This is a genomic window from Paraglaciecola sp. IT1134, from assembly GCF_058068185.1.
In genome coordinates, this window is record NZ_CM176486.1 from 3,229,114 (window position 1) to 3,690,486 (window position 461,373).

At 44.7% G+C, this 461,373-nt stretch carries 393 protein-coding genes, 11 tRNA genes, 2 other RNA genes, 13 pseudogenes and 1 riboswitch (2 of these 420 cut by a window edge); of the genes and pseudogenes, 173 read left to right on the forward strand and 246 right to left on the reverse strand.

The genetic code is table 11. The features are described from left to right. Positions 1-444 carry the 3' portion of a hypothetical protein gene (locus tag AC3RV5_RS14035; RefSeq protein ID WP_489728251.1) on the forward strand. The gene continues 339 nt to the left of window position 1, outside the view, so 444 of the gene's 783 nt are visible here — the last part of the coding sequence; its start codon lies off the left edge, out of view; it ends in the stop codon at positions 442-444. 54 nt (positions 445-498) lie between these two features. Here the strand turns inward: AC3RV5_RS14035 and AC3RV5_RS14040 are convergent, their stop codons facing one another. Further along, entirely contained in the window at positions 499-1,041 is a 543-nt protein-coding gene (locus AC3RV5_RS14040; RefSeq protein WP_489728252.1) for a hypothetical protein, read from the reverse strand. 11 nt (positions 1,042-1,052) lie between these two features. Then, positions 1,053-2,312: a hypothetical protein gene (locus tag AC3RV5_RS14045; protein WP_489728253.1), complete on the reverse strand. Its 1,260-nt coding sequence runs from the start codon at positions 2,310-2,312 to the stop codon at positions 1,053-1,055. A 581-nt stretch (positions 2,313-2,893) separates the two neighbouring features. Between AC3RV5_RS14045 and AC3RV5_RS14050 the strand changes: the two genes are divergently transcribed. After that, positions 2,894-3,376, forward strand: coding sequence for a YcxB family protein (locus tag AC3RV5_RS14050; RefSeq protein WP_489728254.1), 483 nt, complete (start codon positions 2,894-2,896; stop codon positions 3,374-3,376). Between the two features lie 104 nt (positions 3,377-3,480). Here AC3RV5_RS14050 and AC3RV5_RS14055 read toward each other — a convergent pair whose 3' ends face one another. Further along, positions 3,481-3,726: a hypothetical protein gene (locus AC3RV5_RS14055; protein WP_489728255.1), complete on the reverse strand. Its 246-nt coding sequence runs from the start codon at positions 3,724-3,726 to the stop codon at positions 3,481-3,483. A 360-nt stretch (positions 3,727-4,086) separates the two neighbouring features. Continuing rightward, positions 4,087-4,764, reverse strand: coding sequence for a glutathione S-transferase (locus AC3RV5_RS14060; RefSeq protein ID WP_489728256.1), 678 nt, complete (start codon positions 4,762-4,764; stop codon positions 4,087-4,089). A 116-nt stretch (positions 4,765-4,880) separates the two neighbouring features. On the opposite strand from AC3RV5_RS14060, the gene AC3RV5_RS14065 reads away from it, so the two are divergent. After that, a complete protein-coding gene (locus AC3RV5_RS14065) occupies positions 4,881-7,253 on the forward strand; it encodes a peptidase U32 family protein (protein ID WP_489728257.1) in 2,373 nt (790 codons plus the stop codon). Positions 7,254-7,391: 138 nt separating this feature from the next. After that, positions 7,392-8,078, forward strand: a complete 687-nt coding sequence (locus AC3RV5_RS14070; RefSeq protein ID WP_489728258.1) for a transposase — start codon at positions 7,392-7,394, stop codon at positions 8,076-8,078. A 243-nt stretch (positions 8,079-8,321) separates the two neighbouring features. Here the strand turns inward: AC3RV5_RS14070 and AC3RV5_RS14075 are convergent, their stop codons facing one another. From AC3RV5_RS14075 to AC3RV5_RS14085, 3 genes are all read right to left on the reverse strand, one after another. Then, positions 8,322-10,874 (reverse strand): excinuclease ABC subunit UvrA, encoded by a 2,553-nt coding sequence (locus tag AC3RV5_RS14075; RefSeq protein WP_489728259.1) that lies wholly within the window; start codon positions 10,872-10,874, stop codon positions 8,322-8,324. A 101-nt stretch (positions 10,875-10,975) separates the two neighbouring features. Further along, positions 10,976-11,338, reverse strand: a complete 363-nt coding sequence (locus tag AC3RV5_RS14080) for a rhodanese-like domain-containing protein (protein WP_489732167.1) — start codon at positions 11,336-11,338, stop codon at positions 10,976-10,978. A 208-nt stretch (positions 11,339-11,546) separates the two neighbouring features. Next, positions 11,547-12,164 carry a 3'-5' exonuclease gene (locus tag AC3RV5_RS14085; protein WP_489732168.1) on the reverse strand — a complete coding sequence of 206 codons (618 nt, stop codon included), beginning with the start codon at positions 12,162-12,164 and terminating at the stop codon, positions 11,547-11,549. Positions 12,165-12,849: 685 nt separating this feature from the next. Here AC3RV5_RS14085 and AC3RV5_RS14090 point away from each other — a divergent pair. Further along, positions 12,850-13,404, forward strand: coding sequence for a YgjV family protein (locus AC3RV5_RS14090; RefSeq protein WP_489728260.1), 555 nt, complete (start codon positions 12,850-12,852; stop codon positions 13,402-13,404). Between the two features lie 216 nt (positions 13,405-13,620). Here the strand turns inward: AC3RV5_RS14090 and AC3RV5_RS14095 are convergent, their stop codons facing one another. From AC3RV5_RS14095 to AC3RV5_RS14105, 3 genes are all read right to left on the reverse strand, one after another. Next, positions 13,621-13,908, reverse strand: a complete 288-nt coding sequence (locus AC3RV5_RS14095) for a DUF6172 family protein (RefSeq protein WP_489728261.1) — start codon at positions 13,906-13,908, stop codon at positions 13,621-13,623. Positions 13,909-14,487: 579 nt separating this feature from the next. Beyond that, on the reverse strand, positions 14,488-14,805 hold the full coding sequence (locus tag AC3RV5_RS14100) for a hypothetical protein (RefSeq protein WP_489728262.1): 318 nt from the start codon (positions 14,803-14,805) through the stop codon (positions 14,488-14,490). 196 nt (positions 14,806-15,001) lie between these two features. After that, complete coding sequence (locus tag AC3RV5_RS14105) at positions 15,002-15,154, reverse strand: hypothetical protein (RefSeq protein ID WP_489728263.1); 153 nt, start codon at positions 15,152-15,154, stop codon at positions 15,002-15,004. A gap of 197 nt (positions 15,155-15,351) precedes the next feature. On the opposite strand from AC3RV5_RS14105, the gene AC3RV5_RS14110 reads away from it, so the two are divergent. The 3 genes from AC3RV5_RS14110 (at position 15,352) to AC3RV5_RS14120 (ending at position 18,711) form a co-directional block, all read left to right on the forward strand. Then, the gene (locus AC3RV5_RS14110) at positions 15,352-16,863 is read left to right on the forward strand and encodes an Hsp70 family protein (RefSeq protein ID WP_489728264.1); all 1,512 of its coding nucleotides are present in this window, start codon (positions 15,352-15,354) and stop codon (positions 16,861-16,863) included. 348 nt (positions 16,864-17,211) lie between these two features. Next, the gene (locus AC3RV5_RS14115; RefSeq protein WP_489728265.1) at positions 17,212-17,739 is read left to right on the forward strand and encodes a methanogen output domain 1-containing protein; all 528 of its coding nucleotides are present in this window, start codon (positions 17,212-17,214) and stop codon (positions 17,737-17,739) included. Between the two features lie 87 nt (positions 17,740-17,826). Next, positions 17,827-18,711 carry a diguanylate cyclase gene (locus AC3RV5_RS14120; protein WP_489728266.1) on the forward strand — a complete coding sequence of 295 codons (885 nt, stop codon included), beginning with the start codon at positions 17,827-17,829 and terminating at the stop codon, positions 18,709-18,711. 436 nt (positions 18,712-19,147) lie between these two features. Here the strand turns inward: AC3RV5_RS14120 and AC3RV5_RS14125 are convergent. From AC3RV5_RS14125 to apbC, 3 genes are all read right to left on the reverse strand, one after another. Next, positions 19,148-19,224: transfer RNA gene (locus AC3RV5_RS14125), tRNA-Pro, on the reverse strand. A 188-nt stretch (positions 19,225-19,412) separates the two neighbouring features. After that, the gene (gene dcd, locus AC3RV5_RS14130; protein WP_489728267.1) at positions 19,413-20,012 is read right to left on the reverse strand and encodes a dCTP deaminase; all 600 of its coding nucleotides are present in this window, start codon (positions 20,010-20,012) and stop codon (positions 19,413-19,415) included. A gap of 90 nt (positions 20,013-20,102) precedes the next feature. After that, positions 20,103-21,167, reverse strand: coding sequence for an iron-sulfur cluster carrier protein ApbC (apbC, locus tag AC3RV5_RS14135; RefSeq protein WP_489728268.1), 1,065 nt, complete (start codon positions 21,165-21,167; stop codon positions 20,103-20,105). Between the two features lie 119 nt (positions 21,168-21,286). On the opposite strand from apbC, the gene metG reads away from it, so the two are divergent. After that, positions 21,287-23,314, forward strand: coding sequence for a methionine--tRNA ligase (gene metG / locus AC3RV5_RS14140; RefSeq protein ID WP_489728269.1), 2,028 nt, complete (start codon positions 21,287-21,289; stop codon positions 23,312-23,314). 58 nt (positions 23,315-23,372) lie between these two features. Here the strand turns inward: metG and AC3RV5_RS14145 are convergent, their stop codons facing one another. Further along, positions 23,373-24,131, reverse strand: coding sequence for a methyltransferase domain-containing protein (locus tag AC3RV5_RS14145; RefSeq protein ID WP_489728270.1), 759 nt, complete (start codon positions 24,129-24,131; stop codon positions 23,373-23,375). A 231-nt stretch (positions 24,132-24,362) separates the two neighbouring features. Here AC3RV5_RS14145 and gloB point away from each other — a divergent pair, with 231 nt between their 5' ends. Both gloB and AC3RV5_RS14155 read left to right on the forward strand, forming a co-directional pair. Then, positions 24,363-25,136 (forward strand): hydroxyacylglutathione hydrolase, encoded by a 774-nt coding sequence (gene gloB / locus AC3RV5_RS14150; RefSeq protein ID WP_489728271.1) that lies wholly within the window; start codon positions 24,363-24,365, stop codon positions 25,134-25,136. A gap of 30 nt (positions 25,137-25,166) precedes the next feature. After that, positions 25,167-26,825: a LysM peptidoglycan-binding domain-containing protein gene (locus AC3RV5_RS14155; protein WP_489728272.1), complete on the forward strand. Its 1,659-nt coding sequence runs from the start codon at positions 25,167-25,169 to the stop codon at positions 26,823-26,825. A gap of 285 nt (positions 26,826-27,110) precedes the next feature. Here the strand turns inward: AC3RV5_RS14155 and AC3RV5_RS14160 are convergent, their stop codons facing one another. Both AC3RV5_RS14160 and AC3RV5_RS14165 read right to left on the reverse strand, forming a co-directional pair. After that, a complete protein-coding gene (locus AC3RV5_RS14160; RefSeq protein WP_489732169.1) occupies positions 27,111-27,905 on the reverse strand; it encodes a sugar phosphate isomerase/epimerase family protein in 795 nt (264 codons plus the stop codon). A 122-nt stretch (positions 27,906-28,027) separates the two neighbouring features. Continuing rightward, a complete protein-coding gene (locus AC3RV5_RS14165) occupies positions 28,028-29,098 on the reverse strand; it encodes a LacI family DNA-binding transcriptional regulator (RefSeq protein WP_489728273.1) in 1,071 nt (356 codons plus the stop codon). A gap of 297 nt (positions 29,099-29,395) precedes the next feature. Here AC3RV5_RS14165 and AC3RV5_RS14170 point away from each other — a divergent pair, with 297 nt between their 5' ends. From AC3RV5_RS14170 to AC3RV5_RS14200, 7 genes are read left to right on the forward strand one after another with little or no spacing between them, the layout of a single operon-like run. Further along, on the forward strand, positions 29,396-30,541 hold the full coding sequence (locus tag AC3RV5_RS14170; RefSeq protein ID WP_489732170.1) for a Gfo/Idh/MocA family protein: 1,146 nt from the start codon (positions 29,396-29,398) through the stop codon (positions 30,539-30,541). 46 nt (positions 30,542-30,587) lie between these two features. Further along, a complete protein-coding gene (locus AC3RV5_RS14175; RefSeq protein ID WP_489728274.1) occupies positions 30,588-31,646 on the forward strand; it encodes a sugar phosphate isomerase/epimerase family protein in 1,059 nt (352 codons plus the stop codon). A gap of 58 nt (positions 31,647-31,704) precedes the next feature. Next, the gene (locus tag AC3RV5_RS14180; protein WP_489728275.1) at positions 31,705-32,925 is read left to right on the forward strand and encodes a nucleoside permease; all 1,221 of its coding nucleotides are present in this window, start codon (positions 31,705-31,707) and stop codon (positions 32,923-32,925) included. Then, entirely contained in the window at positions 32,918-33,805 is an 888-nt protein-coding gene (locus AC3RV5_RS14185; RefSeq protein ID WP_489728276.1) for a TIM barrel protein, read from the forward strand. Before AC3RV5_RS14180 ends, AC3RV5_RS14185 begins: the two co-directional genes overlap by 8 nt. A 45-nt stretch (positions 33,806-33,850) precedes the next feature. Further along, a complete protein-coding gene (locus tag AC3RV5_RS14190) occupies positions 33,851-35,536 on the forward strand; it encodes a GMC oxidoreductase (protein WP_489728277.1) in 1,686 nt (561 codons plus the stop codon). Positions 35,537-35,538: 2 nt separating this feature from the next. After that, complete coding sequence (locus AC3RV5_RS14195; protein ID WP_489728278.1) at positions 35,539-36,132, forward strand: gluconate 2-dehydrogenase subunit 3 family protein; 594 nt, start codon at positions 35,539-35,541, stop codon at positions 36,130-36,132. 56 nt (positions 36,133-36,188) lie between these two features. Further along, positions 36,189-36,965, forward strand: coding sequence for a 3-keto-disaccharide hydrolase (locus AC3RV5_RS14200; RefSeq protein WP_489728279.1), 777 nt, complete (start codon positions 36,189-36,191; stop codon positions 36,963-36,965). 218 nt (positions 36,966-37,183) lie between these two features. Here AC3RV5_RS14200 and AC3RV5_RS14205 read toward each other — a convergent pair whose 3' ends face one another. After that, a complete protein-coding gene (locus AC3RV5_RS14205; protein ID WP_489728280.1) occupies positions 37,184-38,041 on the reverse strand; it encodes a transglutaminase family protein in 858 nt (285 codons plus the stop codon). A gap of 1,133 nt (positions 38,042-39,174) precedes the next feature. Here AC3RV5_RS14205 and merR point away from each other — a divergent pair. From merR to AC3RV5_RS14245, 8 genes are all read left to right on the forward strand, one after another. Further along, positions 39,175-39,561: a mercury resistance transcriptional regulator MerR gene (gene merR / locus AC3RV5_RS14210; RefSeq protein ID WP_489728281.1), complete on the forward strand. Its 387-nt coding sequence runs from the start codon at positions 39,175-39,177 to the stop codon at positions 39,559-39,561. Between the two features lie 150 nt (positions 39,562-39,711). Beyond that, positions 39,712-40,059, forward strand: coding sequence for a mercuric transporter MerT family protein (locus AC3RV5_RS14215; RefSeq protein WP_489728282.1), 348 nt, complete (start codon positions 39,712-39,714; stop codon positions 40,057-40,059). 52 nt (positions 40,060-40,111) lie between these two features. After that, positions 40,112-40,384 carry a mercury resistance system periplasmic binding protein MerP gene (gene merP, locus AC3RV5_RS14220; protein WP_489728283.1) on the forward strand — a complete coding sequence of 91 codons (273 nt, stop codon included), beginning with the start codon at positions 40,112-40,114 and terminating at the stop codon, positions 40,382-40,384. Between the two features lie 16 nt (positions 40,385-40,400). Continuing rightward, the gene (gene merC, locus AC3RV5_RS14225) at positions 40,401-40,820 is read left to right on the forward strand and encodes an organomercurial transporter MerC (RefSeq protein ID WP_489728284.1); all 420 of its coding nucleotides are present in this window, start codon (positions 40,401-40,403) and stop codon (positions 40,818-40,820) included. 10 nt (positions 40,821-40,830) lie between these two features. Then, positions 40,831-42,267, forward strand: a complete 1,437-nt coding sequence (gene merA / locus AC3RV5_RS14230) for a mercury(II) reductase (protein WP_489728285.1) — start codon at positions 40,831-40,833, stop codon at positions 42,265-42,267. Between the two features lie 152 nt (positions 42,268-42,419). Then, positions 42,420-42,674, forward strand: coding sequence for a hypothetical protein (locus AC3RV5_RS14235; protein ID WP_489728286.1), 255 nt, complete (start codon positions 42,420-42,422; stop codon positions 42,672-42,674). A gap of 579 nt (positions 42,675-43,253) precedes the next feature. Continuing rightward, entirely contained in the window at positions 43,254-43,748 is a 495-nt protein-coding gene (locus AC3RV5_RS14240; protein ID WP_489728287.1) for a hypothetical protein, read from the forward strand. 280 nt (positions 43,749-44,028) lie between these two features. Then, positions 44,029-44,907, forward strand: a complete 879-nt coding sequence (locus tag AC3RV5_RS14245; protein ID WP_489728288.1) for an acyl-CoA thioester hydrolase/BAAT C-terminal domain-containing protein — start codon at positions 44,029-44,031, stop codon at positions 44,905-44,907. A gap of 47 nt (positions 44,908-44,954) precedes the next feature. Here AC3RV5_RS14245 and cysS read toward each other — a convergent pair whose 3' ends face one another. Continuing rightward, entirely contained in the window at positions 44,955-46,337 is a 1,383-nt protein-coding gene (gene cysS, locus AC3RV5_RS14250) for a cysteine--tRNA ligase (RefSeq protein ID WP_489728289.1), read from the reverse strand. A 192-nt stretch (positions 46,338-46,529) separates the two neighbouring features. Between cysS and AC3RV5_RS14255 the strand changes: the two genes are divergently transcribed. After that, positions 46,530-47,024 (forward strand): peptidylprolyl isomerase, encoded by a 495-nt coding sequence (locus AC3RV5_RS14255; protein ID WP_489728290.1) that lies wholly within the window; start codon positions 46,530-46,532, stop codon positions 47,022-47,024. Between the two features lie 60 nt (positions 47,025-47,084). Continuing rightward, complete coding sequence (gene lpxH, locus AC3RV5_RS14260) at positions 47,085-47,834, forward strand: UDP-2,3-diacylglucosamine diphosphatase (RefSeq protein WP_489728291.1); 750 nt, start codon at positions 47,085-47,087, stop codon at positions 47,832-47,834. A gap of 194 nt (positions 47,835-48,028) precedes the next feature. Here lpxH and AC3RV5_RS14265 read toward each other — a convergent pair whose 3' ends face one another. Together AC3RV5_RS14265 and AC3RV5_RS14270 are read right to left on the reverse strand one after the other, a co-directional pair. Beyond that, the gene (locus tag AC3RV5_RS14265) at positions 48,029-48,430 is read right to left on the reverse strand and encodes a hypothetical protein (RefSeq protein ID WP_489728292.1); all 402 of its coding nucleotides are present in this window, start codon (positions 48,428-48,430) and stop codon (positions 48,029-48,031) included. Positions 48,431-48,679: 249 nt separating this feature from the next. Then, positions 48,680-49,660, reverse strand: coding sequence for an NAD(P)-dependent alcohol dehydrogenase (locus tag AC3RV5_RS14270; protein ID WP_489728293.1), 981 nt, complete (start codon positions 49,658-49,660; stop codon positions 48,680-48,682). A 464-nt stretch (positions 49,661-50,124) separates the two neighbouring features. Between AC3RV5_RS14270 and AC3RV5_RS14275 the strand changes: the two genes are divergently transcribed. Beyond that, the gene (locus tag AC3RV5_RS14275; protein WP_489728294.1) at positions 50,125-50,826 is read left to right on the forward strand and encodes a hypothetical protein; all 702 of its coding nucleotides are present in this window, start codon (positions 50,125-50,127) and stop codon (positions 50,824-50,826) included. Positions 50,827-51,077: 251 nt separating this feature from the next. On the opposite strand, the gene AC3RV5_RS14280 is transcribed toward AC3RV5_RS14275, so the two are convergent. The 4 genes from AC3RV5_RS14280 to AC3RV5_RS14295 all read right to left on the reverse strand — a co-directional run bounded on the left by AC3RV5_RS14280 (position 51,078) and on the right by AC3RV5_RS14295 (position 56,941). Continuing rightward, entirely contained in the window at positions 51,078-51,461 is a 384-nt protein-coding gene (locus tag AC3RV5_RS14280) for a YkvA family protein (RefSeq protein WP_489728295.1), read from the reverse strand. A 614-nt stretch (positions 51,462-52,075) separates the two neighbouring features. Further along, positions 52,076-52,852 carry an ice-binding family protein gene (locus AC3RV5_RS14285; RefSeq protein WP_489728296.1) on the reverse strand — a complete coding sequence of 259 codons (777 nt, stop codon included), beginning with the start codon at positions 52,850-52,852 and terminating at the stop codon, positions 52,076-52,078. Positions 52,853-53,159: 307 nt separating this feature from the next. Further along, positions 53,160-54,713, reverse strand: a complete 1,554-nt coding sequence (locus AC3RV5_RS14290; RefSeq protein ID WP_489728297.1) for a sigma-54-dependent transcriptional regulator — start codon at positions 54,711-54,713, stop codon at positions 53,160-53,162. Beyond that, a complete protein-coding gene (locus AC3RV5_RS14295; RefSeq protein ID WP_489728298.1) occupies positions 54,710-56,941 on the reverse strand; it encodes a PAS domain-containing hybrid sensor histidine kinase/response regulator in 2,232 nt (743 codons plus the stop codon). Before AC3RV5_RS14295 ends, AC3RV5_RS14290 begins: the two co-directional genes overlap by 4 nt. A 542-nt stretch (positions 56,942-57,483) precedes the next feature. Here AC3RV5_RS14295 and AC3RV5_RS14300 point away from each other — a divergent pair. Further along, complete coding sequence (locus tag AC3RV5_RS14300) at positions 57,484-59,895, forward strand: Ig-like domain-containing protein (RefSeq protein ID WP_489728299.1); 2,412 nt, start codon at positions 57,484-57,486, stop codon at positions 59,893-59,895. A 478-nt stretch (positions 59,896-60,373) separates the two neighbouring features. Here the strand turns inward: AC3RV5_RS14300 and AC3RV5_RS14305 are convergent, their stop codons facing one another. The 3 genes from AC3RV5_RS14305 to AC3RV5_RS14315 form a co-directional block, all read right to left on the reverse strand. Continuing rightward, a complete protein-coding gene (locus AC3RV5_RS14305; RefSeq protein WP_489728300.1) occupies positions 60,374-60,658 on the reverse strand; it encodes an excalibur calcium-binding domain-containing protein in 285 nt (94 codons plus the stop codon). 156 nt (positions 60,659-60,814) lie between these two features. After that, the gene (locus tag AC3RV5_RS14310) at positions 60,815-61,051 is read right to left on the reverse strand and encodes a hypothetical protein (protein WP_489728301.1); all 237 of its coding nucleotides are present in this window, start codon (positions 61,049-61,051) and stop codon (positions 60,815-60,817) included. Positions 61,052-61,180: 129 nt separating this feature from the next. Further along, positions 61,181-61,732 (reverse strand): YdeI/OmpD-associated family protein, encoded by a 552-nt coding sequence (locus AC3RV5_RS14315; RefSeq protein WP_489728302.1) that lies wholly within the window; start codon positions 61,730-61,732, stop codon positions 61,181-61,183. Between the two features lie 481 nt (positions 61,733-62,213). On the opposite strand from AC3RV5_RS14315, the gene AC3RV5_RS14320 reads away from it, so the two are divergent. The 5 genes and pseudogenes from AC3RV5_RS14320 to AC3RV5_RS14340 all read left to right on the forward strand — a co-directional run bounded on the left by AC3RV5_RS14320 (position 62,214) and on the right by AC3RV5_RS14340 (position 68,039). Further along, positions 62,214-62,432, forward strand: a complete 219-nt coding sequence (locus tag AC3RV5_RS14320; protein ID WP_489728303.1) for a hypothetical protein — start codon at positions 62,214-62,216, stop codon at positions 62,430-62,432. Positions 62,433-62,494: 62 nt separating this feature from the next. Next, positions 62,495-63,523, forward strand: a complete 1,029-nt coding sequence (locus AC3RV5_RS14325; RefSeq protein WP_489728304.1) for an IS110 family RNA-guided transposase — start codon at positions 62,495-62,497, stop codon at positions 63,521-63,523. Between the two features lie 414 nt (positions 63,524-63,937). Further along, positions 63,938-65,323 (forward strand): annotated as a pseudogene (locus tag AC3RV5_RS14330) (alkaline phosphatase); the annotation flags it as partial. A 13-nt stretch (positions 65,324-65,336) separates the two neighbouring features. Further along, positions 65,337-67,202, forward strand: a complete 1,866-nt coding sequence (locus AC3RV5_RS14335) for an alkaline phosphatase (RefSeq protein ID WP_489728305.1) — start codon at positions 65,337-65,339, stop codon at positions 67,200-67,202. A gap of 117 nt (positions 67,203-67,319) precedes the next feature. Beyond that, positions 67,320-68,039: a hypothetical protein gene (locus AC3RV5_RS14340; protein WP_489728306.1), complete on the forward strand. Its 720-nt coding sequence runs from the start codon at positions 67,320-67,322 to the stop codon at positions 68,037-68,039. A 169-nt stretch (positions 68,040-68,208) separates the two neighbouring features. Here the strand turns inward: AC3RV5_RS14340 and ggt are convergent, their stop codons facing one another. The 3 genes from ggt to AC3RV5_RS14355 all read right to left on the reverse strand — a co-directional run bounded on the left by ggt (position 68,209) and on the right by AC3RV5_RS14355 (position 71,991). Then, positions 68,209-69,858, reverse strand: a complete 1,650-nt coding sequence (gene ggt, locus AC3RV5_RS14345; RefSeq protein ID WP_489728307.1) for a gamma-glutamyltransferase — start codon at positions 69,856-69,858, stop codon at positions 68,209-68,211. Between the two features lie 82 nt (positions 69,859-69,940). Continuing rightward, complete coding sequence (locus AC3RV5_RS14350) at positions 69,941-71,314, reverse strand: Na+/H+ antiporter NhaC family protein (protein WP_489728308.1); 1,374 nt, start codon at positions 71,312-71,314, stop codon at positions 69,941-69,943. Positions 71,315-71,541: 227 nt separating this feature from the next. Then, positions 71,542-71,991: an Lrp/AsnC family transcriptional regulator gene (locus AC3RV5_RS14355; protein ID WP_489728309.1), complete on the reverse strand. Its 450-nt coding sequence runs from the start codon at positions 71,989-71,991 to the stop codon at positions 71,542-71,544. A gap of 139 nt (positions 71,992-72,130) precedes the next feature. Between AC3RV5_RS14355 and cysK the strand changes: the two genes are divergently transcribed. Further along, the gene (gene cysK / locus AC3RV5_RS14360) at positions 72,131-73,123 is read left to right on the forward strand and encodes a cysteine synthase A (protein ID WP_489732171.1); all 993 of its coding nucleotides are present in this window, start codon (positions 72,131-72,133) and stop codon (positions 73,121-73,123) included. A 6-nt stretch (positions 73,124-73,129) separates the two neighbouring features. Here the strand turns inward: cysK and AC3RV5_RS14365 are convergent, their stop codons facing one another. Both AC3RV5_RS14365 and AC3RV5_RS14370 read right to left on the reverse strand, forming a co-directional pair. Then, the gene (locus AC3RV5_RS14365; protein WP_489728310.1) at positions 73,130-73,576 is read right to left on the reverse strand and encodes a hypothetical protein; all 447 of its coding nucleotides are present in this window, start codon (positions 73,574-73,576) and stop codon (positions 73,130-73,132) included. Between the two features lie 180 nt (positions 73,577-73,756). Further along, on the reverse strand, positions 73,757-74,143 hold the full coding sequence (locus AC3RV5_RS14370; protein ID WP_489728311.1) for a hypothetical protein: 387 nt from the start codon (positions 74,141-74,143) through the stop codon (positions 73,757-73,759). A 270-nt stretch (positions 74,144-74,413) separates the two neighbouring features. Between AC3RV5_RS14370 and asnS the strand changes: the two genes are divergently transcribed. After that, positions 74,414-75,811: an asparagine--tRNA ligase gene (asnS, locus tag AC3RV5_RS14375; RefSeq protein WP_489728312.1), complete on the forward strand. Its 1,398-nt coding sequence runs from the start codon at positions 74,414-74,416 to the stop codon at positions 75,809-75,811. 93 nt (positions 75,812-75,904) lie between these two features. Here the strand turns inward: asnS and AC3RV5_RS14380 are convergent, their stop codons facing one another. Next, complete coding sequence (locus AC3RV5_RS14380; RefSeq protein WP_489728313.1) at positions 75,905-76,615, reverse strand: substrate-binding periplasmic protein; 711 nt, start codon at positions 76,613-76,615, stop codon at positions 75,905-75,907. Between the two features lie 410 nt (positions 76,616-77,025). On the opposite strand from AC3RV5_RS14380, the gene AC3RV5_RS14385 reads away from it, so the two are divergent. The 7 genes from AC3RV5_RS14385 (at position 77,026) to AC3RV5_RS14415 (ending at position 84,042) form a co-directional block, all read left to right on the forward strand. Next, positions 77,026-78,186, forward strand: coding sequence for a paraquat-inducible protein A (locus AC3RV5_RS14385; RefSeq protein WP_489728314.1), 1,161 nt, complete (start codon positions 77,026-77,028; stop codon positions 78,184-78,186). A gap of 3 nt (positions 78,187-78,189) precedes the next feature. Then, positions 78,190-79,854 carry an intermembrane transport protein PqiB gene (pqiB, locus tag AC3RV5_RS14390; RefSeq protein WP_489728315.1) on the forward strand — a complete coding sequence of 555 codons (1,665 nt, stop codon included), beginning with the start codon at positions 78,190-78,192 and terminating at the stop codon, positions 79,852-79,854. Between the two features lies 1 nt (position 79,855). After that, positions 79,856-80,431, forward strand: a complete 576-nt coding sequence (locus AC3RV5_RS14395; RefSeq protein WP_489728316.1) for a PqiC family protein — start codon at positions 79,856-79,858, stop codon at positions 80,429-80,431. Positions 80,432-80,452: 21 nt separating this feature from the next. Further along, positions 80,453-81,565 carry a GGDEF domain-containing protein gene (locus AC3RV5_RS14400; protein WP_489728317.1) on the forward strand — a complete coding sequence of 371 codons (1,113 nt, stop codon included), beginning with the start codon at positions 80,453-80,455 and terminating at the stop codon, positions 81,563-81,565. Between the two features lie 82 nt (positions 81,566-81,647). Further along, positions 81,648-83,453, forward strand: a complete 1,806-nt coding sequence (locus tag AC3RV5_RS14405) for an ABCB family ABC transporter ATP-binding protein/permease (protein WP_489728318.1) — start codon at positions 81,648-81,650, stop codon at positions 83,451-83,453. 5 nt (positions 83,454-83,458) lie between these two features. Further along, a complete protein-coding gene (locus AC3RV5_RS14410; protein WP_489728319.1) occupies positions 83,459-83,671 on the forward strand; it encodes a DUF3820 family protein in 213 nt (70 codons plus the stop codon). Between the two features lie 44 nt (positions 83,672-83,715). Beyond that, a complete protein-coding gene (locus AC3RV5_RS14415; RefSeq protein ID WP_489728320.1) occupies positions 83,716-84,042 on the forward strand; it encodes a hypothetical protein in 327 nt (108 codons plus the stop codon). 84 nt (positions 84,043-84,126) lie between these two features. On the opposite strand, the gene rpsO is transcribed toward AC3RV5_RS14415, so the two are convergent. From rpsO to AC3RV5_RS14465, 10 genes are all read right to left on the reverse strand, one after another. Then, positions 84,127-84,396 (reverse strand): 30S ribosomal protein S15, encoded by a 270-nt coding sequence (gene rpsO, locus AC3RV5_RS14420; protein ID WP_489728321.1) that lies wholly within the window; start codon positions 84,394-84,396, stop codon positions 84,127-84,129. A gap of 138 nt (positions 84,397-84,534) precedes the next feature. Further along, the gene (gene truB, locus AC3RV5_RS14425) at positions 84,535-85,491 is read right to left on the reverse strand and encodes a tRNA pseudouridine(55) synthase TruB (protein ID WP_489728322.1); all 957 of its coding nucleotides are present in this window, start codon (positions 85,489-85,491) and stop codon (positions 84,535-84,537) included. 3 nt (positions 85,492-85,494) lie between these two features. After that, positions 85,495-85,908, reverse strand: coding sequence for a 30S ribosome-binding factor RbfA (gene rbfA, locus AC3RV5_RS14430; protein ID WP_489728323.1), 414 nt, complete (start codon positions 85,906-85,908; stop codon positions 85,495-85,497). Positions 85,909-86,019: 111 nt separating this feature from the next. After that, a complete protein-coding gene (gene infB, locus AC3RV5_RS14435) occupies positions 86,020-88,629 on the reverse strand; it encodes a translation initiation factor IF-2 (protein WP_489728324.1) in 2,610 nt (869 codons plus the stop codon). A 23-nt stretch (positions 88,630-88,652) separates the two neighbouring features. Then, positions 88,653-90,146, reverse strand: coding sequence for a transcription termination factor NusA (gene nusA / locus AC3RV5_RS14440; RefSeq protein WP_489728325.1), 1,494 nt, complete (start codon positions 90,144-90,146; stop codon positions 88,653-88,655). A gap of 48 nt (positions 90,147-90,194) precedes the next feature. Next, a complete protein-coding gene (rimP, locus tag AC3RV5_RS14445; protein ID WP_489728326.1) occupies positions 90,195-90,653 on the reverse strand; it encodes a ribosome maturation factor RimP in 459 nt (152 codons plus the stop codon). A 161-nt stretch (positions 90,654-90,814) separates the two neighbouring features. After that, positions 90,815-90,891, reverse strand: a tRNA-Met gene (locus AC3RV5_RS14450). A 191-nt stretch (positions 90,892-91,082) separates the two neighbouring features. Then, positions 91,083-91,388, reverse strand: a complete 306-nt coding sequence (locus tag AC3RV5_RS14455; RefSeq protein WP_489728327.1) for a 4a-hydroxytetrahydrobiopterin dehydratase — start codon at positions 91,386-91,388, stop codon at positions 91,083-91,085. 207 nt (positions 91,389-91,595) lie between these two features. Next, on the reverse strand, positions 91,596-94,274 hold the full coding sequence (locus AC3RV5_RS14460) for a TonB-dependent receptor plug domain-containing protein (RefSeq protein WP_489728328.1): 2,679 nt from the start codon (positions 94,272-94,274) through the stop codon (positions 91,596-91,598). A 275-nt stretch (positions 94,275-94,549) separates the two neighbouring features. Further along, a complete protein-coding gene (locus AC3RV5_RS14465) occupies positions 94,550-94,996 on the reverse strand; it encodes a MaoC family dehydratase (RefSeq protein ID WP_489728329.1) in 447 nt (148 codons plus the stop codon). Positions 94,997-95,140: 144 nt separating this feature from the next. On the opposite strand from AC3RV5_RS14465, the gene AC3RV5_RS14470 reads away from it, so the two are divergent. From AC3RV5_RS14470 to AC3RV5_RS14485, 4 genes are all read left to right on the forward strand, one after another. After that, complete coding sequence (locus tag AC3RV5_RS14470; RefSeq protein WP_489728330.1) at positions 95,141-96,049, forward strand: LysR family transcriptional regulator; 909 nt, start codon at positions 95,141-95,143, stop codon at positions 96,047-96,049. 153 nt (positions 96,050-96,202) lie between these two features. Beyond that, positions 96,203-96,598 carry a DUF3718 domain-containing protein gene (locus tag AC3RV5_RS14475; protein WP_489728331.1) on the forward strand — a complete coding sequence of 132 codons (396 nt, stop codon included), beginning with the start codon at positions 96,203-96,205 and terminating at the stop codon, positions 96,596-96,598. Positions 96,599-96,761: 163 nt separating this feature from the next. Then, positions 96,762-97,217 (forward strand): DUF1428 domain-containing protein, encoded by a 456-nt coding sequence (locus AC3RV5_RS14480; RefSeq protein WP_489728332.1) that lies wholly within the window; start codon positions 96,762-96,764, stop codon positions 97,215-97,217. A gap of 643 nt (positions 97,218-97,860) precedes the next feature. After that, the gene (locus tag AC3RV5_RS14485) at positions 97,861-98,256 is read left to right on the forward strand and encodes a DUF3718 domain-containing protein (protein ID WP_489728333.1); all 396 of its coding nucleotides are present in this window, start codon (positions 97,861-97,863) and stop codon (positions 98,254-98,256) included. An 82-nt stretch (positions 98,257-98,338) separates the two neighbouring features. On the opposite strand, the gene AC3RV5_RS14490 is transcribed toward AC3RV5_RS14485, so the two are convergent. The 4 genes from AC3RV5_RS14490 to AC3RV5_RS14505 form a co-directional block, all read right to left on the reverse strand. Next, the gene (locus AC3RV5_RS14490; RefSeq protein ID WP_489728334.1) at positions 98,339-99,268 is read right to left on the reverse strand and encodes an alpha/beta fold hydrolase; all 930 of its coding nucleotides are present in this window, start codon (positions 99,266-99,268) and stop codon (positions 98,339-98,341) included. A 196-nt stretch (positions 99,269-99,464) separates the two neighbouring features. Then, a complete protein-coding gene (locus AC3RV5_RS14495) occupies positions 99,465-101,267 on the reverse strand; it encodes an acyl-CoA dehydrogenase C-terminal domain-containing protein (RefSeq protein ID WP_489728335.1) in 1,803 nt (600 codons plus the stop codon). Positions 101,268-101,448: 181 nt separating this feature from the next. Beyond that, positions 101,449-102,630, reverse strand: a complete 1,182-nt coding sequence (locus AC3RV5_RS14500) for an acetyl-CoA C-acyltransferase (protein WP_489728336.1) — start codon at positions 102,628-102,630, stop codon at positions 101,449-101,451. Positions 102,631-102,669: 39 nt separating this feature from the next. Beyond that, positions 102,670-104,787: a 3-hydroxyacyl-CoA dehydrogenase NAD-binding domain-containing protein gene (locus tag AC3RV5_RS14505; protein WP_489728337.1), complete on the reverse strand. Its 2,118-nt coding sequence runs from the start codon at positions 104,785-104,787 to the stop codon at positions 102,670-102,672. A 252-nt stretch (positions 104,788-105,039) separates the two neighbouring features. Here AC3RV5_RS14505 and AC3RV5_RS14510 point away from each other — a divergent pair, with 252 nt between their 5' ends. From AC3RV5_RS14510 to AC3RV5_RS14525, 4 genes are all read left to right on the forward strand, one after another. Next, positions 105,040-105,960, forward strand: coding sequence for a haloalkane dehalogenase (locus tag AC3RV5_RS14510; RefSeq protein ID WP_489728338.1), 921 nt, complete (start codon positions 105,040-105,042; stop codon positions 105,958-105,960). A gap of 15 nt (positions 105,961-105,975) precedes the next feature. Further along, positions 105,976-106,743 (forward strand): SDR family NAD(P)-dependent oxidoreductase, encoded by a 768-nt coding sequence (locus AC3RV5_RS14515; protein WP_489728339.1) that lies wholly within the window; start codon positions 105,976-105,978, stop codon positions 106,741-106,743. Positions 106,744-106,822: 79 nt separating this feature from the next. Beyond that, on the forward strand, positions 106,823-108,472 hold the full coding sequence (locus AC3RV5_RS14520) for a long-chain-fatty-acid--CoA ligase (RefSeq protein ID WP_489728340.1): 1,650 nt from the start codon (positions 106,823-106,825) through the stop codon (positions 108,470-108,472). Between the two features lie 172 nt (positions 108,473-108,644). Beyond that, positions 108,645-111,224 carry a M1 family metallopeptidase gene (locus AC3RV5_RS14525; protein ID WP_489728341.1) on the forward strand — a complete coding sequence of 860 codons (2,580 nt, stop codon included), beginning with the start codon at positions 108,645-108,647 and terminating at the stop codon, positions 111,222-111,224. A 166-nt stretch (positions 111,225-111,390) separates the two neighbouring features. On the opposite strand, the gene scpC is transcribed toward AC3RV5_RS14525, so the two are convergent. From scpC to AC3RV5_RS14560, 7 genes are all read right to left on the reverse strand, one after another. After that, entirely contained in the window at positions 111,391-112,902 is a 1,512-nt protein-coding gene (scpC, locus tag AC3RV5_RS14530) for a succinyl-CoA:acetate CoA-transferase ScpC (RefSeq protein ID WP_489728342.1), read from the reverse strand. Between the two features lie 343 nt (positions 112,903-113,245). Further along, positions 113,246-114,622: an NAD-dependent succinate-semialdehyde dehydrogenase gene (locus AC3RV5_RS14535; RefSeq protein ID WP_489728343.1), complete on the reverse strand. Its 1,377-nt coding sequence runs from the start codon at positions 114,620-114,622 to the stop codon at positions 113,246-113,248. Positions 114,623-114,923: 301 nt separating this feature from the next. Next, entirely contained in the window at positions 114,924-115,358 is a 435-nt protein-coding gene (locus AC3RV5_RS14540; RefSeq protein WP_489728344.1) for a GNAT family N-acetyltransferase, read from the reverse strand. Positions 115,359-115,849: 491 nt separating this feature from the next. After that, positions 115,850-116,824 (reverse strand): NADPH:quinone oxidoreductase family protein, encoded by a 975-nt coding sequence (locus tag AC3RV5_RS14545; RefSeq protein WP_489728345.1) that lies wholly within the window; start codon positions 116,822-116,824, stop codon positions 115,850-115,852. 76 nt (positions 116,825-116,900) lie between these two features. Then, a complete protein-coding gene (locus AC3RV5_RS14550; protein WP_489728346.1) occupies positions 116,901-117,935 on the reverse strand; it encodes a phosphotransferase family protein in 1,035 nt (344 codons plus the stop codon). Positions 117,936-117,949: 14 nt separating this feature from the next. Next, a complete protein-coding gene (locus AC3RV5_RS14555) occupies positions 117,950-119,179 on the reverse strand; it encodes an acyl-CoA dehydrogenase family protein (protein ID WP_489728347.1) in 1,230 nt (409 codons plus the stop codon). Positions 119,180-119,195: 16 nt separating this feature from the next. Then, positions 119,196-119,873: a histidine phosphatase family protein gene (locus AC3RV5_RS14560; protein WP_489728348.1), complete on the reverse strand. Its 678-nt coding sequence runs from the start codon at positions 119,871-119,873 to the stop codon at positions 119,196-119,198. Positions 119,874-120,204: 331 nt separating this feature from the next. On the opposite strand from AC3RV5_RS14560, the gene AC3RV5_RS14565 reads away from it, so the two are divergent. The 4 genes from AC3RV5_RS14565 (at position 120,205) to AC3RV5_RS14580 (ending at position 125,802) form a co-directional block, all read left to right on the forward strand. After that, on the forward strand, positions 120,205-122,796 hold the full coding sequence (locus AC3RV5_RS14565) for a TonB-dependent receptor (RefSeq protein WP_489728349.1): 2,592 nt from the start codon (positions 120,205-120,207) through the stop codon (positions 122,794-122,796). A gap of 139 nt (positions 122,797-122,935) precedes the next feature. Then, positions 122,936-123,640 (forward strand): dipeptidase PepE, encoded by a 705-nt coding sequence (pepE, locus tag AC3RV5_RS14570; protein ID WP_489728350.1) that lies wholly within the window; start codon positions 122,936-122,938, stop codon positions 123,638-123,640. A 233-nt stretch (positions 123,641-123,873) separates the two neighbouring features. Further along, complete coding sequence (locus tag AC3RV5_RS14575) at positions 123,874-124,863, forward strand: LLM class flavin-dependent oxidoreductase (RefSeq protein WP_489728351.1); 990 nt, start codon at positions 123,874-123,876, stop codon at positions 124,861-124,863. Between the two features lie 123 nt (positions 124,864-124,986). After that, positions 124,987-125,802 (forward strand): substrate-binding periplasmic protein, encoded by an 816-nt coding sequence (locus AC3RV5_RS14580; RefSeq protein WP_489728352.1) that lies wholly within the window; start codon positions 124,987-124,989, stop codon positions 125,800-125,802. 30 nt (positions 125,803-125,832) lie between these two features. Here the strand turns inward: AC3RV5_RS14580 and bioD are convergent, their stop codons facing one another. The 4 genes from bioD to bioB are packed head-to-tail and all read right to left on the reverse strand — an operon-like array spanning position 125,833 to position 129,687. Further along, the gene (bioD, locus tag AC3RV5_RS14585; protein WP_489728353.1) at positions 125,833-126,588 is read right to left on the reverse strand and encodes a dethiobiotin synthase; all 756 of its coding nucleotides are present in this window, start codon (positions 126,586-126,588) and stop codon (positions 125,833-125,835) included. Positions 126,589-126,591: 3 nt separating this feature from the next. Then, on the reverse strand, positions 126,592-127,395 hold the full coding sequence (locus AC3RV5_RS14590) for a methyltransferase domain-containing protein (RefSeq protein ID WP_489728354.1): 804 nt from the start codon (positions 127,393-127,395) through the stop codon (positions 126,592-126,594). Beyond that, positions 127,385-128,575 carry an 8-amino-7-oxononanoate synthase gene (gene bioF / locus AC3RV5_RS14595; RefSeq protein ID WP_489728355.1) on the reverse strand — a complete coding sequence of 397 codons (1,191 nt, stop codon included), beginning with the start codon at positions 128,573-128,575 and terminating at the stop codon, positions 127,385-127,387. Before bioF ends, AC3RV5_RS14590 begins: the two co-directional genes overlap by 11 nt. Next, positions 128,575-129,687: a biotin synthase BioB gene (gene bioB / locus AC3RV5_RS14600; protein ID WP_489728356.1), complete on the reverse strand. Its 1,113-nt coding sequence runs from the start codon at positions 129,685-129,687 to the stop codon at positions 128,575-128,577. Before bioB ends, bioF begins: the two co-directional genes overlap by 1 nt. Before the next feature lie 98 nt (positions 129,688-129,785). Here bioB and bioA point away from each other — a divergent pair, with 98 nt between their 5' ends. After that, positions 129,786-131,066 (forward strand): adenosylmethionine--8-amino-7-oxononanoate transaminase, encoded by a 1,281-nt coding sequence (gene bioA, locus AC3RV5_RS14605; RefSeq protein WP_489728357.1) that lies wholly within the window; start codon positions 129,786-129,788, stop codon positions 131,064-131,066. 39 nt (positions 131,067-131,105) lie between these two features. Here bioA and AC3RV5_RS14610 read toward each other — a convergent pair whose 3' ends face one another. From AC3RV5_RS14610 to hemA, 6 genes are all read right to left on the reverse strand, one after another. After that, a complete protein-coding gene (locus AC3RV5_RS14610; protein ID WP_489728358.1) occupies positions 131,106-131,924 on the reverse strand; it encodes a SirB1 family protein in 819 nt (272 codons plus the stop codon). 132 nt (positions 131,925-132,056) lie between these two features. Then, on the reverse strand, positions 132,057-132,434 hold the full coding sequence (locus AC3RV5_RS14615; protein ID WP_489728359.1) for a SirB2 family protein: 378 nt from the start codon (positions 132,432-132,434) through the stop codon (positions 132,057-132,059). Positions 132,435-132,506: 72 nt separating this feature from the next. Then, positions 132,507-134,054: a DUF3369 domain-containing protein gene (locus tag AC3RV5_RS14620; RefSeq protein ID WP_489728360.1), complete on the reverse strand. Its 1,548-nt coding sequence runs from the start codon at positions 134,052-134,054 to the stop codon at positions 132,507-132,509. A gap of 94 nt (positions 134,055-134,148) precedes the next feature. Then, positions 134,149-135,015 (reverse strand): peptide chain release factor N(5)-glutamine methyltransferase, encoded by an 867-nt coding sequence (gene prmC / locus AC3RV5_RS14625; RefSeq protein WP_489728361.1) that lies wholly within the window; start codon positions 135,013-135,015, stop codon positions 134,149-134,151. Between the two features lie 16 nt (positions 135,016-135,031). Next, positions 135,032-136,120 (reverse strand): peptide chain release factor 1, encoded by a 1,089-nt coding sequence (gene prfA, locus AC3RV5_RS14630; protein WP_489728362.1) that lies wholly within the window; start codon positions 136,118-136,120, stop codon positions 135,032-135,034. Positions 136,121-136,202: 82 nt separating this feature from the next. Beyond that, positions 136,203-137,474, reverse strand: a complete 1,272-nt coding sequence (gene hemA / locus AC3RV5_RS14635; protein WP_489728363.1) for a glutamyl-tRNA reductase — start codon at positions 137,472-137,474, stop codon at positions 136,203-136,205. 131 nt (positions 137,475-137,605) lie between these two features. Between hemA and lolB the strand changes: the two genes are divergently transcribed. The 14 genes and pseudogenes from lolB to AC3RV5_RS14705 all read left to right on the forward strand — a co-directional run bounded on the left by lolB (position 137,606) and on the right by AC3RV5_RS14705 (position 152,152). Continuing rightward, positions 137,606-138,217, forward strand: coding sequence for a lipoprotein insertase outer membrane protein LolB (gene lolB, locus AC3RV5_RS14640; protein ID WP_489728364.1), 612 nt, complete (start codon positions 137,606-137,608; stop codon positions 138,215-138,217). Further along, complete coding sequence (gene ispE / locus AC3RV5_RS14645) at positions 138,202-139,071, forward strand: 4-(cytidine 5'-diphospho)-2-C-methyl-D-erythritol kinase (protein WP_489728365.1); 870 nt, start codon at positions 138,202-138,204, stop codon at positions 139,069-139,071. Before lolB ends, ispE begins: the two co-directional genes overlap by 16 nt. A gap of 130 nt (positions 139,072-139,201) precedes the next feature. After that, positions 139,202-139,276: transfer RNA gene (locus AC3RV5_RS14650), tRNA-Gln, on the forward strand. A 30-nt stretch (positions 139,277-139,306) separates the two neighbouring features. Beyond that, on the forward strand, positions 139,307-140,254 hold the full coding sequence (locus tag AC3RV5_RS14655) for a ribose-phosphate pyrophosphokinase (protein ID WP_489728366.1): 948 nt from the start codon (positions 139,307-139,309) through the stop codon (positions 140,252-140,254). A gap of 85 nt (positions 140,255-140,339) precedes the next feature. Next, a complete protein-coding gene (locus AC3RV5_RS14660; RefSeq protein ID WP_489728367.1) occupies positions 140,340-140,699 on the forward strand; it encodes a hypothetical protein in 360 nt (119 codons plus the stop codon). 113 nt (positions 140,700-140,812) lie between these two features. Continuing rightward, positions 140,813-141,882: pseudogene (locus AC3RV5_RS14665) on the forward strand (mechanosensitive ion channel family protein). 247 nt (positions 141,883-142,129) lie between these two features. Next, on the forward strand, positions 142,130-142,777 hold the full coding sequence (locus tag AC3RV5_RS14670) for a 50S ribosomal protein L25/general stress protein Ctc (protein WP_489728368.1): 648 nt from the start codon (positions 142,130-142,132) through the stop codon (positions 142,775-142,777). A 5-nt stretch (positions 142,778-142,782) separates the two neighbouring features. Next, positions 142,783-143,367: an aminoacyl-tRNA hydrolase gene (gene pth / locus AC3RV5_RS14675; protein ID WP_489728369.1), complete on the forward strand. Its 585-nt coding sequence runs from the start codon at positions 142,783-142,785 to the stop codon at positions 143,365-143,367. A gap of 45 nt (positions 143,368-143,412) precedes the next feature. Further along, positions 143,413-144,504 carry a redox-regulated ATPase YchF gene (gene ychF, locus AC3RV5_RS14680; RefSeq protein ID WP_489728370.1) on the forward strand — a complete coding sequence of 364 codons (1,092 nt, stop codon included), beginning with the start codon at positions 143,413-143,415 and terminating at the stop codon, positions 144,502-144,504. Positions 144,505-145,091: 587 nt separating this feature from the next. Further along, positions 145,092-146,585, forward strand: coding sequence for an NAD(P)H-dependent oxidoreductase (locus AC3RV5_RS14685; protein ID WP_489728371.1), 1,494 nt, complete (start codon positions 145,092-145,094; stop codon positions 146,583-146,585). A 561-nt stretch (positions 146,586-147,146) separates the two neighbouring features. Continuing rightward, the gene (locus AC3RV5_RS14690; protein WP_489728098.1) at positions 147,147-147,374 is read left to right on the forward strand and encodes a ribbon-helix-helix domain-containing protein; all 228 of its coding nucleotides are present in this window, start codon (positions 147,147-147,149) and stop codon (positions 147,372-147,374) included. Beyond that, complete coding sequence (locus AC3RV5_RS14695) at positions 147,371-147,661, forward strand: type II toxin-antitoxin system RelE/ParE family toxin (RefSeq protein ID WP_489728372.1); 291 nt, start codon at positions 147,371-147,373, stop codon at positions 147,659-147,661. Before AC3RV5_RS14690 ends, AC3RV5_RS14695 begins: the two co-directional genes overlap by 4 nt. A 370-nt stretch (positions 147,662-148,031) precedes the next feature. Beyond that, the gene (locus tag AC3RV5_RS14700; RefSeq protein WP_489728373.1) at positions 148,032-150,338 is read left to right on the forward strand and encodes a P-loop ATPase, Sll1717 family; all 2,307 of its coding nucleotides are present in this window, start codon (positions 148,032-148,034) and stop codon (positions 150,336-150,338) included. Between the two features lie 710 nt (positions 150,339-151,048). Beyond that, positions 151,049-152,152: an ISAs1 family transposase gene (locus AC3RV5_RS14705; protein WP_489728374.1), complete on the forward strand. Its 1,104-nt coding sequence runs from the start codon at positions 151,049-151,051 to the stop codon at positions 152,150-152,152. Between the two features lie 653 nt (positions 152,153-152,805). On the opposite strand, the gene AC3RV5_RS14710 is transcribed toward AC3RV5_RS14705, so the two are convergent. The 4 genes from AC3RV5_RS14710 to AC3RV5_RS14725 all read right to left on the reverse strand — a co-directional run bounded on the left by AC3RV5_RS14710 (position 152,806) and on the right by AC3RV5_RS14725 (position 158,043). Then, positions 152,806-153,015, reverse strand: coding sequence for a twin-arginine translocation signal domain-containing protein (locus tag AC3RV5_RS14710; RefSeq protein WP_489728375.1), 210 nt, complete (start codon positions 153,013-153,015; stop codon positions 152,806-152,808). Positions 153,016-153,027: 12 nt separating this feature from the next. Further along, positions 153,028-153,861 (reverse strand): phosphosulfolactate synthase, encoded by an 834-nt coding sequence (locus tag AC3RV5_RS14715; protein ID WP_489728376.1) that lies wholly within the window; start codon positions 153,859-153,861, stop codon positions 153,028-153,030. Positions 153,862-154,092: 231 nt separating this feature from the next. After that, positions 154,093-155,622: a sulfatase family protein gene (locus tag AC3RV5_RS14720; RefSeq protein ID WP_489728377.1), complete on the reverse strand. Its 1,530-nt coding sequence runs from the start codon at positions 155,620-155,622 to the stop codon at positions 154,093-154,095. Between the two features lie 204 nt (positions 155,623-155,826). Then, complete coding sequence (locus AC3RV5_RS14725; protein WP_489728378.1) at positions 155,827-158,043, reverse strand: TonB-dependent receptor; 2,217 nt, start codon at positions 158,041-158,043, stop codon at positions 155,827-155,829. 237 nt (positions 158,044-158,280) lie between these two features. On the opposite strand from AC3RV5_RS14725, the pseudogene AC3RV5_RS14730 reads away from it, so the two are divergent. From AC3RV5_RS14730 to tnpC (AC3RV5_RS14740), 3 genes and pseudogenes are all read left to right on the forward strand, one after another. Beyond that, positions 158,281-159,108, forward strand: a pseudogene (locus AC3RV5_RS14730) (IS1595 family transposase); the annotation flags it as partial. A gap of 81 nt (positions 159,109-159,189) precedes the next feature. Beyond that, positions 159,190-159,552 carry an IS66 family insertion sequence element accessory protein TnpB gene (tnpB, locus tag AC3RV5_RS14735; RefSeq protein WP_489728379.1) on the forward strand — a complete coding sequence of 121 codons (363 nt, stop codon included), beginning with the start codon at positions 159,190-159,192 and terminating at the stop codon, positions 159,550-159,552. Positions 159,553-159,647: 95 nt separating this feature from the next. Continuing rightward, positions 159,648-160,961: pseudogene (gene tnpC / locus AC3RV5_RS14740) on the forward strand (IS66 family transposase); the annotation flags it as partial. 84 nt (positions 160,962-161,045) lie between these two features. On the opposite strand, the gene AC3RV5_RS14745 reads toward tnpC (AC3RV5_RS14740), so the two are convergent. Genes AC3RV5_RS14745 through AC3RV5_RS14755 form a run of 3 tightly spaced genes read right to left on the reverse strand, consistent with a single transcriptional unit; the run spans position 161,046 to position 164,238 of the window. Continuing rightward, the gene (locus tag AC3RV5_RS14745) at positions 161,046-162,062 is read right to left on the reverse strand and encodes a site-specific integrase (RefSeq protein ID WP_489728380.1); all 1,017 of its coding nucleotides are present in this window, start codon (positions 162,060-162,062) and stop codon (positions 161,046-161,048) included. Further along, entirely contained in the window at positions 162,059-162,994 is a 936-nt protein-coding gene (locus tag AC3RV5_RS14750; RefSeq protein WP_489728381.1) for a tyrosine-type recombinase/integrase, read from the reverse strand. Before AC3RV5_RS14750 ends, AC3RV5_RS14745 begins: the two co-directional genes overlap by 4 nt. Next, positions 162,991-164,238 carry a tyrosine-type recombinase/integrase gene (locus tag AC3RV5_RS14755; RefSeq protein WP_489728382.1) on the reverse strand — a complete coding sequence of 416 codons (1,248 nt, stop codon included), beginning with the start codon at positions 164,236-164,238 and terminating at the stop codon, positions 162,991-162,993. The genes AC3RV5_RS14750 and AC3RV5_RS14755 overlap by 4 nt, the downstream gene beginning before the upstream one ends. 140 nt (positions 164,239-164,378) lie before the next feature. Between AC3RV5_RS14755 and AC3RV5_RS14760 the strand changes: the two are divergent. Together AC3RV5_RS14760 and AC3RV5_RS14765 are read left to right on the forward strand one after the other, a co-directional pair. Beyond that, positions 164,379-164,573: pseudogene (locus AC3RV5_RS14760) on the forward strand (transposase domain-containing protein); the annotation flags it as partial. Positions 164,574-164,597: 24 nt separating this feature from the next. Next, positions 164,598-164,723 (forward strand): annotated as a pseudogene (locus AC3RV5_RS14765) (IS1595 family transposase); the annotation flags it as partial. A gap of 302 nt (positions 164,724-165,025) precedes the next feature. Here the strand turns inward: AC3RV5_RS14765 and AC3RV5_RS14770 are convergent. Next, positions 165,026-165,577, reverse strand: a complete 552-nt coding sequence (locus AC3RV5_RS14770) for a MarR family winged helix-turn-helix transcriptional regulator (RefSeq protein ID WP_489728383.1) — start codon at positions 165,575-165,577, stop codon at positions 165,026-165,028. A gap of 341 nt (positions 165,578-165,918) precedes the next feature. Here AC3RV5_RS14770 and AC3RV5_RS14775 point away from each other — a divergent pair, with 341 nt between their 5' ends. Genes AC3RV5_RS14775 through AC3RV5_RS14785 form a run of 3 tightly spaced genes read left to right on the forward strand, consistent with a single transcriptional unit; the run spans position 165,919 to position 170,670 of the window. Then, a complete protein-coding gene (locus AC3RV5_RS14775) occupies positions 165,919-168,075 on the forward strand; it encodes an alpha-ketoacid dehydrogenase subunit alpha/beta (RefSeq protein WP_489728384.1) in 2,157 nt (718 codons plus the stop codon). Between the two features lie 19 nt (positions 168,076-168,094). Continuing rightward, on the forward strand, positions 168,095-169,426 hold the full coding sequence (locus AC3RV5_RS14780; RefSeq protein ID WP_489728385.1) for a dihydrolipoamide acetyltransferase family protein: 1,332 nt from the start codon (positions 168,095-168,097) through the stop codon (positions 169,424-169,426). Between the two features lie 56 nt (positions 169,427-169,482). Beyond that, positions 169,483-170,670 carry an amino acid aminotransferase gene (locus AC3RV5_RS14785; protein WP_489728386.1) on the forward strand — a complete coding sequence of 396 codons (1,188 nt, stop codon included), beginning with the start codon at positions 169,483-169,485 and terminating at the stop codon, positions 170,668-170,670. Between the two features lie 1,155 nt (positions 170,671-171,825). On the opposite strand, the gene AC3RV5_RS14790 is transcribed toward AC3RV5_RS14785, so the two are convergent. After that, positions 171,826-173,178, reverse strand: coding sequence for a sodium-dependent transporter (locus tag AC3RV5_RS14790; RefSeq protein ID WP_489728387.1), 1,353 nt, complete (start codon positions 173,176-173,178; stop codon positions 171,826-171,828). A 635-nt stretch (positions 173,179-173,813) separates the two neighbouring features. Between AC3RV5_RS14790 and AC3RV5_RS14795 the strand changes: the two genes are divergently transcribed. After that, positions 173,814-174,278, forward strand: a complete 465-nt coding sequence (locus AC3RV5_RS14795) for a MarR family winged helix-turn-helix transcriptional regulator (RefSeq protein ID WP_489728388.1) — start codon at positions 173,814-173,816, stop codon at positions 174,276-174,278. Positions 174,279-174,313: 35 nt separating this feature from the next. Further along, on the forward strand, positions 174,314-175,621 hold the full coding sequence (locus AC3RV5_RS14800; protein ID WP_489728389.1) for an MFS transporter: 1,308 nt from the start codon (positions 174,314-174,316) through the stop codon (positions 175,619-175,621). Between the two features lie 351 nt (positions 175,622-175,972). On the opposite strand, the gene istB (AC3RV5_RS14805) is transcribed toward AC3RV5_RS14800, so the two are convergent. After that, a complete protein-coding gene (gene istB / locus AC3RV5_RS14805; RefSeq protein ID WP_489728390.1) occupies positions 175,973-176,749 on the reverse strand; it encodes an IS21-like element helper ATPase IstB in 777 nt (258 codons plus the stop codon). Continuing rightward, the gene (gene istA / locus AC3RV5_RS14810) at positions 176,742-178,235 is read right to left on the reverse strand and encodes an IS21 family transposase (RefSeq protein ID WP_489728391.1); all 1,494 of its coding nucleotides are present in this window, start codon (positions 178,233-178,235) and stop codon (positions 176,742-176,744) included. Before istA (AC3RV5_RS14810) ends, istB (AC3RV5_RS14805) begins: the two co-directional genes overlap by 8 nt. Positions 178,236-179,048: 813 nt before the next feature. Here istA (AC3RV5_RS14810) and AC3RV5_RS14815 point away from each other — a divergent pair. The 6 genes and pseudogenes from AC3RV5_RS14815 to AC3RV5_RS14840 all read left to right on the forward strand — a co-directional run. After that, positions 179,049-179,492, forward strand: coding sequence for a tyrosine-type recombinase/integrase (locus tag AC3RV5_RS14815; protein ID WP_489728392.1), 444 nt, complete (start codon positions 179,049-179,051; stop codon positions 179,490-179,492). Further along, positions 179,485-179,874, forward strand: coding sequence for a hypothetical protein (locus AC3RV5_RS14820; protein ID WP_489728393.1), 390 nt, complete (start codon positions 179,485-179,487; stop codon positions 179,872-179,874). The genes AC3RV5_RS14815 and AC3RV5_RS14820 overlap by 8 nt, the downstream gene beginning before the upstream one ends. Positions 179,875-179,930: 56 nt before the next feature. Then, positions 179,931-180,215, forward strand: coding sequence for a transposase (locus AC3RV5_RS14825; RefSeq protein ID WP_489728394.1), 285 nt, complete (start codon positions 179,931-179,933; stop codon positions 180,213-180,215). A 280-nt stretch (positions 180,216-180,495) separates the two neighbouring features. Continuing rightward, the gene (locus AC3RV5_RS14830) at positions 180,496-180,828 is read left to right on the forward strand and encodes a hypothetical protein (protein WP_489728395.1); all 333 of its coding nucleotides are present in this window, start codon (positions 180,496-180,498) and stop codon (positions 180,826-180,828) included. Positions 180,829-181,479: 651 nt separating this feature from the next. Then, positions 181,480-182,994: a group II intron reverse transcriptase/maturase gene (gene ltrA / locus AC3RV5_RS14835; RefSeq protein WP_489728396.1), complete on the forward strand. Its 1,515-nt coding sequence runs from the start codon at positions 181,480-181,482 to the stop codon at positions 182,992-182,994. An 86-nt stretch (positions 182,995-183,080) separates the two neighbouring features. Next, positions 183,081-183,704 (forward strand): annotated as a pseudogene (locus AC3RV5_RS14840) (transposase); the annotation flags it as partial. Between the two features lie 151 nt (positions 183,705-183,855). Here the strand turns inward: AC3RV5_RS14840 and AC3RV5_RS14845 are convergent. The 4 genes and pseudogenes from AC3RV5_RS14845 to AC3RV5_RS14860 form a co-directional block, all read right to left on the reverse strand. Then, a pseudogene (locus AC3RV5_RS14845) lies at positions 183,856-184,164 on the reverse strand (transposase); the annotation flags it as partial. A 342-nt stretch (positions 184,165-184,506) separates the two neighbouring features. Further along, positions 184,507-185,940: an efflux transporter outer membrane subunit gene (locus AC3RV5_RS14850; RefSeq protein WP_489728397.1), complete on the reverse strand. Its 1,434-nt coding sequence runs from the start codon at positions 185,938-185,940 to the stop codon at positions 184,507-184,509. A gap of 4 nt (positions 185,941-185,944) precedes the next feature. Beyond that, positions 185,945-187,888 carry a MacB family efflux pump subunit gene (locus tag AC3RV5_RS14855; protein ID WP_489728398.1) on the reverse strand — a complete coding sequence of 648 codons (1,944 nt, stop codon included), beginning with the start codon at positions 187,886-187,888 and terminating at the stop codon, positions 185,945-185,947. 3 nt (positions 187,889-187,891) lie between these two features. After that, on the reverse strand, positions 187,892-189,076 hold the full coding sequence (locus AC3RV5_RS14860) for an efflux RND transporter periplasmic adaptor subunit (RefSeq protein ID WP_489728399.1): 1,185 nt from the start codon (positions 189,074-189,076) through the stop codon (positions 187,892-187,894). Between the two features lie 1,151 nt (positions 189,077-190,227). Here AC3RV5_RS14860 and AC3RV5_RS14865 point away from each other — a divergent pair. Then, positions 190,228-190,713, forward strand: coding sequence for a hypothetical protein (locus AC3RV5_RS14865; RefSeq protein ID WP_489728400.1), 486 nt, complete (start codon positions 190,228-190,230; stop codon positions 190,711-190,713). A 229-nt stretch (positions 190,714-190,942) separates the two neighbouring features. Here AC3RV5_RS14865 and AC3RV5_RS14870 read toward each other — a convergent pair. Beyond that, a pseudogene (locus AC3RV5_RS14870) lies at positions 190,943-191,050 on the reverse strand (DapH/DapD/GlmU-related protein); the annotation flags it as partial. Positions 191,051-191,248: 198 nt separating this feature from the next. On the opposite strand from AC3RV5_RS14870, the gene AC3RV5_RS14875 reads away from it, so the two are divergent. Further along, positions 191,249-191,728, forward strand: coding sequence for a tyrosine-type recombinase/integrase (locus tag AC3RV5_RS14875; protein ID WP_489728401.1), 480 nt, complete (start codon positions 191,249-191,251; stop codon positions 191,726-191,728). Here AC3RV5_RS14875 and AC3RV5_RS14880 read toward each other — a convergent pair whose 3' ends face one another. After that, positions 191,729-192,832 carry an ISAs1 family transposase gene (locus AC3RV5_RS14880; RefSeq protein ID WP_489728374.1) on the reverse strand — a complete coding sequence of 368 codons (1,104 nt, stop codon included), beginning with the start codon at positions 192,830-192,832 and terminating at the stop codon, positions 191,729-191,731. Between the two features lie 736 nt (positions 192,833-193,568). Between AC3RV5_RS14880 and AC3RV5_RS14885 the strand changes: the two genes are divergently transcribed. Next, on the forward strand, positions 193,569-193,709 hold the full coding sequence (locus tag AC3RV5_RS14885; protein WP_489732172.1) for a DUF3083 family protein: 141 nt from the start codon (positions 193,569-193,571) through the stop codon (positions 193,707-193,709). Between the two features lie 204 nt (positions 193,710-193,913). After that, positions 193,914-195,365 (forward strand): annotated as a pseudogene (locus AC3RV5_RS14890) (transposase). 468 nt (positions 195,366-195,833) lie between these two features. On the opposite strand, the gene AC3RV5_RS14895 reads toward AC3RV5_RS14890, so the two are convergent. Next, positions 195,834-196,946, reverse strand: coding sequence for an ISAs1 family transposase (locus AC3RV5_RS14895; protein WP_489728402.1), 1,113 nt, complete (start codon positions 196,944-196,946; stop codon positions 195,834-195,836). A 123-nt stretch (positions 196,947-197,069) separates the two neighbouring features. Here AC3RV5_RS14895 and AC3RV5_RS14900 point away from each other — a divergent pair, with 123 nt between their 5' ends. The 10 genes and pseudogenes from AC3RV5_RS14900 to AC3RV5_RS14945 all read left to right on the forward strand — a co-directional run bounded on the left by AC3RV5_RS14900 (position 197,070) and on the right by AC3RV5_RS14945 (position 203,521). Beyond that, a complete protein-coding gene (locus AC3RV5_RS14900) occupies positions 197,070-197,666 on the forward strand; it encodes a DUF6515 family protein (protein ID WP_489732173.1) in 597 nt (198 codons plus the stop codon). 209 nt (positions 197,667-197,875) lie between these two features. Next, positions 197,876-198,856, forward strand: a pseudogene (locus tag AC3RV5_RS14905) (transposase). A 932-nt stretch (positions 198,857-199,788) separates the two neighbouring features. Continuing rightward, positions 199,789-200,307, forward strand: coding sequence for a tyrosine-type recombinase/integrase (locus AC3RV5_RS14910; protein ID WP_489728403.1), 519 nt, complete (start codon positions 199,789-199,791; stop codon positions 200,305-200,307). Positions 200,308-200,374: 67 nt separating this feature from the next. Further along, positions 200,375-200,704 carry a type II toxin-antitoxin system PrlF family antitoxin gene (locus AC3RV5_RS14915; RefSeq protein WP_489728404.1) on the forward strand — a complete coding sequence of 110 codons (330 nt, stop codon included), beginning with the start codon at positions 200,375-200,377 and terminating at the stop codon, positions 200,702-200,704. 2 nt (positions 200,705-200,706) lie between these two features. Beyond that, on the forward strand, positions 200,707-201,186 hold the full coding sequence (locus tag AC3RV5_RS14920; protein ID WP_489728405.1) for a type II toxin-antitoxin system YhaV family toxin: 480 nt from the start codon (positions 200,707-200,709) through the stop codon (positions 201,184-201,186). Between the two features lie 352 nt (positions 201,187-201,538). Next, a tRNA-Met gene (locus tag AC3RV5_RS14925) sits at positions 201,539-201,615 on the forward strand. Between the two features lie 43 nt (positions 201,616-201,658). Then, positions 201,659-201,743 (forward strand) — tRNA-Leu (locus AC3RV5_RS14930). A 6-nt stretch (positions 201,744-201,749) separates the two neighbouring features. Next, a tRNA-Gln gene (locus tag AC3RV5_RS14935) sits at positions 201,750-201,824 on the forward strand. Positions 201,825-201,863: 39 nt separating this feature from the next. After that, positions 201,864-201,938, forward strand: a tRNA-Gln gene (locus AC3RV5_RS14940). Between the two features lie 176 nt (positions 201,939-202,114). Then, a complete protein-coding gene (locus AC3RV5_RS14945) occupies positions 202,115-203,521 on the forward strand; it encodes an alanine/glycine:cation symporter family protein (protein WP_489728406.1) in 1,407 nt (468 codons plus the stop codon). 140 nt (positions 203,522-203,661) lie between these two features. Here AC3RV5_RS14945 and AC3RV5_RS14950 read toward each other — a convergent pair whose 3' ends face one another. From AC3RV5_RS14950 to AC3RV5_RS14970, 5 genes are all read right to left on the reverse strand, one after another. Beyond that, a complete protein-coding gene (locus AC3RV5_RS14950) occupies positions 203,662-204,030 on the reverse strand; it encodes a VOC family protein (RefSeq protein ID WP_489728407.1) in 369 nt (122 codons plus the stop codon). Positions 204,031-204,102: 72 nt separating this feature from the next. Continuing rightward, positions 204,103-204,672, reverse strand: a complete 570-nt coding sequence (locus tag AC3RV5_RS14955) for an NADPH-dependent FMN reductase (RefSeq protein WP_489728408.1) — start codon at positions 204,670-204,672, stop codon at positions 204,103-204,105. A 59-nt stretch (positions 204,673-204,731) separates the two neighbouring features. Next, positions 204,732-204,911: a hypothetical protein gene (locus AC3RV5_RS14960; protein ID WP_489728409.1), complete on the reverse strand. Its 180-nt coding sequence runs from the start codon at positions 204,909-204,911 to the stop codon at positions 204,732-204,734. 34 nt (positions 204,912-204,945) lie between these two features. Then, the gene (locus AC3RV5_RS14965; protein WP_489728410.1) at positions 204,946-206,814 is read right to left on the reverse strand and encodes a DUF885 domain-containing protein; all 1,869 of its coding nucleotides are present in this window, start codon (positions 206,812-206,814) and stop codon (positions 204,946-204,948) included. A gap of 65 nt (positions 206,815-206,879) precedes the next feature. Then, complete coding sequence (locus AC3RV5_RS14970; protein ID WP_489728411.1) at positions 206,880-208,022, reverse strand: FAD-dependent oxidoreductase; 1,143 nt, start codon at positions 208,020-208,022, stop codon at positions 206,880-206,882. 325 nt (positions 208,023-208,347) lie between these two features. Here AC3RV5_RS14970 and AC3RV5_RS14975 point away from each other — a divergent pair, with 325 nt between their 5' ends. Together AC3RV5_RS14975 and AC3RV5_RS14980 are read left to right on the forward strand one after the other, a co-directional pair. After that, on the forward strand, positions 208,348-209,988 hold the full coding sequence (locus tag AC3RV5_RS14975) for a response regulator (protein ID WP_489728412.1): 1,641 nt from the start codon (positions 208,348-208,350) through the stop codon (positions 209,986-209,988). Then, complete coding sequence (locus AC3RV5_RS14980) at positions 209,988-210,275, forward strand: hypothetical protein (protein WP_489728413.1); 288 nt, start codon at positions 209,988-209,990, stop codon at positions 210,273-210,275. Before AC3RV5_RS14975 ends, AC3RV5_RS14980 begins: the two co-directional genes overlap by 1 nt. A 46-nt stretch (positions 210,276-210,321) precedes the next feature. Here the strand turns inward: AC3RV5_RS14980 and ydiJ are convergent, their stop codons facing one another. Then, a complete protein-coding gene (ydiJ, locus tag AC3RV5_RS14985; RefSeq protein ID WP_489728414.1) occupies positions 210,322-213,366 on the reverse strand; it encodes a D-2-hydroxyglutarate dehydrogenase YdiJ in 3,045 nt (1,014 codons plus the stop codon). A gap of 396 nt (positions 213,367-213,762) precedes the next feature. On the opposite strand from ydiJ, the gene AC3RV5_RS14990 reads away from it, so the two are divergent. Further along, a complete protein-coding gene (locus tag AC3RV5_RS14990; protein ID WP_489728415.1) occupies positions 213,763-213,984 on the forward strand; it encodes a tellurium resistance protein TerC in 222 nt (73 codons plus the stop codon). Between the two features lie 120 nt (positions 213,985-214,104). Here AC3RV5_RS14990 and ppsA read toward each other — a convergent pair whose 3' ends face one another. Beyond that, positions 214,105-216,483: a phosphoenolpyruvate synthase gene (ppsA, locus tag AC3RV5_RS14995; protein WP_489728416.1), complete on the reverse strand. Its 2,379-nt coding sequence runs from the start codon at positions 216,481-216,483 to the stop codon at positions 214,105-214,107. Between the two features lie 212 nt (positions 216,484-216,695). Here ppsA and ppsR point away from each other — a divergent pair, with 212 nt between their 5' ends. The 3 genes from ppsR to AC3RV5_RS15010 all read left to right on the forward strand — a co-directional run bounded on the left by ppsR (position 216,696) and on the right by AC3RV5_RS15010 (position 219,053). Further along, positions 216,696-217,508 carry a posphoenolpyruvate synthetase regulatory kinase/phosphorylase PpsR gene (gene ppsR / locus AC3RV5_RS15000; RefSeq protein ID WP_489728417.1) on the forward strand — a complete coding sequence of 271 codons (813 nt, stop codon included), beginning with the start codon at positions 216,696-216,698 and terminating at the stop codon, positions 217,506-217,508. A gap of 204 nt (positions 217,509-217,712) precedes the next feature. Next, positions 217,713-218,396, forward strand: a complete 684-nt coding sequence (locus tag AC3RV5_RS15005) for a DUF2461 domain-containing protein (protein ID WP_489728418.1) — start codon at positions 217,713-217,715, stop codon at positions 218,394-218,396. Between the two features lie 60 nt (positions 218,397-218,456). Beyond that, the gene (locus AC3RV5_RS15010) at positions 218,457-219,053 is read left to right on the forward strand and encodes a class I SAM-dependent methyltransferase (protein ID WP_489728419.1); all 597 of its coding nucleotides are present in this window, start codon (positions 218,457-218,459) and stop codon (positions 219,051-219,053) included. A gap of 21 nt (positions 219,054-219,074) precedes the next feature. Here AC3RV5_RS15010 and AC3RV5_RS15015 read toward each other — a convergent pair whose 3' ends face one another. Both AC3RV5_RS15015 and AC3RV5_RS15020 read right to left on the reverse strand, forming a co-directional pair. Then, positions 219,075-219,401, reverse strand: coding sequence for an RnfH family protein (locus AC3RV5_RS15015; RefSeq protein WP_489728420.1), 327 nt, complete (start codon positions 219,399-219,401; stop codon positions 219,075-219,077). After that, entirely contained in the window at positions 219,398-219,829 is a 432-nt protein-coding gene (locus AC3RV5_RS15020; RefSeq protein ID WP_489728421.1) for a type II toxin-antitoxin system RatA family toxin, read from the reverse strand. The genes AC3RV5_RS15015 and AC3RV5_RS15020 overlap by 4 nt, the downstream gene beginning before the upstream one ends. Before the next feature lie 124 nt (positions 219,830-219,953). Here AC3RV5_RS15020 and smpB point away from each other — a divergent pair, with 124 nt between their 5' ends. Beyond that, positions 219,954-220,433, forward strand: coding sequence for an SsrA-binding protein SmpB (smpB, locus tag AC3RV5_RS15025; protein ID WP_489728422.1), 480 nt, complete (start codon positions 219,954-219,956; stop codon positions 220,431-220,433). An 86-nt stretch (positions 220,434-220,519) separates the two neighbouring features. Here smpB and AC3RV5_RS15030 read toward each other — a convergent pair whose 3' ends face one another. Further along, positions 220,520-221,170, reverse strand: coding sequence for a beta/alpha barrel domain-containing protein (locus AC3RV5_RS15030; protein WP_489728423.1), 651 nt, complete (start codon positions 221,168-221,170; stop codon positions 220,520-220,522). Between the two features lie 70 nt (positions 221,171-221,240). Here AC3RV5_RS15030 and AC3RV5_RS15035 point away from each other — a divergent pair, with 70 nt between their 5' ends. From AC3RV5_RS15035 to AC3RV5_RS15060, 6 genes are all read left to right on the forward strand, one after another. Further along, on the forward strand, positions 221,241-221,438 hold the full coding sequence (locus tag AC3RV5_RS15035; RefSeq protein ID WP_489728424.1) for a hypothetical protein: 198 nt from the start codon (positions 221,241-221,243) through the stop codon (positions 221,436-221,438). Between the two features lie 57 nt (positions 221,439-221,495). Then, positions 221,496-221,852, forward strand: a transfer-messenger RNA (tmRNA) gene (gene ssrA / locus AC3RV5_RS15040). Positions 221,853-222,477: 625 nt separating this feature from the next. Continuing rightward, positions 222,478-223,560 (forward strand): metalloprotease, encoded by a 1,083-nt coding sequence (locus tag AC3RV5_RS15045; RefSeq protein ID WP_489728425.1) that lies wholly within the window; start codon positions 222,478-222,480, stop codon positions 223,558-223,560. A 584-nt stretch (positions 223,561-224,144) separates the two neighbouring features. Beyond that, on the forward strand, positions 224,145-225,905 hold the full coding sequence (locus tag AC3RV5_RS15050) for a protein adenylyltransferase SelO (RefSeq protein WP_489728426.1): 1,761 nt from the start codon (positions 224,145-224,147) through the stop codon (positions 225,903-225,905). Between the two features lie 273 nt (positions 225,906-226,178). Further along, positions 226,179-226,340, forward strand: coding sequence for a type II toxin-antitoxin system HigB family toxin (locus tag AC3RV5_RS15055; protein WP_489728427.1), 162 nt, complete (start codon positions 226,179-226,181; stop codon positions 226,338-226,340). Positions 226,341-226,785: 445 nt separating this feature from the next. Next, positions 226,786-228,213 (forward strand): hypothetical protein, encoded by a 1,428-nt coding sequence (locus AC3RV5_RS15060; RefSeq protein ID WP_489728428.1) that lies wholly within the window; start codon positions 226,786-226,788, stop codon positions 228,211-228,213. A gap of 88 nt (positions 228,214-228,301) precedes the next feature. Here AC3RV5_RS15060 and AC3RV5_RS15065 read toward each other — a convergent pair whose 3' ends face one another. Further along, a complete protein-coding gene (locus AC3RV5_RS15065; RefSeq protein ID WP_489728429.1) occupies positions 228,302-228,619 on the reverse strand; it encodes a hypothetical protein in 318 nt (105 codons plus the stop codon). Between AC3RV5_RS15065 and AC3RV5_RS15070 the strand changes: the two genes are divergently transcribed. The 6 genes from AC3RV5_RS15070 (at position 228,611) to nagB (ending at position 235,205) form a co-directional block, all read left to right on the forward strand. Next, a complete protein-coding gene (locus tag AC3RV5_RS15070) occupies positions 228,611-228,847 on the forward strand; it encodes a helix-turn-helix domain-containing protein (RefSeq protein ID WP_489728430.1) in 237 nt (78 codons plus the stop codon). The two genes, AC3RV5_RS15065 and AC3RV5_RS15070, sit on opposite strands and share 9 nt — an antisense overlap. A 385-nt stretch (positions 228,848-229,232) precedes the next feature. After that, the gene (locus AC3RV5_RS15075; RefSeq protein ID WP_489728431.1) at positions 229,233-229,940 is read left to right on the forward strand and encodes a transcriptional regulator NanR; all 708 of its coding nucleotides are present in this window, start codon (positions 229,233-229,235) and stop codon (positions 229,938-229,940) included. Positions 229,941-230,145: 205 nt separating this feature from the next. After that, the gene (locus AC3RV5_RS15080) at positions 230,146-232,785 is read left to right on the forward strand and encodes a sodium:solute symporter (protein ID WP_489728432.1); all 2,640 of its coding nucleotides are present in this window, start codon (positions 230,146-230,148) and stop codon (positions 232,783-232,785) included. Positions 232,786-232,813: 28 nt separating this feature from the next. After that, on the forward strand, positions 232,814-233,515 hold the full coding sequence (locus AC3RV5_RS15085) for an N-acetylmannosamine-6-phosphate 2-epimerase (RefSeq protein WP_489728433.1): 702 nt from the start codon (positions 232,814-232,816) through the stop codon (positions 233,513-233,515). Positions 233,516-233,526: 11 nt separating this feature from the next. Then, positions 233,527-234,399: an ROK family protein gene (locus tag AC3RV5_RS15090; RefSeq protein ID WP_489728434.1), complete on the forward strand. Its 873-nt coding sequence runs from the start codon at positions 233,527-233,529 to the stop codon at positions 234,397-234,399. Then, entirely contained in the window at positions 234,399-235,205 is an 807-nt protein-coding gene (gene nagB, locus AC3RV5_RS15095) for a glucosamine-6-phosphate deaminase (RefSeq protein WP_489728435.1), read from the forward strand. The genes AC3RV5_RS15090 and nagB overlap by 1 nt, the downstream gene beginning before the upstream one ends. A gap of 553 nt (positions 235,206-235,758) precedes the next feature. Here the strand turns inward: nagB and AC3RV5_RS15100 are convergent. From AC3RV5_RS15100 to AC3RV5_RS15130, 7 genes are all read right to left on the reverse strand, one after another. Then, positions 235,759-236,664, reverse strand: coding sequence for a dihydrodipicolinate synthase family protein (locus AC3RV5_RS15100; protein ID WP_489728436.1), 906 nt, complete (start codon positions 236,662-236,664; stop codon positions 235,759-235,761). Between the two features lie 18 nt (positions 236,665-236,682). Beyond that, on the reverse strand, positions 236,683-237,816 hold the full coding sequence (gene nagA / locus AC3RV5_RS15105) for an N-acetylglucosamine-6-phosphate deacetylase (RefSeq protein ID WP_489732174.1): 1,134 nt from the start codon (positions 237,814-237,816) through the stop codon (positions 236,683-236,685). 97 nt (positions 237,817-237,913) lie between these two features. Then, on the reverse strand, positions 237,914-240,745 hold the full coding sequence (locus AC3RV5_RS15110) for a TonB-dependent receptor plug domain-containing protein (RefSeq protein WP_489728437.1): 2,832 nt from the start codon (positions 240,743-240,745) through the stop codon (positions 237,914-237,916). Between the two features lie 679 nt (positions 240,746-241,424). Continuing rightward, complete coding sequence (gene gdhA, locus AC3RV5_RS15115; protein WP_489728438.1) at positions 241,425-242,777, reverse strand: NADP-specific glutamate dehydrogenase; 1,353 nt, start codon at positions 242,775-242,777, stop codon at positions 241,425-241,427. A gap of 119 nt (positions 242,778-242,896) precedes the next feature. Then, positions 242,897-243,283 (reverse strand): nucleoside diphosphate kinase regulator, encoded by a 387-nt coding sequence (gene rnk, locus AC3RV5_RS15120; RefSeq protein WP_489728439.1) that lies wholly within the window; start codon positions 243,281-243,283, stop codon positions 242,897-242,899. 219 nt (positions 243,284-243,502) lie between these two features. After that, positions 243,503-243,838 carry a GreA/GreB family elongation factor gene (locus AC3RV5_RS15125; protein WP_489728440.1) on the reverse strand — a complete coding sequence of 112 codons (336 nt, stop codon included), beginning with the start codon at positions 243,836-243,838 and terminating at the stop codon, positions 243,503-243,505. A gap of 438 nt (positions 243,839-244,276) precedes the next feature. After that, complete coding sequence (locus AC3RV5_RS15130) at positions 244,277-244,930, reverse strand: glutathione S-transferase family protein (protein ID WP_489728441.1); 654 nt, start codon at positions 244,928-244,930, stop codon at positions 244,277-244,279. A 326-nt stretch (positions 244,931-245,256) separates the two neighbouring features. Here AC3RV5_RS15130 and AC3RV5_RS15135 point away from each other — a divergent pair, with 326 nt between their 5' ends. Then, positions 245,257-245,493: a hypothetical protein gene (locus AC3RV5_RS15135; RefSeq protein ID WP_489728442.1), complete on the forward strand. Its 237-nt coding sequence runs from the start codon at positions 245,257-245,259 to the stop codon at positions 245,491-245,493. 67 nt (positions 245,494-245,560) lie between these two features. Here the strand turns inward: AC3RV5_RS15135 and AC3RV5_RS15140 are convergent, their stop codons facing one another. From AC3RV5_RS15140 to AC3RV5_RS15175, 8 genes are all read right to left on the reverse strand, one after another. Beyond that, on the reverse strand, positions 245,561-246,547 hold the full coding sequence (locus AC3RV5_RS15140) for an aldo/keto reductase (protein ID WP_489728443.1): 987 nt from the start codon (positions 246,545-246,547) through the stop codon (positions 245,561-245,563). Between the two features lie 31 nt (positions 246,548-246,578). Continuing rightward, on the reverse strand, positions 246,579-247,517 hold the full coding sequence (locus AC3RV5_RS15145; protein WP_489728444.1) for a Gfo/Idh/MocA family oxidoreductase: 939 nt from the start codon (positions 247,515-247,517) through the stop codon (positions 246,579-246,581). 9 nt (positions 247,518-247,526) lie between these two features. Continuing rightward, positions 247,527-248,366, reverse strand: coding sequence for a class III extradiol dioxygenase subunit beta (locus tag AC3RV5_RS15150; RefSeq protein WP_489728445.1), 840 nt, complete (start codon positions 248,364-248,366; stop codon positions 247,527-247,529). Next, positions 248,366-248,752: a protocatechuate 4,5-dioxygenase subunit alpha gene (gene ligA, locus AC3RV5_RS15155; RefSeq protein ID WP_489728446.1), complete on the reverse strand. Its 387-nt coding sequence runs from the start codon at positions 248,750-248,752 to the stop codon at positions 248,366-248,368. Before ligA ends, AC3RV5_RS15150 begins: the two co-directional genes overlap by 1 nt. 18 nt (positions 248,753-248,770) lie before the next feature. Then, positions 248,771-249,673 carry an amidohydrolase family protein gene (locus AC3RV5_RS15160; protein WP_489728447.1) on the reverse strand — a complete coding sequence of 301 codons (903 nt, stop codon included), beginning with the start codon at positions 249,671-249,673 and terminating at the stop codon, positions 248,771-248,773. Further along, positions 249,670-250,689 carry an amidohydrolase family protein gene (locus AC3RV5_RS15165; RefSeq protein WP_489728448.1) on the reverse strand — a complete coding sequence of 340 codons (1,020 nt, stop codon included), beginning with the start codon at positions 250,687-250,689 and terminating at the stop codon, positions 249,670-249,672. The genes AC3RV5_RS15160 and AC3RV5_RS15165 overlap by 4 nt, the downstream gene beginning before the upstream one ends. Before the next feature lie 68 nt (positions 250,690-250,757). After that, the gene (locus tag AC3RV5_RS15170) at positions 250,758-251,855 is read right to left on the reverse strand and encodes a 4-oxalomesaconate tautomerase (RefSeq protein WP_489728449.1); all 1,098 of its coding nucleotides are present in this window, start codon (positions 251,853-251,855) and stop codon (positions 250,758-250,760) included. Between the two features lie 2 nt (positions 251,856-251,857). Further along, complete coding sequence (locus AC3RV5_RS15175) at positions 251,858-252,544, reverse strand: 4-carboxy-4-hydroxy-2-oxoadipate aldolase/oxaloacetate decarboxylase (RefSeq protein WP_489728450.1); 687 nt, start codon at positions 252,542-252,544, stop codon at positions 251,858-251,860. Positions 252,545-252,644: 100 nt separating this feature from the next. Between AC3RV5_RS15175 and AC3RV5_RS15180 the strand changes: the two genes are divergently transcribed. Next, entirely contained in the window at positions 252,645-253,880 is a 1,236-nt protein-coding gene (locus tag AC3RV5_RS15180; protein ID WP_489728451.1) for a LysR family transcriptional regulator, read from the forward strand. Between the two features lie 10 nt (positions 253,881-253,890). On the opposite strand, the gene AC3RV5_RS15185 is transcribed toward AC3RV5_RS15180, so the two are convergent. Then, positions 253,891-254,772, reverse strand: coding sequence for a helix-turn-helix domain-containing protein (locus AC3RV5_RS15185; protein ID WP_489728452.1), 882 nt, complete (start codon positions 254,770-254,772; stop codon positions 253,891-253,893). A 140-nt stretch (positions 254,773-254,912) separates the two neighbouring features. Between AC3RV5_RS15185 and pobA the strand changes: the two genes are divergently transcribed. Then, on the forward strand, positions 254,913-256,127 hold the full coding sequence (pobA, locus tag AC3RV5_RS15190) for a 4-hydroxybenzoate 3-monooxygenase (protein WP_489728453.1): 1,215 nt from the start codon (positions 254,913-254,915) through the stop codon (positions 256,125-256,127). Between the two features lie 608 nt (positions 256,128-256,735). On the opposite strand, the gene AC3RV5_RS15195 is transcribed toward pobA, so the two are convergent. Together AC3RV5_RS15195 and AC3RV5_RS15200 are read right to left on the reverse strand one after the other, a co-directional pair. After that, positions 256,736-257,824, reverse strand: coding sequence for a hypothetical protein (locus tag AC3RV5_RS15195; protein WP_489728454.1), 1,089 nt, complete (start codon positions 257,822-257,824; stop codon positions 256,736-256,738). A gap of 410 nt (positions 257,825-258,234) precedes the next feature. Continuing rightward, positions 258,235-259,677 (reverse strand): aldehyde dehydrogenase family protein, encoded by a 1,443-nt coding sequence (locus AC3RV5_RS15200; protein WP_489728455.1) that lies wholly within the window; start codon positions 259,675-259,677, stop codon positions 258,235-258,237. Between the two features lie 448 nt (positions 259,678-260,125). Here AC3RV5_RS15200 and AC3RV5_RS15205 point away from each other — a divergent pair, with 448 nt between their 5' ends. Beyond that, complete coding sequence (locus AC3RV5_RS15205) at positions 260,126-261,370, forward strand: LysR family transcriptional regulator (protein WP_489728456.1); 1,245 nt, start codon at positions 260,126-260,128, stop codon at positions 261,368-261,370. Between the two features lie 352 nt (positions 261,371-261,722). Here the strand turns inward: AC3RV5_RS15205 and istB (AC3RV5_RS15210) are convergent, their stop codons facing one another. From istB (AC3RV5_RS15210) to AC3RV5_RS15225, 4 genes are all read right to left on the reverse strand, one after another. Further along, positions 261,723-262,502, reverse strand: coding sequence for an IS21-like element helper ATPase IstB (istB, locus tag AC3RV5_RS15210; protein WP_489728457.1), 780 nt, complete (start codon positions 262,500-262,502; stop codon positions 261,723-261,725). Continuing rightward, positions 262,499-263,518, reverse strand: coding sequence for an IS21 family transposase (istA, locus tag AC3RV5_RS15215; protein WP_489732082.1), 1,020 nt, complete (start codon positions 263,516-263,518; stop codon positions 262,499-262,501). Before istA (AC3RV5_RS15215) ends, istB (AC3RV5_RS15210) begins: the two co-directional genes overlap by 4 nt. 202 nt (positions 263,519-263,720) lie before the next feature. Next, a complete protein-coding gene (locus tag AC3RV5_RS15220; protein ID WP_489728458.1) occupies positions 263,721-264,251 on the reverse strand; it encodes a MarR family winged helix-turn-helix transcriptional regulator in 531 nt (176 codons plus the stop codon). 402 nt (positions 264,252-264,653) lie between these two features. Further along, a complete protein-coding gene (locus AC3RV5_RS15225) occupies positions 264,654-265,517 on the reverse strand; it encodes a DUF8021 domain-containing protein (protein ID WP_489728459.1) in 864 nt (287 codons plus the stop codon). Between the two features lie 462 nt (positions 265,518-265,979). Here AC3RV5_RS15225 and AC3RV5_RS15230 point away from each other — a divergent pair, with 462 nt between their 5' ends. Next, positions 265,980-266,576, forward strand: coding sequence for a cupin domain-containing protein (locus AC3RV5_RS15230; protein ID WP_489728460.1), 597 nt, complete (start codon positions 265,980-265,982; stop codon positions 266,574-266,576). A 141-nt stretch (positions 266,577-266,717) separates the two neighbouring features. Here AC3RV5_RS15230 and AC3RV5_RS15235 read toward each other — a convergent pair whose 3' ends face one another. From AC3RV5_RS15235 to AC3RV5_RS15265, 7 genes are all read right to left on the reverse strand, one after another. Further along, positions 266,718-266,906 carry a hypothetical protein gene (locus tag AC3RV5_RS15235; protein ID WP_489728461.1) on the reverse strand — a complete coding sequence of 63 codons (189 nt, stop codon included), beginning with the start codon at positions 266,904-266,906 and terminating at the stop codon, positions 266,718-266,720. Between the two features lie 148 nt (positions 266,907-267,054). After that, entirely contained in the window at positions 267,055-268,395 is a 1,341-nt protein-coding gene (locus tag AC3RV5_RS15240) for an NAD(P)/FAD-dependent oxidoreductase (RefSeq protein WP_489728462.1), read from the reverse strand. A gap of 122 nt (positions 268,396-268,517) precedes the next feature. Next, positions 268,518-269,066 (reverse strand): GNAT family N-acetyltransferase, encoded by a 549-nt coding sequence (locus AC3RV5_RS15245; protein ID WP_489728463.1) that lies wholly within the window; start codon positions 269,064-269,066, stop codon positions 268,518-268,520. A gap of 10 nt (positions 269,067-269,076) precedes the next feature. Beyond that, positions 269,077-269,601 carry a hypothetical protein gene (locus AC3RV5_RS15250; RefSeq protein ID WP_489728464.1) on the reverse strand — a complete coding sequence of 175 codons (525 nt, stop codon included), beginning with the start codon at positions 269,599-269,601 and terminating at the stop codon, positions 269,077-269,079. 3 nt (positions 269,602-269,604) lie between these two features. After that, complete coding sequence (locus AC3RV5_RS15255) at positions 269,605-272,892, reverse strand: nSTAND1 domain-containing NTPase (protein WP_489728465.1); 3,288 nt, start codon at positions 272,890-272,892, stop codon at positions 269,605-269,607. 194 nt (positions 272,893-273,086) lie between these two features. Further along, on the reverse strand, positions 273,087-273,542 hold the full coding sequence (locus AC3RV5_RS15260; protein WP_489728466.1) for a ricin-type beta-trefoil lectin domain protein: 456 nt from the start codon (positions 273,540-273,542) through the stop codon (positions 273,087-273,089). A 38-nt stretch (positions 273,543-273,580) separates the two neighbouring features. Continuing rightward, positions 273,581-274,198 carry a hypothetical protein gene (locus AC3RV5_RS15265; protein WP_489728467.1) on the reverse strand — a complete coding sequence of 206 codons (618 nt, stop codon included), beginning with the start codon at positions 274,196-274,198 and terminating at the stop codon, positions 273,581-273,583. Positions 274,199-274,728: 530 nt separating this feature from the next. Here AC3RV5_RS15265 and AC3RV5_RS15270 point away from each other — a divergent pair. Next, positions 274,729-275,280, forward strand: a complete 552-nt coding sequence (locus AC3RV5_RS15270) for a hypothetical protein (RefSeq protein ID WP_489728468.1) — start codon at positions 274,729-274,731, stop codon at positions 275,278-275,280. A gap of 78 nt (positions 275,281-275,358) precedes the next feature. Here the strand turns inward: AC3RV5_RS15270 and AC3RV5_RS15275 are convergent, their stop codons facing one another. After that, positions 275,359-275,574, reverse strand: coding sequence for a TIGR02450 family Trp-rich protein (locus AC3RV5_RS15275; RefSeq protein WP_489728469.1), 216 nt, complete (start codon positions 275,572-275,574; stop codon positions 275,359-275,361). 844 nt (positions 275,575-276,418) lie between these two features. Between AC3RV5_RS15275 and AC3RV5_RS15280 the strand changes: the two genes are divergently transcribed. Further along, the gene (locus tag AC3RV5_RS15280) at positions 276,419-278,050 is read left to right on the forward strand and encodes an FMN-binding glutamate synthase family protein (protein WP_489728470.1); all 1,632 of its coding nucleotides are present in this window, start codon (positions 276,419-276,421) and stop codon (positions 278,048-278,050) included. A gap of 87 nt (positions 278,051-278,137) precedes the next feature. On the opposite strand, the gene AC3RV5_RS15285 is transcribed toward AC3RV5_RS15280, so the two are convergent. Together AC3RV5_RS15285 and AC3RV5_RS15290 are read right to left on the reverse strand one after the other, a co-directional pair. Beyond that, positions 278,138-278,317, reverse strand: coding sequence for an aldehyde dehydrogenase family protein (locus tag AC3RV5_RS15285; RefSeq protein WP_489728471.1), 180 nt, complete (start codon positions 278,315-278,317; stop codon positions 278,138-278,140). A 457-nt stretch (positions 278,318-278,774) separates the two neighbouring features. Then, a complete protein-coding gene (locus tag AC3RV5_RS15290) occupies positions 278,775-280,001 on the reverse strand; it encodes a threonine/serine exporter family protein (RefSeq protein WP_489728472.1) in 1,227 nt (408 codons plus the stop codon). Positions 280,002-280,258: 257 nt separating this feature from the next. On the opposite strand from AC3RV5_RS15290, the gene AC3RV5_RS15295 reads away from it, so the two are divergent. Next, entirely contained in the window at positions 280,259-280,939 is a 681-nt protein-coding gene (locus AC3RV5_RS15295) for an SDR family oxidoreductase (protein WP_489728473.1), read from the forward strand. Positions 280,940-281,104: 165 nt separating this feature from the next. Here the strand turns inward: AC3RV5_RS15295 and AC3RV5_RS15300 are convergent, their stop codons facing one another. The 11 genes from AC3RV5_RS15300 to AC3RV5_RS15350 all read right to left on the reverse strand — a co-directional run bounded on the left by AC3RV5_RS15300 (position 281,105) and on the right by AC3RV5_RS15350 (position 294,409). Continuing rightward, positions 281,105-282,154: an NAD(P)-dependent alcohol dehydrogenase gene (locus AC3RV5_RS15300; RefSeq protein WP_489728474.1), complete on the reverse strand. Its 1,050-nt coding sequence runs from the start codon at positions 282,152-282,154 to the stop codon at positions 281,105-281,107. 95 nt (positions 282,155-282,249) lie between these two features. Then, positions 282,250-283,311: an alkene reductase gene (locus tag AC3RV5_RS15305; protein ID WP_489732175.1), complete on the reverse strand. Its 1,062-nt coding sequence runs from the start codon at positions 283,309-283,311 to the stop codon at positions 282,250-282,252. A 504-nt stretch (positions 283,312-283,815) separates the two neighbouring features. Next, complete coding sequence (locus AC3RV5_RS15310; protein WP_489728475.1) at positions 283,816-284,673, reverse strand: GGDEF domain-containing protein; 858 nt, start codon at positions 284,671-284,673, stop codon at positions 283,816-283,818. Between the two features lie 21 nt (positions 284,674-284,694). After that, complete coding sequence (locus tag AC3RV5_RS15315; RefSeq protein WP_489728476.1) at positions 284,695-285,819, reverse strand: ISAs1 family transposase; 1,125 nt, start codon at positions 285,817-285,819, stop codon at positions 284,695-284,697. A gap of 47 nt (positions 285,820-285,866) precedes the next feature. After that, positions 285,867-286,130, reverse strand: a complete 264-nt coding sequence (locus AC3RV5_RS15320) for a hypothetical protein (RefSeq protein ID WP_489728477.1) — start codon at positions 286,128-286,130, stop codon at positions 285,867-285,869. A gap of 99 nt (positions 286,131-286,229) precedes the next feature. Next, positions 286,230-287,426 carry an MFS transporter gene (locus tag AC3RV5_RS15325; RefSeq protein ID WP_489728478.1) on the reverse strand — a complete coding sequence of 399 codons (1,197 nt, stop codon included), beginning with the start codon at positions 287,424-287,426 and terminating at the stop codon, positions 286,230-286,232. A 159-nt stretch (positions 287,427-287,585) separates the two neighbouring features. Then, a complete protein-coding gene (gene prpF / locus AC3RV5_RS15330) occupies positions 287,586-288,794 on the reverse strand; it encodes a 2-methylaconitate cis-trans isomerase PrpF (protein WP_489728479.1) in 1,209 nt (402 codons plus the stop codon). Positions 288,795-288,874: 80 nt separating this feature from the next. Then, positions 288,875-291,481, reverse strand: coding sequence for a Fe/S-dependent 2-methylisocitrate dehydratase AcnD (gene acnD / locus AC3RV5_RS15335; protein WP_489728480.1), 2,607 nt, complete (start codon positions 291,479-291,481; stop codon positions 288,875-288,877). Between the two features lie 79 nt (positions 291,482-291,560). After that, positions 291,561-292,685, reverse strand: a complete 1,125-nt coding sequence (gene prpC / locus AC3RV5_RS15340) for a bifunctional 2-methylcitrate synthase/citrate synthase (protein ID WP_489728481.1) — start codon at positions 292,683-292,685, stop codon at positions 291,561-291,563. Positions 292,686-292,762: 77 nt separating this feature from the next. Then, positions 292,763-293,641 (reverse strand): methylisocitrate lyase, encoded by an 879-nt coding sequence (gene prpB, locus AC3RV5_RS15345; protein ID WP_489728482.1) that lies wholly within the window; start codon positions 293,639-293,641, stop codon positions 292,763-292,765. Positions 293,642-293,719: 78 nt separating this feature from the next. Beyond that, the gene (locus AC3RV5_RS15350; protein ID WP_489728483.1) at positions 293,720-294,409 is read right to left on the reverse strand and encodes a GntR family transcriptional regulator; all 690 of its coding nucleotides are present in this window, start codon (positions 294,407-294,409) and stop codon (positions 293,720-293,722) included. Between the two features lie 1,019 nt (positions 294,410-295,428). Between AC3RV5_RS15350 and AC3RV5_RS15355 the strand changes: the two genes are divergently transcribed. Then, on the forward strand, positions 295,429-296,139 hold the full coding sequence (locus tag AC3RV5_RS15355; RefSeq protein WP_489728484.1) for a hypothetical protein: 711 nt from the start codon (positions 295,429-295,431) through the stop codon (positions 296,137-296,139). 523 nt (positions 296,140-296,662) lie between these two features. Here AC3RV5_RS15355 and AC3RV5_RS15360 read toward each other — a convergent pair. From AC3RV5_RS15360 to AC3RV5_RS15370, 3 genes are all read right to left on the reverse strand, one after another. Beyond that, positions 296,663-296,821 (reverse strand): hypothetical protein, encoded by a 159-nt coding sequence (locus AC3RV5_RS15360; RefSeq protein WP_489728485.1) that lies wholly within the window; start codon positions 296,819-296,821, stop codon positions 296,663-296,665. Positions 296,822-297,121: 300 nt separating this feature from the next. Next, positions 297,122-297,529 carry a phosphate ABC transporter substrate-binding protein gene (locus AC3RV5_RS15365; RefSeq protein ID WP_489728486.1) on the reverse strand — a complete coding sequence of 136 codons (408 nt, stop codon included), beginning with the start codon at positions 297,527-297,529 and terminating at the stop codon, positions 297,122-297,124. A 21-nt stretch (positions 297,530-297,550) separates the two neighbouring features. Continuing rightward, on the reverse strand, positions 297,551-298,813 hold the full coding sequence (locus tag AC3RV5_RS15370) for a hypothetical protein (protein ID WP_489728487.1): 1,263 nt from the start codon (positions 298,811-298,813) through the stop codon (positions 297,551-297,553). Between the two features lie 638 nt (positions 298,814-299,451). Between AC3RV5_RS15370 and AC3RV5_RS15375 the strand changes: the two genes are divergently transcribed. Together AC3RV5_RS15375 and AC3RV5_RS15380 are read left to right on the forward strand one after the other, a co-directional pair. After that, positions 299,452-301,071 carry a methyl-accepting chemotaxis protein gene (locus AC3RV5_RS15375; protein WP_489728488.1) on the forward strand — a complete coding sequence of 540 codons (1,620 nt, stop codon included), beginning with the start codon at positions 299,452-299,454 and terminating at the stop codon, positions 301,069-301,071. A gap of 323 nt (positions 301,072-301,394) precedes the next feature. Beyond that, on the forward strand, positions 301,395-301,712 hold the full coding sequence (locus AC3RV5_RS15380) for a DUF2956 domain-containing protein (RefSeq protein ID WP_489732176.1): 318 nt from the start codon (positions 301,395-301,397) through the stop codon (positions 301,710-301,712). 159 nt (positions 301,713-301,871) lie between these two features. On the opposite strand, the gene AC3RV5_RS15385 is transcribed toward AC3RV5_RS15380, so the two are convergent. Both AC3RV5_RS15385 and AC3RV5_RS15390 read right to left on the reverse strand, forming a co-directional pair. Next, positions 301,872-302,762: a pseudouridine synthase gene (locus AC3RV5_RS15385; RefSeq protein WP_489728489.1), complete on the reverse strand. Its 891-nt coding sequence runs from the start codon at positions 302,760-302,762 to the stop codon at positions 301,872-301,874. Positions 302,763-303,389: 627 nt separating this feature from the next. Continuing rightward, positions 303,390-304,754: a pyridoxal phosphate-dependent decarboxylase family protein gene (locus AC3RV5_RS15390; RefSeq protein WP_489728490.1), complete on the reverse strand. Its 1,365-nt coding sequence runs from the start codon at positions 304,752-304,754 to the stop codon at positions 303,390-303,392. A gap of 77 nt (positions 304,755-304,831) precedes the next feature. On the opposite strand from AC3RV5_RS15390, the gene AC3RV5_RS15395 reads away from it, so the two are divergent. Both AC3RV5_RS15395 and AC3RV5_RS15400 read left to right on the forward strand, forming a co-directional pair. Next, complete coding sequence (locus AC3RV5_RS15395; protein WP_489728491.1) at positions 304,832-305,086, forward strand: hypothetical protein; 255 nt, start codon at positions 304,832-304,834, stop codon at positions 305,084-305,086. 12 nt (positions 305,087-305,098) lie between these two features. Further along, positions 305,099-305,347, forward strand: coding sequence for a hypothetical protein (locus AC3RV5_RS15400; protein ID WP_489728492.1), 249 nt, complete (start codon positions 305,099-305,101; stop codon positions 305,345-305,347). A 208-nt stretch (positions 305,348-305,555) separates the two neighbouring features. Here the strand turns inward: AC3RV5_RS15400 and AC3RV5_RS15405 are convergent, their stop codons facing one another. Further along, positions 305,556-305,882: a YceK/YidQ family lipoprotein gene (locus tag AC3RV5_RS15405; protein ID WP_489728493.1), complete on the reverse strand. Its 327-nt coding sequence runs from the start codon at positions 305,880-305,882 to the stop codon at positions 305,556-305,558. 313 nt (positions 305,883-306,195) lie between these two features. On the opposite strand from AC3RV5_RS15405, the gene AC3RV5_RS15410 reads away from it, so the two are divergent. Then, positions 306,196-306,693, forward strand: coding sequence for a DUF6491 family protein (locus tag AC3RV5_RS15410; RefSeq protein ID WP_489728494.1), 498 nt, complete (start codon positions 306,196-306,198; stop codon positions 306,691-306,693). A gap of 307 nt (positions 306,694-307,000) precedes the next feature. Here AC3RV5_RS15410 and AC3RV5_RS15415 read toward each other — a convergent pair whose 3' ends face one another. From AC3RV5_RS15415 to AC3RV5_RS15440, 6 genes are all read right to left on the reverse strand, one after another. Continuing rightward, a complete protein-coding gene (locus tag AC3RV5_RS15415) occupies positions 307,001-310,339 on the reverse strand; it encodes a S8 family serine peptidase (protein WP_489728495.1) in 3,339 nt (1,112 codons plus the stop codon). Positions 310,340-311,017: 678 nt separating this feature from the next. Further along, positions 311,018-311,875, reverse strand: a complete 858-nt coding sequence (gene rluB / locus AC3RV5_RS15420) for a 23S rRNA pseudouridine(2605) synthase RluB (protein ID WP_489728496.1) — start codon at positions 311,873-311,875, stop codon at positions 311,018-311,020. Further along, positions 311,875-312,564, reverse strand: a complete 690-nt coding sequence (scpB, locus tag AC3RV5_RS15425) for an SMC-Scp complex subunit ScpB (protein WP_489728497.1) — start codon at positions 312,562-312,564, stop codon at positions 311,875-311,877. Before scpB ends, rluB begins: the two co-directional genes overlap by 1 nt. Continuing rightward, positions 312,564-313,412 (reverse strand): segregation and condensation protein A, encoded by an 849-nt coding sequence (locus tag AC3RV5_RS15430; RefSeq protein ID WP_489728498.1) that lies wholly within the window; start codon positions 313,410-313,412, stop codon positions 312,564-312,566. The genes scpB and AC3RV5_RS15430 overlap by 1 nt, the downstream gene beginning before the upstream one ends. 87 nt (positions 313,413-313,499) lie before the next feature. Further along, the gene (locus AC3RV5_RS15435) at positions 313,500-314,120 is read right to left on the reverse strand and encodes an L-threonylcarbamoyladenylate synthase (protein ID WP_489728499.1); all 621 of its coding nucleotides are present in this window, start codon (positions 314,118-314,120) and stop codon (positions 313,500-313,502) included. A gap of 20 nt (positions 314,121-314,140) precedes the next feature. Next, positions 314,141-315,007: a PHP domain-containing protein gene (locus AC3RV5_RS15440; RefSeq protein WP_489728500.1), complete on the reverse strand. Its 867-nt coding sequence runs from the start codon at positions 315,005-315,007 to the stop codon at positions 314,141-314,143. 358 nt (positions 315,008-315,365) lie between these two features. Between AC3RV5_RS15440 and AC3RV5_RS15445 the strand changes: the two genes are divergently transcribed. The 11 genes from AC3RV5_RS15445 to AC3RV5_RS15495 all read left to right on the forward strand — a co-directional run bounded on the left by AC3RV5_RS15445 (position 315,366) and on the right by AC3RV5_RS15495 (position 325,434). Continuing rightward, complete coding sequence (locus tag AC3RV5_RS15445) at positions 315,366-316,964, forward strand: anthranilate synthase component 1 (protein ID WP_489728501.1); 1,599 nt, start codon at positions 315,366-315,368, stop codon at positions 316,962-316,964. Then, positions 316,964-317,617: an aminodeoxychorismate/anthranilate synthase component II gene (locus tag AC3RV5_RS15450; RefSeq protein WP_489728502.1), complete on the forward strand. Its 654-nt coding sequence runs from the start codon at positions 316,964-316,966 to the stop codon at positions 317,615-317,617. The genes AC3RV5_RS15445 and AC3RV5_RS15450 overlap by 1 nt, the downstream gene beginning before the upstream one ends. A 10-nt stretch (positions 317,618-317,627) precedes the next feature. Next, entirely contained in the window at positions 317,628-318,644 is a 1,017-nt protein-coding gene (gene trpD / locus AC3RV5_RS15455) for an anthranilate phosphoribosyltransferase (protein WP_489728503.1), read from the forward strand. Between the two features lie 9 nt (positions 318,645-318,653). Continuing rightward, entirely contained in the window at positions 318,654-320,036 is a 1,383-nt protein-coding gene (gene trpCF, locus AC3RV5_RS15460; protein WP_489728504.1) for a bifunctional indole-3-glycerol-phosphate synthase TrpC/phosphoribosylanthranilate isomerase TrpF, read from the forward strand. A gap of 53 nt (positions 320,037-320,089) precedes the next feature. Further along, on the forward strand, positions 320,090-321,280 hold the full coding sequence (gene trpB, locus AC3RV5_RS15465) for a tryptophan synthase subunit beta (RefSeq protein ID WP_489728505.1): 1,191 nt from the start codon (positions 320,090-320,092) through the stop codon (positions 321,278-321,280). Then, positions 321,270-322,094, forward strand: coding sequence for a tryptophan synthase subunit alpha (gene trpA / locus AC3RV5_RS15470; protein WP_489728506.1), 825 nt, complete (start codon positions 321,270-321,272; stop codon positions 322,092-322,094). Before trpB ends, trpA begins: the two co-directional genes overlap by 11 nt. A 3-nt stretch (positions 322,095-322,097) precedes the next feature. Beyond that, on the forward strand, positions 322,098-322,397 hold the full coding sequence (locus tag AC3RV5_RS15475; protein WP_489728507.1) for a YciI family protein: 300 nt from the start codon (positions 322,098-322,100) through the stop codon (positions 322,395-322,397). A gap of 77 nt (positions 322,398-322,474) precedes the next feature. Then, on the forward strand, positions 322,475-322,888 hold the full coding sequence (arfB, locus tag AC3RV5_RS15480) for an alternative ribosome rescue aminoacyl-tRNA hydrolase ArfB (protein ID WP_489728508.1): 414 nt from the start codon (positions 322,475-322,477) through the stop codon (positions 322,886-322,888). 255 nt (positions 322,889-323,143) lie between these two features. Beyond that, complete coding sequence (locus AC3RV5_RS15485; protein ID WP_489728509.1) at positions 323,144-323,419, forward strand: PepSY domain-containing protein; 276 nt, start codon at positions 323,144-323,146, stop codon at positions 323,417-323,419. Next, a complete protein-coding gene (locus AC3RV5_RS15490; RefSeq protein WP_489732177.1) occupies positions 323,419-324,093 on the forward strand; it encodes a response regulator transcription factor in 675 nt (224 codons plus the stop codon). The genes AC3RV5_RS15485 and AC3RV5_RS15490 overlap by 1 nt, the downstream gene beginning before the upstream one ends. Before the next feature lie 9 nt (positions 324,094-324,102). Then, positions 324,103-325,434, forward strand: a complete 1,332-nt coding sequence (locus AC3RV5_RS15495; RefSeq protein ID WP_489728510.1) for an ATP-binding protein — start codon at positions 324,103-324,105, stop codon at positions 325,432-325,434. A 491-nt stretch (positions 325,435-325,925) separates the two neighbouring features. Here AC3RV5_RS15495 and AC3RV5_RS15500 read toward each other — a convergent pair whose 3' ends face one another. The 4 genes from AC3RV5_RS15500 to ppnP all read right to left on the reverse strand — a co-directional run bounded on the left by AC3RV5_RS15500 (position 325,926) and on the right by ppnP (position 329,868). After that, complete coding sequence (locus AC3RV5_RS15500; RefSeq protein ID WP_489728511.1) at positions 325,926-328,622, reverse strand: CHASE domain-containing protein; 2,697 nt, start codon at positions 328,620-328,622, stop codon at positions 325,926-325,928. Between the two features lie 63 nt (positions 328,623-328,685). Beyond that, entirely contained in the window at positions 328,686-328,958 is a 273-nt protein-coding gene (locus tag AC3RV5_RS15505; protein WP_489728512.1) for a hypothetical protein, read from the reverse strand. Positions 328,959-329,229: 271 nt separating this feature from the next. Then, on the reverse strand, positions 329,230-329,577 hold the full coding sequence (locus AC3RV5_RS15510; RefSeq protein ID WP_489732178.1) for a Fis family transcriptional regulator: 348 nt from the start codon (positions 329,575-329,577) through the stop codon (positions 329,230-329,232). 9 nt (positions 329,578-329,586) lie between these two features. After that, positions 329,587-329,868: a pyrimidine/purine nucleoside phosphorylase gene (ppnP, locus tag AC3RV5_RS15515; RefSeq protein ID WP_489728513.1), complete on the reverse strand. Its 282-nt coding sequence runs from the start codon at positions 329,866-329,868 to the stop codon at positions 329,587-329,589. A 503-nt stretch (positions 329,869-330,371) separates the two neighbouring features. Here ppnP and AC3RV5_RS15520 point away from each other — a divergent pair. From AC3RV5_RS15520 to AC3RV5_RS15545, 6 genes are all read left to right on the forward strand, one after another. Next, positions 330,372-333,335, forward strand: coding sequence for a CheR family methyltransferase (locus AC3RV5_RS15520; RefSeq protein ID WP_489728514.1), 2,964 nt, complete (start codon positions 330,372-330,374; stop codon positions 333,333-333,335). A gap of 20 nt (positions 333,336-333,355) precedes the next feature. Next, positions 333,356-335,617, forward strand: a complete 2,262-nt coding sequence (locus AC3RV5_RS15525) for a sensor domain-containing protein (RefSeq protein WP_489728515.1) — start codon at positions 333,356-333,358, stop codon at positions 335,615-335,617. A 190-nt stretch (positions 335,618-335,807) separates the two neighbouring features. Beyond that, complete coding sequence (locus AC3RV5_RS15530) at positions 335,808-336,548, forward strand: dienelactone hydrolase family protein (protein WP_489728516.1); 741 nt, start codon at positions 335,808-335,810, stop codon at positions 336,546-336,548. Between the two features lie 59 nt (positions 336,549-336,607). After that, a complete protein-coding gene (locus AC3RV5_RS15535; RefSeq protein ID WP_489728517.1) occupies positions 336,608-336,895 on the forward strand; it encodes a hypothetical protein in 288 nt (95 codons plus the stop codon). Positions 336,896-336,962: 67 nt separating this feature from the next. Continuing rightward, positions 336,963-338,366, forward strand: coding sequence for an IS66 family transposase (tnpC, locus tag AC3RV5_RS15540; RefSeq protein WP_489728518.1), 1,404 nt, complete (start codon positions 336,963-336,965; stop codon positions 338,364-338,366). Between the two features lie 7 nt (positions 338,367-338,373). Continuing rightward, the gene (locus AC3RV5_RS15545; RefSeq protein WP_489728519.1) at positions 338,374-339,018 is read left to right on the forward strand and encodes a hypothetical protein; all 645 of its coding nucleotides are present in this window, start codon (positions 338,374-338,376) and stop codon (positions 339,016-339,018) included. A 70-nt stretch (positions 339,019-339,088) separates the two neighbouring features. Here AC3RV5_RS15545 and AC3RV5_RS15550 read toward each other — a convergent pair whose 3' ends face one another. Continuing rightward, on the reverse strand, positions 339,089-340,906 hold the full coding sequence (locus AC3RV5_RS15550; protein WP_489728520.1) for a DUF885 domain-containing protein: 1,818 nt from the start codon (positions 340,904-340,906) through the stop codon (positions 339,089-339,091). Positions 340,907-341,112: 206 nt separating this feature from the next. On the opposite strand from AC3RV5_RS15550, the gene ansA reads away from it, so the two are divergent. Then, entirely contained in the window at positions 341,113-342,123 is a 1,011-nt protein-coding gene (gene ansA / locus AC3RV5_RS15555) for an asparaginase (RefSeq protein WP_489728521.1), read from the forward strand. A 94-nt stretch (positions 342,124-342,217) separates the two neighbouring features. Here ansA and cspE read toward each other — a convergent pair whose 3' ends face one another. The 4 genes from cspE to prmB all read right to left on the reverse strand — a co-directional run bounded on the left by cspE (position 342,218) and on the right by prmB (position 346,063). Then, positions 342,218-342,424 (reverse strand): transcription antiterminator/RNA stability regulator CspE, encoded by a 207-nt coding sequence (gene cspE, locus AC3RV5_RS15560; protein WP_006994582.1) that lies wholly within the window; start codon positions 342,422-342,424, stop codon positions 342,218-342,220. A gap of 384 nt (positions 342,425-342,808) precedes the next feature. Continuing rightward, positions 342,809-343,936 (reverse strand): MFS transporter, encoded by a 1,128-nt coding sequence (locus AC3RV5_RS15565; protein ID WP_489732179.1) that lies wholly within the window; start codon positions 343,934-343,936, stop codon positions 342,809-342,811. A 49-nt stretch (positions 343,937-343,985) separates the two neighbouring features. Beyond that, a complete protein-coding gene (aroC, locus tag AC3RV5_RS15570; protein ID WP_489728522.1) occupies positions 343,986-345,089 on the reverse strand; it encodes a chorismate synthase in 1,104 nt (367 codons plus the stop codon). Positions 345,090-345,112: 23 nt separating this feature from the next. Further along, positions 345,113-346,063 carry a 50S ribosomal protein L3 N(5)-glutamine methyltransferase gene (prmB, locus tag AC3RV5_RS15575; RefSeq protein WP_489728523.1) on the reverse strand — a complete coding sequence of 317 codons (951 nt, stop codon included), beginning with the start codon at positions 346,061-346,063 and terminating at the stop codon, positions 345,113-345,115. 100 nt (positions 346,064-346,163) lie between these two features. Here prmB and smrB point away from each other — a divergent pair, with 100 nt between their 5' ends. Both smrB and AC3RV5_RS15585 read left to right on the forward strand, forming a co-directional pair. Then, positions 346,164-346,724 carry an endonuclease SmrB gene (gene smrB, locus AC3RV5_RS15580; protein ID WP_489728524.1) on the forward strand — a complete coding sequence of 187 codons (561 nt, stop codon included), beginning with the start codon at positions 346,164-346,166 and terminating at the stop codon, positions 346,722-346,724. A 260-nt stretch (positions 346,725-346,984) separates the two neighbouring features. Then, positions 346,985-347,755, forward strand: coding sequence for a GDP-mannose dehydrogenase (locus tag AC3RV5_RS15585; protein ID WP_489728525.1), 771 nt, complete (start codon positions 346,985-346,987; stop codon positions 347,753-347,755). A 58-nt stretch (positions 347,756-347,813) separates the two neighbouring features. Here AC3RV5_RS15585 and AC3RV5_RS15590 read toward each other — a convergent pair whose 3' ends face one another. From AC3RV5_RS15590 to AC3RV5_RS15600, 3 genes are all read right to left on the reverse strand, one after another. Continuing rightward, positions 347,814-348,458 carry a transglycosylase SLT domain-containing protein gene (locus tag AC3RV5_RS15590; protein ID WP_489728526.1) on the reverse strand — a complete coding sequence of 215 codons (645 nt, stop codon included), beginning with the start codon at positions 348,456-348,458 and terminating at the stop codon, positions 347,814-347,816. A gap of 1,262 nt (positions 348,459-349,720) precedes the next feature. Further along, complete coding sequence (gene gshA, locus AC3RV5_RS15595; RefSeq protein WP_489728527.1) at positions 349,721-351,325, reverse strand: glutamate--cysteine ligase; 1,605 nt, start codon at positions 351,323-351,325, stop codon at positions 349,721-349,723. A gap of 127 nt (positions 351,326-351,452) precedes the next feature. Continuing rightward, on the reverse strand, positions 351,453-354,209 hold the full coding sequence (locus tag AC3RV5_RS15600) for a M16 family metallopeptidase (RefSeq protein ID WP_489732180.1): 2,757 nt from the start codon (positions 354,207-354,209) through the stop codon (positions 351,453-351,455). A gap of 247 nt (positions 354,210-354,456) precedes the next feature. Here AC3RV5_RS15600 and AC3RV5_RS15605 point away from each other — a divergent pair, with 247 nt between their 5' ends. From AC3RV5_RS15605 to AC3RV5_RS15615, 3 genes are read left to right on the forward strand one after another with little or no spacing between them, the layout of a single operon-like run. After that, the gene (locus AC3RV5_RS15605) at positions 354,457-355,014 is read left to right on the forward strand and encodes an Hpt domain-containing protein (RefSeq protein WP_489728528.1); all 558 of its coding nucleotides are present in this window, start codon (positions 354,457-354,459) and stop codon (positions 355,012-355,014) included. Then, positions 355,007-355,726 (forward strand): TIGR01621 family pseudouridine synthase, encoded by a 720-nt coding sequence (locus AC3RV5_RS15610; protein ID WP_489728529.1) that lies wholly within the window; start codon positions 355,007-355,009, stop codon positions 355,724-355,726. Before AC3RV5_RS15605 ends, AC3RV5_RS15610 begins: the two co-directional genes overlap by 8 nt. A 1-nt stretch (position 355,727) precedes the next feature. Further along, positions 355,728-356,633 (forward strand): ketopantoate reductase family protein, encoded by a 906-nt coding sequence (locus AC3RV5_RS15615; RefSeq protein WP_489728530.1) that lies wholly within the window; start codon positions 355,728-355,730, stop codon positions 356,631-356,633. Between the two features lie 83 nt (positions 356,634-356,716). On the opposite strand, the gene lysS is transcribed toward AC3RV5_RS15615, so the two are convergent. The 10 genes from lysS to AC3RV5_RS15665 form a co-directional block, all read right to left on the reverse strand. Then, positions 356,717-358,261 (reverse strand): lysine--tRNA ligase, encoded by a 1,545-nt coding sequence (lysS, locus tag AC3RV5_RS15620; RefSeq protein WP_489728531.1) that lies wholly within the window; start codon positions 358,259-358,261, stop codon positions 356,717-356,719. A 34-nt stretch (positions 358,262-358,295) separates the two neighbouring features. After that, positions 358,296-359,394 (reverse strand): peptide chain release factor 2 gene (gene prfB, locus AC3RV5_RS15625; protein WP_489728532.1). Its coding sequence is split into 2 segments (ribosomal slippage): positions 358,296-359,318 and positions 359,320-359,394, totalling 1,098 coding nucleotides; the frame shifts between segments, so codons are not numbered across the junction. Positions 359,395-359,579: 185 nt separating this feature from the next. After that, positions 359,580-361,316, reverse strand: coding sequence for an arginine--tRNA ligase (gene argS / locus AC3RV5_RS15630; protein ID WP_489728533.1), 1,737 nt, complete (start codon positions 361,314-361,316; stop codon positions 359,580-359,582). A gap of 33 nt (positions 361,317-361,349) precedes the next feature. Beyond that, the gene (gene prfC / locus AC3RV5_RS15635) at positions 361,350-362,936 is read right to left on the reverse strand and encodes a peptide chain release factor 3 (RefSeq protein WP_489728534.1); all 1,587 of its coding nucleotides are present in this window, start codon (positions 362,934-362,936) and stop codon (positions 361,350-361,352) included. 121 nt (positions 362,937-363,057) lie between these two features. Beyond that, a complete protein-coding gene (locus tag AC3RV5_RS15640; RefSeq protein WP_489728535.1) occupies positions 363,058-363,663 on the reverse strand; it encodes a mobile mystery protein B in 606 nt (201 codons plus the stop codon). Further along, complete coding sequence (locus AC3RV5_RS15645) at positions 363,660-364,127, reverse strand: mobile mystery protein A (protein WP_489728536.1); 468 nt, start codon at positions 364,125-364,127, stop codon at positions 363,660-363,662. Before AC3RV5_RS15645 ends, AC3RV5_RS15640 begins: the two co-directional genes overlap by 4 nt. Positions 364,128-364,512: 385 nt before the next feature. Beyond that, positions 364,513-364,677, reverse strand: a complete 165-nt coding sequence (locus AC3RV5_RS15650) for an antirestriction protein ArdA (protein WP_489728537.1) — start codon at positions 364,675-364,677, stop codon at positions 364,513-364,515. Continuing rightward, positions 364,653-365,033, reverse strand: coding sequence for an Arm DNA-binding domain-containing protein (locus AC3RV5_RS15655; RefSeq protein WP_489728538.1), 381 nt, complete (start codon positions 365,031-365,033; stop codon positions 364,653-364,655). Before AC3RV5_RS15655 ends, AC3RV5_RS15650 begins: the two co-directional genes overlap by 25 nt. A 452-nt stretch (positions 365,034-365,485) precedes the next feature. Next, positions 365,486-366,385 (reverse strand): nucleotidyl transferase AbiEii/AbiGii toxin family protein, encoded by a 900-nt coding sequence (locus tag AC3RV5_RS15660; protein ID WP_489728539.1) that lies wholly within the window; start codon positions 366,383-366,385, stop codon positions 365,486-365,488. Next, a complete protein-coding gene (locus AC3RV5_RS15665; protein WP_489728540.1) occupies positions 366,378-367,151 on the reverse strand; it encodes a type IV toxin-antitoxin system AbiEi family antitoxin in 774 nt (257 codons plus the stop codon). Before AC3RV5_RS15665 ends, AC3RV5_RS15660 begins: the two co-directional genes overlap by 8 nt. Positions 367,152-367,356: 205 nt before the next feature. Between AC3RV5_RS15665 and AC3RV5_RS15670 the strand changes: the two genes are divergently transcribed. Continuing rightward, the gene (locus tag AC3RV5_RS15670; protein ID WP_489728541.1) at positions 367,357-368,274 is read left to right on the forward strand and encodes an IS5 family transposase; all 918 of its coding nucleotides are present in this window, start codon (positions 367,357-367,359) and stop codon (positions 368,272-368,274) included. Positions 368,275-368,562: 288 nt separating this feature from the next. After that, complete coding sequence (locus tag AC3RV5_RS15675) at positions 368,563-368,808, forward strand: HP1242/YdcH family protein (protein ID WP_489728542.1); 246 nt, start codon at positions 368,563-368,565, stop codon at positions 368,806-368,808. A 428-nt stretch (positions 368,809-369,236) separates the two neighbouring features. Here AC3RV5_RS15675 and AC3RV5_RS15680 read toward each other — a convergent pair whose 3' ends face one another. Continuing rightward, positions 369,237-369,374 carry an antibiotic biosynthesis monooxygenase gene (locus AC3RV5_RS15680; RefSeq protein ID WP_489728543.1) on the reverse strand — a complete coding sequence of 46 codons (138 nt, stop codon included), beginning with the start codon at positions 369,372-369,374 and terminating at the stop codon, positions 369,237-369,239. Positions 369,375-369,652: 278 nt separating this feature from the next. On the opposite strand from AC3RV5_RS15680, the gene AC3RV5_RS15685 reads away from it, so the two are divergent. The 4 genes from AC3RV5_RS15685 (at position 369,653) to AC3RV5_RS15700 (ending at position 371,854) form a co-directional block, all read left to right on the forward strand. After that, complete coding sequence (locus tag AC3RV5_RS15685) at positions 369,653-369,919, forward strand: helix-turn-helix transcriptional regulator (protein WP_489728544.1); 267 nt, start codon at positions 369,653-369,655, stop codon at positions 369,917-369,919. Beyond that, positions 369,919-370,629, forward strand: coding sequence for a hypothetical protein (locus AC3RV5_RS15690; RefSeq protein ID WP_489728545.1), 711 nt, complete (start codon positions 369,919-369,921; stop codon positions 370,627-370,629). The genes AC3RV5_RS15685 and AC3RV5_RS15690 overlap by 1 nt, the downstream gene beginning before the upstream one ends. A gap of 80 nt (positions 370,630-370,709) precedes the next feature. Then, positions 370,710-371,306, forward strand: coding sequence for a hypothetical protein (locus AC3RV5_RS15695; RefSeq protein ID WP_489728546.1), 597 nt, complete (start codon positions 370,710-370,712; stop codon positions 371,304-371,306). A 293-nt stretch (positions 371,307-371,599) separates the two neighbouring features. After that, entirely contained in the window at positions 371,600-371,854 is a 255-nt protein-coding gene (locus AC3RV5_RS15700) for an XRE family transcriptional regulator (protein WP_489728547.1), read from the forward strand. A 79-nt stretch (positions 371,855-371,933) separates the two neighbouring features. Here AC3RV5_RS15700 and rimI read toward each other — a convergent pair whose 3' ends face one another. The 9 genes from rimI to AC3RV5_RS15745 form a co-directional block, all read right to left on the reverse strand. Further along, complete coding sequence (rimI, locus tag AC3RV5_RS15705) at positions 371,934-372,392, reverse strand: ribosomal protein S18-alanine N-acetyltransferase (protein ID WP_489728548.1); 459 nt, start codon at positions 372,390-372,392, stop codon at positions 371,934-371,936. Beyond that, positions 372,379-372,858 carry a DNA polymerase III subunit psi gene (locus AC3RV5_RS15710; protein WP_489728549.1) on the reverse strand — a complete coding sequence of 160 codons (480 nt, stop codon included), beginning with the start codon at positions 372,856-372,858 and terminating at the stop codon, positions 372,379-372,381. Before AC3RV5_RS15710 ends, rimI begins: the two co-directional genes overlap by 14 nt. Positions 372,859-372,939: 81 nt before the next feature. Next, positions 372,940-373,016: transfer RNA gene (locus tag AC3RV5_RS15715), tRNA-Trp, on the reverse strand. Between the two features lie 84 nt (positions 373,017-373,100). Further along, on the reverse strand, positions 373,101-373,928 hold the full coding sequence (locus AC3RV5_RS15720) for a phosphotransferase (RefSeq protein WP_489728550.1): 828 nt from the start codon (positions 373,926-373,928) through the stop codon (positions 373,101-373,103). Further along, on the reverse strand, positions 373,915-374,526 hold the full coding sequence (gene pnuC, locus AC3RV5_RS15725) for a nicotinamide riboside transporter PnuC (protein WP_489728551.1): 612 nt from the start codon (positions 374,524-374,526) through the stop codon (positions 373,915-373,917). The genes AC3RV5_RS15720 and pnuC overlap by 14 nt, the downstream gene beginning before the upstream one ends. Further along, a complete protein-coding gene (locus AC3RV5_RS15730) occupies positions 374,526-374,783 on the reverse strand; it encodes a hypothetical protein (protein ID WP_489728552.1) in 258 nt (85 codons plus the stop codon). Before AC3RV5_RS15730 ends, pnuC begins: the two co-directional genes overlap by 1 nt. A 14-nt stretch (positions 374,784-374,797) precedes the next feature. Further along, positions 374,798-376,861, reverse strand: coding sequence for a TonB-dependent receptor (locus tag AC3RV5_RS15735; RefSeq protein WP_489728553.1), 2,064 nt, complete (start codon positions 376,859-376,861; stop codon positions 374,798-374,800). A gap of 75 nt (positions 376,862-376,936) precedes the next feature. After that, positions 376,937-377,044, reverse strand: a riboswitch (TPP riboswitch). A 109-nt stretch (positions 377,045-377,153) separates the two neighbouring features. Then, a complete protein-coding gene (locus AC3RV5_RS15740) occupies positions 377,154-378,011 on the reverse strand; it encodes a hypothetical protein (RefSeq protein ID WP_489728554.1) in 858 nt (285 codons plus the stop codon). A gap of 78 nt (positions 378,012-378,089) precedes the next feature. Continuing rightward, positions 378,090-378,491, reverse strand: coding sequence for an acyl-CoA thioesterase (locus AC3RV5_RS15745; protein WP_489728555.1), 402 nt, complete (start codon positions 378,489-378,491; stop codon positions 378,090-378,092). 65 nt (positions 378,492-378,556) lie between these two features. Between AC3RV5_RS15745 and AC3RV5_RS15750 the strand changes: the two genes are divergently transcribed. Further along, complete coding sequence (locus AC3RV5_RS15750; protein ID WP_489728556.1) at positions 378,557-380,686, forward strand: tRNA(Met) cytidine acetyltransferase TmcA; 2,130 nt, start codon at positions 378,557-378,559, stop codon at positions 380,684-380,686. A gap of 221 nt (positions 380,687-380,907) precedes the next feature. Here AC3RV5_RS15750 and AC3RV5_RS15755 read toward each other — a convergent pair whose 3' ends face one another. The 10 genes from AC3RV5_RS15755 to AC3RV5_RS15800 all read right to left on the reverse strand — a co-directional run bounded on the left by AC3RV5_RS15755 (position 380,908) and on the right by AC3RV5_RS15800 (position 397,159). After that, a complete protein-coding gene (locus AC3RV5_RS15755) occupies positions 380,908-382,167 on the reverse strand; it encodes a tetratricopeptide repeat protein (protein ID WP_489732181.1) in 1,260 nt (419 codons plus the stop codon). Beyond that, positions 382,167-382,781, reverse strand: a complete 615-nt coding sequence (locus AC3RV5_RS15760) for an energy transducer TonB (protein WP_489728557.1) — start codon at positions 382,779-382,781, stop codon at positions 382,167-382,169. The genes AC3RV5_RS15755 and AC3RV5_RS15760 overlap by 1 nt, the downstream gene beginning before the upstream one ends. Before the next feature lies 1 nt (position 382,782). Next, a complete protein-coding gene (locus tag AC3RV5_RS15765; protein ID WP_489728558.1) occupies positions 382,783-383,184 on the reverse strand; it encodes an ExbD/TolR family protein in 402 nt (133 codons plus the stop codon). A 12-nt stretch (positions 383,185-383,196) separates the two neighbouring features. Then, the gene (locus AC3RV5_RS15770; RefSeq protein WP_489728559.1) at positions 383,197-383,721 is read right to left on the reverse strand and encodes a MotA/TolQ/ExbB proton channel family protein; all 525 of its coding nucleotides are present in this window, start codon (positions 383,719-383,721) and stop codon (positions 383,197-383,199) included. A gap of 1 nt (position 383,722) precedes the next feature. Then, positions 383,723-385,075: a MotA/TolQ/ExbB proton channel family protein gene (locus AC3RV5_RS15775; RefSeq protein ID WP_489728560.1), complete on the reverse strand. Its 1,353-nt coding sequence runs from the start codon at positions 385,073-385,075 to the stop codon at positions 383,723-383,725. Positions 385,076-385,080: 5 nt separating this feature from the next. Continuing rightward, positions 385,081-385,845 (reverse strand): DUF3450 domain-containing protein, encoded by a 765-nt coding sequence (locus AC3RV5_RS15780; RefSeq protein WP_489728561.1) that lies wholly within the window; start codon positions 385,843-385,845, stop codon positions 385,081-385,083. Between the two features lie 793 nt (positions 385,846-386,638). Next, the gene (ltrA, locus tag AC3RV5_RS15785; protein ID WP_489728562.1) at positions 386,639-387,913 is read right to left on the reverse strand and encodes a group II intron reverse transcriptase/maturase; all 1,275 of its coding nucleotides are present in this window, start codon (positions 387,911-387,913) and stop codon (positions 386,639-386,641) included. Between the two features lie 794 nt (positions 387,914-388,707). Beyond that, positions 388,708-391,524 carry a TonB-dependent receptor plug domain-containing protein gene (locus AC3RV5_RS15790; RefSeq protein WP_489728563.1) on the reverse strand — a complete coding sequence of 939 codons (2,817 nt, stop codon included), beginning with the start codon at positions 391,522-391,524 and terminating at the stop codon, positions 388,708-388,710. Between the two features lie 1,165 nt (positions 391,525-392,689). After that, positions 392,690-394,147: a tetratricopeptide repeat-containing sulfotransferase family protein gene (locus tag AC3RV5_RS15795; RefSeq protein ID WP_489728564.1), complete on the reverse strand. Its 1,458-nt coding sequence runs from the start codon at positions 394,145-394,147 to the stop codon at positions 392,690-392,692. A gap of 117 nt (positions 394,148-394,264) precedes the next feature. Next, the gene (locus tag AC3RV5_RS15800) at positions 394,265-397,159 is read right to left on the reverse strand and encodes a TonB-dependent receptor (protein ID WP_489728565.1); all 2,895 of its coding nucleotides are present in this window, start codon (positions 397,157-397,159) and stop codon (positions 394,265-394,267) included. Positions 397,160-397,423: 264 nt separating this feature from the next. On the opposite strand from AC3RV5_RS15800, the gene AC3RV5_RS15805 reads away from it, so the two are divergent. Next, positions 397,424-397,690, forward strand: coding sequence for a late competence development ComFB family protein (locus AC3RV5_RS15805; protein ID WP_489728566.1), 267 nt, complete (start codon positions 397,424-397,426; stop codon positions 397,688-397,690). A 21-nt stretch (positions 397,691-397,711) separates the two neighbouring features. Here the strand turns inward: AC3RV5_RS15805 and ffs are convergent. Both ffs and AC3RV5_RS15815 read right to left on the reverse strand, forming a co-directional pair. Then, positions 397,712-397,808, reverse strand: an RNA gene (gene ffs / locus AC3RV5_RS15810) — signal recognition particle sRNA small type. A gap of 114 nt (positions 397,809-397,922) precedes the next feature. Beyond that, positions 397,923-398,972, reverse strand: coding sequence for a Glu/Leu/Phe/Val dehydrogenase dimerization domain-containing protein (locus AC3RV5_RS15815; RefSeq protein ID WP_489728567.1), 1,050 nt, complete (start codon positions 398,970-398,972; stop codon positions 397,923-397,925). Between the two features lie 224 nt (positions 398,973-399,196). Between AC3RV5_RS15815 and AC3RV5_RS15820 the strand changes: the two genes are divergently transcribed. Continuing rightward, positions 399,197-399,664, forward strand: a complete 468-nt coding sequence (locus AC3RV5_RS15820) for an Lrp/AsnC family transcriptional regulator (RefSeq protein ID WP_489728568.1) — start codon at positions 399,197-399,199, stop codon at positions 399,662-399,664. Positions 399,665-399,812: 148 nt separating this feature from the next. On the opposite strand, the gene maiA is transcribed toward AC3RV5_RS15820, so the two are convergent. The 11 genes and pseudogenes from maiA to pspA all read right to left on the reverse strand — a co-directional run bounded on the left by maiA (position 399,813) and on the right by pspA (position 410,142). After that, the gene (gene maiA, locus AC3RV5_RS15825; protein ID WP_489728569.1) at positions 399,813-400,463 is read right to left on the reverse strand and encodes a maleylacetoacetate isomerase; all 651 of its coding nucleotides are present in this window, start codon (positions 400,461-400,463) and stop codon (positions 399,813-399,815) included. A 44-nt stretch (positions 400,464-400,507) separates the two neighbouring features. Beyond that, positions 400,508-401,518 (reverse strand): fumarylacetoacetate hydrolase family protein, encoded by a 1,011-nt coding sequence (locus AC3RV5_RS15830; protein WP_489728570.1) that lies wholly within the window; start codon positions 401,516-401,518, stop codon positions 400,508-400,510. Between the two features lie 76 nt (positions 401,519-401,594). Then, positions 401,595-402,319 (reverse strand): annotated as a pseudogene (locus AC3RV5_RS15835) (hypothetical protein). Continuing rightward, the gene (gene hppD, locus AC3RV5_RS15840) at positions 402,312-403,439 is read right to left on the reverse strand and encodes a 4-hydroxyphenylpyruvate dioxygenase (RefSeq protein WP_489728571.1); all 1,128 of its coding nucleotides are present in this window, start codon (positions 403,437-403,439) and stop codon (positions 402,312-402,314) included. Before hppD ends, AC3RV5_RS15835 begins: the two are co-directional and overlap by 8 nt. A 199-nt stretch (positions 403,440-403,638) precedes the next feature. Further along, on the reverse strand, positions 403,639-405,195 hold the full coding sequence (gene tyrR, locus AC3RV5_RS15845; RefSeq protein ID WP_489728572.1) for a transcriptional regulator TyrR: 1,557 nt from the start codon (positions 405,193-405,195) through the stop codon (positions 403,639-403,641). Positions 405,196-405,323: 128 nt separating this feature from the next. After that, positions 405,324-405,910: pseudogene (locus AC3RV5_RS15850) on the reverse strand (hypothetical protein); the annotation flags it as partial. Positions 405,911-406,086: 176 nt separating this feature from the next. Continuing rightward, complete coding sequence (locus tag AC3RV5_RS15855; protein ID WP_489728573.1) at positions 406,087-407,142, reverse strand: YcjF family protein; 1,056 nt, start codon at positions 407,140-407,142, stop codon at positions 406,087-406,089. Then, positions 407,139-408,569 (reverse strand): YcjX family GTP-binding protein, encoded by a 1,431-nt coding sequence (locus tag AC3RV5_RS15860; protein WP_489728574.1) that lies wholly within the window; start codon positions 408,567-408,569, stop codon positions 407,139-407,141. Before AC3RV5_RS15860 ends, AC3RV5_RS15855 begins: the two co-directional genes overlap by 4 nt. Positions 408,570-408,744: 175 nt before the next feature. After that, entirely contained in the window at positions 408,745-409,203 is a 459-nt protein-coding gene (gene pspC, locus AC3RV5_RS15865; protein WP_489728575.1) for an envelope stress response membrane protein PspC, read from the reverse strand. Beyond that, positions 409,200-409,436 (reverse strand): envelope stress response membrane protein PspB, encoded by a 237-nt coding sequence (pspB, locus tag AC3RV5_RS15870; protein ID WP_489728576.1) that lies wholly within the window; start codon positions 409,434-409,436, stop codon positions 409,200-409,202. Before pspB ends, pspC begins: the two co-directional genes overlap by 4 nt. Before the next feature lie 22 nt (positions 409,437-409,458). Further along, positions 409,459-410,142 carry a phage shock protein PspA gene (gene pspA / locus AC3RV5_RS15875; protein ID WP_489728577.1) on the reverse strand — a complete coding sequence of 228 codons (684 nt, stop codon included), beginning with the start codon at positions 410,140-410,142 and terminating at the stop codon, positions 409,459-409,461. Between the two features lie 218 nt (positions 410,143-410,360). Between pspA and pspF the strand changes: the two genes are divergently transcribed. From pspF to AC3RV5_RS15905, 6 genes are read left to right on the forward strand one after another with little or no spacing between them, the layout of a single operon-like run. After that, positions 410,361-411,461: a phage shock protein operon transcriptional activator gene (gene pspF / locus AC3RV5_RS15880; RefSeq protein ID WP_489728578.1), complete on the forward strand. Its 1,101-nt coding sequence runs from the start codon at positions 410,361-410,363 to the stop codon at positions 411,459-411,461. A gap of 2 nt (positions 411,462-411,463) precedes the next feature. Then, entirely contained in the window at positions 411,464-413,098 is a 1,635-nt protein-coding gene (locus tag AC3RV5_RS15885; RefSeq protein WP_489728579.1) for an ABC transporter substrate-binding protein, read from the forward strand. Further along, positions 413,098-414,126 carry an ABC transporter permease subunit gene (locus tag AC3RV5_RS15890; protein WP_489728580.1) on the forward strand — a complete coding sequence of 343 codons (1,029 nt, stop codon included), beginning with the start codon at positions 413,098-413,100 and terminating at the stop codon, positions 414,124-414,126. The genes AC3RV5_RS15885 and AC3RV5_RS15890 overlap by 1 nt, the downstream gene beginning before the upstream one ends. After that, on the forward strand, positions 414,113-415,006 hold the full coding sequence (locus AC3RV5_RS15895) for an ABC transporter permease subunit (RefSeq protein WP_489728581.1): 894 nt from the start codon (positions 414,113-414,115) through the stop codon (positions 415,004-415,006). The genes AC3RV5_RS15890 and AC3RV5_RS15895 overlap by 14 nt, the downstream gene beginning before the upstream one ends. Then, on the forward strand, positions 415,006-416,001 hold the full coding sequence (locus tag AC3RV5_RS15900) for a peptide ABC transporter ATP-binding protein (RefSeq protein WP_489728582.1): 996 nt from the start codon (positions 415,006-415,008) through the stop codon (positions 415,999-416,001). The genes AC3RV5_RS15895 and AC3RV5_RS15900 overlap by 1 nt, the downstream gene beginning before the upstream one ends. Continuing rightward, positions 415,998-416,804, forward strand: coding sequence for a peptide ABC transporter ATP-binding protein (locus tag AC3RV5_RS15905; protein ID WP_489728583.1), 807 nt, complete (start codon positions 415,998-416,000; stop codon positions 416,802-416,804). Before AC3RV5_RS15900 ends, AC3RV5_RS15905 begins: the two co-directional genes overlap by 4 nt. Positions 416,805-416,831: 27 nt before the next feature. Here the strand turns inward: AC3RV5_RS15905 and AC3RV5_RS15910 are convergent, their stop codons facing one another. The 9 genes from AC3RV5_RS15910 to AC3RV5_RS15950 all read right to left on the reverse strand — a co-directional run bounded on the left by AC3RV5_RS15910 (position 416,832) and on the right by AC3RV5_RS15950 (position 424,701). After that, positions 416,832-417,962, reverse strand: coding sequence for a sodium ion-translocating decarboxylase subunit beta (locus AC3RV5_RS15910; protein ID WP_489728584.1), 1,131 nt, complete (start codon positions 417,960-417,962; stop codon positions 416,832-416,834). Between the two features lie 13 nt (positions 417,963-417,975). Then, positions 417,976-419,802, reverse strand: coding sequence for a sodium-extruding oxaloacetate decarboxylase subunit alpha (gene oadA / locus AC3RV5_RS15915; protein WP_489728585.1), 1,827 nt, complete (start codon positions 419,800-419,802; stop codon positions 417,976-417,978). Positions 419,803-419,831: 29 nt separating this feature from the next. Further along, on the reverse strand, positions 419,832-420,098 hold the full coding sequence (locus AC3RV5_RS15920; RefSeq protein ID WP_489728586.1) for an OadG family protein: 267 nt from the start codon (positions 420,096-420,098) through the stop codon (positions 419,832-419,834). A 458-nt stretch (positions 420,099-420,556) separates the two neighbouring features. Further along, positions 420,557-420,633, reverse strand: a tRNA-Arg gene (locus AC3RV5_RS15925). A 47-nt stretch (positions 420,634-420,680) separates the two neighbouring features. Then, positions 420,681-420,757 (reverse strand) — tRNA-Arg (locus AC3RV5_RS15930). Between the two features lie 114 nt (positions 420,758-420,871). After that, positions 420,872-420,964, reverse strand: a tRNA-Ser gene (locus AC3RV5_RS15935). A gap of 213 nt (positions 420,965-421,177) precedes the next feature. After that, positions 421,178-421,393, reverse strand: a complete 216-nt coding sequence (gene csrA, locus AC3RV5_RS15940; protein WP_489728587.1) for a carbon storage regulator CsrA — start codon at positions 421,391-421,393, stop codon at positions 421,178-421,180. 138 nt (positions 421,394-421,531) lie between these two features. Continuing rightward, complete coding sequence (alaS, locus tag AC3RV5_RS15945) at positions 421,532-424,129, reverse strand: alanine--tRNA ligase (RefSeq protein WP_489728588.1); 2,598 nt, start codon at positions 424,127-424,129, stop codon at positions 421,532-421,534. A gap of 104 nt (positions 424,130-424,233) precedes the next feature. Beyond that, on the reverse strand, positions 424,234-424,701 hold the full coding sequence (locus AC3RV5_RS15950) for a regulatory protein RecX (RefSeq protein WP_489728589.1): 468 nt from the start codon (positions 424,699-424,701) through the stop codon (positions 424,234-424,236). On the opposite strand from AC3RV5_RS15950, the gene AC3RV5_RS15955 reads away from it, so the two are divergent. Then, entirely contained in the window at positions 424,685-425,908 is a 1,224-nt protein-coding gene (locus tag AC3RV5_RS15955) for a GNAT family N-acetyltransferase (protein ID WP_489728590.1), read from the forward strand. The genes AC3RV5_RS15950 and AC3RV5_RS15955 overlap by 17 nt on opposite strands. Here the strand turns inward: AC3RV5_RS15955 and AC3RV5_RS15960 are convergent. The 34 genes from AC3RV5_RS15960 to AC3RV5_RS16125 all read right to left on the reverse strand — a co-directional run. After that, positions 425,905-426,495: a DUF938 domain-containing protein gene (locus tag AC3RV5_RS15960; protein ID WP_489728591.1), complete on the reverse strand. Its 591-nt coding sequence runs from the start codon at positions 426,493-426,495 to the stop codon at positions 425,905-425,907. The two genes, AC3RV5_RS15955 and AC3RV5_RS15960, sit on opposite strands and share 4 nt — an antisense overlap. A gap of 47 nt (positions 426,496-426,542) precedes the next feature. After that, positions 426,543-429,167, reverse strand: a complete 2,625-nt coding sequence (metH, locus tag AC3RV5_RS15965; RefSeq protein ID WP_489728592.1) for a methionine synthase — start codon at positions 429,165-429,167, stop codon at positions 426,543-426,545. An 82-nt stretch (positions 429,168-429,249) separates the two neighbouring features. Then, a complete protein-coding gene (locus AC3RV5_RS15970; protein ID WP_489732182.1) occupies positions 429,250-430,278 on the reverse strand; it encodes a homocysteine S-methyltransferase family protein in 1,029 nt (342 codons plus the stop codon). Positions 430,279-430,330: 52 nt separating this feature from the next. Next, entirely contained in the window at positions 430,331-431,260 is a 930-nt protein-coding gene (gene metA, locus AC3RV5_RS15975; RefSeq protein WP_489728593.1) for a homoserine O-succinyltransferase MetA, read from the reverse strand. Positions 431,261-431,540: 280 nt separating this feature from the next. Further along, positions 431,541-431,942, reverse strand: a complete 402-nt coding sequence (locus AC3RV5_RS15980; RefSeq protein WP_489728594.1) for a DUF2802 domain-containing protein — start codon at positions 431,940-431,942, stop codon at positions 431,541-431,543. Positions 431,943-432,001: 59 nt separating this feature from the next. Next, positions 432,002-432,496: a chemotaxis protein CheW gene (locus AC3RV5_RS15985; protein WP_489728595.1), complete on the reverse strand. Its 495-nt coding sequence runs from the start codon at positions 432,494-432,496 to the stop codon at positions 432,002-432,004. A 24-nt stretch (positions 432,497-432,520) separates the two neighbouring features. Next, complete coding sequence (locus AC3RV5_RS15990; RefSeq protein ID WP_489728596.1) at positions 432,521-433,234, reverse strand: chemotaxis protein CheW; 714 nt, start codon at positions 433,232-433,234, stop codon at positions 432,521-432,523. After that, positions 433,231-434,010, reverse strand: coding sequence for a ParA family protein (locus AC3RV5_RS15995; protein ID WP_489728597.1), 780 nt, complete (start codon positions 434,008-434,010; stop codon positions 433,231-433,233). Before AC3RV5_RS15995 ends, AC3RV5_RS15990 begins: the two co-directional genes overlap by 4 nt. A 112-nt stretch (positions 434,011-434,122) precedes the next feature. After that, positions 434,123-435,256, reverse strand: coding sequence for a protein-glutamate methylesterase/protein-glutamine glutaminase (locus tag AC3RV5_RS16000; RefSeq protein WP_489728598.1), 1,134 nt, complete (start codon positions 435,254-435,256; stop codon positions 434,123-434,125). Between the two features lie 24 nt (positions 435,257-435,280). After that, positions 435,281-437,422: a chemotaxis protein CheA gene (locus AC3RV5_RS16005; protein ID WP_489728599.1), complete on the reverse strand. Its 2,142-nt coding sequence runs from the start codon at positions 437,420-437,422 to the stop codon at positions 435,281-435,283. 12 nt (positions 437,423-437,434) lie between these two features. Beyond that, complete coding sequence (locus AC3RV5_RS16010; RefSeq protein WP_489728600.1) at positions 437,435-438,178, reverse strand: protein phosphatase CheZ; 744 nt, start codon at positions 438,176-438,178, stop codon at positions 437,435-437,437. 33 nt (positions 438,179-438,211) lie between these two features. After that, on the reverse strand, positions 438,212-438,595 hold the full coding sequence (gene cheY, locus AC3RV5_RS16015) for a chemotaxis response regulator CheY (protein ID WP_489728601.1): 384 nt from the start codon (positions 438,593-438,595) through the stop codon (positions 438,212-438,214). 43 nt (positions 438,596-438,638) lie between these two features. Next, entirely contained in the window at positions 438,639-439,367 is a 729-nt protein-coding gene (locus AC3RV5_RS16020) for an RNA polymerase sigma factor FliA (protein WP_489728602.1), read from the reverse strand. After that, complete coding sequence (locus AC3RV5_RS16025; RefSeq protein ID WP_489728603.1) at positions 439,364-440,230, reverse strand: MinD/ParA family ATP-binding protein; 867 nt, start codon at positions 440,228-440,230, stop codon at positions 439,364-439,366. The genes AC3RV5_RS16020 and AC3RV5_RS16025 overlap by 4 nt, the downstream gene beginning before the upstream one ends. Then, positions 440,227-441,564 carry a flagellar biosynthesis GTPase FlhF gene (gene flhF / locus AC3RV5_RS16030; protein WP_489728604.1) on the reverse strand — a complete coding sequence of 446 codons (1,338 nt, stop codon included), beginning with the start codon at positions 441,562-441,564 and terminating at the stop codon, positions 440,227-440,229. The genes AC3RV5_RS16025 and flhF overlap by 4 nt, the downstream gene beginning before the upstream one ends. Positions 441,565-441,597: 33 nt before the next feature. Beyond that, a complete protein-coding gene (flhA, locus tag AC3RV5_RS16035) occupies positions 441,598-443,700 on the reverse strand; it encodes a flagellar biosynthesis protein FlhA (protein ID WP_489732183.1) in 2,103 nt (700 codons plus the stop codon). A 229-nt stretch (positions 443,701-443,929) separates the two neighbouring features. Further along, positions 443,930-445,054 (reverse strand): flagellar biosynthesis protein FlhB, encoded by a 1,125-nt coding sequence (gene flhB / locus AC3RV5_RS16040; protein ID WP_489728605.1) that lies wholly within the window; start codon positions 445,052-445,054, stop codon positions 443,930-443,932. 15 nt (positions 445,055-445,069) lie between these two features. Then, on the reverse strand, positions 445,070-445,849 hold the full coding sequence (gene fliR, locus AC3RV5_RS16045; protein ID WP_489728606.1) for a flagellar biosynthetic protein FliR: 780 nt from the start codon (positions 445,847-445,849) through the stop codon (positions 445,070-445,072). Positions 445,850-445,852: 3 nt separating this feature from the next. Continuing rightward, complete coding sequence (gene fliQ, locus AC3RV5_RS16050; RefSeq protein ID WP_489728607.1) at positions 445,853-446,122, reverse strand: flagellar biosynthesis protein FliQ; 270 nt, start codon at positions 446,120-446,122, stop codon at positions 445,853-445,855. Between the two features lie 4 nt (positions 446,123-446,126). After that, positions 446,127-446,876, reverse strand: coding sequence for a flagellar type III secretion system pore protein FliP (gene fliP / locus AC3RV5_RS16055; protein ID WP_489728608.1), 750 nt, complete (start codon positions 446,874-446,876; stop codon positions 446,127-446,129). Further along, the gene (locus AC3RV5_RS16060; protein ID WP_489728609.1) at positions 446,869-447,162 is read right to left on the reverse strand and encodes a FliO/MopB family protein; all 294 of its coding nucleotides are present in this window, start codon (positions 447,160-447,162) and stop codon (positions 446,869-446,871) included. The genes fliP and AC3RV5_RS16060 overlap by 8 nt, the downstream gene beginning before the upstream one ends. 166 nt (positions 447,163-447,328) lie before the next feature. Beyond that, on the reverse strand, positions 447,329-447,733 hold the full coding sequence (fliN, locus tag AC3RV5_RS16065; RefSeq protein WP_489728610.1) for a flagellar motor switch protein FliN: 405 nt from the start codon (positions 447,731-447,733) through the stop codon (positions 447,329-447,331). Between the two features lie 20 nt (positions 447,734-447,753). Next, positions 447,754-448,812: a flagellar motor switch protein FliM gene (gene fliM / locus AC3RV5_RS16070; RefSeq protein ID WP_489728611.1), complete on the reverse strand. Its 1,059-nt coding sequence runs from the start codon at positions 448,810-448,812 to the stop codon at positions 447,754-447,756. Positions 448,813-448,839: 27 nt separating this feature from the next. Then, a complete protein-coding gene (fliL, locus tag AC3RV5_RS16075) occupies positions 448,840-449,370 on the reverse strand; it encodes a flagellar basal body-associated protein FliL (RefSeq protein ID WP_489728612.1) in 531 nt (176 codons plus the stop codon). A 79-nt stretch (positions 449,371-449,449) separates the two neighbouring features. Beyond that, on the reverse strand, positions 449,450-451,456 hold the full coding sequence (locus AC3RV5_RS16080) for a flagellar hook-length control protein FliK (protein ID WP_489728613.1): 2,007 nt from the start codon (positions 451,454-451,456) through the stop codon (positions 449,450-449,452). A gap of 225 nt (positions 451,457-451,681) precedes the next feature. Next, positions 451,682-452,122, reverse strand: a complete 441-nt coding sequence (fliJ, locus tag AC3RV5_RS16085; protein ID WP_489728614.1) for a flagellar export protein FliJ — start codon at positions 452,120-452,122, stop codon at positions 451,682-451,684. A gap of 51 nt (positions 452,123-452,173) precedes the next feature. Then, positions 452,174-453,508: a flagellar protein export ATPase FliI gene (gene fliI, locus AC3RV5_RS16090; protein WP_489728615.1), complete on the reverse strand. Its 1,335-nt coding sequence runs from the start codon at positions 453,506-453,508 to the stop codon at positions 452,174-452,176. Positions 453,509-453,517: 9 nt separating this feature from the next. After that, positions 453,518-454,318: a flagellar assembly protein FliH gene (gene fliH / locus AC3RV5_RS16095; protein WP_489728616.1), complete on the reverse strand. Its 801-nt coding sequence runs from the start codon at positions 454,316-454,318 to the stop codon at positions 453,518-453,520. Positions 454,319-454,342: 24 nt separating this feature from the next. Beyond that, complete coding sequence (gene fliG, locus AC3RV5_RS16100) at positions 454,343-455,392, reverse strand: flagellar motor switch protein FliG (protein WP_489728617.1); 1,050 nt, start codon at positions 455,390-455,392, stop codon at positions 454,343-454,345. Between the two features lie 53 nt (positions 455,393-455,445). Next, positions 455,446-457,152, reverse strand: coding sequence for a flagellar basal-body MS-ring/collar protein FliF (gene fliF / locus AC3RV5_RS16105; protein ID WP_489728618.1), 1,707 nt, complete (start codon positions 457,150-457,152; stop codon positions 455,446-455,448). A 10-nt stretch (positions 457,153-457,162) separates the two neighbouring features. Beyond that, complete coding sequence (gene fliE / locus AC3RV5_RS16110) at positions 457,163-457,504, reverse strand: flagellar hook-basal body complex protein FliE (protein ID WP_489728619.1); 342 nt, start codon at positions 457,502-457,504, stop codon at positions 457,163-457,165. Positions 457,505-457,793: 289 nt separating this feature from the next. Next, positions 457,794-459,137, reverse strand: coding sequence for a sigma-54-dependent transcriptional regulator (locus tag AC3RV5_RS16115; protein WP_489728620.1), 1,344 nt, complete (start codon positions 459,135-459,137; stop codon positions 457,794-457,796). A 3-nt stretch (positions 459,138-459,140) separates the two neighbouring features. Beyond that, the gene (locus tag AC3RV5_RS16120) at positions 459,141-460,313 is read right to left on the reverse strand and encodes a sensor histidine kinase (RefSeq protein ID WP_489732184.1); all 1,173 of its coding nucleotides are present in this window, start codon (positions 460,311-460,313) and stop codon (positions 459,141-459,143) included. A 210-nt stretch (positions 460,314-460,523) separates the two neighbouring features. Then, positions 460,524-461,373, reverse strand: the 3' portion of a protein-coding gene (locus tag AC3RV5_RS16125) for a sigma-54 dependent transcriptional regulator (RefSeq protein WP_489728621.1). The gene runs 599 nt beyond the window's last position; only the last 850 of its 1,449 coding nucleotides appear in the window; the start codon falls outside the window, past its right edge; its stop codon occupies positions 460,524-460,526.

Below are 461,373 nucleotides of genomic sequence, written 5' to 3' on the forward strand. Positions count from 1 at the left end.
GCGGGTGGACAGGGTAACCTGATAGTGCTGAAAAACAACTTAGCAACTAATCTGCCAAAGACTGAAAATGAATCAGCATCAAAAGATGGCGCCAATCCCTTGGTGATTGTTGAAAACGTAACGGTAAGTAAGGTTCGCCTTAAATTCAATTTTGAAAAGCTGCCTACGGGCGATCTGAATATAAACACAAAAGCCTATGAAGTTACCTTACCCACTTTCAATGCGGGCCCTATTGGTCAACCTAATGGAATGCCAGCAGATCAAGTGGGGGTTGCGGTGGTCAATGCCATGCTCGATAACGTGATTGCAGCGGCTAAATCTGAAGCAAAAAAACGCTTGGCACAAGAGGCTAAGAAAAAAGTGAATGAAGAGCTCGATAAACAAAAGGAAAAGTTGTTAGAAAAAGCTAATGATAAGCTAAAAGGTCTGCTCAATAGAGGTTAATGTATAATCGTGTGGCAGTTGTTTTGCACTGAACAAAGTGCAAAACAACCCTATCTACTTTCTTTTGTCGCTGCCCCTGCTGCATATTTGCTCGCTCTCATACTCAGCACAGTATCGCTCGAAGGCTTGCCGGACATCCAATTTTTGAGGGCCGTCTGAACCAGGTAAGTCAACTTCAAGCGTATCTATACGAGAGGGGATAGCGAGTCGACCGATAAGGGTTCGTTGTGCGGTCATTACCAGGCCAACCTCTTCTACTGCGTTAGCCCGTTGATCTGCAATTGAGGCGCTGGAAACTTCTATCCCACCACTCATCCCTCGTATGTTAACGTTTTCTTCGTTTTGTTTAGTTGATGCACTTTGAGAGATGGAGGCAAACTGCACATTGAAATCGCGCACTTTGGCTCCATCGATTGTCATGCTGACAACCAAACCCGGTTCAGTCTGTTGAAGAACAATAGCATTGTCTTCTGCGGCATCGACAGGTACCGGTTTTGAAGTTGTTGCTGTCATTTCGCCTGGCTCAGCAGCCGTGCAAATATTCAGCCACAAAAGTCCTCCAATGAAGGTAACGGTTAAAGAGTTTGAATTGTTCATTTCATCTTCTCCTAGTAACAGCTTCCAGATCCGCAGATCCGAAAACGCTCTATCACGCAATCTGCGCTGTTGTTACGAAAATTATCGTTATCATCGCGATCATCCATGGTTTCTAACTGCCCATCGTCGTTGCGCCAGGTTCCTGTGGTGCCAATTTGAACACAGTTTGAGGCCGAAGCACCGGCGTTTGGTGCCGCCGATTGACAGGCAGCCTCAGTGCTGAAAACGTTTCTGCATGGTCCAGGAGAAAAGTTACCCCCTCCCATATATTCATCTCCCTGGGCGTGCAAAAAATGGCTGCTTTCGTGGATTAAAAGATAGTTAACATCAGCCGCCTTACCAAACACGCTGCCAGCTCCGCCTAGGGTGATTGCAGCACAATCCCGAAAATTGGTTTTGTGCACAATGGCCTCACCGTCCATTTCAGCGGCGACAGAAGTCGTCAAAGTGTTAAAGCTTCTGGGGCAACTGCCGGCATTAAAAGCACTTGCGTCCGCACCGAAAGGCGCCGCCCAAATATTGTGTGTATTGCGAAACAAGGTATATACCGATGAGATTTGATCACTGCTATTGAAGAAGCTATCCAGCACCATATTCTGCAGGTCGTTAGTGAAATCAGTGTAATCGCCGACGTAATCTGCGTCTGGAAAAAGCCCAAGGTCAATCTTACCTGCCAGTGGTTGACTTCGTTGCCAGAGCACTGGCCTGGCGATGCCAGCTGTGGGCGGAAATCCGCCTGCATAAGTAATCTCTGTTGAAGAACGGGAACGGCCTGAAGCCGGATTGGCTGTCGCCCGGTAAGTGACCAGAGACAGGTTTCCCAGGCTTTGCGTATAATCGCAAGCGGCATTGTTAGGATTCCCGGTAAAAGTGCAGGTGTGGGTAACAGTTGAAGCGTTGCGGCGACAGGGAATGATACTTGCCGGAACGCCAAGCTCTGTGCAATCGGTCATTTCTCCGGTTGTCACAATGATATCAATGCTGCTGATCCCTGAACCGCTATTTCGAGCAGTTGCCGAGATGGTACTGGAATGAGTGGAAGCACGATACAAGGGATCATGTAGTGCACTCACTGAGGTACCGGCACAGCCCCCCAGCAGCAGTATTGCGCCAAACACCAATACTGACATTGCTCGATTGAGTGACATCGGGGCCTTACATTTGCTGAGATTAATGGTGACCCCTTGGGCTCGGTCACAACGAAACCGCCAAAGCTGTTGCCAACGTTGTGAACCTGTAGATCCTAGGATCAATTCCAGTAATTTACGCATCCTTTACCTCCCCCAATAGCCCTACCCGCTATATAGGTCCAATGGTAGCGATGCCACCGTCAAAATGACGAGCTATATGGCCTATGCGGGTTCCTTCTTTAGCATAGTGCATATTTCAATCAGTCTTAGTATTTCTTGGAAATTCTGCGTAGTACGAATTGATTCACATTAAACTGATTGGCACCGGAATATTTGCTGGTCAGCACCTGCTTTTTATCTGAAGAACCTGACCTACTCACTTACAGCGAACTCCCCGTAGGCAACGACCGGCCGCTTAAACTACCCAGCAGGGCTGAGCGAATAGCCATGCGTGAGAGGCGCTTATTTTTTATTTTAAGTTTTACGATAAACGACGGTAATTGCTCATGAGTAACAGTTAACCTATAAAAAACTTTATTACCTTAAGCGTTTTTCAAAATGAAAAATTTGAATGAGTTTTCTGAAAAAATTGGCGTCACTGTTAATGCTTTAAAGTGGATTTTTAATATTATTAACGGTGTAACAATAATGCTACCTAAAACAACTATCAAGCCAAGGCACTTCTCGCTACACTGCCTTTTTTGACTCAACCTTAAATTCTAATGACTACGCCTTTTTCCTATTCAACAACTTATATATTAGATAAAAGCCACTTTAGTGAAACCTTTGATGAATCTATTACTGTCGATAACGCTAAAACTGTATATTTTAAATCTATTATATTAGCGATATTGGGTTTGGCTATTCTCCTTTTTACAGAGATTACCCCTTATGCCGCATGGTTTATTGTTGCACTAGGTGCTGTGGAATATTTAAGTATACGTTTTCGAAAATCTTGGTGGTTAGCCAGACAATTGATAAGTAAAGCGGCAAATTCTGAACTGACATTAACCATAAATGAGAATAGCGTCAGTAGTAAATCTTTTTATGTTGAAAGTAAAATTTCATGGGCTGAAGTCAGAAAAATTGAACAAACAGCTCAAGGTTGGCTGCTTTATCATGCTGGGGGGAAAAACTATTTATCGGGCAGATGTCTATCTGAGGCTGCCAAGGAATTTATCAGTGCACAAGCCTTGTTAAAATAAGCCAGCTATGGAAACCCTTGGCATAAAAATGAGCTAACTATGTAATCTTTCTGTAATAATAGTTCACAGAACCAATAAAGGATTCAATCTGGATTTGCACTTTTTTATTTCTTCTTGTCAGCTTTCTGTTTGACAGCTTCCTGTTTAACTAGAATGAAGGTCAGGTACATTTTTGTAGGCAAAGACAAAATCATTCCCAGGGCAATACACATCGCACTGATGGTGATCCCCTTTACGCCCATGGCTTCAATCATCTCGCTGAAATTGTGTAAATAGATCCCCAACAAAATTAATAACATGCCAATGGTGATACAGGTTTTTAGGATCAACAAAAGTTTTTTATCGGTCACTGTTGGCCTCTTTATTTAGATAAGCGCCATACTCAAACAAATCATAAATTGGTTTACGGTCATGCTTGTTGACACAGATCAACCCTCAGATGCATGTCAATAAAATTAAAGTAGCTTGGCAGCTGTGTACGCACGCAACACGCCTACTCTGCCTAACGACTAATTAATATTGTATGTGTGCTAACCGAGGGCCGAGTAAAAATGGTGCACTGCAAACTTAATTATGAGACCTATGTCTTCGAATTTTCAGCATCCCTGGTCTGTTAGCTTTATTAGGTCAGGCGGTACCCAGATTGAGTGCGGGGCTATGGCTTAACGCATACACCATAGTGGCAGTCGTGCTCTGTGGAGTGGAGTAGATTAACTAAAAATAACGTTTTCACGATTTTCCAACCACAAAGGGGTTTTTGCCATCACTTTTGTGAACATAACGCTTTGAAGATAATGATTGAGCCACTGCCTAAGGTTAGGGTAAGGCGATTGCAGGTACCATTGCCGCTCTACGCGGGCAAACTGACGAATGAAAGGTAACAGCGCGATATCGGCCAGGCTTTCGTGTGCTGACATAATAAAGGGGTATTGTGCTAACCGTTGTTCTAAGTCTGCGATGAACGGCTCACATGTTTGTCTGCAAAGGGTGATAGTCTCTTCACGATAGCGTTTGGCACATTTGTATTGCTCTAAACACACTTTAAATTCATCATCGAAGCGCGCAATTAAATTAAGCATCTCTGGTAAAGCGTCAGGATCATGAGCGTACAAGAGATCGCCAGGATCATTTTGTGCCAGGGCCCATAACATGATCTCTAAACTCTCCTCAATAACGGTTTGAGGCGCAGACTTTGGGTATTGTGTTAATACCAAAATGGGCACCGTGCCTTTGGGGGAGCTTGCTAGCATTTCTGCTGGTTTATTGCTCAAAACCACATCCCGCAATAACACCCGCTGTTTTGCTTTATAAATCGCGATCCGTGCTCGTATCGCATAGGGACAGTTTCTTAAAGAATAGAGTATGGGGTATGCTTTTGCTTCATTCATCGCAATTTGACTATGATCGCCTCATTTACAGCTATTAATCTACTGTAACGATATTCATCGGCTAAATATACGGGTAACATCCCGCCTTTAAATTTAGCAGACAACAAGTTATATAAATGAATCATAATATTGAATTATTAGCCCCAGGTGGTGATGTCGATGCGATTAAAGCCGCCATTATTGCTGGTGCCGATGCGGTCTATTGCGGATTAGATACCTTTAATGCGCGTAACCGCGCGGCTAATATTTCATTTGATGAACTCGTTGGTGTTATTCGACTGGCCCACCAGTATCAATGTCAGATTTTTCTCACCTTAAATATTGTTATTTTAGAACGAGAATTCACCTCTCTCGCCAAGCTGTTAAGCAGACTGGTTAATACCACCTTAGATGGTGTGATTGTGCAGGATATTGGTTTGTTTAATCTGATTAAAAAGCATTTTCCCAGCCTGGACATACATGCCTCAACACAGTTAACGACCCATAATACCGGCCAAATCCCTTTCCTAAAAAAATTAGGGGCTTCACGGGTTAATTTATCAAGAGAGTTAAACCTAACAGAAATAACTGCAATAACCGCTACGGCACGGGAACACGATATTTTAACGGAGGTCTTTGTTCATGGCTCATTGTGTATCGCTTTCTCGGGTTTATGTTATTCAACCTCAGCCAGTGTGGGCAACTCGGGTAATAGGGGTCGTTGCAGCCAGGCTTGCCGTGAAGAATATGAAACGACACCAACAGGTCATAATTTTCCGCTGAATATAAAAGACAACTCAGCATTTTTTGATCTCCCGGCTTTGATAAAAGCAGGTGTGCACTCATTTAAAATAGAAGGCCGCATTAAAGGCGCCAGTTATGTGCATACGGTTGTAGATAGTTTTCGAAAACAGATTGATGGTTATCTGCAAACAGGTCAATTACTTGAAGACGGTGAGCGACTCTATAAGGTGTTTAATCGTGATTTTTCAAATGCCTTTTTAAGAGGCGATTTGAATCAGTCTATGTTCATTGATAACCCGCGCGACAATTCAAAAATTCATGCTATTGCTAAAAATGCGGTTACCACAAAAGCTGCCGTTGAAAAGAACAATGCTATTTCGGTGGTGCAAATACATGAAGTAGAACAAAGTCTTTATGCAGAGAAAAGTCAGATAAATGCAACAGTGAAAGATAAAATCAAGTTCTTAAACATAGATAAAGTACCACTGACCTTACGTTTTTCAGGCCAGCCCGGCAGTCAATTAACCGTGACAGTGACCACCCAAGACATATCGGCTAGGGAACAAACAACAGCTGAGTTAGCATTTGTTGAAAAGAAAGACTTTGTGGTGCAGTCAACCAGCCCATTAGTTAAAAATGACCAGGGGGATAACATCAAAATAGCGCTTGAAAAGCGTTTCAAAAGTTTAAACAATGCTGAATTTATCCTTAAAAAAATGGACATGCACGAGGTGGCTTGTGGTCTCAGTTTGCCCTTTAAAGAGTTGACGGCGCTTAAAAATGAAGTCGCACGTTTATTGAATCACTCCAGGGCAGTGTTACCCGCCGTTGAGTTACCCCCACTGCAGAGACATCCTAAAACAGCAGACTTAAGCGCTCTTGATTCTGGCACATCCGCCGCCTCCCGCACCAAGAGCAGAGGCAAACTTTCGGTTTTAATCAGTGATCCCGTAGACCTTGGTTTAAGCGATATAACTGACGCAGATATCTACTTCAAGTTACCCGACGCCTACAAACGTGATTGCACTAAATACATTGATTTGTTGAACGAAAACCCGGGGGTCATTCCCTGGTTTCCGGCGGTATTAATAGGTAAAGACTATGATGTGGCTGTTAATATTTTGCAGCACGTCAGGCCCCCATTAATTGTCACCAACAATACAGGGATCGCCTATAAAGCTTATGAACTGGGGATAAAATGGATAGCAGGCCCCTTTTTAAATATCACCAATTCTTATGCCTTGATGGCCATCAAAGAAGAGTTTGATTGCAGTGGGGCGTTTATTTCCAACGAGATAAATAAACAGCAAATGCAAAATATCGCCCGTCCCGAAAACTTCAAATTGTTTTACAGTATTTACCATCCCATCTTATTAATGACCAGCAGACAGTGTTTTTTCCAGCAAAGTGTGGGTTGTGAAAAACCCCGAATAGACAACGGTTGTATGCTTTCCTGTGATAAATCTACCAGCATCACTAACCTAAAAGGTGTCTCTTTTGCTATTGATAAACAAAAAGCAGGTTATCCGAGTATTTATAATCATGATCAGTTTTTAAACATGCAGATCATTGATGATCTTGGCCATCTCTTTGATGGTTTTATGATTGATTTAACCAACATTGGTGCCGGTGATAAACCGTTACCTGATAAAGCCGTTTTAATTGGCCAGTTCGAACAATTATTAGCCGGTCATTCAACCGTGGCAACAACACTTAACGCTATGGTGCCAGCGTCAACCGTCAGCCAGTATCACACGGGCTTGTAAAAAGTGTAAAAAGTAAAAAGGGGTCGAGTGAATTTAGTAGAGTAAAAAGGGGTCGGAGTGAATTTCATTCCTATTTCGAGGTACAGCCGAGACTAGTCTATAATCCTTACTTCATGTACTACGGTTAGGATGACCACTATGCCAAGGAAAGCACGATTTTACGCATCAGGAATACCCTGCCATATCGTTCAACGCGGAAATAACCGACAAACATGTTTTTTTTCAAACCAAGATTTTGCATTTTATATCAATGTCTTGACCGAAGCCTTAGAAACCTGCTGCGTTAAACTTCACGCCTTTGTCTTAATGACAAATCATGTACACCTATTGATGACGCCAAGCTGCCATGAAGGCATTTCAAACGTCATGCAAAGTACCGGCAGAAAATATGTGCGTTATATTAACGGCCTATACAATCGCACCGGCACACTCTGGGAAGGCCGACATAAAGGCAGCCTAATTGATAGCTCCAATTATTTATTAACCTGCCAGCGCTATATAGAATTAAACCCGGTACGAGCCAATATGGTCATGCGCCCAGAGGATTACCGCTGGTCAAGTTATCAAGCAAATGCCAACGGCAAATCAATAAAATGCATCACGCCACATTCCGAATATCTGACGCTGGGCACCAGCAAAGAGCAGCGTGAACACGCGTATAAGGAAATATTCCGTCACGGCCTTCCCCCTGAGCATATCCATCAACTCAGGGAATGCCTGCAGCACAATTATCCCCTCGGCAGTGACAAATTTAAAACACGAATTGAACAAACACTAAATGCAAACATTGGACAACTGAAACAGGGGCGTCCATCGAGCCACTAAGACCTTAAGCGCTAACCTAATTTTGCCTCACTAATGTTAGTTGAACTCGTTATTCACTCCGACCCTGAGGTATCCTCACGAATAATACATACAAATCAAAAGGATAGTTGAAAAGCTGGGGAACATTCATGTCATTTTGTGATCAGATCTATCGCCAGACAAAACCAACCAGTAAAAAGTAAAAAGGGGTCGGAGTGAATATAAAATTCACTCCGACCCCTTTTTACTTTTTACTCACTCCCTTTACAAGATCAAGAAGGGAGCAGTTCGGCTGGTTTTCGACATTGCGACTTTCACAGGTGGACCTTGGGCGACGACAAGCCCACCTTCATCACCCGCGCCGGGGCCGATATCGATAACCCAGTCGCTGCTGCTGGCGACCTGCATATCGTGTTCGACCATGATGACAGTGTTGCCTGCATCAACAAGTCCATTCAATTGCGACATCAACATCGATACGTCTGCTGGGTGCAGGCCGGTCGTAGGTTCATCGAGAACGTAGAGGGTGTCGCCTCGCTGCGAACGCTGAAGTTCGGTTGCGAGTTTGATCCGTTGGGCTTCGCCGCCCGACAATTCAGTTGCAGGCTGACCGAGTCGCAGGTAGCCGAGCCCAACTTGCAGCAACGCGTCTAATGCACGCAATACTGGAAGTTCATTGGCAAAGAATTCGTGTGCCGATTCCACTGTCAAATCAAGCACTTCGGCGATGTTCTTTTCCCGATAAGTGATCTCAAGGGTTTTGTCGTTATACCGCTGCCCCTGGCACACCTGACAGGGTGAATACACGCTAGGAAGAAACAGCAACTCCACGGAGACAAAACCGACTCCTTCGCAATTTGAGCACCGGCCCTTTGCAACATTAAACGAAAAACGACCTACATCGTAACGCCGTGCCTTGGATTTACGCGTGGCAGCGAACAACTTACGCACGTAATCAAACAGGCCAGTGTATGTGGCTAGGTTTGATCGCGGGGTGCGACCGATCGGCTTCTGATCAACGGTCACCAGTCGTCGCACGTGCTCCATGCCATCAACAATCCTCCCGCCTGTTGACGTTTCAAGCTCCCGTTCCAGCAAATCGGCCTCACCATTGGGGGCCTCTTCGGCCTTATTCACACCCAGCGCCCCGTTAACGAGTTCGACAAGCGCTTGACTCACCAGACTCGACTTACCCGAACCCGATACTCCGGTAACGGTCGTCATCACGCCCAGTGGAAACTCAACATTGAGCCGTTGAAGATTATTTCGTTCAATTCCCGCCAGCTTAAGCCAGGCCGTCGCCTGCCTGGGCCTATGTTTCGCTGAATCATCGGTTGTAAAAAGGTATCGACGGGTATGCGACTTAGTGGCATCGCGCAAACCCTCTAATGGACCATTGTAGATCACTTCACCGCCATGTGTTCCTGCGTCTGGGCCAACGTCCACTACCCAGTCGGCATGTCGAATGACACTGACATCATGTTCAACAACAAATACCGAGTTGCCGGCTAGTATGAGTTCATCTAGCGCACCCAGTAATGCTTGCGTATCGGCCGGGTGCAGACCTGCCGAAGGCTCGTCTAAAACATAGACGACGCCGAACAGCTGCGAGCGGATCTGCGTTGCCAGTCGCAAACGTTGAAGTTCACCCGGAGACAAGGTTGGCGTGCTGCGTTCGAGCGACAGGTAACCTAAGCCAAGGGTAGTAAGGGCTTCGACACGGGCCAGAATGTCGCTGGCAATGCGCTGAGCGACAATTACTTTTTCTCTGTTCAGCACATTGCCGGCCGGGTTTGCATTGGCAGCATCGCGCAGCAATCGAGCGAGCTCTGTTAGCGTCAACTGCGACAACTCACCAATATCCAGCCCAGCAAATTTCACCGACAGCGATTCTCGTTTCAACTTTTTGCCATTGCACTCCGGGCACTGGGAAATCTGCATAAACTGAGAAACGCGTTTTTTGGTCCGGGCGCTTTGCGTCGTTGCAAAAGATTGCAAGATGTAGCGTTTAGCGCTCGCAAACGTGCCCATGTAACTTGGCTCTTCACCATTTTCAATTGCCTCGCGCGTTTGTGCAAGACTGTATTCTGGAAAGACAGGTACAACGGGTGTTTCTTCGGTAAACAGGATCCAGTCGCGCGTTTTTTTCGGTAACGTTTTCCACGGCTTGTCGATGTCGTGCCCGAGTGAAACCAGTATGCGGCTAAGATTTTGACCTTGCCACGCTGGTGGCCACGCCGCGATGGCCCGCTGTCGAATCGATTTTGTATCGTCGGGAACGAGCAACTTTTCAGTCACTTCAAACACTCGCCCAATGCCATGACATCTAGCACAAGCTCCTTGTGGTGTGTTTGGAGAAAACGCGTCTGCATACAGTATATTCTGACTGCGGGGATATTTCCCTGCTCGTGAATAGAGCATGCGCAGGGCATTGGAAATCGTTGTAACACTGCCCACGGATGATCGAACCGATGGCGTTCCCCGTTGTTGTTGAAGTGCGACAGCTGGCGGCAATCCGTTTATTGCATCTACATCAGGCTCGTCAACTTGGTCGATTAATCGACGCGCGTAGGGCGATACTGAATCGAGGTAGCGACGTTGTGATTCCGCAAACAATGTGCCAAAGGCCAGCGAAGACTTTCCTGACCCAGAGATGCCAGTGAAAACGACAAGTGCGTTGCGAGGTAAATCAACGTCGACATTCTTCAAGTTATGAACACGTGCCCCCCTTACCTGGATGCAGTGCTCAGGATCACAGAGAACATACTTAGCTTTGTCTCGAGCGATTACCTTTGAATCTGTTTTCTTAGTGACCATAAAACTGTTGCTCCGGGAGGATACGAATTTACCAACGCATCAAAAAAAGGGGGCGCAGTGAATTTCATTGCTATTCACTGCGCCCCCTTTTTCATATTCACTTATTTAGTAGTCGCCCTTATTTTACGAGCGTCATCAATGCCTCCCACATTCTGTACATTAATATAACCAGCATGTTTTAAAGAAGATAATGCTTTGCCTGCCCTCCCCCCACTAAGACAATACAAACGAATATCTGTGTTTTTATTAGGATAAATTCGGCTTACCTCTTCCACTATATCTGTGTGTGATATCCGGATATCACCTTCAATATTATCAATTTTATGTTCGAGTACACTGCGAACATCAATCCACACTGGGTCTGCAAAGGATATCGAGCTAAACAGTATTCCTATAGTTAATGTAACCGCACACATTATCGCCTGTATTTTCACACTTAATTCTCCTAAATAATAAATAATCATTTTATCCACCGTTGCCACCGCCCGCAATAGCGGGAAACGCGAACATTTTGGCGCAGCCAGTGGGCAATTTACCGATGACTTGGCTTGTTATAAGTCGCCACCACTGACTACCAACGTTCCAAACTATCGAACAACTACGGCCATAAGGGCCAATCTAATTTGACCTAACTAACGTTTGTTGAACTATTTATTCACTGCACCCCTTTTTCTAAATTATTGAAGACAGTAATTTATTCACCCCACTCTTTGGCGTTTTAGTCAGCTTTTGAATTAATGTAAAAGGCACGTCTTCGCGCGTAAGTTGGGAAATATCTTCTAACATGGCCATCCACAATTTCGCGGTCATTTCGGAGTCGAATAAGGCTCTGTGAAAGCCCCCCTGTGACGGAATGTTTTTATAGGCGATGAGCGAACCAAGCTTATGATTAGGGGCTTGTTGATATAAACGTCTCGCGACGAGTAAAGAACATGCAAAAATGCCATTATAAGGTCTAGAAATCCGGCGTAATTCCGCATCCAAAAAACGTTTATCAAAAGAGGCATTATGGGCAACAAGGTTACTGTTTCCCATAAAGTTAGCAAACTCATCCATGACTTCATCACAGGGAGCAGCTCGGCTTAACATACGGTTAGTGATACCGGTGTAATTCTCAATAAAACCACTGACACGTTTGCCAGGATTCATTAGTGCTTGAAAACGCTCAACCACCTCGCCCTTTTCAAGACGGACAGCCCCTATTTCGATTGCTCTATCGCCCATATCGGGTGAAAGCCCGGTGGTTTCAAAATCAAGTACGATAAGGGAGTCGGCGCCGTTTTGCGTCATCAAAATATTACCTGTGTGGTGTAAGGCGAGTATGGTAACAAATATTTATATGATAACCGAATGGGTATTTGGCAAGATAATTTTTGCTGTCGCCCGATGCCTATTTTTTTGATTAAGGCTAACTGACCATCAAGGTGCTCGGCAGCAACAACTTTAAAACGCAGTTTGAACAACCCAAAATGCAAAAATCGACCAAAAGAAACAGGGACGACCATCGAGCAACTAAGGATTAAGTGTTTATTCACTCCGACCCCTTTTTCGCTTTTTCGCCTTTTTCTTTTTCCGCCTATTTATAACATGCTAACAACTTGCCTTTAACAGAAAGAAAACAGTAAGCCCAGACTCGCTTACATCGCCCAATTCATTAAGCTTGCAGGTTGATTTTCTTTGGCTTTTCAACAGTTAAAAGATTAAAATATGAGCTGTCGATATTTGGGCAATTTTGAAAAATACTTTTACACCATTACAACAACCTACTGACAAACACCCATAAAATTTTGGTGCGATCCTAAGCAAGGATTGACGATTTAAAACTCCAACAATATTAAAATTTAGACGACATGTTGAAACGCATACTAGCTGCATATTTGGGTTTTGTTGATTAACCCATCTACCGTTATTTTTTGTTAGTTATACAAATTTGTATCACTGGGATCAGCAACAGTGAGTTGGAGTGATACGTTAATTGGACACATTAATGAATGCCATGGATTCGCTCAATTCCTTATTTTGGCTTAATCCTTGGGCCCAATGTTTTGGTCTTATTGCACTTTTTGTAGGAGCAAGTGCTTTTCGTCATAAAGAAGACCATAAACTCAGACGTAATCTCACTATATTTACGTTACTTATGAGTATTCAATTTTTAATGTTGGGCTTATGGTCCGCTGCATTTGCAGCCGGTTTAGGCAGTTTACGTACCTATATTTCAAGTCATACTCGCAATATGTGGGTCATGGTAGGTTTCGTTGTTACCCTATTGCTAGTGACGTTACCTAACGTCACTGAGCCTGTGCACGTGTTACCCATTTTAGGCTCCAGTGTAGGAACATGGGCGATGTTTCGTGAGAAGGGCCTCCGTATGCGTGTATTTATGCTAATAGGTAGCATGTGCTGGTTCAGCCACAACTACATAGTGGGTTCCATCGGTGGTGCCATTATTGAAAGCGTATTTTTAATCATTAATAGCCGCACTATGTTTAAGCTACTAATAGATAAACGCCAGCTAGCAGTAAATCCCTAATGATATTAGCCTGCATATTTCACGAAGGAGTTAAAACTTTATTAGGAAAAAAAATTCATTACGAAAAATCGAGAGTAAATCCCTGTAATGAATGCCTGGAATAAGGTAGGTATATTAAGCTAGGCTCCCTTGGCATTTAGCGCTGCTAAATCATGAGTTCATAGGCAAGTCGAAAAAGGGGGGTGAATTTTACCGATTCACTCCCCCCTTTTTCAATCAGTTGCTCGTTTTTCTAATTCCGGGTTTTGCGAGAATTTCCAAGTAAAATGACGCTAGTTCATTTTTCTCAGCTTCATCGATATGCTGGTTAATGGATCCAAGATGAATCACTTCTGCATTGTTTCTATCCGTGCCAAAACGGCAGTCAAAATCCCAAAAATCTGCCCCATCCGGAACTGACTTGTTTCTTTCACGCCTAAGATATTTTTTCACTTCAAATTTGATCGCCTCGATCAACCTCGGCAGTTTGATTTTAGGATGAGACAAAACGAATGTTTTTTTCATATTAATTACTCGTATTAGCCTATTTCACAAAAGGCATTTAGTAGAAATGATGTGTTATGCCGACTTAGCTGGAATAGGCGAGCTAGTCAGTTTCGACGAGCTAATGGGTTCAAGTGAGTTAATACTCTCAAGTGGCAGAACCAGCGTATGTTTAGACGGGTGATTATACAAGAACACGTAATTAATAGATGTACCTAATAACGAATAGTCATCACCGGTTCCAGAAGTTGGTTGGTACGGTGTTTTTCAAGAGTGGGGATTTCGCAGCTCAATACTCAGCTTATGGTTTCCCCTATCAACGCTTTACTCGACACCTTACAATGCAAAGCTCAAGACTCGGGGTCTTGCGGTGTATTTACCTTACCAAGTAGAGGACTTTCATCCGGGACGGCCTCCGCTGCGATCTTCTACGGACTAATCTCGGCGCACTAGGTGTCAATGTAATGCCGCTCTAAATGAGAGCGGCATTTGTTGGGGCTCAATCAGATTAAAAATCTACTGCCCAAACCCTCCATCACCTTTAATGCGTTTCATTTCTGTTGTTGTTGGTTTTTGTGAGGTTGCGGTTGGATCGTAAATTCAGCTCACATGATCGGTATGCGTCTGCTGCTGATAGGTCACACTACCACTAACAGAGATGGCGTTTGTGCCCTCCTGCAGTGTTACTTCCGGCCAAAGAGCAACTTTATAGTCATTGGGCATAACCCAACCGACCTCTTTACCATTTACTTTTAAGACAACTTGGGCAAGTTGATTGCTATAAACCGTCACCGCAGTGATGGCTTTGTGCCTAAGCTGATGACGCTTACTGGTTAAATGAATCTTTGGCTCAGGATTCCAGTTCGCTTTATAGAAGAAAAAGGCATCTTTTTTGGTTTTGTGATCAAAGGTGAGCAACCTTTTATCATTAATGCCTTGCTGCCCCGTTCACGGCGTTTGACTGCGCTAAAGTCAAACATATTCCAGACAAAAGGCCCCAAATGAATGGACGTTGACTGTAGGATTCCCACGCTGCTTCATGCACTTTGGCTTGCCACTCCTTCGCATGCCAGTCGCTTCTAGGGATGGGATGTTCCGGGTTTTGTTCGTAATGCTATATATTGGCTGCGGCACCATGCTCACTAAGGCAAAAGCCACCTTTTTGGCTAGTCGGGCGATATTTTTCCCAAAGAATTTCACTTTTATAATCCAGGGCATACCAGCCAGGGTAACGATTCCAGCACAATAGGTCCGGAACCTGGTTCATTTTCGGGCCCTGAGCACGGCTGGTGGCGGCAACAGTTGGGCGGTTTGCATTCGCTATCGGGCAGTAAAAAAGGTGTCATAAGGTATTTCCCAGCAAACAACCGCTCTGCCCCACACCTTCCAAACAAAACAATTAATGAGTTAAGACGGTTTTTACTTTACAATCCGGGGCTTTTTTGAAATGAACTGACGGTACAGATGGCAGCAATTGGTATAGATTACGGCACCTCAAATTCCGAGGTGATCTTTTTTGATGGGCAACAGCACCATTTTATAAAACTCGACCCCACGCAAGATGCGACAAATAAGATCCGTTCGTCAGTATTTATCTATTATGAGGGGGAGCTGCCTTTACCCCCAGATACCATTATTGAAGCCAAAGTCGCGCAAATAAAACGCGCCGTCGCTGCGCAGATTGATAAAGCCAAAGAGGGATATTACGAAGCTACCGATCCCAAAGAACAACGGCTGTATAGCGCCAGAATAGATGACTTACGGGCCGAGTTTCACAATCTTCCTGCTTTGCAACGCCGCGCCATTGAAATATTGTTAAACGACATGACTGTGCAAGATTTACCGTTGCATCAGTTGGTCGCAACAGGAAAATTTGCCTTTGGTGAAGAGGGCTTTAAGCGTTATCTAAAAACCCCCGATAAAGGCCGCCTAATCTATTCGCCGAAGAATTTTTTAGGGGCCAGTTTGATCGCCGGGCAGCAACAAGCTTTTGTGGGCATGATCGCCAAACAATTAGAGTTCTTTCGCTTAAGTGCAGAAAAACAACTCCAACAAGCTGTTGATACTGCCGTAATTGGTCGCCCGGTTAGATTTCATGGTTCCAGAGGAGAAGATGGCAATACCCAGGCCATTGAGATCATGACTCAAGCTGGCAAAATGGCCGGTTTTACCCATGTGGAATTTCTCGAAGAGCCCATAGCTGCGGCTTACAAAATTGAACGTACCCTGACTAAACACACTAATGTACTGGTGATCGATATTGGCGGCGGCACCACGGATATTTGCTGTATAACCTTGTCACCAGAAAAACTGGCCAACCTTGATCGTCAACAAGATGTGCTTTCTGTAACAGGTGCGCGTTTAGGCGGTATGGAATGTGATAAGAGTCTGATCGTTAAATCTATTGCCCCCACCATGGGCCAAGGTTTAACGATGTTTAACGGTTTGACTGTGCCCCCTACCTTCTTTACAGACATGTGTGCGGTAGATGATATCCCCAAACTAAATCATTTTTTCTCTGACGAATACCACCTGGAAATTGCCCAAACTAAGTCGCTGGTGAAAGAGCCTAAATTGTTAGAACGATTACTCATAGTGCAGGAAGAGAAACTGTCGGCCCGACTGGTCAATTCATCTCGCTTGGCAAAAGAATTGTTATCGTCAAAAAATGAAATCACCTTGCCACTACATTATATCGAGCCAGATTACGACGTTAACCTTACCCTTAAAGACCTGGATCGTTCCATGCAATCCTGGCTAGGCAAAGTGAAACGTTTGGTCAGTGAATGTCTGGAAAACAGCGACGAACCACCAGAAATGTTATTTATTACCGGCGGCATGAGTTTGTCACCCATAGTGAAAAAAGAACTGCAAGAGAACATGCTGCCTCACCTGCCAAACATAGAGGGCGATGCCTTTAATTCAGTGTGCGAAGGGTTAGCCATTCAGGCGGCTAAATTGGCTCAGGCTAAATAATTCGCAGATGCAGAAATACATAAAAGAATAAATATTTGAAACACACTCACTGAGAGCTAGAGATAGTCATAGATATCAATAATGACCGGATACCGACTAATGTCGGCGGTTGCTAAAATGAGATTTTGCCTATGTTGCTACGAAAGTCTAATAGTTATTTTAAGGAAACAAAATACAATTATAGGTTTGAAGGTAATCCCTTCTTAACATCAGGCGGGTAGATAATTGCTCAAAGAGGAAGTAAGTGTCTTCACTAATTTGGATTGCCAGAACAAAGTATTCTCAGCCAACAAGTAACCTCAACGATTTAAGGTATTTTCCTCAAATTCGGCAATAAAGGTATTAATAATGAATAACCAAGCCCAGTTAATCCCAATAAAATCTATTGATATTCCCTTGAACAACGAAAACTTCGTTAAATTGTTACTCAATCATTTATGCGGTTCATTGCAAGAAATTATAGGCATGGAAGAAGCTGAAGGTTTTATTTCGATGGTTGGTGGCAAAATGGGGGAGCACATAGATACTCAATATCGTAATGCTTTGAAAGTTAAAAAATTAACCAGAAATCAAGTGATTGAAATATTGGTTGATTTAAAGGCGAGAATTGGCGGCGACTTTTATGTAATTGAGGAGTCAATCGATAAAATTGTATTCGGGAACACGCATTGTCCCTTTGGCAAAGATGTGTTCGAACGACCTGCGTTGTGCATGATGACCTCTAACGTATTTGGTGTTATAGCCGCAGAAAATATCGGGTATGCAAAAGTTTCCATTGATGAATCGATTGCTATTAATCACGACCATTGTAAGGTCACTTTACATCTTAACCCTGATGATTCGGTGGTTGGACGTGAATATTATTCCAGTCAGTAATGTATGGTATTTCACTCAACTGAAATAACCGTTTTGCTCAATGCCTGTTCAATGCCGACTGCGATTTGCAACCGAAACGGTAAACTTTTGCAAAGCAGCAAAACGTTCGACAATCTATGGCCTCTTTACCACCAACGCAGCCTACAATTCATGTTTTTTGACCAAAGCCGCTGGCAGCACGACTTGCGTATGATGAGGCGAAATAAAACCATTGAACTGATTGAAACCCGCCTGTGTGATCCGCTTAGTCAATATATGTTAAGAACTTCTAGGTTAGAGCTGCGACAAACTGATGAACCATTATTTTTCATAGAGCTACATCCTCGCAAGGAATTTACCGGTGGTTTTTTAAAGTTAGCAAACCTCTACTCACAGATTCAGCGCCAATTACATCGATCTCATAGAATAAATTTACAAATGGAAAAAGCCGTAAAGGATTCAAACACAGATGCCCTAACAGGAATTGCTAATCGAAGAGCCTTTGATGAAAAATTAACGGAAATCTGGCAAAGCGCGGTCGAGGAACGTCATTCTATTGTGTTATTTAGCGCGGATATCGATCATTTCAAAATGATTAATGATCATTTGGGACATGGACGTGGAGATGAAATTTTAATAGAAATTGCCCAGAGGCTAAATAAATTTCTTTTACGTGATTCGGATATGGTCGCCAGGGTGGGTGGAGAAGAATTCGCAATGCTTTTACCTAAAACCCCCGTCATTGACGGGAAATTAATAGCTAGCTCTGTCGTTGCCTCAATATCTATGCTTAACATTCCTCATCCAGCGTCAGCGGATGACAAGGTAACGATTTCGCTGGGCTGCACATCAATTGCCCCTGGCCCCAAAAATAATATTGATGAACTCATCAAAGGGGCGGACCAAGCGTTGTATTACGCGAAACGATCTGGTCGCAATTGTGCCACTTATATGGATTTGAAAAACCATCATATTGAGCTTATCTCCGCCTAAGCGAGTATCACTTTTTTATACTGCGCCCCCGGTAAATCAGGAACTTTTGTTTACAGAATCTGTTAATGGGAGTGCTTTGCATTAAATTTTATTGGAGCTGGATGGGGGAACTAGCCGCTGTTTTTTATTGATTTATAATGTTGTTAGAAGTGCTGCAGCATTAAATCGAACAAAAAATGCAAAAAATAAATGCTCAAACTTTTACGCCTTCGGACTGACTCGGCCATTCGGTAGTTTCATACAGGCTAATATCCGCAAGATTTAACGCCTCGCACCCTAGCGGGTATTTGGTATCTGGTGCGGACCTTAGGGCATACGTGAGTCAATCAAGCACGAGAATTTTGAGTCGTAACTAATAGGTCATAGCATTTGAAAGGTACAAAAATGAATTTGGTGGAGATAAAAATAAAACGTCTTGAAAGACACAAGAATTAATTGGTCGGTGTGATAGGATTCGAACCTACGACCCCTTCACCCCCAGCGAAGTGCGCTACCAAGCTGCGCTACACACCGACCGAAGAGGCGCAGTTTACGGAATTTCTCCCGCTTTGCAACGTAAAATATGCCTGTTAAGTGCGTTTGCCTATTTGTTAAACAAATTCAGGCCCATCCGCTGCAGTGTTATTACTGCCAACCGGCCTTTTGCTGTACTGCAGCGAAAAGATCAGAGCCCGCTTACTCAACCGAGCAATCCTGGTTTTCTATTTAGCGATGGTTTTATCGTCACCACTGATACGGCTGGCGGTGGCGCCTTGCTGATTTTGGTACTTGGCATCGATGCGGGCATTATAGGGTTTCTCGGCAAAATCGGATAATACCTCAAAACTCAAGGCACCGATTTTCATTCCGGGTTTGAGGGCCAAGGGCAATTTACCACTGTTGAAAAATTCCAGCACGATATTGCCTGACCAGCCAGGGTCGATACGATGGGCGGTCACGTGCACCATCAATCCCAGACGCGCCAATGATGAACGCCCATCCAGCCAGCCGACTATGTTGGCGGGCAAGGTAACCGACTCCAGTGTCACAGCCAGGGCAAGTTCTCCTGGGTGCAAAAAAAACGATTTATCTGGGGCAATGACAATCTCGTCGCTCATCACCGAATTCAGTGCTTCTTGAACCTGAGCCTTGGGGCCACTTAAATCTATGTATGGTGCCTGATGATCTACAAACACCCGGAATTTATTTCCCAGCCGGATATCCACGGTAACACCGCTTATCTCTGAATAATCAGGCTCGGGGCTTATTTTAATTTTACCTTCCTGAATATGGGTAAAGATATCTCTGTCGCACAAGCGCATATTTTGACTCAATTTTTCTATTAGTGATTAACCGCCGGCCAATTATGCTGAGGCAAAGGTGGATGTACAATGTATTTATGCCAATTGGTATTACACATTTAACACCCGCAAGTCATCCTGCGAGTTGAGATATAGCTGTTTGCTTACCGCTATGGCCAATTGTTTGTAGGCCACACTCAAAGGATCGTCCGGCAGTTCAAGCAACAAGGGTTTACCCTCATCGGCGTATTGACGAATTTTAGCAGTAAGTGGCAGTTGCCCCAGTAAGGGTAATTTGTACTCTGTGGCCAGCCTGTCACCGCCCCCCTGGGCAAAAATATGATCCTCATGCCCACAATTGGGGCACAGGTAATAACTCATATTTTCAATTAACCCCAGTACGGGCACAGCAACTTTATCAAACATGGCGATCCCTTTGCGGGCATCCGCGAGGGCTAAATCTTGGGGGGTAGTGATGATTACCGCCGCACTTACGGGCATTTGCTGGGCTAACGTCAGCTGAATGTCTCCCGTGCCCGGTGGCATGTCCACAATCAGGTAATCCAGCTCGGGCCAATCGGTCTCATTTAGCAATTGTTGCAAGGCTTTACTGGCCATGGGCCCGCGCCACACTGTGGCATTTTCTGCAGGTACAAAATAACCGATGGAGCTAGCAACCAGACCATGAGCTTTCAGTGGCTGAATGGTTTTATCGTCACGGGAGGCCGGTTTGGCCTGAGTATTACCCAGCATAATGGGCACAGACGGGCCATAGATATCCGCATCCAGCAGCCCTACCTTCGCCCCTTCAGCTATTAAGGCAAACGCCAGATTAATACTGGTGGTAGATTTGCCAACGCCCCCTTTACCTGATGCCACGGCAATAATATTTTTGATCTTGTTTATTTTCGGTAAACGGGTCGGCGAGGCTGTCACTGCGGTTTCGATCAGCAGCTCATCACATTTGAGCTTTAACTCACCCAGCGCTGTCTTTATAACAGCGAGTAGGTCAGCATGATAGCTTTGGGCGGCAAAAGGCAAGGTAATTAACACCTTCGCATCTGCTATCGTTATCCAGGACTGGACTTGTTTGGCATTAAGGTCAAAGGCCGCTGCCAGGCGCTGTGCAACACAGTTTTGAATATTCTGTTCGAGGGAAGGTCGACTAAAAAACATAACTCTTCTGATCCTGTTGGCTTAAAATACAGCTTGTGGTGGATTTACGTAATGCAATGATGACGTATTTTCGATACCATTTGCGACCTTTTTAATTAAACGATAAAACATATATCAACATGCCCTCACAACCACGTAGAATTCTTGTTACCAGTGCCCTTCCCTATGCCAATGGCTCTATCCATTTAGGCCATCTTCTCGAGCATATCCAAACGGATATTTGGACACGATACCAACGAATGTGCGGTCATGAATGTTATAGCGTATGTGCCGATGACGCCCATGGCACCCCTGTGATGTTAAAAGCTCAGGAACTGGGGATCACCCCGGAAGAAATGGTTGCCCGTACTCAAGCCGAGCATCATCAGGATTTGCTTGATTTCCACGTGGTGTATGACAACTACCATGTCACCCACAGCGACGAAAACAAAGAGCTGTGTGAGCTGGTCTATAATCGCCTAGATGCAGCCGGGCATATTTCCAAACGCACCATTAGCCAATTGTTCGATCCTGAAAAACAGATGTTTTTGCCGGACCGATTTGTCCAGGGCACCTGCCCAAGCTGTGGCGCTGAGGACCAAAATGGTGATAGCTGCGATGTATGTGGCGCCACTTACGACCCCACAGAAATGAAAAATCCCCGCTCGGTAGTATCAGGTGCCACGCCTATCCTCAAGGATTCGGAACATTACTTTTTTGACTTGCCGCAGTTTTCTGACATGCTGCAACAGTGGTTGCAAAGCGATGCCATGCAAGGGGAAATCGCCAACAAATTACAAGAATGGTTCGAAAAAGGTTTACAGCAGTGGGACATCAGCCGCGACGCACCTTATTTCGGCTTTGAAATTCCCGGCGCCCCGGGTAAGTTTTTCTATGTGTGGGTAGATGCCCCGGTTGGCTATATGGCCAGTTTTAAAAACTTCTGTGATAAAAATTCCGTCAACTTTGATGACTTCTGGGCGGCAGATTCCACTGCCGAGCTGTATCATTTTATCGGTAAAGACATCACCTACTTCCACTGTTTATTCTGGCCGGCTATGCTCGAAGGCGCAGGTTTTAGAAAACCCACAGGCGTCAATGTGCATGGTTTTGTTACCGTTAATGGTGCCAAAATGTCTAAATCCAAAGGTACCTTTATTAAAGGTCGTACTTATTTGGAGCATTTAAACCCGGAATACCTGCGTTATTATTTCGCCTCCAAGCTCAGTGCCAACGTGAGCGACATCGATCTTAACTTCGAAGATTTTGCCTTAAAGGTTAACTCTGATCTGGTCGGCAAAGTAGTGAATATCGCCAGTCGTTGTGCCAGTTTTATTACCAAACGCTTCGATGGCAAGTTATCTGATAACGTACTTGAGCCTGAACTGGTAGCCGAATTCCAGCAGGCCCAAGGCAGTATTGCCCAGGCGTACGAACAACGTCAGTATCATAAGGCTATTCGTGAAATTATGGCCCTGGCAGATAAAGCCAACCAGTTTATTGATAGCAATGCTCCTTGGGTCACCATTAAAGATGACAGCCAACAGGCCTTCACCCATGACGTATGTTCATTGGGCATCAACCTGTTTCGCTTGTTAATAGTGTATTTAAAACCTGTGATACCTATGCTGGCCAAAGAAGCCGAGGTGTTTCTCAATGATGAACTAAGCTGGGACAGCTCGCAGCACGTGCTCAAAAACCACCCCATCAACAAATTTAAAGCCCTGATGCAACGGGTAGATATGGATAAGGTAAACGCCATGATCGACGACTCTAAAGAAAACCTGGCGCCCACTGTGACCCTGGATCCCAACAGCCCATTGGCCAAAGATCCCATAGCTGAAACCATAACATTTGAAGATTTCGCTAAAATTGATTTGCGTATCGCCAAAATTGTCAAAGCCGAACATGTTGAAAAAGCCGACAAGTTATTGCGCCTGGAGCTCGATTTAGGCGGTGACATTCGCCAGGTATTGGCTGGTATTAAATCCGCTTATCAGCCAGAAGACTTAGAAGGTAAATTGACGGTAATGGTGGCCAACCTGGCGCCGCGCAAGATGCGTTTTGGCTTGTCTGAAGGTATGGTATTAGCTGCTGGCCCTGGCGGCGATGAGTTATGGATCCTCGAACCTCACGCCGGTGCTCAGCCAGGCATGAAAGTCAAATAACACTAAAAATTAGTCGTTAAGTTAATAACCTAAAAAACCTGCTTTAAAACAGGTTTTTTTAGCTTTGTTGTTTTTGCCGGGCGTTGTGATCAAAGCCGCCCGTTCGCATACTCGCCCCCACCGCAGCAAATTTGGGTTTAGGTTGCCATTTAGGTTTTATCAGTGACATGGGCACGGTACGTTTTTTTGCCACAATAATGTAAACACTGGCTAGTTTCGGCAAAAACCTTTCGCACCAGCGACTCCAGACATTATTTTTTTGCGTTAACATAAACTTCGAAAACGGCTGATATTTCACATCCATCACTTCAAAGCCGAGCAAATGCAACCAGTCTTTTAATCTGGGCACACTAAAAAAGCGGGCTTCGTGCAACAAGCTTTGCCGATTAAAAGATAATAACTTGGCTAAGCCCGTAATGCTCAAGGGATTAAAGCCTACGATAACCAGATCACCATCGGGCATAATAGCCCGGTCCACTTCGCGCAAAATTTGGTGGGGATCCTGGGCAAAATCCAGCTCATGGGCCAGTACAAAGGCATCTACACTATTTTTCAGTAGCGCCATTTCCCGGGATAACGATAACATAGACGAGTGTTCACTGGTTTTTGACATCATATTCACACAGTGTTTAATTGAGCACTGTGTCAGCTTAAGTTCGCAACTTAAATTGCCGACCTTAACCATATGATAACCAAAAAAATGCTGGGTAATAACTTCCAGTTGGGCTTCGACCACCGCCTTAAGCTCCGCGCCTAGGGGCAGGGCTTGCCACGATCTGGGATAACGGGGTTTGGTATCGAGTAACGCCGGTTTCATTTAATTCGCTGTTGTTTACATTTGAGGCTAAACATATACACATACTACACCAATCATACTTAACTAGTAGTCTGTCACACATGCACCTTGTACCAGGATCTGTATAATGCTTGAATATTTACAGATTATCGAGCCTGTTAGCAGCATGAGCAATTAACTGCCAAACGTGCTACTAATATTAGCATGAGTAATGTGTATGCAATGTAATAAATATGTAACCTGGAGGTCATTATGTCACTGGTAACAGTCGTTCCTGTTAAAGCCTTCGAGGACAATTATATTTGGTGTCTGGTGCAGGGTGAAAATTGTGTGGTAGTTGACCCGGGCGATGCCCAACCTGTGCTCAAGTATTGCGCCACACGCAACTTGACGGTCACAGATATCCTGGTCACTCACCATCACTGGGATCACACCAATGGCCTTGACGGTCTGTTAGTCGCATTTCCCGAGGCTAAGGTTTTCGGGCCGCCCAATCCTAAGATCACCCAAATTACCCAGTCGGTAGAAGAAGGGGAAACGATCGCCCTGCCCTCGATTACTACCAGCTTCAGAGTCATAGCCATACCAGGCCATACCTTGGATCACATAGCCTACTATGGCGATACTGGTTTGTTTTGTGGCGACACCCTATTTTCAGTAGGCTGTGGGCGTTTATTTGAAGGCACAGCTAACCAGATGCATTCTTCATTACAGAAACTACAAAAGCTGCCAGATGAGACTCCGGTGTATTGTGGCCACGAATATACCTTGGCTAACATCAAATTTGCCGAGCAGGTTGAACCCGATAATCAAGATTTATTGAACTATAAAGATTGGGCAGAATCTCAGAGAGTCGACTTAAAACCTACTTTACCGTCCAGCATTGGCCAGCAAAAAGCCGTTAATCCATTTTTGCGGGCTGACAGCAATCAGGCCAAACACAGTGTCCAGCAGCATTCAGGTAATAAATTGACGTCCCCGGAACAGGTTTTCGCCGCGTTACGAGACTGGAAAGACCATTTTTAATAGCAAAAGAATAACTATAAGGAACACCACGTGCGCTTGAATTATTTATTATGCGTGTCAGTAACCTGTCTGTTAACTGCCTGTCAGACCATAGAGCCCCATCCAGAGATGGCGCAGCAGTTAGAAGAAGAACGGGAAATAGCAGAACAAATTGTCTCCACCTGTGAACAATCTGCCCAAGATGTGGAACACCTGTACGATTGTGATTCTGCCAAAGAAGGTACGATCCCTATTACGCATCCCCAGGAAGAAGTCGAGGTTCCCATCGAGCCTGAGGTGATCCCTGCGGAAGTGGCAACGGCAGACGTCTGGCAGCGAGTGCGTCAGCAATTGAGTTTCGAGATCACCAACGATAAACGCGTTGAACGTCAGCGTGAATGGTATTTACGACACCCTTCTTACATGCAACGTGTGGCGAAACGCGCCAAACCCTTTTTGTACCTGATAGTTGAAGAGCTTGAGCAACAAGGCATGCCCCTGGAACTGGCACTGCTGCCTATAGTCGAAAGTGCATTCGACCCCTTCGCATACTCCCATGGGCGCGCCGCTGGCATGTGGCAGTTTATTCCAGCCACCGGCAAGCGTTTTGGGATGAAACAAACCTGGTGGTATGACGGCCGCCGGGATGTATTGGCGTCGACCAAAGGTGCCATACAATACCTTACCTACTTACACGATATGTTCGACGGTGACTGGTTGCATGCCCTGGCGGCGTATAACAGTGGCGAAGGCCGGGTACGCCGCGCAATTAAGAAAAACAAAAAAGCCGGTAAAAGTACCGAATTTTGGGATCTGGATTTACCTCGGGAAACACGCGCCTACGTACCTAAGTTATTGGCCCTGGCGGATATTCTGCAAAACTCAGAACAATACAGTTTTAGCTGGCCGATTATTAATAATTTAAAGGTGACCGATTCGGTCGACGTGGGCTCGCAAATTGATTTAGCCCTGGCCGCGGACATGGCCGGATTAACCGTGCAGGAATTGCATGCCCTTAATCCAGGTTATAATCGCTGGGCGACGGATCCAGACGGTCCTTTTGAAATACTATTGCCGGTAGATAAAATTGCGGCCTTTAGTGATGCTATTGCCAAAACCCAAAGTGAAGAGCGCCTTAACTGGGTGCGACACAAGGTCAAAGGTGGCGATAGTTTGTTAAAGCTGGCCCACAAATATCACACCACCACAGACATCATCACCCAGGTCAACGAACTCAAAAGCAACATGATCCGTGTGGGTGAACATTTAGTGATCCCCGTTGCTCTTAAGTCACTGGATTATTATTCACTATCCCAGGAGCAACGTTTAGTCAGCACTCAATCCCACAAAAATGGCGCGTATCAGCTCAAACATACGGTCAAAAGTGGTGATACATTTTGGGATCTCGGTCGCAAATATAAAGTCAATTTGCGCAGCCTGGCCAAATGGAATGGCATGGCCCCCTCGGACACCTTGAGGCCCGGCAAAGAGTTGGTCATTTGGGTGAATAAAACCAGTAGTGGACAGCGTAAAGACGCAGTAATGCGCACCCTGACCTACACAGTACGCAATGGCGACTCATTGGCTCGTATAGCCAGCAAATTTAAAGTCGAAATAGCCGACTTACAACGCTGGAACGAGATCAACCCAGAAAAATATTTGCAGCCCGGGCAAAAACTGAAAATTTTTGTGGATGTAACCCGCACGTAAAGGCCCCCTTACTGTCTCGATCAACGACCCAATAAAACCTGCCGGTTTTATTGGGTCAATTAGCGATCGAATAAATTCTATCTTGCCAACCTGGCAAAATAACCACACAGCACAGTGCCTGGAGACGTGGGAACGGACACGGCCCACTTCAGTCTCAACAAGTTAAATGACTAACAATGTGCTCAATTTGCACAATGTTGCAGTTAACACGAAAACAATAAAACAGAAGGTTTGGGGATAAGTGACACAGACGGTGATCCGTCTGTGTCAATTTTGACTTTTAGATTAACTTGCGAGTAACGCTGAGACGGCTTTATAGCCCTGTTGGATGGTTTTTAGTTTATCGTCGGTTTTATCACGTTCAACAAATCGGTGTTCTACTCCAGATAATTCAGATTGAGCAAAAATCGGCTTAAAATCAATGATCCCTGTACCTACATCGGCAAAGTTACCTGCTTCGTCCATATCTTTAACATGCCACAGTTTAAAACGTCCTGGGTGTTGCTTAAAATAGGCAAGAGGATCTTGTTTGGCTTTAACCATCCAATACAAATCCATTTCCATGGCCATCAACTTTTTATCCACGTCATTGAGCAAAACGTCATAAGGCAATTGCCCGTCACGCATTTCAAATTCAAAATCATGGTTATGATAAGCCAATGTCAGGCCGGCGCCGTTGCAGGCCTCACCAATTTTATTACATCTTAGTGCTAATTTTTTATAGGTATCAATACCAGTACCGCGCTGCTCTTCGGTCAAATAAGGGATCACTATATATTTATGCCCTACTTCCAAAGCATGGTCGATAACCTTGTTCACACCCTTATCAAATTCAGTTAGCATGATATGGGCCGAGGGCGCACTTAACCCTTCACCATTGAGTAAAGCCTTAATTTCACTGGGTTTATGATCATAATAACCGGCAAATTCAAGCTCTTTATAACCGACCGCCGCAACCAGTTTGAGTGTGGCAGGCACACTTACCGCCATCATGTCCCGAAGTGTATAAAGTTGCAGGCCAACACTGGCTGGGGCGCCGGCGGCAAAGGCTAGAGAACCGGGCAGCGCTGCCATGCCCATAGTCGCTGCGCTTAATTTTACAAAGCGTCTGCGGCTTGCGTCATGCAGAGCTTCGCTATGCTGGCCATTACTATGGTCTGCTATCGAGTTGGACAAGGGATGGTTAATCAGGGTGCTACCTTTCATAAAGTTTCTCCATTGGGGTTTTCGGTATGTGCACTAGCAAGTTGCAAGTTGGTTGGTGACAATAATGAAGGTGCCGGGCCAGTACTGGCCCGAACAATAAGTTCAAAAGGCATAATCACTTTTGACGCTTTACTAATTTTTCCTTCGAGCAGATCAATCAGCAGTGAAACGGCTGTCTGGCCAAACTCTTCAGCTGGTTGGGCAATGGTGGTAAGCGGCGGATCGCTAAATGCGGAAAAGGCAATATCGTCAAATCCCGCTAACGATATATCCTGGGGAATGTGTAAACCGGCTTGTTTGAAAGCTTGCATAGCGCCTATGGCCGTTTCATCGTTCTCACAAAACACCGCAGTTGGGCGGTTGGGATTAGCCAATATTTTTTGGGCGGCGTTATAACCCGATTGTAAGGTGAAATCCCCGGGGTACAGCAACTGGTCATCAAACGTCAGTCCTGCTTCTGTCAGTGCATCCCGGTATCCAACCAGCCGCTGGGAGGTTAACGGACTGGATTGAGGGCCTTTGATCAAAGCAATGCGTTTGTGTCCCTGCTCGATCAGATACGTTGTCATTACTTTGGCTGCGGCGCGGTTATCTAAAGTCACCACAGGGCAGTTTATGTTACCCATCACTTCACACACATTAACCATAGGCAGCAGTTTGCCATCTTTGTGCATGGAATCATCAAAAGGGTTGAAGGCTCTGAGTTGGATTAGGCCGTCAGCCTGCGACGTCTGCACCATTTTTGCGTAATTCGTTTCACTGGCCGGATCCCCCATAGTATTTGCCAGCAAGATCGCATAACCACGTTGGTCGGCGGCCTGTTGCATGCCGGTGATCACCCGAGCAAAAAACACATTGGCCACAGTAGGCACCAGCACAACTATATTGAAGGTTTTTCCGGACCGAAAATTTACCGCCATTTGGTTAGGTTGATAACCTATCGCATTGACCGCCTCCATTACCTTGTCTCGGGTCTTTGGCGACACCCGTTCAGGTTGTTGCAGCGTTCTGGAAACTGTGGCGACAGAGACCCCAGCCATATCGGCGACCTTACGAATATTAGTCATGGCGTCCTTGTAATACTTGCAATACTTGTTTCAAAGATTCACCCTCAAATGTAACCGTTAACATTAAACTTCAAAAGAATACCTCACCTAGGGTAAAAATCCACAAAAAACGCTGATTAATGGCACAATAATAAACCTAATTGAAACCACTCATTAACAAACTACCCTTATGAGACGTTTTTTTGGACAAAATACATTGACAGTGACAAATGTAATCCGTTACATTTTAAGTCGAGTTACAAACACGTAACAATTCGCTATGGTTCAGATCGCGGGATAAGTGAAAAAATGGCAAAGATGCACAAAGTACGAGTCGGTATGGTAGGCGGCGGCGAAGGCGCTTTTATTGGTGCCGTGCACCGGCATGCTTTTGGTCTGGATGGCCAGATAGAATTGGTATGTGGTGCGTTTTCTCGTGATACACAAAATAATCACAACACCGGGGAAATCCTGGGATTAGATGAACAACGTATTTACCCCTCCTGGGAGACACTGCTGGCCGGTGAAGCGGCGCTAGCAGAAAATGAGCGCATGGAAGTACTGATTATTGTTACCCCCAATCATCTGCATGTGCCCATCTCAATGGCCGCTATTGATGCCGGTTTCCACGTTTTTTGTGAGAAACCCGCAGCCATGTCCCTTGAACAAGCAACAGAATTAAAATCAAAGCTAGCAAAGAGTCAGCAGTTATATGGTCTCGCCCACACTTATCTGGGTTACCCCATGGTCTGGCAAGCACGCCATATGGTGAAGGAAAAACTAGGCAATATCCGTAAAGTGTATGTTGAGTACCCACAAGGATGGCTGTCCGCTAATGAAGAAAATCACAATAAACAGGCCTCCTGGCGCACTGATCCGGCGCAATCCGGCGGCAGTGGTTGTATGGGAGACATTGGTACTCATGCCTTTGGACTGGTGGAGTTTGTATTACAGCAAAATGTGACCTCGTTGTGTGCTGATATGCACACCCATGTCGACGGCCGTCGCCTGGATGACGACGGTGCCGCCTTAATTCGCACTGAGCAAGGTGCCAGCGGTGTGCTCATCGCCAGTCAGGTTTGTGCCGGGGAAGAAAATGCCTTAAAGATCCGGGTATACGGAGACAAAGGTGGAATTGAATGGGCACAAATGTCGCCCAATTCTCTGGTGTATCGGCCGTTAGGTGAACCATACTGTGTCTTGCGAGCGGGCATGGGCCAGCCTGGTTTAAGTGACGAGGCTCTGGCCCGCTGCCGGATCCCTGGCGGGCACCCGGAAGGCTATTTAGAAGCCATGGCCAATCTATACCGGGATTTTGCTGCAGCAGTCAGGCAAGGCTTATCAGGCACAGCGCCTGGTGTACCCGGGATCGATTCGGGCCTGCGCGGCATGGCATTTATCGAAACTATGTTGGCCAGCAGTAACAGTGACGTTAAATGGCACGCCGTGCCATCAACAGACTGACTTCATGCTCACCAGCAAGATTATCGACTTAAACAGGATATACTCAATGAAAAAAATTAAAGGCCCCGCGATATTTTTAGCCCAGTTTATCAGCGACGAGGCACCCTTTAACAGCTTGCAAAGCATTGCCCATTGGGCAGCTTCTCTTGGTTATAAAGGCATACAAGTCCCTACCAGTGATAAACGCATCTTCGATTTAGAACGGGCGGCACACAGCCAAGAATATTGTGATGAAGTGATGTCAGTATGTCAAAAGGCCGGTGTGCAAATCACCGAACTTTCTACCCATTTACAGGGCCAATTGGTGGCGGTGCATCCGGCTTACGATGAACTGTTTGATAATTTTGCCCCCCAAGCCTTGCACGGTAAACCCCAAGAGCGTACCCAGTGGGCCATCGAACAAATGATGTTCGCAGCCCAGGCTAGTCAGCGATTGGGGTTGACTGCACATGCCACCTTCTCCGGTGCTTTTTTATGGCACTTGGCGTATCCCTGGCCACAACGTCCTGCGGGACTGGTAGAACAAGGCTTTGCCGAACTGGCGCGTCGTTGGCTGCCCATATTAAATGCCTTTGATAAGGCCGGTGTAGATGTATGTTATGAAATTCACCCAGGTGAAGACTTACACGATGGCGCCACATTTGAACGATTTTTAGCCGCCGTGGACAACCATCCCAGAGCCAATATTTTATTTGACCCCAGCCACTTCGTTTTGCAACAACTTGATTATCTTGAATTTATTGATCTGTATCATGAGCGTATCAAAATGTTCCATGTTAAAGATGCCGAATTTCATGCCAATGGTCGCTCTGGGGTTTATGGCGGTTACCAAGACTGGCAGGACCGCCCAGGGCGTTTTCGCTCCCTGGGTGACGGACAAGTGGATTTCAAAGGTATTTTCAGCAAATTAACGCAATATGGATTTGATGGCTGGGCGGTGCTTGAGTGGGAATGCTGCTTGAAAGATTCCGCCGAAGGTGCAGCCGAAGGTGCCCCCTTTATCGCCCAACATATTATTACACCCGCGGCGCATGCATTTGATGACTTTGCCGGAGCAAATAGCAGTGAAACCCGTAACCGCCTAATCCTTGGATTACACGATTAAAGATGTGTCAAGGCAGCGCCCCGGGGGCGTGTTAGCCTAAAAAAGAGTAACAAAAAAAATGAATAATATAACGCTGCGCCTTAGTGCCATGATGTTTCTTCAGTTTTTCATCTGGGGAGGATGGTTTGTCACGCTCGGTACCTTTTTGGCAAATAACCTGTCGGCTTCTGGTGGCCAGATTGGCATGGCATTTTCGACCCAATCTTGGGGCGCGATAATTGCGCCTTTTATTATCGGTTTAATTGCCGATCGGTATTTCAACGCCGAGCGGATTTTAGGAGTATTACACTTAATCGGTGCCGGGCTGCTGTATTGCCTGTATCAGGCAGCTGATTTTGATGCGTTTTATCCTTATGTACTGGCATACATGATCGCCTATATGCCAACCCTGGCATTAGTCAATTCGGTATCTTTCGCCCAGATGCAGGACCCGTCAAAACAGTTTGGTAAAATTAGAGTGTGGGGCACGATTGGTTGGATCGTCGCCGGGTTAGCGATCAGTTATGTCTTTGCCTGGGATGCCAAACAAGCCATTGCTGATGGCATGTTACGCAATACCTTTTTGTTATGTGCCCTCGCCTCCCTGTTGTTAGGCCTGTTCAGTTTCACCTTGCCTAAAACGCCTCCTAAAAGTAAGGGGGAGCGAATGGGGTTAAGAGAAGTGTTGGGGTTAGATGCCTTAGCCTTGCTGAAAGACAGAAACTTTTTGGTGTTTTTCTTATCTTCCGTATTGATTTGTATTCCCCTGGCTTTTTATTATCAAAATGCCAACCCATTTTTAACCGAATTAGGCGTGGCTAACGCCACTGGAAAAATGACCCTGGGACAGGTATCAGAAGTGTTGTTTATGTTGGCGCTGCCAGTGTTTTTAAACCGTTTTGGCATCAAGATAACCTTATTAATCGGCATGCTCGCTTGGGTCATACGTTATGTATTGTTTGCCTATGGCAACGCTGAGGACGGCATTGCGCTGTTACTTGTCGGTATCGCCTTGCATGGCATTTGTTATGATTTTTTCTTCGTCTCTGGGCAAATCTATACTAACTCAAAAGCCGGCGAAAAAGTAAAAAGTGCCGCTCAGGGTCTTATCACCCTGGCGACTTACGGTATAGGCATGTTAGTCGGGTTTTGGGTGGCCGGTAAGATCACCGACTCCTACACGACTGATGTTGGCCATTCCTGGTTTGACATTTGGTTATTCCCAGCCGGGTTTGCCCTGGTTGTATTTGTCATATTCATGCTGACATTTAAAGATGAGAAGGTAACTGTCAATGAGTAATCCCCGTCGTAATTTGTTAAAGGGTTTAGCACTCACCGGTGTGGCCCTGGCCACTCATGTCACTGTTAGCGGAGCTGCAAACGCGGCCCAAGGCAAGTCGCAGAAATTAAAAGGCCATATCAATCATTCGGTGGCACGCTGGACTTACGGTGATTTGTCTATTGAAGAATTATGCCAGGCGGTAACTGCAATAGGTTTTTCAGCCATCGATTTAGTTGGGCCGCCAGACTGGCCTGTGCTGAAGCGTCACGGCATTGAATCATCTATGTGTAACGGTGCCGAACTGAATCTGGTTGATGGCTGGATCCACCCGCAATTTCACGATGAGTTAACCAAACGTTATCTGCAGCATATCGATCTGGTTGCCGAGGCTGGCTACACCAACCTGATTTGTTTTAGCGGCAATGCCCGAGGCATGACCAAAGAAACGGGTCTCAAAAATGCGGTTAAGGGTCTGCAGCGTATCTTGCCTTATGCCGTGAAAAAAGGCGTGGTGATCCACATGGAGTTATTTAATAGCAAAATTGATCATCCTGATTGCATGGCTGACAGCTCGGCGTGGGGAGTTGCATTGTGCCAACAATTAGGTTCACCTAACTTTAAGCTGCTTTACGATATCTATCATATGCAGGTTAACGAAGGCGATATTATTCGCACCATTAAGGACCATCATCAATATTTTGGCCACTACCACACGGCGGGGGTTCCCGGGCGCCATGAAATAGATGAGAGTCAAGAATTGTATTACCCCGCCATTGCCCGAGCAATACGCGAGACCGGATTTACGGGCTTTTTGGCTCAGGAATTTATTCCGACACCAGACAATCGAACAGACAAAATTGAATCGTTACGTAACGCAATTCAAATTTGTGATGTTTAAATATGAAATGTAGATACAAAGCAAAAAGTGTTGAGGTATACAAATATGACAAATAATTATTATGACGCCATTGTCGTTGGTTCTGGCATAAGCGGCGGTTGGGCAGCTAAAGAGCTGACCGAAAAAGGCTTAAAAGTACTCATGCTTGAACGTGGTAAAAACATAGAGCACGTCAAAGATTATGAAAACATGCACAAGGAAGCCTGGAATTATCCACATCGTGGCCAGCCCACCCAGGAAATGAAAAACGACTACCCTGTGCTTGGCCGGGACTATCCGTTGAATGAACCGACTTTTGGCATGTGGGCCAATGAAAAAGAGAACCCATACGTTGAAGAAAAACGTTTTGACTGGTATCGCGGTTATCACGTGGGAGGCCGATCATTATTGTGGGGCCGTCAGTCCTATCGCTTAAATACGGAAGATTTCATGGCCAATGCCAAAGAAGGCATAGCCGTGGACTGGCCGATCCGTTACGAGGACGTTGCCCCCTGGTACGACTATGTTGAACGTTTCGCGGGGATCAGTGGCAACCGAGATGGCCTGGACGTATTGCCCGACGGTCAGTTTCAACCGGCCATGTTACTCAACTGTGTTGAAAAAGACGTATCGGCACGGATCAAAAAAGCCTTTAAAGGCTCTCGCCATCTAATTTCCGGGCGCACCGCCAATATGACCGAGCCTAAACCGGAGCAAGGCCGAACAAGTTGTCAGTACCGTAATAAGTGTTGGTTAGGCTGCCCCTTCGGCGGGTATTTCAGCACCCAGTCTTCGACTTTGCCCGCCGCAGTGAAAACTGGCAATCTGACAGTACGACCTTTTTCCATAGTGACAGAAATTCTGTATGACAAAGATAAAAAACGCGCGACAGGCGTGGCAATCATTGATGCACAAACCAACGAAACCTACGAATTCACCAGCAAAATTATTTTTGTAAACGCCTCTACCCTCAATTCGGCTTGGTTGTTGATGAATTCAGCCACCGATGTGTGGGATGGCGGACTAGGCAGCAGCAGCGGCGAACTGGGTCACAATGTAATGGATCACCACTTTCGGGTCGGTGCTTCTGCCACGGTTGAAGGATTTGATGACAAATATTATTACGGCCGACGCCCCAGTGGCTTTTATGTACCACGTTTTCGTAACTGGGCAGGTGATAAACGCGATTATTTACGCGGTTTCGGTTACCAAGGCTCAGCCAGTCGCCAGGGGTGGGGCCGGGATGTAGCGGAAATGGGCTTAGGCGCCAACCTTAAAGATGCCATTAGCGAGCCAGGGCCTTGGCAAATTGGCATGACGGCCTTTGGTGAGATGTTACCTGAACATAGCAATCGCATTTACCTGGACCCTAAAAAAACTGATAAGTGGGGGTTACCCGTTTTAGCCATGGACGTCGCTATTCGAGAAAACGAGCGCCGCATGCGTAAAGATATGCAGCAAGACGCTGTTGACATGTTCGAGGCTGCGGGCCTGACAAATGTGCAAGGCTATGAAAACGAATATTTCCCAGGTATGGGGATCCATGAGATGGGTACAGCACGCATGGGCCGTGATCCAAAAACTTCGGTACTCAACAAGCATAATCAAGTGTGGGATGCGCTAAACGTATTTGTAACCGACGGTGCCTGTATGACATCGGCATCTTGTGTTAACCCTTCTTTGACCTATATGGCTTTAACCGCCAGAGCAGCAAGCTTTGCGGTGGACGAGCTGAAAAAAGGGAACCTGTAATTATGAAAAGACGTGAACTACTAAAAATGATCGCCGCTGCAACGGGGACCGCATTTGTGGGCTCTAATGTGCTGGCTTACACCGTGCTACCTATAGAAGATCGCAAAGATACTGGCTTTTCCAAAGACGAGGTGGCGTTTTTTAATGAAGTGGGCGAAAGCATCATTCCCCGTACCGATACGCCTGGGGCAAAAGATGCCAATGTGGGCAGTATAATGGCCATAATTATTGCTGATTGTTATACGCCAGCCCAGCAAAAATCCTTTAAAGACGGCATAACGTCCTTAAAGGAAAAAGCAAAAAGCACCTATAACAAAGATTTTCTGTTGTTAACGCCAGAACAACGTTTAGCCTTGCTGTCTTCTTTGGATGAAGAAGCCAGTATGCAAAACAAAAAAACTGCCTTGGCTGAAACCCAGCGTAGCGACGTGGGATTACCCCTACCTCATTACTTTTCGTTGATTAAACAATTAGTATTATTCAGCTTTTTCACATCGGAAATGGGTGCAAACAAGGTGCTTAGATACGTAGCCATTCCTGGCTATTACGACGGTGAGCTACCCTATAAAAAGGGCGACCGAGCTTGGGCAACCTAGTGATATCCATGTGGGCAAAACGTGCAGCAACTTGTGTAGCAAAGAGGATTTAAAGCATGATTCAATTTAAAAAATTAACCGGTGTATGCTTGTTGGCAGGGATCAGTACCGCCTTTAGCGGCTATTCCATCGCCCAGGAAGATCAGGCTCAGCGGGAAAAAATGGCCCAAAAAACCGAAGTCTGGGAGTCTGAGCCTGAAGTGGTAACTGCACCTGAGGGTAAAGCACCTTCTGATGCTATAGTGCTGTTTAACAATGAAGACCTTAGCGCCTGGCAAGCGTTAAGTGGTGGCGAAGCGCCCTGGACAGTGCAAGGTGGCAATTTAACAGTTAAAGCTGGCACGGGTGATATCAAAACCAAACAAAGTTTCTGTGATGTGCAGCTGCATATGGAATGGAAAACCCCCACTGATGTTGATGGCATGCAAGGTCAGCAACGAAACAATAGTGGTATTTTCTTTCAGCAACGTTATGAAGTACAAGTGCTGGACTCCTATAACAACCAAACCTATTCTAATGGTCAGGCGGCCAGCGTTTATAAACAGAGTATTCCTCTGGTTAACGCCATGCGGCCCACGGGTGAGTGGCAGTACTATGACATTATTTTCACTGCACCTCGTTTTGCAGGAGATACTCTGGAATCACCGGGTTATGTGACGGTTATGCACAATGGCGTATTGGTGCAAAACCACGTTAAAATTCAAGGTAAAACACAATGGATAGGCGCCCCCAGCTATGAAGCCCATGGCTGTGCCCCGCTGCAGCTTCAAGACCACGGCAATCTTGTTAGCTTTCGCAATATTTGGGTAAGAGAGCTTAACGCCCAGCAGTAAACATCAGCAGCAGAGTCTTACGCAAAGACTCTGGGGCTTCCCCTCTACAAGACACCTAGCAAATGCCTAAGTTGCTATTTTGACCTCAAAAACAGGTCTGTTGTATAGATCAGGGATAACATTTATCCCTGCTATAGTCGAAGCTCTATTTTTTGAAACATCACTTCATTCTAGTATTGAATGACCCTATTTAAAAATCCTGTGATTTCAAACTGATGTTATTTCATAAAGGATATGTTCACAGAAGTAGTAAGTTCTGACGATCCTTTACCTCTGAAGGAGCCCTGTACTGGTAATGTATTAACCGGATGGTAACTGGTAGCAAGGGGTATATAAAGTTCCGTAACAAAAAGACCTGAAGAGGGGTCTATCCCTATCCAGCCTGCACCCGCTACCCATACTTCTACCCAGGCATGTAATTCATGACCAATAATTTCAGGATTGTAGCTATAACCACTTACAAACCTAGCTGGGTAAGCCTTGCTACGAAGCATTTGTATCATCATCCAGGCTAAGTCACGACAAGACCCAGCGTCAGAATCAAAACACTTGTTGGGGTCTAAAAGCTCAGAGATATAGCTAGTGGTATGATCCAATTTCTCATGAATGGCATTACACAGTGAGCCAATAAATAGAGTAGGATCTGAATTATCAATCCTATCCAGCCAAGATAGAATTTGATTATTTAGCGCTATTTTATCCCCCAGGTATAATTCAATGGCTTTCGTATAATCAGTTTTAGGTTTTTTCTCTACCAGGAAGTTAAATTGATTTAATTCGGATACTTCCAAAGTCATTGCTAAATTGATTGTTAAATTGTCTGTGAGTTCATTAAACCAACATTGCCGATAACTATTATTTTCTATATCGATACGCTGAGCAGAGCCCGCTGGTGTTGGACTAACGTCCAATTCAAAATCTAAAACCTTCAAATAACTTCTATTGAGAGGGTAGAAATAGAGATGTTGTGGTTCCGGGAATATCTGTGTTGGATATTTATATTCTGTCAAATGGTTTATTTTTAGAAGCATCGGCTGTGAATATCCTTTTTTCTTTATCAGAGTTAAAGGCGTCATTAAAAGCATCAGTGGGAAGTCTATCGATGGTGATACTCAATTTAGAATTCCAAAAACCGGCAACATCGCTAACAGAAATTCTTGTAGCATCAAACGAGAAGAACCCACTTTTCAAACCGAAATCAAGGCTAGACCATAGATTAGCGATGTTTTTAATATAGGCGTGCCAAACCCTGTTTTACCCATAATCACCAAGACGGATCCTTTTTAAACCCAATTCCCTGAGGATAAAAAAAGTATTATTTTGGCTGTGAATTGTCTTCCAATTAACCGATTAATGTAGCATGTAGGTTAAAATTAGCACCAGAGGATTCTAAACTTTTACCGTCTGCCGGGGCAACTCTTTTTACTTGATGTGCAAATTTATTTACGGCCTTGCAGAGTTTATTGAATTATTTATCCTGCTCTTCTGTTACTTCACTGAAATAGGTAATCGCCCTATTTCTTGCGGGTATAAGGCCAGAAGTCATTATAAAGTAGAAATGTTTGTCTCGCGGCATTGCATGATTTTTTGAGGTAGTAGCTTCATTGCCAGGCCAGGTTAGTTGAAACTGCATGTAAAAGCATTTAAACCACAGAGCACACAGAGGCTTTGCGGCTCAGCGTAAAACGTCGTCGCTGCTATATTTTTACCCGCACAGTTAAAGCATTTATGACAGGCAGAAAATAGCGATCAACAGCCGTTCGTCCCTAACAAGGCTAATGAGGTTCAAGATCCTCTTCGGTCGTTAGGATCAGCTACATTTAAATGTTATTGCACGACGGTGTACTAGCCAGGATTTTTTTGTTTTTGACGTAATATTCTCATCACTTTAATGACTGAGCCATCCATCCAATATGTTCTGGCCAACTCCAACCAGACACTTTCTTTTGAGATATTTAATATTTAATATTTAATCGGTGACATATTGCCATTTGCGGTATGTAATCGATCGTTACTGTCAATATAATAAGTATAGTTTGCTTGCAAACCGAAGTGGCCTTCATCAAATAATGTCTGATTGAGTGGAAAGACTAAAACACTGCCAGCGACTAAAACGATGCCTGTTGTGCAGAGTTGGGATAGCGTTTATTCTTCCTACGGTCAATCTAGAGGTATTTAGGGCTTGTGAATCGTTCAGAATGGATAATTAATGTCAGGCACGATCAGCAAAATAGCAAAACAAATCGGGATCAATACAGAGACTGTTCGTTTTTATGAGCGCAAGGGGTTAATCAAACAACCTGTCAAACCTTTGCAGGGCTATAGAATATATCCAGTAGAAACCGTGAATAGGATCCGTTTCATTAAACGTTCTCAAGAATTGGGATTTACGCTACATGAAATAGAGGGACTACTATCACTTAGCGATAACCCTTGTCATCAAGTTGAAGAGTTGGCTAAAAAAAAATTAATTGCAGTTCAAACCAAACAAGCTGATTTACAGCTTTTGGAGAAAGCACTGTTAGAGCATATAGCCCAATGTCAACGTAATGAGGATGAGACTTGTTGCCCCATTATAGATTCATTGCAGCCTTAGCTGCGCAGCGATCATTAAGTTTCTACGTGTATTTGCCTTAAAGCCGAACTACCCACTATCAATTTTTCCTCAATATTTTTCAAAAAACTCATTGACACCGTACCTAGGTACATAACTTACAGTTGTGACATAAGTTAATGAGGTATTCATATGGATCAGAAAGAATCAAATCTTCCAATGGTTGGCGGGATCATTGCGGCAATAGGTGCAGGCGTATGTTGCGTTGGCCCTTTGGTATTACTGCTACTGGGCATTAGCGGCTCTTGGATAAGCAACTTAACCGCATTTGAACCATATCGCCCTTTATTTATTCTTGTTGTGGTGCTGTTACTTGGTTACGCAGGATGGAAAATTCATCGCCCAATACAAGAATGTGTAGCAGACACCACCTGTGCAATCCCTAGATCACGGCATCGTCGTAAAGTCATTTTTTGGCTTACCACTGCTGCTGCGATTGTTTTGGTCACCAGCAATTACTGGATACTTTGGTTAGCTTAACTTTTGATACACATATTGTTTCAACACTACCTACTAAAATTTGGAGTCAACAATGAAAAAACTGATTTTTATAATCGCTTTACTTTCAAGCACAAGTGCATTTTCTGAAGTTCAAACGGTAACCCTTGAAGTCCCTAGCATGAATTGCGTTACGTGCCCTATTACCGTCAAAAAATCACTAATAAATGTTGAGGGTGTTAAAAAAGCTGAAGTCACCTACGGAACTAAGTTGGCTGTGGTTTCTTATGATGATAACCAGACCGACATTGAGGCACTGATAAGTGCAACAACCAATGCCGGTTATCCGTCGATATTGAAAGAATAATACGAGAGCCAACTTAATGGATCATCTATTAAAATATGTCACACAATTTGGTGACAAAGCTGGCTCTCTTGGGGCACTGGTTTCTGCGATGGGTTGCGCGATGTGTTTTCCAGCCATTGCGAGTTTAGGAGCTGGGTTAGGGTTAGGCTTTCTGACCCAATGGGAAGGGGTTTTTATCAGTACGCTGCTCCCTCTTTTTGCGTGGATCACCCTCGTGCTTAATACATTAGGCTGGTTAAGCCATCGCCAATGGCATAGAAGTGCACTTGGCATGATAGGTCCTATTTTTTTGTTGCTATCACTTTACCCTTGGTTTCAGTATGGGTGGAGTACATATGTAACCTATTCAGCGCTAGGGTTTATGGTTGTTGTTTCAATTTGGGATATATTTTCTCCCGCAAATCATCGTTGCGATGACGAGTCTTGTGCAATATAAGGATTTTAAAATGTCTAATAAAATAGATAACCTCTGCTCTGTGGAGTCTGAACAATTACATGTTGCAATTATAGGAAGTGGCTCTGGCGCATTTGCTTGTGCTATCAAAGCTGCTGAAAGTGGTGCTAGAGTTACCATGATTGAAGGCGCTGATATCATTGGTGGTTGTTGTGTCAATGTTGGTTGTGTTCCATCCAAAATACTGATCCGTGCTGCTCAATTAGCACATCAACAGCGCGCCAACCCATTTGATGGAATTGCCGACAGTCACCCTAAAATAAACCGCTCTTTGTTAGCGGCTCAACAAACCGCTCTTGTTGAAGAGCTTCGCAGTGCTAAGTATCAACGCATTTTAGATAATAATCCCGCTATAACCTTATTGAAGGGTTATGCATGTTTCAAAAATAAAAATACATTAATTGTCAAAAGGCCAGATGGCTCAAAAGTAGAACTTCACACTGATCGCGTATTAATTGCAACGGGAGCGACACCGACTATTCCACCGATTAATGGCCTAGCAGAAACGCCGTATTGGACATCGACTGAAGCATTATTTGCAGAAGCCTTGCCTGACAACTTACTGGTGATTGGCTCCTCGGTTGTCGCCATTGAAATTGCCCAAGCTTATGCGCGTTTAGGGAGCAAGGTCACTATATTGGCACGCCATACGTTATTGTATGCAGAAGACCCATTATTGGGAGAGAAACTAACTGAATGCTTTGAAAAAGAAGGGATTCGAGTGCTAACTAACACTCAAGCAAGCAAGGTTAGTTACGATGGAAGTACATTCTCAGTAGACACTAATGAAGGGATGTTAAAAACTGATAAGTTACTTGTCAGTGCGGGTCGTCATGCAAACACGGCTCAGCTTGGCTTACAAAACGCTGATGTTGAAGCCGATAAAAGTGGCGCCATCCTTGTCAATGAAAAAATGGAAACATCGACCGCTAATATTTATGCCGCTGGCGATTGTTCCAACATGCCGCAATTTGTTTATGTCGCAGCCGCAGCGGGCAGCAGAGCAGGTACAAATATGACGGGTGGTGATGCCAGGCTCGATCTTTCGACCATGCCTGCCGTTATTTTCACTGATCCACAAGTTGCTACTGTAGGTTTAACTGAAGATCAAGCCATGACAGGTGGCTTTGATGTCATTAGCCGAGTGTTGGAAATGGAAAATGTGCCACGAGCATTAGCCAATTTTGAAACGGATGGTTTTATTAAACTTGTTGCTGACAAGCCAACAGGTAAAATTCTTGGCGCCCAGATACTCTCTCATGACGGCGGAGAGATAATCCAAAGTGCTGCGTTGGCCATCCACAACCGTATGACCGTCACTGACGTGGCAGATCAACTGTTCCCTTACTTGACCATGGTAGAAGGCTTGAAGCTCTGCGCCCAAACCTTTTACAAGGATGTGAAGGAACTATCATGCTGCGCTGGCTGACCCAAATTTATTAGGAGAGTCTTTTGAAGAAGTTAACGAAAATATGCGCGACGTGTGGTTGCTCATTGGTCAGACTAGGGATCAGTACCGAACACGCTGAGACAATAGAATCTCAGTCAAACACCCATTTTTTCTGTTGCCAGGGGTGCCTAATGATTTTTCAACAAAACCCAGAAAAATACTTGGAAGAAACATTCGATATTGAAGTTTGTCCTACCTGTCTGGCTGAAAAGCCAATAGCCCTAACTGTACCTTTTGAATTTGGTGGCCATGAATTTCGATTTTGTCGATGTCCTTTTTGTTTAGATACTTTTCGCAACAACCCTCAATACTATGTTGATCGGTTGGCAGAAAAAACGGATTTTAAAGGACTATTCTCTGATGACGAAATAGCGTGTTGTCACTGAGGTAGTGAAGTTTTTTATTGTGTTGAAAATGGCAGTGTTATTTCACGGATATTACTGCGGCTTATCAGTAATATCTTTAATAATCTAAATGGAGGTTACCGAATGACCGCTATGGCACAAGTGCGAAGCACGGTTTTAAGCGCAGGCTGTGTGACAACTCTAGATCACTTTCGGGATGAATAACTGAGCTGTTTTTACGATTAAAGGACTTTACGTTAATTGTCCAATATTTAACTACACTTGGTGTGTAGCTGTCGGCATGCTTACCGCCTGACTTCAAAACCATTGCTGATTTCAAAAAAGATAACGGCAAGGTATTTGCGAGCAAGGTTTATTTGTAATATTTAGTAATAGTAATCTTTAGCAAGCAGAAACTTTTACATTGGATCCCCGCATATTTTTCATGTCACCTCATGTATAGCCTCACTGAAATTTGTTGTTTTGTAATGGTTAACACCTTACTCAAAGCGGCATAGCGATGTATTGTTGACTGCAATTTTTCGGGCCTGAAACTTGCTCTACTTGATATGTTGTTTCAGTAGTAGTTGTTATCCACATTTAACATATTAAGGAATATTTATGAGTGAAGTAATTACAGGCCTATTTGAAAATTCATCTGACGCAAGTGCTGCTATTTTCAACTTGGAGAAAATGGGAATTCGTGACTCTGATATCAGCGTTGTTGCGAACGATTCATACTCTAAAGAAGACTTCGCGGTTGACGAGGGCAGCAAAGCTGCTGAAGGGGGCATCATCGGTGCGGCCTCAACAGGTGTTTTAGCGGCTGTCGTTGCTGGTTTCACTGCCGTAGGCGCAGTAGCCACCGGTGGAACCGGATTGTTAATAGCAGGTCCTTTAGTTGCGGCATTGGCTGCGGGCGGTGCAGGTGCAGCAGCAGGAGGTACTATTGGCGCAATCATAGGTGCATTCATCCCTGAGCATGAAATCAAATACTATGAAGATGCAATCGACAAAGGCTCCATACTGGTCGGTGTTAAATACACAAGTGATAATAAAGATAATATCAAAAAGACTTTGGAAAAAGCCGGTGCCGATAAAGTGTCGACGGCATAAAACATGCCCACGTTAAGTAAAAAAATGACAGCATATGCTGTCATTTTTTTTATGCCATGCAGGTTGGCACAATAGTCGTATATGACGAGTACATAAACTGAACAATCCCACTATAGATAGGCAAGGTTGAATGACTTATTTGGCACATTGTTGTCAGTCATATATGGTTTGTTCTGACTTTTGGCTGTGGTAGGTTAAATGAGGCTAATCCAACTAAGCTGTTCACACTGATCAGCTGACATGCCTCAAACACGGCCAACTAACAGGGACCTCTCATACAATGAAGTATACATCTCTATTTTATCTGTTCATTGCCAGCAGGGTTTTTACCCTTGACGCCCAAGAAGTCCAATTTACCCCCGTTCAAGATGTTAATTTTGTGGCGGATTTTCACGCATCAGGCAACAACAGCCAATACGGGGTACTGGTTTTAGGTGGAGCCGAGGGCGGAAAACCCTCCCACTTAGCCGATAAAATTGCGGCCTTGGGCTATTCGGTGTTGTCATTGGCCTATTTTAAAGAAAAGGGTTTGCCCCAAGAATTAGAGCTCATCCCTATTGAATATTTCGAAGGTCCCAAGCAATGGCTACTGGCCCACCCGCAGACAAGAAGCGATGGTTTAATTGTTGTTGGATGGTCAAAAGGCGCTGAACTCGCGTTATTATTATCCTCCCGCGACAAACAGTTCAAAGGCGTCGTTGCTCTTGCCCCTAGCTCAGTTGTTTGGGCGGGCATACTGAAAGACTGGTCCAAAGTTCCCTCGTCTAGCTGGAGTGAACGGGCCAAACCTCTGTCTTATGTTCCTTTTGCAACCGGCATTGAGTTTACAGGATTAGCAGATCTGTATGAGCAATCATTGAACAACCAAGAGGCTGTAACAAAAGCAACCATCAAATTTGCAGCCATCCACTCCCCCATATTGCTGTTAAGCGGCGGCCATGATGAAGTTTGGCCGGCTAACAAAATGGCCCAAATTGCTTGTGATAAAATCAATAAATTTAATGCTGAAAAGCGGTGTATCCATATCAATTATCCGGATGCGGGGCATTTATTAGATGAGGAATTTGTTTTGGGTGGCACCCGGGAAGCTAACGCCGCTGCCAACAAACAGTCAACGCAACGAATTAAACAGTTTTTACACAATCTGAACGCTAGCTAAAACCAAGCCGGGTGTTAAGGGTTTACTAACCCCCGCCTTTGTAACACCTAACCTCGGCGCCAGGTGGTGCCGCTCGCGCCGTCTTCCAGCACTATATTTAATGCTTTCAATGCATCTCTAGCCACATCAGCAGCGGCCCAATTTTTGGCAGCACGGGCGTCGTTACGAGCTTTGATCAGACCTTCAATTTGTGCATTGTCACCGTCATTTTGGCTTTCTCCCTGTAGATAGTCACTGGGCTGGCTTTGCAAGATCCCTAAAATACTGCCTAGGTTCACTAATACACCAGCCAATTGGGAGGCTTTGGCAGGTTCGCTTTTACTTTTATTGAGCTCACGGGCGATATCAAACAACACGGCGAAAGCTTCTGGCGTATTGAAGTCATCGTCCATGGCCTGATTAAAACGTAGCAGATAGTCGCCTTGGGTCATGTCTACATCACGCTCTGGTTCAACATCACGTAACGCCGTATACAAACGTTCCAGCGCGCCACGGGCCTGCTTGATATTTTCGCCAGAATAACTTAGCTGGCTACGGTAATGGGCTGACATCAAAAAATAACGTAGTGTTTCAGGATCATGCTCTTGCAACACATCACGCAGTGTGAAGAAGTTGCCCAATGATTTTGACATTTTTTCCTGATCAACTTGCACCATCCCTGTATGCACCCAGTAGTTCACATAAGGGGTGTCAAATGCACAACATGATTGGGCCACTTCGTTTTCATGATGGGGGAAAATCAAGTCTGAACCACCACCGTGTATATCAAAATGTGCCCCCAGGTGTTTGTGATTCATGGCTGAACATTCTATATGCCAGCCAGGACGCCCTTCTCCCCAGGGGGATCCCCAGCTCGGTTCACCTGGTTTCACGCTTTTCCACAATACAAAATCCATGGGATCATCTTTATCATCCCCCACCTCAACCCGGGAGCCCATGTTAAGCTGTTCGAGATCCTGTTTGCTTAATTTGCCATACTGCTCAAAGCTGCTGACATCAAACAACACATCGCCAGATTTCGCCTGGTAGGCGTTACCTTTGTTGATCAAGCGTTCAATAACCTCAATAATTTCCGGTATATGGGTGGTCACCCTGGGTTCGATATCAGGTTCGAGTAAATTTATCGCGGCAAAATCTTCATGCATCATGGCAATAGTCCGAGTCGTTAACTGCTCAAAGGTTTCATTGTTGGCCTGAGCGCGTTGAATGATCTTGTCATCAATATCAGTAATATTACGCACATAGTTCACCTCATACCCCAAATGACGCAGATAACGCACCATAAGATCAAAACTCAGATAGGTACGTGCATGGCCCATATGGCAGACGTCATATACGGTAATGCCACACACATACAACCCCACCTTTGATGCATGTAAAGGTGTAAACAGCTCTTTTTGGCGTGTCAGTGTGTTGTAAATGTGCAGCATGCAAAATTCCTATCTATAACTAAGTAACGACAAAGCCCCTGCTTATCTTCAGCATTTGCTCAGCAAAAGGCTGATTCTAACACCTGCTTTCTCGCCTCGCATTAGTCAATATGGATCAACTGCTTAAAAAGCTGCGCGCTTTAGGCTAGAATAACGGACTTTATTTTTTTGTTGCAATCTGAGGACAATATTATGGTTAAGATTCATACTAATTACGGCTTGATAACCCTAGATCTTTTCGCTGACAAGGCGCCAGAAACAGTTAAAAATTTCTTAAGCTATGCCGAAGAAGGGTTTTACGACAACACCATTTTCCACCGTGTCATCGACGGGTTCATGGTCCAAGGCGGCGGTTTTGAGCCCGGTATGGATCAAAAAGAAACCAAAGCTACAATCAAAAACGAAGCAAATAACGGCTTGGTCAACGAAATTGGCACTGTGGCGATGGCCCGTACCAATGAGCCTCACTCAGCGACGTCACAGTTTTTCATCAATGTTGGCAACAACAGCTTTTTAAACTTTCGCAGCGAAAGTGGTGACGGTTGGGGATATTGTGTTTTCGCTAAAGTGTCTGAAGGCATGGACGTCGTTAATAAAATCAAAGACGTGCAAACCGGCAATTCCGGTTATCATCAAGACGTACCTGTTGAAGACGTTGTCATTCAAAAAGTAGAAGTCGACGCATAAACCTTGTTGTCTGAGGCTTAGGCTGAATCAGCCCTAAGCCTCAAATTGAGTTACTTCCCGATGCCCTTTAGTTATTTTATTGCCGATCTGCATTTGTCTGCCCAACGCCCGGATATCAGCCAATGTTTGTTTGCATTTTTACGCCAACAAGCACCTAAGGCTGAAGCCCTATACGTATTAGGTGATTTATTTGAAGTATGGATAGGCGATGACAACCTTACCCCTTTTAATCAACAAATCGCCGACGCGTTTCGCACACTGGCTGATGGTGGCGTAAAATTGTATTTTATCCACGGCAATCGCGATTTTCTGATCAGAAAAAACTTTGCCAAACGCGCAGGGTTTACCTTGTTGCCAGAACAGCTTGTGGTGGATTTATACGGCACCCCTACCCTTATTTCCCACGGTGACGAGTTATGCACCCGGGATGTGGCGTATCAGAAGTTTCGTAAAAAAGCCCGCAGTTGGTGGTGGCCCAGATTAGTATTGAGTTTACCCTTGGCTCTCAGACAAAGAATTGCCAATAAAGGCCGCGCCACCAGTAAAGCTAATCAACAAAGTCTGAGTTTGGATATTATGGATGTCACCCCACAAGAGGTGGAAAAGGTTATGCAGCGCTTTGGTGTACAACGTCTTATTCATGGCCATACCCACCGCCCCGCTATTCACCACTTAGAGGTCAATGGCCAGCCAGCTAGTCGCATAGTATTAGGGGATTGGTACGACCAAGGCAGTATTCTAAAAGTCAGTGCGCAAAATATTGAACTGGTTCAGCACCCTTTTGGGTCCTTGGCTCCTGAGCTTGCTTAAGGACGATTGAGGTATTAACTAAACAAGGAGCCGTGGTCGCCGATTAGCCCTCTTGCTGAGCCATTTTACCCCGGTGAAATACTGAATTGCACACGCCTCGTTCGAAGTAGTAAATACCTGTAACTAACGATGGCGATATTGCCCAACAACACCCATACACTAACGCATTTTTGTGCACAATCACTTCATAAAGTTCAAGCGGCAGATAGATAGCGTCGATTAACCTGATAATTGCATAAACCAACGCGCCTAACGCAATTAAGCGCAAACTTGAATGGGTCAGCGGATTGGCTTGTTGGATAATCACACTGGGCATCGTTCATCATGTATTTATCGTTGTTTCCTGGCTCGCTGGTCGAAGGTGGCAGCATGCCTCGCCCCATTAACAAGCGCGCCTTTTCATTCGGGACCCATAAGAAATTCTCGGCCATAGATTTTGACTCAAGAAATCTTTTATATAAAGGGACATCGGTTTCTGAATAACTATGTTTCAGCCAACCTGCGCGGATCTGCTCACCGTTTAACACGCTTGTATTGTGTTCATCGCGTAAATGCTGATACATGTATTCAATGTCGGTGTCGACATCTGTACCCAAGCTTCATCTTACTGTGGAGGACATACTCACGCCATATCGCCACTTGATCGGCTTGCCCCTAATCGGCATCGGTGTTAAACGGCGCTTCAACCTTATCCATTTAGGTCACCAGCCCGGTCCAATTGGCAATACGTTGACCTAATCTAAAACCATGTAACTTATCTAAATAGGCGGTGCGATCGAGATAACGTAAGGCTCAAATGAACATGGGTGACAGTCCGGAGCTCGCCGAAATACTCGAGGAATGCTTTAGCCATCAATAAAAGACATCACCACCGAGCCTATTCTTTGTTCCGTCTCCACCTGGCGATGGGCGTTTGCGGTTTGTTCAGGTGGGTAGATTTTATCGACGACTGATCTGAGCGTGCTCTGTTCAATCATCTCTTTAAGGGCTACTAATTCTTCCGGCCTTTCTGCGGCAAAAGTAAACAGCACGGTTTTGTCGGTAAATGTGGAAGACCATACCGAACGCAACATGTCTGAAACATGCGGGTTTCCAATCAGATAACGCCCTTTGGGTTTGAGTGCATCAACTGCCTCCCCATAAGAACTTTGCGCCACCATATCGAAGATCACATCGTATTTTTGGCCACGGGCTGAAAACCTCTCTTGGGTGTAATCAATAAAATGGTCTGCACCAAGGCTGCGTAACATCGCGCCTTTAATTTTGCTGTCAACGGCAGTAACTTCCCCGCCCATGGTTTTGGCAATCTGCACGGCAAATAGACCGATGCTGCCACCTGCTCCGTTAATTAATACCTTCTCGCCAGGTTTAAGCCGTGCTCTGGTCATAAAATGCAGTGCATTCAGTCCTCCCAAGGGCACCGCCGCGGCTTCGGCAAAACTCATATTCTGAGGCTTGGGTATTAAGGTGTAGTTTTGCGGCACACACAAGTACTCCCCATAGGCCCCCAAGCGCAGGCTACTGCACCCAAAGACTTCATCACCCTGGGTAAACTTTGTGACTTCGTCACCTACTGCTTCAACCACGCCTGCAAAGTAACTGCCGAGTATTGGCTTTTTAGGTTTGTTAATCCCAAGTACAATACGCAAAGGTAGCCAAAACCACTTAACCGGAAAATGAAAACTGCGCATTTCGCAGTCGGCTTTAGTGACCTCGGCTGCCATTACTTTGATCAACACTTCGTCGCTCTTAGGAATAGGCTTGTCCATTTGTGCCAAGTGCAAAACATCTGCAGCGCCATATTCTGTGTATATCACCGCTTTCATAAACGTTCCTTTATGCTGGTTGATCAAAATTCGTTGCTTTCAAGCCACTTGAGCCTGCAAAAAATGCTGTACAACCGCCTTGCCTAGCTTGAATAGATACCACAAAGACACTTTCCACTGATACTGGCTGTTTTACAATAGGGTGATAACCATCAAGCAATGCATGCAGCACAAGTCGAAGTGGCCGGCGCCTAAATCGAGCAAGTTTTTGAAAGCTTCAGTTCAGAAAGTCTATCAACAGTTTTATCAACTTGATTGGAATACCGAAAACTATTTGCTGGTAAGATTTTTCCTGCCAATTGTCTTTAATCCTCCCTATGTATTATGAATGGCGAAAATGCCGCTAGCGGTCCAACCTGGCTCAAAATAATAAATAATAGTTATACACTATTGTAGAATGATTAAATTACGATTACTTTTCTTGCACATTCGCCACCCTATGGGTGTTTAAAAAGGGGTACCCGATGCACGCAAAATTTACCGTTAAAATTGAAACTTTCCGTAAAATAAAGAAGATTTCAAACGCCTGGTCAAACGAGGATTATCATGCCCTCATGGCCATCATGGATCTTGACGATGGCTTAGAAGGAATGGACGCCACTGAACTTAGAGAAATGTGCATGATGTCGCTAAACGACCTGGAACCCGATGAAGCAGCTTACGTGGTATTAACCCATTTATTTTCTGACGAATCACCAGGCAAGATCGAGCAACTAAGTCACGATATGATAGAAAACCGCTTATGGGAAGAGTATTCAGATTGCTTATATCACGAACGTTTTTTTAGTGCTTACGCGTTATTGCGGGAAGCTTTTAATGGTATTTTCGCACAGCCTACCGGTGTGGAGTTTACCGTTAATGTTACTGGCGAAAATAGTGAAGATATGGCGATATTTGATCAATCACCGCACTCATCAATCGTACGTTTATTAGCGAGCGGGCAAGGTGATGACGCACTAATATACCGCCTCTACGAAGAGCAAATCCAAGGTGAACAGTTCCCTCAGGCGCCTGGAATTGTATGGCGTTTGGAGCAGTTAGCGGATAACGGATTAACCCGTCAATTTCGTTTGGTCAGTTCATACTTCTGGTTTGAGAAATTTGAACAGATTGATGAGTTTAAAGCGGTATCTCATGCCGATGTAAACAATGAGGATGACGTTTAGGATTACACCAAGGCATAGAGATTTGTTGCCTTAACCGAGGTGCAGCTTCCATGTATATCCTGGAAATTTATTTCCCCAATGGTGATACGGTGAACGGGTTTGAGCCAAAACATCCGGCCTAGCCACTGACGTTTGTGTTTAGCCAACAATAATGCCTAATTCAGCCTATACCGGTGTCTTCGTCATTCAACGCAAGTGGTAGTTGATACCCACCACCTAGCGTCAGCCAAACCGTCATGCGTCGAAACGGATTAAGTGTAAAATGCGCGGTAAAGCCAAACGCTAAAGAAGCTTAAGGTGACGACCCAAATAATGGCGAAAATTGCTGCGGCAAAATAACTCACAGGTTTTTCAACGGCCTGTTCTGCTTTTAGTTGGGCAGAATCGATAACGTGTTGAGGCGTCAAGCGTAATACAAGAGCCAACCCCAGTGGCACAATAATTAAATCATCGATATAACCAATGACCGGGATGAAATCAGGGATTAGATCTATCGGGCTGAGCGCATAGGCGGCGACTAAAATGGCCACCATTTTAACAAACCTTGGCGTGTTGGGATCCTTCGCCACAAAATAAACGGTCAAAGTATATCGCTTAAGATTTTTGGCGTATGCTTTCAAAGAGCTGATATTCATACCAGAGTTAATACATCAATCATCTGCTATGGTCAATGAGCCCGGCCACATAGCGGTGGTTTTCAAGATAGTCGCGATCCAAAGTGCTTAATCAGTATCATATTTTTCTTTAGGTGTTTCTGCATACTTCTCTGCTTAAATAATTAGACATAACTGGACACTACATTGCCATTAGGGTAATCAATCGCGATGCCACTATCTGTTGGCTATTTAGCTTTGGGTCTTTACCACCTTTGTTTGGCGAAAAATGTCTGAGGTCGCTGACCTATATGAGGGGTTAATTATGATTAACAATTTTACAATTTCGCAGGTTAGCCTAGATTGCAATACTCTACATCACTGCAAAATAAACACCCTGCAGCGGAAACGTCTGGTGGGCCAAAGCTTCGCTGCAAGATGCTTTTGTCGGTACCATGTTGCGCCCATGAATTTGGCGGTAGCGTAATAATCGTGGTTGGATGGCTTATATTATGACGGCCGGTTGGTGGCTTGGTTCAATTATATCAAACCTGATAAGCTAGCCTACAAGCGCCATTTAAGATTATGTCAAACCATTAAAAAAGTAAAAAAAGGATCACCGAACTTAATCGATGATCCTTTTAAACTACAGCGTGCTAAAAATTCAAGTGAACTTCAGCTTGGGCCTGGTTACTTGGCTGGCTGCGTACACTATTTTTCTGTAAGGTAACGGCGGTTTGTGCTAACAATCTACCATTGACTGTTGTTCCCGTGTTCACAGCGATTAGCGTTTTACTTAATACTACACCTTCAAAATGGGCATTGGTGCCTAGCGTTGCTGAACCTGCTACTTGCCAGAAAATATTCTTGGCTAAAGCGCCGCCAGCTAAAGTGATACGCATCGCATTGGCCTGGTTCAAATTACCTGCCACTTGCATTATCCAGACATCCGAGGGACCACCAGATAAGGTAACATCAGTACTAATGCTAACGTCCGACGACCATTTATACAGGCCAGGTGCTAACGTTAAGCCACCTATTTCACCGGCACCAAGTTCGGTGAAATCCGGATCCATTCTTCCTGCGGCGTCATCATAAGCAAAGCCCATATCACCCACAGCCGAATTCAGATAACCAGGTGAATTTATGGCGCATGGAAGTGGACCAGCTCCATCAACAACGTAAATATTGCCAGTTACTTCGTCACACGTAAGCAACATCGCAGCACCAGTGATTGGGCTTACGCCGACATCACCAACAATTGCCGAACGATAAACGTCGGTAATGCCGGATTGGCTCAGTATGGCAAAAGTGCTCGCGCTGCCGAGGTACACTTCAGATGGACCTTCACCAGCCAAAGCGGCACTCGCTAACAAGCTACTTACGAATAATGACAATACGAATTTTGTTGCATGTTTTTTGAGAATGTTCATTGATGGTTCTCCGGAATATTTTAAATTTGAGCAGTAAAAACAACTGCAACTACTTTCTATCTTAGGATTAACAGTGCAACTAGCACGCCAGACGGCCGCTAGACACCATTAACCCCATAGGTGGCTGATAGTAAATAGGATTATTGTAATCTACTGATAAATAACGGACGGCCCCTACCAACTACAACTGGCATATTTGACAGAACTGGCATATCTGCGGACTAATACTTGAGGGCAAAAGTTTAGCCACAGTCTGCTATCAACAGAAAATCAGCCAAGACCAAAACATGTATCGATGACCAGGACTTTAGTTGCGCACTATCCCATGTTTACGCATTCGCGCGCGTAAGGTGCTGGGGTTGATCCCGAGCAGGAGCGCCGCCCCCCTATTGCCTTCGATACGCCAACTGGTCTTTTGCATTACATTGAGGATATGATCACGCTCGACATCCACCAATGCTTTGATTTCTGGCTGACGTGAATGCCCTAGCTTGTTGAACGTATCAAAACGGTCTAGTACCTGTAGCGAACTCCCCTCGCTGACAATGACCGCCCGCTCGATGGCACTTTCCAATTCCCGCACATTACCTGGCCAGTGGTGTTGTTGTAATACGTTTAGCGCCTCTTTCGCGACTGTTTCGATGTTTTTACCCAGTTTTTTGTTGAATTTGGCCACAAAATGGTTGACCAGCAACGGGATATCTTCTTTGCGCTGACGCAGGGGTGGCAGTGTGATGGGGAATACATTGAGCCGGTAGTACAAATCTTCACGAAATTTACCGTTATTCACTTCGTCAATCAGATTACGATTAGTTGCGGCGATAATTCGAACATCGACCTTGATAGTGCGGGGGCTGCCCAGTCGTTCAAACTCGCCATCTTGAATGATCCGCAGGAGTTTTGCTTGCAGTTCCAGCGGCATCTCGCCGATCTCGTCAAGGAACAGAGTGCCACCATCGGCCAGCTCAAAACGACCGATCTGTTTGCTATCCGAACCGGTGAAAGCCCCCCGCTCCCGGCCAAACAGCTCGCTCTCGATTAGAGTGGCCGGTAAGGTGGTGCAGTCAACGGTGATCAAGGGCCGGCTTTTGCGCGAGCTGCGGCTGTGGATAGCCCGGGCGACTACACCTTTACCTGTGCCTGTTTCGCCAAGTAGCAGCACAGTGGCATTCATAGGTGCAACTTGCTCAACTTTCTGAAAGACCTGCAATAGAAGCTGACTATTGCCGGTGATTTCGTCGAAATTAAACTGGCGGGCGGCTTCCTGTTGCAGATAAACGTTTTCTGCTTGAAGTTTATCGGTCAACTGTTTGATTTGAGTATAAGTTCCTCGCAGTGACGCTTCGGCCTTTTTTCGTTCTTCTATTTCCTGGCTAAGTTGCAGATTGATCCGGGTCAACTCTGCCGTACGCTTTTGCACCGTGTCTTCCAGAGAATTGTTATCGCTCTCCAGTTGGGTATATAACAAGCGAACTTCTAACATGTTATGGATACGCGTTTTGACTTCGACCAGGTCAAAAGGTTTACTGATAAAATCTTTCGCGCCGGCTTGTAACGCCTGCAGTTTATGACCGGGTTGAGCGGTCAGCACAAGCACCGGCAGATAGTCGTTTTGTTTGTCAGTCTTAAGCGCAGCCATGACCTCAAAACCATCCATTTTTGGCATCTGCAAGTCCAGCAGGATCAGGTCGTAGTGGTTTTCGCGATTTAGCGCGCACACCGTCTTTGGGTCCATGGTGGTCGTTACCCTGGTATAGCCACTTTCAACCAGTAGTTGCTCGAGCAGTATGACATTGGGCTCCTGATCATCGACAATCAGGATCTTGGCCTGGTGAATATTGGTTGCAGTGATGTTTGTCATTTTGTCTCGTTTTCCGCTATTTCCGTTGATTGATTGGCATAATCAAGCGCGATATTCAATGTCGTCATGAATTCATTGATCCTCAGCGGTTTGGTTAGATAGCGGAAAAAGCCAGCGTCTAGACCTTTTTCTATATCCCGAGGAATGGCATTGGCGCTCAGTGCCACCACCGGGATGGTTGCAGTCGTCGGGTTTTCCCGCAGGATCTTTAATGCCGTCAAGCCGCTGATCCCCGGCAGATTGATGTCCATCAGGATAACATCCGGTCGAGACGTATGTGCCATCTCGATGCCAGTAACGGCGTCCGCTGCGCTGAGAAAACGCAAGTTAGGCCGACGGGAGATAATATCCTCAACCAGCATCAAATTGGCCGGATTATCTTCAACATAGAGCAGGGTTTGCAACAGTTCAGGGTCTTCAGATTGTAGCGCCGACATGATCGTTGATGAGCTGGCAACCGGGGTGGTTGCGGGTTCGTCGGTTCTATTGAGCTCAAACCAGAACACACTACCGACGCCGACTGTGCTTTGTGCGCCGATAACCCCACCCATGGATTCAACCAGTCGCTTACTTACGACCAGCCCGATACCGGTGCCTTCTGCACCATTGGCTTCTTGTCCCAGGCGGTTAAAGGGTTGGAAAAGTTGCTCGAGTTGCTCCGCGGATAATCCTTCGCCGGTATCACAGACGCTGATCCGCAACATATCCTTGGGCTCTACGCTACTTTCTAATATCACACGGCCCCCAACTCGGTTATATTTAATCGCATTGGACAACAGATTAATAATGACTTGTTTTAGCCGGGTTCTATCGACGTAGATAAAATCAGGTGTTTCGGATCGCCGAAATACGACCTTGATGTCCCGTGCCAATGCCTGGGGTTCGCTCATCAATACGCATTCCTGCATGACTTCGGCCAACGAGACAGTCTCCATCGACATAGGTAGCTTGCCAGATTCGATCAACGCCAGGTCTAGGATTTCATTGATTAACTCCAGCAAATACCAGCCGGCCTTGAGGATCTGTGCAATGCTGCGTTTCTGCGCGGGCGTCGGTGCTGGTGTGCTCGATTCCATGAGCTGCGCAAACCCCAGGATCGCGCCAAGTGGGGTGCGCAGCTCATGGCTCATGCTCGACAGAAAATCAGATTTGGCCAGGTTGGCTTTCTCAGCCACGGCCTTGGCATTTTCCAACTCGATGTTCTTTTCCAGCAATATTTGATTGAGGCGGTTACGCTCGGTCACATCCCGGGCACCATAAAATACCCCCTGGAGTTTATTGTCCCGGTGATAAAAGGTGGTCGCGTTAATCGAAACCACCGTCTCCTTGCCGTTCATTGCCCGGGCGATGAGCTCGTAATCGGAGACCTTTTTTTCGCTCAACACCCTTTCGATCCCTGCCGCTGCCAGCGCCGGCTCGGTGAAGTAGTCTTTGAACGGTGTACCGATCAGTGAATCACGGTTGTTACCCGTAAGCTCCTCCATCTGCTTGTTAACATCGGTAATGATCCCGGCAGGATCGGTGGTCGTCAGTGCGTCGATATTGGATTCAATCAGATTACGCGTATAGAAATGTTGGTCTTGTAGACGCCGGCTGAGCTCCTTCTGCTCTTCCTCGATGCGCTTACGCGCTGTGTTGTCAGTGCCGATCAACAGATACCCGATGATCGCCTCCTGCTCATCACGCAACGCAGTAACTGACACCACCGCCGGAAAGCGGCTGCCGTCCTTGCGGATGTAAGTCAGCTCATAAATATCCTCAATACCGCGCCGGGCTTTAAAGACCAGGGCATCAAAGCCAGGGGTTATCAGGGTGTTAAGTTCCTCGCTGAGTGCTTCTGCCCGAGCGATGACTTCCAACGGATCGGATATCTCGGCCGGGGTGATTTTGTCCACCACTTCCTCGGCCGAATAACCGAGCATGCGTTCAGCACCGACATTGAAAATCTGGATCACCCCTTTAGCGTCTGTGGCAATACTGGAAAAATTGGCACTATTGAAAATGGCCCTTTGCAGCGCGCCGGCATTGAGTAACGCCTCTTCAGACTTCCTGCGTTCGGTGAACTCTTCCATCGCCACGTCAATCATCTCGACATCCGCGCCATCCTCGAGCGTAAGCGGGTTTTTAATAGAGCACGCTTTGCTGATCTTAGCCGGCAAGGTGTCTTGCACAGTACGATTCGCTTTATTAGTGGGGTTAGACTTACGTTTTTTGTTATCACTTTTCATGGCTAAGCTCTTTGTCCATCCATTGATTCTGATTGAGACGATCTACATGGCGGCTCAGAGGCAAAACAAATATGCTGGGGGCGGTGTATTTTAAGGGCGGCGAGGGTCGGCAATTTCGAAGCACGCTCAGTTATTTTTAGCGGCTAAATATAGCATTGGTTTGTGTAAAACCACTAAACATACCCCGTCAAAAGCCGTAATATTTACCACTTTTATTAATATCACCCGCAAAATATTGAGGATCTGTCATATATCGAGGCCAAATTTGATGCTCTGACATCTACAGGCTTAGTTAAATATCAGCATAACCTTTTGTTATTAAACAAGTAACCCGGTTATTATCAGTTCGAATACCTATTGGCAGAGTAGTTGCAATCTATCCTATTAACATTCTCGGTATCTCATCCGAAAGTGGGTCTTATTGTTTTTCAGCATCCGTGCCAGGCTTATCAGCAATCATCATTAGCAAAAATGACTAGGTTGGGCAGGCGTAGAAACTGGAAAATAAATGTAACTTCAATGAGTTTCTGAGGAACTAGCATATGCATAAATTTAAGATAAAGGCTTATCTCGTATTCGCCATGCTGATGGGGGTTTTCCTGTTAGCAGGCTGCAATCAAAACAGTAGCAATGACGATAATAACGACACTAACAATGCAGCAGGCGCTAAGCTCACTGCAATCGCGGTTACCCCTGCAAATCCAAGCATACCTAAGGCTGTAAACATCCAGTTTACCGCCATGGGCACTTATGCGGATGGCACATCGGCTGATATCACCGAATCAGCTAGCTGGTTATCTGATAACTCGGCTACAGTCACCATAAACGCCACCGGCCTCGCCACAGCGGTGTCGTCCGGTTCAGCGCTGATTAGCGCAACCTTGGGAGTGCAATCTGCAACTAGCACCCTGACCATTACCGAGGCAACCTTAAATGCGCTGGTAATCACCCCCGTCAGTACAAGCTTTAGCCCAGGTGTGACGGCAAAATTCAGTGCTACCGGCACTTATTCCGACGGTACTTCCCTTGATGTCACTACATCAGTTAGCTGGTCATCATCGGATACACAGGTCGCTACAGTAGATGCTAATGGTCTTGCCAGCGGCATCGCTAGCGGTTCTTCGGTTATTACCGCTTCGTTAGGCACTGAGGAAACCGCAGCCGCACTAACCATTACAGATGCGACGTTAACCTCAATCAGGCTAACCCCAGCCAATCCGAGTATTCCCAAGGACAATACTAAACAGTTCTCTGCGACAGGTACTTATTCTGATGGCACCTCATCCAATATCACCTCATCGGTAAGTTGGTCATCTGATGACTCGGCTGTGGCTACAATCACGGCTGGCGGTTTGGCTAGTGGCATCGCCGCCGGTTCATCGGTTATTACCGCTACTTCGGGTGCGCAATCAGCCACTACTATCTTGACGGTCAAGGATGTAACGTTGACCACGATCACCGTGACCCCTGCCAATCCAACTATTGCCAAAGGATTGAATAGACAGTTCACTGCCACAGGGACTTATTCAGACGGTTCGATCGCAAATATTACGGGAGCAGTAACCTGGTCATCAGAAGATACCCAGGTTGCCACAGTGAATGCTAGCGGCCTTGCCAATTCTATTGACGCCGGTTCATCACTTATTAACGCAACCTTAGGGTTGCAATCCGGCAGTACGACGTTAACCGTCACCAGTGCAACCTTGAGTTCAATTGTTGTATCGCCAGCCAATCCAAGCGTGGTTAATGGCATGAGCAAGCAGTTTGCGGCAACCGGGACTTACTCCGACGGTGCGGTTGATGATATTTCCACTTCGGTTACCTGGTCATCGTCAGATACCTTGGTTGCTACGGTAGATGCCAATGGTAGGGCCAACACAAATGATGTCGGAACAGCGGTTATTACCGCAGCCTCAGGCATTCAATCAGCCAATTCCACTTTGACGGTTACGGATGCTACGCTGAGTTTAATTGCTATAACGCCGATTAATCCGACCACATCTACCGGTTTGACCGAACAGTTAACCGCTACTGGTACTTATTCTGACGGCAGCACAACTAATATCACATCATCGGTTATCTGGTCATCTGCGGATCTCCTGGTCGCCACGATGAATGCTAATGGTCAACTAAACAGCGGCCTGGCAAGCGGCGTTGACGAAGGTTCTTCTCTTATCAGTGCAACACTAGATGGCGCATCTGCGAATACCACCCTGACGGTTGAACCAGCGTTGGTTAACAATCCATTGGCACCGGAACTGGGTGAAGTGGAACGTTTTGTGATCCTCGCTTCGCAAACCATCACCACCACTAGTGGTTCAGCCATTGTCGATGGAGATCTGGCGATCCTTGACCAGGCTCGGTCTTATTTTGCCGGCTTCACCGCCGGAGCTAACCCAGGCCAATTTGACGAACTAACGAATGGTTTATCTTATGCAGGGGATGATAGCTCGCCACCTTATGTTGTGCCGGTGCCGTATGCATCGATGGTGGCATTTATCAATCAGACAAGAACCGATCTTGGGACTGCCTATAACTTTCTTGCGGCTGACCCAAACCCGAATGCTGCTACCCAGGCTAGTCCAATCGAACTTGGCGACCTGACCATGACCCGCGGCGTGTATAAAACAGCATCAGATGTCACTATACAAACCGGCACTCTCACGCTCGATGCCGAAGGTGATCCGGATTCAGTGTTCATCTTCTCCATTGGCGGCAACCTGACTTCCGGTGCCCCAGGAGGCGATATTGTGCTGATCAATGGTGCTCAGGCAAAAAACGTTTATTGGCGAACTGCCGGAAAAACCATTATCGGTACGGGCACAAGCTTCTTTGGTAACGTTTTTGCCTGGTCAGAAGTTAATGTGCTGACCGGCGCTAGTGTCAGTGGCCGATTATTGGCCGTCACGGAACAGGTCACCCTGGATGCCAATGCCGTTACTAAAGCGCAATAGCATTACACACTCGTTAAGCTAAAAAATGAGAAGGCAGGCAACAAACGTCTGTCTTTTCAATTACCCGAATATTTTCTCAATTTATTCTTTTTATAAACTGAGAAAAACTCTTCAAAAGCAGGCCCCCTGTGCACTGCCCTGCAACGTTATTCCATCGGTACTAAAGAGCCGAAGCGGCTATCGAGCAACCTACCCCTACCCTCACACAATTCAAAGCCACGCGTCAACCTGTAGGCCAAACGCAGAAAAACAAAGACACCTGCTGATAAGTCAACCAATATCATCAGCAACATTAATTGTCGCATTAACTTTATTCCTGTAAAGAATATCTACAATATTCATGGTAACTATTTTCTTGATAACCTTGCAAAAAATCAGCGGCCTGAGAAGGCACCACAAGTTCAACGCACCATGGGTGATGAAAAATACAAATTAGTAGTCAATTTTGCAAATAACGGGTGATAAAGGGGGTTAAAATCTACCATTGACTGAACTGTCTTTCACATGGGATCCCATCGTTATCACCGTCCATTTTCATATTTGCACAGTGCTGAATAAAATACTTCGCTTCTTCATATGAGCCCATTTGAGAACAATATTGTCTGCCATCACATTTATATATGGCTGCCGGCGGAATATATGGCTGAACTTTAATAGGGATTACGTGAGGTATTTGAATAACAGGCTCTGCGACCGCACCTTTTTTTGAAAAGTGTTGCCAGGCTCCCAAACCGATCAATATGACAAACATCAACTTTTTCAATTTATCACCATCCCTAATAAAACCGCTAATGCTGCCTTAAGCACATAAATATAGCTGGCCAAAATATTCAACAAGTAGAAAACAACCCAGCATAATTTTCCCGCTTAGTGATTTCTCAGTTGAATATGACAGTCAGTCTTTATTATAAAAAATCACCTAGTCTTCCGGTAGTGTATCAAACTCGGCTTTTTTGCTTTTAAACCAATCTTGCATCGCTAGGGGTTGCTGCATTAACAGTTGGATTTTAGCCATTGCTTCAAGGTGAACCGCATCTTGCTTTTGAAACATTTCCATTGCGTGCGTCTTACTTAATCCGGCAATTTCTTCGAAGGTATTAGCTTGGAATTTTTTGTCACATGCTCCCCCAAGTTGTTTACAAGTCATTGTTTTCATATCATCTCCAAAGTTAAAATTTAATACCCATTTTAATGAGTTTTTCAGTCATTTGTCCCAAAGTGGTAGTTAGTATCCCGTAAAAAGTAGGCACTGTTGGCGCCGCGGACAAAACGCCGATGGATACGCCTAATCAGCAGCTTCGGGCGCACGCAAGCTTTTACTATAGAAGCCGGACTGATCGAAACAACATACCCGCCGTTTTCCAGATGCTAACATGTCACATGCATTATTTATCCGCTGTAAACGAGTCTTTGACTGTTTGGCAGACTCTACCCAATGGATCCAATCTAGTCGGGCAATGGTTGTGGTGTCATCCCACACCGCTTTAGCCTCGGGGAATGCGCTAAGGGCTTCATCTAGATCAGCCGGCACCTTGGGCTCTGGCTCGTGTTTTACGGGAGCAATCACCAGCGAAACCATGTTGCCTACCTGCACACCGGCAGCTTCGCAAAGCTGCATACCTATTTTTAACCAGTGACTCAATTTGCCATCCGGCTCAAGGGTGGCGTGAAAAGGGTGACCGTTGATGGTGCCTTCCACTGTCGTCCTGCCACGTCTTGGCAGCCCGTCACTCACAATTTTGGGTAGAATGAGAAAGGCCCAAGAAGCATTTTTAACGGATTTGGCTGGCCGAACTAGCTTTGCATTGAAGCGGAATTTCTCAGTCGCTTTATCCATTCGATAGTTATCCTGGTACCCAACAATTAATATTCGACAAAATAGTGTCTGTACGCACCTAAGAGTGTGCAATTTTACTCAAAGCGTATTTGTAGATGCCCTGCATGTACATCTTTTATATAGGTTTTATCAACATTGTGCAAAACATGTCTGTGGAATTTTTCAATGATTCTCCGCTGTGTTGTGCTTAGGCAAATTCGTAACACTATCTACATAACCAATCGTTACACCAGCAACAAGCTGGATTGTGGACCCGCATAACATGACGATGCCAATAATCAGTCAAGTCTGTGTGAGCCAAGGTAAACCAGGCGTTTTACTATCAGTCAGCGACCACTAAAAATATTTCCGTCACATTAACGTCACCAACTTGTCAATAAAGTGTCAACTCCCGTTCACACAACATCCCTAGCCTGTTGCCCGGTTGTTGAGATCTGCAACGGCAATACGCCAAAGCTTACTTATATCGGGATACTAAAACATGAACTTAAACTGGATTGCTGCAACCAGTGCCTTGGCACTGGCCGTTTCCACAGCCTTGCATGCTGACGTGGTGCCTGGTTATCAAAGTGATAACACTTGGTACACAGCCGCACAAACAAAGATCACCGCCAAACTTGTCACCAATAATCAATTTAAAGCTAAAAACGTGATCTTGTTTGTGGGTGATGGCATGGGTGATGAGATGGACACTCCCTAATACGGCGTCAATGCGCCAAAATAGTAGTGTTAACCAAACTATTTACATAGGGAGTGTCCACCATGAAGTTTAAAACAATTAGTATCGATTTGGCAAAGAATGTATTCCAAGTATGTGGCGTGAATGAGCACATAAAGCCGCAGTTTAATAAGAAGCTTAAACGCCATGAGTTACTTGATTTTATGCGTCAGCAATCGCCGACTGTGGTGGTAATGGAAGCCTGTTATTCATCACATTATTGGGGCAGAGAGTTAAGCAAACTCGGTCATGATGTGAAGCTTATCCCAGCGCAGCATGTCACGCCTTTTGTACGTGGAAATAAGAATGATCATAATGATGCATTTGCCATAGCGGAAGCCAGTCAACGGGCACATATTCGGTTTGTGCCTGTTAAATCAGAGTATCAACAAGAAGTGATGTGTTTACATCGCATTCGAGAGCGCCTGATTAAAAACAAAACGGCGTTGAGCAATCAAATTCGTGGGCTGTTGAGTGAATTTGGTGTGGTATTTCCTTGTGGTCATGCGGCACTACTCGTTGGGTTGGAAAGCGTCATCGATAACCCGCAATACAGTGTCAGGTTGCAACAGATCATGGCAGATATGCTCAATGAGTACAGCGCCATACTCAAACGCGTAAAAAACATTGAACAGCAACTACGTGGTTTTGTGGATAACAGCAAAAGCGGCCAAATCTTACTCAGCATACCGGGTATAGGGATCATCAATGCTTCGGCTTTTCTAGCCGCCATCGACAAAGGCCAGGCGTTCAACAGCCCCAAAGAATTCGCTGTATGGTTAGGGCTCACGCCCAAACAACATGCATCAGGTAATGTGAGCAAGATGGGCGGTATCACCAAACGTGGCGACCGCTACTTACGTAAACAGCTGGTGCATGGTGCCAGAGCACTGGTTAGCCGAGCCGCTAAAAGTAACGACCCCTTATCGGTATGGGCGATGAAACTTCGGGTCAGTAAACCGTTTAACCAAGTGGCGGTGGCCGTTGCACACCGTCTTGCTCGGCTTATGTGGATACTGCTTACTCGTCAAGAACACTATCAAGCCATGCCGAATACACAAGTTAGCGCATGATATGACACAGTTGACGTTATCCCTGTCGAACTCAAATCCGTCCGAGACAAAGGTACAAAGCCTGTATGGGTGTTGTGGAAGGTTAGACACGGGATAACACTTTTTTACCCAACCAGCTTAGTCGACACATGATGAAGAAAACGGTCTACCCTACCTCATCAAAGCCAGACTAAGGCACGGATATAACAATCCGCATGAGTGAATAAAAAGGCGATAAGGTACGGAGTTCATCAGAGGCCTGGAATAATAAACCTATTCCTATTAAGAGCCTGAATATATGTCAGAACTAAGCCACTTTTAGACTTAACTTCACACGATTAGGCGAGCTGGAACAAGAAAACAAACAAGACTTCATGCTGCTGCGCAGCATGAACAGAGCACGGCTGTGTTGACATCACGGGAGTGTCCATATATGTGTCTACCTTAACTGCTGCGCGAATTTTACAGGGACAACAAGCAGGCAACCCGGGGGAAGAAGGTTATTTAAGTTTTGAAAACTTTGCCCACACCGCCCTGGTTAAAACCTATAACGTCGATGCCCAAACACCTGACTCGGCAGGTACCATGACAGCCATGATGTCGGGTTTAAAAACAGATGTAGGCGTAATCGGTGTCACTGAAGACATTGAACGTGGCGACTGCGCCAGCGTTGCTGGTAACGAAATCATCACTGCCCTGGAGCTGGCTGAAATTAAAGGCCTGGCAACCGGTATCATCTCCACTGCCCGTATTACCCATGCCACGCCTGCGTCCACTTATGCTAAATCTGCTGATCGCAATTGGGAAGATATCTCAGATATGCCAGAAAATGCCCTCACCGCAGGGTGTAAAGATATTGCCGATCAACTGGTTCATTTTGAAGATTATCTGGAGGCGCGTTTTACCGGCGTCGATGTTGACGGAATGGAAGTGGTTATGGGTGGCGGTCGTCGTCACTTCTTACCCAAAGATGTGGCCTTCAACAGTAACGATGCGGCCAGCGAAGTAGAAGGTGATCGTACAGATGCCCGTGATCTGACCGCCGAATGGCAAGCAAAATACAGCGATGGCGTGTATGTCACCGACCAAGCCGGTTTTGATGCGGTCGACGCTGGAACCACTAGCCATTTATTTGCTTTATTCAACGAATCACACATGCGATACGAGGCTGACCGGATTAACGATGTGGCCGGCGAGCCTTCATTGACCGCAATGACCAGCAAAGCCATTGATGTATTGGACAATAACGAACAAGGCTTTTTCCTGATGGTGGAATCAGGGCGTATCGATCATGGTCACCACGCGGGCAGTGCCTATAACGCGCTCACCGATACCATAGAGTTATCCAACGCCGTGCAAGCTGCAATCGATAATACTAATCCCGACGAGACCCTGATTTTGGTCACTGCGGATCACGGCCACGTATTTACTATTGCCGGCTACCCGAAACGCGGTAACCCCATTTTAGGTAAAGTGGTTACCGTAGGCGCAACCGAGCCTGCTATGGCTGCCGATAATATGCCTTATACAACCTTGGGTTATACCAATGGTATTGGATTTAGGGATCTTGGCCAGGCAACAGATGGCGATCTTGGTTATGTCGAAGCCCTCGCCGCCGGACGTCAAAACTTGACCGCTATCGATACCGCCACGTCTGGTTATCACCAGGAAACCTTGGTTCCCTTAAGTTCAGAAAGCCATTCAGGGGAAGATATCGCCCTGCATGCATCCGGCCCTGGTGCCCAACTGGTGCAAGGTGTGGTTGAGCAAAGTGTGGTGTTCCATATTATCGAGCAAGCCCTCGATTTAATTCAGCAATAGGCAGGAAAATAATATGAAAAACGTAAATATAACCCTGATTGCCTTGGCTGTAATGGGTCTGGCGGCTTGTGGTGACGACGGAGTCAACGGCAATAACGGTTTTAATAGTTTAATCGTACAAACAGATTTGCCGGTGGGCGATACCCATTGCCCCAACAGTGGTTTGCAGCTTGATTCAGGTCTGGATGCCGACGCCAATGGCAGCCTGGCAGCCTCGGAGATATCTGCCACTGAATATGTCTGCACACCTGGGGTAACCCAGGTGAGTTCCAGTGAGTTACTGAGCAACTTGAATAACCAGTGGTTTATCGACGGCCAACAAGAAGTCACCTCGGCACGGGAAACCTGGTTAGCGGCTACGGCTATTACAGCAGCAAAAACCACCAATTCTGAGCTTGCGGCGAAAAGTATTGCTGGCATCAAGGGCCGTGCTAAAAACGTGATCTTGTTTGTTGGTGATGGCATGGGTATATCCACTGTCACTGCCGCCCGTATTCTTGAAGGCCAAATGAAAGGTAATCCAGGGGAAGAAAATCAATTAAGTTTTGAAAAATTTCCCTTTGCTGGCCTAGCTAAAACCTACAATGTTGATGCCCAAACACCTGACTCGGCAGGTACCATGACAGCCATGATGAGCGGTGTTAAAACCGATGTAGGGGTTATCGGAGTGGATGAAGACATCGTGCGCGGTGACTGTGCTACTGTCACTGGCAACGAACTGGTTACCGTCCTTGAATTGGCTGAGATTGCCGGTAAATCAACGGGCATTATCTCTACCGCCCGTATTACCCATGCCACACCTGCGGCCACTTATGCCAAATCAGCTGACCGTAATTGGGAAGACATATCCGACATGCCACAAGCTGCCGTGACCGCGGGCTGTAAAGATATTGCCGATCAATTGGTTAATTTCGAAACCAGCCTGGAAGCGCGTATCTCGGGTATTGATGTTAATGGTATGGAAGTGGTGTTTGGTGGTGGCCGTCGTCACTTCTTGCCTAAAGACGCTGCCTTTAACAGTAACGATGCGGTCAGCGCAGAGGAAGGCGACCGAACTGATGGACGTGATCTAACCGCCGAATGGCAAGCTCAATACAGTAATGGCGTGTATATCACAGATCAGACCGGGTTTAATGGCCTCAACACCGAAACCACGGAACGTGTATTTGCTTTGTTTAATGAATCACACATGCAGTACGAAGCGGATCGGGCTAACGATGTGGCCGGCGAGCCATCGGTAAGTGAAATGACTGAAAAAGCTATTCAAATTCTGGACAACAACGATGAAGGCTTCTTTTTAATGGTGGAATCCGGCCGCATTGATCATGGTCACCATGCAGGTAGTGCTTTTAACGCCCTGACTGACACCATTGAACTGTCTAACGCGGTTAAGCGCGCCATGGCCATGACCAACCCGGCAGACACCCTGATCATCGTGACGGCCGACCATGGTCATGTATTTACTATTGCCGGCTACCCGAAACGCGGTAACCCCATTTTAGGTAAAGTGGTGAATGTGGGGGCAGATGCCCCGGCACTAGCGGCCGATGACCTGCCCTACACGACTTTGGGTTACACCAATGGTAATGGGTTGCGTAATTTAGGGTCACAGACCGATGCCGACGTCGGTTACGATGTTGAGATTGCGGCGGGTCGTCAAGACATCAGCGATGTTGACACCACGACCTCAGGTTATCACCAGGAAGCGCTTGTACCTTTAGCATCTGAAACCCACTCAGGGGAAGATGTGGGGGTATTTGCCAACGGCCCAGGGGCATTGTTAGTCAATGGTACAAACGAGCAAAGCCTGGTCTATCACGTGATTAATTTTGCAGCGGATCTGTCTACCCTAGCCAACGCCGCACAAACATCAAACTAAGCGGCTAGCTTCCATCCAGAAAAGTAGGGTGCGCTTGGGCCCTACTTCTTTTTTAAACAGGGTCAATGCCTACCCCGATAAACATGTAAACGTACAACTACTAATATGGAGATACCCGTGACAAAATATTTTATGCTCATGCTGATCCTATGCTCAAACTATGTGTTTGCTCAATGTGGCGAGTCATCCACTAAACTGGCTGCAACCTATCATTTGAGTTCTCAAGACGGCCAAACTAACCAGCAAAATACCTTAGTATTGTGGCGTAACGGTGCAACAGTCGCCCATCAATATCCTCAAACTAACATAACAGAAGCCTGGTATTTACTAAAAAACAAGCAAATTAAACCCACTCGCTTTTTCGACCAACAACAACGTGCAATTGAATACCAACCCGGTGAAAAAGTACATGGCAAGTCTGAATCTGACTGGTTATATCGTTACCAATTAATGTCAAATAATCTTATTGCACAACTCGAAAAACGCGCTCTAACAGGACAAGGTTGTCAACAAGTCCAGCATTATAGTCAACAAATCGGCGATACCAAGATTGAAGTAGATTGGCTGGTTGAGACACAGCTGATCAGCTATTACAGCTGGCAACAGGGTAAACAACAGGAAATTTGGCAGCTAGAGAAGCTGAGTCACGACGTGACTCTTGTGGATAATTTTTTCAAGCAACGCGCCGCCTATCAAAACACAGATTTTGCCGATATCGGCGATGATCACAGCGATCCATTTTTAACCAAAATGGTCACCCTTGGTTTTATTGAACAGGGTGCCTCTGGTTTTTATGATGATAAAGGCCACGCCCTCGCTGGCGCCCACCAGCATTAAATTAGGAAAATTCTTTTCCAGTTCATAAACTTAAAGGCTGACTAATTTGGCCCCTAAAAAAACGGTTGGCCGCGCAAGCAGCACGACCAACCCTTCTTAGTGAGAATAAACGCTAAAAATGCTTCATTAGCAAAGGAACTTAATCCGCTGTACAGCGGATTAGTTTACCTTAAAACACTATCGCCTTACCGCGACCACTGGCCTCAGAACCGGCATCCAGCTCGCCGTCCTTACTAATAATGACCTGCAAATCACCAAATCTTCTGTTGACGAGGGTGTAACCCATTTTCTCCAGTTCGCTTATAACCTGGGGATCAATACCGTCGTGATAACGGATCACATCTTTAGGTAATAACTGATGATGAAAACGTGGTGCATCCACCGTCTCTTGGGCTCCCATACCAAATTCAAGAGCATTAAGAATAGATAAATAAACCGAGCTGATAATGGTCGTGCCCCCAGGTGCACCGGTCACCATAGTGATTTTCCCGTCTTTTAATACCATAGAGGGCGTCATGGACGATAACATGCGTTTTTTCGGCTGAATTTCGTTAGCCTGGCCTCCCACGGCACCAAATACATTCATCACCCCAGGCTTGGCACTAAAATCATCCATCTCATCATTTAATAAGAAACCAGCACCTTCTACCACTACTCCACTGCCAAATCCCAAGTTGATGGTGGTGGTGTTCGAAACGGCATTGCCCCATTTATCGACAATAGAAAAATGTGTGGTTTCTTCACTTTCTTTTAACCCTGGTTTGATAGTTTCGGTGGCTGAAATTTTATCCAGGCTAATACTTGCGCTTCGACCGGCGATGTAAGGGCCAGCGAGTAATTCCTCAACAGGAACCTTAATAAAATCCGGATCACCCAAATATTCCGCGCGGTCGGCAAATACCCGTTTACCAATTTCCGCCAGTAAATGCATGTAAGGTGCAGAGTTATGTGACAGCTGCGGTTTTCCTGAGGTTAATAAATCGTACATTTCCAGCCACTGGATAATGGCAATGCCCCCAGAACTGGGCGGTGGCGCAGTCAGTAGTTCATAACCTCGCCAGTTGGCCTTCAGGGGTGTTCTGGATTTAACGGTATAATCCGCCAAGTCCTGTTCCGTGATCAGGCCCTGCTCCTTTTGCATAAAAGTGGCGATAATTTTTGCGGTTTCACCGGCATAAAAGCCATCTCGTCCTTTATCCCGTATACGGACCAAGGTTGCTGCAAGTTCTGGCTGTTTAAACAGCTGGTCGGTTTTTGCCGAACCAAAATAATCGGCAAAATTGACCTTAAAGCCCCCTTCTTGCAAACGTTTGTTATAGCGCTCTATGTAGCCGGCTAATTTCTCAGGCATGATAAAACCATCCTGAGCTAAACTGACCGCGGGCTGTATTAATTCTTTCCAGGGTAAAGAGCCGTATTTTTGATGGGCTAACCACATTCCCGCCACCGTACCGGGCACACCTGATGACAATACTCCCACCACCGACTGAAAGGGAATAACATTACCATCGGCATCCAGATACATATCCCGGTGGGCACTTAACGGTGCTTGCTCACGGTAATCGATAAAGTCCGCTTGCTGGTCTTTGTATACCAGCATAAAACCGCCCCCACCTATATTACCGGCTTCAGGTAAGGTCACTGCCAATACAAACTGTGCAGCAACGGCTGCATCCACAGCGTTGCCGCCATTTTTTAATACTTGTGCTGCTACATCTGCACTAAAACTGTCCGGCATGGCGACTGCTGCTTGTTGCTGCTGTTCGTTACAGGCCGTGAGTAAAAATGCAAAAATGACAAAAACTATCGAATATTTCATAGGCGTTTCTCTAGAGGACTAAAATTAGGCATATTTGACGGCTTGGCGCCGCCAGATCATAACCAGAGTGACATACAGTCATTTATAACATCACCACACTGGCGATGAAGTAAGCAAACAACGCTAAGGCCCCACCAAACAATGCATAAGGCATTTGCGTGCGTACGTGGGTTAATAAATCACAACCCGAGGCGATAGAAGATACCGCCGTGGTATCGGATATGGGCGAGCAATGGTCACCAAATACCCCGCCACCCAAAATAGCACCAATCACTAAAGACGGTGGCAAACCGAGCGTCTGGATCAACGGCACCCCTATTGGGATCAAGATGGCAAACGTGCCCCAGGATGTCCCCGTGGTAAACGAGATGATGCCACCGGCTAAAAACAATACGGGTACAATAAGGGGCAAGGGTAAATAGTCCCCCACCAGGTTGGCAACAAACACCCCGGTACCCAATTCTTTCAAACTGCCTCCCAGAGTCAGAGACAACAGCACTATGGTCACTAAGGGCAAAATCTCGCCTATGCCTTTAAAACCCATATCCACTAATTCTTGGTGGCTGAATTTACGGGCAGTTAATAGCAACAAATAAGCAACTAAACAAGCCAAAACGGTGGCATATAATACCGATTTACTGCCACTACCGCTGGCCATATCGCCGTTGCCGGTCCACAACATAAAACCAATCATGCCAAAAATCATGGTTGCCAGTGGCATCAACATAAAACGGGCTTTGCTGGCAGGAATGGGCAGAGTAACGTCATCATTTTGCTGCATAGCCTCTTCCGCTGCACGCATAGGGCCGTGCACTTTATCGGTTATTATGGTGTACAACACCAGTAATAGGGCAATGATGGCATAAAAGTTAAACGGGATGCTGCCCCATAAAATGGAAACCGCTGACTCTTCCAATTCGTAGTTGCTCAATAAACCCAGGATAAAGGCACCCCAGCCATTGAGCAGGATCAGGATACAAATCGGGGCACTGGTACTGTCGATCACATAAGCCAGCCGGGCTCTACTCATTTTAAATTTGTCGTACAATCCCCGGGATAAAATGCCCGCTGCCAATACACTTAAATTGGATTCAATAAATACCACTATGCCGGTAAACATCGTTAATAAGCCCACCTGCCTTTTGCTCTTCGCCACACCTTTGCTGACCAACATCTCTACCGTGGCGGTTACCCCACCTGAGTTGCGCATATACGCTAACAAGGCGCCGATCAGCAAACTAAAGAGCAGTATTCGGGTATTGCCCGGGGAGCTGGCAATCTCAACTACCCGCTCGATGGTGCCGATTGCGGCGTTAAAAACAAACTCGTTTTTTTGCTGGTAGGCCAGTAATATTTCAGCACTGAAGATGGCCATAACTAACGCTAGAATCACTTCCTTGCGCCAAAAAACCACCACGATAGCGATGATTGGGGGAAGTACTGAATACCAATCCATAAGAAGCCTTATATGCGACAGGCATTGTCTGATATTGGATATTCGACATGCACACTATCACTATTATTATTGTAAAGGAGTTGGCACTGTGGCCACTTTAGCTCAAGCCTGCTTGAACCCCGTTGTCTGGTTGTTACTTACTGTTATATGGCAGACCTAAAACGCAACATTACACTATTTCATGCCGTAGTTTAAAGCGCAGCCTCTTATTATTAAGCGGCCGGTGTCTAAACCGGTAAGGCGGTTGTATATTTAATTTGCTCCATGGCAAAACTTGAGGTCACGTCGGAAAGCTCTATCCCCCCTACCAGCTTTTTGTAAAAGACATCGAATGCCTGCATATCGGCCACCACAACTTTGAGCATATAGTCGTATTCACCACTCATGCGATAAAATTCAACCACCTGTTCAATACCGGCTGCATGGCCGGCAAATTTAGTTAACCAGCTGGAATCGTGTTTACCGGCTTTGACTTGCACAAAAACGGTCATATTTAAATCCAATTTGGCGGCATCCAATAAGGCCACACGTTTAGTGATGACACCTTGCTTTTCCAAGTTTTGAATACGCCGCCAACAAGGTGTAGTGCTTAAACCAATTTTGTCCGCGATTTCGCTGACCGACTGGGTGGCATCGACTTGCAATAAACGCAGTATTTCTCTATCCAATTTGTCCATGATATAAAATACTCTTTAAAAACACAAAATTAGAATATCATTCTATAAAATAATAAATAAAGGGAATAGTTGGAATATTTTTTTCCATGCACTGTGGCACAGTACCCCTATGAGTTTTGTAATCCTAAGTGATCCTAATATGCCTACTTCAGCCCTTTCATTAAAAATTGATAATACCCCGGAAGAATTTGAGCAACGCGCACCACGAATATATGACGATATCACGCAAACCATAGGTAATACGCCCCTAGTGCGCTTGAGCCGTTTAAAGGCCAAACATAACGTTTTGGCTAACATCTTGGCCAAAGTCGAATACTTTAATCCAGCAGGCTCAATTAAAGACCGTCCGGCTTTGGCCATGATTGAAGCGTTAATGCTTTCAGACGAATTTAGCGACAAGACTCAAATTATTGAAGCCACCTCGGGCAATAATGGTGTGGCTTGCGCGTGGATTTGCGCTATGAAAGGGATCCCTTTGACTATTGTTATACCCGAACATATGTCCATTGAGCGCCAAAAACTAATCAAACATTATGGTGCCAAGATCGTTACAACCGCCAAGGAACTGGGCACCAAAGGTGCAATCGATTTAGCAAGCAAGCTGGTTGCGCAAACCCCAGACGCGGTAATGCTCGATCAATTTGCCAATCAAGCCAATCCAGACATGCATTTCAACAGTACCGCCCAGGAAATTTGGCGAGACAGTGGTGGCAAAGTGGATATTCTGGTCGCTGGGGTAGGTACAGGTGGCACTATCACTGGTATTGCCAGGGCCCTTAAAATTCGTAACCCAGACATCATAATTGTTGCCGTTGAGCCAGCTTCTTGCCCGGTGTTAAGCGAGGGGCGCAGTGGCGTGCACAAAATTCAGGGTTTGAGCTCGGGACATGTGCCCGATGTGCTGGACGTTACGTTACTGGATGAAATACTTACCGTAAGTAATGAACAGGCTATAGAGTATGCCCGCCAGCTGGCGCGCATAGAAAGCCTGCCCGTGGGGATTTCATCAGGCGCAGCGGCCTGTGCAGCGGTGCAACTGGGTTTGCGAGCGGAAAATAGCCAAAAAAATATTGTGACTATCTTAGCTGACACCGCCGAACGCTATTTTAGTACCGAATTATTCGACGCGTGAAATCAATTACACCAGATCGCTGTGGGACATGGTCTTTTTGATGCTTTCGGGAAAATGCTTGTTATCAAACGGCACCCGTTTAACCACATCATTGCGTACAGAGATAGGTACAACCAAACCTTTAGAGTGACACACCCGTCGCCAGGTCCTACTGCAGACTACCATCAGTACCAGAATGCCAAACGAGATAATCATCGCTATTTTTATCGCCAGAAACAGCAATATCAACATAGGTTGCAATAGTTCATGGTCAGTCTGGGTAGATTCAATGTATGACACCAGGTGTTGGCGTACGTTTTTGGGGTCGATTTCAGATGGTTGTGTACTAGTAGATACCGTTAGGCTGACATCAGACATTTGAGTTGATAACGCGCCCGGTTCTAATGAACTGATCACCACGCCAAATATGACTATAGCAACCAGACTTGTTCTAAGATTTTTATTCGAGGTCATATATATGTCTCCCTAAGCGATCTAGTTTAGTACATAAATAACCAAGGTCGCGTCAAATATTTGCCTTAAACAAATAATGTAGCCTAGGAATCGATGTTTTCGCTATTGAGTAATTTATTTATCTAATAAAAATTTGCGTCTGTTACTCTTAACCTTCTCGGTAAATACCACGTACCGACATCAATTGAATTCAAAATACAAAATGGTCAAACCGACTGATGCGACAATCAACAGCACAAAGCCATTAATACCGAAATAGTCATTTAACCGGCGAGTACGCCTCCTTTTAAGCAGCAAAACCGCCAAGCTTAAACCTACACAACCGATCAATAAGGCAACCAGATAAAAACTTAGGGATCTGGACCATTCCTCACGACCAGTAAGACCCCAAAAATCCTGTACGCCGGAGATAAATTCGGGACGAGCATAATGAAAAACCAGCAATGCGCCGATAAAAACTATCCAACCGACAACATTGACCCCAATCATCAGTTGAAAGAGTCGATCTTGTGCTGTGGGCAGTTTTCGGCGATTATCACCTCGCCAATTGGCTTTATCTTGTTGCATTTGAACCTTATTATCGATTTTTCTTGAGTCTAAGCGCCACCTGAGTAAGATTACACACCTTGTGGGAATAGCCAAGATACAGACTATTAATATACGTCAAATAACATATTTTTCAGCACAACAAAAAAACCACCGGTAGTTTCCAGTAAACATTTAACCAATCGTCACAGCGATAACTTGCAATTAATACCGGTGGGCGCAGCATAATAGAGTAGATAATTTGGGCCTGTCCCTTTTCGATTAAACCCCAAGACAGTTTGGAGAGTAACCATGGCGCAAGCCCCAGTGGCAGATATTTTTGCCGGTAAGTATGCAGTAGGTGAGCAAGTAGTTGTTAAAGGTTGGGTACGAACCCGCCGTGACTCTAAAGCTGGCCTGTCTTTTGTCGCCCTGCACGATGGTAGTTGTTTCGATCCCATCCAGGTTATAGCCCTCAATACCCTGCCCAATTATGCGGACATACAACGTTTAACCACCAGCTGTTCGATTATTGCTACCGGCACCCTAAAAGCATCAGTGGGTCAAGGTCAGGCGCTGGAGATCGAAGCCAGTGAAATTGAAATTGTCGGTTGGGTGGAAAATCCCGATACCTACCCCATGGCACCTAAACGCCACAGTATCGAATATTTGCGTGAACACGCCCATCTTCGTCCAAGGACTAATGTAATAGGCGCGGTCACACGAGTGCGCAACTGTCTCTCCCAAGCCATCCACCGATTTTTTCACGAAAATGGTTATTGCTGGATCAGTACGCCTATCCTGACCGCCAGTGATACCGAAGGCGCCGGAGAAATGTTCCGGGTTTCGACTCTGGATATGCTTAATGTGCCCACCACAGACAAAGGTGAAGTGGATTACACTCAGGACTTTTTTGGCAAAGAGACATTTTTAACCGTATCCGGGCAGTTAAACGGCGAAACCTACTGTAGCGCCATGTCCAAGATATATACCTTTGGCCCGACTTTTCGTGCGGAAAATTCCAATACCAGCCGCCATTTGGCAGAATTTTGGATGATAGAGCCGGAAGTCGCCTTTGCCGACTTATCCGATATCGCCCAACTATCAGAAGACCTATTGAAATACGTGTTTAAGGCTGTTTTGGCCGAACGTGCCGACGATATGGAATTTTTTGCCCAGCGCATCAACAAAGAAGCAATAAGCCGTTTAGAGAAGGTTATCGAACAGGACTTCGTGCGCATGGATTACACCGACGCGATTGAAATTCTGCAAAACTGCGGTAAAAAATTCGAGTTCCCGGTGTCCTGGGGAGTGGATTTGTCTTCTGAGCATGAACGATACCTGGCAGAAGACCATGTAGGCGCACCTATTATCATGCAAAATTATCCCAAAGACATAAAAGCCTTCTACATGCGTATTAATGACGATGGCAAAACCGTCGCCGCAATGGACGTATTGGCACCTGGAATAGGCGAAATAATTGGTGGGTCGCAACGTGAAGAGCGCTTAGATGTATTTGATCGTCGCCTGGCGGAAATGGGCTTGAACCAGGAAGATTACGGCTGGTACCGCGACCTGCGTCGCTATGGCACGGTGCCACATTCCGGGTTTGGTTTGGGCTTTGAGCGTTTAGTGGCCTATGTAACTGGCATGCAAAATGTAAGAGACGTAATTGCCTTTCCTCGTACACCAGGGAATGCCAATTATTAATCGCCACACTCATTAAACAAAATGTTCGACTAACCAACACTAAAGCCGTCTCAATCGAGATGGCTTTTTTACCTATTCAACAACCCGTTCATACTAGTTGACGTTATGGGCTAACATATAGCCTTCTCGGATCTCTACCATGCGTCCGCTGGCTTTCATCTGTTGTAAGATCGCAGTGATTTTTGGCAAAATATTTTTATTTTTTTTATGTAAATAGTGATATAAATCGAATTTAATTAAACGCGCACCTTGAATAACAACATCCCTCGCCTTATTCTTTTTTACCATATTAAGACCGGTGATTTTTGGAAATACAGCTATGTCATAACGCCTTTTTTGCAGTAAATTCACGGCCTGGGAAAAAGTAGTCACCTGGTCACATTGTATATCGTGTAAACATAAATTCCGTTCAACAAATTGAACCCCCCTGACACAAACAAGTTTGTAAGCTCGCAGGCTTTCCCAATTATCTACCCGCAGATCATCTTGTGCTGAGAACGCGTAACCTTCAATGTAGTTAATCGCTACAGGTACCTGTAACAAATTTTCAAAACGCTGATTGAGGTGACTAATTCTCGATACTTCGCCATCAACATCGCCACTGTTCGCCTCCACCAAAGAGCGCAGATTTGGATAGTGCAGTACGTCAATAGTATGCGCTATTTGTTGATAAGCTTCCGTAAGAATTTGCACTGAAATATCTTGCTCAGCCGCCTCTATTCCGGTTGAAAAGACTAAGTTCTCACTAGCGCTAACATTAAATATCAACATAAATAGACTGGCAAAAACAATCCTGTTTGGCATAATATCCCCTTAGATGTCAGTCCAAAGTGGACTTCCACATAAACATAAATAGTAAAGCTTGTATATATTCCATGCCCGTTAACCAACGGTGATTAAGCTGCTCCTCCCCAAATCGCCAGGTGTTAGTTTCGACTGTGCCCCATATCTAACAATCAGAGGAATGTGGGTGGTGTCTGGTGCCAGTTGACGCAGCACAAAGGTGTTCCGGTTCGTCGTTTACTGTTGGGCGACCGCACACCAAGATACTCACTTCAGCTTCAAGGCATCTATCCATGGGTGAAAATCAACCATATAGCGCTAACCTTTTGAAAAACTTTAGTTTACTCAAACAAAAAATGCACACTAAATTAATATCCTGAATTGAGGTATGCTTAATATTCACGGAGAATACAGAAAAGAACACCATTTACATGTCCACTGAAAATGAAGCGTTGAAAACAGTTGATGCCCAACATATTGATGCCCAACATAAAGTACAGTGTGAAGAATGTGCTCATACTGTATACATTCCGTTGCTGGAACATAAACAGCGGGCTCAGTGTCCCCGTTGCCGTTATATTTTGACAACCTATTACCGAAACATGGCAGCAAAGATAGTCGCCTTCGCTCTGGCCGCCCTTATTTTTATGCTGGCTTCTGTGAGTTTTGAGTTTTTGTCCTTTAGTGCCAATGGCCAATCCCATACCATCGATATGCTTGGCAGTATTGAGACCTTAATCGAGTATGACTTTACGCTGTTAGCCATATTGCAGATCGCCGCAATCCTGTTATTGCCTTTGACGGTGTTATTGGGTTTATTATATTTGCTGTTGCCTGTGGTGTTTGGTTTTAGACCCAAATATCCTCGACCCGTACTCAAGCTGATTTTCGCATTGCTGCCCTGGACAATGGCCGAAATTTTTCTGGTCGCTGTGCTCGTCAGCCTGATTAAAATTATGTCTATGGCGGACATCGGTATAGGTTTGTCTTTTTACGCTTATGCCTTATTCACCTTATGTATGACCGGCAGCTTTTTGTATTTGGACAAACACCAGCTCTATATACTTACTACAGCAGATATCCCTCCCCTTCATATTTCTCTGCCACCCAATAGCAGCGTACAATTTACTTGGGCCCTTTTAGCCACTTCAGTGCTACTTTATATTCCAGCCAACTTTTTACCCATAATGCATACCAATGTACTGGGGGATGATGAGCCGAGTACCATTTTGGGTGGAGTAATTTTACTGTGGCAGATGGGCTCCTATCCCATCGCAGCGATCATATTTATAGCCAGTATATTTGTTCCTATCGCTAAGATATGTATCCTGTGTTGGTTAAATTATTCCGTTCAGGAGGGGTTTAACGGCAAAAAGCGGGAACGCATGATTTGCTATAGGATCACCGAGTTTGTTGGCCGTTGGTCAATGATCGACGTCTTTGTCGTGGCGGTTTTAGTTAGCCTGATCCAGTTGGGGAATATCATGAGCATTTATCCCGGATATGCAGCGTTGGCCTTTTGTGCCGTGGTCATACTGACCATGCTCGCCGCTAAATCATTCGATACAAAACTGATTTGGAGTAAACAATAAGTTATGTCACAGATCAGCGAAACCGCCGATATTAAATCGGTACGCAGTATTTCAAAAATATGGTTAGTTCCCCTGGTGGCACTTTCCATTGGTGTGTGGATGATTTTTTATCAGTGGAACAATCAGGGGCCGTTGATCGATATAGTGTTTGAAACTGCTTCAGGTCTCGAAGCGGGTAAAACCAAAATAAAGATCCACAACGTTGATGTGGGACTAGTAAAAACCATTGCCTTGAGCGATGATCTGCAAAAAGTTCTGGTCACCGCCAGAATGTCATCCAGTGCAGCAGATTTACTGCTTGAAAATACCCAATTCTGGGCCGTCACACCAAGAATTTCATTGAATGGCGTGTCCGGCTTGGGCACCCTGGTATCCGGAACCTATATCAATATGTCGGCTAACCAGGAAGGTAATCCTACCCGGAATTTTGTGGCATTGTCTGCCCCTCCCATTACGCCAGCGGGCACTCCTGGGTTGCACGTTACGCTCAACAGCAACGCCGAATTTGCCTTCAAAGAAGGGGATCCGGTTATCTATAAAGGCTTGAAGGTGGGCGAATTCGAGAGTATATATTTCAATTTTGAGCAGCGCATAGTGTATTACAATACTTTTATCGAGGCTCCCTATCACGAACTTATCACCTCTAATACCAAGTTTTGGAACACAAGCGGGGTGCAGATGGAATTAGGTGCCAACGGAGTTAAAGTCAAAAGTGGCAGCATAGAAACCTTACTGACCAATGGCGTCGCCTTTGGTGTACCTGAAGGTTTGCCTCTGGGGGACAAAATAGACGAGCGCTCCTATTTTAATATTCACGATTCCTATGAGTCAGCTGCCGAGGAACGTTACAAAGTGTCGGCTAAATTTGTGGTACTAGTGGACGATACGGTCCGAGGTCTGCAAATAGGCGCCCCGGTTGAGTATCGAGGGATTAAAATCGGTAAAGTGTTGGAAATTAACCCGGCAAATCTGGAACAAGATAGTTGGTTGGAAGAAGGCTACATCATACCTGTGGTGATCGGTATTCAGCCTGGACGCGCACAGCAAAGTGATGATGAGGCAGGTTTAGCGGCCGTGCGCCAGCAGATCAGAGCCTGGGTACAGCAAGGTCTGCGTGCATCATTGCAAACCGGAAATTTACTCACAGGCTCGCTATTTATTGATCTGGAGCATTATCCTGACGCCAAAGAACCGTCACACAAGATTTACCTGGATCATGATGTGATCCCAACCATCTCCAACGAGTTTACCCAAATAACCGAAAAAGTGGCGGCTATCATGGACAAGGTAAACGCTCTGGATCTTAAAGCGCTCATCGCAACGGCCAGTAATATGATGGTGAAAATTGGCCAGTCTGCCAACTCTGTAGAAGGTACGGCGAATCGGGCAGATGCCTTTTTACTTAGCGCTGAACAACAACAGATCGCCGCGAAGCTGGCCGACGTACTCGATAGCATATCCGCCTTGAGCAAAGACTTTGCCAGCGGCTCTGATACCAATAACCAGATAAACAGTACCTTCCAGATATTGCAACAGCGGCTTAACGAATTACAACCTCTATTATTGCAGCTCAATCGCTCCCCAAATAGCCTGATTTTTGAGAAAGACAGCCAACCCTATATACAACCTAAAGGTTTGCCCAACCGACCAACAAGTGAGCCCCAATAGTATGAAATATGTCAGCGCAGTATTACTTAGTTTTTTTGTTTTTGCCTGCGCCAGCCCAGAAGGCAATATTCATTATTACTTGCTAGATAGCGCGGATAACCATACTGCAACGACTGAAATTGACCGACAAATCCCCGTAGTGTTGGCATCAGTGCAGCTGGCAGATTATTTGAACAAAGTAAACCTGGTGATGAAAGTAGCAGAAAATCAGCTGTATTATTCTGAGCGAGATGTGTGGGCAGAGAGCCTACAAGCAGGGATTTACAAAGCCCTGTTAAGGGATTTAAATAGTCAGGCAAAACAAACACATTATATGGCGATGAATTCGCCCAACGCCAGGCAGGTAAATAAAAGTCTTGTCGTGGAGTTTAGCCATTTTATGGCCACGGATGAGTCAAAGGTGATAGCTTCAGGGCAATATTGGCTGCTTGATAAGACTGATTTAGATAAAACTGTGCGCAGTCATAATTTTAGTTATACCCTTGCATTACACCAGGATGGTTATGCCCATGCAGTTTCTCAGCTAAGCGTATTACTGGACTTACTGAGTCAGGATATTGTTAAACAAGTTGAGTAGAACCAAGGATGAACACTTAATATGCGAGCGGTTAAGAAAAAAGTGGTACGTTATCTAAATACCGGCACGGATATAGGTAATCCTCCAGCGATTAATCAACAGATCCAGGTAACTAATCTGTTTAGTTTTGTCGGCTATACCGTTACCTTTGTGTTGGGGTGCGCAGCTATTCTACGCAGCGAACTGACATTAAATTCAGACTTTTTGCTGGCCTTGGTATTAGGATTAACTTGTATCTTGTTTTTTTCTTCCAGGTTAATTCTCAAATATTATCACAACAGAAACGGCTATAAATTCTCCGCCAACCTACTTACTGTTTCACTGATGATTTTGATGTTTTATCTGGTTGTGACCGGCGGTGTCAGTAATACCGGCCCACTATGGATATATGTTGTACCCCCGGTTACCTTATTTTTTGGTGGCATACGCAAAGGTTTACGTAATCTTGGCCTCTTTTTGCTGATCGTTAGCGTGATCTTGTTTTATCCCCATCACCAGTTACTGCTTTCAAACTACAGCTACGAATTCAAGTCACGGCTCATCTTTTCATTTTTAACCGTCAGCATGTTATTTGGTTTCTACGAATATTCCAGACAACGCTCATTTAGCATTTTGCATAAATTGAATCAGCGATTTGAGCGTCAAGCCAGGCTGGATCCCCTTTCGGGTCTGCAAAACCGGCGCGGAATGCTGGAAAAACTGGAATATGAGCGACAACGTAGTATACGTAGTCAAAAAAGCATGACGTTGATGATGTGTGACATAGATCACTTTAAACGGATCAACGATAAACGTGGCCACGAAACCGGGGATTTAGTCATTAAACAGATCTCCCAGCTATTTGAACAAGGCTTGCGCGCCCAAGATACCGTTGCCAGATGGGGAGGGGAAGAATTCTTGTTTTTACTACCGGAGACCGATCAGAAACAAGCCTACACCTTGGCAGAAAAATTACGCAAGAAAATTGCCAGCACTCTGTTTTGCCAACCGCAAAGTGAGCTCAATATCACCGTCAGCATAGGTATTTATCAACTTAGCACCACAGACAGTATTGATCAGGCCATAGGTCATGCCGATGACAATTTATATCGCGCCAAAGACGCCGGACGCAATATCACGGCGGTGTGGGATTAGCCCAGTTATTATCGGTCAGACTCGGTGATCCCACTTAATGCTGATAAACTAGCGGCTATTCGCCGCTACCAACAAGACCACTATGCGATCACATCATTCCCCCAGCGACCACTCAGCGCCCCTTAATTGGCGTGTGTTAAAACAACTATGGCCTTATTTGCTCGAATTCAAAATCCGGGTTTTGCTTGCCCTGCTGTGTTTAATTACCGCTAAAGTCGCCAGTATAGGTCTGCCCTTCATCTTAAAACACACGGTGGACTCGCTAAATCTAAAAACGCCGGCAGACGCTTTGGTAATGGTACCCTTTGCGCTCATCGCCGCTTATGGCTTATTGCGTCTGGCCAATGTTTTATTTGGGGAAATACGCGACACTCTGTTCGGCCGGGTAACCGAGCGCGCTATGCGACGCATGAGTCTGCAGGTCTTCGAACATCTACATAAATTGGATTTAGACTTTCACCTAAATCGGCAAACCGGTGGCTTGTCCCGCGATATAGAACGTGGCACCAGTGGCATAAGTTTTCTGATGCGCTTTTTGATATTTAATATCGTGCCCACCCTGCTGGAAATAGTGGCGGTTATTGGGGTGCTTTTTTACAACTACGGCATCAGTTTCGCTCTGATTATTTTATTGTCGGTAGTGGCTTACATTGGTTTTTCAATCAAAGCGACAGATTGGCGTACCAAATATGTAAGGGAAGTCAATCTGGCGGATTCAAACAGCAGCACCAGAGCCATAGATAGCCTGCTGAACTATGAAACCGTAAAATATTTTAACAACGAGTCTTATGAAGCTGACAGGTATGATGTGGCATTACACGACTGGGAAGATGCCAGACGTAAAAATCGCTTATCTCTGTTTGCCTTAAATGGTGGCCAGGCCTCGATTATCGCCATTGCCATGACCAGTATGATGGCGCTGGCCGCCTACCAGGTGGCATACGCCAAAATGACCATAGGGGATTTTGTGTTAATCAACGCATTTACCATGCAGATTTTTATGCCTCTCAATTTCCTCGGCTTTGTATACCGGGAAATTCGTGGTTCCCTGGCTAATATCGAAAACTTGTTCACCCTGCTAAATAAACAACCCAAGATCACCAATGATCACAAAGATAAGACCTTGCGGATTATCGGGGGGAAAATAGAATTTAAGCAGGTCAATTTTAGTTACCAAAAGGATCGCAGCATTTTGCATGATGTCAGCTTTGTCATCGAACCCGGCCAGAAAGTGGCCGTTGTCGGTGAAAGCGGTGCGGGTAAATCCACCTTAGTCAAATTGCTGTTCCGTTTTTACGATCCACACGCAGGTTCTATCAGCATAGACGGTCAGGATATCAGCCAGATCAGCCAACAATCACTGCGCACGGCCATCGGTATTGTTCCCCAGGATACCGTGTTATTTAATGATACCATCTTCGAAAATATCCGTTACGGCCGCCCGGATGCCCATGATAGCGAAGTCCAGGAGGCCATCCGTCATGCCCATTTAGATGCCTTTATCAACGCCCTGCCCGATGGCAGTAATACCAAGGTCGGGGAACGGGGACTGAAACTCTCAGGTGGCGAAAAGCAACGGGTGGCTATCGCCAGAACGATATTGAAAAAACCACCCATACTGGTTTTCGACGAAGCCACCTCATCCCTGGACAGCCGTTCAGAACAAGCCATTTTACAAGCCCTTAGAGATATCGCTCAGGGGCATACCAGTTTAGTCATCGCCCATCGCCTCTCGACCATAGTCGATGCGGATAAAATAGTGGTTATGCACAATGGTACTATCGTCGAACAAGGTAATCATGCCCAGTTACTAGCACTAGGCGGTGCCTATCATAGGTTGTGGCACACCCAACAAAATAATGCCGAGTCACTGGCTGAATTAGGATAACAGAAATGGATCATCAGGCTTTGCTGGACGCCATTAACCAGACCATGCCCTTTGGTAAATACGCCGGCAGAAAATTATTAATGTTACCCGAACCCTATTTGGTGTGGTTTAGTCAACAGGGCTTTCCCCAAGGGAAACTGGGTCAGCAGCTCGCTCTGATCCATGAAATCAAGGTGAACGGTTTGGAAGATATGCTTCAACCCTTACTCAGATCATGAGTTACCCAAGCTATACCAAGCGTAGTAGAACGGACAGGGGTAAAGTGCGTGCCCAGCATTATGTCAATATTGACCGGCAAATCCTGGTCTTACATCGTGCCATGGGCGAAAAATTATTAGCTTGCCCTGAACTGCAAAATAATGTGATAGAAACCATTGAACGGCGCTACGCCAATGGACAATTAAGGCATGGGGCTTATGTAATATGGAGCTGTTTAATGGAAACGATAAATGATGAGCAAGTATTTCTGGCGAACTTGTTAGCAGATACGCCCCAGATGCAGAAGTTAAGAAGACGCACCCCTTTTATCGGTGTATTAACCGAAGATGAGCGCCAGCAGGTATTGTTACATGAAGGCATTGCTATCTAGAGAGTCGGCGGCAACATAAAGTTTGGAGCCCAGAAAACAAAAAAGACACCCTAAGGTGTCTTTTCAACAATCAGCTATTGCTTACTAGCGACGTAGACCCAGACGCTTGATAAGATCTTGATAACGCTCAGCGTTTTTACCTTTAAGGTAATCAAGTAATGTACGACGCTGACTAACCATACGTAATAAACCACGACGTGAGTGGTGATCTTTTTTATGGTCAGCGAAATGGCCTTGAAGTTTGTTGATGTTATTAGTCAACAATGCAACTTGAACTTCAGGTGATCCTGTATCGCCTTTTTTAACGCCAAAATCAGCAATGATTGTTGCGGTTTCTTCAGTAGTTAGTGACATAGTTTTCTCCAAAAATATGAAATATACAGCTGGCCGATCACTAATTCAGCCGAGCCAAGGAGCGCGTATTATAGCGGCGAAAACCAAGATAGCAAGGGCTTCACGTTATAAAGCCAGCTACTCTGGTTTTTTTAAGTTTTATGCCTGCTGCTCGGGAAATACCACCAGACGTTTAGGGGCGGCGTAATTGTCATCGTCTATTTGTGCGACGCCGAGAAAGGTGCCCTTTTGGCTTAAATAGATGCGCACTACCTGGCCCTTATCAAACGATTCAGTGGATAAATGTTTCACTGGCTGGCCATGCATAAAATCACTGGCCAACTCCTCTGCCAACTCTACCCTGGTAAGGGATTTCACCGCACTGTCCATGGGGATCAATAACGGATCTAGGATGTCTGTCAGGGGTATTTGCTCACGTTGCGCTTTGTCTAATAAGCCTTCAAGCTGTTCGAACGTGACCATTTTTTCACTGGGATAATCTGCCACGCCAGTGCGATGCAATTTGCTCACATAAGCGCCGCAACCCAGCCGTTGCCCCAGGTCATCCACCAGTGATCGAATATAGGTACCTTTACTACAATGTACCTGCATGTCCACTTCATCGTTTTCAAAACGGGTAACGGTGAGACTAAAGATAGTGATATCCCTAGCTGGCCGGTCTATTTCTATGCCCTGACGGGCGTAAAAATACAAGGGTTTGCCCTGGTGCTTCAACGCAGAGAACATTGAGGGAATCTGTTTTATCGCCCCCCTAAAGGTATCACAAGCGCACATTAACTGACTTTCAGTGACATTCACCGAGCGCGTTTCGACCACTTCGCCGTCAGCATCAGAGGTGGTAGTCCGCACACCTAATTTTGCGGTCACCAAATAAGTTTTATCCGCATCAAGCAGAAACTGAGAAAATTTGGTGGCCTCCCCCAAACAAACCGGTAACATGCCCGTTGCCAGTGGATCCAATGCGCCTGTATGCCCGGCTTTTGCCGCTAAAAACGCTCTTCTCACTTTTTGTAAAGCCTGGTTTGAAGAGATTTCCAACGGTTTGTTCAATAGCAATATACCGTCTATTGCCCGACCTTTACGACGCCTAGCCAAAGCCTAGTCCTCTTTTTCAGAGTCGAGGTCACGACCGGCTAACCGCGCCCGCTCTTTATCTTTATTCAAGGTATCATCTACCAAATTACTGATACGAATACCTTCACTCAATGACCCGTCACGAACAAACTTGATCGCGGGTACGGCGCGCATACGCATCCGACTGGCCAGTAAAGTGCGAATATAACCCTTGTTTTCAACAAGGATATTTAAATAATTATTCATCACCTCTTCGTCATTTTCGAAAAAAGTCACAAAGATTTTGGCGTAAGCCAAATCCCGGGAAACTTCCACAGCTGACACGGTGACCATGCCCAAACGCGGATCCCGGTTTTTAAATTCGTTTTGTAAAATACTAGCAATTTCTTTATGAATTTGTTGCCCGACCCGGTCGGTACGAGAAAATTCTCTTGCCATGTTAATTCTCCTGCAGCACGGTTTCGTGCCTTTTGCTAAGACAAAACGGAGGCCTAAGCCTCCGTTTTAATTCGTTTCATCATACTAAGCGGGGGGTGCCTGTATAAGGCGTTACAGTTCCCGTTTAACTTCAACGGTTTCAAATACTTCGATTTGGTCACCAACTTTCACGTCATTGTAGTTCTTAACACCTATACCACATTCAACGCCATTTCGAACTTCTTGTACATCATCTTTAAAGCGTCTAAGCGATTCAAGCTCGCCTTCGTAGATAACCACGTTTTCACGTAGTACCCGAATAGGATTAGTACGCTTGATGGTACCTTCAGTAACCATACAACCCGCGATGGCGCCAAGTTTAGGCGATTTAAATACATCACGCACTTCAGCCAAACCAATGATCACTTGTTTGAATTCTGGTGCCAGCATACCTGTCATCGCCAGTTTCACTTCATCGATCAGGGCGTAGATAACGCTGTAGTAACGTAAATCAATTTCATCGGTTTCGATAACACGACGGGCACTAGCATCGGCACGCACATTAAAACCAATCACTATAGCGCCTGAAGCTGATGCCAAGCTTGCGTCAGTTTCGGTAATACCACCGACACCGCTGCCTACTATATTCACTTTCACTTCATCTGTGGACAAGTTAGTCAACGACTCAGAGATGGCTTCTACTGAGCCTTGAACATCCGCTTTAAGCACTACGTTCAATTCACTAACATCACCCGCTGCCATGTTCGCAAACATGTTTTCCAGCTTAGCCTTTTGCTGTTTAGCAAGTTTAACCTCACGCTGCTTGGTATGACGCTTACTGGCCACTTCACGGGCTTTACGCTCGTCCTGTACGACCATAGCGTCTTCACCGGCTATAGGTACACCGGATAAACCTAGCACCTCAACTGGTGTAGACGGGCCAGCTACAGTGACTTCCTGACCGTGTTCGTCACGCATCGCTTTAACCCGACCGTATTCGATACCGCAAAGTAAAATGTCTCCTGCTTTTAACTGACCTTCCTGGATCAATACGGAAGCAACCGGACCACGGCCTTTGTCAAGACGAGATTCAATTACTATACCTTTGGCTGAGCCAGTAGGCGGCGCTTTAAGATCGAGTAATTCAGCTTGTAAGGTAATAGCTTCAAGCAAACTGTCGATACCTTCGCCGGTTTTTGCTGACACATTAACAAACTGATGTTCACCGCCCCACTCTTCTGAAATCACTTCCAGTTGAGACAGTTCAGTTTTAACTCTGTCTAAATCGATACCTTCCTTGTCGATTTTATTAATGGCGACAATCAAAGGCACACCAGCAGCTTTGGCATGTTGTATGGCTTCTTTTGTCTGAGGCATAACACCATCATCAGCGGCCACAACCAATACCACTATATCTGTAGCGGTCGCGCCTCGGGCACGCATAGCGGTAAACGCGGCGTGACCTGGAGTATCTAAAAAGGCAATGCGACCATTGTCAGTTTCTACACTGTATGCACCAATGTGCTGGGTAATACCACCGGCTTCACCGGCTGCCACTTTGGCCCGGCGTATATAATCGAGTAAAGAGGTTTTACCATGGTCAACGTGACCCATAATGGTCACAACCGGTGCGCGAGATTCAAGTTCAGAAGTAACGTTATCTGCCAACAACTCTTCTTCAAGGGCATTGTCGTTTACCAACTCGTATTTATGACCCATTTCTTCAACAACCAGTACCGCAGTTTCCTGATCCAGCACTTGGTTAATGGTAGCCATCTCACCCATTTTCATCATGGCCTTGATAACTTCGTTGGCTTTAATCGCCAACTTGTTAGCGAGTTCGCTGACGGTAATGGTTTCACCTAAACGAACGATACGTTCAACGGGTTGAGCGGGTTTATTAAACGCGTGTTTCAGATCAGAACCGGCGTTTTTCTTAGACTTTTTACGTCTACGACCACCACGTTCAATTTTAATATCATCTGCGTCTTCTGCCTCTTGTGCATAACGATTGGAATGTACATGAACTTCTTCGCCTTCTTGTTTCTTACGGCGTTCTTCTTCTTCTTTCCAGCGACGTGAATTTTCTTCGGTTAATTTAAGTGCTTCCTCAGCGGCTTTTTTGGCGTCTTCTTCAAGCTTACGCTGAGTTTCTTCTTCTTGTTTTTTGCGGATATTTTCCGCTTCAACCCGGATGCGTTCTTGTTCAGCTTTTTCTTCTGGGCTTAAACGTGACTCTTCTGCCTGACGCGCTTCTGCTTCTTTTTTAGCTTTATCTGCTCTTGCTACACGTTCGGCCTCAGCTTTAGTCTTGGCTTCTGCGGCTTTGCGGGCTTTTTCTTCAGCGGCTTGTTTGGCCTTTTCAGCAGCTTGTTTTTCAGCTTCAAGTTGAGCTTGCTGCTCGGCTAACACACGAGCGGTTTCTTCTTCCGCCAAACGCGCTTCTTCCGTATCGGTACGTTTGATATAAGTGCGTTTTTTGCGCACTTCTACTGTTACCGCTTTGGATTTACCCACACTTAAGGTACTGGTCGTTTTGCGCTGTAACGTCATGCGGGCCGGTGCTTCCGAACCGTTTCCACCGTGCTGCTTGCTTAAATAGTCCAGCAATAGACGTTTTTCATCTTCAGTAACGTTTTCATTTGCCGCTTTAACTATATCAGCATCTTTAAACTGCTTAACTAAGCGGTCAACCGAAGTGCCGATATCGGCGGCGAGTTTTTCAATGGATACTTCTGCCATATTAATAATTCCTCTTGGTGACCTTATTCTTCGTTAAACCAGACAATGTTGCGGGCAGCCATAATTAACTTGCCAGCTTTTTCTTCATCCAGTTCTTCTATATCCGTGATCTCGTCTACGCCTTGCTCGGCAAGGGCTTCAAGATCTGTAATTCCGCGACTGGCCAAGGTATAGGCTACGTGACGCTCCATACCTTCTAAATTCAATAGCTCATCTTTAGGCACAGAGGCTTCTAATGTTTCTTCATTGGCCAGTGCTTTAGTCGTCAAGGCGGCGCGCGCCCGGCTGCGTAGATCTTCAACCATATCCTCATCAAGGCCGTCAATTTCCAACAACTCGCTTATTGGCACGTAGGCGATTTCTTCAAGGGTAGTAAAACCTTCATCGACCAACACAGAGGCAAACTCGTCATCAATATCCAGGCCGACCGTAAAGGTAGCCAATACTTTTGAATTTTCTTCTTCGTGTTTAGCATTGAGATCTTCAACTGTCATCACGTTGAGTTCCCAACCAGTGAGCTGACTGGCCAAACGCACGTTTTGACCACTGCGACCAATAGCCTGGGCCAGATTGTCTGACTCAACCGCAACATCCATCGTGTGGTTATCTTCATCAACGACAATAGAGGCTACTTCGGCTGGCGCCATGGCATTGATGACAAACTGGGCCGGATTATCGTCCCACAATACTATATCAACGCGCTCACCGTTAAGTTCACCACTGACGGCCTGAACCCGAGAGCCTCGCATACCAACACAAGCGCCGATTGGATCGAGACGTTTGTCATTAGTTTTAACCGCAATTTTGGCTCGTGATCCTGGATCTCTTGCGGCGGCTTTGATTTCTAAGGTTTCTTCAGCGATTTCTGGCACTTCAATGCGGAATAATTCCACCAACATATCGGCATGGGTACGACTGATGAATAACTGGGCGCCACGAGCTTCCGGACGAATAACGTATAACAGTCCCCGTACACGGTCACCTGGACGAAAGGTTTCCCGCGGTAACATGTCATCACGATAAATCACGCCTTCAGCGTTATTGCCCAAGTCAATAATAATATTATCGCGATTTACTTTTTTAACCGTTCCAGTGACCAATTCACCCACACGGTCTTCGTATTCGGCCATCACTTGAGCACGTTCGGCTTCACGCACTTTTTGTACGATAACTTGCTTGGCGGTCTGGGTGGTGATCCGGTCAAATTTAATCGATTCGACTTGATCTTCGACGTAATCACCCAGCTGAATCTCTGGCTCGTCTATTTGTGCAGCAGATATTGTCATCTCAGCAAAAGGATTTTCTTGCACTTGATCATCAGGGATGACTAACCAACGGCGAAATGTATCAAAGCTACCCGATTCACGATCAATCGCTACGCGCACTTCGATTTCACCTTCAGATTTCTTTTTAGTAGCACTTGCTATGGCAAATTCCAAAGCTTCGAAAATCTTTTCTCTTGGAACCTGCTTCTCATTAGATACGGCTTCAGCCACTAATAAAATTTCTTTATTCATTATTGCCTCACTGATTATTCTTGAGCAAAAACCTTGCTTGTCACCAACTTAATCAAACGTTGGAACGACATTACCTTTGTCTATATTTGCGAAAGCCAACATAAAGCTTTGCCCGTCAACCTCAACCGTAAGCATGCCGTCTTCAATACACAGCAATTTGCCTTTAAAATTACGTCTGTCACCCATAGGCATTTTCAGTTTAATCGCCACTACTTCGCCAACAGATTCAATATAATGCTGTAGTTTAAATAAGGGACGTTCCATGCCAGGTGAGGAAACCTCAAGGTTATATTCGGTGGTAATAGGATCTTCTACATCCAATACCGCACTAACCTGATGACTAACTTCTGCACAGTGATCAACGGAGATGCCATCAGGGTGGTCGATGTAAACACGTAAGGTGGAATGTATTCCAGCACGTATAAACTCAACGCCAACCATTTCAAAGCCAAGGGCTTCAACAGGTGCAGTCAACATCTCGGTTAATTTTTGTTCTAGTTGTGACAATGTCCACGCTCCAAAAACAAAAAAAGGGCTATAAGCCCAGAGTTTTTAAAAAAATATGATAAAAAGGATAACAAAAAGCCCCGTACAAGCGGGGCTTTTAGCTTCTGGACCCTAGTCCACTATTCTCGCTGAAAAATGGCAGAATGCCAAGTTTCAAAAAGTGGTTGCGGGAGCAGGATTTGAACCTACGACCTTCGGGTTATGAGCCCGACGAGCTACCAGACTGCTCCATCCCGCGCTTGAAATCTTTATCAAATCGGTTGGCTGTGTAAGCTTCCCTCCTCGAGTGGTGCGTATTATACATAGCCAGCTAGTTGACGCAAGTCTTGGCGATGAAAAAACACGAATTAACCGGTCCTCTGACAACGATCGCACACTAATCACACGATCTGCCTGACTATGGCGCTGTTGTGCCTGCTCGTGTGAACATTAGGCGGCAAACAATTCCATTTTATTGGCTAGGTCAAAATCGAGATGACTGATGCCTTTGACATCATGGGTGGTCAGTTCTACTTCCACCTTGTTATATACATTAAACCATTCAGGATGATGATTGAGTTTCTCGGCACAAATGGCGATTTGCGACATCCAGCCAAACGCCCGGATGAAATTTTTAAATTTGAAAGTTTTAACCAGCTTGTCATTTTTTATCTGCCATTGACTCTGAGCCACCATATCTTTGTTCAGTATCGCTAGCTGGTCAGCTATTTGCTGCTGGGTTAATTTTTCTGTCATTGTTCTGTGCTCCTTGATTTAAACGAATATATGTAAACATATTCAGCGGTAATGAATACAGATTAGCACTAAATAATGCATATTTTGTGGCCTAATTGAAACCTGTCAGCGCAATTTCCTTGACAGGATATGCGGATAATTATTTACAAAAAAACCGCCTTGGCAACGTGCCAAGGCGGTTTTTAATCTACCAGCCTGGTTCAGTGCTTAGAATTCAACGGCCAATCTGGCGTATATCTGACGCCCTCTTGGGTCGTGCACTTTGCTGTCAAAACCGCTATTAGTAAAGACTTGGGGCGGATTCTCGTCCGTTAAATTGATACCCCCTAAGGATAAAACATAGCTATTATCGGTGTTAAACAGTCCGCCCAGATTCACATTATATTGTGCGTCATAGGTCACATGACTATCTATCTCTTTAAAGCCGTTAGCACAACCAGCTGTCGTGACAAGCGTACCGTCAGAACAGTTTTGATCATCGTCATAACTACTGACATAACGCGCAAATATATTGGCTGAATGCATACCTGACGACCAGTTAAGACCCATATTCATGCGTAACTCAGGTGATGAAGTACCAATGTTAGTGAAGTTACGACGCCCTGCACCATCGACGTTACCTGCTTGGGGGTCGTCCAACTCATACTTGGTAATATAAGTGGCGTTAATTGACGGCACAAACATACCTGCGTCAGTATCAATTTTATAGCTGGTAACAAAATCGATGCCAGAAGTTTCCAGGGAGCTGGCATTAACAAAGGTATTGTTAATTTGGGTTAAGGGGCCGGTCAGTGGGTCGCCAGCACGAATGATACGCTCTGGATCACTGGGGTTAAGGAATAGCAAAGCTTGTGGATTTTCCTGGATAATCAAATCTTTAAATTTAAAATTCCAGTAATCCAGCTCAATGGAAAAATCACTAATGGGTTCAAACGACATGCCAATATTATAAGCGGTAGATTCTTCGGGTTTGAGATCTTCATTGCCAACCGTTCTCACGGCTGCAAACGCAGCCGAAGTAATCAAAGGATCAACAACCTGTTGTAATGAAGTTGCACCGCCGTCACGCAAAAACACCGTTGGCGCACGAAAAGAGGTTGAAATAGAGCCTCTGAACGACAAGTCCTCGGATGCACGAAATGAAAATGCGACTTTAGGATCGACTGTGTCTCCAATTGAACCGCCGTAGTCTTCGTAACGCACCGCTAACTGGATATCCAAATTGTCACTAACGGGTAAGGCCATTTCTGCAAATGCTGCCCACACATCCAGCGTTCCCTGGAAATCCGGGTTACCGATAACAAAGGTAAAACTGTCTTGATTGGCCAAAGCATCATAATCCTGGCTCAGTTTATCTTCCCGATATTGCAAACCGAGTGCCACACCGGCTGCGCCGCCTTGCATATCGAATACATCAAAAGATGCGAAACCTTCGAAAACCTGTAAGTCAGATTTGGAATCAATAACTTCGTCAGCAGTAAAGGAGTCAATCACAGATTGTGAATTCGGTGCGCTGGTGTAGGAAGTGGCAAACGGGTTGAAATATTCACAGTCCCCCGCACCCGGCGTTCCTGTCAACGGATTACACTGTCCACCGCCTAACCCATTAAGCGCGAGGTTAAATTCGGTATTAAGTACATCGGGTACGGTAAATAGAAAGTCATTCGTGGCCTGGGTGTAACTGATTTCCCAGAAACCATCTTCCAACTCACCTTGCAACGCCGTATTAAACCTGAAAGTATCAGATTCGGTCCTGGCGAAATCTGGCGCTTTACCATTGCCCTCAGCCCGGCCGAAAAAGGTCACGTCTGTGCCAAATGGATTTTGTGGGTGGGTGGCGGGAACCACGGGCCCGGTTAAAATGGGAAAACTTGGTGCTCCCCCTCGCACAGCACGGTTTCGGGCAAAACTAACTTCTGTGGTCCAGATTAGCTCATCGCTTAATTCGTACTCAGCTCTAACGTAAGTATTTAAACGCGACTCATCTGGTACATAGGAGTAATTTTTACCAAAATCGAATTTACATAAACCAACATCCAAGCCTGGTACAGTGCCAGGAGGTGCCAATAAAAGTGGCGCACCGCCAAACTCTTCACAGCCTGTAGGATCAATAAAGGGCGTGGCACCAATAAAAAAGGAACCCGGATTACCTAAACTGCTGCTGTCATCTTGTGGGCGACTTAAGCGGCGATCTTTAATAAATAGCGGTGAACGGTTAGTATAACTGACGGCAGCAATAAGACTGCTTTTCTCCCCGGTTGCTCCCCATAAACCTTGAATAACATACTCCTTGTTATTGCCATGGGCGCCGTCTTGATAATCAGCACTTAACTTGACGCCATCATAATTGCGCTTGGTAATAAAGTTAACAACACCTGCCACCGCGTCTGAGCCATATAAGGCAGAGGCACCATCCTTAATGATTTCGACGCGATCTATGGCAATCATTGGCACCAAAGAGCTGGTATCCACAAAGTTCAAACCAGCGTTATTTTGCTGAGCGGTCACCACTTGGCGCTTGTTATTAAGCAATACCAAAGTAGAAGAAACACCTAAACCACGTAGATTGATATTTGATGTTCCCGCGGTCGCGTTTTGAGTGAAAGCGTCAGGATTATTTTCTGCACCTGTATTGATGGTTAATGTTTGGGTGATATCAGCGATATTTTTCGCACCCAGTGCGTCAATTTCCACACTATCAACTACAGACAAAGGTGAAGGAGATTCAAAGTTTTCACTGCGCCGAACGAAGCTACCGGTGACCATAATCATCTCAATATCTTCTTTTTTCTCGACTTCTTTTTGTTGCGCAACAACAGGTGTGGAGAGCAAAAACTGGGCAGAAACCGCCACAGCCAACGCACTCAAAGGTGTATTTATTTTCATTGTGTGTCCCCGAAAGGTGAATATTAGATTCAAATCGAGCTTAATAACTAGTTTCTGCAGCGCACTCACCCTGTGCCATTTTTTTAATAGTTTTAGTTAAGCTAAGTAACTGATCTTCAAACGCTTCAATACAACGCGTCATGATAGTAGGACGGGACACCAGTCATGTAAATGCAATGTTATTTATATGTAAACATTAGCGCTTTAAATGGTTAGACCAGTTGAACTGTGCAATAGGCCAACGATAAATTGAGAAATTAAATCATGCTATTAAGCTAAGCCACTAATAACATTAGAAAAGTGCCTATAAATGCCGGTTTTTCCCGGTTATTTATCTGGGCTTGAGTTTCAAAGTGGAATAATAGCCCCGACGATTTAGGCTCAGTTTTTAGCAGTTTTGAAACAAAACGAATCTGATCATTGACCCTCACCGGCTCTAAAAAGCGAATTTTTTCCACGCCGTAATTAAGCAAGGTTTGGGTGGCCGAGTCGAGTTTAATCATATGATAAAAGACCTCGGACATTAAAGTAACCGTTAAAAATCCATGGGCGATGGTTGATTTAAAGGGGCTGTATTTGGCACAACGGTCCTCATCTATGTGGATCCACTGATGATCCCCCGTTGCCTCAGCAAACAAATTTATACGCGCTTGGTCAATAACCATCCATTCACTGGGGGTGAGTTGTTCGTTTACGGCTAACTTCAATAAATCTTTTGGCATATCAGTGCTCCTAATAAATGTATACCCAGATTAGCAAACTGGTAACTATCATCAAAATGAATGTTCTGTATACTAAAGTATTAGCCACGTTAATTATGGAATTAAGTTAATCTAGCCATAATCAGAACGTAAAGTGATGTATATATGAATTTAAATAGAATCGATCTTAATCTTTTTGCGGTCTTTGATGCTATCTATACTGCGGGTAGCTTAACTAAAGCCGCCGACGTACTGTGTATTACCCAACCAGCAGTAAGTAACTCCCTTGCCCGACTGCGAGAAATGCTCAACGATCCATTGTTTGTGCGAACTGGCCATAGCATGACTCCTACGCCTGTGGCACAAAATATTATCGGTCCAGCCAGAGAAGCCCTTGGTTTACTGCGCAAAAGTGTACAAGAAAGCCACACTTTTGATCCCGCTACAGCTGAAATCAGTTACAACTTTGCCGCCCGGGATTTACTGGAAGCTATCATCATGCCTCGCCTGACGGCCAAGTTACAAAGCTGCGCACCGAATATAAGCCTGACCAATTACGATATTCCCCGCAGTGCTATTGTCTCGGCTATGGCCAGTGGTAGTCTGGATTTTTATGCCGATGCCGCTTCTTTTGTCGATCCCCATTTATGTAAACAAAAAATTGCTCAGGACAGACTAGTCGCTATCGCCCGCAGAAATCATCCGTCGTTGAGCCAGGGGCTGAGCCTGGATACCTTTTTGCAATTGGGTCATATTAATATATCTCAGCGACGCACCGGAGCCGGCCCAATAGAAGTAGCGCTGGATAAACTCAATCTCAAACGCAAAGTTGTGATCCGTAGCCAGCACTTTCTAACCGTACCAAGTGTTATATTTAAAACCGATTTAATTGCCTGTGTTCCATATCACCTGGCAAAACACTATGAATTATCGATCTACGAATTGCCCTTTGATATTCCGCCAGTTGAATACTTTTTATATTGGCATGTCAGTGCGGATCACGACCAAGCCCATATATGGTTGCGCAAACTGATAGAGGAAGTGGTCACGACTTATCACCCAGATAGCCCCTAGACATTATAAGCAATACCCCAACACGTGTCTTTTATTCTAAAGGGTATACGATGACATACCCCAGTATCGACGTGTAGATTTTTTAATCATTCCAAGTAGTCTTTAATAACCTCACATTTGCACCAAGTATCGACACTTACTGAGGCATTGACCATGTTGAAAATAGTTAAAACTTCTATCGCTATCGCCGCTACGTCATTAATCATTACTGGTACGGCCCAAGCCGATATAAATGAAGCCCTGCAAAACATTTGTACCATTGTGAAAGCCGATGACAAGGGCGAATTGCGCAAAAAGATGAAACGTGTGCAATCCGATTACCGTCTTAAATTACAGGATTATTATTCGGGTATCACCTGTGGTGGCAATAGCCTAATTCGCTCTGCCCTGCTCAATGGTTCAGTGGAAACCGGCACCTTGATGATTAAAAAAATGCCTAGAGGTGACTTAAGTTCTCCAGAGCAGGACGGAAAAACCGTCAAGGCCTGGGCGACCGAACAAGGATTGAATGATTCCCCTATATTTGCGGAATTAATCGAGCGGATTTAATCCTCTACTTACCTGCCCAGGCTGAGTATCCATAGCTAATCTTAATATGGTAGGTGATAAGCAGCTAGCACTAGCTGGACGTTAAAAAACGGTCTCTTGTGAGGCCGTTTTTTTATGCACGAAATCGCTCTCATTCCAGACACTAGTGCTGGATTGCCGGCGAATGGACATCTGGGCTGCGGCTTATCTGTCAAACAAAAAACATCACCGTCCTGTCGATCTCCCCTTTAGTACTGCGACTTGTAATATGGCCTATGTAGACGGATTTGTATTAGCCGTGCCAAAAGCCAACAAACAAGCATTTATCGGGCATGCCAATATCGCCGATAACGTATTTCTCGAATGGGGCGCCACTCGTGTCGTTGAGTGCTGGGCTGATGATGTGCCCGATGGCAAGGTAACCGATTTTCACCGGGCCGTGCAGGCAACAACTGACGAGGTGGTGGTTTTTTCCTGGATTGAATGGCCAGATAAATCAACACGCAACGCCGCCATGGCAAAAATGCAGGATCAAATGCACTTTGACTCACGCCTGAGCCAGGAGACAAACCCCATGCCTTTTGATGGCTGCCGCATGATATTTGGCGGCTTTAAACCCATTGTCAGTTTGCCCCAATAATAGGTTATATATAAAGACCAACACTTGCACCGTTCGATAAACGACACAATATGGACTCTCTTATTACCCGGTATTTCCCGGGGTTTTCGTCCTGACCCCGATGCTCCCCCCTGAGCGTAGAGTTCACTCTACGCGGCATGACCTATCAGGCGCTCAATGGCGGTGCGCATTTCACCCTTAGTGCAGTTGCCTCAATAGAGGTGTTAACAGACAATTAATCCGAAACCGATCGCTTGTGGCTGGCGTTGTTAGACGACGGCGGCAGTGCCAGTCAATGGGGCTGACTCAAGGACTGCTTTGGTCTGTCCTGGCAGATTGTTCCCCGGCGTTTTATTGAAATGCTATCGTCCCCAGACCAGACAGCTGTCAACCGTGTCACGCTAGCTATGATGTCAATGCAAAAGGTGGACATCGCCGCATTAGAAACAGCTTTTTCAGGTGATTCCCAGCATTCGCACACTATTTCACTTTAGGGGGATTAATCACACCAGGCAGAGGGATATCACGAGCTAAAACAAGGCGTTAAGGGTGTATTGTTTTTCATACCCAAGTATCACAGCGCAGGTTTTTTAATCAAGCTCGATAGGGTTTAATGCTCCCACTGAAACGACATACCACTTTACTAACCCACGAGAAATTGACCATGTTGAAAATAGTTAAAACTTCTATCGCTATCGCTGCTGCTTCATTAATCATGACTGGCACAGCCCAAGCCGATGTAAACGAAGCCCTACAGAATATTTGTACTATCGTAAAAGCCGATGACAAGGGTGAGCTGCGTAAAAAAATGAAACGTGTGCAATCCGATTATCGTCTTAAATTGCAAGATTATTATTCAGGTATCAGCTGCGGTGGCAATAGCCTTATCCGCACCGCGATGTTAAATGGTTCGGTGGAAACCGGTACGTTAATGGTTAAGAAAATGCCTAAAGGTGATTTAAGCTCACCTGAGCAAGACGGCAAAACGGTCATGAACTGGGCCAACGAAAACGGCATGGACAGCTCGCCTATCGTTGCGGCGCTTATCGACCGAATTTAGCCCGATTGAGTAATAGTTTCAACATGGTAAGCAGGTAGCGCTACCTGTGTCCTAAAAAACGGCCTCATCTGAGGCCGTTTTTTTATACCTTCAATTTGACCTGAATAAAGCTCGCAATTTGCCGGTTAACAGACTTTGGTTGTTCATGATGCAGCCAATGGCTCGCATCCGGATATCTATGTATCAAGCAATCAGGTACGTACTGTTCGATGCCAGTTAATATATCCTGGGTAAAAGCTTCATCTTGCTCGCCCCATAATATCAAGGTGGGCAGGTTAATCCTGATATTGGGAATTTTCTGGGCGGATACTTTATCCCGTTGGTGCTGATCAGTAGCTTCTCCTCGAAGTAGCGATGGCAAGCTGGGCATAACACGATAGTAGTTGAGCATTCCCTCAATAGCCCCTGGTTGACCCCAGGCACGAAGGTATTGAGCTTGCTGCAAAGCCGTAAACTGCTGGTCGATCATACCGTTAAATAACATGTCCCTGAGCATGGCAAAATTATCTTTACTGACCACCTCAACGGCATCACAGCTAATAAGTTGCTGGATATAAGCGCTTTTTTGCCGCTGTTTTGGGTTGTGCAACATTTCCCGGGTGAAGGTACTGGGGTGAGCGGCATTGAGTATCACCAGTTGGCTAAACAACTGTGCATGAAATGCGGCCAGTGGCCAGGCTATAGCCCCTCCCCAATCATGGGCGATCAGGGCAACTTGCTCACTTGGAGCTATTTTGCGCACAAAGTCCGCATACAGTTCAATTAACTTGGGTAAGCGAAAGACTTCGAGATCAGTGGGTTTATCACTTAAGTTATAACCCATCAAATCTGGCACTATAACCCTATATTGCGCATAGAAATATTCAATCTGGGCCAACCAGGAGCCCCAATACTCGGGAAAACCATGCAGGAAGATCAGGGTCTTCAATGGCGTAGTCGACGTTTCAGGTTTGGCTTGCACATAGTGCAATCGGATATTTTGTACATTCAGGTAATGATGGGTAATGGGCATTGTCGCTCCCCATAAAAAAGCGAACCTATACCCTTCATCCTTGAAACTGCCTATTTGTTGGCTACAATCATTCACCCCAATCACTTAGTGTACTAGGCTCAAGGGGTTTCATTCATTTGCCGCAACGCGGTTGTCGCCGCCATGCAATTCCAATGATTTTGGGTAAACGTTCGCCTGACAAGGTAATTACACAGGATTATAGACCTAAATCGAATTGATCCACTGGCATGCTCATCAAGTTTTCGGCGCCGCTGTCAATAGCCGACACCAAAGAACGGGTGCGGGTAAGTAAGCGGTCGAAATAAAATTTGGCGGTGTGCAGTTTAGCCTGATAGAAGTCGGGGTTATCCGTACCGGCCACCAGTTTCTCCTGGGCCGTGACGGCCATTCGCAACCAAAAATATCCCACTGTGACATAACCTGAATACATCAGATAATCCACCGATGCCGCCCCCAATTCTTCTGGGTTTTTGGCGGCACGTTTAGTCACATCCACAGTGATCTGTTTCCATTCATCCAGATGCACCTCAATGGCATTTGACCAGGCATTAAACTGACTTTTGTCCCGCACACTCAAACAATATTCCCGCACTTCCTGGATAAATACGTCCAGTAAGGCACCGTTAGATCCCACCACTTTACGGGCTAACAAATCGATAGCCTGAATCCCCGTAGTCCCTTCATACATAGTGCAGATACGGGTATCACGGGCTAGTTGCTCCATGCCCCATTCTTTGACATAACCGTGACCGCCATACACTTGCATGCCATAACTGGTGGTTTCCTGAGCAGTTTCGGTTAGAAACGCTTTGACGATAGGCGTCAATAAGGCCAGTTTTGCTTCCGCCAATTGTTTGGCTTGTTCATCCTTACCATACAGGGTTACATCGACCATTTGCATCGCATAGATGACCAGTGCTCGGTTGCCCTCGGCAAAAGCTTTTTGGGTTAACAACATACGTCGCACGTCGGGATGCACTATGATGGGATCCGCCGGCCCATCGGGATTTTGCACGCCTTTCATGGACCGAAACTGCAAACGATCTTTAGCGTAAGCCAAAGCGCCCTGAAACGCCGCTTCCGATGACGCCAGGCCTTCCAACCCAGTGCCTATGCGCGCAGAGTTCATAAAGGTAAACATGCAATTCAAACCCCGATTCTGGGTACCAATAAGATAACCTTTGGCACCATCGAAGTTAATCACACATGTTGCAGAAGCTTTGATGCCCATCTTATGCTCAATGGAGCCACAGCTGACCGCGTTACGATCTAGCTTTTCGCCTTCGGAGCTGACGTTAAATTTAGGTACTGCAAACAGGGAAATGCCCCGGGTACCGCTTGGAGCGTCGGGTAACCGGGCAATCACTATATGCACTATATTTTCGGCAAAGTCGTGTTCACCGGCTGAGATGAAAATCTTGGTGCCGGTTAAGTCATAACTGCCATCTTCGTTAGGCACGGCTTTGGTTTTCAGCATCCCCAGGTCAGAACCACAATGTGATTCAGTCAAACACATGGTGCCAGTCCAGGTGCCGGCCACCAATTTATGCAAAAACATTTTCTGCTGCTCAGCTGTACCATGGGTTTTTATGGTGGCCATACAGCCCTGGCTTAAGCCCGGGTACATCGCCCAGGAATGGTTGGCCCCGGAGAACCACTCAGCTATAGTGCTTGCCAAAGAATAAGGTAATTCTTGTCCACCAAATTCCTCAGGATGAGTCATCGAAGGCCAGCCACCTTCAACGTATTGATGGTAAGCTTCTTTGAACCCGGCCGGTGTAGTCACCACAGAGTCTTCCCAACGACAACCTTCCTCATCGCCTGAGGCATTGATGGGGGCTAGCACATTTTCACTGAATTTGGCGGCTTCACCGAAAATCGCTTCGACCATATCCGGGCTTGCATCCTCAAAACCCAGATCCGCATAATGCTTTTCAAATCCAAGTAATTCGTTCATCACAAATAACGCGTCTTTTTGTGGAGACTTATAACCTTGCATATTCCTACCTCTGTAAACTATTGAGTCGACCCTGAAAAATACAAAACACCGTATGGATCAATTTATGAATTTTATTAACTAACTCGATGCAGGGTCGCGCTCCGTGGGCTGCACCGCAGCACAAAAAATTACCTGACCGTCCGTCCGCCTTACGCTAGAAGCAATGTTTTATTGTGCCAATCTAATAGACTTCAAACAAACCTGCAGCACCCATGCCGCCGCCAATACACATAGTACACACCACATACTTGGCGCCCCGGCGTTTCCCTTCGATCAGTGCATGACCAACCATACGTGCGCCACTCATGCCGTAGGGATGGCCAATAGAAATCGCGCCACCGTTGACGTTTAATAACTCATCGGGAATACCTAATTTTTCCCGGCAATATAACACTTGCACAGCAAACGCCTCGTTTAACTCCCATAAACCAATATCGTTCATGGTAAGACCATGCTGTTTAAGCAACTTAGGCACGGCGAATATGGGACCAATACCCATCTCATCAGGTTCACAACCTGATACCGCAATACCCCGATAGGCGCCTAGGGGTCTCAGATTTTGCTGCTCAGCTAAGGTGCTGCTCATGATGACACAGGCCGATGCGCCGTCAGATAACTGACTGGCATTACCTGCGGTAATGCAGCCCCCCTCGATAACCGGTTTCAGGCTACTGAGCCCCTCAAGGGTGGTCTCAGCTCGATTACCTTCATCTTTGCTAAGGGTCACTTCATGAAAACTCTCTTCCCGGGTTTCCTTATCAACCACTACCTTAGTGGTGGTAAAGGGCACAATTTCATCATCAAACTTGCCTGCCGCTTGGGCAGCCGCGGTACGCATCTGACTTTGAAACGCATATTCGTCCTGAGCATCTCGGCTGATGCCGTAACGCTGTGCCACTATCTCTGCGGTTTGCAACATAGGCATATAGATATTTTTATGTTTTTTGGCTAAAGCTGGATCCACCACTCGGTGGTTGTTCATCGCCTTGTTTTGCACCAAGCTGATGGAATCCAGGCCACCCGCAACCATGATGGGCACATTGTCGGTAATAATATGTTTGGCGGCGGTAGCAATGGCATACATGCCAGAACTGCATTGGCGGTCAAGTGTCATGCCCGCTACTGTCACTGGAAGATCACCTGCCAAAGCGGCCAGACGGCCGATATTCATGCCACCGCTTCCCTGAGTTAAGGCACTACCGATGATCACATCGTCCACTGAAGCCGGGTCGATACCGGCTCGTTTTACCGCTTCACGGATTGCATGACCACCCAAGCTGGGGGCTTCTAAATTGTTAAATGCCCCCTTGTAAGCGCGACCTATAGGCGTTCTGGCGGTAGATACTATTACGGCTTCTTTCATAACATTACTCTCAATTGATTAAATATAAATGGATTGGTATTAATTAACATCAGCAAAACGTTTGCCTTGTTCGGCCAAGCGTTTCAACAACGGCGCAGGTTCAAACCAGTGCCCACCATATTCACCTAATTCGTCACGATACTTACACATGGCGTCGTAAACTGTTTTTAGGCCAATTTCATCAGCATATTGCATTGGCCCACCACGATAAACCGGGAAGCCATAGCCGTAGACATAAATCACGTCTATGTCGCTGGATTTGGCGGCTATGCCCTCTTCAAGAATAAGGGCACCCTCATTGATAAGCGGGAACATACAACGCTCAAGAATTTCTTGCTCTGAAATGTCACGCTGCTTCACCCCAAGCTTTTGCGCTTCTTGTTTTGCAATGGCCACCACCACAGGATCGGGAATGGGTTGACGTCGCCCCGGCTCGTAAAGGTAAACCCCACGGCTGGCTTTAAGGCCGACTCGCCCTTGTTCCACCAGCCGATCAGAGACCACACAATAACTAGGATCATGGGCAATTTTGTCACGGCGCGACTCACGTACATAAAAGCCGATATCCAAGCCTGCCATATCACCCATGGTGAAGGGGCCCATAGGCATGCCAAAGTCATAAAGAACCTTATCAACCTGTTCGGGTGTGGCACCTTCAAGCATCAAACGGCCCGCTTCGCGGCCATAAGGTTCTATCATGCGATTGCCGACAAAACCAAAACATACCCCCACCAAAACCGCAACTTTGTTGATTTTTTTAGCCATTTGCATGGCCGTTTTAATCACCTGTGCAGAGGTTTTGTCAGCCTTAACCACTTCGAGCAGCTTCATTACATTGGCCGGGCTGAAAAAGTGCAGTCCTATAACGTCCTCGGGGCGTGAGGTAGCGGTCGCAATTTCGTTAATGTCTAAAGTGGAGGTATTGGAGGCCAAAATAGCACCGGGTTTACATACCCTATCGAGGGCGCCAAACACTTCCTTTTTAACCGACATTTTTTCGAAAACCGCTTCAATAACCAAATCCACGTCACCTAATGCTGCATATTCGGTAGATCCCTGTAACAGGGCCATTCTGGTTTCTACGTCTTGGGCTGTCAGCTTGCCTTTTTTGGCAGAGTTTTCGTAGTTTTTACGAATTAACGCCAGTCCTTTATCCAGTGCGTCCTGTTTGAGCTCCAATAGCGTCACAGGAATGCCGGCATTGGCAAAATTCATGGCAATCCCCCCACCCATGGTACCTGCGCCTATTATCCCGACTTTTTTGATATCTCGTACAAGTGTTGACTTGTCAAAATCTTGTACGTGGGAAGCCGCACGTTCGGCAAAAAAGAAATGCTGTTGGGCCCGGGCTTCTTTGGACCCCATACACTGCATAAAGAGTTCACTTTCCCGTGCTAAACCCTCGGCGAAAGGCAGTTCTACGGCAGCCTCAACAGCCTGAATACAACGCTCAGGGGCAAAAAAACCCCGGGCTTTTTGTGTCAAACCTTGGCGATATTGAGCAAACAACTCAGTCGGCGCAGTTGCAACATCAACCTTAATGTCACAGGTTCTGGGCATAGATGCGCCCTTGGCGATTATGGTTTGACAAAAAACCATGGTCTGGCTCAGCAGATCCTGGGGAGTATGCACCAACAAATCAAACACCCCATCGAGTTGTTCTGCTTTAACCGGCTTGCCAGATACGATCATATCCAGGGCCGCTGCTACACCGGCTAAACGTGGTAAGCGTTGGGTGCCGCCAGCGCCAGGTAAAATGCCCAAATTTACTTCCGGCAGTCCCACCTTATTATCTGCAAAGGTCACCCGATAATGACAGGCCAGCGCCACCTCGAAACCACCACCAAAAGCCGGCCCGGTCAACAGTGCAATAACAGGTTTGCTGGCGTTTTCAATAATGTCTAATACTGTAGGTAAGGCAGGTTCAAGGTCTCCACCGGTAAATTCACTGATATCCGCACCGCCAGAGAATAAGGCCAAGTTGGACGAAATGACTATGGCTTGCACTGTCTCATCTGCTACCGCTTGTTGGATATTGTCGATTAACCCAATGCGCACCGATTTTGACAAAGCATTGACCGGTGGATTTTGCATCGTCACAACAGCCACGTTGCCCTGTGTAGCGTATGTAACAGCTTGTGGCGCTGATTGGCTCATAAGGATCTCGTATCAGTAATAGTTAATGAGCAATATTAGGCCAGGCTAGTTAATCATCCAAATTTATTGGTTTTATATTTATTAATAACTTGCACTGATAGCCAGTCCAAGCGCGGGTCCTGCTTATTATTCATTTTATGCATATTATTGTATCAATCTGGGCAAGTTGACTTTTAAAGCACCATCTGATTTTCTAGTAGTCATTAGCATTTGATTTACACTGTATTTACATTGACCAAGAAGGGATTAGCAGTGAAGTATTTAACCACCCCAGATAATTGCTTTAATGCACTAGAACAGTTCGACTATGCCCCGCATTATTTGCACGTTGATGACTTCGAAGGAGCCAGCCTGCGTATGCATTATCTGGACGAAGGCCCCAGAGATGGCGAGGTCATATTGGCTTTACACGGGGAGCCGTCCTGGTGTTATCTGTATCGTAAGATGCTCAAGCCCCTTGTAGCCGCTGGGTATCGAGTGATAGCGCCAGATTTAATCGGCTTTGGCCGTTCAGATAAACCGACACAGCGTAGTGATTATACTTATCAGCGACATCTTGACTGGTTACGTAGCGCAATCCGCCAGCTGGAATTAAGCAACATCACCCTCATCTGCCAAGATTGGGGAGGACTATTGGGCTTGCGTCTGGTAGCTGAACACCCGGACTGGTTTGCCCGGGTGTTAGCGGCCAATACTATGTTACCTACCGGGGATCATGCCCCGGGCGAAGCCTTTTTAAAATGGAAGGTTTTTTCCCAAGAGGTCGCTGAGTTTCCGGTCTCGGGGATCATTAAGGGCGCAACCGTCACCCCATTATCACCCGAGGTATTGGCGGCTTATGATGCACCTTTCCCTGAAGAGCGTTACAAAGCTGGGGTACGCCAGTTTCCATTATTGGTGCCCGTTACCCCTGATGATCCGCAATCGACTGCCAATCGCCAGGCATGGAAAGTGCTGCAGAATTGGCAAAAACCTTTTCTCACTGCCTTTGGTGATAGTGATCCTGTGACTAAAGGTGGCGATACAATAATGCAAAAATTGATCCCCGGCACCCAGGGTCAAAAACACACCACTATTGCAAAAGGCGGCCATTTTTTACAGGAAGATCAGGGTGAGAAACTCGCCGAGGTACTGCTGCAATTTATCACCGACAACCCTTTATCAGTTAGTTAACAAGTGAGTATTTATATGGATCCACTCTTAGATTTCAGTGGTCAGGTCGCCCTGATCACCGGTGCAGCAAGCGGCTTTGGTCGCTTACTAGCCAAAGGGTTAGTCGAGCGCGGCTGCAATTTGGTGATCAGCGACATAGACGAAGCAGGATTAGCCATCACCGTTGACTCTCTGGCCCCCTATGCAAAACAGGTGATTGCCCAAAAATGCAACGTTGCCAAGGAACAGGACTGTAAAGCCATGGTGGATACCGCCATGCAAAAATTCGGTCGGGTGGATATAGGCGTCAATAATGCGGGCATAGCCCACAGTTTGGCTCCCCTACATACTCTGGATGAGGCTACCTTGGACAAACAGGTAGATGTGAACCTGAAAGGTGTGATGTTTGGCATGAAGTACCAGATAGAGTCCATGCTTAAGCAAGGGAGCGGGCATATCCTCAACGTCAGTTCACTGGCAGGCTTAGGCGGAGCCCCAAAGGGCGCGGCCTATTCTGCCGTTAAACACGCGGTTATCGGGCTAACAAAAACCGCCGCCGTGGAATATGCCAGAAAGGGCATTCGGGCTAATGCAATCTGCCCGTTTTATACCCCAACTAATATTTTAAACATAGACGGCCAGATATCCCAGGAAGGTATCGACCGACTGGCGGTGGGCTGTCCCATGAAGCGTCTGGCCACCCCTCAGGAGATAGTCAACGCCATGCTGCTGATTTTGTCTCCGGGAAATACCTACATGACGGGTCAAGCCATTGCCCTTGATGGCGGTGTAACCGCTTGGTAGGGGTCACTTTCAGGGTTGTTAGACACACACAATTGATTTTACGGGCAGTTTTTTTGCCCCAGCAGATAAGGATTACCCCATGCAAGCAATGATGATGAAATCCCAGTTAATGATTTCCTCAATACTCCGACACGCGGAAAAAAACTTTCCCCAACGGGAGATAGTATCGGTTACGGCCGATAACCCCAGACACCGTTACACCTACCAGAAATTTGCCAAGCGCAGCCGCCAGTTGGCCAATGTGCTTGCCAGCTTGGGAGCAAAATTTGGGGATCGCATCGGCACCTTAGCCTGGAACGACTACCGTCATCTGGAGCTGTATTACGCCGTATCTGGCAGCGGTATGGTGTGCCATACCATTAATCCCAAGTTGTTCCCGGAGCAGGTGGCGTACATCGTCAATCATGCCAAAGACAGGTTTATCTTTGTTGATGTGCTGGTCATGCCGTTGATCGAAGCGCTACAGGCACAGTTGGGGGGAGTCGAGCAGTTCATCGTGATGACTGACCAGCAACATATGCCAGAAACCAGTTTACCCAATGTATTGTGTTATGAAACATTGCTCGCTGGGCAGACGGATAAATTCGATTGGCCAGAGTTTGATGAAAACACTGCCAGTGGCATGTGTTACACCTCCGGCACTACGGGGAATCCTAAAGGTGTACTTTACAGTCACCGCTCCACCTTGCTGCATGCCTTATCAGGGGCGTTACCTGATGTGACGAATTCATCATGCAGGGAAATATGTTTACCTGTGGTCCCCATGTTCCATGTTAATGCTTGGGGTTTACCCTTTGGTACCATAATGACAGGTACCAAATTGGTATTACCAGGACCCAAAATGGGTGATGGTGAAACCTTGCAAGCATTAATCGAATCTGAACAAGTGAGCTACAGCTCGGGTGTACCGACTATTTGGCTGGCCTTGCTGGATTACCTGGATACAAGCGGCAAAAAAGTGCCTAGTCTGGCACGGGTGACAGTGGGTGGTGCGGCTTGTCCCAGAGCCATTATTGAACGTTTTAAACAGGATTACGGCACTATGGTTATCCAAGGCTGGGGCATGACCGAAACCAGCCCATTGGGCACCATATTTAGCATGCAACCGGGCATGGAAGACTACTCCGAAGAGCAAATTACTGAGCTGCAAACCCTACAAGGCCGAGGTTTGTTTGGTATTGAAATGTGTATCATGGATACAAACAATCAGCAGTTGCCCTGGGATGGTGTCGCCTTTGGCGCCCTAAAAGTCCGTGGCCCCTGGGTGGCCAGTGGTTACTACGGTTTATCACAAACCCCGGGAGCCCCTGATTGCCCCGTGGATGAGCAGGGCTGGTTTGAAACCGGTGACGTTGCCCTTATAAACCCCAACGGTTTCATGCAGATCACCGATCGGACCAAAGATGTCATCAAGTCCGGCGGAGAATGGGTCAGCTCTATCGAAATTGAAAACGCTGCGGTCAGTCATAAGGGCATTGCCGAGGCCGCTGCTATTGGCCGCCCCCATCCGAAATGGACGGAACGCCCCTTGTTGGTTGTGGTACGCAAAAAGAACAGCCAAGTCGGCGGCGATGATATTTTGGCCTTTTTAAGTGACAAGCTGCATAAATTGTCCATGCCCGATGATGTAGTTTTTGTTGACGAGTTACCCCATACCGCCACGGGCAAGTTGAACAAACTCGCATTACGCAAAATATTTGAGCATTATCAATTTCCTGAAGTTGGCTGACTTGTCACCCATACAATAATTAACCGGGCTCATTTTGAGCCCTTTTTTGTCAATAAAAGTTGTCCAATGTGAAACAACTGTTAACCCTTTGCCTGTTGCTTTTTATCCTGATTCGCCTAATCTGCTGCGCGAGTCGAGATCAACCCAACGATAAAGAAATAAGGGACTTAATATGACACGAATACTACGCAGTGTACGTGCATTGCTATGGCTGTTAGCAATTGCTAATACACAAGCAAGTGAAGTTGACTATCGCCTTGGCGATAACGTCAAACCTAGCTTCCAGCAGATCAGCTTAAAGATCGATCCAAACCAGCCCGTTTTTAGTGGTGAGACCACTATCGATATCCAGGTACTAAAATCCACGGACAGTATCAGCTTTTACCAGCTGGAACTGGAGATCAGCAAAATTGAATTAATTGATGGTAACCGTCGCATTCCCCTGGTGATAACCTCTGGCGAATACGACATTCAACTCGCCAAAGCCGACCATGAGCTGTCAGCAAAACGCTATAAATTGCATATGCAATTTAGCGGCAAAATTAATACCACTTCAGATGGCATGTATTTATCTGCGTTTGAAGGGCACAATTATATATTCACCCAGTTTGAAGATATGCATGCCAGACGCGCCTTTCCCAGCTTCGATGAACCGAGTTTTAAAATACCTTATCAGTTAACTATTGAAGCGCCGCAGGTACACACCGTTGTGTCCAACACCCCGGTAGAAAAGCGCACCGTTGATGGAGATTGGCAAACAGTCGTATTCAAACGCACCCAACCTATGCCCACTTATCTGGTAGCCTTCGCCGTGGGCGAACTAGATTGGGCAGAGATTACCGGCCTGTCGGTACCGGGCAAAATCTATACACCCAAAGGTCAGGCCGGACGCACCAAGTTTGCGATAAAACATACACCGCGAATTCTCCAGGCGCTGGAAGACTATTTTGGCATGCCCTACCCTTATGAAAAACTCGACTTTATTGCAGTGCCGAATTTTACCCATGGCGCCATGGAAAATGCCGGTTTGGTAACCTACCGCAGCAGTTTATTACTGCTGGATGACGAACCACGTCTGACCGAACAACGTGGCCCGCTTACCACCATAACCCATGAACTTGCACATATGTGGTACGGCGATCTGGTGACTATGGCCTGGTGGGATGATTTATGGCTCAACGAAGCGTTTGCTTCCTGGATGGAAGGTAAAATCACCATGCAACTCTATCCGGAACAAAATAACCAGTCAGGTTTGGTTCAAGAAGGCGCCTTTACTGCCGATGCCAGCCCCACTACCAAAGCGGTTAAAAAGCGGGTACGCACCCAGACCGATGTAATGGATGGCTTAGGACTTAACTACAGCAAAGGTGAGTCCATCCTGCAAATGATTGAATCCCTTATCGGCGAAGATGCCTTCCAAAAAGCCGTGCAAAGTTATATGAAAAAACACGCCTGGGGTAATGCCCAGTCAGATGATCTGTGGGAAGTGTTATCAAACGTGGCGGATTTTGATGTGCCCGCCATGATGAAAACTTATCTGGAACAACCAGGCTATCCACTGGTTAATTTCAAGCAAAATGGCGAGGTGAGTCAAAGCCGTTATCATTTGGCTGGAGCCAAGGTAGACCAACAAATTTGGGTCGTACCCTTGTCTATCACCTATAAAAAGAACGACAAAATCCAGCGCACCACCTTGTTTCTCGATAGTGAACACGCCGTGGAGAGCACACTTAGCGAAGCCCAGTGGATATATCCCAACGACAATGCGATGGGTTACCTGCGCTGGAAAATCCCTGCCCCCCAAATGACTGCATTACTAATGGATCTCGATGCCCTGAATGCCCGAGAGAAAAAATCGCTGCTGTATAACTCAGACGCTTTGTTTAATGCCGACGAAATCTCCCTGAAGCAACACATGGTGGTGCTCGATGCCTTGGCGCAACAAGACGATCCTGTGGTAGTCAGAGCGGTCGTGGCCTCGTTAAATGAGTTGGTATATTTGGTAGATGATAGCAATAAAAAACTGTTTGCCACTTTTATCGATCACAAACTGCATCCCTGGTTCATGCGATTAGGGGTCAACGAAAATGCCCACGACTCAAACGATGTCAATCGACTGCGCAGTGAAGTTTTTGCCCTATTAGGCCGTTATACCGACAATGAACAGGTCTTAGCGCAAAGTACCAAGCTGACGGAAAAATATCTCGCTGATCCCACCAGTGTGGGTCGTGATATTGCCAGAACGGCCATGCGAAATGTTGCGGTGCACGGTGATGCCAGTTGGATTGCTCGATTCCAAAAAGCCTATCTAACTACTACTGATGCGAACATTCGCGGCACCATTCGTTTTGGAATGTTGTTTCCCCAAGCGGAAAATATCAAGCAAGTATTAGACTTGAGCCTAAATGGGGATGTGAGCCCTGCTAATGTGATCAGCTTTTTGTCCACCGCCAGTAAAGCCCGTGACGACAAAGATGTGTTTTACCAATGGCTTGAGGCCAATATAGAAAAAGTGACCGCTAAAATGCCGGCTTATCATATTGCCCGCATGCCGGAATATGTCTCCAGCACGTGCAACGAGCATAACATTCAGTTGACCAAGAAATTTTATCAACCGCGGATGGCTAAATATGAAGGCATGCCGCGCAGCTTTGATGTAGCACTGGACGAATCAGAGCAATGTGCCAGCTTGAAACAAGCTAACCAGGGAGCGTTCAACCAGTACCTAAAAAGTGTCTCTGCCACGTTTTAAAACAAAAACTAACAGATTGTTAGCCAGTGTCAAAGTTGCTTGGCGATACAAGCTAAAAAGCCAGTCAGATTCTCCCTGACTGGCTTTTTTAAGAATACATTTAATGCACAAGATCACCCAAAAATCGTGCAAACGACCTAATTATGCCAGCTTGTTACCGTTTAATTCACATCTGACCGATTTTTTCATAATTCAAATGCCAGCTAAGTGACTCTTCTAACAAGTGCGGGGTATGCATTCCCCGACCACTGGCACAGGCACGTTCAAAATAATCCGTCAGCCGGTCTTTGTAATCCGGGTGGGCACAATTTTGAATAATTAATTTGGCTCTTTGTCTGGGAGACAATCCGCGTAAATCCGCCAAGCCTTGTTCCGTTACTAACACTTTTACATCATGCTCAGTCTGATCAACGTGAGACACCATAGGTACTATGGCAGAAATACTGCCTTTTTTTGCCGTCGAGGGAGTCATAAAAATAGATAAATACCCGTTTCGCGCAAAATCCCCAGCCCCCCCTATACCATTCATCATTCTGGTACCCATAACATGGGTCGAATTAACATTGCCATAAATATCCGCCTCCAATAATCCATTCATGGCAATCACCCCCAATCTGCGCACCAACTCTGGGTGATTACTGATATCTTGTTGACGCAGAATAATTTTGTCGTGATAAAAATTAATATTGCGGGTAAATTCATCCATGGCCGCTGGGCTGAGTGAAAAAGCCGTGGCAGAAGCCGCCTTTAACGTACCTGAGCGCAGCATAGTTAACATGCCGTCTTGGATCACTTCGGTAAAGGCAGTCAAGTTTTTGTAAGGCCCCGCATTTAGCCCGTCTAACACGGCATTGGGTATATTTCCGATCCCTGACTGAATAGGCAAGAGTGTTTTGGGTAAGCGCCCATGTTTTATTTCATAGTCAAAAAACTCGAGTATGTGAGCGGCAATTTGCTGAGATGTGTCATCAGGTGGATTAAAAGGCGCATTGCGATCTGCCGATGCGGTTTCGACGATAGCGATAATCTTTTCTTTGGGGCATCGAAACAATGTTTCTCCAATACGATCATCAGCCTTAGTCAACAGGATCGGCTGGCGATCTGGCGGTAAGGAACTGCCATAATAAATGTCATGCATGCCCTGCATTGCAATGGGTTGCTGATGGTTTAGTTCTAAAATGATGTGATCTGCTTGTTCAATCCAGGTTTTGTTATTTCCAATGGATGATGAGGGTACTAAACTACCATCTTCATGAATGGCAATTACTTCGATTACCGCGATATTCAACTTACCTAAAAAACCCGACCAGGCGTATTGTGAAACTTCAGACAAATGTAAATCCAGGTAGTTTATATGCCCTGCATTAATCTGCTTTCGGCAACTGGGATCAGACTGAAACGGCAGACGAGTGTTGATCCCATCTACTTGAGCTAATACACCATCTACTTCAGGCGCCGTAGAAGCGCCCGTCCACAGGTTAATTTTAAACTCTCTCCCGTCTTGATGAAATGTCTGGATCCGCTCCGCTAACGCAGCCGGAACCGCCTTGGGATGTCCCGAGCCCGTAAAACCGCTCATTCCCACAGTAGCACCAGGGGGGATCAGCTCAGCAGCCTGCTGGGCACTCATGATTTTAGTTTTCAATTGCGGGCACAAAATTCGTGACTGTGAGAACATACTTACTCCAACTATTTGCAGACCACCGGATAAATCGGTAAGAGGAAAAAACGCTTCTATTGAGATTTTTTATTGCATTGCTCTGACGACTATCTATGTGCTTTTAATCTCAGGTTTGCCTGATAAGAAAGCCATACGCTAACTAACGGACCTTAGCGTTGCTTCACCATGCCTTTGCCCTACTCTATTGTCATCAGTTAAAAAAATCTTGTTCCAGATCAACTGGCAATGGTTAAGATGTTATTTTTTTTGTGGTTTTTAGCGGGTCTACTTTTTGGACAAAACACAAAAAAAAGCCAGCAAGGGGATACCTAACTGGCTTTTTTAGCGATACCGGTTGGTTTTATTCAGATATCATTATCGATTTAACGTTTACAAACTCACGGATGCCAAAGCCACCGTGCTCACGGCCGTATCCGCTGTTTTTGACTCCACCAAAAGGCAGATTAGGATTGGCCAAATTATAGCAATTGATGTTGATCATTCCAGTGTCGAATTCATCCCGAGCCAGTTCAATGGCACGAGCAACATCTTTGCTGAAAATCCCGCCCCCCAAACCATAGCGGGAGTCGTTGGCAATACGCATGGCGTCTTGGTCATCGACGGCGTGGATCAGTGCAGCTACCGGACCGAATAATTCATCATCATAGGCAGGTGAACCGGGTTGGATATTGTCCAACACAGTAGCCGGATAAAAGTAGCCTTTGCCCTTAGGCATTTCGCCACCTAATAAACAGTTGGCTCCCGCTTCGATAGATGCCGTAACCTGTTGATGCAGTTTATCCCGTAAATCACCTCTGGCCATGGGCCCTAAATCTGTTCCTTCAAGTTCTGGGTCGCCCATATTGAGCTCCCCCATAGCTTTGATAAATGCGCCTTTAAACTGCGCGTAATTTTTTTCCGTAACAATAAAACGTTTGGCAGAGACACAGGTTTCACCATTGTTGACCACTCGCCCCTGGACACAAGTTTTGACTGCCAGTTCGATGTCGGCATCATCCAACACTACATACGCATCGTTACTGCCAAGTTCGAGTACGGATTTTTTCACCAATTTGGCCGCGGCCTCTGCCACTTTCTTACCAATCTCATCACTGCCGGTAAATGACACGCCACGCACCTTGGGATGTTTAATTAATGCACTGGCCGTTTCCCCATCGATTAACAGCGATTGGTAACAGCCCTTAGGGAAACCCGCGGCTTCATACATCTGCTGGATCTTTTGTGCCATACCAAATACGTTGGCGGCATGTTTAAGTACCGCAGTATTGCCGGCCATAAGGTTGGACACGCTATAACGAATAACCTGATAAAGCGGGAAATTCCAGGGCTGGATCCCCAGGATCACTCCTAATGGGCGATAACTCACCAGGGCTCTGCCCCCTTCCAACTCACGCTCGTCATCCGCCAGTAAACCTGGCCCTTCATCGGCACTATAACGACAAATCGCCACACACAACTGAACCTCTTGATATCCCTGCTCTTTAACTTTGCCCATCTCCTGAGTCATTAAGGTGGCGAGTTCGTCTTTATTATCTTCAATCACATCAGCCATGTTATTTAACAGCGCCGCCCGCTCATCTGGACTGGTGTGTTTCCACTGTTGAAATGCCTCATCAGCTTTATCTACCGCCGATTCGGCTTGTTCAATAGTTAATAATGTATATTCTTCAAGTACTTCTTCAGTCGTTGGATTAATCGTTTTCACTGTGTTACTCATTGTTCGCTTTCTCCTGATAGTTGAAATAAGTGACTCATCTCATATCAGGAGCAATTCGGACGCCAAGTTAAACATCTATTGCTCTATCAGTATGCGAAAATTCCCTAAGCCCCTGGTATGGCGTGATATTTACCCCACCATTTTAATATGTTTGGCTGCAAAACCCATCAGTACCCTTTACCCAGGCCACCTGACCGGCAGTAAAATTTACAAGGAAAACGGTAAAGTCTTTAGCATCTGCAAGGCTAAGGATGAACGTTAAAACATTCCCGTTATCGACATTTACAAACTGTCAAAAGCCCTAACCATTCGTCTTTTCATAGATATGAGGGTCATAGCGTTGCATAAAGGTATCCGGCTTATCTAATGAACTAAAACCGAACTGGGCATATAATCCATGGGCATTAGCGGTAGCTAAGGTGAACCTGCGGATCCCCTGCACTGCCGAATGGTTTATCGCGTTAGTCATCAATAATTTGGCAATGCCCATGCCCCTATATTCAGGCCAGACAATAACATCAACTAAATTTGCAAATGTTGCACAATCGGTAATTATCCGGCAAAACGCTACCTGTTCATGCTGTTTATAAACACCTATACATATAGAATTACTAATTGCGGTGTCAACCGTCGCCAATCCAATGCCTTTTGCCCAGGTGCTGTCGTTGCTTAAAAAAGCATGAATTTTAGGCACATCAAGTAACGTTTTATCGTCACTGGTTTTAATATTATCCAACGGCTCTCTCCTCTTGTACAACTTTACCTAAAAACAATTTCCTCCACCCGTTCTGAGTATCGGATACCGAGTACCGAGTACCGAGTATCGCGTACCGAGTATCGGATACCGAGTACCGGGTACCGAATAATGAGTGGCGGCCACCGAGTGGCGACCACCGCGTGGCGACCACCGCCCAAAGGGCGCGGGTATATATCATCAAGTCAGCAATGTACCGCATGCCAAAATGTTATGATCCTGTAATACTGTCGCGATATTTCATTCCTACCATATTACTGGTTTATTAAAAATTCCAAGTTTAGTGCGCTTAGCTTACCAGCCAAGCGTTTGCGGTGACCCTGAAGGATGTCATTTTGCACTGACAAACCGCAACTTACGCTTATCTAATGTAAAAGATCCAACCTACAAATTTGGAATGTTCTACATGATTAACAATAAAAAAACCGGCCTCATTTGAGGCCGGTTTTTTTTATTTTTGCCCTCCAACAATATTAGGGTCTAAGGGTCATTTTGCCTTTAACCTCCCGGTTCATTACCTTGTTCAGGGCATCTTTAGCAAATGCCAGGGGTAATACATCATCCACCACCACTTTTACCTTGCCTTGTACGTACCAGGTAAGCAATTCATGCATATTGCTGGCAAAGTCTTTTGGCTGATGCTGAGTGAACGAGCCCCAGAAGACACCGACCACAGAAAATCCTTTAACCAGAGCCAGGTTCACCGGGAACTCTGGAATAGTCCCACCGGCAAAACCTATTACCAGCAAACGACCATTCCACGCCATACTGCGGGAACAGGCATGGAAAGTATCACCACCAACACATTCATATACTACATCTACCCCCTTGCCCTCGGTGACTGCTTTGATCGCAGTTTTCAAATCGACTTCACTGTAATTAATCAGGATATCAGCTCCATTTTCCTTTGCGACATCCAGCTTTTCCTGAGTCGAGCAAACGGCAATGACCTTGGCGCCCATTTGTTTGCCTATTTGCACAGCAGCCAGCCCCGTACCCCCAGCGGCACCTGTGACTAACAAAGTTTCACCAGGTTGAATATTGGCGCGCTGTTTTAAAGCATGATGGGCAGTGGCGTGGGCAGTTACCAACGCGGCAGCTTCTTCATCAGGGATCTCATCGGGAATAGGTAAGACATGAGTCGACGGACAAGCGACTTTCTGTGCATAGCCCCCCAACATACATAAAGCGATAACCCGCATACCCACTTTAAGATGGCGCACCCCTTCACCTACTTCGCTGATCACACCGGCCACTTCATTACCCGGGATAAAAGGAAATTCCGGTTTCATCTGATACAAACCTTGGACCAACAAACCATCGGGGAAATTAACCCCACAGGCTTTAATGTCAACCACAACCTGTCCTTTTGCTGCTACAGGATCGGCGACCTCGATGTATTTTAAGTTTTCTACCGGCGCAAATTCCTCACATACTATGGCTTTCATCAAGCTCTCCAGCTATCTAACGTTAATAATTAAATTTTTTGAAGGTGTACTGGTCACCCTCCCTGTTCAACATGGCCTATTTAAGCAAACCCAGTGCGTATTGGGCCAAGGGTTTTACCAACGCGCCAATTTGCAGTGCCTGTTTATTGGATGCATTGCCGTCAACGGCTCGTTTGGCCACTCCTTGCGCTATAGCTCCCAAACGGAAAAAACTGAATGCTAAATAGAAGTTCCAATTTTCAATACCCTCAATGCCCATTAACTCACAATAACGCGCCACATATTCTTCTTCATTAGGAATTCCCAGCGCATTACGGTCCACATCCCCAAGTCCAGTGGCTTTACCGACATTATCCGGTAGGCGTAACTGCATACACTGGTAGGCTAAATCTGCAAACGGATGGCCTAGGGTAGATAACTCCCAATCCAGCACAGCTATAATTTGGGGAGTATCTTTGGCAAACATAAGATTATCCATGCGATAATCACCATGCACTAAGGACACCTTACCATCGTCAGCAGGAATGTTACCTTCTAACCAGGTAATCAACTCATCCATTGCGGTAATGGTGCCGGTTTCTGACAAACGATACTGTTTGGTCCAGCGACTGATTTGCCTTTCAAAATAATTACCCGGCTTGCCAAAATCGTCTAACCCGACATCATGCACATTCACTTGATGCAGCGCGGCCAACACGTTAACCATTTGCTCATACATAACATGCCGCGTTTGATTATCAGCAATATCAGGCAAGGAACTGTCCCAATATACTTCACCGTCCATATATTCCATGACATAAAATAGGCTGCCTAGTACGCTCGGGTCCTCACACAAATGATAAACTTTCGCCACCGGTACACATGAATTTTCCAGTGCTTTAAGCACTCGGTATTCTCGATCAACCGCATGGGCGGATTTAAGCAATTTTCCAGGAGGTTGGCGCCGCAAAACATAAGTTCCATTGGGTGTGTGCAATTTAAAGGTGGGATTAGACTGCCCACCAGTAAACTTCGTGGCAGTCAAAGGTCCACTGAAACCGGCAATATGTTCAGTTAAATAGGCTGTCAAAACGACCTCATCTAACTGCTCAACGGCACTTTTATCGCTCATATGTTGTGACACTCCTATTGGGCATTATGGTCTCTTATCAGGTTACGCCCTAACTGCATCATATGCACTTCGTCGGGGCCATCGGCCAGTCTGATTGTGCGGGCATACGCATAGCTTGCCGCCAAAATAAAATCTTGACTGGTCCCGGCTGCACCATGCAGTTGAATGGACTGATCAATCACCTTACACGCCATCTTCGGTGCAACAATCTTGATCGCTGCAATCAGATCCCGGCTAACCTTATTGCCGTATTTATCCATTTTGTCCGCAGTTTTAAGGGTTAATAAACGCGCTTGTTCTATATCACAATACATCTGGGCGATATGCTCGCGAACCGATTGCTGTTTACTCAGCGCCTGGCCAAAGGCAATCCGCGACTCAACTCGTTCACAGGCTAGGTCGAGCGCGCGCTGGGCACACCCAATCAGGCGCATACAATGGTGAATACGCCCCGGCCCAAGGCGTCCTTGGGCGATTTCGAAACCCTTCCCCTCTCCCAGCAACAGGTTTTCTACTGGCACCCGCACGTTGTCAAATATGATTTCGGCATGACCCACGGGCTCATCAAAATGTCCCATAGCAGACAGTGCACGCACGACTGTTATACCCGGAGTATCCAATGGCACTAACACTTGGGATTGTTGCTGATGACGTTGCGCCGATGTATCTGTTTTGCCCATAACAACCATGATTTTACAATTTTCATTCATGGCACCGCTGGTATACCACTTGCGGCCATTGATCACATATTCAGCGCCGTCACGTTGGATGGACGTTTCAATATTGGTGGCATCCGATGACGCCACACCAGGCTCGGTCATGGCAAATGCAGAACGAATTCCCCCTTCGAGCAGGGGAACTAACCATTTGTCTTGTTGGGCCTGGCTGCCATATTTTGCCAGCACTTCCATATTGCCTGTATCTGGCGCACTGCAGTTAAACACTTCAGAACTCCACATCACTTTGCCCATAATTTCACACAGTGGCGCATATTCTAAGTTGGTCAGGCCAGCGCCATAAGGCAGATATTCCCCGGGCAAAAACAGATTCCATAAACCCGCGGCTTTGGCTTTTTGTTTCAGCGCCTGGATCATTTCAGGGGTGCGCCATCGGCCTTGTCCGCTCATCGCGTTGTCGTGCACTTGGCTAATATATTGCTGATCAACCGGGTATATATGCTCCTGCATAAAGGCTTCCAGGCGAGCGATTAAGTCTTTGGTCTTGTCTGAATAATCAAAGTTCATGTGCTATATGTCCCGTTTAACTAAAAGTAATGGCGCCCACACGCTCAGGAATGTCGAGGTGCGGCACATTATTGAAACTACTTAACCGCACGTTATCGCGATTGTAGAAAAAATGGCTAAAACCGGCGTTTTTTATTTGCATATTCAATTCGATAACTTGCGTAGCAGGCAATCCCAAGACCAGGCTCAACAGCATGGATATCGCCCCGCCTGAACTAACAATGAGCATAGGCCCCTGGGGATCCTCAAGGCAAATAGCTTTTAATACTTCCTCAACACGAGTCCGAAAGCCTAACCAGGTTTCACTCAATTCGTGCTTGGGCAGCAGTTGACCGGACCAGGCGCCCATGGCCTTTTTCAATAAACGATAATAGGCCGCTGGCGGCGCGCCTTGGGCTAATCGCTCGGTGGGGTGTAGGGCCAAATAGGCACTGGCAATATTTTGAAAATCGAATTCATTTAACCCTCTGTGTATATATTGAATAGGCGCTTTAGACAGCACACTACTTATCCCCTGAGCGGTCTCTTGGTGACGTACCATTTCCCCTAACCACAGTTTTTCAAAGCTGATGTTGCGCTGGGCAAAATACTCGCCGAGCCACACGGACTGTTGTAAACCCATAGGGCTGAGTTTGTCGTAATTGGGGGCACCGAATGAGGCTTGCCCGTGGCGCACCACGTAAAACTCTGCCATGTTTGTACCTTATGTTTAAGACCGGGGAATTGTATTAACAAAGCTACTATTAGTTTAATTAATTATTTTAATGGTTTTGTATTGATTAGATTGATGAATCTATTTGGCCTGGGCCGAGAATCCGGCATTGAACACCTCATTCATTAAATGAATAAGGTAAACATTTAACTTTATAATAACAATTTATTTACTTCCTCAGCTAAAACTTGATAGCGTAGAAACATCCGACCACTTGAAGTTCATAAAGTGACTTGGGCCACCGTCGTTTGCTTGTGCCTGAAAAAACTAACAAAATACACAAGCTTAGCCAACTAGACACAGAGAATTCCTTATGACGCAATTTTTACCAACCCAACTTAAACGCGCGCCCCTGGCAACTTTTATCGGTTTATCCTTAGCATTACAAAGCGGTTATATTTTGTCTCAAGAACAAGATGTTAATGATAAAGGCCTGGAAACCATTACCGTAACGGCGCAAAAACGCGCGCAAAATCTACAAGAAGTTCCGGTGTCCGTCACTGCCTTTAGCGGTGAAGCGATGGCAGAAGCCGTCATTAAAGATATGTATGATTTACAAACCAATGTGCCGGGTCTGGGGGCTTTCCAAAGTCAAAGTGCCACTAATTCAAGCTTCTCAATCCGCGGTGTAGGCACGTCGTCACAAAACTTCGGTTTAGAGTCTTCTGTGGGTCTTTATATGGATGGAGTCTACCGGGCCCGGCAGAATTCCATGATCAACAACCTGATCGATGTGGCCGCCGTTGAAGTATTAAGGGGCCCTCAGGGTACATTATTTGGTAAAAACACCCCTTCAGGGGCGATATTAATCAGCACAGTCGCCCCCAGCCATGGTGGGAGTGATAGTTTTGTTGAAGCCACAATAGGTAATTACGGTTTACTAAATTTATCAGGCGCCACCTCGATTTCCGCCATCGACGATGTGCTGGCGTTTCGAGTAACAGGTTTTTCCAGCCAGCGAGATGGCACCATCAGCGATATTAATCTGGGCGAAGATAGCCTCAATGACCGAAGTCGTTTCGGCGGGCGCTTGCAGGCCCTCTATACCCCAAGTGACGATGTAACGGTAAGAGTCATTGCTGATTATGCAGAAATAGATGAAATTTGTTGTGGTGCCCCAGTGCAGTTGAGTAACTTACAGGCAAAGGAAATACCGGGCAAGTTGGGTACAGATGCGGCTTTATCTTCCCTAGGGGGCACAGTATTTCCCGGGGGCGACGCCTTTTATGACAGAAACGTGGCGCTATCTTTTTTACCTGAATCCTCTATGAAGGACCGCGGACTGTCAGCTCAAGTAGATTGGGAACTGGACGACAACTACACCCTGGTATCTATATCAGCTTACCGTGCGTTTGACTCTTACGATAATATCGACAGTGACTTTACCGACGCGGATCTATTTGGCACCAGCAACGATTCCGAGCAACAATCGTTTTCTCAGGAAATCCGCCTAGATTACACCAGTGAAAAACTAAACTACATATTAGGTGCCTACTACTTCACCCAAAATTTGGACTTGCAATATAGCCTGTACACCGATGCCATTTTCGACAGTTTTGCCATGGGTGTGCTGGGGCAAAATATCGACGCCCTCACCGGTCAACCCGGTTCGTTTAATGCACTTCTTGGTGGTATAGACAACTTAGCGCAAATGGGTTTAGTTGCTCCTCGCGCCGCTGGTGCACCTGCGGGTACCGGGTTTAACCACGTAGCTGAACAAAAACATAAAAGCTATGCAGTGTTTGGTCAGTTTGATTACAAATTCAACCCAGAATTTACCCTGACTGCCGGTTTGCGCTTCACCAAAGAAGAAAAAGACCTATTAACCGTCTTCACCGAAGTAGGCCCGAATATCAATGGTCTGGCGGGTAATACGCCGGTAAACCTTGTGGGTGCACTGACGACCCTTGGTGGAATTGCAGCAGAGGCAATTGATCTGACTACCCCTGAAGGACAGGCAACCTTGACGAATTTTGCCGGTTTTGATCAAGCAGGCTGGGCCTTTCCTCTAATAGCCGATACCACAAGTCCACGGGCCAACATTAACGAGAGTGTTAGCGATGATCAAATCAGTGGTACCCTGAAACTTAGTTATCAGCCAAATAACGACACCCTACTGTATGTCTCATATGGAAATGGTTACAAATCCGGTGGTACTAACACCGATCGAATTGCAACGGGTTTCAATCCCATTTTTGACGCAGAAACATCACAATCCTTTGAACTGGGTGTTAAAAAAGATTTTCGTGAGCAAAACTTGCGTATCAATGCCGCGGCCCACTACACCACAGTCGACGACTTTCAGGCCAATACCTTCACAGGTGATGGTTTTAATCTGCAAAATGCCGGGGACTACGAAATATCGGGCATGGAGTTAGAAGCCACCTGGTTACCCATAGACGATTTGGAAATTCACTTAGGTTATGCTTTAGTGCAAGCCGAATATAAAACCTTTGAAGCCGGTAACTGCTGGACCGCTTATACCTGGCATACCGGTATCGATGATCCAGGCAGGGTCAACTCCACTGACAACTTCTGTGATCGTTCTGGCGACAGACCAGGTGGAGAGCCAGAAGACTATGCAGTGTTGAGTCTAAAGAAAGAGTTTGAAATTGGCGAGAATATCTATGCCTATGTTCAAGGTGAATATAGTTATACCGGTGATATTATCCTCGATGGTAGCAATGACCCCTATGCCGTTCAGGCGTCCTATAGTATTTTAAACTTGCGCTTTTTCATTAACTTCAGTGATCATGATATGGATCTTATCTTCTGGGGTCGTAATGTTACGGACGAAGAGTATGTGAACCGCACAAACTTCAATACACCGCTACAAGAAGGAAAACTAAACGCCTATATGGCTGAACCCGCTACTTATGGCGTTACTCTCAAGAAACGTTTCTAGACCTGGTACCAAAACATGATGTAAATAACCGGCCCTGGCCGGTTTTTTTTATCATCTGTATCAATGAACCAACCAAGATTATTCGAAATAGCTGACAGTCAGCCTTATAATAACCCCCACCAAGAGACGAGGAGTCTATGTGAATTTATTAATGTTAAGCAGTTCCCGAGTAGCAGATGAAAATTACTTAGCCCATGCCAGAGAAATGATTTTTGCTCAGCTTGGCACAATTAAAACCCTTCTTTTTATCCCGTTTGCCGGTGTGACTATCGATTGGGATAGTTATACCGCCAAGGTTCAAGCCGCACTGCCTGAACTGAATATCAAAGGGATCCATCAGTTTGCTGCTCCGGCAGAAGCGGTGCGCAACGCCCAGGCCATTGCTGTGGGTGGGGGTAACACCTTCAATTTATTACACCAACTGTACTGCCAAGGATTGCTCACTGGTCTGCAAGATAAAGTGCGCCAAGGCTGCCCCTATATCGGCTGGAGTGCGGGCTCAAACATTTTCGGACCGACCATTTGCACCACCAATGACATGCCAATTGTACAACCTGAATCTTTCAACGCACTGAATTTTGTACCCTTTCAACTTAATCCACACTATACAGATTACCAGCCACCAGGACACAACGGTGAAACGCGCGCCCAGCGCATAGACGAGTTTTGCACCCTGAATCCAAATACCCCTGTACTAGCGATCCGTGAAGGCACGGCTCTGAGTTTGACTGGCAGACAGTTAACCTTGTTAGGTAAATTATCTGGCGTGGTTTTTCAGGGTAAACACCAACTTGAACTGCAACCGCAAACGGATCTTTGCGGTTATTTAACCGCTGGAGCTTAATCAGCGTCGCCAAGAAGATTTAGGCAATGAGCTAAGGTGTGAAACCAACATGCTTAGCAGTAACTGCCTCTGACCTGCCAGAGTGTTCGGCCAGAAAGTGATTTATATCCCCCTCGGATAAAATTTTTCTATTTACAGTTATTAGCCTAGGCAGTTAATTTGGCAGATTGCAATTACGCCTATTACCCCCAGATCCCTAGTTATGCTCGTAAGTTAATAACAATTGGATCCCTATGTTTCCCCTTTCCATTTTAGATTTGGCACCGATCGCCGATAGCGGCAGTATTTCTCAGGCTCTGGACAACTCACGGCAATTGGCGATCAAAGCTGAACAATGCGGCTATAAGCGCATTTGGTTAGCTGAACATCATGGTATGCGGGGTGTGGCAAGCTCTGCCACGGCTCTGGTAATTGGCCATATTGGCGCCGCCACCCATAAAATTAGAATTGGTGCCGGGGGCATTATGCTGCCTAATCATGCACCTTTAATCATCGCCGAGCAGTTTGGTACTCTGGAGGCACTGTTCCCCGGGCGTATCGATTTAGGTTTGGGTCGTGCTCCGGGTACCGATATGGCCACGGCTGCAGCATTGAGACGCAACATGCAGGCAGGAGTAGACGACTATCCTAGGGATATTCAGGAGCTGCAAAGATTGCTGGGCGCGGAACAACCAAAACAAAGTCTTATCGCCATTCCTGGAATCAATACTAACATCCCCCTGTGGCTGTTAGGCTCCAGTCTGTACAGTGCCCAACTCGCCGCACAACTTGGTTTACCCTATACTTTTGCCTCACATTTTGCGCCGGACCAATTATTTAACGCACTTAACTTATATCACCAACAATTTCGCCCTTCAGAGCAATTGCCATCCCCCTACGCTATGGCAGGAGTTATGGCGATCGTGGCCGATACAGATGAAGAGGCAAAATTTTTATTTACCTCGGTTCAACAGCAATTTATTAATCTGCGTAGAGGGGTTAATCAGCCTTTTTCCCGTCCTACCGATGATATGTCCCCACTTTGGACGGCGGCCGAACAAGATATGATCGCCCATACCTTGCAATACGCTATAGTGGGTTCTAAACAAACCGCACAAGACCAGTTAAATCGGTTTATCCATAATACCCAAGTGGATGAGGTTATCCTTTCTGTGCCAATCCACGACCCCCAAGCCCGCTTCAAATGTGTCGGGTTAATAGCCGGTATGGATCTTAGCAACTAACACGACACCCTACTTTAGTCATATTGACAAGGTTCATTAAATTGCCCAGCATCAAGGCACTTATGGCATAATCCAAGGGTTTTTCACCCATACGCCTGTTTGCAAGGTAATTGGAGAATGGTTATGGATCAGGCAAAATTTTTAAGTAGTGTTTTTATTAAACGGCGAATACCTAATTTGCGCACCAATAAACAACTTTTCTTAGGATTAATCGTTAGTTGTTTATTCACTCATTCCCTGCAGGCAAAAGTTAACCGGCTAACGGTCGCCGTGGGTTGGAACAAACCACCCTACATCATATCCAAAAACAACTCTGGCTTTGAACTCGATCTCGCACGCGCCGTATTTGCCCAAATGGGTTATCAAATCAAACCCATTTATGTGCCTTCTGGGCGCACGCACAAAATGCTACAACGGAGTCAGGTTGACGCCGCCCTGTCACTTAGTCCTCTGTCTGGGGTAGATAATGAACTGCTTAGTCAAAGTTACATCTCCTATCAAAATACCGCCATTTCACTTAAACGCAATAACCTGGAAATTAAGCAGATAGAAGATTTAGCCAAATATTCTGTGGTAGGTTTTCAAAACGCATCGAAAAACCTTGGCAATCGATACGCTCAGGCGGTGGCCAACGCCCCCTATTACATGGAATTGCCTGACCAAAACAAACAGGTGGGGATGTTATTACAGGGCAACATTGCGGTAGTAGTAATGGACATCAATATATTTGTGCACCTGAGCCGTGAACGAACGGGGCAAAATCAACTGACACTTGTGGATACCCATAATATTTTCCCTTCCACTGATTACAGTGTGGGATTTACGAATAAAGAATTAAAAGTAGCTTTCGATCAAGCGCTTAGCCAATACCGACGTTCCCAGAAGTATCTTGAGTTGGTCAACCGCTATGACTTTAATGTCATTCCATCAGCCCATTGACTAAAATCAGGGTTCCCCTTCATTTAGGACTCAGTTACTGCGCCAAACCCCGTTATAATCTATACCCATCACAGATAAATCCAGATAATCCGCCGCCTCTTCAGGGCTATCTAACACAGGCAACGAGCCAATCAGCGGGGCACTGATCAGTTCGCGCAAACTGTCTATATTTTGGGTTAAATAGGGCATGTCGGGATCCAATAGGTTGGCTACCCAGCCTGCCAACAATAAACCATCCCGTTGGATCGCCTCGACACTGAGCAATGCATGATTTAGACAACCTAAACGCATACCCACCACTAATATTACAGGCAACTGCTGGGCAACGGCAAAGTCAGATAAAAATTGTTCACGTCCCTGGGCATTGGGTCCCAAAGGCAAACGCCAGCCACCAGCACCTTCAACCAGCAATACATCTGCCTGCTTTTGTTGCAAGGCAAGATAACTTTGATTGATAGTGTGTAATTCGATTAACTGTCCTTTACCCATAGACACCAACTTCTCACAGGCCAAATGCGGTGCTACTGGCTCGGCAAAGGCCACAGGGTTGACCTCTTGATAACTTAGCTCAATACTGCTGGCAGCCATTAACAATAATGCATCATCATTTTGCAAACCATCCGGCGTTCGCTCACAACCCGCCGCCACGGGTTTAAAAGCGGCGGTGCTAAATCCCTTTTTGTTGCATGCCAGTAATAAAGCCTGACTAACAAAGGTTTTGCCTACCTCGGTATCGGTACCGGTAACAAAAAAGCGGCGGGGGTTAACTGACTCACCTGCTGGCATTTCTCACTTCCTTAATTGTATAAAACAGACTTGATAGGTTAAAGGCAAACGTCCATTAACGGCATATTTCCCCTGATATTGTGTCTCAAGTTCCATAAAGGTTTGGCGATTGATAGGGGCGTGATTGCCTGTAGAGGTCACTACATTGGCGCCAATTTGTTTAATGGCCCCCAATAATTCCCGTACATTGTCATGCCAGGTGATATAAGATTTTTCTAGGTGTTGAACCTTAAACCCCGCGGCCAGTGCAGCCTGCTGCCAACGTTCACCACTGGGGAACCGGTTGACATGGCGTTGGCTGTCTACTTTCTGCCAACAGGCCTGTAATTCATGCATTGAGCCCTGGCACAACACGGCGAGTACCCCATGCCCATCGTTTTGCAAAACCCGAAAAAATTCGCTACATATCGTAATGATATTTTCACACCACTGCAAAGCCATGGATGAATACACACCATTTATCGAACCTGTAGCCAAGGGTAAATTTTCTGCATCCCCCCCCAGCCAGTGGATGGGCGATTGGCCGCGTAACGTGGCCTGAGTCCTGGCATGCACTAACATCCCGTGGGCCAAATCCATGGCCACTAATTGCTCACATCTGGTTTGTAACTGACCACTGGTACGCCCGGTTCCGCAACCTATATCCAACAACCGTGGATAAGACTCGTTAAGCAACTGCACCGCATCAAAAGCAATATCAGCTTGTACTTGTGCAGCTTGATCATAGTGACTGGCGGCGCGGCTAAACTGGCGCGCAATGCGAGCTTTGATCTGTTGTGCATCCGTGGTGGCCAAACTAGTTCTCATGGTGTAATACCAGGCTCAGGGCATCGACCAGGGCGCTAATATCCCTGGATTGATGTGCTGCACTTAAGGTTATGCGCAATCTGTCTGTGCCTTTGGGCACTGTGGGGGAGCGAATGGCCGTTACCCAGAGTCCCAATGCTCTTAATCTGCTACTGGCATCCATAGTGGCTTGTGTATCTCCTATGAGCACAGGCTGGATTGCCGTATCCGATGGCATCAACCCCAGACCGGCAGCCTTTGCACCTGCAACAAACAATTGAATATTGTTTTGCAAGGCCTCACGCCTTGTAGACTGTTTGATTTCTTCGAAACTGGCTAGAGTGGCCACAGCCTGGGCGGGAGGCATCGCGGTACTGTAGATATAATGCCGGGAAAAGTTCGTTAAATAATCAATTAAATCTGCACTTCCGGCGATAAATGCCCCGGCCGTACCTATGGCTTTGCCAAACGTCGCCATAAGCACAGGAACTTGCTGTTGTGACAGGTTTTGCGCCTGCACCGAGCCCAAACCGGTGTTACCCAGTACACCCATGCCGTGGGCATCGTCAACCATCAACCAGGCTTGGTGCTGCTCTGCCGCCGCCGCCAGTTCAGCCAAGGGCCCATGATTACCGTCCATACTAAAGACACCTTCGGTGGCCAATAAAATATCGCTAGTGTCGCTTTGTTGTTGATTTTCCCGTAGACGAATTTTGCCTAATTGCCCCTGTAAGTGAGAAACGTCATTGTGTTTGAAACGTGTCAACTGGGCTTGTGAGTTAAGTGCCCCATCTAATAAGGAAGCGTGCATAAGTTTATCGGCAACCACATGGCTGCCCGCCTGCATGAGTGCCTGACAAATCCCTTGGTTGGCGGCAAAACCGGAATTGAATAACAACACCCTGTCCCGACCTAACCGTTCAGCCAAATAATCCTGCAAGGCCTGATGGGCACATGTGTGGCCGGTAACCAAAGGTGAGGCTCCGCTTCCCCCGCCAAATTGGGAAATCCCCTCTACCCAGCCTTGCATCACAGCGGTTGACTGGCGCATGCCTAAATAATCATTGCTGGAAAAATTGATGTAATGTTTGCCATCCACCTTAAGCATGGTGCCACTGGCAGATTCTATGCGTTTAGTTTGGCGATATAACCCATTACTGCGCCGTTCAGCGAGCGCCTTGGGGATAAAATCAAAAGCCATTAACTGCTGACTGTCTCAGGTTTTTTAGTGGTGGCATCGTAAAACAGTTCTGGCGCTACGGCGCTGTGTTTCTGCTCAATTTCCTCCAACAAAGCCGCCTGATGGGCTTCGTCAGAATATTCACGGGTTTGTTTGGCATTAATCCCTAATTTTTTAAATAAACGCACATCTTCGTGCGTTTCGGGATTAGACGTCGTCAATAACTTGCATCCGTAAAAAATTGAATTGGCACCGGCCATAAAACACATAGCTTGCATCTGTTCGTTCATGGCTTCACGCCCGGCTGATAAACGTACAAAAGACTTAGGCATCATGATCCGCGCCACGGCTATGGTGCGAATAAACTGGAAATAGTCCAGATCTTCAACGTTTTCCATAGGTGTGCCTTTAACTTTGACCAGCATGTTGATTGGCACACTTTCCGGATGGTGGTCGAGATTGGCCAGTTGCACCAATAAACCGGAACGGTCTGAGCCGGTTTCGCCCATGCCGACTATGCCGCCGGAACAGACATGCATTCCCGCTTCACGCACATTGGCTAAGGTATCAAGGCGATCCTGGTAGGTACGGGTGGTGATAACGTCGCCGTAAAATTCCGGTGAGGTATCCAGGTTATGATTGTAATAATCCAGGCCCGCTTGCTGCAACGCAGTAGCCTGCTCACGACTGAGCATGCCCAACGTCATGCAGGTTTCCAGTCCCAGTTTTTTCACTTCTTTGACCATATCGGTCACATAGGGCATATCCCGCGCTTTGGGATTGCGCCAGGCAGCGCCCATACAAAAACGCGTGGAACCTGCAGCTTTAGCTTCTTTGGCACGCAGGATCACCTTGTCAATTTCCATCAGACGTTCTTTTTCCAGACCGGTATCATACCGAGCGCTTTGGGGGCAGTACTTGCAATCCTCGGGGCAGGCGCCGGTTTTAATCGATAACAAGGTGCTGACCTGCACATAATTGGGATCAAAATGTTGACGATGCACGCATTGGGCTTTAAACAGCAAATCATTAAACGGCATTTCGTATAATGCATTGACTTCCTTTACGCTCCAATCGTGGCGGATAGCAAGATTTGTTGGCTGCAAAGCCTGGGTGTCGACATTGGCTGACATGTTTGATCCTTTACAAGGCTATAATTCGCGCTTAGTCTAAGTCGGCTTGACACATTGTCAACTCAAATTGATTTTAAAACACTACAAGTGAGCATTTTTTGAGCAACCAACAATCCCCTAATCTCGCATTTGACCAACAACATATATGGCATCCTTATACCTCAGCTATTAACCCCCTACCCTGCTACGAAGTCACGGGTGCCCAAGGTGTATACATAGAGCTAGCCGGCGGTGAGAGACTAATCGACGGTGTGTCATCTTGGTGGACCGCTATTCACGGCTACAATCATCCTCAGCTCAACGCGGCCGCTAAACAGCAAATTGATGCTTTTTCCCATGTAATGTTTGGCGGGCTAACCCACCAACCTGCTATCGATTTATGCCGAAAATTAATCGCCATGAGCCCAAGCGGCCTGGATAGAGTGTTTTTGGCGGATTCAGGCTCGGTATCCGTGGAAGTGGCGATGAAAATGGCTCTGCAATATTGGGCGTGCCAAGGCAACAGCAACAAACACAAGTTCATCACCCCACGTAATGGCTATCACGGTGATACGTTTGCTGCCATGTCAGTCTGCGATCCCATAAATGGTATGCATAGCCTGTTTAGCCAGACTCTGTCGCAACAGATTTTTGCACCTGCACCCCAAACCCGATTTGGCCAAGTATGGAACGAAGACGATATCCAGCCCTTGGAGCAATTGATCCAGACCCATCATCAGGAGTTAGCCGCATTGGTAATTGAGCCTGTGGTGCAAAATGCCGGCGGTATGCGAATTTACCACCCAGAGTATTTAAAGCGTTGTCGGCAGTTGTGTGATGATTACGGTTTGTTATTGATTTGCGATGAAATTGCCACGGGTTTTGGCCGTACGGGCAAACTGTTTGCTTGCGAACATGCCAACATCAGTCCGGATATCATGTGTGTAGGCAAAGCTTTGACCGGCGGCTATATGACCCTGGCCGCCACCCTTTGCAGCGAAGACGTGGCTCAGGGCGTGTGTCAAGGCGATCCTGGCGTATTTATGCACGGGCCAACTTATATGGGTAATCCCCTGGCCTGTGCCGTGGCCAATGCCAGCTTGGATATCATCAATGAAAATCAGTGGCAAGGCCAGGTCGCTAGTATAGAAGCCCAATTAACGACCGAGCTTGCGCCCTGTGCGAGTCTTGACGCGGTTGCTGATGTGCGAGTATTGGGTGCCATAGGCGTGGTGGAATGCAAAGCCGCGGTGGACGTGGCCAAATTACAGCGTCAATTTGTTGCCGATGGAGTATGGATTAGGCCATTTGGCAAACTCGTGTACATCATGCCGCCTTATATCATTGAGACAGAGCAGTTGCAAAAACTCACTCAGGCTATCTACCGGGCCCTTAGTTAGGGCCAAAAAGTGCCCGCTACAACGAAGAACTAAAGCCGCTTAGTGCATAACGGGAGAGTTTACATCCATGTTACGCACTTGCAATTCAAGCAAGGGGGCGCCAGGATCTTTGGGGCATTGGCGGATAAAATACTGGTAGTCAGCGATGGCAAGTTGGGGACATTGCAATTCGTGTAACAAGATCCCTCTGTCTCGTCTTTCGTAAGGATTATTTGGGCATAATTCAATTAGCAGCTCTACCGTTATTAAAGCTTGTTCGAACTTTTTCTCGTGGATATACGCCGTTTTAATATTATTTAATAGATGCACCAAAATTTCTTCACAGCTGGCGGCATAGAGTGCTTCTTCGGGCATCACTTCGTTATCAATTTCCGATAGCACACTGAAATACAGATAACTCAGATCGCGTTCGCCCAACCAATTTCCAGATTTGGGGTCAAGGTACTTTATGCTTTGGTCTTGACTGAGATAACGCAACAAAAAATGTCCGGGGAAATTAACGCCCTGCACGTCAAAGCCTAACTGACCGGCCATGGCCACAAAGATGATGGCCAGACTTACCGGCATGCCGGTACGAAAATCCATGACCGAGTCGATTAAGCTGTGTTTACAACTAAAATCCTGTTTATCGTCCGCGCTGAATGCCAACTGGCGATAGAAATAGTAGATAAAGCGATCAAATGCCTTGTCGTCGACTTGAAAAATATCCGCCGAGAGTCTCGCTTCAGTGCTCCACTGAGTTATTTTCGCCTGATAGTCGGCAAAATTAAACTGTGATCTTCGCCCTGCTAAGGTACTAATCAATAATCCACCAGACAGCAAATCACCATTTGCAATGACTTCTTTAAGCGTTTTCACCTTCTGCACCTACAGTTACTTGTCCCTTGTATATTTATCGGAAAAAAAACCCGAAGCTTGAGAGGCAAAAGCAGAAAAAATAAAGCCGCCAGACAGGTAAAAGTATTTAGCGGCTATAGACGGGTTTTGGGTCTACTGAAATAAAATGGGCTGTTTGGAGATGGCAACCAGCGCCGTGAAGGCCAACCAACTTAAGGCACCAATCAGACCCACCGCACGCATAAGGCCTGTTTTGGCGATTTTCAGTGCCAGAGCGACCATAAATAGATACATCAACAAACCCAACAGTTTTTCTGTCACCCAAGGGGTGACAAAGGGATATTGGCTAATTAATACACACAAGGTTGCCGCACTTAACACTAAAAATGTATCCACTATGTGTGGTAACACCTTGACCCATTTTTTTTGCAACATTTGCGAACCGCGAATTGTCCACAAAAAACGTAATAAAAAAAGCAATACGCTCAGTGCGATAGCGGTTAGATGTATATGTTTTACTGCTGCGTACATGATTTACTACCTTGTCTATAATAAATGAAATGATGGGGTGACCGCTAAGTGCGCGGCGTCAATAGCTACTGCTTAGATGCAAGGATGATCCTGAGTGATCTGCTCTAACCTGTCCAGGTTTTTCATCAGTATATCCACCAGTGCCGGATCAAACTGCTCGCCACTAAGTTGGGATAGTGTATTAATCACCTTTATTTGTGGCCAAGCAGATTTGTGTACCGTTTGACTGCGTAATACATCGTACCTACCGGCCAAAGCGGTGATCCGCGCATAGATATTAATCTGCTCACCGGCCAGTCCTCGGGGATAGCCGCTGCCATTCCAGTGCTCATCAAGATCCCGGGCCAACAAAGCCGCGGTTTTAATTAACGGCCGTTTGGAGTCTTTCAGTATTTTGTAGCCAAATTCACCGTGCTGATCTTGGCTGCCTCCACCATTGGCTGGGGATTTTAATTCTTCATCCGTCCTGACGCCTGGGATCTTGATTTTACCAATATCATGCAGCGGAACAGCGAGGGCCAAAGTCTGGATTTGTTCGTCCTTCAGACCGGCTTGACGCGCAATCAATTCCGTTATCTTAACCAGACGTTTAATATGCATGCCGCCATCGAAATCATGTTCCATAGCCTGGCCTAATCGCTCGATAATCTCGCGCTGAGTCTCCTGTATGTCTTTGGTTAACATGACGTTGTCGAAGGCGATTTGCACGTTGTTAGCAAAAATTTCGACTAGTCGTTTCTGACTGGTAGTAAGACGCTTAGGTAAACCCGACAGATACAATAAGGATCCGCGTTGGGTTTTCCCCTCACAAAAGGCCACTAAATATTCATCTTCATAGATTAAACTTTTTTCACGCCAGGCTTTATGACAAGAGGCCTGTCGTGGTCCACTAATCACCGCGTCCAGGTCTCGCCCTTCCTGATGTTTATATTCGCCGCTGCCCGTCAAGATAAACAGCTCAGCTGCATTTCGTCGCTCTATAGGCTGTGGCCCCACCACAGCAGCGGTCAAATATGCAACATCTTTACTGCCCCCTAAAAGCGACGAAAGTTGCTGGATTATCCCTTCAATAAATGGCTCAAAATTATGTATGCCAAATAAATTGGCTGAGGAAGAGATTATTTTTTCCAGGCCGTTACGGCTTTCGTTTATCACATTGATATCACGATATGAGCGCAGGGCGGCAATCACCGCAGAAAATAATTTTTGGGCCGTGAGCTCGGTTTTGGCTTTGTAATCATTTATATCGTAATTAATGATCACATCACGTTCAGGTGCTTGGCCAGGCTGACCGGTGCGCAAAATAATACGGGTGAAATGATTGTGAAGGTCGTTACGAATAAAATCCGCAACCTTTAAGCCCGCATCGTCGGTTTCCATCACCACATCCAGCAGTACAATGGCAATATCATTTTGAGCAGTAAAGATTTCTTTCGCTTGTTCGCCGCTGTAGGCACTGACAAATTCCAGACACTTGTTTTGAAATACAAAGTCACTTAACGCCAGTTTGGTGACCGCATGGATCTCCGGCTCGTCGTCGACTATCAATACTTTCCACGTGCCAATATACGACGGAGTGTCTTCTTCGGTATCCTCGGCAAATAAGATTTCATCAGACATGCAAACTTTCCTGTTGGGTGCGTCTTTATTGCTAACATTACAATAAAGGCGATGAAGCTGGCAATAAAATAGGCTTTATTTCAATCGGTTGCAATCAAACACTGGTTTGATGGGATAAACCGGGGGCAGGCATTCTGGCTAATGTGACACGGGGTATCTGATTCAGATCACAGTGAGTTTGAATTTCATCAAACCCCTGTTCCGCCAATATTGCCTGAATGGCCAAATGTTGGTTAAATCCGTGCTCGAACACTAACCAGCCTTTCGCGCTTAGAAAGTTGGGGCTTTGGGCAATGATCAGGCGAATGTCATTCAATCCGTCTTCCCCGGAAACCAGGGCTCGGGCCGGTTCAAACCTGACGTCACCCAGGCGCAAATATTGGCTGCCAGTCTCGACGTAAGGTGGGTTGCTGACGATCAAGTCAAACTTGTTTCCAGCAAGGGCAGAAAACCAATTGCTTGGCAAAAAACGAACTTGCTCAACCTGATTGCTCAAGGCATTGGCTTGGGCCAACAAAACGGCATCGGGATTAACGTCAACACCTGTCACTTGCCAGCTCGGCTTTTCACTGGCCAGCGCCAAGGCGATGGCCCCTGTTCCTGTGCCCAAATCCAGCACCTGGGCATTATCAGGTACTGGAAGGCCCAGGGTAATTTCCACCAGTAATTCGGTTTCCGGACGGGGAATAAGGGTTGCAGGTGAGACCTGCAGACGCTGGCTCCAAAAATCTCGATAGCCAAGTAGATAGGCCACGGGCCGACCGGCTTTACGCTCTGCCACCAGTTGCCGGTACTGTGACAGGATCATGGGCTCAAGAGTTTTATCCGGCCAGGTCAATAAGTAGACTTGTTCACACTGCAGTGCATGGCAGAGCAACAAGCGACTATCCAGGGGAGACGAATCAGATAACACCAGTTGTCTCTTTGCCCAGGCTAACGCTTGTTCAATGGTCAAGGTCATGATCCGTTTGTTTTATTTAACCTTCGTCTGATAACGAGGCCAGCAAATCAGCCTGATGTTCTTGACGGATAGGTTCGAGGACAGCATCCAGATCCCCGGCGATAATATCGTCTAAACGGTACAAGGTAAGGTTAATTCTGTGGTCCGTGACTCGACCTTGGGGGAAATTATAGGTGCGAATTCGTTCGGAACGATCACCACTGGCCACCAAATTTCGTCGGGTCGAGGTCTCTTCCGCCTGACGTTTTTCTTCTTCCATTTGGTTCAGGCGCGATTGTAATACCGACATCGCCTTGGCGCGGTTTTTGTGTTGTGAGCGTTCATCCTGACATTCCACCACTATCCCAGAAGGCATATGGGTGATTCGTATGGCTGAGTCGGTTTTGTTTACGTGCTGACCACCGGCCCCTGAGGCGCGATACGTATCTATTTTCAAATCCGCTTTATTAATGGCAATCGCTTCAGATTCCGGAATTTCCGGCATAACGACCACGGTACAAGCTGAGGTATGAATACGCCCTTGTGATTCGGTTTCTGGAACCCGTTGAACCCTGTGTCCACCTGACTCGAATTTTAAAATACCGTAAGCGCCATCGCCCAGTACATTGGCTATGACTTCTTTGTAGCCACCATGATCACCTTCATTGGTGGTCACCACTTCTACTTTCCAGCCCCGAGCTTCGGCATATCGGCTATACATTCGAAAGATATCTCCGGCAAAAATAGCCGCTTCGTCTCCCCCCGCCCCTGCACGAATTTCTACAAAACAATTGCTATCATCGTTGGGATCCTTGGGTAACAGCAAAATTTGTAGTTCGTCTTCGTATTTTTCGATGGCGTGTTTGGCGCTTTTGTATTCTTCCTGGGCCATTTCGCGCATTTCAGGATCGCTTTCTTGCATCATCTCCTGGGCTGAAGCGAAATCCTGTTGGGATTGCTGATATTCAGCAAAACATTTCACTACCCCCTCAACTTGAGAATACTCTTTGGTCAATGCTCGGTATCTGTCCTGATTGCTGATCACCTCGGGTTGACTCAACAAGGCCTGCACTTCTTCAAAACGTTCGGTCAATGATTCTAATTTACGCTGAACTGATTCTTTCATGTTGTTCCTGCTAAGCTACTGGGAGTTACACCAGCACGGTGCTCATATAAGAGCAATTGTTGGCCGAGTCGCCAAATCTAGGTTATTTTTTTAAGCCATTTGCGCTATCTACGCCAAGCGCCTCACGCAATAAACTCATGCTATTAGTATCTTGGTGTCGGGCCGCTTTTTTCAAGGCTTTGGTCGGCGCATGGATCAAACTATTGGTTAACTTATTAGCCAGTTCCAGTAACACTTGTTCCGCTTCCTTACCATCCGCCAACTGATTAAGTGCTTTGGCGAGCAAAATATCACGCTGGGTTTGACTTTGCTGGCGAAAATCACGTAATACGTCCATGGACAATTGTCCCTGGCGCCATTGCATATAGTGTTGAACTTGTTCTGCGATCATCTGCTCGGCTTGCAGCGCCGCATGTTGCCTTGATTCAAGATTTTTTTCTACGATTTGCTGCAAATCGTCCACAGTGTACAAATAAGCATCATCCAGCTCGCCTACTTCTGCTTCTATGTCGCGAGGCACCGCCAAGTCCACTAAAAACATGGGTTTGTGGCGCCGGTCTTTCAATGCCCGCTCAACTAAACCCTTGCCTAAAATTGGCAACTGGCTGGCAGTAGAACTGATGACAATATCCGCATCTTTCAAGTGATGGGGGATTTGGGTCAAGGTTAACACCTTTGCACCCAGGGGCTTGGCAATACGTTCGGCTCTGGCCAAGGTACGATTGGCCACACTCAACGTTTTAACCTGTTGTTCGTGCAAGTGTTTGGCAACCAGCTCTATGGTTTCTCCGGCACCAATTAACAACACATTACTCTTTTTTAGCGAGGTGAATATGTGTTTCGCCAACTGAACTGAAGCATAAGCCACCGATACGGCATTGGATCCTATTTCCGTCTCACTACGCACCCGTTTGGCAACGGCAAAGGTCTGCTGAAACAGGCGCTCGAAATCACTTTTCACCACTCCGGAATCTTTGGCACTGACATAGGCCTGTTTGACTTGCCCTAAAATTTGCGGCTCACCCAAAATTAATGAATCCAGGCCACTGGCCACACGCATTATGTGACTTACTGCCTCATCTTGCAGATAGGTATAGCTGTTCGCGCTTAATAATTCATGCTCTGTTTGGTGAAAATCAGCCAACCAGCGACTTAACGCCCCTGCGTCTAAATTTTTCGCCCGTGCGTATATCTCTGTTCGATTGCAAGTTGATACAATTACAGATTCATCCGCACCGGTTAGCCTACACAATGATTTTAATGCTTCAACCATAGAGTCGGGCGAAAACGCGACTTTTTCGCGTAATGCTACTGGCGCAGTTTTATGATTAATACCGAAGGCGATTAAGGTCATGCAGATTACAGCTTTATCTTAGAAACCAGTTGGGGCCAGAACAGGGCGGCATTGTACGCAAAAGGCAAAACTATTGAAAGCACTGCGCTATCTATGTTCCTATAGCGACTTTCTATCCTGAAGCGTTATTTATGCTGAATTTGTTTTCAAACATACGTTATTACCTGGTGTTATTGGCTATATTGTTACTCAATGCCTGTGCCAGTGCTCCGCCCCAGGTCAACCTGGACAGCCGTCAGCATCAAACCAGCCTGACTAACTTTACCCATTGGCAAATCAACGGACGCATGGCGTTTAAGAGCCCCCAAGAAAAATTTAGCGCCAACCTGTTTTGGCAACAATTGGATGAAAGCTATCAGCTGAAACTCAGTAGCATGTTTGGCATCAGCTTGCTAAATATGCAAGGCGATGACCAAAGTGTAGAGCTTGAAGCCAACGACCAGCTCTACCAGGATACCGATGCCAGCCATCTGATTTGGAGGATCACGGGTTGGGACATACCCATCAGCCAGTTTCCCAGGTGGATCAAAGGCCAGTCCCGGCCCAAAGATCAGGCATTATACAGCGAGCAAGGTTGGATATCTCAGCTCATGCCTAGCTGCGCAGCCTGTGATGGCTGGCAGATTGTTTATGCAAATTATCAGCTGGTCGACGGTTTATGGCTACCTCACCAAATTGAATTAACCCATCAGGGGTTACATAACCAAATTATAATCAGAGTAAATAAATGGAAAAAATCCTAGACTGGTGGCCTTCGCCGGCCAAGCTTAATCTGTTTTTGCATATTAACGGACGCGCTGCCAATGGTTATCACGAATTACAAAGTTTATTCCAGTTGCTCGATCAGGGGGATGAACTTGCCTTTGAAGTCACGAACCAGCCAAATATTGCCCTGATAACCCCTATTGATGGGGTAGACAATGAGGATAATTTGATCGTCAAAGCAGCCAGATTATTGCACAGTCAGGCGAAACCATCCTTGGGTTGTGACATTTACTTGCGTAAATTGCTTCCTATGGGGGGCGGCATAGGCGGCGGTTCGTCCAATGCCGCCACCACCCTGGTGGCGTTAAATCACCTGTGGGGTTGTAACTTAAGCCTAGCTGAACTGGCTGAACTCGGTTTACAGCTCGGAGCTGACGTACCCATCTTTGTTGTGGGTCAAACAGCCTTTGCCGAAGGCGTCGGTGAGCGACTGTTGCCGGTGGTTTTGCCCGAGTCCCATTATCTTGTGGTATTTCCAAGTTGCCATGTATCTACAGCGGAAATATTCAGGGCCCCTGAGTTGCCCCGAGACACAGCGAAAATCAATTTTCAGGACTATCAATTTAACGATACCCGCAATGACTGCCAAGAATTAGTGTGTAAGCGTTACCCGAATGTTGCAAATACATTAGCCTGGTTGTTAGAATACGCGCCGTCTAGAATGACAGGCACAGGCGCTTGTTTATTCGCCATCTTTGCCAGTCATCAGGCTGCAAAGACGGTGTTAGCCAAGCTGCCGGCGGATTGTTCTGGTTTTGTCGCCCGAGGAGTCAGCACTTCTTTACTACACGACAAATTATCCAGGCAACAAAAGGCAAGAGATCAGCTATAAGAAATTTATACCTAAAATCATTGGGATTGCATGGTGGCGGCAAATGAATGTAGCCGACAAACACGCAGTTTCAAGGATGAAGGCTATATATCTAGCGAACAGGTTTATGTTCGTAACACACTGTATTTTTTGGGGTATCGCCAAGTGGTAAGGCAACGGGTTTTGATCCCGTCATTCGTTGGTTCGAATCCAGCTACCCCAGCCACATTCACTTTTACGCACCGAGGAATTTAACGTGCCAGACATGAAGATTTTCGCTGGAAACGCAGTACCTGAACTTGCACAAAAAGTAGCCGACAGGCTTTATACCAAATTAGGCCACGCCAGTGTCGGGCGTTTTAGCGACGGTGAAATCAGCGTAGAAATACATGAAAATGTGCGCGGCTCAGATGTTTTTATCATTCAGTCAACTTGTGCACCCACCAATGATAACCTGATGGAATTGATTGTCATGATCGATGCTTTTCGCCGGGCCTCTGCAGGCCGTATTACTGCGGTTATCCCTTATTTTGGCTACGCGCGCCAAGACAGACGAGTGCGTTCTGCTCGTGTCCCTATTACTGCTAAAGTAGTGGCAGATTTTTTGTCTAATGTGGGTGTAGACCGGGTATTGACTATCGATTTACACGCCGAACAAATTCAGGGTTTTTTCGACGTGCCAGTTGACAATGCCTTTGGCACGCCTATCTTATTAGATGATATGCGTCGCCGGAACATAGATAACCCAGTGGTAGTATCACCGGATATCGGGGGGGTGGTGCGAGCCCGTGCCGTGGCTAAGCTGTTAAACGATACCGATCTTGCCATTATCGACAAACGTCGTCCTAAGGCCAATGTTGCCCAGGTGATGCATATTATTGGTGATGTTCAGGATCGTAACTGTATTATTGTTGATGACATGATCGATACAGGTGGTACGCTGGCTAAGGCCGCAGAAGCGCTAAAAGCTCATGGAGCCAAAAAAGTTTATGCGTATGCGACCCATGCTATCTTTTCAGGGAATGCCGCCCAGAACCTGCGTGATTCTGTCATTGATGAGATCATCATCACCGACAGTATCCCGTTAAGTGATGAGATCAGAGCCTTGCCGAAAGTGAAGCAACTGACCTTGTCAAATATGTTGGCCGAAGCCATTCGCCGGGTGAGTAATGAAGAATCAATTTCGGCCATGTTTGAATATTAATAGCCACTTTGCATAACCAAAGCCGCTAACATTAGCGGCTTTTTTGTAACCAGGGTAAAATGTTGCGTTAACCCCAAGGATCTTTATGAAAGTTGTCTTTTATCTTAGTCTATTAAGTCTAATCAGTGCGTGTAGCCAGTCAACGCCTTTGTCCGTCGATAAAACGAAAACCATTGAGGAGCGCCCTCTCGTGAATGAACAAGTGGAATTTACCGGCACTGTGCGTTTCATCACTCTTGAGGGTGGATTTTATGCCCTTTACGCCGATGATGGCCGGATATTCACCCCTACTAATTTAGCCAAAAAATATAAACAAGACGGGTTAATTGTCGCGGTGAAAGGGCGGATACTCACGGATATAATGAGCTTTACCCAACATGGCAAAATGTTACAAGTAAAGAGTATCGAGGTGATTGGCGTGGCGAAAGACTCAAACATAAGGTAACCCCCGGAGTCACGCTAATCTTAAAAGAAGATTAGCAATGAATGTTTGTTAGCATTTAACATTGGTACATAATTTGCGCGCAGTGTGGATCACACGAACAATTCGGAACTTGCATGGACCAAATTTGGGCGCTATCCCTTACGCCTTGGTTGACGGCCTTAGGTTTAGTCACAACCAGCATCATAGGCATGTATGTCATCAAACGCCTAATTTTGGTGCGATTGAACAGAATAATGTACGCCGAAGGCCAGCAGCTAAGCAGCCTCTTGTTACTCTCTGCCAGTAAACCTGTCAATATTCTGATCCTGGTGCTTAGCGGTTATCTGCTGCAATATTTGTTACTCGAATACCAGTTAATCTCGGATAAATTTTCCCAAGAGGTAGATACCACGGCTCAGATAGGGATCATTATTGCCCTGGTGCTGTTTATCGAACGATTTTGCTGCCATGCCCTTTCATGTTATGCGCAAACGTCCGAGGCGGTGCGCACCAGCAGAAACATCGTCAAAGGTGTAACCAAGGTCATTACTGTGGGAGTGGGACTCTTAGTGATCCTTGGTACCTTGGGCATTACCATAACCCCTCTGGTGGCATCTTTAGGTATTACCTCTTTGACTGTGGCGCTGGCATTACAACCGACCTTGGAAAATTTCTTTTCCGGGGTGCAATTGGTCATTGATAAACCCATTCGCGTAGGGGATTTTGTCGAGTTAGATTCAGGCGAACAAGGTTTTGTGGAAAAAATTGGCTGGCGTTCAGCCTGGATAAAAATGCTGCCCAACAATATAGTTGTGATGTCAAACAGTAAGTTATCCCAGTCCAAGATCATCAATTATTATTATCCGAGAAAGGACTCTCGGTTCCCGTAGAAGTTAGGGTGCATTATGATTCTGATTTGGAGCGGGTGGAGCGCGTGACCCTGGAGGTCGCCCGGCAAATCCTGCGCAACCATAAATGGGGTGTTGCCGACTATGATACCTTTGTGGTCTTCCCCACCTTTGATAGCTCCAGTATCAATTTTACGGTCATGCTTAGGGTACCGGAATACTTCAACCGTTTTTTATCAAATCGGCTTTTATTAAAGCCCTGCATCAGCGTTTTTGCCAAGAGGGGATAGTGATCCCCTACCCCCATACGTGCCATTAATACCGAGCAGGAACAGCCTAAAGTAACAACCCCATAGCCAGGCATGTTTAGCCACTTGGATCCGGCCTTTATCGGTACCTTACCCAATGGAAAGTTCACAATTAACAAGGTTACAAAACTAGGGGCTATCAGACTTGTTTACTAGGGTGGGCAATGGTAATATTCGCCGCCCATTTTTATGGGTATTGCTTAGTATCGGCCCAGAGGGTTCGTTACGGCAAAATTAATAGTAGATTTTGGTCGCAAAAATCTACACTCACTTACTTTTATTTTGGAGTTATCTAATGGCTGATGGAATTTTCACTCTAGACGCAGAAATCCGTACAGACTTAGGGAAAGGTGCGAGCCGCCGCCTACGTCATACTGATAAAATACCGGCTGTATTATACGGCGGAGAAAAAGCACCCGTTTCATTAACTTTGTCTCACAACAAAGTTTTTCAAGCCCAAGCATTTGAAGCGTTTTACTCTCACGTTCTAACCTTGAACGTTGACGGTAAAAAAGTTGAAGCTGTCATTAAAGATATGCAACGTCACCCATTTAAACCTCGTGTAATGCACCTGGATTTCTTGCGTGTTGATGCAAAGAAAGCGCTGAATACCAATATTCCGTTGCACTTTATTAATGAAGCTAAAGCTGAATCAATTAAAACCCATGGTGGTCACGCTGAACACCATATGCTTGACGTTGAAATCAGTTGTTTACCAAAAGATTTACCCGAATTTATCGAAGTTGATATGTCTCAGGTTGAACTTGGTCAAACTCTGCATTTGTCAGACCTGGTCTTACCAAAAGGTACTTCTTTGGTAGAATTGGGGAAAGGCGAAGATCACGATTTAGCCGTTGTGACAGTTAAAACTGCCAAAGGCCCAAGCGTAGAAGAAGAACAAGAAGATGACGCTGAAGGTGAAGAAGAAGCGACTGCGGAATAAGCAGTTTGTCTGATATTCAGCTAATTGTGGGTCTGGGCAATCCAGGCCCCGAATATCAATATACTCGCCATAATGCTGGCAGTTGGTTAGTTGCACGTCTGGCCGAAACGCATCATTGTTCGTTAACCTTAAACAGCAAGTTTTTTGGTTATACCGGCCGAGCGACTATAGCCGGACAAGATATTCGTTTACTCATCCCCACCACTTATATGAACAACAGTGGTAAAGCTGTCGCTGCTCTAGCGAGTTTTTACCGTATCCCCCCAGCATCCATTCTGGTGGCTTACGATGAACTAGATTTACCTCCAGGTATTGCCAAGTTTAAGTTAGGTGGTAGTTCAAGCCAAAATGGCATTCGTGATATTGTCAGCAACCTGGGCAACGATAAAGATTTTTACCGTTTGCGGGTTGGTATAGGCCATCCAGGTGACAAAAGCCGGGTTACCGGTTATGTACTTGGCAAGGCCCCCGCCGACGAACAGCAACAAATGGACGCCGCCATCGATGAAGCGGCGCATTGTGTTGAAGTTTTACTAAAACAAGATATGAAAAAAGCCATGAACAGGCTGCATTCATTTAAAGCAGAATAACGACCGTCAGCTACTGACTATAACTGAGATAAAGAGGATCTGAAAATGGGTTTTAAATGCGGCATAGTGGGATTACCTAACGTTGGTAAATCAACCCTTTTCAATGCTTTGACCAAAGCCGGTATCGAAGCCGCCAACTTTCCATTTTGTACCATCGAACCCAACACTGGGGTAGTGCCTGTACCGGATCCTCGTTTAGACAATCTGGCCGCCATCGTTAATCCAAAACGTATCTTGCCCACCACCATGGAATTTGTCGACATAGCCGGCCTGGTTGAAGGGGCGTCTAAAGGTGAAGGTTTAGGCAATAAGTTTCTAGCCAATATTCGGGAAACCGATGCGATTGGTCATGTGGTACGTTGTTTCGATAACGACAACATTGTACATGTGGCAGGTAAAATTGATCCCCAGGACGATATCGAAATTATCAACACCGAATTGGCCCTGGCCGATTTGGAAACCACTGAAAAAGCCTTGTTACGGGTCGCAAAACGCGCTAAAGGTGGGGATAGCGACGCCAAGTTTGAACTTAAAGTATTGGAAAAAATCAAACCCCATCTAGATCAAGGTACGCTGCTGCGTGCGGTAGAGTTAAGCAAAGAAGAACATAAAGCCATCAGCTATATGAATTTTCTAACCCTTAAACCCACCATGTATATCGCTAATGTCAATGACGATGGTTTCGAAAATAACCCGTACCTGGATAAGGTGCGCGCCATAGCCGAAGCAGAAAATGCGGTAGTGGTCGCGGTATGTGCTGAGATGGAAGCTGAAATAGGTGAACTGGAAGATGACGAGCGCGCCGAATTTATGGCGGACATGGGCATCGAAGAACCAGGTCTCAATCGGGTGATCCGTTGTGGTTACGAGCTCCTTGCCTTGCAAACCTATTTCACCGCTGGTGTGCAAGAAGTACGCGCCTGGACTTTCCCCGAAGGCTCAACTGCCCCGCAAACTGCCGGTATTATTCACAGTGATTTCGAAAAAGGCTTCATTCGTGCCGAAGTTATAAACTACGATAACTTTGTTGAGTTTAACGGTGAGCAAGGCGCAAAAGACGCTGGTAAATGGCGTCTGGAAGGCAAAGAATACATAGTTAAAGACGGCGACGTTATTCACTTCAGGTTTAACGTATAGCCTTTAATTAGTCGTCCTTCTCATCAGCAGAGCCTTTTGGCTCTGCTTTTTTTTGCCTCCGATAAATAATCTCAGTTCCCCGTTACAGCAAATAACCAATCACTCTTACACCTCCAAACCAGCGGAAACGTAAGCCAATTCGCCTATCAAATTTAATTAAGCCGGTAAATAAGCCATTAGCCATTTAGTTTTTACGTTGTTTATTTGAACTCAAATAATTCATGGGTTTTAAGACTATTAAATCTTAAATAACTCGTGTAAAAATAGGTTGATTTATTCAGTTTAGTGCCAATTAGCGGAACACTCTATATGGGCAGTAGATGTATCAAATAGCCAGTTTTGTTTCATGATGCAGCCCAAGTATAACCTGTTGCTCATTGCTTAGCTCAGGGATAGCGTCTATATCTTCTATACACAGCCATACCCGTTCCCTAACTCTTTCCTGAGGGAGGGAGAATAAACGATTCAGTGTACGAGTTGCACATTAAAGAAAGTGGCGGGGAAATGCTGATGATATGCGACGCATATCATAGCTGATAGGTGAAATTTATGAACCGAGCGATGCTGCGATGAAAGTACTTGTGATCGTGGGTCATCCACGTAGTCCGAGCCTATGTTCCGCCCTTGCAAGCGCCTATAAAAATGGCGCACTAGCAGCCGGTATGGAAGTTGAGAAGATAGATTTGGGAGCGATAAGCTTCGACCTCGACGTTCATACGGTCTCGCCTCGGGATCAGCCTCTGGAACCTGATCTGGAACACGCCTTGCGGCTCATTAAGTGGGCAAATCATGTGACTTTTATCTATCCGGCTTGGTGGGGATCAGGGCCAGCTCGTCTAAAGGGGTTTCTCGATCGGGTTCTATTACCGGGATTTGCTTTCAGAGAATGTGAAAATGGCCACTTTGAGGGAATGCTGAATGGTAAGACCGCCCATCTCATTACTACGTTAGATATGCCGCCTTGGGTATATCGATTCATCTACCGCGCCCCGGGTCACAATGCCATGAAACGATCCACATTAGGCTTCTGTGGCATTTCTACTACGCGGATCCTTGCGCTGGGTCCAGTAAAGGACTCCGAGCTTAGTCGGCGAGCCCTTTGGTTGGAGCAAGCTCGAGAACTAGGTTTTTCCTTACGTCACGGTGCCTCAAACTATATCGACCGAGCCATAACTAAGCTAAAGGCTTGGCTCAAGGCGTTACGGCTCCAGTTTTATCCGATGACATGGATGGCCTATACGGTAGGCGCATTGGGAGCAGCTTTGGCCAGTGAAGACTGGAACTTATGGATCTATTGGTTGGGTTATGCCTGCCTGTTCTTCCTGGAAGCAGCCACTGTATTTACCAATGATTGGTTTGACTATGAAAGCGACCGGTGCAACCGTCATTACGGCCCATTTACAGGCGGCTCTCGGGTGCTAGTTGATAAAAACCTGAGCTTCGATGAACTACGTGTGGGCATCGTGATCTCATTGATGGCTGCAGCGACCTGCGCAGGTTTACTCGTGGATTATCTCGCGGGTAGCAGTGCTGTGCCTATCGTTATACTTGTTATGACAGTGTTAGGGCTGGGCTACACCGCACCTCCGCTGAAGCTTGCCTGGCGTGGATGGGGGGAACTAAATGTAGCCATCACTCACAGTTTTGGTGTAATACTGTGCGGCTACATATTCCAAGGCGGAGTATGGAACAGTCCCTTTCCTTGGCTTATTAGCTTGCCGCTACTTCTGGCGGTGATGCCGGCCATCATCCTGTCGGGTATCCCAGACTACGAGGCAGATAAACAAGCCGCCAAGCGCACCTTGGTGGTGCGCTTGGGGTTCACCAGGGCAATGCTGCTGGCTCTGTTACTGGCTGCGGCAGCGCCATTGGTCGTGATACTCATTAAGGATCAGCCGGCTTTGCATGGTAGCTTTCAGGGGTTGCTACCGTGGGTGCTTCCCCATGCATCTCTACTCGGATTTTTGATTTACCGCACATGGAAACAACAGCGGCTAGGTAGCCGCATCGACGGGCTGATGGTGGCATCGCTAACATTTATTATTTGGTTTGGATTGATCCCCTTGTTACATTTAAAATAAGCCTGAATTGAAGCTGTTCAAAGCGAATTTAATATTCGATTTTGGTAGAGTGACAATGCACGATTGGCAAGGCGATTTTTGCAACATTGTCCAGTAGGAACAATGCTCCCTGTGGTTATCTGCCTGACTTAAGCCAGAGCTGGCGCCAACCGTTGAAGATAAATCCGTCTGGAATCGTGATGGCCTTGCCCAAGAAAACCTGCAGGCATGGATTAACGACCTCTTTACGCTGGCCCTGCAGGAATCCCTCGGCGACGATGTATCGACGTAGCGGCCCCCCGTTACGCAAGCTCAATCGCACGCCATTTTGAGCAGTACCCCCAGTGCTAACGTCCGGTTTCGGGAGACAAAGGTATATGTTGGCTTTGTGCCAAAAGTCGTCATTGAGATCTATATAAACTAAACCAATTTATGCTAATAAATTATCACTCTGGTTCACAGGTAAAAGGACAAGAATAAGCACATTACGCTCATAACAGTAAAACGCTCTAGGTTTTATTTACTTTGTTAATAAACCTCTGTGGTGTAATATTGCACCAAGCAAGCAAGAGAGTGAAAATCATGACGAGACAAAGTATTACACTTACTGAACAAAATGATAGCTGGTTAAAACAACAAGTTAATAATCAGGGTGATTATGCAAATAAAAGCGAACTAGTTAATGACTTAATTCGCAGGGCTCGGCGCGCAGAGTTGATTAATGCAAAATTGGCGAGCGCAGAAAAAAGAGGCTTCGTAACGCAAACTAAAGCTGAGATATTAGCTGAATTTAAGCGCAAGTTAAAATGAAATCAGATTACTTGCTATCAGAAGAAGCTAAAGAAGATCTCGAAAGAATTTATCAATATGGTTTTTTAAACTTCGGTGAGCAGCAAGCTGATATCTATTATTCAGGTTTCTTCGATGCATTTAAAAAAATAGCTGCAAATCCTCTCCATTATGAATCAATAGACAATATTAGACTTGGCTATAGGAGATGCTCCTACGCTTCTGATACTATTTACTATAGAGTCGGTAGTGAAGGTGTTGAAATCATGGCTATTCTAGGTGGGCAAGACATCGATTCTTGGCTTTAATGAACAAGGTTCTATTTATCTTTTAGGGGCCGAAACGGTCATAAGGTTGGATTATTTCATGGATCAATTTGAAAGGTAATTAGAATTAAATATTTTACTTCAAATTAGGTGATTTTTGCCCATTAGTTTTTTATATTATTTCACTACCAAAACGTCAAAAATGAGCGAGAAGCGGACATTCGTAGCCCATAATAATAGTTTTATTTTTAACCAATGCTCAAGTTAAAACCCGTGCCTGTGTTACTCACTTTAGAATTTGGTTATGATGCTCAAATTGTTTAGTTTTGACTTACCTGTTTGGAAGACCGAAAACTCAAATTTGAGCAGCTAAATTAGCGTCAAAACTTTAAAAGGAATTGTTGGAGTAAATATGAATGGTTTTTTTGCCTATGCTGCGCAACCCGCTGCTATTGGACAGACAATTGATAGCGCTATTGAATCGATAAAGAAAAGTGGCGATATTTCATTAAGTACTTGGAAAGCGTTGGATATACCCGGCCATTTTATATCGCAAAAAGTCCTTGAAGGTATCGATGATGCAGATTATCTGGTCGCTGATATCTCTGTGCTCAATTTTAATGTGACTTATGAATTAGCCTACGCAATCGGGGCTGGTAAGAGAATATTGATCACTAAAAACTCATCTATCAGAGAAAAGAATCCAACCATTCGAGATGTCGGTATATTTGATACTCTTGGTTTCTGTGAATATCAAAATGCAAAGGAACTTGAAACGTTTCTAGAAGAGGTGACTAAGTCTGAACCATTGAAAATACCTAGTAGGATAAACATCAAGTCTCCAGTTTTCTTGCTAGAAGGCTATCACAAGACAGACTTTGCAACCCGTATTGTATCTAGAATAAAAAAAGCTCGTTATTTATTTCGTTCCTTTGACCCCAATGAACAGCCTCGGTTATCTGCAAATGACGCTATCAGCCAAGTTGCGCAATCTCACGGCGTGGTCGTTCCTTTTTTGTCCAGTGAGTCGGTGAACTTTGATATACATAATATGCGAGGCGCTTTTATAGCTGGTTTAGCAAATGGTATGGGGAAAGCACTATGCATGTTGCAGCGAGATGAAGATCCAATTCCGCTCGATTATCGAGATTTTGTGAATGTTGTTTACCACCCTGATGATGTAAATGACCATATTGCAGAATTCGCTGCGAATGTAGCAGAAGCTTTTCAGTTAGGTGATGTCAAAGATACTAGTAGTGAAGATACTTTTTTGCAGGCTTTGGACTTGGGAGCTTCATCCGCAGAAAACGAAATGCGAACCCTTGAAAGTTATTATTTAAAAACGGATCAGTTTTTAAAATCCCTTAGAGGGGAGGCAAATATAGTTGTGGGCCGGAAGGGATCAGGTAAGTCTGCAATATTTTTACAGGTAAGAGATAGAGAGAGAAATAAGAAAGGAAACATTGTCTTAGATCTAAAGCCAGACGGATATAAGCTGATAAAATTTAAGGAATTAATACTTTCTTTTCTAGAGGAAGGAACGTTTCAGCATACGATTATGGCTTTCTGGGAATACGTACTACTGCTAGAAATATGCTACAAAATCCTTGAGAAAGACAGAGAACAACACAAACATGATCATGAGCTATACGAACCATACCGTAAACTAGCGGATTTGTACCACGCAGATGGCTATGAAACCGAGGGTGACTTTTCTGAGCGTATGAGTGTTTTAATGGAAAAAATCTCTACGGAGTATCGTTCAAAACATGGTGACGCCAAGAGCGTCAGACTGTCATCTTCCAAGTTAACCGAAATGCTTTATAGCCATGATGTAAAAGAGCTTTCACAGCAGATAATTCGTTACATGTCTCATAAGGATATGTGTTGGCTGTTGTTCGATAATATTGATAAGGGTTGGCCAACGAGTGGTCTTGAAGACGAAGACTTGTTGATAATACGTGCGCTTGTCGATGCCACAAAAAAAATAGAACGACAATTTGGCAAGTCAAACATTGTAGTTAATACAATTGTCTTTTTGAGGAACGATGTATACGAGCTGCTGGTAAAGCACACATCTGATCGAGGAAAAGAAGCTAGTGCTTTATTAGACTGGACGGACCCAGATTTATTGCGCGAACTGATAAGACTTAGGCTGGTTTCCAATGAGATCAATGGTAGTGATAACTTCGAGGCAATGTGGCCGAAAGTATGTATTAGTCACTATGAAGGAGAAGAAAGCTCTCAGTATCTTATTGACCGTTCTTTAATGCGTCCTAGATTTTTACTTAACTTAATAAGTTTGTGCAAAAGTTTCGCTATTAATTTAAATCACGATAAAATCTTGGCTGACGATATTAAAAAGGGGCTAGTTGCCTATTCAACGGATTTACTGGCAGACATTGGTTATGAAATACATGATGTTGAGAATAATGTTGATGATGTTTTGTATGCGTTTATAGGAACTAACTCTCACCTTCAAAAAGAGGACGTTCTTTCAATCTTAACTGAATACGGTGTAGATGAGAAATTCTTGGAAAATATTCTTTCACTCCTACTATGGTATGGTTTTTTAGGCGTTGCTGTAAAAGATGAAACTAAATATATCTATGACTTCAGCTACAGTATGAAACTATTGGAAGGACTAATTAAGAAACACAATAGAATTAGGTTTGTTATTAATCCAGCATTTTGGCCTGCATTGATGATAGAAAAATGACAGATTGTTTAGAGCTGCAATATTTCTTTAAGCAGCGTTTGCAAAAGCCCAGTGTCAGCTAATGGCAACAACCTGCCCACTAGATGAGTTGCTGGTTCGAGCTAATTATATTCGCTCATAAAACAGATTAAATTGTGCAACAGTTTGTTGTACATTGCATATTTTCATTTTGGAACATATGGCACCAACAAGTCATAGGCCGATCGGCAAGTTTGAGCGATTTAGAGACATTGACCAACTTGCAAAATATGCAAATTGCTAATTATGAAAAGCCTACTGAATAATTAAAGGTGGTTCGTTCCGAAATGGAACAACCAACTTATTTGGTCAACAACTATTGACCAATTAATATTGCAACAGCCTGTTGCAATATTAATTGCTGTATCGAATTCAACTTTGGCTTATACATTATTTAAACTGGTCGAATTCGACTAGTTTAAGCAACCAATATGCATATTTTGCATATTGGTCAACAGCTTGTTGACTAAGTTTAATTCTAATACAAACTTGAGATCACAATTTGTGATCCCAAGTTTCGCTTATGGCATTTTTCGGCTAGCGAGTAGTTGTAACCATCGTCAGACCTCAGGGCGGGATCAAACTTTAGGTTATAATTAGTCATCTATCGATCACCTATTGATATAAACAGTCTGGAACTTTTTGCTTGAGGGTCGATCAGATCGTCAACTTTCCCCAATCGGTATTATCATATGGAACTCATCGACTGCTTAAAAGACGTTCAAGAGACACGCTCGCATATTAATCAAACATATCCGTTACTGGAAATCATGTTCCTAGTGGTGGCGGCTTTAGCCTGTGGCCAGAAAGGGTGGTCAGATATACAAGATTTCGGTGACGGCAATCTTGACTGGTTACGCCGCTATTTGCCTTATGAGAATGGCATACCCACCCGGCATAACATCGCCAAGATAGTCCGTGCTGTCGTGCCGGATAGCTTTGTCGGTGCCTTAGTCAAGTGGGCGAATGTGCGGCGCACCCGCCATGGCAAGCCATTAATTGCATTAGATGGGAAAGATATTCGGGGTGTCGAGCGCAGTGGTAAAGCCTCGCCCCTGAGTATTGTCTCAGCCTTTGATGTGCAGCAAGGCTTAGTGCTCTATCATAGTGCCACACAAGGCAAAGGTCAGGAAATTCAAGCGGTGTGTGATCTGCTTGATGCACTGGATATCCAGGATTGCATTGTGACGATGGATGCACTGCACTGCCAAAGTGACACACTGAGCTTGATCAAAAAACGCGGCGGCGATGCACTCGTACAAGTCAAAAAAAACCAGGACGCCTTATTCAATCAGATAGATGGGGCATTTCAGGCATACTGGCAACAATCTCAAACCCAGGACCACATCGCAGAGGCAAGTGAGAATAAAGGTCATGGCCGGGAAGAGTCTCGTTGTGTATATAGCCTGCCTGCTACTCTTGGCGAGGCACTCAAGATAAAGTGGTCAATGTTAGAAAGCGTTATCGCGGTCGTTAGAACCCGCAAGATAGCGAATAAAGTCAGTCACGAAACCGCTTATTTTGCTTGCACCACCCACCTCCCCTTAGCCCTGGCAGCGGATGCCACACGTCGTCACTGGGACACTGAAAATCGTCAGCACTGGGTGCTAGACGTTGTATTCAGAGAAGATGCTCAAACCATTTACACACGCAAGGCCGCGCAGAATATGGCGACAGTAAGGCGTTTCGTATTGAATTTACTCAGGCGAGACAATGGGAAACAGAGCATGCCACGCAAGATGAACAAGGCGGCATGGGACGAGAACTATCGTCATGATGTATTGTTTACAAATTAGTTACAAAGTTCGCTCGCGCCCTGATCTAGCCCATAGAAGTTGATAAGTCTGAAAGTCCTAATAAACACGCCATAAACCTCCTCAATAGCAACTATCTATTCTAAATTATAAATCGCTTGTTTAGTTTCTACTTGTGCAGTTAAGCAAATTTAACCACTCGCTTTTTGTAAATAACCATTGACACCATTCCTATGAGAAGATCGTGCCATTGATGCGCCTAATCAGGTAGTCCCATCCATAAAGAAAACTGTGTTTTATTAGACGATAACGTCTTTATAAATTTACTTTGTGGTAATTTCATAATTCTAATATCCTAAACGAAATGACAAAAAAATTGTACCTAACGGGCTATAATCAGTATTAACAGTATCATCCGCTTTACGGCAACTGTGAGTACTTTGCTTAAATTATAATCAACTAAGTACATATAAAATTAGAGCCTTAAGTCTAAGGCGCTTTCGCCCTCATAATGAGATAGATAGCTAAATCGAAAACGCCCCTCCAAACGACTTGGAAACATACAAAACGCTGGTCAGTTTCACTCAACCAGAACAATACGAGGTAGAAATGATCTGTTCGAAGACCGAGTTACTTAACTACTACAGTTTCGTCTGTCCAAATTAACTAACTATTGATTCTGGCCTGCTAATTACTTATATCCACCAGGTACCCGAAAACTCATTAATTTGGGGTTGATCCTCTTGTGTTCCCAATGTTTCTTGCACTTGAGCCGCCTCTACCACTCTGGCCGACGCAGTAACAGCCACTGCACCCATCGCACAAGCACCTAGAGATTTTTTCAAAAAACTACGACGAGCAGTTTTACTATTACTTGTGTCTTTAACTTCTATTATATCTTTCATTGTTTAATCCTCTTAAAAACCAGCACGTTTATAAGCGCCATCAGGGTGATCTGTTGATCCGCCCATACCTAATCGAGTGACTTCATACAAATAAAGTTCGTTGTATTCAATATTAGCCATATTAACATCAGTACCAAGGGTAGCGATGAGTTTAGATGCAACTTTTAACTTAGCCCAATGACTTGAATGTGGAATGATGACAACAGGTAATTCAAACACTAATTTTTCTAAACCAAACTCTTTCGCTAGACGGCTAATGAGTTCGTCACGAGCGCGATCACCATCAAAAAGTTCTGCTGCTTCCAAGTAAACAAGATCACAACCAGCGTCTAAACAAAGGGCGGTATCTCGCATAATTATTTTATCAGTCAGTCGGCCTTCTTTACGTCCTACCTCACCATAAACTGTTAGCCCATAATTTTCGATAGCCATTCTAATGGCCTTTTTCTTGTTTTCTGGGGTGATTTTTAACAGATTATCAGATATTTCAATCGCTTTAAAACCTGCTCTTTTACACTCGGCTAAATAAGCTTCAAAATTATTTTGTTTGAGAGTAAGTTCGGCAAACAAACCACCCGGAGATACACTGATGCCTGCTTCATGATACATATCAATTTTAGCTTTCAGTACATCTTTAGGCATTACGGCAGTGATAGACGCCGCTATTTTTGCTTTATCGATATAGTAACCGGCACTTTTTATTATATCACGCTGTTCTTCAACACCTAAACCCCAGTCAATCATCATGTTGATCCCTTTCTTACGTGGTTTTGCTTCACGTCTTGGAAAATCAATCATTTGAAACATAGTGTCTATTTTTTTAGCATTTTTAAATTCTGATGACATTGTTATTCCTCTCTATATGTTAACTTTACTTTTATTTTCAATAACATCTACAAACGTAGACGATCCCGTTAATATCAATATACAGTTATTTTTTGTAATATTTATCATTCAGTCGATAGACCATTTTTTCAGATTAAAGCATTGTCGTTAGCGCTATAATTTAAAATTACATGTTAAATTATTCATCTTGTACGAAGTGTTGGTCATATAAGTAACCTGAATTCGGGTTACTTAATAATCTAAACCGTTAGCTTGCCCTATCAAACTAGTTAACTCCGTTTTAAGTTCCTGTAATAAATGTTTATGTTTAGGATCTTTAATTATGTTGTTCATTTCATAAGGGTCATTTTTCAGGTCATAAAGTTCATCTACATTATGTCGTTGTATCCAATGAATATATTTGTAATTGTTTTTACGAATGACTTTATAACTGGTGTCTATCATCCAAGGCATTGGTTTTTCGTAGCCAACATATTCAATCATAAAAGAATCTCGCCATTGAGCATTCTCATCTTGTAAAATAGGAATTATCGACTCACCTTGTATATGCTCTCCTTTCTTAATTCCTGCCATTTCTAACATCGTTGGTGCAATATCAATTGAAAGAACAAATTTATCTGAACGCGTACCCGATTTGATTAATTTAGGGTAACGTACAATAAATGGAACCCGAACACCTTCCTCATAAGGCATTCTACGTTCAATGGATAATCCACCTTGCTCTCCGTAGAAATAACCATTGTCTGAGGTGAATAAGATCATGGTATTATCAAGCATTCCACGTTCTTCTAAATTTTTAATAATTTTACCAACGCCATCATCTACAGCTAAAATCATTTCTGAACGATCACGTATTGTTTGCTCTGAAGTGCCTATATCAATACGTGAACCCCATTGGTCATCATTTTTGTATTTTTCTTTCTCTTTTAAAATATCAGCTAATACCGGCTTAGCTGCCAATTGCTTTTCTGATAGCTTAGTATTTTTACGACGAGGAAAAACTTTATCTTTATAGCGACCAATATGACGAGAAGCTGCAACATATTTTGTAGGATATGAGAAGTCAATTGAAGAATCATTAAGTTGTTTGACTTCAGGATGAACTGATTTATGGGCTAGATATAAAAAAAACGGTGTTTTTCTTTCTTTATTTAGAAAGCCAATCGCCTTATCTGTGAGTATATCACTCATGTATCCTTCAATTGTAGCCATCTTTCCATTTTCATACAGTTCAGGGTTTACAGAGCGCCCTTGACCAGCATAACTTACCCAATAATTATATCCAGGCCTTGGGGTTGGATCATTACCCATATGCCATTTTCCTACATGAGCAGTGTCATAGCCTGCTTCCTGTAAATTTTTAGCAAATAAATCTAATCGATGACTTGATTGATCTCGAGCAATATTATCCAATATACCGTGTGTTGAAACATACTGCCCAGTTAATATGCTAGCTCGGTTTGGCGAACATAATGGTGTAGTAGCATATGAATTGGTAAATAAAGCTCCTTCATTGGCTAGACGATCTATATTTGGCGTTTCTAAAAATGAATGCCCCGCTGCTCCTAATTCATCCCAACGTAGATCATCAACAACAATAACAATTAAATTAGGACGTTCTTGATTTGTTTCAATGGCTTGAGAAGTAGTACTATAAACACTTAAAGCGATCACAAAAAACAGATGTAAATTAGTTTGATTTTTAACTAATTTTATTTTTCGTTTTAATGTGAAAAAATGTTCTCTAATAAATTTAATCATTTTTACTTTCCTTTATTCCCCATCACTCATTCCTCATCGCTAAAATAGTACAAACAAAAGATAATATTAGGACATAAATAAGAAATGGTTATCAAAATAGGCAATACATAGCTAGTTTCAGCTATGTATTGCTATAGCGTATTCAAAATATTTTTATCAACATTTATAACGTACTTGTATAATAAATAGGTACGTTATGTGTTACTAAAAATTGTATTCGAACTTAACTCCGTACTCTGCACCCCTAGTTGGTGCACCGTTAGTACTTGGTCCTGCTTTAGTAGCAAACTGAAAGTATTCTTCATCGGTGATGTTAGTACCGTATATGCTAGTACTCCACTCTCCATGTGATGGAGTATAATTGATGTTAAATCCAAGTAGGTTATATTCATCAATGATGACTTTATTACTAAATACCAGCGTAGAAAATGTTTCATCTTGATAAGAATAATCAACTCTAAATGTTAATTCAGCATCATCTAACCAAACATAGTAAGTTCCGCCAATGTTATACTTAAGGTCTGGCGTTTGAGCTAATTTACTACCAACATCTATACGTGAAGATTCATCAGCACTGGTAATTTTTGAGTCCATCAAACCAAAATTTGAATCAAGTATAAAATTTTCAGTTACTTGGAATGTGATCTCCCCTTCAATACCTTGTACTTGAGCTTCGGCAGCATTACCAATAGCTCTTGCGGTTGTATTTCCTAGGGCAAAACTAAACTGCATGTCTTGCATTTCTTGGAAATAATAGGTCATGTTAAGACGAAGTCTATTGTCCATCCACTCACTACGCATACCTAACTCATATACGTCTAACGTTTCTTCGTCAAAGTTGGTAATACCATAATTAACACTGGCGTCATTAAATCTTGGACGGTCATTAATACCGCCTGAACGATAACCATGTGCATAAGAGGCAAAGAAGAACACATCATCGCTAGATTGATATTCAAGTGCTAATTTACCTGAAACTGCTCCCCAGCTATCTTCATTACTAAAAATAGTATTACCTGTTATTGGTGCTGAAGCAGGTAATAAACTTAGGTCAGGTTGTATTTCATTATAAAGGATTGATCCATCACCTTGTACACGGCCCTCTCTATAAGAAGCCTCCTTATCGTCTTTGGTATAACGAAGACCAGCAGTAATACCAAATTTATCTGTTAGTGCATAACCGACTTGGCCAAATACACCTAAACTATTGAGATCATGCGCAATAGTTTGCCTAACACTACTACCTGACACACGATAGTCGTCAGACTCTTCCACGTAGTAAAACAAACCTGTCATCCAATTTAGTTCATCTTCAGCGCCTGATAATTGCAATTCCATTGAATATGTATCTGTATGACGGTCTAAATCTTTTTGATCAAAAAATCCTGCAGCAAGCCCATCAAAATCAACATTTGCTTGAGTGTCTACGGTTGAATAAGTAGAAACCCATTTAAGATCAGTATTATTAGTTAGTGCATAATTGACTGTTACACCTACAGCTGGATTCTCTGATTCAAAGAAACCATCAAGTGCAGACAAACTCTTATTCCAATCACCTGACACGAGAGAAACTACTTTACGTGTGTCGGGATCAATGGTTAACGCCTGACTTACTCCGCCAGTACTGTCTGTTTTACTGTAGAGTACTTGAGCGAGTATTTCTAAATCGCTGGTTGGCTCTGATTTAATATAAGCTCTAAATAAATTAGTACCTTTTTCGCCTAGCTCTTGCCCTAACGAGTTTTCGACAAAGCCATCTTGATTAAGTGTTGATGCTAACAAAGAAATAGCGGTATTATTACCTGCTTCAAAGTTAGTTGTTGCAGTAACGTTTCTTTTATTATCAGTACCTAAGTCAACTTTTATTTTTGAAAAAGTTTCACCTAACTCTGGTTTTTTAGTTGTATAACGGATAGCACCCGCGGTTGCGTTTCGACCAAATAGTGTACCTTGTGGGCCACGGAGAACTTCAATGTTTTCAACGTCAACAACACCTAATAAAGCACCATCACTACGGCCATAGTAGAAATCATCAATATATAGGGCAACGGCAGATTCTTGGTTAACCGCATTTCGATTTGCCCCTAAACCACGTATAAAGAATGCAGCACTATTCGAACCTAAACCACCACCTGCACCAATATTAACACTTGGAACTTGTGCACTTAAGTTTGTAATGTCACCTATGTTTCGTGTTTCAAGTGAATCAGCACCAAAAGACACAACAGAAACTGGTGTTTCTTGTAAGTTTTCTGTTCGTTTTCGAGCGGTAACTTCAATTACTTCTAACCCTACAACTTTTTCTTTTTTTGTTTTTTCAGTGTTAGCCAGTGGTTCAGTCGATTGAGCAAAAGCATTTCCAGTGCCAAGAGCAATAGCTATTGCGAGCGTTACCTTACAAAGTTGACATGTTTTTATCATTAGATTTTCCCGTTATATTTTATTTTGATTTAAATCAAATATATTTGTTATGAAAATAATTATTTAGATTTTGACGCTATAAGCATAGAATACTATCAGTTGACATGTCAACTGTATAAACATAGAGCACTATTAGTTGACATGTCAACTAATAGTGCTCTAAAAAATTACCTGATTACCCACAATGAACAGCCACTGCTATACTGTACATAAGATCAGCTTTATGTGGTGAGAAAAATGGCTAAAAACAAAATACAATTTCAAAAAGGTTACAGCTTACCTGAGCTGTTTGAGCATTACGGAACAGATGAGCAATGTGCTGCGGCACTGTTTGCATGGAAATGGCCAGATGGTTTTGTTTGTCCAGAATGTAGTTCAACGAGCTATTGTAGCTTGAAGTCTCGTGAACTCTATCAGTGTAACAAATGCCATCATCAAACATCATTAACGAGCCGAACCATATTTGCTGGCACCAAGCTCCCGTTAAGACTATGGTTTTTGGCGATACACCTAATTGGACAGTCAAAAACGGGATTGTCAGCACTTGCATTAAGGCGCCAGCTCGGTGTTTCTTACAATACCGCTTGGAAACTAAAGCATAAAATCATGCAGGTAATGAAAGAGCGTGATGATGCAGAGCCGTTATCTGGTTTTATCCAACTCGATGATGTGTATTGGGGTGGTGAAAGTCATGGTGGCAAGCGAGGAAGAGGCTCCGCTAACAAAACGCCCTTTGTCGCTGCTGTTTCCCTCAACGAAGAAGGTCTTCCCATCAAAATGAATATGAACGTGGTAAAGGGGTTCAAACTGGGTGAAATAAAACGCTGGGCAACAACCCACTTACAAGCTGGAAGTACAATTGTCTCAGATGGGTTAGCCTGCTTTAGAGCAGTAAAGGAAGCAAATTGTGAACATCAGCGTGTAGTAACAGGAGGAGGTCCTGATTGTGTTGATATTGAAGAGTTTCGATGGGTCAACACCATGATCGGAAATGTCAAAACGTCGATGCATGGTGCTTATCACGCCATTAACCCCAAACACCTACCACGCTATCTTGCAGAGTTTGTAAGCGTCTAGCCAACCCCACCTATTCATTATTATCAGCTAAGTTAGCATGACATCTTTTGTTATCTGCAGGCCTAAAAGATGTTTCCAGTTTCTAATAAACGTAATGTCACACTGGTGTGTGGCCCAACTGATATGCGTAAAGCCATTGATGGCCTGAGCAATATTGTGGCTTATGAATTACTACAGGAGCCTTGTTCGGAACAATTATTTGTCTTTTGTGGCAGAAGGCGTGACCGATTAAAAATATTGCAATGGGTCAATAATGGATTTTGGTTGCATTACAAACGATTGGAAAAAGGCACATTTCACTGGCCGGGTATCGACGATAAGCAATTGGGGTTAACCATTTCTGCCCGTCAACTTAATTGGTTGCTCGAAGGATTACCTTTACAGCAAGATCACGCTCATCCTCATTTACGCTACCGTTACCACGATTGTTGAGCGTTATAACTACAGATCATAAGCAGCATTTAACGATCACGATTTAGTCTAAGTAAAGTCAGTTAAATCAGCCTGTTATCCGGTAAAATACAAGCATGAACAAAGTCGAATTACCTAATGATGTTGAGCAACTAAAGCAGATTATTTTGCGCCAGCAAAGTCGTCTTAACTATTTGGAAGAGCAATTCCGTTTAGCTCAACAGAAGCGCTTTGGCGCCAGCAGTGAAGGCCATCCGGGCCAGGGCGAGTTGTTTAACGAGGCGGAAACCGAGCTTGAAACACCCGAGCCTAAGCAGGCCGCACCCGAAGAAGAACCGACTAAATCCCCCCGTAAGCAACCCAAACGTAAACCTTTGCCTAAAGACTTGCCCCGTGAAGTCGTGGTACACGATATTCCTGAAGAAGATAAAGTCTGTGCTTGCTGCAACGGTGCGTTGCATAAGATTGGTGAAGACAAGAGCGAGAAGCTGGAATTCATCCCGGCTCAGGTTAAAGTGATTGAACATATTCGCCCTAAGTATGCATGCAGAGCCTGCGAAAAAAACGGCACCGAGAACACGATAAAACAAGCCCCGGTGCCAGCCAGTATTATCCCAAAAGGTTATGCCACCCCAAGCTTGTTAAGCCAGATTATTACCAGCAAATACCAATATGGTTTACCCCTGTATCGACAGGAATCGATGTTCAACCAATACGGCATTGACCTGAGTCGCAAGACCATGGCCCAGTGGATGATAAAGTCCCAGCTGGCATTGCAAATACTGTACGAGCGACTGCGGGAAATCCTGTTGCAACAATCGGTTATCCAGGCAGACGAGACCACCTTAAAGGTTATCGGTGAAGAAAAAACCACCTGCTATATGTGGCTATATTGCTGTGGCAAAGACTCGCCCAACGACAGCCCCATCCCTAATATCGTGCTGTACGACTATCAAAATAGCCGCAGAGGCCAGTGTGCGGCTGACTTCCTTGAGGATTACTCAGGCTATTTGCAGGTGGATGGTTATCAGGGCTATGCCAAAACTCTGGCCATCTTGGTCGCCTGTACGGCTCATGCCCGCAGAAAATTCGTTGAGGCAGAAACCGCACAACCTAAGGGTAAAACCGGCAAAGCGAATTGGGCACTGAATCATATTCAAAAGCTGTATCGCATAGAAACAAAAATAAAAGACGAAACACCAGAAGAAAAGTACCGTATACGTCAGGCAGAGGCCTTACCCTTACTCACCCAATTCAAAGACTGGCTGGATAAGTCTGCCCTGCACGTGCCGCCTAAAACCGCGCTGGGTAAAGCTATATCCTACAGCCTGAATCAATGGCCAAAACTCATTCGTTACATTGAGGACGGCAACTTGAACATCGACAATAACCGAGCAGAGCGCGCCATTAACCCCTTCGTAATTGGTCGAAATTATGTGTAGTTCCCCGTTATGTTAAGTTCGAGCGCAAAGCGCTACCAGCCGTAGACTTTGCACTCTAGCTACTTCACATAATCAGAGACTTTCTAAAAACGATAACACATCATCTGACACCACGTATGGCCTCTGCTTCTGGGCAGTCTCAATTGCTGGTAATTTAGCAAGCGCTTCCCTCTTCATCTCTATATCAGCTTCCATATATTGATGTGTCGTTTCAAGCTTCGCATGACCAAGCCATAGGGCTATAACGGTTAAGTCAACGCCAGAATGAAGTAGATGCATCGCGGTTGTGTGGCGTATTGAATGAGGCGATATTCTTCTTCCCCTTAATGAAACGCATGATTTGCTTGCCGCAGTGACGGCGCGGTTTAAGCGCTGGCTGATCCCAAACCGAGTTAATGGATCTCCATGACGATTTGAGAATAGAGGGGCAGTAGGTAATATTGGTGTGTCAATTAGCCATTTCCTAAGTTCAGCTACCGTTCGCTGCCACAATGGTACAACACGCTCTTTGCGACCCTTACCGTAAAGATGAATTGCATGCTGCCTTTGTAAATCAACATCTTTAACTTGTAGCGTAACCATTTCTGACACCCGGGCACCGGTATTGTAGAGCGTTAGCAGTAGGGCGTGATCGCGGCGTCCAAACCAAGTATTGACATCTATCGTGTTGAGAACGGCATCAATTTCAACTTTAGTAAGATATTCAAATGCAAACCTATCCATCCGCTTTTCAGGAATAGCCAGTATCGGCTGGATACCCGCTAATAACTCAGGAGCCTGTGCACCTGCATATCTTAAAAATGAACGAATAGCGGTCAGTCGAGCATTTCGAGTTTGCACTTTGTTTTTACGCTTATCTTCTAGGTATTGAAGGAAGGATATGACCACAGCCGCGTTTATATCAGCAATGCTTAACGCCGTTACACATTTGTTATGTTGCAGCGCCACGTAAGGCAAGAATACCCTGAAGGTATCGCGATAAGCATTAATAGTGTGTTTGCTCAACCTGCGCTGATTAATTAAGAATGAGTAAAAGTATTGCTTTAATAACCTTGCTAAGTCTGTTGGTGGGATTGGTTTAACTTTCACGATACACCTCCAGAACGTCCACGCGCGGCAAACCTGTTGGCGGCTTGAACCATTAATGCTGGGATCGCCGTCAGGTACCAATACGTGTCACTTACTTTTTTATGTCCAAGGTAACAAGCCAATTGAGCAACTCGACTATCAATGTTCTCGTTTTCCTCATACCACTGGATGACCCTTCTACAGACAAATGTGTGACGTAGATCGTAGAGTCTAGGACTGCGTCCATTGAGGCCCTTCATCAATCCAGCAGCTTCACGTATTAATTGAAATGCATAATCGGCAGAGCGAATGTTAAGAGCTTGGGCGTCGTCGAACTCGAAGAATGCGCCGGTCTGGCTAAATGGATTGTGTTTACTGCGTATCCGATCATAAGATTTGAGTGCGATAACCGTACTGGGCGCGACGGGTATTATGCGCTTTTTCCATCCCTTACTGTTTTGAATGCTTAATGTGCCATCATTGAAGCAAACATCTTGGCATTGCAGCCTTACTGCTTCACCTGGCCTTAAGCCCGACGATATCATTAACCCAATCAAGGTCTTTATGGTGATGGGACGTAAGCCGTCGTGAGGGTATAGACTGGCTGCCGCTGACATTAAGCGCAGTATATCGGCGCCACTAAAAATGTATGGCGGCAAACGCCGGTGAGTGGGTCCAACGTAACGTGCAGGTAGAACGATATTGCCGTGACCTTGCTTGCTTAAATAGCGAGAAAATGGTCGCAATATGCCAAACCGGCGCGCAATCGCAATATGTGATTTTGACGGAGCAAGATTTGCCCAACACAATGCTAATGTGGTAGTTAGCTCTGTTTCGCCGTGTTGCTCGGCAAACCGAGCAAAGCTCAATAAGCATTGCCCCTCGCTCACTAATGAATACCCAAGTTGACGCTGTTTAGCCAGATAAGTTTCTACCAGATTAACCCAGTTCATGATTGGCTCCCTTGCGGCCAAGGCATTGCTACCGAGCGAAGTGTTACTTGATCGACATAAGTATATCGTATGGTGGTATTGATCGACTGATGGCCTAACATATCGGCAATTATTTTTATTGGCGTATCGTTCGCAAGTAAGCGTGTCGCTATGGTATGCCTAAGTCGATGTACTTGGCTTTGCGCCAAGGAAAACCCTGCTTTACAGAAGGCTCTTCGCACTACGCCGCGCACAGTTGACGGCTTTATTGGGTTACCTAACGGAGCACTGTGATATACGAATAACTGTCTTGTGTTAGTCACAGGCCTACCGTTCTTTAGATAATCTATCAATGCTTCCATTAATGAGTCAGGTATTGGTAATTTATGATGTCGCCGTGTCTTAGCCAAGTTGATTTCTATGGTTTTATTACGCCAATTAATGTCGTCCATCGTTATATAGGCGACTTCACATGTTCGAATGCCTAAATCGGATAAACATCGCGTGATTGCATAATCTCGTTTACCACCTGAAGTGTCGCGATCAATACAGCTCAATAGTTTATGTAATTCGTCATTAGTCATTGATTTATTATTAGGGAGTGTATGCAGTAGTTTTGGCATTGGTACACGCAGCGCTTCATTGAAATTATAATAGCCTTGCGCCGATAAAAAACGAAGAAAGGCGTTTACTGAAGTGGCGCTACGCGCCGTTGTAACTAAAGCTACTTGTGACGCTCGAAGACATATAAAGGCGGTTAAATGTGTAATATCGATAGAATCTAGCGTGCGTGATTTATCATTATCAATCCACGCTAAGAAGCCATAAGCCTCGTTGCGACGAATTAAGCGAGTAGCCGGCGCTAATCCTGCAACCTCTTTGAGGTATGTATCAAATGCCAATACTAGCTCATCGTTCCTCGTTAGCGCAGGCGGAGCCGTATTAGGTTGCACGACCTCGCGCAGCCAATGCGTCAATGCAGCAGCACATGTCTTTTTACTTCTGACGAGTAAGCTTGAGCAGCAACAATCAGGTAAGTGTGTATTAAGGAAGCTCGACTTATCGTCAATAGTGGCCTTGGTACAGCATCGAGATTGCTTATAAAGCCATTGGGAAAAATGTATTACAACGTTAGTATATGACTGTATTGTTCTATCTGTATAACCATTGTCTTCTAGGTAATGAATGAACACATCCATACTTGAAACAGGAGTATGAACTGCGGCTGATAACAGCATTGTTGATTTACTATATGCTTGTAACATGGGTGTCGCCTTTTCAGTAGAGGGACCACCATTATGTGCAGTACGTTTGATTCATATTCACAGGATAAGCTTGGTGTAGAGTAGAACTTAACATAACGGGGAACTACACATAATTTCGATTATGTTGAGCTCAACATAATCGAAAAAACTGGCTGTTCTCAAACACGGTTAACGGCGCAAACGCCAGTGCCACACTTTACTCCCTTATTGAAACAGCCAAGGCCAATGGCTTGGTGCCATTCGATTACCTCAACTATCTGCTAAATGAAATCCCAAACCTGCAACCAGGTGACACTATCGACCATCTGTTGCCATGGGAATTTACTAAACGCTAGGTGTCGTTTGGCAGACGCTCACCAGAGTTTTGTTATCGATTCAACCGGCGTTTTGAATTGGAGCAGTTACTACCCAGATTTATGTTCGTGGCTCTAAGAACACCACCTATGCCATATCGGCTTCTAATAATGGCTGAGGTTCATGGGTAATGAGGAAAAATTATTAAATGTGATATTAATCACAATAAGCATCCTGAAAGATACTCATGTGAATAAATCTTACTTAAGTGTTTCTTTATTGATTATAGGCTGAGTTCACATGATACCTCGTTCAGAATTAAGGTATTACGCGGCATGTAAGTAATTAATGAAATGGTTTTTATAGTCAGGCTTTACTAAAACGATGTGTATTCTGAACTTGTTAGATTCGTGTGATTACAGGTGATATATTTAATTCAGTCGAATATTTAAAGAGAGATAAATTGTGTTTTTGGGAAATACAACGTTTATCATTACTCCCATTCATCCTCGAATTTATTTTCCATATGCTGTAAATGACGATCAAGTTTATTTAATAAGTGATGCAAAGACGATAGCTCTGTATCTGTGAAACAGCTGTTGATCATTTTTCCGGCTTCAATACGCTTTGGGGTTACTTTATCGTAAAGGCTAGCACCCGATTCTGATAAATAAATTAATACTTTACGCCTATCTTTTTTCGAATTAAGTGTATCTATTAAATTTTCATTTTTTAATACCTTTACTGCACGCGAAATGGTTGCAGAATCAGTTTTCAGTGCAGTAGCAACATTTCCATTAGTTAATCCACCGTATGCCCCTAAAATTGAAATGACACGCCATTCTCTTTCTCCAATACTGGAACCCGCATCGCTTAATAATTCAGGCAAGTCATTGCCTGCATGAGACATTTGCACAGCTAAACAATACATCCTATAGGGTAAAAATGTTTGTAAATCTAAGTTTGAAGTAACTTTTCCTTCAGGTAATTTTACCTGTTTATTAAGGTTTATAGTTTTTTTTATCACTACTTTTTTATCTGTCATAGGCTGGGACCATTTATAAAAATATCAGGTTACAGCATAATAATAACGCTCTTCAAATGCTAATGACAGCTTAATAACTTAATAGCTTATTTTTACTAATATCTTGCTATCTTTGCTCCTTGTAAATCTATTATGACAGAGAAAAACAATCATTTTTACCACAGCATAGTAGGATTATAAAAAACAAACTAGATTCACATGACCTTTGTTTGTTGTAATTGCAACGATCAAGGTGTATTATCTCCTTAACTAGGGTTTACCCTACCACTTTACTTAAATATTTTTTGGGTCATGAATAGGTTCAAACTGATATTTTGTTCAAAAACTTCCAAGGAATAAAAATGGAAATAGTTGACATACACGAAGACAAACTTACCGATATAAGCTCTACTAGTGTCATAAACTATAGTGACCGCCCTAATATTGATTGGCATAAAATAAGTTATCTACTCTTACTGTCTCGTGCTATGGATGACGTTGAAGAAAAAGAACTGGTACCAGCAAAATTAGTATTTAATCAATTTTCTGCCCGTGGTCATGATTTTGCTCAAATTCTTTTAGGCACTCAATTAACGCATCCTCATGATGGTGCCACTGGTTATTATCGCTCTCGTCCATTTGTTTTATCCCTCGGTTTGGATATTGATGAAGCCGTTGCCTCACCTATGGCAAAATCAGGTGGATACAGTGATGGTCGTGATATCGGTGTGGTATGCAACTACCCTAATGTTGAACGTAAAGGGGCAATGTTATTTCCTATGTGTGGTGGTGTGGGCGCACAATACTCCCCTATTGCCGGTTGGGCACAGTCAATTGTTTACTATAGAGATGAATTGAAAGATGAATCATACCGCGGTGCCTTAGGGTTATCTATGGGCGGTGATTCATCGATGTCTACCAGTGGATTTTGGGCTTCCTTGAATATATCAACAACAAATAATTTACCTCATTTATTTTATATAGAAGACAATGGTTACGGTATTTCAGTACCACAAACCGTGCAAACGCCAGGGGGCGATCAAGTAGCAAACCTTAGTGCTTACAAAAATTTAAAAATTATTGATGGTGATGGCACCGATCCAGTGCTTACACCACAATTAGTGCAAGAAGCAGTTGATTATGTTCGTGACGGCAAAGGCACCTGCTTATTGCGCTTAAAAGTACCCCGCTTGTGTGGTCATACTTTTCAAGATACACAAACCTACAAGCCTGAAGCGATGGTAGCAGAAGAACAAAAAAATGATCCGTTACCAAAACTTAAAAAACACCTAGCTCAAGAGAACATCATTAGTGCTAATGAATGGAAAGTGCTAGAAGAGAAAGCTTATAGCGAAATTCGTGCCAGTGTTGAACGCGCAAAACAACGTCCAGAGCCAGACACGAGTAAATTAACCCGTTATGTCTATGCAGAAAAACTTGAAAATGGTCAATCCGATGTCCAACTTCGTGGTGGATTACATGGTGATCACCATCAATTTCCAACCGTAAACGAAATTGCTAAGCCTGAAGGTCAGCGTTTAAATATGCAAACAGCTATTCGTAAAGTATTAGCGCATGAACTTGAAACCAACCCCAAAGTACTCGTTTTTGGTGAAGATGTAGGTCCTAAAGGTGGCGTTCATGGCGCAACATTAGGGCTAAATGAAAAATATGGTGATCATCGTGTATTTGATACATCTCTTTCTGAAGAAGGCATTATTGGTCGTGCGGTAGGCATGGCTTTGTCTGGCTTGATGCCAGTTCCAGAAATTCAATTTAGAAAATATGCTGAGCCTGCAGCTGAACAAATTTCTGATACCGGTATTATGCGCTGGCGTACCAATAATCAATTTGCCGCGCCAATGGTAATTCGTATTCCCGGCGGTTTTGCTGGAAGAGGTGATCCTTGGCATTCAATGAGTGATGAAGTCGAATGGGCACATAAAATCGGTTGGCAAGTGGTTATGCCTTCAAATGCCGAAGATGCCGCCGGTTTGTTACGTTATGCTTTACGCGATAATAATCCAACCATTTTCTTTGAGCATAGAAGCTTACTCGATAACCGCTGGGCAAGACGCCCTTACCCCGGTGACGACTTTGTTATTCCTTTTGGTAGAGCCAATGTATTAACAAAAGGTGACAAATTAACATTAGTGACTTGGGGAGCTATGGTAGAGCGCTGCGATGCGGCTATTGAAGAGCTTAAAAAAGAACATACTCCTGACAGCATTGAACTGATAGATTTACGAACTATCCAGCCATGGGATAAAGAAACTGTATTAGAAAGTATTGTGAAAACGGGTCGTTGTTTAATTGTTCATGAAGATAATATGACTGCTGGCTTTGGTGCGGAAATCGCTGCAGTAATAGCAAAAGATGGCTTTTTTGATTTAGACGCGCCTATTGAGCGTTTAACGATGCCAGATACGCCAAATCCACACAATATTCATTTGTTAAATGCGGCGGTTCCTACCGTTGAACGCATAGTACAAACAATTATCGACATTGTAGAATTTTAACTAAATAGCGAGTAAAAACATGAGTAAAATTGATATTATATTACCTGCTGCCCAGTTAGAAGGAACTACGGCTACGCTATCAAAGTGGTTAGTTGCTATTGGTGAAGAAGTTAAAGAGGGTGACCCACTAATAGAATTAGAAACCGATAAGGTTTCGATGGAAATTTGTGCGCCTAATGCGGGTACTTTATCTACTATTATCTTTGGTGAAGGCGAAGAAATTGCTGTTGATACGGTATTAGGGCAGTTAGATACCGAGTTTACAAAAATTATAAATTCAACTGTTGCTGTGGATAGCAAAGAAGCTAATCAAGCCGTAAATAACGAACCAGTGAACCAAAAGACAAGCAGCGATGAGTCAAATAACGATGGTCAAAACAGTAAAGTAACCTCGGATAACCTTTCAAGCGAGCAATTAAATATTAAAGCCGACTTTACTATAGATGATAGCGCCCAATATTTGCTTGGCCCTGCCGCACGTCGTTTATTAAAAAGTAATCACATAAACCCAAACCTTATTGCTGGCACAGGTCATCAAGGTAGGATCACTAGAAATGACGTTCGTTCTTACATCCATGATACGCCCAAACCTAATTCTGCTTTAGCGACAAATACACCAACCTCACTTCATGCTCCCGTTGCTAGACCGCTCAAAGGGACTATGGTTAAGCATACCAATATGCGTAAAGCGATTGCTAATCATATGGTTAAAAGCTTGTTAGAAACCTCACCTCATGTCACGAGTGTTTTTGAAATGGACATGAGTAACATTATTGAGCATAGAAAATGGCATAAAAATGAATATGCTGAGTTAGATGTTAAATTAACCTTTACCGCTTATTTTTTAGCGGCAGTTGTCAACGCGGTAAAAGAAGTTCCACAAGTAAACGCCCGTTTTCATGAAGATGCATTAGAGCTATTTAGTGATATTAATATAGGTGTGGGTACCGCTTTAGGTGATAAAGGTTTAGTGGTCCCTGTTGTTCAACAAGTTCAATCGATGAACTTATTTTCTATTGCTCAAGCACTCAATAGTCAAACTGAAAAAGCGCGCAGTGGCAACATTGTCCCAAGTGATATGAAAAATGGCACCTTTACTATTTCTAATCATGGCGTTAGTGGTAGTTTATTTGCTACGCCGATTATTATTAACCAACCTGAAGTGGCAATACTTGGCATAGGAAAGTTAGAAAAGCGAGTGTCAGTAGAAGAAATATCAGGTGTCGATACTATGGTCATTAAACCGAAATGTTATGTCTCATTAAGTATTGATCATCGGGCACTTGATGCTCACCAAACGAACATGTTTTTAGCTAAATTTGTCAACATTATTGAGAATTGGGGTGAGTAATCAATATTATATATTTTCATCCCTAATTATACACGAAAAGCTATAAGGTAATATTTATGTTCAGTCACTTAAACGCTATGCCATCTGACCCTATTTTAGGACTTTTGGTTAAATATAAGCAAGATGAAAACCCTAAGAAAATTGACTTAGGTGTAGGGGTATACAAGAACGAATTAGGACACACAGAGATCCTGAATTGTGTAAAAAAAGCAGAGAAATACCGTTTAGATACAGAAGATACTAAGGTATATATTGGGCCAACAGGTTCTGCAAAGTTTAATGATGAAATGAGCAAACTGATTTTTGGTACTCACCAAGTTTTAATTGAAGATCGTGTACGTACTATTTCAACCCCTGGTGGAACCGGAGCATTGCGCGTAGCTGCTGAATTTATCAACTCTTGTACGCCAGGAGCGACTATATGGGTAAGTGATCCTACTTGGGCAAATCACTTAGCTTTATTTCAAGCGGCAGGGTTAAACGTTAAAACTTATCCATACTACAACCATGAAAATAATAGTTTAAATTTTGATGGAATGTTGGCCACACTTAAAGAAGTTTCAAGCGATGATGTTGTATTACTGCATGCTTGTTGTCATAACCCAAGTGGTATGGACTTAACTAATGAACAATGGCAACAAATAGCAGACGTTGCCAAAAACATTGGTTTTATGCCCTTAGTAGATATGGCTTATCAAGGGTTTGGAATAGGTTTAGATGAGGATGCTTACGGACTGCGTTTACTGGCGGATAGCGTTAATGAAATGATAGTGTGTAGTTCATGTTCAAAAAACTTTGGATTATATCGTGAGCGTATTGGAGGTTGTTCCTTAGTTGGAAAATCAACCCTTATTGTAGATAATGCATTGACAGTATTATTATCTGTTATAAGAGGTATTTATTCTATGCCTCCAGCTCATGGTGCTGCTATTGTTGAAACGATTTTAAGCTCTGAAGAACTAACATCGCAATGGCATCAAGAGCTAAAAATAATGCGTGATCGAATCAACAATAATCGTCATCTTTTAGTCGACAGACTAATAAGTAACGGTGTTACTCGCGATTTTAGTTTTATTACACGCCAAACAGGTATGTTTTCTTTTTTAGGCATTACAGCTGGTCAGGTTCAGCAGTTGAAAGATGAATACTCTATATATATGGTTGACTCTAGTCGTATGAGTATAGCGGGTATTGCTACCAATAATGTTGACTACTTAGCGAGATGTATTGCCAAAGTATTATAATTTATATGACGAGTGTAAATCATCTGATTTATCCATCATACACGTCAACATCTGCTACGAATTAGTAGTAGATAACCTTAGTTCAGCTTAAGAAGCAATCAATAAGAAAACTAATAGTCTGTTGCATGATCTGATATTTTGAACAAAAAGCATTAGATGGAAGTAAGGAACAGGCTTGATAGTTAGTTTATATGTGTTTTGTATCTATGATTACTCATCTATTAAAAAAGCACCAATTAACTGATAACTATATAACGTCAGTGACCTAGTCAGTTAAATTCAGTACATCCTGCTATGCTCCATAGTCGCGCCAATGGGTGCCTTATTGCTTAAACGACCAAATAAATTTTCAGCAACGGCATTGTCACAACAACAACAACAACCTTTTTACTATTGCTACCAACATAACTATGAGATTTAAGTAATCGACGATATTTGTGATTTGCATATGCACACCTATCTGAATGAGCTATCAGGCCTGCTTTGGGCTGTCGTTGCCAAATAACTATTTTAACTGTAATAGTTATTACTTTTTACACACCATTAGCACCACTGGTCAGATCTTCTTATGTTGGGCAATGAACGAATGTTTTACTTTGTTTCTTTGACAAAGAAGACCGTTGCTTGTTTTAAGATCTCACGCTCCATTTCAATGCATTCTACTTGTGCTTTTAAATTTCGGATTTTCTTACTCAGGTGTTAATTTGCAGTTACCACGAAAAACGTGTCCATCATCACTATCTGCTGATTTTATCTAACGGCAAAGCATGTTTGGATTGACGTTTAAATTTCTGGCGACTTCAGCTTGATAGTAATTTAGAACAATGACTAGAGAGTTAGCGTCGTGTTTTAATTCTGTAAATATTTTTTCCGCTTTATCATGTTATTTCTCCAGTTAAGTTTATTATTCCTTAAGTGGGTAGTCAAATCAGTAAACCACATGAAAACTTAATGGGTACTATTGCTGATTTATTACCTAAATAGATAATAAACCAACTATTTATATAAACGGCTTAGAGATGAGTACTAGCTTTAAATTCAAATCCAGTTGCTAAAATGACCTGAAGCAGCTATATAAATTTGGGGATTCAGCTTCTATATCAGATTTTTTCCTCGGTAGTTTCTTGCTTATTACTGTAAATATTATCAGTGTATTTAGACAATTAACTGTTGCAGGAAAACAGCCAAAATAGCACAAGGGCAAACGAAACGAACATACGTGGGCCATATTTTCCAGAACCAACTTTGTTCTACATTTTCAAACCCATCTTTGAGCTCCCCTAACACTTTATTTCGATGCCAAATCCAACCGGCAAAAATACAAAGCATAAGACCCGTCAATGGCTGATTATAACTTGTAGCAACAGTAACGGTTAAACTGAATAGAGCATCAAAATTTAATATCAGAGTTATACTAAGGATCGTAATAATGCCACCAATTAAGTACGTTGCCCGCTTTCGTTCAATGCTATGATTTTCCACTGCGTAGGCAACAGGTACCTCTAACATTGAAATCGACGACGTTAATGCAGCAATTGACATCAGTACAAAAAAAGCAAATGAGACAAACATACCGGCTCCGCCCATGGTATCAAACAAAGCGGGTAATACAGTAAAAATCAACTTATCTTCAGCAATAAGAGCACCTGCTACATCAAATATTTGGACACCATTCGCCTGTGCGACATACATAGCAGGAATGATTAATAAGCCCGCCATTACCGCGATTCCAATATCAACTAGAGTCACAGCTATTCCTAAGGAAATAAGGTTCTCCTTGTTAGTAATATAAGAACCGTAAATCAACATTGTACCCACCCCTAGTGATAGTGAGAAGAATGCTTGTCCTAGTGCGCTAACAATAAGTTGTGGTTCTATGGCACGAGCAAAGTCAGGTATCAAATACACCTTAAGACCTTCAATTGCCCCATCGAGAGTAAAGACATAACCGATAAGAAGTATAAGAATAAGCACCAGCGGAGGCATTAATCGTGAAGACCATTTTTCAATACCATCTTTGACCCCTCCGCAAATAATGGATACTGTTAACAACATAAAAATACAGGAAAATAGTATATCTCGCTCTAAACTAGAATCTATCAACCATGTGGCCGCACCATCAGCACCAAAGATCTCGGTAATAGGAGCTAGAAAATAGGCTATCATCCAACCTGCAATAATCGAATAAAAGCTGAGGATCAAGCCTGCCGTGGCTATGCTAACGAAACCAGTTATAGCTCCGATGTTACTGGTGAAAGGGTTTGTCGATATCATTTGCAAAGCTTTTACTGAATTCGCCTTAGCATGCCGCCCTATAATCAATTCGGCCATCAGTGCAGGATAGGCCAAGAAAAAGGCCATTATAAGATAAATAAGTAAAAAAGCTCCACCACCATTACTGGCTACTTGCGTTGGAAAGCCCCAAACATTACCGAGACCTACTGCTGATCCTGCTGCAGCCAGAATAAAACCCAGTCTCGAACTAAATTCACCTCGTGATGCACTCATTATCGTTATACTCCTATTTATGAAACTGCTGAATTGACAGCTGTTTTTAATGGCTTTATTAAAACCATGAATTGTACCGGCTGCTGTGACTATATCGACAGACCTATACAAATAACCCGTCCTGAAAAATGTTCACATCAAAAGGCTGTCTTAGTGTACTGATGAACTAGATCAGAATAATCGCACTCTATATCTTTCACCATTTGTGTGTCAGCTTAAACGGGAACTAATAAAATAGTCTAAAACTGCATTATAAAAATAGAAGGATGCCTTATAAAGTTCATAAAAGTGAATGATTTCTTAATTACATAAATTAATTATTATATTAAAATTAGTAATTTTTTTGTCGATGTTTATTTTCAGCTAAGAAAAAAACCATAATAAACTTATTTTTTTTAATAAAGAAACAAGACAAACATTTATATTTAACAATACTCTATTCAGCTATTCAGCTATTCAGCTATTCAGCTATTCAGCTATTCAGCTATTCATATTAAGCATAGAACAATATCAGTTGACATGTCAACTGATATTGTTCTATGCTTAATATGAATAAATATTGACATTGACTTTAAGTAAAAGGAAAATGACCAATATTAAAAACACATCGGCTAAACATACTAAAAAGTGCGAATATGAAAAAAGATCCTATAATAAAGTTAGATAGTTATTTTCCTTTTTTACTTCGTTCAATATCAGGTCGTATTAACTCGAAAACTAAAACTATTTCAATTGGTAAATACCGCATAGGCATGAGAGAGTGGCGCATTATTGCAATAATGGCAGAAAGTGGAATAATAACAAATAAGGATATTTCTTATGCCACTGGCATGGATAAAGCGTCTATCAGTCGTTCTTTTAAATATCTTGAGCAACAAGAGCTTATAAAAAAAACCATTGTCCTCGAAAAAAACTGGCGAAATAAACCTTATGAATTAACATCAGAGGGCGATAGTATCTACCATCAAATAGCTACAAATAAGCTTTCTAGAGTTGATGAGCTATGGCAAAATTTGAGCAAAGAGGAAAGAGATGAATTAATTCGATTATTAGGTAAATTAAAACAAAATGTTTATCAAGTACTCGACAACGATTTATAATTTTAAATTCTGTTTTCATTAAATAAAAACATCTGATGATCAATATTTCTCGTCAATCCATTAGTGTTTCTATAGTATTCCTCTGCTTTGTTGCCAACATATTTTCTCATATGGATCGACAAATACTGATCATTTTTGTTGAATTGATTAAAACAGAGCTTGTATTAAACGACACTGCTTTTGGTCTACTCCAAGGACTCGCCTTTTCAATTCCTTTTGCATTTTCTTCTTTAATTTTAGCTTATTTTTCAGATAATTTTTCAAGAAAGCGTGCCATTGCCGCAGGCATTTTTATTTGGTCAACAGCCACATTAATGTGCGGATTTGCTGAAACCTTTACTGAATTATTCATTGCGCGAATGGGAGTCGGTCTTGGCCAAGCGCTTTTGTCTCCTGCAGTATATTCACTCTTAGCAAGCAGTTATCCACGGTCTTATTTAGGTAAAGTAACTTCATTTTATGCATCTGGTTCATTTATTGGTAATGCTATAATATTAATTTCAGGCGGGTTATTAGTCAGTTTAGCCGCAAATACCCCTTTTTTATTGTTGCCTTTCATTGGTAACTTATCTACATGGCGAGTAGGTTTTGTGGTTGCGGGATTAATTGGTATTTTCTACTCGATAATTTTTTTATTTGCTTGCAAAGAAACCTCACAAAATAATGAATTAACAAAATCAAATAAAGTCACCAATAAACAGGTTATAGAATTTTTATCTACACATAAAAAAATGATGCTATTTTATATTAGCGGCTTTTCTCTATCATCAATGTCAATGTTTACGTTAATCGTATGGGGCCCTGCTTATTTTATCCGTATCCATCAAATGGAGCCTTCTTTAGTCGGATTAATGCTGGCATGTTCCTATATCAGTGCAAACCTAAGTGGCGTATTAATAAGTGGTTGGTTAGTAGATATGCTGCATAGTCGAAATATAAAAAGTGCACCATTTTTAATTGGGGTTGGTGCTGCTTTAGCTGTGGCTTTATGTCTTTCTTTATTTTATATATTTTCCTTGTACGATAAAAAAACCTTAGTTTTTCTTACCTTTTTTTTAGCAGCACATTTTTCCTCCTACGTAATATCGCCTTCAGCTACAGTCAACCAACTAATATCTCCAGAAAAAATGAGAGCACGGGTTTATTCCCTATTTTTATGTGTAAATAGCATAACAGCTTTATCTATTGGCGTTACTTTAGTCGGTATATTTAATGATCAATTATTCAAATCTCCCTATGCTGTAGGTACTTCAATGGCCTTAACTGCAACAGTAAGCTCATTATTTTCTGCAATAATACTGTTTGTGGGTCGCACTCATTACGTACGGATGATTGAAAAATAACAGATTGTTCTTATAAGCTCATCAACGATAATAAAATCTTAAAATATTTACAGTACATGATGCTTATCAATCCATAAAATATACAAAACAATAAACAACAGTCCTCCCCTATAAAAATTTATCAATCAGGTATCGATCATTCACTTCCTTATTAGCGCTCAAATAATTCAGGTACTAGGTATCATACCTACAATATAGAAAACATCACCTCTTATAGCTACTCAATTACATCTAGCTTAGGCAGCAAATTACATTTTGGTTTGCCACTCTAAAAATTTAAATTGGTAGATAAAGCAAATGTAATAATTCATTTGTATAGAGCGTCAACTACTTTGACCGGTTGAGCGTCAATTAACTTGACCGGTTACTTCTGCTTTCTTCGTCTTCTTTCATGGCCGCTTTTCTTCTGTAACTTTCTCCTACTAATTGAATAATGTGTGCATGATGAACCAGCCTATCTATGGCGGCTACGGTCATTGCGGTATCGGTAAACAGCTCATCCCAATCTTCGAATGATTGATTTGAGGTGATGATTAGGCTGTGTCTTTCATAGCGGTGGGCAATTAGTTCAAACAGAACACTGGTTTCTTGTTCGGTTTTTTTAATATAGCCGATATCGTCAATGATAAGTGCTTGGTATTTATCGAGCTTGTTTAATGCATCCTGCAATTTCAGTAGTTGTTTTGCTTCTTGCAGATGCTGTACAAGGGCTGTGGCTGAGTAAAATTTGATACGGATACCTGCTTCAATCAGGCTATAACCTAGACTACTGGCTAAGTGTGTTTTGCCAACGCCACTGGCACCGAACAATAATAAATTGGCTCCTTGTTTTACCCAGTCATGATTGTCGGCCAGCTCATACATACGCGCTTTATTCACCCCTTCGATGGCAGTAAAGTCGAAGCCGCCTAAGTGCTTTCCTGATGGCAGGTTCGATTCTTTTACATAACGTAATTGTCGCTTGTCGGTGCGACTCGCCAGCTCTATGTGGCACAACTCGCTTAAGTATTGTTCTGGCCGCCATTGGTCATGTAACGCTTTTTCTGCGATGGTTTCCCATTGCTCTCTAAACACACTTAGGCGGAGGCTTTTTAGCATCAACGGTAATGAAGCGGTTGCACTATTCATGATGACTTCCTTGCGATAGCGATTGATATTGGGATAGTTTGTGTTGCATCACGTTGACTTGTGGAATGTCTTTGGGCTTGGTGCTAAAGCGTTCTTGGCAGTCAAACAAGCTGGGTAAACGGCTTATGCTTAACTGGTGAGTAATAAAGCGACCTAGCCGCATTTCATTATCTGCTTTACTCGCTAAATGCAGTATTCTAACCATGTAATGGCTGGCATCATCGGCTTTCATTGTCGCCTCAACATACTGCCATATCGTTCGGTAGTCTTCGTTAGGCAGTAACTCATCTCGCCATTGTGAACATCTAAATGCTCTGGGCTTTTTAACGAGCGCGTCAATAACATGTTTGTAATTGACGCTGCGTTTACGTGAAGAGCCTGGCGCGTAAACGCGCTCTAAACGGTAGGTGAATTCTTGGCCTAAGAGTAAATCGATATGATCATCATATACATGCACTTTCAGTCGACTATCCACCAGTCTAGACGGCACCGTATACATGACTCGTTTGATATTGACCGTGCTTGTGCGCGTAACCCGCACGTATTCTTGCGAGTAATTGACGCTCTTATAGGCAGGTAAGGTGTGTAATTGTCGCTGCTCTTGTGCGAACTTGGCCGCAATGCGTTTGTTGCGACGACTGGTCACGCCTTCAATGAAGGTCTCGTAATCGGCGCGACAATTAAAATCGAACGAGCCTCGCACTCTTAGTGCCTGTTCAACTTGCGATTTAATATGACGGTTGGGCGATTCAATGGCACCATTTTCATGAGCAACACCGGTATTATTTCGTGTGCCAGCAAATCCATAATGCGTCATCAACTCTTGATAGCGCTGAGTAAAATCCTCAACCGTACCATTATTCTTGTATGCCGCGCTTAAGCTGTCGGTGCGCACCTCAGCAGGTACGCCTTTGCTTTTAGCGAATGCATTTTGCAAACCATCGGAGAATGCCGCGAAGCTTTCACCACCATAAATAACTTGCGAGAATGTCCAACCACTAGCGGGTAGCCGGTAATTAAACAGCATATGTTTAAAGGGTTTTGCATCAATCGTGACGGGGCTTGTAACATGTGTGAAGTCGCATATACCTAGCTTTCCAAGCTCATGATGTTGCATAAACATCACGTCCTTAGCTGCGCCATGTAAATGACGCCATTGCTTGATCCTGCGCTCTAGCGTGCGTCTCGATGAAGAGCTAAATACATCCGCATGAAACTCGCACAAATGATCAAACACGCCAACAGGACTTATTTCGGCGTCTTGTTTTAACAATGGCAACACAATGAGATCCCATATTGGTGCAAGCGGATCTGCTCTAGTTCGCCAATCTCGTTTATCTTTTTTAGGTTGGTGCCGTTCTTTTTCAATTCGGTGTCCGGTGCTAACTGACATGCCGACTTTTGCTGTAGCCACTTCTTGGGTGAAATCCTTACGTAACTTCATATATAACCTGATTTGTCTTTCTGTGATGTGATTACCCGACACTAAATCCCCTCCGAATTTCAGTGTCGAACCTTAACAGAACGACCGGTCAAGATAGTTGACGCTCAACCAATCAAGTTAATTGTCGCTTAATACATTTGCTTCACGGCAGTTTTGACCAGTTGAACTCAAGGCACTTTCTTGACACTTTTTGTCATGGGCTAATCTTTACTTTTCTGAAAAAAGCACAGGAACTAGACAGTAAATTTCCTAACCAGACAAAGTTAATCAGTTCCGGTCTATGTTGTAGATATGGGCTAGAAGTTGGATATACGTGTAGTGAAGTGGACGTAATTAGCCCTAAATACTCACAGAATATGCACAGGAGCGTTCATCATAAAATGATATTTATAGTAAAGTAACGTGCAGTTAATTGATTTCAAAAGGAATAATGGGGTAGCTAAAGGATTTGAACCCTCGACAACCGTAATCACAATCAGGTTATCAGTATAGGCTTAAGCTAGATATAATCTACGTCCTATTTGGAATAGCGTAGATATATGTGTATTTCCATTCCTTCACAAACTGACAGAAATACTTTTTCATTATCTATATTTTTTAAAAATAACGTCCAATCACCGAACATACCCCACTTTTCATTAACATTTATTCTGAAGAAAAAACCAATTAAATATCCCATTCTACTTTTTGATAAGGAAATATTTAATAAAATATCTTTTTAAAAAACATCAGCTTTTATTTAAAGTTTTTTTGGATATATTAAAGCAGGAAACCTCTATTGATATTTGATCGAAGAATGGGGAAATCAATGGCCTTAAATGGCAATACGTTGATTTTGATCGAAAACTCATCCTTGTGCGTGAATGCTTACTCAATGGACGTATCGAATACACCAAAAACGATGGTAGCTATCGTGAAATTCAAATGTCGAAACCTGTTTTTGATGCGTTTAAAAAGCAGTTTATCGTTTCTGGAGAGCATAGTTATGTTTTTACTAACAACAATGGTCAACCTTTCGATAACAACAACGTAGCAAAACGCGTGTGGCATCCCCTACTCCGGCATTTAGATTTAGATGCTCGATCTCCTTACCAGACAAGGCATACGGCAGCTACTTTATGGTTAGCCTCTGGCGAAGCCCCTGAATGGATTGCCAAACAAATGGGACACGCAACCACCATGATGTTGTTTCGCGTGTATTCACGTTACGTACCTAACCTTACCCGCCAAGATGGCAGTGCTTTTGAAAACCTTCTGAAGAAAAATTTTTCTGGAAATAATGGAGCTAATCATGACTAATTCAAACAACACACAGTTAACACAAACAAACGCTCAACAATCAATTCAACCTTTACTTGAAAATGTAACATCCTTCAAACGCTTTAAAGGATGTTACATCATGGTTGGTTGCGTAGAAAAAACTGATAAACTGGGTAAACAGTATTGGATAATGCAATTATCTGATATATCTACTGTTCTTAATATTTATTGTTTTAATATGAATGAATTCATGGTGCAGTTACGAGGTAATTCGCTTATTCATATTGAAGCAACACTGAAACAGATCAATGGTGAACAATATATTCGATGTGCCTTTTTACAAACTGTTTATAAGGAAAATTACCATCAATTAATAAATATTAACGTAATACCGAGCTGTTATCCCCCCGTGTCAGGATAGATGACACCCCTAAAATTTAATTTTTTTTAGTTCGGGGAGTGGTAATTGAACAATAAGTGTCTATTTATTCAACAGAAAGAAAACAAGCTGTTTTAAGCAAATTGTTGCCGCCTAGTAATAAGTCGGTAGCAGCTGTAGCAAGAGAGGAAGGTGTATCGCAGCAAACCCTGTACAATTGGCGTAAACAAGCCAAAAACCAAGGTCAGCCAGTGCCAGGTAATAAGTCAAAACCCGATCAATGGTCACATGAAACGAAGTTTGCGGTTGTCGTTGAAACAAGCGTTTTATCTGAGTCAGAATTAAGTGAATATTGCAGGGAAAAAGGGTTGTACCCTGAGTAGATTAAGCAATGGAAGCAACAATGCCTTCAGGGCTTTCACAGTAATGAGCAGCAAGCTAGCGTCCTAAAACTGCAGACTAAAAAAGATAAATCCGAGATTAAGTTACTCAAGAAAGACCTGAGATTTAAAGAAAAAGCATTAGCAGAAACAGCCGCCTTGTTGGTGCTGCGAAAAAAGCTCAAGGCCTTTTACGGGGAAGAACCAGAGGACGATTAACGCCGCCTGCACTGAGACCGAAATAAGTTTAAGAACGTACCGGCGTTGGTTGTGCGGTAACGACGTGACAGTAGATAAGCGGCCCGGCGCTATGCGCCCAGAGCCGAGTAATAAATTAAGTGAACAAGAGTGTCAAACGATAAAAAGTACGTGTAATGAAGGTAAATTCGCTCATTTACCGCCATCCCAAATCGTGCCGATTTTACTGGATGAAGGTATCTATCATGGCTCAGAAGCGAGCTATTACCGGGTGTTAAAAGAGGCGAACCAATTACATCATCGTGGTCGCAGTCATGCACCCAAGAAGGTAGGTAAACCAACCAGTTACACAGCACTTAAAGCGAATGAGATTTGGTTGTGGGATATCACCTATTGTGTGCTCGGAGTTCAGCACTAGCAAGGAATGCTTAAATGAACCACGAGTCTATTTGAAATTCATAAATGAAATGGCAGGAGCTAGCTTGTTTATGGCGTTATCTGGTTGTGCAGATAGCAGAGTCTGAGCGGCAGTGACTTATTGTATGCTAATAAGGTGATGTAACTCGCTGACAACGGGGAGTGAGGCGAATTCGTTAAGCCAAGATGCTCTTCAAGACTAAGTAGTGGACGGATGAAGAACATGAACCGATTAACCCGCATCTATGGGCTGAAATGTCGCCATTGTCTACACGAATTAACAGGCAATATGGTGCAGTGGGGTTGTTATAAGTAGGAACAACTTTGCCAAATTGTTGAGCTAAATGTAAGAGTTCATCAAGGGACAAGTGCAATATCACAATTCTGCACTTGAGCACCATCACCTTACAGCACGATAAGGTTAAAGACTGCGATCGGCATCCACCCCATTATGTTTGAGTTCAAATAGGTGAACCGAGGAAGGCTTGTATTGAATGCTAAGGGAGCAGACCCCGATGACATGCAAGTTGGCGGAGCGTTCGTAGTAGTTTGAGATGGGGAAAGCCCATTACATGGCGAAGGGACGCAGTTTACTGTATTTGCGCGAGCAAATTATCTGACTTCTATTGAATTAGTAACAAGGTGAAGACCTTTGATAATCAGCGAAATGCAACGCAAATTAGCAACATGGACATCGACTGATAAAACACGCCGCGTTAATCGGCTGTTGAAACTTATCAGTCATCCTGAATGGCTGCACCATGCAGCTAATATCACGCTCTCTTCGAAGGGCGCGAAAACAGCTGGTGTTGATGGTGTAGATAAATCGCACATGCAAGCGAACCTCGATAATCACCTTAAAGAAATTAGACGGTCTTTACTGTCGGGTGACTATCAACCGATGCCTGCAAGGCGAGTGTATATTCCAAAAGCCAACGGGAAACAGCGCCCATTAGGTATTCCTACCTTAATAGACAGAATTGTACAACGTGCCATGCTCATGGCGATGGAGCCAATATGGGAAAACGATTTTCACTCGTTATCTTATGGTTTTAGACCAGAGCGCAGTGTCCATCACGCAATTCGAACCGTGCAGTTACAACTAAACGGCTCAGAAGCAAGAGGACGCTGGGTAATTGAGGGTGACTTATCAAGTTACTTTGATACCGTGCATCATAAATTACTGATGAGTTGTGTGCGTAAACGCATTAGTTGCGACCGATTTAACACCTTGCTTTGGCGTTTTATGAAAGCAGGTCATATCGAACGTAATTTATTCTGTGCAACGAGCCAAGGGGTGCCGCAAGGTGGAGTGATATCACCATTGTTATCGAATATCATGCTAAATGAATTCGACCAACATCTAGATTCACTTTATCTGTCAAAGAAAGCGCGAAAAGACCGCTGGTACTGGAATCGCACCATACAGGATAAGCGCAACATTGCTATTGAAGAGAGCCGACAATGGAAACCTGCTGTTGCTTATTGTCGTTATGCCGATGACTTTGTATTAATCGTCAAAGGCAGTAAGGCAGAAGCAATGGTCATTCGTGACCAATGTAGATACTTCCTTGAAGGCAATCTTAAATTGACATTGAACATGGAGAAAACTCATGTGACGCATGTTAACGATGGATTTGTCTTCCTTGGCCATCGCATCATCAGAAAGCGAGGGCCAAAGGGCAATATGCGTGTGGTGACGGGCATTCCTCACGGCAAAGCTAAAGCGTTCTCGCATTCGCTTAGCAAAGCCTTGTCGAGTGACCACTCTTGTAGCAAAGTGGATAAAGTGGAACAAGTCAGCCGCAAGTTAAAGGGCTGGTCTCAATTTTATCGGCACACTAATTTTACTGCTATGGTGTACAGTAAAATCGACCGAATAGTATTCTGGAAACTAGCCAAATGGCTAGCACGAAAGTATCGCTGCTCTATTAAATCGTTAATGATGAAATGGATAAGGCGCCCTTCTGCAAGTCAGGCGACAACATGGGTTGTGTATGGTAAATCAAACAATGGCATTGTCTGTGGGGCTTCACTGTTTAGATTAGTGAGCAGTCCTAAAATGCGCTTTATGTGGCGTTTACCGGAGATTAATCCATACCTTAGGCTAGAAGAAAGAAATACCGTAACGTCACGCTATAAAGATGTTGCTATGGCTGTTAGCTAGCATTAAATGGAGAGCCGCATGCGCTGAAAGGTGCACGTGTGGTTCGGTGAGGAGAGGCTGAGAGATAGTTCGACTACGCTTGGTCTCTTACTCTACTAGCCTCAACCGTCAAAGGGCAGTTTTATTATTTGTACTTATTTGAAGATATTTTTAGCCGCAAGGTTGTGGGGTATGAAGTCTATGAGGAGGAGTGTGGCGAGCGTGCAGGTAATTTATTGCAACGCTGCATGTTACGGGAGCAATGCCTTAATATGCCGCTGGTGTTGCATTCAGACAATGGTGCGCCGATGAAAGCACAGACCATGAAGGCTAAGATGGAAGAGCTTGGCGTGCTGCCATCGTACAGCAGACCCAGAGTAAGCGATGATAATCCCTATTCAGAAGCGCTGTTCAGAACACTAAAATATCGCCCTGAGTGGCCCTCGTCTGGCTTTGCTAGTCTTGACGCTGCCAGAGACTGGGTGGAGACATTTGTTGTCTGGTATAACAACAAACATAGGCACAGCAAAATAAACTTCGTCACGCCTGCACAACGCCATAGAGGCGAGGACAAGGTAATTTTAGACAGTAGGGAGTTAGTACTGGAAAAGGCAAAAATGGCGAACCCATTACGCTGGTCTGGTGATGTCAGGAATTGCCAACCTGCAGGGCCAGTATCATTGAATCCAGAGAAGGAAAGTATAAAAAACGAGCAGAAGAATGTAGCCTAACAACATTTGGGTAAACAGTGCCAACTATCTTGAAAACCACCGTCCCCTCTCTTCTGGCATCCTTTACATGAGACATATTTCACACCTATACTGTATTTATATACAGTGTAGGTGTGATTTTTTATTGTCGGTATGCTGGAACTAGTTAGCGCAAAGAGCCTTTGTGCAAACGGTGCCAACGCTCAACCACGTCATTATCTGACCATACCTGCGATTGATTGACATCCACATGTAGCACCACATGCACATGATTGCTCATCACCGAATAGGCACAAATGTCGATAGCAAACACAGAGGCCAAAAATAACAAACGCTCCTCCACCCATCCTCTACGGTGCTCATAGCTTTGACCTGAGTAACTATCAACGCCACACAAGAAAGTACGCCGTACACAGCGAGAAACACAATGATAATAAGGAGTATCCGATAAAGATATTTGACTAGAGCGTGGTTGGGGCATGACATCAATCCTTTGATTTATTTCCTAATCAAAGCCTAGCTCGTCTTGATATTTAGTCAAATTGTTATGGGTGGCTTGATAAAAAGGTGCCAAGCCACCCATAGAAATGACCTCCAAGCAGCAGATCTAGAAAATGCGGAAGGTGAACGATAACATGACCCCATTTAAGAGCGAACTGGCCTTTGCTCAGAGCAATGGTAAACCTTGACCACAAATTTGAACAATACTTCATTACAGAGGTAGGTAGCGCGCATATGTTACAACAATTCAAACCTCACACAGATCATCAACGAATACGAGGGATGGCAAAGTCCAGAGTTTTATTTGCACTCATCATTCATATTATTTGGGTGTTGATGCTTGCGGTAATTCTGATGTTTTCATAGATGTTACCGGGGCCGCAATATCACTACCTCCGAGTGCTTGATACAATGTCGCTTGGGCACTGAACTGGTTATAACGATTAGCCAATAAGGCGACTTCAGCACTGCGCTGAGTTTCTTGGGAGTCTAACCAAACTTGAATGCTGATAGCACCATTTCGGTACTGGCTTGCGTAGATATGTTCAGCAGCTGAAGCGGCATCAAATTGTTCGCGTAATCTTTGTGCTTGATACTGATAATGTTGTCGTGCTGAAATTGCATTATCGACTTCTTTAAATGCGTTATATAAGGTTTTTCGATAGGTTACCACCGCAGATTCTACTTCGATAGTTGCGATCTCTTTATATAGCTCCATCTCATTGTATTGCAAGAATGGTAAAACTAAATTAGCGCCCAGTGTACCAATTGGATTACTTAATAAATCTTTTAGCTCTGTCGAAGATGTTCCCAACGATCCAGATAACGTTAAACTCGGTAAATATCCAGCAAAGGTTGCATCTTTTGAAGCATATGCTGACTTTAGTGCATACAGTGCAGATTTAATATCAGGTCGACGAATCAATAAATCGGAAGGCACACCTGCAGCTATAGTTGGAATATCATCATCAGGTAACTGCTCGATAAGGATCGGCATTTTTAATGGCGGCTGGTTATACAAAATTGCTAATGAATTTTGCGCCTCAATAAGCGCTTGTTGTAATTCACTATGGCTTGCTTGTTCGCCAGCCAAGCGACGCTTAGACTCGAAAACATCCAACTGAGAGACAGACCCAGATTGATATTGGCGCTCAGTAAGATCCAGGGTCTGCTGCGCATAGTCGATGCTATTTTGACTCAGTGCTAGACTCTGTTTTAGATAACCAATTTGCCAATACAATATGGCCGTTGTCGCCACTAAACTTTGGGCGGTGCTTTCTCTGTCTTCGGTACTGGCTAGGCTAGCCCATTTGGCGGCATCTATATCTGCAGAAACGCGCCCCCAAAGATCTAATTCATAACTTAATGATAAATTGGACCCATATTCGGTATAGCTAGCGCCACCATCAAACGCTTTTGATTTTGAGCCATTAATACTTGCCCCTATCTGTGGATAGCTTTCTGTCTCGCTTAATCCTGCTTGCAAACGTGCCGTACGCAAGGTCAAGGTGGCCAATGCTAAATCGTTATTGGTTGTTAATACCTGCTCAATTAATTGATTAAGCTCTGGGTTATTAAAACTCTGCCACCAAGGGTCCAATTTAACTTGTTGATTAATACTCACGCTTTGCCAACTGGCAGGAATATCCACTTCTGGTGCGACAAATTCCGTCCGTGTAATGCTACTGCAACCCGCTGCCAGTGATATACAAAGCGCCAATGGTGAGAGTTTTTGTATAAAAAATTGTTTTATCATGTTGTTATTCTCTCATTAAGGCATCAATAGGATCTAATTGCGCGGCATTATGTGCGGGTAAAAAACCAAACAATATGCCAATAAGTGTTGAGCAAGCGAATGCGGCAACAATGGAGGTGGTTGAATAAATCATTTGAAAACTTCCCCCTGTAAAAGCGAAGATCTGACCAATTAAGTAGGCAAGGCCAATACCAATAATACCGCCACACAAACAAACCAATATCGCTTCAATTAAAAACTGACGCAAAATATCACCTTGCCGAGCCCCTACGGCCATGCGCACACCAATTTCTTTCGTTCGCTCGGTGACTGAGACCAACATTATATTCATAACACCAATTCCTCCCACAATAAGTGAGATGACCGCAATAGCTGAAATCAGTAGGGTCATGGTCTGTGTGGTCTGTTCAATGCTTTCACGAATAGTATCGGTATTAATGGTATAAAAGTCTTTTGTTCCATGACGCATTTCCATTAAAGATATAATCCCTTGCTCCGCGGCATTACTCGATACCGTTTCTTTAACTCTAATGGTAATACTATCTAGATAACGCTGACCGACCATACGACCTGAAACCGTGGTATAAGGTATCCAAACATTTAATGAATCACTACTGCCAAATGCGCTGTCCTTCGCTTTTGTAACGCCAATTATTCGCACGGGTAGGTCATTAAGAAAGATAACTTCACCAATGGCGGATTGCTCTGGAAATAATGATTCTCGGGTATTGTCATCAATAACAGCCTCTTGTGCTAAATTTAAAACACTGGTTTCATCCCAGTATTGACCTTCTGCTATTTCATAGCCAAATACTCGAAAATAATCCGCGCCAACGCCATTAAAGCTGGCAGACACGGCCTGATTGGTATACCGAATAGTACCGGCAGTACTAATAGAAGGCGTTACACTATCTACATAAGACAAGACCTTAAGTGCATCACTATCTTGTGCTGTTAATGTGCGTACACTAGCCGAGCGCCTATCACCAAAACCCGTTCCAGAACGAACATCAATGGTATTGGTGCCCATGGAGCTAATATTTTCTAGTACCGATTGTTGAGAGCCCGCACCCAGCGCAACAACTGATACTACTGAAGCAATACCAATAATAATTCCAAGCATGGTTAAAAACGTACGTATTCGGTGAGACGACATAGCAACAAGCGCCATTTTTAATGCTTCGGTATATCGTTCCCAATTTAGCCAAGAAGTCGTGGGGGATTTAATCTCGGGTAGGGTGTTTTGTTCTCTAGCTTTACCGTTCAATTCATCACTGATAACTACGCCATCTTTAAGTTCTATGATCCTATCTGCAAAATTGGCTACGTCCATGTCATGGGTAACAAGAATAATGGTATGGCCATCATGATGAAGCTCTTGCAATAACTTCATCATTTCTTTACCACTTTGGCTATCTAGGGCACCTGTTGGTTCGTCGGCTAAAATAACATCGCCGCCATTCATTAATGCTCGGGCTACGCTGACTCGTTGTTGTTGGCCACCACTGAGTTGGCTGGGTTTGTGATCAAGTCGATCTGCTAAGCCCAAACGTGACAACAAACTTTCTGCTCTTACTCTACGCTGCTTTTTATCTTTTCCGGTATAAATTGCAGGCATTTCAACATTGCCCACCGCATCAAGATCGCCCAGTAGGTGATAACGTTGAAAAATAAAACCAAAATGCTCACGTCGCAATTGGGCCAGTTGATCGGCATCCATCTTCGAAGTATCTTGTCCGTTAATAAAATAACGTCCTTTAGAAGGCTTATCTAAACACCCTAAAATATTCATTAGCGTTGATTTACCCGAGCCAGACGTGCCCACGATTGCAACCATCTCTCCTCGATTGATACTAAGATCAATATCTCGCAGAACAGTTAATTCTTGATCGCCGGCGGCAAAGGAGCGGCAAACACCAGACACACTCAGTAGTACTTGTTCGCTCATGACTTAAAACCTCATTGGCATACGAGTGCCCATTTTACCACTGGAGTCTGATGAAGGAGCGGCAAGAACAATTTCATCCCCCTCTTGTAATCCTTCAGTAATTTCTGCACTGACTTTATTATTGATACCAACACTCACTGTGCGGTATTCAATTTCACCGTTCACTAAAACAGGCACTTTATAACTTGGATTGGTTCCAGAACCTGTTTGCAATATCTGCGCAGGAACAATCAGGGCATCTTTTGCTTGGCTAAGCACAATAGAAACTTGCGCAGTCATGCCAATACGCAATACACCATTAGCATTATCAACATCAAACAAGCCGTTATAGTAGATTGCATCAGAGTCACTTAAGGTCATATCGCTATCATCACCATCCATTAAGGTTGGACCGGGCTCAATTGCCCGTAATGTGGCGTTATAACGCTTATTGGGCTGACCAAGAATAGTAAAATATACTTCTTGCCCGGGTGTAACTTTAATAACATCGGCCTCGGATATTTGCGCTTTTACAGTCATTTGTTGCAAATCGGCTAATTCAACAATAGTGGGGGTTGATTGATTAGAGTTAACTGTTTGCCCGACGGTCACTGCGGTGTAGACGACTATCCCATCCATTGGCGCTTTGATTGTTGTGTAATCGAGATCAAGCTGAGCACTTTCAACATTCAGTTCTACTTGTTCTTGTTGCGCTTTTAATTGATCAAGTTCTGCTTGATAAACTAAAAGAGTTGCTTGTGCTGCTTCATAATCGGCTTGGGAGCTGGCCTGATCACTTAACATGGATTCTTGACGATTAAATTCTAGTTGGGCTTGATTAATTTGTGCTTGCTTTGCTCTATATTCAGCTTTACTACTGGTAAGTGATGCGAGCGCTTCCTTCAATGTATTTTGTTGAGTAAGGCTATCGATTTGAGCAATAAGGTCACCTTTTTTTACCTCTTGACCTAAAGACACGGGGAGATTAATAATTTGTCCTGAAACTTGAGCACCAACACTAACCAGTTTAGACGCTTGCAACATACCATTTGCTAAAACGCTATTTTCGATATCGCCACGCTGAACCTTTTCTGTCGCAAAATTTGGCGCAGGCCCGCTGCTTTCAGAAAAATAGAAAAATGCCGCTACTATTAAGAGTGAAATAGCAACGATTATAATAATCAGTTTATTTCTATTCATTTTCTTCATGATTTAATAACGCCCATAGATAAAATACTCAAAGTTATCACTCCGATAGGGTTGAAGTAACAATGTCTAAAATCAATACTAATAGAACCAAGGTTAAGGATGGGTTAACAAAAAACTAGCAAGGGGAAAATACTTGAATTTCTTCACTTTTATCACAAGAGGGAGTTTATCTGATGCATTCGTTAGATCTCCTTTCTCCTAACGGTGATGATTAGTTCTCACTCAGTCTGCACCGAATCCAGCCATAATCACAAGGTAAAGTAAATGCTGTTATTAGCGTAAATCCGTGTAATGAAGGGCGTTCCTAAATATGGGATTTGGTAGAAAACTGCACCAATTTAAGTCTAAGTGCTAACGATAGGTTTGAGTATAGGTAAAATAAAACGTCATTTTTCATAAAATGAAAATACATCCTGCCTCATATTTGCCATTTTCACCTCTCTTTTATATCCTTGAGGGAGTGAAAATCGGAAACTTTACGTCTATTACTCAACCGTTTTCACGTATTTCAGAATTCAAAACAAGCGCCTCACACTGTTGTGCAAGCCAGTTTTAAATATCGCTTTTGTTTATGATGATGAACTGCTTTTATTCAAACAGACTTATCTGAGGTGGCGCTCTACTTTGTGGAGATAATAATTCGACGACTTAGTCATTTTTCGTATTGAGGTGACTGAGTATCTTTTGGACCACTAATGGATCTTCGATGCTCGCTATAACTTTAACCGCACCACCGCATTGCTCACAGGTTTCTATTTCTATTCCCAAAAACCGTTTAAGTCTTTGCGCCAGGTTATCGATTGGTGTTTTTACACTGCATGTCGGATCTGCCGTCCATTGCAGTTGGAACTCCTAATGTCTTCTTTTCGCTCGCTGTTGTCGCAAGGAAATTGGCAAAAATCGGCCTAAAGAGGACCTTACACCAATTACACTCGTATGGCCGCAGATCAGACAAACCAGCCTGTTTACTAAGTGGTTAAGGCATGGCTTTGTAAAGTTTATGTATAGGTCAAAAATTAGAATCAAAAGCACGTTATGATCGGTTTTAGTGGTGGGTTGCACAAGGCTTAATAGGGACCGCTGCAATCCATTTTACACTTAGGGTTTTAGATCTTAATTTAAAAATCTCTCTTTCACTTTGGAATACCATCATGCTTCTGCGTTTCAATTTATTACTCCTACTTTTATCACTATGCTTAATCGCTTGTTCAAGTAAACCAGAGTACGACAAAGGGGAGCCTAATCAATTCAGCACTGATATTCATTCCGATGGCTCAAAACGTTTTACATTGTCTATGACCTATGCAACCGAAAAACCTAAGGGTGAACGAGGTGAAAACAAACGCTCTGGTAAAAGAGGAGAGGGTGAACGTTCAGGCAAAGGTAGAGGTGGTCGCGGACAATCAGGTCAAAAACGCGATGAAAAGCAAGAGAGCTTGCCTGAATATGCTGAGTACATTTCAGACGATGAAAAACGTGAGTCTATTATTACATTGCTAGAGGAAAAAATAGCTGAAACTGGCTATTGTAGACTTGGGTACATTGAATTAGATTTTTCGCAAATGCCTGAAATAACCGAAATAACAGGTGAGTGTGTTGAAAGCGCCTCAGACCAAGATAAGCAACAGTGGGATTAGTGAATTGGCATAGCACTTTGTGTCTCAATCTTTAGGCAATAGTGTTGATTGTCAGCCATGGCCATAGCGTTTTTTAAGGCCATTTTTACCGTTGCGATTTCTGTTTGCTTAAGCAAAATCTATGGTGCCGGCCGTGAGGCGGATCTTAATCAGATACAACACACAACAAGTGGAAAAAGGTTTGTAGGGAGATAAGGCAACCCCAGACTAGGGTTGCCTCTGCAATCAATTAATCGTTGCTATGTAAGCTGGCGTTTAGGCCGCCCCATTTAGATGAATCTGCTACTACGGCTTCCACTACACCGGTTTGACTGTTGCGGCGGAATAATAATCCATTCTTTGTTGTCGTAAGGTTCAACAAACACGTTGTTACGTTATGTCGGAGAGGCTGAAATAAGTGTAAAAAATCCTGACAGTATGATTTATCAGTTTTTGAAACCGTCATTTAAAAGGAGCTTTCGTCCGCTTTGTCGGAAAAAACGACCACCTGAAAATCATCCATACTTGATAGTCCCATTATTAAAGGATAACTATAATGTATCAAATAATTCCTTACGTACCAAAACCAAGCTGGAATAAAGGCAAACTTGTCGGGCAGAAATTACCTCTGAAGCTTGAGGAAATATGGTCTATTCGTACAAGGTTAGATATTAGTAATAACCTCCAAGAGTTGACGATGTTTAATTTGGCACTGGATAGCAAACTTAGAGCCTGTGATTTTATTAAATTGAAAGTACGTGACATCGCTCATGGAACAAATGTCCAATCACGAGCGATGTTGATTCAACAAAAAACAGGAAAACCCGTTCAATTTGAGATAACGCCAAAAACTAAAACAACTATTACTACTTGGATAAAATCCAACGGCTTAAAAAGTGACGACTATCTTTTTGCGAGCAGAGTAAAAGATCACGAGCATCTTTCAACTCGGCAGTATTCCAGAATAGTAAAACGCTGGGTTTTGAGTATTGGACTTGATGCTACTGCTTATGCAGGGCGCGAGCGAACTTTGTAACTAATTTGTAAACAACACATCATGACGATAGTTCTCGTCCCATGCCGCCTTGTTCATCTTGCGTGGCATGCTCTGTTTCCCATTGTCTCGCCTGAGTAAATTCAATACGAAACGCCTTACTGTCGCCATATTCTGCGCGGCCTTGCGTGTGTAAATGGTTTGAGCATCTTCTCTGAATACAACGTCTAGCACCCAGTGCTGACGATTTTCAGTGTCCCAGTGACGACGTGTGGCATCCGCTGCCAGGGCTAAGGGGAGGTGGGTGGTGCAAGCAAAATAAGCGGTTTCGTGACTGACTTTATTCGCTATCTTGCGGGTTCTAACGACCGCGATAACGCTTTCTAACATTGACCACTTTATCTTGAGTGCCTCGCCAAGAGTAGCAGGCAGGCTATATACACAACGAGACTCTTCCCGGCCATGACCTTTATTCTCACTTGCCTCTGCGATGTGGTCCTGGGTTTGAGATTGTTGCCAGTATGCCTGAAATGCCCCATCTATCTGATTGAATAAGGCGTCCTGGTTTTTTTTGACTTGTACGAGTGCATCGCCGCCGCGTTTTTTGATCAAGCTCAGTGTGTCACTTTGGCAGTGCAGTGCATCCATCGTCACAATGCAATCCTGGATATCCAGTGCATCAAGCAGATCACACACCGCTTGAATTTCCTGACCTTTGCCTTGTGTGGCACTATGATAGAGCACTAAGCCTTGCTGCACATCAAAGGCTGAGACAATACTCAGGGGCGAGGCTTTACCACTGCGCTCGACACCCCGAATATCTTTCCCATCTAATGCAATTAATGGCTTGCCATGGCGGGTGCGCCGCACATTCGCCCACTTGACTAAGGCACCGACAAAGCTATCCGGCACGACAGCACGGACTATCTTGGCGATGTTATGCCGGGTGGGTATGCCATTCTCATAAGGCAAATAGCGGCGTAACCAGTCAAGATTGCCGTCACCGAAATCTTGTATATCTGACCACCCTTTCTGGCCACAGGCTAAAGCCGCCACCACTAGGAACATGATTTCCAGTAACGGATATGTTTGATTAATATGCGAGCGTGTCTCTTGAACGTCTTTTAAGCAGTCGATGAGTTCCATATGATAATACCGATTGGGGAAAGTTGACGATCTGATCGACCCTCAAGCAAAAAGTTCCAGACTGTTTATATCAATAGGTGATCGATAGATGACTAATTATAACCTAAAGTTTGATCCCGCCCTGTGGGCTAGATAGGTAACCCAGAACACCAAGATGTAGTTGCTGCAGTTGAAAAAGGTATTGAAATTATAGTAAAGCGGCTGGGGTATTAGCCGTTGATAAAGTATTAGCTGAAGGGCAGCTAAAGGCGCTAGTTTATAGGTGTTGGTGTAGATGCCAGCTTACTGGCAACGTCAGTAAATAACTTAGTTCATCAGTTTTTACTGATTAACGAACGGGTAATTTAACTGCGGGTTATTAAGTTTTGGATGATAAGTAAAAATATTATATCGTCTCTAATGCATTAAGTAAGTTGAAATGTTTTTATATATTACAATTATAAACAACCAAATTAAAGTCGGTGCTTGCAACTATAATCTACGTATCTTTCGTATACAATAAGCTGTATAAAAAATATTAATAAATAGGTAGTCATATGTCCATATCACGTAATAGAAATGCACATCATAAAGTTTATATTCCAGCTAACGCACGTGAAAATCAGTATATAATGGCTAGAGTTACATTATCAGATGAAAATATGCCAATATAATTGATGATAATGCAGCCTTAGCTTATGAAAAATTTTATCAAAAGTTATCAACAATTTTTTTTAAAGTTATTGATAGTTTAAGCATTGAAAGCAGCCATTTTATTGCTAATGATAAGTTTATCCGTGTGCGTTTTAGCCCTGAGAAAATAATATCAGAAACTAATCAACAGTTATTATTTCTATATCATACTAGTCAAAGCGCGATCCGACAATGCGGTCATTAGCACTAAGAATTTTATGTGTGTATTTTGCTACTAAACCCCATCTTTAGGAACGCCCCTTATCAGTCAGGTTTGTGCCAAATTGTAGTTATTGGCGTCATTAGTTTCTCATCCGTTAATGCCCGTATCTTTGCGCATAAAGTTTCAGAATACCGACAATAAAAAAACACACCTATACTGTATATAAATACAGTATAGGTGTGAAATATGTCTCATGTAAAGGATGCCAGAAGAGAGGGGACATTAAAGTATGAACGTCATAAACCAGAGCAAACCCTTCTTTATCAAATTATTGAAAAGTATTACCCGCAGTTTTTAACCCACATGGGGCAACAAGATAAAGGTTTACCCAAGTATGTGCGGTCGTTTGGAATATGGTTTTTTGCGAGTTCGTTGTGAAGATTGTCATTGTGAACATCTGGTTGCGTTCAGTTGTAAACGCAGAGGTTTTTGTCCGAGTTGTGGTGCGCGACGAATGGCAGAAAGCGCCGCCTTGCTGGTTGATGATGTGTTGCCCCATGAGCCAATTAGGCAATGGGTATTGAGCTTTCCTTTTCAACTGAGATTTTTGTTTGCCAGCTATCCTCAGATCATGGGAAAAGTACTGGGTATTGTGTATCGTACACTTGCCACCCATATCACTAAAAAAGCAGGCTACAACAAACAGACGGCACAAACGGGTGCGGTCACACTGATCCAACGATTTGGCCCAGCGCTGAACTTAAATATTCATTTTCATATGCTCTACCTCGATGGTGTATATACCGAAGATAACTATGGTAAAACGCGGTTTCACCCGATAAAAGCCCCGACAAAAAGTGAATTGAATAGTCTGACCCACCGTATTAGCCAGCGTGTAGCGGGTTTTCTTGAGCGCGAGGGTCTGTTAGTGAGGGATATGGACAATGACTACCTAGCTTTGGATGGGCTGGAAGACGCTCCGATGTTGCAAATTCACGGGTATTCCATTACTTATCGTATCGCTACAGGCAAACAGCAAGGACGAAAGGTCTTTACCTTACAAACCATTGCACCTATGCCAGAGCAAGGGCTTGGGTCAGGCTGTGCCGCAAATGTGGCAGGCTTCAGTCTCCATGCAGGTGTCATGAGCAACGCACAGGATAGGTGTAAACTCGAAAGACTGTGCCGTTATATTACCCGCTCTGGGGTATCAGAAAAAAGGTTGGCAATAACGACTCACGGCAAGGTTCGTTACCAACTCAAAACACCCTACGGTGACGGCACCACTCATGTGATTTTTGAACCCTTGGATTTTATTGCTCGTTTAGCGGCGCTGGTGCCCAAACCCAGAGTTAATCTGACGCGTTTTCATGGTGTGTTTGTGCGGGGTGGCCTCCACCAAACAGTCGACACCGCGTGACAATAACACCGGCTAAACAAGTATTGCCGACAGGGCAAGGCAAAACAGGGACACAAAAGCACAAGTCGATGACCTGGGCGCAAAGACTTAAACGGGTTTTTGGAATAGAAATAGAAACCTGTGAGCAATGCGGTGGTGCGGTTAAGGTTATAGCGAGCATCGAAGATCCATTAGTGATCCAAAAGATACTCAGTCACCTTAATACAAAAAATGACGACGTCGTCGAATTATTGCCCCCACAAAGTAGAGCGCCACCTCAGATAAGTCTGTTTGAATAAAAGCAGTTCATCATCATAAACAAAAGCAATATTTAAAACTGGTTTGCACAACAGTGGGAGGCGCTTGTTTTGAATTCTGAAATACGTGAAAACGGTTGAGTAATAGACTAAAAACAACCGATTTTCACTCACTCAAGGATATTAAAGAGAGGTAAATATGGCAAATATGAGGCAAGATGTATTTTAATTTTATGAAAAATGACGTTTTATTTTACCTATACTCTGTCTGCTGAGGTTTTTTCACGAACTGATAAATAGTGTTGGGAAATGGTTTGGTTTAAGTAAGTAAAGCGCAAAGGTAAGTCAATAAATCTAACCGTTGTGTAAAGGTTAAGTAAACAGAAGCATTAGTCAGTTTATATTCAGTTTGCCAGCCTAATATTCATCGTGAAGTTAATTAGTTTAAAAAGGAAACACGATGAGATTTACCATCCTATTACCCACGGCAAGAGCGTGAATGCCTAATTATCACTCAACTAACTCGGATCCCGCTAAAAATATAGCCTCAAGGTAATCAGTATCCATTGCAGCCATGCGTTGTTTACGTCTTACACTGGCTTTTCTGCTCGTATCAACTTTTATCAGATTAATCCCGATATGCCTTAGGCGGGCGATATTCTCTGCTCCATCACCACGGTATATTTGACAGTTATCTTCTCGCATCGCTGTGTCCAGCACCCAGTGCAACTTACTTTCGATACCCCAGTGGCCTCGTGCCGCTTTACCAAATTGTTCTGCTGTCAGCAGGGTAGAGCTAATGTAATAGCGGTACTCTAATGACTCTTTTTGACCATTATGCTGGTAGTTTATCGCCATACCAATGCTCGTTAAGCCTGCCCAATCAGGGAATGCCTTGGCGATATCGCCTCCATCTAGCAAGTGATATTCACGGGCTTCAACCCGACCATGTCCTTTCTCCATATGCAGGGTAGATGCTTTATTCGCACAGGCGAAGGCCTGTTTGATGCTATCGTACAACCGCTGCTGATTGCCTTTGACCGCAATCAGGTAATCCGCCCCTTTATCTATGATGGTCTTGGTTATTTTATGTTGGCATCCCATGGCGTCAATGGTGATAAGGCAACCTTTGATATCCAGCAAATTGAGTAAATCCGGAATGGCTGTGATTTCATTCGACTTGGCGTCGGTTTTAGTCTGCCCGATAACCACGCCATTAGCAGTGGCAAAGGCACTGACCATGTGAATGGCAGATTGTCGGTCATGACGATTATATGAGCTGCGTAAACACTTGCCATCCACCGCGACCACTTCCCCTTCGCTCAGCTTCACCACCTCTTTCATCCAGCGAATAAAGGTCGATTGCAATGCACTGGGGTCTATCCTTGAAATAAGACGGGCTATCGTATCGTGAACAGGCAACCCATCTTTAAATAATCCCAAACCCTGTAGCCAGGTTAATCTGGCTTTACCGAAATCTTCAATATCCTCCCAGCCCTCGCAACCAGTGATGATGGCGCAAATAGATAAGAACAATACATCGTAAAGGGGATAGCTTATTTTCGCGGTTTGGCGAGGGTCTTTTACATCAGCGAAGTGTCGGGCAAATACATCGATTGTCATGGTTGGTCTCCCAAAAGGGAGTATAAGATCACAGCGACAGCAGCCCGTCAAATAATGTTGTTTTTGTTCAAAAAACGTTCATGATCTTGCCGTGTCCTATTACCCATGGTCATAAGTTTGGCTGTGTTGCCAAATATCAGCTTTGCTCAGAATAAAGACACCCTGCAGCATAAAGTTGTTCAGCAACATCAAAACAAACACCGAGCGCCGGCTGTTAATAAACGGGTGGTATATAAAACTGGGGCTGTGATACGTAAAGCACCTACAAATGGGCTTGCACTGCGTTTTGGTGGTGTATCTTTTATCTTCAACGAGGGCTTATATTATCGCCATGTGAATCAAGTCTATACTGTCGTCCGTCCGCCAGTTGGTTTGAGGGTCAACTATCTACCTAATGGATACGAACATATTATTATTAAGGGTCGCCCTTATTATTTCCTGCAAGGTATTTATTATGTTTTTGATAATGGGGATTACCGAGTAATAGAAGAGCCAATTAGCGATGTTATTGATAGCGATAGTCCCTCGCAGATTCTTGTTCAGTCAGTTGAAACTGCATCCAATACTAGTTTTCAGCTTGGTAAAGCATATAATTCACTGCCTCAAGGTGCACAGTCAGTCATAGTTAACGACCAACAATACTTCAAATATCATGATATTTACTTTCTGCCTCAATCATCAGGCAACAGTGTTCACTATTTAGCTGTGAAGTTGGAATAGTGAGTATTAGTGACTTAAATACCCATTGCAATTCAATCAATGATTATGGCTAGTTTGCAGTGTAGTTATGAAGGAAATAGGATTAGATAGTACGAGTATTATTAAACAGCTAAAGCAAACAGCTAAAGCAGACACCCACTTTAAAATATAGCAAAAAAGCGCTCATGAACTAAGCTTAAAGGTACTCACATAACCAAGGATGGTCTGTCATGCCTCAACCACGTAAAAACCAAATCAGTTTAATCGATACCCCGTTTTATCATTGTGTTTCCCGCTGTGTCCGCCGTTCTTTTTTGTGTGGTAAAGACAAATTTACAGGGCAAAGTTATGAGCATCGTAGAGCTTGGGTAGAGAAGCGTTTGTTGTTTTTATCTTCGGTATTTTCTATCGATATTTGCGCCTATGCCGTCATGAGTAATCATACCCATGTGGTGCTGTGTGTTGACAAAGACATGGCTGAGAGTTGGTCGATGGAGGAAGTCATAAGGCGCTGGCATCAACTGTATCAAGGCACGTTATTGACTCAAAAATTTCAAAGAGAGGACAAACTCAGCAAAGGTGAATGGTTCAGTTTAGAAGAGACCGTGACGGTTTATCGCCAGCGTTTATATGATATTAGTTGGCTGATGCGTAATCTCAATGAGCACATTGCCCGTGAGGCGAACAAAGAAGATAACTGCACAGGTCGGTTCTGGGAAGGGCGATTTAAATCCCAAGCGTTGTTAGATGAAACGGCGGTGTTAGCCTGTATGGCTTATGTAGACTTAAATCCGATACGAGCCAAAATGGAGACCACACCAGAAACCTCAAAACACACCAGTATTCAACAACGCATTCATGCACTTATCAAAGGAGAGCAACCCAAAAAACTCATGCGCTTTGTAGGCAATCGCAGACAAGATATGCCTAAAGGTATTGCTTACAGCTTGATTGATTATTGTGAATTGGTGGATTCAACGGGTTGATGTATTCGAAATGACAAAGCAGGTTATATCGAGCAACACCACCACCCCATTTTAGAGCGACTCGGCCTTAACTCAGAGCAATGGGTGACGCTAACAACTGAGTTTGAACAACACTTCAGCACAGCAGTAGGCGCTGAGCATATGTTACAACATTTCAAACAACACACCGACCATCAACGCATACGAGGGATGGCAAAGGCCAGAGCCTTGCTTCAGTCAGCCTAAGCTTCAAACAGATTTACACTACAGTCCCTCAAAAAACGTGACTCAATCATGCTGCCTGCAATTTGAGCTAAGTCACGTTTTTAAGAACATTTTTCTAACCCAATCCTAAATAAGTTCACCACTCCACTGAAAAACTTAAAATTGAGCAAGCAGTTACCACTTTTTACTTGTTGATTTTGCTTGTGATTGGTTACTTTATTATTTTGGGTGTCTACTTAAGCTTCTAAGCTTCTACTCTTTATTATTTTGGGTGTCTACTTAAGCTTCTACTTAAGCTTGCGTTAACTTTTGAAGAAGCAGGGTTTTACTTCTATTAAACCTAATATGCGGTGTGACATATTTGACTAATAAGGGAAAAATATTAAATCCAAATATCAACTTTGTGCCAAACGCGAAGTATTATCGATCAACAAAAATGGATTGAAAACACTCTCATAATTTCACAGTTGCTTATGACCGCTATTGGTCAAAATCTACTTTTTTTAACTAGAACCTTATGACGGCTATAGGCCGTTTGCTGACCTAAAACTTGGAAACTTGTATGTTAGTTTTAAGTCAAAATACTCCCACAAAACTCGAAGCTTGAATGGCTCCTTTGTTCGATTTCTTGCCAGTCACTGTTGATTGCACAATGTCCGTTTTACGCTTATAGAAAATCATATGTAAAAATAATTGACAGTCTGCTAACGGGAACGATTTTTTAACAGCGACGATCCGCAAATGGCACTAAACCGTCTTTAAACCTTAATCAGGTCGTACATTAGCAGAATGTAAGATTAAGACTTAATTCATCAGCTAGGATTTTTTTCTTGGTAGAATTATTAAAATTTCCTGAATCATTCATATAAAAACGAGCCGTGAGTGGATCATAGTATCGCGCCTGCATATACAGTAATCGATTTTATGATCCGTGTTTTACGCCTGTATTTGTGGTGGACAGAGTAATACTAGAGGTGTTTTATGCGACAGGGATTAGACGTACTGAATTGCTCTTTCTCGATATTGATGACGTGAATCTGACTGAATGGCCACTCAGAGTTAATCGGGGTAAAGGTAACAAGGAGCGTATTGTGCCGATAAGTGCAAGAGCTTGCGAATGGATAGCGGTATATCTGAGTAAAGTACGGCCTCGTATGTCCTTTATTGTCTCTGGCAGCACGCTGTTCTTAGCGAACAATGGAAAGCGGTATTCACCGGGAAAACTTTCTGAAATAGTTGCCAGATACGTGAAGTTAAGTGGCATGAAGCGTGGCGGTGCTTGTCATCTGTTTCCCCATGCCACTGCTACCATTATGTTGGACAACGGTGCTGAGCTTCGACATGTGCAAGAAATGCTAGGCCATGCAAATATCTCAACTACGCAGATATACACCCATGTATCTCGCGTGAAATTAACTGAGGTATACAACAAAAGCCATCCATCAGCGTTAAGTGATCAACGCTTGTATTGATGAAATATTAGCAATGGCAATGCAAATGCATTACCATTGCTAAGTTCACTTTATTTAGGAGATAGTTATGCCAAAATTACCTTTGGAATCTGAGTCTACTCTTACTGAGCGTTTTCAAACGACTGTACCTAGTGTTGTGCGTAAAGCCTTGCACTTGGGCAAGAAGGATAAAATAAAGTTTACTGTACAGGCGGATGGGAACGTCACTTTGTCTCGTGTCCAGAAAGAGAATGCTGACCCTGCACTTAATGCATTTTTGTCTTTTCTAGGAAACGACATACAAAGTCACCCAGAAAATATTCAACCACTCAGCATATTGATGAAGAACAAGGCAGAGTCATTGATTGTAGGCGTCGATATTGACTTCGACGCAACGCTATTAGATGAAGACGAATAACTTTGTCTGACGTAGAACCCACTGTTGTAAATGGTTGGACTCTCTATGCTCACCCTTTATTTGTTGAGCAGTATGAGACATTGACTCAGGAAGTGGCCACGCTAAAAGCAAAAGACCCCAAAGGCTACGTGAAGAAAAATACCACCAAGCGGTTGGCTGCTATTCACAAACTAGCCTTCGATATTATTCCTCAAGACCCAACCAAGCCAGATTATCGACAAGGCACGACTTTAGGTGAAAACAATAAACATTGGTTTAGAGCCAAATTCTTCCAACAGTACAGACTGTTCTTTCGGTATCACCAACAATCAAAAGTCATTATCTATGCATGGGTAAATGATGAAGGCACTAAACGAGCTTATGAGAGTAAACATGATGCTTATAAAACCTTCGCGAAGATGCTACTGTCTGGCAATCCACCTGACGATTGGAATGCTCTTTTAAAATCTACGTCACCCGCCAAGAAAACATCTAAGTTATGAGTTTACATCTGGTATCAAAATTATCCTCCTTAGCCGTAGCCGAAAAAACCGCTAGGCAAATGGAATATCAGTGGCAAACACGTATCTGAGCCAAGTTGCCGAGATTACGAAAGCTACCACCAAAAAACTGGACGCGCAGTTTCACCCTTTAAGTATGCCTGGCTTAAAAGCCATTAGTGCAACCCTGGTGTAAAAAATACCAAAAAACTATAATATCCTCCGGTGTCGGCAATATTTATGATCCACCTGTTTAGTATCTGAGCAAACGGTCCGGTTAAGCAAAAAAACGGTTGACGACTAAATGCCAGATCAGCATAATACGCGCCACTTCCGAGAGGTAGTGACAAGAAATGGCTACATAGCTCAGTTGGTTAGAGCACATCACTCATAATGATGGGGTCGCAGGTTCGAATCCCGCTGTAGCCACCATTTCTTTGTTTTCACAGTTTATGCTGTGACAATAGTGAAATATGCGGGAGTGGTGGAATTGGTAGACACGCTGGATTTAGGTTCCAGTGCTTCACGGCGTGAGAGTTCAAGTCTCTCCTTCCGCACCATATTGTTGGGATATCGCCAAGTGGTAAGGCAACGGGTTTTGATCCCGTCATTCGTTGGTTCGAATCCAGCTATCCCAGCCATTTTTTTTGTGAATAGATACAGCAGGTATCTGTTACTCTTGGGATATCGCCAAGTGGTAAGGCAACGGGTTTTGATCCCGTCATTCGTTGGTTCGAATCCAGCTATCCCAGCCATATTTGGTGAATTATATTCACCTAACATACAAAAAACGCCAGACTCATACCCTGGCGTTTTTTTGTATGTGCAAATAAAATTCACCCATTTCCTGTTAATCCCCTTATCTCCCTAGACAGGCTCCCTATTAAACGGCAAACTTCTATCAATATTTCAATAAGTTGTGGACCTTAGTTTGATCACTGAAATAATAGGTTTTATTAATAATGTATTGTGGGGTGAGGGTCAAATCCTGATCTACATGCTGATTTTGGCCGGTATCTGGTTCTCAGTAAAACTGGGCTTTATCCAAATCCGCCACTTTGGTCATATGTTCAGTGTGATGAAAGGCAGTAACAAAAGCGATGCGGCTGGTATAAGCTCCTTTCAGGCCTTGTGTACCAGTTTGTCAGCCCGGGTGGGCACAGGTAACTTAGCCGGCGTAGCAGTGGCTATTTCACTGGGCGGCTCAGGTGCAGTATTTTGGATGTGGGTGATTGCCCTTTTAGGCATGGCGACGGGGTTTGCGGAAAGTGTGCTGGGTCAGCTTTACAAAGTAAAAGATGATCATGGCGAATACCGTGGCGGCCCGGCCTATTACATTCAGCAAGGTTTAAATAAACGCTGGTTGGCCGTGACCTTTGCTCTGTGTTTATTTCTCGGTTACGGCTTTATCTTCAGTGCCGTACAAGCTAATACTATTACCGATGCCCTGAACTACGCCTATGGTATTCCTACTCTGTACTCAGGCTTAGTGATCATCATTTTGGCCGCCCTTATCGTGGTCGGTGGTTTACGAGCTATAGCCAAGTTTGCCGAATGGGTGGTGCCTTTTATGGCCGTCGGTTATGTTTCTGTCACAATAATCCTCACCCTGATGAATATCGACCTGGTGCCGGCTATGTTGTATGACATAGTCACCTCGGCGTTTGGCCTACAAGAAGCCGGGGCCGGTGCGCTTGGAGCTGCCTTTAAAAACGGAGTTCAACGAGGTCTTTATTCGAATGAAGCAGGCTCAGGCAGTGTGCCCCACGCCGCCGCCGGTGCCACACCTAATCCTAACCATCCTGTGTCACAAGGTTATGTGCAAATGCTTGGGGTGTTTATCGACACCATGATTTTATGTACCTGTACCGCTATCGTGATTTTACTCGCTGGAGGCGCGTCTGGTGACGGAATGGAAGGCATTCGCTTGACCCAAAACGCCATGACTTCTTTGCTGGGCAAAGGCGGAAAAGACTTTGTGGCCGCGGCGATTAGCTTGTTTGCTTTCACCTCGGTGGTAGCCAACTATGCTTACGGCGAAAGTAATCTGCATATGTTTAAGCTGGATAATAAAGCAGGTCGAGTTGCCTATACTACCGGTTATTTAGCCATGATCTTGTGGGGGTCGATGGCGGCCTTACCTGAAGTGTGGGCAGCGGCTGATATGGCCCTGGGTCTCATGACGGTCATCAACATCTTTGCCATTGTCCTTTTAACGCCGACTATCGTGGCTATCAGCCAAGACTATTTCAACAAGCGCAAACAAGGCGTGGCAATGGAATACCAAACCGGCGATTGCGAAATTCAGGGTAAAAGCGAAAAAGGAATTTGGGATTAAGCTTTACATTACCGTGCACGGCAGCCAAACCCGGCACCGTGCACAATATCTGGCGCGCTTTCGCTAATTTAGAATTTCATTGAGGTTACGGTCTAAACCCGGGAGCGGCCAAGATAAGGCAGAAAAATATATACATGTTTTCAGGTCATACAGAAAAAATTAAGTTTGTTTCCGTCCAGATCGCGAAAATACCCCGCATAAAATTTATCCCCCCGAAAGCCCGCAGCCCCTTCGTCTGAAGCACCTAACGCCAGGGCCTTGGTATACAATTTATCGACCTGCTCCGGATCTTTGGCCGCCAGCGCCACCATCACACCATTGCCTGGCGTGGCTACATTGCCGTCAAAGGCCTTAGTAATCGCCAAGCCGCACTGAGACGGGTCAACTGCCCAAGCAATAAAGGTTTCGCTTTGCATCAAACGTGTTGCCCCCATCTCTGCCAACAACTCATCATAGAACTGTGCGCTGCGCTTAATATCATTAGTCCCTATTGTCACATACCCAATCATATTCAATCCTCGCTTTTAGTAATGGCTATCTATGGACTAACGCAGGCGCAAAACACTGACCTAAGCCCATAACTATTTGTTTGTGGCGGCAATCAACCTGGCCACGACCAGGCTCAGAGATTTCTCTTTTTTCTCATCGACTAACTGGCCTTGCTCGTCAAAGGCAGACGAGGCACTGACCAGTGCCAATTGCTGCGGTAAAACCAACACCTGAATATTGCCCAACATCATTCGCAAGGTAACTAAGCCCCGTAATCCTCCCAAGCCACCGGGCGACGCGGCAACTATAGCTGCTACCTTATCCTGATAAGCAGATAACGGTTTTTCATCGGCTTGCTCTGAGCGTGAGATCCAATCCAGAGTGTTTTTTAACAAAGGGGATATAGAACTATTGTATTCCGGTGATGCAATAAATAACCCCGAATGTTCAATGAATATCTTTTTTAGTTTGCGTGCATTTTCAGGCAAACCCGACTCGTCTTCTAAATCCCCGTCAAAAATAGGCAAAGGGTAATCTTTCAAATCAATAAAGGTCGCATCGGCTCCCTGCTCTAGCGCCAGATTAAAAGCTACCTTGGCCAGTTTTTTGTTTAATGAGTCTCTGCGTGCACTACCGGCTAAAAAAAGTATTTTTGATGACATGACTTTCCTGTTTTATATATAAATATGGATTAATTTCTGGTTTTTGCCACTAACAATACCTAAGACCTCACCCAATACATTACTAGCTGCACTATTACCATGATGACCAACAAAGGCAGTATCCAGCGCCCCATTGTGGACATCTGTTCGCCGGACAGGCGAAAACTGGAACGCTCAAGTAATGGCACGATGACAATCAGTGCCACAAACAATACGCCAAGTATGATTAAAACCGTCATCTAGTCTCCATTAGGTGGCTATCTTGGCCGACCATTATTGGCTTTGTTGAGCTATCCAGCGTTTGACATCTGAACGCACTATCGACATGGGTCTCGCACCGGGTAACAGCAGCAAATCATGAAAGGCCAACAAATCAAATTTATCGCCGAGCTGTTGTTCCGCCATTTCCCGTAGTTCGATAAATTGTAACATGCCCAATTTATAACCTAACGCCTGGCCTGGCCACGCCATATAGCGTTCAACCTCAGCAGTGACATCTGTCATCGATGTGCCTGTGGTGTTATGGAAATATTCGATGGCCTGTTCACGGGTCCACTTTTTACGATGTAAGCCCGTGTCTACCACCAGTCGTACTGCACGATATAACTCTGCTTGCAGTCGCCCTAAATTCCCCCAGGGATCATTTTCATACATGCCCATCTGGTTAGCGACCAATTCGGAATACAGTGCCCACCCTTCCACATAGGCATTGAACGGTGCGTTTTGTCGCAAAAGCCCTATGTCCTGTTGTGCCATGTTCAGGGCAATCTGAAAATGATGCCCAGGCACAGCCTCATGATAGGTCAGCGTTTTGAGGGAAAACTTGGGCACCGCACTCATATCGCGCAAGTTGATCCAGTAAATTCCGCTGCGCCTGCCATCTAACGAGGGCGGCGTATAAAAGCCACCCGCTTCACCGGCTTCAGACACCACAGGAATACGTTTTACTTCAACAGCCTGACTGGGGATAGTACGATAAAAAGTCGGGGCTTTGGCCATCACAGCCGCAACCTGAGCGTTAAGATCAGTAAGCAGGGTTGCCCGACCAGCGTCCGAGTCCGGGTAGAGAAATTCCGGTTGCTCAGCTAACGCCACCATACGCTCACCAACACTACCCTGTGAATAGTCATTAGCACGCAAAATTCCATCCATTTCTTGGGTGATCCTCGCGACTTCTTGCAATCCGATGTTGTGGATCTCATCGGCACTGAGGCTAGAATCCCCCAGATAACGAATAGCGTGTAAATAAAATTCGTCACCCTGGGGCTGGGACCAAATTCCGTCTGCCGATTTGGCAATTTTCTGACTGGCTTGCACGGCTTGTCGCGCTCTTTGGTATGCGGGGTAAACCACGTCCGCAACTAACTTAGTGGCTTTTTCTATTAAACTTTGTTGGGTTTTATCATCTAAATCCGACACGCCAAGTTTGTTGGCAAAGCTACTGACAAGGGCATGATCTTTGGGCTCACTGGCTAAAAAGCTATCGAAATAAGCCAAGGTTTTAGGATGCAGTTTGGCGGGCAGCACTATGCCGTTTTCCTGATCCTGTTCAAATTTGGCTAACACCTGGCTCACCAGTTGCTCAAATTTAGCCAAGCGTGCCAAATAATCTTCAGCGTCCTGAGGAGTATTCACTGCTTGTTGAACCTGCATTACTTTAGGTATGTCAATAAGGGGACCGGATATCTGATTGATGATATAGGGTAAATGCCCGCCCCAGGTGTCAATATATCCTCCACTGAAACCGTCAAAGCCGGCATAATACCGCAGAATTTCAATCACGACCTGTTGGTGCAGACGTGTTTTTTCGTCGCTATCGGTAAGGCTAATATCACTCAATTTCTTGGCCGCCGTGCGCATTTCTTGTTGCAAACGCGCCATGCCAGCAGGGGAATAATCCGGGAAACGATCATTGTAACGGCCCCCAGCTTGTTCCGCCGGCACCGCTAACACAGTTGCTAGCAAGGGCTGCTGGCGGATAAAGTTAAGGGTTTGTTGTTCGACCAATGTATTAACCCCAAAAGGCGCAGTTTGCTGAGAAATCTCAGCCTTAGATTGCATCTCTTGTGTTTCATTTGTCGTGGGTGAGCAAGCACTAAAAATGGCGGTTAATGCAAAAGGTAACGCTATTTTCTTAATCATTATTTTGTCTTTTCCATTCGTTAAATGTTGTTTTTATTAGGTATGCACACAGTTTTAAAAATGGCTCATAATCCCATGGCATATTTCATCACCCGGACTTTGATTGGCCCACTGACGTTGGCCAGTTTTAATCCCAGGTTGCGGCACAATTTGAGCAGTGGGTTAGATTGACTAAAGGTTGCGTAAATTACATCCATGGCAGTCATCATGAGTAAATTATCTGTTCGCCGGGCTTGCTGATATGCCTGCAATGCCTGGGGCATAGTAGTGTGCTCATCCAGGCTAGTGAGCAAGGCCGCCACGTCTTTAAATCCTAAATTTACTCCTTGGCCAGCTAAAGGATTGATACAGTGCGCTGCATCTCCAATTAGCAGCACGTTTTCTTTCACATAGTGGTTGGCATGCATGCGGGTAATAGGGAAACTTGCAACCTGCAAAATATCAAAATCCACCAACTCACTGGGAAAATTTGCCACTATCTGTTGTTTCAGTTTATCCGGTGCCAGGCTCTTGAGTTTTTGCACCCCATCACTGGAGTGATACCAAACCAAAGAGGCATAGTTGTCGTACAGAGGCAAAAAGGCCAAGGGGCCATTAGGCGTGAATTGCTGCCAAGTAATATCTTGTTGCGGGCTGTGGGTTTTAATTTGAATGGCCAATGCCTGTTGCCGGTATTGCCAACCCGTAGAGCCGATATTTGCTGCCCGCCTCACCCGGGAATCGAGGCCGTCGGCGCCGATCAAAATTTTGCAGCTGATTTGGTTGCCATCAACGAGCTCTATCCTAGGTGAATTTCCCGTAGAAATAGTTTTTACCGGACTTTTGGTAAACCACTGGACCTTGTTATAGTCGGCCAACGCCTGATGCAAGCCTAGCTGCACCACCGAGTTTTCAATTATATGCCCAAGGTGATCACATTGAATATCGGCACAGTTAAAATCCGTGCGGCTATCTGCTCTTTCCCACACGGATAAGCGTCGATAAGCACACAAACGCATAGCCTGAATGTGCGACCAGGCGCCCAAATTGTCGAGCAATTGCTGGGAAATCAGACTGATCGCCGAGACCCGCATATCTGGCGGAGCGCCGGGAGTGAAAGCGGCCGGCATTCGGGTTTCAATTAACGCAATGGAGAACCCCCTTTGCGCCAATCCCAGCGCGCTCGCAGCGCCAACCATGCCACCACCGACTATACAAAAATCAAACACGTTTTTTTCCACGTTATGGATAATCCATTGAGAGTTTCCACGTCCAGATTATCAGAATTTTGCTGCTATGTGAGGGCTAGCAAAAAACTAAATAGAAATTTCCCCTTCAACAAGCAAGCCTTTTGCATTTCGCCTCACTGAGCACAATACCCTTGGTTTAATTTACATAAACATAAAACAAAAAAACTGTATTTTTAAACTTAAACCACGGCGTTGCGGTAATTTTTTTACCGGCGTGCTAGCATTAGGTTCAGTTCGTATTAGTGTCTAGCTCCATAATCGAACGATACTTCTCGTTAAGGATATTCAAAACGATGTATTACCGATGAATTATGCCGATAAACGAGTATTGATAATAGATGATCAACGGCCTTTTTTGACCCTGTTACGGGGCGTTATCAATAACCTGGGTGCCCTCTCAGTCGTAGCGGTGCAAAATGCTGAAGCGGCACTGGTAGCCTGTAAAAAAGAGCAGTTTGATTTTATTATCTGCGATTTGCACTTAGGGCCTGGCAAAAAAAACGGTTTTCAGTTTTTGGAAGAAGTCAGAGACAGGAATTTAGTCAAGCCTGAAACCGTTTTTGCCATGGTCAGTGCAGATTCTGAGCGCCCTATGGTGTTGGGCAGTGTGGAAAAACAGCCTGACGACTATTTGATCAAACCCTTCTCCCAGGCACAACTGAATCTGCGATTAAGCAAAGCCTACCATAAAAAAATTGTGCTTCGACCTGTGTATGCCGCTATGCAACAAGACGATCCTGATGCTGCCATAATTGCTTGTCGCCATTTGATCCTCTCAGGTACTCGTTACACTAAAAGTTGCTGTCGCTTACTTGCACAATTGTATTGGCGAAAGGGTGACTACCTACAAGCAAAACACATGCTAACCCCGATTTTGCATGAAAAACCACAACCCTGGGTTATCATTGCTATGGCTAAAACTGATTTGCTGCTAAACGATTATGCCGCAGCCATAGTACTGGCAAATGCGGTACTTAAGCGCAATCCGCTGATGATTGAAGCTTATGATATTTTGGCACAATGTTATTTCAAGTTAGACCAGTTCGACGACGCCTTGCTGGCAGTCAATCGTGCCATCTCCCTGGCCCCAATGTCGGTGGAGCGACAAATACTGGCTTGTGCCATCGCTAGGCATAACGGTGATTTCGAAATAGCTAAACTACGAAGCCTGGATGTGTGGGAGCAGTCCAAAAAATCCATACACAGAAATATTGCCCACTTGTGCAATTATTTTCGCAGCATATTAGATGCGGCAGAAAATAGCGACGGCAAAAATGCCCGTAATAAATACCACCACGAGATAATGACAGCCATTGCCCGCTATCGCGGTGATGAAGCGCTGGCTCGAATCGCGGAAGATTTTGACTATACTATTTTTGAAAACATCATCAATGCACGCCTGAGTTTTATATATGGCAGACTACTGGAAGCCAGACGCACGTTAACCGAAACTCAGCAACAAATTCACGACAAATATAATCAATATCCCCTGGCCATGGCGCCCGATTCTATTAAAGTCATGCTCGATTTAGGGGAATATGAAGAGGCAGATACCCTAACCGAAGAATTATTCTCCCGGGGAACAAAACTTGATGAAAATACGCGTATGCTGCTAAGCACCTGTAACCAAAAGGCAGCCAAAGGTAGAAATATTTATCAGCAATGTAATCAAAAAGGGGTCGATTTTTACAACCAGGGTAAGTTCCATGAAGCTTCCCACGCCTTTATTGACGCCCAAAAAGTAGCCCCGGTGAATACCGGCGTTGCATTGAATATTTTGCAATGTAAATTAAAAATCATAAACCAAATTAAAAAACCTGAAATGAGTTCAGTCAATAACCTGAAACAAATGTACCGGCACTTAAAAAATATGGTTATGCTGGATGTGCATCAACAAAAATTCGACTCGTTAAAGAGCGAGCTGGGAAAATACGTAGAGGTCTAATGAAAACACACACCCTAAAAATCACATTTTGCTGCACTATAGCCTTAGGTCTTGCTGGTTGTGCTTTTGGTCAAAAGCCCTGTGAAGATATTCTTGAGGTTAACCGTCAAGAGCAACAATGTTTGCAGTGGAAAAAAGTCATGAACAATGATCAATATCCCCAACAAGCAATGACGGCCAAGAAGCACTACGAAGAGGCATGTTTAAATTTACGTTATTATCGCGACGGTTATGACACTATCTGTAAAGGTACCGATAGTCCTATCGGTGAACAAAAACAGCCCTGACAGCCCCCCCTGATTGGCTGTTCAGGCGCCGGTTGGGCTCGCTCGTTCAGCCCAGATGTTGCAATAATGCTTGCAGGGGGTGTTTGGGTTTAAAACCGTCAAAACGCGCAACCTGGCTGCGACAAGAATAACCGGTGGCCAGAACGTGCTGTTTATCGAAGCGGCCTATAGCTTGCTGCCAGCTTAGATCATAAATACCCCTTGAGTGTTCCAGGTGACTTGCCTCATGACCATAGGTACCGGCCATACCACAACAACCAACAGGGACAGGTGTCAATTTAAGGGACATGGCCGCAAATATCTCCTGCCAGTGTTTTTCACTGCCAGGTAATGCTGTTTTTTCGGTGCAATGAGCAAACAACGCATAATGGTCTGCCTGAGCAAGTTGCAGCTTAGGCAAATTAATTTGCTGTAACCACTCGTGCACCAACTTAACCTCAAACGTTCCACGCTCTTTGCCCAGCACCTTGTTGTACTCGTCGCGATAACACAGCACCAAAGACGGATCGACTCCCACCAAAGGGATCCCCAAACTAGCTACTTGATTAAGCATATCCGCACTATTTTTGGCCGTTTTGGCAAATTCCCGCAGAAAACCTTTGACATGTTGGGGCTTGCCGTTTGGTTTAAATGGCATCAAAAGGGGTTCATAGCCCAACTTTTCAATGAGCATAACCAAATCTTTAACCACCTCAGCTTCATAAAAGCTAGTAAAAGGATCTTGCACTACCACCACTTTATTTGCTCGTTGCGCGGCACCGAGTGCTTGCAGGGCGCCCAGATTGAAATGTCTGGCACCGTGCCCCTTAAGTTGCTTAACCAGACCGGGAGATGACAAATGAGGTGTGTCGACGTAACCTACGGTCTTTTCGATCAGGCTATTAAACCACGATTGTTTTAAGAACAAATTAACCAGGTTCGGGGCTTTGGCCATAATTGGCGCCATAACTTCAATATTTCCCACCAAATAATCTTTTGCCGGTCGCAGATAACGCTGGTAATAAATAGACAAAAATCGCGCCCGAAAAGTAGGAACGTCCACATTCACCGGGCATTGGCTAGAACAGGCTTTACAAGCCAGACACCCGTCCATGACTTCTAGTACCTCATGAGAAAAATCTTTCGTTTGGGATTTATCCCGGCTATTGCGCAGCTTTTTAAACCAATTCTGAGAACGCCCAGCTTGTTCTAATACATTCACGTCTATATTATTCTGGGCGAGTAGACGCAACCATTCACGCATCACCCCTGCCCGGCCTTTGGGGCTATGGCGCCTATCCGCAGTTATTTTGCTCGATGGGCACATGGGAGAGGTAGTGTCGTAATTAAAACATAGGCCATTACCATTACAACTCAATGCTGGTTCAAACGCGTCTCTGACGGCCACCGGGATCTGGCGATCAAACCCGCCTCGCTTAGCTCCGGCTACGCTAACCAAGCGTTCATCGCTATCAAAGGGTGTGCAAATTTTACCTGGATTCATTTTATTCAAGGGATCAAAAGCCCCTTTTATCTTGCGTAATTCCCTATAGAGTTCGTCTCCAAAAAAGGCAGGTGCATATTCACTGCGATAGCCTTTTCCATGCTCCCCCCAAACCAAACCTCCATATTTAGCCACTAGCTCCACCACCTGTCTGGTTATATCAGGCACCATGGCTTCTTGTTCAGGATCACACATGTCTAATGCCGGGCGAACGTGTAATACACCTGCATCCACATGCCCAAACATGCCGTAGTGCAGGTTTTTAGCGTCCAGCAATGCCCTAAATTCCATGATAAAGTCGGCCAAATTTTCCGGAGGCACCCCCGTATCTTCAACAAAGGCGATGGGTTTTTTACGGCCTTTGGTCTTACCCAGTAAACCCACCGACTTTTTACGCATGGCGTAAACTTTATCTATTTCAGCGATATCGTAAGTAATTTGATAACCGATAATACCGGCTTGTTCGTTGGTCAATGCCGTATCTAAGTTGCCACTTAGCACCTCAATTCTGTCGCGTAACTCTTGTTCTGAATGGCCGTTATACTCAACCATATTCAAACCCAACACTTCTTTGTTGGGTACTTCGGTAATGAGATCTTTTACTTGGTGCCAAATAATGTCTTGTTTGGCCAGATTAAGCACATTGCTATCAACCGTTTCTACCGAAGTTGCATTGGCGGCCACCATATGGGGTGCATGGCGCAATGCCGACTCAAATGAATCATATTTAATGTTCACTAAGGCTTTGTGTTTGGATATGGGGGTCACATTCAATTTTGCTTCAGCGACAAAGACCAGGGATCCTTCCGAGCCGGTGATGACTCTGCTGACATCCAGCATAGTTAAATCATTGTTTAGCGCATGCTCTAAATCATAACCGGTCAAGAATCGGTTCATCCGTGGGAACTTAGCCAGTATTTGCTCACGTTTGCTGACACAGGTATGCAATATTTGCTTGATCAGGCGCCCAATAGAGGTATTTTGCTCAGCCGCCATTTTAGCGGCTTCCATAGTCATAGGAGAGGTTTCGAGCAAGGTGCCGTCAACTAATACCGATGTCAAGCCCAGTACATGGTCGCTGGTTTTGCCATACACCAAAGACCCCTGCCCGGATGCATCAGTACTAACCATGCCGCCAATCGTTGCCCTGTTACTGGTCGACAAGTCCGGAGCGAAAAATAGGCCATGTGGCCGTAATGCGTCATTTAACTGATCTTTTACCACGCCGGCTTGCACACGCACCCAACCTTCTGCGGGATTAATTTCCAGAATATTATTCATGTGGCGCGAGACATCAACAATGATCCCCGAGGTCAATGATTGACCATTAGTACCCGTACCGCCCCCACGGGCACTAAAACGTACAGCATCAAAATGAACGGCTATTTCACCGATAATTTTTAAATCATCGATGGATTTTGGCAATACCACTGCTTGTGGCAATTGCTGGTAAATCGAATTATCAGTAGCCACAGCCAAACGACTGGCATAACTAAATTCAATATCGCCGGTAAATTCGCTGGCGGCAAGTTTGCTTAAATAGGCTTGATAGTTAGCCTCTATGCTTGATGCGACGTCTAAGGCGGGTAGTTCGAGCACTGATGACATAATTTATACGGGTTCTTTATGATTCAAATCTCGTGGCGTATTATACATGTCAGGAGGCCAGAAATTCTAATAAGCGTTGGTAATTAATTATTTTTTAAAAAATAGAAAAGACAAACAAAACACCATATTCACAACTTGCCAAATATATGCGGGTTTTAAAATGGGGCAATGCAGTCACTCTAAATACTATCTTTAAAGGGCTGAGAAATATTAGCCTTTAATGTGCTACGCCCTGATCACCAAGTTTGATAACACTAAAAACGTAAAATAAAGTGATCGATTCCTTAACGTATATTGCCGGGATAAATGTCGAAAATACTTAGTAACATCTGCAAATTTTTTTTATTGCAAAAATGCCTATACTAGGCCTATTCGGTCAGACCTAAGGAGCACCTAGTGCGAAAAAATTTTCGAGTAGTGGTCGCCAGCCTATTACTGTTAGTGGGGGTGATATTTTTTATTTTACCCGGTTCGATGTTTTTGGTGTTAGGGGGGCTAATGTTACTTAGTTACGATTTCCCCAGTGCCAGAGGCTGGTTAAAAATTTGTCAACGCACCATGAGCTGTTCGGCACAAAAGCTTGACCGCGTGATACTGAATCGTAAATTTCGTTCATAGTTCGATTCACCCTACGGCTATATTGTCTATCTAGCGTACAACATAAAAGAGGCTGTCAATTGACAGCCTCTTTTATGTTGTAGATCACAACGTTATTATTATTCTAATTTTTATTGGTTTTTATTTGATGCTGTGTTTTTCACCCAGATACAACCAGGTTTCCACCACTGAATCTGGGTTAAGCGAAACACTGTCTATGCCCTGCTCTACAAGCCAAGCTGCCAAGTCTTCATGATCAGATGGGCCCTGGCCACAAATTCCCACATATTTACCACGTTTTTTCGCAGCTTGTATAGCCATGGCTAACAGCGCTTTCACAGCGGGATCGCGCTCATCAAATAAATGCGCAATTAAGCCTGAGTCTCGATCCAGCCCCAGGGTCAACTGGGTTAAATCGTTTGAGCCGATAGAGAAACCATCGAAGATATCTAAAAACTGATCCGCCAATAAGGCGTTGGAAGGCAATTCACACATCATGATCACGCGTAAACCGTTTTCGCCCTGCACTAAGCCCTCTTCGGCCAGCAGTTCGATTACTTTTCGTCCTTCTTCCAGGGTGCGGATAAAGGGGATCATGATCTCCACATTGGTCAGGCCCATCTTGTTGCGTACACGTTTGATTGCTTCACATTCCAACGCAAAACACTCCCGAAAATCTTCAGAAATGTAACGGCTTGCACCACGAAAGCCAAGCATAGGGTTTTCTTCATGGGGTTCGTATTGATAACCACCGACTAAGTTAAAATACTCGTTGGATTTAAAATCTGACATACGTACTATGACTTTTTTCGGTGAGAATGCAGCGCCAATAGTGGCGATACCCTCGACCAGCTTTTCAATATAAAACTCAACCGGAGAAGCATAGCCGGCCATCATTTCAGTGATTTCTTGTTTTAAGTCGGCCGGTTGCTGCTCAAAATTAAGTAGCGCCTTAGGATGAACCCCGATCATGCGGTTGATAATAAATTCCAAACGCGCCAGGCCCACGCCTGCATTGGGTAGACGAGCAAAATCAAAGGCACGATCAGGGTTACCCACGTTCATCATTATTTTTAGCGGTAACTCTGGCATGGAATCAACACGCGATGTGACCACATCGAAATCAAGCACGTCTTCGTAGATAAAGCCGGTATCACCTTCTGCGCACGACACCGTTATTTTATCGCCGTTAGCGATCAGATCCGTGGCATTACCACAACCTACAACGGCGGGGATCCCTAACTCTCGGGCAATAATGGCAGCATGACAGGTACGTCCGCCGCGATTGGTGACTATGGCTGAGGCCTTTTTCATGATCGGTTCCCAATCCGGATCCGTCATGTCAGTCACCAATACATCCCCAGCCTGAATTTTGTCCATATCCTCTACTGAACCCAGTACTTTGGCCACACCGGCACCGATTTTATGACCAATTGAACGACCTTCACATACAACTTTGGCTTTAGCGTTTAATCTAAACCGCTCGATCACTTGAATGTCTTCACGGCTACGTACGGTTTCAGGCCGCGCTTGCACTATGTATAACTTACCGTCTATACCGTCTTTAGCCCATTCAATGTCCATGGCCCGCTGATAATGTTTCTCGATAATTACCGCTTGTTTTGCTAGTTCTTGTACTTCATCGTCGGTTAACGAGAATTTCATGCTGTCGGTTTTTACTATATCAACAATTTCAACCTGCTTGCCGTGGCTCAAATCGTCAGAATAAATCATTTTGGTCAATTTGCTGCCCAGGTTGCGACGTACCACTGCCGGAAAGCCTTTTTCAAGGGTCGGTTTATGCACATAAAATTCATCGGGGTTAACCGCACCCTGCACTACCATTTCACCTAGGCCATAAGACGAGGTAATAAATACCACGTCTTCAAAACCAGACTCGGTATCGATAGTGAACATGACCCCAGAAGCCGCACAGTCACTGCGTACCATGCGTTGGATACCCGCAGATAGGGCCACCCCTTTATGATCATATCCCTGGTGTACACGGTAGGAAATGGCCCGATCATTAAATAATGAGGCATAAACGTATTTGATGGCAACCATCACCGCTTCAATACCCTTTACATTTAGAAAGGTTTCTTGCTGGCCGGCAAAGGATGCATCGGGCATATCTTCTGCGGTAGCGGATGAACGCACGGCAAAGGAGGCTTCATCGCCTGCGTCACCTTGCAGCGTTTTAAAGGCACTGGTGATATCGGCTTCAAGTTCGGGAAGAAACGGCGTGTCGATGATCCATTGGCGAATAGTTGCGCCGGCTTTACCTAAGGCCCCGATGTCATCCACGTCTAGGCTATCGAGTAAGCCATGTATACGGGCTTCTAAGCCACTTTGCTCGAGAAAAAGGTTAAACGCTGAGGCCGTGGTTGCAAATCCCCCCGGGACCTGGACGCCAGCATTTGAAAGGTTGGAAATCATCTCTCCAAGAGAAGCGTTTTTGCCGCCTACAACACTTACATCACCCATACCTAATTGCTGATACCAAAGCACATTTTCTTGCATTTAATTCCTCTCCAGAATGAATTCAATTATGTGAGTTGCCAGCAGTGACAAACCCGGTTTGTATGTTAACCATGTTCCTACTCAGACAGCCGGAAAATATATATTTCTCAAGTGACTAGCTATTTACCGGGAGGATTTTAGAATGCAGGCTGTTATAAAGTAAAATTTAATTTATTTCTGTAATTAAATTACTACATTGTTAAGGAATTGTTATGCGCACTGCGTATTATATTTCAGATGGAACGGCCATAACTTCCGAGGTTTTTGGGCACGCATTGCTGTCTTTGTTCACGATCGAGTTCGAACACATCACAGTTCCCTTCGTAGAAACCGTCGAGCAAGCACAAAAGGTAGTACAACAAATATCTGAAAGTTTTCAAGATGACGGTCAGCGGCCTTTGGTGTTTTACACAGTGGTAAATACAGATGTTCGCAAGATCATCTCCAAATCAGTGGGTATAAACTACAATTTTCTCGATCAATTTGTCGCCCCCCTAGAGATCATTTTAGGGGTACCATCTAAACCAGAAAAACACCGAACTCACAGTATTCATGAGAAAACCTACGACATCAGAATTGAGGCGGTTAATTATGCCCTGGCCAACGATGATGGCTCGAATATTCGGGACTATGATCAAGCGGATATTATTCTGGTGGGCGTATCTCGTTCCGGGAAAACCCCCACCAGTTTGTACTTAGCACTGCAATATGGGATTAAAGCCGCCAATTATCCTTTCACAGAAGAAGATATGGGGGATATTTTGCGTTTGCCACCCTCGTTACGTCACGTTAAACACAAGTTGTTTGGCTTAACAATCGAGGCCGAGCGTTTACATCAAATTCGTTCAGAGCGTCGCGCAAACAGCAAATATGCCTCAATGCAGCAGTGCAGATTGGAGTTACGTGAGGTAGAAAATTTGTACCGTAAAGAAAAAATCCCGTTTTTGAACAGCACCCGTTTTTCGATTGAAGAAATTGCGGCAAAGATATTGGCTACCACTGGCCTGCAGCGTAAAAAATACTGAGGCTAACAACGAATTTAAAGTCTTGGGATGCTATATGGTGAGTAATCCGGCTAAGTCTCTTAACAAACATGAATATTGTTGGGCATAGACTATGGATCAATAATTTCCTCTTGTAACAAGTAGCCGATAGGGAAACACTTGCATAAAGTACCAAGCCAATCAAAGCTACTTTGGTTGCGTGTAGCAAAAATAACAGGAGCCCCTATGTTTAGGCATTTTGAGCCATCAATGCTGAAGTTCTTAAATGAATTGCGCCAACACAATGACCGTGAATGGTTTAATGCCCATAAGCAGCAATACGAAGATGTGGTACGTGGCCCGGCATTGGCCTTTATTGACGAAATGGCAAAATGGATCCCGCTGGTATCGCCCCATTACGAAGCGTCTTCCAAAAAAGTCGGCGGCTCATTGATGCGAGTTTACCGGGATGTACGTTTTTCCAAAGACAAATCCCCGTACAAAACCAATGTGGGTATTCAGTTTCGCCACGAAGTAGGCAAAGACGTGCATGCTCCGGGCTTTTACGTGCACATCGCTGCGGACGAAATTTTTCTCGGTGTAGGCACCTGGCATCCACACTCACAAGCACTGCGGGCAATACGTGAACACATTCAGCTTAAACCTGGGCCTTACCAAGATGCCATTGAGCATCAACCATTTGCCGAGTATTACCAGCTAGCCGGTGACAAACTAAGTCGCCCGCCCAAGGGTTATGACGCAGATTCGGTGATGATCGAAGAGTTAAAACGCAAAGACTTTATTGCGTTATGTCCCCTTGACGAGCAACAGCTCTATCGGGACGGTCTATGTGAGTTAATTGCCACCCGATTTGGCCGAGCTCAACCCTTTCAGAAATTTTTATGTGAAGCCTTGGGTTTACGGTTTTAGTTTTTTTGGATTTAATCGAGACCGATTTTCTTATCTTCGCCACATGATTAAGGCACAAACATGGAACCCCATGTATTAGGCACAAAATACGACAAGATTGCCAAATGGTGGAACAAGCAGCATTTTTCTTCGGACTACGGTGTCAAGCAAGTTGAAAAAGCGTTACGTTATTCCACTAGTGCGAATCTTGCTTTGAATGTTGGTTGTGGTGCGGGAGGCCGATTGGTGCGTATCTTACAACAACACGGGTTTGATGTAACAGGTATAGACGTATCCGCTGAGATGATTACACTTGCTCAGCATAATCATCCTGAGGGACATTTTTCAGTGCAAGATATTTGCACGTTTGAATCAGAGCATACATTTGATTTTATTCTTGCCTGGGATAGTCTTTTTCATCTCCCGATTGGCCGTCAAGCACCGGTTTTGAGTAAGTTATGCAACTTACTGTCAACAGCAGGAACATTGATATATACCTTTGGTGATGACAAAGGCGAGCATACGGATCAATGGCTCGGGGACACCTTCGAATATAGTTCAATTGGTATCAAGCAAAACTTACAATTGCTGTCAGAGCACGGCCTGACATGCAAACATTTAGAGCTTGATCAATTCCCTGAAAAACACGTTTACATTATTGCAAGCAAAGACGTTTAACCTGTCTTAGTGTTAATGCCATCAGGCTCTGCCACCCGTTACTTTGTTGGCACGCCCCTCATCTTTAGCTTTTTCGGCACGGCGACGACGGGCTTCTTTCGGATCGGCAATGAGGGGCCGGTAGATTTCGATGCGGTCACCATTTTGGGGCACATCGGTTAATTTACAGGTACGGTTCCAAATACCGACTCGGCTGGTCGCCAAATCTATATCCGCAAAACGTTTAAGGATCCCCGAGGCCAATATGGCCTGCTCGACGGTGGTGCCACGCTCAACCACCACTTCTAATAAGGCTTGCCTTCCCGGTAGGGCATAAGCGACTTCCAGACTAATTTGCTGCTCAGTCACGCATATATCTCTTTGGCACGTTGGGAAAAAGCCGCCACCATATTTGTGGCGATGGCATTAAATACACGACCAAATGCCAACTCAACCAAGCGGCTGGAAAAGCTGAAATCCAGCTCCAGCTCGATTTTGCAGGCACTGTCAGACAAAGGGGTAAAGGTCCAGCCGCCGGTTAATTCAGAAAATGGCCCATCCACCAAATTCATTTTGATGTACGCTCCTCGAGACAAACTATTACGTGTGGTAAACCACTGTTTTACGCCCGCTTTGGAAATCAATAAGGATGCCTGCATACTGGTATCGTCTTGGCCTAGCACCTTGGTTTGCGCGCAACCAGGTAAAAATTCTGGATAACGCTCAACATCATTAATCAGATCAAACATGGATTCGGCGCTAAATGCCACCAAAGCACTGCGAGACACATTTGGCATCAAGTCCCCTAAAAGTGTTGGAATAATAAAAAACAGCCGAAAATATTAACATAAAATTTGTTATCTATTTCAAATTCAATGATTTTTGTTGTGGACTGAATGACAACCATTATAATACGTCGCCATGAATAAAAAGAAATCAAAATCAGCTACTAGCAATACTATCGCCTTAAATAAGAAGGCCCGCCATGATTATATCCTGCAGGATAAACTCGAAGCAGGTCTGGCGTTACAGGGATGGGAAGTGAAAAGCATTCGATCTGGTAAAGTAAATTTATCGGACAGTTACGTTACCATTAAAAACGGCGAAGCCTATTTGATCGGTACTACCATTCAACCTCTTAACCAGGCCTCGAGTCATGTGGTGTGTGAGCCAATACGCAATCGTAAACTGCTGCTTAAGCAGCGGGAACTCGACAAACTCATTGGCTCTGTTGAGCGCCAAGGCTATTCAATTTTAGCCACCGCCATGTACTGGAAGAAAAACTGGGTAAAAGTGGAGATTTATCTGGGTAAAGGTAAACACGAACACGATAAACGTGACGCCGTCAAAGACCGAGACTGGGCGCGAGACAAAGAACGCATGATGAAACACAAGGCATAACTAGGCATTTTAAGCGGCTAAATGTCGCCGTTAGGCTCGCAAACGACACCCTGTAGATCAGCTAATCATTAATCTAATTGGCCAACTTATTGGCGCCGGTAGCGTTTGGTTAAACGCACCGCGCGCAGTTGATCCAGTAACAAAGACAACAGAGGTGAGGCATTGGCCTTAGGTAATTTGTGCGTCCCAATGCGCCGCAATTGTCTTTTCACCAACGCCATATTCGCCAGACCACTTAGGGTTTTGCTCTGCCACTGAACTTTGGTGATCTTCCCTTCGGACATGTTACGGTTCATCCATTGATTGGGTAGCGCCGGGGTGAACGCCAGGGCGCTGGCCAGGCCAACCAGTTCCACTCCCGACTCGACGACGTACTCGGCTACGGCTCGCTTGCTGATCCCTCCAGTAGTCATAATAGCCATACTGGTATTACTGGCAATCACCCGGGCAAACTCCAAAAAATACGCTTCTTTGGCCAAGGTGCGCTGATCCGCGGTGCGGCCTTGCATAGCAGGCGCTTCGTAACTGCCACCGGACAACTCCACCACATCTACTCTGAGTTCGGCCAACAGTTGCACAACACTCTGGGCATCATTGACATCAAAACCGCCACGTTGAAAATCTGCAGAGTTGAGTTTTACCGACACAGCAAACCCGGGGCCGCAAGCCGCACGTATCGCTCTGGCCAATATGACAACGTAATCTTCAACCCCCAGCAACAGATCAAACTGGCCCATAGCCCGGGTTCCACCTTATATAAACTGCCCAAATTTCTGTCAACCGAAGACAGCCTGGATCGTGAATTTAATGTTGACCAATCTGCGACAAAAGAAACAGGAGCTCACTGATTTGCTGGTTCAACTGGAAAACAGAAAAAAACGCATATCCCTGTTGCTCACTCAGCTCGGTGAAAACTGGCAAGCCGGGCAGTGTATGCTCCAAGATAAATTGGCCGCCCTCCTGTGTGAGACAAATTATTCAGTGGTTAATGTAGCTAGTTGGTGATCTTCCGCTTAGCTGTGTTATAATCCTCGGTGTTGGTAGTTTGCAACCAACACATTTGGGGCTGATTTTGGATTCGACAGGAATCAAGACGCTTTAGGTGCATGCAGAGGAGCGGTTTGCCTCTATAAAAGCCGCATTTAAATAGTCGCAAACGACGAAAACTACGCTTTAGCCGCTTAATAACCGGCTAAGCCCTTCCACTCATACTCTTTCTGCTAGTAGAGGTTCGGAAGGTCATCCCAGCAGAATAGCGAGGGAACCTTGTCTAAGGGTGAACCGCGAAATAGTATTAGGCCCGCTATGAGAAATCCTGTCTGTTGGAGTTCAAATTAGTTAAATAAAAAACAGAATAAGCATGTAGTACCGACGGTAGAAGCTTTCTGGACGCGGGTTCAAGTCCCGCCAGCTCCACCAAATAGTAAGATAGGCCCATCAGCAATGATGGGCCTTTTTTGCTATTGGAGCAGGTGGGCGTGAACCCGCGCTCGGGATTAACAACCGTGTTCACAAAATGTCTGAAACATTTTGTACCGCTTAAAAGCGCCCGGAGGGTCGAGGCCAAGGATTCCCTAGAGGTCACGTCGCCACCACGCGAACCACACGGGAAACGCAGCATACAGGTCTTGAAGCGGAACTGAGTAAAATTAATCGCAATTTGTTTTGGGGACAACAGTTCTTGAACGGGTTTTCAGCACAATAGTAATTTCAGCTCCTTTGCGTTTCTAATTTTTTAATATTAGAAAAGAAATTATAGTCCACGGCAGCAAATATAAAGTCATCCACAAAGCCAAGCTACGGCACTAATTTCTGATTAATAGTTGTGTCTTTGTGCTCAAACAGTCTTAATCTACCAGCCAATTAAAACCCGTTTTTTATGAATATTCAGCGGGCTGAGTACCTTCTACCTGGCTCTTTAACTCCTGGACGGGTAGAAAATTACTACTCTTTGTGTCCGGTTTGGAAAATAGCGGAATTGGCTGATCGATTTCGCCCGAAAAATGCGATAATCGGGTAAGGTTTTATTTTCTGAGTTTATTAAGTGCAATTATTAGAAATAGAGTGTTTAGGTAAAACACTCCGGTTAGAAGGCTCAATGGCGGGGTGGCAGCAACTGTTTTGGGACGATCAATGTGTATCACAAATTAATGCCAGTGCCGACAATGCGTCATTTTCACATCAATTCAGTCTGCAAAGTCAGCAAGGTGAATTACCCGTTAAACTTAATGGCTCACTGCAGTGGCAGCCTTTTGAGCTGCAATTCCAGCTGTTAGTCGATGACGAACTTTTGCATAAAAACACCCTCAATGAAAAAGATATAGAACAACGTAAAGTCTCGCAAAATAGAACAAAGCAACCGATGAAATTTAGTTTCATTGGCATGGCTGGTCTTGGCTTAAAGTTACTCAAAAGTGCCAAGGTCATTAAAGTTGTTTTTGCTGCGGGTAGTTTAGCAGCCTATAGCTGGTTATTTTCTATTGAGTTTGCAATTGCGCTTATCGTTTGTCTTGTTTTTCATGAATATGGTCATATCAGAGCCATGAAATATTTTGGCTTGAAAACCAAAGGTATTTATCTCATTCCCTTTGTGGGCGGCTTAGCGCTGAGCGACGATAAAATTAATACCCGCTGGCAAGATATAGTTATCTCAATAATGGGCCCCTTCTTCGGTTTAATATTATCCATTGCTTGTCTAGTTGGTTATTGGGTCACCGATTTAGAAATACTTGCGGGTTTAGCGGTATTCAATGCATTGCTTAATTTATTTAACTTGTTACCTATATTGCCTTTAGATGGCGGGCACGTGCTCAAGAGTATCGCCTTTTCAATTAATTCTAGTGTGGGGTTAGTGGCTTGTGTAATAGGCGCAGCATTAGGTGTTTATATTAGTTATCACTTTGGTTTAGCCCTGTTAGGGTTTTTACTGGCTATTGGTAGCATTGAAATATTGTTTGAATATAAGCGTCGGCATTTAAGTGAGCTATTGCCTCTTAACCCCTATGCCCAAATTGTATCGGCCTTGTGGTATATCATTACCGTAGGTGGCTTATGTTCTATTATTTTGCTTGTTGGTCAAACGGGAGATGGTGCTTTGTCATTACCACTTAAAATACTGGGTAGTTAATGCATTTAGCATCACTCGTTGTGGTGAACCATCGCCATTGATGAGAGTACAAATATTCTTAACTGTTAAACCAACGCAATGAGTTAGACCGGGGTTAGGCATAGTATCCGCTTTTTACTGGTAGATAATGAGATTGTTGAAAAACTCATAAGGCGAAACTATAGAAGACTGGAAAGCGCACTCAGACGGCATTGGGTGGCTATCGCGTTAAACTTCACTTCAATTTCATTACGGACGTTTAACGTTGTGCTGACCCCGATTAATTAGATTGGTATTGATTTAAAGTCAGGTGGTAAAATGATCACGCGTTTTGAAGCAAATAATGCCAAAGTAAATTCGTACTCGGGGATCCCATGCGCTGTAAAATTTATCTGCTGACCATGCTCACGTTCAGGCCCTAAGCCTGGCGCAATCAGCCATCAAATGACCTTGGAGAAATGAAAAATGAACGTACCGGAAATAAGTCAAAATCAGGTCGCCGCTGATACCGTCGTGATCAACATAAAATATAAGCCCCAGTCGCGGCTGCATGGTTTTTCCGGTACGACGCAGCAGCTACAATGCTTGGGCCATGCAGAACTATTATGATTAAACGACTGTCCCAAGAAATCTCCCCAACCGTCGAGACACTGGACGATCTCGCAAAGTTGGCAAACTACTCGCTCATGGACAATCTCAACTGCGATCCTGATGCGACAGTAAACGGTGCCGACCACGCACCTCGTCAAGTCTTCTCAGGCCATTATGTGCCCGTCAATCCCACGCCAATCGAAGACCCCGAGTATATCGCACACAGCAAAGACTTTTTTCACGAACTTGGCTTCGCCGACAGCATGGCAAAATCAGCCGACTTCATAAGGATGTTCTCGGGCGATCTATCCCATGCTCCTAAGCCAATGCGCAAGTTCGGTTGGGCGACTGGTTACGCACTATCTATCTACGGCACCGAATACGTTCAGCAGTGCCCATTCCAAACTGGCAATGGCTACGGTGACGGTCGCGCAGTTTCCGTGCTTGAGGCCGTCATCAAAGATCGACGCTGGGAAATGCAGCTCAAAGGTGGCGGCCAAACCCCATATTGTCGCGGCGCAGACGGTCGCGCCGTCTTGCGCTCAAGTATCAGGGAGTTTTTGGCACAGGAGCACATGCACTCGCTCGGTGTGCCAACGTCACGGTCGCTGAGTTTGTATGTTTCGAAAACGGAAAAGGTCAAGCGGCCGTGGTATTCCCAGGGCTCGCGCTCGAAGGATCCCGACATGCTTATATTGGAAGCCGTCGCCATCTCAACGCGCGTCGCCCCGTCGTTCATTCGGGTCGGCCAACTCGAACTTTTCAGTCGCCGAGCCCGCAAACAAGAACACCCAAAAGCGATGGAGGAGCTTCAGAAGATTGTATTACATTTGATTGATCGTGAGTACGGTAACGTCATCGACAATAAACTAACCACCGCCGAAAAAGTGGTGGTGCTGGCCCGCGAGTTTCGCAGCCGCCTTACATCACTAGTGGCAAATTGGATCCGCGTCGGTTACTGCCAGGGCAACTTCAATAGCGACAACTGCGCTGCGGGTGGCTTCACACTTGATTACGGTCCTTTCGGTTTTTGCGATGTTTTTAATCCGTACTTCCAGTCATGGACCGGTGGTGGACATCACTTCTCGTTCCTGAACCAGCCAGAGGCAGCACAACGCAACTTCCAAATGTTTTGTACGGCGTTGCAGCCATTGCTCGTGTCGCATCCGAACTATTTGCAACAGCTCGACGAGATCCAAGGTGGCTTTTCGAGTGAAATGCAGGCCCAAATGGAGAAGATGTGGGCTGCCAAACTTGGACTGGGTACTTTTCACTCGGCATTGTTCAATGAGCTCGAAACGCTCATGGCACAAACGCCTGTGGATTACACCATCTTCTTCCGCGAGCTTTCGATGGTGCCTGACGACATTGGCCCACTCAAAAAAAGCTTCTACGAGGGCTCGAAGTGCACCATGACTTCAATGCAACCGACGTATAATACAGATCCCAAAGGGATGGACAAACGCTGGTCACAGTGGCTCACAAAATGGAAATCGCTCATCGGCAGCGCTAATGTTGCTTCGCCTTACTCTCGCGAGCAGCTCTCTAGGCAGATGAAACTCGTCAACCCAAAATACAGTTTGAGAGAGTGGTTTGTTATGCCTGCGTATCAGCAAGCGACCGCAGGGAACTACTCGCTCGTTCGAGAGCTGCAGGAAGTCATGACGCAGCCATACGCCGAGCAGTCGAAGGATGTGGAGGATAAATACTATCGGCTGAAACCGTCTGCGTACTTTGATGTTGGTGGATTGTCGTATTATAGTTGTTCTTCGTGATTTTTCTAAAACTGATCGGCCAGGGACGGTACTCCTTAGGCGGCCTGCCCGCTGCCTACTTGGCGAACTTACAAGCCTAATTATTAGTCAGGGATAATAAGCAGTATTAGGCCACCTCACCTACCCGAGCGCGATTGCTGCCCTTATGCCCTGGCTGAGCGCCTCGCAGTTTACCGCTACTTTCACGCGGGCGGTCCACAGCCGCTGGGCCATCAAAAAAAGGTCGGCAAGAATAATTGTGACTGGATTGTTTCAGCGAATGTAAAACAGGACTTGGGCAGCGCAAGTATCCTCAAAAATGGTCGCGTGATTTTTAATATTTCCGGGAATAAGTATCGGCTCGTGGTTGGGATAAACTATACCTACCAGGTCATGTATATCCGGTTTGTCGGCACCCATGCCCAGTACGATAAGATTGACGTGCAAACCATTTAAATAATGGATCTGCCAGAGGAATTACTATGGACATCAAACCTATTAAAACTGATGCCGACACTGCATGTCATCGCCTGTGTGGATCTTTTTATTGGGGGTCCGTCAAAATTTTCTGGGTGAGAAGAATACTGTTTTGAACAGTTGATGCCACATAAAATTGAAGGTATAGGCTTCCCCAACGTTTTTATTTTTAATGTTAAAGATATTTCGAAACTATTTAATTAACTATACCTATTAAAAATGCGCAGAAAGAAACTGTTACCCTATTAATTACAATTACTTATAATAAAATATCTTGCCTTACGATCCCCAAAATGGCAGCAAAAACCACTCAAGTTTGTATTTTTTAACATACCTTAGTATTGGTGTGGCACTCCACATTACTATATACGTGTTTATTATCACGGTGTTGAATTTAAAGCATTAATTCAGGATCGCTGTGATTATGAAAGTTTTTCAAAGTTTAGTAAAACGAGTCCTTGCCGTAGGGTTAAGCCTGTCATTGTTCGCCTGTGGTTCAAGTGACGAAACGGCGGCACTACCAGTATCTACGCTTGCACAACCAGAGGAAATTCAAGTTCCGGTTACACAGGACATTGCACAAAATATTCGCCAGTCGGCGACTACAAATATTAACCTTCCATTAGGTTCAGAAGCCACTTTAGATATTAGTGAGGGAATTCAAGTTCTGTTTGCACGGGACATTGCACAGAACATTCGCCAGTCGATGCCTAAAAATATTAACCTTCCATTAGGTTTAGAAGCCACTTTCGATATTGAATACCTAGGAGCATTTCGTGCGCTGGCTGACGGAGAGTCCAGTTCAAACTACGCGGTTGGGGCGCTTGGTTTCAATCCACACAATAACAGTGTGTATATGGTTGGTCATGCTCATCATAACGCCATAGCAGAATTTGAAATCCCTTCTGAATTGTCATTTGCAGAACAACCTGCAAATATTCCTGAGGCCGCAGTTCTTCAACAATACGTCAAAATTCTTGGCAAAAAAGAGATGGGCAATACGACTAATAAAATTAACGGAATTTTATATCATAATCAAAATTTATTAGTGAGCTCAGAGATTTGGTACGATGGGAGTGGCAGCAATCGTGACAATTTACAGGTTTTTTCAAATGCTCACGACATCAGGTCGTCTGGTTTCACAGGAATGTTACAAATTGAGGGCGCCGCTAAAGCAGCTGGCTATATGACCAAAGTACCTGCTGAATTAAGAGAAAAAATAGGATCCGAATATTTAATTGGTTGGGCGTCAAACTACTCAATAACATCACGATACTCCCAAGGACCTAGCGTATATCGTTTCGACCCAAATCAAGCAATCGATGCAGTACCATCAGTTGACAGAGCAATTGACACAGATCCACTTATGGTTTTTCCTTTAAAGGAAGGTAAGCAAATGGTTGAGGGAAGTAGTGGCTATTCTTCAGATATATCACCGATATGGGGGCCAGTAGCAAAAGCTAAATATGGTTTCATCATTCCTGGTACAACTTACTTTCTAGCTATTGGTTCCCATTCAGGGCTGCACAGCGGCATTGGTTACAAAATAACCCAAGATAATGGACGTTTGTGTGGTGGCCCCTGCTCATACGAAAGCGACGATATATATAATTACTTTTGGATATTCGATGTCGAAGATATGCTTAATGCCGAGCATCCCTGGTCAGTTAACCCCATTAGTTATGGTAAATGGAGTCACCCTTATGATGAAGAGGGAGCTAATCAAATAATCGGCGGTACCTATGACGACGAGAATAATATTTTGTATTTAGCACTCGGTGGTGCAGCCCAAACAGGTGTCTACGATAGACCACCACTAATAATTAGCTATCAGGTTATGGCTAAACGATAAGATATTTTTGTTTTGGTTTAATCACCTACAGCATAACTGGAACGTAAACTAGGAGGCTGGCTAGAGGATTATCGGTGATGTTGATCTGCTATGTTATTCCTCTATAGGACTGGGAGCGCCTATCACCACCGTTAATCAGGGGCAATGATCTTCTCCCCGTATGTTGATCCATCTTTTGTTTGAAGCGATTTTCACCTGACACCCAGGCCTTGTTGGTGGCATTGCGTATTTCATCAAGCGTTAATGCAGGAATGGGATGTTCAAACTGTGCTTGGTATGCCTGCTTTCGTTCTGCCTGGTTGCTGCCAAGTGATTGATAACAATGGTGGGCTGTTAGTAACACGATATGTTTATCTAATGCATTCCCTTGATAATTTGACCAGGGATACTCGGCCGGGTGCTTCAAGCAAGAAGACTCTGTGAAAGCGTTTACGCAGTTGTAGGAGCTTTACACCTACTTTTAGCTTTTGCAGCATGTGGATCTGGCATTACCCAAGAAGCCCTCGTTGAGATCCTGCACATTCAAAAGAGTGCTATATCCAGAATTGAAAATCATGCTAACTATGTAAAACGCTCCACGCTAGAGCGCTTCGCATCTGCCTTGGGTAAAAGGGTTGAAATTAGACTCGTCTAATTTCTTAGCTGTGATGATATCCCTTTGCCGGGACTCCTTGTTTTGTAACGTGATCACAGGTGAATACATGTTCTTAAGGGACTAGCGTACATTTACCAACGTAGCGACTATAAAACTCTTTTCCTCCATTTTCGATATGAATAATGTCAGCACACACGGACCACCCAATCATTAAAAGGCTCCCAAATTCGGTCCATTAGAACTGATGAAGGTGAAACTAAAAAGGTCCTTTACTATAAGGATGGGTTTGGTGGATTAATTAGCACTAACCACACATCCCACAAAAAAGTTACATTCTTACCATTTCAGTATGTGCCTAAGTAGTAATTAAAGAAATCTAAAGGTATGATAGGGTGATAGGTAAATATTAAAGTGCGTAAAATATATGGCATTAAGTATCAATAAACCGGTAACCCGAAAAAAACTATCTGAAACGGTAGAAGAAGAATTAGAGTTAATGATCCGCCAAGGTGAAATTGCTGAGGATGATGCTCTTCCCTCAGAGAGAGAATTAATGGCAGCGTTTGGGGTTGGCAGACCTTCTATTCGGGATGCCCTTTCAGCGCTAGCACGCAAAGGCCTAGTTAAAATTAGCAGTGGCGAGAGAACACGAGTTACCAGGCCTTCAGCAGATAATATTATCTCTGAGCTTTCAGGGATGTCTAAAGACTTTCTTTCACAGCCAAATGGTCTGCAATATTTTGACCAATTAAGGAAATTTTTTGAATCAAGTTTAGTAAGACATGCTGCTGAATTTGCCACTGAAGAGCAGCTCCAAGAACTAGCAAAAGCCTTAGAACTTAACGGCAAATCTGTTAACAAAGACAACCAATTTAGAAAGACAGATATATATTTTCATAGAGTGATAGCGTCAATTCCAGGAAATCCAATTTTTTTAGCTATTCATCAAGCATTAGTCGATTGGGTTATTGATGCAAGGCCTGCTAAAAGTAATTCAGAAGAGTTGAATAAGCAAAGTTACCTTGATCATGTCGATATTTTTAATTGCATCAATAATCACGATGTTGAAGGCGCTGATCGCAAGCTTACTCAGCATCTCGAATATGTTTTTGATAAATATTACGACGCCTAGCAGCAATACATATGAAGGCTACCAGCTTTGGTAGCCTCCACTTTTAATACTCCCTCTACTTTCTTCTGCTTTTATTAAAACATTCATTTTTATAATAGTCATTTTACGGTCTAGTCAAAGTATCGTTATTCTTAATTGTGCTAGATTTAGCAAATAATAGGTGGTATAACAGGTATACAGCACAAACAATGTCAATTGAGTTATTATGTTTCGTCATCTGTTAAAAACAGTTCTTATTTTTTTCATACTATTCCCATTAATGTCAAACGCTAATACTAGTATAAACTGGCAAAAGCCAGAGGACTCCAAGGCTGTTAAAGTGATTAGCGGTCACGGTGCATTCATTAATAAACAACAACAACATTTGCTAATTTCCTCTGGCGTTATTTCTGAAGATGGTCCGTTGATTGCAGAAAATCTGCTTAATAAAGACAGTATTTCTGCTAACTTTCAAGTATTAGCTGGTGACAAGCTAATTTCTACTAAACTAAGCGAGCAAGATGGTAATAGAAGTTTTGCCGCTAGTGTTGGTTATAATAACGCCACGATTGTTATCGGTGGTATTGCCAATAACACCGCTTCGGATTCAATAGACTTAATTATATGGCATGATGCAACACAAAAAATGGAGAGTTATCCATTACCTTCCCTGCCCAAAGTCGCCATTTCACCATCAGCGGTAGTTATCACTAATACCCTTTATGTTCTTACGGGCAGTGATGCCAATAATAATTTTTACTCTTTAGACTTAAATAGCTTAATCAACGAGCAGGGCGAATTTACTTTAAAAGACAATACCAAGCAGTCGTGGACCAAGCTAGCCAATTTACCATTATCAAACACAGAAAATAATTATCGAAATGGTATCAAGCTCGTCGTGCAAAATGACGGTTCAGGAAAGAAAATATTCGCACTTGGTGGATATCAGCTTAATAGTTTTCAATTACAAGATAATACCGACCTAACGCAATATAATATTTCGCCAATAAAGTCGCTTTGGAAATATGATCCAAACTCAAACAAGCATAACGCTAATTGGCAACAACTGGATGATATCGTTGTTAGAAAACAAGCCCTTGAACGCAAAATTAATACCTTAAGTCCGCTAGGCCAATCACATATTTTAGCTTTTACCGATAATGGTAAAGCCCTCTCATTTAATGCTATCACCAACAGTTGGGCTCAATACAGTCAATCAAATTCAGATAATAAACAAACAAATAACTTAGCGTTTATTAGTAAAAATTCAGTCACCGTCGGTAAAGAAATATTTTCTTTAAACCAAGAAAATCAAAATTCAAAAACGTTAGCGCTTTGGCAGGTAACTCCTACACCAACCACCAAGAATTTTGGTTGGCTAAACATGACGGTATTAGTGGTTTATTTACTCTGTGTGGTGCTGGTTGGACTTTTCTTTGTCTTCAAAAATAAAAATACTGATGATTACTTTAGGGGCGGTCAATCCATTCCTTGGTGGGCTGCAGCATGCTCTATTTATGCCACTATGTTAAGTTCGCTCACGTATGTTGCACTGCCTGCCATTGTTTATCAAACCAATTGGTTATTGTTAATCGGTATCTGGATGATCGTTTTAGTAGCACCTGTAGCGATATACGTTGCCATGCCATTCTTTCGTCAGATTGACGCCACCAGTGCCTATGAGTATCTTTCTAAGCGTTTTAACATGAGCGTAAGATTATTTGCCAGCGGACTATTCACGCTTTTTCATATTGGCCGTATGGGTATAGTTATGGCATTAACCGCGTTAGCGCTTTCGGCGGTAACACCCTTATCAGCCAGTGACAGTGTGCTGATCATGGGGGTATTATGTTTAATTTATTGCACCATGGGCGGCATTGAGGCGGTTATCTGGACAGATACTTTACAAACTATCGTATTACTTGTTGGCGCTATTGTCTGTTTTATAACCATAATAATGGGCTTAGATGGCGGTTTAACTGAATTTATCAGCGTTGGTTTTAATGATGATAAGTTTACTATGGTTAATGCAGACTTTAGTTTAGATAGCATCACTACCCTGTCAATTTGGGTGATTATAATCGGTGGTATTGGTCAAAATATTTCAAGTTATACTGCTGACCAAGCTGTAGTACAAAGATATATGGTCACTTCAAATCCTACCGAAGCGAAAAAATCTATTTGGGCCAATGCTGCTATGGCAGCGCCAGGTGCGTTACTATTTTTCTGTCTTGGTACAGGTCTTTATGTTTTCTATCAAAGACACCCAGAGAAACTAGATCCTACCATTCAAATAGATCAAATTTTCCCAACCTTTATTGCCAGTGAACTTCCTATAGGTATAGCCGGACTGATTGTTGCGGGAATTTTTGCCGCGGCACAATCAACGGTTTCTACCAGTATGAATTCTATTGCCACCACGTTAGTAACGGATTTTATCCGGCCTTTTAATTTAGTTAAAACAGAAAAGGGCTATATGAGTGCAGCGCGCTGGTTAACCTTTATTATGGGGGCATTAGGCACGTTAGCAGGCTTAATATTTATCAACCCTGAAATACGGTCATTAATGGAAGCTTACTTTAAAGTTATTGGCATGTTTATGGGCGCATTGGGTGGTTTATTTGTACTTGGTGCCCTCACCAAAAAAGCCAATTCTGCCGGCGCAATTATAGGTATTTTGGCCGGTGTAGGCACCATGATTTCTGCTTGGCAGTTAGGCTGGGCAAATGGTTACTTATACGCAACACTTGGTATAACGTCATGTTTAGTCGTTGGTTATATAAGCAGCATATTATTCCCTGCTAAAGGTAAAGATTTAGACGGCTTAACCCTATATACCATGCGCACATCAAGTACGAATAACTAAAGAATTTCATCAAAAGTTAGGAAATATTATGTCAGTCATCAATAAAGACCTTGAACAACAACTTTTATCGTCATTAAAACAAGCACTAATCGCCTCTTGTCAACCGGTTGATAATGGCCCAATGGATAAAGTCGAACATATTGTTGCTATGGCTTTATCGGCCGTTGATGGGGGTGCCAAGGGGTTGCGTATTGAAGGTGTTGAAAACGTTAGAGCCGTTGCCAAAGCAACATCGACACCTATCGTCGGCATTGTAAAAAGAGACTTAAATGACAGTCCGGTGCGTATAACACCGTTTATTGATGACGTTAAAGCTTTAGCTGAAGCTGGCGCTAACATTATTGCCTTTGATGGTACCGACAGACAACGCCCTGCTCCTATGCTCGATTTATTAAACGCTGTTCATCAATCAGGTTGTATCGCCATGGCAGATTGTGCCGATTATGAAACAGGCATGATGTTAGCTAAACACGGCTGTACTTTCATTGGCAGCACTATGTCTGGTTATGTAGATTTAAATAACATCCCCAATGAGCCTGATTATGATTTAGTAAAAAAATGGGCCGCTCAGGGGCTTAACGTTATTGCCGAAGGACGTTATAACTCACCAGAGCGTGCAGCAAAAGCGATTGAATTGGGAGCATTTTCAGTGACTGTAGGCTCAGCTATTACCCGCGTTGAACATATCACCCAGTGGTTTGTTGGTAGCATCAAAAATGCCCGTAAATAAGAGAGACTAAAATGATCATAGCAATTGATGTGGGCGGCACCAAAATATCCGCCGCTCTGATGCACAACAATCAAATAATTGAGCAACGAAAAATAGACTCCGTTATTCAGAATGATTTAAGCAATTTAACACAGCACCTCGTCAAACTTTGTAGTGACTGGGCAGATAAAGCACAACAAGTTGCTGTAGCCTGTACAGGACAGGTGGGTACTGAATACGTTAACTTTCTTTCTGCCAAACAAAAGCTGCCATTAAAGGCTCAACTTGAAGCGGCTTTTAATTTACCAGTAGACATTATTAATGATGCAGCAGCAGCAGCATGGGCAGAATATTGTGTTGCTGACAATGCAAAAAAAAATGAAACCTTAGTTTATATCACAGTATCAACCGGTATCGGCGGCGGCATCATACAGAATGGACAACTAGTCACCTCAACTGATGGCTTTTGTGCTCACCTGGGTCATGTTTCAGTTCAGCACCCAAAACAACAATCCATTATTTGTCATTGTGGGCGACTAAACTGCGCTGAAGCGATAGCTTCGGGTACTGCTATCGCCAAACAAGCATCAAAAATATTAAATAAAACCATTAGTTGTAGAAACGTTTTTGAGAAATATCTTCACGTAGCTGAGATTGCGCAATTAATTGATGAGTCGACCAGTGCAATCACCGATTTAATCGCCAATATAAAAGCTATTTCAGGCACAAAAACCGTGATATTAGGCGGCAGTGTTGGTAGTGCAAGTGTGTTTATTAAACAAGTAAAAGAAAAAGTAGCCCTACTACCTGACATTTACCAAGTGGTTATTCGGTCACCAAGTTGTGGTGCAGATGCTGACTTAATTGGTGCTTATTTATATGTTCAAGGCAAAAAGGATCATTAATGCAAATTATTATTTATGACGATGCCCAACAGATTGCCCAAAGTGCAGCGCAGTGGGTACAAGCATTAATAAAGGAAAAGCCTAAACCTGTATTAGGTTTAGCAACCGGCAGCACGCCCATCAGTTTATATCAGGCATTAGTAGAACAATATAAAACAGGTAATACTAGCTTTGTTGATGTGACTACTTTCAATCTTGATGAGTACCATGATATTGCCGATGACAATCCACAAAGTTATCGCAGCTTTATGCAAAAAAATCTATTTGATCACCTAGATATAGATCAAGCCAACACTTTTTTGCCCACATGCAGCCAGAGCCAAAATCCACGATTACAAGGGCTTAACTATGAAGAAAAAATCAAACAAGCTGGTGGTATAGATTTACAAATATTAGGCATTGGCGCAAATGGTCATATCGGTTTTAATGAACCTACTTCCAGCTTAACGTCAAGAACACGGATAAAAACATTAACTCAGCAAACGTTAACCGATAACGGCCGGTTATTTAACGCTAATGAATTTCAACCAACCTTAGCCATGACAATGGGTATCGCTACCATTATGGATGCTCGATACGTATTGTTGATGGCCACGGGTAAAAATAAAGCCCGCGCAGTCCAACAAATGATCACAGGTGGGGTATCGTGCAATTGTCCTGCTTCAATTTTACAAATGCATGAAAACGCAGTAATCCTACTTGATAAAGAGGCTGCATCTGAATTAGAGGATCAAAGCTATTATGAGTGGGCAGACAACCAAAACAGGAAATTAAATGAGAAATTTGGTTTTTTTCATAATTTCTGATCATTTAGAATGCAGTAACCGCTCACCGCGGTGGTATTGAGGTAAAGCCGTTAGTTCAGGTAACTAAGGATATTCACCGCGAGTGACGACTGAGTGTAAACTTTTTCGAGCCGTTCTAAAGAGTTGGCTCCAAGCTTGCAGCAATTTTCTACGAGGGTGAGAATCACTTGATAAAATTGCTCGCCTCAGTGAGAGTACACTCCATAACTGCCTTTGGGCCGCAGTATTTAACTGCGTAATGAGCGCCCTGTCTCGTCGTTGCTCAGCTTATACTTTTATCGTGAGCGTCCGGTAGCTTTCAACGTATTTGAGCAATAACCCACCCCGACCACAACTGCCTTGATAGCGTTGGTGTTCAGTGACGTTAATACCTTGCTGAGGAATATCGAATACTTGATGACGATAAATAGGGCGAGGTATTCGATACGACCTTATCACCGCATGCACACTCGTAGCGAGGATAATAAGGTGGGGCCATATCCACCTCATCTATGCGAGCGATGGCAGCAAGGCTTCAGCTTGTCCATACATCGCATCGCAATTTTTATTATTGTTACGCAGGTTTGTGATCCATGAAACTTGCTGATTTCATTTTGGCGACAACTTCTTCTTTCTCTTTTGTCGTAAGCGTGCGAATAGGAAGACGTGGATCTCCAACGTCGATACCGTGAAGAAGCATTGCGGCTTTACCGGCTGCAACGCCACCATATTGAACGAGTATACGGATAATACCAATAACCTTATCCATGAGGGCAGTTACGGTGTCTTGATCTCCTTTGTTGAAAGCATCAATGATATCTAGATAAAGCGGCCCAGCGTAGTTATAGGTACTACCAACCGCGCCAATAGCACCAACTGCAAGCCCCCCTGGGAGAAATTCGTCAACACCAAATGGGATATCGAATTTGCCGCCGCAGACACGCTTGCAGCGCTGAAATTCATAAAGGTCTACATGGTTGAATTTAATACCAGCGAGGTTTGGAATAACTTTGTCAGCTTTGATAAGAAACTGTTCCATATCAAACATAACACCAGACATACCTGAGTGATAATAGTAAAAGGATTTTGTTGGAGCGGCCGCAGCTACTACTGCGCAGTAATCGACAAGCTCATCAACGGAACCAGGCTTGAAGAAACAAGGCGCAATAATGGAAGTCGCAAAAATATCGAGTGTTTCGGCATGTTTTGTTAATTCAAGTGTATCAACAATTGATAAGGCCCCTGTGTGAACCGTAATGCTGAGCTTACCCTGAGAAGCAGAAACCCAGCGCTGAGCGATGGCTTTACGCTCAGCAACGGAGCAGTTAAGGCCTTCACCTGTTGTGCCACAGATATAAACACCTTTAACACCTTGTTTGATAAGCAGTGTCGCGATTTGATCGATAACAGGAAGATTAACTTCACCGTTTTTATCAAATGGTGTATGCGGAGCGGCGATCAGACCGGTAAGTTTTTTCATCGTAAACCTCTATAAATTTTAAAATATTGCATTGCCGCCTATCCATGTATTTATGACATGAGGCGACGAATTGGTGGTTGAAAGTAAAGTTAAGTCAGCGTTTACGCCGATTGATAATTGCCCATGAGAGTTTCCTATACCTAGAAAATCAGCCGGATATAAGCTGGCCATATTGAGCGCTTCGGTTAATGGTATTTCAAATATGCCTATAGCATTATTAATAGCAGTCATCATATTTAAAGCCGAACCTGCTAGCTGACCGGTATTGCTGGTAAGTTTGTCGCCTGATAACTGAATGTCATGACCATCAAAATGTAATTGTGTTTGATGGCTACCTATTGTTGACATTGAATCAGTTACCAAGAGCATTTTTTTAGCCGCTTTCACTTTATAAGCCAGCTTGGCCGTACTTGGGTGAACATGATGACCATCTAAAATAATGCCACACCAACTTTGCTCATCAAGTAATGCTGCACCAACCATATTTGGCGATCGTGACTCAAGTCCAGACATAGCATTAAATAAATGAGTAAAACCTGTCGCGCCGGCAGCTAATGCCGCTTGGGTTTGAGAAAAGTTAGCATTTGAATGTCCTAAACAAACATGCACACCATGCTCCACTAAAACTTTAATCGTTTCACAACTGACATTTTCAGGCGCTAGCGTAACTATTTTTATGCCTAAGTCATCTCGACAATAAATATCCAACTCTTGCTGCGTTAACGATCGTATTTGCTTGCTGTTGTGGATCCCTTTTTTGGGTTCACTGATATGCGGCCCTTCAAAATGAACCCCGAGAATACCGGGGGTGTTTTGTGTTATTGCAGCACTTATCAGGTTAGCGGTATCGTTTATTTTACCAATGTCACTCGTTATCAAAGTTGGTAAAAGGCCCGTTGTGCCATAAATGGCGTGAGCTTTAGTCATTGCCGTTAACGTATTTAAATTGGTAACAGTATTGAGCAAATAACCACCACCACCATTAACTTGGATATCAATAAAACCAGCCGTTAATAAACCACTTACTCTAGTTTCAACTGCACCTTGGACCGTGTCAAAAGCGATGACTTTTCCATCTTCGATGCTGACCGGGAGATTATTGTGCAGTGTTTTGCCATCAAACAGTTGATCGGCTATGAATGTGGTGATCATAAAATCTTCTAGATAATTTTTAATTTGAAAAGGGTGAGCTGAGAGTTCCAGCCCACCCATACACCATAAAATCAGGTAATTAATCTTTGTGGTTTGACTAAAAATCTAATTTAATACCGGCATAATAATTGCGCCCGACTAAATCAAATGCCGTACCGTTAGTTAAAGTACCCTGTTGCTGATACTTATGATTCGCCGTTAGATGCGGGGGTTGTTCATCAAACAAGTTAGTCACACCAACAAAAGCATTAATGTTGTCTGTGAAGGTATAGCTAAAACGAACGTCGTTATAAACACGGGAGTCGACTGAATTAAGCTCTTCTGTTAGCACAGTATTATCATTACGGTCTTTAGTTTCATCCCAATAACGTAGTTGCCAATAAATATTTAGCTCGTTAATGGTGTACGACGTATTTATGTTAAAACGAAGTTCTGGAAACAATACCTCACCGGCAAGATTCTGAGTATCACCTGTTTCAATACCTGTAATATCATAGGAATCTAAATAGTTTGCGGCCAAACCTACATAAAGATCGCCTGAACCTAGATCGGTAGAGTATGAAATATCAATGTCGATCCCACTGGTTTCAAAAATATTTTCATTGCCTGATGCTGCGTTAACATCCAGTGCAGCTCCTGCGCGACCATCGCGGCGCACCAAACCACCACATTGAGCATCGAAGTTGCTCGGGGCAGCTGAATAACAACGGTTTAAAATGACCGTACGGTCAGTTTTCGCAATCGCATCGTCAATTTTGATATCGTAATAATCAAGTGACATTTGTAGGCCAGAAATAGACTCAGGTGTAAACACAATACCTGCGGTAAATGTATCTGCTTTTTCTTCTTCAACATCCGTAGAACCACTCAATAAGCCTGCTGTATTTTGAGTTTCTACTTGGGTTAAATTAAAAGCGCCAGTAGCGTCTATTCGATTTTGAATCGCCGAAATTGAACGGCAGTTATCAGCGATATTTCCACTACTGGCATTAGTTATACCGTTGCATGGATCAGTAACAAGAGCAGCCGTCGCGGTTCCCCCAGCAAACAAATCACTAACATTGGGTGCGCGTACAGCCGTTGCTAATGCGCCTCGCAAACGAATAGATTCTGTAATCGGCGCATCTAAGCCAATTGTCCAGTTAGTTGTGCGTCCAACAGACGAGTAATCGCCCACTCTAAATGCTGCAGATAAATTTAATTTTTCAAGTAAAGGTACCTGTACCTCCGCAAAAACATCAATGACGTCAAATGAGCCCTTAGTTTTAGCAATAGCGGCACCACGAACAATACCCGCTTGTCGTAAAGGATCAGGTGTCTCTTGTCCTTTTTCTTCACGATATTCAATACCGGCGGCAAAACCAATATTGTCAACATCGTTACTAATTGCATAATCGAACTCGCCAGCAACAACCCCTGTTAAAACCGTTTGCTCAATACTGCCAACAAGGTTGGTGTCAGCAGCCAAATACTCTACCGCCTCAGGTGAAATTCCATCAAGTGAAAATGGATTGAAAACCACACAACCGTTAATGCGAGCAATTTCGTCCGCACATTGATAACCACCAAAGCCATCATCGGCTATGGTTAAGGCAGAACGAGCACGATCAAGATTGATATCGCCATGGTCGGTTTGGTTCTGATCGGTAACCCCGTAAGTGCCACTTAATGTAAAATAAATATCACTTGAGATGTCATACTCATATTCGCCAGCAACTCTATAAGTACTGCGGGTATTTTCAGCACCGCGATCTCCAAATTCAGCCAGACGTCTGAAAGTTAAACTTACGTCATCCAGGTTAGTGATGCCGTCAGCGAGTAAGTTATCTCCTAATGCTGTGCCGGCAAACCAAGGATGTGTAGCGATATCAATTCCAGTTGTACCACCTTGAGACAATTTAAAAATATCATTACGGCTATCGAGTGGGATCGGTTCAAAACGTGCGCGGGAGTCCACTCTTGCATAGTTAGCTGTAAAATTAAGGCGAGAATCTGCATTGAGATCCAGCGACAAGCCACTGGCAATGAATTTTCGTTCTAATGGCGCCAACATAGAGCGGTATTCGTGGAAGTTAAAAGCATCGGATGTCTCAACATCAGGTGTACGTACAAAAGCGCTACCATCACCTTTATATCCACCAATTCGACCACCTAATATATGCGAAGAACCAACATATTGTGACGTATCTAAGATACCATCACCGTCGGTATCAACTGCACTTTTATGTACCCGAGAATAGTCGCGATCACCCGCCATCAAACCATCATCATCAGAGATGCCAAATGAGAGCCAAGCATTTCCATCAGCAAAGTTCTTACCAATGGTTAGTTCAATATCGGTAGTGCCTCTGTCACCTTCAGCACTTCGCCCTGTTTGCGCTTTGAAAGCCACACCATCAAAATTTTTCTTCATGATGATGTTGACGACACCAGCAACAGCATCTGAACCATAAGCGGCTGATTGACCACCGGTTAACACTTCAACTCGCTGAATCATAGTGGTTGGAATGGTATTCAAATCAACACCGTATCCAGAGCCCACAGACATACCTGAAACATAACGTTTACCATCAACCAAGACCAAAGTTCTCGATGAGCCTAAATTACGCAGGGCTACTGTGCTTAATCCTGAGTCTTGACCACTGATATTTGAACTAGAAGAAGTCGTATCACCGACCACAGCTGGAATTTTACCTAATAAATCACCGATATTTACCGCACCAACACCTTCAATATCATCGGAGTCTAATACTTTAATCGGTGAGGCTGATTCAAAGTCGCCTTTGCGGATGTGAGAGCCGGTAACTATTATTTTTTCTACTTCTGTCACTGCCTTGGTATTTTGGCCTTCAGCTGCCAATGTATAAGTTGTTGCAGAAGCAATGCTCACCGCGAGTAGTGATTTAATAAATAGATTTGATTTCAACATGTTATCCCCATATATTTTTAATAGTTTTTAAATATTTTCATTCATAAACAGTCATGCTAAATACCTACTAACTAACATAACAAAAGCGACTAGGTACGCCATCAACCTGTTATACCAGCGTACCACCTACAAGTTTTCTTTGTCAAAGCTAAAATGACCATCTTCGGTAATTAGGTAAATGAGTAAGGCTAATAGGCTGATTTATGGAGAATTACTTATTAAAAAATGTTTCATTGAGAAGTGTGAACGAATAAAGCTTGACTCGTTACTATGACAAAAACTTGAAGGCTCTCGATTTGATGATTGCAGTACGTGACCTTACTGGCCAATACATTCAATCAATAAAGTGGGGCTTTGTTTGGTGAGCCGACCTTGGACATTGTGCTTATTAAGTTCAAGTTTAGTGAGTTCTATATCAAAACTGATTTGGTATATACCAGATAACCGCAAAATGTGGATTCATAGTTTAATCGACACGAGGGAGTTGATATAACGCGGCGTTAATAAGAAACACTCCCCTTTCTAACGATGCTTCACTAAACAGCGAGAATGATAAAGCGAGACCTCAGCTAGTCTGATGGAAGTGGAATGATCATTTCAATCCTTCCCAAAGTAATCGGTTTTTAAAACCAATGACTTTGTGAGGGTTCCGATAATAATACTCATTACCTCCTTATGGTTAAACGAGTCCTTGTTCAATCATCGCATCGGCTACCCGGCGAAAACCGGCAATATTCGCCCCCAGAACGAGATTGCCATCTTGGCCAAATTCTTTGGCAGTATCGCTGGCGCTAATGAAGATATTTTTCATAATTTGTTTGAGTTGTTGATCAACTTGCTCAAATGTCCATCTTTGCATACTCGCATTTTGTGCCATCTCCAGCTGGCTGGTTGCCACACCGCCTGCATTGGCGGCTTTACCGGGGCCATAAGCGATCCCAGCATCAATGAAAGCATCAACGGCCTCTTGTGTAGTGGGCATATTTGCCCCTTCACTGACGAGTTGGCAGCCATTTTCCAATAATATGTTGGCATCTACCAGGGTCAACTCGTTCTGGGTTGCACACGGGAAAGCTGCATCCGCTGCATAGCGCCATACGGCATGACCATCATTCGGATAGTCTGCGATCGGAGTGTGTATCGCTTCAGGGTAAGTCTTAAGATAATTTACCAGATCGCAACGTTGCCCTTCTTTGAGTCGTTTCACCAACTTAAGATCAATACCACTAGGGTGATAAACGGTACCAGAAGAATCACTGCAACTGATTGGTGTCGCGCCCAACTCATAGAGTTTTTCCATAGCATAAATAGCAACATTGCCCGCACCGGAGATCAAGCAACGCTTGCCTTGTAAATCATCCCCTCGCTCGTTAAGCATATAATCAGCAAAATATACCGCGCCATAACCTGTTGCTTCTTTGCGAACTAACGAACCTCCCCAAAGTAAACTCTTACCGGTTAACACCCCTTCGTAACGCCCTGTTAGGCGCTTATATTGTCCAAACATGTAACCTATTTCACGCGCTCCCACGCCAATATCCCCTGCTGGAACATCGCTGGTCGGCCCGATGTGGCGATACAACTCACTCATAAACGACTGACAAAAACGCATTATTTCGCCATCCGTGCGACCTTTGGGATCGAAATTGGCCCCTCCTTTTCCCCCTCCGATCGGCAAACCGGTTAAAGCATTTTTAAATATCTGCTCAAACCCAAGGAATTTAATAATGCCGGCGTTCACAGAAGGATGGAACCTTAGCCCCCCTTTATAAGGTCCCAGCGCAGAATTAAACTCAACTCGGTATCCTTTGTTTACCTGAATATCGCCATTGTCATCCTGCCAAGGAACGCGAAACATAATTTGACGCTCTGGTTCAACAATACGCTGAATAATGGCTTGTTGCTGATAACGGTCATTTGTCTCTAAAAGTGGCTCTAACGAGTGCAACACTTCTTCAACCGCCTGATAAAATTCTGCTTGTGCTGGACTACTGTGTTTTAAACCCATTATCGTTTTTTGAATATACGTCATCAATTACTACCCTGTTTTCATTTAAAGGTAAAAACTATCAATTCGCTCAATCCTGATTACTTTTTTTGTACATCCGAGAGGGTAAAGTGGTGCCTATAATCTTGATTTTTTGTCTTAGCTCAACGTTTATTGCTTTTCACACTAACTATTTCAACGGATTGCTGACCTCGTTGAGTTTGCCATTTAATACATTGCCCTGTGCTTAGTCCGATTAAAGCCGAACCTATTGGCGCAAACACCGATATACTGTCTTCGAATTTAATCGCATCTGCCGGTAAACACAATGTTTTGGTAAACGTTCTCTGAGTATCTACAAACTTAAACGTCACCTGACTACCAATGGCTACGACATGTTCAGGCATGTCTTTACATGCGACAATTTTCGCCCGGTCCAACTCATTTTCTATTGCACGAATAAATTCTGCAGGCAATTTAGAACGTTCTAGTTGGTACTCTAATTCAGCTAAATCAGCAGTTGAAATAATAATATCTGGTTGCATTTTCATAACCTCTCTCTAACATTTCTCAGAGGAAAAGGAACTCGATTGAGTCCCTCAGTTTAATTGACTATTTTTGCTTATCTTTACGCTTTTTACGTTTCTCTTTTAATGTGCTTTGCGGCTTTTTCTTCTCTTTCATTCTGTTCATAAGATCACCTTACTCTAAAAAAAATCAATACGTTTTAACTGCATTAATACCCCTTCAAAGTTGATTACTCCAAGGCCCTACCCTCCATTTTTCAGTGATAGATATTTATTAGGTGCGTTGTGACTAACGGTGATGATCTCCCATTTAAGTTCACCCTCCGATGTTTTTACTTGGACCACATCACCGCAACGAAGCCCTAATAAGTTCGCACCGATTATCGAAGTGAATGACACAATGCCTTTAGCTGGGCAGGCTGTTTCGTCTTTAACAATCCGTAACGTCAAATGTTCTCCAGTGGACATGTTTTGTAATAACACAGTACTTTTGATTCGAACACGGTTCTCCAGACGCGAGGTTTGGTGATCGCAAAACTCCAAGCGATTTAAAAGCAAGCAAAGTGCTAGTGGATCCAATAAGATCCTGTGCCCAGCTTCCTGAAGCATAAAATTAGATGGGCAAATTAAGGTTTTGCAAGACCTGAAAATACGCATAAGCACGGCTAAATCTCCAACCGGACTGATTACTAAAATAAATGAACAAACAAGGGGGTACTAGCCGAGCGTAAGGACTACGCTCGGCTTAATTTGGTAAGGTGAGTAAGTTACTCTTTATGCAGTTAATGTTAATATATTTGAACATGATTTCCTCTACGTCTGTCGAGAATAATAGCCCACCCAAAAATAAATACAAGCGCTATAAAGCAATCTATTTTTTGGGATAAACCCTAATGCCGAATAAACTCATTAAATGGCAAATAATTTTACAAAATGAGGTTTTCTCGATTATTTATCTGGATAAATATCCCAAATAAAAAGCAGTTCATCAGTTCGGGGCAATTTCAATCTGTGGCACTATTTCATTGAAGACAGGATTTTTTGCTCGCCTGGTAATACGCCCTGCATCGACGGGCGTACCTTGATGCGCGCGTAGAGGGCCGTAAGGTTCGGCCAGCGCTGCTCATCCAGCCGCTCGCCGGCGTGTTCCATATTGACCATCTGGCAAGTGAACGCCAAGTCGGCGAGGCTTAACGTGTCACCAACAAAAAATTCGGCATTACCCAAGCTTTGTTCGAGGTAGTCAAAGTGCACCGGTAGTTTTTCGTTTAAGGCCGACTGCACAGCGTTTTCATCGCAATGCTTTTTCATGCTCGGATTGCTTATGCGGTGTTCAAATATGGTGAAGGTAGTCAGTGGTGCCAGCTCGTAATCCGCATATTTTTCAAGCCAGCGTACCTTGGCATGTTGTTCAGCATTTTGTCCGATTAATGAGGTGAGGTTGGGGTGTTTGTCTTCCAGGTATTGGCAGATCACGCTGGAATCGGCCAGCGTTAAATCACCAACCTTGATTGCTGGTATACGACCCAAAGGATTGAAATCTCGAAACCAGGCTGGTTGATCAAAGGGCAAAACAATTTCCAGTTGATAATCGAGCCCTTTTTCCGCTAGGCACAGGCGCAGTTTACGAACAAATGGGGAAAGTGGAACGCCATAGACAGTCAGGCTCATCGTGGATCCTTATCAAGTAGGAAATGTATAGGGTAAGTGAAGCAGAACGCAGTTGGCAATCACCTAATTTTATTGTTAAGTTTTTACCGTGTGGACTTATTCTTAGTTATTGGCTCCAAAGGTTAGTTAAATAAGTTTTACAGAGATAGTTAGCAATAACTTTTCGTATTTTACAAATTCCCTAAGAATCGAACGCTATTATGGTTCTTTACTTACTTCCTAATTAGCGCCTAGCTAGCGGGAAATGATGGAACATCCGACAACGACCAAAAACTTTGGATATCGTGATTATTAGCGTGTTTCCACCAGCTGAAAAATAGGCCAGCATGGCCATATCAATATACCGCAAAGTCAGCATCATACGCTTAGCATTTGAACCCGATTGCACCAAACCATGCACCGGGATAACCGCCGACATCGGTAAAACGCAAGCCATGACAACTAACAACAACGGCCCTCCCCCGGCGCCCAATACCGCAGTGATAAAAGAAGTAATGCCGGCTAAGGCAATCAAGAAAAATGCCAGTAATGGGCTTAATAATTCTTCGGTATTAGTTCTATGATGTTAATTGATGACCTAAGAGCAAAAAATAGAATCTGAAAGTTGTGCGCAGGTTACCCGCCGCTTATTTAAAACTCTTCAGTATCAATTTCTAATTGGGTGGCTGCAGGATAACGGGGGCCACTAATATTATTGTGAGCAAATACCTGACTCAGTTTTTCTAACTGCTCAGTGGTGAGCGGGATATTCAACGCAGCAACATTTTCACGCAAATGTGAAACTTGGGTGGTACCCGGTATAGGATGAATATGCTCGCCTTGATGAAGTAACCAAGCCAAACTGAGCTGTGCCATACTGCATTGCAGTTCATTGCTCATCGATTCTAGCTCTGCCAATAAAGGCAGATTACGTTGCATATGTTCTGCTTGAAAACGTGGCATCCCTTTACGAATATCACCTTCAACCAACTCATTTTTATCTTTTACATGACCACTCAAAAAACCACGAGCCAAGGGCGAAAATGCCACAAAGGCAGTGCCCAATTCGCGACAAGTATCGAGTACCGATATTTCAGCATTGCGGGTCCACAATGAATATTCAGTTTGCAAAGCCGCAATAGGGTGCACTAGGTGAGCTTTGCGCAAGGTATTTGATGAAATTTCGCACAAACCGATAGCCTTGATTTTGCCTTCATCAACCATGCGAGAAAGCTCGCCTACACTGTCTTCAATGGGCACAGTTTTGTCCCAGCGATGCAGATAGTACAAATCTATTACTTCAGTTTGTAAGCTTTTAAGGGCTTGTTCTAATGTAGCGCGCAAGGTGGCAGGACGACCGTCAATCATCCGCTTGCCATCAACCCCTTTCATACCACACTTACTGGCTAGAAAAATATTATGCCGATGAGCTTTGAGTAGTTTGCCAAGCAATATTTCATTGCGGCCAAAACCATACAGGGCCGCACAATCAAAATGGGTTACGCCAATAGACAGAGCTTCGTTTAAAACGTTTGCCGCTTCGGCTTCAGTCGAGGGATGCCCGTACGCATGACTTAAGTTCATGCACCCTAAACCAATTTCAGATACCCACTGCCCGGCTAATTTACGCTGTTTCAAACGAAGCTTCCCCTATTTTTATAAGTAACATTTAACTAAGTTGTTGTTCCAGATCATGCAAAACTTTATAACAACCTAATACTTGAGCAACACTTGAATTCGGCTCCCGGCCTTCTTGAATTGCCGCAAAAAACTCTCGATCTTGCAGTTCAATGCCATTCATAGATACATCAACCTGGGATACATCAATGGGCGTTTCTTTACCATCAACCAAGTCATCATAACGGGCCAAGTAAGTGCCATTGTCACAAATGTAACGGAAAAAGGTGCCAATCGGCCCATCGTTATTAAACGACAAAGACAAGGTACAAATTGCGCCATTTTCTGCTTGTAACTGAATCGACATATCCAGTGCTATACCTAATTCTGGATGAACCGGCCCTTGTACCACATTCGCTTTAACAATTTTACTGCCCGCCTGATAAGCAAACAAATCAACGGTATGTGCCGCATGGTGCCATAGCAAATGATCAGTCCAAGAGCGTGCTTCGCCTTTCGCATTAATATTTTTACGACGGAAGAAGTAAGTCTGGACATCCATTTGTTGAATATTTAACTCGCCGGCGGTTACACGCTGCTGAATCCACTGGTGAGAAGGATTGAAGCGACGAGTATGACCGACCATACACACTAAGTCCGTTTCTTCTTGGGCTTTTACAACGGCTTGGGAATCTGCCCAACTATCCGCCAGTGGAATTTCTACCTGTACATGTTTGCCAGCCTTCATACATTGAATTGATTGCTCCGCATGTTGTTGAGTTGGGGTACATAAAATAACCGCATCAGCTTCAATTTTCAGGGCTTCGCCTAAATCGGTAAAAATTTGCGGGATCCCATATTCGTCGGCAACTTTTTGTGTTTTCTCAGGCGAGCGCCCCACTAGAGCAACCACTTCAACATCGGCAATATTTTTTATGCCATCTAAGTGTTTAATTCCAAAGGCGCCAGGGCCCACAATTATTACTTTCATTATTAACTCCTAATCATTTTCTAAAACGAGATGGCCGACAGCGGTATTTGACGCAGGAACATGATAAAAACGTTTTTTAAGTTTTACCTTGTCATTTAATGCGCCGCGCATAACTAGCCACATGACTAATTCGACACCTTCAGAACCCGCTTGATTCAAATAATCAAAATGCGGCATCTCGGCTAAGTTTTCAGCATCGTCAACAATACGATCCAAGAAGTTGTTATCAAATTCTTGATTAATTAAGCCCGCACGTGGGCCTTGCAACTGATGGCTCATGCCACCCGTACCCCAAATCTGTACGTTTACATCTTCATCAAAACTTTCAACCGCATTACGAATCGCTTTGCCCAAGGCATAGCAACGTTTACCAGATGGTGCAGGATATAGCACTACGTTGACGGCTAGTGGGATCACCTTGCAGGGCCAACTTTCTGGTTGACCAAACATGAGCGACAAAGGCACGGTCAAGCCATGATCCACATCCATTTTATTCACTATAGTTAAGTCAAAATCTTGTTGAATAACAGATTGGGCGATGTGCGAGGCAAGCTCAGGATAGCCTTCGACTGTAGGTACTGGTCTTGGGCCCCACCCTTCATCAGCAGGGGCAAAAGACGGTGCACAGCCTAAGGCAAAAGTAGGAATAATATTCATGTCAAAAGCAGAGGCATGATCGTTATAGACCAAAATAACCACATCGGGTTTACTTTGCTTTATCCATTCTTTGCCAAAATCATAGCCGGCAAACAAGGGTTGCCAGTAAGGATCTGTTGTTTTGCCATTATCGATGGCGGCACCAATAGCGGGTACGTGTGACGTAGCCACACCGGCTGTAATTTTAGCCATTATTTATCTCCTTCAAACATGTTGCCTTTGGGAGTTCGCCCACCATCGAGCATCATTTGGGCATATTCTGGCTGGCTCATACCGGTCATGGTAGCCGCAGCAAACTGAAAACTGAGTCCATCACAGGAAAATATTTTCGCTAGAAAATAAATATTCCCGCCACTGGCCATCATGCGATTGTAATCACGAGCTAGCACCCCTTGCTTTTGCTCTTCGGTCATATCCCACTCGTCTACATAAGCACGCTCGTCTGCTTTAAACCGTTCTCGGTTTTCTGCTTTCATTAACGACATGCAGAATTGATTAAGATGATAGCCAAGGCGACTCATTTCCGCATCAAACACGGTTGTGCCTGGGATTTTTTGATAAGGCTTATCTAAAGACATTATTTCTTCCTTTTTAGCTTATTTGTCCTGTTCAGGCCAATACAGGCGCATGGGATTATCGATAAGTAACTTTCGTTGAAGCTCAGCCGTTGGTGCAATAAGTGGGATCATATCCACTAATTGACCATCATCTGGCATATGCGTTTTCATATTCGGGTGTGGCCAGTCAGTACCCCACAATACCCGGTCAGAAAACTGCTCAACTACGGTGCGGGCAAAGGGAACAACATCCACATAATGCTTCGATGGGCCAACAACAGATATACGCTCTGGGCAACTTACCTTTGACCAGAAGTTTTCATTGTCAGACATTAACTTTAAAAACAAGTTAAATTCCGGTCCGTTAAGGGGTTTTGATACATCAGGACGACCCATGTGATCGACCACCACCGTGGTTGGCAGACTGGTAAAAAAGTCATATAACTCCGGTAGTTCCTGACCTTCAAAATAAATCACAATATGCCAATCCAGTTCTTTGATGCGACTGGCGATACGTTTGAGTGAATCAAACGGTAGGGCATCCACCAGACGTTTGACAAAGTTGAAGCGCACGCCACGCACCCCCGCTGCATGCAGGGCTTCAAGTTCTGCATCTGTTACACTTTCAGTGACCGTTGCCACACCACGGGCTAAACCACGCGAAGTTTTTAGTGCGCCGACTAAAGCGCGGTTATCTGCACCATGACAGGTGGCCTGCACAATCACGTTGCGACTAAAGCCAAGATAATCACTCAGTGACCATAATTGCGCTTTCGAGGCATCACACGGAGTGTATTTACGCTGCGGGGCAAACGGGAATTCTGCGCCAGGTCCAAATACATGACAATGGGCATCAATCGCCCCTTCAGGCACAACAAATTTAGGTTTAGAGGGAGACGGATCCCAATCTAACCAATCAGCGTCTTTGGTGAAGCCTGTCATAGTCCCATTCCTATTAACTTTTTGTCCAATCCAGGGTAAATGCGGCGGGCATTGCCTGAATACACTTTTGTACGGTCTTCGTCTGAAAGGTTCAATCCATCAACATAGCGCTTAGTATCATCAAAATAGTTACCTGTTTCAGGGTCTATTCCGCGCACCGCACCGATCATTTCAGAGCCAAACAGAATGTTCTCAATATCGATAACTTTGAACAGTAAATCGATACCAGGCTGATGGTAAACACAGGTATCAAAATACACGTTTTTCATCACGTGCTCACGCAGAGGCGGTTGTTTCATCATATCCGCCAGCCCACGATAACGGCCCCAGTGGTAGGGTACTGCGCCGCCGCCATGAGGAATAATAAAACGTAAGTCTGGAAAATCTTTAAACAGATTACCTTCTAAAAACTGCATAAAAGCTGTGGTGTCAGCGTTCATGTAGTGAGCGCCGGTAGCATGAAAATTGGGATTACACGAGCCAGACACATGGATCATCGCTGGCACATCAAGCTCAACCATTTTTTCATACATTGGATACCAGCTTGGGTCGGTTAAAGGCGCTGAAGTCCAATGACCACCTGAAGGATCAGGATTTAAGTTACAGCCCACAAATCCCTTCTCAGTAACACAGCGTTCCAGCTCTGCAACAGAATTTTGAATGGGCACGCCAGGCGACTGTGGTAGTTGGCATACACCAATAAAACGCTCTGGGTATAAATCGACTACACGCGCTATTAAATCATTGCAGGCTGATGTCCACTGTTTTGATACTGCTTCATTCCCCACATGGTGAGCCATGGCAGAAGCTCGTGGGGAAAAGATAGTCATATCTAGACCACGTTCATCTAACAATTTAATCTGATTAAGTTCGATACTTTCTTGTATTTGTTCGTCACTGATATGCGGTACTTCAGGCAAGGCTTTAGCGTCTTTATAAGCTTTAACCTGCGCCTCACGGAACAACTGTAAAGGCTCTGGCGCGGTCGTATAATGGCCGTGGCAATCGATGATCATATATCTCTCCTCAATTCTGCGGATCTAATTTTTCTTACCTAAAAACTAACAAATCTTTATCAGCCACTTTATTGGCTTGGTAACATGGCTTCGCCGCGCATTAACAAACGCGCAGTGCGCAAAAGCGCAGCCCGTTGCACGGTAAATTCGGCAATATTATGACTACCCACCACTTCCATTTCGACAGTAAACTGCCCAGTGGGATGCTCAACCTCAATGCTAATAGTACCGTCACTAAAGGTTTGCTGAATCAAATCACTGGCGACAGTACCTTCTAAAACACAGGCCGTGGCAACACTCACCGAACCTAAAACACCTATCGCTTCATGTACGCGATGAGGAATAAAGGTGCGGGTATTCAGTACTCCCCCCTTTAAAGCAGGGGATATCAAACTCATTTTAGGCACGGTTTTTTTGCTTACGTCGCCCAGATTCATTAATTTACCGGCTTCTAGCCTAATCGCCTCAACCTTATCTTTAAGTGATTGATTCGATTCTAATTCACTGGGTGTTTCGGCGCCGCTTAAACCAAATGACTCTGCTTTAAGCAGCACCACTGGCATGCCATTGTCAATACAGGTGATAGGAACATCTAAAATCACGTCCTGAGCATTTCCCGTAGGGAAAAGCTGACCACAGCTCGAGCCTGCAATGTCCAAGAAATCAATTAAGATTGGTGCCGCGCTACCCGGTACGCCGTCGATCGCGGCTTTGCCTTGGTAATTAACGATACCTTGCGGAGTTTCGACTCGCGTAACCGCATTGGCCCCAGTATTGAGCATATGAATGCGAACATCTGTGTAGGGTTCAGAGGCTGCAATCAATTTTTGTTCAATGACAAACGGGCCAACACCAGCGAGTAAGTTTCCGCAATTTTGCGCATCACTGACTTCCGCTTTATCCACCACCACTTGTAAAAATAGGTAATCCACATCAGCGTCATCGCGAGTCGACTTACTCACAATAGCGACCTTGCTGGTGAGTGGATGAGCACCACCTAACCCATCAATTTGGCGCTCATCTGGCGAGCCCATCAATCTCAGTAATAATTGATCGCGCTCAATGGGATCAACTGGCAAATCTTCGGCCAGAAAATACAATCCCTTAGACGTGCCACCGCGCATAATGTAACAAGAAATGGCGCTTTGTAGGTGTGTTGCAGCCATGCTTATTGCTCGTCGTACTTAACATAAACCAAACCTTTAGCCGCAAGCCGTTCGCGCATATTGTAAATATCAAGTCCTAGCTCACCGTTCTCAAAACGCACGCGCTTAGATTCTTCATTTGCCATACGCTGCACCATCTTAGTCAATACACTGTCAGCTTCTTCGCGCTGCACCACGACAACGCCATCTTCATCCGCAACAATTATGTCACCTGGGCGAATATAGGCACCAGCACACATGACAGGTACATTAACGTTGGCAATGGTTTCTTTTACGCAACCTTGAGAAAACACCGCTTTTGACCACACCGGAAAATTCATTTCCATTAAGGTGGCGGTATCACGCACCCCCCCTTCGATGATCAGACCCAATACGCCACGTGCTTTAAGTGAGGTGGCGAGTAAGTCTCCGAAAAAGCCATCAATACAAGGACTGGTAGGCTTAACCACTAACACATCACCAGGCTGACATTGTTCGACTGCAACATGGATCATCCAGTTGTCACCCGGTGCCACTTCGCACGTCACGGCGGGACCAGCAATTTTAGCGGGCTTGTAAATCGGACGCATATAGTCAGCTAATAAACCTTTACGACCCTGCGCTTCGTGCACAGTAGCCACTTCAGCTCCTTGATACTTAGCCACAAGAGTTTTATCAGGACGAGGAATATCAGTTACACAAATTGCCATAGCTTCACCTATTGAAATAAAATTGACGAAAATCAGTATGGCGTACAGTTCGTTAAAAAACAGTTTAAAAAGATGACACTCACCATTAGTTTTTTCTATAATGACTGAAAAACAAGCTAACAAAATAAACATGGTATTTAATCTCAGGCATTTGCTTTGCGCGTTAGAAATACAGAACACAGGAACCATTAGTGCAGCAGCTAAACAGATTCATTTAACCCAATCTGCGCTCACTCAAGGTATTAATAAACTTGAAGCGACTCTCGGGTTGTCACTTTTCAGCCGCACTAACTCAGGTATGTATTGTACTGACAACGGTGCTCGTTTTTTAAACCGGGTTGACCGTGCCTTTAAACATTTACATTATGTGGGTGCTATGTTGTTTAGTGCCGACAAGCCAAAGAAGCACTCCTTTGTGCGTTCAGTCAGTTGTCGCCAGCTAAAAGCTCTGATCACCATCACCGAGCTACAAAGCTATACCGCTGCTGCCATGCGCTTGGGGCTTACTCAGCCCACGTTACATCGCTCCATTAAAGATTTAGAAATCTTGTGCGATCAATCGTTATTCCAACGTTCACCAACAGGTGTAGAGCCTACGTGGCGTGCGCGTCAGCTAACACGTTATGCCAGCTTATTTTTCGCCGAACTAACACAAGGGGTAGAAGAAATTGGCGAGGTCAGTGGTCGTATGAATGGCTCAATACGCATTGGCAGCCTTCCTTTGGCCCGCACCGAAATTGTGCCTCGCTGTGTGCTGCAATTGCTAGACGAATTTCCGCTGGCGCAGGTCAGTATTATTGATGGGTCTTATGAAGAACAAGTCACCTATCTATTGCATGGCCAGTTGCACGTTATCGTAGGTGCGTTACGACATCCCCTGCCACATAACGATATAAAGCAACATAAGCTATTTGATGACCCCCTGAGTATGGTGGTTAAAGCAGGCCACAAATTTGCAACGCGTGCAGCCTTGTCAAACGAAGAATTGCAAAGCCTGAAGTGGGTGGTACCAGGAAAAGGCGTACCCGCTCGCCTGGTATTTGATGAGTTATTTAACAGCCGTGGCTTAGTGCCGCCCGAGCAGGTAATAGAGTGCAGCGCCATGGTCGCTATACGCGGATTACTGCTCAACAGTGAAAGAGCCGCCTTATTGCCAGCAAGACAAGTCGAAGTCGAAGTTAAGAACGGTTTATTGGCGGTATGCCCTATGCCTCTGGCGGATACAAATCGTGAAATAGGCTTGAGCGTGCGAAAAAACTGGCAAGCCACCCGCATTCAAAATCGATTTTTACAAATAATTGAATCTCACTATGAGCAAAGTACCACTTCGCAATGAAATAAGTCGCTTATGAAATCGCACTTGATTTACGATACGCCCCCGCACTCATACCCACGCCGAGTTTAAAAAAGCGACTGAAATAGCCTGGCTCTTTATAACCCAGCGTATAAGCGATTTCCTCGACACTCTGACGGGTGTATATCAGTCGCCGTTTTGCTTCGCTGATCACGCGTTGATGAATAATTGACTTAGGTGAGTCGTTTAATTGTCCCTGACACAATCGATTGAGAGTCGACACGGAAACGTGTAGTAACTTTGCATAATCCTGTACCGATAAATGCTGGGTATAATTCTGCTCAATTAAATGTCGAAACCCGAGCAAAACCTTTGACACACGTCCGCTTGGGCCTGCACTCACGGCTTGCAAGTGTTGCTGTCGCTTGATGGTGAGTAATATCATTTGCACTAATCTATTAATTGCAAGTCCCTGCTCTGCTTCTGCGCTAACCAGTTCATCTTTGAGCAATTTGATGTAAGTCATAAAGCGCTCAATTTGCTGCTTGTCACGAAACTCAATCACCGAGGGTACCCATAAAGGCTCTGGTAAAGTGGATTGGGGGTCAACATTGCTCGTACCTTCTAATACATCTTGGTTTAGCGATACTACATAGCCTTGAATATTGGGCTCAAACACAAAGCCATGCACTACACCGGCGGGTATTAACACTAACCAGTTTCCACTTAGCTCATACCGTTTATCGTCAAGTTGAACTACCCATGAGTCATCAAAAGTACAAATGATTTGCGTGAGCTTGTCATGTCTATGCGGTTCAATTTCCCATCCTAAGCCACGGCTTCGAAAGGCTATATCTTCCACATGAGCCAAACCAACATCCTTGCGAATAAAGGATTCACCATATAAATCGTAAAAAGGAATACTAGCCGACATATCTATTAATCATAAGTTAACGTGTAGTGACATTAATTTAACATGACGCAAAAGTACAATGATATGCAACAGAGTTGAATTACAAAATCTCCATAACTATCCGATTATAAAGTCACTGAGTTAGTCAATGAGTGAAAATAATGCAGACCATCAAAACAAAAGTCGCCATTATCGGCGCAGGACCATCAGGATTATTGTTAGGCCAACTTTTGGCGAAACAGGGTCTCGACAACATCATTATTGAACGAGTATCTGGTGAGTACGTGTTAGGCCGTATACGTGCCGGGATATTGGAACAAGGCTTAGTGGATTTGCTCCGTGAGGCACAAGTCAGTGAGCGGATGGACAGTGAGGGGCATGTGCATGATGGATTTGAAATTAGTTACTATGGCACCTCATACCGTATCGATTTGAATAAGCTGACTGGTGGTAAAACCGTCATGTGTTATGGACAAACCGAAGTCACCCGCGACTTAATGGAGGCCCGAAAAACCAAAGCGTTAACGACATACTACAGTTCCAGTGACGTTGCCTTACATAATATTGAAAGTGCCCAACCTTCGGTAACTTTCGAGCAAGATGGTGTTAAATACACATTAGAGTGTGACTATATTGCCGGCTGCGATGGCTTTCATGGTGTATCACGCAAAAGCATTCCAGAAGAAAAGCGCAACGAGTTTGAACGCGTGTATCCCTTTGGCTGGTTAGGCTTACTCAGCGACACTCCGCCTGTCAGCGAAGAGCTAATCTACTGTAAAACTAAACGTGGATTCGCCTTGGCCAGTATGCGCTCATCATCACGCTCTCGTTATTACCTACAAGTGCCACTAACGGACAAAGTCGAAGAGTGGAGTGATGAAAGATTTTGGGATGAGTTGAAAAAGCGTTTACCTCAAGAAGCTGCTAGCACGCTCATTACCGGACCAAGCCTCGAAAAGAGTATTGCCCCGCTACGTAGTTTTGTATGTGAGCCGATGCAGTTAGGTAAGCTGTTTTTAGTCGGTGATTCTGCTCACATCGTGCCCCCAACAGGCGCAAAAGGGTTAAACCTAGCGGCTTCAGATGTATCAACCTTGTACCGCTTGCTAACAAAAGAGTACAACGAGGGTGCGACCAATGCTTCCCAACAATATTCAGAAATAGCCTTGCGCCGGGTATGGCATGCCGAACGTTTTTCGTGGTGGATGAGTAATATGCTGCACGAATTTAGCGAATGTGGTGGTGACGCAAATGACATGGACAATAAAACCTTCGAGCGTTTCATGGCATCAGAGCTGGACTTCTTCCTGACTCATGAAGAAGGTCAGAAGGTTATGGCGACCCAATATGTTGGCATGCCGTATTCCGACGTGTAAATTCAAGTCGCGGTAATTACCTTACTAGTCTGTTAGTTATAAAACTAACAGGCTAGCTTTTTTGCAATGTACGGATTAAACAAGTCCAACTCAGCCAAAACCACTCCCCCCAAGCTACCTCACAATACTATCGAACTTGGAATCGCTCGTTAACCACTAGACCTTCTTTTTGATGTGAATTTTTATCCTCTGGTGGAAGATAAAACTTGCATATTAAGGCGTCTTAACAAGGTGGTGTGCATCACAGTATATTGCGCGAGAAAAGCACCATGGGTAAGGAATGCGCTGTTATCTATAATAGCGTTAGAGTGTGCCTCAGGGCACTTATCAATAGGCCAACCAGAGTGCTGATAGTCGAAGCTATAAGGTGAAAAAAATCACGTGGGACTGATACATATAGACTTCATAGCTGAGAGACTCTGATGTCTCTGTAAATATATTTTTAATCCACACACTCGTTTACGCAAATGAAAAAATTAGTGACGATTCACCGAGTATTTCGCAGTACAAAGGGAATAGTTATTTGAAGCGACTTGAGAGATGAAAATACAAGAATTCGGTGCTGAACAGCCTCGTTAGCACCGAATCATAATCTTAATAAAACTCGCTTATTTGCGTTTTACTGGCCAAAGCTCAAATGCACCAGCAATGATATTGATAACAGGGAAAGTAACACCCAACATCGCCGTACCAATCCAGGCTTCACGTGCGTATCCCATCTCAGGACCAGCAACCAGTTCCATGCCAGCAAACATCGGTAACACAAATGAATAAAGGTGATACATCACAAACGCGCCAATCAGACATAATGCCGTTTTCATTAACCCCTTAACTGGCTGAAGCCGATCACTAAAGAGCTGAAACTGCATCATATTATCGACTAAAAAAGTACCGAAAATAATGCACACAGGGCCTTTAACCATAAAGTCCATTGGCTCCATTTCAAGCACGCCAACAAAAACGTAAAATAAAATGCTAGCCAGAAAAACGATCCAAGCTGTGCCTAATATTCCCATCAACGGTTGACTAATTGCTTTTGCAGCCTTCGTTACTGGCCACATCTCAAACATAGTTACAACCATAACCATTGCCACAACGGTAACCGCGAATGACAGAGCACTGATTCCGTTGAACATTCCACCCGGTTCTAAGTCTGCGGAATAAAATGGTAAGCCTGCAAAAAAGCTGTAGTTGTAGAATATTTCAAAAAGTACGTCATTCAGTAAATAGCAGTAAATCAATATACCCAACCCTTGCAATATAGGATTGTCTGTCATCTTATTGATTGGCCAGCCTCCAAATACCAGTATGACCAGCAAACTTACGCCAACTGATTGGATCGCAAAGTGTATCAATATAGGACTCATCACGCCTTGCCCAACGGTAAAATAAAGCAATGGAGTAATGACGCTCCCAGCAAATAACACCATCAATGTGAGCAGACTTCCCTTAAGCGGTTGGGCTATATTAGTTATTTTACTCGGCACACTGTGTTGCCATACAACCGCCATCATCACTTGGAATGGGGTTGCACATAATAAGAAGGTACCAACCCACTCTAAAAAGAAGGATAGCCCGAAAGCTTGCGTAAATCCGGCGATGATAAGGGATGAAACCAGCAGTACTAATAAGGTTGCACAACTTCCAATGAGTATCGGACTACTCTGTTTTTCTTCAATTGACTGAACTTCGCTCACTAGGCTCTCCGGTATTATTATTTGATTAAAGCAAACCATTTCGGCTATAAAGCAAGAACGTGTATATTCATTAATGCCTTGAATTTTGTATATCGAGCACGCTTAAATCGTTTTTGAATAGCGGGGCTCAACTCACTTATGCACAGTGAATATTACGTCCTATTACAAAATAACTTCTTTGCTTGGTACTATTTTTAACGTTAAAAAAGCTCACCCCCCCCCTAAAATAGGGCGTCGACGATTGAGTTGATTTAAGGGCGCGGCTTTAATAAGTACGCTAATGCGAGTTATCACATAGCGCACTTGTCCTATTGTCTAGACTTTATGAATTCAAGCAATCAGGCTCATCTACGTAATGTGAAATCACCAAACTTTAATGTTTCACTCTGATATAGCGGGTGAACGCTAGATTAAAATGGGAATTTTTGTTTACCTGTTTGCACGGTGATCCACTTTAACTCCGTGAACTCATCCATTGCGAAAGTGCCACCTTCACGCCCCATACCACTGTCTTTAACACCGCCGAAAGGAACGACTGCTTCATCACGGATACTCGGTCCATTAATGTGAACCATGCCGCTCTCGAGGTTTTCAGAAAAGAAGAAACTCATTTGCAGATCATTGGTTATAACGGCACTGGTCAAGCCATATTCGCTGTTGTTTGCTAATGCTAATGCATGTAAATGGTCAGACGCTTTAATAACACTTGCCACGGGTCCAAAACATTCAGTATGGAAAATGGACATCTTGGATGTCACGCCACTGATAACGGTAGGCTGAAATACATTGCCCTCGTAATTGCCACCGACGTCAATCTTCGCGCCTTGCTCAACCGCTTTGTCGACCTGTTTCTTAATAAATTCTGGCTGTGTCGGGCGAATTAGCGGACCGACTATAACGCCAGGATCACGCGGGTTACCGTAACCCAGTGTTTTTACTTTGGCTGCGAATTTACCAACAAACTCATCATAAACAGCATCTTCAACGATGACGCGAGAGCCCGTCATACAGACTTGTCCTTGGTGCATAAAGTTACTAAATGTCGCCGCGTCTACGGCATAATCCACATCCGCGTCAGCGAGTACTATAAAGGGATTTTTCCCGCCCATTTCTAACGTGATCGGCTTATGATACTTAGCACAAGCTAACGCTAACGACTTACCGACACGGGTTGAGCCTGTAAACGTCACTTTGCGTACACGTTTATCAGCGATCAGCACATCACCTAACTCTGCACCATTAGCAGGTATGACATTCAAAACGCCTTTGGGCAAACCGCCTTCTGTCATAACTTCTGCTAGCTTCAGTGCAATAACGGGAGTCACTTCAGACGGCTTAAGTACAACTGTATTTCCAGCGGCTAACGCCCAACCTATTTTTCTGATCGCCAACAATAGTGGGAAATTAAATGGTGCGATGGAAAGTACAACACCGAGCGGACGGCGAATAGAGTACGATTTGACCCCAGGATAATCTGATTGGTATGTTTCACCTTTTACGCGGCGACATTCACCCGCCATTCCACGAAGAAAACTAGGCGCATGATGCGTTTCATAGCCTGCCTTAAGCATACTTGAGCCAGCCTCATCGATGAGCAGATCTTTAAACTCATCTGCCCGGCGCTCCATAGCATCAGCAACGTCTAGTAGAATTTTTTCCCGTGCAGATGGAAGTACATCTTTCCAAGTTTGGAATGCAGTATGTGCAGCTTCTATGGCGTCGGTAGCATCTTGCACGCTAGCCAATTGCACAGTTGCATACGCCTCATCCGTCGCTGGGTTATAACTCGTGTCCTCCTTCCCTGACGTTGCTTGTCTATATTCACCGTTAATAAATAGTTGGTATGACTGCATGTAATTAATCCCCTATGCGTGGCTTTAAGCGGGTAAACGCATTTAACGTGTTATTTTAAAAACTTAAAGCGCCTTTTATCAGTTAAGCAAAGTGTATTGGATATACCCATATGCAACCAATGTGAATTGATTGATAAGGTATGTGAAAAAATTGAATCTGACTTGTTAATAAACATCACGGCGATATTGTTTGGTCTTTTGTCGTGGTTAAAGTGGAAGGAAATAGGATGAACGTTAACAATAGAAGTAGTTTAAAATCCATATGTCGTGAACACGCCGTTGATTTTAAGCCAAAAAAGTAAAAACTCCTTCCAAATAGCGATGAAAAGCATTTGATAACTGAAGCAAAAAAGTTGTTTATACTGAGTTGAAATGCCAACCCAACATTGAAGTTGTGTTTACCGAAAAAATTAAATATGTTGTTAATATTTGGAAGTAAAAGCCTAGAATGATAAATCTTGATCCGAATGGCATACCAGAGCTCAGCTTGCGTCAACTGCGTTTTTTCATGTGTGTGTATAAGCTGAAAAGTGTGACAAAAGCAGCACATGAACTGAATCGCTCTCAAACCGCTATCACCAAATCCATTACCGATTTAGAGAAGTCATTGAATGTCAGCTTATTCGATCGCATGGCTACGGGTATGATTGCTAACGCCTATGGTGAAGCTTTTGCAACTCGCACACAACGTGCGATATATGAATTCCAAAAAGCAAGTAAGAGCTTTGCAAGCTACTCTAAATTGCACATGAATTCTGAGAACAACCCTATATTTTCGATGGATGTGAGTTACAAACGCTTAGCCGCATTTATTTCTTTGTATCATTGTAAAAACGTTCACAGCGCCGCCGAACAGTTGAACGTCACAAAAGCGGCAATATACAGCTCCGTAAGACAACTTGAAGTATGGTTGGGTATCTTTTTATTCGAAAGTGAACCCCACGGTGTCGTTCCAACCCCTTATTGCAACGTTTTAGCACAACACCTTAAATTAGCATTTTCCGAGATACGGCACGCCTTAGAAGACTTGGCTAACTTGGATGGCATTACCAGTGGATCAGTTAAAATTGGCACCTTGCCATACACCCGTACATTTCTGACTCCCCAAGCAATTAATTTATTATTAGATGAGCATCACAACTTAGATGTTTCCACCCACGAAGGTCCGTATAATTTACTCGAAGTATCCTTACGTAATGGAGACATCGACTTTATCATTGGGGCAATTCGCCCATCTGAAAAAGACAGTGATCTGAACACCGAAATCCTATTCGAAGATAAATTATCGGTTATTGCCCGCTCGAATCACCCGTTAATGGGTCGCAAAAATTTATCTTTAGAGGATGTATCTAACTTTGGTTGGGTGCTACCAGAATTACACACGCCTTCAGGTATGCTTTTTCTTGAATTAATGAAAACTCACGGCCTTCCTATTCCTGCTCACTCAATCCATACAAGCTCGTTATCCATGGTTCGGGGCCTATTAATGGGCAGTGACCGCGTGACGCTGCTGTCTAAACATCAAATTTACTATGATAGAAACCATGAATTACTCGACGTGTTACCAGTAGATATTGGGGAAACTTATCGTCCCATAGGGATCACTATGCGCCGTCGAACAGAACCCTCGCCAGCGGCACAATTATTCCTTAACAAACTCAGGCAAGTTGCAGACTCGGTTAGTGAACATTGAGTTTCAGCACTACAAAAATATAGCTCGCAAAAAAGGCCATCGGGGCTTTTCTGAAAAACAAAAACCTCAAATTGTCATCTTCTTTGAAGCGCAAGACTTATCTGAGGCTTTTTCTCAGCTATAACGGTGCTCTCAATCATCAACCAAATAAACAAACCTCAATCCTGCATAACTGCAGTTGGGCGAGGAGTTCAATTTTTTATCAAATTGATCCGAAAAGCAAAATATTTAGGCCCAATCACAAGCGTTAAATAACGGCTATTTTATAGGCTGTCAACGGCAACGTAAAACTGACCCACTAAACTGCTAAAATCGGTAAAGTAAAATTGACCCACCCTTAGCGTTTTTTACTTTATTTGGTTTCTGTAATTGCAGGAGTTATTCCTGCTGTTTTCTTTCCTTTTAATCGATAGCTATTGCCAGATATTTGTATGATATGAGCATGATGAAGCAATCGATCTAATAGTGCAGCGGTAAGTGTTTGATCATCTGCAAATGCCGTTGACCATTGTGAGAATGGTAAGTTGCTCGTAACAATGACGCTGCCATATTCATATCGTTTCGCTATCACATTAAAGAAAAGATTGGCTTCTTCTCGTCCGAAAGGTAAGTAACCGATTTCGTCAATTACCAACAACTTTGGTCCAAGTACACTGCGCTTTATATAGTTTTCAAGGCGATCTTGTTTCTTTGCCGTAGCCAGTTGAAGCATTAAATCGGCAGCGGTAATGAAACGTACTTTTATCCGTTTTTGTATTGCTTGGTAAGCATAGCTTAAGGCTAAATGGCTTTTACCAACGCCACTTGGCCCAAGCAGTACAAGGTTTTCCGCTCGTTCGATGAAGCTCAGCCCCGTTAATTCCTGTAATTGTTTTTTCGGAGCGCCGGTTGCGAATTTGAAGTCATATTCGTCGAAGCGTTTTATGGCCGGTAAACCAGCAAACTTCAATAGCGTCTCGCGTGTTCGCTGCGCTCTAGCATCAAGCTCCACATTCAACAGCTGCTCAAGGAAGTCCGCTAAGGTATTATCGGTTCCCGCTGTCGTATCAGCTATCGCAGACCATTCAACGGCCATCGTATCGAGTTTAAGTGCTTCACAAGCACCGTATATTCTGTCCATTTGCAAGTTCATAGCGCCACCTCAATGAGTTGGTCGTAAGTGCTCAACGGATGTTGGAAGCTTTCAATCGGTAAAGCATGTCGAGTTATCGGTGCAATGATATTGGCTACTATCGGTGTTGTTGGTAATTCACTTAGCACCAATTTCTCTTTTATTAACAAGACTTCTGGTTTCTGTTTAGTTGTGCCGTGAATGCGCTGATGTGCGACATCATGCAGCCACTGACCGATTTGACCATTAGCAATGTCGACGTCCAGTTCCAGTCCTGCTTGTTTCATTGTGGCAGCCAGAGGCGTGATAAAACTGTGTTTTAAATAACCATTAAAGCGTTCTACTTTACCCTTGGTTTTAGCCCGATATGGGCGGCATGCGCGTAATCTAAAGCCGTAGTCAGCGGAGAGTTGTAGGAGCTTGCTGTTCCAACGATGTTTGCCATCACCATAAGCATCTCGTTCAATCATGATGCATTTGGCATTATCAAACAGGATTTCCTTGGGTACACCACCAAAGTAATTTAGTGCACCTTCAATACCCGCTAACCAGTCTTCTAGCTTTTCATATTCGCTGAAACAAACATAACTAGCTCGACTGTATCCTAATGTAGCGACAAAGCCTTTTAGTTTGTTTCTGCCACGCTTGATCGTCGTAAAGTCAACTTGCATTTGTTGACCTGGTGCCGTTTCAAAACGAACCACAGGATCTTGGGTTGCGGGCTTGAACTGACGAACATAGATCTTCACTAGTCCATCTTGTCCTTCATACCCTTGCGTTTGAAGCTCTCGAAACAGAACAATTGCCGGTATCCAGTGCGGCTTGGCGGCGTCTATTCTTTCTCGAAGATAAGGTTTAAACGCATCCAATATAGATGGCCTTGCTGCGCGAGGTCCATAGTCTGACGACCTAGCCAAATCTCGTAAATAACTTCTCACCGTATTACGAGATATGCCTAGTTGACGGCTAATACTTCGAATACTGCAACCTTGTCTATGTAACACATGTATATCCACTAATGACTCCTGATCTAACATTGCATTCACGCCGCCTCTTCATTTTCAGAATCAGTGGCAATTGTGCCTCAGGTGGGTCAGTTTTAAATTACCGTTAGTGGGTCAGTTTTACATTGCCGGTGACATATAGGACAAAGCCTGAAACAATGGTTTATATTAAAATTAGACAATCGATTATTCTAAGGTTAATTCTGGCCATCTGTATATCTGGCCTTAATGGTGGTTATGTACGCTCGCCTTCCTCAGCAATACGCTTTAACTCGTTGGCATTTTCGAATAATCGATGTAAGTAGGACAACAATTGCAATGTATCTGCTTTGCTGAAGCCACTTAATATTGCTTCTTCTCTCTTTTGAGTCATTTTTTGAATATCATCATGAAGACTTGCCCCTGCTCGTGTTAAATACCAACAGCGATAAGACGGATGCTTTTCGTGAGGCGTACTGAAGATTAAATCTCTATCTTCCATTTTGCGCAGCGTACGGCTAATAGCTCCAAGATCGAGGCCCATTATTTCATTCATATGAGCGCCGGTTGACCCTGGCTCGTTAGAGATAACGACCAATAAGCGAAACTCAGAAATAGAGGTATCAAACCATTTTCGATAGCCTGCCATGCCCGTTGACTGGATTAAATTACCGACAAAATGCACTTGGCTAAGTACAGACGTGTCCATGTCGATTAGATTTATCGGTTGACCAATACACGTCTCAATACTAACCGTCTCTTCATTTTTTGCTGGTTGCGTTGACATCTTTTGGACCTTTTTTAAATATTCACGGGAACAACGCTATCTGGAATCAACGATGTAATTGGTAAGTCGCGCACACAGTATCATACAGCACTGATTGCCTTCTATTTTCATTAGCAAGCTGCACTTTCATCATTAGTATTCATAGGCATGCCAAGCACCGCTCGACATATTAGATAAGGTTACTTACTTTTTATTTCTTTATATACAGGGGGTTATTACGCTGGATACCTCCCCTGAACCTGGCATTCTGAAACGACCAACTAAAATGCTAAGCCAAGCAATCTCCAAATTAACAAGTAAGTCTTTTACAATTTTACAGCTCAAACTTTCGAGCTGTAAAATTCTAAGCATTAACACCAACCCATTAATTCACCGATATTTACGCTTAATAAGTAGTCTGCGCTAATGAGTAAACCCAAGAGTTTGTTGCTTAGTAAATAGCCCAATGTTATCAATATTAACGATTGAACCATTAACAATCTTAAATACTTCCGAAACGTACATTGAACCTAATTTATTTTCACTGATGAGTAACGTGAGACCAAGCACAACGCCACGTTCAGCATCTATCACCGGAAAGCGATGTTCAAGCGATGGCCCCCAAGGAGGCGTCCCAGCTACGCTGGTATAGCACGTTTTCAGTCCCCCTTCTTCCACTGTGTTTGTTGCAACATTAGTGATTTGTTGTCCGCTGTGAAAACGGTTACAGCTCTCAGCAAAGTCTGATTTAAGAGGATTGTGATCCGTGAGATTTTGAAAGTATCTTCTAGCAATGGTTTCGAGTTCAATTCTGCTTGAGCGTTGTTTTTCAGGTAAGGGCTCATATTCGTTCATGCTTAAGTTAAAAACGTAGTCGCTTACGACATGCTCTGTGGTATCAGAGCTTAATTCAACATCTGCAATTCGGCCGTTAATAACTTTGAGGCGAGTAGATATGTAGCCTATTCTATCTCCGGATAAAACGACACCTGTCCTAGCTACAACATTGCCGGTCAGCGCATCAGTAAAGGTAATTTTTGATTTTACGTCCACAACTTGCCCCCAAACTGTTTCTTCAATCCCTACACGCTTTACATTTTCTCTGATCTCAGAGGTTTCAGAAAGAGAGATATCTTGATACTTTTTTTCAAGCATTGATTGCATAAAATTATCCATAGTATTGTTTAGGCACTTCACGTCGCATTCTTGGCTGTAGGAGGGAGCACTTATGCAACCACCCAGAATAATAAGTAAAAATACCGGCATGACTAGTTTGTTGGTACGCATAATAGGATCCTTTTGAAGTGATTATCGCCAATAAATGATTAGGCTAAATAAGTAAGTAAACAGTCAATAAAATGTCTGTTCTGGCGCTAATTCGCCCGATTTATACTAATCAGCAATTGCACGCACGCCATAAGTGCCTTGAATGTATGGGTAGTAAAAATCGTTACTATTGCAATATAAAAGAACTGAAGCCTAATATCAACCACATTGCCATGACAACAAGGGATTCTGTAATTTTACTGCTTCTCATTATATTAAGAGGATGAATGATTATTTGATACGCCACCTATATTCCATATAGTAAAATGTATCGTTAACCATCCGAAAACAGCGCTTTTTTCTTATGTTTTCATGGAAGAATGGAAAACAACATAATTTATAGCCATATTGTTATTGCAATATGCAATATATAAATGCATATTGTTTTAATCTTAACAAGGATATTCCTATGCGAGGTGGATAATGAATTTATTAAAAGGGTTAAAGGTTATATCGTCGGTTGCTCTACTTCTTGTTCCGCAAGTAGTATTTGCGCAAGAACAGGCTGAAAAGCAAGTTAATGTTTCACAGAAAAAAGTGACGCCTCATGTTTGGCATATAAAGGGGTCGTCTGCAGGTCTCGATCGAAATGGTTGGTTTGTCGGTGAGCAGATCGAAGTAAAGTTGAATCAATACGACACTGAGGGTCGTTACAGCATCATGGACTTCACTTTCCCAAAAGGTTTCGATTCATCTCCTGGTCATTGGCATGCTAGACATGCTGAAACCTTTATTCTTACCAAAGGGCGAATGGAGTGGATGGTTGAGGGCGAAAAGAAAATTCTCAATCCTGGGGATCTCATTTTCATTCCACCAAACACTCTACACTCTGCTAAAACTTTGGATCAGAAACCTGTTCAAGCAATTTTCATTTCAGATCCAGCAGGTTGGGAACGAAGCATTCCACGTCGTAACGAGCTAACAGAAGAGCAATTGAATGATCCCGAGTACATGGATAAATTCAACGAAAGCATTGATTACATGTTTGATCCCTTGCGCGAGCATGATCACAATAAATAATATTATCATGGGCTACTGATTTATCATTGGCCTTATCAGTTTGAGTTTTCTGCTCATCAATTGCAGTGCTTTTTCGCTCCAATCCGTAATATGAATTGACCCTCGGCTTTTGCTAGGGTCAAGCTCCCCTCCACTGTATATTCACTGCAAAAGTGACATCATAATATCCATGTCGTAAATGATTAAAGTGGCAAGCATGCCATCCTGAATATAGAGATTGTTCAATTGGCCCTCTGTCGAGTCCTGATTGATTATCTTGGTTCCGGCACTGGCACCGTTAGGCAGCCATAAAGCCAGGGTTAAAGCAGAGATTAATAAGCTGTGAAACATAACGAACGGCCCTGTTAGTTAATTTTCCTTAAGCTTATACCAAGAAGGCTAAATTTGAAGTTTGAATGAGCGGGTGAGCTAATTTTTTCTGGCAGTTCCTTCATTCCCTCGCAGGTTAAACGCCAGATCCACATATTAAGTCAATGCATCAACCCCAGCGGTCTTTTAACCAACCATAATGATAATAGCCCCATTGCCCAAGCCGCCTTGCGCCGGCGAACGGGAATGCCGGTAAGGGTTGTTGATACAACGGCAGATTAGGTAATGTCTCGCCGGCAATACTTTGGGCTAAGCGATAGGCCGCTTGGCTGCTAAAAGACACCCCCGCCCCACAATACCCCAGGCTATAACCGACTCCTTCTTTGCTGTACACATGGGGCATATCATCCATAGCCGCCGCAATCCAGCCCGTCCAATTATAGGCAATGGCTTTATTGTGCAAACTTGGAAAGCACTTATCTAAGGCTTGTTTTAAACGTTGACCATACACTGGATTGGCGGCATCTTTGCCCCACACCGCGCCGCGCCCACCGAACAACAATCGATTGTCTGGCAATAGGCGGTAATAGTATTTCAAGATCCGCGTATCCATAGTGACTTGACGGGTATATAGGCCGGCTTCGGCTAATTCTTCGGTGGTCAGTGGCGCGGTGACAATTATATTACTCAGAATAGGCAGAAACTTGTCATCCACTCGTGGATTAAAACGTTTAGGCGTGTAGGCATTGCCCGCCGTAATGACTTTATTGGCCAGCAGCTCACCTTTATCGGTGAACAAGCGATGTTTACCGTCCTCTTCAACCCAATCCAGTACACAGGATTGCTCTGAAATTCTTACGCCTTGGGTTTCAACCATGGATTTATAACCGAGCAATAACTTTAACGGATTCAAACCAAAGCCATCTTTAAGCCTTAACGCACCATAAGCCTGATGATGATTTAAATAACGGGCACATAATTCATCCTGAGAAATAAGCTCCGCACCCGATTCACTGCTATCGGCAAGGTATTGTTGAATATAATCTGCAGCCCCTTTTAGCTGGCGCAATGCTTTGGGGTTGTGTGCCACTTTTAAGTAACCGGCTTCTTGAGGCTCACAGGCAATATGATGTTGTTGAATTAAGCCGTCAACTCTGGCCACACCCTGGGTGAACTCATCATAAATGCCCTTGGCGGTGGCTAGATCCCAGCGCTTGGCCATGGCCGCATACCCCAAACGGCCTGAGCCTTTTAATACAAACCCGGCATTACGAGCGCTGGCCCCAAAGCCGACTTGATTTGCTTCAAGCACGTGACAATCAATATTGAACTCACTGGCAAGATAATAAGCACTAAGCAGCCCGGTATAGCCGCCTCCTATTATCGCCACATCGGTTTGTTGACGCCCTTCAAGACAAGGCAATAAGGGCGATAATATCTGAGTACTCGCCCAATAACTCGGGGCCAGAGGTTGGTCATGGGGATGGGAATTAATCAGCGGATCGTACATAGTATTCTTCTTATTATATTTGTTTTAACCTCTTCATCCTTGACGCTGCATGTTTAGTGGCGACACTCATTTGCCAAGCTAGTTAATGTTCTGATCAACTCCTATCAGCATGCTAGGCAAGATTAGAATTTTAGCAACATTTCACAGGCAACACAGTGGCAGTCGTCACCGCACAACACGCACTCATAATCGCCGGTGTATCTTTTATGCCAGCGCTGGGGATGGAGCTTAATTAATTTGCCGCCGGCCTTAGTAAAATAGCGCACCGCGGCATTATTTGGGCTTTGCTGCCATAGGTGGCTTACCCCGGCTTTTGCGCCTTGGGCAATCGCCGCCGCTTTCGATGCCGCTAATAATTGCCCGCCAAGCCCCTCGCCTCTGGCTGCCTCGGCTATGGTATTAGATTTGAAATAACACACCTGCGCAATGTCAACGCCCCATAATTCAACCGTGCACCACTGATCTTGCAGCCATTGGCCAGGGGCATAGGTTAACCGAAAGCCTATTAGTTGCTTATCTTCTATGGCCACGAAACTGGCATTAATGCCATTTTTGATCCCTTGCTGGTAAATCTGCTGCAACTCGGCCATGTCCATATAGCCACTGCCATGCACAGTTTCACCTAAACTTAACACGGCAGCAAAATCAGCTAGGGTCAATTCTCTTATCATATACACCTTATTATTGTGGTCGAATTTCTATTTCCGGATCGCAGTTAATTTTTACTTTTACGGCTTTATTTGTCAGTTGATCAACATAGCTATGTTGCACCCATACGTCTAATGCCAAAATAACTGAATCATGGGTTTTCCATATGCCACCAGACTTATATTGCATTTTATTGCTCAAATAAAAAGAAACGGAATTTTCACTCCATTTTTCCATGTCAAACCTCTGCCCTCGACCGATATAGTCTTCTTTGCTTCCCCCGCGTCTGGCGTGGATCCAGCTGAACTTATAATCCGCTGCTTTTATTTGTGCGGAGTTAGCTGGCTGATTTAAATTGAAGGTTATCTTTACCGGACCATCATCAAACTTTTGACTAGGAATAGTCAATTTACCGTTAACAAAATCCTTTCCGTCATAAAGAAAGAAGTACTTCTCTCCTTCTTCAGTACCCTCTCCAGGTTTCACTAAGCCCTCCGTCTGCATAAGGTTATCGCTCCACACCGAAAGGTTGAGTGTATATCCGTCATTTTTATTCATTTATCATTCCTCATTAAGTGATGGGTGGGTGTTTCTATAGCGGTTATATATGTCTCTTAGGTGAGGATGTACATAGCCCTTCCTTTCTAGATAAAGCAGAGTTCCCCAGGATTTATCTAAATCAAATGCTATAAGTGAAAAATAAAATTCAGACAATTTTGAATTGACATTTTTTTCAACTTTTTTGGCTTTCATCACTGCGTAGCGCTGAAGTTCATCTGCCTCACAACTGGTTAGTTCGCATTTCAGGTTGAGCTCCGCAGCTAAGCGCGGGATGGATTCAATATTAAAATCCCAGCCGGGAAAATCTATGTTTAAAAAATTATGACCCTTTAATTTCTGTTCATAGATTATCTTTACGCTGAACATTTGTTGTTTTACGAGAGCGTCTTTAGTTTTTTTGTACGCCACTTCAGTAAGCTGCACAAGCTCGAGATCTAATTGCTGAATATTTTTTTGGTAAAGTAAGCCAGAATCCCAGTAATAGAATAGCAGGGTGGCGATTGTCGTCATCCACACTTCGTTTTGCGGCTCTTGTTTGGCTAATTTTTTTGCCAGATTTATCCCTTCGTTAAGCGTTTCTCTGGCTTTGTCGCCGTTGCCTACGGCTAATTGATTGTGTAAGAGAAGGTTGGCGGTAGACAGAGCCTGATAAACTTTATTGTAATCATTGGGATTTTTAGACAGTAATTTTGTGGCAATGTCGTGGGCTTCTTCTGCTAAACGTTCAGCGGCTGTAAATTGGTATGTTTGAAATTCTACAACCGCTAAGCCTAATAGCGAGCGTCGTAATGAGGTGCTCGCCTCAGGTTGAGTCGGATCTAAGTCCAATATTTTTCGTTTTAATTGGATTGAAGAGCGAAAACTACTTGTAGCCCTGTCGTATTGATTGTTCCTTAATGCCAAGCCACCGATATTATGCTGTGCGGAGCTCACTTCCAGCATCCACTTGAGATTATTTTCATCCCGAGCAAGGAGCTGCTCTGAATAGCTTAAATATGCTAACCAGTCTTGCATAGCACCGGGGTAGTTTTGTTTAACGTAGGAGATCACGCCTAACCAATAATGCATATTGCCTTTTAAAAACAACAACTGTTCGCTAACACCACTTTCGGATCCATGAGCAGCAAGTAAGGCTAGGCCCTTGGCTAATTGAATCTTCGCTTGCTCGTAATCGCCCCGGTTAATACTAATTTCAGCTAACAATTTGAGTGAATTGGCCTGACGAAGCTTGCCGCCGGTTTCAATGCCAGCATAATAATCCAAAGTTTTCTGCCCTACCCCTTCAAGCACATCTAATTTACCTATAGGCTCTAACTGGCCACGCAGGTCGCCTAACATATAATCAACCAGGCCCTCGGCTTTATCGCGTAGCAGCGTTGCCTGATTTGTCTGCGTTACGGCTATCAGGGTCTGATTGTTGGCATGTATTGCCAGCCCGCTTGCCATTAGTGCAAGCACAACCAGGCTGACAATGGCGGCCGTTTTAAAACGTTGGCCTTTTTTCTGCCGTTGCTCTGACAACTGAATGAATTGCTGTTCAAGCTCTGTCAGATGCAAATATGTTTGTCTGGAAATCCAACGGGCATCATCCACTTTTTTGCCCGCGGGTAATAACATGTCCTGGGGTTTCCCCTCACTCAACCAGCGGTTGCAATCTGTGGCCAGTTGCGTCCGTTTTAACATCGAAGCGCGGTTGTCCTCGGCCCAGTCGGTTATCCTCTGCCAATGTTTTAGTAGGGCTTCATGGGCAACACTGACACGTTTGTCATTGCCATTTTCGCCTATAGCGATATCTGATTCGCTGACAAATAAACGCGCATTGACAAATTGTTGAATGAAGGTCAAATCCTGGGGGCTGGTGAAATGGTCCAGCGGTACTTTTCGCGCCGTCAGCACGGTTTGATTCACGTTATTGATGGTCACGAGCTCGTGCATCACACTTTGCCAACTAGCTTTAGTTTCTATGCTTAACGATTGATAGGTTATCTCGGCCTGCCTCGCAATGGCCCCCTCTACCCCGCCAATGTCAGAATAGGCAGACAACAGCAGCGTGTTGCCCTTATCCCGGCGTTGGTAAAGTAAATCCAGGGTAAACTCCATTAATGGTAGCGCGTCGGGGTGGCCTATTGCAGCCTCTAGCAGTACCTCGTCGAGTTTTTCTCCTGTAGCTTGATTTTCTTCGAAGCTTAAACCTGCAGATATTGCAGGCAGACGGATCATACGCGCTATATCGGTGGCATTGGGCGACTGCAGGTCATATTGTTGCCCTTCGTCTTTTAGAACGGCAAAGCCCTTCACATCCATACTGGCGGCGTAAAAATCATTCCGGAGTAATACGATCAGGATCAGACGTTGGGTTTTAACCAGCTCATTAAGAAAAGCAATTAAACGTTCCAAATCATTGCCGGATAACCTGTTGTCTTGCAAAACTTGTTCGAACTGATCAATTACAATCAGTTTTTGCGGGCGAAGTACTTGAGCCTTTTGGTTTGGCTCTTCAACAACGTCAGACGTAATAGCGCCATCATTTTTCAGCACTTTGTTCAGGTGTGAGGGATGCTGACTCAAGTCATTAGCATGTGCATCGAGATCCCAGGTTTGCGCCAACATACCCATATCATCCAAGGCGCCAATAAGCTGCCTAAAAATACTGGTAACCTGGCCTCGTGTGGGTGTAATAACTTTATACTGTTCGATTTTTATACCGGCCAACCCTTCGTTACGGGTTAAAAATGGGATGACACCGGCACGTAGCAATGAGGATTTGCCGCTGCCGCTCTTGCCCATCAGTAGCAGTAATGGAAAGCTGTCATCCAGAGCATGGTTTAGCTGATGAACAACCTCGGCTATTGCCTTGTTACGACCGAAAAATATTGCAGCATGCTGGGGCTGAAACGTTTGTAGTCCAAGATAGGGAGAGCCGTTTGTCCAATTTTCTAGCTGATTTAAGGTACTCCAACGCTGGCGGCCGTCTAAGTGCACCACATGAGCAACAATGCGATACCCTCGGCGCTGGACGGTTTCGATATAAATAGGTTGACGGGAGTTGTCGCCTAATTTTTTACGTAACATGGCAATGCACTTTTGCACCGGCGCGTCACCGTAAAATGTACCCCGCCAGAACTCGATAAGTAGTTGTTCGGTGCTGATCACTTGGCCAGCATGTGCCGATAAATACGCAAGCACATCCATCATCTTTGGTTCAAGATGAACGGACACGCCTTGACGAGTCAGTGAATTCAACGATGTGTTGACTTCCCAATCGCCCAGTTGAAAAGTTTCGCTCATGTCTACAGATATCCCATATCCATGGCAACTTGTGCTGCAACCCATTGATAATACGTATTTTTGAGTCATCAATTTGCCACGTATGAGTCTAAACCGAGTCGGGGAGTTTGCAACCTTATTTGTCGTTTTTTGCGCACACACAATGGCTGCGTGTACCGGCGTGCAAAAGAAAGAGCACGTCGGTACAGCGTCATTTAATAACGAATATCAGCTATTTCAACTGTCTCATCGTCACTGTCAGTTAAATGATCGAGAATGATAAAATCATATGCAGTCTTATATCTGGAATACATAAAATTACAATGTATCAATACAAGATTATCTTGCGATTTTGGAGAGCTGAGGCATTTGCCGCTGTGCTTATTTTTAATCTTACCTGTGGTTGTGATCACCCAGGTATCGGTGTCGTCCATACGACACGGGGCGTAAGATAAGTTTTTTGTTCCACTACGATTATGGCCGTAGGTAGACAAACACTCTGACTGGTCATGATTATAAATAACCACATATTTATCGGCAGAATTGGGATTAATAATACCAATTTTCATTAACTTGGTGAAACTTGCCGCCTGTGCACAAGTGATAAACAACACACTAAATACACTGATGACGGATACAATAAACAACGATTTTTGAATGGAATTTTTCATGATATTTTCCTGCTAAGTATAATCGTGGTTAATCCACGTTATTTGTGTAAAACGGTTAATCTGTCGTTTTCAGCCTGTTCAAGGGTGATACCTAAAGCACTAAATGATGCAATGCGTTTAGAGTTTCCGACAAAATCAGACAAGGTAATGGTGTTGCTTATATCGGCCCAGGCGATGGAAGAAAATTGGTTAGTGGATATGGGCAAGGCGTAGCTGTGTTTTCGCTCAACGGAATAAATACGCGGCCGTGATCCGGTATATTGGTGCGAAATAAACAACAACCATTTACTGTCGCCCGACCACTGGGGTGAGTACTTGACCTTGGTGTGCGAAGCGGGCACCGATTCGAGTAAGCTAATGGCCTTATATTGCAGATCGTAAAGCCAATGTTGACGATCTTTAGTGGTAAATGTCAGGTATCTATTATCCTGGGACCAGGTAAGCTCACTGACAGTCTTGATTCGCGGTAAATGAACTTCTATGTCAATATCAGCAGTATCTGAACCAATAACTAACCACTCAGGCTTTTGCATGTAGGCAAAATACCCATTGTCTTTGCGTATAGCGGTTTCTGTTACGATGGCGTTTTGTGAAAATGCGTTTGCGCTGAAAAAACAGATCAGGAAAACGCTTAATGTGAGCTGTAAATTTTTCATCTTTTTTCCTTGGGTAAATAACCAACTCAGACAAAATGACGTGACTACATAGTCAATCTCGTGCTGTCTCATAACGTGATGTTGAGTTGATTATGATCCCGGCTCACTAAAAAGTGTTTACGGAAACCTAACGGTGTAATTAGTCATCATGAAGTCATGCTTACGATAAATTTAACTAGATAAAAAACAATAAGTTGATAAGATTTTTGGCAGTATAGATATTTTGATGGGTAGTGATATTTGGTGGAAAGATATGCATGGTTTTGTGCAGGAAATCCCAAAGAAATGTTCAAAGGCTAGCTAGATGTTTGTTCATTCCAGACGAAACGAGGTGGTGAAGGCCACTCATTGCGCCAAGCTGGGCATCAGGCGCACCAGCTTTTGGGTTTTAGGCGTCAAACTGCCGTGGAATTTAAACAAACATATGGAAGGCGAACAGGATATATTATTAGGTTGTATTATGCGATGCCGCCCTCATTTAGTATCACACAAACAATAAGCAAATAAAAAAATAGGCGAGACGAGACGAAATGAAAGTAATATTAGCGGTATTTATTTTAATAGCGGCAACGGGATTGATCTGGTTTACCAATCAATCGGACGAGGCCGCATTATCAACGGAATCCACCCAAATACCGCTAATTTCCCGTCAGGAAATACTTGAAGCGTCTGACTTGGTCGATGGCGTAAAACAGGCTGTCATGCAAAACGATGATAGAGCCATTGAAGACTGGCTGGAAAAAGCCGCCGATTTAGCAGAAACCGCCGGACTACCAGAACAGGACGTTAATTATTTTCAATCTGATATGGCCGAGAGTTATGTCATATTTCAAGCAAAACGCAGTTTGTTCAACGACGCTGTGGAAAAAGCTTATTACGCCCTTGATGATATAGACGCGGCAAAAGCACAGTACCCTGAAGCCCAGGACCTGTTTGCCGAGGCGGACCAGCTTATCACGGCCAGAAATAGCATAATTACCCAAATCGCCACTGAACTGGCTGAGGATGTTCAGCCTGACGAGCAAACAATGGATGAAGCACGCAAGCTGTGGAAACAACGTTTTGCATCTAAATCACAATGAGCCATTAGCAAAAAACATAGCCTTATAATTTTATTGTGGCTCTGGCTTAGATATTGAGTACCTCTGATAAAAATCCGGCTATTTCCAACCTTGGATCCAGTGTTGGCTATCCGTTAATTCAAGCCACCTTATCGGCTGTGCCCGATTAGACAAAATAGCTTCGAGAATACAACAGATAACCCCACCCTGTTCATCGAGCTCGACCTCAGTAACCAAAAAATGTTTTTCTCGGTTAAGGGGCCTTACGGCCGTCCATTTACTGTTGTGTAATTTTTTTGGATTGATTTTATTCACTAATGGTTTCTGCAAGTTAAACGAGCACCAGGGTACTGCTTTGTATGAGCGAAACCTTAGTTTGGATCAGGTGGTAATACCCAAATTTTTTAGCCTTTCGTTCAAGCAAGCACGTCTTCAATACTTGAGCCGTTTAGCCCACCCTATTGCCCCCGAACAGCTCTATGATGTTCGTTCATTTGAACGACAAAATTGGCAGGAAAATTTCACAATATTAGCTTTGAAAATCAGTGCAATGCTGAATGATTGAGTCTAACTTTCCATTATTTCAGGGCAAGGATGGCGCTGTTTGGTTTGTTAATCAGCCCCGGGCGTCAGTTGTTTTCACGTACCATTAAATGGATGTTTGCGCTTTAGACCGGTAATGGGTGTAACTCAAATTCATCCTGCATATCCTAGTTATTGACGAACGCATTGAGGGTCAGCCGGTCAACTAAAAAACCGTCAAGGTGGCCGTTTAATAATAACGTCACATTTTGTTCAATATCGAATACTTCACTTATGTGGGGCTGATATTCCCGATGAGTAATCAGTTTTTAGTACTCCTTGCCGTAAAAGTAACCATTTTCAACTCTATAGGGTGCAGAAAAATAGTAGAACGCCTGCCTTTTGACGGTTAAGGAAGCCCCTATGGCCAGATCCACCACCTCCGATTTGACGTAGCTAATATGCATGCGTGTAGTGTATTTTCTCGGCAGATCTAAACCTATATTGCCTAAACAGTTGAAATATACTGAAACACAACCAAGTAGACTATTCACCAGTAACTGGAATACTTGAACGAATACCTTCTCTGGCAGGGTCAGATAGATACTGACCCAATAACAAATAATAGTGAGCAACAATGGAAAATAAATTGAAAAAAATTGCGACTTGGTCAGCCGTAGTGGTCCTGTTACTGAGTTTACTCTGGCTTCCCGCGCTATGGTTATTTGTCGTGCTTATCCCCATCGTCGCTTTAGGATATTACGACTACCATCAAACCAGTCACAGTATTTTACGCAACTTCCCGGTAGTCGGCCATGGTCGCTGGTTAATGGAACGCTTTCGCCCCTTCGTTCGCCAATATTTTTTCGAATCTGAAACAGATGGCACACCTATCAGTCGTATGTTTCGTTCACTGATTTATCAGCGTGCCAAAGGCAGCCTAGATTCAAACCCTTATGGCACTAAGCTAGATACCCAAAGAGTGGGTTATGAATGGATAGGCCACTCTATGGCGGCCAAACATCATGACGCCAAGCACCCTGCACCTCGTATCAAAGTGGGTGGCCCCGATTGTAGCCAACCCTATGAGGCGAGCTTTTTTAATATCTCCGCTATGAGCTTTGGCGCCCTAAGTGACAATGCCATACGTGCATTGAATAAAGGGGCGGCAATTGGCGGCTTTTATCACAATACGGGTGAGGGTAGCGTTAGCGACTACCACTTGGAAAACGGAGGTGACATCGTATGGCAGATAGGCACTGGCTACTTTGGCTGCCGTGATAAAGAAGGTAAGTTTGCCCCGGATGCATTTCAAAAAATCGCCCACAATGATGCCATCAAGATGATTGAAATCAAACTCAGTCAAGGTGCTAAACCCGGCCATGGTGGGCTGCTGCCAGCAGAAAAAAACACTAACGAAATCGCCCGTATTCGACTCGTTGAACCCGGTACCCAAGTGGATTCACCGCCTTCTCACAGTGCGTTTGATACTCCCCTTGAAATGATGCAATTTATTAAGCAGTTACGGGAGCTCTCTGGGGGCAAACCCGTGGGCTTCAAACTGTGTATTGGTCGGGCCAGCGAATTTGTGGCTGTGTGTAAAGCTATGCTTGAAACCGGCATTAAGCCAGATTTCATTACCGTCGATGGGGCGGAAGGTGGCACAGGTGCAGCGCCGTTAGAATTTTCAAACTCTGTGGGCATGCCGCTGCGTGAAGCCTTGTCATTTGTGTCTGATGTTTTGGTTGGCTTTGACCTTAAAAAAGACATACGCATTATCGCCAGCGGTAAAGTTTTCAGTGGTTTTCATTTGGTGAAAAACCTGGCACTGGGCGCAGATATTTGCAACAGCGCCCGGGGCATGATGGTTGCTCTGGGTTGCGTGCAGTCATTGGAATGCAACACCAATAAATGCCCCACAGGCATCACCACCCAAGATCCCAAATTAACCCGGGGCTTGGTGGTTCCCGATAAAGCCGAGCGTGTGGCGCGCTATCACAAGGCAACGGTCAACTCCGCCCTAGAAATCATCGCTTCTGCGGGTTTGCGCAATACCTCTGATTTAAATCGCTCGCATATTTTCCGCCGCATCAGTCAAACAGAAGTACGTCGCTTCGATGAAATCTACGTCAGCCCAGTGCCAGGCAGTTTCTTTAATAAGGAAGCACCGACCAAGTTTGTGCAAGCCTTAGCTGAATCCTGCACAGAAAGTTTTTATCCTAAACGCTATGTGGCAGAAACCACTGAAGGCTTAAAGGAAGTCAGTTAAGGAAAAAATACGATAAGCTGTATAGGATCCAGCTTATCGCATAAAACACACAAGTTTGGCGTTGGCAGCAAACTTGTATGGGCGCTACTACTGGTCGATAGCGATAAGCACACTTTTTTGATGTAAGTTACTCAAGTAGGCTTGACGCCTTAAATCCTTCCCTATACCCGACTGTTTATAGCCACCGCTAGGAATAATAAAATCGGAACTTCGACCATATTGATTCCGCCGCACCGTCCCAGCTTTAATCGTTTTTATTGCGCGCATCACACGGTTAGCACTGGCCCGAAAGTTTCTTGAGTAATCGCTGGTCCGTCTGCACTGGCATTGTTCAAAATAGTCAGTTGATAGGTGCGGTTTTTAAGCTGACGATAAATTGCCAGCCTATAAGTAACTCAGCCTCTCCCGCACTCAAGGTGTTTTTTACTGTTTGATCTATCTGCGGCGCCTGATTACCATTTATAATCGGCGAAAACTGGTATCGGTTGACCAAGGCAACCGTCAATCAAACGCAAAATATTGTCAGGCCCTGGGGAGATCACCGAAGAAGGTGCAGACACTATTCGCGTAAAGCTGGCGACAATTTCATTTTAAAACCCGGCATTGTCGGCGTGTGGAACACCCTTGAGCCCCTGCGCAAAATTTGGATCGTGGCATCGGCTCGTCGCTTAGCGAAATGGGCTAAATACCAGGTGACACCAGCAAAGGCGCTAAGCGTAAACCGCTATAGCGCCTTTTTGGTGGGCATGACGACGTTAGCGAATATCAGGCCGGCGATCAGCGACATAAAAATCAAAAAGGTTTCCTGCCCGATATGTTCCGCCTGCACGAAGTCTCTCCCAGAGACAAAGGAATTCAAGCCAATATAAGTCTTCGAGCCAGGCACCAGCACAATTAACCCCTGCATACTGACCAATGACGCAGGTGCATTGGCAATTCGGGTAAACAGGTTGGCATAAATACCCAGGGCAAACGCCCCCACAAAAGTACTCAAGCCTTGTTCCAGATAAGCTGAGCTCCACACCGTAGCGCCATAAGCAATAAAGCCAGATAACAGCGCCCAGGGAATATGTTTGATGCGAGTGCGAAATATCACCACCAGCGCCGAACACAACAAGAATATCGCGAACCAGGTGGTCCATTCAGGTAAGGAGTGCGCCTCGATAAATTCATTGGGGCCAAACAGGCCAAAGCCGATACTAATGCCCAAAAACGCGCCGAAATACAGTTTAAATAGCTGCATCACGGAATCCATCACCCGAGCCGTGCCTGATACCAGATTACGTGATGACAGCTCCGCCAAACCTATGGTCAGTGCCAGTCCTGGCACCAAAATGATCACCGACGATAGCACCATCAGCGGAATATTGATCCCCGGATCCAGGTAACGGCTAATGGCGCAGGCAATTAACCCTGCTAAAAAGGAAGCGGCAGGCTCTAACATTAAGGTCACGCGCCTGGAAATTTGTGACCAAAGCACTAAAAAATAGACCATCAGGCCGATTAAGCCGGTCCATAATATTTCCGGCCAGCTGGCCCCCATCAACATAGCAAAGGCCCCAGGCGCGACACAAAAACCTAATCCGGTTAGTACCTTACCGTAGGGGCTGGGCATGACGTTGATCACATCCAACTGAAGATCAGCTTCGGCCAAAGATACTTCGCCCGCCAACATTCGATTAGCCAGCTCATCCGTGCGTGACAAGGCATTCATGTCGTAATCACCGGGTTGTACCCGGGCGGAATGGTTGTATTCATCTTCGTGCCTGTCACTCCAAATCACGAAAGTGAGCGCCGTGGGCGTGGCGATAAACGAAGAACGCACCCCCAAATGAGTGGCCACTTCGGTCAAGTAGGCTTCAAGACGAAAAGCGGGAGTACCGTATTTGTGCAGCATCTTGCCCAGCTTGACGATAAAGCGACGAATTTGGATAAAGTCAGCAGTATTCACAAAAAACCTTAGTCATGGGCCAAAAAACATTCACTGGCATCACATTATTAATGGCGCGGATCCTAGCGGTTGTTGGGCCACTTAACAACGCACATTTTTTATGCAGGGTCGGTTAGAAAAACTAATAGCTGCCAGGGATACATTAGGGCAAAACATTACGAGTAATTAGCTAATCGACGGGGATAACCATTGGTATTTATGAACCCAGCCACTACCCTAAACGTATCAATATTTTATGACAGTAAAAGGAGCAAGACATGAACCAGCAAAAAATTGTGTTAATCACAGGTGCATCCAGTGGTATCGGTGAAGCAACGGCCAAGACTTTGGTCAAAAACGGACACAAGGTGGTACTGACCGCCCGCAGACAAGAGAAATTGGATAACCTAGTGGCAAGCCTGGGGGAGGATAACGCCCTGGCAGTTGCCGCCGATGCTACCCAATTTGATGCCTTAGAAAAAGTAGTGAAAGCGGGCATCGATAAATTCGGCAGGTTGGATGTGGCCTTTGCTAATGCGGGCACAGGGGTGTCTACCTCAGGCACCGAAAAAGGTGATCCCGATGAGTGGTCAAAAATGGTGGATGTGAATATCAAAGCCTTGTTATGGACGGCCAAAGTAACCCTGCCCCACCTGCGGGAAACCCAGGGGCATTTTATTTTAACCAGCTCAGCGGCGGGACGCACGGCGATTAAAGGTTCGATTTATGGCGCCACCAAATGGTTTGCCTACGGCTTTGGTCAGAATCTGGCCGAAGAAATGGCCCAATGGAACGGCCGCTGCACCACCATTGCCCCAGGCATGGTTAATACGGCGTTTTTTGACGAGGCCAAACCCGACAAGTTAGACCCATGTGACGTAGCCGAAGCGGTACTATTTGCCATACAAGCTCAGCCACGCAATAACGTGCGTGAGATATTTTTAATGCCAACCCATTAATATGCGGCCAACGTTAAGCCGCATAACAGTTACCCCTGTCATAAAATGGCGGTTGTAGGGGTAACTAAATGTCTACATACAGAGCTAGGGCATTCGTTTAGCAACTTAAGAGAGCATGCTTAAATTGCCATACGCCTCCTTTCGCCTATCATTACGGGCATGCAATCAAAGGCTTTGCATATCAATCACAAAGCGATAGCGCACGTCATTGTCTTTCATGCGTTTAAAAGCCTCGTTGATACCTTGCATATCGATCTTTTCGATTTCAGAGACCACATCATGTTTACCGCAAAAATCGAGCATTTCCTGGGTTTCTTTAATGCCCCCAATAAAGGAGCCGGCTAAGGCTTTGCGGCCACCAATTATGATGGCGCCGTTCGTGCTTTCCAATGGCTCTATGGCACCCACTAAACACATGGTGCTGTTGTATTTCAGTAACTTCATATAGGGGTTCACGTCATGACCCACGGGAATGGTATTGAGTAGAAAATCAAATTTGCCGCGCCATTTTTTCATGGCCTCTTTATCTGTGGTCACCAGCACTTCGTCTGCCCCAAGTTTTTTGGCATCCTCTGATTTACCCTCAGAAGTGGTGAGCATCACCGTATGGGCGCCCATGGCGGAAGCAAACTTGATGCCCATGTGGCCCAAGCCACCCAAGCCAATCACCCCTACTGTCATACCTTTTTTTACACCATACTGATGCAGCGGTGAATAGGTGGTGATCCCGGCACACAATAATGGCGCCGAGGCAGCGGGATCCAAATTTTTAGGAATACGCAGCACAAAATGCTCTTGCACTACGATACGTTTTGAATAACCACCTTGGGTAATGCTCTCTTCCTCTGGCCCGTCTATCTTGCTGTTGTAGGTCATCACCGTGCCGTTAAGACAATGCTGTTCCAGGTGGTCGTCGCAGGCTGCGCAGCGTTGACAGGAATCCACCATACAACCCACACCGACAGTATCACCCACGGCAAAGTTTTTAACGTTGTCACCTATAGCACTGATTTCACCAATAATTTCATGGCCAGGTACCAGTGGATAAGAAGATCCACCCCAATCGTTTTTAACGGTGTGCAGATCACTGTGGCAAACGCCACAAAATTTGATCTCGATTTGCACATCTTCCGGGCCAGGCTCTCGACGGTTGATAGTATGTGGCTGCATATGGCCATCATCCGATTTTGCTGCATAAGCTGATATCTGTGACATATTGCCTCGTTTGACTAATCAAGTTTATCTAAAAGGTTAATACTGCGCCCATGGGAGAACCATGGGCGCCTGGAGTTTGTTTTAGTCTACCAATACTATAATGCGCTGTTGCGATGCGTTAGGGATTCATAATCCACGTAACCTTCACTGCCGCCACCATAAAAGGTCTTTTCATCAGGCTCATTGTAAGGGCCGTCTTGAGCAATACGCGCAGGTAGGTCTGGGTTGGCTAGAAATGGCCGCCCAAACGCGATGGCATCAGCATCATCATTGTTTAGCCATTTTTCCCCCTCTGTGGCATCAAATTCGCCATTGGCAATAAATATTCCCTCAAAGGCTTCTCGCATTTTTTTCAATAACTCGTTGCCTTGTTCCACCCCAGAGCCGTCGCCAGTATGATTGTTTGGTCTGACAACATGTAGATAGGTAACGCCTTGGGCCGAAACCGCTTCGGCTGCGGCCACGTAAGTTGACTGGGGATCATCATCATAACTACCACCCGGACCACCTGTAGGCGATAAACGCACCCCAATATTTGATTTGGGTATCACTTCGCTAACCACATCGATGATTTCGGTTAACAACCGTAGCCTGTTTTCCAGTGAACCACCGTATTGATCATCACGCTTGTTAACTGACGAACGAATAAATTGATCGATCAGATAACCGTTTGCCGCATGTATTTCCACCCCATCAAATCCGGCAGATTTGGCACATTGGGCAGCGTGGCGATAATCGTTTTTCAGCCTTTGTATGTCACCTAAAGTCAGTGCCCGGGCCTTGGGATGGGGAATAGTCGGCCCATCGGGGTGAAGGTCTCCCACAAAGGCTTCACCTTTTGGCTGAAACTCACTGGAGGATACGGGCCGGCCATTGTCGGGCTGAAACACCTGGTGGGAAATCGCACCTACATGCCATAGCTGGCAAAAAATGCGCCCGCCCCCGTTGTGCACGGCCTCAGTCACCAAACGCCAGCTTTCAACTTGTTCATCACTATGAATGCCTGGTGTCCAGGCATACCCTTGCCCTTCCTGACTAATTTGGGTGGCTTCTGAAATAATCAAACCCGCAGATGCCCGCTGAGAGTAATACAAAGCATGCAAAGGGGTTTGTACATTGCCCGGCTGGGCCGAACGCGAGCGGGTCAGAGGGGCCATAAAAATACGATTAGTCAGGGTAAGGTTACCCAGCGTTAACGGCGCGCTAAGAGCTTTATGCGCTATCTCGTGTTGATTTTCCGATCTACCATTAAGTTGTGTCAATTGACCTTTGCTCCTGTTGCGTTGCCCTAAGTTCATGTAATGGCGCTTAGTTGCGCGCCAGGCAGGACAAACTGAAATTTACCTCGACAGCTCGAAGCAAGGGCTATTCCAACCCAAAAAAATAAGCTCGAAACCCACGTCAACAGGGTTACTCAGGGAAACGGCGCTTAACCGAACCAACGAAATAATGGGGGAATATCAGCTCTGATATAAGTAAAAATTTCCGAGGATTGGTAGTAATTGCAATGCCAAGGCGGTGTTTTTTGCTCCACACTGACGGCTGTTAAATGCCAGGCATTGTGGGCAAACTACAAGCTTTATGCTTGAGCGAGCACCCGATAGGCGCCAGGGGCAAACAATAGGTAGGGTGATTAGGATGTTAATATCCATGTTTGAGGATTAATCGTCAATCATCTCGGTTGCGGTCATAAACCTTGCTCTGCCAGAGTTTTTCGCGGCGTATAACGCATTGTCAGCCAGATTGAATAATTGTTTTTTGTCGGTGTCTTTATTCACCGATGCGTTTATTAGTCCGATAGAGCAACTAACATAACGCTGGCCGCTACCTTTACCATGTTCGATTTTGTGTTGACGCCACCCCTGTAGAATACGATCCGCTAATACCTCACATTCTGCCGGGTTGTTACCCAATGAAATCACCACGAATTCTTCACCACCGAAACGCGCGACTATATCCGTATCACGGTTAAAGACCTCGCGTAAAATTGTTGCTTGCAGCTGAATAATTTCATCGCCGCGCAGGTGCCCAAAGCCATCGTTAAAGTCTTTGAAATTATCTAAATCCACCACAAATACACTGATGCTCGAGTGGGTACGGGTGGCTATCGACAGCATGCGATCGAAGTTTTGTTCAAAAGCGCCACGATTATACAAACCCGTTAACTGGTCAATTTGGCTTAAATGCAGTAACTGCTCGTTGACCTGTTTAAACTTTCCAAATACTGTCTCAATTTGTTTCACTCCTATGAGGCTTATGCCTAAACCAAAGGATAAAAAGCCCAAATTAACCACACCAAATTGGCCGTAAACCGGATAACAGAAAACCAAGGCGCCAAACCCTAACAAGGATAACAATACAAAGATAACCGAATACTTATAATATAAGCGCAATATAAACATGCCAAACAGCCCGTACAGCAAGTTTCCTTCATAGGGAAACGAAAACCCGGCTATTTGCCAGCACTGGGCAATTAACCAATAGTTGGCGTAGCTCACCCCAAGTAAGCTTAGACACAATGCAAGATCAGGGCAATCGCATTAAAATATTTGTAGCAGTTTCAGCAAGTAATCATTATCCCAACCTGCCATTTGCCGCTTAATTTTAATACCTACCTTATTATCCTTATCTGACGTTAATAAATTCAAAGATATGTGGCGTAATATTGCCATGTTTTGATCTGCATATCCTTGACGAATTCGACAATGATCCTCGTCAAATGCCATATCTAATCTCCAGTGAAGATTATTCTCTACCCCCCAATGAGCACGTACATAGTGAGCAAATTTCTCTGCATCGTTATGCTTAACGCTACTAATAAAGTATCGCGTTTCTTCTGACCATTCGTTCGCAAGAAACCTTCTTGATTTAACGCTAACAATACTGGCAAGGTGTGGGTGAGTATGATGCTCAGTAAGCCAGTCAATTCGGTTGCAGGAAGTCACTGTTCTTTCTTCAATACGGCCATGCCCTGAATCAATACTCTTATAAGTATTTAACATGCCCTCATAACTTTTAGGGGTATTTTCAAAGAATAAAATCACATCATCATGTAGGGTGCTTTGATTTCCTTTCAGTGCGGTTAAATAATCAGCGCCTTTACTCACGATCAGTTCAGCCGATTTCTTTTGTGTGTTTAATGCATCGGTTGTGATGATACTGCCTGTGATGTCTAAGTTTTTGAGTAGGGAAGGTAAGGCGGTTATTTCATTCGATTTTTCATCAACTTTCACTTGTCCAAGTGCCAGCTGATTATCATGTGACCATGCGCTAACCATATAAATAGCTGATTTATTAGATGACTTATCATGAGAGCGTCGAAGGCATTTACCGTCAATAGCGATCACATCCCCCGTGACATTTTTTACTATCTCTTTGATCCAGCTAGAAAAACAGGTTTGAAATTGCTCAGGATCAATTAAGGAAAAAATACGCCCCAAAGTATCATGAGACGGAATACCATTTTCTAGGGATAAATATTGTTCAAACCACGTGCGTTTAATGTTGGCAAATTTTTCAATGGCAACCCAGCCATCACAGCCACAGATAACGGCACATAGGGTAATAAAAAAGATATCATCTAATTTATGTAATTGTTTTCTTAGAAGACGAGGATCTTCGATGTCTTTGAAATGTTCGATAAGTGTGGGCTTGTATTTGGTCATATTACGTCGCGTAAAGCGAAGTAATAGATCAAATTAGGGGATCTGTGTCAAGCCATTTTTAATGCGATTGCCCTAAATGCAAGATGGTGAGACCTGGCATAATATGGCAAATATGTCAGGGCAAAAAACACGCTTAATATTGGCAATTGCATGCCTAATCGAGAGATAAAATAGACCTGATGCACCGCTTCGGGGATAACCGTTAGATCGGCAACGATAAAACTCATCATTAACCCCGCACCCACCAACAACATCAGCCTAAATCGCTGCAAGCTAAATGCCGAAGAGCTTGCTAGTGTTTCTATTTGCATCGATGTCCTCTGAATAACCCAGTCGGCCAATAAACCGTAAATTGCGTACAGTAGCAGATCAAAGGCATAAGTTATTGAGATATATTGGTTTGTTTAGCATCAGCAGCCCCCCTGCTCGAGCACGCGAGCGTTACGCTGCAAAACAAATCCAAGCAACAAAATAACCAGCAACATTAACCAGGATCCAAGCACCACGCCTTGCCACTGTGCTTGTCGCCAAAATGGGTCAAGGTAAATACCACCGGTACTGGCGCCAATATAGTAAAACGTTAAATACAAAGACGAGGCGCTGGCCTTGCCACCTTTAGCCTTGATGCTTACCCAGCTACTGGCCGTGGCATGGGTGAGGAAAAATCCGAAGCTGTTGATCAGCAAACCCAGGATAATGGCATATAACGAGGGCAATAAGGTCACAGCCGAGCCGACCATGAGGATCACTGTGCCTGCCATCATGCAACGGGGTTGGGACCAGCGTTTGCCTAATTTACCGGATACGGCCGAGGCATAAGTGCCTGACAAATAAGTTAAAAACAGCATGCCGATGAATTTGGCGGTCAAATTATAAGGGCTAGCCTCAAGCACAAAGGTGATATAGCTGTACTGATTAACAAAAATAAAGAAGCTTAAGCCGCCAATACCATAACTAAGCAATAGATCTTTATTGGCTAGGTGGCTGGCCAATTGTCCTAACATAGGTCTCGGCCGCAGCCGTTTAGGGGCAAAATTTTGCGATGCAGGCAACAACCAGGCAAACACCGCGGTTAACACCAAACTAAAAACCGCCATAACGGCGAAGGTGTTTTCCAGGCCAACCCGCTCACCTAAAAAACCTCCTAATAACCTGCCGCCTATGCCACCCAACGAATTACCGCTGATGTATACACCAACGGCAATCATCAAGGCATCGGCGTTAAATTCGTCGCTCATGTAAGCCACGGCTATGGCCGGCAACCCTGCAAGAAAAAAACCTTGTAACGCCCGTAAAACCAATAAACCATGATAATTGTTAATACCCGCTAGACACGCGGTGGTCAGGGTAATGCCAACCATGCTAAGCAGCATGATACCTTTGCGGCCAATGGCGTCAGATAGTGGCCCATAAAGTAATAACGATACTCCTAGGGTAAAGGTGGTAATGGTAAAGCTGGCGCTGGCTTGCAACGCAGAGACCTGAAAATGCCCACTGATCATCGGCAACAGCGGTTGGGTCACATAGAGGTTGGCAAACACCATAAAAGAGCCTAGACACAAGGCTAAAGTGGCGCGCCAAAAAGCGAACGTTCTGGGGGTGATCATTGATTTACAAAGGGCTTCCACGATGAAACGTCACGAACTGCTGACAGGCCATGGCCTGACAACATTAGTAACTGATTTAAAAAAAAGGCGACCCAGCCAAACGTTGGCCGCCATGCGATGGCCGCCATCCACGCATACCAGGCGGGGTCGTTAATCCGATTAAAAACTATCCCCCGGCACTCTTACCCATCCTTCCATTAGTACTCGGGCGCTGCGGCTCATTGACGCTTTTATCACTGTCCACTGGCCATCGATTTGTTCGGCGGCAGCGCCGACCCGCAATGTGCCCGACGGGTGACCAAAACGTATCTCACTTCGCTCCCCGCCGCCTGCGGCCAGGTTGACTAGGGTGCCGGGAATAGCAGCGGCTGTGCCTATAGCGACGGCAGCCGTGCCCATCATGGCGTGATGTAACTTGCCCATAGACATGGCGCGTACCAGCACATCGATGTCGTCAAGCATTACTTGTTTACCGCTGGACGATACATACGCCTGAGGCGGCGCCACAAAGGCCACTTTAGGGGTATGCTGGCGACTATCTGCCTGACTAATGTTCTCGACCAAACCCATCTGTACCGCGCCCTGGGCGCGGATCACTTCAAATTTGGCCAGAGCTTCAGGGTCGCTATTGATCCCATCTTGCAGTTCAGTACCTGTGTAACCTATGTCTTGGGCGTTAACAAAAATAGTCGGTATGCCTGCGTTGATCATGCTCGCCTTTAAGCCCATTAAACCAATAGCTTCAAGCTCAGGGGAGCGCAACTCATCAATAAGGTTACCGGTGGGGAACATAGCACTGCTGCCCGCCCCCTCGGCTGCATCCGCCGGGTGCATAAATTCCACTAACACTTCGGCGGCGGGAAAGGTTACCCCATCCAGTTCAAAATCACCGGTTTCTTGTACTTCACCGTTAGTCATGGGCACATGGGCAATAATGGTTTTTTGAATATTTTTTTGCCAGATACGCACTACGGCCATACCATTTTGCGGTATACGGCTGGCTGCCACCAGACCATTACTGATGGCAAAGGAGCCCACGGCCGCGGTCAAGTTACCGCAATTACCGCTCCAATCCACAAAGGCCTTGTCTATGGCCATCTGGCCAAACAGGTAGTCTACATCGTGATCCGGCTGGGTGCTTTTAGCTAAAATAACGCACTTACTGGTGCTTGAGGTGGCCCCGCCTATGCCGTCGGTTTGTTTACCGTAGGGATCCGGGCTGCCGATCACTCTTAACAATAAGGCATCTCGGGCCGGGCCGGGTACCTGGGCCCGCTCGGGCAAATCACTGAGGTTAAAAAACACCCCTTTACTGGTACCACCACGCATATAAGTAGCGGGAATTTTAATTTGTGCTGGGTGGGCCATTTGCTGCTCCTACTCAATTGAAATTGATACTATCGTTTGTAATGCGCAAAACGGCGGATTACAAACGACAGTCGGGTACGTTAAGCCACGTTTGATTCAAGAAAATCCTGGGCAAAACGCTGCAATACACCACCGGCTTCATAAATCGACAGCTCTTCTTGGGTATCGATGCGGCATTTAACCGGTACTTTAACCTGCTCGCCATTTTTACGGGTGATCACTAGGGTCATTTTAGCTCCGGGGGTACGTTCACCCAATACATCATAGGTTTCGCTGCCATCTATATGGTAGGTATGGCGATTTTCACCGTCTATAAATTCAAGGGGTAATACCCCCATGCCCACCAGATTCGTGCGGTGAATACGCTCGAAACCTTCGGCGACTATGACTTCAACGCCGGCTAAACGTACACCTTTGGCCGCCCAGTCCCGTGACGAACCCTGGCCGTAATCGGCCCCGGCTATGATGATCAGCGGCTGTTTGCGCTGCATATAGGTTTCAATGGCTTCCCACATACGCATCACTTTACCTTGTGGCTCCAAGCGGGTTAGAGAGCCCTGCTTCACCTTAGACTGCCCATCAGGGCCCACTTCCTGAACCATTTCATTAAACAGTTTCGGGTTGGCAAAGGTGGCGCGCTGGGCCGTAAGATGATCACCCCTGTGGGTGGCGTAAGAATTAAAATCTTCTTCCGGCAAACCCATTTTGTGCAAATAAGCCCCGGCCGCGCTATCGAGTTGAATGGCGTTAGAGGGTGACAGATGGTCAGTGGTGATGTTATCCCCCAGCACCGCCAGTGGTCGCAAACCTGTCATGGCGCGTTCACCGGCCAAGGCACCTTCCCAATAGGGAGGGCAGCGAATATAGGTACTTTGTGGCCGCCAGTCGTATTGGGGGTTAATGTGCTCACCGTATTCAACTTTTAAATCAAACATGGGTTTATACACTTTACGAAACTGCTCAGGTTTAACACTGGCTTTAACCACTGCATCAATTTCTGCATCGGTTGGCCAAATATCTTTTAACCTTATCGGCTCAGCGTTTTTATCTAATCCCAGCACATCCCGTTCAATATCAAAACGTATGGTGCCGGCAATGGCATAAGCCACCACCAAAGGTGGTGAAGCCAAAAATGCTTGATTAGCATGGGGGTGAATACGCCCATCGAAGTTACGGTTGCCGGACAATACCGCGGTGGCATAAAGATCCCGGGATTTAATTTCTTGTTCGATAACCGGATCCAGGGCGCCGCTCATACCGTTACAGGATGTACAGGCAAAACCTACCACCCCAAAACCGAGCTTTTCCAGCTCAGGCAATAAATTAGCTTCTTCTAAATACAGTTGCACCGCCTTGGAGCCCGGGGCTAGGGAGCTTTTCACCCATTTTTTGCGGGTCAAGCCGAGTTTGTTGGCATTGCGGGCAATCAAACCCGCGGCAATCATGTTGCGCGGGTTACTGGTATTGGTACAGCTGGTGATAGCGGCGATGATCACCGCACCATCGGGCATTTTGCCGATTTCGTTTTCGACTATGCCACTGATCCCGCGTTGGGCCAGCTCCGAGGTAGGTACCCGGCTATGAGGGTTAGACGGCCCGGCAATATTACGCCCCACTGACGACAAATCGAAGCTCAGCACCCGTTCGTATTCGGCGTCTTGCAGGGTATCTGCCCACAGGCCGGTTTGTTTGGCGTAGCTTTCAACCAACTTAACTTGCTCATCTTCACGGCCGGTAAGGGTCAAATAATCAATAGTTTGACGGTCGATATAAAACATCGCGGCGGTGGCGCCGTACTCTGGGGTCATGTTGGAGATGGTGGCGCGATCACCCAGGGTAAGGTGTTGGGTGCCTTCTCCGTAAAACTCCAGATAAGACGACACCACTTTTTGCGCCCGTAAAAACTCGGTTAACGCCAGCACCACATCAGTGGCGGTAATACCCTCCTGGGGGCGACCGGTTAATTCTACGCCGATAATATCTGGCAACCGCATATACGAGGCCCGGCCCAGCATCACGCTTTCTGCTTCCAGCCCACCAACACCAATGGCGATCACGCCCAAGGCATCGACCATTGGCGTGTGGCTGTCGGTGCCCACCAGAGTATCCGGAAACGCTACGCCGTCACGTACTTGCACCACGGGCGACATACGCTCCAGGTTAATTTGATGCAATATACCGTTGCCAGAGGGGATCACATCCACATTTTTAAATGAAGTTTTGGTCCACTGGATAAAATGAAATCGATCTTCGTTGCGCCTGTCTTCTATGGCTCGGTTTTTAGCAAAGGCATCTTTATCAGAACCCGGGGCTTCTACGGCCAATGAATGATCCACCACCAATTGGGTGGGCACCACAGGGTTTACTTTTGACGGGTCACCACCTTGGGCGGCGATCGCATCACGCAGGCCGGCCAGGTCGACCAGGGCGGTTTGCCCAAGAATGTCGTGACACACTACTCGTGCCGGATACCAGGGGAAATCCAGATCGCGCTTGCGCTCGATAAACTGCTTAAGAGAATCAGTCAACACCGCCGGATCACAACGGCGCACCAAGTTTTCGGCAAACACTCTTAAGGTGTAAGGCAATTTTTCATAGGCACCCGGGGCGATAGCATTAATTGCCTCACGGGTATCAAAATAATCCAGGTCACTGCCCGGTAACGATTTGCGGTAATTGCTGTTCATAAACTGGTCCTTTTAGCAAACTAACGAAACAAGCACAAACTCGCCTGCGGCGTATGGTATAGCGCCGCAGGCTTGGTACTTAGCGTTGGCTGATGGCGGTCACTTTACGTGGCTCTGGGCCCACATAATCCGCACTGGGGCGGATAATACGGTTATTGCTACGCTGCTCCATTACATGGGCTGCCCAGCCAGTTAAGCGTGAGCACACAAAAATGGGGGTAAATAACTTAGTGGGAATGCCCATATAGTGATAAGTCGAAGCGTGGAAAAAATCCGCGTTACAGAACAGTTTTTTGCTGTCCCACATAAATTCTTCACAAGCCACGGAAATATCATATAACGACGTATCGCCATTTTCTTTGGCCAGTTTTTCAGACCAGGTTTTGATGATCACATTACGTGGATCCGATTCACGGTAAATGGCATGACCAAAGCCCATGATCTTTTCTTTACGGGCTAACATGCCGGCCATTTTTTCTTTAGCATCTGCTGGTGAGCTGAACTTCTCGATCATATCCATGGCCGCTTCATTGGCGCCGCCATGTAATGGCCCCCGCAAGGTACCAATAGCACCGGTAATGCAGGAATACATATCTGACAGGGTTGAGGCACACACCCGAGCAGTAAAGGTAGAGGCATTAAACTCATGTTCGGCGTACAAGATCAGCGAGACATCCATAACCTTGCGGTGCTGCTCAGAGGGAGTTTTACCGTGTAATAACGCTAAAAAGTGGCCACCAAGTGATTCTTCATCTGTGGTGCAGTCAATTTCTACCCCGTCATGGCTAAATTTGTACCAGTAACACATGATGGCAGGAAACGCCGCCAACAAACGATTGGCCGCCTGGTGTTGTTCAGAGAAATCCATTTCTGGCTCAAGATTGCCTAAAAACGAACAGCCGGTGCGCATTACATCCATGGGATGAGTATCTTTAGGGATGCGTTGTAATACTTCTTTGAGGGCTTGGGGTAAATCCCGCTGGGTCTTAAGCTCGGTTTTGTAACTGGCCAGTTGGCTTTGATTCGGTAATTCGCCATTAAACAGTAAATAGGCCACTTCTTCGAAGGTGGTATTCTCGGCTAAATCCGCTATATCATAGCCGCGATACGTTAAGCCTGATCCGGACTGACCGACTGTACACAGGGCGGTTTCACCCGCGCTTTGACCACGTAAACCGGCCCCTGATAATTTTTTATCTACCATAATCTGCTCCTAATATTTTCAATTCGATGTTTATATAAAGTGTATTGGCCATTGCTAGCAGTGGCTTAATCAATTAGTTATTTGTTTTTACCCTGGGCAAACAGGCTATCGAGCTTTTGTTCATAGTCGTGATAGCCCAGGTAATCATAAAGTTCCATGCGGGTTTGCATGCTCTCGAGCACAGATTTTTGGTCGCCCTGTTCTAAAATAGCGGTATACACATTTTCGGCAGCTTTGTTCATGGCCCTAAAGGCACTTAACGGGTAGAGCACCATAGCGGCGCCCCACTCGCCCAACACGTTTTTGTTCCATAATTCAGTTTGGCCGAACTCGGTAATATTGGCCAAAATGGGTACTTTTAAGGCTTGTGCGAAGGCTCGGTAATGTTTTTCAGTTTTAATCGCTTCGGCAAAAATGCCATCGGCGCCGGCTTCCACATAGGCTTTAGCCCTGGCAATGGCGGCATCTAAGCCTTCCTGAGCGAAAGAATCGGTACGCGCCATGATGAAAAAATCTGGATCGGTGCGGGCATCTACCGCCGCTTTGATCCGATCGACCATCTCTTCTACCGGTACGATCTCTTTATTGGGCCGATGGCCACAGCGCTTTTGTGCCACCTGATCTTCCATATGCACCGCAGCGGCCCCGGCTTTTTCCATATCCCGAACGGTTTTAGCGATGTTAAAGGCACCGCCCCAGCCGGTGTCTATGTCTACCAGTAACGGCAGATCACAAGCCGAGGTAATGCGCTGCACATCTACCAGCACATCATTTAATGAAGTCATGCCTAAATCAGGTAAACCATAAGAGGCATTGGCCACCCCACCACCAGATAAATAAATCGCCTGATGCCCGATTTTTTTGGCCATCATGGCCGAATAGGCATTAATGGTGCCCACGATTTGCAAAGGTTGATTAGCGACTAAGGCCTGACGAAATTTTTGACCTGCACTCATAGAGGTGCTCCTTTTAAAGGGTTAATAGTTACTATGCGCCGCCCTGGGGTGGCGTACAAAAGTTTTATGAAACCAATTTTATGATGCTCGTTGCGCTGTCTGGGTGTGCGTCTCAAGCAGCTTTTTTTCAATGTTGTTTTTCGAATACAGAATATGGCGGCGCATCAGCATTTCTGCCAGTTCTTGATCACGATTAGAAATCGCCTGCACGATATGTTTATGTTCATCAAAGGCCGTGGTGACCCGTGGCCCAGACATACCCAGTTGCACCCGATACATACGCACCAGATGATAAATCCCGTTGATCAACATGGAAATAAGATGGGTATTTTTACTGCCCATAATAATGCGATAATGAAAGTCCACATCACCGGCCTCCTGATAATATGACTCGCCGGTTTTGACTTCTTGAAAGTGGCTGGCCAATAAGGCATTCAGATCGGCTATTTCGGCGTCTGTCATGTTTTTGGCTGCCAAACGCGCCGCCATGCCTTCTAAGGATTCACGCACCTGATATAACTCCACCAACCCTTCTGGAGTCAAGGCCACTACCCGGGCACCGATATTCGCTTTACGCTCAACGAGTTGACAAGACTCCAAACGGCTGATCGCTTCGCGGATCACCGCCCGGCTGACTGCATATTTTGTCGACAATTCAGTTTCACTCAGTTTTGAGCCAGGGGGGATCTGACCTTCAACGATGTCTTTACGCAGTTGAAAAAAGGTTTTATCTGCCGCCGTTACTGGCTGTTCGAGGAAAAATTGCATGTCTTGTATGAGATTGCCCAATCGAATATTGTCGACAATATAGCACAGTAAAATGGTTTTTCAAGGTTTTAATGGGCTGATTGTCGACAATGGATGGGGTATTTACCTTTCTGGCCTGCGGCCACAGAGCATGCACTTCGTGCACAAAACATGCGCTACGCTTACTGTCATTCTTGGCGGGTATGACAGACCATCTCGATAACTGGAACGCCAGCCCGGTGGAACGCCAGCCCGGTGGAACGCCAGCCCGGTGCTCACAGCGTTATTCTACTTTCCTTTTTCCATGGAGGTCGCATTGTCAGCCAGTAACTTTTTCAAAAGACGATAAAGTAACCAAAAAGTCTTTCCCCAAGTAAACTTTCTGATCCGTTATAAACATCCTATTTATTGTCCGATCGGTGCAACGCAACATCCCTGTAAAGCGCACACACAGTGTGTGCCAGTTATTCTAAGCTGAGTTCGGTTTTGCTTAAAAAGCTTTTTGGATGCTGGGTCGTGGGGGAGCAAAAAATCAACAATATACTCAATGTAAATATTGTCAAATGACTCTAAATATTCAATTGAGTACCTATGGGAGGCCATGTAATTCGAAGCGAGTAATGAGACGCATAACGATGATTGATAAAGATAAAAACCGATCTGATCATGTTACACAATAGGAGTTCACAGGTTTTTATATCATTACGAGATCAATGTGGGAAATTTTATATCAAAAGTCAGGTTCCCTCCCTAAACATTAACAAAATATGGGTGAAATGACTTAGAAAAAATGTGCGATTCGGTTTGCTGAATTGGATCATTCTCCAATAAAAGAGTGGCATTAATCAGAGATTTTGTCGGAATTTTTTACACTTTTATAACCTGTGATTACGATGATATTCCAAGCAATTAATTACATTAGGAAAAATATTTTTGGCTCAAAAAATGCCTTTATAAATCGATTAGTTGGCGCAAATAACCAATATTTATCGTACTCAGATTAAGGTTTTTGTTCGCTGGCGTGAAAACAGGAGAACATAATGAAAATTTTCAAATTAACAATTAGCTTTATCTTACTTTGTTTTGTGGAAAATGCCGGGGCTATTCCAGTCACCATTACTGCAACTGCTCCTGATGATCCGCTTTCCGTATTATTAGGGGATATTACTGATTTTCATATTGCTGCTATTGGAGATGGAGAAAATGAATTTAGCACCCGCAGCACGCAGATCACGTCTGATTATAATATTTCAACTGGGTTGACATCGCATGATATTTTTAGCGCTTCCATAGGTTTTCAGGATGCAGCCCCATTAAGCACCTTTGATAATGAGGGAATATGTTTTTTCTTTCCATTGGGTAATCCCCTGGAGCCAGGAGAAACTTTTACTATAGCTTTTGACGTAACATTCTTGGATGGAACCGAAATAGACATTGATTCTTTGAGCGGCTTAGGTGAGGTAGTATTTTCGCACGAATTGGGATTTAGCCCTTCTCAATCTCCGATAGTAGAAGTTGGCGATGTTGTCGGGTTTCCTGGGGCCGGAGGAGTTCTGCCTCCTCCTTCTGGACTTAATCCCTTTGATTTACAGCTCGTATTTAGGAATGACGCACAAGATGTATTTCAGGTAGTAACAGAACCAACCACCTTTGCATCAATTTTCGCTGGGCTCAGTTTATTAATATTGACCGTCAGAAAATTTCGCAAAGAACCCAACAGTCCCACAAAGCGATCTATCAAGATTACATAGGCAGCCAACATAAAAATAACGGCCCCACAGAACACGCAATATAAGTATTCATGCAGAAAACCCCGGAGTATAGAGTCGGCTAAGGAATACATGCTGGGTGTAACGCTTGTATTTTTGTTAAACAGCGCAGCTGTGCTTTTTCTCGATTCAATGTTCGCCGAGCATCGACAGCTGAAGCGGGAGAAAACTGGATCCTTTCGGAAACGGCACTATATGGATGTAGTGACTAGGTATATATAATCAAAGATGCCATAAGTGAAGCGCATGCCCTGCCCTTCTAAACCCAAAATCAATTGGAATTGCATGGCGGCAGCAAATAAATGAGAGCCCATTAGCTTAGACCACTAAGCACAACGCGGTTGGCGCAACGCGGTTGGCGCTAGTGGCGAATGAGTGTAGCCAACAGAAAAGCAGCTGCTGGGATGAAGAGTATATAAAGTTTTAACTCAGCCTGCTTTTAGCAAATGGCAGTACTTAATGCACCCTAACATGTCTACGAAATTAATAGTGCTGAATAGCGCTTTTATGTGGTTTGATAAACGAATAAAAATACGACCCGTACTAAAAATTGATTGTCACATTTAATCACGGCGATAGTCAGCCTGTTATTCCCTTGGCTGCCGAATGCTGGGCCGGTACGCCGGTGATAATGGCCAATGTCGGTATTTTGAATATTTATCATGCCTGTCTCTGCATTTTCTCTTTGGTTAACGTAACGATAACAAAGAGGTGTTTTTATGCGTGTAAAACATTTAACATTTGTGTCTTCGTATTTGCGCAATACCCGTCACCGATGTGAGCAAGGTGTATTCATTTTGTAGGGATACTTGACGCTAATAGTTGCTGCTCAATGAATTTAGTTTGGCTATCCAAAGTGCGCATTGCTATCAAGTTGCTGTTGGCAAAATGTTAAAGGCAGCCCAGAATACGTCGAGGCTGCCCCAAAATATTTACCCTAGCTAAAATAGAAAGGAAACATCCTTCAATTCACTGTTATTTTTTTGACACCATCGGTTAGGCTGGCACTGTCTATATACCCTACACCCTTGACATTAGCCGATACAAATTCAACAATTTTTGCATCGGAACCAAATTCTTGCGGAGGTGTTCCACCACCGGTAAACATTCTCTTACTCCAATATGCTTTTATTTGTCCAGGGTTCTTACCCAAATAATCACTACAAAATTGCTCATAAATACTGTTCGATGAATCTTGATTGACAGCCGTAAAAGCATCAGATTTCCCCATAAATAAACGAGCTAGTTCCGATTTTGTCATTGATGAAGTGCTACTCCCAGCGTTAACAACAACGACAAGTTCAGCGGCTGCGTTGAATGTAGCCAAAGAGGTAATTAAAAGAACTAGTTTAATTAAGTTTTGTACTTTCATGATACTTATCCTCCTTATAATCTATTGGCCAAAAATATAGGAAACGTCAAACCGTATTTCGGAAAAACTCTCATCTTTGCCGTTAATAGTTTGAAAATGAGTACTTGTATCTACTTTGACTGCCACTTGCGGAATTGGACGAAGTATAACGCCTAAGGTGGACTTGGTGAATTGGCCATCATCTGCCAAACCAGCTTCAGCGTCGCCGCCATAAGTTTTATTAAATATGGTTTCTGGATTTTTATAACTATCCCACTGAACGTAGGGCACTAATTCACCATACTCGGTATAGAAGGAATAACCAGCTCGAATATACCAAGTGGTGACGTCATAGTCTCCATTTGTATTGATATTATCTGCCGTAACAGGGCCATCAGAATTATTCATAAAACGAGCCCGTTGGTACTGATGTATGTTAGCGTTATTAATGACCGTAATGACTGAGTCTGAATCTCTCACCGCATCGTGAGATGCTCGCCAGTAGGCTCCCTGTAATTGCCAGGTATCTATGGCAAACTGACCGTAAATGCCAATAATAGAAAAATCATCTTTTTCCATCCAGGGTAATATACCTGTTCGTGGTGAGCCTTCCCCTACCCCAACATCGGATGTTGTATCTCCGTTGGAAGAATAACCACTTACACCTACAGTATAATCACCCAAATTCCAATCGTAGCGCAGATCAAAACCAAGCGGAATATTATCTTCCCCGCTAGGACCCCCCTCACCATTATCGGTGGAAACCGCATAACTTATCTCACCATCTCCGACAGGAAGCAGCCCATGCACCATGGCCTGGGTCTCTCTGGAAAGAATTAAATGGTCTTTGTCGAACAATTCAGGAGGTTCAATCCCAATGTAGGTAGGCACTGCATCCAGCTGTTCATTGTACAAACCAAATCGACGATACATTTTACCTAATCGGATGTTAAGAAAGTCATTGATGCTATATTCACCCCACACATTTCTGACAGTTATCTCTTCGCCCCCACCACCATTGAGGTTTGCAAAAAACTTTGCCTTATCGTGTAGCTTACTTTGCAGCATAATATTAAAAGACGGTGTATCAATTTCCCTTGGCGCGTCTTCAAAAGTAGTGTTGCCCTGGCCGTCCCGGGAAGGCTCGTCCCAGACCTTTTCCACTCGCCATGCCATATATCCATATAACTGAGTGTTGTCAGAAATATTTGCATGCGCTATAGGTGTCAGCAGAAATGAAGCAATGCTAACAATCGTCGACATGCGGCCACCCTTAATTTTATTAATTTTATTAATTTTATTCACGATTTCTTCGCCTTGGATTTGATAATTTGAATAACAACAAGTTATATATCTTTATACCTTTACAGCATCCACAGGGTAGTGCAAAAAAAATTAGCAATATATTGAACTTTAGTTGAATATTGAAATATACAAACTGAATTTTCAGACATAACATACAAACACTGCGCCTCCCTTGCCAGGCTTAACCTTAGGAATGCACCAAGTGTATTGTCACAAATATCGGGGAAAATGAATTAATGTTATCCTGATGCGTCATTAATCAAACGCGGATGTTAGATAAACAAAATACCGCCCAGAACGACGCTATCCTTAGGGTTACTAATACCATCAGGATAATGGGTCTGAATATATGATTGATTTACTGCGGGCTATTGGGAATTTACCCAGCTCTTCCACTATTGGTCTTAAAAATCTTTTTGACACAATAAGATCACAACCCAACAATTAATTTCCCTTAACGCGGCCACCGCAAGCCCTTTAATTTGAGAAAATGTACGACAAATTTAATGTCAATGCCGAAGCCAAGGTCATTGCCGTGCAAAATTTAATTCGCCTAAAGTATAATAGTTAAATTAACGGTTTCGAGGATAATTCCGATATTAGTTAATATGTTATGAATGATAAGTAAGGATCTGTAAGTGAATTTTTTCTCAAGATTAAAAATAGCCCACAAAATATTCCTCATTCCCATAATAGCAATACTTGGGTTTCTCCTTTACTTAACCATCACCACTGTTTCTTCGTTCCAAAATGTTGAACTGCTAAATAATGCAAAAGACGTAGAGTTTCCGGCCGTACAGGCATCAAGTAAGGCCGTGGTATATATGGAAAAAGTGAAAGATAACCTGGCTAGTGCCGCAACTACAGGCGACGAAGACTTGCTGGACACCGCTAGTGAATTTGCCGAGATGACCAGAAACGAACTTACTCAGCTAATTACCATTACTCCGATGCTAAGCACGGAAGTCGAAGCAATATTGAATAAATTCAACGATTATTTTGACATTGCCTATGATGTGTCTGACTCATTGGTAAATGATACAGCGGACTTCAGTAAACTTGCTGAACTATCTGAAGAAATGAACGGTTACTACCAAGAGGCAACCAATACGCTAAGTCAATTCAGTGATACAAGATTGGCTCTGTTCAAGGAAAATATTGCACTGGTTAACGAATCCGCTGAATCTAACATCACAATAGGGATTGTGATGGGCATCATCATCTCTATTTTGTTATTTGCAATCGCAATTCCTATAGTTTCAGGTATAACAAACAGTATCGTGCGGGTAGTTGATTCACTACGTGACATTGCCCAAGAAGATGGCGACCTCACGGTACGTATTGAGTCCCGCAATCAAGACGAAATTGGCGAATTGGTAAACTGGTTTAACCAATTTATGCAGAAGCTACAAGCGGTGGTCAAGGATGTCGTTGATTCATCTCTACCGCTCTCTGAACTGGCTCAGAGCCTGAACCAACTCACAGCCGACACTAATCAAACTATTTCACTGCAACAAGGAGCTGCAACAGAAGCAAAATCAGCGGTCGACGAAATGACCTACAGTGTGGCAGAAGTAGCAAAGAGTGCGTCTGAAGCAGCTAAAGCCGCCTCTACGGCTAAAGATGCCGCCCGGGATGGGCAAAAAATTGTCAACCAAACCGTCAATAATATTCAGAAGTTGGCGACCAACGTTGAAGACACCGCAGATGTGGTGCAAAAGCTTGAGGCCGATTCCAGCCAAGTGGGAGCAGTGTTGGATGTAATTAAAGGCATTGCCGATCAAACCAACTTACTGGCCTTAAACGCTGCGATAGAAGCCGCCAGAGCAGGCGAGCAAGGCCGCGGTTTTGCCGTAGTCGCGGATGAAGTCAGAACATTAGCCTCAAGAACACAACAATCTACCGAAGAAATCCAGACGACTATTGAACAATTACAACATGCCGCTCGCTCTGCGGTAGAGGTAATGACAAAAGGCAAAGAGCAGGCATCGGCAAGTGTCAACACTGCCAACGAAGCAGGAAAGAGCCTCGATTTAATAAACGACACGATTAAAACCATTACCGAAATGAATGATCAGATTGCCCTAGCAACGGGAGAGCAGCAAACCGTAGCCAATGCCATTAGTCAAAATGTGGATGATATTTACTCGCGTTCAGAAGATGCATCAAGTAGCTCAAATAAATTAGCCTCTGCCAGTGACGAGTTAGCACAGTTAGCAAATCACCTAGAGGCTATCACCAAGCAATTTACCGTTTAATCCAGTAAAGTTTTAAAGAGACTATAAAAAAGAGTGGAATCACTATGTTAAGAAAATTAATTACATAAACAGCCAACATAAAAATAACGGCCCCACAGAACACGCAATATAAGTATTCATGCAGAAAACCCCGGAGTATAGAGTCGGCTAAGGAATACATGCTGGGTGTAACGCTTTTATTTTTGCTGGGATTTAGCGTGGCGATACTGAAATTAGCAACCACCCTATTTATTTAAGGTGCTAAGTAGTTAAAAAGTACCTGTCATAAATATGTCTATATGCTGCTAATATTCATTAGCTGTTTTAATAAGTTAAGTTCAATGATGAAAAATAAAGTATCACCAGAAGTTGAAGCTCAAGCGATGAAAATGGCCAAAGGAAGGCAAAAAATTGGTCAAACTAAAGAGCAAACCAAGTTGATTGCCCAAGGTATTCAAACGGGTATTGCTGAATATAAGAAACAGCAGGGTATTAAGTTACGTGTAATAGATAAACAGCGTAAACAAAAGATAAAACAACGTGAAAATAAAAGTACCGAAACCGTGGAAGTGGCACCCAAAAACATTCGTATGAAATATCTACCATGGATCTTGTTGGCGCTAAGCTGGTTGGGTTTTGTCGCTTACATTGTCTGGCGGTAGTATATAGTCCGTCAACATATAAATAACGGCTCCACAGAGCACGTATTATAAGCAATCATGTAAAATGACCGAGAATATAAAGTCGGCTGAGAGATGAATCACATGGATATCCGTGATAAATACACCAGCAGATGTTAGAGCACACACTGGGTATGCCCCTTAATCCAATTTAAGTTCGGTATTGCTAGAAAAGCATCTAGGTTGTTGGGTTATGGGGTCAATAAATTGCAGTTGCTGTGCCAATAGCTGCAGGGGTTTTGTGTAATCATCTGGCTGACTTGGCTGTAATTCTGGGTAGTAGGTATCGTGTAATAACGGCCAGCCAAGACTTTGCATATGCAAGCGCAGTTGGTGGGTTTTGCCGGTTATGGGGTGCAGTTCAAATAGTGCTTTGTCGGCTGAACGTTTCAGGCAACGAATGCGGGAATGGCTGTTGGCCAGTCCTTCTACAATCCGCATCAAAAATCTTGGCTGTGATTTCTCCAAACGATTTTTAATTTCCCATTGCTGGTTGTGCATAGGTACATTGCCATTTGTGCTGGCGATGGCCTGATAGGTTTTGCTGACTTGATGGGTTTCGAATAAACGGTGGTAATGTGCACGTGAATCGGGACTAACCGAAAATAATACCAAGCCTGCGGTGCCGTTATCGATACGATGCACCGCTTGCAGTTGCTGATTACCACTTTTATTACGCAAGCGATTTTGCAGGCATTCTTCAACAAAACCACCGCCTGGCATGACCGGTAGAAAATGCGGCTTGTATGCCACCAAGATCAACTCGTCCTGAAAAATGATTTTCTCTACAAAAGGGATAACCGGCTCCATTGCAACTTCGCGATAATAATAAACCCGTTGCTGGGCTGCATAAGGGGTTTGTGCACAGATTTTACGCCCGTCATGCCAATGAACCTTGCTATCAGCCATACGTTGTTGCCAAACATCACTGGTTATAGCGGGGAACTTGAGAATTAGAAACTCTAGAACAGTCGTTACACCGGGATTGTGCTGCGGTAGGCTCAGCTTGGACGGGGAAATAGCTATAGCCATAATTACACTCGTTGTTGATCCCTATCAGGATCTTTTAGGTCTAGATTAACGCCAGCAGTATATAACGTTTTTACGTGACCTGCGTTTATCAAATGGCGGTATTTAATGACCCCCTCACATACCTACAATATTAATAGCGCCCATCAAATGCCAACGAAGCCCGAAGCAAAAAATGGCCCTTTATTCATCTAAATCTGATCATTCCACTAATATGATCGGGCGGGATGATATGCGACCAAACAGGTAACATATTACAGAATAAATGCAATCCGATCCAATCAGCAGATGTGGATTAGAGCACTGCCTGTCGACGCGTTTAATGTTATGTTTTCCATAGGCTTCAGAATTATTCCCCGTCCCATGCCGGTAATGCTGGCAACGCCGCCATGGAGTAGGCTGTGCACACATTCCTTCGGTGCTTGATAGTGAACTTTATGCATACTGGGGGTGACAAGCGATAGAGTATTATTCAAGATAGTGCCGACATTCATGCTGTTTACCGATTAGTTTTGTTTATCAATAGATCTGATCACCAAATGCCATAAATGCACTCTGACTCTTATCTATCTAATTGTTTCTCAAAATTATTTGTGGGGACACCTCAGGTATCGGATCCCACAGGTTCTGCTATAGCTGATCCAACGCGGTGATCACCTGCTGAACATCCTCATCGCTGGTCGCCCAGTTACTCAATGCAGCACGAATAATTGGTTCTCCTTGCCAGACACCCGGAGTCAAAAATACTTGACCGGATGCATTAAGTGTAGTCAAGCACTCATCAGTCGTAATCCCTACCACAGATGTATTTGGTTTAAACAGCACAACGTTAAGCTCGCAGGGTTTGAGCAACACATATTTATCTGACTGGGTTATCCAATCAGATAACATTCTTGCCTGCCGCATATTCGATTTTATGTTGTCCGTTACGCCTTGTTTACCATAAGCCAATAACGTTGCCCATACAGGGAAGGCGCGAAAACGACGGGAGTTCTCAATGCCCAAGGACATGTAGGAAAGGGAACTTTCCGCGTTGGCTAAATACGGCGCACTCACTTCACAACATGACTCTAAAAGGCCCATATGTTGGGTTAAAAACACTCCACAGTCATAGGGTACATTAAGCCACTTATGGCAATCTAGCGTGATACTGTTGGCATGCTCAATACCACGAGTTTTCCACTCGTTTTTGCTCAGTAAACGCTCAAATATACCAAACGCCGCGTCAACATGCAGCCAAGCCTGATATTTTTTGCACACTGCAGCGATAGCGTCGAGGTCATCGAAGTCCGTTCCTGTAACCGTTGCGGCGCTGGCGATAACCACTTTACTGGGTGAGTTACTGCCTGCCAGTGCCGCTTCTAAGGCGCGAATGTCCATTGTTTCGTCATTAGAATTGCAGGCGATTTTCTGCCAGCTATTTTGACCAAATCCAGCAAAACCCAAACTCTTAATCATACTGGCATGAGGCGTGGCGCTGAAAATGTCTACATCTAACCCAGCCATGCCGGATTTTGCTACATCTATGCCTTGCTGCTGCCCAGCGTACTGGCGAGCGGTAAAGGCCGCCAACACGTTCGCGGCTGTCGCACCTGTGGTGAAAATGCCGTTAAATGACTGGGGCAATGCAAAAAGCTCGCAAAGCCAATTCAAGGTTTGCCGTTCAATTTCAGAGGCAATAGAATCTCCGCCTTTGGCAACGTTTTGATTAAAAGTTGTCACCAACCAGTCTGCGTAAGTAGCCACAGGATTAGCGCCGCCCGTGACAAATCCCCAGTAGCGCCCGCCGTTACTGGCCGATAAATGAGGCCGTACCTCGTCACTGATCAATGTATCTAACGCTTTAAATGACATTCCGGTTTCTGAAAGTCTGGTTACCACAGGGCTTGTGCGTTGGCTGGCCACGTCTCGGCTATTCAACGTCTGATGAAATGCACGAAACTGTTCAGATAACGCTTGAAGTATCGTCTCATTGGTTTGCTTGCAATATTGCATATTGGTTTCCCTGTTTATGATAATCCCATTAGTTTATGTTTATGTTTTACCCGACCAGATAACAGATGAGTAGTGTGGTGAAAAATATTTTAATAGCAAAACACGTGATCCACCAGATTGAACGGGGGCAAAACGCCGTGAGCGTTAAAATGCCTTCTGTGCGCAACTTTTGTCAGTTGCACCTTATCAGTATGACCACTGCATTGGCGTGGTTTGATAAAGAAATAACCAATGTGGGCCGTCATAAGAAAAAGATTGTTGTATATGGTCACGGCCATAGTGTGTTACGCCCTGGGCTTTCAATTGCTCCAGATGCAGTGGACGCTGGCTAGGCCAGTACACCTGTGATAGTAGCCAGTATCGGTTATTTTGTGTTATTGCCGCGGCTGTATTGGCTGTTGGTGTTAAGATCAGGCGGCCAAAAAGACTGGAAGCTGATCTTTGTTTACAGTATTTCCAGCTTGATAGCCTACTATTCATTCCCGGCTATGCAGATTGCCCGATTTGATTTTATCCTGTTGTTACGCTACCCGCTGGTGCCTGTGTTGTTTGAGTTGTATGTGACAGTCAGTGTTATTAAAGGCTTGTGCTAAGGCAGAAAACTCAAAGGCCATCCGCGAATTAAGCCGAACCAGACGTAACGTCCATTTTGCCAGAACAACCCTATCCAAGTGGCGATCCCACCTAATGTTGAGCATATTCTCGGGTTAGTCAAGGTTCGAGGGCTTGGCTGGGGCCCCCCAATACCTTTCACCCGTCAAAGGTGGCTATGCTAGGGCGCGAAGCTCAGCCAGTTGTAGCTTAATTTACTTTAATCGAGCCTTTTTTCGCCTGAGTCACGAGTGTATAAGGTAAAACAAGGGTATCGGTCGCAGCAGAAAAAACCGTATCCAGGAAAACGAATGGCACACCATTAAACGAATCACCAAGATTCACGGTTCGGCTAGGCTCGCCGTACATCAGGCAAAAATTATATGAAAGACCACTGTAGATCCTGGGGATTTCATCGCAGTAACTTTTTTTACCTTGGTGAGAAATGTTGATGTGATTGCGCGGCGGATCTAAGGTTTTAACCGTTGCACACGAGCAGCAAAGTAAAACTGATAATAAACCTATAAATCCTTTCATAACATTCCTTGATAAAGTATTCATTGAAGAATTAGTAGCGCGAACACCGTATGTAAGCCAGCTTACGCCCGCCCACTTTATTCACCGCTTTGTTTTTTATTTTTTCAATACTAGCAATACTTTAGGCCTGTTGACCAGTCAATTTTTGGCTGAAGTTCAACATCTGTTTAACCTACCTAAAGCCGTCATTTTGTTGTCGCATTTCAGTGCGCCAAATATAATAAAGTGTAATTTAAGCATCTTTAACGAAACAAAATAGCCTAATGTGGATCAAACTCAAACAACTCATCATTTTTATATCCAAGGAGAGAATATGAAAAACATTATGTTACTGGCCCTTGCGCTCATCGCCTTAGCCGGGTGTGCGTCCCAGCGATTATCTGACACAGAAAAATCGACCATTATCGAAAGTTTTATTGCTTCTGAAAAACTCGAACCGCGCAGTACCATCAGTGCTTTTAATATGGATAGCTGGACTTCATTAAGCGATCAATATCTGATCCTGCGTACGTCTCCCTTTAGACCTTATTTGATCAAATTATTCACGCGCTGCAATGATCTGGATTTTTCACCTACCTTACTCATCTATTCCCGCATTCCAAATAGTTTAAGCACAGGGTTCGATTCGGTTTACACCCCAGATGATCACGCATTCAAATGCAATATCAGCCGTATTTATCCACTGAGCAAAGCGCAAAACAAAGCCTTAATATCTGCGGTAAATCCTGTGGCCAAAGACAAACCCATCGAAAAACCCGGGATGACTGAAAAGGAAAATACAGATAACACACCCCTGCCTACAGAGAATTAAGTACTGTCGTATTTGGAACCGCCACTTTTTTCACTTTAGAGCTCTGGCGATCCTGGGGATACCAGCGGTTTAACTTATAAGGACGTATCAATCTGCTGATATTAGGCTGCCTTTTGCTTAAGCCGGGCATTAAGCCCTTTTAAATGCTAACTGAGTGTTCATTTATTTATGCCTATTGGTATGGGGGCAAAACTTATCACTCAGGTTAGGTGGTCAAATTACCCATGTCATTACAAAATGACATTCCAAATTTTCCAGTAAACAATAAAAAGGGCTCCGAAGAGCCCTTTAGTAATCACTCGTCCTACTAATTACATTTGGTCACCGCAATAGCTCTTTCATGGGCATTATCATCGGCGCTAATTTCCGCTTCGTTGACCAGCACCTCGCCATTACTACAACCAGACACTTCAGCCTGGAAAGTAAAGCTTGCAGAACCACCTTGCACGGCAGTCACGGCCAAGTCTGCACCTGGAGCAGTGCCTGAGCCATCGCCAGAGAAGTAGTACGAAGAACCCGTGCTACCATCTTCATTTTCGGCCCCTACAGACGCATAGCTCAGATCCCCCAAGGCACCATAGACAAACCAGATACCACCAGCGCTACCATTTAGCACCCAAATTTGGAAGGTGTATTGCTCGGTATTGCCCGTGCCAAATTGAGGAATGTTACTCCATTCATAGACCGTAAACTGATTAGGACCAGCATTAAGTACGCCGACATACATATTACCACCATCGTTCATATTTAAATCGGTCCACAAGGGGGCCAACAGGTTATTAGGCGGCGTAACGCTGGGTAACTTATCTATGCTGGCACTGGCCGCACTACCACTGGCCGCACCTACTTCCAGGGTACCGTTAACTGACATAATAACTTGGCTATACATCTGCCCGTTGTAGTTAAACGCTGGCACATTAAAGCTAAAAGCGCCGTCATCACAGTCAGATGGGCAACCTTCAGGTGTAACACCTAAACTAGCCAGTGGGAATAAACCAAAGGGAGAAGGTGACTCAGTCACGGCTATGGAGCCTACATCCAGGGTACCTGTCCAACTGACGTTATTGCCACTAATAGCCAGCGGTGAGATGGTCGTACCGCCAACCACATTGGCTGTCTCGGAGCCCGCTACAGCAGTGACACCTGTTGGAAGATTATCGGTCAAATCTATGTTACCGCTTAGCTGGCCATTGGTGATATTAATCGCGTAAGTCAGAATGTCACCGTTATCGGCATTGGCTTGATCGACTGTTTTGGTAAAAACAGCGGCATCTGTGCTAGTGACCGCATTGGCCGCAATGGGCATATGCAAATCTGGGCCGTTGCCTTTACGGGCTATATTCACCTGGCCAAAATTCCAACCGGTTGCAGCGGTCGTATCAGCATTCACGGTGAAGCTTGCCGTTTTACCTGCCTTGAGCTTCAGGCTGGCAGGGGAAACAACGAAATTAGCATCACCAGAACTACTGGCACTAAGATCAACATGTACCGTATGCCCGGCAGTATTGGTGAAGGTACGAGTCCACTGACAACTTCCCACACATGTACCATCCTGCATACTGGCGATGTTCAATGTTTTAGGGTCGCCGCCTGTGTCAGGGTTAGCATTCCAGAAGTTCGTAGGCGTTTCGTCCAATACCAAATCAACTTCGATGGCACGGGCAAGATCAATACGCCCTGCGCCCATATCAAAGGGATCTGCAGAAGTGACACCATCTTCTTTAAGTACATTGGCCGTGGAACTGGACATCATCATCGCCGATCTTACGGCATAGGGTGACCATCCGGGTTGCGCCGCAGAAACGATTGCAGCGGCGCCGGCATTATGCGGGCTTGACATCGATGTACCGCTAAGGAATCCATACACGTCAGGGTCAGCCGAATTAACTGCACTTAGTGCGGCTAAAATGTCTACCCCCGGGGCGGTCATATCAGGCTTAATAATATCAAGTGCACTGTTGGGGCCTCGCGAACTGAAACCGGCCATAACATCACCCAAGCTGTCATCTACTACTACTTCGAAACCAGAAATAGCGGCTTCAGTATTGGTATTTGCCGCAATCCAGGATTTAAGCGTATCTCCCGCGGTCACGCCCAGATGCACAGCAGGTAAAAAGTGCGCATCCCCGGTGACACTTTCACCATTGCCAGCAAGGTTAGCCAACACAAATCCGCCAGCGCCACCGGCAAGAACATTCTGTCCTTTGGCGGTGCGTGCAATAGTTCCCCGATCACAGACTACGATTTCACCGCTAAAATGTCCGGCTGGGAAGGGATCCAGGCACTGGGCTGGATCACCATCATTTTGCGAGCCATTGGCGGTGGGATGATCACCAGCATAAACGATCGGTGCCGGTCCATATCCTGAGGTAAAGCCCACACTGGTGATATCTGGCAATGAAGCTTGATCACTTTGCATACCCTGCAGGCTATTGGCAAGAGTACGATTATGCGTACTTGCGCCTGTGGTTGATACCCAAGGCGATTGATGACCCATTGTAGAAGCGCCAGGACCGCTGTTACCGGCTGAAGCAGATACGTAAACACCCGCAGCGGTAGCGTTCAAAAAGCCAATTTCTACCGCATCAGTATAGGGGTTGGTTCCGCCAGAGATGGAGTAATTCAACGCATGGATCCCATCGGGCAGGTTAGCTGCATCCACCACCACCTGGTTTATAGCAGCGAGCAAGGCAGAGCCCGGGCAACCTGCAGTACATACATCGTATGCGATGATATTTGCATGGGGCGCAACACCAGAAATCGAACGGGTCAACGCAGTGGTAGGGGCGATAACTGTTGCTGTGGAATTAATATTACCGGCCACTGTACTAGCCGTATGAGAGCCGTGTCCATCGCTATCTTCAGGCACTGGATATTGGCTGTCAGCTGGCACAAAAGACCATGCACCAATTAATTTGTCATTACAAAAGCTTGGATCCTGGGTATCACAATAGCTGCCGGCGACATAATTACCGGTGCCCAAAGGGTTGCTGTGATCGTAACCGTCACCGCCCACATCAGCAAATGAACTATTGGCATGATTGATCCCGGTATCCAATACTGCCACCACAATGCCCGCGCCTTGGGAATGCGGAACATTGTTAGGAGTTCCTCCCCAAATAGAATCAGCATTAATCCACTTAGGACCGGCATCGGTGTCGGGTGTTTCAATATGTTCGAGATAAACCCGCTTAACTTCTGGTTGAGACTCCAACGCTTTAGCTTCTGTGGCAGACATGGTCATAGCCACACCATTAAATACATATTGATAGTCGAATTTCACTTTGTCTTGTGCACCCACCTGATTAACAAAATCTTCCTGATTTTTCTTCAGGTATTTGCGGTAAGCCTTGCTCTCTTTACTGTTAGTATTAAGCTTTTTTGCACCGGTGGATTTATTACTGGTTGCTTTATAACCTCGAATGCCGCCGTCATACGTTGCAACAGGAGGATCGGTAAACTCTACGATGTAAACTTTATCGCCTGTCGTCCCGGTGTTTGTGGTTTTGCTCCACTGGCCGTTACTGGCTACGCTTTTCACATTTGTAGGTTGGTTTTCGGGGCTAAGGGTCAAGTTTGTGCCGTAAGCTGGCGTTAAGGCCATACCTACTGAAAGACAGAGTAATTTCAAACGCAAATGAGTCATAAAATATCCTTTTTCCTTTTTTTACTTCTAGTGAGGAGAAATCTAAATTTGTTCATATGATTTTTAGTGATTTCATGTTTTTATCACCTTCAATTGCGTCCAACCTGGCGAAAAGGTGAGCAAAATATATAAACTATGAACAGCGCTTAAGCAAGAATCCACAAAATACATATTTGTTTAGTCTGTAAACAAATTTCCCCTAAACCCCATGACATCCAAAGATAACCCCATAAAGCCGGACCCGACTCAAGTTAAAAACTTCATACATTACAATGCATTAGTTTTCATGCAGCGATCACGAGATACCAACAATCAGATCCTGGCGATCTTAAAAAAATGAGAGGCATGCCTGTTGCTCGCGTAAACTGCGAGCGAATTTTAGTTCAGCATTGTTTTAAAAATGGTGAGTGAAATTTGGCGATATGCATGGATCCATGATTCAACATAGCAAAGTGCGTGGGGCTGATTGCCTAGTGGATTTTTTTGGTGAGCCCAGAAGTTAAAAACGGTGATTATTTTATCCGCGGATGAAATTCACAACTGTCTGAGTGCGTTAAACCAATTTGGCATAAGTAGATGAACACTCGGGAGTTGGCTTAGGCTGATTTACCCAAGCCGAAAGGCTTAACGCTAATATGAGGATGATTTGATATAGCCAAAAGCCTAGGTTGCTCTGCCTTAGGCTTTTTTGTTTTTACCTTGATTTAAACGATGTTTTTGTACCGAGCGGCGCATTCTGCTTAACCGCACATGATCGAGTTTGGTTTGTTTGTCTTCTACTAAGGATTCTGATTCGACATCAAGCTTGACGCTGGTACGCAATACGTTTAAATCCTGTAAGGGCAATTCTATCCAGCCACCTTGGGGCAAGCGATTTTGTAATTCCAGCGTGCCGTAACGTACCCTGATCAGGCGACTCACTTGCAGTCCTTGAGATTCCCATAATCGGCGTACTTCACGGTTTTTGCCTTCGGAAAGACTCACGTTGTACCAGCTGTTGAGGCTTTCATCATCACCTGGGCGTTTGCGAATTTCGGTGAATTTGGCCATACCGTCTTCCAGTTCAACCCCTTTGGTTAAACGGGTAAGAATTTCTCGGTCTACTTCACCAAATACCCTTACGGCATATTCACGTTCAATTTCGTGTTTGGGGTGCATCAAACGGTTCGCCAGTTCACCATCGTTAGTAAATAACAATAAGCCACTGGTATTGATATCCAGACGTCCCACGGCTATCCAGCGGCCATTGAGTATTTTTGGCAGGCGATCAAATACGGTCGGACGCCCTTGAGGGTCTTTACGACTGCATAACTCGCCTTCAGGCTTGTTATACATTATCACCCGGCACATACTTTTCTGTGGTGCGCCACTGAGCAAGTTGCCGTCAACCCGCAATTTATCTAGCGGCTCTACCCTGTCACCCAGGGTGGCAATTTTGCCATTAACTGAAATGCGCCCCTGCTCTATCCAACGTTCCATCTCACGACGGGAGCCCACGCCAGCGTTGGCTAGTACTTTCTGTAATTTTTCACTCATTAATGTAACTGCTCTTGTTGATTAGGTTCAACGGCATTGCCGCTATTAGTTTGCTCATCTGCGCTTGCGTTATCAGGGTCTATTGGCTTGGCTACAGGCGCAGCGCTTAACGACACCTGGGGCTCATCCAATATTTTGAGCGTATCGGTGATGTTCTTGTCGCGAAAGACTTCGGTACTGGGTAAGTCTTGCAAATTCTTCAGCGAAAAATAATTCAAAAATTCCCGGGTAGTAGCATAAAGTGCGGGGCGTCCAGGTACTTCTTTATGGCCCACTACTTTTACCCAATTGCGCTCTAACAACGACTTCATTATATGGCTGCTAACCGCCACACCGCGCACGTCTTCAATCTCACCCCGGGTGATCGGTTGGCGATACGCGATCAACGATAGGGTCTCAAGCATAGCCCGTGAATATTTTGGTGCCTGCTCTTGCCACAATTTACTTAACCAGGGGCTTAAACTGTCCATGGACTGAAACCGGTAACCACTGGCAACTTCAACCAGTTGGATCCCTCTGGCTTGATAATCCAGTTGAATATTATCCAGGGTTTGCTGCAACAACTTTTTACTGACGCTTAGGCCATCAAGTACAGTGCCCTGGAGTTGTTCAAGACTCAAAGGCTGATCGGCGACAAAAATCGCCGCCTCAAGTAATTGCTTGAGTTGCACGCCCGATATCTTGGCCATTAAATCTGCTCCTGAGTATTCGTTTTAACATGAATATTAGCAAATGGCTGCGCCTGCACCAATTCAATCAATTGCTCTTTACATAGTTCTAAGATGGCCAAAAATGTCACCACCACCCCTGCTTTGCCTTCTTTGACACTAAACAACTGATCAAAACCGGTAAACTGCTCGCTGTTAATTTGCTCCAGTATTCTGGCCATGCGCTCCCGGGTCGACAAGGCTTCTGGGGCAATATGATGGTGTTCAAAAGCGTTAGCGCGCTGCAACACTGCCTGAAAACTCACTACCAGTTCTTGCAAACTGACTTTGGGTAAAATCTTGATCGGTGCCACCGACTCATTTGGCTGGGCACTGGCACTAAACACATCCCGCTCCTGGCGCGGTATACTGTCGAGCTCTTGAGCGGCTGTTTTGATCAGCTCGTATTCTTTTAGCCGCCTGATCAACTCGGCTCTGGGGTCGTCTTCGTCCTCTTCGACATCCGGCCGTTTGGGCAATAACAACCGCGACTTTACTTCCGCCAGAATTGCGGCCATTAATAGGTATTCTGCGGCTAACTCCAACTTTAACTCCGTCATTAGATCCACGTATTCCATATACTGCTTGGTCACCTGGTACACAGGCAAATTTACCAGATCAAATTTTTGCCGACGAATCAAATACAACAGTAAATCCAGTGGCCCCTCAAACGCCTCTAAAATCAGTTCGAGGGCATCCGGCGGAATATATAAATCCTCTGGTCTGTCGGTGTATGCCTGGCCATTGATAAACGCCAGCGGCAAGGGTTGCTGCACCGGATCGGGTAACAGCTCATGGCTCAGGTTTAGTAAGTCGTCAGTCGTTGTCATACTAATTTGTGCTTGTTACATTCAGCGCATTCGACAGACATGCCAGAGAAGTGTTTTGTAGCTTGTTTTGCATAACCTAAACCATGGCTAAATAAACGGGCTAATATCGCCGCTACCTTCCCGCAGAATGATATTTTCACCCTCGGACATATCGATCACTGTGGTAGGCTGCTCGCCTAAAAAGCCCCCGTGAATGATCAACCCCACCTGCTTTTCCAGTTTATCGCGAATTTCATCGGGATCAGACTCGGCCACAATGGCGTTGGGTAAAATCAAGGTGGTAGACATCAAAGGTTCGCCCAGCTCTTCAAGCAGAGCCAAGGCGATAGTATTTTGCGGTACGCGAATGCCGATAGTGCGCCTTTTGGGGTTTTGTAAACGCTTGGGCACTTCTTTGGTAGCTTTTAAAATAAAGGTATAAGGCCCTGGGGTATTATTTTTAATCATACGAAAGGCACTATTGTCGACCCGGGCATATTCAGACAATTCAGACATATCACGACACATCAGGGTGAAGTTGTGATCCTTGCCAATATGACGGATGCGACAAATCTGCTCAAGGGCATTTTTATCGTCCATATGACAACCGATGGAATAACCAGAATCAGTGGGATATACCACTACCTCACCTTGATGAATTAACTCACAGGCCTGCTTGATCAATCGAAGTTGAGGGTTGTCCGGGTGGATATAAAAAAATTGACTCATAATTAAAATTTCCAGGATTTTTAAACGCTATTCTCAGCGTGAGGTGTCATGTTAATAAACGACCAGTCTTGCCAAATAGGCTCAAGCTGCTGGGGTAAACCTAAATTTTTGCCTAACTCTGTCCAGCGGTTGGGAAAGTGAAAATCCGATCCCGCCGAGGCTTGTAACTTATGCTCTACTGCCAATTCATAAATCAGTTTGCGTTTTTCCGGGTTCAATCGAGCATGGGTGACTTCCATGCCGTCTCCTCCGGCAAGGGCGTATTCTCCCACCAGCCGGCGTAACCATTTGGCGGTCATATCATAATGTCCAGGGTGAGCTAACACCGCTTTGCCGCCTGCGTCGTGGATCCATTCTATCGCTTGGGCCATAGTGATCCAGTGCGGGGCGACATGGGCTTTTTTGCCCTTGCCCAGGTATTTTTTAAATACGCTGTCAAAATCTTTTGCCACCTGGCGGTCAACCAGTACCCTGGCAAAATGGGCTCGGGTGATTTGTCCCACGCCGGCTAACTGTTTGGCATCACGCAATACGTTTTCGATCCCGGCCTTGGCTAATTTGTCTGACATTTTTTGCGCCCGGGTTTCCCGTTCCGCACTTTGCAACGCCAGACGGTGCAAAAACAGCGGATCCTGGTGATCCACATTTAGCCCCAGAATATGAATATCGAAATTATGCCAGGCGGTGGAGATTTCCACTCCAGATACAATTTGCAAGGGGCGTTTCTGTTTTGCCTGATGGGCCAGGGCTTCAGCTAGCCCCTCTATGCTATCGTGATCGGTGATCGCCAACACGTCTACTTGCATATTGTGCGCACGGTCTATCAACTCTGTGGGGGAGAGTTGTCCGTCGGAATAATATGTGTGGCTATGCAAGTCGATTTTCATAAATACTAAAATAATTACCTGATTGAGTGTTGACAGCGAAGCGAATTTGGTTTCTTCTATGTGCCTAGATTGCGTATTATACCCATTCCAAGGTGAATAGCAGACAAAACCGTAAAAAAGGTCGAAGTTTGTGTATATCGGGCAAGTCATAACAAACAAATTTAAGAGCATATAAAGACATGACACAAGCACAATACTCAACAACTAACATGAATTGGTGGTGGCACATCCCTAACTAGCGGGCTGTGAGTGTTTGTATTTGTGCAAATAAAATTACTAAAAAGCCCGTATGATACGGGCTTTTTTTATGCCCGATTAAAAACATCGACCCACTTTAAAAATATTAATCGAGAAAACCATGAGTCTAGCGCAATTAACAGAACAAGCAGGAAAGGTAGAAACTTTATTATTATCAGTGAATTACATCGCGGATCCGCTACAAGTCTACCAGTACCTGTGCCAGGGTAAGTCACATAATTTATTGCTTGAATCCGCGGAAATTGACAGCAAAGACAACCTGAAAAGTCTGTTATTGGTTGATGCGGCCGTAAAGCTGGTATGCCACGGCCAGCAAGTTTCCTGTCAGGCCTTATCTGAAAACGGCCGGGCGGTATTGCCGCTATTCGCCGCTTATTGCCCCCAAGGTGTAGACCATCAATCTGATCAACAGGGCGACACAATTACCCTTACTTTTCCACAAGCGGCGGGGGATTTAGATGAAGATAGTCGTTTAAAAGCCCCTTCCGTCTTTGACGGCTTGCGTATGCTGATCAAACAAATTGTGGCCATTCGCCCACATCCCCAAGCGTTATTTTTAGGCGGGGCTTTTGCCTATGACTTATTGGCCAGCTTCGAAAAATTGCCCGAAGTAACAGACAGTGAAAACAGCTGCCCAGACTTTGTATTTTACTTGGCCGAAACCTTATTATTGATTGATCACCAAGCTCAGAAGAGTGAATTGATCGGCAGTGTGTTTAGCGGTAAAAATGTCGGTAATAATTTCTTCGCCATCAGCCAACGGCTGGAACAAATCAAACATAAAATCGCTAACGTCAAACCCCTGCCCCCCAAAACCAAACACAGCGTTTCCAAACAACAATTACAGGTCAGCAAGTCCGACGCTGAATTTATTCAGGATGTAGAAAATCTCAAACAACACATTCTAGCCGGGGACATTTTTCAGGTGGTGCCGTCTCGTATCTTCAGTTTGCCCTGCCCGGATCCCCACGGCGCTTACGAAGCCTTAAAACGCCAGAACCCCAGCCCCTATATGTTTTTTATGCAGGATGAGGATTTTTGCATGTTTGGCGCGTCTCCTGAATCCGCCCTTAAGTATTTGCAGGACACCAATCAGGTAGAGATTTACCCTATCGCCGGCACCCGCCCCCGGGGTAAACACGCAGATGGCAGCATTAATCTGGATCTTGACAGCCGAATTGAACTCAACTTGCGGGAAGATCAAAAAGAAAAGTCAGAACATTTGATGTTAGTCGATTTAGCTCGTAACGACGTGGCCAAGGTATCAAAACCCGGTACCCGTCATTTAAAGGATTTGCTCAAGGTCGACCGCTATTCCCATGTAATGCATCTGGTATCCAAGGTAGTAGGTCAGCTGCGTGATGATCTTGATGCATTGCACGCCTATCAGGCCTGCATGAATATGGGCACCCTGGTAGGCGCCCCCAAAGTCAGTGCTGCGGGATTAATTCGCCAGGTTGAAAAACAGCGCAGGGGCAGTTATGGCGGCGCAGTAGGTTATGTAAACGGCCATGGCGACATGGATACCTGTATCGTCATCCGTTCAGCCTTTATTAAAAATAACACCGCCTACATTCAAGCCGGGGCCGGAGTGGTTTTTGATTCTGACCCACAATCTGAGGCAGACGAAACCCGGGGCAAAGCACAGGCTGTGATCACGGCGATTTTAACTGCGCATCATCATGAAGGGCAACAATAATGAGCCATCCAGCCACAACGACCCCAGGTTTTAAAGTTAACCCAGAAATCAGCGTATTTTTGCTGGATAATTTTGATTCATTCACTTACAACCTGGTGGATGAGCTACGCACTATGGGCCTCACCTTGCAGATTTACCGCAACTCAGTGCCCGCCGAGGTTATTTTTTCCAAAATGTCTGAACAGGCCAAACACAGCCAGGTGTTATTGATGTTATCCCCTGGGCCAGGTACCCCGGCCGATGCAGGCAGCATGCCGGCTTTGTTAAACCTGGTCAAAGGCCACTTTCCGGTACTGGGTATTTGCCTGGGCCATCAGGCAATAGTGGAATCTTACGGAGGCAGCATTGTACGCGCCGATATCGTAATGCATGGCAAGTCATCGTTGATCAAGCATTGTGGTGACAAGATGTTTAGTGAATTACCCCAGCCACTGCCGGTCGCCCGTTATCACTCCCTAATGGCTAGCAATATGCCGCCTCAATTAGCGGTGCTGGCTACGTTCGAAGCGGTACCTATGGCCGTATGCCACGAACAAGATCGTATGCTGGGATTTCAGTTTCACCCTGAGTCCATTTTGACCGTCTTTGGCAGTCAGTTGCTGATACAAAGCATAAACTATTTAACCCATGCAGCTAACCCGCCGCAGAATTAGGAGCATCACTATGTTACACCGCGTGTTAGAGCAGTTGTATCAAGGTCAATCATTAACTCAGGACGATACCAAGGCCGTTTTCAAACAAATCGTTACCGGTCAGGTCGACAACATTGTTTTATCTGCTTTGTTAACAGCCCTTAAAATCAAGGGAGAAACCCCACAAGAAATCGCCGGTGCCGCCAGCGCACTAATCGAAAACGCCACGGCTTTCCCCCGCCCCGATTACGACTTTGCGGACATAGTCGGCACAGGTGGCGATGGTCACAATACTATTAATATTTCGTCTGCTGCGGCAATAGTGGCAGCCAGTTGTGGTCTCAAGGTCGCCAAACACGGAAATCGCAGTGTATCGAGTAAATCCGGTTCTGCTGATTTGTTTAAAGCCTTCGGCCTCGAATTAAATATGAGTAGCCAAAGTGCACTGGCCTGTTTGGAACAATCCAATCTGTGTTTCTTGTTTGCCCCGGTATATCACTCGGGAATCAAACACGCGATGGAGGTGCGCACTACTCTTAAAACCCGCACCCTATTCAATTTATTGGGGCCTTTGGTCAATCCGGCCCGGCCCAGTCATATTATGATCGGGGTATACGATCCCGCCTTGTTAATGCCTTTTGCCCAAACATTGCAGCTTCTCGGTTACCAAAATGCACTGGTAGTACACGGCAACGGGTTAGACGAACTGGCCCTGCACGGCAGCTCACAAATAGTTGAAATTAAAAGCCAAGAACTTCGCCAGTACTCGGTCAGTGCCGCAGACTTTGGCCTTGAAGAATTCCCATTAAGCGCCATAACAGGTGGTGACCCTGAACAAAATAAGCTGCTTATTGAGCAGGTTTTAAGTGGCAAGGGCCAGGCGGCGCACCAAGCAGCTGTTGCTATGAACGCTGGGGCATTGTTAACCTTGTGTGGCAAAGCAGAGTCGTTTAAACAAGGGGCGAAAATGGCCCTGGAAGCCATGAAAAACCAGTTGCCGTTGCAGGTCATAAAACAATCGGCGGCTATCAGTCGTATTGAACAATAAGGAGCGATAATGGCCAATGTATTAGAAAAAATTGTCCAGGACAAACGCCAGGAAATCGCCCAGCGAAAAGTTACCTTGCCACTGGTTAGTTTTATTGATGGCTTAACGCCCTCAGATCGTAGCTTTTATCAGGCTTTAGCTCAGCCCAATGCCGGTTATATTTTCGAGTGTAAAAAAGCTTCACCCTCCAAAGGGTTAATTAGAGCGGATTTTGATCTGGATGCCATTATTGCCGCCTATAGCCCCTATGCTGCCTGTATTTCAGTGCTCACAGATGAAAAATATTTCCAGGGTAAGTTCGCGTACCTGGAATATGTGCGCCAGCGTGTCACACAACCTGTGATCAACAAGGATTTTTTCATCGATCCGTATCAAGTGTATTTAGCCCGATATCACAGCGCGGATGCCATTTTGTTGATGTTATCGGTGCTTGATGATAGCCAATACACTGAACTGGCTGAGCTGGCGGAGTCGTTACAACTGGATGTATTAACCGAGGTCAGTAATGAACAAGAGGTGTACAGAGCCCTGGCACTTAAGGCCAAAATCATTGGTATCAATAACCGTGATCTGCGGGATCTCAGTACCGATTTGGCCACCTCTGAAAAACTGGTGCCTTTGATCAAACAAGCGAAACACCCCTGCCTGATCATCTCTGAGTCGGGCATTTATAATCATCAGGATGTGCGTCGTTTGGCCCCCTTGGTGGATGGTTTTTTGGTGGGCAGTGCCTTGATGGCAAAAGACAACATCACCCAGGCGGTTAAAGAGTTGCTGTATGGCAGCGTAAAAGTGTGTGGCATCACCCGCAGTGAAGACGCCGCAGTAGTGGCAGCAAGCGGGGCCAGTTATGCCGGACTGATTTTTTATGATCAATCCAAACGCTATGTCACCTTGGCCCAGGCCCGTAACATCACCCAGGACGTACCTTTTGCCTACGTAGGGGTGTTTGTGAATGCGCCGGTTGCCATTGTGCTGGAATACGCCGATACCCTGAATTTGACCGCGGTACAGTTACATGGCCAGGAAAACCAGGCCTATATCAATGAATTACGTCCACAACTTAGAGCCGACTGCCAGATTTGGTTAGCTAAAGGGGTAACACAAAAGCTGCCCTCACTGGCTGAAGAAGGGGTAGACAAATTTGTTTTGGACTGCCAAATAGGTGGGCAATCTGGTGGCACAGGGCAAGCCTTTAATTGGCAACTGCTGGACGCCCTGACGGATAAATCCAAGCTAGTGTTAGCCGGTGGTATCAATTTGGGCAACCTACACCAGGCAGCTAATAGACAAGTTGCCGGGCTTGATTTGAATTCAGGGGTGGAAAGCGTCCCAGGGATCAAATCCGCAGAAAAGATACACCAAGCTTTTTGCCTGCTTCGCCAGTATTAAGAAGCGGCCAAACGAAATCGAATAAGACCCCTTTAAAAAATGAGACAACTATTATGAATAAGTTAGATAGTAAATTTGGCCAGTTCGGCGGCATGTATGTGCCGGAATTGCTCATACCTGCGCTTGATCAGCTAGAACAAGCCTTTATCGATGCCCAAAACGATCCGGAATTTCAAGCAGAATTTATGGGTTTACTTAAAGATTACGCGGGCCGCCCAACGGCTATGACCTTGTCACGTAACCTGGTAAGCAACCCGAAAGTGAAATTGTATTTAAAACGTGAAGACTTGTTGCACGGTGGCGCCCACAAGACTAATCAGGTACTGGGTCAGGCACTATTGACCAAACGGATGGGGAAAACCGAAGTTATCGCCGAAACCGGTGCAGGACAACACGGTGTGGCCACTGCTCTGGCCTGTGCCTTATTGGGTCTTAAAGCGCGAATTTATATGGGCGCTAAAGATATGGAGCGCCAGGCACCTAATGTATTTAGAATGCGTTTAATGGGTGCACAAGTCATTGCGGTTAATGCTGGCTCCGGCACCTTAAAAGATGCCGTCAACGAAGCTATGCGCGATTGGTCTGGCAGTTATGAAAAGGCCCATTATTTATTAGGTACTGCTGCCGGACCCCACCCCTTCCCTACCATAGTACGAGAATTTCACCGCATGATAGGTGAAGAAACCCGGGCCCAAATCATGCAAAAAGAAGGCCGTCTGCCCGATGCGGTGGTCGCCTGTGTCGGTGGAGGCTCCAATGCTATAGGCATGTTTGCCGATTTTATCGATGAGCCCAGTGTAAGGTTAATCGGCGTCGAGCCAGCGGGTAAAGGTTTGCACACCATGGAACACGGTGCTGCAATTGGCAAAGGTACGACGGGTATTTTACACGGTGCTTATAGCTACATCATGCAAGATGAAGACGGCCAGATTGAAGAGTCTTATTCGGTTTCTGCAGGCCTGGATTACCCGGGGGTTGGTCCCCAACATGCGCATTTACACGATATAGGTCGCGCCGAATATGTTGCCATTACTGATGAAGAAGCACTCAATGCCTTTCAGTTGTTGTCACGTAAAGAAGGTATTATCCCCGCCCTGGAGTCATCCCATGCCCTAGCCCATGCCTTAAACATGGCCGATGAAGCAGAAGAAGAGACCATCATAGTGGTCAACCTGTCCGGTCGCGGTGATAAAGATTTAGCCCACGTACACAGCATTTTAGGAGATCAAACCCATGGCCAATAATGCCGACAGATATGCACACATGTTTGCTGAGCTAAAAAACAAAAACGAAGGGGCTTTTGTGCCATTTGTGATGCTGGGTGATCCGGATCTTAAAACCTCTTTGGCCATACTTATGGCTTTGGTTGAAGGCGGTGCGGATGCTCTGGAACTAGGTATTCCCTTTTCAGACCCCATAGCCGATGGCCCGACTATTCAGCAGGCCAGTATTCGCGCTTTGAGCCATCATATTCACCCCAAAGACTGTTTCGAGGTATTGCGCCAGTTCCGTGAAGTTCACCCTGATATCCCTGTGGGTTTGCTGCTGTATAGCAACCTGGTGATCAAACCCGGCATTGAAAAATTTTACCAGGATGCGGCGGCGGCTGGCGTAGATTCAATCTTGATAGCTGACGTACCTTTACGGGAAGTCGATCGTTTTATTGCCGTCGCCCAACAAACCGGTATCAAACAAATTTTGATCGCCCCGCCCAATGCCAGTGATGATACTTTGGGAGAGATAGGCCAGAAATCTCAGGGTTATACCTACCTGCTTGGGCGCGCGGGAGTAACCGGAGCCGAAACCGCAGTCACTATTCCTGCCAGTGAACTGATCGCCAAATTGACCCGTTATAAAATTGCGCCACCTTTGCTGGGTTTTGGCATATCCACCCCCCTGCAGGTTACAGACGCCATTGCCGCCGGTGCTGCTGGCGCCATATCCGGCTCAGCCACAGTCAATATCATTGCCAAACATCTGGCCGAGCCACAAGTTATGCTCAATAAGCTGACGGAATTTGTGTTAGATATGAAACAGGCAACCAAAAAAGGAAAATAGCTTATGTGGTATATGATTTATTGTGAAGATGTTGCCAGTAGCCTGGCGCTGCGCAAACAAACCCGTCCGGCGCATTTGGCCCGTATTCAACAGCTGGTTGATGCCGGCCAAATACTGGTAGCCGGGCCTTGTCCTGCCATTGACAGTGTAGACCCAGGAGAAGCGGGGTTTAGTGGTTCGCTGATCATCGCCGAGTTTGCCAGTTTACCCGAGGCGCAAAACTGGGCCGATAACGACCCCTACATGTTAGCAGGGGTCTTTAAGAAAGTGGTGGTTAAACCCTATATTAAGGTATTGCCTTAGGGCCTCACCAGGGCAATAGCCAAGACTATTGCCCTAGAAATATCCTGCTGCCACCCATAAACCGTTAAGATGTGGAAATGATTGAAATTAAAAGTTACCTGTTGCTGCCAGACAATGAAGTAGAGCTCACGGCCATTCGGGCTCAGGGTGCCGGAGGACAAAACGTTAACAAGGTTTCCAGTGCGATCCACTTACGTTTTGATATCAACGCTTCTTCTTTGCCAGAGTTTTATAAACAGCAGTTACTTGCCAGTAACGATAATCGCATTACCCAAGATGGTGTATTAATACTCAAAGCCCAGGCCCATCGCACCCAAGATATGAACCGCCAGGAAGCCATTGAACGTCTGGTGGAGATTATTCGCCAAGCCGGCGTGGTGCAAAAAACTCGCCGGGCAACCAAACCCACCAAGGGTTCACAAATTCGCCGCATTGAAGGCAAAAAAAAATCAGGGCAAAAGAAGGTGATGCGGAAAAAGGTGGATTTTTAAATACAGTTTGTCGGCCACTCATGCCAACCGCGAGCACCGTTAATAAGCCGTTTGTGCTCTTCAATATTTGGCCGTTAACTTAGCGATTGCCTCCGGCAATTCAGCTAAAATTCAGACTAGGACGGTTACACTCAACCCATTAGATAGGGTCGTCATTAGTGAAAAATACTTGTGCCAGCCTACCTTAAAGCCTTTCCTCACTTGGTGTGGTTGGGCTAGACTAGAATGCTTTCGTGTGCTGAGAAGGATCATGACTTGAAAATTAACCGTAAGAATCTGCTGTTTATATTGTTTGCTGGCTTTACGCTATGTGCAGCCGGTGATCTTGCGGCTCAAGACACACCTCAACCCATAGACAAATCCCAAGCAGCGCAAAAAGTCCAGCAACAATATAAAGGCCGGGTATTGAAAGTCGATCAAAATAAAAATAAGTATCGGGTAAAAGTATTACAAAAATCTGGCCGGGTCGTATCAGTGGATGTGGATAAAACGTCGGGCAAAGTCAGCAGTAAAACCAAGAGAGATGAATGATGCGGATATTAATTGTCGAAGACGACAGTCGTTTATTAACCCAGCTGGATTCACTATTGCAGCAAAATGGTTACAGCGTTGATTTAGCCGATGATGGTGCCAAGGCCTTATTTTTACTTAACGAACACCCTTACGATCTGGCCATAATAGATATTGGCCTGCCGGTTATGGACGGTTTTGATGTGATCCAAAAAACCCGGAAAAACCAAATCACCTGCCCGATATTGATCCTCACCGCCCGGGATCGTTGGCAAGAAAAAGTGGAAGGTCTGGATGCAGGCGCCGATGATTACCTGACCAAACCCTTTCAAAATGAAGAATTGTTGGCCAGGGTAAAAGCCCTGATCCGCCGCGCCGCCGGCCAAGCCAGTCCTACTATCGAAAGGGGCCCTATTAGCCTCAATACGTTAAGTGAACAGGTCAGCATTGACGGCCAGGATATTGAACTGACTGCTTACGAATACAAGGTGTTGGAGTATCTGTTGCTCAACCCCAAAAAAATCGTTTCAAAAACCGAGCTTACCGAACATATCTATGATCAAGATTTCGATCTTGATAGCAATGTGATCGAGGTCTTTGTGGGGCGCTTACGTAAAAAGCTCGACCCCCTGGGCACAATCAATCCCATCGAGACCCTCCGTGGGCGCGGTTACCGCATTAGTCGTCAGTTTTAAGCTCCCCGGGTGAAAAACCTATCATTACGCCTACGCAGTTTTGCGGCTGCCCTATTGGTATTGCTGGTATTTATTCCGTTAACAGCGCTGACCTTAAAAGGAGCCTTTACCAGTAGCCTTAGCCAATCCATGTTGCAGCAATTGCGGGTGCAAAGCTTGACCCTGATATCCGAATTTGAAATGGATGAAAAACAACCGCAAATGCCAGAGCAATTGTTTAACGATCAGCTCAATATTCCCGGGTCGGGTCTGTATGCCTTTATCGAAATAGACGGCCAGTTGATCTGGCAATCTATTTCGACCTTAAATTGGCAAAAAATGCCTCGGTTTCGCGCTCCCCAAATAGGCCAAGAGCAGTTTCGTGATGATTTCAACCTGCTCGCTGATTATTTCCTGTTTGCTTATACCGCAGAGTTTTACGCCGAAGATGCCTTCATACCGGTAAGTTTTTATATTCTGCAAGACAAACGGGCTTATGACGCAGAAGAAAAGGCCTTTATCAACACGTTGTGGAAGTGGCTGAGCTTGATTGGTCTAATTTTGCTGGTGTTACTGATACTCAGTCTCAATGCAGCCTTGCTACCGATAAACCGTTTGATTGAGCAAATCAAATTAGCCGAGGCTGGCAAACTACAACGCATTAAACAAACCTACCCACCGGAACTTGAAAAGCTAAAAAGTAGTATTAACCATTTGCTTGCCACCGAGCAGCAGCAGCGCAGCCGCTACAAAAATAGCCTCAGCGATCTGGCCCACGGTTTAAAAACTCCCCTGGCGGTGTTGGCAGGTATTCAAAATTTACCCGAGGATGCCAACGAACCCATACAGCAAATCGACCAGCAAATTCGCCGTCAGTTAAAGCGGGCTACCGCTGGCACGGTCAATGCGTGGGAAAAAGGGGTGGTGATAGCCCCTGTGGTAGCTAGACTCATTAACGCCATGAGTAAGGTACACGCAGAAAAAGCTCTGACCCTTAGTCACACACAACAGGACCAAAGTCTGTGTTTTTATGGTGACAGCACAGATTTAATGGAGCTACTGGGTAATTTGCTGGATAACGCCTGTAAAGCCGCCCAGCAGCAGGTGCAAATATCGGTCTATCAACATGTCACGCGCTTGTTTATCGAGGTGGAAGACGATGGTCCCGGTATTGCCACCGACCAACGCCAACTCATGCTCAACCGCGGCACCCGCTTGGACACCTACACCGAAGGCCAAGGCATTGGCATGGCAGTAGTAGCGGATCTGGTCGACGCCTATCAGGGCCAATTGCAGATCGGCAATAGCACGCTAGGCGGCGCTAAAATCAGCTTAAGCTTCAATATCACCATAGAGCAATAGCCGCTTAAACATTGCCAGCATCGAGGGATGTATTAACAGTTAACTAGGGCGTGTATAGGGCTTTTCGAACTCCCGTTCAAAAATATGTTTACCTAACAGAAATTGGCTAAGAGAAATTCCCCCTTGGCACACGAGTAAACATAAAATCCAACCGCTTAATATTGCGCGGTTTTTGTTTACTTAACGCATGAGCGACATTGATGGGAACTGAAAAAGCCAAGATTAAACCAAGGTATCGACGGGCTAAATATAACTCAAATTCAAAACCTGTTTCTTTGGCCAGGTTGAGCTATCCCCAAATCGTCTATCCGTTTAGCGGATCATTGCACTGACAAGCACGTCTAAACTGGCTGTTTTATGGTAGCAACCTCGGTGAATAATCTCCGCCGCATCTGCCCGCCTAGTAGCCAGCATTTCAAGTGCTGTCGGCTATTTCCCTTTGCTGACAGTGAGTTTAACTCGCTAGCGCTTTGCATTGGCCAGACGTTTCTCTAGCTCTGCAAGATTGCTTGCAATTTCTCTAAAAGCAACGCCAGTTCCACTGGCTTGGAAATATATCCATCAAATCCCTCACGTTCATACAACTTAATATCTTCACTCATAGCGTTTGCCGTCAGTGCGATGATAGGCGTATCGGGGTGAGTGGTTTTTATTTGTCTGCATGCTTCTATGCCATCCATCTCAGGCATTTGAATATCCATTAAAATGATATCCGCAGGGCTTGCTTGCTGGGCTGCTACAGCCTCAAGCCCATTACATGCAAATTTAAGTGTTGCTTGGGTAGGAGTAAGCATGGATTCAACGATGACTTGATTTATTTCATTGTCTTCGGCGATCAGAATAATCTTTCCAACAAAGTTAATTTCCTCCTTATTGTTTTGCGTTGGCTTAATCTCTGGTGCGGCTGCCTTGTGTAAAGGTAAGATGACGGTAAATGTCGTGCCTATCCCCAGCTCACTTTCAACCAATATGTTGCCGCCCATGAGGGTAACTAAGGAGTTGGTTATAGATAAACCCAAACCGGTACCACCGAATTTACGTGTTGTTGAACTGTCAGCTTGTTCAAAGCGTTGAAACAGCCTTTGTTGTTGCGCTTTCTCTATGCCGATACCCGTATCTGTCATTGCAAAGATTAAATGACCCTGAGATTCTTTATAGCTGACATTTAATGTCACACTGCCCAACTTAGTAAATTTGATAGCATTTGAGGCGATATTCAGCAGGATCTGACGTATCCTGGTAGGATCTCCTTGCCAGTGTTGGTGTTCCACCTTATTTGACAGATTAAATACAATATCTTTTTGGCAAGCTAAAACGGACAAATCTGAACGCAAATATTCAAGCAACTCAGGTAATTTAAACACGCAGCTTTCCAGCACTAACTTACCTGCTTCAATTTTCGAGAAATCAAGAATATCGTTGATGATAATATTGAGGCCTCTTGTTGAATAAAGGGCTTTATTGAGCAGATCCATTCCTTGTTCCGAAATAATTTCTTTTTTCAATATTTGCAATGTCCCATAGATACCGTTTAGCGGGGTGCGGATTTCATGACTCATATTGGCTAAAAACTTGGATTTGGCCTCATTGGCTTGCTCGGCCTGCACTCTGGCGTCGGCTAACACCCGTACATGTTCCAATTGTTCTGTTAAATCATAGGCTATGCCCAAAAAACCAAACAAGTTGTGTTGGTCGTCAAATAAACTACTTATCGTTAAGCGCACTGGAATATGCCGCCCACTTTTATGCACATAAGTCCATGGGTTCGTGTCAGACTCCCCTAAACGCGCTTTGGCGACAACCACCTCAAAGCCCGGTTCGACTTGATAGCCAAACTCTGTGGATAAGACTTTTGCCCTGGCGATAACTTCATCGATAACATGCAGTGCCACAGGAATAGGCTTGCCAATCAATTCTTGGGCTGAATAGCCAAGTAGTGTCTCAGCGGCAGGGTTAAAAACGGTGACAGTGCCAATCTCATCGGTAGCAATAATAGCGTAACCTGCGCTTTCAAGAATACTGCGCTGCAATACACTCGCATGAGATATTTGCTTTATTCTTTTCGATACTTCTTGTTCAAGTTGCTTATTGGCTTGTTTAAGGGCCTTCTGGGTAACCAGGGATAATTCAATTTTGTGCGCGCTCGCCTGCCCTCGCCTTGCCACGGTCAACTGAATACTAAACGCAATCAGCATAAGTAAGATGGTTCCGCCCATGGCAGTCAGAAACACCTGGTGGTTGGTTGGCAGTAAAAGCGCTTCAATAAATGGCGGCTTACCGGTAAGCTCCAAAACCCAGTTACGACCAAAGAGGTTAATCGATTGACTTACTTTGTAATCCGCTGCCCCCTCATCCAACTGGCCAAATTGATAAAAAGTGGTTGAGGTTTCTCCATCAGTATCTTTGATACTCAAGATTAAATCGTTCTTAAGAGTGCTAACTGTGTTTAACACCTCATCTATTAATAGCGGTGCATAGCTCCACCCCTCGATGCTGGCCATTCTCTGTTCAATGGTTTGAGGCGCAGGACTTACACGATAAATCGGCATGAGCATTAAAAAACCGTGACGAGTTTTGTTGCTTGCCTGGACTAGGGTGATTGGCGCAGTCAGTCTCACTTCGTCGTGTTTAGCCGATTCGATTGCTGCATGACGACGCACAGACTCTGAGCCTATATCCAAACCAATCGCTTGTTTATTTTTTTGCTCCGGCTCAATGTATTGGATAATAAATTGGCTGTCGTCATGCAAATTTAACTGGCGTATTTCGAACGTCTTATCCGGTCTATCTTGCCGGGCATACTCAATGAATTCAGCCTCCTGTTTTGGGGCAACATAGCGAATTAGTCCGAACCCCCTGGCACCAGGGAATTCACTATCGAAGTCACGAGACACCCTGTAGACTTGCATATCGTCGTAATTAAAGCTTTCCAAGCCTGTGGCTAAAATAGCACCTCTAAGTCCTCCTATACCGTATTGATAAAGTGTTACTCGTTCGACGGCAGCCGCGCTAATTTGAGCAAGCCTGGAGCTTAGTCTCGATTCAATATATTGCTGATTTTCCAGCTTCTGTTGCCTTTCGAGATAGGATGCGATGAACAACCCAGTAATAAAAATGCCTAACGGTATCCAAAATAATTTCGGTTTAGAATGCTTAGGATTGGGTGTCGACTGTTCACTATTTTGCATTAATCGCCTTTATTCTACTTTGCATAAGTTCTCACTATATTCTTGCTAATCTAGCAATCCGTTTTACTGCATTTCATTTAATGAAAAAGTGTAAATACGATCAATGAATGAAGATAGTAAATTAGTTTGGGTAAAGAAGATATCCGGGGTCTGTTTATTACCCAAATAGGCGTACTGATATTTGGATAAACACACTGTGGCTAAAATTTTAAGGTAAGCCACTAGCTTATACCCAAGCTCGAGTTGGATTAGCCGAATTTGTGTTTGGCGGACCACGGATCTTCCATAGGCTATCTGAGATGGACGGGCTAATTGTGCGCTAATCCAATGAGCCAATCATGAATGTCCTGGCACTGTTCGAGCACAAACAGCAAAATGACATCCCGGGGTAAGACATTAGCCAGAGCGTGTTTGACACATTATAAGAGGCTGGCGGCTCGTTGAATTATATTAAGCGCAATATTTTTGTTCAGCATATATCAGGCTCAGTTGCAGATAGGCAACAGCAATCTGGGCGGCGCCAAAATTAGCCTAATGTTTAATATCAACCATGCACGGTGACGGAATGTTTGTCCCTTTACGGGCGTTCACCTTTAGGTGCATAGCTTCAATGTACTTTTAGGCGCTGGTCCCAGTCACCGGTATTTTGCATCTTGCAGGCTTCTTCGCTATCTAGACGTACGTGGTGACGAACATCTTTAAGTTTGATGCCGACCTTCAATAACTGCCCCTGGATCAGGCGACGTAAATAGACATCAAGTTCGTCGATTTGTGCTTGAAGCAGTGAAGCTTGGGTATCGAAGACGCAAAACACCGCCAAGCTTCCAGGAAAACAATCATAACTTGCGGTATGGGTTAACCACTTAAAACCTGGAACCTTATCTTTGGCCATTTCACAGGCTAAGGTCAGGGCTTTGATGACATTATTATCCAGCTTTCTTACGGTTTTTTTCATCATAAAAAATTAAACGTAGTCACACAAATAAGCAGTATTGACACTAACCTGTACGTCAAATTTAACGTTTGCAGCGACTTTAAATACTTGACCGGCAACAAAATTTTGCCATTCCGACGTTCCAGGTAACAAAACGTTCATCACACCACTGACGACCGTCATCGTCTCGTGTTGACTGGTAGCAAATTCGTATTCACCCGGCGCCATCACCCCTAACGTGGAGTTACCTGCGGGCGTATCAAAAGCGATAGACTTTACTTTTCCTGCAAAATATTCATTTACGTCAAACATTATTATCTCCAAATCCTTTATTTTAACTGACACCAATGTATCAGCTTTGCACCATCAGATCATACGTGAGACCTGTCTGAGATATAGCAAAATAATTGGTTAAAATTCATAAATATTTATTTTACCTCTGGCTACCAGCAGTGGATGAGGCTAAGAGCGACTAATTCAAAAGGGTAATATTCCGGTAGGGATCAGTGTGACGCGCAATAAACCCGGTATATAAGTTACCCCAGGCACTTGTACATGATAGGTTTACTCTAGGGTCAAATACGTTATCACTCATATGGCGGAATGACCTTAGTTGTTGGCGACAAAAACAGAGTATTATGGGATACTTATTTTCGCTTATTGGCTAGCTTATCAATACAAAATGACAGATATATTAATTAATAACGGCTAGTCAGGTAACGAACGAAATGAGCTAGGATGATTTTATTGTGTGAACTCATTTTTAAATTTCCACTGTGCCAACCAGTTTACAGAGGGACCAAACCTGATGCGATATGAATAATAATTTACCCATTATTGGTATAGGAGCTTCTGCAGGTGGCCTGGAAGCTTTAGAAATGTTTTTCAAAAACATGCCAAGTGAATGCGGAATGGCATTTATTGTTGTCATGCATTTAGACCCCTCGCACATAAGCCTATTACCTGAACTGCTGCAAAGACAAACCAAAATGGATGTTATCAAAATTAATGATGGCCAGTACATTGAAGAAGATAAGATCTATGTAATCCCCCCCCATAAAAACTTAAAGATTTCAGACCGTACCCTGAATTTAATAGAAGCTACTGATTTACACATTAAACTGCCAATAGATTTTTTCTTTAAAAGCTTGGCACGGGAACACGGTAACAATGCCGCATGTATCATTCTGTCGGGTACTGGCTCAGACGGCACAATTGGGTTACAAGCCGTAAAATCAGAGTCGGGGTACGTCATGGTTCAATCTACACAATCAGCCAAATATGATGGTATGCCAAAAAATGCCATCGCCACCAAAATGGCTGATTGCGTAATACCACCAAACGAAATGCCACAACAATTAATAAAACATTTTAAAAAACAAAATATGCAAGAACATCAACACATTTCAGATATGAAAATATCAACAGAGTCATTTTCTAATATTTTAAATATTATTCAAAATGAAACGGGTCATAATTTTTCGCTTTATAAGAAAAAGACAATTTTTCGCCGTATCGAAAGAAGAATGCAAGTACATCATATTTCTAATATTAACGATTACCTTCTTTTAGTAGAAAAAGATATTAATGAAGTAAACACTTTATTCCAGGATCTTTTGATTGGTGTAACCTGTTTTTTTAGAGACAAAGAAGCTTTTAGTTTACTCTCGACCAGCGTCATTTCTGAACTACTAGATAATAAAGCCGATAATTATACGATCCGCGTTTGGATCCCGGGTTGCAGCAGTGGTGAAGAAGCCTACTCGATCGCCATATTATTGCAGGAATACCTAAGCACAGCTGGCAAAAATATGAAAATACAAATTTTTGCCACAGATATTGACGAACATGCTATTGAAAGGGCCCGAAGCGGTATATACCCCTTGTCGATTTTGAGTGATATAGGAGAGCAATACTGTCAACGTTACTTCACAAAATCAGGAGAATATTATCACGTTAAGAAATTTCTGAGAGAAATGGTTGTATTCGCTCTGCAAAATATCACTAAAGATCCTCCTTTTTCAAAATTAGATCTGATTTGTTGTCGGAATCTATTGATTTATTTCAGCCAGGAATTGCAAAAACACATTTTTCCCGTCTTCCATTATAGTTTAAAAGAAAACGGCATTCTTTTTATTGGGCCGGCTGAAACCACAGGGCAATCTAACGAGTATTTTGAAATAATCAGCAAAAAATGGAAGGTTTTCAAACGTAAACCTTTAAATAAAAATTCAGTTTTTGGTTTGCATTTTACTGACTCACTGAGTTCAATAAAAATGGAAAAAATTACTACACCGTCAACATCATTACAAATCACTGAATTAAGTGCACTGCAAATTGTTGAAACTATTCTCAAAAAAAATCATAACCCACCTTGTGTCATAGTGGATAATAAAATGAACATTATCTATGTTCATGGTCGACTAGGACAGTACCTGGAACCTGCTGAAGGTCGCTTAAATAGTCACATATTAGAAATGGCACGTACGCCAGAACTTAGGGATGCTTTATCCAATGCTATCCGAAATGTACAACTCCATAAAAATGACATCACCAACAAGTCAATACCCATTGAAATAGATGATAAAAATAAATTTATAGATTTAACCGTCAAATTACTACAAGAGATTGGCGGTTTGAAAAATTTGGTAATGGTCAACTTTTCTGAAAACACCAATGTTATCCAAAAAGAATTAGAAATAACATCAAGTGCGACGCCTCAAGATGTGAATATATTGGTTAAAGAGTTAGAGCGTACCCGCGACAACTTACAATCTACCATTGAAGAACTGGAAACATCAAATGAAGAACTAAAATCCTCGAATGAAGAATTACAATCGACAAATGAAGAGCTACAATCAACTAATGAAGAACTAGAGACATCTAAAGAAGAATTGCAATCCCTTAACGAAGAGTCGGTAACCGTTAATGCCCAGCTGCAAAGTCATATTGATGAATTATCTACTGCAAATGACGATATAAAAAATCTTCTTGATAGCACTCAGGTGGCGACAGTTTTTCTGGATACCGAGTTGAAAATTAGGCGTTTTACGCCAAAAATGACGGAAATAATCCATGTCATGCCCACGGATATCCACCGCCCCATTTCGCACCTTTCATCTTGCTTACGCAATATCAAGTTACCAGAGATTGCTAATAACGTTTTGAAAACATTAGACAAAGCTGAACTCGAAGTTTACGACGACGAAAATAACTGTTATAAAATACGGGCACTGCCCTATCGTACAGCAAACAATATCATTGCAGGCGTTGTAATATCCTTTGAAGATATAACAACTGTAAAAAAATCTGAAGTCGCTTTGAAAGACAGCGAACAACGTTACAAAAGTTTGTTTGATAATTGCCCTTTCGCTATACTTGAAATCGATACGTCTAAACTTGCTAAGTATATTAAAGAAAATAAACTGACTACCGTAGATGAATTAAAGACTCATCTAAACAGCAAAGCTTTCGTAGCAAAAAATACAGCTAAACTTATCCAAGCGCTTAATGTCAACCATTCAGGTCTGTTGCTGTTTGCTGATAATAACAAAAAATCTCTATTAGAAAACATACCTATTTCGATCGACACTGAAATCTATCTTTTTAATCAAATGAAAATAATTATAGAAAATAAATTAAATGCAGTATTTAAATCAGCAATAACCACTCCAGATAATATAGTCATTAACTGTGAAATGACAATTACTATGCCAGATATAATTAACGAATCTAGGTTTACTTATACTATTTTGGTGTTAACACCAGAAATATCATAATTTAATTGGGGCCTACATAAATGAACACCGGAGATAAATTTTCAAAGCTTAGGGAACGTGCAGAAGATATATTGAAGATGTCAACCAATGCTGACGTTATTGATAAAAACATCGATCTTTTCAGGCTGTTACACGAACTCGATACCTACAGAATAGAACTGGAGCTTCAAAACGAAGAGTTGCTAACAGCTAATACCGAGTTAAATTCACTTCAAGACATGTTGAAAGAAGAAATATCTGTTCATTTCAGGCATTTTGATATAGCACCTATTGGCTATATAACTATAGACGAAACACAAAAGATTTTGGAAGTAAATCAGACCCTCTGCATACAATTAAAGCTTGATAAAGATGAGATCATCAATCGATATTTCAATAATTTTATATTCCCAGTAGATCAAGATGAATTTTACTTTTGTCATAAAAAGTTGGCGGAAGAAAAAACGCAACAGACCTGTGAAATAAGATTATATAGTGAACAAGTTAATCCAGCTTGGGTTAAGTTAAATTGCTCCCTTGAAATTAAAGATAATGGATTTCGTATCCATATCGCTATTAGTGACATATCCCATCTGAAAGAGATGGAAAGAAAGTTAAGCCTGGATGCCTCTGTTTTAAATGAATGTGCCGAAATGATAGTTGTCACAGATGCTAACGGAAAAATCATCAGGGTGAATAAGGCCTTCACTAAGGTTACCGGCTATTCTGAATTAGAAGTACTTGGAAAAAATCCAAATATTTTGCAATCAAAAAGAATGGACCAAACATTTTATGAAAATATGTGGGATACACTTCATAAGCATCAAAGTTGGCAAGGCGAGATCTGGAATAAACGTAAAAACGGTGAGATCTATCCAGAATGGATCAGTTTAACGGCGATAAAAAATACCGGCGATGCTATTTCTCATTATATAAGCGTATCGTCCGATATCACCCAACGTAAAAAAGACGCAGATCATATGCACTTTATGGCGTATTACGACACCCTAACGGGGTTGCCTAATAGGTTATTATTGCAAGACAGGTTAAAACAGGCCCTGGCGCAGTCAAATCGTAATCGCCAGCACGGCGCAGTGTTTATTTTGGACATAGATCACTTTAAAATTATTAATGATTCTTTGGGGCATTTGGTCGGTGATGAACTTCTACAGGAGGTAGCAAGGCGCTTAACGGGTTGTATACGTGAAGAAGACACTATATCCCGTATGGGCGGGGATGAATTCGTTGTCCTGCTGTCAGACCTAGGTGAAGATAAAAAACATGCCATTATGCACGCGACTAGTGTGGCGGATAAAATCATTCACAATATTTCTGACCCCATCACCATCAATGAAAATAAGCTAGAAATAACCGTTAGTATTGGCATCGCTATGTTTCCAGATGACACGGATAACCTTACTGAACTGATCCAACTAGCTGACAATGCTATGTATAAAGTGAAAAAATTCGGTCGCAATAATTATAAATTCGTCACACCCAGTTTGCAAAAAGAAGCGGATAAACGTCTAAACATGCAACACGGACTACATGAAGCGCTAAAACAAGACCAGTTCACGTTATATTATCAACCCCAGGTTAATTTCAAAACTCGGTCTATTAGTGGGGTTGAAGCCCTGATACGTTGGAATAATCCCAAGAATGGCTTAGTTTGTCCTGATGATTTCATAAAAATTTCGGAAGAAACCGGGTTGATAGTGCCTATAGGGGCCTGGGTATTGGAAGAAGCTTGTCGCACAATTGGTGCCTGGAATAAACTAGCGTCTCCCCCCTCCCCTTATCTGTCGATCAATATGAGTGTGCGCCAGTTTCAACAAAAAAACTTTGTCTCAGAAATTCGCAGAGTGATGGCAATTAACAGTGTTCGACCACAACAATTGGAACTTGAACTCACTGAATCCGTTCTTATTCACGACCTTAAGGATACAACACGAAAATTATTCGAATTAAAAGAGATGGGCGTTCGCCTAGCGATAGACGATTTTGGCACCGGCTACTCTTCACTGCAATACCTTAAAAATCTCCCCATTGATGTGCTCAAAATTGACCAATACTTTATCAACGATATAACGATAGACGCGAATGATGAGGCCATAGTGCAAACTATTATATCTCTGGCTAAAAATTTGAATTTATGGGTAATAGCAGAAGGTGTGGTCTCCCAAAAACAATATGATTATCTGGAGCAAAACGGTTGCGATAGTTATCAAGGTTATTATTACAGTAAAGCTGTTCCTGGAGACGAACTGCTTAGTCTTATAGAAAAAAACCGGCAGCGATTTTAAAAATCCAGTGATTCAAATCACTGAAGCCTTCTCAGCAGGCGAAAGATAGGTTATTTGGGTGAAAGTCGACGCAGCATTTTTATCACTGATGCCTCAAGAGCTGGGTTAGTCGATTAACGCCTATTATCTTTTTCTTCAAACAGACTTAGGCTTGGATTACCCTTACGTTATTACTGATGATGGACACCCTATGTTAATACAATTTCAAAGAGAGAACCTTGTTACCCCCACCGGCCCCATGTTTACCTCGATTTACCGTCCTGTTGCGGCTGGTCACTATCCGGCGATAATTTTTTATTCAGAAATTTTTCAAGAAACCGCACCTATTACTCGCAGTGCCAAGATAATGGCCGGTCACGGATTTGTGGTCCTGGTGCCAGAGGTATTTCACGAACTCAATCCTGTGGGTACCGTGTTGGCCTATGATGATGAAGGCAAAGATAAGGGCAATGCGGATAAACTCGCCAAACACTTGGAACAACACGATAGCGACACCGAGGCTATGCTCGAATTTCTTCATTGTGCACCATATTGCAATGGATTGATTGGCAGTATGGGGGTATGTATTGGCGGACATTTGGCTTTTAGGGCAGCTCTTAACGCTGGCATCGCAGCGGCATTTTGTTTATATCCCACTGATATCCACTCAAATTCCCTGCCCTGTAACCCGGGCAATGATTCGTTGACACGCTGCGGTGATATTCAAGCTGAACTGGTTATGGTGTTTGGTAAACAAGATCCCCATGTTCCCCAAACTGGCAGAGCGCTGATCCAGCAAGCTATGGATGATCATCACCTTAACTTCACCTGGCACGAATTGAATGCCCAACATGCCTTTATGCGTGATGAGGGCGACAGATACGATCCAGAATTGGCCATGCAATGTTACCAGATGGCAGTGAGCCTATTTAATCGAACGCTGCGCACCTAGCTACCACAACGACGAAGTGAGTAAATAATTTATATGGCTAATTTTGTGTTGCGCAGAACATGAAGTACCTACGCCTGACAGGGGGTATCTGTTTGTTATTGGCTGCCTTTCCAGCAACCTTGGCCTTAGTGCAACCTTTACGCTTAGGTGAGGCACAAACCAGGGCCACCATTGATGCAATCAATCAAGGCAAATATGATCCTTTTAAGTTACATGGCCTTTCTAACTTTTCAACCGCGCAAAAAACGCTAATCAGGCAATGGATAACCCATGGGGTGAATGCGACGCGGGATACATTGGGGGTCTACCCACAGGTAACCGTTCACCGGACAGGTATTGACATGTAAAAATATTTATTTTGCATGATCCCGATGATCCTATTGCGCGATCCCGCCCATGTGGCATGGTGTCAACATGACACGCAAAAAATCCCGTCCAGCCGCCCCTAAAGCCGACACGCTTGAACAAGCCAATGCGCTTATTCAGTCGTTATGGGATAGGCTCAATGACATTGAAGACAGGCTGAAACAATCCAGTCGCAACTCTTCTCGCCCGCCTTCTTCCGATGGCCCAGCGGCTGTAGATCGCCCGCGTAAAACTAGCGGCAAACCGCGAGGCGCCCAGCCGGGGCATAAGGGCAGCAATCGCGCGCGAGTAGATGAGGTGGATGTGACACTGTCCTATTATCCTCCCGGCGAATGTGCATGCGGGGGGAAAGTGGTATCCAATGCCACGCCTTATTATCGTCATCAGGTGTTTGATATCCCTCAACAAGCCTACAACGTGACGGAGCACCAGCTTTATCAAGGTAGCTGTTGCCGCTGTGGGGAGGCTGTCCAGGCGACGTTGCCCGAAACCGTCAACAATGGTCAGATGGGGGCCAACATGTTGGCCTTTATCGCCATACAGGCCGGGCAGTTCCATCAGAGTATCAGCCAAATCCAGCAACAGTTGCAGCAGAACTTCGGGGTGTACTTTAGCCGAGGTGCCATATCTGAAGCCCACGGCAAGGTCAGCGCGATGCTCACGCCCGTTCATCAGCAGATCAAACAGCTAGTCCAGGATTCTACCGTTATCCACGCTGACGAAACCCGGCACAAGCGTGAGAATGAAAACCGCTGGATGTGGCTGGCCTGCACCGATGAATTATCCTGTTTTATGATCCACTACTCCCGGGCGCAACATGCCGCCAGGGCATTATTAGGCGACGTCACCGAAGCCGTGATCGTTACCGATCAATATGCGGGCTACCATTATCTCCCCCCATCTCAGCGGCAATTTTGCTGGGCCCATATTTTACGTAATGTGGGGGCAATAGCAGATAGTTGGGGGCCGAATAAACCCATAGGGCAGCGATTAGAAACCTTGATCCATCTTATCTTTCGTACCCGCCACCGATTTGAGCGAGGGGAGCTATCGCCTTATTTGTATCAAAAGCGTATGGGTAAACTACGCAAACGTTGGCAAGCCACCCTGGAACATGCCACCGAAGCTTGTGTTACCCCGCGGTATCGAAACCGCTGCGGATTATTGCTCAAACACGATGAAAGCTGTTGGACATTTCTGACGGATAAGGATATTCCTCTGACCAACAACGAGGCAGAGCGCTCCTTGCGCAGCTATGTACTGTGGCGCAAAGGCAGTTATGGCGTGTACTCACACCGGGGCGAGCAATTTCGGCAACGCATTCTCACCATTGTAGAAAGCTGCCGCAAGCTGGGGGCCAATCCTCTGGACTGGCTAAGGCAAATCGTCCACGCCGTGATCACTCGCTCGGAATATCCGGCACTGCCTGAACTAACGGCCTTAAGTCAATAGCTCCCCGGTGAACGGTTACTACCCACAGACCTTGGAGTTTTTTGTTTATCCTAAAAAATCCAACCAACCCGTGCCCTGGGCACATACCCGCCGCGGGCCAACAGAAAGTATTCATCTCTATATAGATCAACGTTTCCCCCTGGATAAATTTATTAATGACTGGACCTTATATCACGAAATAAGCCACCTGGCCTTGCCCTTTCTGGGAGATCAATACGCCTGGTTATCTGAAGGTTTTGCCAGTTTCATGCAATACCAGATTATGGCCAAAGCAGGTATTTTGCCCAGCACTTTGGGTCAGAGTTACCAAAATAAATTGACACCTCACCTCAAATGGTTTTCCAGCGATTTACCGCCAGCGGATATCGCCAGGCGTTTGATGGATCAGAATAATTACCCTGGAGCGTACTGGGGCGGAGCCTGGTTTTTTGTATTAGCCGATCGCAAGTTAACCACCAAGCATCATATTAGCCTACAGTCACTTATCGCCCAATATCAACTGTGTTGTCGCCAGGGAGACACCAGCGCAGCCCAACTTATGGATTCCTTGGACGGCTTAATCGGCGAGCCGCTATTCAGTCAGCTTTTGTATAACTATGAACATCAAGCGGCGCGAGAGATTTATCCGCTAGAATTTGCCAACACAAAATAGGGAGCCTGTCCTCGAGTATGACAATCTCATAAGTTATTTATCTTCCAACCGGCAACTTTGTATTTGCTAGTCAGTTTTGAACTGAGGTTATCCATTTATCAATTTTTACCGATAGGATTGGAATAGGTAAGGCTCCGTCTATTAGTATTTGAGTGTGAAATTTACGCACATCAAATTTGTCCCCTAGAATGCGGGCCGCCTTATCACGCAACATACGGATATGCCGCTGTCCCACTTTATAACTTACCGCTTGGCCAGGCATGGCGATATAACGCTCCACTTCAGCTTCAATATCCGTCAGCGCCAAAGATGAATTGTGCTGCATAAAATCAATTGCCTGTTGCCTGGACCAGCCAAAAGCATGTAGCCCGGTATCCACGACCAAACGCATGGCCCTTAGCTGTTCATCAGATAAGCGCCCATACCACATATAGGGGTCAGTAAATAATCCCAGCTCTTTGCCTAAACTTTCTGCATACAAAGCCCAACCCTCAGCAAATACTGTGTAACCACCAAATTTACGAAATTTGGGCAAACCTGTGACTTCTTGTTGAATTGCAATTTGAAAATGATGACCTGGGGCCGCTTCGTGAATGCTCAGAGTTTCCATCAGGTATTTAGGTTGGGCCTTAAGGTTGTAACTATTGATATAAAATATACCCGGGCGTGAACCATCGGGGGCCGGAGCTTGATAACTGGCACCGGCAGAAGAGGCTTCACGAAAGGCTTCCACCGGGCGAACCTCGTAATCAGCCTTAGGAAATAGCTCAAACAATGCAGGTAACCGCAGGTTTATTTTTGCTTTTACTTGGGTATACCCGGTGATCAATGCTTCTTGTGAGGTAAAGAAAAATTGCGCATCACTGCGCAAAAATTCAAAAAATGTAGCCAAATCACCATTAAATCCCACACGTTGTTTAACGTCGGTCATCTCGCTCAAAATGCGCGCAACTTCCTGTTGGCCAAATTCATGTATCTCCTGCGCACTGAGCTCCAACGTGGTATTGGCTGCAATTTCGTATTCGTACCAAGCCTTACCATTTGGCAAGGCGGATAGCCCGACGGTGTCGCGCCCGGCAGGAAGGTATTCAAACAGCATAAAATCATGTAGGCGACTGTAAGCAGGAATAATGATCTCAGCGATCATCTCTTGATAATCTTGTTTGAGCTGTTGTTTTTGGGGGGCGGAAATTAGTGTATTGTGCTGCAACTCAGTCAGCGGGGCGTAAAACACGCTTTCGCTCACATCTTCAACTAAATGTGTATTTAGCTGGGGGATGATTTTACTGATCAAAGGTTTAGGAAGCACTATACCTTTGCTGATCCCTTCACGCATGGCAAGGATTGCACTGTCCATATATATGGCAAACCCTCTGGCCCTGGCCATAAAATTGATGTAATCATCAAAGGTATTAAAAGGTTGGGCACTTTCTCCAGAACCGAGAGCCGCGAATGTCGTGTGTGCCCCGCCCATTTGACTCAGAGGCATCAAATAGTCTGCAAACTGTTCTCCCTTTATGGCGAATTGTCGATCATGGCGAAATATTTGATAACTGAGCAAGTCTTGTCCGCTTAATTTAGCGACATCAATGCCTTCAATTGCCGCCAAATACCTTTGTTCAAAAGCCAGCTCGTTGGCACGATTAGTGGCGGTGATGGGTGGGGTAAACCTATCATTAAATTGATATTCCCCAACGAAGCTAGCGTACACAGGATCGAATACCAATTTTTCCGAAAAATAATTCTCGAACAGCAGATTCAGCTTGGCTGACTCGCCTTGCCTGGCACTTTGGGTTATTTGAGTCGTTGGGGGTGCAATGACTGACTGACAGGCCGCTAGGCCAAACGTCAAACTTAGAGATAAGGCAATCCAGGTTTTTTTTAGCATATTTCTCTACAAATCATAGTTAAACGTCACGACCAGGGCTGGGTCAAAAACTACCCTTACCTGACTCTGGTGACGAGGAGTAGGCCTGGTATCCTAAACCAAATCTCTGAATTTCCAAATAAATTACCATTAAAACCCGGCTCGAGTAGTTATCTATACATGACTAACGTTACAATCAATAAAATTTGCGACCGAGTATTCAAGCAGTGAAAAAACAAATTTACGTCGCCTATACGGGCGGAACTATCGGTATGCGCCCCTCGGCCAAAGGTTATATACCCGTAGCGGGTTTCTTATCAGAAACGATTGCCAAAATGCCTGAGTTTCATCGCCAGGAAATGCCAAATTTCACCATACACGAATATGACAGCTTGATAGACTCAGCTGATATGAGCCCCAAAGACTGGCAGTACATTGCCAACGACATCCAACGCCAATATCAAGATTATGATGGTTTCATCATACTCCATGGTACCGATACCATGGCGTATACCGCATCAGTCTTGTCTTTTATGTTAGAGAATTTAGGCAAACCTGTGATTGTCACCGGCTCACAAATACCTCTTGCCCAGCTTCGCTCTGATGGACAGGAAAATTTGTTGAATGCTTTATATTTAGCCGCCAATTTTCCCATCCCTGAAGTTACCTTATTTTTCAACAATAAGTTACTCAGAGGCAACCGTAGTAGGAAAGTAGATGCCGATGGTTTTGACGCATTTGGCTCGCCTAATTTCCCGGTTTTACTGGAAGCTGGCATCAATATCGAAGTCAAAGCGGGTACGGTCACGCCCATTAGCCAACATCCGTTGTCGGTCAGTGATGTCACGCCCCAGCCCGTTGGCGTGGTAAGTTTATACCCCGGCATTAGCGCCCAGGTTATACATAATATTCTAATGCAGCCAGTTAAGGCACTGATATTATTGAGCTACGGCGTGGGCAATGCACCACAAAATCCCGCATTGTTAGGGGAATTACAACGTGCTAATGACAACGGTGTGTTGATACTCAACTGCACCCAATGTTTGCGCGGTAAGGTAAATATGTCTGGTTACGCCAATGGCAATGCTTTACAAGATATAGGGGTGTTGTCAGGGGGAGATATGACACCTGAAGCAGCGCTAGCCAAGTTACATTATTTATTGAGTAAAGATCTGAGTATACAAGAGATGAAAAAATTACTGGTCAGTGACTTACGGGGAGAACTGACTATAGATTAGTACCACAGGTATTGAGTGTTCAAAACCCCATAAAAAAAGGCAAACCTATGGTTTGCCTTTTTTTGGAATTCGTAATTAACCAAGCAAGCTCGAATTAAAGTACTACGATATTCTCTGCTTGTGGGCCTTTTTGGCCTTGAGTTACAGTGAACTCAACTTTTTGACCTTCAGCCAATGTTTTGAAACCAGTACCTGTAATTGCACGGAAGTGAGCAAATACGTCAGGACCATTTTCTTGCTGAATGAAACCAAAACCTTTAGATTCATTGAACCATTTAACTGTACCAGTAGTAGTAGACATAGTCTTTCCTATATATTTTTCAATAGTAATAAAAAACCTTTTTCAAGGCGGGGTTTGCTGAAGCGTGTTGCTATTACTTATGATCTACAAGACGAGGTACTACAATGGAACATCGAAACAATGTGCATAAATATTAAACGTACTTTCAAGCTCGTTTAGGATAGCATCCCTGAGGTTTACGTCAACTATTTTTATTATGTTCACTGGTCTAACAAGACTGACTTATCAACACCTTATGGTTATCTACTCCTTATTCCCCTGAGATCTATCTTACTCTTTTAGAAGCAACCAAACCCAGTCCGGCAGATTAAAAAATGAACGTTAGGCATACCCCTTGTCTGTGCATCCGTTTTTGGGTCGATACCTGTGTCAGCTTGCTAAGTACTACATTTTTTCTTTAGGGATAAAAATTATCATAATTGCCCCCACTAATGCCGCGAGTGTTGCTAGGCTAAAAGCCAGTTCGGCGCCCTGCCCTTGCTGCCACACTACGCCAGCACCATAATTTCCCATAGCTCCACCCACACCAAACGCAATACTGACATACAACGCTTGGCCTTGACTGCGAAATCTGGTCGTAAAATATTTTTGGATAAAGTGAATTGAAGCAGCATGCATCAGGCCGAAACTAAAAGCATGCAAGGTTTGGCTAAGGACTAAGCTTGGCCAATAATCTGCCAGTACCGCTAACAGGTACCACCGTAACGCGGTTAATAGCATACAGGTGAATAGTATCCACTTAACCCCTAGCGTGTTAATTAAACGGCCGGCCAGAATAAATATGATCACTTCAGCCGCCACGCCCAGGGCAATCAGCCCACCCGTTTCTTGCCCCGTATAACCCAAGTCCCGGGCGTATAAGGCGAAAAAACCGTAATAGGGACCAAAACTAACCTGGATCAATAATGACGCTAAAATAAAACCGATAAATACGGGCTGGCTTACTTTACGCCAAATAGATTCTGTGTTGCTTTCGTCACTTGGAGCCTGAGGAGCTTCTTTTAAGCCTAGGGTAATAATAAATAACCCCAGCAACACTACCGCACTGATATATATTGGTGCCTCACTGGAAAACACATCTATTAATTTCCCGGCGATTATGGTTAATAGGATAAAACCTATACTGCCCCATAACCGAATATAGCTGTAGCGGTCGGGGTGACCTAAAACACACCCCAGAGTAATCACTTCTATCTGGGGTGATATGGCGGTAAAAAATAGCATCATCAGGGAAAACGCCAACGTCAACCCCCAGAAACTGTTTACCCAAAAGACTAAACAAAACGAGCTGAAAGTTAACAAACTGCCGATTTGCAATACGCGTAAACTCTTGCCTGACTTGTCAGTCATGGAAGCCCAGAGGTTAGGCCCCAGAATGCGCATTACAGTGATCAGGGCAAACAGCTCACCGATTTCTGTGGAACTAAATCCCCTACCATCCAAAAATACCCCAAGGTAAGGAACCAGCACTCCAAGTTGACCAAAATACAAAAGATAGGTAACTGACAGCATTACCAGATTGGTTCTGGAAAATGCCGTCTGAGTGAAGAGCACGCTCAGCTTACTGTTTGGTCTGAGCGGGAATAATAGGCGTAATCGAAGTGACGTCGGCGTTTTGACCACGATGACGTAAATAGTGATCCATCAAAACCAATGCCATCATGGCTTCTGCAATGGGCACAGCTCTAATGCCCACACAAGGGTCGTGGCGACCTTTAGTTACAACCTCGGCAGCTTGACCATGAATATCGATACTCTCACCGGGCACGCTGATACTTGAGGTAGGTTTAAGGGCCATATGCACCACTAAATCTTGGCCGCTGGATATGCCCCCTAATACGCCGCCTGAACGATTGGAGTGAAAACCATCAGCTGACATTAGATCGCGATGTTCACTGCCTTTTTGTTCAACTGTCGCAAAACCGTCTCCGATTTCAACGCCTTTAACCGCATTGATGCCCATCATCGCATGAGCCAGCTCAGCATCCAGGCGATCGAAAATTGGCTCCCCTAAACCTACCGGCATATTGGTTGCGACAACCGAAACTTTGGCACCGATGGAGTCACCTTGTTTTTTCAGTTCACGCATGTAGGCATCCAATGCCTCAAGCTTGGTTTCGTCGGGACAAAAAAACGCGTTAGTATTGGTCACTGCATGATCCACTGTATCGATTTTAATCGGTCCTAACTGGGATAAATAGCCGTGGATCTCGATACCCAGATGGGATTTCAGATATTTTTTTGCCACACCTCCTGCGGCTACTCGAATAGCAGTTTCCCGGGCCGATGAGCGGCCACCGCCTCGATAGTCACGAAACCCGTATTTTTGCTGGTAGGTATAATCAGCATGACCTGGACGAAAGGTATCTTTGATTTTCGAATAATCATTACTGCGTTGATCGGTATTTTTTATCAATAATCCAATGCTGGTGCCTGTGGTTTTGCCTTCAAATACACCGGATAGAATCTGCACTTCGTCTTCTTCCCGGCGCGCCGTAGTATAACGCGAGGTGCCTGGCTTTCGTCTATCCAGATCACCTTGCAAGTCGGATTCGTTTAACTCGAGTCCGGGAGGACAGCCATCGATCACCCCGCCAATGGCAATACCATGACTTTCACCGAAGGTACTTAAGGTAAAGAGTTTGCCAAATGTGTTACCAGCCATAAGTGGAATTTCCTCTAATTTATTTAATTGGGTGAAACTGTCGAAAAATATTCGTCAAGCGCAACTTTGTTAATCGCAAACACCCCGTGCCCACCCCGACTAAACTCTACCCACTCGATGGGTAGGTCAGGGTACTCGGTTTCCATGTGAATTTGGCTATTTCCTACTTCCACAAACAGCCAGCCATTTTCAGACAGATGTTCTGGTGCCTGGCGTAACATTTTATGCACTAAATCCAGGCCATTTTCCCCTGCAGCCAGGCCTAGTTCAGGTTCATGGCGAAATTCATCGGGTAAATCAGCCATATCTTGGGCATCCACATAAGGAGGATTACTGACAATTAAATCGTATTTTTGCCCCTTTAACGCCGCCATAAGATCAGACTGAATGGGGAATACCCGGTCGCCCAGCCCATGTTCAGTGATGTTAATTTCGGCCACTTCCAGGGCGTCGAGGCTAATATCAACAGCGTCCACCATCGCGTTGTCAAACGCATACGCCAGCGCGATGGCGATACAGCCCCCCCCAGTACACAGATCTAAAATGTTGTTTGGTAGCTCAGTTAGCCAAGTATCAAATTTACGTTCAATTAATTCAGCATAAGGCGAACGTGGCACTAATACCCGTTCATCCACATAAAAAGGTAATCCACAGAACCAGGCCTGATTGGTTAAATAGGCTGCTGGAATACGCTCCTGGGCACGCCTGAGCACCATATTGACGATGATGAGTTTCTCATCCCGGGTCAAACGCGCTTGAAATAGCTGCTCACTGGTTTGCTGAATCATATCTTGCGGCAGATGCAATAAATGCAAGGTCAAGCTAACCGCTTCGTCCCAAGCGTTGTCGGTTCCGTGACCGTAATACAAACCTGATTCGTTGAAACGGCTAACCGACCACCGGACGATATCCAAAATAGAATGTAAATCGGATACTGTTTGCTCAATTTGCTCAATGTCGAAATTATCTGTCATCTGATACCTAAAATTTGCTAAACCATTTGTTGCGCTGCACGTGTATTAGATGCAAGCATTTTGCTAGACTAGCCTCAATGACTTGCCCGCCCATAGTGTTATGAAAAAAACGTCCCCACCCAATCCAGACGACCGCGCGCTCTTTCGAAGTGAATTTGCCGATGTGGCACCTATTAAGCAGGACAAAATAACGCCCCAGGTCTTTTCCAGCAAGCAAAAATCCCTATACAGCCTGAAAAAATCGGCAGATCAGGCACAATTAAAACAGGCGATGGCCTCATTTCACTTCTCAGATGGTTTTGAAGGTTATTTTGATCCCTCTCAACCAATGAAATATGTGCAGCCTGGCAGCGACAGTTACGAAGTCAAACGTCTGCGCCGGGGCGAATACCCGCCGGATCTTATTTTGGATCTGCATGGCATCACTAAAGAAGACGCAAAACTTGAAGTCGCCGCTTTGCTACACGCTGCGCAAAAACAACATTGCCATTGTGTATGTATCGTACATGGCATCGGCAGCTTAGTATTAAAAAAAATTGTGCCTAATTGGTTAATACAACACCCTGCCGTCAAAGGATTTCACCAAGCCCCGCTAGAATGGGGTGGTCAAGGAGCGCTGTTGGTGTTAGTTGATTTACCACAAATTAACAGTAAATACTGATTCGGGTAAGTTTATCAAAAAAACATTAAAGCTTTCCCCCTCGTCCCTAAGCTTCTGCGGACCTACTAGTCAGTAACCGGGTAAGATTGTCTTTATTTTGCAACATTTACACGCTTAACACCAGCCTAAAAACAATCTAACCATATGTTTTATATGGCAATTTAAAACATGGAACGGTACATGCAAAACTATTTTCAACAGTAGGCCTGCCCTCCCCTAAGTGACGGGCTAGCACTAAAAAAATAGAAGGACAGGTAGAGATGTTTGAACAACAAAGTTATGAAGCTCCCGCTTTTGACAACCACTACAAAAACCAAGAGATGGTGCCCCCCACGCCAATTACCACACCAAAACCATCGGGGTTTAACCGTGTTGTAGCCTTTGGTTACGCAGAACATGAGCGTCACCAACTCCCTATCAGTCGGGCCAGTAAACGTATTAGCGTGCTGGGCCTAGGTCACCAGGGTACAGTTTCTGCTATTTGTATGGCGGCTCTGGGACATAAAGTTATAGGTATCGACCAAGATCAAAGACGGGTTAACGCCCTAAATCAAGGACGCACTTTTTCAGATGAACAAGGCCTGAGTGAATTACTTCACCAGATATCCAGATTTAACAACTTGGTGGCTACTGACGATGCCTACAATGCCTTTAGGCACACCGATCTAACGCTCGTTTGCCCCCTAACTGAAGGTGAACAGAATACTCTACAGCTAGCCAGCACTTGTCAACAAATCGGCGTTCTCTTATCACGCAAAACCAGTTTTCATTCCCTGGTATTTTGCCATCCTTTATCGTCGGAGTTACTCAACGAGTGTGTGATACCCGCCATTGAAGCGACCAGTGGTAAAATCTCAGGTGTAGATTTCGGTATATGTGCAGTACAAAAACCTATGAGCAAAAAACAGGCCATTAGAGACTTTTATCAACCTGCGCAAATAACCATTAACTACGCGGACAAAAAGAGTTGCCTGCTGACCGAACAAATTTTTGATGGTTTTAAAACCAGCATTCGCCGTGTTAAGTGGTAAAAAAGCCTGTAGGAAGTTTTTTTGCACTTGAAGACTACACCCCAGGGCTGTTTAGCCTTCAAGTGAACATTCGCCAAAACCAACCTTCTCGCAGTTCTTCTTGGCAACCTTTTAATTGCGTGGCATAACGTAATGATCTAGCTTTAACTTTTTTTGCTACCGCTCCCAACCACCTTTTTTTGCGAAATGATTTTCGTTTATATCCGCCCCAGCCTTCGTGATAGTTAAGATATTGCGCTTCAGCATCCCACTTGGATACCTTATTTATTTTATGGGTTTTATAAATAAACCAGCCCATAAAGTCCATGGCATCATCAAAGTCTTCACGATCCGCCCAGTCGTTATCCGTTTCTCGCATATAATCTGACCAGGTTGGCGTCTTGGCCTGAGAATAACCGTAAGCACTACTTACCCGGCCCCAAGGGATCAATCCAAAGAACACATAATCTTTTGGTGGGATAGCATCCGCCCTGAAGGAGCTTTCTTGATACATCATCGCCATAGGCACATGAATGGGTACTCCCCATTTGTCAGCCATATCTTCAGCGTCATCGTACCAATCCCGTTTTTCAAAAAAAATCTCACATATATTACTAATATTTTTCGGAGGTGTTGCAGTACAGCTAATAGTTGAAAATGCCAGCACCAATACTGTAAAACTAGTTTTGATATAATGTTTTTTGAAAATGAACTTCTGTATCATTTGTCACTCTGAATTATTGTGTGTTTTAGTTATGTGTGTTTTCCCAAATTGACATTGTCAGCCCAGCTTTTGTTGGGCTTTTTTTTGGGTGAAAACCTCACAGTTTATCCCTGCCCACTGAGGCATTATTGCATTGTGACGAAATCGGTTCTAGTTATATGCGTTAATTCGCGAAACTCGCGCTAAGATAACCTAGATCGGCTCATCATATTAAACGGAGGTTGTTTATTGCGTGTTGAGCACAATAGAAGTCGTATGTATAAACCAAAATAAAAATATTAAAAAGTCCGACTCTTTTTTATTCTTTAAAATGAACTTACCGCTTATCTGTCAGTCTGATTTGGTGTGTGTTTAGTTCATGTGTGTTCCAAGTAAGTTTTTATAGCCCAACCTGTGTTGGGCTTTTTTTTTGCCCAAAGTTATCTCACCTAAAAGGCCAAACATTCAGCAATAGTGTTTGGGGAAGACTTTACCTGGCAGATAAATTAATTAACAAAAAATTGTATTTTATTTTGTAGGACGGTGAACTTACCGCTTATCTGTCAGTCTGATTTGGTGTGTGTTTAGTTCATGTGTGTTCCAAGTAAGTTTTTATAGCCCAACCTGTGTTGGGCTTTTTTTTGCCTAGATTTATCTCACCTGAAAGGCCAAACATTCAGCAATAGTGTTTGGGGAAGACTTTACCTGGCAGATAAATTAATTAACAAAAAATTGTATTTTATTTTATAGGAAGGTGAACTTACCGCTTATCTATCAGTCTGATTTGGTGTGTGTTTAGTTCATGTGTGTCCCAAGTAAGTCTTTATAGCCCAACCTGTGTTGGGCTTTTTTTTACCCAAATTGATCTGATCTGAAAGGGCTAGGGACTCGGCAGTGGTGTTTGGGGAAGACTTTACCTGGCAGATAAATTAATTAACAAAAAATTGTATTTTATTTTATAGGAAGGTGAACTTACCGCTTATCTACCAGTCTGATTTGGTGTGTGTTTTGTTTATGTGTGTGTCCCAAGTAAGTCTTTAAAGCCCAACCTGTGTTGGGCTTTTTTTTACCCAAATTGATCTGATCTGAAAGGGCTAGGGACTCGGCAGTGGTGTTTGGGGAAGACTTTACCTGGCAGATAAATTAATTAACAAAAAATTGTATTTTATTTTATAGGAAGGTGAACTTACCGCTTATCTACCAGTCTGATTTGGTGTGTGTTTTGTTTATGTGTGTGTCCCAAGTAAGTCTTTAAAGCCCAACCTGTGTTGGGCTTTTTTTTGTCAACTCTCCAGGCTAACTGCCAAGTCGTACGCAAAATAGTCAGCCAAAAAATCATCGAAACTAATAGTATCTCCTTGCTCGATTTCAGCTTGTTTTGCTAGGGATTCTTTGGCTTGTTGCTCTAACATAGGCCCATCGATGTACTGATAATCTGACTGGGCCAATCCTAGTTTATACTGCTCCGCCAGTTCAATCCCGAGTACACCATTGTCTTTTTGGTTATCTAACAACATGGCCAAAATTTTTGCCGATGGCGTCAGCGCCGGATCGACTATTTTCTGCCACTCTTGTTCAACCGCCAGCGTAAATTCAGGAGTAGCGGAATTTTTGTCCAAAACCTGGGCAATTTCACGTAATCCACTAAATATCTCCTGCGCCCACTTCACCATCGGTTTAGTCTCTCTTGAGGCACTTAATGTCAGAGCCGGATCTCGTCCATGATTGACTACCGCTTTGAGGTTATCTTCCGTCTCCTGAAAACTTTCGGGCGTCATAAATTCGCTGGGCGTCACCAGGCAGTAAAGCAAAAACACATCTAAAAAGAAAAACTGATTACGCTCTATACCTATATCACTAAATGGGTTCACATCAAGTGCCCTGACCTCAATATAGTTGACGCCACGTTCGTTCAGGGCATCAGTTGGCTTTTCCAGGGGACGAGTTGGCTGTTTAGGTCTGATTGGCGAATATAGTTCGTTCTCGATTTGTAATACATTGCTATTAAGTTGCTGATAATGTCCGTCTTTTTTGCCTTCAAATTTTTGAAATGCGTGAGAGGGGGTATTTATCGCGCCACGCAATGATTCAATATAACTGTCGACCTCGTTGTAACATATACCTAATCCTGATTGGGCACTGTTAGTATAGCCCAGATCACTCATTCTTAGCGAAGTTGCATAAGGCAAATATAGCGTGCCTTTCCCCAGCTTTTTAAAGGGTAAAGTGCTCACTTTCCCGGCAATAAATGACTGGCACAATGCTGGTGAAGCACCATAGAGGTAAGGTATTAACCAACAGAACCGACGGTAATTTCTGATCAACCCAAAATAGGCGGCGGATATCGTGTCTTTATTGACTTGGGCCCCTTCTGATTGAGGTAGCCACGCCTGCCAAAACTCGTCAGGTAAAGAAAAGTTAAAGTGCACACCTGCGATAGCTTGCATCATACTACCGTAGCGATTTTTTAGACCGGTGCGATACAAACTCTTCATGCGACCGGCATTAGATTGGCCAAATTGGGCGATGGGAATTTGCTCTTCATTATTGATATAACAGGGCATACTCATAGGCCAAAGCCTCTCATCACCAATGTTTTCCAGGGTGAATTTATGTACATCCCTGAGTTGTCCCAGGGTTTTATCAGGGTCAGTTTCCGGTGGGGTAATAAACTCTAATAAGGATTCGGAGAAATCAGTCGTTATATATTCATGGGTCAAGGCCGCGCCCAGTTTATTATTATGCGGTGTTTGCGCCAAACTACCATTTGGTTGAATTCGCAATGCTTCGCGCTCTATGCCATGGCGGATACCTTTGAGAGTCGAAGCGACATCACTGGTGGCTAAAACAGCCAGGCGCTGGGTAAAGTCTAGTTGTAATGCTTGCAAAATAAATTCCAAAGTAGTCAGCAACCCACTCTAAATGGGGAGCATTAAGGTTTTTTCAAGGATATTCATCCATGCCGGACGGTAATCGCTCCTGTCCGGCGAGTGTCGACAGCCGAGCGCACTCATATTAATATTCGACTGATAAGTCTACTATTTCACGCCCCAGGGTTTTCAGCTGGGGGCGGATAACGTCTTTGTCTCCCACCACCACAATTTGCATCTGCTCTTGGTGCAACAGTTTTGCAGCCAAGGTATTAAGCTCGTCAGTGGTGATACTGTTAATAATCTTATTTTGTTTTTCGCTATAAGTCTTATCTAAATTATAAGTTAACAGGTGGTGCAGAAACTCAGCTTTACTGGAGGGTGTTTCATAAGCCAGTGCATCACCTTGGGTATAAGCATTACGCATGAGTAACAACTCCTGTTGCGTCATACCGTTTTGGCGATAACCTTCGATTTCGTTAATTATCTCCTTAATACCATCAGCAGCATTTCCGGCCTTTAGGTCCGCTTCAGCTTGGAACCAACCCAAAGTTTTACCACCCACAAAATTACTGGAAGCACCATAGGTATAACCTTTATCTTCCCGCAGATTGAGGTTAATCCGGCTGTTAAACATACCTCCTAAGGCAAAATTCATTAATTTGCTACGAAATTGCTCCCCGGTTGCGTCGTAGGGTAATGCAGGCTCAATAATACGCACTACGGCTTGTTTAGCCCCAGGCTTATCAACTAAATAAACTTTCGGCTGGTCAAAATTCGGAAATTCCGCATAGCCAGGGATCGAATACGTTTTGCCTTGCCAATCGGTTAAAAAAGCAAATGCTTGCTCGACCTTTTGGGCTGACAGGTCTCCCACCACGACCAAATTTGCCTTTTGTGGAGAGTAGTACTCCCGATAATACCCTTTGACGTCGTCCAGCGTTATGTTTCCTAACGTTTTCAAGGTGCCAGAATCCGGCAAACTGACGCGATTATTGGCACCAAACAGTAATTTACTTACTGCCCGGCTTGCTAATTCGCTAGGGTTTTTAACTTGTTGCTGTAACGACTGGGCCACCCTTTGATGCAAACGTTGGAAGTCCCCCTCCAGAAAGGCTGGGGAAAACAGCTTTTTATTAAACAGCGTCAAGGTTTTATGCAGATTTTTGCTAAGGCTGCTGACACGTGCTGTGGTATATCTGCCATTTGCTTCGAAACGAATACTACTGCCCAGTAATGCCAACTGATTAGCCATTTCTTCATTGCCCAATCCAGTTGCTGTTTCGTTCATCATCTGTGCTGTGATGGAGGCCAAACCGGCTTTTTCCAGGGGATCAAGTAACGGCCCACCTTCCATATTAAAGCTGATGGTTACTGTGGGTGTTTCAGTAGTTTGATGACTCATTATGGTCAAGCCATTGGCGTAAGTTTTTTGTTCAAAATCCGGCACCTGCACCACAGGCAACGGACCAGCAATAGGGGAAACACTGCGATCAAAATTGTCGATTATTTGCTCTTTAACTACGCTTGAAGGCGCAGTTGCTTGAGGATCAAATACCCTGGGGGGAGGAGTAAAATTTGCCTTCTTAGCGGCTAACGAATCTTGCCCCTTGGGCACGATACTTAATACCACTTTCGGTTTGTTTTTTATATATTGTACATAAACGCGCATTACGTCATCTGCTGTGACCGCGTTGTAGCGGTCCAGATCATATTGCACCATATCCGGCTCGTCATCAAAAATCTGATTGGCTGCTAAGGTCGTGACCTTACCAGAGACCCCCTGTAAGCCAAAAATAGTCGAGGATTCAATACTGGCTTTAGTTCGATCCAAATCGTCCTGATTGACGCCACGCTGCTCAAACTCGACCAGGGTCTGTTCAAAACGCCCGTAGATGTCTGCCAAATTAGCACTATTGGTAGGATTTGCCAGGGCAATCAATTGAAATTCACAGGCAAGTTCCTGACAAGGATGAGAGACAAGTGCCTGCACCGCATAGCCGTCTTTAACTAAATTTTTGTAAAATAGAGAGGTTTTTCCACTGCCTAATATATTGGATAACACATCCAGTGGTGCTTCATCTGCGTGGCGCACATAAACCGTTGGATAAGTCACTTGCAGCAGGGGTAGATGTACTTCATCTTCCAGGGTGACAAAACGAGTTTCATCCAAATTAACTAATGTCTTAGGTGCATTTTTGACTTCTGGACCTGCTGGTATAGGTGAAAAATACTGCTGCACCCACTTCAAAACCTGCTCAGGTTTGATGTCACCACCTATAGTTAACACTGCATTGTTTGGGCCGTACCAACGGCTGAAAAATGCTTTCAAATCTTCCACATTCACCCTATCCAGGTCCTCCACATAGCCTATGGTTGACCAGGAGTATGGATGTCCAAGTGGATACAATGCTTGTGAATTACGCTCGCTACGCAGTCCGTAAGGTTGATTATCATAACTTTGACCACGTTCGTTTTTGACCGTCTCACGTTGTACTTCGAATTTCTCCTGGGTGACTGTGCCAAGCAAAAATCCCATTCGATCAGCTTCAAGCCACAGCACTTTTTGCAACTGGTTGGCGGGCACAGTTTCATAATAATTGGTGCGATCCGAGTTGGTAGTGCCATTCATCTGGCCACCCGCTTCGGTAATCATTTTAATATGTTGCTCATCTGCCACATTTTGCGACCCTTGGAACATCATATGTTCAAAGAAGTGGGCAAACCCCGACTTACCCAAAGCTTCTCTAGCCGAGCCAACATGGTAAGTGACATCCACGTGGATCAATGGATCTGAATGATCTTCATGCAAAACCACCGTAAGCCCATTGGCGAGCTGGTACTTTTTGTAAGGAATTGTAATTTCATCCTCTTTAGGATGATTGGACGAGACAAAAGTCATTCCAACTGGCAATAATGTTGCCACCTCTTCACTGGAGGTTGGCGTCGGCTGGCACCCCAGCAACACACTAGCTATAGCTGATAGAGTAAGGAATTTTATTAACACTTAAGACTTGTCCATTGATTTGTTGTAGCCTAATAGTCTACCCTTTCGCTTAACAAAAAGTCACCCAGTTACCCTTTCTTTGGCGTTTGCTTTGGTCGAGTAGACAGGGGAGCAACCTATCTTCCTTTAAGGAGCCTGATTAATGTACCAAGAGCCAATTATTTTTGACGCAGAATTCGCATTACAGCAGTTTAGTGGTAACCAACCTTTGTTACTTAAAATGCTCAAAAAATTTACTGATCAATACGCCACATTTGCAGTGGAACTGAAAAAACAATTAAATGCTTCAGATTTGGATTCCGCAAAACAGGAAATTCATACCATCAAGGGAGTTAGCGGTAATCTGGGCATGCATGCATTACACCAGGCCAGTCGGGAGTTTGAATCTGAATTAAAAGACCAGCCCCCAGCGCTTGCGGATCCAACCAATTACCTGCAAGTTATCAGCAACACTATCGCCAGTATCAGTGAATATAGCGCTGCGAACCAATTGCAGGAGCCAGCTGTGGCGACAGAGGCCAATTTTTGCACCCAAACCAGACAAGATTTGTTGACAGCGCTTAAACGCAATGAATTTATTACCGCCAATAAATTAGAAGATTTTGTTAAAGGTTGTGGCTTAACACCCGAACAACAGCAAGTTTTGCGCACAGCCATTGACGATTTAGATTATCAAACAGCGATCAGTCTGTTTGAATAATCCGGACAGCCACATTGCACTGGTATATGAACATCAGGACTTTATTATTATCGATAAGCCACCTGGCATAGCCGTGCAGGACGAAGAGCAAAGTGTTGGAATTCTAGTAGTTTTATGCCGACAGCTACAACTTGATAAATTATGGCTGGTACACCGGTTAGATAAAGTCACTTCCGGCTTATTAATTTTGGCCAGATCGGCAGAGGCGGCGTCAAGATTGGGCAAACTTTTTGAAGCCCGTCATATCGAAAAATTCTATATTGCCCTAAGCGCGCAAAAACCCAAGAAAAAACAAGGCAGTGTCAGTGGCTGCATGAAAAAGATTAGAGATGGGAAATGGGCGCTTGCCACTACAGGAAGATCTCCAGCTGTTACGCAGTTTTTTAGCACAAGTGTGGCTGCGGGGATCCGTCTATTCTTACTCAAACCCCTTACGGGCAAAACGCACCAGTTACGGGTCATGCTTAAAAGTTTAGGCAGTCCTATATTGGGCGACACCTTATATAAAGGTCAGTCCACAGATCGCACGTACTTGCATGCCTACAGCTTACGCTTTGAATATGAAGGTCAACCAATTTGCGTCCAGTCCGTCCCCAACCTCGGGGAATACTTTCAAACCGAACAATTTAATCTGGCATTGCAACAATACCTGTCCCCCTGGTTGTTAAACTGGCCGGTCATTAAGCGAATTGCTGCCGCCAGAAATTGCTGACATGAAAATTGGAATTTTAGGCAATGGGGCCATAGGTAATTTATTAGCCTTGAAATGTCATAAATTGCATCAGCCCTTTAGTTTGCTAACCCGGGATAGAAAACCTTTTCTATTGTCGGCCACTGATATCAACAGGCAGCAGTTTACTATCCCTATTCATAGTGCCGATGTTTCTCAAGTTAAACTATTCGATCTGGTGATCTTGCCGGTAAAGGCCTATCAGGTGATCCCTGCCTTATTGCAAATGGCGGACACCTTAACCCCAAGGCAAACTTTGGTATTAGTGCACAATGGCATGGGTGTGTTAGATGAAGCGCAAGCGCTATTACCCCACATTCCCTTAATCGCCGCCACTACCAGCCACGCGGCATATAAGCCAGACATGACTCAGGTGCACGAAACCGGTATAGGTACGACGCATTGCGGATACGTTAAGCAGCCGGAGATTGCAGGCTCACACGCCATTGTGTCATTACTGGATGATTTGCTGGCCCCTTGTACTTGGCACCCGGATATTAATGCCCCACTGTGGCATAAGCTGGCCATAAATGCGGTGATCAATCCGCTTACTGCCTTGCACCAGATAAAAAATGGTCAACTGGCCCAACCCGCATATAAAGTGATAATTGCGGACCTTTGCGCCGAAACCGCCAAGGTTATGCAAACGAGCGGTTATCCCGTCACCCCCATAGATCTGATTAAAACCGTAAACCAGGTCATAAAAAGTAGTGCCAACAACTATTCCTCTATGTTTCAAGACATTTTGCATGCACGAAAAACCGAAATAAACTTCATCAATGGTTACCTGGTACGTCAAGGACAAAAATTAGGCATCCATACCCCCAACCACTCTCGGTTACAGAACGCCATACTCCAACGGGAAGCGCATTACCGATCAGGCAGTTAACTTCAATTCGTCCCTTAACCAGGAGACTAAGAGCAAAAAGGGCGCTATTAAGCGCCCTTGCAAACATACTATCTGACGAGCTGTTATTCCACTGAGGCTTCAGGTTTCATATGCGGGAACAAGATCACATCTTTAATCGTTGGGCTGTCAGTAAAGAGCATCACTAAACGATCAATGCCAATACCTTCCCCTGCCGTTGGCGGTAAACCATATTCCAATGCGCGAATGTAATCATCATCAAAATGCATGGCTTCATCGTCACCTGCATCTTTCTCTTGCACCTGTTTGCGGAAACGGGCCTCTTGGTCTTCTGCATCATTTAACTCTGAAAAACCATTGGCCAGTTCACGGCCACCCACAAAAAATTCAAATCGGTCCGTGACAAAGCTGTTGTCGTCATTGCGTCGGGCTAAAGGTGACACTTCCCATGGATAAGCGGTAATAAAGGTTGGTTGGTCCAGTTGCTCCTCAGCCGTGGCTTCAAATATCTCGCATAGGTATTTACCCGCCCCCCAGATACCGTCCACAACAGGCTCTTTAATATGTAACTGTTTAGCCATGACTTTTAGCTCATCTAGATGATTTACCGGATCCTCAATTGCAGCCACATTAGCTTCTGGCCAGTATTTGATGATCGCATCGCTCATGGTGAGGCGCAGGAAAGGTTGGGCAAAATCATAAGATTTTTCTTCCAATACATTACCTTCAGTGTCTTTAACCGTGTTGGTTATGACCATAGTTCCTAATACGTCTTGGGCAACGGTACGTAACATCTCTTCAGTGAGATTCATCAAGTCATGATAATCAGCATAGGCTTGGTAGAATTCAAGCATAGTAAATTCAGGATTATGCCTGGTGGATAGCCCTTCATTTCTGAAATTGCGATTGATTTCAAATACCCGCTCAAAACCGCCGACCACTAAGCGCTTGAGGTAAAGCTCAGGGGCGATGCGCAGATACATATCGATATCCAGCGCATTGTGATGGGTACTAAAGGGTTTAGCCGTTGCACCACCTGGAATAACCTGCAACATGGGGGTTTCCACTTCCATGTAGTTGCGTTCGGTTAAAAAATTACGAATACCACTGACAATTTTGCTACGGATCATAAAGGTATCGCGGGTATGTTGATTGGTGATCAAATCAACATAACGCTGACGATATTTAGTTTCTTGATCCGCCAGGCCGTGAAACTTCTCCGGCAATGGACGCAAGGACTTGGTCAAAAGCTGGTACTCAGTCATATTGACATATAAGTCCCCTTTTCCCGATTTATGTAACTCGCCTTTAACGCCGATGATGTCACCAATATCAAGACTGCCGTAACGCTCTTTAATATCTTTTTGGGTGTCTTTGGACGCATAAGATTGAATACGACCGCACATATCTTGTAATAACAGGAATGGTCCACGTTTGGCCAAAATACGCCCGGCAATACTGACTACCTTAGCCAGTTCTTCCAACTGCGGTTTGTCAATGTCACCAAATTCAGCCTGCAAGTCAGCACTATAAAATTCCCGGCGGAAGTTATTTGGAAAGCCGTTTGATTTACAATTTAGGCGAATTTGCGAAAGTTTTGCTCGGCGCTCGGCAATGAGCTTATTTTCGTCATGTTGGTGTTCAGTCATCGACTTTCCTGTGGGTAAAAATGAATCATAAAAATTACAAACCAGACTTTAAACTGGCTTGAATAAATTTGTCTAAATCACCGTCTAACACCGCTTGGGTATTACGGGTTTCAACACCTGTACGTAAATCTTTGATCCGTGAGTCATCCAGTACATAAGAGCGTATCTGGCTGCCCCAGCCAATATCTGATTTACTGTCTTCCAGGTTTTGTTTTTCTTCGTTCTGCTTTTGCATTTCGTATTCGTAAAGCTTGGCTTTGAGCTGCTTCATCGCCTGAGCTTTGTTTTTGTGCTGAGAGCGATCATTCTGGCACTGTACCACTATATTAGTGGGCTCGTGGGTTATGCGTACCGCTGAATCTGTGCGGTTAACGTGTTGGCCACCTGCGCCTGAGGCGCGATAGGTATCGATGCGTAGATCCGAAGGATCAATTTCAATCTCGATATCGTCGTCAATTTCCGGATAAGCAAAAGCTGAAGCAAATGACGTATGACGACGGCTGCCTGAGTCAAAGGGTGACTTACGGACTAATCGGTGCACACCTGTTTCGGTGCGTAACCAGCCAAAAGCATACTCGCCAGCAAACCTGATGGTGGCACTTTTGATCCCGGCTACGTCTCCATCGGAGATTTCGATAAGCTCGGTTTTAAAGCCATGGGCGTCGCCCCAACGTAAATACATGCGTAGCAACATGTTGGCCCAATCCTGAGCTTCGGTGCCACCAGAGCCGGACTGAATATCCAGGTAACCGTCATTGGCATCATTAGGACCGCTAAACATGCGTCTAAATTCTAGGGCTTCGAGTTTGGTGACGAGTTCAGCTAGCTCACCCTGGACTTCATCGAAAGTTTCTTGATCTTGTTCTTCCACCGCCAGTTCAAGCAGCTCTTCAACATCCTGACAGCCTTTTTCAAGCTGTATGATGGTATCGACTACCTGTTCCAAGGTCACTTTTTCTTTACCCAGCGCTTGAGCGCGCTCTGGATCATTCCACACCTGGGGGTTTTCTAACTCGCGATTAACCTCTTCCAGGCGTTCACTTTTATGATCATAGTCAAAGGTACCCCCGAAGCGACGCGGTACGCTGTTTTATATCGGCAATAGTATTTTGTACAGGATTGATTTCAAACATAAATCTTAAAATTGTAATAACGGTTTAATGACGGCGGATTTTACCGGATTTTATCCGTTATTGACAGAGGGCCGCAACGCATAGGGTCACGCTACTCGCCTTGACGGATGCTTTTTGAAACACAATAGGGTGACCAGAACACATCACCCGCCATCAGACGGGTGATTAACGGCTGTTTTACTGGTTTACATTTTTTCCATACTTTCTATGCCTAACAGTGCTAAGCCAGATTGAAGTGTTTTAGCGGTTAGGGCAGCAAGTGTCAAACGACTGTCTCGCACCTCTGCAGATATCCCTTCTTTTAACATCGGACAGGCCTCGTAAAATGACATAAACAAACTTGCCAGCTCATAGAGATAAGTACACAACGTATGGGGGGTTGCCTCTTCCGTAACCTGTTTGATTGCTTCGACGTATTGCAGGAGTTTCACCGCCAGTACTTTTTCCTGCATCACATCAAGTTGCACGGCCGCGTTCATTGTTTGCGCCTCAACTCCAGCTTTGCGGAAAATACTTTTTACTCGTGTATAGGCGTACTGCAGGTAAGGCGCGGTGTTGCCGTCGAAACTCAGCATACTGTCCCAGCTGAACATATAGTCTGTCGTACGATTTTTACTTAAATCAGCATATTTAACTGCGCCTATGCCGATTTTATTAGCCAACACTTTTAGTTCGTCCGCGCTTAAATCGGTTTCCCGTTGACTTAACAAGACTTGCGCACGCTCGACCGCTTCATCTAGCAGTTCAACCAACTTGACTGTTCCGCCCGTACGAGTTTTAAATGGCCTGCCGTCACTTCCCAGCATCATGCCAAATGGGCAATGTTCATAGCTTTGCTGAGGGTGAATAAAGCCAGCTTTACGGGCGACAATTTCAGTTTGTTTGAAGTGCAGTGCTTGGCGAGCATCGGTCAATATAAGGGTACGATCCGCATGTAACTCACTACAGCGGTGGCGGATGGCGGCTAAATCCGTGGTGGCGTATAGATAGCCCCCCCCGGATTTTTGCACTATATATACAGCCGGGTTACCTTCTTTATCCGCTAGTTCCGGTAAAAATACCACCTGAGCACCTTGGCTTTCTACCGCCAGACCTTTAGCCTGTAGCTCGCTGACAACTTTGGCTAAATCAGGGTTATAGGCACTTTCCCCCATAATATCGTCACGGGTCAAACTCACATTCAGTTTGTTATAGACTTCTTCACTGTGGGTGATGGAAACATCGATAAAATTTTGCCAAAGGGCTAAACAGTGCGGATCCCCCCCTTGTAGCTTAACCACATAAGCTCGGGCGCGCTGTGCAAAACCTTCTTCTTCATCAAAACGAACTTTGGCTGCACGGTAAAAATCTTCTAAATCCGACAAGGCCGTTTCAGCCACTTGCTCACTGGCCAGCTTGTCATTCAAATGCGCCAGCAACATACCAAATTGCGTGCCCCAGTCTCCCATGTGATTCTGGCGAATAACCTTATGACCCATAAATTCAAGGGCTTTGACCACAGCGTCACCTATAATGGTGGTGCGCAGGTGTCCCACATGCATTTCTTTGGCTAAATTAGGCGACGAGTAATCCACAACAACCGTTTTGGATGGTTCGCACTGGATATTTAACCTGTCATCTGTCACGGCCGCTGACAACTGCTGTGCTAGCCACTGGCCTTTCAGATGGATATTAATGAAACCTGGTCCGGCTATTTCAAGCTTTTCGACCACATCGTGCAATTCAACCGCATCGACAATCAACTGGGCGATGTCTCGAGGCTTTTTTTTGAGCGTTTTGGCTAAGGCCATAGCCCCATTAAACTGGTAATCGCCAAACTCGGGGCGAGTACTTCGGCTAAGGGGCGTCGGTGAGTCTTCGGGTGCGCCGATTTTAACCAGAGCCGCTTTAAATCTTGTTAGTAATGTGCTGTGTAAATTCATATTTTGTTTGCCATTGCATCAATACCGATAAGCCTAGTGCTCTCGAGTTTTGTGGAATTCTATATCAGGGTAACGCTCTTGGGAGAGGGACAAATTAACCATAGTCGGAGCTATATAGGTGAGGTTATCTCCACCATCCAGAGCCAAATAAGCCTCGGCTTTACGGCGAAAGTTTTCTAACTGTTTATCATCTTTGGCATAAATCCAACGGGCAGTGGATACATTAATATGCTCATACAAGGCGTCGACATTATATTCGCCCTTAAGTCTGGCGACCACCACCTCGAACTGCAACACGCCGACTGCGCCAACGATTAAATCGTTATTTTGCAATGGTCTGAATACCTGCACTGCACCTTCTTCGGCCAACTGGATCAGACCTTTTAGTAATTGTTTTTGTTTAAGTGGATCCCGCAGCCGGATACGTTTGAATAATTCTGGAGCGAAATTAGGAATGCCGGCAAAACGGAATTTTTCACCCGCGGTAAAGGTATCGCCGATCTGTATGGAACCATGATTATGTAAACCGATGATATCTCCGGCATAAGCTTCTTCAAGTACCTCACGATCCCCCGCAAAAAAGGTTAAAGCGTCGGAAATACGCACGTCTTTGCCAATCCGACTATGGTGCATTTTCATGCCTTTTTCATATTTGCCAGACACCACCCGACAAAACGCGATACGGTCCCGATGTTTGGGATCCATATTGGCCTGAATTTTAAATACAAAACCACTGAACTTGTCTTCCGTGGCGTTTACTGTGCGGATATCTGTTTCACGGCCCTGAGGCGCTGGTGACCACTCAACCAGTCCATCCAACATATGGTCGACCCCGAAGTTCCCCATAGCAGTACCAAAAAAGACCGGGGTTAACTCCCCTGCAATAAATTCAGCATGATTAAATTCATGTGAGGCGCCCTGCACTAATTCTAGGGTTTCCCGTAATTCCGCCGCGTAATAACCGATTGCGGTATCCAACTCAGGGTTATGCAGACCTTTGATCACCCGTCTTTCCTGGATAGTGTGTCCTTGACCCGTTCGGTACAATACTGCTTCGTCTCGCAATAAGTGATACACACCTTTAAACTCTTTGCCCATTCCAATAGGCCAGGTAATAGGTGCGCACTTGATATTCAATACGGTTTCCACTTCATCCATCAAGTCGATGGGATCCCGGGTATCCCGGTCAAGCTTGTTCATAAAAGTGATAATAGGCGTATCGCGCAGACGCGTAACTTCCATTAACTTAATGGTACGGGCTTCAACACCTTTTGCAGCGTCGATAACCATCAAACACGAATCAACAGCAGTCAAGGTACGGTAGGTATCTTCCGAGAAATCTTCGTGACCTGGGGTATCTAACAAGTTAACCAAACATTCCGAATAGGGAAATTGCATAACGGAAGTAGTTACCGAGATCCCTCGCTCTTTCTCCATTTCCATCCAGTCAGATTTAGCATGCTGCCCTGATTTTTTACCCTTAACCGTGCCCGCTCGTTGTAAAGCATTACCAAACAATAATAATTTTTCGGTGATAGTGGTTTTACCCGCATCCGGGTGCGAAATGATAGCAAACGTCCTTCGCTTGTTGATTTCATTGACAAAATTGCTATCGCTCATACCCAAAAAACCCTTATATACACCTAAATTTACACCCGTTATTAACACACCCTCTAAATCTTGCTAGAAGGTGGCTTGTGATCTGGAGGTTGATAGTTATTTATCAAGCTCCAGCGGTTTATCAAGCGCCGACAAACTTCAGTAATGGACTGAACTCATGCCCATCGGCGGCTCGAAGCGCTGCAATATATTCATTGCGGCGTTCATTCATGGCTTCCAGCCTGTAATTACCCGCCCAATCAATGGCAGGCTCATTTAATAGTTTAGTTAATATCGCATCAGCCATTATGCGAGCATGACGACCGTTACCATTAGGAAACGGATGGATATAGACCAATTTATGATGAAACCTTGCGGCCAATTCTTTGGGCTCATAGGTTCCATGTTTGATCCAATATTTTGCATCATCCAATAATTGCCTTAACTGGATGGACACCTGAATCGGGTCAACACCAATATTCTTTTCAGTTCGGCGGAACGTACCCGCCCAAAGCCAAACGCTACCAAATAACTTTCTGTGTAGTTCACATACAAAAGCTTGTGATAATACATCAGGCTTTTTCTGCTTGGCCAACCATTTGATACCGTCTGTGATACCCGCTTGCTCAAGCTGGTCAAGCTCACCTGTGGTCGAAACATGCTTAAAACGAAGGCCTGCAAGCTCATCTGGATCTAGAGGCGTCGCGCCTTCTGGGTAATCCCCAAATTTGGAATTATCATCACTCATTCATCATTCCAAAAATCTGACGGCATCTTATCAATGATTTGCGCAGCAATTCGTTCAATTTCAAATTCTAGTTGTTCTTTATTCAAAGACTGCGCTTCAAGCGCCATATGAGTAGAGGCTGCTTTTACCTGCAACCGTGCTTTCTTCTTCGCACGTTGCTGGATGATTGCCTCTACATCTTCATTTGGCACGACCGCATACACAAACTTACAATCCATGGCTTGTGCCATGCTTTGCATTGTCTTCAATGTTACACTGCCTAACGGCTCGTCTTGCTCGGCTTTTGACACTCTGGATTTAGTAACGCCAAGCCGTTTTGCCAATTGCGTACCAGACATGCCAAGCGCATTTCTAACGGTTCTGAGCCATCCCTCTTGGGGATGCATAGAGAAATCACCAAACTGTTTTACAGCTTGGTTAACTTTATCTCGATATTGCTTAGCAACTATCTTCTCTATACTCATTGTCAACCTTTATGTTTACGATGACGTTAATTAAGTCAACATATTTATATACCAAGTGCAATTGCCTGTCAATAAAAATGTGTACCAAGAAGACATAAAAGTATACATATATATATACAAAAATAAAACACAAGTAAACATATACATTGACTAATGGTTTATGAAATAAGCATTTTACGGTGCTACTTGCCGTAAAATGGTGAAGATGTAAACTGCTATCGGTGTTGTCATTACCGATAACAAGCCTGATTGAAACTTTTGGGGCTCAGCTTGGCGACAGCGGAGACAAGCGAAGCATGAGTGAATTAGGCCTCTGAGCCCCAAAAGTGCGCTGCAAAAAGTAAGCCCTCACCCCTTCAACAAGAAAGGGTAAGAGCTCGTCTGTTTAATGGTTCCAGAAAATATGCACTTCCTGATAACCCGTTTCGATGGTGAATACATCGCCGCCCAGCTCCATATCACGCCCCATCTTTTCATAGTCAATATAAAAGGCTAAATGCTCTGGGATCTGCGTGGTTTCTTCAGTCAGCTCTTTAGCATAGTCAGCCAATGCCCTTTTTTGTTATGAACGCAATAAGCTTCATACCAAAGGTCAAATAGCGCTGTAAGTGACTCTGCGGCAATGATTGCCTGTCTTTCTAACAGTCTAATGACTTTCGGATCATAGCCTTGCCCCAGAGACTTACGAAGACGCGTCACTTCTTCCCTCGCTTCTTTGAGGCTGAATAGTGGATACGAGGCTAAATCAATTTCTTTACGCATTCCGTTGTAATAGTAACGGAACATATAGGTCATTTTGCCCTTTGGGGACACGCGAATATTGAGACCATCGCGGTCTGATTTGATGAGTTTTTTAACTATAGTCTTGTTCAGGTTTGCTTTTAGCCAAGCATCTGTAAGTGCCATTTGCTGTTCTCCCATTCTTCAATTTTGAAGGAATGGGTGTAAACTTTTTTAAAGCGCTTAAAAGGCTATATTTTCCACCTGAATTTACACCCATTTCAGATGGCTCAGCATGACAATTGTTGACTCTAATCGTCAATAGGACAACCCAAGACGCGTTATAACATTTTGATTTAACTATAAAATGTGTCTTTTGTTGTCTTAACTTGTCTTAGTGCTGAATGTCGGGGTGCGAAATGATAGCAAATGTCCTTCGCTTGTTGATTTCATTAACAAAATTGGCATCAGCCATATATCTTTGATGCCATTTTGTACAATAATTTGTACAAAAAAATAAAGTTTACTCTAAGCTTTGATTTCCAATAGTCTGCCAAAGACTTCAGCCTGCAAAACCTCCCATCAAAGCAATGAAAAATTAGGGGCGCGATTGGACCAGAAGACGTGCGCCCTATAAATTAATTCTCAAGCAGCTTTTTTAACGCACCTAATTGCTGCTGGTATCTACCTGAGTTTTCCTTTTTAAATTTATCTAAATTCAGAAGCCTCCACTGTACAGACGGGAACGACTGAAAATTATAAATTGACCAGTCAGGCTCTAAACCATTAAAGCCAATTAAAAACGCTTTATCCTGATCATTCAAGCTTGCCCTAACCGTTTCAATGAGTGTGAGCCTTGTCGCTTCATAATCATCGTAACTAAACGCAATAGTGCTCATCCCTTCGAACTGGCTTTCAAAGGCCAAACGTTGATCAAGCATGTTAGGCGCAAGCATTTCATAGGTTGGTCGATTACTACTCACTAGACCAAAGAGAACACCCCGTTTTAGCTCGTCCGTAAACCCTTCGTTTTCCAATAGCAGCTTTACATCAAATAAATCTCTTGGATGCTGCCTATCCAAGGCTGCGCATATTTTACCGCCATATAACTGAGCCAGTGGCACTATGTGTATGGCACTAAAAACGTCAAATTGTTCTTGTGCCGCTTCACAAAGCTGGACTTTACTGGCGTCAGCTAACAAACCGCGCCCAACCGTATTGACCTCAATTTTTATAAGTGTGCCTGCTTCAGAAATCTGTAGTTTGCATATAGCTTCCTTGTGCTGGACACGTATAGTTGAGCGAAGCCCTTGAATACGTTCCTGCACACGACTAAGCGCGGCATTAATGCCTTCTAATGTTTCCGCGCGTTCAGCGATATGAACATAAGTCAGGTCAATATCTACGGATAGACGGGGCATGTCTCTGACAAAAAGATTTATTGCCGTGCCGCCATGCATGGCAAAGCAATCTTCCTTCGCAACTTCTGGCAACACATCCAGAAGCAACTTTACCTGTTTTTTATATGCTTCATTCATGAACTGCTTCCAACTCCTTTGGCACAGTTATCTGGTACTTGGAAACGTAAATGCCATCGCTTACGATGCTGCGTTTACCTGAGCCTAAATCAACCTTATCCAGTTGTAAAAAGTTCAACCAATCATGTCCAGCTTTGTCAGCCATATACAAAAACAAGCGTTTTACTTTTACTGAAGTGCAAGTTTCTAGCAACTTCTGTACGGTCGCTGGCCGTAAATTATTCAGCCCTTCCATCAGCTCAAACACTTCGAAAAGCGGTTGATACTTAGGGGCGAGATATAAGCATTCCATCACTGCCCGTGCAGGGCTGGAGACCTTTATCTTAAAGCCCTTATGATCAACGTCCACCAAGCCTAGATCGGGCGGTAATATTGACGTAGCTTTGTACTCAAAACTTACACCCCAATCGCGCCTTTTAAACCAAAGAGGCAGGCTTTCATCTTTGCCGCCGAAAAACTGCACGCGCTTGGTCGATAATTCTAAATAATGCGCCTTGCCCTGCATTGACAGCGCCGTTTTCGCCGCAGGATGCACAGATAAACCAAGCTGAGTTTGTAATGCATATACGCCGCCCAGATAATCAACTTTATCATTGTGACGTATCAGCGCCCCCGTGCCGATGGAATCAAACCATTGGCTTTTCTTGTAGCGCTTTTGTAAATCAAGGCTATAGCCCTGATTTACCAACCACGCAGAAGACAATACAACCCCTGAAGGTTGAGCGCTAAGCAGTGAGTTTAATTTTGATTTTTTTTCGGTACTCATAGTACCAATTTACACAATTTTATAAACTAACTCAAGGTGAGAGTTTATTTTAATTTATATTTAGGCACTTTAAGTACCTAAATAATATAAAATATAAACTATGAAGCTAGTTAATAGCGATGCTCGGCGTTGTTACCTAAATCAAATGAACCTTTTTACCTTAGCGTGATCAGATCTCCCAACCAGGTTCTGGGCAAGCAGCAAAATGGGCAAATCTACACGTAAAATAACCAATTGGTCACACTCCAACAAAGCATTAATTAACCGAGGCTCGTTGACGTTCTGGATTGATGAACAAGCCATCAAATCTTGGTGTTGCACTGAGCATCACGAGCGCCGTGGTCGTGGCTTTATCTTCTGTGATGTAGCGATAGAAACGGCATTGGTCATTAAAGGCGTATTCAACTTGTCTTTGCGCGCGCTTGAAGGCTTCACTCACTCCGTTTTCCAGTTGGCGAATGTGCCGTTGACCTGTCCGAGTTACAGCTGTATTAGCAAGCGAGCTAAAACCGTTAATATCAACTATCGGGCACCGAGTCGAGGCTCTATATCACATGTTGTCATTGATTCAACGGGTCTAAAAGTCTACGGTGAAGGTGAGTGGAAAGTGCGTAAACACGGCAAAGAAAAACGCCGTACATGGCGCAAACTGCACCTAGCGGTGGATGCCAATACGCATGAAGTCGTGGCCGCTGCTCTGTCTGGGGTTGGTGTGGCCGACAACGAAGTGCTGCTGAACCCGTTGAGAAGGAGCATAGAGCAAGTGTCAGCGGATGGCACATATGACACCAAGGCATGTCATTCACTGCTTCAACGCAAAGGATGCAAAGGATGCAAAGCGAGTATTCCACCAAGAAGCAACGCGGGTTTCTGGGAGGATAACCATCCACGAAACGAGGCCGTAACAGCGTTAAAGGAGGGAGAATTGGCGCAGTGTAAGGAAGACAATGACTATCACCTAAGATCATTGTCAGAGACAGCGATATATCGATATAAGCAACTGGTTAGCCCGAAACTTAGCCTGCGAGATTACCATGCCCAAGTAGGCGAAGCGTTGGCTGGAGTAAAGGCCATGAACAAAGTCATAAAACTGGGTATGACCGTTAGGGAACAAGCTGCTTAGTTAAAGCAAACCCTTGGGGTAGCTGCGTTTTTAGCTATGATTTGATCAACAACGCCCCTTTGGTGTGCAGATATTGTATGCGAATGGGAAGAGTAGTAAATTGAACGCAACGCTCTTAAAACAGTCGTTTCAGTGGCACAAACGCCAACCCAAAAAAGCATAGGGATTGACAAAGGGTTTCATCGTCCCTATATATTCTTTACGTGAGGCGAACGCACAATTTTGGCAGTCGAACGCGATATGCCAGGCGAGCGCCTCATTCGTTCCCTCTTAAATAAAGGAGTTAATATGTTAGGCGAGAATCACTCACTTAATAGCGATTTCCCAGAATTCAAAGACACCATTTCAACGCTAAATAAAAGCGATAAGACGTTTGCAGAAAAGGCGAAACAGTATGACGTTTTAGATAAAGAAATTCGCATATTAGAATTAAAAGACTCGCCTATTGATGATGACTCGATGCAACAGATGAAACACGACAGAGCAGCATTAAAAGACGTGCTGTATCAACGTTTAATGAGTGAAGAAAAGTAAACCAACTACAACGCTAAACCTTTGCGATAAAATAGCTGATTCGACCTTTAGGTATTTCATGTTGTGTAAAGTTTTACTGTTGTAGGATTAGCTTTTTAAGCATCTCTGGCATTAACCAAGCAGCTTGGGTAAAGACGATTGAGAAATGCGCATAGTTAGGTTCGCTATGCGCATCAAACTTACGCCCAAGCACCAGATACTCATACCCCTTTTCATTAGTCATTTGTCTGAAAAACAAAGCAATGGCATGAAGTAGCTTACTAGGATGCCTTACCTGATAAAACCACCCTCAGGGGAAATAAAAACGGTGTTAGGGCCTGCAAATGCAGCGTTAGGGCCTGGGACATTTGACTGAAAACTGTGATTTTAGCGATCTCGACTACATCGGTAAAACGCGGACCATGCTGATTCCAGGCACTCAGGTGTGCTTAAACAGCAGCTTCATCCTCATAACGCTCATAAATATGAATACGACTAGCCTTTTCCGCTATCGTCCATTCATAAACAATGGTGCCAGGCTCTGAAGGAGCGGCTTCAATCAGATCGGCCATAAGGTGTGTAAACATTTCTTTTTTTCCGGATTTAATCTGATCTTCTGCGGTCTACACAATGTTTGATTCACTTATATTTCTATACCCTTGTATAAACTGGCAGTAGCCTAAATACTAGCCTTTGATTACAATTAACCTAAAGAAGCTCAAACAAAAAATTATTGGTCTGGCGAGATAAATTGGTTGTTAAAACTTATTTACAAGGTGTAAATATTCCCTTATATTCTTTGCATAGAGGGTAATTTTTTTCATCCTTACTTCGCTAAGAATAATATCTAGGAAGCCAATTCATCATGTCACGCAGAAAGAAGTTCAGCGGTACCCAGTTAAGGTCGCTACGCAAGGAAGCAGGCTACACTCAAGGTGAGCTAGCGATCCGCGTGGGTATCAGTAGGGAAACCGTTTCGGCTATCGAAAACGAAAAACCTGAAACCATGAACAACATAGGTGTGGAAATTATCAGCAAGTGGTGGTCTGTATGTCGCCAAAAGGCCTCGGCACAAACCCGGGATTCATTTTTCTCTACCGTAATGGAATACTTCGGCTTTAATCACGGATAATGTTAGTTCGTGCTTACCTTCCCCAGATAATGACAGCCCTCTTTGGAGGGCTTTTTATCGCCGCCGGGATACTGACTTTTGGAAATGCTACAATATTCGATAGGTTGTTTATTGGTATTCTGATATTTACGGCTGTTGTGTGTCGCAAAGACGTAAATGTCATTGGGGTGGTCGTCATAATAATATTCCAACATTCTCTTGAAGAATTGGCTTGGCTATATTTGACAAATAATGAGATTTTGAAAATTGGTATCTATATAACTTGCTTGTGGTTAGCATATTATTTACGCCACGATGGAATATCGAAAATAGTATTATTCTGTACCTTATTGGCTGCGGCCGGGGAATTTTATTGGTACATCAGATACTATGAAGCGCCTCAAATATATTGGCATATCGCTCTTATTGCGGTTAATTTAGTCGCCAGAAATTTAGTATTCTCGAGGGTAAGTATTACCGAACACTACTTTGACAAAAAAGCAAAATCGGTCAATTTAGATTGGATAATTTTTAAATTGTACGGGATTTCATTGTTAATTCAGTCTGCGATAGTGATTGAGTATATTATTAGACACATTGCCGGTTATTCAAAACTGCTGTTTTTCTACAACTCAAACGCATATTTCATGCACGGTATAGCAACTTTGGCTATATGGGCCATATTCAATGAAAGTTATAAATTGCTCCTTCCAAGGTTGCTAAAAGCATAAAACTCCACATCTGAATATAAAACCGACATAATTAGCGCTGCGAATAGTCGCATTACGTTAATTATTTCGAGGTATATCAGATGAAAGTATTGAAATTGGTTTTAGGGATCTCACTTTTCAGCTTAACCCTAGCTACTACCATGGTTGCAAAATCCAGTAAATTGACCAATAGCGATTTTAGAGACTTATCCAAGCTCACCATGAATACTGGTAAAAGCAAACCCCCGATGCTGGCCATGAATACCGGTAAAAGCAAACCGCCGATGCTGGCCATGAATACCGGTAAAAGCAAACCGCCTATGCTGGCCATGAATACCGGTAAAAGCAAACCGCCGATGCTGGCCATGAATACCGGTAAAAGCAAACCGCCTATGCTGGCTATGAATACCGGTAAAAGCAAACCGCCGATGCTGGCCATGAATACCGGTAAAAGCAAACCGCCGATGCTGGCCATGAATACCGGTAAAAGCAAACCGCCTATGCTGGCTATGAATACCGGTAAAAGCAAACCGCCTATGCTGGCCATGAATACCGGTAAAAGCAAACCGCCTATGCTGGCTATGAATACCGGTAAAAGCAAACCGCCGATGCTGGCCATGAATACCGGTAAAAGCAAACCGCCTATGCTGGCCATGAATACCGGTAAAAGCAAACCGCCTATGCTGGCCTTGAGCTAAGTAACTTACTGTTTGATATAATTCATAACCTTAACATCACATAAAAAACAGTACCTACGTGCCCCACTCAGTGGGGTTTGCGTTTATCTTTTAAAGCAGACTCGATACATTATCGTTTGTTTTTTGTCCTTAAAAAAACAACTTTTATGCAAATAATGTGAAGTTATTTCACCTTGTGGAATCCAATCCACATTTACTATCTTACACTGCGACCTGATTAGAGAAAGTGAAGCCGAGTGAATAATACATGTATTTGGCTTTACTGCAGTTTCAATAAAAAAAAGGATGAAAGCATGTATATTACAGGTTCAGATCTAAGAAAGATGAGACAAGACGCAGGCCTTACCACAGTTAAAATGGCGAAACTTGCTAATGTAAAAACGCGTAAGACTTATGAAAACTGGGAGAAAGAGATAGGTAGCCCAAGTATGAATCAATTCATTGCGATGTGTGTTGGCTGTAACTACAACTCTTCAAAGTTTATAAAACTGGCTATCGAGCGTCAAGATACTACTCAGCAACTTAATATCTCTTCAGCGCGAAGATAAATTCTGCGATATGAAGCCCGCTTGGGCTTCATCGTTTTTGCCATGAATGATGAATGCAAACTTAAGGGTCGCTGTTAGTCTACTGCGTGTCAGCCAAGGTAAGCGTCATGATCAAGGCGTCTTCATGCCCTTGAGCTGCAGGATAATAGTCTTTGCGGTGTTCTACCATCACAAAACCACTACTTTCATAAAGTTCAATGGCGACCGTATTCGATTGCCGTACCTCCAACCAGATACCCGTTATATTTTTTGCACAACATTGTTCAATAAGATGCTGAACTAAAACTTTGGCGTATCCTTTACCTCGTGACTCAGGAGCTACACTTATGTCCATCAACGTCACCTCACCCAAGACAAACAGACTCAAATAGTAGCCAATCAGTCTATTATCTTGCTCCAGACTAAAGCCTGCATATTGTCCGTCCAGGCAGTCGCAAAATATAGCTTCAGACCAGGGTGAAAAGTGGGCATCGACATGAATTTCATATGCGCTGCGATAATTATCCGATGTCAGACGGGTAAAGTTATTGTGTGGCATGAGCAGACATTATTTTCCAAAGCTGTTGTTTTAATTCGGGCTGAAGCATCTTATCTAGGGGTGGCGTAGTTAACACTGAGCCCGACAACTCCACTTCATGGCCGAATTGCCAGGCAAAGTCAAAGTTACTGAACTCAGTAATATCTTGGTCAACAATGGTTCTGGTATGTGTAGGCAAAAAACAAGCGGCAAGTAGAATATCTGCCACCAAACTTTCTTCCGCCTGCTCAGGAGGCATAAGTAACAACAACTGACCAGGGATTGCTTTCACTTCTTTTTTAGCAACTGGGGAGGTTTTTTTAAATCTACTGATAGCCTCAGGAATGCTTTTTTCTATCTGGGTTTCTTGTTGGCTATCTGCCACTGGGGCATCACTTTGTGTTTGCAACGTCCATGAGGATATCCCCATGGACGTTAACATTCCAAGTTGGTAGTCAGTAAGAGAAAAGGAATCTTTTGCGTTCATGTCTGGAGATTATCACGATAACTCTTTGAAAGAGCCCAAGCTCAGAAAATTATTTTTGTTGGATCACAAACATAAATAAATTGGCAGGGGTGGAGGGATTCGAACCCCCAGCCATCGGTTTTGGAGACCGCTGTTCTACCAATTGGAACTACACCCCTGCTGAGGGGCTGAATTATACTTATCAGAGCCAAAAGGTAAAGCGCTTTTGCGCCTGAAACGGCGTACGCGGCTTAAACGCACAATTAATAACCAGCTTGTCGAATGTTCGTGCTTGAGGCCCCTGCCACTTGGTACCAGAGCTCAGAGGTTAAATTAACCAGTGGCGCCATCAAACTCATTTTGCCCTCAATATCTTTTGCTGACCGGCCTATGTACTGAGCGTAAAATTGACATAACAATTTGCCTTGCATTTCACTTAGCTGATTAACCTGGGCACAAGAAGCAAGATCAAAATAAGGGCTTGAAACCGCGCAATATTCCCAATCAAAAATCACGACTGGTTCTCCTTGGGTCACATGTTTGAGTGACAAGTCATTGTGGCAGAATACTTTTTCATCAGCACAACAGGCGTACCAGTATTCGGCGTATTGCTTATGTATAAGTATTTCCTCGGGGGTCATGCCCCTATTAAGTTGGCTAAGATAATGTTGCCATTGTTGGGGTAAGTCCAAAAGCGGCGCATCCAGTGTTTGTTGATGAATATCTGCCAGGGTATGTGCCAGTACTTTTACTTTTTCTTCCATGGATATTGAGCACTTATCCAGGGTAAGTTGCTCAACCCATTCATCTATTTGAAAATCACAGGCTTGAGACAGATACAAAGGTTTGCTCGCTACACCGGCCTCAAACAAGGTATTTTGAATACCAAACAATGTTTTGCGATCAAGCTGGGCGATTTCATCAGACTCAAAGGTTTTCATAAAATAACGGCGCCCATCGCCCATCAGACAATAACTAGTATTTACTGCGCCGCCATCTCTTATCTGCTGGACATCGAAACCTTGCTCAAAAAACCCAGTCCCCTGGATCTCACTACATATAGATTGCGATAAGATATCAGGCTTGGGCACACTCTCGTCCTGTCAGTTGCTGCCGCCATTTAAAATAACCGTATAGGGCAAACACTGCATAACCGACAAATAACAGCCCGGTTAATTGCATGTCTTTGGCAAAATACAAATACATGGCAAAAGTATTAATGACGAGCCAATACAGCCAGTTTTCCAGCACTTTATGGGCAACCAACACAGTTGTAAATACACTGAACACTGTGACAAATGCATCAAGGTACAAATATTCTGTATCTAACCACATAGCGCCGATTTGTGTCATCAGTATTGATACCAATGTCAAACCTGCTACGCACATTAGGTGCCGCGTTATTGGCCATGTCTGAATAGCCACATTGTCGTCATTCTGTTTGCGCCATATAAACCAGCCGTACAGGGCCATTAACAGGTAATACGCATTTAAAACGGTATGAAAAGGCAAGGCCACTTCCCAGAATAACCAGGTATAAATAGCGGTACTGACCAGGGCACAGGGCCAGCACCAAATACTCTGCTTGGCGGCCAGCCAAACATACGCCAATGCCAGCAGGACGGCCAGCATCTCCGTCCAAGACTGGTCGGCAAACTGACTACCAAGTTGTGATATCACATCCCCCATTACTGCCCACTACTCATTTTATCGCCATTTAAAAATTTGCAGACAAAAATTGCCTGACCTACTTCCTGATGGCTGCGCTGCATTTCTTTGGCAAGTACCTGCATGGTCGTTAGGTAGTCACCGCTAACCACAGTGCTGGTGACGCTGGTGACCACCTGCAAATAGGAATAGCTATTTAAGCGATCAATAAAGGTTTGGATAGGCTCTAAATATTGCTCATTAAGCGGATACATAGAAATCTCTGCCACTAGTTTCATATTATTCTCCTCGATTAAAATTCATAATTCACGCTCATACCGACTTGACGCCCATCAGCTAATTGAAAATAAGGCTGGGGGGTGGCATAGCCGTCTCGGGGATCGTTACTAAAGCCACCGAAACCCCTTACATAATATTCTTTGTCGAATAAATTTTTGGCCCACACCGAAAATGACCACTCGGGCAACTGGACCTTGATAGAGGTATTGACAAGTACATAAGCTGGTGAGCGTTCGTCGTGGCCATCTGAGAAACGAAAATCATCTTTCCCGTCGGCATCAAGCAACCAGTTGATATTTTCAGATAAGGTGACATTGGTGCCCAAATTGAAGGTGTAACTAGGCGCCTGGGCTTGATCTTGTTTATCGATGTAACTGCCATCGGCCAGTGCATAACCCTTAAACGTTGCATCTAACCACCCTAGGCTGGCGTGCAGATCCACGGCGTCATTTACCTGCCAACCCGATTCAAGCTCCAGGCCCCAATTTGTGCCTGTATCGGCATTACCTGTAATATCGATAAAGTCTGTTGTGCCATCCGCTCTTGTTTGCACATCAAAGTCGCTCACTTGGGTGTCTTCTCTGTCCATATAAAACACCGCCAGGCGCACAAACGCATCGTAATTGATGAAGTTACCCTTAACGCCTAATTCATAATTCCAATTGAATTCCGGAGCAAAAATGCGTTTATCCTCTGACACACGCTCATCAGGATTGAAACCCGCTGCCTTATATCCTCTGGACAGACTGGCATAAACTGAGGCGCTATCGATACTGTAATCCAGCACCACCTTTCCCCCCACCAGGTTTTTTTGGTTACTTTCGACAAAACCGTTACTGTCAAGGTAGTCAATTTCAAAACGATCAACTCGTACCCCCAAGCGCAGATTTAGTTTATCGGATAAGCGCGTATCAGTTTGCCCATAAACGGCCAGATTATTCTGTTGATAATCGCTGGTGAAATCACGTTCAGCATAGGTATATTGGCGTAACAAACTCTCGTCCATAGATTTTATATAAATCCCAAATAACCAATCAGTACTGGCATTAAACAAGGCTGATTGGGCGTTAGACAACACTCGCACATCAGCGTTTTGAGTATCACGCTGTCTGTAGTAGCTATCCACAGATGAATATTCCAGGGGATCAAAACCAACAAAGGTCCAGTCTTCATCGTAGCTGTACCCGATTTCACTATCTGACTGGCTAAGGATCACAAAAATGTCGGCCAAATCGGAATTGATTTCGGTTTTTAAGCCTATGGCATGGGTTTCCTGGCGATCGAAACCCGGTTCATCGGCACGAGATTTACGATCATTGTCCAAGGAGAACGCATCGTAGCCATTGTCGATATCAAAATATTGATAATTAAGATCAAAGGTCAACCAATCCGCAGCCAGATATTTAAGTTTCACTCTGGAAGTGAACTCGTGCAAATTATCGGTATCGTTACGATTTAAAAATGTATTTTCGACAAATCCGTTACTTTTATACTGCTGCAGAGCAACACGATAAAATAATTTGTCGCTTATGGCGTTGCCGTAAGCGGCCCCTAAGCTCCAGGTATTCTGCTCGGCGAGTGTTAACGCCATCCGACCGCTGGCTTCAGGGCCCGCGTCAACGGTTTTAACTTTGATAACTCCTGCCATGGCCCCCGCCCCAAACTCAGTAGCTTGTGGCCCGCGTAATATCTCAACTTGCTCGACGTCAAATAAGGTGCCGACACCGGCTATGCCAGAGAAATCAAAATCATCGACCAAAAATCCAACAGACGGGTTACTGGGTTCGGCAAACTGACTACGTTCGCCTATTCCACGGATCTGAACAAACCGCCCACGAGATGCACCGCTGGTAAAATTGATGTTTGCCCCGAGATTTAAAATATCTTCCAGATGCTGAGCCTGGCGCGACTCAATTTGTGTATCACTTAAAATAGTGACGCTTGCAGGTAAAAACAGGAGGTCTTGCTGGCGGAAATCTGAGCTGACAGTAATCCGCTCGACACTTTGTGTATCGTTTGCATAGACTTGAAAACAGGACGCGATAGAACAGGCAAGTAAGGTAGAACGAAATTTCATTTGGATCTCTTCGATTGTCGATTGAAAAGACCCGGCTTTGCGGCAGATAAATGGGAGATGCTTACACTTTTGTCATGTAGACGAAATTACCATTCCTACGCCGGTATTATCCGGATCAGGTGTAAGGGTCATATTTCCAATTTTGAAATAAATCTCAGCCTTTCGGCACCCCTTGGTTGCTAACTCTTAATGTGGTTAGTTAGCGCGCAACAGTTTAACAATATAGATCATAATCGCAAGCCAATATTATTCAAGTTGCAATACGCCTTAAATAATCAAACAAACTATCTGTTTATAAATCGCTGTGCCTCAATCTTATTTTGACCAGCTTGGCTGAGCTCAATATAGAATCTTCCTGAGTAAACCATATTTCGCCAGATGAATGGTGACATACCCCTTCAACTTGCCCAAACCCTGGGAGTTGAAAATGTTCGATCAACACAAATTCATCACTTAATATCAGCATAAATGGATCGCCAAAGCCAACACGCTTAGAGGGGTAACCCACTAAAATGTATTGTTTATGAACAGGATCGTAGTCCGCTCCAGTAATAACCCCGGGTAAATTGGGGATCAAACTATAAGGTTCGATTTGCTGCTGAGGCTGCGACTTATCCAGCAAATAAACCCTAAGCAGATCTGTTTTCCAACTTTTTGAAAATAACACCAGATGATCATTAACTGCCACCAAAGCCTCTGCGTCAAAGTCATGATTTAACGTTTCGTTGAGCTGAGGTTGATTGGCAGCATAGCTTACCTCAATGGGCACTGCATCACCTTGCCCTAAACGTGTTTTACTGATTTTATAAATATTCAGGCTTTTTCGCTGGCCATTGTTATTGCCTATATCCCCTACATACAAATAATTCTCATCACCGGTCAGGGCTTCCCAATCTCTATTTTTGGCCCTAAGCGGATATTCAGCATCAATTGCGGCTTTGTCATCAATTTGGTAAATCACTGGCGCATTCCCAGAATCATTGACAGTGAACGTTTGCCGATCCTGATCGCAATACAGACCGGAACTTTCAGCCAGGGCAGCAGGAAGTGGCCATTGTTCCAAAATATCAAAACGAGGGGTAACTGCTGAAGAAATATTGCAGCCATATAGTAACCAGCTAAAAAGCAAGGTAAATACACGTACTTTCATAACGTCCTTAATTGTTGCGCTGTAGGCAACTGTATAGATTACAGGTTTAACTCGCCTTGATCATCAGGTTACTTAACGTTAAGCACTCATTTCTTGTTTGAGTTTGAAAGCCAGTTGATCCATGGTTTTGCCGTGAGGCACGGGTAAGCGGGTCTGACGATCGACTCGTACAAATACAATATCATCCGCCAAACAAATCGTTTTCTTGGTTTCTTTATTGCGTACCAAACACGTTACCGTTATAGAGGTTCTGCCTACTTTTTTTGTGACTAAGCCAAACTCTACTATATCTCCCTGCATGGCTGGTGACTCGAAAGTAATTTCACCTATGTGTTTAGTGACCAATAATTTGCTTTCGAGCTGGCATATTGCGTAGATCGCGGCTTCTTCATCAATCCATTCCAGGGCTCTTCCACCAAAAAGTGCGTTGGCATAATTGAGATCATTTGGCATAACAAGCCGTCGAGATAAAAAGCGCATTCGTATTCCTTATTAACATTGCTTAAACTGGCGTTACTTATATACATTGTACAGATAAAAACAGCGTGGATTTACAGTTTCAAATACAACAATGGCTAGAAAAACGAAATAAAAATGTCTCACATCGACAATTGGTGATTATCAGTGGCGAGCAGTCATGGGCAATTGAACAAGCAGAACAATTTTTAAAAGGTTTCAGCAAACTTTCCCCTGATCCTACTCTGTGGGTAGGTTTTCGTAATACAGCAACCATAGCTGAGCATTGTGGCACTTATCGTCAACACTTGGGTCAAGAAAGAGACGCTGTAGTCTATAACTGTTTTTCAGGTTTACGAGCCAACGCTTTGATTGCCTATAGTGGCATCGTTCGGGCACATGGCCTGATGATTTTAATTTGTCCCGAGTTTGAAAAATGGCCTAGTTATGACGATCCACAAGCACATAAACGCACCTCTTTCGGGCTCTCTAATCAGGGGACCCAAAGCTTATTTACTCACTGGTTAATCAAAAACATTCTGAATGAGCCAACGGCGCTGGTTGTCAAACAAAACGGTATCAGCGGTGAACCTGCTTATGTTGCTGCCAGTGAGTTAACTCATTCCTTATATGAAACGTCTGCGGAGCAACAGATTGCCATTGAGCAGATTGTGCACACAGCTGTGGGTCACCGACACCGCCCGCTAGTTGTAACGGCTGACAGAGGCAGAGGCAAATCCTCAGCTTTGGGCATGGCCGCATCTAAACTGATAAAAGAGCAGCAAAAGACCATAATAGTTACCGCTCCGACTATGCAAAATGTCGAACAAGTCTTTGCCCATAACAAGCAAAGTGTTGCCCCAAGAGATAGCAGCCAGACTAACCCTCCTATATCTAAAGGCTCTTTACGTTATATCCCGCCAGACATACTGTTACGCGATGACCATCAGGCTGACATGCTCTTTATCGATGAAGCAGCGGCTATCCCTGCATCCATTCTAAAAGAGCTGCTTAAGCGCTTTCCAAGAGTGGTTATGTGCACCACTGTGCACGGTTATGAGGGGGGCGGACGAGGATTCGAGTTGAGGTTCAAGCCTTATCTAGATCAGGTAAAAGCAGGATGGAAACACCTGCATCTCAGCGCGCCTATCAGATGGTACCCGAATGATGTATTGGAATGTTTTTGGTTCAAAGTAATGTTGATGCAAGATGAACCTGCATTGCCTACGGTGTGCACAGAACTGTGTTCGCTAAACTATCAAGTAGTCGACAGAAGCGCATTACTAGCAGACTCGAATACTCTTTTCACCATGTTCAACCTATTGGTTAATGCCCACTATCAGACAACACCCGACGATCTGGTGAGATTACTTGATGCGCCAGAACAAAGTTTACACAGTATTGAGTGCCAAGGCCGAATTCTTGCCGTCGCTCTGTTAGTGGACGAAGGGGGAGAGACCCTAGAAGCAATAGCTGAGGAAATTGCCTGTGGGCAACGCCGTGTTTTGGGGCATATGGTCGCCCAAAACCTCGCGTTCCATACTGCCGATAGTTTATTTTGCACCCTCAAACAACGACGAATTCTGCGTATCGCGGTGCACCCTCAACATCGCAATTCAGGTATTGGCACACACTTGCTGCAATCAATCGTTAAAGATGCCCAACAAGCAGGTATTGATATGCTTAGCAGTTCTTTTGGAGCGACCCCTGACCTTTTATACTTCTGGAAGACGAACAATTTTATACCACTAAAACTGGGGTTTAAACGCGATGCTGCCAGTGATGAAGTTAGTGCAATAGTATGTCGGGGCTTAAATTCTAATACCACTGCCAGCCTGGCAGTTTTGCACCGCCGCTTCGGCGAAGAATTATTATTTCACAGCACCAGACACTACCAAAAACTGGATAGCGACTTAATGTGTCATTTATTTAAGACCGTGGCTTTTGACCTGACGGTTACCCCACAAGAGAATAAGCTACTGGAACAGTTTTTAGCGGGTTCGCGCAACTATCAATCCTGTGAACGAATTATTACGAAATACTTTATCCTTACCCTGAGTCAGCAGAAATTAACTAAAATCTCCGCTGAAAACGAACGATTATTGATGGCCGTGCTGATCCAGCACAAAACGGCAAGGGAGGTCTGTACACTGTTTTCGTTCACTGGTAAAAAGGCCCTGCAACACAATATATTAATAGCTATGCGAAGCTTGCTCTAGGGGTTTAGGATGGGGCAACACCAATACTAATAAACCTAAAGCTTATTAGTACGTCTGCAGGACGGCCTTTAGGTGGAGTGGAGTGGAGCGCAGGGATAGCGCGTAATACTAATAAGCCTGGAGCTTATTAGAACGTCCGTAGGACGGCCTTTAGGTGGAGCGCAGGGATAGCGCGTAATAAAAAAGGCTCCAAAATGGAGCCTTTTTTAAGTTTTAGACAATTACAGCGTAATGCCGCGATTTTTAGCTTTCTCTTTTATATAAGGCTCCCAACTTCTCGCGCTGCGAGCAGTAGATTTATCCTTTTTGGCTTCCAGAACATGCTTAAACGCATCTCTAAAGTTACCGGTATAAAAGTTAGCTTCCATCATCGCCATATGAATACGACCTTTATCATCAGCCCCTTCATCTAGCGCCTTCTGAAGAGCGCTCAAAGCATCTTTATACTGTTCAGACGACAAGAGCAACGTACCCTGTTTGCGATACAACTCTGGATCTGAGCTCATCTTCGCCGCTTCACCATAATAAGCTGCCGCTTTTTTATAGTTTTTGGCTTGATGCCATGAGTTCGCCAAGCTACTAAGAACTTTTTCATCTCTCTTAATTAACCCGTCTTTCATGTGTTTTTCATAGATAAAAGCAGCTTTGTATGGAATTTCATTGGTCGCATACAACTGGGTCAGCGCTTTGATTTCTGCAGCTTTGGTCAGGTAACCCTGATTATAAGCCATTTCAAAGGTAGACAGGCCTTTCTTGTAATCTTCAACTAACATGTAAAAGAAACCAAGTTGTGTCCAGTTCGCTTTATTATCAGGGAAGATTTGAACCATTTCCTCAGCTACTTTTAATGTCTCTTTATACATTTTACGACTGTAATAAGAGGTTAATTTAAGTGCATAGGCATTTTTATTTGGCTTATCATCCAACTCGATAGACTTATTAAGCGGCGCAATCATATCTGCGTACTTCTCAGTCTCATAAAGCGCCTGACCCATTCTAAGATAGACGTCAGCGTCTTCTTTACAGGTGAAATCCATCCATTGTTTATACCGAGTTACCGCTTCTGCATAACGTTTTTCTTGCATGTTTAAATCTGCAATCAAACGCAATGTGCCAGCTTGTTCAGTATCGTTTAACGCCTTAGCATTAACGGACTTTTCAAGATATTCGAGGGCTTTAGTGCCATTTTCAGATTTGGTGGCAAGTAAATTACCGATAAACCTGTCAGTGAATGCACGGTCAAATGTTTGCGAGGTATCAATCTCATAGAGAAGTGATAACGCTTCGTCAACCAAATCTTCGTTATAGGCCTCGTATGCCTTTTGGACTTTCTTACCTGTTCTTTCACTAGGAATATTAGTTGGACCACGTTTATAACCCGGACACACTATGGCTGCAGATTGTGCATTAGCAAAACTGCTGCCCAGTGTTGTGGCTACAAAAGTAGCGCCCACCAAGATGGTTGTAATGTATTTATTCATCATGATTGATCCAACTTAAAGTCTAATTGAACTTTCATATTGAACTGTTTCATCGGCTTACCGTCTTCGATCTTGGGTTTGTACTTCCATTTACCCAGAGCACGTTTAGCCTCACGATCAAACACCCGCTTAGGATCGGCGTCGATAACTTCTACGTCGTCTACGCCACCGACCTCATTTATGGTAAAAGATAATCTAACCCAACCTTCTTTGCCATCACGAGCGGCTTGCGCCGGGTATTTAGGCTCAATACGAACGATAGGTGTTGCATCACCATCTCGTTGCATCGCACCAACACCACCTATGTCAACCGAAGCACCACCAATATCCACTGCTGGCATATTAAAACTTAAGCCGTCAGTATCTGCATCCGCTGTATCCGGTTCAACAGGTTCCAGTTTAGGAGGTTGTTGAGGCGGTGGAGGCGGCGGCGGCGGTACCCGACTTCTGATCTGGGTAGCGTCGTCAGGTGTAGACATGACTATATCGATAACCGGTGCTGGCGGCACCTTCTCTTGTGGACTTGACGAGTTAGCTATTAATTTCGCCATGATCACAAACAAAACAAATGCCACTACCCCACCAAGAAGTATTGAAACTATTATGCGTCCCATACTAACTCCCCTCAGCAGCAATAGAAACGCGATCTATGCCTGCAGATTTTATTTGATCCATGACTTGCATTACCACGCCATGCTCAGCTTTTTCATCAGCCTGAATAATAATCACATCAGAAGGTTGTTCTGCCATCAAGCGCTCCAAGTTTGCCCGTACACTATCAATATCAATTTCACGTTTATCCATCCAGACGTTTCCGTCTTCAGTTACCGCAATAAAAATATTGGCATTTTTTGGCATAATAGCTTGGCTAGCTCCAGGTTTATTAACTTTAATACCTGCTTCTTTTACGAAAACTGTAGTTACAATAAAGAAGATCAGCATGATGAACACGATATCCAACATCGGCGTCATGTCTATCGCTGCATCTTCTTCTTCAACACGAACTTTTCGAGCCATAAATTCCTCTCTCTAATGATGGGGCAGACTATCGACTAGCTTTTCCCGTGCCATTTTCACTCTCGACTCAAGACGAGAGCTGAAAAAGACTCCAGATAAAGCCGCGACCATGCCAGCCATCGTTGGAATCGTAGCCATGGATATTCCGGCAGCCATTAAGCGCGGATTACCTGTGCCCTGCGTGGCCATAGTTTCGAACACACCGATCATTCCGGTAACTGTTCCAAGAAGGCCTATTAATGGACACATAGCGACAAGAGTTTTGATTAATACCATTCTTGCACTAAGACCATCAGATGCTTGCGAAATCCATGCGTCACGGATTCTATGCGCATACCAAGAGGTAGTATCTTCTCTAGCATCCCATTTTGAGACAATATCTTTTCTCAATTTTGGGAACACAGAAGTTAAGTACCAATAACGCTCAACCATTAAAGCCCACATTAGGAAGAGCGCTAAGGCGACAACGTATAATACGTCACCGCCGGCAGCGATAAAGTCCCTGACAGACTCCCATAGTTCTATCAGGTATAACATCTTATGCTTTCTCCGACTCTGCGTGCGCTGCAATTATACCAGCAGTTTGCTCGTCTAAAATATGCACGATTGATTTACTGCGACCCGCTACGATGCTATGCATCAAAATCAATGGTAATGCGGCGATAATACCCTGTGCCGTTGTTACCAACGCCATAGAGATACTGCCGGCCATTAATCTTGGGTCGCCTGTACCGAACAAAGTGATTTGCTGGAAGGTCATGATCATACCCAATACGGTGCCTAACAAACCTAACAGTGGTGCGATTGCGGCAAATATCTTGATGATATTAATACCACTTTCGATACTAGGCAGTTCTTTTAAGATTGCTTCATCAAGTTTAAGCTCAAGGTTCTCTACATCAGATGTTTTATTGGTATGGTAAACTTGCAGTATGCGGCCCAGAGGGTTGCCAGACGAAGGATTAGCCGTATTATTTAGCTGTGAACGCATTTTTCCACTGATAATGGTCAGTGTAATGAGTTTGTACAAACCGATAAGTAAACCAATAGCTAACATCACAGTGATAACATAACCAACCACACCACCGGCATGATAACGCTCTATCATAGTGGCTTTTTCTTTTAACAGACCAAGAATACCGCCACTAGAGGGATCCGCATAAAAAGGAACCAAACCAGATGTTGCGCTAAGTAATTCGTCGGCAGAATCAACTAAATAACTGTCAGGTTGACGACCTAGTGGTTGAACAATTTCATTCTGGTCGTCATAAACCAGATAACCTTGCTCACCGACCAAGTTAAATGTACCGATACGCACCACTTCTTGAGATTGTGAGCCACCGTCTAGCAGCACTACTTCTGTTTGGAAACGCGATACTTGACCAGACTCAGTCATTTCAGTCTGTAAAGCGAACCACAAGTCTTCCAATTCTTGAATATTAGGAAGGCCTTTAGATTCTTCAGACATACGTTTCAAAAATTCGCCACGTCCAGGGAACTCAGCACTAACGATTGATGTTGATATTTGGCCATAAGCTTCAGAAGCCGCTTGACGAACCACACCGAACATTTCGCCCAGGGTTCCGGTAGCTTGATTTAATTCTTGTTCTTTTTCTGCCAACGCAACTTCGTTGTCACCGTATTGCTTGGTAAGGGCATCGCCACGAGCTTGTTCAGCTTTTAGATTTGCCTGAGCTTTTCTCAACAATGCTTGTTTGTCGGCACGAGCAGATTGAAATTCGGCCTCACGATCTTTGTTGATGCGTGCTTCAGAAACACGGTTTTTCTTCACTTCTTGCAACAGGTCTTCTAAAGATGTTGCAGCTTGGGCTGAAGATGCGATTAATGCTATCGATACTGCAGCCAATACTGATTTAAAGATTGTTTTCATCGATATCACTCCGCAGCTTTGATGGGTAGTTTAATAAGATCAGCTGGCACGAGTTTGTTGGCCATACGCACAGCCTTGATTACAGAACTTAGGTATTCATCACCTAGTTTCTGCCATGCTCTTGCATCATTATCCCAAACCCAGGCATTTTTTTGATCTAGTGACAATGCAGCTAACGCTGTACGGCCAAGATTAAAGAAATCAACAGTAATTTCAGTTCCTTCAAAATCAAGTTTACCTTGATAGGACCGAATACCTCTGCCGTACTCATTCTCAATTTGATAAGATTCGATCACCTGACGGAACTGCTCCGACGTGGTTACGTTTGAGTTAGCCATAACATCACGGAGACGCTCGACACGGGCATGCCTTTCGTCAAGGTTAATCGGAATATCCAATTCTATGAACTGTTCAAGACTATCGATCATTCTAAACATAAGCGGTACAACGCCACGTTTAACACCGTCAATACCGTCTATTTGCTTCTGCAGTGAATCGATACTGCGTTTCTGATCAGCAACCAAAGTTGCAAGGTAATCGTTGTACACTTTTAAATTTTCTGTTTCATCGACTACTTGGCGATAGTCAGAAAAAATGTCTAACGATTGTTCATATAATTTGTTGATTTTTTCTTGAGATTTCTTTGCAGCTACGTGAATTTTTGCTTCTTCATTATGAAGATCATTCAACGAATCTGCAGAGACAACTGCGCTGCTACCGAGTGCGAAAGCACCGATTACGGCAGAAGAAATAAGGTTTCTCTTGCTCATTTTGGACATAATTCCCAACCAATTTTCTTGTTTTGGATCCTCGCTTACGGGTAAAAAATCGTAGCAAGGGGCTCTTAAGCTTTATAAGTTATAGGGGCTTAGTATAAATCTAATTTAACACTAAGACCCCAAGATATTCACACGGATACCAGCGAATTGTCAAGGTGGGAGGCGCACTATGCACAACAAAATTACGCATAGTATGTGGCTCACAGCGGTAAGTAGACGCTAGTGAAATTACATTTTCAAGCTAAATTTAGGCAGTATTTGCCAACACGCTCAATATAACGCCTGCTTTTCGAACAAATACTGATAAAGAGGCTATTTTTTACACATAAATAGACAGAATGTTTGACCAGCCTAACTTTTAGGACGAGGCGATATTTTTACGGCCAACTCCTCTGACCACTATTTCGTTTGGCTAGTTCATCTAAACTAAAACGTTGATTTGTAGCTATTACCAGTAACTTTTAACCTTCATATTTCTTTGTTTATGCCGAACAGGCTTTTTCAAACATAATCTTTGCTTGCTCAAACCTTCCACCTTCGACTAGCAGGGAACCGTACATTCTATATATTTCGGGATGTTTGTAACTTTGTATAAGTGATTTATAAAGTTTCTCTGTTTCAACAATCGGTTAACGAGATGCCCACTCATTCTGATTTAGAGCGTTTTCGGATTCACCACCCCGGTGGGGCAAATCGAGTAGGGTGAGACTTATGCCTCATCCCTCTCACAGAACCGTACGTACGGACCTCGTATACGGCTCCTGTATTCTTCACTTTTCATCCGTTACTTCCTAGTAACTGATGAAGCAAGCCATCCTGTCCTGACGTCTTCTATTGAATATAAACCAAGCTCTACAAACCATTGATTGGGCATGGCATAACTCGATAAAGGGCTGGCTGCACTGCGCCACGTGTTCATCTGTATTAGCTTAAACGGTGGTTTGTACTTTAGCTGTTTTAGTCGTCGATGTAGCCTTAATGGCGTTTTCCACAACCTCAACTGGATTGCCCTTAATCTTCGTCTTATCCACCCTGCCAAGGCTTGCAACTCTCGTTTACAATGGGCGATACTAAAATAATTCACAAAACCTCGTATCACAGGGTTTAGCCTTTTTATCACTTCAGCTAAATTTATCCCGCCATTACGTTTGGTTAATTGCTTAACTTTCTGTTTAAAACCTGTGAGTTTCGATGCTTGTATCCGTGTCCATTGGCTACCTATCTCGACTCCTAAGAATTTGACTCCTTTGCCACTATGAGCAATATGCGTCTTCTTCTGATTGACGGTTAACTTCAAGTCTTTTTCGAGTATCTGAGTCGCTGTCTGTAATGCCTTTTGTGCTGCTTTTTCCGTGCCACACAAGATCAATATATCATCGGCGTATCTCACTATTCGGTGATTTCGTCGTTTCATTTCTTGATCAAAAGCATCTAGGTAGATATTAGCCAACAAAGGGCTGATTACTCCGCCTTGAGGACTTCCTACCTGACTCACTTCCCAGTGATTGCCTATCATTACCCCACTTTTCAAGAACTGATTAATCAGCTTCAAAATGCTACCGTCTGTCACTTTGCGTTTAACACTGCTGAGAATTAACTCGTGATCCAGTAAGTCAAAACACTTGGACAAGTCCATGTCGACAACCCAGTCACGATGATATTTACGTATAAACACCGTCGCTTTGCTGATAGCGTCATGACAGCTTCGTTTCGGCCTGTACCCATAACTTGATGGGTGAAAATCGATGTCGAATATCGGTTGGATAATGTTCAATAGGGTTTGTTGCACTATACGATCTCTAACTGCGGGAATACCAAGCATTCTTATACTGCCGTCGTCTTTAGGTATTTCTACCCGCTTGACTGGCTGCGCTCGATATTGCTTGGTTTGCAGTTCAAGTTGCAGTTGTTTCAAGTTTGCTTCTAAATTCAGAGCGAATGCGCCTACGGACTGCCCATCTATTCCGGCCGCTCCTTTAGCAGCTTTCACTTTTTTGAATCCCTTGTACAGGTTGTTGATATCTAACAATTGTCCGTACAAGCTGTAGTAAACTGTCATTTCCTACCTTTGCTTGCGGTATGTCGGTTCGTGTTATTTTGCTTATCGGTGGATCCTTTATGATGACATTAGGTGTGCTAGCCTATTGGCAATCTGCCTAAGCGGTCGGTCATTACTCCCTTGCTCGCCCTTCTATTCTCAGCGTCCACATTCCTGCTTGGCCGTCATGTCTTGGCTGTTTCCGTCGAAACACTTGTGAGCCGATAAACTAAATTCCTCGTCTTTCATACGCTTAAAGAATACTTCCCCCCTTCGCAATCAATTGAAGCTTTTGGCTAAAATTGACCCTACCAGACACACTGCTGATAGTCGGCTTGGTTTTATCCTCCACACCATTACTGGCTTTCATCGGCCTAGCCTTACTCACTACTACGGGTTCATCTGCCACCTCACACCGACCATAAACCTTGGGTTTCCCCTTGAATTTAGACCACTTACTTACAGTAAGTTTAGATGCCAGGCTTCCCCAGTTACTGCACTGACTCCCTGTTAGAAATCCCACCCTCAATCACAGCATTGGTCTGACTAAGTATTGGGCTTCGCGCTATTTTGGACGCTTACCCACCAATACCGCCGAAACAGGTTACGGTTAGTTGTGTACCTCTAACTTCCTATGGCTTCCTTCACACCCCACCGTTAGCCAGTGGCGCACTTGCCATTCAGATTATCTTCCCCTTAGTCAGGGTGACTCCACTATCTTTCAAGTGGACGGGTTTGCCAGCTTCGCTGGGCAAACAAAAAAACCCAAAGAACCACGTTCTTTGGGTTTTAAAACTAAACAATATTAACTGTAATTAGAAACTTAATTTAAAGCCAACATAATAATATCTACGAATAGCATCATAAACATCTGAGGCAGTGTTTGTTCCCGTAACATCGCCAGGGACACCTTGTCCAAGCAAAGGAGGTTCTTTATCGAAAAGATTATCTACACCAGCGTAGATCTCATACATTCCATCTTCGTCCAAAGTATATCTTGCTTGCAAATCATGGTAAACAAAACTACCAATCTCGCCAAAATTTTCTTTCTGATCATTTTCAACGAAAACGCGATCAAGGTAACGAGTTGACCATGCAACGGTAAGGTAATCCATTTGATAGGTTGCACTCAGGTTGATTTTCCAATCTGGGGCACCAATTTCACCTTGGCTATCAACCGCCTCACCACCAGCAAAGGGAACAAAGTCGTTCGCCATTGAATGGTTACCAACCATACCAAGAATTAGATTGCCTTCCCCCACTGCCATTGAGTAATCAGCAGTAAAATCAACGCCTTCAACTTCATACTCAGCAACGTTAATTGATAGAGCATCAATTCTAAGCACCAGACCTGAAGTAGGATCACGCTCGATCAAATCACAGAACGGGTTATTCGGGAAAGAACTTTGGCGGACACACTGATCAACAGTGGTCTGTGCCTCAAACTCGTTGATTGCATTATCAACCGTAATTTTGTAATAATCCATTGTAAAGCTAAGATTTTCTACCTGCGACGGTGTGTAAACAAATCCAATAGTGGTTGCTTCAGACTCTTCTTCTGTCAAATCAGGGTTACCAGCAGACAAACCACCGGCGCTTCTTATGTTATTGCCAAACGGATCTAGCGTTGCAGTCCCAGCAATTGTTGCACAATTTGCTTGAACCGTCGCAGATTGAGTCTGATATGTCTCACCTGTAGAACTTGTGCCACCTGCGCCACCAAAAGCACAAGGATCAACAAAATCTCGGAAAGTTTCACTACCTGGGTCGAACAACTCACCAATATTTGGTGCTCTTACAGCAGTAGAGAACCCACCACGAATCTTAAGATCTTCGATTGGAGACCAATCTAACGATGCCTTATAGGTCGTTGCATCGCCAGTGGTGCTGTAGTCAGAATATCGAACAGCGAATTCAAGTCCAAGATAATGCGCTAACGGCGCTTCTGCAAGCAAAGGTATTACTGCTTCAGCAAAAAACTCGCTAACGTCAAATGTTCCAACTGTATTGGGTGTTGTATTCCCAGAAGTCAAACCAGATTGAGCTAAAGAATCCGAATTAAAACGACTCTCTTCTTCACGCCATTCATAACCAAAGGCAACTCCAACATCACCAGCTGGTAATTCAAAAGCAACACCTGAAATGGTAGCTCCAATTACTTCTTGCTCCATTTTAGATGTTAACTGACTATCAACTGAAACCCAGTCCAAAGCAGCGCCTGATATACTACCAGCGCCAAAAACATCAATGGGTACACACCCCAAGTCTTTCGCAAAACTATCAACACATTGCAAACCACCGGCGCCATCAGCTTCAACTCTTAGAGCATTAAAGAAGTTGAGTGTATTAAATACACCACCATTTGTCTGGTCTTGACCGAAGTTGCCATACTGATAGTACGCTTCATATTCCCAGTCATCGTTTATTATACCTTCAAAGCCAAGGGCCGTTCTAAATACACGTCTTTGTACATCACTAGAACGTGGACCCAATTCAACAAAGCGACGTCGCATTGCGATTTCAGTTGCGTCAGGATCTCCGGCTAAGACAGCTGAACGCAATTCAGCTGGAACAAAAGCGTTATCAATAGGAATACGGATATTAGCTATACTGTTACCAACGCTAATAAAATCACCAACGATGCTAGGCTCTAATCTAGAAAAAGATGATAATTCATTATAACTTGTTTCACTAAAAAAGTTGAAATGCTCGTTAATCTCATAGTTGATATTTGCACTAACTTGGGTACGTTCTGTTGGAACTTTAATAATCCTAACTTGGTTACGGTCAAAACCGTCTTCAGCCAAATCTAAAGGTTTATCCCAAACCCCTGTACTATCATTCTGGGTGATAAATCCGCCACCAGGAATTTGGAAATTACCTTTTGGGCCAAATGAACTGTTGTTTGCATCGTTCGCAGATAACTTTCTATCTCTGGAGTTAAGTATTCCACTATCACTATGCCCCAAATAAAGTACTGCATTACCTTTGTCGTCAGCAAAGTTGCTACCCACAGTCAAAGACAAGTCAGTACGATCGCCACCACCAATATCAGAATCGCCGTAGCGACCTTCGATTTCAAAACCTTCAAAATCGTCTTTCATGATGAAGTTGATTACGCCGGATATTGCTTCAGAGCCATATACAGCAGACGCGCCACCGGTCACAACTTCGACGCGCTCAACCAAACTAACTGGGATCATAGATACATCTACAGTAGATGACCCCGCTGAGCCACCTATATGACGTCTCCCATTAACTAGGATTAATGTTCTCTCTGAGCCTAAGTTTCTTAAGTCAATTGTGTTGAGACCCGTTGTAGACGTTCTAAAATTAGTGCTGGTGTCAGCCGAACCGGGAATACCTGCTGATGGCAATTCGTTTAAGAAGTCTGCAACGTTACTTGCGCCGGTTATCTCAATTGCAACTTCGTTGATGATGTTTATAGGCGAACTTGAAACCAACTCTTGACGTTTTATTCTTGAACCCGTAACGGATATTTTCTCAACGACGTCGGCTTCTGCTTTAGAAGCTTCTTGTGCATTTACTGTGGTGCTTGATAATGCAGTGGCAGCCGCACCGAAGGCAATTGCCAAGCGAATTGACTTCGCTAGTTTGGAATTTGTAAACATGTATGTCTCCCAGGACCACTAATTTATTAGTGTGAGTTTTATCGCTTTTGCGAATTATTTATTATGAGATAGTGGATCTCAAGCTGATAATAGCGAATCAAACTTGTATTGGTCAATAAGTAGCAACGTAGAATACCTAAAAGTTCCAAGTTATATGGCAATGAACACAAGCCCATCGTAGCAATTTGTTTACGCGAGGTATTTTCAACACCCATAAATTACCTATAGAAACTTGTATTTCACCTGTATTGCTAATTATGTTATTAGTAGTTTGAGGTGTAGTGCACGACTAATGCTATTCTCGGTTTTATAAGAAAGTCAGTATCGACGTCCTGACTCGTTACGGCTTTGACCAGACCCGCCTGCTCTATTCCAGTACATTACTTTTTTATCCAGTTTATTGTTGCTGAAGATAAACAGCGCATTGTTAAAAGGCGGTAGCCCAAGCTCTTACGCTAGCCAACCACCAGACCATTGATGGATTTACGGAAATAGACCGCCTAAATATGCAAATAGATATCCGCCGCCCAGAAACATTTTCATACGGACAACACCCTGAGCGTTTGAGATATCGTTGAGGTTCGAGCCTAAGTGGTAAGGTAAATCTGGGATCGCCTAGCTGCAATATCATCACGCAAGTCACAACGCCTGGTATAGATTGTTTACACTTTTAGCTGTTCAGGTTCCCAAAACGCCGGTGGTTTTAAGCCACTGTTCTATAGGTCTATTGGGCTTGGGTTATCCCATACCAGTCTGCTTTTATGCTCATCTTGTTCATATCAACTTCATCATACGTCAACAAAGTTAATTGAGTGCGAAGCTAATATGAAAAATGAAATACAGCGTTTACCACTTATACAGATTTACCTAGAGCGGAGCATTTATCCATGTCTTTTCTTGAGCATGTGCTGTCGCATTCGAATCAATGGGCTGTCGGCAGCGTAAAATTGGCCTCACTAGCTCCTCGCCAACTTAGCTCAAGCATTGGTGATTTACTCTCGTCTCTAGGATGTTTAAAACCTGGTATCGGGGTAATGCCTTGACTTTGTCCTTTACCTGTAGCGAAATTCTCTCCCCGTTGCTTAACGGTAATGTGAAGAATGTTGTATGTAAATAAAGCAATGAGAAATCACCAATGCTGATGAAAATAGGTGATAAAGGAAAGTCATTGGTCAATATAATTATCACTAAATGGTTGCAAGTATTTAGCAAACTCAGTCCCTAACCCTACAGATTTTGAATATACTGGATTCCTAACTTGTAAAGAGCTAGACGTGGTCACTTCCCTTTTCTTTTCATAGAAATTGCCAATCAACTCTTCATCACTGAGTCGGCAATGGGCTAATATTTTTTTTGTCCATTCTTGTGGCGAACACACCAGTTCTTCATAAGGTACTACCAGTATTTTATCACCCAGCAAATTTTTCCAATGGGCAAATAATCTGTTTTCGTTGTTAAAATGTTCTGCAATATCTGTCAATGACCAACTCCATGGCATATTGCCACTAAAACAAGTGCGAAAGCATGACAAGGCTGAATCCAGAGGATTTCGTTTCAACCAAATAACGGGGGAGCGTGGGAATATATGTCCTATTAATCCCAAATATCGACTGTTATTTAGGGTTTTATCGACTATTGTCCCTGTGCCGCCAAATCTCTGTTGAGCCAAACCAAGGTAGATTTCCGAAACCCTACCCCACGCCTCCTCCGGGAGCTGAAATTTGTCCTCGTAAACCTTTGCAAATTGACTACCAGCACCTCTCATTTCCAAGGTTGCTTTTCGGACAAGATCAATTTCACCTCCACCAAGTACTTGACTGTGGGCGGTGATAATGTGCTCTACCAAAGTAGTACCAGAGCGAGGCCAACCCAAAACAAAAATAGGCGATTTTGAATCAGCTTCACTATAGGCAAGGTTTTCGTATGCCTCTTTGTTAAAACTTCTAATCAGTGCATCAACCATTCTTCGCTCGGCCAATACAACATATTTGTTCCGGGATGCCATTATTTCCGCTCCGGATGTAAAAGCTTCCCATGCCCCATCAACGTCTGCACCATCTAGCCGCACCTTGCCCAGGGCGTAAAGGTAGCTTGCTCTGGATACTTGATCAGTTTTTGCTACCGACTCCTTTGCAGCTTTGAGTTGCACTAAATCCGGATCGTCCGAAGCAAAGGTCTTTAAGGCCACAAAATTGAGCCAACTCAGACCTGAGCCTTTCCACTGCTTTAATAACGCCCTAAAAACCTCAATAGCGCCGGGGATATCCCCAAGTTGGGAACGGGTTGACGCAATAAAGTGTTGCAGCGTTACATCGTAGGGGAGCGTTTTCTGTAAGTCTTCAATTAACATCAGTCCTTCAGATATTTGCCCCATTTCGGCCAATATCCCAGCTCTGACAAGTTGTCGCTGAGGATGGTGAATTTTCATATTGGTATAACGCTGTGCCGCATTTCGTGCCAGTTCAACTTCGCCCATATTTTGCGCCAATTTGGCCGCTACCAACCAATTATCACCCAACATGGCGTCATTGTTAACTAAGTGAGACAGACGCTTGCATGCCGCTTCTCTATCACCAGCCTTAAAATCTTTCAGCACTCGCTCTAATTCTGCTACATCATTCAACTTCAGCCCCTTTCTCAGACAAACCAATCCAAATAAAAAAGTCCGGTGATACTTTATCACCGGACTTTTTTTCTCGCTAACCTGATAGTTTAAAGTAACTACAGCTTACGCAGATTTTTAGAACTTGAGCGATGCGCTTAGACGGGCATAACGCGGAGCCTGATAGCGATCAACTAAATTATAATCAGGATCGGGTGTTCCATCATCAAATTCCGCATCTTCTTCCGTTTCCTGCACTTTATCGTTGTCCAGCACGTTGTATACATCACCACGCAGTTCAAGATCGTAATCTCCAACTTTGGTGGTATAGGTCAAGGACAGATCTAAGGTAAAGGAACTAGGTTGGTTACCCAATGAACCACGTGGAACTAATTCACCACCAACAAAGAATGAGTCATTACCGTATCCTTGGGCAAACTCATCTGTAGGATGAAGACCAAAAGCATTTTTAGGACGACCAGACTGGTACCTAAAGTTCGCGCCAGCAACCAAGTTTTCCTGGATAGAGTAAGCACCAAACACCTTCACCTGATGGCGACGGTCATTAGGCAAATTACCGTAGGCACCCTGAACCAACCCAGGTTGGTCGAAGTTAGTGGTTATACCCGCATCGTCCTGGCCATTGTCTGAACGAACAAAACCTTCATTGTTACCATAACTGTGTGACCAGGTATAAGAACCTTGTAACATCCAAACCCCATCCCATTGGCGATTGAAAGTAACATCGATGGCATGATATTTCCGGATCACTTCAGGGTAACCTAAATCTGCAGCAGGAACAGTGTACGCCTGCAAGGCAAGTGGACCGTCGCCATCAGGATCAGTAGTGATAGTCATATCACTTCCGGGATTACCTAACACGTAGTAGTGAAATCCAGAACAATTTGTACATTCACTACCAAACTCTCTTCTAAGGTAGTCATCAAAACCCTTATCTATGGCAACATCTTCAAGAGCCACACCCACTTCGCGGGTGGTGCCTTTAATACCCATGCTCCATTCTTCATTCAGGTTAAAATCATAACCTAAGATAAATTCGTCCTGATACATAGGTTCTACATTAGCGTCAACTACCTCCAGTGTTCCCTTTTGAGTACCATCACCAAAAATGGCCGTAGCACCACAGTTATCGAAAGTAGGCACAAAATCGCTGTCTATTGAGACAACATCACAGGTCTTTTGGGTAAATAATTCAGAACCTGCGACACGGACGTTAGTATTGGTTGGAACAGGAATATAATACCGACCATAGTTTGCATACAATTTAGACTCGCCGTCCCCCATCACGTCCCAGGCAAAACCTACACGTGGAGATATTTGGTCTTTAATTTCGATGAAGGCTTCGCCGTCGCCGTTGTAGTTGATAAATTCTTCGTTACGTATACCAATATTGGCAACAAAATTATCTGTAACCTGCCAGGTATCCTGAATGTAATAAGCCTGAGAATCCGTTTTAAAATTTGCTGAAGCCTGGAAGTTTTCGCGAACACGAACTCGCTGCAAAGGCACATCATCGACATTCTGATAGCGGTAGAAGAAACGTCCAGGATAGCCACGTTCAGCTGCAGAGCTTAAGTCTTCATTGTCATAACCAAAACGTATGGCATGATCACCTAAGTAATAGTCAAAATCTAAACGAAAAACATCACGCTCATCGGCACCATGTTCAAAGAAGTCAACTACCCAATTACCGTAAGCAACACCGGTATTTCTATCGGTAATAAGGTTGGTATTTGGATCGGAGTTATCTTCAGAGCGATCGGCTTCATTTTTCCCGTACAAGGCACTGATAGTAAAATCGTCGGTAATGATCCCCGTGTACTTAACAATATAATTGTCCCCACCACGGTTGTATACGCCGGCTCCACGGAAACCTTCGTTTTCCCGAGTATCCGGATTTATATTAACCTGACTACGGGTTACTTCATTGTCATCAGAGAAGTAAGTAAGCTCAAGTAAATGGTCGTCTGTAATGTACCAGTCAATTTTTGATCCCCAAAAACTGGAACTTGATTTGTCAGTAGAGGTCGTTGACGCTTGTTCAGTCTCGATCTCTACACTACGTGGATTAAACATTACGTAGTAGAATAATTTGTCCTGAATTAGTGCACCACTGGCCCAAAGATTCCCCTGTAGTGAATCACTTTCGGTTTCATTATTGATTGCGTGTAATACGCCATTGTCCTGGAATACTTGTGGTCTGTCGCTACGAAGTGAACCTGGCTCCCAATACACGTTTACACCCGCGTGGAATTCGTTTGAGCCTTTTTTGGTCGTTGCGTTAACCACACCGCCTAAGGCACGACCAAACTCAGCAGAATAACCACCGGATTTAACTTCAAAGGTATCGTAGAAATCAAACGGAACTGAGCTACCACCTAGACCTTTACGCAGGTTAGTTAAGTTCAATCCGTTAACCAAGAACGCATTTTCTGCCAGTGATGCGCCGCCAAAAGATACGAAACCAGGACCACCTTCAATGGCCGAACCTTCACCAAAAGAACCATCACCCAAGGAAGTTCCTGGCGCCAATAATGCGACTGAAGACATGTCTCGTGCGATTGGCACACGAGCAATCAAGTCCTGATCAACAACCAGTTTGGATTCTGAAGAAGATATATCGAAACTAGATATAGAAGTACCTGTTACCGAGATACGTTCCATATCCGATCCACTGGCTAGAGCGATGTCGATATTTGTTTTACCACTGGTACCAACAGAAAAATTTTCCTGTTTAGAAATGGTAAATCCATCTTTTACCGCTTCCATGGAATAGTTGCCAGCGGGCAACAATGGAAAACGAAAAACGCCATCTTCATCAGATAAAACCGTACGGGTTAGGCCGGTATCAATATTCTTGATGGTTACGCTAACGCCCCCCAACTTGTCGCCATCCGCGCTGATTGAGTGACCGCTTATAAAACCTGAACCTACAGCTGCTAGTGCAGGCATTGCTGCACCTAGAGTTGCCGTCACAGCTAAAGCCGTGATACTTTTTTTAAAAATGGACATGTATGTCTCCCTGGACCACTATTAATTAGTGTAATTATTTATCGCTTAAGCGAATTATTTATTATGAGGTAGTGAGCCTCGAACTCGATAATATAGCCCTAAATAGCAGTTGGTCAATGGCTTGTTTACGCTTAATTCACAAAGTTCAAAAAACTTTCAGTTTTTTCTGTTACACAAAAGCGCAAAATAATATCAATTGGAGTAGTTTTAGTTTGGATCTGTTGTAGGATAAGCAGGAAACCTTTGATTAACGGGCGGATAAAAATGAAACTTGATGATGATATACATAATTATTACGAACATTTGGTGTTAGATCGCATAACTGAGATGAAAATAGCGGACGAAAAAGACGAGAATTATATCGCCGACTTGTGTTGCTTAGCCCTCAATCAACTGCCGCCACGTTATATTCGTTATGAAGTGGACATGTCGTTTTATTTAGCCCAAAACGAGCGTCAGCAAATGGCAATGAATACCCTAGAAGCAATAAATAAAGCTGTAACGTTTTTAGATGGAATAAAGAATAAATAATTAAGGGGAGTTGAGGTGGCGGTCCTCCAGCCACATTCCGGCACATGAGTCGTCTGCTGCGGCTGCTCCCTTCCAGGTCTGACCGGGTTCACAAAGTATCATTGCGGAGGGACCAAAGGACCACCATTGAAAATCGCCTGATCAAAACATCGCGTTTTGTCCAGGCGGCCGCATTATGTCAAAACTAATCGAAGATGCAAGTCGCATCCTCGATTTCTGTGCATTTAGGCTGTTAAATTTTGAATTTTTCTTCGGCAATGGTATTAGCGACTATATTAGTGGCCAAATTTTGTTCGCCAGCCCGACTGTATATCTCTTCCAGAGTTTGGCCTATTTTTTCCAGGTGACCGCGCAGTGCTTCAGATGAACTGAGCATTTTCTGGTGATAGATATCAATGATACCACCAGCATTGATCACATAATCAGGGGCGTATAATATGTCTTTGCCTTTTAACACTTCCCCTAACTTCTCGCTTGCCAGCTGATTGTTGGCCGCGCCAGCAACTACTTTAGCCTGAATTTTACGGACCGATTCGTCATTTATAATGGCCCCCATAGCGCAGGGCGCTATAACATGTACATCGAGACCAAGGATTTCATCTGGCGACACCACAGTGGCGTTAAACAATTCCTGAGCTTTGTGCAGATTCTCCGGATAGATATCTGCGACGAATAACTCAGCACCTTCACTGTGTAAATGTTCAGCTAACCGGTACCCCACATGGCCTAACCCTTGGATGGCGACCTTAATTCCTTTTAACCCACAGCCGTATTTATATTTAACCGAAGCTTTTAAACCGATAAACACACCATAGGCAGTTGAAGGTGCAGGATTTCCATCCGCTTCGCCGCCATCGAAGCGATACTGGGCTTTCGTACCTGAAATATAAGACGACTCTTGCGCCATGATTTTCAGGTCGTCCACCGACATTCCGGAGTCTTCAGCGCTTATGTAGCGCCCCCCAAGACTTTCAACAAAGCGTCCCATGGCTTGCATCATTTCGGGTGTTTTTTGCGTTCTTGGATCACCAATAATAACGGCTTTGCCGCCACCTTGATTCAAATTGGCCATGGCAGCCTTATAAGTCATGCCTTTGGACAGACGCAGCACGTCATTGAGGGCTTCATCACAAGAAGCGTAAGGCCACATTCTGCATCCGCCTAACGCCGGCCCCAGATGACTATTATGCACCGCGATAATCGCTTTCAAACCCGTAGCCTTATCATGGCAAAAAGCAACGTGTTCATGTTCATCAAATTCAATATGGTCAAAAACGGACATTTTATAGTTCTCTGGCTAAATATTGAGTTGCAAAAGGATATACTAGCTCAGTCACGGGAGGACATGCCTTGCAATGTTGATAACACAAAAATGTTACACGCAATCAAGCGTTCGACTCATCGCCTGAAACTAGGATAAATATCCTAGTTTCTTTTCTTGAAAATGATAAGGTTTTTAAGCATGCTACCCACAAAATTTTCCACAGCATTAATTGAATCAGAATTATGAAACTCGATAAGTTTGACCGTGAAATACTCAGAGTGATGCAAAGGGATGCAACTGTCTCCATGGCTGAATTAAGCCAGCAGGTTGGCTTGTCTCATACGCCTTGTTGGCGCAGGGTAAAAAGAATGGAGGCCGACGGTATCATTTTGCAAAAAGTCACCCTGCTTAATAGCAAAAAGCTCAATCTGGGGGTGTCAGTTTTTATTTATGTGACGCTAAAAAATCATGATGGCGAATCACTCAATGACTTCGAAAAAGCGGTGCAGAGCATCGATGAAATAGTGGAGTGTCATACCACCAGTGGCGAAAAAGACTATTTGTTAAAAGTTATTGTTGAGAGTATTGAAGAATATGAACAGTTGCTCAAATCGAAGCTGACCCATCTGCCATTAGTCGATCACCTGAGTTCCACCTTTGCCCTCAAGCAAGTTAAAAATACCACAGAGTTACCCATTAAAAATCAGTAACCTAATATTCCATAAACGATCTGGCTTCCTGAATAGGCCTCCTGAATAGGCCTCCTGAATAGACTAGCCGTATCGGCTGGGTAGTTCGGCAAGCCAAATCATTAATGGAACAGCAAATACCAACCCGCACCCAATTAGCGGGTCAGATTCAGCCCACGGCATCGACCTGGTTTTCTGGCTTGGCCTGAATGAAAGCCTCAAGCTTATTGCAATTATCTGCAATCCTTTTAACCAGTGGATATTTTCCCATGTCCACCTTGAAACGTAATGCATTATAAACTTGTGGTATCAAACATACGTCGGCCAGGGTCAAATCAAACCCAAAACAATAGTCGCCGGCGGTGTTTTCCAAACGTTTTTCTACGCTGGCTAAACCTATTTCTATCCAGTGTTTCGACCATTTGTCCTGTTGCTCCCCACCACAATTCATTTCGTTAGTTAGATATTGCATCACGCGCAGATTACCCAGTGGCTGAATGTCGCAGGCAATAGCATAAGCAATGGTGCGCACCCTGGCGCGCAACTGCTTATGTTCGGGGATAAGATGTTCAGGCCCCTCGTAGCTTTCATCCAGGTACTCGATGATCGCCAAAGACTGATTCAAAATGATATCCCTCTGCTCATCAATCAAGGTGGGGACCAATTCGCTGGGGTTTAGGCGCTGATAATCAGCGTGATGTTGCTGGCCCCCATCATTAACCAGGTGTACGGGAATATATTCATACTCCACCTGTTTCAAATTCAGCGCTATCCTGACTCGGTAGCTGGCCGAAGAACGCCAATATCCATAAAGTTTCATGCTCGTAAATCCTCGTTTTTAGTCAATGTTAACTAACAGAAACATCAAGCCTTAATAACTTGTTGTTCAATCGCTCCGAAGATACTTTGGCCGTGGGGGTCAAGCATTTGTATTTTTACCCGATCACCAAATTGCATAAAATTGGTGCCTGGCTTGCCATCACGGATAGTTTCGATCATTCGTACTTCGGCGATACAGGAATAGCCTACCCCGCCCTCTTCTATAGCCGTACCATACTCTGTACCTTGTTTATTGGATACGGTACCCGAGCCAATTATGCTGCCTGCACGTAAGTTACGGCTTTTTGCGGCATGACTGATCAACTGAGAAAAGTTGAATGTCATATCTTCGCCCGCTTGAGGTTGACCAAAACGCTTACCGTTGTATTCGGTCACAAGAGGCAAACATAATTTAGTATCTTGCCAATGATCAGCCAGTTCATCTGGCGTCACAGCAACAGGGGAAAATGCCGAAGCCGGTTTTGATTGCAAAAAGCCAAACCCTTTTCCTAGCTCTTGGGGGATCAAGCCACGTAGAGACACGTCATTAACCAGCATAAGTAAACGTATATGTTTGGCGGCATCATCCACCGTAGTAGACATAGGCACATCGTCGGTCACTATGGCGATTTCACTTTCAAAATCTATGCCCCATTCGTCACTCGGTAGGCGAATATCGTTACAGGGCCCAATGAAATCGTCCGATCCTCCCTGGTACATTAACGGGTCTGTCCAGAAACTCTCAGGCATCTCAGCTCCCCTGGCTTTTCTGACCAATTCGACATGGTTTACATAGGCACTGCCGTCTAGCCACTGGTAAGCCCGAGGCAGGGGAGAACAGCATTTGATTGTTTCAAAGGGAAAGGCCGAAGCCATTTGGCTATCATTTAGTTGCTGGTAGACTCGAGACAACTGAGGTGACAACCCCGGCCAATCATCCAGAGCAGCTTGCATCGTTGCTGCGATATCTGGCACTGTCACTGCTTGGGTTAAATCGCGACTGACCACTATTAACTGACCGTCCCGTGTACCATTTTGTATTGTCGCTAATTTCATTTATTTCTCTTATTCAAGGTGAAAAGTATCCTATCCATATCCAGGTAGTAACTTAGCTAACAGCTTGGTTAACTGCTCAGCGCCAACTATTGACGTACTCGGTATTTTCCAAGACCAAAGCGCTGTCATGAATATCCAGTGCATCCCGAGTATCCACCATCACGGCAACCTCATCGGTAAAGGTCTTTTTATGTTCTCGTCCAGCCTGAAACGCCTTTGGATGAGGTCCATGGGTAAAGCCTGCGGGATGAAATGTCACCATTGCGGCGTTGATATTGTCACGACTGAAAAAGTCCCCACAATGATAAAACAACACTTCGTCGTAATCGTCGTTATTGTGAGAAAAAGGCACTTTTAATGCGCCAGGATCACTGCATAATCGCCTTCCCGTAACGTTAAATGCCCATAATCACAAAAAAAATCGCCGCTTCCGCTGTGGATAAAGAACAGATCATCGCCATCGGCATTGCGTGCCAACTTATGCATACTCTGCTGGCAATGCCACATACGGTAACGACAATGGGCATTGCTTAATATAGTAGCCGCTTGCCATGGGGAGGTATCATTTTGGGTCTCCTTTGCTATACCCACTAGCAGGTTTAGGTCGAACGCTCTGGGCCTTAACGGCCCTTGCCAATCTGTCCAAGAAGTGGGCGCATGGGCGTGATGCATATGGGTTGCTGGGCCGAAAAACCCATTTCGTCCCACTTCCCGCTCGTAAATTCCCTCATCAGGCAGATCCGCATGAGCCTGGCGCGAGATCTTACCTTCCTGATGGGGAAAATTGATCCATTTACGCATGGGTATCGTTTCCGGATGACGTTTTCTCTTTTACCTCACTTGGCTCATCATTAATGACACCACGACGGATTTGATCCTGCTCAATGGATTCAAACAAGGCTTTGAAATTTCCTTCACCAAAACCTTCATTGCCTTTGCGTTGAATAATTTCAAAAAATACCGGCCCAATCACCGTATCGGTAAATATCTGTAACAAAATACCATCCTTCATGGGCGCACCGTCGATCAATATACGTAATTCCCGTAGTAAATCTAAGTCTTCGTCGTGGCCTTCAACCCGAGCATTAACCCCTTCATAATAAGTATCAGGCGTGCCCAAAAACTTGACACCACGTTGACGTAAATCTCTGACGGTCTTATATATGTCATCGGTCGACAAGGCGATATGTTGTATTCCTTCACCATTGTATTCTCGAATAAATTCTTCAATTTGAGATTTATCGTCAGATGATTCATTGATAGGAATGCGGATTTTCCCACAAGGAGACGTCATAGCTTTGCTGACCAGCCCGGTTAATTTACCTTCAATATCAAAATAGCGAATTTCCCGGAAGTTGGCCAGGCGCTCATAAAAATCAGCCCACACCGCCATATTGCCGCGTTTCACATTATGGGTGAGATGATCAAGCACATTTAAACCGGCATCGACATCACGCATTTTCTGTTGCCAGTCGGGATAAAAACGAAAATCTACCTGATAGATAGAGTCATCACCGTAACGGTCTACAAAATACAACGTACTTTCCCCAATGCCGTATACCGCAGGAATATTGAGCTCCATAACACCCAAATTACCGATGAATTGTTTGGCTCCATTTTTAAGGGCGTGCTGAAATGCCGTCGCTGCATCTTTAACCCGAAAGGCCATACCACATACACTCGGGCCACGTAGCCGAGCAAATTCTTCAGCCTGAGAGGCGGGCTCGGCATTCACGATAAAATTGATATCACCCTGTTTAAATAACCACACTCGCTTCGAACGATGTTGGGCAACCTCAGCGAAACCCAAGGAAATAAATAAGTCTTTTAGGTCTTGAATGCCTTTTTCGTCCGCCGCAGTGTATTCGACGAATTCAAATCCATCGGTGTTTAATGGATTGTAAGCCGTATTAGTGGTCATGGTCTTTCCGTATTGATTAGAATAAAACACTAATAAACACCAAAAAAACCAAATTGCATAGGGGACAGATAACGATGGGTTATGCGCAAAAAAAACCGGTTAGTAACCTTAAATTTACAACCGGTCTTAGCAGACTAAAAAGCTTGATTCTAGCCCGTTACAGGGCAGCATGCGTCAGCATTACATTACAAACGTGTATTTAAATCTTTACGGTCTTTTTATTGATCCCGTAGTCGCGCAGTTTATTAGCAATGGCGGTATGGCTTAAACCCAACTTTTTAGCCAGTTGCCGGGAGCTAGGATAACTGGGATACAAGCGTTGCAAGATACTTTTTTCAAAACGTTTCACCTCTTCATCCAAGCTGCCTTCAAAGTCATCTGCTACAAAACTCACGGCAGTGGAACAAGACGGAATTTGAATATGCTCTTTACTCAATTCATTACCTTCCAGTAAAGACACGGCCCGGTATAGGGCATTTTCAAGTTGACGAACATTGCCCGGCCAGGGATACGCTTGAATATAATCGACACAGGATTTGGTCAACTTGGGTACCTTACGCCCCAGCTTGACACTGTGTTGTTTTAAGAAGGTTTCAGCTAGGGGCACTATATCGGTTTTACGCTCCCGTAACGGGGGAATAACCAAACTCAGTACGTTTAATCGATAATACAGGTCTTCTCTAAAACGCCCCTCCTGAACCATCTGGCTTAAATCTTTCTGGGTGGTACAAATAAACCTGACATCTACCTTTACTTCTTTGTCATCCCCTACCCGTCTGAATTTACCGTCTTGTAACACTCTCAACAGTTTGACTTGAAGTTGGGGCGACATGTCTCCAACTTCATCTAAAAACAGGCTGCCCTCTTGGGCCTGTTCAAGCAAGCCCGGCTTACCGGTCGATTGACCAAATGCGCCGGCTGCGTAACCAAATAATTCTGTTTCGGCAACACTGTCGGGCAAGGAAGCACAATTGAGTACTAAAAAGGCCGCTTCGCTGCGCCTGCTCGCCTCATGACAAGCTTTGGCGATGAGCTCCTTACCCGTGCCTGTCTCACCGCACAACATCATGGAACCGTCCAGTTCTGCCATTCTTTTGGCTTCACGCACCACTTTTTTCATGGTTTTACTGCTCGCCTGCACTGAGAGGAAACTGTCAATATTGGCTTGATGGAAAACGGTTAATTGTTGTCCCAAACGAAATTCTGATTTGAGAATAAACACAGCACCGGCAAGAATAGGCTCACCTTCAGCATCGGGTACCATCACCGGCAAAACATCCGCCAAATAATCTTGTTCGATAAATCGAACTTTTTGGCTAAGACTAGTGATCTTGTTGCTCTCGAGCCAGCGGGGGGTATTAAATCCTTTAACCAGTTCATCGATTTCCGTGCCTATCAAACTACTGCAGTCGGTTTCGAGGCTCGACACCACAGCTTCGTTAACCAGTAAAATCCGCCCTTTAGTGTCAACCGAAAATACCGGATCCGGTAGCGTTTGCAGTAAGGCGCGCAGTTGATTTTGCTCCCGTTCTTGGGGCATAAAAGGTATGGTCTTAACATCATCGATACCTGATATCTTGCGAATTTTCGGCATCAAGTGTTGGAAATCGACAAATTCGATAGTCGGAAAATTCAGATAAATCTTACCGATTGCGTCAATTTCAATCCCCCGCAGATCAATTTTATGGCTCACCAGAATATCCAGAATATCCTGCGTGATACCCAACCTATCCTGACAGCTAATTTCCAATCGCATAAGGTTTCTTAATTTAGTGGTTTGTAAAGATATTATTACATATTTGCGGGGCTCAGCACATTAATTTCATCACCAAGGGCTTTTTATTAATGTGCTGTGGCCAGGAGTTTATCGCTACCGGCGTGAGTTTAACTAGGTGAGCTGGTCTTTTGGGCAAACCTGGCGGGATGTAAACCTAAAGTCTGGGCCTTTTGTACCAGGCGCATAATATCCATATTAGCCAATTCGAATAATTCAGAAAATTCGCTTAACAGAAAATAGACGGGCTGAATAATATCGATTCGATAAGGGGTACGGATCACGTCCAGCGGAACAAGGGCAGACGCACAGCATCTTCATTTTCCAGAGCATAAATGGTTTCTTTGGGGGAGGATAAAATTCCGCCACCATAGATCCGGATTCCATTGGCGGTTTTGACTAAACCAAACTCCACGGTAAACCAGTAAAGCCTAGCCAGATAACTACGTTGTTCTTTATTCGCTGCATAACCTAATTTGTCATAGGTGTGGGTAAAGTGGGCGAATGCGGGATTAGTCCACAGTGGACAATGGCCAAAAATCTCATGGAAAACGTCAGGCTCTTGCAGATATTCATCACAGGCACGGCCGTCGAGTAACTGGCGTTGCCTGTGCATCAAATCTTGCCAAATCTTATTTTCTTCTTCACTCCAATGAACTACACCATCCGCGTCTGGAAAGTGGGACTGATATTGGGATTACTTAGCCATAATACATAACTGCCGTATTTGAGTCATTCATACCGCCGGAGTCTACGCAAAAGCACACAAAGGAAAAGACACTAACGTGCAACAACCCGGCAACAATATGCAAATAAAAAGATACGTTCACCCTTAAGTCAAGAGGCGCGAATAACCTATGATACCCAAGTGACCTATTTCAAACGGTTATGCAAATCTGACACTAACTTCTTGCTGATCTCTGACAGGCCTGGCTTTTGTACGGTAAGCCAAGGCAAGGGTCGACACTCATGAATAGCTTTAAGGCCAATGCGAGCCGTTAACACGCCTGCCCCCATCCCCTGGGCTATGCGGGTCGACAACTTGCCCGTCACACTGGCACCCAATGCATAATTGCCCGCGTCAGAGATGATCTCCGCGGCGCCCGCATACAGCATGGTTTGGAATATGCGTCGGATCAGAGCCACCCGCCCCCAATAACCAAGTCTCACACCGTAAGTTTCACTAATTTGATTCATCATGCGCACATTGCGCCATAAAACTATTGCCATATCCAGCAGTGCAAACGGACTCACGGCGATCATAACGCTGGCAGCACCCGCATTGCTCATCACATTGGCAAGGGCCCGTTGATCCACTTTGCTAATGACTATATGTTCGAACAGCGAAATAATTTCACTGTCTGTATGATGTTCTTTGACACTATTTTGCCAGGCTGCAATAGCAGGCTCATAGCCGTCCGGCAATCGCCGGGCAACCGTCAGACAATGCTCCTGGCCTAAACCAATGGCCGGAGTGTTAAACAGCTCCATTGAAGTTTGTCGGGATTTTTGCTGACGTTTTAATTGTCTTAAACCTCGCCATTCGCTGATGATTGCGCCCACTACCAAACTCAAAATAAGCCCTGTGACCACCAACCATAATCCGCTTAACCAATCTTCGCTGACATACATTTGCTGAATAAACTGCATCAATTCGATACAACTAAGAACCAGAATAAGTAGGGAGATTGGCGCAAACAACTTAGACCACCAACGGCTTCTAGCCGGTTTAGTATCCTTCCTGTCGAGGACTAACGGCTCACCATCGCTGGCAGCTGACGCGTGGATATCCTGCCAGTCGATCACATCATCCAGTTTGGTCATAACCCGTAATTTAATCGGATCGTCGGGAGCTGATTTTTCGGTTAAGACTATTTTTTTCTTCAATACTACTTCTGGCGAAGCAGGTTCTGTCCTGTCGTTATTCACTGCATTTTATCCCCGAGTATAAAATCCAAAATTCTATCCATACGAATATGTGGTAACGGCTCAGTGCTTTTTCTGACCGGGGGTGCAAAGCTCGGAAAATCAAACCCTTGCTGTTGCCAAAATCCTTCATCTGGACACTGTTGGGGCACATCGCCTGGGAACAGGGTGACGGGGGAGCCATTAAGATCGAAGCCTTTTAATACTTGAATATTTTCTCCTTGATATTCGCTGATCCCGGCACGCGAAGAACGAATGGCGGCAATGGCAGTGGACTCAGTTAACACACCATCGAACTGGATTTGTTGGCGGGCACTGTGCAACATTGAATCGAGCAGTTTCACCAAGCTATTTTGCTGATCCGGCGTCACGTGATCCGCTTTACTGGCAGCAAAGATCAACTTATCAATCTTAGGATTGAATAGTCGTTTCAAGGCATTGGACTTACCATACTCAAAACTACCTAACAACCAGTTTAATGCTTGCTGTAAATCGTTAAAGCAACTTTTTCCATGATTCAAAGCCGACAAACAATCCACCAACACCACTTGGCGATCAAAGCGTTTAAAATGCTGGCGGTAAAAGGGTTTGATCACCTCATCCTGGTAATGCTCAAAACGGCTGATCAATAATTGGGCGTTACTGCCCTTTTTGGGCGCTGACAAGTCCACCTGTTGGTCAATAAGTGAGGATCCACTCAAAGGGAAAAAATGCAATACCGGCGCACCTTGCAGCTCGCCTGGTAAAATAAAACGCCCTGGCTGTAATAGTTGAAAACCATAGTCCCGACATGCGTGTAAATAGTCGGTATAGGCCTGGGCGATGTCCTGTAACATCAGTTCATCACCCACAGCGTTCAGATCCAGTTGCTCACGCAGGAGCAGAAATGGTGCAGCAAGTTCTTGGCGCTTGGCCTGGGCCAATTCATTTTCACAATGGCGAGACCACTGGCTGAAATCCATATCGAGCAGAGGTAAGTCCAACAACCACTCCCCGGGATAATCGGTGATATCCAAGGTTAAGTAACCTTGCTCGCTGAAATAACGACTCAGGCCAGAATTTTTACGATAACGCAGGCGCAATCTTACCTGACTAATCCCCCGAGTAGATTTTGGCCATTTGCACGGTAAGGCATTTAAATCGTCCATCGCTTCTTCATAAGCAAATCGACTTAAACTCAGATTGGGCTGCACTTCGCGACGCACCCCCTGCAACCGGTCTTCCCTGACCACAGAAAAAAAAGGCAGGTCAGCCCCGTCGTTTGCTTCCAGTAATTGATTGACCAAAGAGGTAATAAATGCGGTTTTACCACTTCCGCTTAAGCCGGTTACTGCGAGGTTTAAATGTTTATCTGCGAGTCGGGCGCCAACCATTTTAAAATTTTGTTTGGCCGTTGACACAAAAGCATACCCTTCACTTTTTTTACTCATACAGTCCGTTCTCCATACTCGTTCAAGCCATTTATTAGGCTCAATACTATTAAGCCACAGCAACAAACGCCATAACTAAAAAAACGGCTTAGATCATTAATTTATCTAAACCGTTTTAACTTCCCGTTGGAACCCGCACTTTGAGGTCACTTGGGTATACGTATGCACTACCTGATTAAAGACTGTTAATCTCGCGGTTCAACTGGTACTCGGATGAAGTCACATAAGTTTCAACTTTACGTAACCTTTCCTCATTACGCTCAAAGCGTTGCTTGATATCCGCAAAGGCCTGTTTAGGGGGTTCGCCTGACTGCCAAACCTTAGACTTTACCTTAACTTTTTCGTCTTCTTCTTCAGCCACATTGTGCCAGCCCTTGCCAACGTGCTCAAATTGGTGACTGTGGCCTTTAAAGGAGCTATGTGCTGAATGCTTCACGTAAGACCTCTTTTCCAGAATAAACCAGGCAGCAATATAGCTAACAATGATGAAGGTACCTGCTGACAAAAAGAAAGCGGTCACCACCATAATTCTAATCAACCACAGTTCAATGCCAAAATAGTCTGCCAGACCGGCACACACCCCCGCAATTTTACCCCTTTCTGGATCCCGGGTTAACTCCCCACGGCTTTTCATACCTTGTTCCTCCACTGAGGAGCCTCTGCGTCCAAAATCGATTCTAGGGTGTGGATCCGATCGGCCATTTTCTCAGCACGATCTGCTAATTCTTGTAAAGTTGCGTATTCTTCCTCAGATAAGCCCTGATTGATCTGTTTCTTACTACGGTAATGTAATATCAGCCAAATAGGGGCGACAATCACCATAAAAACGATAATTGGCGCAATAATGATCCCCACTATATCTTCCACAATAACTCTCCTTAGCTACATCTTAATCGTGTTTTTGGGATTGACTGCTTTGATTTTTGACTTTCTTTTTCAGTGCCGCCAACGCATCATCAATCTCATCATCTGACGCTAGGTCGTCAAACTCGTCCGCCAGGGTTTTTTTACCTAAGTCATAGGCATCAACCTGAGACTCAAGATCATCGATCTTGCGTTCATATTGCTCGAAGCGCCCCATGGCTGCATCCACTTTGCTGCTGTCTAAGGTCTTTTTAATCTCCAAACGCGAACTTACGGTTTTTTGACGCATGACTATCGTTTTCTGACGAGCTTTGGCGTCCGCCAATTTATCTTGCAACTGACCCACCTCTGATTGCAACTTGGAAATTTGTCCTTCAACCACATCCAGTTCACGGCTAAGGGTGGTGCCGTATTCATCGCACTTCTTTTTCTCTTGCAGTGCGGCCCGGGCTAAATCTTCACGATCTTTACTGATTGCTAACTCAGCCTTACTCTGCCAATCTTTAGCTTCATTGTTTAGCTTACTGATTTGCGCAGAAATTTCTTTTTTATTAGCCAGGGTTTTTGCGGACGCTGAACGCACTTCTACTAACGTATCCTCCATTTCTTGGATGATTAAGCGGACCATTTTTTCAGGATCTTCCGCTTTATCTAAAATAGCGTTGATATTTGAGTTCACTATGTCTGTGAAACGCGAGAATATACCCATAGTTTTTACCTCTTTAAAATGACAGTTTAATTGAACACCTAGCCAATACGCTACATGCCAGTTCCTGGGTAAGACTATTCAAATAACAGGCCAATAAGTTAAATTAACTAAATCACTGATTTTAAACAAATAATTATTTACTCTCAGGGTGGTGAGATCTACAATAATATTTGTCTACACCACAAGTTAGTCTATTAGACCATTTTTTGAGGATATTGATGAGCCGTTTTCGCCAACAAGATAATTTGTTAGGACAGTCCAATAGCTTTCTCGAAGTATTGGAACAGATATCACAAATTGCCCCTTTAAATAAACCGGTTCTGGTAATAGGCGAAAGAGGAACAGGTAAGGAGCTGGTCGCTGCACGTCTGCATTATTTATCAAAGCGCTGGGAACAGCCCTATCTCAAGCTAAATTGTGCCGCATTAAACGAAAGTTTGCTTGAGAGTGAATTATTTGGTTATGAAGCGGGTGCCTTTACCGGGGCAACCAAAAGACGCGAAGGCAGATTTGAAACAGCGCATAATGGCACCTTGTTTCTAGATGAACTGGCCAATACTTCAGGCATGATCCAAGAAAAACTGTTGCGAGTTATTGAATACGGGGAATTCGAGCGTGTTGGTGGCTCTAAAAGTGTCAAAGTTGATATTCGCCTGGTTGCCGCGACCAACGAAGACTTGCCTGCCCTGGCTGAATCAGGGGAGTTTCGGGCAGATTTGCTGGATCGTCTCGCATTCGATGTGATTACCCTGCCGCCCCTTAGAGAAAGGCGAGACGACATTATGATGCTCGCGGAAAACTTTGCCATCAATATGGCCAGAGAGCTAGAAATGGACTTATTCAGCGGTTTCACGGAAAAGGCCAAACGCACCCTACTAGACTACCCTTGGCCGGGTAATATTCGCGAGCTTAAAAACGTTGTGGAACGGGCGGTTTATCGCAGCAATAATCCGGACATTCCTGTGCACAACATTATTCTTGACCCTTTTGAGTCAGCTTTTCGTCCTAAAACCAGAACCAAAACCCATGATCGTATTGTACATCAAGTGCCTATTGTAGAAGCTCCTGACGCGACTCCCGCCATAGAAAATAAAGAAGTCCAGTCTTCAAGTAGTCTACCGGCAAGTTACGAATTTCCCGTGGATTTAAAGGAGCTATCTCAAGAATTCGAGATCGATTTGATCAAACAAGCATTGGCGGATAGCCAGTATAACCAAAAGAAAACCGCAGAAAAATTGTCTCTGACATATCATCAGTTGCGCGGATACCTGAAAAAATATAATTTATTAGAGACAACCGGCGAGGATATGGAGCCATAACTATGTTAGCTCAACTTCAGGTCTCATCTGCCATACCTTGCTCTGTGTTTTTAGTCAGTCTGATCTTTGTTGTGGCCGGTTGTGGTCCCAATACCGCCGATTTGGTGCAACCTAATGGCATTATCTACTGTTCAGAAGGTAACCCCACCAGTTTTAATCCCCAGTTAGATACATCTGGCACCACGGTTGACGTGTCTTCCCATCAAATATATGACAGGTTATTGGACTTCGATCCCCTTACTGGCGATATAGTGCCCGGTTTGGCTACCAGCTGGCTAACCAGTGTTGACGGGCTAACTTATACGTTTCAGTTACGCAAAAATGTTGAATTCCACTCTACGCGCTACTTCACTCCCACTCGCCCCTTTACCGCCGACGACGTAGTTTTCAGTTTTGATCGCTGGCGATTAACCGACCATCCCTATCATGCAATATCTGGCGGGCAGTATCCTTATATTAGCAGTTTGGGATTACACCATTTAATCAGTCATGTTGAACGCTTGAATGGTTATCGAGTCGAGATCACGTTAGTCCATCCAGACAGTTCTTTTTTAGCAAATCTGGCGACGGATTTTGCCATTATTTTATCCGCCGAATATGCCGAGCAACTCATACTGCAACATACCCAAGGCTTAATCGATTTATACCCCATAGGCACGGGCCCCTATAAGTTTGACAGTTTCCGGCAGGATCGATTTGTACGTTTTAAGCAGCACAACAATTACTGGCGGGAACGCAGCTCAACACAACAGCTAATATTTGATATCACACCGTCCAGCTCTTTGCGTTTGGCCAAGTTAATGACCGGCGAATGTGATGCCATGGCTTACCCCGCTAACAGCCAATTAGACATCATTCGTAAACGCCCAGATTTAGTACTGGATGAAAAACCCGGATTAAACGTAGGATTCTGGGCATTTAATACCACCAAACCGCCATTCGACAATGCAAATGTGCGAAAAGCTCTGGCCATGGCAATAGACAAAAACGCCTTACTTGAAGCCATCTATTATGGCAGTGCCATTCCAGCAACCTCTATTGTTCCCCCTTCGTCATGGGCCTTTCAACCTGATTTGAAAGGGATCAATTATAACCCTGTAGCTGCCGCCAAATTATTACGGGAAAATGATATCGAAGAAGGCTTTGTAATGAATATATGGGCGATGCCCGTTGAGCGGGCCTATAACCCCAATGCCATGAAAATGGCCGAATTGATTCAACGTTATTTGCGCGACGTAGGCGTGCGGGCCAATATTGTCAGTTATGAATGGTCAACCTTTAGATCCCGTTTAAAACAAGGATTGCATGACTCTGTGCTTATAGGTTGGTCAGCGGACAATGGCGACCCGGATAACTTCTATCGCCCATTGTTGACCTGCGAAGCTGTAGCGTCGGGCACCAATCGTGCCCTTTGGTGCTCCAAGGAATATGATGAGCTTATTAGCCAAGCCCTCCAATATACCGCACAAGAAGAGAGGGCGTACTTTTACAACCGAGCCAACGAACTTTTGGTTGAACAAATGCCGTTAATGCCCATAGCTCACGCATACCGTTACCAGGCATTTCGAGACAATATTTCCGGCTTGCAAATCAACCCCTACGGTGGCATTCAATTTCGTGATGCGAGTAAACGTTAATGGGTAAAATTGTCTTGCGCCATTTAAGTTTGCTTGTGCTAACTCTGAGTGTGTTGAGTTTGTTTTCTTTTTCCCTGGCATTTTTATTTCCTGGGGATCCGCTTACCAATCTGACTGGAGTGCAGCCAGAAAATAAGGAAGTGTATGCCCTGCTCGCGACCAGTTATCATATTAACGGAAGTTTCCTTTCTCAATACTGGCATTATCTCGAGCAACTATTTGTGGGAAATTGGGGGATCAGTTTTAGTTCGGGTTTGCCCCTGGCCCAGGAAATTAGTCGCTCGCTAACGGCCAGCATTGAGCTAAGTGCCTATGCCTTGTTGTTTTCTTTTGTAATAGGTTTACCTCTGGGTTTTGTCGCAGGCTTTAAACACCACAAGTTTGCTGATTACTCTTTGCTTTCGGCCAGTGTAATTGGATATTCTATTCCGGTATTTTGGCTGGCCCTGATCCTGATACTGATCTTTTCTTTGCAACTTGGCTGGTTTCCCTTATCCGGGCGCATTGGCTTACTGTATGATGTCCCTTATATTAGCGGCTTTATTCTAGTTGATATTTTTCTGTCAGATTTACCTAATAAAACCGACGCATTCTACAACGCGCTGCGCCATATAGTGCTTCCGACCCTGTCCATTGCTATTGTCACCAGTACCATAGTGCTGCGTATTTCTCGTCGCTCCGTTATTGAAGTGATGAACAGTGACTACATTCAGGCTGCTTACGCCAGAGGGTTAAGCTCCAGACAAGTATTGTTAAGGCATGGCGTAAAAAACGCACTTATGCCGATCTTACCGCTGCTGGTCATGCAATTTACTACACTATTAACCAACGCTATGATAGTGGAAACCATTTTTTCCTGGCCAGGCATAGGCAATGGCTTGATCCAGGCGATTTACCAGCGGGACTTTCCTGCAATCAGGGCCGGTATGTTGGCTGTGTCTGTACTGGTGCTGACATTTATCATCTCGATGGATCTTTTGATCCGTTTAATCGACCCATTACGAAGGCCCCAACATGCCACGGCATAAATTATATCAAGAGGAGTATTATCCCTCTCCCTTACAAAACACTTGGAAGGAATTTACCGAAAACCACGCCGCAGTGGCCAGTTTGTATTGCGTGTTATTTTTCATAATTTTAGTGATTTTTGGCCCGCTGCTGAGCCCCTTTGATCCGTTGCAACAACATATAGATTCCTTGCTTGTGCCACCGGCATGGGATAGCAACGGTAATATCCTGCACCTATTTGGTACTGACGGCCTAGGCCGTGACATGCTTTCCAGAATTATTTACGGCTGCCGCATGACATTCGGTATCAGCCTGTTGTTAGTCGTACTGTCATTGCTTGTGGGGGTCACCCTGGGTGCGATAGCAGGTATGAGCCGGGGTTTGCGCTCGAGCTTTTTGAACCATTTGCTGGATTCATTAATGGCTATTCCCACCTTACTGATTGCCATCATTATTATTGCCATATTAGGCACGGGTTTGGTCAACAGTATGTGGGCTATTTCCCTGGCCCTTATCCCCCAATTTGTTCATCAAACCCGGGATCTGGTGCGAGAAAAACTCAAAAAAGAATATGTCTTGGCTGCCCAACTCGATGGCGCCGGTAAGCGTCACATTTTTTTTAATTCGATCTTGCCTAATATGGGTGAAAAGCTGGTAGTGCAAGCGACGCTAGCCATGTCCACGGCCATCCTGGACATCAGTGCTCTGGGATTTTTGAACCTGGGCGCCCAGGCTCCCTCACCAGAGCTCGGCGCCATGTTGTCCGAAGCCTTGGATGTTGCTTATTTAGCGCCGTGGAATATCGCCCTGCCTGGGGCAGCAATATTTCTGATGATGGTATCAATTAATCTGGTGGGTGATGGGTTACGCTCTGCCCTGCGTTATAGGCTGCTACGCTAATGAGCTTACTGGATATAAAAAATCTAACCCTGGAAATCGATTCCCAAAATGGCTGGATAAAGGCCCTTGATAAAATTAACTTAGTCATCGAAGAGGGGCAGATCCATGCTCTGGTGGGTGAATCAGGCTCGGGTAAAAGCATCATAGTTAAGACAATAGTAGGTGCGATATCCGAACGCTGGCGTTTAACTGCGGATCGCATGAACTGGCGAGGTCTGGATCTGCTTAAGATGTCAGTTAAGGAAAGACGCAACATTATCCGTTCAGATATTTCGGTTATTTTTCAAAATCCAAAGAGCTCTCTGGATCCCATTGCCACTTTGGGGGACCAGATAAAAGAAGTCATATCGGTTTCCAACCTTGAACAGGGCATGTTTTGGCAGCGTGGCAAGCAACGTCATAAATTTGCCGCAGAATTAATGCACCGTGTGGGCATTAAAGATCATGAAGTCTATATGCGCAGTCTGCCACATCAGATCCCCAACGATGTTTGTCAAAAATTTATGATCGCTATGGCCTTGGCGTCCCAGCCTAAGTTGATCATCGCCGATGATCCCACTCGCGGTATGGAAATTACCGATAAAACCCAAATCTTGAAACTGTTAAGCCGGGTCAGTCAGATAAGAAAACTCAGCATCTTGTATGTGAGTCACGATTTGCTCGCCATTTCGAGCATGGCCGATTATATGACAGTGCTATATTGCGGGCAGACAGTGGAAAGCGGCAGAATGTCACAGTTGCGCAAACGTGCTTTGCACCCTTACACCAAGGCGTTAATGGATAGCGCCCCAAGCTTTCGCAAAGACTTGCCACCTAAATCCCCTTTGAGTTCCCTGGACGGTACCATTCCTACCTTCCAACACTTACCTATAGGCTGCAGGTTAGGCCCCAGGTGCCCAAGAGCCAGAAAGGAATGTGTAAAGGTACCGGAGGTCAGGCGCATTCACGACCATACCTACAGTTGTCATTTCCCGCTACATAGAGATAAAAAGTGAGCGATTTACTCTCAGTTGAGAATTTAACTTTTCAGAATTGCCATGGAAAACGTTGGCAAAACCAAGCCAGTAAATTTCAACTCGGCCCAATAAACTTCAATATCAGTGCCGGCGAGACTTTAGCCATAGTGGGACCGAATGGTTCGGGCAAGTCATTATTGGCCAAATTGTTGGTCGGTTTGGAGCGCCCGGATAGCGGCGCCATCTATTTGAACGAAAAAAAGCTGGAAAAATACGATAACAAACATCGCTGTTTGAATATTCGCATGGTTTTTCAAAACAGTAATGAGTCGTTAAATCCGGGCATTACCCTAGGGGCGATCCTGGAAGAACCGCTCAAGCTTAACACCAGCCTTGAGCTACAAGAGCGTATCAGCAAAGTCGAACAAACGTTAAAAAAAGTCGGGCTGATGGCCGAACACAGATTCTTCTATCGGCATATGTTGTCAGACGGTCAGCGTCAACGTGTCGCCCTTGCCAGAGCGATCATCCTTAATCCCCAGGTGATAGTGGCCGACGAGCCTTTTGCCGCTCTGGACCCGTCAGTACGCTCACAAACCGTTAATCTACTCATGGAATTACAACGGGACCTGGGGTTGGGTTTTATTTTCATCTCCCATAACCTGGGCATAGTTCGGCATATCAGTGACAAAATTCTGGTCATGCAACATGGTAAGGTTGTGGAATCCGGCAAAACCGAGGTGATATTTAACTGGCCTAAACATGAATACACCAAGAAACTGGTCAATTCGCACCAAGCGTTGCTCAACCGCCAGGCAAGCAATAGCAATATTGGCGATTGAACATTAACCTTACACCTTGTAAGCCAGCTAACCCACTAGCGCCAGCAGGATCCCCGCCGCTACCGCTGAACCCAATACTCCAGCGACATTCGGTCCCATGGCATGCATCAAAAGAAAATTATGGGGGTTAGTCTCCAGCCCCACTTTGTTGACCACCCTGGCTGCCATCGGCACGGCAGAAACGCCTGCGGCGCCAATTAAAGGATTAATTTTTTCAGTGCTAAATTTGCCCATCAGTTTTGCCATTAGTATGCCGGCAGCGGTGCCGATGGAAAATGCTATTGCTCCCAAAGCCAAAATACCCAGAGTTTCCAGGGTCAAGAATTTCTCTGCCGAAAGCTTCGAGCCAACGGCCAGTCCCAAAAATATGGTCACTATATTAATCAGCTCATTCTGGGCAGTATTACTCAGACGATCGACCACTCCTGACTCTTTCATCAAATTGCCCAGGCAAAACATACCCACCAAGGGTGTGGCTGTTGGCAAAAAGAAAATGGTTAACAATAACACCGCCAAAGGAAAGAGAATTTTTTCACGTTTTGATACTTTCCTCAATTGCGCCATCTCGATGTTACGCTCAGCTTCTGAGGTCAACAAACGCATAATTGGCGGCTGAATAATCGGAACTAAAGCCATATATGAATAGGCCGCTACGGCGATTGCACCAAGCAGCTCAGGTGCCAGTTTAGACGCCAGGAAAATGGCGGTTGGACCGTCTGCTCCGCCGATAATGGCAATAGCAGAGGCATCTTTTAGACTAAACTCGAAACCCGGTACCAGATTCAAAGCGATAGCCCCAAAGAGCGTGCCAAAAATACCAAACTGGGCCGCAGCGCCCAGTAGCAACATCCGGGGATTGGCGATCAGAGCACTAAAGTCTGTCATCGCACCCACCCCCATAAAAATAAGTAAAGGGAATACCCCAGTTTCAATGCCCACCTGATAGATTAAATACAGCAGACCTCCTGGCTCGCTAAATCCCGCCAAGGGAATATTAGTCAATATCGCCCCAAACCCTATAGGCAGCAACAGTAGAGGTTCAAACTTCTTGACGATCGCCAGATAAAGCAATATGCAGCCCACAGCCATCATCGCTACTTGGCCCAAACTGAAGTGGGCCAATGCTGTGCTTTGCCACAATAATGTTAATTTTTCCATTGCGATAGTCGTCCTAGCCGAGCGTTAACATGGGCTGCCCTGAATGCAGCGCATCGCCCTCTTTGACCAAAACGTCCACTATGGTTCCCGTCCCAGTAGAGCGAATTTCAGTTTCCATTTTCATCGCTTCCATGATCATCACCACATCGCCCCGGGCAATCTCGTCTCCGGCACGCACCAATAGTTTAAAAACATTACCGGCCAGCGGAGCGTTGACCACCTCTCCTGTACTTTTAGCTGACTCGTTTTGGGTGGCGGGTTTAGCAACTGTTACGTCTGTTAAAGCTCCACCCTGGGCGACTTCTACTGCGTAGACCTTTCCATCAACCCGCACTGAATAAGAAGCGCTGCCCGTATCTCGGGTCTGGGAGACCGCTGTTTCAGATCCGGCTGTTTCAGATACTGCCGCATCGGGTGCCGCCGCATCGGGTGCCGCCGCATCGGGTGCCGCCGCACCGGGAACTGGCTCAAATGCCTCAGGGTTATGGCGGTTCTGCAAAAATTTCAGACCAATCTGTGGAAACAATGCATAGGTCAGCACATCATCCATAAGTTCGTCAGCTAACGTAATGGATTGCTCTTTGGCATGGTTTAGCAGCTCTTGTTCTAGACTGACCAATTCATCGTTAAGTTTGTCTGCCGGCCTGCAGGTAATAGGTTGTGCACCGTCCAGTACCCGCATTTGTAACTCTTTATTAACCGGAGCCGCTGTAGCGCCATACTCACCTTTGAGTACACCAGCGGTTTCTTTGGTAATGTTTTTATACCGTTCCCCGGTAAGCACATTGAGTACAGATTGGGTGCCGACAATTTGCGAAGTGGGTGTCACTAAAGGAATAAAACCTAAGTCCTCGCGAACCCGGGGGATTTCTTTGAGTACTTCATCCAGCCTATCTTGTGCCCCCTGCTCGACTAGCTGCGCTTCCATGTTAGTCAGCATGCCACCCGGTACTTGGGCAATGAGGATCCGTGCGTCCACGCCCTTAAGGCTCCCCTCAAATTTTGCATATTTCTTGCGCACCTCCCGAAAATAAGCGGCGATTTCGGCTAATAAAGGCAGCTTCAGCCCTGTGTCTCTGGGCGTTCCTTCAACGATGGCGACTATAGTTTCAGTAGCGGTATGACCATAGGTCATGCTCATAGATGAAATAGAGGTATCCAAAATATCAATACCGGCGTCTATGGCTTTCTGGTAAGTCGCAGTGCTTAGACCTGTAGTGGCATGACACTGCATGGCAATAGGAACCTGCACTGTTTCTTTGAGACGGCTAACAAGCTCCTCACACACATAAGGTTTAAGCAAGCCCGCCATATCTTTAATGCAGATGGAATGAACACCCATATCTTCTAGCTGTTTAGCCATATCCAGCCACAGGGGCATCGAGTGCACCGGACTGACGGTATAAGACATCGTTCCCTGGGCATGGGCGCCGATTTCTATGGCAGATTTGATGGCAGTCTGCAGGTTACGCATATCATTCATCGCATCGAAAATCCGAAAAACATCTACGCCATTGACATGAGCCCGCTCCACAAATTTTCGTACCACATCGTCGGCATAGTGACGGTAACCGAGTAGATTTTGTCCTCTGAGTAACATCTGCTGGGGGGTATTAGGCATGGCTTTTTTAAGTAACCTGATACGCTCCCAAGGATCTTCTCCCAAATAGCGGATGCAAGCGTCAAATGTTGCCCCCCCCCAAGTTTCCAGTGACCAATAGCCGACTTGATCTAGTTTGGCCGCAATGGGCAACATGTCTTCGATACGCATCCGTGTGGCTAGCAGGGACTGGTGTGCATCACGCAGCACAACATCAGTGATAGCTAAAGGTTTTGACATATTCAATTCCCGTAAAAAGTTGATTATAATTAACGTTGGCTACGATATTGCTTGATAGCGGCGGCTATAGCAGCGATCACCGGTTTGCCGATTTCGCCTTGGTGGACAATGGCGACTCTAGATTTGGTCTCTAAGGCGGCCTGTACCGAGCCATCCTCTTCGGGAAATTTGGCACACAACCAGGCGATGCCTGTTATGGCACCAATCAATAAGGACAAAAATAGAAAGACCACCACCATACCAACGACTAATAAGTTAGCGGATTCGAACAATAATGATGTAATGTCAGTATGCATAACTGGACTTTTCCTGTAACCCGATCAAACGACCAGATAAGTACCATGGGGCTTAACAAAACACAAATTTTAGGCATGAGTTAAAGGGTATATTTAATAAGAAAAAATTCACTTTACGTGAATTATTACCCAGGGAGGGGATACTATAGTGCTTTGAATTTTTTAACGATTATCTTATAGCTAAAAAACGATGGATAACAGTGTTTTTTAATTTGGCCGCGCCGACGGATTACTTCAGGCATCCTGCCTTTCGCCCCGCGCGGCGGCCGCTTCGGGCCACACTACGTGTGTTCAAATTCGTTCCCGACGAATTTGTACTTCAGGCATTCTGCCTTTTGCCCATGCAGGGTCGGGCTGCGCACGCGCTAATTTTCTCCCGAAAAATTGGTCAAACCAGGGAGATTTTTGTTCTCCCAGGCAAAAAAAAGCCCGTTGATTACTCAACGGACTTTACTGTGTGGTGCGCGTGGAAGGATTCGAACCTCCGACCGCCTGGTTCGTAGCCAGGTACTCTATCCAGCTGAGCTACACGCGCATTATAAACATGTTCGTTATTATTCGACCAAAATAATAAACTTTAAATGGTGCGCGTGGAAGGATTCGAACCTCCGACCGCCTGGTTCGTAGCCAGGTACTCTATCCAGCTGAGCTACACGCGCAAAATCATTACATCGATGACACAATATTAAGGTATCCTACCTTGTCTCACCTAGCTTAAGTCCCTTGGTCTAAGCTATCTCGTTAACCTGAATAATCAGGTTACCACCAATAAATGGCGGAGAAGGAGGGATTCGAACCCTCGATAGGGCTATAAACCCTATACTCCCTTAGCAGGGGAGCGCCTTCAGCCACTCGGCCACCTCTCCTAAATCTGGAGCCGAAGTTTACCGTGCCCCATACGTAAGTCAAACACTTTTTATGTTCTACGTTACTGCTTGCTGGTATTTTGTACCATTCGTTTAATTTTTAGCTAAAAGCCATACATAAGTGCAGTATTTATTCTGGTTCAGCGGCTACCGTCATATAATTACAGGCATAAAAAAAGCTGGTGAAACCAGCCTTTTTTATAATACCTAAAATTAATTTTCGTCGTCTTTGGTTTCTTGTTCACCAGCAGCTAATTGAATATTTTTTTCAGCTTGAATGCGCATGTATATTTCTTCACGATGCACAGACACTTCTTTGGGGGCATTAACCCCTATCCTTACCTGATTACCTTTAACGCCCAACACAGTCACTGTGACTTCATCACCGACCATAAGGGTTTCACCGACACGACGGGTCAAAATTAGCATTCTATTGCTCCTTATCCGTTATTCAAAAGTTATCCCTTATTAAAATTAGTGTACCTCTTTGAAAATACCAAAGAACTACACACCCGACCCTTCCTTATTTTTGTTGTCACCGCAAAAATTGGTCGAATAATTCCGATTTTAAAGCTTACCCTGTAACCAGGCACTGACAGACGCTATCGCAGCGTCCAGGTTTTCAGGCTGCGTTCCCCCTGCTTGAGCCATATCAGGACGACCACCACCCTTACCACCTACCTGCAGGGCGACGAAGTTAACCAATTCGCCCGCTTTAATTTTATTTGTCAAATCCTTGGTCACGCCAGCTATCAAGCTTACCTTGTCATTTTCACTTGCACCCAATAGGACAATCCCGCTGCCCATTTGGTTCTTAAGGTCATCCACCATAGGACGCAAAGATTTACTTTCCACACCTTCTAAGTGAGAAGACAAGACTTTTATACCTTTTATTTCGTAAATCTGGGATAAAAGATCACTTCCTGCATTGCTAGCGATTTCATGTTTAAGGCGATTAACTTCTTTTTCCAGGCTCTTGCTCAGCTCTAACAAGTGTGAAACACGCTCAGGTACGCTATTAATATCTGTTTTAAGCAGACCAGCAATCTGATTGATATCCATGGCTTGTTTTTGCATTGCCGCCAGGGCTACTGCCCCGCTAACAGCTTCTATGCGCCTGATCCCAGAAGCGATACCACTTTCTGACAGAATTTTGAACAAACCTATGTCACCAGTGCGCTCTACGTGTGTGCCACCACACAGTTCCATGGAAAACTCCCCCATGGAGACTACTCTGACCTGCTCTTCATATTTTTCACCAAACAGTGCCATCGCCCCTGCAGTTTTAGCTTGCTCTAAATCCATCAATTTCGTCACTAAAGGATGGTTAGCCTGGATCTGCTGATTCACGATATTTTCCACTTGGGATAGCTGTTCTTTGCTGATCCCTTCAAAATGAGAAAAATCAAATCTTAATCGTTCAGGTTGCACTAAAGAGCCTTTCTGGCTGACGTGTTCCCCCAATACTTGTTTTAGAGCAGCGTGCAGCAAATGCGTGGCGCTATGATTAATTTTTATTTGCCGGCGCCGAAAACCGTCAACTTGGGCACTAATTTGGCTACCTAACTTGATCTTGCCTGTCGCGCGGCCTTTATGGGCAATAGCATTGCCCAGCTTGGCCGTATCAGTTACCTGAAACCCGCCGTCTTCACTGGTTAATAAACCAGAATCTCCCACCTGACCGCCTGCCTCAGCGTAAAAAGGACTCTCATCGAGTAATAAAACGCCTTCTTCTCCCGCCTGCAATTCGCTTACCGTTTTACCATTGGCGAAAATCTCCACTATCGTGGCGCTACTGGATTCATGATCATAGCCAACAAACAAAGAGCGTTGCTGTGTTTTAAGCTGTTCATTATAGTCGGTATCAAACTGACTGGCTTTTTGCGCACGTTTACGCTGTGTTGACATCGCCGCGGCAAAACCTTCCTCGTCGATACTCAAACCCTTTTCCCGGGCCACATCATTGGTGAGATCTGCGGGAAAGCCATAGGTATCATAGAGTTTAAAGACCAGCTCACCTGGTACCACTTTGCCTTCGAGTTCAGCCAGCGCTTCGTTCAAAATGCTCATGCCACGCTCAAGGGTACGAGTAAACTGTTCTTCTTCACCCCGCAGAACTTTTTCAATCACCGAGCGCTGTTCAACAAGTTCAGGGTACGCATCACCCATTTGTTCACCAAGGGCGGCCACCAGCTTATAGAAGAAGACATCCGTTGCCCCTAGTTTGTTCCCGTGGCGAACAGCACGGCGGATGATACGGCGCAGTACATATCCCCGGCCTTCGTTTGATGGCATCACACCGTCGCAGATCAGAAAACTGCAGGAGCGTATATGATCAGCGATGACCCGTAATGATTTATCTTCCAAACTCTCGCAACCGACTATTTCTGCCGCCGCTTTAATTAAGTTCTGGAAAATATCTATTTCATAGTTACTATGCACATTTTGTAAAATGGCCGATATGCGCTCCAACCCCATTCCTGTGTCTATGGAAGGTTTCGGCAAGGGTTGCATTTCACCATCTGCCTGACGATTAAATTGCATAAAGACCAGATTCCAGATCTCGATAAAACGATCACCATCTTCTTCGGGTGAACCAGGGGGGCCTCCCCAAATGTGCTCACCATGATCATAGAATATTTCAGAACAAGGTCCACAAGGCCCGGTATCACCCATGGACCAAAAGTTATCCGAGGTACTGATACGAATAATTTTATCTTCCGGCACCCCGATTTGTTGGTGCCAAATGTCGTAGGCTTCGTTGTCGTCAGAATATACCGTTACCAATAGCTTTTCTTTGGGTAACCCTAGTTCGACGGTTAAAAACTGCCAGGCAAATTGAATCGCCTGCGCTTTGAAATAATCCCCAAAACTGAAATTTCCCAACATTTCAAAGAAGGTATGATGTCTGGCGGTATAACCTACGTTTTCCAGATCATTGTGTTTGCCACCAGCACGTACACATCGTTGGGAAGAAACTGCACGTGTGTAATTACGTTGCTCTGTGCCCAAAAATACATCTTTAAATTGATTCATGCCTGCATTGGTAAACAGCAAGGTTGGATCGTCACTCGGTACGAGGGATGAACTGGAAACTTGTTGATGTCCTTTGTCAGCAAAAAACGCTAAAAAAGCTTGTCGAATTTGCGCTGTGCTCTTACTCATTAATGATCCTGAATCAACATTTATTGGTTTGAGATAACAAATGGCCTGAAACTGCCATTTCTATATACTGGGTCGGCAACAATATCACGATTCCAGCTTACTTGTTAGGCACTTAGATGACTTCTCAGTGCCTGGTTAACACTGCGAATTTGCTCGTGACTAAAGCCTCTATACTGCAGAAATCGATTACGCCTTTGTTGTTCTCGCCAATCTGTAGCCATTATTTGACCAAACTTCTTCACATACACTTTAAGGGCAAGTGCTTCCCAATCTTGATCTTGCTCTGAAAAGGCCGCCTCAATCAGTTCCTCAGGGATTTCATGTTCCACCAACTCCCGCCTAACTCTTTGCTCACCGACCCCTTTGTTTATTCGGCTGCGAACCAACACTTCTGCAAAGCGTTTTTCACTGAGCAAATTTGCCTGGGTATATTTATCAAGCTGGATTTCGCACAAATGCTTGTCAAAATCTCTGTTTAACAATTTTGTTAGTAGTTCCCTGCGACTATGCTCTCGCATCGCTAACAACCTGCTGATAGTATTGTTGATGATCTTAATGTCGTTGTCTGTCATATTAGGTAATATATTCTCCCCCGATCTGGAAACCTGTCTGCCTGTGAAGAGTCTTCAATTTAATTTTAAGTTTCTAACAGCAATAGGGCAAATAGACAGAGCCAGCTGGAATGCATTAGCTGACCAAAGCGATCCATTTCATCAACATGAATTTCTTGGGGCTTTGGAAAACTCTGGCTGTATCTCCTTTGCCACCGGTTGGCAACCCCAACATCTTACAATCTATCAAAATAAACAGCTGATAGGCATACTACCTTTGTATATAAAAACCCATAGTTATGGTGAATACGTATTTGATTTTGCCTGGGCAAATACCTATCGAGAATACGGTCTTAATTATTACCCAAAGCTAGTCAATGCTATACCCTTTACTCCGGTAACTGGGACACGGTTATTACTTAAAAATGATATTGATCCTGAACAACTTATGGGGCCACTGTGTGCGGCTATCAAAAACAAAGTTAAATCTTCCGGTCTATCTTCAATGCACTGGCTGTTTGTACCGCTGGCGCTCAGCGAAATGCTTGCACAGCACCAGCAATTAGTCAGGCGTTCTGTGCAATTTCAGTGGTATAACCGCGACTATACACAATTTACGGATTTTTTAAATGCTCTGACCTCGCGTAAACGTAAGAGTATTAAAAAGGAGCGGCACAAACTTATCGAACAGGGGGTGATTATGAAACGCCTAACGGGAGAGGATCTCACGGCGCAGGCTATGGATTTTTTCTACCAATGTTATCGACAAACCTACCTCAAACGCAGTGGACACAATGGTTACTTGAGCCATGACCTGTTCAACCAATTGTTTGTGCATATGCGCGACAAAATGTTATTGGTTATCGCCGAGCTAGATGGGCACCCCGTTGCCAGTGCATTGTATATTTATGATGAAAAAACCCTTTTTGGTCGTTATTGGGGGGCCTTAGCAGATGTAGATGGTTTGCATTATGAATGTTGTTATTATCAGGGCATCGAGTTTTGTATCGACAATGGCATCGCCGCTTTTAATCCCGGTACACAAGGAGAACATAAGATATTACGGGGATTCGAGCCCATTTACTGCTATTCCAATCACTGGCTGGCTGAACCTGCTTTCCACGATGGGGTCCGGCGGTTTTTAGTCCACGAGCAATCTATGATCGAAGATTATAAAAAAAATGCCGAGGCTTTGTTACCCTACAAAGTCACACAAAATGCGAGTTAGAAGGCCAATTTTCGCCACACCAGTAATAAGTTATTAGCCGGCATATTTACCTGCTCGCTTAATATTAGGCCCTTCTCCCAGTCCAGTAATTCTTCAATATCGCGAATACCGCCACAACCTTCATTGGCAAGGTGCAAATCAAAGGCTCTATTGCTGTCACTGGTGTATTGACCATTGATTTTAAAGGGCCCATATTGACAAAAAATACCTCCAGGAGCCAAGTTTTTAGCGATCATCTGCATCATCAATTGCACTTCCCCTGGTTGCATAATGTGCGCTGTATTGGCGCTGAATACCCCGTCGGCACCCGCAACAGGCCAGTCATCTTCTCCCACTTTAAAGCGCACTGGCGGCGCTATATTATCGGCTCCAGATCCCGCTATCCATTCGCTGATACTGCCATGATTTTGGCATACATCACTGGTATGCCAGGTTAATTGGGGCAAACTGGGGGCGAAATAAGCAGCGTGCTGGCCCGTACCCGAACCAATTTCCAGTAAGTGCTTAGTCTTGCTGAGCAGACGAGTAAGTTGGCTGAGAATAGGCTGACTGTTGTTCAAACAGGCTTGGCTAAAGTCCTTGGTCATTATATCTCCTGTGAGGTTGCGTAATGTTATCTGTGTTTCTCACATTATCAACCGTTCAGATTCGGTCCAAGCCATTTTTCTATTTCGGGCTCGAGCCAATCCTTACGCTCGGCGTAATCCAGGGCCTGATCTTGCTGAATTTGCGCCACCGCAAAGTAGCGGGCTTCTGGATGTGAAAAATACCAACCGGATACCGATGCGCCAGGCCACATAGCGAAACTTTCGGTTAAAAACATGCCGGTATGACTGCGGGCATCCAGCAGATCCCAGATAACTTGTTTTTCGGTGTGCTCAGGACAGGCAGCATAACCCGGAGCGGGCCTGATCCCCTGGTATTTTTCGCGAATAAGCTCCTCATTGGATAAGGCCTCACCGGCGGCGAAACCCCAAATCTCCCGGCGCACTTGTAGATGTAAATATTCGGCAAAAGCTTCTGCCAGACGGTCAGCTAAGGCCTTAACCATAATGGCGTTGTAATCGTCACCCTGTCGTTCAAACTCGGCTGCAAGCTCGTCTTCCCCTACACCCGCAGTAACAGCAAAGGCGCCCAAGTAATCCGCTTTCCCGGAGGATTTAGGGGCAACAAAATCACTCAGACAATTGTTTAACCCTTTGTCTTTCAAAGTCTGCTGACGCAGATGGCAACTTTTTTGGATCACTGTCTGGCGACTTTCATCACTGTATATTTCGATATCATCCCCTACCCGATTGGCCGGAAATATGCCCATCACACCTTTGGCTTGCAGCTGGGAATTGGCACACAATTGGTCAAGTAAAGCTTCGGCATCGGCTAACAAAATGGTGGCTTGATTACCAACTACCTCATCCTGCAAAATACGCGGATACTTGCCTGCCAGCGACCAGGTCAAAAAGAAAGGGGTCCAGTCGATATAGGGCCGCAGAGTTTGTAAACTCACCGACATTACTTGTACGCCCAACCGCTGCGGTACAGGCGGGGTGTAATTGGCCCAATCAAACGCAAACCCATTAGCCCGAGCCTGTTCCAGGGTAACAGGGCGGCTACGAGGTTTCTTGCGAGCATGTTGCTGGCGCACAGTGTCGTACTCTTTTGCTAACTGCGCGGTATAAGCCGGTCGAAACTCGTCAGATATCAATTTCTGGCAGACTCCCACAGCCCGACTGGCATTGGGTACATAGACCACAGGTGCAGCATAATGCTGCTCGATTTTTACGGCTGTATGAGCTTTAGAGGTCGTGGCTCCACCAATTAAAAGAGGCAGGGTGAAATTCAAGCGTTGCATTTCTTTGGCCACGTGCACCATCTCATCCAGAGACGGTGTGATAAGCCCTGACAGGCCAATCATGTCAACATTTTCCTCTTTAGCCACTTGCAAGATCTTGGCACAAGACACCATGACCCCCAAATCAATGATTTCATAATTATTACATTGCAATACCACACCGACTATATTTTTGCCTATGTCGTGTACATCACCTTTGACCGTAGCCATCAAGATTTTGCCATTGCTACTACCTTGCTCTTTTTCCTGCTCTATAAAGGGATTGAGATAGGCCACGGCCTTTTTCATTACTCGGGCAGATTTCACTACTTGAGGCAAAAACATTTTACCTTCACCAAACAGATCACCCACCACATTCATCCCATCCATCAATGGACCTTCAATGACATGCAGGGGTTTCTCGGCTTCCAGACGCGCTTGCTCGGTGTCTTGCTCAATAAAATCAGTGATCCCTCGTATCAGCGCATGCTCCAGACGTTTACCCACGGGTAGCTCACGCCATTCCAGGTTATCTTTGACTTGCGCCTTACCGTCTCCCTGGTATTTCGGGGCCAGTTCCAATAACCGGTCTGTGGCTTGTGCATGACGATTTAAAATCACATCTTCTACCGCTTCGCGCAGCTCCAACGGAATTTGGTCGTAAACTTCCAGCTGCCCGGCATTAACAATCCCCATATCCATACCTGCCTGAATGGCGTAATACAAAAACACCGAGTGCATGGCTTCCCGTACCGGATTATTGCCTCTAAAGGAGAAGGACACATTGGACAGACCTCCCGAGACATGAGCATGTGGCAGCTCCTGACGAATACGCCGGGTGGCGTTTATAAAATCCATGGCATAATTGTTATGCTCTTCAATGCCGGTGGCAACAGCAAATATATTGGGGTCGAAGATAATATCCTGCGGGGGGAAGCCTATCTTCTGGGTGAGTAACTGATAACTGCGCTGGCATATCTCGAATTTGCGAGCTTCAGTATCTGCCTGGCCCTGTTCATCAAAAGCCATGACCACTGTGGCAGCGCCATAGCGTTTAAGTAATTTAGCTTGAGCGAGAAAATTTTCTTCGCCTTCTTTTAGGCTGATGGAGTTAACTATGGCTTTGCCCTGGACACACTTTAACCCCGCTTCGATAACTGACCATTTAGAGGAGTCAATCATGATCGGTACCCGAGAAATATCCGGCTCTGAGGCAATTAAATTCAAAAATCGGGTCATGGCGGCTTCGGAATCCAACATGGCTTCATCCATGTTGATATCGATAATTTGCGCCCCATTTTGCACCTGTTGCCGGGCAACATCTAAGGCCTTTTCATAATCGTCGTCCATAATAAGACGTTTGAACATGGCTGAACCGGTGACATTGGTACGTTCACCGACATTGATAAAAGATGTACTTGCTTGGGTCATGATGTACTCAGTCCTGGAAATTCAAATCTAAAATCATTTACATACGAAATGGGTCTACTCATTGGCATACACGCTTTTGCCCTTAATGCACAAAAGGCTCCAGTCCCGACAATCGCAATTTGACGGCTCTGGCTACAATTTTCCGCGGTGCGATCCCCTCTACAGCCTGAGCAATAGCGGCTATATGTTCAGGCGTAGAACCACAGCAACCGCCTACTATATTAACTAAACCAGATTGCGCCCACTCTTGGATGTGTTCAGCCATTTCTGCACTTTCTAAATCATATTCTCCGAACTCGTTTGGCAAGCCGGCATTGGGATGGGCGGATACCAGACATTCGGCCACCGTCGCTATTTCTTCTACATATTGGCGCAGTAAATCCGGCCCCAGAGCGCAATTCAAACCAAAGGAAAAGGGTGCAACGTGACACATTGAATAATAAAAAGCCTCAGCGGTTTGTCCGGACAAGGTACGCCCGGAGGCATCGGTAATAGTACCAGAAATCATCACCGGCAATCTCATGCCTAATTCTTCAAATACGCTATCCACGGCAAACGCCGCCGCTTTGGCATTAAGCGTATCGAATATGGTTTCCAGCATGATCAAATCGGCTCCGCCCTCGATTAAGCCATGTGTCGCCTCTACATAGGCTGTAACCAGCTCGTCGAAAGTGACGTTGCGCTCGCCGGGATCATTTACATTGGGTGAAATCGAGGCGGTGCGACTGGTCGGCCCCAACACCCCAGCGACAAAGCGCGGTTTGTCGGGTGTTAGCACTGTAAATTTATCCGCCGCTTGACGGGCTAATCTGGTAGCCGCAATGTTAATTTCTTTCGCCAGTGACTGCATATTATAATCGCTCATGGAGATAGTCGTCGCATTGAACGTATTGGTTTCGATGATATCGGCCCCGGCCTCCAGGTATGCACTATGAATGTCAAAGATAGCCTGAGGCTGAGTGAGACTGAGTAAGTCATTGTTACCCTTCACATCGCTCGGCCAGTCGACAAAACGTTCACCGCGATAATCGTCTTCTTGAAAATCATGTTGCTGGATCATGGTACCCATCGCACCATCCAAAATCAGAATACGTTTAGCCGCTGCGGCCATGAGTGTTTGTTGTGATGAAGACTTAGACACGTACCTTCCTTAAAAATATTAGCTATGCCTCTTTATTCGACAACTGAGTCAAATCGTAAGGTGTGTTTTGATAAACGAAGTAATTGAGCCAATTAGTAAACAATAAGCTTCCGTGGGAGCGCCAGCTTACTAAGGGCGGTTGGCTGGGATCATTATTTGGATAGTAATTCTGGGGAATACTGGGGTCTAAATTACCCGCTTTATCTCTCTGGTATTCTTGGTCCAGGCTATCCGGATCGTATTCAGGGTGCCCTGTTAAAAACACCAGTCGACGATCTTGCGACGCAACCAGGTAAGCCCCTGTGGTGTCTGAGCTAGCGAGCACATTTAGTCCGGGTACTGACTCATAGTCCGCCACACTTATCTCGCCATAACGGGAATGGGGAGCGTTAAAGAGGGGATCAAAACCACGCATCAGTTCATTGTGCTCATCTAGCACCTGGTGGGTAAAGATACCGCTGAGTTTAGTATCACGTAAAATACGGTTTTTACCAAAAAAATGAAACAAAGCCGCATGGGCTGCCCAACATGAAAATAAGGTAGATTGCACATGCCGTCTGGCCCAGTCGAGTATAACCGTCATTTTTTCCCAGTATTTCACATCCTGATAAGCTAAAAAGGCCAATGGCGCTCCGGTGACAATCAATCCGTCATATTTTTTGCCCGCCACATCATCAAACATATGATAAAACGCGCTCATATGGGACTCAGGGGTATTTTTGGGGGCCTGATCGTCTATACGAATAAGATCTACGTTAATTTGTAAAGGAGTGTTGGACAAGAGCCGCAGTAATTGTACTTCGGTTTCCATCTTATTAGGCATCAGGTTCAATATTCCCACTTCAAGGGGACGAATATCTTGCATGGCTGCGCGAGCGTTATCCATCACAAAAATATTCTCATTGTGTAAAATGCTTTGTGCAGGCAAGTCACCGGGAATACGTATGGGCATAAAGGCTCCAAGATGATTTTAGTAGAGGTTAAATCTGCAGCAAAGCACCGGAGATGTCAACATCTTTACGTCTAGACGTCTAAATGAAATTGCTTGAATCATCCCTTTTTTACAGCATTGCTGACATAGCAATCCCCATTAAGGAGTCAGTATAGGAGGAAAGAGGGGGGGAGCTTAATAGCTAGTTACACGGCCAAAATGAAACATGATCATATTTAGCCCAAGTGAACCACTGATAATAGAGGCATATTGGTTGTTATTACCCGTGGCGTGAGTACCGTTATTGCTTGTGTAAGTTAAAAACCAGCTCAGCCTCGGCCTTTGGCATGTCACATTCGCGCATCACTTCTTCAATGCTACTGCCACTGGCAACCAGTTTCGCTGCCTGGTTATAAAGGCGACTTTGGGGATCCTGGGTCGCGAGCAACTCCTGTTTGGCTTCGGTTTGTTTAATCAGTTTAATCAGACCTTTGACCTTATCGCCGACTCCTATGGACCCGCTGCGCACTTCATGGATCTCTTGTTGGTTAATCAATATTTGTTGTTGCAAGCCATCTTGCTGGGCTTGTACTTGAGTTAATTGCTGCATCAGTTGTTTCACACGTCTGTACAGTAACAAACACCAGATGGCTAATCCGAGCAGCAGACCTAAGATCAGCACTATGTAAGTCAAACTATTCATAACATTTTTTTTCACAAGTACGTTTAGCCATACCCAATCCTTTAACCAAATCAGCTCGGCTAAATATTAGTTAACTCATCCCACTCTTCATCACTAAGTAGTTTGTTTAAGTCAACCAAAATCAGCAATTGGCCATCTCTGTTGCTTACCCCTTGAATAAATTTGGCGCTTTCTTCGGTTCCAACATTGGGTGCGCTTTCGATTTCAGATGAACGTAAATAAACTACTTCAGCCACGCTATCTAACAATATTCCCACAACTTGTTCGTCAGATTCGATGATAACGATGCGGGAACTATCAGTCAATTCAGCGGGCTCCAGGCCAAACCGTGCCCTGGTATCGATAACAGTCACTACATTGCCACGTAAATTGATGATACCTAATACATAATCCGGTGCCCCAGGTACCGGAGCGATCTCTGTGTGCCGAAGAACTTCCTGCACCTGCATGACATTTATGCCATAGGTCTCGTTACCTAATTTATAGGTAACCCACTGCAATACTTCGTCATCCTGCTCAGACGCTGTGTTATTTGACATTCTACTATTAGACATTGTTTATACTCCGCCGCACTTGAATTATTTATTATTACTGCTCATGCCTTTGTCCAGTAAACGAATTAGTTGTTTAACATTCACTAGGGCACACATTTTTTTCTTTACCATGCCGGATAACCAGAGGCGCTTACCATCATTTTTACGCCATTTTACATCTTCTGGCTGCAAGGTAAGGGTATTAACCAGGCTCTCACACGCCAGCCCCCATCCACTGTCATCTAACATAATAAGATATTGATATTTTGTGGACTCTGCCAGTTTTTCAGCACATTTGTCTGGCATAACCCATAAGGCGGTATCCACCACATTAATTTTTTCTTCTCGATGCAACATCACACCTTTGAACCACTGAGGTTTACCAAATAATGGATTAACCGTACCCAATTGATGAATACCACCTAATTCTGTTAGCGGCAAAGCCAGCGTTAAACCAGCTACTTCAAAAATCAATGCCTGAAATTGGCAGTCATAAATGCCGCTTAGTTGCTCATCGGTCTGGGCTACAGCTTCTTCTTCTTTGTCGGCAGGCTGCGCAATAACTGTAATTTCTGGCGCATCGTGCACGGGGATCGGTTGATCGATAACATCGTCCCGGGGCGCTAATAGCGCCGAACTCAGTAACTGGCTGACATTAGCCAAAGGTAATGCCGGTGCAGATGACGGTAGTTCCTCGGTAAGTAAAGCCGACAGATAATCTTCCATTACGTTTTCTCTGGCAAACTTACTCTGACTCATGACGTTGCCTCCAATATGCGTAAATGACGTAATAAACTCGTATAGGCATACACGCCCCGGGCTTTTGGCGCATATACTGATGGTGCGGTCTGGGCTGAGCTGGCATCTCTGAATTTAGTATCTATAGGGATTAAACCTTGCCACACCTTGTCACCATGACTTTCCCGTAAAGTACGATAAGCGTCAGTCGCTGCTCTAACTCGTTTGTCAAACATAGTGGGTACAATTGTATAAGCGAAATGTTTGTCAAGAGACTTTTCCATTATGGCCAAAGAGTGCAACATTCTATCCAGACCTTTAAGTGCCAAAAATTCCGTCTGCACCGGGATCACCACGCGAGTGGCTGCAGCTAAAGCATTAACCATAAGCACCCCCAATACTGGCGGACAGTCGATGAGCACATACTCGAAGTCATCTTCGAGTAATGCCAGTGCTCGTTTTAAAATCAAACCCATGCCATTTTGGTTACCGAGTTTTCGGTCCAGGGTTGATAACGCCATGCTGGCGGGTAATACAAATAATGAATCGAGTTTAGTCGGGCACAAGCAAGCTAATAATGTCTCTTTCGTCAGAGGCTGGGGGGAGGTAAAAACATCATAAAGCCCCTGAGACACCTCTTCCGAATCAATGCCAAAATAGTAACTTAGAGACGCGTGGGGGTCGGTGTCAACTAACAAAACTTTGGCATCACGCTGGGCTAATAGCCCACCAAGAGAGACAGTTGTCGTGGTTTTCCCCACCCCACCTTTTTGGTTTGCCACTGTCCACACTTTCACGTTTGTTACCTTGTATTAGTCCGCTATCCGCACCCAGGTTGCGAGTTGCCAATTAAATGATTTTCACCCATACAATACACCCAGACTTTAGCCTGATGCATGGTAACAGCCATTATTGGGGTACCATTTCCTTTTGAATACCGCCAAAAAATGCCTCTATGGAAAATTCTCGCTCGGCAATCCCGGCAGACATAACCGCTTGAGGCATGCCATACACCACTGAACTTTGTTCATCCTGCGCCCAAATTTTGGCGCCTTTATTTTTTAAGGTCTCGCTTCCGGCTTTACCGTCTGCCCCCATACCTGTCAGGATAAGGCCGAGTACATCCCCGGCGTAAACTTTGGCCAAAGATTTAAATGTCAGATCCACACTGGGCTTGTACATGACGCCACTAGCATGTGGCTCGTCATAGATACGAAATATTGCCCCTTGAGGCCGCCCTTCAACCGACATCTGCCGTCCCCCTGGAGCAAGGTAAGCGACACCGTTTTTGATCGCTTCGTTATGCTGGGCTTCTTTCACGGTTATTTTTGACGCTACATTTAAACGTTCAGCAAATGCCCGAGTAAATGATCCCGGCATATGTTGCACTACAAAAATCGGGTAAGGGAAATCCACAGGTAATTGCGTTAATATTTTTTGTAAGGCCACCGGGCCGCCGGTTGACGTACCTATAGCCAAACACTGGTAGCGTTTGCCTGACGGCACTCTACTACCGTTTGATGCATAAAGCTGAGGCGGTACCTGTTCACCGTTGTCCCGTAAAGATTTTGTTAACGGACTAGAGGGTTTATTAAATAATATAGCTTTGGGTTCACTACGGCTTGCCAATGGCCGATAACCGTAGCGTTTTTTACACAGGCCCTTGACCCTAGATTGCAACAATTGCACCGCTTCTTGGCGGTTAGATGCAATATCTTCAAATCGTTTGGGCAAAAAATCCAGCGCTCCGGCATCCAGCGCATCCAGTGTAGCTTGGGCACCTTCGCTGGTTAGCGACGAAAACATCATGATCGGCACTGAGCGCCACGCCATGATTTTTTTCACCGCGGTGATCCCGTCCATCACCGGCATCTCAATATCCATAGTGATAACATCTGGTTCTAATAACTTCGCCTGAGCGACTGCCTCTTCACCATTTTTGGCCTCACCGATAACGGTTAAACCCGGGTCTTGTTCGAGAATTTGCTTAACACGGCGACGAAAAAAAATTGAATCATCCACTACCAAAACTTTATATGCCATGTACTTCTTGTCGAAACCTCGTGATTATCGGGCTAACTGTTTTAACGCTTCTGCTTTTTTACTGGCGTAATGCTTTAAAAGTCCAGGAACATCTAAAATCAGGGCGATCCCGCCGTCGCTGGTAATCGTTGCACCAGCCATGCCTGGAGTACCCTGAAGTAATTCATCCAATGGTTTAATGACCACCTCTTCCTGTCCGATAAGGGCATCAACCACAAACCCAAGCTGTTGGGTACCAATCTGTACCACCACAACATGTCCTTTACTGCGATCCAGAGGTAAATTTTTCGCGGATTTGCGGTGTAACCAGTCCCGTAGGTAAAACAGTGGGATAGCTTTAGAGCGCACTATTTTGGTCAGTTGACCGTCTACAGTATTGGTTTTAGACATATCCATGTTGATTATTTCATTGACCGATCCCAGAGGTAAAGCGAAAGTCTGATCGCCAACCACTATCATCAAAGTCGGTAAAATCGCCAGGGTAAGGGGTACCTTGATTTCCAAGGTGGTACCTTTGCCTAACACTGAATCTATATTCACAGTACCGTTGAGTTGGTTGATCTTGGTTTTCACCACATCCATACCCACACCACGGCCAGACACCTCTGATATTTCTGTCTTGGTAGAAAAACCAGGGGCGAAAATAAGGTTAAATGCTTCTACGTCTGTCATACGTTGCGCGGCGTCTGCGTCCAATACTCCCCGGGAAATGGCTATCTCTTTAAGCTTTTGAGGATCCATGCCTTTGCCGTCATCTACTATCCTGAGGAGAATATGGTCCCCCTCTTGAGATGCAGCTAACTTCACTGTACCCAAACTTGGTTTGCCTGCGGCGAGACGCTCTTCAGGCATTTCAATGCCGTGATCTACTGAATTACGCACCAAATGCACCAATGGATCAGCCAGGGCTTCAACCAAATTTTTATCCAGATCGGTATCTTCACCTTCCAGCACCAGAGTAATTTCTTTTTTGAGGGTACGGGCTAGATCCCGCACAACTCTGGGGAAACGGCCAAATACCTTCTTAATTGGCTGCATGCGGGTTTTCATTACCGCGCCTTGCAAATCACCGGTTACAACATCCAAATTGGCGATTGCCTTGGACATACTTTCATCTTTTAACGTTAAGCCCAGACTTAATAAGCGATTACGCACTAATACCAGTTCACCGACCATATTCATGATCTGATCAAGCCGTTTGGTATCCACCCGCACAGTTGTTTCGGGTTGGGGAGCGGCGGGTTTTTTCTCTTCTTTTTTGGCTACAGGGGCAACCGCTTCAGTTTTGTTCTCTGTTGGTTTGACCACAGGAGCCTGGGAGGCAACCGCAGGTTTATCCTCTGCTTTGTTATCCGGTACAGGCGTTGAGGATTTTTGTTTAACTGCTGGCCCCTGACCTTTTCCATGCAGTTGATCCAGCAAAGCTTCAAATTCGTCGTCACTGATGTCATCACCACTTGCGCCTGCCGAGGATGCTTCTGGTGCAGGAGTGGGTTTGGAAGGTTCGGGAGCGTTGGGTGCGCTAAATTGTCCTTCACCGTGCAGTTGATCCAGTAAAGACTCAAAATCGTCGTCACTGATATCGTCACTGTCAGCAGCAATTTTATCTGTCGCAACAGATTTGCTGACGCCGATCGGCTCGCCCTTACCATGTAATTCGTCTAACAAGGCTTCAAATTCCGATTCATCGAAATCACCGCTTTGGGATTCAACGGTAACGGGCCCAGATTGCTCATTTTGAGTTTCTGGCGGGGCTACTACAGCTTCATCTTGTGACTCAGGTTTACTCAGTCGATGCAATTTATCCAGTAAACTTTGTTCGGCAGCCATCAAGGGGGTTTTATTTTTGACACTTTCAAACATTTCAACGACTTCGTCCGTGGCTTGCAGGATCACATCCATCAACTCCGGGGTAAGCGACCGCTGCCCGTTACGCATCACGTCGAATACATTCTCAGCGCCGTGGCAAATGTCGACTAACTCAGTTAGTGACAAAAATCCAGCACCGCCCTTGACTGTATGGTAACCACGAAAGATTGCATTCAATAAGTCAGCATCTTGTGGATTATTCTCAAGTTCGACGAGTTGTTCTTGTAATTGTTCTAAAATTTCTCCGGCTTCAACTAAAAAGTCCTGGAGAATTTCCTCGTCAACATCAAACGCCATATCTTAATGCCCCTAAAATCCTAAGCTTGACAGCAAATCATCGACATCATCCTGATCAGATGCGACGTCTTCACGGTTGGCAGCATCTATGATTGGGCCTTCCGCTTTTACACTATCGGCCTGTTTTTCAGATGTCTTAGTCTTTTCGCTTATTGCCGCGCCACCGAACATGGTCAACATGTGAACCAGGTTGTCTTCAACTTCCTTAACTAAATCAATTACCCGACGAATAACTTGGCCGGTTAGGTCCTGGTAACCTTGGGCCATTAATACTTCGGTCAACAATTCTGTTAGTTTGGCGGATTCAGCACCACCGACTTCCAGAAACTCATTCAGGTCATGACAGAGGGTGTTAAATTCACCCAACTGCAATTGCCGACTCATTAACTTTTTCCATTCTGGCAAGATAGAGGTTATGCCGGTACTCAGGTTTTCCGCAATGGGCATACAACTGTCCACCAGATCCATGGTCCGATTTGCGGCCTGTTCGGTGGTTTCTATCACATACATCAAACGGGTTTTGGCGTCAGGGATGTCTTCCGTGGCCAAATTGGCGATGCGCTCATCCAGTTGAAAATTATTTAGCGAGTCATGTAACTGTCGAGTTAACTTACCGACTTCGGCAAACAATTCGGCAGAATTACTTTCGGTTACCGTATCCAGAAGAGCTTGCGCACCCTGGTTATCGCCATTTTCCAGCAATGTAACCAGAGTCTTCGCATCTTCTAACGACATCGGGGCAGAACTAAAGGTCATAGGGCCTTCCTTACTTGTCAGGATGTGCCTGAATTAACCTAAACGTTCGAATATTTTGGTGAGTTTTTCTTTCAGGGTTGCTGCCGTAAAAGGTTTAATCACATATCCATTTACCCCAGCTTGAGCTGCGGCAATAATTTGTTCTTTTTTTGCTTCGGCGGTCACCATCAAAACGGGGGTATGTTTTAGCCTTTCGTCGGCTCGAATAGCCCGCAGTAAGTCAATACCTTGCATACCGGGCATATTCCAGTCGGTGACCACAAAGTCGAAATCGCCCTGTTGCAACATAGGCAATGCAGTGCTGCCATCATCAGCTTCTTGAATATTAGTAAAACCAAGATCTTTTAATAGATTCTTGATGATTCGACGCATGGTCGAGAAATCATCAACAACCAAAATTTTCATATTTTTATCCAAAACTATCTCCGGTGAGGGGAAACCCAAATTATTATTATGCTATTTATTCATTTGTGCGCCAAGTCTGCATTCGACTTTTAAGCTTCAGCATGGCTTGACTGTGGATTTGGCTTACTCTGGACTCACTGACATCCAATACTTCACCAATTTCACGTAAGTTTAACTCTTCATCGTAGTAGAGCGAAAGGACAATCGCTTCACGCTCAGGAAGGGTGGTAATAGCATGAGCCAACGCCTTTTGAAATGAGCCTTGTAACAGAACTTCAAAGGGGGTATCGGACGCTTTGGTTTGCTCATTGCTCACCACGTCCTCACTTACGCCCATATCTTCGATTCCGATGATTTTTCCGGCGTTAACTTCCCCTAACATTTGGTGGTAAGCGGTGAGACTGACGTCAAGTTTTTGTGCGATATCCACGTCCCGGGCATCTCGACCGGTTTGTCGTTCGACCTGATTGATTGCCTCGGTGATGGCGCGGCCATTTTTGTGCACCGAACGCGGTGTCCAATCACCCTTACGGATTTCGTCCAGCATAGAACCCCGGATACGAATGCCCGCAAAGGTTTCAAAACTGGCCCCTTTGGTGCCGTCGAAATTACGTGACGCTTCCAGTAAACCTATCATTCCTGCCTGAATGAGATCATCAACCAGGACGCTGGCAGGTAAACGTGCAATTAAATGATGCGCTATGCGTTTGACCAGCGACGCATGGCGTTCAACGAGTTCGTTTTTATCGTTTAACTGTTGATATGCCGAGGTTTTGCTGTTCACCGGGTTTCGCCTACTGCTTTTTTAGTAATCAACTGCTCAAGAAAAAATTCCAAATGACCGCCCGGTTGAGTGGGCACCGGCCAACTTGCAGCCTGCTGGGCCAATTTTCTAATGGCTATTGCTGCAGGGGACGTGGGATACAAGTCAACTATGGCCTTTTGCTTGCGTACGGATTTTCGCACGTTTTCATCAAAAGGTATTGTGGCCACCAGCTCCAGTGCCACATCCAGAAATCGATTGGTGACCTTACTAAGCTTACTAAAAAGTTCCTGACCCTCACGCATGTTGCGCACCATATTAGCCACTATCTTAAAACGAAAGACACCGTGCTCTTTATTTAATATTTTGATCAGTGCATAGGCATCAGTCAGGGAAGTCGGTTCGTCGCACACCACTACCATTATATCCTGGGACGCTCTGGAAAAGCTCAGTACCATATCGGAAATACCCGCGGCCGTATCCACAATCAATACGTCTATTTGCGTGTGTAATTCGCTAAAGGCACGAATTAATCCAGCATGTTCTGTGTGAGTCAGCTCAGTCATGGATTGACTACCAGATGTGGCTGGCGCTATTTTAATGCCATAGGGACCTTCTACCAGCACCTCATCCAAGGTGCACTCGCCAGATAATACATGTGACAAATTTTTCACCACTCGTAAACCGAGTAATACATCCACATTGGCCAAACCGAGGTCAGCATCAAGCACCATCACCCGTTTCCCTTGCTGGGCCATGGCAATGGCTGTGTTTAGGGTGACATTGGTTTTGCCCACCCCACCCTTGCCGCCCGTCACGGCTATCACTTTTATCAATCGCGATTGATTCATTCGTCTTAAGCTACTCGCCTGATCCTCAATCATACTGCCACTACTGCGTTATTAACTGAATGGCCAGTAGTATGAATTAATCCGTGTTGTTTATAAAGTCTGGCTGCACTGGTAATTAGAAATTTAGCTTCTGCCACTTTTAAGTCCTCAGGTACCCGTTGTCCATCGGTAACATAACTCACCGGAAGCTTGTGTTCTATAGCCGCACTGATCGCTTCCCCAAGACTGTAACACTCATCTAATTTTGTGAAAATACATCCCTGCAAAGAAACTTGCTTATACGCATTAATGGTTTGTTGCATCACTTGATACTGGCTATTTGCCTGCATGACTAAATAGTTCTGTATATTAGCACATGCACTTTGCTTTAACGTTTCTAACTGCCGTATCAGTCTAACATCCCTTTGGCCAAAACCTGCTGTATCAATTAGTATGATGCGTTTATTTCGGAACTGAAAAAGTAGATCAGACAGTTCTTCGGCGTTTTGCGCTTTTTTTACCCCGCAGCCGATAATACGCGCATAGGTAGATATTTGCTCAAAAGCCGCAATCCGGTAACTATCAATCGTGATAAGTGCGACTTGATCCGGGCCGTATTTTTGAGCAGCCTTGGCGGCTAGTTTGGCTATAGTGGTCGTTTTACCTGTGCCGGTGGGCCCCATGAGTACCGCTATTCCACCTTTGTTGAGAATATTGTCTTCTTGAGTTTGAATTTTATTAGCCAGCAATTTCAATAAAAACAGCCAGGCTTGGCGCTCGTCAGCTTTAGCGGGTGTGTATGACACCACTTCATTGGCCAGAGTTTTGCTGATCCCCATTTGCTCCAGGCGCGAGGTTAGATAACCGTGCAGAGGATGACTACGGGCATTATTTTGCTCAATCAGGCCCGCCACCTGAAACTGTAATACATTGCGCAGTGACGAAAGCTCCTGGCGCATTTCGTTCAAGACATGACTTTGTTGTTTGTCCACCGTGCCTGCATGCGTTCCAGGATTTGGGACGTGCTGGGGAGGTGCAATCTGGCCTAAATTTTTCGTTTGGGTAACAACTTTGCTATTTTCATAGCCAGATGCAGTAGCAGACTTCTGGGTTTGGGACTGTTTTTCCAGCAACGCACGCAGACTATCGGGACCACTGTCACCGATAATTTCACTTAAAGTCGGCGTCGCGGCCTTTCTGGCAGGCGAAGTGGCTGGCTTATTGACGAAATTTTTCGCCGCGGCAGGTTCCTGTTCATAAGCGGCAACAATTTCAACACCATCCGCCAATTTTTTGTTAGACATGATAACCGCATCGTTACCTAACTCATCTTTGACCTGTTTCAATGCATCACGCATATCTTTGCCATAAAAACGTCTAATTTTCACAAATTACCCCTTACTGCTCTATTCAATGCCGGTCTATTGACCCACAGCACTGACTATTTTAATTTGCTTGTCATCCGGTATCTCTTGGTACGACAACACATGTAATCCAACAACCGCATGTTTCAAGAATCGGGATAACACTGGGCGTAACATGCCTGATGTCAGTAACACGGCTGGTTCGCCAGCTAACTCTTGTTGTTGCGAAGCTTCATTTAGAGATTTTTGCAAGCGTTCTGCCAACCCGGGCTCTATACCTGCGCCATCACCACCACCTGCTTGTAATGACTGGTGCAACATCTGTTCCAACTCTGGCGCCAAAGTTATGACTGGTAACTCTAACTTGCCGCCATTGATTTCCTGGATGATCAGGCGTTTGAGGGCAATTCGCACGGCAGACACCAGTACGTCTGGGTCCTGGCTCTTGGGCCCATATTCACACAGGGTCTGCACTATGGTGCGCAAATCACGAATAGGCACGCCTTCATACAAAAGGGTTTGCAAGACTTTAACGACCGTACTCAAAGGCAAAATGTCCGGTACCAACCCTTCCACCAATTTAGGGCTTTGTTTAGCCAGCAAATCAAGTAATTGCTGCACTTCCTCATGCCCCAGTAATTGATACGCGTTATTGGTCAATAACTGGCTAAGATGGGTGGCCACCACCGTCGCCGCATCAACCACCGTATAACCTAAGGTTTGTGCGTGCTCACGTTGGTTAGGGCGGATCCAAACAGCATCCAGGCCGAAAGCGGGATCGGTGGTTGCCGTTCCCTCCAGTTTGCCAAATACCTGCCCCGGGTTGATGGCCAGTTCGTCGTCATGGCTAATTTCTGCCTCCCCAACCGACACCCCCAACATGGAAATAGTATAATTGTTGGGACTGAGATCTAAATTGTCGCGAATGTGTACTGGGGGAATGAGAAAGCCAAGTTCCTGTGATAATTTTTTACGCACCCCTTTAATACGTGTCAATAACTCGCCACCCTGGCTTTTATCGACTAGGGGGATGAGTCTGTAACCCACTTCCAATCCTATGGTGTCCACATGTTGCACGTCATCCCAGCCCAGCTCCTTGATTTCTGCCGGTTGTTGATTGGCGCGATCCGGCAGTTGCGTAACCACTTCCGGTTCGGCGGCACGCTTTTCTTCAAGCCATTTTTGATAATAAGCATAACCTCCAACCACAGCACTAAAACCTAGAAAGGCCATGTGCGGCATGCCAGGTACGATACCCATGATAAACATGATCCCGCAGGTGATATACAAAGCCCGACGATTACCCAACTGACGGGTCAGCTCTTGGCCCATCTCCTGGGAATCATTTTCCCGTGTAACTATGATTGCGGTCGCCACGGACAGTAATAAAGACGGAATTTGCGCTACCAAACCGTCTCCGATGGTTAATAACGTATAGATTTCTATCGCCTGACCAAAAGCCAAATCGTGTTGAATAATGCCGATAAACAGCCCGCCTACTATGTTGATCAACATAATAAACAGACCCGCGACCGCATCACCTTTAACAAACTTGGATGCCCCGTCCATAGAGCCATAAAAATCCGCCTCTGAAGTCACTTCAAAGCGGCGTTTACGCGCCTCGTCCTGATCGATAAAACCGGCATTGAGATCTGCATCTATGGCCATTTGTTTGCCGGGCATGGCATCCAGGGTAAAACGGGCACTAACTTCTGAAATTCGCCCGGCACCAGCGGTCACAACCTTGAAATTGATGATCAGCAAGATGGCAAATACCACTATACCTACAGCATAATTGCCGCCTATCACGACTTCACCAAAAGCTTGGATCACTTTACCCGCAGCATCCCCACCTTCATGCCCTTCAAGCAAGACGATCCGGGTTGAGGCCACATTCAACGCTAAGCGTAAAACGGTAGCGATCAAAAGCACCAGGGGGAAAATACCGAAATCAACCGGTTTCTTGGTAAACACCGACACAAGAATAACGACCAGAGACAGGGCGATATTGAAGCTGAATAACACATCTAGTAAAAAAGCAGGCATAGGCAGGATAACCATACCCATGATCGCTAACAATACCAGCGGCGCACCCAGACCCGTTAAAGCCGATTGAAAATGCCGTTTGTCAAAACGATTAAAATAAGCGGTTAATTGCATAGTGCGAATTTTTGACGGTAAATAAACATACTTACACTCAGCAATATATAAGCCAACTCGCAACTGTCGAGCACCAAAGGTTTATCTACCCAAAATAATGGGAATTGCACGGCGGCGACAACGTCGGTTACCGCAGCACGGTGACGATAGGGGTTGGCACAACGCGGTTGGCGATAGGGGCGAATGAATGTAGCCGACAAACAGGCAGTTTCGAGGGTGAAGGATATGCCTAACGTCTAAACTCTGGTGGGATGGGCAGGTTTTTACTCAATGGAACAGGCCGTTTACCCTTACCTTTTTTATAAGCCTTTACCTGATACACATAAGCCAATACTTGGGCGACGGCCATAAAGAGTTTAGAGGGGATTTCACTGTCAGTTTCGGTGGAATAATAGATGGCTCGCGCCAACATGGGTGAGGCGATAATAGGCACATCGTGAGCACCGGCAATTTTACGAATATGCATAGCCATTTCATCCACGCCCTTGGCCACCAAGGTTGGTGCCCGGTTGCCAAACTGATCATATTTAAGGGCAATAGAATAATGAGTAGGGTTGGTAACCACCACATCGGCATTTGGCACTTCTTGCATCATGCGATTAGCTGCAGCTTGGAACTGTAAGCGTCGAATGCGGTTTTTCACCTGGGGATCGCCATCAGCATTTTTGTGTTCGTCTTTGATCTCCTGTTTAGACATTTTCATTTCTTTATTATGTTTAAAACTTTGATAAGGCACATCGAATGCGGCAATAGGGATCAAGGCGCAACACATGATAAAAAAGCCCCAGGAAATCAGATCCAGGGCATGAAACAAATTCTGCGGATAGAGTTCAAGATCCAGGTGAATGGCTTCATCATGAAATATCACCATAGCCACATAGGCCATGGCCGCCACAACAAAAAATTTAGCCAACGCCTTAAGTAATTCCACTACACCGTTCATACCAAACATGCGTTTTAAACCGGCCATAGGATTGAGTTTGCTGGCTTTTGGCGCTGCCGATTCCCAGGTAAAGTTATACCCCCCCAAGGCGACATTGCCATAAATACCCGCTGCGGTCACGATCAACATATACAATAACACGGGCCAGCTTATGGTCTCGATCGCAAACCCCCACGCCTGAAACATATGGGTGAAATCATAGGTTTCATCACGAGACAAGGTAAAAGTCCGCTGGGTAACAATGTAAATTGCCTGGGCGATCTTGCTACCCATCAAAATAAAGGCGATTGCACTGACGACTAACACCAGGGCAGTAGACAATTCCTTGGAGCGCGCGACCTGCCCCTTCTTGCGGGCCTCAGTTAGTTTTTTGGCCGTGGGGTCTTCGGTTTTTTCGTTACTGTCCGACATGGTTAGCCTCCCGCCCTAGTGACAAACGTTAACAAGTTGACACATCATTAGTTGTGCCCTTTCCCACTGCATCTCGAAATGGTGGGTAAAGTTATCCATGGTCATCCAGATAATGACCAGGCCCATAATTTGCGCGATAGTAAAACCCAGACTGAAAATATTCAGCTGGGGCGCCGCTTTGGTCATTATACCAAAGGCCAGATTGACAATCAGCAGTGACACTATGGGGGCCAATGACAGGGTAACAGCAGATACAAACATCCACCCGGCCCAATGGGCAATTTCTCTAAACTGTTCGGGTTGCAACCAGGCTTGACCAATGGGAAAAGCGTCGAAACTCATCACCACCATGCGGATCATGGCCAGATGCCCATCCAGTGCCCAAAACAACAAGGTGGCCAAGATCAAATAAAATTGGCCCACGGCGGGCACATTAATGCCGTTGACCGGATCGACTATCGATGCAAAGCCCAAACCGGTTTGCATCGCTACTACCTGCCCTGCTAACACAAAGGTATTGAGCACCATGTTGGAAATAAACCCCAGGGAGACGCCTATGATCACTTGCTGTATGACCAGTACAAAGGTACCGGCTGACATGAGTTCATCGAGCTGCACAGGGGGAATAATGGGAATAATCAACAAGGTTAAAAACAGGGTCAGTAGCGCTCTGACAGACGTAGGGACAGTCTTGGCACTTAGCCCTATCATGGTGGCAAACATGCCCGAAATACGCATAAAAGGCAGCAGCATATCGGCCAAAAATTGGGTAATGGTACCCGCAGCGATTTCCATCCGCTAACCGATCACTTCCGGGATGCGTTCCACCATAGTGAACGTAAAATCCATCAACTGCTGCACTAACCAGTGCCCGCCCCAGCTTAGCGCCAACAAAGTGACAATCAGACGAGGTAAAAAACTCATGGTTTGTTCGTTAATTGAGGTCGCGGCCTGGAATACCGCCACAATCAGTCCCACAAAAAGGCTCGGCAAGATGATCGCTGATACCAGCAAGATCACCATGTGCAACGCTTCTTTTAAAATATCGACAAAGACTTCTGGGCTCATGACGTCATCCCATTCCAAAGCTGTTAGCCAGGGTGCCAAAAATCAGGTTCCAGCCATCAACCATCACAAAGAGCATCAGCTTAAAGGGCAAGGATACAATCATAGGAGATAACATCATCATACCCATGGCCATCAAAATTGAGGCCACCACTAAATCCAAAATCAAAAAGGGGATAAATAGCATAAAACCAATTTGAAAGGCTGTTTTTAACTCGCTGGTCACAAAGGCCGGTATCAGTACATTCATGGGAACATCTTGGGGATCCTGGAATTGCCCCTCCATGCCACCGATCTGTACAAACGTTTCCAAATCTTTAACCCGGGTTTGCGCCAGCATAAAGCCGCGCAAGGGCTCTTTAGCCAGCTCATAAGCCTGGATCGAGGTGATCTGTTCATTAATATAAGGTTGCAGCGCCGTCTCATTAATCTTCTCAAACACCGGTGCCATAATAAACATCGACAAAAACAAACTTACCCCGATCAGGATCTGATTTGACGGTGACTGTTGTAAACCGATGGCCTGGCGCAAAATAGACAATACTATAATGATCCGTGTAAAAGAGGTCATCATCATCAAAAATGCCGGCAGCATGCTAAGGGCGGTCATGATCGCCACGACTTGCAGCGTCATGGTGTAATCCTGAGAACCATCAGGATTAGCGGTCATGGTTAATGCGGGTATGCCTGGCTCAGCAAACGCCAGCCCCGGAAATAACAGCAGGGCTCCCAGCGCCAGATAAATGATTTTACGCATGGGGCTTGCCTTGTTTGTGGCCTTTTTTTGGCTGGTCGCCAGGGGACATTTTACCGGCCATAAACAGGGCCAGCTTGTCTTTGAAGTTCTCACCTGTAGCACTTTTATCCGAGTGCAGGGGGACTTCAAGCTTGGCGAGATGACTAATATTGTGGCTGGTGATACCCACTAAATGTTGTTCATTGCCCACTTCTATTACCAACACCCGTTCCCGGGTGCCGGCGCTCATGGACGCGATAACTTTTAACTGGGACGAACCTGACGAAGTGACATTAAACCGTCGCATCAAATATGCCAAGATCAAAACCACGCCGATAACCAGCAGCAATGATAGGAAAATTGACACTATTGAAGTGGGGTTTGAAAGGTTTTTTGGCTCGGCGTGCACGCCAAAAGAGCTTAATACGAGCAGGCTTAGAGTGACCCAAGCCCATGTTTTGCAAAGGTTTTGTTTACCTGAGCTTTTTGATTCTTTCCAGTTGGCTAATAACATCAGTTAGGCGAATACCAAATTTGTCGTTGACTACTACTACTTCTCCATGAGCAATCAACGTGCCATTTACTAAAACATCTAATGGCTCACCTGCAACTCGGTCCAGTTCCACTACTGATCCCTGGTTTAATTGCAGCAGGTTTCGAATACTGATATGACTACGACCGACTTCCATGGCGATGGTTACCGGTATATCCAATATAGTATCTAACTTGCGTTTTTCCGCAGGGGTGATATCCCTGTCCTCTTCAAGTTCATCATAAGGGGCCAATTTCGCTTCTGGCTCGGCCCCCTCTTTACTTTCGTCATCGGCTTGTTCTGCCATGGCCTCAGCCCAATCTTCCAATCCGTCTTCTTCACTCATAACTTATACCTTCTAATTGGTTACAAATCATCTTCAAGGGTTTGTAACTCAGCGTCGCTGTCAATTCTGCGGCCACCTTTGGTTAATAACTGTAACTCTGACTTGACCGACGTGGGACGCGGGATTTTTTCCGTGATCTTAATCGCCAGATTATCTCTTGAACGTCCTAATTTCGCTCTAAAGGTTGGCAATTCCTCAATCAGCACGGTGATATGTTCAGGCATTTCGATGGGGATAATATCTCCAGCCTGCATGTCCATAATTTTGCGCAGAGTGAGAGTTAAGCTCATCATATGGGTCGAGAGTTCGACCTGTACATCCATGATTTCATCCCGCAGCGCCTTGCTCCAACGTAAATCCGTATCTTCCTTATCACTTTGTACCCCCGCATCGAGCAATTCGCGAATGGGCTCCAGCATCGAATAAGGTAAAGACACATGAAAATCCCCCCCCCCACCATCCAGCTCTATATGGAATGAGCTGATCACCACCACCTCAGTAGGGCTGACGATATTTGCCATAGCAGGATTTACTTCGGAGTCAAGATATTCAAAGGACACATCCATCACCGGTGCCCAGGCTTCTTTGTAATCCTCAAAAATGAGTTTCAGCAACATCTGAATAATGCGCCGTTCCGTCGGGGTAAACTCCCGGCCTTCTATTTTTGCATGGTAACGCCCGTCCCCACCAAAAAAGTTATCCACCAGAATAAAGACCAGGCGTGCTTCCATGGTAATTAGCCCCGTGCCCTTGAGCGGACGAAAACGCACCATATTCAAGCTGGTAGGTACAAATAAGGTATGGATATACTCACCAAACTTGATCATCTGTATGCCGTTAATCGATACCTCGGCAGAGCGGCGCATCATGTTAAACAGGCTGACCCGCATATGGCGCGCAAAACGCTCATTGACGATCTCCAGAGTCGGCATGCGACCACGCACGATACGATCCTGAGACGAGAAGTCGTATTCCAGTGCCGAGCCATCAGACTCGCCACTATCTATATCCTCTTCATCGACTTCATCGACGCCGTGCAGTAGCGCATCGATCTCGTCTTGGGATAATAAATCGCTCACTCTAACTCTCGCTTATTCATAACCTGCCTATTGCATTACAAAACCGGTGAACAGCACTTGTTCTACCAGTTCGTTTCCGGCCACATCTTTTAAGGTTTTTTGCACTTCTTTTAACGCATTGTCACGTACCGCTATCTTGCCCGCTTCTGTGGACAAGTCGTCGGCATTGGCTTTACTAAAAGCCGTATTCAGAGCACCTTGAATGGACGGGATGTGCATTTTGACTTTTTCTTCATGATCGGCACCGCGTACCATCAACTGTACCTTGATCTCCACCAGCCGGTCTCGACTGGCACCTGGTACGTTGAACGTTATAGGGTTGGGGATAGACACATAAAGCGCGGTGCCCATTTTAGCGGGACCAGTATATTCTTGCTCTATATTTTCACCCGTATCCGCCAGGGCGTTTACCTCGAGGTCAACCTGCTCCTCTGAGCTACCCAGTAAAAAATAAGCTGCTGCGCCTGCGGCAACTAATAACACCACGACTATGATAATAATCATTTTTAGTTTACTTTTTTTACCGCCGTCTTCCATTTGTAATTCTTCGTCAGCCATTTTAATCCCAATTCATTAATCAAGCTGGCTATTATCAGCTTTACCCAAAAAATCGCAATGCCTTACTCACAGATAAGCGTCAGACAAAATAATCAATGCCCCCTAAAGCACCATTGACTATTGGTTGTTGCAGTACAGGCTCGTCTACGAGTCCTTCACCGACGTCGCCCTGCTGGGCATTCTGGCCATCACCGGCCGTCTGTTGCTCCTCTCCCCGTGCATTTTGTTCTTGCTCAACTGAGGATTGACCCAACTCGATACCTTTTTCAGCCAGCATCTCACGCAGTTTTGGGGTGGCATTATCCACCGCTTCTTTAGCCTGGGCGGAATTGACCACAAAACTGACATTGGCCGACTCGCCAGCCAAGGACACTTTAACGTGCATGGAACCCAATTCCGCCGGGTCTAAACGAATTTCAGCGACCAACTGACTGTGATTAACCATCCAGCGCACTTTCTCGGCAAGCTGTTGGTGAGCCTCAGGTTTAGCCAAATTCAATGCTTTATCGAACTGGCTGGTATGCAATTGCGCCGCTTTGACTTGTTCGCCCTGCAACTGCCCCAACTCTCGATAACTATTGCTGGCCACGCTAAGTTGCGAGGATTGCTCTAAAGCACTGCTTAGCTGCTGAGCAAAATCGAGGGTTTGGTTAAAGGCTTTAAGGGTGGGATCCAGTTGCTCAGGTAGCTTGGTAAAGGGGGACTGACCTGACTCCCCCGACGATTTAAGCGCCTCATTCACCAGGCTCTTTAAATCAATACCAGGCTCACGACCTTGACTCAATTGGGCCTTAAACTCAGCAATACCTGTTTTTAATGCAGCGACAAATTCTGACACCCCATCGGTTTTGCCTAGTGCATTGTCTATCCCCAGATTGGCGGCTTGTTGTTCAGCCGCAGCGGTAGTGTTCTTGGCAGTGGTATCGTTGACATTCAGTTTTTGCTCCAGGTAAGCCAAAACCTTATCCAGTTTATCGTTAGGAAGCTGAATGATTTTTGCCATCGAAGACGCTTCAGGTAACATTGCCAATACCTCGGGGCTAAGTGTCAGCTCTAGTGACGCAGTAATTGCCAGGGGATCCGCAGGTATGGCCCCATCACTTTTAAGCTCCTCTGGCCCGATATCTGAAGTTGGTTGCAAATTTTGTGGGGAGCCTGGCGGATTTACCGCCGCAACGATGGCCTCTGCCAGCAACACTTCAAGCAGTTGTTGTTCCGCTGGGGGCAGTACATTTCCATCTGTGGGGACCCGTGTTGACAAATCCTCTTGCTGGCCATTATCAAGGGTACTCAGCTCACTTGGTAAGGGGCTATTTTCTCCAGCTAGGTCCTCTTTGTGCAACTTTAGCAACTGCGCAAACGCCTCACTGATTTTTGGGTTTTCGTTCAAAAGATTGTGGATTTCTTGTTCTAATTCTGACAAGACCCCCTCTTCATTGTGCTCTGGGTCAAAAAGGCTATTGAGCAGCGCAGCTAACTGGGTCATTGTGTCTTGTGTCTCAGCATTCGCTCCGTCATCGGAGACACTAACTTGCTGCAGCTCGTTAGCGGATGACACATTGTGGTCAGCAGGGTTTGGTTTGTCCGAACCGGCATTGACTGCATCGTTGACCAGCTTTTCAACCAGCAATAGCCATTGGTTTTCCTCCACAACGTTTGCTGATCCTGCGGTGTCTAACAATTGTTCTTGGTTTTGGGTTTCCTCTGATCCCCCGTCCACCACTTCAGTCTCTGGCGCAAGGTTAGAGGTTGCAGAGGTTTCGTCAGACGGGGCATCTTTACTCAGAAGTGGCTGTTTTTCAACTCCGGGCAAAATTGGCTGAGTCTCACCAGCAATCTCTGTTTGCACAGCGCCCGCAGATGACTCGGGGCTCACCTGCCCGGGGGACGCGTGCCCGGGGGACGTCTGCTCAGGTGAAGCTTGCTCGGGTTTGGGCCCCTTTGAATTGAGCTGACTGCCCGCTTGTTGGTGTTTGAGCATAAGCGCAAATTCATCGGCAGACTTTAGGTTGGCCAAATCATCCGCTGATGGCTCAAAGGCAAACGCGGCAACATCTGCGTTAGCGGTGGCAATTTGTTGCAGCATGATTAGCCCTCTATCCCAAGGTTGAATTGATAATGGTTTTTTTCTTTATTAATCAAATCGTTATAAACTACATTCATTCTAACACTCACCACTTTAGGTATCGAAAAAGCGTCTTGCAACATGTTTATTGCGACTAATGGGGGAGTAAAAGCAAACTTCGTTCCAACTCTACCAGCTGGCCTTAAAATGAGTGAGGAATTGATGGGGTTGACAACGTATTGGGGTTCATTTACTGCGTAAAAACTTCTGTAAGGAGAGTTCATCCAGCATTTGCTGTTCTATGCGGTCTTCTTGTTTTAATACCTGGGCCTGTTTTTTATCCAGCAGGAACTCTATCGCTTTGCGTTTTCGTTGCTGCACCAACCATTGTTGTTTGCGTTGATCCGCCACTATCAGGGCATTACTTAATACCCTATTTTGTTGTTCGCAGGCTTTATCTATTTTACCGACAAAAGACTGATGCTGGCCAAAGCTCTGGGCGGCCAGGCCCAACTGGCCCTTGCGGATCCCTTCACGTAAATATTCCACTCTATACTGATCTAAACCCGCCAGTTTTTGTTTATTTTGCGCCACGTTTTGTTGCGCGAGCTGATAGTCCCGGGCCAGTTTCTGTTCTTTTTGACGTTCCCAGTCTGCTACTATCTCTAGCTGTTTTTTAGCCGCCATACCAACCTCTGACGACGCTCAAAACTTGTAACAAGATCATCAGGGATAACATCAGGCTTTACCTAGTCCGCTGCCGAGTTTGGTCATGGTCTCGAGACATTCATCATAGGTCAGGATTTGCTGCATGCCCTGTTGTAAAAAAGCGTTGATTGCCGGCTCCGCATTGATAGCCAAATCGATCCGCGGATCATTGCCTCGGGTGTAAGCACCTATGCTAATTAGGTCGCGATTTTTCTGATAGGTTGAATACACTTGTTTAATGCGCCGGGCGGTTTGCAAATGCTCCGGGCTTACTACCATGGGCATCACGCGACTGATCGATGCCTCCACGTCTATTGCCGGATAATGCCCAGAATCGGCGAGTTCCCGAGACAAGACTATATGCCCATCGAGGATCGCCCGAGCAGAATCTGCTATGGGATCTTGCAAGTCATCCCCTTCGGTCAATACGGTATAAAATGCGGTGATAGAGCCTTGGGATTCCGAACCATTACCCGCTCGTTCCACTAGTGCAGGCAAACGCGCAAATACCGATGGCGGATAGCCCTTAGTCGCGGGAGGCTCACCCACCGCCAGGGCGATTTCTCGCTGAGCCATAGCATAGCGGGTCAACGAATCGACCAGCAACAAGACATTCATGCCTTTATCACGAAAGTATTCGGCAATAGTAACGGCTGTTTCGCAGCCTTTTAGGCGCATCAGAGGAGAGGTATCCGCAGGCGCGGCCACCACTACCGATTTTTTACGCTCCTCTTCTCCTAAAATGTCCTGAATAAACTCTTTCACTTCCCGTCCACGTTCACCCACCAAACCCACCACGACCACATCGGCGGTGGTGCCCCGAGTCATCATGCCCAGCAATACGCTTTTCCCCACTCCACTGCCGGCAAACAACCCCATACGTTGACCACTGCCCACGGTGATCATAGTGTTTATCGCCCTGACCCCAACATCTAAGGGACGAGTTATGGGTTTACGTAACAAAGGATTCATCGGTGGCCGTGTCAGAGGGACACGTTTCTCAGCAACAATAGCCCCCAAGCCGTCCAGTGGCTGACCATTGCCATCCACTACCCGCCCAAGTAATGACATGCCCACGGGTATGCCCTGTTCCCGGTTCAAGGGTTGAACCCTGGAGCCAGGCACTATACCTTTGACGGCTTGGGTTGGCATTAAGTAGGTAATATTTTCCGCGAATCCTACGACCTCGGCTTCAATTTCACCATCCACGGTTTGAATTAAACATTGACTGCCCACAGGCATTTGACAACCCACCGCTTCCAAAGTCAGGCCAATACCACGCACAAGCTTACCTGCGGCGACAGTAGGAGCTTTAGGTACTTGTTGTTGCAGTGCCTTGATATTGGCTAGAATTTGGCTGCTCATGGTACTTGTCTAAGTCTCTTGATTGGGATCAATCTGGGCCAGCCCCTGTTCCAGCAAAAATTTGTCTAGTACGTCACGCATCCGTCGCTCGATACTGACATCAACGGCATTGCTTTGGGTGACAATATCGCACCCTCCCCTGGCTAAATTGGGGGCCTCAATCAACTGCCAATTATGTTTTTCGATGTCCTGCTCACTGAAGTGACCTTTGATCAACTCGATGTCCTGAGGATGTAAATGGATTTGATACTGGGATTCTTGAATAGGTAAAGCCTTGAGGCCTTCACTCAACGCAGCAAAAATGATATCTGTATTGGTCTTGATCTCACTGCGAATGACCGCCTTGGCCAAGGATACCGCCAATAATACCAATTCCTGCTGCAACTCTTGTTCAACCGTAGCCACAGGTGCATATAAAGTTTGAATGAGTTGTTGCCATAACGCGCTGTGTTGCTCTTGCTCTTCCTGCCCCTGGGCTAAACCTTGAGCCTTGCCCTCTTCCAAGCCCTGGGTCAAACCTTCGGCCTTACCTTCTTCTAACCCCTGAGCCTGTCCTTGGGCGAAACCTTCCTGTTGTCCTTCGGCAAAACCATCGGCCTGAGCGGCTGCCCGAATAGCTTCAATTTCCTGGGCAGTGGGAGGATGGAACTCTTCCTCCGGCGCTTGTTCTGGTGGTTCGTATTGCCAGTTAGGACGATGATTCAACGCATCTGTAGTCTGGCTATCGGCTAACTTGCGTTCGTCTTCGATGTAGGGCAAGTCCCAGGTTTTAATATGGTCATCCTTGCCCTCTGGAAAATCATGATTCATAGACTTGTCAGCCAAAAGCTGACTTTATAAGAATTCATCGCCGCCGCCGCCTCCGAGCATAATTTCTCCCGCATCCGCTAAGCGACGCGCAACCGCCAGGATTTCTTTCTGAGCAGCTTCGACCTCACTGATACGTACCGGTCCCAGGGCCTCAAGATCATCGAGCAGCATGTCCGCCGCCCGTTTGGACATGTTGGAGGTGATCTTGCTTTTAAGATTTTCGTCGGCACCTTTGATGGCTTTGAGCAGGGCATCTTGCTGGACTTCACGCAAAATGGCCTGAATAGCCCGATCATCAACATCAGCTAAGTTATCGAATACGAACATCAAGTCCTGAATTTGCTGGCTCATTTCTTCATCTTGTTCACGGATAGCATCCATTAACTGGCCTTCAATATTGGTATCCAGGTAATTCATAATGTCCGCTGCAGATTTCAAGCCGCCCATTTTGGCGGCCTGGGTGCCTGCTTGTCCGGCAAATTGTTTCTCCATAATTTCGTTTAGTTCTTGCAATGCTGCGGGTTGCACTTCTTCCAGATTAGCTACCCGCATCATCAAGTCCAGGCGCACTTTTTCCGGGAACTGGCCCAGGATCTCCGCCGATTGCTCGGCATCTAAATACGACATGACAATAGTTTGTATTTGCGGGTGTTCGTTGCGAATAATGCTGGCCACCTGTTTGGAGTCCATCCATTTGAGTGAATCCAGACCTTTGGCCCCGGTTCCCATTAAAATCTGATCGATGAGGTTGGCGGCCTTGTCTTCTCCCAAGGCAGACGTCAGGGCGCGTTTGACAAAGTCCTGGCTCTGGAAACCTATGGTGCTGTAGTTTTGGATCTCTTCGATAAAATGTTTATGCACAGCCGTGATTTTCGGCTGGGTCATATCATCGATTTGCGCCATGGCCTGACCTAGACGCTGCACTTGTTTGGGTTCAAGGTGTTTTAAAATTTGCGCCGCGTCTTCTTCGGTCAAACTGAGCAATAAAATGGACGCTTTTTCTACGCCCTCAAGCTTGCCAACATCGTAACCTGTGCTGGCAACTTCGGTCGACTCGGCTTTTTCAGCTGGCATGATAATGTTCTCTTAATATAATAACAGATTGGTATGACACGAGACTCAGTTGCTTATTCATCTTGCAACAACCAGTTTTTAACCACTTGTGAGGACAACTCAGGCTCATTGGCCACCAGGGCGCGCACGGCTTTAAGGACATCTTCATCCTTGTGCAGATCCGGTAACATAAAGGAGCCATCGGCAGCAAAACCCACTTGGGAATCATCAAATTCCTGGGCCAGCATGCTAATGGTTTCATCCCCTAAGTCCAAACCTTCATCGGCATCGAAATCGTCACCACCGGTGGTGTCTTCAGGGTGAATAAGTTTGCGTAGCATGGGCCGTACAACAGCTAGGATCAAGACAATAATCACTAAACCACCCACCAGCAGTTTAAGTATGGGCATAAACTTGGGATCTTCCCAAATCGGTAACTCAGCTATCTCAACTACGCCTTCGCGGCTAAATGGAATGCTAACCACTTCCAGTGAATCACCACGGGTAACATCGAAGCCAATTCCGCCCTGCAACAATCGGCGAATATCGAGCAACTGTGCTTGGGTGCGCGGAACCATAGTCGTGACACCATCGGCAGCCACACTTGGCACGTGATCAAGGGCGACAGAGACACTTAAGCGGTGAATGACACCCGCTTGTTGTTTAGTATGACTAATAGTGGTGTCGAGCTCATAATTGCGGGTCGCTTCGCTGTGACTGCGCCCTGGTGTGCTGGTTTGAGTGTTGGCACCATTGGCTTGTTCGGGAATAGTCGAATCCAGAGGTGGCTGGTTGGTCAACGCCCCAGGAATACCTGCGATCACCCCGCCGATACTGGAATCTTCCACCGTCATCTCACTGCGCACTGCGGGCAAATCAGGGTTATAACTGCGTTTAGTATGTTCTACCGAGGTGAAATCCATGGTCACATCTGCCTGAGCGGTATAGTTACCCAGCCCCAAAACCGGGATCAAAATTGCGTCGATTTTTGTCAGATATTCACTTTCACGCTGACGCTCCATTTGAAATTCTTTTTTGGAGCGTGCTGAATCAGAACTCTGGGAGCCAGAATTAAGTAAACGACCGTTACTATTGGTGACGGTTACCCGCTCGGGTTCAAGACCTTGTACAGCCGATGCGACTATATCCACAATGGAACTGACTTCTTCGTTGGAAATCACGCCGCCGCGCCTAGAGGTAATAACCACAGTGGCACTGGCTTTTTTCTCACGGCTGGCAAATACATTTTCTTTGGGTAAAGCCAGTAGCACTTTGGCCCGGCCCACAGAACTCATTTCTTCCAATGTTCTGGCCAGTTGCTGCTCCCGGGCATGTTTAAGGCGCACCTTTTCTACTCGCTGACTGACGCCGAACCCCATATCTTGCATGATAATATCGGTGCCTTCAGATGCGCCCTGGCTAAGCCCCTGGCGAGCCATGCCCAGTTTAATCGACTGGTACTGACTATCACTGACATAAACGGTGTTGCCTTCAAGACGATAATCAATCTGATTTTGATCGAAATAATCCAGTGCTTCGATAAGATCCTGAGTCTCCATTTTTGCCAAAGGCCGATAGTCAGGCTCCTGGGCCCAGATCATGATAAATATGGCGATCGCCACACATATTACCAACGCCACCACCAAAGTGAGTTGACGCATCATATCCGTGGAGCCCAGAGAGTCCATAAAACCGGATTTTTGTTCGTGCTCCGAATCTGGCGTATACAGGTTTGACCCCGTATCACTCATTGCCAATTCTGTGCCTGTTGGATCTGCCACTGATTAACTCCTAGACCGGCATGTTCATGATAGTTTTGTAAGCGTCCAACACTTTGTTACGTACCTGGATGGTGGCTTCAAAGGCAATCCCGGATTTTTCTTTGGCGATCATCACATCCGCCAGACTTAGGTTTTTGGCACCCATCTCGAAAGCCTCAGCCTGACCTTTGGCGTGCAACTGCATGCTATTGACGGATTCAAGGGCGTGGCCCAGCATATCGGCAAAGTTCTCGCCGGAAGGATTGCTTTGGATCCCTGGCAAATTAAATCCGGGGATCTCCCCAACACCAGCTTTGCTTTGCAGAGCCATGCTTTGCATGTCTTGGTAAAGAGATTGTGCTTTGATATCCATGGTGTGCTCCGTGAAACGCGTTCATAAGTGACGGTTTTACTAAGGTATATCCTGAATATAGCAAGGTTAATGCCAAACAATTTTATTTATATATTTCAGATTGTTAGCTTATTTATTAAGGGACTTGCGGTATCTTGTCAGTTTATTGACGGCGGACTAGAATACCGGGTAAGGGGCGGTTTACAGAAAAGTCCAGGCAGGAGTTTTCTGTTTGTTATATAAAAACCGCCTCTAATGGCGGTTTTTATACTGTTATGTAGGAGATTAGCATCGGGCTGAGCCAATAAAGCTAAGCGGGCAACTCTATACCGACTTCGCGCATCTTGGCTAACTTGTAACGCAACGTACGAGGGCTAATGCCCAAACGTTCGGCTACATCTTTACGCCGACCATGACAAGATTGCAACGTATCCAGAATGATCTGATGTTCCTGTTGACGCAATTCCGAACCCAGTTTACTGCTATCGTCTTCAAAGCTAATTTGCCCCTCGATACAGGTATTGGGTAAATCAGTTTCAATCATCAAATCCTGGGCGTCTATTTTTTCACCGTCACAGAGTATCAATGCCCGCTGCACCACGTTTTCCAGCTCGCGCACGTTACCCGGCCAGCTATGTTGTAATAATTTGCTGCGGGCTGCACTGGTAAACTTGATGGCGGCCACGCCCTGTTTTTTGCTGTGTCTTTCAACCAGGTGGGTTGCCAGTGGCACGATATCACCGGGGCGTTTATCCAATGGCATCCAGGTCAAAGGAAATACATTTAAACGATAATAAAGATCCTCTCTAAACTCACCTGACTCAACGGTTTGACGTATATTTCGGTTACTGGTGGCGATCACGCGCACGTCCAGGGGAATGGTTTTACGACTGCCTAAACGTTCTACTTCTTTTTCTTGTAAGACCCGCAACAGTTTAGCTTGTAAACCCATGTCCATTTCGCTGATTTCATCCAGCAACAAGGTTCCTCCCTGTGCTTGTTCGAACTTGCCCGGGCAGGCTTGCAATGCGCCAGTAAAAGCACCTTTGTCGTAACCAAATAAGGTGGCTTCAAGCATGTTTTCCGGAATGGCTGCGCAATTGATAGCGACAAAGACCTGGTCGGCTCTGGATGATTTGTCGTGAATATAACGGGCCAGCACTTCTTTACCTGAGCCGCTGGGGCCAAGCACCATCACGGTGGCATCGGACGCCGCGACTTTTTGTGCCAATTCGAGTAATTGGATACTTGAGGGATCGGCAACGATTGGGTTGCGAGATTCCACTTTTTGCGCCGGTGCATAACGCCCGACCAAATTTAACAACACTTCAGGGGCAAAAGGTTTGGATAAATAATCCGTGGCACCATCACGCATCGCCTGCACAGCATCATTGATAGTTGCGTAGGCCGTCATTAACAACACGGGTAGATTCGGGTATTTGTTTTTTAAGCTGCGCAGTAATGAAAGGCCACTCATCCCTCCCATCTGAATATCACTGACCACCAGATCCACAGACTGGTCTGCTAACATGATCATGGCCCGCTCAGCGCAGTCGGCATCCACAACCTTATAACCACCTAACAATAGGGTATCGACCAGGGCTTCACGTAGGCCGGCATCATCTTCGACTATTAAGACTGTTGCTTGAGACATAGCTCAGCTCCTTGCCACTTGGGCATGTGATAATTGTGATGGGGGAAGGTCTGTGGCGACAACTGGTGTTGTTATCTGCCTTTTCAGCACGGGTAGACTCAGGGTGAAACACGCCCCACCAGCCTCAAGGTTTGTAACAGCAACTTCGCCATGATGTGACTGAGCAACGGTTTTCACCACGGCCAGCCCCAATCCTGTACCCTGACTGCGGGTGGTATAAAAAGGTTCGAATATGGCCTGCAACTTGTCTTCTGCAATACCGGGTCCATTGTCTGTTACCGACAGGTTGACCCATTCAGGTCGCTCACTATCATGCTGGATACTCAGAATGATTTTTGCTCCCTGGGGTTTGGCCAATAAAGAATTGTGGATCAGATTTTGTAGTGCGCCACAAAGCGCGGTTTTGTTGCCCAAAATGGTGATATCGCTTTTGGGGGAAATTAATTCAAGTGAGGCATTGTGGCGCGTCAGCAAGGCCTCAACCGCACCTTGCACTTCGGTGAACAAGGCTTGCATAGATAAATCCACCACCACTTGTTCACTGCCACTTTTAGCAAACAACAGCATATCATTTACCTGACTTTCTAAATCCCGCAAGCGAGAAATCAATTTATCGCTAAACTGCTGACGTGCCTCCTTGCCCAGGTTCCCGTTTGACAGGTTGGCCGCATATAACATAGCGGCGGATAGGGGTGTGCGGATCTGGTGCGCCAGTGAGGCCACCATTTTACCCAAAGAAGACAATCTTTGCAGATGACCGATACGACGCTGTAATTGACGGGTTTCGGTTAAATCCGTCAGTACGATAAGTTGACCCGGTTCGTTCATCAAAGGCGTGATCGACAGCTTGACCTTGCGCCCGTCATATAACGAGACTTCATGGCCATCGTCAGCTTGTGGACGGAAAGAACGTTGAATAATACTGCGCCACACCTGCCCTTCGATAGGCTCACCCAATAGGGATTTCGCCAATTGATTAGCTTGCTTAACCAGGCCCTTACCGTCGATAACCACCACCCCAGCAGGCATAACTTGCAGCAAATGTTCGAGGCGCGTGGCTTGTTGCCGTAACAACTGTAATTCGTTGGGTTGGTCAGGTCTGGATGGACCCGGTCTGGATGGACCCGGTCTGGATAGATCCGGTTTAAGAAGATCCGTAGAGGAAGCAAGGGCCAAGGGTGCGCTCACCGATACGCGGGCTTTTTTGTTAAGGGAAACCAAGTTACTCAATGCCATATATTCCTCACGTCAAAACTTAGACAGATTTAATACAGGATAGAGCAAGCACATCTTATGCCAACAAATAAAGCATTGAAAATCAAAAGCTTACAATTAAATCAGTGGGATTTTATCGTCAATGAAATGACACTTCGACAGGATGAGCCCTTAAGCTTTGCTGATATCGTATTTGCGCATTTTTTCAACCAGGGTTGTGCGGCGCATACCTAACACTTCGGCTGAACGGGCCACCACCCAGTCTTGCTGCTCTAGGGCTTGGGAAATCAAGCTCACTTCCATTTCCGAAATATACTCTTTGAGGTTGATGCCCTCTGGTGGCAATGAAGTGAGCACATCGGATTCGGCACACTCACCATTAGGCCCGTCACCGTCATCATCGCTTTGGGCCCCTGCACCAAACATGGCGTTTAAGGCTTCTCGCTCCAAGAGTTCATCAGGGTACTCTGGCTGGTAGGCTTCCACATCCAGATGTTGGTATTTAGGCGGTAAGTCATGCAGATCGATCAGTTGCTGGGGGTACAAAATCATCAACCTTTCCACCAGGTTAGATAACTCTCGCACATTGCCAGCCCAGCTGTGCTCCATCATAGATTTCATGGCGTTTTCGGTGAATTTGATTTGGGCATTATCGCGCTCCATACGAGACACCAACTCTTGCAGTAAAAGTGGAATATCTTCTTTGCGATCCCTCAGAGCCGGGCTTTCGATAGGGAATACATTTAACCGGTAATACAAATCTTCTCTAAATTGGCCATCAGCAATCATTTCTTCCAAATTGCGATGGGTAGCGGCCACCACTCGCACATCACATTTAATCGGCTTGGTGCCCCCTACTCGTTCGTAAGTTCGTTCTTGCAATACCCTAAGCAACTTGACCTGCATTTGCAGGGGCATATCGCCGATTTCATCCAGAAAGAGTGTTCCCCCTTCGGCAAGCTCAAAACGGCCCTTACGGGTATTTATTGCGCCGGTAAATGCCCCTTTCTCATGTCCAAAC

Excerpts from the sequence above, each read along its gene's own strand:
- AC3RV5_RS14040 (WP_489728252.1), bottom strand. The coding sequence starts at position 1,041 with ATGAACAATTCAAACTCTTTAACCGTTACCTTCATTGGAGGACTTTTG.
- AC3RV5_RS14045 (WP_489728253.1), bottom strand. The coding sequence starts at position 2,312 with ATGCGTAAATTACTGGAATTGATCCTAGGATCTACAGGTTCACAACGT.
- AC3RV5_RS14050 (WP_489728254.1), top strand. The coding sequence starts at position 2,894 with ATGACTACGCCTTTTTCCTATTCAACAACTTATATATTAGATAAAAGC.
- AC3RV5_RS14060 (WP_489728256.1), bottom strand. The coding sequence starts at position 4,764 with ATGAATGAAGCAAAAGCATACCCCATACTCTATTCTTTAAGAAACTGT.
- AC3RV5_RS14065 (WP_489728257.1), top strand. The coding sequence starts at position 4,881 with ATGAATCATAATATTGAATTATTAGCCCCAGGTGGTGATGTCGATGCG.
- AC3RV5_RS14070 (WP_489728258.1), top strand. The coding sequence starts at position 7,392 with ATGCCAAGGAAAGCACGATTTTACGCATCAGGAATACCCTGCCATATC.
- AC3RV5_RS14075 (WP_489728259.1), bottom strand. The coding sequence starts at position 10,874 with ATGGTCACTAAGAAAACAGATTCAAAGGTAATCGCTCGAGACAAAGCT.
- AC3RV5_RS14080 (WP_489732167.1), bottom strand. The coding sequence starts at position 11,338 with ATGATTATTTATTATTTAGGAGAATTAAGTGTGAAAATACAGGCGATA.
- AC3RV5_RS14085 (WP_489732168.1), bottom strand. The coding sequence starts at position 12,164 with ATGACGCAAAACGGCGCCGACTCCCTTATCGTACTTGATTTTGAAACC.
- AC3RV5_RS14095 (WP_489728261.1), bottom strand. The coding sequence starts at position 13,908 with ATGAAAAAAACATTCGTTTTGTCTCATCCTAAAATCAAACTGCCGAGG.
- AC3RV5_RS14105 (WP_489728263.1), bottom strand. The coding sequence starts at position 15,154 with ATGAACCAGGTTCCGGACCTATTGTGCTGGAATCGTTACCCTGGCTGG.
- AC3RV5_RS14110 (WP_489728264.1), top strand. The coding sequence starts at position 15,352 with ATGGCAGCAATTGGTATAGATTACGGCACCTCAAATTCCGAGGTGATC.
- AC3RV5_RS14115 (WP_489728265.1), top strand. The coding sequence starts at position 17,212 with ATGAATAACCAAGCCCAGTTAATCCCAATAAAATCTATTGATATTCCC.
- dcd (WP_489728267.1), bottom strand. The coding sequence starts at position 20,012 with ATGCGCTTGTGCGACAGAGATATCTTTACCCATATTCAGGAAGGTAAA.
- apbC (WP_489728268.1), bottom strand. The coding sequence starts at position 21,167 with ATGTTTTTTAGTCGACCTTCCCTCGAACAGAATATTCAAAACTGTGTT.
- metG (WP_489728269.1), top strand. The coding sequence starts at position 21,287 with ATGCCCTCACAACCACGTAGAATTCTTGTTACCAGTGCCCTTCCCTAT.
- AC3RV5_RS14145 (WP_489728270.1), bottom strand. The coding sequence starts at position 24,131 with ATGAAACCGGCGTTACTCGATACCAAACCCCGTTATCCCAGATCGTGG.
- gloB (WP_489728271.1), top strand. The coding sequence starts at position 24,363 with ATGTCACTGGTAACAGTCGTTCCTGTTAAAGCCTTCGAGGACAATTAT.
- AC3RV5_RS14160 (WP_489732169.1), bottom strand. The coding sequence starts at position 27,905 with ATGGGCATGGCAGCGCTGCCCGGTTCTCTAGCCTTTGCCGCCGGCGCC.
- AC3RV5_RS14165 (WP_489728273.1), bottom strand. The coding sequence starts at position 29,098 with ATGACTAATATTCGTAAGGTCGCCGATATGGCTGGGGTCTCTGTCGCC.
- AC3RV5_RS14170 (WP_489732170.1), top strand. The coding sequence starts at position 29,396 with ATGCACAAAGTACGAGTCGGTATGGTAGGCGGCGGCGAAGGCGCTTTT.
- AC3RV5_RS14175 (WP_489728274.1), top strand. The coding sequence starts at position 30,588 with ATGAAAAAAATTAAAGGCCCCGCGATATTTTTAGCCCAGTTTATCAGC.
- AC3RV5_RS14180 (WP_489728275.1), top strand. The coding sequence starts at position 31,705 with ATGAATAATATAACGCTGCGCCTTAGTGCCATGATGTTTCTTCAGTTT.
- AC3RV5_RS14185 (WP_489728276.1), top strand. The coding sequence starts at position 32,918 with ATGAGTAATCCCCGTCGTAATTTGTTAAAGGGTTTAGCACTCACCGGT.
- AC3RV5_RS14190 (WP_489728277.1), top strand. The coding sequence starts at position 33,851 with ATGACAAATAATTATTATGACGCCATTGTCGTTGGTTCTGGCATAAGC.
- AC3RV5_RS14195 (WP_489728278.1), top strand. The coding sequence starts at position 35,539 with ATGAAAAGACGTGAACTACTAAAAATGATCGCCGCTGCAACGGGGACC.
- AC3RV5_RS14200 (WP_489728279.1), top strand. The coding sequence starts at position 36,189 with ATGATTCAATTTAAAAAATTAACCGGTGTATGCTTGTTGGCAGGGATC.
- AC3RV5_RS14205 (WP_489728280.1), bottom strand. The coding sequence starts at position 38,041 with ATGACGCCTTTAACTCTGATAAAGAAAAAAGGATATTCACAGCCGATG.
- merR (WP_489728281.1), top strand. The coding sequence starts at position 39,175 with ATGTCAGGCACGATCAGCAAAATAGCAAAACAAATCGGGATCAATACA.
- AC3RV5_RS14215 (WP_489728282.1), top strand. The coding sequence starts at position 39,712 with ATGGATCAGAAAGAATCAAATCTTCCAATGGTTGGCGGGATCATTGCG.
- merP (WP_489728283.1), top strand. The coding sequence starts at position 40,112 with ATGAAAAAACTGATTTTTATAATCGCTTTACTTTCAAGCACAAGTGCA.
- merC (WP_489728284.1), top strand. The coding sequence starts at position 40,401 with ATGGATCATCTATTAAAATATGTCACACAATTTGGTGACAAAGCTGGC.
- merA (WP_489728285.1), top strand. The coding sequence starts at position 40,831 with ATGTCTAATAAAATAGATAACCTCTGCTCTGTGGAGTCTGAACAATTA.
- AC3RV5_RS14235 (WP_489728286.1), top strand. The coding sequence starts at position 42,420 with ATGATTTTTCAACAAAACCCAGAAAAATACTTGGAAGAAACATTCGAT.
- AC3RV5_RS14240 (WP_489728287.1), top strand. The coding sequence starts at position 43,254 with ATGAGTGAAGTAATTACAGGCCTATTTGAAAATTCATCTGACGCAAGT.
- AC3RV5_RS14245 (WP_489728288.1), top strand. The coding sequence starts at position 44,029 with ATGAAGTATACATCTCTATTTTATCTGTTCATTGCCAGCAGGGTTTTT.
- cysS (WP_489728289.1), bottom strand. The coding sequence starts at position 46,337 with ATGCTGCACATTTACAACACACTGACACGCCAAAAAGAGCTGTTTACA.
- AC3RV5_RS14255 (WP_489728290.1), top strand. The coding sequence starts at position 46,530 with ATGGTTAAGATTCATACTAATTACGGCTTGATAACCCTAGATCTTTTC.
- lpxH (WP_489728291.1), top strand. The coding sequence starts at position 47,085 with ATGCCCTTTAGTTATTTTATTGCCGATCTGCATTTGTCTGCCCAACGC.
- AC3RV5_RS14270 (WP_489728293.1), bottom strand. The coding sequence starts at position 49,660 with ATGAAAGCGGTGATATACACAGAATATGGCGCTGCAGATGTTTTGCAC.
- AC3RV5_RS14275 (WP_489728294.1), top strand. The coding sequence starts at position 50,125 with ATGCACGCAAAATTTACCGTTAAAATTGAAACTTTCCGTAAAATAAAG.
- AC3RV5_RS14280 (WP_489728295.1), bottom strand. The coding sequence starts at position 51,461 with ATGAATATCAGCTCTTTGAAAGCATACGCCAAAAATCTTAAGCGATAT.
- AC3RV5_RS14285 (WP_489728296.1), bottom strand. The coding sequence starts at position 52,852 with ATGAACATTCTCAAAAAACATGCAACAAAATTCGTATTGTCATTATTC.
- AC3RV5_RS14290 (WP_489728297.1), bottom strand. The coding sequence starts at position 54,713 with ATGACAAACATCACTGCAACCAATATTCACCAGGCCAAGATCCTGATT.
- AC3RV5_RS14295 (WP_489728298.1), bottom strand. The coding sequence starts at position 56,941 with ATGAAAAGTGATAACAAAAAACGTAAGTCTAACCCCACTAATAAAGCG.
- AC3RV5_RS14300 (WP_489728299.1), top strand. The coding sequence starts at position 57,484 with ATGCATAAATTTAAGATAAAGGCTTATCTCGTATTCGCCATGCTGATG.
- AC3RV5_RS14310 (WP_489728301.1), bottom strand. The coding sequence starts at position 61,051 with ATGAAAACAATGACTTGTAAACAACTTGGGGGAGCATGTGACAAAAAA.
- AC3RV5_RS14315 (WP_489728302.1), bottom strand. The coding sequence starts at position 61,732 with ATGGATAAAGCGACTGAGAAATTCCGCTTCAATGCAAAGCTAGTTCGG.
- AC3RV5_RS14320 (WP_489728303.1), top strand. The coding sequence starts at position 62,214 with ATGAACTTAAACTGGATTGCTGCAACCAGTGCCTTGGCACTGGCCGTT.
- AC3RV5_RS14325 (WP_489728304.1), top strand. The coding sequence starts at position 62,495 with ATGAAGTTTAAAACAATTAGTATCGATTTGGCAAAGAATGTATTCCAA.
- AC3RV5_RS14335 (WP_489728305.1), top strand. The coding sequence starts at position 65,337 with ATGAAAAACGTAAATATAACCCTGATTGCCTTGGCTGTAATGGGTCTG.
- ggt (WP_489728307.1), bottom strand. The coding sequence starts at position 69,858 with ATGAAATATTCGATAGTTTTTGTCATTTTTGCATTTTTACTCACGGCC.
- AC3RV5_RS14350 (WP_489728308.1), bottom strand. The coding sequence starts at position 71,314 with ATGGATTGGTATTCAGTACTTCCCCCAATCATCGCTATCGTGGTGGTT.
- AC3RV5_RS14355 (WP_489728309.1), bottom strand. The coding sequence starts at position 71,991 with ATGGACAAATTGGATAGAGAAATACTGCGTTTATTGCAAGTCGATGCC.
- cysK (WP_489732171.1), top strand. The coding sequence starts at position 72,131 with ATGCCTACTTCAGCCCTTTCATTAAAAATTGATAATACCCCGGAAGAA.
- AC3RV5_RS14365 (WP_489728310.1), bottom strand. The coding sequence starts at position 73,576 with ATGACCTCGAATAAAAATCTTAGAACAAGTCTGGTTGCTATAGTCATA.
- AC3RV5_RS14370 (WP_489728311.1), bottom strand. The coding sequence starts at position 74,143 with ATGCAACAAGATAAAGCCAATTGGCGAGGTGATAATCGCCGAAAACTG.
- asnS (WP_489728312.1), top strand. The coding sequence starts at position 74,414 with ATGGCGCAAGCCCCAGTGGCAGATATTTTTGCCGGTAAGTATGCAGTA.
- AC3RV5_RS14380 (WP_489728313.1), bottom strand. The coding sequence starts at position 76,615 with ATGCCAAACAGGATTGTTTTTGCCAGTCTATTTATGTTGATATTTAAT.
- AC3RV5_RS14385 (WP_489728314.1), top strand. The coding sequence starts at position 77,026 with ATGTCCACTGAAAATGAAGCGTTGAAAACAGTTGATGCCCAACATATT.
- pqiB (WP_489728315.1), top strand. The coding sequence starts at position 78,190 with ATGTCACAGATCAGCGAAACCGCCGATATTAAATCGGTACGCAGTATT.
- AC3RV5_RS14395 (WP_489728316.1), top strand. The coding sequence starts at position 79,856 with ATGAAATATGTCAGCGCAGTATTACTTAGTTTTTTTGTTTTTGCCTGC.
- AC3RV5_RS14400 (WP_489728317.1), top strand. The coding sequence starts at position 80,453 with ATGCGAGCGGTTAAGAAAAAAGTGGTACGTTATCTAAATACCGGCACG.
- AC3RV5_RS14405 (WP_489728318.1), top strand. The coding sequence starts at position 81,648 with ATGCGATCACATCATTCCCCCAGCGACCACTCAGCGCCCCTTAATTGG.
- AC3RV5_RS14410 (WP_489728319.1), top strand. The coding sequence starts at position 83,459 with ATGGATCATCAGGCTTTGCTGGACGCCATTAACCAGACCATGCCCTTT.
- rpsO (WP_489728321.1), bottom strand. The coding sequence starts at position 84,396 with ATGTCACTAACTACTGAAGAAACCGCAACAATCATTGCTGATTTTGGC.
- rbfA (WP_489728323.1), bottom strand. The coding sequence starts at position 85,908 with ATGGCAAGAGAATTTTCTCGTACCGACCGGGTCGGGCAACAAATTCAT.
- infB (WP_489728324.1), bottom strand. The coding sequence starts at position 88,629 with ATGGCAGAAGTATCCATTGAAAAACTCGCCGCCGATATCGGCACTTCG.
- nusA (WP_489728325.1), bottom strand. The coding sequence starts at position 90,146 with ATGAATAAAGAAATTTTATTAGTGGCTGAAGCCGTATCTAATGAGAAG.
- AC3RV5_RS14455 (WP_489728327.1), bottom strand. The coding sequence starts at position 91,388 with ATGACAGAAAAATTAACCCAGCAGCAAATAGCTGACCAGCTAGCGATA.
- AC3RV5_RS14460 (WP_489728328.1), bottom strand. The coding sequence starts at position 94,274 with ATGAAAATAAATACACCTTTGAGTGCGTTGGCTGTGGCGGTTTCTGCC.
- AC3RV5_RS14465 (WP_489728329.1), bottom strand. The coding sequence starts at position 94,996 with ATGCCAAAAGATTTATTGAAGTTAGCCGTAAACGAACAACTCACCCCC.
- AC3RV5_RS14470 (WP_489728330.1), top strand. The coding sequence starts at position 95,141 with ATGAATTTAAATAGAATCGATCTTAATCTTTTTGCGGTCTTTGATGCT.
- AC3RV5_RS14475 (WP_489728331.1), top strand. The coding sequence starts at position 96,203 with ATGTTGAAAATAGTTAAAACTTCTATCGCTATCGCCGCTACGTCATTA.
- AC3RV5_RS14480 (WP_489728332.1), top strand. The coding sequence starts at position 96,762 with ATGGACATCTGGGCTGCGGCTTATCTGTCAAACAAAAAACATCACCGT.
- AC3RV5_RS14485 (WP_489728333.1), top strand. The coding sequence starts at position 97,861 with ATGTTGAAAATAGTTAAAACTTCTATCGCTATCGCTGCTGCTTCATTA.
- AC3RV5_RS14490 (WP_489728334.1), bottom strand. The coding sequence starts at position 99,268 with ATGCCCATTACCCATCATTACCTGAATGTACAAAATATCCGATTGCAC.
- AC3RV5_RS14495 (WP_489728335.1), bottom strand. The coding sequence starts at position 101,267 with ATGCAAGGTTATAAGTCTCCACAAAAAGACGCGTTATTTGTGATGAAC.
- AC3RV5_RS14500 (WP_489728336.1), bottom strand. The coding sequence starts at position 102,630 with ATGAAAGAAGCCGTAATAGTATCTACCGCCAGAACGCCTATAGGTCGC.
- AC3RV5_RS14505 (WP_489728337.1), bottom strand. The coding sequence starts at position 104,787 with ATGAGCCAATCAGCGCCACAAGCTGTTACATACGCTACACAGGGCAAC.
- AC3RV5_RS14515 (WP_489728339.1), top strand. The coding sequence starts at position 105,976 with ATGGATCCACTCTTAGATTTCAGTGGTCAGGTCGCCCTGATCACCGGT.
- AC3RV5_RS14520 (WP_489728340.1), top strand. The coding sequence starts at position 106,823 with ATGCAAGCAATGATGATGAAATCCCAGTTAATGATTTCCTCAATACTC.
- AC3RV5_RS14525 (WP_489728341.1), top strand. The coding sequence starts at position 108,645 with ATGACACGAATACTACGCAGTGTACGTGCATTGCTATGGCTGTTAGCA.
- scpC (WP_489728342.1), bottom strand. The coding sequence starts at position 112,902 with ATGTTCTCACAGTCACGAATTTTGTGCCCGCAATTGAAAACTAAAATC.
- AC3RV5_RS14535 (WP_489728343.1), bottom strand. The coding sequence starts at position 114,622 with ATGAGTAACACAGTGAAAACGATTAATCCAACGACTGAAGAAGTACTT.
- AC3RV5_RS14545 (WP_489728345.1), bottom strand. The coding sequence starts at position 116,824 with ATGAAAGCCATAGTATGTGAGGAATTTGCGCCGGTAGAAAACTTAAAA.
- AC3RV5_RS14550 (WP_489728346.1), bottom strand. The coding sequence starts at position 117,935 with ATGAGCGATAAAAGTGCCGTTGAGCAGTTAGATGAGGTCGTTTTGACA.
- AC3RV5_RS14555 (WP_489728347.1), bottom strand. The coding sequence starts at position 119,179 with ATGAACTTTGATTATTCAGACAAGACCAAAGACTTAATCGCTCGCCTG.
- AC3RV5_RS14560 (WP_489728348.1), bottom strand. The coding sequence starts at position 119,873 with ATGGCAGAGTTTTACGTGGTGCGCCACGGGCAAGCCTCATTCGGTGCC.
- AC3RV5_RS14565 (WP_489728349.1), top strand. The coding sequence starts at position 120,205 with ATGACGCAATTTTTACCAACCCAACTTAAACGCGCGCCCCTGGCAACT.
- AC3RV5_RS14575 (WP_489728351.1), top strand. The coding sequence starts at position 123,874 with ATGTTTCCCCTTTCCATTTTAGATTTGGCACCGATCGCCGATAGCGGC.
- AC3RV5_RS14580 (WP_489728352.1), top strand. The coding sequence starts at position 124,987 with ATGGATCAGGCAAAATTTTTAAGTAGTGTTTTTATTAAACGGCGAATA.
- bioD (WP_489728353.1), bottom strand. The coding sequence starts at position 126,588 with ATGCCAGCAGGTGAGTCAGTTAACCCCCGCCGCTTTTTTGTTACCGGT.
- AC3RV5_RS14590 (WP_489728354.1), bottom strand. The coding sequence starts at position 127,395 with ATGAGAACTAGTTTGGCCACCACGGATGCACAACAGATCAAAGCTCGC.
- bioF (WP_489728355.1), bottom strand. The coding sequence starts at position 128,575 with ATGGCTTTTGATTTTATCCCCAAGGCGCTCGCTGAACGGCGCAGTAAT.
- bioB (WP_489728356.1), bottom strand. The coding sequence starts at position 129,687 with ATGTCAGCCAATGTCGACACCCAGGCTTTGCAGCCAACAAATCTTGCT.
- AC3RV5_RS14615 (WP_489728359.1), bottom strand. The coding sequence starts at position 132,434 with ATGTACGCAGCAGTAAAACATATACATCTAACCGCTATCGCACTGAGC.
- AC3RV5_RS14620 (WP_489728360.1), bottom strand. The coding sequence starts at position 134,054 with ATGTCTGATGAAATCTTATTTGCCGAGGATACCGAAGAAGACACTCCG.
- prmC (WP_489728361.1), bottom strand. The coding sequence starts at position 135,015 with ATGACCTTGACCATTGAACAAGCGTTAGCCTGGGCAAAGAGACAACTG.
- prfA (WP_489728362.1), bottom strand. The coding sequence starts at position 136,120 with ATGAAAGAATCAGTTCAGCGTAAATTAGAATCATTGACCGAACGTTTT.
- hemA (WP_489728363.1), bottom strand. The coding sequence starts at position 137,474 with ATGACCTTAATCGCCTTCGGTATTAATCATAAAACTGCGCCAGTAGCA.
- lolB (WP_489728364.1), top strand. The coding sequence starts at position 137,606 with ATGCTGAATTTGTTTTCAAACATACGTTATTACCTGGTGTTATTGGCT.
- ispE (WP_489728365.1), top strand. The coding sequence starts at position 138,202 with ATGGAAAAAATCCTAGACTGGTGGCCTTCGCCGGCCAAGCTTAATCTG.
- AC3RV5_RS14660 (WP_489728367.1), top strand. The coding sequence starts at position 140,340 with ATGAAAGTTGTCTTTTATCTTAGTCTATTAAGTCTAATCAGTGCGTGT.
- AC3RV5_RS14670 (WP_489728368.1), top strand. The coding sequence starts at position 142,130 with ATGGCTGATGGAATTTTCACTCTAGACGCAGAAATCCGTACAGACTTA.
- ychF (WP_489728370.1), top strand. The coding sequence starts at position 143,413 with ATGGGTTTTAAATGCGGCATAGTGGGATTACCTAACGTTGGTAAATCA.
- AC3RV5_RS14690 (WP_489728098.1), top strand. The coding sequence starts at position 147,147 with ATGACGAGACAAAGTATTACACTTACTGAACAAAATGATAGCTGGTTA.
- AC3RV5_RS14695 (WP_489728372.1), top strand. The coding sequence starts at position 147,371 with ATGAAATCAGATTACTTGCTATCAGAAGAAGCTAAAGAAGATCTCGAA.
- AC3RV5_RS14700 (WP_489728373.1), top strand. The coding sequence starts at position 148,032 with ATGAATGGTTTTTTTGCCTATGCTGCGCAACCCGCTGCTATTGGACAG.
- AC3RV5_RS14705 (WP_489728374.1), top strand. The coding sequence starts at position 151,049 with ATGGAACTCATCGACTGCTTAAAAGACGTTCAAGAGACACGCTCGCAT.
- AC3RV5_RS14710 (WP_489728375.1), bottom strand. The coding sequence starts at position 153,015 with ATGAAAGATATAATAGAAGTTAAAGACACAAGTAATAGTAAAACTGCT.
- AC3RV5_RS14715 (WP_489728376.1), bottom strand. The coding sequence starts at position 153,861 with ATGTCATCAGAATTTAAAAATGCTAAAAAAATAGACACTATGTTTCAA.
- AC3RV5_RS14720 (WP_489728377.1), bottom strand. The coding sequence starts at position 155,622 with ATGATTAAATTTATTAGAGAACATTTTTTCACATTAAAACGAAAAATA.
- AC3RV5_RS14725 (WP_489728378.1), bottom strand. The coding sequence starts at position 158,043 with ATGATAAAAACATGTCAACTTTGTAAGGTAACGCTCGCAATAGCTATT.
- tnpB (WP_489728379.1), top strand. The coding sequence starts at position 159,190 with ATGTTTCCAGTTTCTAATAAACGTAATGTCACACTGGTGTGTGGCCCA.
- AC3RV5_RS14750 (WP_489728381.1), bottom strand. The coding sequence starts at position 162,994 with ATGAACTGGGTTAATCTGGTAGAAACTTATCTGGCTAAACAGCGTCAA.
- AC3RV5_RS14755 (WP_489728382.1), bottom strand. The coding sequence starts at position 164,238 with ATGTTACAAGCATATAGTAAATCAACAATGCTGTTATCAGCCGCAGTT.
- AC3RV5_RS14770 (WP_489728383.1), bottom strand. The coding sequence starts at position 165,577 with ATGACAGATAAAAAAGTAGTGATAAAAAAAACTATAAACCTTAATAAA.
- AC3RV5_RS14775 (WP_489728384.1), top strand. The coding sequence starts at position 165,919 with ATGGAAATAGTTGACATACACGAAGACAAACTTACCGATATAAGCTCT.
- AC3RV5_RS14780 (WP_489728385.1), top strand. The coding sequence starts at position 168,095 with ATGAGTAAAATTGATATTATATTACCTGCTGCCCAGTTAGAAGGAACT.
- AC3RV5_RS14785 (WP_489728386.1), top strand. The coding sequence starts at position 169,483 with ATGTTCAGTCACTTAAACGCTATGCCATCTGACCCTATTTTAGGACTT.
- AC3RV5_RS14790 (WP_489728387.1), bottom strand. The coding sequence starts at position 173,178 with ATGAGTGCATCACGAGGTGAATTTAGTTCGAGACTGGGTTTTATTCTG.
- AC3RV5_RS14795 (WP_489728388.1), top strand. The coding sequence starts at position 173,814 with ATGAAAAAAGATCCTATAATAAAGTTAGATAGTTATTTTCCTTTTTTA.
- AC3RV5_RS14800 (WP_489728389.1), top strand. The coding sequence starts at position 174,314 with ATGATCAATATTTCTCGTCAATCCATTAGTGTTTCTATAGTATTCCTC.
- istB (WP_489728390.1), bottom strand. The coding sequence starts at position 176,749 with ATGAATAGTGCAACCGCTTCATTACCGTTGATGCTAAAAAGCCTCCGC.
- AC3RV5_RS14820 (WP_489728393.1), top strand. The coding sequence starts at position 179,485 with ATGACTAATTCAAACAACACACAGTTAACACAAACAAACGCTCAACAA.
- AC3RV5_RS14850 (WP_489728397.1), bottom strand. The coding sequence starts at position 185,940 with ATGATAAAACAATTTTTTATACAAAAACTCTCACCATTGGCGCTTTGT.
- AC3RV5_RS14855 (WP_489728398.1), bottom strand. The coding sequence starts at position 187,888 with ATGAGCGAACAAGTACTACTGAGTGTGTCTGGTGTTTGCCGCTCCTTT.
- AC3RV5_RS14860 (WP_489728399.1), bottom strand. The coding sequence starts at position 189,076 with ATGAAGAAAATGAATAGAAATAAACTGATTATTATAATCGTTGCTATT.
- AC3RV5_RS14865 (WP_489728400.1), top strand. The coding sequence starts at position 190,228 with ATGCTTCTGCGTTTCAATTTATTACTCCTACTTTTATCACTATGCTTA.
- AC3RV5_RS14875 (WP_489728401.1), top strand. The coding sequence starts at position 191,249 with ATGTATCAAATAATTCCTTACGTACCAAAACCAAGCTGGAATAAAGGC.
- AC3RV5_RS14880 (WP_489728374.1), bottom strand. The coding sequence starts at position 192,832 with ATGGAACTCATCGACTGCTTAAAAGACGTTCAAGAGACACGCTCGCAT.
- AC3RV5_RS14895 (WP_489728402.1), bottom strand. The coding sequence starts at position 196,946 with ATGACAATCGATGTATTTGCCCGACACTTCGCTGATGTAAAAGACCCT.
- AC3RV5_RS14915 (WP_489728404.1), top strand. The coding sequence starts at position 200,375 with ATGCCAAAATTACCTTTGGAATCTGAGTCTACTCTTACTGAGCGTTTT.
- AC3RV5_RS14950 (WP_489728407.1), bottom strand. The coding sequence starts at position 204,030 with ATGATTGGGTATGTGACAATAGGGACTAATGATATTAAGCGCAGCGCA.
- AC3RV5_RS14955 (WP_489728408.1), bottom strand. The coding sequence starts at position 204,672 with ATGTCATCAAAAATACTTTTTTTAGCCGGTAGTGCACGCAGAGACTCA.
- AC3RV5_RS14960 (WP_489728409.1), bottom strand. The coding sequence starts at position 204,911 with ATGACGGTTTTAATCATACTTGGCGTATTGTTTGTGGCACTGATTGTC.
- AC3RV5_RS14965 (WP_489728410.1), bottom strand. The coding sequence starts at position 206,814 with ATGATTAAGAAAATAGCGTTACCTTTTGCATTAACCGCCATTTTTAGT.
- AC3RV5_RS14975 (WP_489728412.1), top strand. The coding sequence starts at position 208,348 with ATGAATTATGCCGATAAACGAGTATTGATAATAGATGATCAACGGCCT.
- AC3RV5_RS14980 (WP_489728413.1), top strand. The coding sequence starts at position 209,988 with ATGAAAACACACACCCTAAAAATCACATTTTGCTGCACTATAGCCTTA.
- ydiJ (WP_489728414.1), bottom strand. The coding sequence starts at position 213,366 with ATGTCATCAGTGCTCGAACTACCCGCCTTAGACGTCGCATCAAGCATA.
- ppsA (WP_489728416.1), bottom strand. The coding sequence starts at position 216,483 with ATGCAAGAAAATGTGCTTTGGTATCAGCAATTAGGTATGGGTGATGTA.
- ppsR (WP_489728417.1), top strand. The coding sequence starts at position 216,696 with ATGCGCACTGCGTATTATATTTCAGATGGAACGGCCATAACTTCCGAG.
- AC3RV5_RS15005 (WP_489728418.1), top strand. The coding sequence starts at position 217,713 with ATGTTTAGGCATTTTGAGCCATCAATGCTGAAGTTCTTAAATGAATTG.
- AC3RV5_RS15010 (WP_489728419.1), top strand. The coding sequence starts at position 218,457 with ATGGAACCCCATGTATTAGGCACAAAATACGACAAGATTGCCAAATGG.
- AC3RV5_RS15020 (WP_489728421.1), bottom strand. The coding sequence starts at position 219,829 with ATGCCAAATGTGTCTCGCAGTGCTTTGGTGGCATTTAGCGCCGAATCC.
- smpB (WP_489728422.1), top strand. The coding sequence starts at position 219,954 with ATGAATAAAAAGAAATCAAAATCAGCTACTAGCAATACTATCGCCTTA.
- AC3RV5_RS15030 (WP_489728423.1), bottom strand. The coding sequence starts at position 221,170 with ATGGGCCAGTTTGATCTGTTGCTGGGGGTTGAAGATTACGTTGTCATA.
- AC3RV5_RS15035 (WP_489728424.1), top strand. The coding sequence starts at position 221,241 with ATGTTGACCAATCTGCGACAAAAGAAACAGGAGCTCACTGATTTGCTG.
- AC3RV5_RS15050 (WP_489728426.1), top strand. The coding sequence starts at position 224,145 with ATGATTAAACGACTGTCCCAAGAAATCTCCCCAACCGTCGAGACACTG.
- AC3RV5_RS15060 (WP_489728428.1), top strand. The coding sequence starts at position 226,786 with ATGAAAGTTTTTCAAAGTTTAGTAAAACGAGTCCTTGCCGTAGGGTTA.
- AC3RV5_RS15075 (WP_489728431.1), top strand. The coding sequence starts at position 229,233 with ATGGCATTAAGTATCAATAAACCGGTAACCCGAAAAAAACTATCTGAA.
- AC3RV5_RS15080 (WP_489728432.1), top strand. The coding sequence starts at position 230,146 with ATGTTTCGTCATCTGTTAAAAACAGTTCTTATTTTTTTCATACTATTC.
- AC3RV5_RS15085 (WP_489728433.1), top strand. The coding sequence starts at position 232,814 with ATGTCAGTCATCAATAAAGACCTTGAACAACAACTTTTATCGTCATTA.
- AC3RV5_RS15090 (WP_489728434.1), top strand. The coding sequence starts at position 233,527 with ATGATCATAGCAATTGATGTGGGCGGCACCAAAATATCCGCCGCTCTG.
- nagB (WP_489728435.1), top strand. The coding sequence starts at position 234,399 with ATGCAAATTATTATTTATGACGATGCCCAACAGATTGCCCAAAGTGCA.
- AC3RV5_RS15100 (WP_489728436.1), bottom strand. The coding sequence starts at position 236,664 with ATGAAAAAACTTACCGGTCTGATCGCCGCTCCGCATACACCATTTGAT.
- nagA (WP_489732174.1), bottom strand. The coding sequence starts at position 237,816 with ATGATCACCACATTCATAGCCGATCAACTGTTTGATGGCAAAACACTG.
- AC3RV5_RS15110 (WP_489728437.1), bottom strand. The coding sequence starts at position 240,745 with ATGTTGAAATCAAATCTATTTATTAAATCACTACTCGCGGTGAGCATT.
- gdhA (WP_489728438.1), bottom strand. The coding sequence starts at position 242,777 with ATGACGTATATTCAAAAAACGATAATGGGTTTAAAACACAGTAGTCCA.
- rnk (WP_489728439.1), bottom strand. The coding sequence starts at position 243,283 with ATGAAAATGCAACCAGATATTATTATTTCAACTGCTGATTTAGCTGAA.
- AC3RV5_RS15130 (WP_489728441.1), bottom strand. The coding sequence starts at position 244,930 with ATGAGCCTGACTGTCTATGGCGTTCCACTTTCCCCATTTGTTCGTAAA.
- AC3RV5_RS15135 (WP_489728442.1), top strand. The coding sequence starts at position 245,257 with ATGGCCATATCAATATACCGCAAAGTCAGCATCATACGCTTAGCATTT.
- AC3RV5_RS15145 (WP_489728444.1), bottom strand. The coding sequence starts at position 247,517 with ATGAAAGTAATAATTGTGGGCCCTGGCGCCTTTGGAATTAAACACTTA.
- AC3RV5_RS15150 (WP_489728445.1), bottom strand. The coding sequence starts at position 248,366 with ATGGCTAAAATTACAGCCGGTGTGGCTACGTCACACGTACCCGCTATT.
- ligA (WP_489728446.1), bottom strand. The coding sequence starts at position 248,752 with ATGTCTTTAGATAAGCCTTATCAAAAAATCCCAGGCACAACCGTGTTT.
- AC3RV5_RS15160 (WP_489728447.1), bottom strand. The coding sequence starts at position 249,673 with ATGACAGGCTTCACCAAAGACGCTGATTGGTTAGATTGGGATCCGTCT.
- AC3RV5_RS15165 (WP_489728448.1), bottom strand. The coding sequence starts at position 250,689 with ATGATCATCGATTGCCACGGCCATTATACGACCGCGCCAGAGCCTTTA.
- AC3RV5_RS15170 (WP_489728449.1), bottom strand. The coding sequence starts at position 251,855 with ATGGCTGCAACACACCTACAAAGCGCCATTTCTTGTTACATTATGCGC.
- AC3RV5_RS15175 (WP_489728450.1), bottom strand. The coding sequence starts at position 252,544 with ATGGCAATTTGTGTAACTGATATTCCTCGTCCTGATAAAACTCTTGTG.
- AC3RV5_RS15180 (WP_489728451.1), top strand. The coding sequence starts at position 252,645 with ATGACTGAAAAACAAGCTAACAAAATAAACATGGTATTTAATCTCAGG.
- AC3RV5_RS15185 (WP_489728452.1), bottom strand. The coding sequence starts at position 254,772 with ATGTCGGCTAGTATTCCTTTTTACGATTTATATGGTGAATCCTTTATT.
- pobA (WP_489728453.1), top strand. The coding sequence starts at position 254,913 with ATGCAGACCATCAAAACAAAAGTCGCCATTATCGGCGCAGGACCATCA.
- AC3RV5_RS15200 (WP_489728455.1), bottom strand. The coding sequence starts at position 259,677 with ATGCAGTCATACCAACTATTTATTAACGGTGAATATAGACAAGCAACG.
- AC3RV5_RS15205 (WP_489728456.1), top strand. The coding sequence starts at position 260,126 with ATGATAAATCTTGATCCGAATGGCATACCAGAGCTCAGCTTGCGTCAA.
- istB (WP_489728457.1), bottom strand. The coding sequence starts at position 262,502 with ATGAACTTGCAAATGGACAGAATATACGGTGCTTGTGAAGCACTTAAA.
- istA (WP_489732082.1), bottom strand. The coding sequence starts at position 263,518 with ATGTTAGATCAGGAGTCATTAGTGGATATACATGTGTTACATAGACAA.
- AC3RV5_RS15220 (WP_489728458.1), bottom strand. The coding sequence starts at position 264,251 with ATGTCAACGCAACCAGCAAAAAATGAAGAGACGGTTAGTATTGAGACG.
- AC3RV5_RS15225 (WP_489728459.1), bottom strand. The coding sequence starts at position 265,517 with ATGCGTACCAACAAACTAGTCATGCCGGTATTTTTACTTATTATTCTG.
- AC3RV5_RS15230 (WP_489728460.1), top strand. The coding sequence starts at position 265,980 with ATGAATTTATTAAAAGGGTTAAAGGTTATATCGTCGGTTGCTCTACTT.
- AC3RV5_RS15235 (WP_489728461.1), bottom strand. The coding sequence starts at position 266,906 with ATGTTTCACAGCTTATTAATCTCTGCTTTAACCCTGGCTTTATGGCTG.
- AC3RV5_RS15240 (WP_489728462.1), bottom strand. The coding sequence starts at position 268,395 with ATGTACGATCCGCTGATTAATTCCCATCCCCATGACCAACCTCTGGCC.
- AC3RV5_RS15245 (WP_489728463.1), bottom strand. The coding sequence starts at position 269,066 with ATGATAAGAGAATTGACCCTAGCTGATTTTGCTGCCGTGTTAAGTTTA.
- AC3RV5_RS15250 (WP_489728464.1), bottom strand. The coding sequence starts at position 269,601 with ATGAATAAAAATGACGGATATACACTCAACCTTTCGGTGTGGAGCGAT.
- AC3RV5_RS15255 (WP_489728465.1), bottom strand. The coding sequence starts at position 272,892 with ATGAGCGAAACTTTTCAACTGGGCGATTGGGAAGTCAACACATCGTTG.
- AC3RV5_RS15260 (WP_489728466.1), bottom strand. The coding sequence starts at position 273,542 with ATGAAAAATTCCATTCAAAAATCGTTGTTTATTGTATCCGTCATCAGT.
- AC3RV5_RS15265 (WP_489728467.1), bottom strand. The coding sequence starts at position 274,198 with ATGAAAAATTTACAGCTCACATTAAGCGTTTTCCTGATCTGTTTTTTC.
- AC3RV5_RS15270 (WP_489728468.1), top strand. The coding sequence starts at position 274,729 with ATGAAAGTAATATTAGCGGTATTTATTTTAATAGCGGCAACGGGATTG.
- AC3RV5_RS15280 (WP_489728470.1), top strand. The coding sequence starts at position 276,419 with ATGGAAAATAAATTGAAAAAAATTGCGACTTGGTCAGCCGTAGTGGTC.
- AC3RV5_RS15285 (WP_489728471.1), bottom strand. The coding sequence starts at position 278,317 with ATGCGCGCAATAAAAACGATTAAAGCTGGGACGGTGCGGCGGAATCAA.
- AC3RV5_RS15295 (WP_489728473.1), top strand. The coding sequence starts at position 280,259 with ATGAACCAGCAAAAAATTGTGTTAATCACAGGTGCATCCAGTGGTATC.
- AC3RV5_RS15300 (WP_489728474.1), bottom strand. The coding sequence starts at position 282,154 with ATGTCACAGATATCAGCTTATGCAGCAAAATCGGATGATGGCCATATG.
- AC3RV5_RS15305 (WP_489732175.1), bottom strand. The coding sequence starts at position 283,311 with ATGGCCCCTCTGACCCGCTCGCGTTCGGCCCAGCCGGGCAATGTACAA.
- AC3RV5_RS15315 (WP_489728476.1), bottom strand. The coding sequence starts at position 285,819 with ATGACCAAATACAAGCCCACACTTATCGAACATTTCAAAGACATCGAA.
- AC3RV5_RS15320 (WP_489728477.1), bottom strand. The coding sequence starts at position 286,130 with ATGCAAATAGAAACACTAGCAAGCTCTTCGGCATTTAGCTTGCAGCGA.
- AC3RV5_RS15325 (WP_489728478.1), bottom strand. The coding sequence starts at position 287,426 with ATGATCACCCCCAGAACGTTCGCTTTTTGGCGCGCCACTTTAGCCTTG.
- prpF (WP_489728479.1), bottom strand. The coding sequence starts at position 288,794 with ATGGCCCACCCAGCACAAATTAAAATTCCCGCTACTTATATGCGTGGT.
- acnD (WP_489728480.1), bottom strand. The coding sequence starts at position 291,481 with ATGAACAGCAATTACCGCAAATCGTTACCGGGCAGTGACCTGGATTAT.
- prpC (WP_489728481.1), bottom strand. The coding sequence starts at position 292,685 with ATGGTAGATAAAAAATTATCAGGGGCCGGTTTACGTGGTCAAAGCGCG.
- prpB (WP_489728482.1), bottom strand. The coding sequence starts at position 293,641 with ATGAGTGCAGGTCAAAAATTTCGTCAGGCCTTAGTCGCTAATCAACCT.
- AC3RV5_RS15350 (WP_489728483.1), bottom strand. The coding sequence starts at position 294,409 with ATGCAATTTTTCCTCGAACAGCCAGTAACGGCGGCAGATAAAACCTTT.
- AC3RV5_RS15355 (WP_489728484.1), top strand. The coding sequence starts at position 295,429 with ATGAAAATTTTCAAATTAACAATTAGCTTTATCTTACTTTGTTTTGTG.
- AC3RV5_RS15360 (WP_489728485.1), bottom strand. The coding sequence starts at position 296,821 with ATGATAAATATTCAAAATACCGACATTGGCCATTATCACCGGCGTACC.
- AC3RV5_RS15365 (WP_489728486.1), bottom strand. The coding sequence starts at position 297,529 with ATGAAAGTACAAAACTTAATTAAACTAGTTCTTTTAATTACCTCTTTG.
- AC3RV5_RS15380 (WP_489732176.1), top strand. The coding sequence starts at position 301,395 with ATGAAAAATAAAGTATCACCAGAAGTTGAAGCTCAAGCGATGAAAATG.
- AC3RV5_RS15385 (WP_489728489.1), bottom strand. The coding sequence starts at position 302,762 with ATGGCTATAGCTATTTCCCCGTCCAAGCTGAGCCTACCGCAGCACAAT.
- AC3RV5_RS15390 (WP_489728490.1), bottom strand. The coding sequence starts at position 304,754 with ATGCAATATTGCAAGCAAACCAATGAGACGATACTTCAAGCGTTATCT.
- AC3RV5_RS15405 (WP_489728493.1), bottom strand. The coding sequence starts at position 305,882 with ATGAAAGGATTTATAGGTTTATTATCAGTTTTACTTTGCTGCTCGTGT.
- AC3RV5_RS15410 (WP_489728494.1), top strand. The coding sequence starts at position 306,196 with ATGAAAAACATTATGTTACTGGCCCTTGCGCTCATCGCCTTAGCCGGG.
- AC3RV5_RS15415 (WP_489728495.1), bottom strand. The coding sequence starts at position 310,339 with ATGACTCATTTGCGTTTGAAATTACTCTGTCTTTCAGTAGGTATGGCC.
- rluB (WP_489728496.1), bottom strand. The coding sequence starts at position 311,875 with ATGAGTGAAAAATTACAGAAAGTACTAGCCAACGCTGGCGTGGGCTCC.
- scpB (WP_489728497.1), bottom strand. The coding sequence starts at position 312,564 with ATGGCCAAGATATCGGGCGTGCAACTCAAGCAATTACTTGAGGCGGCG.
- AC3RV5_RS15430 (WP_489728498.1), bottom strand. The coding sequence starts at position 313,412 with ATGACAACGACTGACGACTTACTAAACCTGAGCCATGAGCTGTTACCC.
- AC3RV5_RS15435 (WP_489728499.1), bottom strand. The coding sequence starts at position 314,120 with ATGAGTCAATTTTTTTATATCCACCCGGACAACCCTCAACTTCGATTG.
- AC3RV5_RS15440 (WP_489728500.1), bottom strand. The coding sequence starts at position 315,007 with ATGAAAATCGACTTGCATAGCCACACATATTATTCCGACGGACAACTC.
- AC3RV5_RS15445 (WP_489728501.1), top strand. The coding sequence starts at position 315,366 with ATGAGTCTAGCGCAATTAACAGAACAAGCAGGAAAGGTAGAAACTTTA.
- AC3RV5_RS15450 (WP_489728502.1), top strand. The coding sequence starts at position 316,964 with ATGAGCCATCCAGCCACAACGACCCCAGGTTTTAAAGTTAACCCAGAA.
- trpD (WP_489728503.1), top strand. The coding sequence starts at position 317,628 with ATGTTACACCGCGTGTTAGAGCAGTTGTATCAAGGTCAATCATTAACT.
- trpCF (WP_489728504.1), top strand. The coding sequence starts at position 318,654 with ATGGCCAATGTATTAGAAAAAATTGTCCAGGACAAACGCCAGGAAATC.
- trpB (WP_489728505.1), top strand. The coding sequence starts at position 320,090 with ATGAATAAGTTAGATAGTAAATTTGGCCAGTTCGGCGGCATGTATGTG.
- trpA (WP_489728506.1), top strand. The coding sequence starts at position 321,270 with ATGGCCAATAATGCCGACAGATATGCACACATGTTTGCTGAGCTAAAA.
- AC3RV5_RS15475 (WP_489728507.1), top strand. The coding sequence starts at position 322,098 with ATGTGGTATATGATTTATTGTGAAGATGTTGCCAGTAGCCTGGCGCTG.
- arfB (WP_489728508.1), top strand. The coding sequence starts at position 322,475 with ATGATTGAAATTAAAAGTTACCTGTTGCTGCCAGACAATGAAGTAGAG.
- AC3RV5_RS15490 (WP_489732177.1), top strand. The coding sequence starts at position 323,419 with ATGCGGATATTAATTGTCGAAGACGACAGTCGTTTATTAACCCAGCTG.
- AC3RV5_RS15500 (WP_489728511.1), bottom strand. The coding sequence starts at position 328,622 with ATGCAAAATAGTGAACAGTCGACACCCAATCCTAAGCATTCTAAACCG.
- AC3RV5_RS15510 (WP_489732178.1), bottom strand. The coding sequence starts at position 329,577 with ATGAAAAAAACCGTAAGAAAGCTGGATAATAATGTCATCAAAGCCCTG.
- ppnP (WP_489728513.1), bottom strand. The coding sequence starts at position 329,868 with ATGTTTGACGTAAATGAATATTTTGCAGGAAAAGTAAAGTCTATCGCT.
- AC3RV5_RS15520 (WP_489728514.1), top strand. The coding sequence starts at position 330,372 with ATGAATAATAATTTACCCATTATTGGTATAGGAGCTTCTGCAGGTGGC.
- AC3RV5_RS15525 (WP_489728515.1), top strand. The coding sequence starts at position 333,356 with ATGAACACCGGAGATAAATTTTCAAAGCTTAGGGAACGTGCAGAAGAT.
- AC3RV5_RS15530 (WP_489728516.1), top strand. The coding sequence starts at position 335,808 with ATGTTAATACAATTTCAAAGAGAGAACCTTGTTACCCCCACCGGCCCC.
- AC3RV5_RS15535 (WP_489728517.1), top strand. The coding sequence starts at position 336,608 with ATGAAGTACCTACGCCTGACAGGGGGTATCTGTTTGTTATTGGCTGCC.
- tnpC (WP_489728518.1), top strand. The coding sequence starts at position 336,963 with ATGACACGCAAAAAATCCCGTCCAGCCGCCCCTAAAGCCGACACGCTT.
- AC3RV5_RS15550 (WP_489728520.1), bottom strand. The coding sequence starts at position 340,906 with ATGCTAAAAAAAACCTGGATTGCCTTATCTCTAAGTTTGACGTTTGGC.
- cspE (WP_006994582.1), bottom strand. The coding sequence starts at position 342,424 with ATGTCTACTACTACTGGTACAGTTAAATGGTTCAATGAATCTAAAGGT.
- AC3RV5_RS15565 (WP_489732179.1), bottom strand. The coding sequence starts at position 343,936 with ATGCTGTCAGTTACCTATCTTTTGTATTTTGGTCAACTTGGAGTGCTG.
- aroC (WP_489728522.1), bottom strand. The coding sequence starts at position 345,089 with ATGGCTGGTAACACATTTGGCAAACTCTTTACCTTAAGTACCTTCGGT.
- prmB (WP_489728523.1), bottom strand. The coding sequence starts at position 346,063 with ATGACAGATAATTTCGACATTGAGCAAATTGAGCAAACAGTATCCGAT.
- smrB (WP_489728524.1), top strand. The coding sequence starts at position 346,164 with ATGAAAAAAACGTCCCCACCCAATCCAGACGACCGCGCGCTCTTTCGA.
- AC3RV5_RS15585 (WP_489728525.1), top strand. The coding sequence starts at position 346,985 with ATGTTTGAACAACAAAGTTATGAAGCTCCCGCTTTTGACAACCACTAC.
- AC3RV5_RS15590 (WP_489728526.1), bottom strand. The coding sequence starts at position 348,458 with ATGATACAGAAGTTCATTTTCAAAAAACATTATATCAAAACTAGTTTT.
- AC3RV5_RS15600 (WP_489732180.1), bottom strand. The coding sequence starts at position 354,209 with ATGACTTTTGTCTCGTCCAATCATCCTAAAGAGGATGAAATTACAATT.
- AC3RV5_RS15605 (WP_489728528.1), top strand. The coding sequence starts at position 354,457 with ATGTACCAAGAGCCAATTATTTTTGACGCAGAATTCGCATTACAGCAG.
- AC3RV5_RS15615 (WP_489728530.1), top strand. The coding sequence starts at position 355,728 with ATGAAAATTGGAATTTTAGGCAATGGGGCCATAGGTAATTTATTAGCC.
- lysS (WP_489728531.1), bottom strand. The coding sequence starts at position 358,261 with ATGACTGAACACCAACATGACGAAAATAAGCTCATTGCCGAGCGCCGA.
- argS (WP_489728533.1), bottom strand. The coding sequence starts at position 361,316 with ATGAATTTACACAGCACATTACTAACAAGATTTAAAGCGGCTCTGGTT.
- prfC (WP_489728534.1), bottom strand. The coding sequence starts at position 362,936 with ATGAGCGATAGCAATTTTGTCAATGAAATCAACAAGCGAAGGACGTTT.
- AC3RV5_RS15640 (WP_489728535.1), bottom strand. The coding sequence starts at position 363,663 with ATGAGTGATGATAATTCCAAATTTGGGGATTACCCAGAAGGCGCGACG.
- AC3RV5_RS15645 (WP_489728536.1), bottom strand. The coding sequence starts at position 364,127 with ATGAGTATAGAGAAGATAGTTGCTAAGCAATATCGAGATAAAGTTAAC.
- AC3RV5_RS15655 (WP_489728538.1), bottom strand. The coding sequence starts at position 365,033 with ATGGCACTTACAGATGCTTGGCTAAAAGCAAACCTGAACAAGACTATA.
- AC3RV5_RS15660 (WP_489728539.1), bottom strand. The coding sequence starts at position 366,385 with ATGAATGAAGCATATAAAAAACAGGTAAAGTTGCTTCTGGATGTGTTG.
- AC3RV5_RS15665 (WP_489728540.1), bottom strand. The coding sequence starts at position 367,151 with ATGAGTACCGAAAAAAAATCAAAATTAAACTCACTGCTTAGCGCTCAA.
- AC3RV5_RS15670 (WP_489728541.1), top strand. The coding sequence starts at position 367,357 with ATGGGCAAATCTACACGTAAAATAACCAATTGGTCACACTCCAACAAA.
- AC3RV5_RS15675 (WP_489728542.1), top strand. The coding sequence starts at position 368,563 with ATGTTAGGCGAGAATCACTCACTTAATAGCGATTTCCCAGAATTCAAA.
- AC3RV5_RS15680 (WP_489728543.1), bottom strand. The coding sequence starts at position 369,374 with ATGTTTACACACCTTATGGCCGATCTGATTGAAGCCGCTCCTTCAGAG.
- AC3RV5_RS15685 (WP_489728544.1), top strand. The coding sequence starts at position 369,653 with ATGTCACGCAGAAAGAAGTTCAGCGGTACCCAGTTAAGGTCGCTACGC.
- AC3RV5_RS15690 (WP_489728545.1), top strand. The coding sequence starts at position 369,919 with ATGTTAGTTCGTGCTTACCTTCCCCAGATAATGACAGCCCTCTTTGGA.
- AC3RV5_RS15695 (WP_489728546.1), top strand. The coding sequence starts at position 370,710 with ATGAAAGTATTGAAATTGGTTTTAGGGATCTCACTTTTCAGCTTAACC.
- AC3RV5_RS15700 (WP_489728547.1), top strand. The coding sequence starts at position 371,600 with ATGTATATTACAGGTTCAGATCTAAGAAAGATGAGACAAGACGCAGGC.
- rimI (WP_489728548.1), bottom strand. The coding sequence starts at position 372,392 with ATGCCACACAATAACTTTACCCGTCTGACATCGGATAATTATCGCAGC.
- AC3RV5_RS15710 (WP_489728549.1), bottom strand. The coding sequence starts at position 372,858 with ATGAACGCAAAAGATTCCTTTTCTCTTACTGACTACCAACTTGGAATG.
- pnuC (WP_489728551.1), bottom strand. The coding sequence starts at position 374,526 with ATGGGGGATGTGATATCACAACTTGGTAGTCAGTTTGCCGACCAGTCT.
- AC3RV5_RS15730 (WP_489728552.1), bottom strand. The coding sequence starts at position 374,783 with ATGAAACTAGTGGCAGAGATTTCTATGTATCCGCTTAATGAGCAATAT.
- AC3RV5_RS15735 (WP_489728553.1), bottom strand. The coding sequence starts at position 376,861 with ATGAAATTTCGTTCTACCTTACTTGCCTGTTCTATCGCGTCCTGTTTT.
- AC3RV5_RS15740 (WP_489728554.1), bottom strand. The coding sequence starts at position 378,011 with ATGAAAGTACGTGTATTTACCTTGCTTTTTAGCTGGTTACTATATGGC.
- AC3RV5_RS15745 (WP_489728555.1), bottom strand. The coding sequence starts at position 378,491 with ATGCGCTTTTTATCTCGACGGCTTGTTATGCCAAATGATCTCAATTAT.
- AC3RV5_RS15755 (WP_489732181.1), bottom strand. The coding sequence starts at position 382,167 with ATGAATAAATACATTACAACCATCTTGGTGGGCGCTACTTTTGTAGCC.
- AC3RV5_RS15760 (WP_489728557.1), bottom strand. The coding sequence starts at position 382,781 with ATGGGACGCATAATAGTTTCAATACTTCTTGGTGGGGTAGTGGCATTT.
- AC3RV5_RS15765 (WP_489728558.1), bottom strand. The coding sequence starts at position 383,184 with ATGGCTCGAAAAGTTCGTGTTGAAGAAGAAGATGCAGCGATAGACATG.
- AC3RV5_RS15770 (WP_489728559.1), bottom strand. The coding sequence starts at position 383,721 with ATGTTATACCTGATAGAACTATGGGAGTCTGTCAGGGACTTTATCGCT.
- AC3RV5_RS15775 (WP_489728560.1), bottom strand. The coding sequence starts at position 385,075 with ATGAAAACAATCTTTAAATCAGTATTGGCTGCAGTATCGATAGCATTA.
- AC3RV5_RS15780 (WP_489728561.1), bottom strand. The coding sequence starts at position 385,845 with ATGAGCAAGAGAAACCTTATTTCTTCTGCCGTAATCGGTGCTTTCGCA.
- ltrA (WP_489728562.1), bottom strand. The coding sequence starts at position 387,913 with ATGACAGTTTACTACAGCTTGTACGGACAATTGTTAGATATCAACAAC.
- AC3RV5_RS15790 (WP_489728563.1), bottom strand. The coding sequence starts at position 391,524 with ATGTTTACAAATTCCAAACTAGCGAAGTCAATTCGCTTGGCAATTGCC.
- AC3RV5_RS15800 (WP_489728565.1), bottom strand. The coding sequence starts at position 397,159 with ATGTCCATTTTTAAAAAAAGTATCACGGCTTTAGCTGTGACGGCAACT.
- AC3RV5_RS15805 (WP_489728566.1), top strand. The coding sequence starts at position 397,424 with ATGAAACTTGATGATGATATACATAATTATTACGAACATTTGGTGTTA.
- AC3RV5_RS15815 (WP_489728567.1), bottom strand. The coding sequence starts at position 398,972 with ATGTCCGTTTTTGACCATATTGAATTTGATGAACATGAACACGTTGCT.
- AC3RV5_RS15820 (WP_489728568.1), top strand. The coding sequence starts at position 399,197 with ATGAAACTCGATAAGTTTGACCGTGAAATACTCAGAGTGATGCAAAGG.
- maiA (WP_489728569.1), bottom strand. The coding sequence starts at position 400,463 with ATGAAACTTTATGGATATTGGCGTTCTTCGGCCAGCTACCGAGTCAGG.
- AC3RV5_RS15830 (WP_489728570.1), bottom strand. The coding sequence starts at position 401,518 with ATGAAATTAGCGACAATACAAAATGGTACACGGGACGGTCAGTTAATA.
- hppD (WP_489728571.1), bottom strand. The coding sequence starts at position 403,439 with ATGACCACTAATACGGCTTACAATCCATTAAACACCGATGGATTTGAA.
- tyrR (WP_489728572.1), bottom strand. The coding sequence starts at position 405,195 with ATGCGATTGGAAATTAGCTGTCAGGATAGGTTGGGTATCACGCAGGAT.
- AC3RV5_RS15860 (WP_489728574.1), bottom strand. The coding sequence starts at position 408,569 with ATGAGTAAAAAAAGTGAAGGGTATGCTTTTGTGTCAACGGCCAAACAA.
- pspC (WP_489728575.1), bottom strand. The coding sequence starts at position 409,203 with ATGAAAAGCCGTGGGGAGTTAACCCGGGATCCAGAAAGGGGTAAAATT.
- pspA (WP_489728577.1), bottom strand. The coding sequence starts at position 410,142 with ATGGGTATATTCTCGCGTTTCACAGACATAGTGAACTCAAATATCAAC.
- pspF (WP_489728578.1), top strand. The coding sequence starts at position 410,361 with ATGAGCCGTTTTCGCCAACAAGATAATTTGTTAGGACAGTCCAATAGC.
- AC3RV5_RS15885 (WP_489728579.1), top strand. The coding sequence starts at position 411,464 with ATGTTAGCTCAACTTCAGGTCTCATCTGCCATACCTTGCTCTGTGTTT.
- AC3RV5_RS15890 (WP_489728580.1), top strand. The coding sequence starts at position 413,098 with ATGGGTAAAATTGTCTTGCGCCATTTAAGTTTGCTTGTGCTAACTCTG.
- AC3RV5_RS15895 (WP_489728581.1), top strand. The coding sequence starts at position 414,113 with ATGCCACGGCATAAATTATATCAAGAGGAGTATTATCCCTCTCCCTTA.
- AC3RV5_RS15900 (WP_489728582.1), top strand. The coding sequence starts at position 415,006 with ATGAGCTTACTGGATATAAAAAATCTAACCCTGGAAATCGATTCCCAA.
- AC3RV5_RS15910 (WP_489728584.1), bottom strand. The coding sequence starts at position 417,962 with ATGGAAAAATTAACATTATTGTGGCAAAGCACAGCATTGGCCCACTTC.
- oadA (WP_489728585.1), bottom strand. The coding sequence starts at position 419,802 with ATGTCAAAACCTTTAGCTATCACTGATGTTGTGCTGCGTGATGCACAC.
- AC3RV5_RS15920 (WP_489728586.1), bottom strand. The coding sequence starts at position 420,098 with ATGCATACTGACATTACATCATTATTGTTCGAATCCGCTAACTTATTA.
- csrA (WP_489728587.1), bottom strand. The coding sequence starts at position 421,393 with ATGCTAATTTTGACCCGTCGTGTCGGTGAAACCCTTATGGTCGGTGAT.
- alaS (WP_489728588.1), bottom strand. The coding sequence starts at position 424,129 with ATGAGTAAGAGCACAGCGCAAATTCGACAAGCTTTTTTAGCGTTTTTT.
- AC3RV5_RS15955 (WP_489728590.1), top strand. The coding sequence starts at position 424,685 with ATGTCGTTGTCTGTCATATTAGGTAATATATTCTCCCCCGATCTGGAA.
- AC3RV5_RS15950 (WP_489728589.1), bottom strand. The coding sequence starts at position 424,701 with ATGACAGACAACGACATTAAGATCATCAACAATACTATCAGCAGGTTG.
- AC3RV5_RS15960 (WP_489728591.1), bottom strand. The coding sequence starts at position 426,495 with ATGACCAAGGACTTTAGCCAAGCCTGTTTGAACAACAGTCAGCCTATT.
- metH (WP_489728592.1), bottom strand. The coding sequence starts at position 429,167 with ATGACCCAAGCAAGTACATCTTTTATCAATGTCGGTGAACGTACCAAT.
- AC3RV5_RS15970 (WP_489732182.1), bottom strand. The coding sequence starts at position 430,278 with ATGGCCGCAGCGGCTAAACGTATTCTGATTTTGGATGGTGCGATGGGT.
- metA (WP_489728593.1), bottom strand. The coding sequence starts at position 431,260 with ATGCCCATACGTATTCCCGGTGACTTGCCTGCACAAAGCATTTTACAC.
- AC3RV5_RS15980 (WP_489728594.1), bottom strand. The coding sequence starts at position 431,942 with ATGAATAGTTTGACTTACATAGTGCTGATCTTAGGTCTGCTGCTCGGA.
- AC3RV5_RS15985 (WP_489728595.1), bottom strand. The coding sequence starts at position 432,496 with ATGTCTAATAGTAGAATGTCAAATAACACAGCGTCTGAGCAGGATGAC.
- AC3RV5_RS15990 (WP_489728596.1), bottom strand. The coding sequence starts at position 433,234 with ATGAGTCAGAGTAAGTTTGCCAGAGAAAACGTAATGGAAGATTATCTG.
- AC3RV5_RS16000 (WP_489728598.1), bottom strand. The coding sequence starts at position 435,256 with ATGGCATATAAAGTTTTGGTAGTGGATGATTCAATTTTTTTTCGTCGC.
- AC3RV5_RS16005 (WP_489728599.1), bottom strand. The coding sequence starts at position 437,422 with ATGGCGTTTGATGTTGACGAGGAAATTCTCCAGGACTTTTTAGTTGAA.
- AC3RV5_RS16010 (WP_489728600.1), bottom strand. The coding sequence starts at position 438,178 with ATGACCTTTAGTTCTGCCCCGATGTCGTTAGAAGATGCGAAGACTCTG.
- AC3RV5_RS16025 (WP_489728603.1), bottom strand. The coding sequence starts at position 440,230 with ATGATTGAGGATCAGGCGAGTAGCTTAAGACGAATGAATCAATCGCGA.
- flhA (WP_489732183.1), bottom strand. The coding sequence starts at position 443,700 with ATGCAATTAACCGCTTATTTTAATCGTTTTGACAAACGGCATTTTCAA.
- flhB (WP_489728605.1), bottom strand. The coding sequence starts at position 445,054 with ATGTCGGACAGTAACGAAAAAACCGAAGACCCCACGGCCAAAAAACTA.
- fliR (WP_489728606.1), bottom strand. The coding sequence starts at position 445,849 with ATGGAAATCGCTGCGGGTACCATTACCCAATTTTTGGCCGATATGCTG.
- fliQ (WP_489728607.1), bottom strand. The coding sequence starts at position 446,122 with ATGAGCCCAGAAGTCTTTGTCGATATTTTAAAAGAAGCGTTGCACATG.
- fliP (WP_489728608.1), bottom strand. The coding sequence starts at position 446,876 with ATGCGTAAAATCATTTATCTGGCGCTGGGAGCCCTGCTGTTATTTCCG.
- AC3RV5_RS16060 (WP_489728609.1), bottom strand. The coding sequence starts at position 447,162 with ATGCGACGGTTTAATGTCACTTCGTCAGGTTCGTCCCAGTTAAAAGTT.
- fliN (WP_489728610.1), bottom strand. The coding sequence starts at position 447,733 with ATGAGTGAAGAAGACGGATTGGAAGATTGGGCTGAGGCCATGGCAGAA.
- fliL (WP_489728612.1), bottom strand. The coding sequence starts at position 449,370 with ATGGCTGACGAAGAATTACAAATGGAAGACGGCGGTAAAAAAAGTAAA.
- AC3RV5_RS16080 (WP_489728613.1), bottom strand. The coding sequence starts at position 451,456 with ATGCTGCAACAAATTGCCACCGCTAACGCAGATGTTGCCGCGTTTGCC.
- fliJ (WP_489728614.1), bottom strand. The coding sequence starts at position 452,122 with ATGGCGGCTAAAAAACAGCTAGAGATAGTAGCAGACTGGGAACGTCAA.
- fliI (WP_489728615.1), bottom strand. The coding sequence starts at position 453,508 with ATGAGCAGCCAAATTCTAGCCAATATCAAGGCACTGCAACAACAAGTA.
- fliH (WP_489728616.1), bottom strand. The coding sequence starts at position 454,318 with ATGAATCATGATTTTCCAGAGGGCAAGGATGACCATATTAAAACCTGG.
- fliG (WP_489728617.1), bottom strand. The coding sequence starts at position 455,392 with ATGCCAGCTGAAAAAGCCGAGTCGACCGAAGTTGCCAGCACAGGTTAC.
- fliE (WP_489728619.1), bottom strand. The coding sequence starts at position 457,504 with ATGGATATCAAAGCACAATCTCTTTACCAAGACATGCAAAGCATGGCT.
- AC3RV5_RS16115 (WP_489728620.1), bottom strand. The coding sequence starts at position 459,137 with ATGTCTCAAGCAACAGTCTTAATAGTCGAAGATGATGCCGGCCTACGT.